This window comes from Enterococcus sp. DIV0294 (assembly GCF_050558155.1).
Taxonomy (GTDB): Bacteria; Bacillota; Bacilli; order Lactobacillales; family Enterococcaceae; genus Enterococcus; species Enterococcus faecalis.
Genome location: NZ_CP187889.1, coordinates 397,383 through 858,755 on the forward strand (window position 1 = coordinate 397,383; position 461,373 = coordinate 858,755).

General features: G+C 36.2%; 434 protein-coding genes, 3 tRNA genes, 18 pseudogenes, 2 riboswitches and 5 other annotated features (2 of these 462 running past the window's edge). Of the genes and pseudogenes, 345 read left to right on the forward strand and 110 right to left on the reverse strand.

What is annotated here, in order from left to right; translation table 11 throughout:
- Positions 1-131, reverse strand: partial view of a M3 family oligoendopeptidase gene (locus IGJ20_RS02035; RefSeq protein WP_025190153.1) — the 5' end (the start) only. Its footprint begins 1,696 nt before the window's first position; only the first 131 of its 1,827 coding nucleotides appear in the window; the start codon lies at positions 129-131; the stop codon falls past the left edge of the window.
- Positions 132-258: 127 nt separating this feature from the next.
- Between IGJ20_RS02035 and IGJ20_RS02040 the strand changes: the two genes are divergently transcribed.
- From IGJ20_RS02040 to IGJ20_RS02050, 3 genes are all read left to right on the forward strand, one after another.
- Positions 259-768, forward strand: a complete 510-nt coding sequence (locus IGJ20_RS02040) for a VanZ family protein (protein WP_002366143.1) — start codon at positions 259-261, stop codon at positions 766-768.
- Positions 769-898: 130 nt separating this feature from the next.
- Positions 899-1,627 (forward strand): YebC/PmpR family DNA-binding transcriptional regulator, encoded by a 729-nt coding sequence (locus tag IGJ20_RS02045; RefSeq protein WP_010821401.1) that lies wholly within the window; start codon positions 899-901, stop codon positions 1,625-1,627.
- Between the two features lie 52 nt (positions 1,628-1,679).
- A complete protein-coding gene (locus IGJ20_RS02050) occupies positions 1,680-2,150 on the forward strand; it encodes a C-GCAxxG-C-C family protein (protein WP_015543873.1) in 471 nt (156 codons plus the stop codon).
- A gap of 75 nt (positions 2,151-2,225) precedes the next feature.
- On the opposite strand, the gene IGJ20_RS02055 is transcribed toward IGJ20_RS02050, so the two are convergent.
- Both IGJ20_RS02055 and IGJ20_RS02060 read right to left on the reverse strand, forming a co-directional pair.
- Positions 2,226-2,399, reverse strand: coding sequence for a hypothetical protein (locus IGJ20_RS02055; RefSeq protein WP_002355495.1), 174 nt, complete (start codon positions 2,397-2,399; stop codon positions 2,226-2,228).
- A 112-nt stretch (positions 2,400-2,511) separates the two neighbouring features.
- A complete protein-coding gene (locus IGJ20_RS02060) occupies positions 2,512-3,486 on the reverse strand; it encodes a ring-cleaving dioxygenase (RefSeq protein ID WP_002361234.1) in 975 nt (324 codons plus the stop codon).
- A gap of 30 nt (positions 3,487-3,516) precedes the next feature.
- On the opposite strand from IGJ20_RS02060, the gene IGJ20_RS02065 reads away from it, so the two are divergent.
- On the forward strand, positions 3,517-4,089 hold the full coding sequence (locus tag IGJ20_RS02065) for an alpha/beta hydrolase (protein WP_002358653.1): 573 nt from the start codon (positions 3,517-3,519) through the stop codon (positions 4,087-4,089).
- Between the two features lie 64 nt (positions 4,090-4,153).
- Here the strand turns inward: IGJ20_RS02065 and IGJ20_RS02070 are convergent, their stop codons facing one another.
- Positions 4,154-5,680, reverse strand: coding sequence for a UDP-N-acetylmuramoyl-L-alanyl-D-glutamate--L-lysine ligase (locus IGJ20_RS02070; protein ID WP_002363136.1), 1,527 nt, complete (start codon positions 5,678-5,680; stop codon positions 4,154-4,156).
- Between the two features lie 203 nt (positions 5,681-5,883).
- On the opposite strand from IGJ20_RS02070, the gene IGJ20_RS02075 reads away from it, so the two are divergent.
- The 4 genes from IGJ20_RS02075 (at position 5,884) to IGJ20_RS02090 (ending at position 10,302) form a co-directional block, all read left to right on the forward strand.
- Entirely contained in the window at positions 5,884-7,533 is a 1,650-nt protein-coding gene (locus tag IGJ20_RS02075; protein WP_002364837.1) for a putative polysaccharide biosynthesis protein, read from the forward strand.
- A gap of 108 nt (positions 7,534-7,641) precedes the next feature.
- Entirely contained in the window at positions 7,642-8,376 is a 735-nt protein-coding gene (locus IGJ20_RS02080; RefSeq protein WP_002378008.1) for a pseudouridine synthase, read from the forward strand.
- A 133-nt stretch (positions 8,377-8,509) separates the two neighbouring features.
- Positions 8,510-9,925 carry a dipeptidase PepV gene (gene pepV / locus IGJ20_RS02085; protein WP_002358655.1) on the forward strand — a complete coding sequence of 472 codons (1,416 nt, stop codon included), beginning with the start codon at positions 8,510-8,512 and terminating at the stop codon, positions 9,923-9,925.
- Between the two features lie 143 nt (positions 9,926-10,068).
- The gene (locus IGJ20_RS02090; RefSeq protein ID WP_002355504.1) at positions 10,069-10,302 is read left to right on the forward strand and encodes a hypothetical protein; all 234 of its coding nucleotides are present in this window, start codon (positions 10,069-10,071) and stop codon (positions 10,300-10,302) included.
- A 164-nt stretch (positions 10,303-10,466) separates the two neighbouring features.
- Here IGJ20_RS02090 and IGJ20_RS02095 read toward each other — a convergent pair.
- Positions 10,467-11,129: pseudogene (locus tag IGJ20_RS02095) on the reverse strand (acyltransferase family protein); the annotation flags it as partial.
- Positions 11,130-11,183: 54 nt separating this feature from the next.
- Positions 11,184-11,864 carry an IS6-like element IS1216 family transposase gene (locus tag IGJ20_RS02100; RefSeq protein ID WP_010713561.1) on the reverse strand — a complete coding sequence of 227 codons (681 nt, stop codon included), beginning with the start codon at positions 11,862-11,864 and terminating at the stop codon, positions 11,184-11,186.
- A 75-nt stretch (positions 11,865-11,939) separates the two neighbouring features.
- On the opposite strand from IGJ20_RS02100, the pseudogene IGJ20_RS02105 reads away from it, so the two are divergent.
- Positions 11,940-12,635 (forward strand): annotated as a pseudogene (locus IGJ20_RS02105) (linear amide C-N hydrolase); the annotation flags it as partial.
- A 443-nt stretch (positions 12,636-13,078) separates the two neighbouring features.
- A complete protein-coding gene (locus tag IGJ20_RS02110; protein WP_002358658.1) occupies positions 13,079-13,273 on the forward strand; it encodes a hypothetical protein in 195 nt (64 codons plus the stop codon).
- A gap of 12 nt (positions 13,274-13,285) precedes the next feature.
- Here IGJ20_RS02110 and IGJ20_RS02115 read toward each other — a convergent pair whose 3' ends face one another.
- Positions 13,286-13,915: an IS6 family transposase gene (locus IGJ20_RS02115; protein WP_002358659.1), complete on the reverse strand. Its 630-nt coding sequence runs from the start codon at positions 13,913-13,915 to the stop codon at positions 13,286-13,288.
- 145 nt (positions 13,916-14,060) lie between these two features.
- On the opposite strand from IGJ20_RS02115, the gene IGJ20_RS02120 reads away from it, so the two are divergent.
- The 3 genes from IGJ20_RS02120 to IGJ20_RS02130 all read left to right on the forward strand — a co-directional run bounded on the left by IGJ20_RS02120 (position 14,061) and on the right by IGJ20_RS02130 (position 16,294).
- Complete coding sequence (locus IGJ20_RS02120) at positions 14,061-14,165, forward strand: LPXTG cell wall anchor domain-containing protein (RefSeq protein WP_223603194.1); 105 nt, start codon at positions 14,061-14,063, stop codon at positions 14,163-14,165.
- A gap of 127 nt (positions 14,166-14,292) precedes the next feature.
- On the forward strand, positions 14,293-15,231 hold the full coding sequence (locus IGJ20_RS02125; protein ID WP_002335374.1) for a 2-dehydropantoate 2-reductase: 939 nt from the start codon (positions 14,293-14,295) through the stop codon (positions 15,229-15,231).
- A gap of 25 nt (positions 15,232-15,256) precedes the next feature.
- Positions 15,257-16,294, forward strand: a complete 1,038-nt coding sequence (locus IGJ20_RS02130) for a PTS sugar transporter subunit IIC (RefSeq protein WP_002358662.1) — start codon at positions 15,257-15,259, stop codon at positions 16,292-16,294.
- 304 nt (positions 16,295-16,598) lie between these two features.
- Here IGJ20_RS02130 and IGJ20_RS02135 read toward each other — a convergent pair.
- A pseudogene (locus IGJ20_RS02135) lies at positions 16,599-17,484 on the reverse strand (IS256 family transposase); the annotation flags it as partial.
- Positions 17,485-17,643: 159 nt separating this feature from the next.
- Here IGJ20_RS02135 and IGJ20_RS02140 point away from each other — a divergent pair.
- The 4 genes from IGJ20_RS02140 (at position 17,644) to IGJ20_RS02155 (ending at position 23,241) form a co-directional block, all read left to right on the forward strand.
- Positions 17,644-17,916 (forward strand): DUF3892 domain-containing protein, encoded by a 273-nt coding sequence (locus IGJ20_RS02140; protein ID WP_002358664.1) that lies wholly within the window; start codon positions 17,644-17,646, stop codon positions 17,914-17,916.
- A 1,069-nt stretch (positions 17,917-18,985) separates the two neighbouring features.
- On the forward strand, positions 18,986-19,801 hold the full coding sequence (locus tag IGJ20_RS02145) for a PRD domain-containing protein (protein ID WP_002404695.1): 816 nt from the start codon (positions 18,986-18,988) through the stop codon (positions 19,799-19,801).
- Positions 19,802-19,887: 86 nt separating this feature from the next.
- Entirely contained in the window at positions 19,888-21,759 is a 1,872-nt protein-coding gene (locus IGJ20_RS02150) for a beta-glucoside-specific PTS transporter subunit IIABC (protein ID WP_070416031.1), read from the forward strand.
- 21 nt (positions 21,760-21,780) lie between these two features.
- Entirely contained in the window at positions 21,781-23,241 is a 1,461-nt protein-coding gene (locus IGJ20_RS02155) for a glycoside hydrolase family 1 protein (protein ID WP_002358669.1), read from the forward strand.
- A gap of 201 nt (positions 23,242-23,442) precedes the next feature.
- Here IGJ20_RS02155 and IGJ20_RS02160 read toward each other — a convergent pair.
- Positions 23,443-23,766 (reverse strand): annotated as a pseudogene (locus IGJ20_RS02160) (DUF3955 domain-containing protein); the annotation flags it as partial.
- A 391-nt stretch (positions 23,767-24,157) separates the two neighbouring features.
- Here IGJ20_RS02160 and IGJ20_RS02165 point away from each other — a divergent pair.
- The gene (locus tag IGJ20_RS02165) at positions 24,158-26,026 is read left to right on the forward strand and encodes a MucBP domain-containing protein (protein WP_231414801.1); all 1,869 of its coding nucleotides are present in this window, start codon (positions 24,158-24,160) and stop codon (positions 26,024-26,026) included.
- 187 nt (positions 26,027-26,213) lie between these two features.
- Here IGJ20_RS02165 and IGJ20_RS02170 read toward each other — a convergent pair whose 3' ends face one another.
- Positions 26,214-27,083, reverse strand: a complete 870-nt coding sequence (locus IGJ20_RS02170; protein WP_002382837.1) for a helix-turn-helix domain-containing protein — start codon at positions 27,081-27,083, stop codon at positions 26,214-26,216.
- Positions 27,084-27,172: 89 nt separating this feature from the next.
- Between IGJ20_RS02170 and IGJ20_RS02175 the strand changes: the two genes are divergently transcribed.
- A complete protein-coding gene (locus IGJ20_RS02175; protein WP_002397635.1) occupies positions 27,173-28,072 on the forward strand; it encodes an MFS transporter in 900 nt (299 codons plus the stop codon).
- Positions 28,073-28,153: 81 nt separating this feature from the next.
- Positions 28,154-28,420: a hypothetical protein gene (locus IGJ20_RS02180; protein ID WP_231414800.1), complete on the forward strand. Its 267-nt coding sequence runs from the start codon at positions 28,154-28,156 to the stop codon at positions 28,418-28,420.
- Positions 28,421-28,642: 222 nt separating this feature from the next.
- Here the strand turns inward: IGJ20_RS02180 and IGJ20_RS02185 are convergent, their stop codons facing one another.
- A complete protein-coding gene (locus IGJ20_RS02185; RefSeq protein ID WP_231414799.1) occupies positions 28,643-29,461 on the reverse strand; it encodes a MurR/RpiR family transcriptional regulator in 819 nt (272 codons plus the stop codon).
- Between the two features lie 155 nt (positions 29,462-29,616).
- Between IGJ20_RS02185 and IGJ20_RS02190 the strand changes: the two genes are divergently transcribed.
- Genes IGJ20_RS02190 through IGJ20_RS02200 form a run of 3 tightly spaced genes read left to right on the forward strand, consistent with a single transcriptional unit; the run spans position 29,617 to position 32,312 of the window.
- Entirely contained in the window at positions 29,617-30,324 is a 708-nt protein-coding gene (locus tag IGJ20_RS02190) for an N-acetylmannosamine-6-phosphate 2-epimerase (protein WP_002358533.1), read from the forward strand.
- Complete coding sequence (locus IGJ20_RS02195) at positions 30,317-31,819, forward strand: PTS transporter subunit EIIC (protein WP_002382840.1); 1,503 nt, start codon at positions 30,317-30,319, stop codon at positions 31,817-31,819. Before IGJ20_RS02190 ends, IGJ20_RS02195 begins: the two co-directional genes overlap by 8 nt.
- Positions 31,820-31,829: 10 nt before the next feature.
- Positions 31,830-32,312, forward strand: a complete 483-nt coding sequence (locus IGJ20_RS02200; RefSeq protein ID WP_002397631.1) for a PTS sugar transporter subunit IIA — start codon at positions 31,830-31,832, stop codon at positions 32,310-32,312.
- Between the two features lie 632 nt (positions 32,313-32,944).
- Here IGJ20_RS02200 and IGJ20_RS02205 read toward each other — a convergent pair.
- The 3 genes and pseudogenes from IGJ20_RS02205 to IGJ20_RS02215 all read right to left on the reverse strand — a co-directional run.
- Positions 32,945-33,367 (reverse strand): annotated as a pseudogene (locus IGJ20_RS02205) (YibE/F family protein); the annotation flags it as partial.
- Positions 33,368-33,421: 54 nt separating this feature from the next.
- A complete protein-coding gene (locus IGJ20_RS02210) occupies positions 33,422-34,102 on the reverse strand; it encodes an IS6-like element IS1216 family transposase (protein WP_010713561.1) in 681 nt (226 codons plus the stop codon).
- Between the two features lie 42 nt (positions 34,103-34,144).
- Positions 34,145-34,267 (reverse strand): annotated as a pseudogene (locus IGJ20_RS02215) (acyltransferase family protein); the annotation flags it as partial.
- A gap of 236 nt (positions 34,268-34,503) precedes the next feature.
- Between IGJ20_RS02215 and IGJ20_RS02220 the strand changes: the two are divergent.
- The 5 genes and pseudogenes from IGJ20_RS02220 (at position 34,504) to IGJ20_RS02240 (ending at position 39,691) form a co-directional block, all read left to right on the forward strand.
- On the forward strand, positions 34,504-35,457 hold the full coding sequence (locus IGJ20_RS02220) for an ABC transporter ATP-binding protein (protein WP_002358670.1): 954 nt from the start codon (positions 34,504-34,506) through the stop codon (positions 35,455-35,457).
- A complete protein-coding gene (locus IGJ20_RS02225; RefSeq protein ID WP_002355507.1) occupies positions 35,458-36,975 on the forward strand; it encodes an ABC transporter permease/substrate-binding protein in 1,518 nt (505 codons plus the stop codon).
- A 141-nt stretch (positions 36,976-37,116) separates the two neighbouring features.
- The gene (argR, locus tag IGJ20_RS02230; RefSeq protein WP_002355509.1) at positions 37,117-37,572 is read left to right on the forward strand and encodes an arginine repressor; all 456 of its coding nucleotides are present in this window, start codon (positions 37,117-37,119) and stop codon (positions 37,570-37,572) included.
- Positions 37,573-37,605: 33 nt separating this feature from the next.
- A complete protein-coding gene (locus IGJ20_RS02235; protein WP_192211644.1) occupies positions 37,606-39,126 on the forward strand; it encodes a phosphomannomutase/phosphoglucomutase in 1,521 nt (506 codons plus the stop codon).
- Positions 39,127-39,136: 10 nt separating this feature from the next.
- Positions 39,137-39,691: pseudogene (locus IGJ20_RS02240) on the forward strand (GNAT family N-acetyltransferase).
- 123 nt (positions 39,692-39,814) lie between these two features.
- Here IGJ20_RS02240 and IGJ20_RS02245 read toward each other — a convergent pair.
- Entirely contained in the window at positions 39,815-40,678 is an 864-nt protein-coding gene (locus tag IGJ20_RS02245) for an RluA family pseudouridine synthase (protein ID WP_315985676.1), read from the reverse strand.
- 342 nt (positions 40,679-41,020) lie between these two features.
- On the opposite strand from IGJ20_RS02245, the gene IGJ20_RS02250 reads away from it, so the two are divergent.
- The 5 genes from IGJ20_RS02250 to IGJ20_RS02270 all read left to right on the forward strand — a co-directional run bounded on the left by IGJ20_RS02250 (position 41,021) and on the right by IGJ20_RS02270 (position 48,651).
- Positions 41,021-43,207, forward strand: coding sequence for a PBP1A family penicillin-binding protein (locus tag IGJ20_RS02250; protein ID WP_002366159.1), 2,187 nt, complete (start codon positions 41,021-41,023; stop codon positions 43,205-43,207).
- A gap of 62 nt (positions 43,208-43,269) precedes the next feature.
- The gene (locus IGJ20_RS02255; RefSeq protein ID WP_002355518.1) at positions 43,270-43,611 is read left to right on the forward strand and encodes a YlbF family regulator; all 342 of its coding nucleotides are present in this window, start codon (positions 43,270-43,272) and stop codon (positions 43,609-43,611) included.
- A gap of 155 nt (positions 43,612-43,766) precedes the next feature.
- Positions 43,767-45,002 (forward strand): DNA repair exonuclease, encoded by a 1,236-nt coding sequence (locus tag IGJ20_RS02260; protein WP_202522324.1) that lies wholly within the window; start codon positions 43,767-43,769, stop codon positions 45,000-45,002.
- On the forward strand, positions 44,999-47,710 hold the full coding sequence (locus IGJ20_RS02265; RefSeq protein ID WP_202522325.1) for an ATP-binding protein: 2,712 nt from the start codon (positions 44,999-45,001) through the stop codon (positions 47,708-47,710). The genes IGJ20_RS02260 and IGJ20_RS02265 overlap by 4 nt, the downstream gene beginning before the upstream one ends.
- A complete protein-coding gene (locus IGJ20_RS02270) occupies positions 47,707-48,651 on the forward strand; it encodes a 3'-5' exoribonuclease YhaM family protein (protein WP_202522326.1) in 945 nt (314 codons plus the stop codon). Before IGJ20_RS02265 ends, IGJ20_RS02270 begins: the two co-directional genes overlap by 4 nt.
- Before the next feature lie 39 nt (positions 48,652-48,690).
- Here the strand turns inward: IGJ20_RS02270 and IGJ20_RS02275 are convergent, their stop codons facing one another.
- The 3 genes from IGJ20_RS02275 to IGJ20_RS02285 form a co-directional block, all read right to left on the reverse strand.
- Positions 48,691-49,719 carry a peptidylprolyl isomerase gene (locus IGJ20_RS02275; RefSeq protein WP_010822547.1) on the reverse strand — a complete coding sequence of 343 codons (1,029 nt, stop codon included), beginning with the start codon at positions 49,717-49,719 and terminating at the stop codon, positions 48,691-48,693.
- A 163-nt stretch (positions 49,720-49,882) separates the two neighbouring features.
- Positions 49,883-50,227, reverse strand: coding sequence for a YtxH domain-containing protein (locus tag IGJ20_RS02280; RefSeq protein WP_002355526.1), 345 nt, complete (start codon positions 50,225-50,227; stop codon positions 49,883-49,885).
- Positions 50,228-50,653, reverse strand: a complete 426-nt coding sequence (locus tag IGJ20_RS02285) for an HIT family protein (RefSeq protein ID WP_202522327.1) — start codon at positions 50,651-50,653, stop codon at positions 50,228-50,230.
- Between the two features lie 215 nt (positions 50,654-50,868).
- Between IGJ20_RS02285 and IGJ20_RS02290 the strand changes: the two genes are divergently transcribed.
- From IGJ20_RS02290 to trmB, 4 genes are all read left to right on the forward strand, one after another.
- The gene (locus tag IGJ20_RS02290) at positions 50,869-51,606 is read left to right on the forward strand and encodes an ABC transporter ATP-binding protein (RefSeq protein WP_002363160.1); all 738 of its coding nucleotides are present in this window, start codon (positions 50,869-50,871) and stop codon (positions 51,604-51,606) included.
- A 1-nt stretch (position 51,607) separates the two neighbouring features.
- Positions 51,608-52,819, forward strand: coding sequence for an ABC transporter permease (locus IGJ20_RS02295; RefSeq protein ID WP_010821408.1), 1,212 nt, complete (start codon positions 51,608-51,610; stop codon positions 52,817-52,819).
- Positions 52,820-52,947: 128 nt separating this feature from the next.
- Complete coding sequence (locus IGJ20_RS02300; RefSeq protein ID WP_002355531.1) at positions 52,948-53,727, forward strand: phosphotransferase family protein; 780 nt, start codon at positions 52,948-52,950, stop codon at positions 53,725-53,727.
- Positions 53,728-53,799: 72 nt separating this feature from the next.
- Positions 53,800-54,444 (forward strand): tRNA (guanosine(46)-N7)-methyltransferase TrmB, encoded by a 645-nt coding sequence (gene trmB, locus IGJ20_RS02305; protein WP_002355532.1) that lies wholly within the window; start codon positions 53,800-53,802, stop codon positions 54,442-54,444.
- A 59-nt stretch (positions 54,445-54,503) separates the two neighbouring features.
- Here the strand turns inward: trmB and IGJ20_RS02310 are convergent, their stop codons facing one another.
- Complete coding sequence (locus IGJ20_RS02310; protein ID WP_002363162.1) at positions 54,504-55,250, reverse strand: MurR/RpiR family transcriptional regulator; 747 nt, start codon at positions 55,248-55,250, stop codon at positions 54,504-54,506.
- 177 nt (positions 55,251-55,427) lie between these two features.
- Here IGJ20_RS02310 and pfkB (IGJ20_RS02315) point away from each other — a divergent pair, with 177 nt between their 5' ends.
- From pfkB (IGJ20_RS02315) to bph, 5 genes are all read left to right on the forward strand, one after another.
- Positions 55,428-56,354, forward strand: a complete 927-nt coding sequence (pfkB, locus tag IGJ20_RS02315; protein ID WP_202522328.1) for a 1-phosphofructokinase — start codon at positions 55,428-55,430, stop codon at positions 56,352-56,354.
- A 4-nt stretch (positions 56,355-56,358) separates the two neighbouring features.
- Positions 56,359-57,777 (forward strand): PTS fructose transporter subunit IIC, encoded by a 1,419-nt coding sequence (locus tag IGJ20_RS02320; protein ID WP_002355535.1) that lies wholly within the window; start codon positions 56,359-56,361, stop codon positions 57,775-57,777.
- Between the two features lie 26 nt (positions 57,778-57,803).
- On the forward strand, positions 57,804-58,265 hold the full coding sequence (locus tag IGJ20_RS02325) for a fructose PTS transporter subunit IIA (RefSeq protein ID WP_002358680.1): 462 nt from the start codon (positions 57,804-57,806) through the stop codon (positions 58,263-58,265).
- A complete protein-coding gene (gene lacD / locus IGJ20_RS02330) occupies positions 58,262-59,239 on the forward strand; it encodes a tagatose-bisphosphate aldolase (protein WP_002371479.1) in 978 nt (325 codons plus the stop codon). The genes IGJ20_RS02325 and lacD overlap by 4 nt, the downstream gene beginning before the upstream one ends.
- A gap of 188 nt (positions 59,240-59,427) precedes the next feature.
- Positions 59,428-59,961 carry a biofilm phosphatase Bph gene (gene bph, locus IGJ20_RS02335; protein WP_002355538.1) on the forward strand — a complete coding sequence of 178 codons (534 nt, stop codon included), beginning with the start codon at positions 59,428-59,430 and terminating at the stop codon, positions 59,959-59,961.
- 87 nt (positions 59,962-60,048) lie between these two features.
- On the opposite strand, the gene IGJ20_RS02340 is transcribed toward bph, so the two are convergent.
- Positions 60,049-60,480, reverse strand: a complete 432-nt coding sequence (locus tag IGJ20_RS02340) for a GNAT family N-acetyltransferase (protein WP_202522329.1) — start codon at positions 60,478-60,480, stop codon at positions 60,049-60,051.
- A gap of 75 nt (positions 60,481-60,555) precedes the next feature.
- On the opposite strand from IGJ20_RS02340, the gene IGJ20_RS02345 reads away from it, so the two are divergent.
- The 4 genes from IGJ20_RS02345 (at position 60,556) to IGJ20_RS02360 (ending at position 66,111) form a co-directional block, all read left to right on the forward strand.
- The gene (locus IGJ20_RS02345) at positions 60,556-61,770 is read left to right on the forward strand and encodes an AI-2E family transporter (protein WP_002384914.1); all 1,215 of its coding nucleotides are present in this window, start codon (positions 60,556-60,558) and stop codon (positions 61,768-61,770) included.
- 174 nt (positions 61,771-61,944) lie between these two features.
- Positions 61,945-63,324, forward strand: a complete 1,380-nt coding sequence (locus tag IGJ20_RS02350; protein ID WP_002363168.1) for a hemolysin family protein — start codon at positions 61,945-61,947, stop codon at positions 63,322-63,324.
- 173 nt (positions 63,325-63,497) lie between these two features.
- A complete protein-coding gene (locus IGJ20_RS02355; RefSeq protein ID WP_002355543.1) occupies positions 63,498-65,072 on the forward strand; it encodes a peptide chain release factor 3 in 1,575 nt (524 codons plus the stop codon).
- 133 nt (positions 65,073-65,205) lie between these two features.
- On the forward strand, positions 65,206-66,111 hold the full coding sequence (locus IGJ20_RS02360) for a tyrosine-type recombinase/integrase (RefSeq protein WP_075582552.1): 906 nt from the start codon (positions 65,206-65,208) through the stop codon (positions 66,109-66,111).
- Positions 66,112-66,496: 385 nt separating this feature from the next.
- On the opposite strand, the gene IGJ20_RS02365 is transcribed toward IGJ20_RS02360, so the two are convergent.
- The gene (locus IGJ20_RS02365) at positions 66,497-67,546 is read right to left on the reverse strand and encodes an Abi family protein (RefSeq protein WP_075582553.1); all 1,050 of its coding nucleotides are present in this window, start codon (positions 67,544-67,546) and stop codon (positions 66,497-66,499) included.
- A 365-nt stretch (positions 67,547-67,911) separates the two neighbouring features.
- Between IGJ20_RS02365 and IGJ20_RS02370 the strand changes: the two genes are divergently transcribed.
- Positions 67,912-68,484, forward strand: coding sequence for a tyrosine-type recombinase/integrase (locus IGJ20_RS02370; protein ID WP_010776240.1), 573 nt, complete (start codon positions 67,912-67,914; stop codon positions 68,482-68,484).
- A gap of 48 nt (positions 68,485-68,532) precedes the next feature.
- Entirely contained in the window at positions 68,533-69,180 is a 648-nt protein-coding gene (locus IGJ20_RS02375; RefSeq protein ID WP_048949478.1) for an EcsC family protein, read from the forward strand.
- Between the two features lie 19 nt (positions 69,181-69,199).
- On the opposite strand, the gene IGJ20_RS02380 is transcribed toward IGJ20_RS02375, so the two are convergent.
- Together IGJ20_RS02380 and IGJ20_RS02385 are read right to left on the reverse strand one after the other, a co-directional pair.
- Positions 69,200-70,126 carry a hypothetical protein gene (locus tag IGJ20_RS02380; protein WP_224571439.1) on the reverse strand — a complete coding sequence of 309 codons (927 nt, stop codon included), beginning with the start codon at positions 70,124-70,126 and terminating at the stop codon, positions 69,200-69,202.
- A gap of 541 nt (positions 70,127-70,667) precedes the next feature.
- Positions 70,668-71,528: a leucine-rich repeat domain-containing protein gene (locus tag IGJ20_RS02385; protein WP_010776243.1), complete on the reverse strand. Its 861-nt coding sequence runs from the start codon at positions 71,526-71,528 to the stop codon at positions 70,668-70,670.
- A gap of 348 nt (positions 71,529-71,876) precedes the next feature.
- On the opposite strand from IGJ20_RS02385, the gene IGJ20_RS02390 reads away from it, so the two are divergent.
- The 6 genes from IGJ20_RS02390 (at position 71,877) to IGJ20_RS02415 (ending at position 77,124) form a co-directional block, all read left to right on the forward strand.
- The gene (locus IGJ20_RS02390; RefSeq protein WP_002364685.1) at positions 71,877-72,449 is read left to right on the forward strand and encodes a recombinase family protein; all 573 of its coding nucleotides are present in this window, start codon (positions 71,877-71,879) and stop codon (positions 72,447-72,449) included.
- 199 nt (positions 72,450-72,648) lie between these two features.
- Positions 72,649-72,861: a hypothetical protein gene (locus IGJ20_RS02395; protein ID WP_010717475.1), complete on the forward strand. Its 213-nt coding sequence runs from the start codon at positions 72,649-72,651 to the stop codon at positions 72,859-72,861.
- A gap of 17 nt (positions 72,862-72,878) precedes the next feature.
- Positions 72,879-74,303: a hypothetical protein gene (locus tag IGJ20_RS02400; protein WP_075582554.1), complete on the forward strand. Its 1,425-nt coding sequence runs from the start codon at positions 72,879-72,881 to the stop codon at positions 74,301-74,303.
- Positions 74,296-74,532, forward strand: coding sequence for a hypothetical protein (locus tag IGJ20_RS02405; RefSeq protein ID WP_016615346.1), 237 nt, complete (start codon positions 74,296-74,298; stop codon positions 74,530-74,532). The genes IGJ20_RS02400 and IGJ20_RS02405 overlap by 8 nt, the downstream gene beginning before the upstream one ends.
- Before the next feature lie 473 nt (positions 74,533-75,005).
- Complete coding sequence (locus tag IGJ20_RS02410) at positions 75,006-75,275, forward strand: hypothetical protein (RefSeq protein ID WP_010829372.1); 270 nt, start codon at positions 75,006-75,008, stop codon at positions 75,273-75,275.
- Positions 75,256-77,124 carry a hypothetical protein gene (locus IGJ20_RS02415; protein ID WP_002402275.1) on the forward strand — a complete coding sequence of 623 codons (1,869 nt, stop codon included), beginning with the start codon at positions 75,256-75,258 and terminating at the stop codon, positions 77,122-77,124. Before IGJ20_RS02410 ends, IGJ20_RS02415 begins: the two co-directional genes overlap by 20 nt.
- A gap of 861 nt (positions 77,125-77,985) precedes the next feature.
- On the opposite strand, the gene IGJ20_RS02420 is transcribed toward IGJ20_RS02415, so the two are convergent.
- Positions 77,986-78,282 (reverse strand): hypothetical protein, encoded by a 297-nt coding sequence (locus IGJ20_RS02420; protein WP_413146906.1) that lies wholly within the window; start codon positions 78,280-78,282, stop codon positions 77,986-77,988.
- Positions 78,283-79,092: 810 nt separating this feature from the next.
- On the opposite strand from IGJ20_RS02420, the gene IGJ20_RS02425 reads away from it, so the two are divergent.
- The 9 genes from IGJ20_RS02425 to IGJ20_RS02465 all read left to right on the forward strand — a co-directional run bounded on the left by IGJ20_RS02425 (position 79,093) and on the right by IGJ20_RS02465 (position 91,192).
- Positions 79,093-80,844: a DUF262 domain-containing protein gene (locus IGJ20_RS02425; RefSeq protein WP_002384918.1), complete on the forward strand. Its 1,752-nt coding sequence runs from the start codon at positions 79,093-79,095 to the stop codon at positions 80,842-80,844.
- Between the two features lie 46 nt (positions 80,845-80,890).
- Positions 80,891-81,895 carry a hypothetical protein gene (locus tag IGJ20_RS02430; RefSeq protein WP_075582556.1) on the forward strand — a complete coding sequence of 335 codons (1,005 nt, stop codon included), beginning with the start codon at positions 80,891-80,893 and terminating at the stop codon, positions 81,893-81,895.
- Positions 81,876-82,070, forward strand: a complete 195-nt coding sequence (locus IGJ20_RS02435; RefSeq protein ID WP_002384921.1) for a hypothetical protein — start codon at positions 81,876-81,878, stop codon at positions 82,068-82,070. The genes IGJ20_RS02430 and IGJ20_RS02435 overlap by 20 nt, the downstream gene beginning before the upstream one ends.
- Before the next feature lie 123 nt (positions 82,071-82,193).
- Positions 82,194-86,897 (forward strand): DEAD/DEAH box helicase, encoded by a 4,704-nt coding sequence (locus tag IGJ20_RS02440; protein WP_002402278.1) that lies wholly within the window; start codon positions 82,194-82,196, stop codon positions 86,895-86,897.
- A 97-nt stretch (positions 86,898-86,994) separates the two neighbouring features.
- Positions 86,995-88,176 carry a protein kinase family protein gene (locus IGJ20_RS02445; RefSeq protein ID WP_002402279.1) on the forward strand — a complete coding sequence of 394 codons (1,182 nt, stop codon included), beginning with the start codon at positions 86,995-86,997 and terminating at the stop codon, positions 88,174-88,176.
- Between the two features lie 2 nt (positions 88,177-88,178).
- Positions 88,179-88,463 (forward strand): hypothetical protein, encoded by a 285-nt coding sequence (locus IGJ20_RS02450; RefSeq protein WP_002402280.1) that lies wholly within the window; start codon positions 88,179-88,181, stop codon positions 88,461-88,463.
- A gap of 485 nt (positions 88,464-88,948) precedes the next feature.
- Positions 88,949-89,392 (forward strand): DUF3290 domain-containing protein, encoded by a 444-nt coding sequence (locus IGJ20_RS02455; RefSeq protein ID WP_002355544.1) that lies wholly within the window; start codon positions 88,949-88,951, stop codon positions 89,390-89,392.
- Positions 89,393-89,407: 15 nt separating this feature from the next.
- On the forward strand, positions 89,408-90,055 hold the full coding sequence (locus IGJ20_RS02460; RefSeq protein WP_002368017.1) for a DUF421 domain-containing protein: 648 nt from the start codon (positions 89,408-89,410) through the stop codon (positions 90,053-90,055).
- Positions 90,056-90,121: 66 nt separating this feature from the next.
- On the forward strand, positions 90,122-91,192 hold the full coding sequence (locus IGJ20_RS02465; protein WP_202242241.1) for a hypothetical protein: 1,071 nt from the start codon (positions 90,122-90,124) through the stop codon (positions 91,190-91,192).
- A 40-nt stretch (positions 91,193-91,232) separates the two neighbouring features.
- On the opposite strand, the gene IGJ20_RS02470 is transcribed toward IGJ20_RS02465, so the two are convergent.
- Positions 91,233-91,547, reverse strand: a complete 315-nt coding sequence (locus IGJ20_RS02470; protein ID WP_002355547.1) for a DUF1827 family protein — start codon at positions 91,545-91,547, stop codon at positions 91,233-91,235.
- Positions 91,548-91,741: 194 nt separating this feature from the next.
- Positions 91,742-93,982, reverse strand: coding sequence for an ATP-dependent Clp protease ATP-binding subunit (locus IGJ20_RS02475; protein ID WP_002408029.1), 2,241 nt, complete (start codon positions 93,980-93,982; stop codon positions 91,742-91,744).
- A 301-nt stretch (positions 93,983-94,283) separates the two neighbouring features.
- On the opposite strand from IGJ20_RS02475, the gene IGJ20_RS02480 reads away from it, so the two are divergent.
- The 3 genes from IGJ20_RS02480 (at position 94,284) to ptsP (ending at position 96,639) form a co-directional block, all read left to right on the forward strand.
- Positions 94,284-94,475, forward strand: coding sequence for a hypothetical protein (locus tag IGJ20_RS02480; RefSeq protein WP_002366170.1), 192 nt, complete (start codon positions 94,284-94,286; stop codon positions 94,473-94,475).
- Positions 94,476-94,645: 170 nt separating this feature from the next.
- On the forward strand, positions 94,646-94,912 hold the full coding sequence (locus IGJ20_RS02485; RefSeq protein ID WP_002355551.1) for a phosphocarrier protein HPr: 267 nt from the start codon (positions 94,646-94,648) through the stop codon (positions 94,910-94,912).
- Positions 94,912-96,639: a phosphoenolpyruvate--protein phosphotransferase gene (gene ptsP / locus IGJ20_RS02490; RefSeq protein WP_002361251.1), complete on the forward strand. Its 1,728-nt coding sequence runs from the start codon at positions 94,912-94,914 to the stop codon at positions 96,637-96,639. Before IGJ20_RS02485 ends, ptsP begins: the two co-directional genes overlap by 1 nt.
- A 44-nt stretch (positions 96,640-96,683) precedes the next feature.
- On the opposite strand, the gene IGJ20_RS02495 is transcribed toward ptsP, so the two are convergent.
- The 3 genes from IGJ20_RS02495 to IGJ20_RS02505 are packed head-to-tail and all read right to left on the reverse strand — an operon-like array spanning position 96,684 to position 100,966.
- Positions 96,684-97,763, reverse strand: coding sequence for a DUF916 and DUF3324 domain-containing protein (locus IGJ20_RS02495; protein WP_202522330.1), 1,080 nt, complete (start codon positions 97,761-97,763; stop codon positions 96,684-96,686).
- A gap of 35 nt (positions 97,764-97,798) precedes the next feature.
- Positions 97,799-98,536, reverse strand: coding sequence for a WxL domain-containing protein (locus tag IGJ20_RS02500; protein WP_002358689.1), 738 nt, complete (start codon positions 98,534-98,536; stop codon positions 97,799-97,801).
- Between the two features lie 54 nt (positions 98,537-98,590).
- The gene (locus tag IGJ20_RS02505) at positions 98,591-100,966 is read right to left on the reverse strand and encodes a hypothetical protein (RefSeq protein ID WP_202522331.1); all 2,376 of its coding nucleotides are present in this window, start codon (positions 100,964-100,966) and stop codon (positions 98,591-98,593) included.
- A gap of 263 nt (positions 100,967-101,229) precedes the next feature.
- Here IGJ20_RS02505 and tig point away from each other — a divergent pair, with 263 nt between their 5' ends.
- A complete protein-coding gene (gene tig / locus IGJ20_RS02510; RefSeq protein ID WP_002355556.1) occupies positions 101,230-102,513 on the forward strand; it encodes a trigger factor in 1,284 nt (427 codons plus the stop codon).
- 111 nt (positions 102,514-102,624) lie between these two features.
- Positions 102,625-103,287, forward strand: coding sequence for a hypothetical protein (locus IGJ20_RS02515; RefSeq protein WP_002355557.1), 663 nt, complete (start codon positions 102,625-102,627; stop codon positions 103,285-103,287).
- A gap of 46 nt (positions 103,288-103,333) precedes the next feature.
- Here IGJ20_RS02515 and IGJ20_RS02520 read toward each other — a convergent pair whose 3' ends face one another.
- The 4 genes from IGJ20_RS02520 to IGJ20_RS02535 all read right to left on the reverse strand — a co-directional run bounded on the left by IGJ20_RS02520 (position 103,334) and on the right by IGJ20_RS02535 (position 108,644).
- Entirely contained in the window at positions 103,334-105,256 is a 1,923-nt protein-coding gene (locus IGJ20_RS02520) for a PTS fructose transporter subunit IIABC (RefSeq protein WP_002366176.1), read from the reverse strand.
- A gap of 23 nt (positions 105,257-105,279) precedes the next feature.
- Positions 105,280-106,197: a 1-phosphofructokinase gene (gene pfkB, locus IGJ20_RS02525; RefSeq protein ID WP_002358692.1), complete on the reverse strand. Its 918-nt coding sequence runs from the start codon at positions 106,195-106,197 to the stop codon at positions 105,280-105,282.
- Complete coding sequence (locus tag IGJ20_RS02530) at positions 106,194-106,946, reverse strand: DeoR/GlpR family DNA-binding transcription regulator (RefSeq protein ID WP_002381250.1); 753 nt, start codon at positions 106,944-106,946, stop codon at positions 106,194-106,196. The genes pfkB (IGJ20_RS02525) and IGJ20_RS02530 overlap by 4 nt, the downstream gene beginning before the upstream one ends.
- A gap of 138 nt (positions 106,947-107,084) precedes the next feature.
- Complete coding sequence (locus tag IGJ20_RS02535; RefSeq protein ID WP_010819215.1) at positions 107,085-108,644, reverse strand: ClC family H(+)/Cl(-) exchange transporter; 1,560 nt, start codon at positions 108,642-108,644, stop codon at positions 107,085-107,087.
- 164 nt (positions 108,645-108,808) lie between these two features.
- Between IGJ20_RS02535 and pcrA the strand changes: the two genes are divergently transcribed.
- Together pcrA and ligA are read left to right on the forward strand one after the other, a co-directional pair.
- A complete protein-coding gene (pcrA, locus tag IGJ20_RS02540) occupies positions 108,809-111,067 on the forward strand; it encodes a DNA helicase PcrA (RefSeq protein WP_002363179.1) in 2,259 nt (752 codons plus the stop codon).
- 125 nt (positions 111,068-111,192) lie between these two features.
- Positions 111,193-113,223, forward strand: a complete 2,031-nt coding sequence (gene ligA / locus IGJ20_RS02545; RefSeq protein WP_202522332.1) for an NAD-dependent DNA ligase LigA — start codon at positions 111,193-111,195, stop codon at positions 113,221-113,223.
- Here ligA and IGJ20_RS02550 read toward each other — a convergent pair.
- A complete protein-coding gene (locus tag IGJ20_RS02550; RefSeq protein ID WP_002382998.1) occupies positions 113,220-113,435 on the reverse strand; it encodes a hypothetical protein in 216 nt (71 codons plus the stop codon). The genes ligA and IGJ20_RS02550 overlap by 4 nt on opposite strands.
- On the opposite strand from IGJ20_RS02550, the gene IGJ20_RS02555 reads away from it, so the two are divergent.
- From IGJ20_RS02555 to IGJ20_RS02590, 8 genes are all read left to right on the forward strand, one after another.
- The gene (locus tag IGJ20_RS02555) at positions 113,401-113,487 is read left to right on the forward strand and encodes a hypothetical protein (RefSeq protein WP_306173767.1); all 87 of its coding nucleotides are present in this window, start codon (positions 113,401-113,403) and stop codon (positions 113,485-113,487) included. The two genes, IGJ20_RS02550 and IGJ20_RS02555, sit on opposite strands and share 35 nt — an antisense overlap.
- A gap of 317 nt (positions 113,488-113,804) precedes the next feature.
- Complete coding sequence (gatC, locus tag IGJ20_RS02560) at positions 113,805-114,110, forward strand: Asp-tRNA(Asn)/Glu-tRNA(Gln) amidotransferase subunit GatC (protein WP_002355569.1); 306 nt, start codon at positions 113,805-113,807, stop codon at positions 114,108-114,110.
- The gene (gene gatA / locus IGJ20_RS02565; protein ID WP_202522333.1) at positions 114,110-115,579 is read left to right on the forward strand and encodes an Asp-tRNA(Asn)/Glu-tRNA(Gln) amidotransferase subunit GatA; all 1,470 of its coding nucleotides are present in this window, start codon (positions 114,110-114,112) and stop codon (positions 115,577-115,579) included. Before gatC ends, gatA begins: the two co-directional genes overlap by 1 nt.
- A complete protein-coding gene (gene gatB, locus IGJ20_RS02570) occupies positions 115,579-117,009 on the forward strand; it encodes an Asp-tRNA(Asn)/Glu-tRNA(Gln) amidotransferase subunit GatB (RefSeq protein ID WP_002358703.1) in 1,431 nt (476 codons plus the stop codon). The genes gatA and gatB overlap by 1 nt, the downstream gene beginning before the upstream one ends.
- A gap of 18 nt (positions 117,010-117,027) precedes the next feature.
- Positions 117,028-118,116 carry a diacylglycerol kinase gene (locus IGJ20_RS02575; protein ID WP_002355572.1) on the forward strand — a complete coding sequence of 363 codons (1,089 nt, stop codon included), beginning with the start codon at positions 117,028-117,030 and terminating at the stop codon, positions 118,114-118,116.
- 199 nt (positions 118,117-118,315) lie between these two features.
- On the forward strand, positions 118,316-119,689 hold the full coding sequence (gene rlmD / locus IGJ20_RS02580; protein WP_002381253.1) for a 23S rRNA (uracil(1939)-C(5))-methyltransferase RlmD: 1,374 nt from the start codon (positions 118,316-118,318) through the stop codon (positions 119,687-119,689).
- Positions 119,690-119,818: a hypothetical protein gene (locus tag IGJ20_RS02585; protein WP_002355577.1), complete on the forward strand. Its 129-nt coding sequence runs from the start codon at positions 119,690-119,692 to the stop codon at positions 119,816-119,818. It abuts the gene before it with no gap.
- A gap of 139 nt (positions 119,819-119,957) precedes the next feature.
- Positions 119,958-120,275, forward strand: a complete 318-nt coding sequence (locus tag IGJ20_RS02590; protein WP_002355583.1) for a thioredoxin family protein — start codon at positions 119,958-119,960, stop codon at positions 120,273-120,275.
- Positions 120,276-120,315: 40 nt separating this feature from the next.
- Here the strand turns inward: IGJ20_RS02590 and IGJ20_RS02595 are convergent, their stop codons facing one another.
- Positions 120,316-121,161: a helix-turn-helix domain-containing protein gene (locus IGJ20_RS02595; RefSeq protein ID WP_002392183.1), complete on the reverse strand. Its 846-nt coding sequence runs from the start codon at positions 121,159-121,161 to the stop codon at positions 120,316-120,318.
- A 398-nt stretch (positions 121,162-121,559) separates the two neighbouring features.
- On the opposite strand from IGJ20_RS02595, the gene ptcA reads away from it, so the two are divergent.
- From ptcA to IGJ20_RS02640, 9 genes are all read left to right on the forward strand, one after another.
- Positions 121,560-122,579, forward strand: coding sequence for a putrescine carbamoyltransferase (ptcA, locus tag IGJ20_RS02600; protein WP_002355587.1), 1,020 nt, complete (start codon positions 121,560-121,562; stop codon positions 122,577-122,579).
- Between the two features lie 66 nt (positions 122,580-122,645).
- Positions 122,646-124,022: an APC family permease gene (locus tag IGJ20_RS02605; protein ID WP_202522334.1), complete on the forward strand. Its 1,377-nt coding sequence runs from the start codon at positions 122,646-122,648 to the stop codon at positions 124,020-124,022.
- On the forward strand, positions 124,015-125,112 hold the full coding sequence (gene aguA / locus IGJ20_RS02610) for an agmatine deiminase (protein WP_002364800.1): 1,098 nt from the start codon (positions 124,015-124,017) through the stop codon (positions 125,110-125,112). The genes IGJ20_RS02605 and aguA overlap by 8 nt, the downstream gene beginning before the upstream one ends.
- 11 nt (positions 125,113-125,123) lie before the next feature.
- Positions 125,124-126,053: a carbamate kinase gene (gene arcC, locus IGJ20_RS02615; RefSeq protein ID WP_202522335.1), complete on the forward strand. Its 930-nt coding sequence runs from the start codon at positions 125,124-125,126 to the stop codon at positions 126,051-126,053.
- 196 nt (positions 126,054-126,249) lie between these two features.
- On the forward strand, positions 126,250-127,836 hold the full coding sequence (locus tag IGJ20_RS02620; protein WP_202522336.1) for an amidase family protein: 1,587 nt from the start codon (positions 126,250-126,252) through the stop codon (positions 127,834-127,836).
- A 556-nt stretch (positions 127,837-128,392) separates the two neighbouring features.
- A complete protein-coding gene (pnuC, locus tag IGJ20_RS02625) occupies positions 128,393-129,091 on the forward strand; it encodes a nicotinamide riboside transporter PnuC (protein ID WP_002355593.1) in 699 nt (232 codons plus the stop codon).
- A gap of 8 nt (positions 129,092-129,099) precedes the next feature.
- Positions 129,100-129,744 (forward strand): deoxynucleoside kinase, encoded by a 645-nt coding sequence (locus IGJ20_RS02630; RefSeq protein ID WP_002355594.1) that lies wholly within the window; start codon positions 129,100-129,102, stop codon positions 129,742-129,744.
- Between the two features lie 348 nt (positions 129,745-130,092).
- Positions 130,093-130,524, forward strand: a complete 432-nt coding sequence (locus IGJ20_RS02635; protein WP_202522337.1) for a hypothetical protein — start codon at positions 130,093-130,095, stop codon at positions 130,522-130,524.
- 112 nt (positions 130,525-130,636) lie between these two features.
- Entirely contained in the window at positions 130,637-131,023 is a 387-nt protein-coding gene (locus IGJ20_RS02640) for a DUF1149 family protein (protein WP_002358717.1), read from the forward strand.
- A 46-nt stretch (positions 131,024-131,069) separates the two neighbouring features.
- Here IGJ20_RS02640 and IGJ20_RS02645 read toward each other — a convergent pair whose 3' ends face one another.
- On the reverse strand, positions 131,070-131,405 hold the full coding sequence (locus IGJ20_RS02645; RefSeq protein ID WP_002355597.1) for a hypothetical protein: 336 nt from the start codon (positions 131,403-131,405) through the stop codon (positions 131,070-131,072).
- Between the two features lie 297 nt (positions 131,406-131,702).
- Here IGJ20_RS02645 and IGJ20_RS02650 point away from each other — a divergent pair, with 297 nt between their 5' ends.
- From IGJ20_RS02650 to IGJ20_RS02720, 15 genes are all read left to right on the forward strand, one after another.
- Positions 131,703-133,094: an L-cystine transporter gene (locus IGJ20_RS02650; protein WP_202522338.1), complete on the forward strand. Its 1,392-nt coding sequence runs from the start codon at positions 131,703-131,705 to the stop codon at positions 133,092-133,094.
- 132 nt (positions 133,095-133,226) lie between these two features.
- The gene (locus IGJ20_RS02655; protein ID WP_002363195.1) at positions 133,227-133,607 is read left to right on the forward strand and encodes a VOC family protein; all 381 of its coding nucleotides are present in this window, start codon (positions 133,227-133,229) and stop codon (positions 133,605-133,607) included.
- Positions 133,608-133,759: 152 nt separating this feature from the next.
- Positions 133,760-134,926, forward strand: a complete 1,167-nt coding sequence (locus IGJ20_RS02660; protein WP_002355600.1) for a serine hydrolase domain-containing protein — start codon at positions 133,760-133,762, stop codon at positions 134,924-134,926.
- A gap of 98 nt (positions 134,927-135,024) precedes the next feature.
- Positions 135,025-135,735 (forward strand): DUF1003 domain-containing protein, encoded by a 711-nt coding sequence (locus IGJ20_RS02665; RefSeq protein WP_002355601.1) that lies wholly within the window; start codon positions 135,025-135,027, stop codon positions 135,733-135,735.
- A gap of 442 nt (positions 135,736-136,177) precedes the next feature.
- Positions 136,178-137,128 (forward strand): rhodanese-related sulfurtransferase, encoded by a 951-nt coding sequence (locus IGJ20_RS02670; protein WP_002378042.1) that lies wholly within the window; start codon positions 136,178-136,180, stop codon positions 137,126-137,128.
- 178 nt (positions 137,129-137,306) lie between these two features.
- Positions 137,307-137,690 carry an LPXTG cell wall anchor domain-containing protein gene (locus tag IGJ20_RS02675; protein WP_202522339.1) on the forward strand — a complete coding sequence of 128 codons (384 nt, stop codon included), beginning with the start codon at positions 137,307-137,309 and terminating at the stop codon, positions 137,688-137,690.
- Entirely contained in the window at positions 137,690-138,421 is a 732-nt protein-coding gene (locus IGJ20_RS02680) for a WxL domain-containing protein (RefSeq protein ID WP_002361269.1), read from the forward strand. Before IGJ20_RS02675 ends, IGJ20_RS02680 begins: the two co-directional genes overlap by 1 nt.
- 16 nt (positions 138,422-138,437) lie before the next feature.
- Positions 138,438-139,217 carry a WxL domain-containing protein gene (locus IGJ20_RS02685; RefSeq protein WP_002355607.1) on the forward strand — a complete coding sequence of 260 codons (780 nt, stop codon included), beginning with the start codon at positions 138,438-138,440 and terminating at the stop codon, positions 139,215-139,217.
- A 19-nt stretch (positions 139,218-139,236) separates the two neighbouring features.
- Positions 139,237-141,336 (forward strand): lectin-like domain-containing protein, encoded by a 2,100-nt coding sequence (locus tag IGJ20_RS02690; protein WP_202522340.1) that lies wholly within the window; start codon positions 139,237-139,239, stop codon positions 141,334-141,336.
- 22 nt (positions 141,337-141,358) lie between these two features.
- Positions 141,359-142,099 (forward strand): WxL domain-containing protein, encoded by a 741-nt coding sequence (locus IGJ20_RS02695; RefSeq protein ID WP_002355609.1) that lies wholly within the window; start codon positions 141,359-141,361, stop codon positions 142,097-142,099.
- Between the two features lie 74 nt (positions 142,100-142,173).
- Positions 142,174-143,274, forward strand: coding sequence for a DUF916 and DUF3324 domain-containing protein (locus tag IGJ20_RS02700; RefSeq protein ID WP_202522341.1), 1,101 nt, complete (start codon positions 142,174-142,176; stop codon positions 143,272-143,274).
- Between the two features lie 194 nt (positions 143,275-143,468).
- Positions 143,469-143,918: a hypothetical protein gene (locus IGJ20_RS02705; protein ID WP_002381257.1), complete on the forward strand. Its 450-nt coding sequence runs from the start codon at positions 143,469-143,471 to the stop codon at positions 143,916-143,918.
- 3 nt (positions 143,919-143,921) lie between these two features.
- Entirely contained in the window at positions 143,922-145,370 is a 1,449-nt protein-coding gene (locus IGJ20_RS02710) for a helix-turn-helix domain-containing protein (protein WP_002358731.1), read from the forward strand.
- A 109-nt stretch (positions 145,371-145,479) separates the two neighbouring features.
- Positions 145,480-147,384 (forward strand): heavy metal translocating P-type ATPase, encoded by a 1,905-nt coding sequence (locus IGJ20_RS02715; protein WP_202522342.1) that lies wholly within the window; start codon positions 145,480-145,482, stop codon positions 147,382-147,384.
- 35 nt (positions 147,385-147,419) lie between these two features.
- Positions 147,420-148,139, forward strand: coding sequence for an MgtC/SapB family protein (locus IGJ20_RS02720; RefSeq protein ID WP_002361276.1), 720 nt, complete (start codon positions 147,420-147,422; stop codon positions 148,137-148,139).
- A gap of 41 nt (positions 148,140-148,180) precedes the next feature.
- On the opposite strand, the gene IGJ20_RS02725 is transcribed toward IGJ20_RS02720, so the two are convergent.
- Positions 148,181-148,918 (reverse strand): amino acid ABC transporter ATP-binding protein, encoded by a 738-nt coding sequence (locus tag IGJ20_RS02725; RefSeq protein ID WP_002355616.1) that lies wholly within the window; start codon positions 148,916-148,918, stop codon positions 148,181-148,183.
- Position 148,919: 1 nt separating this feature from the next.
- Entirely contained in the window at positions 148,920-151,088 is a 2,169-nt protein-coding gene (locus IGJ20_RS02730; protein ID WP_002355617.1) for an amino acid ABC transporter substrate-binding protein/permease, read from the reverse strand.
- Positions 151,089-151,366: 278 nt separating this feature from the next.
- Here IGJ20_RS02730 and uvrB point away from each other — a divergent pair, with 278 nt between their 5' ends.
- From uvrB to IGJ20_RS02770, 8 genes are all read left to right on the forward strand, one after another.
- Positions 151,367-153,364 carry an excinuclease ABC subunit UvrB gene (gene uvrB, locus IGJ20_RS02735; protein ID WP_002368045.1) on the forward strand — a complete coding sequence of 666 codons (1,998 nt, stop codon included), beginning with the start codon at positions 151,367-151,369 and terminating at the stop codon, positions 153,362-153,364.
- Positions 153,365-153,481: 117 nt separating this feature from the next.
- Positions 153,482-156,301 carry an excinuclease ABC subunit UvrA gene (gene uvrA / locus IGJ20_RS02740; protein ID WP_016633056.1) on the forward strand — a complete coding sequence of 940 codons (2,820 nt, stop codon included), beginning with the start codon at positions 153,482-153,484 and terminating at the stop codon, positions 156,299-156,301.
- 171 nt (positions 156,302-156,472) lie between these two features.
- Complete coding sequence (locus IGJ20_RS02745; protein WP_142963828.1) at positions 156,473-157,267, forward strand: YusW family protein; 795 nt, start codon at positions 156,473-156,475, stop codon at positions 157,265-157,267.
- 165 nt (positions 157,268-157,432) lie between these two features.
- On the forward strand, positions 157,433-158,320 hold the full coding sequence (gene rapZ, locus IGJ20_RS02750; RefSeq protein WP_002355625.1) for an RNase adapter RapZ: 888 nt from the start codon (positions 157,433-157,435) through the stop codon (positions 158,318-158,320).
- On the forward strand, positions 158,320-159,315 hold the full coding sequence (locus IGJ20_RS02755; protein WP_002355627.1) for a gluconeogenesis factor YvcK family protein: 996 nt from the start codon (positions 158,320-158,322) through the stop codon (positions 159,313-159,315). The genes rapZ and IGJ20_RS02755 overlap by 1 nt, the downstream gene beginning before the upstream one ends.
- Before the next feature lie 33 nt (positions 159,316-159,348).
- Positions 159,349-160,284 carry a DNA-binding protein WhiA gene (whiA, locus tag IGJ20_RS02760; protein WP_002358736.1) on the forward strand — a complete coding sequence of 312 codons (936 nt, stop codon included), beginning with the start codon at positions 159,349-159,351 and terminating at the stop codon, positions 160,282-160,284.
- 233 nt (positions 160,285-160,517) lie between these two features.
- On the forward strand, positions 160,518-161,441 hold the full coding sequence (locus IGJ20_RS02765; RefSeq protein WP_002358737.1) for a PEP phosphonomutase: 924 nt from the start codon (positions 160,518-160,520) through the stop codon (positions 161,439-161,441).
- A 111-nt stretch (positions 161,442-161,552) separates the two neighbouring features.
- Positions 161,553-162,071, forward strand: coding sequence for a DsbA family protein (locus IGJ20_RS02770; RefSeq protein WP_002361283.1), 519 nt, complete (start codon positions 161,553-161,555; stop codon positions 162,069-162,071).
- 44 nt (positions 162,072-162,115) lie between these two features.
- Here the strand turns inward: IGJ20_RS02770 and clpP are convergent, their stop codons facing one another.
- Positions 162,116-162,709 (reverse strand): ATP-dependent Clp endopeptidase proteolytic subunit ClpP, encoded by a 594-nt coding sequence (clpP, locus tag IGJ20_RS02775; protein WP_002355633.1) that lies wholly within the window; start codon positions 162,707-162,709, stop codon positions 162,116-162,118.
- 195 nt (positions 162,710-162,904) lie between these two features.
- On the opposite strand from clpP, the gene IGJ20_RS02780 reads away from it, so the two are divergent.
- The gene (locus IGJ20_RS02780; protein ID WP_002355635.1) at positions 162,905-163,423 is read left to right on the forward strand and encodes a hypothetical protein; all 519 of its coding nucleotides are present in this window, start codon (positions 162,905-162,907) and stop codon (positions 163,421-163,423) included.
- Between the two features lie 20 nt (positions 163,424-163,443).
- Here IGJ20_RS02780 and IGJ20_RS02785 read toward each other — a convergent pair whose 3' ends face one another.
- Positions 163,444-163,848, reverse strand: a complete 405-nt coding sequence (locus IGJ20_RS02785; protein ID WP_002383026.1) for a DUF1622 domain-containing protein — start codon at positions 163,846-163,848, stop codon at positions 163,444-163,446.
- Between the two features lie 464 nt (positions 163,849-164,312).
- Here IGJ20_RS02785 and IGJ20_RS02790 point away from each other — a divergent pair, with 464 nt between their 5' ends.
- From IGJ20_RS02790 to IGJ20_RS02815, 6 genes and pseudogenes are all read left to right on the forward strand, one after another.
- On the forward strand, positions 164,313-167,663 hold the full coding sequence (locus tag IGJ20_RS02790) for an isopeptide-forming domain-containing fimbrial protein (RefSeq protein ID WP_202522343.1): 3,351 nt from the start codon (positions 164,313-164,315) through the stop codon (positions 167,661-167,663).
- 24 nt (positions 167,664-167,687) lie between these two features.
- Positions 167,688-168,070 (forward strand): annotated as a pseudogene (locus IGJ20_RS02795) (bacteriocin).
- 173 nt (positions 168,071-168,243) lie between these two features.
- Positions 168,244-168,753 carry an SA1002 family membrane protein gene (locus IGJ20_RS02800; protein ID WP_002358746.1) on the forward strand — a complete coding sequence of 170 codons (510 nt, stop codon included), beginning with the start codon at positions 168,244-168,246 and terminating at the stop codon, positions 168,751-168,753.
- Between the two features lie 29 nt (positions 168,754-168,782).
- Positions 168,783-170,570 (forward strand): glycerophosphoryl diester phosphodiesterase membrane domain-containing protein, encoded by a 1,788-nt coding sequence (locus IGJ20_RS02805; RefSeq protein ID WP_202522344.1) that lies wholly within the window; start codon positions 168,783-168,785, stop codon positions 170,568-170,570.
- A gap of 25 nt (positions 170,571-170,595) precedes the next feature.
- Positions 170,596-171,003 carry an NUDIX hydrolase gene (locus IGJ20_RS02810; protein WP_002358748.1) on the forward strand — a complete coding sequence of 136 codons (408 nt, stop codon included), beginning with the start codon at positions 170,596-170,598 and terminating at the stop codon, positions 171,001-171,003.
- Positions 171,004-171,236: 233 nt separating this feature from the next.
- Positions 171,237-171,437 (forward strand): cold-shock protein, encoded by a 201-nt coding sequence (locus IGJ20_RS02815; protein WP_002355647.1) that lies wholly within the window; start codon positions 171,237-171,239, stop codon positions 171,435-171,437.
- 655 nt (positions 171,438-172,092) lie between these two features.
- Here IGJ20_RS02815 and IGJ20_RS02820 read toward each other — a convergent pair.
- A tRNA-Arg gene (locus IGJ20_RS02820) sits at positions 172,093-172,164 on the reverse strand.
- Between the two features lie 58 nt (positions 172,165-172,222).
- On the opposite strand from IGJ20_RS02820, the gene rpoN reads away from it, so the two are divergent.
- The 5 genes from rpoN (at position 172,223) to IGJ20_RS02845 (ending at position 179,499) form a co-directional block, all read left to right on the forward strand.
- The gene (rpoN, locus tag IGJ20_RS02825) at positions 172,223-173,554 is read left to right on the forward strand and encodes an RNA polymerase factor sigma-54 (protein WP_002361288.1); all 1,332 of its coding nucleotides are present in this window, start codon (positions 172,223-172,225) and stop codon (positions 173,552-173,554) included.
- 200 nt (positions 173,555-173,754) lie between these two features.
- Positions 173,755-175,632 carry an acyltransferase family protein gene (locus tag IGJ20_RS02830; protein ID WP_002373449.1) on the forward strand — a complete coding sequence of 626 codons (1,878 nt, stop codon included), beginning with the start codon at positions 173,755-173,757 and terminating at the stop codon, positions 175,630-175,632.
- Between the two features lie 122 nt (positions 175,633-175,754).
- Positions 175,755-175,850, forward strand: a riboswitch (SMK box riboswitch).
- Positions 175,848-177,032, forward strand: coding sequence for a methionine adenosyltransferase (metK, locus tag IGJ20_RS02835; protein ID WP_002355656.1), 1,185 nt, complete (start codon positions 175,848-175,850; stop codon positions 177,030-177,032). (Overlaps the previous riboswitch by 3 nt.)
- 170 nt (positions 177,033-177,202) lie before the next feature.
- Positions 177,203-178,669: an MDR family MFS transporter gene (locus IGJ20_RS02840; protein ID WP_002364774.1), complete on the forward strand. Its 1,467-nt coding sequence runs from the start codon at positions 177,203-177,205 to the stop codon at positions 178,667-178,669.
- Positions 178,670-178,707: 38 nt separating this feature from the next.
- Positions 178,708-179,499 carry an alpha/beta hydrolase gene (locus IGJ20_RS02845; protein ID WP_002355660.1) on the forward strand — a complete coding sequence of 264 codons (792 nt, stop codon included), beginning with the start codon at positions 178,708-178,710 and terminating at the stop codon, positions 179,497-179,499.
- Positions 179,500-179,575: 76 nt separating this feature from the next.
- Here IGJ20_RS02845 and IGJ20_RS02850 read toward each other — a convergent pair whose 3' ends face one another.
- Complete coding sequence (locus IGJ20_RS02850; RefSeq protein WP_014862122.1) at positions 179,576-180,238, reverse strand: TetR/AcrR family transcriptional regulator; 663 nt, start codon at positions 180,236-180,238, stop codon at positions 179,576-179,578.
- A gap of 253 nt (positions 180,239-180,491) precedes the next feature.
- On the opposite strand from IGJ20_RS02850, the gene erfC reads away from it, so the two are divergent.
- From erfC to IGJ20_RS02875, 5 genes are all read left to right on the forward strand, one after another.
- Positions 180,492-182,207: a multidrug ABC transporter ATP-binding protein/permease ErfC gene (gene erfC, locus IGJ20_RS02855; protein ID WP_002355662.1), complete on the forward strand. Its 1,716-nt coding sequence runs from the start codon at positions 180,492-180,494 to the stop codon at positions 182,205-182,207.
- The gene (gene erfD, locus IGJ20_RS02860; RefSeq protein ID WP_002378051.1) at positions 182,207-183,976 is read left to right on the forward strand and encodes a multidrug ABC transporter ATP-binding protein/permease ErfD; all 1,770 of its coding nucleotides are present in this window, start codon (positions 182,207-182,209) and stop codon (positions 183,974-183,976) included. The genes erfC and erfD overlap by 1 nt, the downstream gene beginning before the upstream one ends.
- A gap of 429 nt (positions 183,977-184,405) precedes the next feature.
- Positions 184,406-185,011 carry a TetR/AcrR family transcriptional regulator gene (locus IGJ20_RS02865; protein ID WP_014862123.1) on the forward strand — a complete coding sequence of 202 codons (606 nt, stop codon included), beginning with the start codon at positions 184,406-184,408 and terminating at the stop codon, positions 185,009-185,011.
- 138 nt (positions 185,012-185,149) lie between these two features.
- The gene (locus IGJ20_RS02870; protein WP_014862124.1) at positions 185,150-186,229 is read left to right on the forward strand and encodes an ABC transporter permease; all 1,080 of its coding nucleotides are present in this window, start codon (positions 185,150-185,152) and stop codon (positions 186,227-186,229) included.
- A gap of 4 nt (positions 186,230-186,233) precedes the next feature.
- A complete protein-coding gene (locus tag IGJ20_RS02875; RefSeq protein WP_002363221.1) occupies positions 186,234-186,902 on the forward strand; it encodes an ABC transporter ATP-binding protein in 669 nt (222 codons plus the stop codon).
- Positions 186,903-186,959: 57 nt separating this feature from the next.
- Here the strand turns inward: IGJ20_RS02875 and IGJ20_RS02880 are convergent, their stop codons facing one another.
- From IGJ20_RS02880 to IGJ20_RS02900, 5 genes are all read right to left on the reverse strand, one after another.
- The gene (locus IGJ20_RS02880) at positions 186,960-187,523 is read right to left on the reverse strand and encodes a class I SAM-dependent methyltransferase (RefSeq protein WP_002355667.1); all 564 of its coding nucleotides are present in this window, start codon (positions 187,521-187,523) and stop codon (positions 186,960-186,962) included.
- Positions 187,523-188,491 carry a TIGR01212 family radical SAM protein gene (locus IGJ20_RS02885; RefSeq protein ID WP_002355668.1) on the reverse strand — a complete coding sequence of 323 codons (969 nt, stop codon included), beginning with the start codon at positions 188,489-188,491 and terminating at the stop codon, positions 187,523-187,525. The genes IGJ20_RS02880 and IGJ20_RS02885 overlap by 1 nt, the downstream gene beginning before the upstream one ends.
- Positions 188,492-188,506: 15 nt before the next feature.
- A complete protein-coding gene (locus IGJ20_RS02890; protein ID WP_002355669.1) occupies positions 188,507-189,157 on the reverse strand; it encodes a phosphatase PAP2 family protein in 651 nt (216 codons plus the stop codon).
- 168 nt (positions 189,158-189,325) lie between these two features.
- Positions 189,326-190,351, reverse strand: a complete 1,026-nt coding sequence (locus IGJ20_RS02895) for a DUF4097 family beta strand repeat-containing protein (protein WP_014862125.1) — start codon at positions 190,349-190,351, stop codon at positions 189,326-189,328.
- Complete coding sequence (locus IGJ20_RS02900) at positions 190,351-191,010, reverse strand: DUF1700 domain-containing protein (RefSeq protein WP_002381265.1); 660 nt, start codon at positions 191,008-191,010, stop codon at positions 190,351-190,353. The genes IGJ20_RS02895 and IGJ20_RS02900 overlap by 1 nt, the downstream gene beginning before the upstream one ends.
- Before the next feature lie 316 nt (positions 191,011-191,326).
- On the opposite strand from IGJ20_RS02900, the gene IGJ20_RS02905 reads away from it, so the two are divergent.
- Both IGJ20_RS02905 and leuS read left to right on the forward strand, forming a co-directional pair.
- Positions 191,327-193,540 (forward strand): autolysin, encoded by a 2,214-nt coding sequence (locus IGJ20_RS02905; RefSeq protein WP_014862126.1) that lies wholly within the window; start codon positions 191,327-191,329, stop codon positions 193,538-193,540.
- Between the two features lie 50 nt (positions 193,541-193,590).
- Positions 193,591-193,823: a binding site (T-box leader), on the forward strand.
- Between the two features lie 120 nt (positions 193,824-193,943).
- Complete coding sequence (leuS, locus tag IGJ20_RS02910) at positions 193,944-196,358, forward strand: leucine--tRNA ligase (RefSeq protein WP_014862127.1); 2,415 nt, start codon at positions 193,944-193,946, stop codon at positions 196,356-196,358.
- 55 nt (positions 196,359-196,413) lie between these two features.
- Here the strand turns inward: leuS and IGJ20_RS02915 are convergent, their stop codons facing one another.
- Positions 196,414-196,638, reverse strand: coding sequence for a DUF3955 domain-containing protein (locus tag IGJ20_RS02915; RefSeq protein WP_002390916.1), 225 nt, complete (start codon positions 196,636-196,638; stop codon positions 196,414-196,416).
- A 96-nt stretch (positions 196,639-196,734) separates the two neighbouring features.
- Positions 196,735-197,178: a hypothetical protein gene (locus tag IGJ20_RS02920; RefSeq protein ID WP_002379142.1), complete on the reverse strand. Its 444-nt coding sequence runs from the start codon at positions 197,176-197,178 to the stop codon at positions 196,735-196,737.
- A gap of 247 nt (positions 197,179-197,425) precedes the next feature.
- Here IGJ20_RS02920 and IGJ20_RS02925 point away from each other — a divergent pair, with 247 nt between their 5' ends.
- The gene (locus IGJ20_RS02925; protein ID WP_002376018.1) at positions 197,426-198,646 is read left to right on the forward strand and encodes a Fic family protein; all 1,221 of its coding nucleotides are present in this window, start codon (positions 197,426-197,428) and stop codon (positions 198,644-198,646) included.
- 55 nt (positions 198,647-198,701) lie between these two features.
- On the opposite strand, the gene IGJ20_RS02930 is transcribed toward IGJ20_RS02925, so the two are convergent.
- Genes IGJ20_RS02930 through IGJ20_RS02940 form a run of 3 tightly spaced genes read right to left on the reverse strand, consistent with a single transcriptional unit; the run spans position 198,702 to position 200,826 of the window.
- On the reverse strand, positions 198,702-199,523 hold the full coding sequence (locus tag IGJ20_RS02930) for an amino acid ABC transporter substrate-binding protein (RefSeq protein ID WP_002368082.1): 822 nt from the start codon (positions 199,521-199,523) through the stop codon (positions 198,702-198,704).
- A gap of 10 nt (positions 199,524-199,533) precedes the next feature.
- Positions 199,534-200,169, reverse strand: coding sequence for an amino acid ABC transporter ATP-binding protein (locus IGJ20_RS02935; protein ID WP_002355681.1), 636 nt, complete (start codon positions 200,167-200,169; stop codon positions 199,534-199,536).
- 12 nt (positions 200,170-200,181) lie between these two features.
- A complete protein-coding gene (locus IGJ20_RS02940; RefSeq protein WP_002383057.1) occupies positions 200,182-200,826 on the reverse strand; it encodes an amino acid ABC transporter permease in 645 nt (214 codons plus the stop codon).
- A 54-nt stretch (positions 200,827-200,880) separates the two neighbouring features.
- Positions 200,881-201,123 (reverse strand) — a binding site (T-box leader).
- Positions 201,124-201,277: 154 nt separating this feature from the next.
- Positions 201,278-201,510, reverse strand: a binding site (T-box leader).
- Positions 201,511-201,657: 147 nt separating this feature from the next.
- On the opposite strand from IGJ20_RS02940, the gene IGJ20_RS02945 reads away from it, so the two are divergent.
- The 6 genes from IGJ20_RS02945 to IGJ20_RS02970 all read left to right on the forward strand — a co-directional run bounded on the left by IGJ20_RS02945 (position 201,658) and on the right by IGJ20_RS02970 (position 209,930).
- Positions 201,658-203,289, forward strand: coding sequence for a peptide ABC transporter substrate-binding protein (locus IGJ20_RS02945; protein ID WP_014862130.1), 1,632 nt, complete (start codon positions 201,658-201,660; stop codon positions 203,287-203,289).
- Between the two features lie 106 nt (positions 203,290-203,395).
- Positions 203,396-203,644, forward strand: a complete 249-nt coding sequence (locus tag IGJ20_RS02950; RefSeq protein ID WP_002355684.1) for a GlsB/YeaQ/YmgE family stress response membrane protein — start codon at positions 203,396-203,398, stop codon at positions 203,642-203,644.
- Positions 203,645-204,022: 378 nt separating this feature from the next.
- On the forward strand, positions 204,023-205,762 hold the full coding sequence (locus IGJ20_RS02955) for a DUF2264 domain-containing protein (RefSeq protein WP_002398089.1): 1,740 nt from the start codon (positions 204,023-204,025) through the stop codon (positions 205,760-205,762).
- Between the two features lie 3 nt (positions 205,763-205,765).
- Positions 205,766-206,593: a hypothetical protein gene (locus IGJ20_RS02960; protein ID WP_002386984.1), complete on the forward strand. Its 828-nt coding sequence runs from the start codon at positions 205,766-205,768 to the stop codon at positions 206,591-206,593.
- Between the two features lie 382 nt (positions 206,594-206,975).
- On the forward strand, positions 206,976-208,139 hold the full coding sequence (locus IGJ20_RS02965; RefSeq protein ID WP_202522345.1) for a glycoside hydrolase family 88 protein: 1,164 nt from the start codon (positions 206,976-206,978) through the stop codon (positions 208,137-208,139).
- A 12-nt stretch (positions 208,140-208,151) separates the two neighbouring features.
- A complete protein-coding gene (locus IGJ20_RS02970; protein ID WP_041161667.1) occupies positions 208,152-209,930 on the forward strand; it encodes a glycoside hydrolase family 35 protein in 1,779 nt (592 codons plus the stop codon).
- A 24-nt stretch (positions 209,931-209,954) separates the two neighbouring features.
- On the opposite strand, the gene IGJ20_RS02975 is transcribed toward IGJ20_RS02970, so the two are convergent.
- Positions 209,955-210,662, reverse strand: a complete 708-nt coding sequence (locus tag IGJ20_RS02975; RefSeq protein WP_002355690.1) for a GntR family transcriptional regulator — start codon at positions 210,660-210,662, stop codon at positions 209,955-209,957.
- A gap of 260 nt (positions 210,663-210,922) precedes the next feature.
- Here IGJ20_RS02975 and IGJ20_RS02980 point away from each other — a divergent pair, with 260 nt between their 5' ends.
- From IGJ20_RS02980 to IGJ20_RS02995, 4 genes and pseudogenes are all read left to right on the forward strand, one after another.
- Positions 210,923-211,816, forward strand: coding sequence for a PTS mannose/fructose/sorbose transporter subunit IIAB (locus IGJ20_RS02980; RefSeq protein WP_002383065.1), 894 nt, complete (start codon positions 210,923-210,925; stop codon positions 211,814-211,816).
- Between the two features lie 48 nt (positions 211,817-211,864).
- On the forward strand, positions 211,865-212,656 hold the full coding sequence (locus IGJ20_RS02985) for a PTS mannose/fructose/sorbose/N-acetylgalactosamine transporter subunit IIC (RefSeq protein WP_002358771.1): 792 nt from the start codon (positions 211,865-211,867) through the stop codon (positions 212,654-212,656).
- Positions 212,649-213,449, forward strand: a complete 801-nt coding sequence (locus IGJ20_RS02990; RefSeq protein ID WP_202522346.1) for a PTS system mannose/fructose/sorbose family transporter subunit IID — start codon at positions 212,649-212,651, stop codon at positions 213,447-213,449. Before IGJ20_RS02985 ends, IGJ20_RS02990 begins: the two co-directional genes overlap by 8 nt.
- A gap of 113 nt (positions 213,450-213,562) precedes the next feature.
- Positions 213,563-216,576, forward strand: a pseudogene (locus tag IGJ20_RS02995) (polysaccharide lyase 8 family protein).
- Between the two features lie 68 nt (positions 216,577-216,644).
- Here the strand turns inward: IGJ20_RS02995 and IGJ20_RS03000 are convergent.
- On the reverse strand, positions 216,645-216,968 hold the full coding sequence (locus tag IGJ20_RS03000) for a DUF960 domain-containing protein (RefSeq protein WP_002355697.1): 324 nt from the start codon (positions 216,966-216,968) through the stop codon (positions 216,645-216,647).
- Between the two features lie 251 nt (positions 216,969-217,219).
- The gene (locus IGJ20_RS03005; protein WP_002358773.1) at positions 217,220-217,828 is read right to left on the reverse strand and encodes a 50S ribosomal protein L25/general stress protein Ctc; all 609 of its coding nucleotides are present in this window, start codon (positions 217,826-217,828) and stop codon (positions 217,220-217,222) included.
- Between the two features lie 330 nt (positions 217,829-218,158).
- Here IGJ20_RS03005 and IGJ20_RS03010 point away from each other — a divergent pair, with 330 nt between their 5' ends.
- Together IGJ20_RS03010 and IGJ20_RS03015 are read left to right on the forward strand one after the other, a co-directional pair.
- Positions 218,159-218,941, forward strand: coding sequence for a pseudouridine synthase (locus IGJ20_RS03010; protein ID WP_002361308.1), 783 nt, complete (start codon positions 218,159-218,161; stop codon positions 218,939-218,941).
- A complete protein-coding gene (locus IGJ20_RS03015) occupies positions 218,938-219,618 on the forward strand; it encodes a YjjG family noncanonical pyrimidine nucleotidase (protein WP_002366238.1) in 681 nt (226 codons plus the stop codon). Before IGJ20_RS03010 ends, IGJ20_RS03015 begins: the two co-directional genes overlap by 4 nt.
- 34 nt (positions 219,619-219,652) lie before the next feature.
- Here IGJ20_RS03015 and IGJ20_RS03020 read toward each other — a convergent pair whose 3' ends face one another.
- Positions 219,653-220,108, reverse strand: a complete 456-nt coding sequence (locus IGJ20_RS03020) for a GNAT family N-acetyltransferase (RefSeq protein WP_002363227.1) — start codon at positions 220,106-220,108, stop codon at positions 219,653-219,655.
- Between the two features lie 174 nt (positions 220,109-220,282).
- On the opposite strand from IGJ20_RS03020, the gene udk reads away from it, so the two are divergent.
- The 26 genes from udk to cshA all read left to right on the forward strand — a co-directional run bounded on the left by udk (position 220,283) and on the right by cshA (position 242,737).
- On the forward strand, positions 220,283-220,912 hold the full coding sequence (udk, locus tag IGJ20_RS03025; RefSeq protein ID WP_002355702.1) for a uridine kinase: 630 nt from the start codon (positions 220,283-220,285) through the stop codon (positions 220,910-220,912).
- Positions 220,913-221,080: 168 nt separating this feature from the next.
- A complete protein-coding gene (locus tag IGJ20_RS03030; protein WP_002355703.1) occupies positions 221,081-221,422 on the forward strand; it encodes a type II toxin-antitoxin system PemK/MazF family toxin in 342 nt (113 codons plus the stop codon).
- Positions 221,423-221,610: 188 nt separating this feature from the next.
- Positions 221,611-222,009 (forward strand): DUF1310 family protein, encoded by a 399-nt coding sequence (locus IGJ20_RS03035; RefSeq protein WP_078126872.1) that lies wholly within the window; start codon positions 221,611-221,613, stop codon positions 222,007-222,009.
- Positions 221,993-222,994, forward strand: coding sequence for an Mbeg1-like protein (locus IGJ20_RS03040; protein WP_231414796.1), 1,002 nt, complete (start codon positions 221,993-221,995; stop codon positions 222,992-222,994). The genes IGJ20_RS03035 and IGJ20_RS03040 overlap by 17 nt, the downstream gene beginning before the upstream one ends.
- An 81-nt stretch (positions 222,995-223,075) precedes the next feature.
- On the forward strand, positions 223,076-223,240 hold the full coding sequence (locus tag IGJ20_RS03045; RefSeq protein ID WP_187287607.1) for a hypothetical protein: 165 nt from the start codon (positions 223,076-223,078) through the stop codon (positions 223,238-223,240).
- 18 nt (positions 223,241-223,258) lie between these two features.
- On the forward strand, positions 223,259-223,600 hold the full coding sequence (locus tag IGJ20_RS03050; RefSeq protein WP_014862137.1) for a hypothetical protein: 342 nt from the start codon (positions 223,259-223,261) through the stop codon (positions 223,598-223,600).
- 2 nt (positions 223,601-223,602) lie between these two features.
- On the forward strand, positions 223,603-223,851 hold the full coding sequence (locus IGJ20_RS03055) for a hypothetical protein (RefSeq protein WP_010712060.1): 249 nt from the start codon (positions 223,603-223,605) through the stop codon (positions 223,849-223,851).
- 148 nt (positions 223,852-223,999) lie between these two features.
- Positions 224,000-224,965 carry a Gfo/Idh/MocA family protein gene (locus IGJ20_RS03060; RefSeq protein ID WP_014862138.1) on the forward strand — a complete coding sequence of 322 codons (966 nt, stop codon included), beginning with the start codon at positions 224,000-224,002 and terminating at the stop codon, positions 224,963-224,965.
- A 370-nt stretch (positions 224,966-225,335) separates the two neighbouring features.
- Complete coding sequence (locus IGJ20_RS03065; RefSeq protein WP_202522348.1) at positions 225,336-227,255, forward strand: BglG family transcription antiterminator; 1,920 nt, start codon at positions 225,336-225,338, stop codon at positions 227,253-227,255.
- Entirely contained in the window at positions 227,221-227,544 is a 324-nt protein-coding gene (locus tag IGJ20_RS03070; protein WP_002386165.1) for a PRD domain-containing protein, read from the forward strand. Before IGJ20_RS03065 ends, IGJ20_RS03070 begins: the two co-directional genes overlap by 35 nt.
- Before the next feature lie 14 nt (positions 227,545-227,558).
- Positions 227,559-227,915, forward strand: coding sequence for a glycine-rich SFCGS family protein (locus tag IGJ20_RS03075; RefSeq protein ID WP_002355707.1), 357 nt, complete (start codon positions 227,559-227,561; stop codon positions 227,913-227,915).
- Between the two features lie 30 nt (positions 227,916-227,945).
- Positions 227,946-228,302 (forward strand): DUF4312 family protein, encoded by a 357-nt coding sequence (locus IGJ20_RS03080; protein ID WP_002355708.1) that lies wholly within the window; start codon positions 227,946-227,948, stop codon positions 228,300-228,302.
- Between the two features lie 15 nt (positions 228,303-228,317).
- Entirely contained in the window at positions 228,318-229,097 is a 780-nt protein-coding gene (locus IGJ20_RS03085) for a DUF4311 domain-containing protein (RefSeq protein ID WP_002355709.1), read from the forward strand.
- A 19-nt stretch (positions 229,098-229,116) separates the two neighbouring features.
- Positions 229,117-229,812: a DUF4310 family protein gene (locus IGJ20_RS03090; RefSeq protein WP_002361314.1), complete on the forward strand. Its 696-nt coding sequence runs from the start codon at positions 229,117-229,119 to the stop codon at positions 229,810-229,812.
- A gap of 130 nt (positions 229,813-229,942) precedes the next feature.
- Positions 229,943-231,256, forward strand: a complete 1,314-nt coding sequence (locus tag IGJ20_RS03095) for a PTS sugar transporter subunit IIC (protein WP_002358780.1) — start codon at positions 229,943-229,945, stop codon at positions 231,254-231,256.
- A 25-nt stretch (positions 231,257-231,281) separates the two neighbouring features.
- Complete coding sequence (locus IGJ20_RS03100; protein ID WP_041161670.1) at positions 231,282-231,581, forward strand: hypothetical protein; 300 nt, start codon at positions 231,282-231,284, stop codon at positions 231,579-231,581.
- Positions 231,582-231,589: 8 nt separating this feature from the next.
- A complete protein-coding gene (locus IGJ20_RS03105) occupies positions 231,590-232,678 on the forward strand; it encodes a DUF871 domain-containing protein (protein WP_014862140.1) in 1,089 nt (362 codons plus the stop codon).
- Between the two features lie 8 nt (positions 232,679-232,686).
- The gene (locus IGJ20_RS03110; protein ID WP_002355715.1) at positions 232,687-233,796 is read left to right on the forward strand and encodes an amidohydrolase/deacetylase family metallohydrolase; all 1,110 of its coding nucleotides are present in this window, start codon (positions 232,687-232,689) and stop codon (positions 233,794-233,796) included.
- Positions 233,786-234,892 carry a DgaE family pyridoxal phosphate-dependent ammonia lyase gene (locus IGJ20_RS03115; RefSeq protein WP_010707792.1) on the forward strand — a complete coding sequence of 369 codons (1,107 nt, stop codon included), beginning with the start codon at positions 233,786-233,788 and terminating at the stop codon, positions 234,890-234,892. Before IGJ20_RS03110 ends, IGJ20_RS03115 begins: the two co-directional genes overlap by 11 nt.
- 3 nt (positions 234,893-234,895) lie before the next feature.
- Positions 234,896-235,639, forward strand: a complete 744-nt coding sequence (gene dagF / locus IGJ20_RS03120; RefSeq protein WP_002361094.1) for a 2-dehydro-3-deoxy-phosphogluconate aldolase — start codon at positions 234,896-234,898, stop codon at positions 235,637-235,639.
- Between the two features lie 9 nt (positions 235,640-235,648).
- Positions 235,649-236,659 (forward strand): sugar kinase, encoded by a 1,011-nt coding sequence (locus tag IGJ20_RS03125; protein WP_002415894.1) that lies wholly within the window; start codon positions 235,649-235,651, stop codon positions 236,657-236,659.
- Between the two features lie 93 nt (positions 236,660-236,752).
- A complete protein-coding gene (locus tag IGJ20_RS03130) occupies positions 236,753-237,781 on the forward strand; it encodes a hypothetical protein (RefSeq protein ID WP_002363239.1) in 1,029 nt (342 codons plus the stop codon).
- Complete coding sequence (locus IGJ20_RS03135; protein ID WP_014862141.1) at positions 237,778-238,224, forward strand: YaiI/YqxD family protein; 447 nt, start codon at positions 237,778-237,780, stop codon at positions 238,222-238,224. The genes IGJ20_RS03130 and IGJ20_RS03135 overlap by 4 nt, the downstream gene beginning before the upstream one ends.
- A gap of 140 nt (positions 238,225-238,364) precedes the next feature.
- Complete coding sequence (locus IGJ20_RS03140; protein ID WP_002355721.1) at positions 238,365-239,435, forward strand: D-alanine--D-alanine ligase; 1,071 nt, start codon at positions 238,365-238,367, stop codon at positions 239,433-239,435.
- A 78-nt stretch (positions 239,436-239,513) separates the two neighbouring features.
- On the forward strand, positions 239,514-240,887 hold the full coding sequence (locus IGJ20_RS03145; protein WP_023895574.1) for a UDP-N-acetylmuramoyl-tripeptide--D-alanyl-D-alanine ligase: 1,374 nt from the start codon (positions 239,514-239,516) through the stop codon (positions 240,885-240,887).
- Positions 240,888-241,189: 302 nt separating this feature from the next.
- Entirely contained in the window at positions 241,190-242,737 is a 1,548-nt protein-coding gene (gene cshA / locus IGJ20_RS03150) for a degradosome RNA helicase CshA (RefSeq protein ID WP_002355724.1), read from the forward strand.
- 60 nt (positions 242,738-242,797) lie between these two features.
- On the opposite strand, the gene IGJ20_RS03155 is transcribed toward cshA, so the two are convergent.
- The gene (locus IGJ20_RS03155; RefSeq protein ID WP_002379158.1) at positions 242,798-243,064 is read right to left on the reverse strand and encodes a hypothetical protein; all 267 of its coding nucleotides are present in this window, start codon (positions 243,062-243,064) and stop codon (positions 242,798-242,800) included.
- A 304-nt stretch (positions 243,065-243,368) separates the two neighbouring features.
- Between IGJ20_RS03155 and acpS the strand changes: the two genes are divergently transcribed.
- From acpS to lepB, 7 genes and pseudogenes are all read left to right on the forward strand, one after another.
- Positions 243,369-243,722 (forward strand): holo-ACP synthase, encoded by a 354-nt coding sequence (acpS, locus tag IGJ20_RS03160; protein ID WP_002379159.1) that lies wholly within the window; start codon positions 243,369-243,371, stop codon positions 243,720-243,722.
- Positions 243,723-243,751: 29 nt separating this feature from the next.
- Positions 243,752-244,867, forward strand: coding sequence for an alanine racemase (gene alr, locus IGJ20_RS03165; protein ID WP_002394309.1), 1,116 nt, complete (start codon positions 243,752-243,754; stop codon positions 244,865-244,867).
- Positions 244,868-244,882: 15 nt separating this feature from the next.
- On the forward strand, positions 244,883-245,260 hold the full coding sequence (locus IGJ20_RS03170; protein WP_002355729.1) for a type II toxin-antitoxin system PemK/MazF family toxin: 378 nt from the start codon (positions 244,883-244,885) through the stop codon (positions 245,258-245,260).
- A 321-nt stretch (positions 245,261-245,581) separates the two neighbouring features.
- The gene (locus IGJ20_RS03175) at positions 245,582-246,277 is read left to right on the forward strand and encodes a hypothetical protein (protein ID WP_014862143.1); all 696 of its coding nucleotides are present in this window, start codon (positions 245,582-245,584) and stop codon (positions 246,275-246,277) included.
- A gap of 24 nt (positions 246,278-246,301) precedes the next feature.
- On the forward strand, positions 246,302-247,597 hold the full coding sequence (locus IGJ20_RS03180) for a hypothetical protein (RefSeq protein ID WP_014862144.1): 1,296 nt from the start codon (positions 246,302-246,304) through the stop codon (positions 247,595-247,597).
- A complete protein-coding gene (locus IGJ20_RS03185) occupies positions 247,578-247,904 on the forward strand; it encodes a hypothetical protein (RefSeq protein ID WP_025191881.1) in 327 nt (108 codons plus the stop codon). Before IGJ20_RS03180 ends, IGJ20_RS03185 begins: the two co-directional genes overlap by 20 nt.
- Before the next feature lie 58 nt (positions 247,905-247,962).
- Positions 247,963-248,711 (forward strand): annotated as a pseudogene (gene lepB, locus IGJ20_RS03190) (signal peptidase I).
- A gap of 53 nt (positions 248,712-248,764) precedes the next feature.
- Here lepB and IGJ20_RS03195 read toward each other — a convergent pair.
- Positions 248,765-250,243 carry a helix-turn-helix domain-containing protein gene (locus IGJ20_RS03195; RefSeq protein ID WP_202522351.1) on the reverse strand — a complete coding sequence of 493 codons (1,479 nt, stop codon included), beginning with the start codon at positions 250,241-250,243 and terminating at the stop codon, positions 248,765-248,767.
- A gap of 173 nt (positions 250,244-250,416) precedes the next feature.
- Here IGJ20_RS03195 and IGJ20_RS03200 point away from each other — a divergent pair, with 173 nt between their 5' ends.
- The 5 genes from IGJ20_RS03200 (at position 250,417) to IGJ20_RS03220 (ending at position 257,809) form a co-directional block, all read left to right on the forward strand.
- Positions 250,417-251,169 (forward strand): tyrosine-protein phosphatase, encoded by a 753-nt coding sequence (locus tag IGJ20_RS03200; RefSeq protein ID WP_002355736.1) that lies wholly within the window; start codon positions 250,417-250,419, stop codon positions 251,167-251,169.
- A gap of 78 nt (positions 251,170-251,247) precedes the next feature.
- Entirely contained in the window at positions 251,248-251,478 is a 231-nt protein-coding gene (locus IGJ20_RS03205; protein ID WP_002355737.1) for a hypothetical protein, read from the forward strand.
- Positions 251,479-251,598: 120 nt separating this feature from the next.
- Positions 251,599-254,298, forward strand: a complete 2,700-nt coding sequence (locus IGJ20_RS03210) for a YhgE/Pip domain-containing protein (protein ID WP_080005023.1) — start codon at positions 251,599-251,601, stop codon at positions 254,296-254,298.
- A 220-nt stretch (positions 254,299-254,518) separates the two neighbouring features.
- Complete coding sequence (locus IGJ20_RS03215; protein WP_430605250.1) at positions 254,519-255,688, forward strand: cation diffusion facilitator family transporter; 1,170 nt, start codon at positions 254,519-254,521, stop codon at positions 255,686-255,688.
- 297 nt (positions 255,689-255,985) lie between these two features.
- Positions 255,986-257,809: an APC family permease gene (locus IGJ20_RS03220; protein ID WP_002379167.1), complete on the forward strand. Its 1,824-nt coding sequence runs from the start codon at positions 255,986-255,988 to the stop codon at positions 257,807-257,809.
- 34 nt (positions 257,810-257,843) lie between these two features.
- Here the strand turns inward: IGJ20_RS03220 and IGJ20_RS03225 are convergent, their stop codons facing one another.
- From IGJ20_RS03225 to IGJ20_RS03250, 6 genes and pseudogenes are all read right to left on the reverse strand, one after another.
- The gene (locus IGJ20_RS03225; RefSeq protein ID WP_002361333.1) at positions 257,844-258,308 is read right to left on the reverse strand and encodes a GNAT family N-acetyltransferase; all 465 of its coding nucleotides are present in this window, start codon (positions 258,306-258,308) and stop codon (positions 257,844-257,846) included.
- A 71-nt stretch (positions 258,309-258,379) separates the two neighbouring features.
- Positions 258,380-259,042 carry an ABC transporter permease gene (locus IGJ20_RS03230; protein ID WP_002363261.1) on the reverse strand — a complete coding sequence of 221 codons (663 nt, stop codon included), beginning with the start codon at positions 259,040-259,042 and terminating at the stop codon, positions 258,380-258,382.
- A gap of 3 nt (positions 259,043-259,045) precedes the next feature.
- Positions 259,046-259,966 (reverse strand): osmoprotectant ABC transporter substrate-binding protein, encoded by a 921-nt coding sequence (locus tag IGJ20_RS03235; RefSeq protein ID WP_002355743.1) that lies wholly within the window; start codon positions 259,964-259,966, stop codon positions 259,046-259,048.
- Positions 259,967-259,968: 2 nt separating this feature from the next.
- A complete protein-coding gene (locus IGJ20_RS03240; protein ID WP_002355744.1) occupies positions 259,969-260,604 on the reverse strand; it encodes an ABC transporter permease in 636 nt (211 codons plus the stop codon).
- A gap of 3 nt (positions 260,605-260,607) precedes the next feature.
- Positions 260,608-261,801, reverse strand: a complete 1,194-nt coding sequence (locus IGJ20_RS03245) for a betaine/proline/choline family ABC transporter ATP-binding protein (protein WP_002355745.1) — start codon at positions 261,799-261,801, stop codon at positions 260,608-260,610.
- Between the two features lie 626 nt (positions 261,802-262,427).
- Positions 262,428-263,018, reverse strand: a pseudogene (locus IGJ20_RS03250) (VOC family protein); the annotation flags it as partial.
- An 81-nt stretch (positions 263,019-263,099) separates the two neighbouring features.
- Here IGJ20_RS03250 and IGJ20_RS03255 point away from each other — a divergent pair.
- The gene (locus IGJ20_RS03255; RefSeq protein ID WP_076611814.1) at positions 263,100-264,143 is read left to right on the forward strand and encodes an IS1595-like element ISBsp6 family transposase; all 1,044 of its coding nucleotides are present in this window, start codon (positions 263,100-263,102) and stop codon (positions 264,141-264,143) included.
- Positions 264,144-264,245: 102 nt separating this feature from the next.
- Complete coding sequence (dfrD, locus tag IGJ20_RS03260) at positions 264,246-264,734, forward strand: trimethoprim-resistant dihydrofolate reductase DfrD (protein ID WP_063844481.1); 489 nt, start codon at positions 264,246-264,248, stop codon at positions 264,732-264,734.
- Between the two features lie 163 nt (positions 264,735-264,897).
- Here dfrD and IGJ20_RS03265 read toward each other — a convergent pair.
- A pseudogene (locus tag IGJ20_RS03265) lies at positions 264,898-265,212 on the reverse strand (VOC family protein); the annotation flags it as partial.
- A gap of 165 nt (positions 265,213-265,377) precedes the next feature.
- Here IGJ20_RS03265 and queA point away from each other — a divergent pair.
- On the forward strand, positions 265,378-266,409 hold the full coding sequence (gene queA, locus IGJ20_RS03270; protein WP_002355747.1) for a tRNA preQ1(34) S-adenosylmethionine ribosyltransferase-isomerase QueA: 1,032 nt from the start codon (positions 265,378-265,380) through the stop codon (positions 266,407-266,409).
- A gap of 344 nt (positions 266,410-266,753) precedes the next feature.
- Here queA and IGJ20_RS03275 read toward each other — a convergent pair whose 3' ends face one another.
- A complete protein-coding gene (locus IGJ20_RS03275; RefSeq protein ID WP_002355748.1) occupies positions 266,754-267,059 on the reverse strand; it encodes a helix-turn-helix transcriptional regulator in 306 nt (101 codons plus the stop codon).
- Between the two features lie 821 nt (positions 267,060-267,880).
- Here IGJ20_RS03275 and IGJ20_RS03280 point away from each other — a divergent pair.
- Both IGJ20_RS03280 and IGJ20_RS03285 read left to right on the forward strand, forming a co-directional pair.
- Positions 267,881-270,526: a calcium-translocating P-type ATPase, PMCA-type gene (locus tag IGJ20_RS03280; protein WP_002355749.1), complete on the forward strand. Its 2,646-nt coding sequence runs from the start codon at positions 267,881-267,883 to the stop codon at positions 270,524-270,526.
- A 333-nt stretch (positions 270,527-270,859) separates the two neighbouring features.
- Positions 270,860-272,866 (forward strand): KUP/HAK/KT family potassium transporter, encoded by a 2,007-nt coding sequence (locus IGJ20_RS03285; protein WP_002381294.1) that lies wholly within the window; start codon positions 270,860-270,862, stop codon positions 272,864-272,866.
- Between the two features lie 69 nt (positions 272,867-272,935).
- Here the strand turns inward: IGJ20_RS03285 and IGJ20_RS03290 are convergent, their stop codons facing one another.
- Positions 272,936-273,634: a helix-turn-helix domain-containing protein gene (locus IGJ20_RS03290; protein WP_202522354.1), complete on the reverse strand. Its 699-nt coding sequence runs from the start codon at positions 273,632-273,634 to the stop codon at positions 272,936-272,938.
- A 125-nt stretch (positions 273,635-273,759) separates the two neighbouring features.
- On the opposite strand from IGJ20_RS03290, the gene IGJ20_RS03295 reads away from it, so the two are divergent.
- From IGJ20_RS03295 to IGJ20_RS03370, 16 genes are all read left to right on the forward strand, one after another.
- Positions 273,760-275,904, forward strand: coding sequence for a heavy metal translocating P-type ATPase (locus tag IGJ20_RS03295; RefSeq protein ID WP_002368137.1), 2,145 nt, complete (start codon positions 273,760-273,762; stop codon positions 275,902-275,904).
- Between the two features lie 123 nt (positions 275,905-276,027).
- Complete coding sequence (locus tag IGJ20_RS03300) at positions 276,028-277,452, forward strand: helix-turn-helix domain-containing protein (protein WP_202522355.1); 1,425 nt, start codon at positions 276,028-276,030, stop codon at positions 277,450-277,452.
- A 68-nt stretch (positions 277,453-277,520) separates the two neighbouring features.
- The gene (locus IGJ20_RS03305; protein ID WP_048736949.1) at positions 277,521-278,432 is read left to right on the forward strand and encodes an aldo/keto reductase; all 912 of its coding nucleotides are present in this window, start codon (positions 277,521-277,523) and stop codon (positions 278,430-278,432) included.
- A 187-nt stretch (positions 278,433-278,619) separates the two neighbouring features.
- Positions 278,620-281,268 (forward strand): DNA polymerase I, encoded by a 2,649-nt coding sequence (gene polA / locus IGJ20_RS03310; RefSeq protein ID WP_002355755.1) that lies wholly within the window; start codon positions 278,620-278,622, stop codon positions 281,266-281,268.
- Between the two features lie 99 nt (positions 281,269-281,367).
- The gene (mutM, locus tag IGJ20_RS03315; protein WP_002355756.1) at positions 281,368-282,210 is read left to right on the forward strand and encodes a DNA-formamidopyrimidine glycosylase; all 843 of its coding nucleotides are present in this window, start codon (positions 281,368-281,370) and stop codon (positions 282,208-282,210) included.
- A complete protein-coding gene (gene coaE, locus IGJ20_RS03320) occupies positions 282,207-282,806 on the forward strand; it encodes a dephospho-CoA kinase (RefSeq protein ID WP_202522356.1) in 600 nt (199 codons plus the stop codon). The genes mutM and coaE overlap by 4 nt, the downstream gene beginning before the upstream one ends.
- A 180-nt stretch (positions 282,807-282,986) precedes the next feature.
- A complete protein-coding gene (gene nrdR, locus IGJ20_RS03325) occupies positions 282,987-283,469 on the forward strand; it encodes a transcriptional regulator NrdR (RefSeq protein ID WP_002381296.1) in 483 nt (160 codons plus the stop codon).
- A 15-nt stretch (positions 283,470-283,484) separates the two neighbouring features.
- The gene (locus IGJ20_RS03330; protein ID WP_010819800.1) at positions 283,485-284,894 is read left to right on the forward strand and encodes a replication initiation and membrane attachment family protein; all 1,410 of its coding nucleotides are present in this window, start codon (positions 283,485-283,487) and stop codon (positions 284,892-284,894) included.
- Positions 284,894-285,823, forward strand: a complete 930-nt coding sequence (dnaI, locus tag IGJ20_RS03335) for a primosomal protein DnaI (RefSeq protein ID WP_002364725.1) — start codon at positions 284,894-284,896, stop codon at positions 285,821-285,823. Before IGJ20_RS03330 ends, dnaI begins: the two co-directional genes overlap by 1 nt.
- An 81-nt stretch (positions 285,824-285,904) precedes the next feature.
- A complete protein-coding gene (locus tag IGJ20_RS03340) occupies positions 285,905-287,113 on the forward strand; it encodes a hypothetical protein (RefSeq protein ID WP_002385036.1) in 1,209 nt (402 codons plus the stop codon).
- Between the two features lie 13 nt (positions 287,114-287,126).
- The gene (locus tag IGJ20_RS03345) at positions 287,127-288,647 is read left to right on the forward strand and encodes a hypothetical protein (protein WP_202522357.1); all 1,521 of its coding nucleotides are present in this window, start codon (positions 287,127-287,129) and stop codon (positions 288,645-288,647) included.
- Complete coding sequence (locus IGJ20_RS03350) at positions 288,637-290,220, forward strand: hypothetical protein (RefSeq protein ID WP_002361342.1); 1,584 nt, start codon at positions 288,637-288,639, stop codon at positions 290,218-290,220. Before IGJ20_RS03345 ends, IGJ20_RS03350 begins: the two co-directional genes overlap by 11 nt.
- Positions 290,217-291,479 (forward strand): glycosyltransferase, encoded by a 1,263-nt coding sequence (locus tag IGJ20_RS03355; protein ID WP_002355764.1) that lies wholly within the window; start codon positions 290,217-290,219, stop codon positions 291,477-291,479. Before IGJ20_RS03350 ends, IGJ20_RS03355 begins: the two co-directional genes overlap by 4 nt.
- A gap of 14 nt (positions 291,480-291,493) precedes the next feature.
- Positions 291,494-293,560 (forward strand): cellulose biosynthesis cyclic di-GMP-binding regulatory protein BcsB, encoded by a 2,067-nt coding sequence (locus IGJ20_RS03360; RefSeq protein WP_202522358.1) that lies wholly within the window; start codon positions 291,494-291,496, stop codon positions 293,558-293,560.
- A complete protein-coding gene (locus IGJ20_RS03365) occupies positions 293,550-294,410 on the forward strand; it encodes a hypothetical protein (protein ID WP_002385041.1) in 861 nt (286 codons plus the stop codon). The genes IGJ20_RS03360 and IGJ20_RS03365 overlap by 11 nt, the downstream gene beginning before the upstream one ends.
- Before the next feature lie 15 nt (positions 294,411-294,425).
- Positions 294,426-294,737 carry a hypothetical protein gene (locus IGJ20_RS03370; protein WP_430605251.1) on the forward strand — a complete coding sequence of 104 codons (312 nt, stop codon included), beginning with the start codon at positions 294,426-294,428 and terminating at the stop codon, positions 294,735-294,737.
- Between the two features lie 47 nt (positions 294,738-294,784).
- Here IGJ20_RS03370 and IGJ20_RS03375 read toward each other — a convergent pair whose 3' ends face one another.
- Genes IGJ20_RS03375 through IGJ20_RS03385 form a run of 3 tightly spaced genes read right to left on the reverse strand, consistent with a single transcriptional unit; the run spans position 294,785 to position 298,133 of the window.
- Positions 294,785-295,939 (reverse strand): pyridoxal phosphate-dependent aminotransferase, encoded by a 1,155-nt coding sequence (locus IGJ20_RS03375; RefSeq protein WP_010824456.1) that lies wholly within the window; start codon positions 295,937-295,939, stop codon positions 294,785-294,787.
- A 15-nt stretch (positions 295,940-295,954) separates the two neighbouring features.
- Positions 295,955-296,677: an amino acid ABC transporter ATP-binding protein gene (locus IGJ20_RS03380; protein WP_002355769.1), complete on the reverse strand. Its 723-nt coding sequence runs from the start codon at positions 296,675-296,677 to the stop codon at positions 295,955-295,957.
- Positions 296,670-298,133 carry an ABC transporter permease subunit gene (locus IGJ20_RS03385; RefSeq protein ID WP_002355770.1) on the reverse strand — a complete coding sequence of 488 codons (1,464 nt, stop codon included), beginning with the start codon at positions 298,131-298,133 and terminating at the stop codon, positions 296,670-296,672. The genes IGJ20_RS03380 and IGJ20_RS03385 overlap by 8 nt, the downstream gene beginning before the upstream one ends.
- 170 nt (positions 298,134-298,303) lie before the next feature.
- Between IGJ20_RS03385 and IGJ20_RS03390 the strand changes: the two genes are divergently transcribed.
- The 5 genes from IGJ20_RS03390 (at position 298,304) to adhE (ending at position 304,495) form a co-directional block, all read left to right on the forward strand.
- Positions 298,304-299,410, forward strand: coding sequence for an iron-containing alcohol dehydrogenase family protein (locus IGJ20_RS03390; RefSeq protein WP_002425395.1), 1,107 nt, complete (start codon positions 298,304-298,306; stop codon positions 299,408-299,410).
- 159 nt (positions 299,411-299,569) lie between these two features.
- Positions 299,570-300,715, forward strand: coding sequence for a tRNA guanosine(34) transglycosylase Tgt (gene tgt / locus IGJ20_RS03395; protein WP_202522359.1), 1,146 nt, complete (start codon positions 299,570-299,572; stop codon positions 300,713-300,715).
- A gap of 60 nt (positions 300,716-300,775) precedes the next feature.
- Positions 300,776-301,174, forward strand: coding sequence for a preprotein translocase subunit YajC (gene yajC, locus IGJ20_RS03400; protein ID WP_202522360.1), 399 nt, complete (start codon positions 300,776-300,778; stop codon positions 301,172-301,174).
- 261 nt (positions 301,175-301,435) lie between these two features.
- Positions 301,436-301,741 carry a post-transcriptional regulator gene (locus IGJ20_RS03405; protein WP_002355774.1) on the forward strand — a complete coding sequence of 102 codons (306 nt, stop codon included), beginning with the start codon at positions 301,436-301,438 and terminating at the stop codon, positions 301,739-301,741.
- 156 nt (positions 301,742-301,897) lie between these two features.
- Positions 301,898-304,495 carry a bifunctional acetaldehyde-CoA/alcohol dehydrogenase gene (gene adhE / locus IGJ20_RS03410; RefSeq protein ID WP_002388933.1) on the forward strand — a complete coding sequence of 866 codons (2,598 nt, stop codon included), beginning with the start codon at positions 301,898-301,900 and terminating at the stop codon, positions 304,493-304,495.
- A 44-nt stretch (positions 304,496-304,539) separates the two neighbouring features.
- On the opposite strand, the gene fni is transcribed toward adhE, so the two are convergent.
- The 6 genes from fni to IGJ20_RS03440 all read right to left on the reverse strand — a co-directional run bounded on the left by fni (position 304,540) and on the right by IGJ20_RS03440 (position 310,590).
- Positions 304,540-305,583, reverse strand: coding sequence for a type 2 isopentenyl-diphosphate Delta-isomerase (gene fni, locus IGJ20_RS03415; protein ID WP_002399734.1), 1,044 nt, complete (start codon positions 305,581-305,583; stop codon positions 304,540-304,542).
- On the reverse strand, positions 305,567-306,673 hold the full coding sequence (locus IGJ20_RS03420) for a phosphomevalonate kinase (protein ID WP_002355777.1): 1,107 nt from the start codon (positions 306,671-306,673) through the stop codon (positions 305,567-305,569). The genes fni and IGJ20_RS03420 overlap by 17 nt, the downstream gene beginning before the upstream one ends.
- Before the next feature lie 2 nt (positions 306,674-306,675).
- Positions 306,676-307,671, reverse strand: coding sequence for a diphosphomevalonate decarboxylase (gene mvaD, locus IGJ20_RS03425; RefSeq protein ID WP_002355778.1), 996 nt, complete (start codon positions 307,669-307,671; stop codon positions 306,676-306,678).
- The gene (mvk, locus tag IGJ20_RS03430; protein ID WP_002355780.1) at positions 307,671-308,615 is read right to left on the reverse strand and encodes a mevalonate kinase; all 945 of its coding nucleotides are present in this window, start codon (positions 308,613-308,615) and stop codon (positions 307,671-307,673) included. Before mvk ends, mvaD begins: the two co-directional genes overlap by 1 nt.
- A 269-nt stretch (positions 308,616-308,884) precedes the next feature.
- Complete coding sequence (locus IGJ20_RS03435; RefSeq protein ID WP_202522361.1) at positions 308,885-309,520, reverse strand: pentapeptide repeat-containing protein; 636 nt, start codon at positions 309,518-309,520, stop codon at positions 308,885-308,887.
- Positions 309,517-310,590 carry an FUSC family protein gene (locus IGJ20_RS03440; RefSeq protein ID WP_002355782.1) on the reverse strand — a complete coding sequence of 358 codons (1,074 nt, stop codon included), beginning with the start codon at positions 310,588-310,590 and terminating at the stop codon, positions 309,517-309,519. The genes IGJ20_RS03435 and IGJ20_RS03440 overlap by 4 nt, the downstream gene beginning before the upstream one ends.
- A gap of 243 nt (positions 310,591-310,833) precedes the next feature.
- Here IGJ20_RS03440 and opp1A point away from each other — a divergent pair, with 243 nt between their 5' ends.
- Positions 310,834-312,504: an oligopeptide ABC transporter substrate-binding protein Opp1A gene (gene opp1A / locus IGJ20_RS03445; protein WP_010816372.1), complete on the forward strand. Its 1,671-nt coding sequence runs from the start codon at positions 310,834-310,836 to the stop codon at positions 312,502-312,504.
- Positions 312,505-312,582: 78 nt separating this feature from the next.
- Here opp1A and IGJ20_RS03450 read toward each other — a convergent pair whose 3' ends face one another.
- A complete protein-coding gene (locus tag IGJ20_RS03450; protein ID WP_002355784.1) occupies positions 312,583-312,933 on the reverse strand; it encodes a DUF3899 domain-containing protein in 351 nt (116 codons plus the stop codon).
- Between the two features lie 90 nt (positions 312,934-313,023).
- On the opposite strand from IGJ20_RS03450, the gene opp1B reads away from it, so the two are divergent.
- From opp1B to rplT (IGJ20_RS03490), 8 genes are all read left to right on the forward strand, one after another.
- On the forward strand, positions 313,024-313,965 hold the full coding sequence (gene opp1B / locus IGJ20_RS03455; protein ID WP_002381304.1) for an oligopeptide ABC transporter permease Opp1B: 942 nt from the start codon (positions 313,024-313,026) through the stop codon (positions 313,963-313,965).
- Positions 313,965-315,017, forward strand: a complete 1,053-nt coding sequence (opp1C, locus tag IGJ20_RS03460) for an oligopeptide ABC transporter permease Opp1C (RefSeq protein ID WP_002355787.1) — start codon at positions 313,965-313,967, stop codon at positions 315,015-315,017. Before opp1B ends, opp1C begins: the two co-directional genes overlap by 1 nt.
- A 9-nt stretch (positions 315,018-315,026) precedes the next feature.
- Positions 315,027-316,085 (forward strand): oligopeptide ABC transporter ATP-binding protein Opp1D, encoded by a 1,059-nt coding sequence (gene opp1D / locus IGJ20_RS03465; protein WP_002355794.1) that lies wholly within the window; start codon positions 315,027-315,029, stop codon positions 316,083-316,085.
- Positions 316,085-317,041 carry an oligopeptide ABC transporter ATP-binding protein Opp1F gene (opp1F, locus tag IGJ20_RS03470; protein ID WP_202522362.1) on the forward strand — a complete coding sequence of 319 codons (957 nt, stop codon included), beginning with the start codon at positions 316,085-316,087 and terminating at the stop codon, positions 317,039-317,041. The genes opp1D and opp1F overlap by 1 nt, the downstream gene beginning before the upstream one ends.
- A 40-nt stretch (positions 317,042-317,081) precedes the next feature.
- The gene (locus tag IGJ20_RS03475; RefSeq protein ID WP_202522363.1) at positions 317,082-318,152 is read left to right on the forward strand and encodes an RNA-guided endonuclease TnpB family protein; all 1,071 of its coding nucleotides are present in this window, start codon (positions 317,082-317,084) and stop codon (positions 318,150-318,152) included.
- Between the two features lie 212 nt (positions 318,153-318,364).
- Positions 318,365-318,496: a sequence feature (ribosomal protein L20 leader region), on the forward strand.
- A gap of 54 nt (positions 318,497-318,550) precedes the next feature.
- Complete coding sequence (gene infC / locus IGJ20_RS03480; RefSeq protein WP_002355797.1) at positions 318,551-319,072, forward strand: translation initiation factor IF-3; 522 nt, start codon at positions 318,551-318,553, stop codon at positions 319,070-319,072.
- 113 nt (positions 319,073-319,185) lie between these two features.
- Positions 319,186-319,386 carry a 50S ribosomal protein L35 gene (gene rpmI / locus IGJ20_RS03485; RefSeq protein WP_002355798.1) on the forward strand — a complete coding sequence of 67 codons (201 nt, stop codon included), beginning with the start codon at positions 319,186-319,188 and terminating at the stop codon, positions 319,384-319,386.
- Between the two features lie 60 nt (positions 319,387-319,446).
- Positions 319,447-319,809 (forward strand): 50S ribosomal protein L20, encoded by a 363-nt coding sequence (rplT, locus tag IGJ20_RS03490; RefSeq protein WP_174116272.1) that lies wholly within the window; start codon positions 319,447-319,449, stop codon positions 319,807-319,809.
- 61 nt (positions 319,810-319,870) lie between these two features.
- Here the strand turns inward: rplT (IGJ20_RS03490) and IGJ20_RS03495 are convergent, their stop codons facing one another.
- On the reverse strand, positions 319,871-321,037 hold the full coding sequence (locus IGJ20_RS03495) for a tyrosine-type recombinase/integrase (protein ID WP_202522364.1): 1,167 nt from the start codon (positions 321,035-321,037) through the stop codon (positions 319,871-319,873).
- Positions 321,038-321,266: 229 nt separating this feature from the next.
- Here IGJ20_RS03495 and IGJ20_RS03500 point away from each other — a divergent pair, with 229 nt between their 5' ends.
- From IGJ20_RS03500 to IGJ20_RS03510, 3 genes and pseudogenes are all read left to right on the forward strand, one after another.
- Positions 321,267-322,580 (forward strand): hypothetical protein, encoded by a 1,314-nt coding sequence (locus IGJ20_RS03500; protein ID WP_202522365.1) that lies wholly within the window; start codon positions 321,267-321,269, stop codon positions 322,578-322,580.
- The gene (locus tag IGJ20_RS03505; protein WP_202522366.1) at positions 322,549-323,748 is read left to right on the forward strand and encodes an SIR2 family protein; all 1,200 of its coding nucleotides are present in this window, start codon (positions 322,549-322,551) and stop codon (positions 323,746-323,748) included. The genes IGJ20_RS03500 and IGJ20_RS03505 overlap by 32 nt, the downstream gene beginning before the upstream one ends.
- A gap of 213 nt (positions 323,749-323,961) precedes the next feature.
- A pseudogene (locus tag IGJ20_RS03510) lies at positions 323,962-324,534 on the forward strand (tyrosine-type recombinase/integrase).
- Positions 324,535-324,965: 431 nt separating this feature from the next.
- Here the strand turns inward: IGJ20_RS03510 and IGJ20_RS03515 are convergent.
- A complete protein-coding gene (locus IGJ20_RS03515) occupies positions 324,966-325,472 on the reverse strand; it encodes a hypothetical protein (RefSeq protein ID WP_231414749.1) in 507 nt (168 codons plus the stop codon).
- A gap of 535 nt (positions 325,473-326,007) precedes the next feature.
- The gene (locus IGJ20_RS03520; RefSeq protein WP_033625963.1) at positions 326,008-326,628 is read right to left on the reverse strand and encodes a hypothetical protein; all 621 of its coding nucleotides are present in this window, start codon (positions 326,626-326,628) and stop codon (positions 326,008-326,010) included.
- A 376-nt stretch (positions 326,629-327,004) separates the two neighbouring features.
- Here IGJ20_RS03520 and IGJ20_RS03525 point away from each other — a divergent pair, with 376 nt between their 5' ends.
- From IGJ20_RS03525 to IGJ20_RS03615, 19 genes and pseudogenes are all read left to right on the forward strand, one after another.
- The gene (locus IGJ20_RS03525) at positions 327,005-327,580 is read left to right on the forward strand and encodes a recombinase family protein (RefSeq protein ID WP_202522367.1); all 576 of its coding nucleotides are present in this window, start codon (positions 327,005-327,007) and stop codon (positions 327,578-327,580) included.
- Positions 327,581-327,781: 201 nt separating this feature from the next.
- Positions 327,782-328,003 carry a histidine kinase gene (locus IGJ20_RS03530; RefSeq protein ID WP_202522368.1) on the forward strand — a complete coding sequence of 74 codons (222 nt, stop codon included), beginning with the start codon at positions 327,782-327,784 and terminating at the stop codon, positions 328,001-328,003.
- Positions 328,004-328,006: 3 nt separating this feature from the next.
- Positions 328,007-328,243, forward strand: a complete 237-nt coding sequence (locus tag IGJ20_RS03535; RefSeq protein ID WP_060813053.1) for a hypothetical protein — start codon at positions 328,007-328,009, stop codon at positions 328,241-328,243.
- A gap of 18 nt (positions 328,244-328,261) precedes the next feature.
- Complete coding sequence (locus IGJ20_RS03540; RefSeq protein ID WP_202522369.1) at positions 328,262-330,556, forward strand: MucBP domain-containing protein; 2,295 nt, start codon at positions 328,262-328,264, stop codon at positions 330,554-330,556.
- A 1,048-nt stretch (positions 330,557-331,604) separates the two neighbouring features.
- Positions 331,605-331,874: a hypothetical protein gene (locus IGJ20_RS03545; protein ID WP_202522370.1), complete on the forward strand. Its 270-nt coding sequence runs from the start codon at positions 331,605-331,607 to the stop codon at positions 331,872-331,874.
- Positions 331,855-333,702: a hypothetical protein gene (locus IGJ20_RS03550; RefSeq protein WP_202522371.1), complete on the forward strand. Its 1,848-nt coding sequence runs from the start codon at positions 331,855-331,857 to the stop codon at positions 333,700-333,702. Before IGJ20_RS03545 ends, IGJ20_RS03550 begins: the two co-directional genes overlap by 20 nt.
- Positions 333,703-334,970: 1,268 nt before the next feature.
- Positions 334,971-336,134: a hypothetical protein gene (locus IGJ20_RS03555; RefSeq protein ID WP_202522372.1), complete on the forward strand. Its 1,164-nt coding sequence runs from the start codon at positions 334,971-334,973 to the stop codon at positions 336,132-336,134.
- Entirely contained in the window at positions 336,134-337,315 is a 1,182-nt protein-coding gene (locus tag IGJ20_RS03560; protein ID WP_231414750.1) for a protein kinase family protein, read from the forward strand. The genes IGJ20_RS03555 and IGJ20_RS03560 overlap by 1 nt, the downstream gene beginning before the upstream one ends.
- 2 nt (positions 337,316-337,317) lie before the next feature.
- Complete coding sequence (locus IGJ20_RS03565; RefSeq protein ID WP_202522373.1) at positions 337,318-337,602, forward strand: hypothetical protein; 285 nt, start codon at positions 337,318-337,320, stop codon at positions 337,600-337,602.
- A gap of 131 nt (positions 337,603-337,733) precedes the next feature.
- Positions 337,734-337,904, forward strand: a pseudogene (gene rplT, locus IGJ20_RS03570) (50S ribosomal protein L20); the annotation flags it as partial.
- A 350-nt stretch (positions 337,905-338,254) separates the two neighbouring features.
- The gene (locus IGJ20_RS03575; protein WP_202522374.1) at positions 338,255-338,935 is read left to right on the forward strand and encodes a class B sortase; all 681 of its coding nucleotides are present in this window, start codon (positions 338,255-338,257) and stop codon (positions 338,933-338,935) included.
- Positions 338,865-339,551 (forward strand): hypothetical protein, encoded by a 687-nt coding sequence (locus tag IGJ20_RS03580; RefSeq protein WP_430605252.1) that lies wholly within the window; start codon positions 338,865-338,867, stop codon positions 339,549-339,551. The genes IGJ20_RS03575 and IGJ20_RS03580 overlap by 71 nt, the downstream gene beginning before the upstream one ends.
- A gap of 8 nt (positions 339,552-339,559) precedes the next feature.
- On the forward strand, positions 339,560-340,483 hold the full coding sequence (locus tag IGJ20_RS03585) for a hypothetical protein (RefSeq protein ID WP_231414751.1): 924 nt from the start codon (positions 339,560-339,562) through the stop codon (positions 340,481-340,483).
- A gap of 189 nt (positions 340,484-340,672) precedes the next feature.
- Positions 340,673-348,988, forward strand: coding sequence for a DUF6531 domain-containing protein (locus IGJ20_RS03590; RefSeq protein WP_430605253.1), 8,316 nt, complete (start codon positions 340,673-340,675; stop codon positions 348,986-348,988).
- A 55-nt stretch (positions 348,989-349,043) separates the two neighbouring features.
- Complete coding sequence (locus tag IGJ20_RS03595) at positions 349,044-349,796, forward strand: hypothetical protein (RefSeq protein WP_202522376.1); 753 nt, start codon at positions 349,044-349,046, stop codon at positions 349,794-349,796.
- Between the two features lie 260 nt (positions 349,797-350,056).
- On the forward strand, positions 350,057-350,743 hold the full coding sequence (locus tag IGJ20_RS03600; protein ID WP_430605254.1) for a toxin C-terminal domain-containing protein: 687 nt from the start codon (positions 350,057-350,059) through the stop codon (positions 350,741-350,743).
- A complete protein-coding gene (locus tag IGJ20_RS03605) occupies positions 350,744-351,256 on the forward strand; it encodes a hypothetical protein (protein ID WP_142963846.1) in 513 nt (170 codons plus the stop codon). It begins immediately after the preceding gene.
- Between the two features lie 232 nt (positions 351,257-351,488).
- The gene (locus tag IGJ20_RS03610) at positions 351,489-351,797 is read left to right on the forward strand and encodes a hypothetical protein (protein WP_202522377.1); all 309 of its coding nucleotides are present in this window, start codon (positions 351,489-351,491) and stop codon (positions 351,795-351,797) included.
- 114 nt (positions 351,798-351,911) lie between these two features.
- Positions 351,912-352,334 (forward strand): hypothetical protein, encoded by a 423-nt coding sequence (locus IGJ20_RS03615; protein WP_202522378.1) that lies wholly within the window; start codon positions 351,912-351,914, stop codon positions 352,332-352,334.
- Between the two features lie 143 nt (positions 352,335-352,477).
- Here the strand turns inward: IGJ20_RS03615 and IGJ20_RS03620 are convergent, their stop codons facing one another.
- On the reverse strand, positions 352,478-352,858 hold the full coding sequence (locus IGJ20_RS03620; protein ID WP_002385048.1) for an MmcQ/YjbR family DNA-binding protein: 381 nt from the start codon (positions 352,856-352,858) through the stop codon (positions 352,478-352,480).
- A 67-nt stretch (positions 352,859-352,925) separates the two neighbouring features.
- Here IGJ20_RS03620 and IGJ20_RS03625 point away from each other — a divergent pair, with 67 nt between their 5' ends.
- The 3 genes from IGJ20_RS03625 to IGJ20_RS03635 all read left to right on the forward strand — a co-directional run bounded on the left by IGJ20_RS03625 (position 352,926) and on the right by IGJ20_RS03635 (position 354,378).
- Positions 352,926-353,285, forward strand: coding sequence for a DUF1304 domain-containing protein (locus IGJ20_RS03625; RefSeq protein WP_202522379.1), 360 nt, complete (start codon positions 352,926-352,928; stop codon positions 353,283-353,285).
- Between the two features lie 65 nt (positions 353,286-353,350).
- Complete coding sequence (locus IGJ20_RS03630) at positions 353,351-353,845, forward strand: GNAT family N-acetyltransferase (protein WP_202522380.1); 495 nt, start codon at positions 353,351-353,353, stop codon at positions 353,843-353,845.
- 17 nt (positions 353,846-353,862) lie between these two features.
- Positions 353,863-354,378, forward strand: a complete 516-nt coding sequence (locus IGJ20_RS03635) for a GrpB family protein (protein ID WP_002394916.1) — start codon at positions 353,863-353,865, stop codon at positions 354,376-354,378.
- Positions 354,379-354,393: 15 nt separating this feature from the next.
- Here IGJ20_RS03635 and IGJ20_RS03640 read toward each other — a convergent pair.
- Both IGJ20_RS03640 and IGJ20_RS03645 read right to left on the reverse strand, forming a co-directional pair.
- A pseudogene (locus IGJ20_RS03640) lies at positions 354,394-355,551 on the reverse strand (SulP family inorganic anion transporter); the annotation flags it as partial.
- A 3-nt stretch (positions 355,552-355,554) separates the two neighbouring features.
- A complete protein-coding gene (locus IGJ20_RS03645) occupies positions 355,555-356,583 on the reverse strand; it encodes a YeiH family protein (protein WP_002355805.1) in 1,029 nt (342 codons plus the stop codon).
- Positions 356,584-356,695: 112 nt separating this feature from the next.
- On the opposite strand from IGJ20_RS03645, the gene IGJ20_RS03650 reads away from it, so the two are divergent.
- From IGJ20_RS03650 to IGJ20_RS03690, 9 genes are all read left to right on the forward strand, one after another.
- On the forward strand, positions 356,696-357,526 hold the full coding sequence (locus tag IGJ20_RS03650) for a LysR family transcriptional regulator (RefSeq protein WP_202522381.1): 831 nt from the start codon (positions 356,696-356,698) through the stop codon (positions 357,524-357,526).
- Positions 357,527-357,590: 64 nt separating this feature from the next.
- On the forward strand, positions 357,591-358,463 hold the full coding sequence (locus tag IGJ20_RS03655; RefSeq protein WP_010713823.1) for a VOC family protein: 873 nt from the start codon (positions 357,591-357,593) through the stop codon (positions 358,461-358,463).
- Between the two features lie 273 nt (positions 358,464-358,736).
- Complete coding sequence (locus tag IGJ20_RS03660; RefSeq protein ID WP_002368169.1) at positions 358,737-358,961, forward strand: hypothetical protein; 225 nt, start codon at positions 358,737-358,739, stop codon at positions 358,959-358,961.
- 88 nt (positions 358,962-359,049) lie between these two features.
- Complete coding sequence (gene sapR, locus IGJ20_RS03665; RefSeq protein WP_202522382.1) at positions 359,050-359,724, forward strand: two-component system response regulator SapR; 675 nt, start codon at positions 359,050-359,052, stop codon at positions 359,722-359,724.
- A 13-nt stretch (positions 359,725-359,737) separates the two neighbouring features.
- On the forward strand, positions 359,738-360,763 hold the full coding sequence (sapS, locus tag IGJ20_RS03670; protein ID WP_202522383.1) for a two-component system sensor histidine kinase SapS: 1,026 nt from the start codon (positions 359,738-359,740) through the stop codon (positions 360,761-360,763).
- 147 nt (positions 360,764-360,910) lie between these two features.
- The gene (locus tag IGJ20_RS03675; RefSeq protein ID WP_002355811.1) at positions 360,911-361,774 is read left to right on the forward strand and encodes a GRP family sugar transporter; all 864 of its coding nucleotides are present in this window, start codon (positions 360,911-360,913) and stop codon (positions 361,772-361,774) included.
- A 39-nt stretch (positions 361,775-361,813) separates the two neighbouring features.
- A complete protein-coding gene (locus tag IGJ20_RS03680) occupies positions 361,814-363,205 on the forward strand; it encodes an amino acid permease (protein WP_002355812.1) in 1,392 nt (463 codons plus the stop codon).
- Positions 363,206-363,392: 187 nt separating this feature from the next.
- Positions 363,393-365,402 carry a methionine--tRNA ligase gene (metG, locus tag IGJ20_RS03685; protein WP_202522384.1) on the forward strand — a complete coding sequence of 670 codons (2,010 nt, stop codon included), beginning with the start codon at positions 363,393-363,395 and terminating at the stop codon, positions 365,400-365,402.
- Positions 365,403-365,501: 99 nt separating this feature from the next.
- Entirely contained in the window at positions 365,502-365,777 is a 276-nt protein-coding gene (locus IGJ20_RS03690; protein WP_002361374.1) for a hypothetical protein, read from the forward strand.
- 58 nt (positions 365,778-365,835) lie between these two features.
- Here the strand turns inward: IGJ20_RS03690 and IGJ20_RS03695 are convergent, their stop codons facing one another.
- Positions 365,836-366,441 carry a hypothetical protein gene (locus IGJ20_RS03695; protein WP_002391492.1) on the reverse strand — a complete coding sequence of 202 codons (606 nt, stop codon included), beginning with the start codon at positions 366,439-366,441 and terminating at the stop codon, positions 365,836-365,838.
- 120 nt (positions 366,442-366,561) lie between these two features.
- Positions 366,562-368,784: a HelD family protein gene (locus IGJ20_RS03700; protein ID WP_016630153.1), complete on the reverse strand. Its 2,223-nt coding sequence runs from the start codon at positions 368,782-368,784 to the stop codon at positions 366,562-366,564.
- 134 nt (positions 368,785-368,918) lie between these two features.
- On the opposite strand from IGJ20_RS03700, the gene IGJ20_RS03705 reads away from it, so the two are divergent.
- From IGJ20_RS03705 to IGJ20_RS03720, 4 genes are all read left to right on the forward strand, one after another.
- Positions 368,919-369,689, forward strand: a complete 771-nt coding sequence (locus IGJ20_RS03705; RefSeq protein ID WP_002358846.1) for a TatD family hydrolase — start codon at positions 368,919-368,921, stop codon at positions 369,687-369,689.
- Positions 369,686-370,270, forward strand: a complete 585-nt coding sequence (gene rnmV, locus IGJ20_RS03710) for a ribonuclease M5 (RefSeq protein ID WP_002378104.1) — start codon at positions 369,686-369,688, stop codon at positions 370,268-370,270. The genes IGJ20_RS03705 and rnmV overlap by 4 nt, the downstream gene beginning before the upstream one ends.
- A gap of 18 nt (positions 370,271-370,288) precedes the next feature.
- Complete coding sequence (gene rsmA, locus IGJ20_RS03715; protein ID WP_002358849.1) at positions 370,289-371,176, forward strand: 16S rRNA (adenine(1518)-N(6)/adenine(1519)-N(6))-dimethyltransferase RsmA; 888 nt, start codon at positions 370,289-370,291, stop codon at positions 371,174-371,176.
- A gap of 127 nt (positions 371,177-371,303) precedes the next feature.
- Positions 371,304-371,921 (forward strand): hypothetical protein, encoded by a 618-nt coding sequence (locus tag IGJ20_RS03720; RefSeq protein ID WP_002355821.1) that lies wholly within the window; start codon positions 371,304-371,306, stop codon positions 371,919-371,921.
- Positions 371,922-371,970: 49 nt separating this feature from the next.
- On the opposite strand, the gene IGJ20_RS03725 is transcribed toward IGJ20_RS03720, so the two are convergent.
- Positions 371,971-373,074, reverse strand: a complete 1,104-nt coding sequence (locus tag IGJ20_RS03725; protein WP_002355822.1) for an ABC transporter ATP-binding protein — start codon at positions 373,072-373,074, stop codon at positions 371,971-371,973.
- A gap of 185 nt (positions 373,075-373,259) precedes the next feature.
- Between IGJ20_RS03725 and mgsA the strand changes: the two genes are divergently transcribed.
- Positions 373,260-373,682: a methylglyoxal synthase gene (mgsA, locus tag IGJ20_RS03730; RefSeq protein ID WP_202522385.1), complete on the forward strand. Its 423-nt coding sequence runs from the start codon at positions 373,260-373,262 to the stop codon at positions 373,680-373,682.
- A 66-nt stretch (positions 373,683-373,748) separates the two neighbouring features.
- Positions 373,749-373,916, forward strand: a riboswitch (THF riboswitch).
- A gap of 30 nt (positions 373,917-373,946) precedes the next feature.
- Entirely contained in the window at positions 373,947-374,495 is a 549-nt protein-coding gene (locus IGJ20_RS03735; RefSeq protein ID WP_202522386.1) for a folate family ECF transporter S component, read from the forward strand.
- A gap of 51 nt (positions 374,496-374,546) precedes the next feature.
- Here the strand turns inward: IGJ20_RS03735 and IGJ20_RS03740 are convergent, their stop codons facing one another.
- Positions 374,547-376,313 (reverse strand): ABC transporter ATP-binding protein, encoded by a 1,767-nt coding sequence (locus tag IGJ20_RS03740; RefSeq protein ID WP_202522387.1) that lies wholly within the window; start codon positions 376,311-376,313, stop codon positions 374,547-374,549.
- Positions 376,303-378,030, reverse strand: coding sequence for an ABC transporter ATP-binding protein (locus IGJ20_RS03745; RefSeq protein WP_202522388.1), 1,728 nt, complete (start codon positions 378,028-378,030; stop codon positions 376,303-376,305). The genes IGJ20_RS03740 and IGJ20_RS03745 overlap by 11 nt, the downstream gene beginning before the upstream one ends.
- Positions 378,031-378,155: 125 nt before the next feature.
- Here IGJ20_RS03745 and IGJ20_RS03750 point away from each other — a divergent pair, with 125 nt between their 5' ends.
- From IGJ20_RS03750 to IGJ20_RS03760, 3 genes are all read left to right on the forward strand, one after another.
- Positions 378,156-378,923, forward strand: coding sequence for a putative ABC transporter permease (locus tag IGJ20_RS03750; RefSeq protein ID WP_430605255.1), 768 nt, complete (start codon positions 378,156-378,158; stop codon positions 378,921-378,923).
- 248 nt (positions 378,924-379,171) lie between these two features.
- Entirely contained in the window at positions 379,172-380,392 is a 1,221-nt protein-coding gene (locus tag IGJ20_RS03755; RefSeq protein WP_407027256.1) for a 3D domain-containing protein, read from the forward strand.
- A 96-nt stretch (positions 380,393-380,488) separates the two neighbouring features.
- Positions 380,489-381,052 carry a GNAT family N-acetyltransferase gene (locus IGJ20_RS03760; RefSeq protein ID WP_002355832.1) on the forward strand — a complete coding sequence of 188 codons (564 nt, stop codon included), beginning with the start codon at positions 380,489-380,491 and terminating at the stop codon, positions 381,050-381,052.
- 45 nt (positions 381,053-381,097) lie between these two features.
- Here the strand turns inward: IGJ20_RS03760 and IGJ20_RS03765 are convergent, their stop codons facing one another.
- Together IGJ20_RS03765 and IGJ20_RS03770 are read right to left on the reverse strand one after the other, a co-directional pair.
- Positions 381,098-381,622 (reverse strand): LURP-one-related/scramblase family protein, encoded by a 525-nt coding sequence (locus IGJ20_RS03765; RefSeq protein ID WP_016622782.1) that lies wholly within the window; start codon positions 381,620-381,622, stop codon positions 381,098-381,100.
- Between the two features lie 51 nt (positions 381,623-381,673).
- A complete protein-coding gene (locus IGJ20_RS03770) occupies positions 381,674-382,543 on the reverse strand; it encodes a Cof-type HAD-IIB family hydrolase (protein WP_002383369.1) in 870 nt (289 codons plus the stop codon).
- 133 nt (positions 382,544-382,676) lie between these two features.
- Between IGJ20_RS03770 and IGJ20_RS03775 the strand changes: the two genes are divergently transcribed.
- The 5 genes from IGJ20_RS03775 (at position 382,677) to IGJ20_RS03795 (ending at position 386,025) form a co-directional block, all read left to right on the forward strand.
- Complete coding sequence (locus IGJ20_RS03775; RefSeq protein ID WP_202522389.1) at positions 382,677-383,357, forward strand: uracil-DNA glycosylase; 681 nt, start codon at positions 382,677-382,679, stop codon at positions 383,355-383,357.
- 155 nt (positions 383,358-383,512) lie between these two features.
- Positions 383,513-384,496 (forward strand): phosphate acetyltransferase, encoded by a 984-nt coding sequence (pta, locus tag IGJ20_RS03780; protein ID WP_002355836.1) that lies wholly within the window; start codon positions 383,513-383,515, stop codon positions 384,494-384,496.
- Between the two features lie 141 nt (positions 384,497-384,637).
- Entirely contained in the window at positions 384,638-385,132 is a 495-nt protein-coding gene (gene tsaE / locus IGJ20_RS03785) for a tRNA (adenosine(37)-N6)-threonylcarbamoyltransferase complex ATPase subunit type 1 TsaE (RefSeq protein WP_025189182.1), read from the forward strand.
- Positions 385,125-385,646: a GNAT family N-acetyltransferase gene (locus IGJ20_RS03790; RefSeq protein ID WP_002383374.1), complete on the forward strand. Its 522-nt coding sequence runs from the start codon at positions 385,125-385,127 to the stop codon at positions 385,644-385,646. The genes tsaE and IGJ20_RS03790 overlap by 8 nt, the downstream gene beginning before the upstream one ends.
- A gap of 169 nt (positions 385,647-385,815) precedes the next feature.
- Positions 385,816-386,025: a hypothetical protein gene (locus IGJ20_RS03795; RefSeq protein WP_002355840.1), complete on the forward strand. Its 210-nt coding sequence runs from the start codon at positions 385,816-385,818 to the stop codon at positions 386,023-386,025.
- Positions 386,026-386,098: 73 nt separating this feature from the next.
- Here IGJ20_RS03795 and bopD read toward each other — a convergent pair whose 3' ends face one another.
- From bopD to IGJ20_RS03815, 4 genes are read right to left on the reverse strand one after another with little or no spacing between them, the layout of a single operon-like run.
- Positions 386,099-387,109 (reverse strand): LacI family transcriptional regulator BopD, encoded by a 1,011-nt coding sequence (bopD, locus tag IGJ20_RS03800; protein WP_002358859.1) that lies wholly within the window; start codon positions 387,107-387,109, stop codon positions 386,099-386,101.
- Between the two features lie 23 nt (positions 387,110-387,132).
- A complete protein-coding gene (locus IGJ20_RS03805) occupies positions 387,133-388,140 on the reverse strand; it encodes an aldose epimerase family protein (RefSeq protein WP_202522390.1) in 1,008 nt (335 codons plus the stop codon).
- The gene (gene pgmB / locus IGJ20_RS03810; protein ID WP_002355844.1) at positions 388,130-388,798 is read right to left on the reverse strand and encodes a beta-phosphoglucomutase; all 669 of its coding nucleotides are present in this window, start codon (positions 388,796-388,798) and stop codon (positions 388,130-388,132) included. Before pgmB ends, IGJ20_RS03805 begins: the two co-directional genes overlap by 11 nt.
- Positions 388,791-391,085 (reverse strand): glycoside hydrolase family 65 protein, encoded by a 2,295-nt coding sequence (locus IGJ20_RS03815; RefSeq protein WP_202522391.1) that lies wholly within the window; start codon positions 391,083-391,085, stop codon positions 388,791-388,793. The genes pgmB and IGJ20_RS03815 overlap by 8 nt, the downstream gene beginning before the upstream one ends.
- Before the next feature lie 281 nt (positions 391,086-391,366).
- Between IGJ20_RS03815 and IGJ20_RS03820 the strand changes: the two genes are divergently transcribed.
- Together IGJ20_RS03820 and mapP are read left to right on the forward strand one after the other, a co-directional pair.
- Complete coding sequence (locus IGJ20_RS03820) at positions 391,367-393,535, forward strand: PTS transporter subunit IIBC (protein WP_202522392.1); 2,169 nt, start codon at positions 391,367-391,369, stop codon at positions 393,533-393,535.
- A 65-nt stretch (positions 393,536-393,600) separates the two neighbouring features.
- Positions 393,601-394,425 (forward strand): maltose 6'-phosphate phosphatase, encoded by an 825-nt coding sequence (gene mapP, locus IGJ20_RS03825; protein WP_430605256.1) that lies wholly within the window; start codon positions 393,601-393,603, stop codon positions 394,423-394,425.
- Positions 394,426-394,484: 59 nt separating this feature from the next.
- Here the strand turns inward: mapP and proC are convergent, their stop codons facing one another.
- Complete coding sequence (gene proC, locus IGJ20_RS03830) at positions 394,485-395,300, reverse strand: pyrroline-5-carboxylate reductase (protein ID WP_174121726.1); 816 nt, start codon at positions 395,298-395,300, stop codon at positions 394,485-394,487.
- 126 nt (positions 395,301-395,426) lie between these two features.
- Between proC and IGJ20_RS03835 the strand changes: the two genes are divergently transcribed.
- The 3 genes from IGJ20_RS03835 to IGJ20_RS03845 are packed head-to-tail and all read left to right on the forward strand — an operon-like array spanning position 395,427 to position 396,976.
- Entirely contained in the window at positions 395,427-396,389 is a 963-nt protein-coding gene (locus IGJ20_RS03835) for a helix-turn-helix domain-containing protein (protein WP_002358865.1), read from the forward strand.
- Entirely contained in the window at positions 396,370-396,669 is a 300-nt protein-coding gene (locus tag IGJ20_RS03840) for a hypothetical protein (RefSeq protein ID WP_002358867.1), read from the forward strand. Before IGJ20_RS03835 ends, IGJ20_RS03840 begins: the two co-directional genes overlap by 20 nt.
- Positions 396,662-396,976: a nucleotide pyrophosphohydrolase gene (locus tag IGJ20_RS03845; RefSeq protein WP_002363321.1), complete on the forward strand. Its 315-nt coding sequence runs from the start codon at positions 396,662-396,664 to the stop codon at positions 396,974-396,976. Before IGJ20_RS03840 ends, IGJ20_RS03845 begins: the two co-directional genes overlap by 8 nt.
- A 159-nt stretch (positions 396,977-397,135) precedes the next feature.
- Here the strand turns inward: IGJ20_RS03845 and IGJ20_RS03850 are convergent.
- The 3 genes and pseudogenes from IGJ20_RS03850 to IGJ20_RS03860 form a co-directional block, all read right to left on the reverse strand.
- Positions 397,136-397,804 (reverse strand): annotated as a pseudogene (locus tag IGJ20_RS03850) (peptide ABC transporter permease).
- Between the two features lie 37 nt (positions 397,805-397,841).
- On the reverse strand, positions 397,842-398,483 hold the full coding sequence (locus IGJ20_RS03855; protein ID WP_202522394.1) for an ATP-binding cassette domain-containing protein: 642 nt from the start codon (positions 398,481-398,483) through the stop codon (positions 397,842-397,844).
- A gap of 1 nt (position 398,484) precedes the next feature.
- Positions 398,485-398,634 carry a hypothetical protein gene (locus tag IGJ20_RS03860; protein WP_002383384.1) on the reverse strand — a complete coding sequence of 50 codons (150 nt, stop codon included), beginning with the start codon at positions 398,632-398,634 and terminating at the stop codon, positions 398,485-398,487.
- Positions 398,635-398,980: 346 nt separating this feature from the next.
- On the opposite strand from IGJ20_RS03860, the pseudogene IGJ20_RS03865 reads away from it, so the two are divergent.
- The 3 genes and pseudogenes from IGJ20_RS03865 to IGJ20_RS03875 all read left to right on the forward strand — a co-directional run.
- Positions 398,981-399,181: pseudogene (locus IGJ20_RS03865) on the forward strand (MerR family transcriptional regulator); the annotation flags it as partial.
- Between the two features lie 144 nt (positions 399,182-399,325).
- Positions 399,326-399,757, forward strand: a complete 432-nt coding sequence (locus IGJ20_RS03870) for a VOC family protein (RefSeq protein WP_002368197.1) — start codon at positions 399,326-399,328, stop codon at positions 399,755-399,757.
- 240 nt (positions 399,758-399,997) lie between these two features.
- The gene (locus IGJ20_RS03875) at positions 399,998-401,653 is read left to right on the forward strand and encodes a TPM domain-containing protein (RefSeq protein WP_231414755.1); all 1,656 of its coding nucleotides are present in this window, start codon (positions 399,998-400,000) and stop codon (positions 401,651-401,653) included.
- Positions 401,654-401,976: 323 nt separating this feature from the next.
- Here IGJ20_RS03875 and IGJ20_RS03880 read toward each other — a convergent pair.
- Positions 401,977-402,050 (reverse strand) — tRNA-Arg (locus IGJ20_RS03880).
- 172 nt (positions 402,051-402,222) lie between these two features.
- Positions 402,223-402,298, forward strand: a sequence feature (ribosomal protein L21 leader region).
- Between the two features lie 19 nt (positions 402,299-402,317).
- Between IGJ20_RS03880 and rplU the strand changes: the two genes are divergently transcribed.
- The 3 genes from rplU to rpmA are packed head-to-tail and all read left to right on the forward strand — an operon-like array spanning position 402,318 to position 403,303.
- Positions 402,318-402,626 carry a 50S ribosomal protein L21 gene (rplU, locus tag IGJ20_RS03885; RefSeq protein ID WP_002355866.1) on the forward strand — a complete coding sequence of 103 codons (309 nt, stop codon included), beginning with the start codon at positions 402,318-402,320 and terminating at the stop codon, positions 402,624-402,626.
- A 32-nt stretch (positions 402,627-402,658) separates the two neighbouring features.
- Positions 402,659-403,003 (forward strand): ribosomal-processing cysteine protease Prp, encoded by a 345-nt coding sequence (locus IGJ20_RS03890; RefSeq protein ID WP_002355867.1) that lies wholly within the window; start codon positions 402,659-402,661, stop codon positions 403,001-403,003.
- 12 nt (positions 403,004-403,015) lie between these two features.
- Positions 403,016-403,303: a 50S ribosomal protein L27 gene (rpmA, locus tag IGJ20_RS03895; RefSeq protein WP_002355868.1), complete on the forward strand. Its 288-nt coding sequence runs from the start codon at positions 403,016-403,018 to the stop codon at positions 403,301-403,303.
- An 87-nt stretch (positions 403,304-403,390) separates the two neighbouring features.
- Here the strand turns inward: rpmA and IGJ20_RS03900 are convergent, their stop codons facing one another.
- The 4 genes from IGJ20_RS03900 to IGJ20_RS03915 all read right to left on the reverse strand — a co-directional run bounded on the left by IGJ20_RS03900 (position 403,391) and on the right by IGJ20_RS03915 (position 406,125).
- Positions 403,391-404,545: a site-specific integrase gene (locus IGJ20_RS03900; protein WP_010716839.1), complete on the reverse strand. Its 1,155-nt coding sequence runs from the start codon at positions 404,543-404,545 to the stop codon at positions 403,391-403,393.
- Positions 404,546-404,613: 68 nt separating this feature from the next.
- Positions 404,614-405,180 carry an Ltp family lipoprotein gene (locus IGJ20_RS03905; protein ID WP_029657336.1) on the reverse strand — a complete coding sequence of 189 codons (567 nt, stop codon included), beginning with the start codon at positions 405,178-405,180 and terminating at the stop codon, positions 404,614-404,616.
- 86 nt (positions 405,181-405,266) lie between these two features.
- Positions 405,267-405,695 (reverse strand): ImmA/IrrE family metallo-endopeptidase, encoded by a 429-nt coding sequence (locus IGJ20_RS03910; RefSeq protein WP_010716841.1) that lies wholly within the window; start codon positions 405,693-405,695, stop codon positions 405,267-405,269.
- 16 nt (positions 405,696-405,711) lie between these two features.
- Complete coding sequence (locus IGJ20_RS03915) at positions 405,712-406,125, reverse strand: helix-turn-helix domain-containing protein (RefSeq protein ID WP_010716842.1); 414 nt, start codon at positions 406,123-406,125, stop codon at positions 405,712-405,714.
- A 232-nt stretch (positions 406,126-406,357) separates the two neighbouring features.
- Here IGJ20_RS03915 and IGJ20_RS03920 point away from each other — a divergent pair, with 232 nt between their 5' ends.
- From IGJ20_RS03920 to IGJ20_RS03930, 3 genes are read left to right on the forward strand one after another with little or no spacing between them, the layout of a single operon-like run.
- Entirely contained in the window at positions 406,358-406,567 is a 210-nt protein-coding gene (locus IGJ20_RS03920; protein ID WP_002406956.1) for a helix-turn-helix domain-containing protein, read from the forward strand.
- 3 nt (positions 406,568-406,570) lie between these two features.
- Positions 406,571-406,855, forward strand: a complete 285-nt coding sequence (locus IGJ20_RS03925) for a hypothetical protein (RefSeq protein ID WP_002406954.1) — start codon at positions 406,571-406,573, stop codon at positions 406,853-406,855.
- A gap of 14 nt (positions 406,856-406,869) precedes the next feature.
- Positions 406,870-407,592, forward strand: a complete 723-nt coding sequence (locus IGJ20_RS03930; protein ID WP_002366327.1) for a Rha family transcriptional regulator — start codon at positions 406,870-406,872, stop codon at positions 407,590-407,592.
- A 33-nt stretch (positions 407,593-407,625) separates the two neighbouring features.
- Here IGJ20_RS03930 and IGJ20_RS03935 read toward each other — a convergent pair whose 3' ends face one another.
- Positions 407,626-407,808 (reverse strand): YegP family protein, encoded by a 183-nt coding sequence (locus IGJ20_RS03935; RefSeq protein ID WP_002364224.1) that lies wholly within the window; start codon positions 407,806-407,808, stop codon positions 407,626-407,628.
- A 52-nt stretch (positions 407,809-407,860) separates the two neighbouring features.
- Here IGJ20_RS03935 and IGJ20_RS03940 point away from each other — a divergent pair, with 52 nt between their 5' ends.
- The 5 genes from IGJ20_RS03940 to IGJ20_RS03960 all read left to right on the forward strand — a co-directional run bounded on the left by IGJ20_RS03940 (position 407,861) and on the right by IGJ20_RS03960 (position 409,194).
- Positions 407,861-408,037: a hypothetical protein gene (locus IGJ20_RS03940; protein ID WP_164982051.1), complete on the forward strand. Its 177-nt coding sequence runs from the start codon at positions 407,861-407,863 to the stop codon at positions 408,035-408,037.
- Positions 408,038-408,043: 6 nt separating this feature from the next.
- Positions 408,044-408,217: a hypothetical protein gene (locus tag IGJ20_RS03945; protein ID WP_002366328.1), complete on the forward strand. Its 174-nt coding sequence runs from the start codon at positions 408,044-408,046 to the stop codon at positions 408,215-408,217.
- A gap of 56 nt (positions 408,218-408,273) precedes the next feature.
- A complete protein-coding gene (locus IGJ20_RS03950) occupies positions 408,274-408,597 on the forward strand; it encodes a hypothetical protein (protein WP_002366329.1) in 324 nt (107 codons plus the stop codon).
- Positions 408,597-408,824 carry a hypothetical protein gene (locus IGJ20_RS03955; RefSeq protein ID WP_002366331.1) on the forward strand — a complete coding sequence of 76 codons (228 nt, stop codon included), beginning with the start codon at positions 408,597-408,599 and terminating at the stop codon, positions 408,822-408,824. Before IGJ20_RS03950 ends, IGJ20_RS03955 begins: the two co-directional genes overlap by 1 nt.
- Positions 408,825-408,918: 94 nt before the next feature.
- Positions 408,919-409,194 (forward strand): hypothetical protein, encoded by a 276-nt coding sequence (locus IGJ20_RS03960; RefSeq protein ID WP_002366332.1) that lies wholly within the window; start codon positions 408,919-408,921, stop codon positions 409,192-409,194.
- Here the strand turns inward: IGJ20_RS03960 and IGJ20_RS03965 are convergent.
- Positions 409,156-409,533 carry a hypothetical protein gene (locus IGJ20_RS03965; protein WP_002366333.1) on the reverse strand — a complete coding sequence of 126 codons (378 nt, stop codon included), beginning with the start codon at positions 409,531-409,533 and terminating at the stop codon, positions 409,156-409,158. The genes IGJ20_RS03960 and IGJ20_RS03965 overlap by 39 nt on opposite strands.
- A 72-nt stretch (positions 409,534-409,605) precedes the next feature.
- Between IGJ20_RS03965 and IGJ20_RS03970 the strand changes: the two genes are divergently transcribed.
- From IGJ20_RS03970 to IGJ20_RS04195, 46 genes are all read left to right on the forward strand, one after another.
- Entirely contained in the window at positions 409,606-410,547 is a 942-nt protein-coding gene (locus IGJ20_RS03970) for a YqaJ viral recombinase family protein (protein ID WP_002366335.1), read from the forward strand.
- 2 nt (positions 410,548-410,549) lie between these two features.
- On the forward strand, positions 410,550-411,440 hold the full coding sequence (locus IGJ20_RS03975) for a recombinase RecT (protein ID WP_002366336.1): 891 nt from the start codon (positions 410,550-410,552) through the stop codon (positions 411,438-411,440).
- A 13-nt stretch (positions 411,441-411,453) separates the two neighbouring features.
- Positions 411,454-412,413 carry a Lin1244/Lin1753 domain-containing protein gene (locus IGJ20_RS03980; RefSeq protein ID WP_002366337.1) on the forward strand — a complete coding sequence of 320 codons (960 nt, stop codon included), beginning with the start codon at positions 411,454-411,456 and terminating at the stop codon, positions 412,411-412,413.
- 3 nt (positions 412,414-412,416) lie between these two features.
- Positions 412,417-412,716: a MazG-like family protein gene (locus IGJ20_RS03985; RefSeq protein ID WP_002366338.1), complete on the forward strand. Its 300-nt coding sequence runs from the start codon at positions 412,417-412,419 to the stop codon at positions 412,714-412,716.
- A gap of 8 nt (positions 412,717-412,724) precedes the next feature.
- A complete protein-coding gene (locus tag IGJ20_RS03990; RefSeq protein WP_002366339.1) occupies positions 412,725-413,159 on the forward strand; it encodes a RusA family crossover junction endodeoxyribonuclease in 435 nt (144 codons plus the stop codon).
- Complete coding sequence (locus tag IGJ20_RS03995) at positions 413,156-413,917, forward strand: hypothetical protein (RefSeq protein WP_002366340.1); 762 nt, start codon at positions 413,156-413,158, stop codon at positions 413,915-413,917. Before IGJ20_RS03990 ends, IGJ20_RS03995 begins: the two co-directional genes overlap by 4 nt.
- Positions 413,910-414,053: a hypothetical protein gene (locus tag IGJ20_RS04000; protein WP_002382585.1), complete on the forward strand. Its 144-nt coding sequence runs from the start codon at positions 413,910-413,912 to the stop codon at positions 414,051-414,053. The genes IGJ20_RS03995 and IGJ20_RS04000 overlap by 8 nt, the downstream gene beginning before the upstream one ends.
- A gap of 435 nt (positions 414,054-414,488) precedes the next feature.
- Entirely contained in the window at positions 414,489-414,695 is a 207-nt protein-coding gene (locus IGJ20_RS04005) for a hypothetical protein (protein ID WP_002382586.1), read from the forward strand.
- 3 nt (positions 414,696-414,698) lie between these two features.
- Positions 414,699-414,893 carry a hypothetical protein gene (locus IGJ20_RS04010; RefSeq protein WP_002366346.1) on the forward strand — a complete coding sequence of 65 codons (195 nt, stop codon included), beginning with the start codon at positions 414,699-414,701 and terminating at the stop codon, positions 414,891-414,893.
- 12 nt (positions 414,894-414,905) lie between these two features.
- Positions 414,906-415,130: a hypothetical protein gene (locus tag IGJ20_RS04015; protein WP_002366347.1), complete on the forward strand. Its 225-nt coding sequence runs from the start codon at positions 414,906-414,908 to the stop codon at positions 415,128-415,130.
- 52 nt (positions 415,131-415,182) lie between these two features.
- Positions 415,183-415,641, forward strand: a complete 459-nt coding sequence (locus tag IGJ20_RS04020) for a hypothetical protein (protein WP_002366348.1) — start codon at positions 415,183-415,185, stop codon at positions 415,639-415,641.
- An 11-nt stretch (positions 415,642-415,652) separates the two neighbouring features.
- Positions 415,653-416,162: a DUF1642 domain-containing protein gene (locus IGJ20_RS04025; RefSeq protein WP_126263595.1), complete on the forward strand. Its 510-nt coding sequence runs from the start codon at positions 415,653-415,655 to the stop codon at positions 416,160-416,162.
- A gap of 182 nt (positions 416,163-416,344) precedes the next feature.
- The gene (locus IGJ20_RS04030) at positions 416,345-416,545 is read left to right on the forward strand and encodes a hypothetical protein (RefSeq protein WP_010710727.1); all 201 of its coding nucleotides are present in this window, start codon (positions 416,345-416,347) and stop codon (positions 416,543-416,545) included.
- A 389-nt stretch (positions 416,546-416,934) separates the two neighbouring features.
- Entirely contained in the window at positions 416,935-417,351 is a 417-nt protein-coding gene (locus IGJ20_RS04035) for an ArpU family phage packaging/lysis transcriptional regulator (RefSeq protein WP_002364337.1), read from the forward strand.
- Positions 417,352-417,913: 562 nt separating this feature from the next.
- A tRNA-OTHER gene (locus tag IGJ20_RS04040) sits at positions 417,914-417,984 on the forward strand.
- Between the two features lie 374 nt (positions 417,985-418,358).
- Positions 418,359-418,592, forward strand: coding sequence for a hypothetical protein (locus IGJ20_RS04045; protein ID WP_025188308.1), 234 nt, complete (start codon positions 418,359-418,361; stop codon positions 418,590-418,592).
- Between the two features lie 3 nt (positions 418,593-418,595).
- Positions 418,596-419,792 carry a site-specific DNA-methyltransferase gene (locus tag IGJ20_RS04050; RefSeq protein ID WP_375345018.1) on the forward strand — a complete coding sequence of 399 codons (1,197 nt, stop codon included), beginning with the start codon at positions 418,596-418,598 and terminating at the stop codon, positions 419,790-419,792.
- Between the two features lie 125 nt (positions 419,793-419,917).
- Complete coding sequence (locus IGJ20_RS04055) at positions 419,918-420,148, forward strand: hypothetical protein (RefSeq protein ID WP_010711272.1); 231 nt, start codon at positions 419,918-419,920, stop codon at positions 420,146-420,148.
- Positions 420,149-420,162: 14 nt separating this feature from the next.
- Positions 420,163-420,882, forward strand: coding sequence for a terminase small subunit (locus IGJ20_RS04060; protein ID WP_010716856.1), 720 nt, complete (start codon positions 420,163-420,165; stop codon positions 420,880-420,882).
- Positions 420,875-422,263, forward strand: a complete 1,389-nt coding sequence (gene terL, locus IGJ20_RS04065) for a phage terminase large subunit (protein WP_029657337.1) — start codon at positions 420,875-420,877, stop codon at positions 422,261-422,263. Before IGJ20_RS04060 ends, terL begins: the two co-directional genes overlap by 8 nt.
- An 11-nt stretch (positions 422,264-422,274) precedes the next feature.
- Complete coding sequence (locus tag IGJ20_RS04070) at positions 422,275-423,747, forward strand: phage portal protein (protein WP_010716858.1); 1,473 nt, start codon at positions 422,275-422,277, stop codon at positions 423,745-423,747.
- Positions 423,722-424,768 (forward strand): phage head morphogenesis protein, encoded by a 1,047-nt coding sequence (locus tag IGJ20_RS04075; RefSeq protein WP_025192301.1) that lies wholly within the window; start codon positions 423,722-423,724, stop codon positions 424,766-424,768. Before IGJ20_RS04070 ends, IGJ20_RS04075 begins: the two co-directional genes overlap by 26 nt.
- Positions 424,769-424,770: 2 nt before the next feature.
- Positions 424,771-425,091 (forward strand): hypothetical protein, encoded by a 321-nt coding sequence (locus IGJ20_RS04080; protein WP_010716860.1) that lies wholly within the window; start codon positions 424,771-424,773, stop codon positions 425,089-425,091.
- 335 nt (positions 425,092-425,426) lie between these two features.
- The gene (locus tag IGJ20_RS04085; protein WP_010716862.1) at positions 425,427-426,050 is read left to right on the forward strand and encodes a capsid assembly scaffolding protein Gp46 family protein; all 624 of its coding nucleotides are present in this window, start codon (positions 425,427-425,429) and stop codon (positions 426,048-426,050) included.
- A 13-nt stretch (positions 426,051-426,063) separates the two neighbouring features.
- A complete protein-coding gene (locus IGJ20_RS04090) occupies positions 426,064-426,951 on the forward strand; it encodes a DUF5309 domain-containing protein (protein WP_010707370.1) in 888 nt (295 codons plus the stop codon).
- A 28-nt stretch (positions 426,952-426,979) separates the two neighbouring features.
- A complete protein-coding gene (locus tag IGJ20_RS04095; RefSeq protein ID WP_002357032.1) occupies positions 426,980-427,162 on the forward strand; it encodes a hypothetical protein in 183 nt (60 codons plus the stop codon).
- 13 nt (positions 427,163-427,175) lie between these two features.
- Positions 427,176-427,520, forward strand: coding sequence for a hypothetical protein (locus IGJ20_RS04100; RefSeq protein WP_002387282.1), 345 nt, complete (start codon positions 427,176-427,178; stop codon positions 427,518-427,520).
- Positions 427,517-427,885 carry a hypothetical protein gene (locus IGJ20_RS04105; RefSeq protein ID WP_010716863.1) on the forward strand — a complete coding sequence of 123 codons (369 nt, stop codon included), beginning with the start codon at positions 427,517-427,519 and terminating at the stop codon, positions 427,883-427,885. Before IGJ20_RS04100 ends, IGJ20_RS04105 begins: the two co-directional genes overlap by 4 nt.
- A complete protein-coding gene (locus tag IGJ20_RS04110) occupies positions 427,878-428,276 on the forward strand; it encodes an HK97 gp10 family phage protein (RefSeq protein WP_010716864.1) in 399 nt (132 codons plus the stop codon). The genes IGJ20_RS04105 and IGJ20_RS04110 overlap by 8 nt, the downstream gene beginning before the upstream one ends.
- Before the next feature lie 2 nt (positions 428,277-428,278).
- Positions 428,279-428,653 (forward strand): phage tail terminator family protein, encoded by a 375-nt coding sequence (locus tag IGJ20_RS04115; RefSeq protein WP_010716865.1) that lies wholly within the window; start codon positions 428,279-428,281, stop codon positions 428,651-428,653.
- A complete protein-coding gene (locus IGJ20_RS04120) occupies positions 428,654-429,502 on the forward strand; it encodes a major tail protein (protein WP_010716866.1) in 849 nt (282 codons plus the stop codon).
- Positions 429,503-429,553: 51 nt separating this feature from the next.
- Complete coding sequence (gene gpG, locus IGJ20_RS04125) at positions 429,554-429,904, forward strand: phage tail assembly chaperone G (protein ID WP_002397453.1); 351 nt, start codon at positions 429,554-429,556, stop codon at positions 429,902-429,904.
- A 247-nt stretch (positions 429,905-430,151) separates the two neighbouring features.
- Entirely contained in the window at positions 430,152-433,070 is a 2,919-nt protein-coding gene (locus IGJ20_RS04130) for a tape measure protein (protein WP_025192302.1), read from the forward strand.
- Positions 433,060-433,794 (forward strand): hypothetical protein, encoded by a 735-nt coding sequence (locus IGJ20_RS04135; protein ID WP_002357042.1) that lies wholly within the window; start codon positions 433,060-433,062, stop codon positions 433,792-433,794. The genes IGJ20_RS04130 and IGJ20_RS04135 overlap by 11 nt, the downstream gene beginning before the upstream one ends.
- A complete protein-coding gene (locus tag IGJ20_RS04140) occupies positions 433,776-436,583 on the forward strand; it encodes a phage tail spike protein (RefSeq protein ID WP_162783158.1) in 2,808 nt (935 codons plus the stop codon). Before IGJ20_RS04135 ends, IGJ20_RS04140 begins: the two co-directional genes overlap by 19 nt.
- Positions 436,584-436,601: 18 nt before the next feature.
- Positions 436,602-437,483 (forward strand): phage baseplate upper protein, encoded by an 882-nt coding sequence (locus IGJ20_RS04145; protein WP_104869691.1) that lies wholly within the window; start codon positions 436,602-436,604, stop codon positions 437,481-437,483.
- Complete coding sequence (locus tag IGJ20_RS04150) at positions 437,476-438,072, forward strand: hypothetical protein (RefSeq protein WP_023894828.1); 597 nt, start codon at positions 437,476-437,478, stop codon at positions 438,070-438,072. Before IGJ20_RS04145 ends, IGJ20_RS04150 begins: the two co-directional genes overlap by 8 nt.
- Positions 438,069-438,356, forward strand: coding sequence for a collagen-like protein (locus IGJ20_RS04155; protein WP_002357046.1), 288 nt, complete (start codon positions 438,069-438,071; stop codon positions 438,354-438,356). The genes IGJ20_RS04150 and IGJ20_RS04155 overlap by 4 nt, the downstream gene beginning before the upstream one ends.
- Complete coding sequence (locus IGJ20_RS04160) at positions 438,356-438,847, forward strand: hypothetical protein (protein ID WP_002364194.1); 492 nt, start codon at positions 438,356-438,358, stop codon at positions 438,845-438,847. The genes IGJ20_RS04155 and IGJ20_RS04160 overlap by 1 nt, the downstream gene beginning before the upstream one ends.
- Positions 438,848-438,860: 13 nt before the next feature.
- Entirely contained in the window at positions 438,861-439,181 is a 321-nt protein-coding gene (locus IGJ20_RS04165; protein ID WP_002389262.1) for a hypothetical protein, read from the forward strand.
- 1 nt (position 439,182) lies between these two features.
- A complete protein-coding gene (locus IGJ20_RS04170) occupies positions 439,183-439,338 on the forward strand; it encodes an XkdX family protein (protein WP_104869692.1) in 156 nt (51 codons plus the stop codon).
- A 27-nt stretch (positions 439,339-439,365) separates the two neighbouring features.
- The gene (locus tag IGJ20_RS04175; protein WP_002397443.1) at positions 439,366-439,587 is read left to right on the forward strand and encodes a hypothetical protein; all 222 of its coding nucleotides are present in this window, start codon (positions 439,366-439,368) and stop codon (positions 439,585-439,587) included.
- On the forward strand, positions 439,584-439,790 hold the full coding sequence (locus IGJ20_RS04180; protein WP_002380792.1) for a phage holin: 207 nt from the start codon (positions 439,584-439,586) through the stop codon (positions 439,788-439,790). Before IGJ20_RS04175 ends, IGJ20_RS04180 begins: the two co-directional genes overlap by 4 nt.
- A 2-nt stretch (positions 439,791-439,792) precedes the next feature.
- Positions 439,793-441,094, forward strand: a complete 1,302-nt coding sequence (locus tag IGJ20_RS04185) for a LysM peptidoglycan-binding domain-containing protein (protein ID WP_104869693.1) — start codon at positions 439,793-439,795, stop codon at positions 441,092-441,094.
- A gap of 589 nt (positions 441,095-441,683) precedes the next feature.
- Complete coding sequence (locus tag IGJ20_RS04190) at positions 441,684-442,184, forward strand: Panacea domain-containing protein (protein WP_075575597.1); 501 nt, start codon at positions 441,684-441,686, stop codon at positions 442,182-442,184.
- Between the two features lie 2 nt (positions 442,185-442,186).
- Positions 442,187-443,053 (forward strand): hypothetical protein, encoded by an 867-nt coding sequence (locus IGJ20_RS04195; protein WP_016633090.1) that lies wholly within the window; start codon positions 442,187-442,189, stop codon positions 443,051-443,053.
- A gap of 24 nt (positions 443,054-443,077) precedes the next feature.
- On the opposite strand, the gene IGJ20_RS04200 is transcribed toward IGJ20_RS04195, so the two are convergent.
- Complete coding sequence (locus IGJ20_RS04200) at positions 443,078-443,344, reverse strand: hypothetical protein (RefSeq protein WP_075575598.1); 267 nt, start codon at positions 443,342-443,344, stop codon at positions 443,078-443,080.
- Between the two features lie 420 nt (positions 443,345-443,764).
- Here IGJ20_RS04200 and psiE point away from each other — a divergent pair, with 420 nt between their 5' ends.
- Positions 443,765-444,217: a phosphate-starvation-inducible protein PsiE gene (gene psiE, locus IGJ20_RS04205; protein ID WP_002355869.1), complete on the forward strand. Its 453-nt coding sequence runs from the start codon at positions 443,765-443,767 to the stop codon at positions 444,215-444,217.
- A gap of 70 nt (positions 444,218-444,287) precedes the next feature.
- On the opposite strand, the gene IGJ20_RS04210 is transcribed toward psiE, so the two are convergent.
- On the reverse strand, positions 444,288-445,103 hold the full coding sequence (locus tag IGJ20_RS04210) for a metallophosphoesterase (protein ID WP_010777490.1): 816 nt from the start codon (positions 445,101-445,103) through the stop codon (positions 444,288-444,290).
- 171 nt (positions 445,104-445,274) lie between these two features.
- Here IGJ20_RS04210 and IGJ20_RS04215 point away from each other — a divergent pair, with 171 nt between their 5' ends.
- The 11 genes from IGJ20_RS04215 (at position 445,275) to recN (ending at position 454,408) form a co-directional block, all read left to right on the forward strand.
- Positions 445,275-446,339: a M24 family metallopeptidase gene (locus IGJ20_RS04215; protein ID WP_002391500.1), complete on the forward strand. Its 1,065-nt coding sequence runs from the start codon at positions 445,275-445,277 to the stop codon at positions 446,337-446,339.
- Positions 446,340-446,352: 13 nt separating this feature from the next.
- A complete protein-coding gene (locus IGJ20_RS04220) occupies positions 446,353-446,673 on the forward strand; it encodes a MazG-like family protein (RefSeq protein WP_202522396.1) in 321 nt (106 codons plus the stop codon).
- Between the two features lie 332 nt (positions 446,674-447,005).
- Entirely contained in the window at positions 447,006-447,437 is a 432-nt protein-coding gene (locus IGJ20_RS04225) for an Asp23/Gls24 family envelope stress response protein (protein WP_002355874.1), read from the forward strand.
- Positions 447,430-447,882, forward strand: a complete 453-nt coding sequence (nusB, locus tag IGJ20_RS04230) for a transcription antitermination factor NusB (RefSeq protein WP_002355875.1) — start codon at positions 447,430-447,432, stop codon at positions 447,880-447,882. Before IGJ20_RS04225 ends, nusB begins: the two co-directional genes overlap by 8 nt.
- Before the next feature lie 103 nt (positions 447,883-447,985).
- Positions 447,986-448,831, forward strand: a complete 846-nt coding sequence (locus tag IGJ20_RS04235) for a bifunctional methylenetetrahydrofolate dehydrogenase/methenyltetrahydrofolate cyclohydrolase (protein ID WP_202522397.1) — start codon at positions 447,986-447,988, stop codon at positions 448,829-448,831.
- Between the two features lie 9 nt (positions 448,832-448,840).
- The gene (gene xseA / locus IGJ20_RS04240; RefSeq protein WP_010707749.1) at positions 448,841-450,187 is read left to right on the forward strand and encodes an exodeoxyribonuclease VII large subunit; all 1,347 of its coding nucleotides are present in this window, start codon (positions 448,841-448,843) and stop codon (positions 450,185-450,187) included.
- Between the two features lies 1 nt (position 450,188).
- Positions 450,189-450,419: an exodeoxyribonuclease VII small subunit gene (locus tag IGJ20_RS04245; RefSeq protein WP_002355878.1), complete on the forward strand. Its 231-nt coding sequence runs from the start codon at positions 450,189-450,191 to the stop codon at positions 450,417-450,419.
- Complete coding sequence (locus IGJ20_RS04250; protein ID WP_002355879.1) at positions 450,419-451,300, forward strand: polyprenyl synthetase family protein; 882 nt, start codon at positions 450,419-450,421, stop codon at positions 451,298-451,300. Before IGJ20_RS04245 ends, IGJ20_RS04250 begins: the two co-directional genes overlap by 1 nt.
- A gap of 13 nt (positions 451,301-451,313) precedes the next feature.
- Positions 451,314-452,129 (forward strand): TlyA family RNA methyltransferase, encoded by an 816-nt coding sequence (locus IGJ20_RS04255; RefSeq protein WP_002355880.1) that lies wholly within the window; start codon positions 451,314-451,316, stop codon positions 452,127-452,129.
- A gap of 138 nt (positions 452,130-452,267) precedes the next feature.
- Positions 452,268-452,717 (forward strand): arginine repressor, encoded by a 450-nt coding sequence (locus IGJ20_RS04260; RefSeq protein ID WP_002358881.1) that lies wholly within the window; start codon positions 452,268-452,270, stop codon positions 452,715-452,717.
- A 17-nt stretch (positions 452,718-452,734) separates the two neighbouring features.
- Positions 452,735-454,408 (forward strand): DNA repair protein RecN, encoded by a 1,674-nt coding sequence (gene recN, locus IGJ20_RS04265; RefSeq protein ID WP_202522398.1) that lies wholly within the window; start codon positions 452,735-452,737, stop codon positions 454,406-454,408.
- Positions 454,409-454,510: 102 nt separating this feature from the next.
- Here the strand turns inward: recN and IGJ20_RS04270 are convergent.
- The 3 genes and pseudogenes from IGJ20_RS04270 to IGJ20_RS04280 all read right to left on the reverse strand — a co-directional run bounded on the left by IGJ20_RS04270 (position 454,511) and on the right by IGJ20_RS04280 (position 457,158).
- Positions 454,511-455,913: pseudogene (locus IGJ20_RS04270) on the reverse strand (IS3 family transposase).
- A gap of 101 nt (positions 455,914-456,014) precedes the next feature.
- Positions 456,015-456,125, reverse strand: coding sequence for a DUF4044 domain-containing protein (locus IGJ20_RS04275; RefSeq protein WP_002383399.1), 111 nt, complete (start codon positions 456,123-456,125; stop codon positions 456,015-456,017).
- Positions 456,126-456,192: 67 nt separating this feature from the next.
- Positions 456,193-457,158 carry a magnesium transporter CorA family protein gene (locus IGJ20_RS04280; RefSeq protein WP_002402987.1) on the reverse strand — a complete coding sequence of 322 codons (966 nt, stop codon included), beginning with the start codon at positions 457,156-457,158 and terminating at the stop codon, positions 456,193-456,195.
- A 244-nt stretch (positions 457,159-457,402) separates the two neighbouring features.
- On the opposite strand from IGJ20_RS04280, the gene IGJ20_RS04285 reads away from it, so the two are divergent.
- The 5 genes from IGJ20_RS04285 to IGJ20_RS04305 form a co-directional block, all read left to right on the forward strand.
- Entirely contained in the window at positions 457,403-457,795 is a 393-nt protein-coding gene (locus tag IGJ20_RS04285; protein ID WP_002383401.1) for a DUF3397 domain-containing protein, read from the forward strand.
- A gap of 287 nt (positions 457,796-458,082) precedes the next feature.
- Positions 458,083-458,514 (forward strand): division/cell wall cluster transcriptional repressor MraZ, encoded by a 432-nt coding sequence (mraZ, locus tag IGJ20_RS04290; RefSeq protein WP_202522400.1) that lies wholly within the window; start codon positions 458,083-458,085, stop codon positions 458,512-458,514.
- A 14-nt stretch (positions 458,515-458,528) separates the two neighbouring features.
- A complete protein-coding gene (gene rsmH / locus IGJ20_RS04295; RefSeq protein WP_002355891.1) occupies positions 458,529-459,485 on the forward strand; it encodes a 16S rRNA (cytosine(1402)-N(4))-methyltransferase RsmH in 957 nt (318 codons plus the stop codon).
- 16 nt (positions 459,486-459,501) lie between these two features.
- Complete coding sequence (gene ftsL / locus IGJ20_RS04300) at positions 459,502-459,909, forward strand: cell division protein FtsL (protein WP_002358883.1); 408 nt, start codon at positions 459,502-459,504, stop codon at positions 459,907-459,909.
- Positions 459,909-461,373, forward strand: the 5' portion of a protein-coding gene (locus IGJ20_RS04305) for a penicillin-binding protein (RefSeq protein ID WP_002381310.1). The gene runs 764 nt beyond the window's last position; 1,465 of the gene's 2,229 nt are visible here — the first part of the coding sequence; the start codon lies at positions 459,909-459,911; the stop codon falls past the right edge of the window. The genes ftsL and IGJ20_RS04305 overlap by 1 nt, the downstream gene beginning before the upstream one ends.

A 461,373-nucleotide genomic window follows, 5' to 3' on the forward strand; every position in this document is an offset into this window, starting at 1 on the left:
TGATGGTACTCTTTTGTCTGTTCGGTTAATTGAGTCATTCGTTGGCTAAGTTCTGTGGACTCGCTCCCATTGGGGAAAATACTGTCTAAATCCCATGTAATAGAATAGGTCATATCCAATCCTTCTTTCATTTTTTTCTTTTCAGTATATCATAAGACCTAAGAGAAGTTGTTTCTTTTTCCCTCGAAACCGACTATAATAAAAAAGAATTTTCCGTGGCAGTCACGGGGCAACTTGAAACCAAGAAAAGAGGATTATATGAAAAATTATTTGAAAGACAGTAATTTATATTTAGTCATTGCGTTTGTTATTATGGCCATTTTATTTTTCAGTTCATCACAGACGTATGAACAGCAATCACAAGTTGGTCTTTTAGATAAACTTCTGAGCAGTCATCCTTTTGAAGAACAATTAAAAAATATTTCTTTTCAATATGCTGGCAGTGAAGTGAGCATTCAAGCTAGTGGTTATAGTAAATTTGTTGAATTTTTTATTCGTAAGGGAGCCCATTTTGGTACGTATTTTCTATTAGGTGGTAGTTGGTTTATTGGATTAGTGCCAAGAATCAAAGGCCTGTTTTTAACAGCTGTTGTTTCCTGGCTAGCTGCTACTGGCTATGCAGGTTTAGATGAATTTCATCAAATGATCACAGGCGGAAGGACCCCTCTTTTTCAAGATGTTATGTTGGATGCCATGGGTGCTTTGACAGCCATCGTTATTTGTTTGGTGGTTCATGGTTTGAAGAAAAATAAAAAAAGAAGACGCTAATTTAGAAGAGCTTCGTTTATTCGTCAGAACGGTGGGTAAGCGAGGGTCTTTTTTTGGTAGCGCTTGTTCCTAACTGAAAAGAAGAGTAGAATAAAGGAGAATAGTAACGAAAAGTCAGGAGGAATCAAGGATGTCAGGACACAGCAAATGGAGCAACATTCAAGGGCGTAAAAATGCGCAAGATGCCAAACGTGGGAAAATTTTCCAAAAAGTTTCAAGGGAAATCTATATGGCGGCAAAAGCAGGTGGCCCTGACCCCGCAATGAATCCTGCTTTACGTTTAGCAGTCGATAAAGCTAAGTCAGCCAATATGCCCAATGATAATATTGCTCGCGCCATAAAAAAAGCCAGTAGTGCTGGTGAAGGGGAACATTATGACGAGGTAACTTATGAAGGATACGGGCCAGGTGGCGTGGCAGTTTTAGTTCATGCACTAACAGATAACCGCAACCGAACGGCCACCAATGTTCGCGTCGCGTTTACTCGAAATGGTGGCTCTTTAGGTGAAACGGGTTCGGTGAATTATATGTTTGATCGTAAAGGCTATATTGTCATTAAGAGAGAAGATCATGCAATTGAGGAAGACGACATGCTAGAAGTCGTTTTGGAAGCAGGCGGCGAGGATTTAGAAACATCACCAGAAGTATTTGAAATTTACACAGCACCAGAAGATTTTACAGCGGTTCGCGATGCTTTAGAACAAGCAGGTTATTCATTAGCACAAGCTGAATTAACAATGGTTCCGCAAACCTTACTAACCTTGAACGAGGAACAAAAAGCGCAATTAGAGCGCTTGGTTGACAAGTTAGAAGACGATGATGATGTGTCAGAAGTATTTACCTCTGCAGAAAATCTATAAAATAAAGGGATGCTTGGCGTCCTTTTATTCATAAAATGAAAGCGGATACAGAATGGAGGGCATTTTGAAAAAGAGAATTTGTTTACAAGCAATCAGGGAAGAAGCGGAAGCATATTATCGTAACGGTGATTTTTATTGCTCGGAAGCGATTGTGGCGACCATTCGGCAACACTTCGATGCGGAGATTCCCATTGAAGCTGTGGCCATGGCTTCTGGGTTTCCTGTAGGTGTTGGAGGAGCGAAGTGTATTTGTGGTGCTCTTTCAGGCGGGGTTATGTGTCTGGGCTACTTTTTTGGTCGGACAGAAGCCAAAGGAGAACAAGTAAATAAAACGATGGCTTTAGCCAACGAATTGCATCAAAGTTTTCGACAAAAGCATCGAGTGGTTTGCTGCAGTATTTTGACAAGTAAAATGACGATGGGTTCACCTGAGCATATGGAACAATGCATTGGCTTTACTGGAGAAATCGCTGAAATAACCGCAAAAATTATTGCACGAGAACTTGCTTACGAATTAGTCTAGTAAAAAATGAGAGAGGAGCAACCAGATTCATTCACCTGAATCTGGTTGCTCCTCTCTCATTTAATGCGTAATCAATTAACCAAGTACTTTTTCATAAGCTTCCACTTGAGATAAGACACGTTGGAGCTGTAATTCATTTTCAATATAGTTGATTGAATTACCTAAATCTTCTTGGCGGTTTGTTTCTAAACGATCGACTTCTTTTTTTGCTTCGTTCAATAAGTGTAGAACTTCTTCCTTAGATAACATGTACTCACCTCCTTGCGCAGTTCATCTACTATTAGTGTACTCCTTTTTTTCAAAAAAGGGCAATAATAGGATATTAAAAAACAAAAATAGCGGTCCTAACCGCTATTTTTGTTTACTCATGGCGTTGTTGTGCTAAAATCGCTTCGATTCGTTCTCTTTGATCTGCCAAAAAGTGAGGCAAATAAAGGGGGATTTCATCAAAGTTTGAGCTTTGATTTTCATAGGCTTCGGCATCTAGCAGGCCTTTTTGTGTGGCTACTTCAAATAACAAGTGGTTCGGTTCTCTAAAATACAATGATTTGAAAAATTCGCGGTCTTTAATTCCTGAGTTTGTAAAATTCTTTTCCTCTAACAGGCTATCAACTTGCGTTAATTCTTGCGTATCTTCCACCCCAAAGGCGACGTGATGAACGCCACCAATTCCTTCAATGGCAAGCGGATTGGTACGGTCATCAATGATATGCACCTCTTGATAAAACTGTGGATGATGATTTTCCAGAACGGTTACTTCATGTGCAGTTTCAAAAAAAGGTACTGTTTCTTTTTCATGCCAATGTAAATAATCCACTAAAGGTTGTTTGGTAGCTGCGGCATATTGGACGCGTAATTGAATTGCATCAATGCCTAAAATTGCATGTTCTACTGGAATTTCAGCATGCTCAGCTGGAAAATAATCTTCCGCATTTTCAAATTCACGTAACGGAACAAGCGCCATTTGCGTATTATCGGGCGCTTCAAAACGCAAAATTGGGTGTTGGTTAAATGTTTCCACACCATAGTGGCAGATACCCGCTTGCTCAAGACGTTCTGCCCAAAAATCCAAAGAGGCGCGCGTTGGTACTTTTAAAATAGTTCGTTCAATCGTATTTGTCCCAAAGGATTGATCTTGGCCATCATTCAATTCAAAAAAAGTTAATTCGGTACCTGTTCGTTGCTCATTATCTGAGAAAAATAAGTGATACATGGTGTGATCATCTTGGTTGATCGTTTTCATTAGTAATTTTAATCCCAGTGTATTATGATAGAAGTCAAATGTAGGCTTTATCAATCGATTTAAAATAGAGATATGATGAATTTGTGCATACATAGTAAAATTCCTTTCTTGGAGGTTTATTAAATGAAACAATTTTTTCAAAAAGGGTCGAAACCTAATCAATTAGTTGTCGCTTTCCATGGTACTGGTGGCAATGAATATCAATTATTAACCACCATCGCAACCCTTTATCCAGAAGCGAGTGTTCTAAGTTACTTAGGGACAGAAGGTGTAGGCGAACAGCGACGCTTTTTTGCGCCATTAGTCAATGGAGCATTACCTCGTGCTAACTTTGATGAGCGAGTGACGGCGTTTCTAGAAGAAGTTTGGCAACCGCAAAAGTTATACGATGAAGTTATTTTTATAGGGTACTCTAACGGTGCCAATTTTATTTTAGGCCTGTTAGAAAAGAACCCGACTATTGCTAACACTGTTATTTTACTGCATCCAAGCAATTTAGGCTATCAATATGTATCTGGTGAGTTTGCGACAAAAGTGATTGTCACAACAGGGGCTCAGGATGAGTTGAGTATTCCGGGACAAGTTCTTTCTTTAGCTAACCAATTAAAGAAACATTTTCCAGTCGACTTTTTACTAGTGGATGGCGGTCATGGCTTATCAGAAGAAGAAGTAACGAAAATAAAAGAAGTTCTTTAAAAAACAAGCTGCAACTTTGCTGATAAGTGGTTGCAGCTTGTTTTTTCATGTGTGTTTAAATAATTTAGTTCTTTTTATTAATGAAAGCTTCCGCAAGGGCAAAGTCTCCTGCGTAAGGTTCATCTACGCCATTTACTTTTTGATAAAGGTCGGCACCTTTACCAGCTAAGACAATCGCATCATCAGCCGTTGTGCTTAAAGATAATGCGTGAGCAATTGCTTCGCCACGATCTAAAACGGTGTAAACAGGCATTTCTTTGGTAATATGGGCTTGGATTTCTTGGCAAATTTTTGCTGGATCTTCACTGGCTGGGTCATCGGTTGTTAGGACTGCAACATCAGCCAATTCAGAAAGAACCCTACCAAAGTCTTTGCGGCGAGAAATCGCTTTGTCTCCCGTACTACCGACAAGAACAATTAAGCGGCCGTCAGGATGTTCTTCACGGACAAAGGTTAAAAGATTCTTCAAACTGTCATAGTTATGAGCGTAATCAACATAGACGGTTGCACCGTTGGTATTCGTTAAAGATTCCATCCGGCCAGGGACGGTGGTTGCTGCGATCCCTTGTTGACACTCTTCTTTTGAAGCTCCCACAAGGACACTAGCGATCGCCGCGCTTAACGCATTACCTTTGTTAAAATCACCACCTAAACGAAGGTGATAAGAGCCGGCCAATCCTAACGCATCTGCAGGACTTTCAACGATAAAACGTAAGGAATCATCTGAAGAAACAGCGAATGAATAGTCAACTTCTGAAGCTGGCTGACTGCCATAGACAATGGCAGGGACTTTTTGCTGTTGTGCGGTTTCTTTAAGTAATGGAAAATAATCAGCTTCGTGATTCAACACAATGACTTTAGAATGTGTAATCAATTGACGTTTGCAATAAAAGTAATCGTCAAAGGTTGGATGTTCAATTGGACTGATATGGTCGGGGGTAATGTTTAAAAAAATGCCGACATCAAAAAATAACTTGTAGACACGATTAGTTTTGTAGGCTTGGGAAGAAACTTCCATAATAAAATGAGTCATCCCGTTAGCAACAGCGGTTGCCATCATTCGATACAAGTCCAAAGATTCGGGTGTAGTCAAGGCAGATTTAAAGAATGTTTTGCCATCTAATGTCGAATTCATGGTAGAAAGCAAGGCTGTTTTTTGTTGTGTAGCAACATCTAAAATATATTTGGTGAAATAAGCCGCTGTTGTTTTACCCTTGGTTCCAGTAAAGCCAATCAGTTTTAATTTATTTTGTGGATAATCATAAAAAGCCATGCTTAACACAGCCATTGCTTTTTTAATGTCAGTCACGATAATTCCTAGTTGCGCCGGAACCTCATAAGGCACCTCAGAAACATAGATTTCTAGGCCGTCTTTTACAGCATTTTCTAAATAGATTTCTTTAAAGTTTAATCCTTTACAAAAAAAGAGTGTTTCTGCTGTTACGTCTCTCGAATCGTAAGAAAGAGCCGTTACTTCTCGTTGACCTAACGTGTCGGAAAGGGTCAAGTGCCAGCCTTCTGGTGAAATAAATTCTTTTAATAAATCTTCTTTTTCTAAGCAATCGCGAATTGCGAATAATGAAATCGTCACTTTTTTTGCCTCCAAACGTTTCAACGAAATTTCAAAACTGATGTCATTATAGCATTATTTTTCTTTTAAAAAAACCATCTCGTTAGCGTGAGAAAATCCATGAGAAATGTTAAAATAGGATAATTCTTCGAGAAAGTCGTTGCATATCCCAAGATGAACAATTAAAATAAAGAAAGCATACTCAAAGAATATTGGAGGACAAAATGATCAATCAACCAAATTCAGTTGATCAACCAATCCTGACGAACCAAGAAAAAATGGTCAAAGGCTCAGCTTGGATGACAGCTAGTAATATTATCTCCCGCATGTTAGGGGCGATTTACATCATCCCCTGGTACGCTTGGATGGGCGAGCACGGAAACGAAGCGAACAGTTTGTTTTCAATGGGGTATACGATTTATGCCTTATTCCTAATGATCTCTACCGCCGGAATTCCAGGTGCGATTGCCAAGCAGACCTCGCATTATAATTCATTGAACGAATATAAAATTAGTCGACAGCTTTTTTATCGTGCCTTACAACTAATGGGTGGCTTAGGTGTGGTTTTTGCTATTGTGATGTATTTGGCATCTCCGGCATTAGCAGCTTTGTCTGGCGGAGGACCTGAATTAGTTCCAACAATGCGTTCATTAAGTTTAGCCGTTTTAGTTTTCCCAAGCATGAGTGTCATTCGCGGTTATTTCCAAGGAAATCAAGAAATGATGCCCTTTGCTTTATCACAAATTGTTGAACAAGTAGCACGAGTTTTTTACATGTTATTAACTGCTTTTATTATCATGAAAGTCTTTGAAGGTAATTACGTTACAGCGGTGACCCAAGCCACTTTTGCGGCATTTATTGGGATGCTCGCAAGTTTTGCGGTTTTAGGTTATTACATGTACAAACAAAAACCATTATTTGATTATTTAGAAGAACACAGCGCCAATGAACATGAAATTGCTCCAAAAGAGTTATTGATTGAAACTTTTAAAGAGGCGATTCCTTTTATCGTAGTCGGCTCAGGAGTGACTGTCTTTAAACTTGTCGATCAGTTTACTTTCTCAAACTTTATGCGTTTGTTTACGGATTATTCAGATACCCAATTACGAGAGCTTTTCGGTATTTTTAATGCCAATCCGGACAAATTAACCATGATTGTCGTGGCTTTAGCGACTTCGATTTCGGCTACTGGATTACCGTTAATTACAGAAGCGGTCACCTTAAAAAATCACCGTGAATTAGCGCGTTTGATTAGTAATAATTTACAACTTTTTGTGTTTGTAATGTTGCCAGCAACGTTCGGTATGATTGTTTTAGCGCAACCACTATACACTGTTTTTTACATGCCAGATGCTTTAGGTACTTCTTTATTAGTGCAAGCTTGTTACGCTAGTTTATTCTTGGGCTTGTATATGTTAGTGTCAAATATGTTGATGGGGATGTATGAAAATCGTGATGCAATGCGTTATTTAGGAATTGGTTTAGCAGTGAAATTAATCGTGCAATTCCCCGCAATCCGTTTATTTGAAGTTTACGGTCCGTTATTAGCAACGATGATTGGCTTTACGGTTTCTTGCGTATTGATTCTAAGAAGAATTCGTCAAGTGACACGTTTTAATTACAAATTAACCTTACGGCGAACATTGTTAATGTTCTGTATTACAGTCATCATGATGATTATCGCTTTGATTTTCCGTCAGTTCTTGTATCTATTTTTAGATCCAACTAGACGTTTCCAAGCCTTCATTATCGTTGTAATTGTGGCTGCTGCAGGAGGCGCTTTTTATGGCTATTCGGTCTTGAAGATTCGCTTAGCTGATCGTTTATTAGGGAAAAATGCCGCAAAATTACGTGCAAAATTCAATATTAAATAATAGCTGATTGAACTCCTTTCAGCAGATTCTCTTAAGAGACAAGGCTTGAGACATCGATCGATTCGATTTATGTCCCAAGCTATTTTTTTAAAGGAAAGAGGAATGACGATGCGTTTAGATAAATTTTTAGCCGATGTTGGTATCGGTAGTCGTAAAGAAATCAAACAATTGTTAAAGAAAAAAGTCGTTACGGTGAATGGTGACGTCGTAAAAGAAGCCAAAACACAAGTAAATGAAGAAACAGATCAAATTGCCTTGATGGGAGAAATTCTTACGTATCAGAAATTCTTTTATTACATGTTGCATAAACCACAAGGTGTCATTTCTGCGACGGAAGATCAGCGAGATGAAACGGTAATTGACTTGTTAACTGATCAGGATTACCGTGCCGACTTGTTCCCAGTTGGTCGCTTGGATAAAGATACCGAAGGCTTGCTTCTATTAACAAATGATGGCCAGTTAGCGCATCAATTATTATCACCCAAAAAGCATGTGGATAAAGAATATTTAGCTGAAGTTGAAGGACTTGTGACAGCGGAAGATTGTCAACTGTTTGCGCAAGGATTTGCCTTGAAAGATGGAGAAATGGTTAAACCAAGTCGTTTAGTCATTGAGACGATCAATGAGGAAGAAGGGACTTCCGTAGTCCGTTTAGTGATTCAAGAGGGGAAATTCCATCAAGTCAAACGGATGTTAGCCACTGTAGGCAAACCTGTGACGTATTTAAAACGATTACGAATGGGCGAACTATGGTTGGATGAAACGTTAGAACTAGGGGGATATCGGCCCTTAACAGAAGCCGAATTGCAACAACTACAACCTAAACAATCATACCTCAATTAAAATAAACAAAAACCCAGCCCTTTCTGCGGAAAAGATAAAAATTTTCTCGAAAAATAGTGTCGGGTTTCTTTCTTTTTCTGCATAAAATGGTATGATTGACTATGTAGAACTTTATGAATAGGAGTGACAACAAATGACAATTGATTGGACAAAAGAAGTCGAAGCACGTAAAGACGACTTATTAGAAGATTTACAAAACTTATTACGGATCAACAGTGAACGTGATGATGCACAAGCAACACCTGAAGCGCCCTTTGGACCTGGACCAGTTGCTGGCTTAAAACACATGTTAGCGTATGGTGAACGTGATGGCTTTACGGTGAAAAATGTCGACAATTACGCTGGACACATTGAATATGGTGAAGGCGACGAAACGTTAGGGATTTTTGGTCATATGGACGTTGTTCCTGCTGGTGATGGTTGGGAAACAGATCCTTATGAACCAGTCATTAAAGATGGCAAAATTTATGCACGTGGTGCAAGCGATGATAAAGGCCCAAGTATGGCTGCTTATTACGCAATGAAAATTATCAAAGAATTAGGCTTACCCGTGTCTAAAAAAATCCGTTTCGTAGTAGGAAGTGACGAAGAAAGCGGCTGGGGTGATATGGATTACTATTTCCAACATGAAGAAGCGCCAGACTTTGGTTTCTCACCAGATGCTGAGTTCCCAATTATTAATGGGGAAAAAGGAAATGTGACGATTCGTTTAACTTTCCGAGGCGGTAACGGTGCTGATTATAAATTAGAAAGCTTCAAATCTGGCTTACGTGAAAACATGGTTCCGGGAACAGCAGATGCTGTTGTAACGGCTGCTTCAGCAGACGAAGCGGCTTCACTAGCTGCTAGCTTTGAAACATTCATCAAACAAGAAGCAAAAATTTCAGGTAACGCAGAACTTTCAGATAAAACAGTGACTTTCCATGTAGTTGGTAAAGGTGCTCACGGTGCTAGCCCACAATCTGGAATTAACGCAGCGACTTTCTTGGCAACTTTCTTAAATGATTACAGCTTTGCAGAAGGCGCATACAGCTTTATTAATACCATTGCTGAATTTATCCATGAAGATTTTTATGGCGAAAAATTAGGTGTGGCTTTTGAAGACGAAAAAATGGGTAAATTGACAATGAACGCTGGGATTGTTAACTTTGATCCAGAAAATCCTGAAAATAGCTTAGTAACATTAAACTTCCGCTATCCAAAAGGAACTTCAGCAGAAGAATTACAAGCAAAAGTTCAAGCAACAGTCGGTGAAACGGTCACTGCAACACAAGGAGATCGCAACCAAGAACCGCATTATGTACCAGTTGATGATCCATTGGTGGCAACGTTACTACAAGTTTACGAAGACCATACAGGCGAAAAAGGCCAAGAACAAATCATTGGTGGCGGTACTTATGGCCGCTTATTAAAACGTGGTGTTGCCTATGGCGCAATGTTCCCTGGCTACACAGACACAATGCACCAAGCCAACGAATTTATGGAATTAGATGACTTATTCCGAGCAGCTGCTATTTATGCAGATGCGATTTATCGTTTAGCGAAGTAAAGTAAAAAAGCTGTTTTCGATTTTCGAAAACAGCTTTTTTTGCAATTTTTGTCTTTTAAAAACCCAAAATCAGAACCGTCAATTTACTGAAAATTTCTTGCAAATCAAAGGATCCCACGATACGATAAATAGGAGAAAACGCAATGAGTGAAACACTTATTGTTAACTATTTAATCAAAGGACGTGTGAAAATGAACGTAGAAGAATTAGTTCAAAAAGCAAAAGATTTAATTGGAGAAGGTAACGTGGAACATGCGCAACAATTCATTGAAGAACATAAAGATGAATTAGGCGAACACTATCATAAAATTACAGCGATGTTAGCTGATACAACGACCGATGGTTTGTTTGATAAAATTAAAGGATTGTTTCAATAGTTGAAAAAAATCTGAGATAAAAGTGTTTAGCTCCAAAAACCAAGTAGGTACGATGATTTCATCTGTTCATGCTTCACAGTGAAACATTGCAACTCTCGCCGTTTAACAGTTTTTGAGCGTGGAGCAAAAATCCAAAGTGATTTTTGTCCCACGCTCTTCTTTTTTTATTTAACTTTTAACCATTGTTTTGGCAACACATACGCAATTGGATTAAAAAGATAATCCGCTCCCCGTTTCACCACAGGCATATTCGTAATAGCTAAAATGAAGAGGGCTAAGAAGAAAAGTGCCAGGATTCGGAAAGTAAACCATTCTTTAAAGAGTGTGTCTAATTGCAAACCACTTTCCAACAGAATAATTAAGGGCATATGCAAGAGATAAGGGTAGAGGGTATCTTTTCCGAGGGCGCTTAAAGGTAACTTTCGTTTCGGCAATAATGCAAACCAAGAAAGAGACACCAATGCTGCAGCAACGTAAAAGAACAGCTGAATGAAACTACTGTATTCAAAGGCCGGACTAATTTCAGCGTAGGAAGCCCAACCAGTTAAGAAGCCCCAAAATTTCGTTGCCAATGACCATTGACTATTTACAAATAAAAAGGAGCTTAAAATTACGCCTATCGCTGCCCATTTGAGTTTGCGATGATCTAAAAAGGTTTGTAGCTTTTGAATATCCATTAAGTAGCCACAATAAAAGAAAGGGAAGAAGCCCAGAGTCCGTCCTAAAGACAAGAAACCTTCCACAGGTAAATAGCCTGAGGCGCAGCCGATAACAATGATGATGGGCAACATGATTTTCGGCTGAACGCGCTGAAGAAAGATGGTAATGGTTCTGTTGCAAAGTTTTAAATAAAGAATAAAATCCCTTACGGTATCTATGATTTAAGCTGGGATTCCCAATAATACCTTGATTTCAGTACAGACCGAAAACCCGAAGAGAGTACCTTCTTTTCGGGTTTTCTTATATAATCCTCGAATGGCTTCCATGCCTTTAATCGTGGTAGAGGCAGTGCGTAAACTTCGATAGAATTTATTGCGTCTCTTTACTGGACGATGGTCTTGTTCAATCAAATTATTCAGGTATTTAATGGTACGATGTTCTGTCCCTTGATAAAAGCCGTATTCTTTTAGTTTCTTAAAGGCACTTGTAATAGAGGGGGCTTTATCTGTGACTACAACCTTCGGTTCATCAAACTGCTTCACTAACCGCTTAAGAAAAGCATAGGCTGCTTGTGTGTCCCGTTTTTTACGTAACCAAATATCCAAGGTTAAACCATCTGCATCGATGGCTCGATACAAATAATGCCATTTTCCTTTAATTTTGATGTACGTTTCATCCATTTTCCATGAATAAAAGGATTGTTTATTTTTCTTTTTCCAAATTTGATAGAGTAGTTTGCCATATTCTTGCACCCAACGATAAATCGTCGTATGAGAAACGTTAATGCCACGATCATATAAGATTTCTTGAACTTCACGATAGCTAAGGTTATAACGAAGATAGTAGCCCACGGCTACAATAATCACATCCTGCTGAAATTGCTTTCCTTTAAAATGATTCACCGTCATTCCTCCTGCTATCTTTTTCTATTATTCTACCTTATTTGATAGTAGATTTAAAACTTTGCAACAGAACCAGAAAATGTTTCTCCATTTGAGTTTATTCCTTGGGTATTGGGCCAATGCTCTACTGTAGATGAAGCAAAAAAATTATTGAAGAATCTTAATTTAGTAAATATTAATTTTAGTGATGAACTTCCGTTATCCCCTCTCCATTGGCTGTTGGCTGATAAAGAGCAATCTATTGTGGTTGAAAGCACGAAAGAAGGCTTACGTGTATTTGATAATCCTGTAGGCGTATTAACAAATAACCCAACATTTGATTACCAATTATTTAATTTAAACAATTATCGTGTACTTTCAACTAGAACTCCAAAAAATAATTTTTCAGATCAAATAGAGTTAGATATTTATAGTAGAGGAATGGGTGGTATTGGGTTGCCAGGAGATTTATCATCAGTATCTAGATTTGTAAAAGCAACTTTTACTAAGTTAAATTCTGTATCAAGAAGTTCAGAATATGAAAGTATTAGCCAATTTTTTCATATTTTAAGTTCTGTCGAACAACAAAAAGGATTGTGTGATGTTGGTGATGAAAAATATGAGTATACGATTTATTCTTCATGTTGTAACCTGGAAAAGGGAATTTATTACTATCGTACGTATGACAATAGTCAAATTACTGCTGTGGATATGAATAAGGAAAATTTAGAGAAGGATAGCTTAATTGTTTATCCAATGGTGGAAACACAACAAATTAACTATGCTAATTAATTTGTTGTAATTCTTGTTTTTATAAGTATTTTCGAAATGAGTTTAAATAAACGGGAATAATAGAAGAGTAGATTTAAGTTATTGATAACTACTAGGTAATTGATGATAAATTAAACAAATTAGATGCTTTAAGGAAAGATGACAAAAAAAGTACAGTATTACATGAAAAAGTGGATTTTTGAGAAAAAAAGGGTTTAACAATTAATATCAAAAACAACTATTCTTATAAAACGAATAGTTGTTTTTTTGTATTCATATTTTCTATAAAAAAATGAATAGTAAACGCTTGTAATTTTTTAATAAGAAGAATAGCTTGTTATAAGAGTAACTACGATTGTCCGCATAATTTTTTTGAAGTGTAAAAAAAATATAGAGTTATAAATGTGATAGGTGTATTAGTATTTATTTAAAAGACTAAAAAATGTGAAGGAGTTTGAATCGAAATGAAAAAAGTATGTGCTATTTTAATGATTTCTGCGTCAGTTTTAGGAATGGTGCCCAGTAATGTACCAATTTTTACAGCAGAAATAAATTATGCGCATGAAAATGAATTACAAATGAATCCGTTTGTTATAGCGTTTGTCGATAAAGTGAAGGGTTCTGTTGCAAAGTTTGAAAATCAAACGCGCCCTCTCTGAACTCCAAATATCTTAGGCTGGTATTCCCATTAATACCTTGATTTCAGTAGACACCGAAAAGCCGAAGAGCGTTCCATTTCTTCGGTTCTTTTTATATATTCCTCGAATGGTCTCCATGCCCTTAATCGTGGAAGAGGCTGTACGGAGACTTTGATAAAATTTATTCCGTCGTTTAATAGGTCGATGGTCTTGTTCTATTAAATTGTTAAGATACTTCACAGTTCGGTGCTCTGTCTTAGTATATAAACCCACACTCTGTAACTTTCTAAAGGCGGAGCCAAGAGAAGGTGCTTTATCGGTCACAATTGCTTGCGTATCCCGTTTCTTTCGTAACCAGATATCTAAGGTTAAGCCGTCCGCATCAATTGCACGATAAAGATAATGCCAACGTCCCTTAATTTTGATATAGGTTTCGTCCATTTTCCATGAATAGAAGGATTGTCTATTTTTCTTCTTCCAAAGATCATAGAGGACTTTGCTGTACTCTTGCACCCAACGATAAATCGTAGTATGACAAACATTTATTCCACGATCATATAACAATTCCTGAACTTCACGATAGCTTAGATTGTAACGCAGGTAGTAACCAACAGCGACAATAATGACGTCTTTTTTGAATTGTTTGCCTTTAAAATGATTCATTACTCTGTCTTCTCTGTCTTTTTTCTCAATTTTACACTAAAATAGATTTTTTGGAAAACTTTGCAACAGAACCGTTGAAGCTAAAGAAATTGGAGCAGACGTTCAAAAAGACGGAACAGTAACGGTTAAAGGTTCAGACGGAAGAATGAAAGTTTTACCAAAAACAGGAGAAACAGAAAATATTGCATTGTCTGTCCTAGGTTCATTAATGGTATTAGGATCAGCATTCATTTTTAAAAAGAGAATCTAATTAAGTATTTATAAAAGCATGGTCGCAAGTTTTACACTCTCCTACTTGAAGTTTCCGAATGAAAACTCTATAATGAGAAATGTGAAAATGTTCACTTATTATAAATTAAGTTTGGAGGCTTTTATTTATGAAAATTGCAATTGCAGGGGCCGGCGCGATGGGTTCCCGGTTCGGACTGATGTTGAAACAAGGTGGTAACGATGTTTTGCTAATCGACGGCTGGCAGGAGCATATCAATGCCATCAAAGAAAACGGATTGAAGGCTAATTATAATGGCGAAGAAATTACTGTTAAAGTCCCAATTGTTAATCAGAATGAGGTGCCCACTGGTGAGCAATTTGATTTGATTATCTTATTCACGAAGGCAATGCAGTTGGAAAAAATGCTGCAGGATGTTAAACCATTAATTGCTGATCACACAGAAGTTTTGTGTCTTTTAAACGGTATCGGTCATGAAGACGTAATCGAAAAATTCGTACCGATGGAAAAAATCTTTATCGGCAACACCATGTGGACTGCTGGTCTAGAAGGTCCCGGCAAGGCTAAATTATTTGGCAGCGGGTCTGTTGAATTGCAAAATCTAGGTATTGGCCAAGAAGAATCAGCGAAAAAATTGGCGGAAACTTTGTCCGCGTCTGGTTTAAATGCCAAATATTCCGACAACATTCATTATTCAATTTATCGTAAAGCTTGTGTCAATGGTACGATGAATGGCTTATGCACGATTTTAGACGTCAATATGGCGGGGCTTGGTGCAACCAAACCTGCTCATGACATGGTAGTGACTATTGTTAACGAATTTGCAGCTGTTGCTGCCAAAGAAAACGTCAACTTAGACATTCCCGAAGTAATCGAACATGTAGAAACTTGTTTTGACCCGACTACGATTGGTATGCATTTCCCATCGATGCACCAAGACTTGATAAAAAATAACCGTTTGACCGAGATTGACTACATCAACGGAGCCATTTCTCGTAAAGGTAAAAAATATGGAGTAGTAACTCCTTACTGTGATTTCTTAACGCAACTGGTTCATAGTAAAGAAGAAATTCTAGGAGCAAAATAGTAATCATTAGAAAGAGGATGAGAAAATGGAAGAAAAATTAACTCCAAAAATATTTTTAAATAAAGTATTAGCGGGTACCGCAACGGGGATCATCGTAGGGTTGATTCCTAACGCGGTATTGGCAGCAATTTTGAAATTATTTAGTGAAAATACCTTAGCAGTAACGATCACACAAATGGCAGTTATTTTCCAACTAGCTACTCCACTATTGATTGGCGCTTTGATTGCGGTGCAGTTTGGCTTCAAACCAATGCAAATGTTAGTAGTTGCCGGTGCAGCTTTCGTTGGCTCCGGTGTTGTGAAATTCAATCCTGACACAGCTACTTATATCGGTGCTGGTACCGGAGACATCATCAATACCATGATTACTGCATCAATCGCTGTCGGCATGATCTTGTTGATCGGCGAAAAATTTGGGTCCGTGGCAATTGTTGCAACACCAATCGTTGTTGGTATCGGCGCTGGTCTAATCGGCTATTATTTATATCCTTACGTAACCAAGATTACTGCCGCTATCGGTGACTTAATTAATACCTTTACTACTTTGCAACCAATTTTGATGTCAATCTTGATTGCATGTTCCTTTGCTTTCTTGATTATCTCACCGATCTCTACAGTTGCCATTGGTATGGCAATTCAATTGAACGGTGTTTCTGCTGGTGCAGCCGCTATGGGTGTTGCCGCAACAACAGTTGTCTTGGTAGTTAACTCTTGGAAAGTCAACAAACCAGGGGTTACTTTGGCCATCGCATTGGGTGCTATGAAAATGATGATGCCAAACTTGTTTAGGAAACCAATTATCTTGGTGCCATGTCTATTCACCGCTATCATCTCAGCAATTCCAGTAGCGTTATTCTCAGTCTCAGGGACTCCTGCTTCTGCTGGTTTCGGTTTGGTAGGGTTGGTAGGTCCGTTGGCTTCATTGGACGCCGGTTTGAGTATTATTCTAATATTAATCAGCTGGTTTGTTGTACCAATCGTAGCTGCTTTCGTAGGTCAAATCTTATTTGAAAAAATCTTGAAATTGTATGATCGTAAAGATGTTTTCGAATTTTTAGGATAGTCAACTAGAAAAAGTGTGAGCCTTGTGCTCACGCTTTTTTGTGCAATTGAAGTTGGTGAATCTCAGCGAAAAGAGAAAGGTACCTTAAATAGTGTGTTTCTGGTCAATAGCACAATGAAATATCTAAATACATTATGAACTGCTTTTCGTTTTATGAAGAGCAGTTTGTGCTATTTGAGAAATTGCTCAATTTAATCATTAAGTAGTTTCATCAATGGTGACTATGCTACTGCAATTCTTGTTGTACCAACCGGGAGCGTCAATAATTTTGTGTAAATAACTCGTCCTTCTGCAAAATAATGGGTTACTCAGTAAACATTGAAGCTAATGTATCCGTCACTTGTTGGAAGCCTTTATGGCTTCTATTTAAGAATTTTTGATTGTATGTATCAAAGATGGATACTAGGAAACGCTCTAGTGATTCTTCATTTTGAAACTGCTCTTTTCTGCGGCTGTATTTCTTGATTTGTTTATTGAAAGATTCGATTAAATTAGTTGAGTAAATGCTTCGGCGGATACCAGGCGGAAACTCATAAAAAGTCAATAAATCTTGATTTTTTATCAGTGACTGCGTCACTTTAGGATAAGTTTTCTGCCACTTCTCAATCATACTCCCTAAAAAGGTATTTGCCTCTTCCTTTGAGCTAGCTTGATAAACAGCCTTAAAATCATCACAGATTTCTTTTCGATCTTTGACACGTACTTTATGAGCAATATTACGGGAAACGTGAACACAGCAATGTTGGTATTTAGCTTTAGGATAAATCTGGTGAATCGTATCTTTCATGCCTTTTAAGCCATCGGTAATAAACAGTAAGACATCATGAACCCCTCTGGAGTAAATGTCCTGTAACAACTCATTCCAAACGTAGGTCGATTCAGTCGGAGCAATCGCATAACTTAGTACTTCTTTAGTGCCGTCTTCTCGTATACCAATGGCAATATAGATTGCTTCTTTGGAGACGGTTTGCCGTTTTAAAGGAATATAAGTAGCATCCATGAAAATAGCGACATACTTATCATTTAGAGTTCTAACTTTAAATGCATTTACTTCTTCAGTCTGCGATTTCCGACATGGTAATACCTTTTCGGAAGAGGTGAATGACGGTCTCCTCTAAGGTATCATTCGTCCGTCTATAAGCAGGAACAGTCTGTTGCTTGAACTCGCCGTTGCGGTCGCGCGGAATTCTGTGAATGTGTTGTGGTAACTCTATTCTACAGAAGGGACTTCCTTTTTTCTATTTACACAAAATATTTTACACTCTCTTAAAATATCCACATTTTTAAACTTTGTTATTTCAATTATGTAGTGTATTATTGATATATAAAACAGGAGGGAATGTTGTATAATGGCCAGAGCTACAAGAATTAGGATGAATGATTCAAAAGGTTTTTCAAATGATGTTACAGAAATTAAAGATATTTATTTGACTGGTGTCAAAAAACCCGCATATTACTCAAAAGAATCAATTTATGATTTTATAAAAGGCGGAAATACTGTTGATGTTAACATTCCTCCATATCCTAAATTAATCCTTGCAATGAGAAATGGACAGCGATATGTTCGATCTGAACCGAATGATACACCAAATGATAATTTGCTAAAATTGCCTAGAGATTAATTTTCATGACTACGGTTAATCACGTAGTCTTTTTTCATTTTAATGATTAATAGTACTAACCTAAGAAGATTTAAATACCTTTAAAAAGCAGAAACATTAGTGGGATGCCATTTATTCAAACAATAAATAATTTGAGTGCTAATATTTTTAAAGATTCTATTATAAAATATGAGATAGCTTAATTATAATAATTTAGTTTACATAAGAGCGCTTAGCCTAAGTAGTAGTTATACCCAGCGATAGAAGTGCTTGATTTGTGAAAAGGCGTTGGTATAATTAGTAGCCTTAGTTGTAGCAACACTTTTGGTCTTTAATATATTGCGAAATAGAATCAATTAAATATCAAATGATTATATAATCATTTGATATTTAATTGATAATTATAGATAAGCGATATTTATTAACCAAAGGAGTTTTCTATGAATAGAAATAAAAATCTTTTCATTTATATAGGTATAATTTTTCTACTTGGAATTTTTGGTATCATATTATTCAGAGGGACTATGTTTTCTTATCAGAAAAATGTAAGTAATTTTTCTGTAATTCATCCAAATTCTATAAATAATTTGCGTGAAGGAAGCATTATTTATATTGGTAGAAAAACTTGCCCTACTTGTGTTTCGTTTGTCCCTAAATTAACTGATACCATAGGGAAAAAAAGAATATGGCTCCTATACTAGAAATACGGACAGATTGTTCGCTATAATCTAGTAAAGGAGCCCCTGAGACATATCTAAATAAACGGTAGGAACAGACGATTTCCCATGCTTCGAGGATCGGAGTTAAACACTTCTGTCCAATCCTCACTAATCGTATACTGTCCAAAACATTTAGGTAAATACAGGTTGAATGTACTATGTTGTACCCAATATTTCCTTGTAATAGGTGGAATGTAAGGGTTGACATTTAAAAATTTATATAGTAACATGGGTTCACAGATGCAGGAGTGTTACTGATCCATAGTCAGGCACCACCAAGTTAAAAAACGAAGTGATTCTTAAGTTATTCATGAAAGAAGCTTGGTTTTAGGATTTGGTGTTTTTTTTTTGTCTTTCAGGAGGTGAGAATAATGATCGTAGTAAAAACACTGAATAATAATATTGTTTTAGTTCAAGATCAAATGGGAAATGAAAAAGTTTTATTTGGTACAGGAATAGGGTTTAAAAAGAGACAAGGGGATTCAATCGATGAAAGTTTAATTAGCAAGATTTTTACTCCGAATGCAGAGGAACAAACGGATCATAAAATTGACAATTTTCAACCTGAAATTCTAAGCGTTTCTGCTAGAATTATTGAATCAGGTGAACTAATTCTAAATCAAAAATTCGGTACAGGCCTACTATTTTCTTTAGCAGATCACCTGACATTTTCAATATATTCTATCCAAGAAAATGATAATCCTATCAAGTGGGAAGTTCCTCATTTATACTATAAGGAATATCAAATAGGTAAAAAAGCATTGGAAATTGTTCAAAACGAAATGGGCGTAACCTTACTGCCAGAAGAAGCTTCTTTTATTGCTCTGCATTTTGTCAATGCACAAATCGATCAGCCAAATATGGTCGATACCTTACAAATTACTGAGGTTATCAAAAAAATTGTTAAAAGTGTGCAGACAATCTTTGACACTATTCTGGATAAAACGACTGCCGATTATTCACGATTTATTACTCATATTCGTTATTTCATTATTCGACAAAAAAATAGTCAAGAATCTTTAAAAATGGATAAACAGATTAGAGAACTTATTCAAGAAAGGTATATGAAAAGTTATGCTTGCGGACTGATTATTAAAGAGATGCTAGAGAGGGACTATCAGTGGAAAATCTCAGAAGATGAATTGGTTTACTTAGTGATTCATATTGAAAGAATTACAACAAAATAACATAAAGGTGTGTTATCTGAACAGAGCATAAGCCTAAACGGAATTTTTTCGTTTGGGCTTTTTCTCGTTCTTAGGAGGGAAAGAATATGGAAAATCAACTGTTAGCGCAACAAATAATTACTCTCATAGGTGGGAGCGAAAATATTTCTCAAAATTGGCATTGTATTACACGTTTGAGATTTAATCTGTTGGATGATGCAAAGGTTAACATGAAAGAAATTAATCAATTAAATGGGGTGATAGGCAGTCAGTTTAGTGGAGGTCAATATCAAATAATCATCGGTGCTAAAGTAGCAGAGGTCTTTCAGGAAATTGATAAGCAATTAGCGAACTCAAATAAAGAAAAGACAACGGATAACAAGAAAAAAATGAATGTCTTAGATACTATTTTTGATGTCATTAGCGGTATTTTTACCCCTTTAATGCCCGCAATTATTGGTTCTGGTTTAATTAAAGGGTTGATGGCTCTGTTTGTCGTTTTTGGCTGGTTGTCTGTGGAAAGTTCATCATATGCAGTATTAAATGTATTATCTGATGGAGTCTTTTATTTCTTGCCATTTTTAGTAGCTATGACTGCAGCGCGTAAATTTAAGACCAAAGAATCATTAGCAGTGGCTTTAGCGGGAATGTTAATGTATCCAACATTAGTAAATGGTGCAGCAGATGGTGCAAGCCCACTATCAATGTTTGGACTATCGATTCCATTAAATAACTATTCTTCTACTGTACTGCCTATTATTTTAGGTGTTTTGTTATTGAGCGTTGTGAATAAATGGATGGATAAAATTGTTCCTAAAACGGTTAATATTGTATTTAGTCCAATGTTATCGTTATTGATTACAGCACCGATTTTATTAGCATTCGTTGCTCCGCTAGGTAATTTTTTAGGTAAATATTTGGAACAAATCTTTACAACTTTATTTAATGTCACAGGACCGTTAGCAGGACTGTTAATGGGAGGACTAATGCCTCTAATTGTTTTGACAGGAATGCACTATGCTTTTTTCCCTGGAACATTTGCCAGTCTTCAAAAGTTTGGGTATGACATTATGTTGCTACCGATGAATTTGGTCGCCAATAGTGCACAAGCTGGGGCTGTTTTAGGGGTCTCTCTCAAATCAAAAAGGGCAGAAACCAAGTCTTTGGCATTTTCAACGTTTATTCCAGCAGTCTTTGGCATTACTGAACCTGCAATTTATGGAGTTACTTTACGCTTGAAAAAACCTTTCTATGCTTCTTTAATTGGAGGCGGGGTCGGCGGAACAATTTTTGGTTTTTTAGCTGTAAAAGCAACCGCATTTTCAATTCCTGGTATTACAGCATTACCAACCTATATTATGAAAAACTCCAATAATTTTATTTATGCTGTGATCGGTTACATTGCAAGTTTTGTTGTTTCTTTCGTTTTGACTATGCTTTGGGGATTTGAAGAAGATGAAAAGGAGGAAACAACGGATAAAAAGACATCTAGTCTAAAGTCAATTCCACAAGAATCGAACCAACCTATTGAGATTTTTTCGCCTATGAAAGGGAGTTTAATTCCTTTAGAAGCTGTTTCTGATGAGACTTTTTCTAGTGGAATGATGGGAAAAGGGGTAGCAATTAAACCATTAGGGGATACGATCTATGCTCCTTTTGATGGTGAGATCACCATGACCACTCCAACAAATCATGCGATCGGGTTGCGTTCGGTTAAGGGGGCGGAAGTGTTGATTCATGTAGGGATCGATACGGTAAATTTACAAGGAAAATATTTTGAGCGATTTGTTTCAGAGGGAGAAACGATAAACAAAGGGCAACCTTTGCTTAGGTACAACCTGAAAGAAATTGTTGATAAAGGGTACGATGAAACAACAATGGTTATTGTCACTAATAGTGCAGAATTTCTAGATATTATTATTACAGGCGATGAAAATGTAGAATCAAAAACATCAAGATTAATGATGTGTATTCAATAAATAAAAAAGGAGAAATAAAGTATGAACGCAAATCAAGGATTTAAAAAGGGATTTTTATGGGGCGGCGCTACAGCGGCCAATCAAATTGAAGGAGCCTATTTAGAGGGAGGAAAAGGATTGTCTACTTCCGACTTTGCAGCATATAAAGATCCTTATGCTTCTGGGACGGTGAACAATTTTACGTTTAATGTTACGTCAAGTGAATTAGAAGAGTATACAAAGCATTCTGAGAAGTATCTATTTCCAAAACGTTGGGGGATTGATTTTTATCACCATTATAAAGAAGATATTGCGTTGTTTGCTGAGATGGGGTTTAAGTGTTTCAGACTATCGATTTCATGGGCGCGAATTTTTCCTACTGGTTTAGAAAATGAACCGAATGAAGAAGGATTAGCATTTTATGATGCGGTCTTTGATGAGTGCGCTAAGTATGGTATCGAACCTCTAGTAACAATGTCTCACTATGAAATGCCAATTGAGTTAACCAAAAAATATAATGGCTGGATTAGCCGAGAACTGGTCTCTTTATTTGAAAAATATGCAAAAGTTATTTTAGAAAGATACAAAAACAAAGTCCGTTATTGGATTACATTTAATGAAATGAATATGAATTTAAACAGTTTATACACTGGAGCTGGAGTTCTGGAAGATTTGGTGGAAAATTCGTTAGAAGCTGCTTACCAAGCATCTCATCATCAGTTTTTGGCTAGTGCATTAGCTGTAAAAGCGGCGAAAGCAATTGTCCCTAATGTTGAAATTGGCTGTATGATCAATCAAATCGAAGCATATGCTCATACGACGAAGCCAGAAGATCAGTTACAGGCAGTAAAATCTAATCAACTGAATATGTTCTATCCAGATGTTCAAGCGCGTGGCTATTATCCAAGTTATATTTACAGTTATTTTGCTGAAAATAATTTGACAATTGATATTGAACCAGAAGATGCTGAAATTTTAAAAAACGGTACAGTAGACTTTGTTGCGATCAGTTACTATATGTCTCACGTGGCTGAAGCAAGAGAGGATGCATCTAAGTTAGCGGGAACATTTGACAGTCCAATTAAAAATGAGTATTTAGAGTTATCACAGTGGGATTGGCCAATCGATCCAATTGGGTTGAGAATTTCTTTAATTAAGTTGTATGATCGTTTTCAAAAACCATTATTTGTATGTGAAAATGGATTGGGAGCAAAGGATGTATTAACCGAAGATAAGAAGATTCATGATGATTATCGAATTGACTACATGAGTAAGCATGTTCAGCAAATGCGTGAAGCAGTGAAAGAAGGCGTTGATTTGATGGGGTATACTCCTTGGGGGTGCATTGACTTAATTAGTTGTGGGACATCGCAAATGTCAAAACGATATGGGTTTATTTATGTCGATCAAGATGACACAGGAAAAGGCAGTTTAGAGCGTTATCGCAAAGATTCATTCTACTGGTATAAAGAAGTGATTGCTTCTAACGGAGAAAAAGTATAAGTCCTGAAAAGTAGCAAGAAGAAAAAGAAAAATGACTTTGAAAAAATATAGGTAGGAAAATTTTTTATCTCATACGTAAAGCGATTGGGACAAACATCCATGAGAGCGATCGATCTCATGAGTGTTTGTCCCAAATCCTTTTTGCCTATGTTTTTGATAGAAAAAATTCGATTAGATCAAACGTTTTTTCCGCTCTTTTATTTATTTTGTTTGCTCTGCCTTTATCCGAACAAGCTCTATGATAAATCTAATCCCTGTGACTAAAAAGACAATCATTCCCGCAAAAAGGAAAAGAAATCCAATCGGTAAAAGGTAAAAATTTTCGTGTAAAATGCCAGCTGCATCAACATATTCTACTGAATTCATTTTGATGAAAAAACAGGCAAAACCAAAAAATAGTAGAAAACTCCCAATCAATGTGGTAATCATATTTAGTTTTGCTCGTCTTGTCTTACTGCCATCCTGGATTAACTTTTCAGTCATATTATTCACATTACTTCCTCCTAAAATCAATTCATCAAGCGAAGTGCGTCTTCTTTTTGTTAATGGATAAACGTATGATCTAATTTATATTCATTGATCCACCCCGTTCTCTCATTTTTCACTTTTAACAGCTATTTAGAATTTCTTTCGACTTTTTTGTTCGGAGTATTGACATAGGAGCCATTTGCCATTTAACAACAAATTATTTTGCCACTTAAAAAGAAAAGTGACAGATGCATTTTCAACTAAAAACAATTGAGGTCAGAAACTTAAAAGTTTTTGACTTTTTCTTTATATATTTAGAACAATCTTTTGTAAATTATGGGTATACTTTAATTTAGGGGATAATAGTGATATTCAAATAAATTACTACTATCTTAAAGTTATTATGTCTATTGCTCTTTATGTTGTTTTTTAAGGTAGTTTTTATAATTTGAAAAAATTTCTTAATTTGTGTATATTCTATGTAATTAGGGTTAAAAACAAAATAAAATATAATTTCAAGGAGGAAGAAATGATAAAAAAAATACTTTTCGGAGTAGTATGTATTTTTGCGTTTGGGGGAATGGCAATCACTGCATTTGCAGATGATACTCTGCCTATCTATGGTTCACGTATTTGGTTTGATTTAAATGGCAATGGAATACAAGACCAAAATGAACCGTCAGCACCTGCTATTCATTTTGATAAACTAGCCTTTACAAATAAGGATTTGACGGTAGGATTTGATTATCCAGGAAATAATCATTTGAATGCTGGATCTACTACAACCCCTATTAATTCTGCTACAGCTGTTATTGAGCCTAAGTCAGCATGGGTAAAGCAGAATTTAAATAAAGATTGGTCGGAAATAACAGATAAAGCTATGGAAACAGATGATTGGACGGAGTACGAAAGTGTTTCAAAGCAATTTTCTGATGCTAATCCGCTTATGGATAATGCAGAAGTACCATACAGAACAGGTTTTGGGAACCTAAATTTAGCTAACTGGATTGCTCAAAATGTACCCGAAGATAGCTCATACATTAATTACATTTACATTAATCCTAGTCAACTACCAAAATGGTTAACTATTACTGAATCCAATAAAGCAAGTATTGTTAATAGTTCACAATTTTCAGCAGATGGTTTCTATTACTTTGATAATAAAGCTCCTCTCCAAACAGTCAGTGGTTACTACAATTTAGATGGAACATTTACTGAAAGTAATGATACTCAAAATCCGTATGTTCACAGTTATGCAATAGCAAATCTAGGATTAATTCCTCATGCTTCTATAAAACTTGATATGACAACAGAACAAAAAATAAGTAATCCAAATAAAGAAATTACTGTAACCTACACAGTTAAAAATGACGGTACGAGTGATCTTGAAAACATAACTTTATCCGATATCGATTTTCCAGCATTTAATTTGAAAAGTGGAGAAGAAAAGACTTTTAGTGTGGCACAAATACCTAATCAGCAAGGAATTATAAATACAACTGTGCAAGGAGATCTTAATTATTACTATGATCAAGTTTACTTAAACCCCGATACAGGAGAGACTTCAACCACTCCACAAAAACCCATGCATCTATTGACAGTTACTGATGATAAACAGGTAACGGTGACTTACCCGACTACAAAACAGTCAACAATAACAATTCGTTATATGGATGAAGAGGGAAATCAATTAATTGATCCTATTACTAAGACAGATATTGTAGGTAAGGAGTATTCTACTGAGCAAAAAACATTTGACGGTTATCAATTTGAAAAGTTAACAGGAAATGCTTCTGGTGTATTTACAGAGAGTGATCAAGAGATCGTTTATGTATATAAGAAAATTGTAACTCCTCCTGTAAAACAATCAACGATAACAGTTCGTTATATGGATGAAGAGGGAAATCAATTAATTGATCCTATTACTAAGACAGACATTGTAGGTAAGGAGTATTCTACTGAGAAAAAAACATTTGACGGTTATCAATTTGAAAAGTTAACGGGAAATGCTTCTGGTGTATTTACAGAGAATGATCAAGAGATAGTTTACGTATATAAAAAAATTGATGTGTTAAAAGAAGAGAATAAAGCTCAAATTAACAAAACATCGAATACTGAATTTAAAGAAGAAAATAAGGTAAATGATAGCGTTAAAATGGACAATACTTCTACAGGAAAAAAGATTGATAAATCTTTGCCTAGAACAGGATTTAATAATAATTTAGTATTAAATACATTGGGTTCGGCTTTGCTTGTAGTTAGTTTTGTTGGTTTTACTGTTGTATTTGTTATTAAAAGGCTAAAGCAAGACAAATAAGGGATTAATAATTTTTTTAATTACAAACAACGTAATAGTACCCCAAGTATTAGATACCATGTCTAATTATTTGGGGTATTTTTTTACGACTATACAAAAAAATCCAATACTAATTCTAGAACATTGAATATCAAGGTAGTGCTATACTCTTCAAAAAATTCGATTTTTTAAATTAGTTCTTATCTACTTAATTGACAATAGAGGTATGATTTTTAAAAAAAATTTCTAGTTCTGTTGCGTATTGGGACAAACCAGTAAGTGTTAAAACTTTGTAGATAGCTGTTAATTCTTCCATAGGAATCTGCTTATTTTGTCTGGCTAATAGCAATAAAGTAAAGTAGTGACCAAGAGTTTTTTGAAAAAAATTCTCTGGAAAAGAGGTTTCTCTATTGATGAATTCAAGATAGTTAGAAGCTAATTTATCTTGATTTGATTCAATACATATACTAATAAAGTTTAAGAGAATTGTTAAAATAATACATCGATTAGAAAGCGTATAAGAAGTAAGTTCTTTTTTTAAGATACTGTTAATGAATAATTGATTACTTTCAATAGTATAAACTCGGAGTGCATTTCCATAAACAGATAATTTTAATTTATTCCAAGTTGGTAGCGTGAATAAATAGTTTTGTAATAATTGTTTAGTATCAGGAGGCATAGAAATTAAACTATCGGAGAGCCCAGCAATTGATAAATCGAGGAGTGCTAAAAGTAATGCTTTTTGTTTTTTTGACATCACTTGATTATGATCAACCGATTTTTTTAAGCGGTGTAATTTAGGTATATCTTGTTTTAAGTGAGCCTCACTCCATGCTAAATGAATTAATTGTTCATAAGAGATGTCTGTGGCACCTTTTTTTTCAAGTGAAATAAAAAAATCTATTACATCGATTTTGTTTTGTTTCAAAATAGATAGTAAATCCTCAGCTGCAATCTTATGATACCCCTTTTCAACCTTGGCATAATAGGAAGTTGAAAGAATGGGTTGGCACATTTCACTTTGTGTTAGGCCCCGATTTTTTCGTTCGATTTTCAGTTGTTTTCCAATAGTGTTCATAAAGTTCCTCCTTTTTAGTCAAATACGACAATTTCCCTGTTGTTTTTTCCTTTTTTCTTATAATAACTGCTAGGAGGGGGAGAAATCAAATGAATGTTTTCAGAAAAAATAAAATTTTTCGTCAACTCTCGTTGGCAAATGTTTTATCTATTGCAGGAGATTCGTTATTTTATTTGGCACTAGTTACGTACGCTAGTCAGTTAAAACAATATTCTCTAATTATTTCAATTATTGCTTTATTAGAAACACTACCTAATTTACTAGAAAGTCTTTCAGGTTACTTTTCAGATCAGACAAAGTATCGTTTTCAATGGCTTATAGTGAGTGGGTTTATTCGTGGGATACTATATTGTTTTGTAGGTATTTTGTTTGCCAGTTCATGGCAAGCATGGCTTATTATCTGTGTGACAATTAGTATTAATTTTGTGTCTGATTGTTTTGGAACATTCAGCAACAGTTTAAGAATTCCGATTATTCGTAGAATTTGTACAAATGACGAGTTAGAGGAAGCGTTGGGCTTAACTAACAGTTTTGGTCAAATCATTCGTTTTATTGCACAATTTTTAGGGGCGGCACTGCTAGCACTTGTTTCATACTCTGGACTAGCGTATCTTAATGCAATAAGTTTTTTCTTAGTCAGTGTGATTTTTTTGTTTATTCAAAAATCTATGGATACCTCTTCTGTTGCAACAAATGAAGAAGATGGCGCAAGGAAGAAAATAGAAAGACAATCGTATTGGCATTCTTTGAAAAAGGCAATCAATCAAATCAGATATCAACCCAAGCTATTTCAAATGGTTTTTCAAGTGGGAATTATCAATGGCTTATTGGCTGCATTTTTACCGTTATTACAAATCATATTCGTAGAAAAAACAAAAATGATCATTGGTAACTATAGCTTTACCGTTGCGTTAACTGGAGCAGTACTAACACTTTCTTTAGCCATGGGAGTCTGTTTGGAGTACCTTTATTTAAAAAAGTTCAGTTAGCTACTGTTGTTTTATGCTTGAATCTTTTTATTATCATTTTTCTAATTAGTTGTTTTTATGAGAATTTTGTTGTTATTTTGAGTGGATTGGCCATTATTGGCCATTATTGGCTTTTTGGTTGGTGTAAGTACGCCCAAATTGTCTGGCTGGTTAATGACTTCTGTAGATTCCCAACAATTAGCTATTTCTGTTGGGTTAATTAATTCTATCTTGGTGATGATGGCGCCATTGGTTATGAGTATTTTTTCTTTGATTTCTAGTTTTCATAGAATACAGGCTTTGATTATTTATTTATTGTTATTAAGTGGTGGTTGTTTAATGCTATCTTATATAACTAACAGAAAATGAACTTTCTCGGCTAACCGTATACAAAATAAAAAAACGATTCGTTTTTATGTCCATATACCCCCTATTATTAAGACAAATAGTATAGTGAGCTTATTATATTGTAGGATATCTATCAAAATAATTTGAGGAATAATGCTAAATAAATAGAGGCAACAAGATACATATTACATATTGTTTATGTAGTATAATCTTGTTGCTTTTTTAATAACTAATTCTAAATTATCACTCAATTCTTTTATCAATAATTGAACGTAAGACTTTTTCTCTTAAATCCAATGAATTAATCTTGTTATTTTGTTCATATTCATGTACTAACAGATCACAAATATAAAGTTGTGAAATTTTTCCAGCTAAAGAACCACCATTTAAAAATTCTTCGATTGCTGTTTGTAAAACTAAATCTGCAGATGTTCCTATCGGTGAATGAATATAATTCGTTATAGCAAGTATTTTTGCTCCATTATTTTTTGCAATTTTTAATGAGTCATAAGTATCTTTTGTTTTTCCAGATAAAGAAAAGATAATAACTAAATCTCTATCTGTTAACAAAGAAGCAACTTGAGCTTGATAATGAGGATCTAATACAGCTTTAGCTTGTATTCCTACCCTCAAAAACATACTTTCCAAATCAAGACTAGTATTTCCACTAGATCCTACACCAAAAATATATAGGCTGCTTGCTTGATTAATAAGTTGGATTGCTTTTGTTAATTTTTCTTCATTAATTAAACAAGAAGTAGACTGAAGTACTTCAATCAAACTTTTAGCAACTTCATCGTGGTATTTACCACTAGATGGTTGTTCTTTTTTTTTGCTAAAATCTTCTTTAGCAATTTCAATTTTTAGATCAGAAAAACCAGAAAATCCAAGTTTTTGACAAAAGCGAATGATTGTTGCATCGCCAACATTCGCTTTTGTTTTAATATCATTCATAGTACTGTAAATAATAGATTCTCCAGAGTTAAGAATAAAATCAGCAACTTTTCGTTCAGATTTTGTTAATAAGGGATAATGTTCATTAATTAAATAAATGTAATTCATAAAATCTCCTCTAGAATGTAATTTTTGTTTATTATACACTATAAAAATTAAAAAACTCCAAAATTCTCCATTTTTCTTGACAACAATGTAAGCGGATGCTAAACTTTTTTTGGAGTAAAAATCCTAAAAAATATAAAAGTGGAGGTTTGTGGAGTTTGAACAAAGCAAAATTCTTAGAAGTAATTTCAGGCGGTTTAATTGTTTCGTGTCAGGCGCTACCTGGTGAACCATTTTATACAGAGGAAGGAGGTTTAATGCCATATTTTGCATTAGCAGCTAAAAATGCTGGAGCTGTTGGTATACGTGCAAATTCTGTTCGAGATATTAAGGAAATCAAAGAGAAAGTTTCTTTACCGATTATTGGCATAATAAAAAGAGATTATCCTCCTGAAGAGCCATTTATTACAGCAACTATGAGAGAAGTAGATGAATTAGTTGCAATTGGTGTGGAGGTAATTGCTTTGGACTGTACTTTACGTAAACGTCATGACGGATTATCTATTAATACTTTTATAGAAAAAGTAAAGAAAAAGTATCCTCAACAACTATTAATGGCTGATATTTCTACTTTTGAGGAAGGAAAGAATGCTTATCAAGCTGGTGTGGATTTTGTTGGTACAACCTTAAGTGGCTATACAAAGGAGAGCAAAAAACAAAATGGCCCAGATATGAAATTAATTAAACAATTAGTACAAGAAAATATTTGTGTTATTGCTGAAGGGAAAATTCATACACCTGAACAAGCAAGACAAATTAAAAAGCTGGGTGTTGCAGGAATTGTCGTTGGTGGTGCAATTACACGACCACAAGAAATTGCTAAAAGATTTGTCGATGCATTGAATAAGGAGGAAAAAGATGTTTAAGAAGTTTTCACAATTAGGTCGCGCATTTATGTTACCGATTGCAATCTTACCAGTAGCAGGTTTACTTTTAGGCCTTGGTGGTGCTTTAACAAATGAAAGTGCAATGAATGCGTATCCAATTTTAGAACAGCCATGGATCCATACAGTATTAAGTATTATGAGTTATGCAGGAAATGCTGTCTTTACTAATTTAGCATTGATTTTTGCTATAGGTATTGCTGTAGGGTTAGCAAACGGGGATAAAGGAACAGCAGGTCTAGCCGGTGGAGTATCTTACTTAGTGTATACAGCAACGATCAGCGGCTTTCTTGCGTTATTTTCTGCTAAAGATGCAACTCTTGATACTGGTGTTGTTGGATCTATTATAATTGGCGGAACTGTTGCATTTCTACACAATCGATATCGGAAAATTGAACTACCGCAATTTTTGGGCTTTTTTGGCGGATCGCGTTTTATTCCAATCATTTCTAGTTTAGCGGCAATTATTATCGGTTCTTTCTTTTATTTAATTTGGCCACCAATTCAAAATGGATTAGCAGTAGTTGGAGAACATATTGCACAAATGGGAAGTCTAGGTACTTTTTTGTATGGATTTTTACTTCGTTTGACTGGCGCAGTAGGATTACATCATACTATTTATCCACTTTTTTGGTATACGTCTTTAGGAGGTACAGAAAGTGTAGCTGGAGTTACTGTTTCTGGTGCACAAAATATTTTCTTTGCGCAACTAGCTGATCCAAACCATACAGGACTATTTACTTATGGTACTCGTTTCTTTGCAGGTAGATTCGCGACAATGATGTTTGGTTTACCAGCAGCTTGTTATGCTATGTATCGTGCTATACCTAAACAAAATCGTAAAAAGAATGGTGGACTTTATTTTAGTGGTGGCTTGACTTCATTTTTAACAGGGATTACTGAACCAGTTGAATATATGTTTTTATTTGTAGCCCCATGGTTATATATAATTCATGCATTCTTAGATGGTCTATCTTTTTATTTTGCTGATATTTTAAATATCCGAGTAGGAAATTCATTTTCTGGTGGATTAATTGATTTCTTATTATTTGGTGTACTCCAAGGAAACGATAAGACAAATTGGCTGAAATTAATTCCTTTCGGAATTGCTTGGGCAATTGTTTATTTCTGCGTATTTACTTTCTTCATTAAGAAATTTAAAGTAGCTATTCCTGGAATGGGAGAAGAGTTGCCAACGACTGCTGAAAATAAATTAAATAAAAAAACATCATTAAATGATGAAGCTCAAATAATCATTAAAGCTCTTGGTAGTAAAACCAATATTGAATCCGTTGAAGCTTGTGCTACTCGTTTACGTGTAGCTGTTGTAGATGGCCGAATGGTTGACAAAGAAACTATTAAACAACTAGGTGCTACTGCTGTTTTTGAAGTGAATGGTGGTATTCAGGCAGTTTTTGGCGGTAAAGCTGATTTACTTAGTCAAGAAATTAATCAAATTTTAGAAATTGAGAATTAGGAGATATCTTATGTTTAATCTATTTAAAAATAAAAAACAAGAAGGAATTTCCATTACTGCTCCTTGTTCAGGGAGGATTATTCCTATTTCAGAAGTAAATGATCCAATATTTTCAAAAAAAGTACTTGGAGAAGGATTTGCAGTTGTTCCCGAAGGTAACAAAATATATGCTCCTTTGACTGGAGGAATTGAAGCTGTTTTTCCAACAAAGCATGCAATTAGTATAAAAAGCGATGCAGATATTGAGTATTTAATTCATATTGGTATAGATACAGTTGAATTGGAGGGTAAACCTTTTTCAATTTTTGTTAATGCAGGAGAGAAGGTTACTACCGAAACATTATTAGCCGAAGTTGATTTTGATCAAATTAAACAAGCAGGAAAAGATCCATCTGTCATAGTTGTTTTTACTAAACCTGAACAAGTTAATGAAGTCATCTTAAATAGTTATACAACTATATATGGTGATTCATGTGGTAAAATTATACTTTGACGTAGAGTTAAGTATGTTATCGGATTAAATTTAAATGAATAAAAGGTGATTATAGACTGTGAGTTATAGAATTTAAGTAAATTATATTAACAAAACACCCTACTATTATATAAATCAGTAGGGTGCTTTCTACTTATCGGAACTTTAGTATATTCAAAAATATTAACATAAGAAAATCTTTTTTTGATTTTCTTGTGTTAGAATATGCAATTTTAACTTTTACGATTTTGTGATAATTTTGAATAAATCAATTAGGAATAGAAGTAAAAAATACAAATTAAGAATTATACTATTACAATAAAAGTTTAAACTTACTGTATCAGTATGCACAATTGATTTTTACTGAAAAGTCACAGTTAAGTTACTGTGACTTTTGTTGAGTATATTACATAGAATAACAGATAAATTAGTTGTGGATTCTTTTATTTAAGTATTTGGAAAAGAGCGGACTGGATTAGAGGGTGTTTTTTCACACTAATCAAGACTTACATAACAAATGGATTTAATTATTTCAATCACCAATAAATCAAAACAAAACTTGGCTGCAATTTTGTTCAATATAAGTGAACGGTTAATTGTATAAAAATACCAAATATATTTCTATAAAAGGTATTCGGCCTAGCTTTTGGGTTTCAATACAAAGTGTGGAATCTTTTTTTTAATATCCAGCTACCTAGTAAACAGGACAAAGGTAAAATTAAAATTCCTGCACAACCAGTTAAAATACTTACTAATAGTTCCCCTACAAAAATTTTAGAATTAATTAATTCTAAAAATGAATAGTTTAAATCCTGTAAGTAAATTACTAATGCAAAATTAGATGCTATAAAAGCAAATAAGAGAGTGTATATAGTCGAATTTAATACCTCAATTACTACGTTAAAACTAGAATTAAATAGTTCTTTAAAAGTTAACTCTGGGTTCTTCGTATATATTTCGTAAGTAGAACTACAAATAGCCATACTTCCGTCAATAACGGCACCAGAAAAACTAATTAAAATAATTGAGACGTTTAGTTCAGAAAAAGGGATATCAACATTTAAATCAAAATTAGCGGTTCTGTTGCAAAGTTTTAAATAAAGAATAAAATCCCTTACGGTATCTATGATTTAAGCTGGGATTCCCAATAATACCTTGATTTCAGTACAGACCGAAAACCCGAAGAGAGTACCTTCTTTTCGGGTTTTCTTATATAATCCTCGAATGGCTTCCATGCCTTTAATCGTGGTAGAGGCAGTGCGTAAACTTCGATAGAATTTATTGCGTCTCTTTACTGGACGATGGTCTTGTTCAATCAAATTATTCAGGTATTTAATGGTACGATGTTCTGTCCCTTGATAAAAGCCGTATTCTTTTAGTTTCTTAAAGGCACTTGTAATAGAGGGGGCTTTATCTGTGACTACAACCTTCGGTTCATCAAACTGCTTCACTAACCGCTTAAGAAAAGCATAGGCTGCTTGTGTGTCCCGTTTTTTACGTAACCAAATATCCAAGGTTAAACCATCTGCATCGATGGCTCGATACAAATAATGCCATTTTCCTTTAATTTTGATGTACGTTTCATCCATTTTCCATGAATAAAAGGATTGTTTATTTTTCTTTTTCCAAATTTGATAGAGTAGTTTGCCATATTCTTGCACCCAACGATAAATCGTCGTATGAGAAACGTTAATGCCACGATCATATAAGATTTCTTGAACTTCACGATAGCTAAGGTTATAACGAAGATAGTAGCCCACGGCTACAATAATCACATCCTGCTGAAATTGCTTTCCTTTAAAATGATTCACCGTCATTCCTCCTGCTATCTTTTTCTATTATTCTACCTTATTTGATAGTAGATTTAAAACTTTGCAACAGAACCCTTCACGATCTAAAATATGCCCAAAAATCACTAAGAAAATTAAAAAAAGTTTCACGTTGTCCCATTTATAAATTCGCTTGTCGTTTTCCATAACGATCACTCCTTTTAGTAGAAAACAGTTCACTTTTGTTTAAGGCAGAAGAGGACAATTTTTCCATTCATTGAGTAGATAATTGTAGATACGAACCGGCAGCCGTTAAATGAGCCCCCACATACTTGCGCTTAAAACAAAAAATTAGGCAGGATGTTAGTCTTAAATTATACTGAAAGAGTGACGATCCTCCAAAGATTTTGTTTATTAAGAAGTGAAAGATGCGGTGAAAATAAATGATAAAATTTCAAAATGTTTCAAAAGTATATCAAGAAAATGCTGTTTTGTCCGATGTGAATTTAACAATCCAACAAGGCGAATTTTTTGTATTAGTAGGGCCGAGTGGTAGTGGAAAAACGACGACTTTGAAAATGATTAATCGGCTCATTGAGCCAACGACAGGTGAAGTGGCTCTCAATGAGCAAGCGGTAACCAACTACCCTTTACGTGAATTACGACTAAAAATTGGCTATGTTCTTCAGCAAATTGCCTTATTTCCTAACTTAACCGTGGCGGAAAATATTGAGTTGATTCCTGAAATGAAAAAATGGCCCAAAGAGCAACGCAGAGAGCGAACCATTGAACTATTGAAAAAAGTTCAGCTGGATCCTGAGGAATATCTGCATCGTAAGCCAGCAGCGCTTTCAGGAGGCGAACAACAACGTATCGGGATTTTACGCGCCATTGCAGCCGAACCAGAAGTGATTTTAATGGATGAACCTTTTAGCGCGCTAGATCCGATTTCAAGACATCATCTTCAACGTTTGGTGAAAGAACTTCATCAGGAATTAGCGAGTACCATTGTTTTTGTGACCCATGATATGAATGAAGCTTTACTGTTAGGAGAGCGCATCTGTATTATGGACGCTGGCAAAATTATTCAAGTCGATACGCCAGAAGCCATTCAAAAACATCCGAAAAATAATTTTGTCGGTCAATTTTTCAAACAATCTTCGCCAGAACTAGCGAACTATTGTGGCGCTGACTTGACTGCATTTTTAGAAGCCGCAGATGAGACGATTGAGCCAGTGCCGACTGTTTTCATGGAAACCAATTTAAAAGAGATTGTCCAACTCATTAATGCACAAGAGAAAGCAAATTTAGTAGAAAAACAACAAGTTTTAGGGTGTATCACCTCAAAAACGATTACTCGTTTTATGGAACAGCTGTTGGAAAGCGAGGAACAGTAGATGCAAGCACTGATTGAAACTTTTTTCGCTCGAAAAGAAGAATATCTGCAAGCGTTAATCGAGCATATGCAATTGTCCTTTATCTCGTTATTATTCGCTGCGTTGATTGCAATTCCTTTAGCCATTTATTTAACAAGTCATCGTAAGTTAGCGGAAAGTCTGTTACAAGTGACTGGGATTTTCCAAACCATCCCTTCTTTAGCCTTGCTAGGCTTACTGATTCCGTTAATTGGTATTGGTCGACCACCGGCAATTGTTGCGCTAGTGATTTATGCCTTATTCCCAATTTTACAAAACACCTATACTGGTTTGACGGAAATTGATCCTTCGTTAGAAGAAGCCGCAGAAGCATTTGGGATGAGTAAAAAAGAAAAACTGTTTAAGTTTGAGTTACAAATGGCATTACCATTTATTATTTCTGGGATTCGAACGGCTACCGTTTTAATTATTGGTACGGCCACGTTGGCGGCGTTAATTGGAGCAGGCGGTTTAGGGACCTTCATTTTATTAGGAATTGATCGAAATAATTTATCGTTGATTTTTATTGGAGCTCTTTCATCAGCTGCACTAGCAGTCTTATTTAATTATGGAATTCATTGGTTGGAAAAAGCGAATGGGCGGCGACTAATCATTGGTGGTACTATTTTAGGCCTTTTGTTAGGTGGTTCATTTTTCTGGAATCAACAAACTTCTTCAAAGGAAAAACAGCTGACAATTGCTGGCAAATTAGGAGCGGAACCAGATATTATTATTAATATGTATAAAGCCTTAATTGAAGAAAATAGCGACATTCAGGTGACGTTAAAGCCAAACTTTGGCAAGACTACTTTTTTATATAATGCCTTGAAATCAGATGAAATCGATCTTTATCCGGAATTTACAGGAACAGTGATCGAAACCTTTTTAAAAAATCCTCCTCAGCTAGACAATCAACCTCAAGTAGTCTATGAAGCGGCACGCGCTGGCTTGAAAAAACAAGAAAACCTTACTTTGTTGAAACCGATGCGCTATGAAAATACGTATGCCGTCGCAGTTAAACGCTCATTTGCAAAAGCGCATCAATTAAAAACGATTAGTGATTTACAGAAAATTAGCAATCAGTTGAAAGCAGGTTTTACGTTAGAATTTATTGATCGGCAAGATGGTTATAAGGGATTACAAGAAAAATATCATTTAAATCTGAATGTCCAATCGATGGAACCGGCGTTACGCTATCAAGCGATTAATAATGGTGAGGTAAATGTGATTGATGCTTATTCAACGGATAGTGAATTGAGACAATACGATTTAGTAACGTTAGAAGATGATCAAGCGCTATTTCCGCCTTATCAAGGAGCACCACTTATTAAAACAGCAACGTTGGAAAAATATCCAGAATTAGCAGAAATATTGAATAAATTGGCAGGAAAAATTAGCGAAGAAGAAATGAGTGAAATGAATTATCAAGTCAATGTGGAAGGGCAAGATCCTAGCATAGTGGCGAAAGACTATTTAAAAGAAAAGAATCTTCTTAAATAAGTATTTTTTACTGAAAAAGACTGGTATATAAACATTTATCCAGTCTTTTTCAGATAAATAAAGAGTTTAATGTGAAAAGTACCTGTATTTTTACTCATTTTTGGATATAATAAAAGAAATGAATGGAGAGGAGTGGTCTATATGAAAAAAGCAGAACGTCAACGTTTGATTAAACAATTAATTATGCAACAAGAAATTGAAACACAAGATGAATTAATCACTCGTTTGGAAGAACTTGGCGTCCGAGCCACTCAAGCGACTGTTTCAAGAGATATCCGTGAAATGAGTATTGTTAAAACACATGGTGCAGATGGTCGTGTCAAATATGCAATTTTTTCTCAAGCACAAGGCACAAGCAGTGAAGAGAAATTACGAGAATCAGTAAAAGATTCAGTTGTTCGAATGGAGCGAGTACAATTTATTGTCATCTTGCATACAGAGATGGGGAATGCCGATGTGGTGAGTAACTTTTTAGATGAAGTAGCTTATCCAGAAGTGGCTGGTACAGTGGCTGGTGCGGATACGATTATTGTGATTACACGTTCAGAAGAGGATGCGGAACACTTTATCGAACGCATCGAAAATATGATTTTTTAAAATTGAAAGCATCAATAGAAGGGAGTTTTTTTCTTGGTAGAATTGAAAGCGCTACAAAACGGTTCGGATATTCGGGGAATTGCTTTGGATACGGAAGAGCAAACTGCAACATTAACCGCAACAGCAGTAGCCGAGATTGCGGTGGGCGTGGTTCGTTGGTTACAGGACAAAAAACAGCTGCCACGAAAGGCACAACAGCGCCTGACAATTGCAATCGGACATGATAGTCGTCTAACGGCGGAGCCGATTAAGCAAGCATTAGTAGATACGTTTCTTTCATTAGGTATTCAGGTGATTGACGTTGGTTTAGCTACGACGCCTGCTATGTTTATGGCTACTCAATTTCCAACGCTTCAATGTGATGCAGCGATTATGATTACAGCTAGCCATTTGCCTTATTACTTTAATGGCTTGAAGTTCTTCACAGCAGAAGGTGGAGCAGAGAAAGAAGATATTCGGTATATTTTATCTCATACTGATCCGCTGACGGCCAATGAAAATGGCACACTGATGAAGCAAGAGTTACTGCCAATTTATGCGGAGCATTTGGTGGAAAAAATCCGCCAAGGAATTCATTCGCCAGAAGAGAAACCTTTACAGGGCTTTCGAATTATCGTTGATGCGGGTAATGGGGCTGGGGGCTTCTTTGCGGAGCAGGTTCTTCAAGTTTTGGGCGCTGATACGACGGGATCACAGTTTTTAGAACCAGATGGGCATTTTCCTAATCATGTACCTAATCCAGATAATTCTGAAGCAATGAAAAGTATTCAAACAGCTGTTTTAGCTAATCAGGCAGATTTGGGCATTATTTTTGATACAGATGTAGATCGTTCGGCCGTAGTGGACCAATCAGGTGAGGTACTAAACCGAAATAATTTAATTGCTGTTTTAGCGGCAATCGTTTTAAAAGAAGCGCCTGGTAGTTATATTGTGACAAATTCGCCAACCTCAAGTCATTTAAAAACATTTATTGAAGAAAAAGGCGGCCAACAGATTCGTTATATTTCTGGTTACCGAAATGTCATTAATAAAATGATTGAATTGAATCATGGGGGCTTTCAGACGCCGTTAGCCATTGAAACCAGTGGTCATGCAGCGTTTCAAGAAAACTACAATCTGGATGATGGTGCATATGTCGTGGCAAAAATTTTAATGTTGTTACCAGAATTGAAACAAAACAATCAAACGTTAGGTGATCTGATTGCTACATTGAAGCAACCGGCAGAAACCAACGAATTTCGCTTCAAAATTACTGCGGAGGATGTTACTTGTTATGGGCAACAAGTCTTGCGAGACTTTGAATTGTTTGTAGAAAATCAAGCAGACTTTGCTGTGGACCGTGAAAACCAAGAAGGTGTTCGGGGAAACGTGTCTGGTCAATATGGCAGTGGGTGGTTTTTGCTACGCTTAAGTCTGCATGAACCGTTGCTTGTTCTTCAGGTAGAGAATGACCAAAGCGATAAAAATGCGTGTGTCATCGAAAAAATTGCCACTTTTTTACAAAAATACGAGGAAATAGATAGTCAGCAAATAGAAAATAATTTAGGAAATTAAAGGTGTTCTTATGAAAAATGTCTTAAAAGGAAAACACATTGGCTTTTCTCATTTTAGAGAAGAATATATCGAACATATTGCAAAACAGCAATAGGATAATGAATTGCTTCGGCATTTGAGCTGGGATGCTTTACATCCGTGGGGGCTTGAAGAATGGAAAGATTTCACAATTAATAAAGGAGAAGATGATCGATTTCTATTTGCTATTTTAGAAAATACGACAGAGGAATTTATTGGTTGGGTTTCGTTGTCTGATGTACAGTTGAAAAATAGAGGGGCCAATTTAGGGATTGCTATTTTACAAAAAGAGCAACGTGGTCAAGGATATGGCTTTGAGGCGGTGTCTTTAATTTGTAAATTTGCTTTTTATGAATTGGGTTTGCACAAAATCAGATTAGCTGTCAATAGTAACAATCAAAAAGCGATTCAAGTTTATGAAAAAGTAGGCTTCAAAAAAGAAGGAATTGATAGAGAAGCGTTATTTCAAGATGGCCAATGGCTGGATATCTACAATTACGGAATTTTACAAAAAGAGTGGCTACAAATGATTAAGGCTGAGAGTTAGCTCAGGAACTGTTTAACACCAAGACACTAAGCAAACGCAGATATGCCGTTCTCAGCAGTGAATGTGCGGTAAAATAAAAAAGCAGAAGAAATCGGCGGTTACCGTCCGATTTCTTCTGTTTTTTTACCATAGGCCAGGCGCTGCAGTCACAACGATTTGTTTTTTTGTAAACGGATGGAGTAAATGAAGTTGTGAAGCATGGAGCATTAAACGAGCTGCCTGCGATTTTGGGTTGTATAACGGATCACCAATAATTGGATGCCCTTCGCTAGCTAAATGGACCCGAATTTGGTGCGTCCGACCTGTTTCTAAAACACAGGTAACTGCGGTTTGATTGTTAGAAAGAGCTTGGACCACTTGGACATGTGTAATCGCTGAATCCCCTTTTTGAGGATCAATCCGTCGTTTCCGGCGATCATGCCGATCACGACCAATTGGCTGATTGATTGTCTGTTCTTTTTGGTTAAAGTGACCAGCTACAATCGCTTGATATTGGCGGTAAATTTGTTTTGTTTCTAATAAACGCCCTAAAATAGGTAAGACAAAAGGATTTTTAGCAAAGACAATCGCACCACTGGTTTCTTTATCTAATCGATGAACGACATAAGGGACCTGATTTTTCTCAGCTAAATAGGCAGCAACATGATTTAACAAGGTGTCTGTTTCCTGTGGCTGATTTGGATGGGTTTTAATGCCATAAGGTTTATTTACAATCATTAAATGTTCGTCTTCATATAAAACCTTCACACGCGTTGCTTCCCCCAAATGAATAGTGGGACGCACATAATCGGTTTCTTCAAACGTTAAGGTGACACAATCGCCAGCTTGGACTGGAAAATGAAAAGCAGCTGTTTCTCCGTTGATTTTGACATTTTTTTGCGTGCGTAAAAAATGGCGCACTTTTCGAGGGACTAGCCACTCATTTTCTAATAGTTCTTTTACAGTCATTGTTGAAAAATTTTCAGGTAATCTCATTGAATATTCCACCAAATCCCACCTTTCACTGATTCGCTATTTAGTGTAACAAAGCTACTCAAAAGGTCAAGTCAGAACGGAAAAAAAGCTGAAATTTGTTAGAAAGGCAGTTCCTTGAGAGATTCTTAAACAAATTTACATAAAAAACGAAGAAAAGCATGATAGAATAGAGGCTAAATAAAGACTCGTTTCTAAACGTAAGCAATTATTTACCTCTAGTGAAGGCCATATTTCCTTTGCTATAGCGAAAAGACCATTGAAATTGTTTTTCAAGAATTTTTCATGCTTTAGACCTAGGTCGTACCCACAAGAATATGGTAGACTTAGCCAAGAAACGTAAACAGAGGGAGTACTATGGACAATCTTAAACAATTTTTTAGTAAAGTCGGTGTCGGATTACGTCATTTTTGGACGTGGATAAAGCCTTATTTAATACAATTCCATCAAGCCAGAAAGCGGATTTGGAAAAAGTATCAAATCAATAAAATTTTCTTGTTAATTGGTTTGGTAGTCGCTTTAGGTGCCAGTATTTATTTATTTTACTTAGCCAAGTCCGCAAACGTTGAGACCCTAAAATCGGGGCTAAGTGAATCAACACGCGTTTATGATGAATCAGGAAAAGAAGTCGGAAAGTTATTCGGGCAAAAAGGGACTTTTGTGGAACTGGATAATATTTCTCCTTATATTCAAGATGCGGTTATTTCAACTGAAGATCGCGGGTTTTATCAACATAAAGGGTATTCCATCAAAGGGATTGCCCGTGCGGTTGTTGGAAAATTGACCTTCGGGAAAATCGGTGGCGGTGGTGGCGGAAGTACAATTACGCAGCAATTAGCCAAAAATGCTTACTTAACGCAAGAGCAAACGTTAGATAGGAAAGCCAGAGAATTATTCTTAGCGATTGAAATCGAAAAGAAATATTCGAAAAAAGATATCTTGGCAATGTATTTAAATAATTCTTATTTTGGTAATGGTGTCTGGGGCGTGCAAGATGCAGCTCGTAAATACTTTGGCGTGGATGCGTCCCAAGTGACAGTGGGGGAAGCCGCAACGCTAGCGGGCATGTTAAAAGGGCCAGGAATTTATAACCCAATTGATTATATTGACAATGCCACAGCGCGACGGAATACCGTTTTACAACTAATGGTCGACAATAAAAAACTATCTCAAGAAGAAGCCAATCAAGAAGCGAGTGTTAACTTAGCGAGTCTATTAAATGACACCTATGTTGGCGACGAAAATAGTTACAAATATCCATATTATTTTGATGCGGTAATTGATGAAGCGGTCAATCGTTATAAATTTAAAGAAGAAGATATTTTAAATAAAGGATACAAGATTTACACTTCTTTAAATCAGGGGTATCAAGATGCGATGGATGCAACTTATAAAAATGATGCACTATTTCCACCCAATGCAGAAGATGGTGCCATGGTTCAGAGTGGTTCTGTAGCCATTGATCCGAAAACCGGCGGCGTGCAAGCGCTGGTGGGCGGTCGAGGGGAACACGTTTATCGAGGCTTTAACTTTGCAACGCAAACAAAACGTTCACCAGGCTCGTCCTTAAAACCAATTTCTGTCTATACACCAGCTTTAGAGGCTGGCTATAAACCAGACTCTGTTTTAGAAGATAAACCACAAGATTATTATCCAGCGCAAAACTATAGCCGAACGTACAGTGGAGAAGTTCCTATGTACCAAGCCTTAGGAGAAAGCTTAAATTTACCAGCGGTGTGGTTATTACATCAAATTGGTTTAGATAAAGGCTATGAAAAAACAGAGAAATTTGGCATTCCGTTATCAGAAAAAGATCGGTACTATGGTTTAGCCCTTGGAGGATTACAAACGGGTGTTTCGCCACTAACTATGGCGGGAGCTTATAGTGCCTTTGCCAATGAAGGCTATAAAACTGAAACGCATTTAATTACAAAAATCGTCGACTCAACTGGCGCAATTGTAGTTGATAATACTAAAGTCAAGAAAGAACAAGTCATTACCAAAGATGTTGCAGATGGGATTACAAGTATGCTACTAGGGGTCTTTAGTTCTGGGAGCGGGGTCAACGCACAACCAGCAGGCTACGTAATGGCTGGTAAAACAGGTACGACAGAAACCAACTTCGATAGTAGTAAAACGAACGATCAGTGGGTGATTGGTTATACACCAGAAGTTGTCATTGCTACTTGGTTAGGCTTCCAAGAAACCAGTAAAACCCATTATCTGGAAGGTAGTAGCGCCACATATGCCTCTCAGGTGTTCAACAGTCAAGCCAGTGGCATCTTGCCACAAGTCAAACAAGCACAATTTCCTGTCGCGGATGCTTATGCCACAGGTGGGAAAGTTGTTGATAGCAACGATAGTTTAACCGGTGGTGCCAATTCTAATTGGCGGGATAACTTAAAAGACTTTGGAAACTCTGTTCAAGATGGCGCTAGCAATTTCGGAGATACATTGAATGAAGTTGGGGGACAAATTAAAGACGGCGCGAAAAAAGTCAAAGACAAGATTGAAGGAATTTTCGGAGGCTTATTAGGAAATTAGTTGGGAAAACCTAAGAGAAATGGTACAATAAAGATGAAACTATTGAGAAAAGAGGGATTCCATTGAGTAACATTTATGATACAGCCAATCAGATTGAACGTGAACTACGTGAGTTAGACGAATTTAAAGCATTACAAGCAGCGTATGAAGAAGTAAAAGCAGACGAAGCAGCTTACACATTGTTTAAAGAATTCCAAGGATTCCAGCAAGGACTACAAGAAAAACAAATGCGCGGCGAAGAATTCACGGATGAAGATGCTGAAAAAGCACAAAGCATTGCAACGAAAGTGCAAGAAACAGCAGTTATCAACGAATTAATGCAAAAAGAACAAGCGTTTAGCTTAGTTGTCAATGATTTAAACCGAATTATCATGACTCCTGTGCGTGATATGTATAACGATTAATTTACGTAATTGAACTCTGACAAGTTGTCTATAAGACAATTTGTCAGAGTTTTTCTTTTAATGAAAATAAAAAAACGAACAAATTTTCGTATGTTTTTACTGACCAAGCTGGCAGAAAATGATATGATAAAGGGAGGAGAAAAGGAGGGGAAAAGATGAAACTATTGCATACAGCTGATTTACACATGGATCGGTCTTTTGAAGGGTTAACTGGGATCCCGACAGCTTTAGCGAAGCGCTTAAGAGAAGCTAATCAACAATTGTTAATGAATATCGTAACAGTTGCCATTCGAGAAGCGGTGGACTTGGTTATTTTTGCAGGAGATACGTTTCATCAAAGTCAGACCTCTATTTCAATGCAAGCCCAATTGATGGCTGCGTTAGAACAGTTGAAACAAGCAGAAATCCCTGTGATTCTAACATTTGGGAATCATGATTACTATAAAAAAGACCGCTATTGGTTTTCTTTTCCAGACAATGTTTTTTTATTTGAAAAAGAAATGGTTGAGACGCTGTATTTTGAAACGAAAGCGGGCGAACAAGTGGCTGTTTCGGGGTTTAGTTATGAGCATCCCTGGATTGATGAAAATAAAGCACTAGAATTTCCTATCAAACAAGCAGAATCTGACATTCATATTGGGATTTATCATGGAGACACCAGTCGGAAAGCGCAACAAAATTATGCTCCGTTTACATGGAAGGATTTAAAAACCACTGGCTATAATTATTGGGCATTGGGCCATATTCATCAGCCGCAAATTGTTAGTGAACAACCGCTAATTGTTTATCCTGGAACACCTCAAGGACACACGAAAAAAGAACAGTCTTTACAAGGGGTTGCAGTGGTCACACTTTCCCAAAATCAAGCGACTGTTCAATTTGAAAAAGTCGCAGAAATAGATTGGACGAATGAAGAAGTATCTCTGGCGCAATGTCGTGACACCCAAAGCGTTTTGTCTTATCTTGAAACCAGTTTGCTGACGAAGTGGCATGCGCATCAGCAACAGCAATTGATGGCGTTGACACTGAAAGAAACGCAACATTTGGATGTGACCGTGGTGCAAGCCATTGTCAATGGTGAACTATTAAGCTACTTACAGCAGCAGCTTTTACAAAAAACGCAAGGTGATTTTTTTGTTTATCGCCTAATATTGCAAGCAGAGGAACCAACGAAAGAACCGATCTATTTAGCCGCTAGTCCCAATTTATTAACGGCATTAGAAAAAACATACTTAGATCCAGTTATTTTTGAAGATACCACCAAGGAATTGTTACGTTATCCAGAATTTGCTGGAATTTTTTCAATGGATGAGCAGTGGCGATTAGAGAGCTTGCGCCTAGCACATGAGCAGATTAATGAAGACTTTACTATTCAGGAGGACCCACTATGAAATTACTTGCAGTAGAGATTGTGGGCTTTGGAAAATGGCAACAACAGAAAATTACATTTGAATCTGGTAATCAATTGCTGTACGGCGCAAATGAAGTTGGCAAGTCCACATTGTATCAATTCATTCAAGCAATGCTGTTTGGGTTTCCCACAAAGGGCAAAAGAAAACGCGATTACGCACCTAAAAATGGTGGCTCGTATGGTGGTCGTTTGTGGTTGGCACATCCTGTGTTTGGGGAAGTTCAAGTCGAGCGTTTTAAAGAAAAAAATAAAGGGCAAGCAATCATTTATTATCAACAACAAATGGGGGATGAAAAAACCTTACAGCAAATGTTACATCCGCTAACGAAAAAGTTATTTCAAGAGGTTTTTACTTTCCAACAAGAACAATTAATTACGAGTGACAAGTTGACAGAAGAGGAACTGCAAACATCCTTGTTAGCCATTGGTGTTTCTGGTAGTCAACAACTTTTGACTTACCGAAATGCGTACTTTAAAGAAGCACAAAAAATCTTTAAAGGTAAAGGACAGCAGCCATTACTCAATCAGAAGTTGGCGGCTTATCAAGAACTAAAAGAGCAAATTCAAGAGAAAGAAGCGCAGCAACAAACTTTTCAACAATTAGAAGAAACGATTCGCGAAACAGAACAACAGCGAGTGACACTGCAACAGCAATTAAAAGAAACGCAACAGGACTTGTTACAGGTTGCGGAACAGCAACGTCACTTTCCCTTGTACGAAGAATGGCAGTCGCTACCTGAAGAAACAGAGAACGTTGTTTTAGTAAAAGAAGACCAAGTTCAATTAGAAGAAACCTTTCAAGAATATATGTACCTAGACAAAGAACGACAACGTTTGACCAAAGAGTTATCTCTTCAGTCAGAAGCGCTCGATGTTCCAGAAGGCTATGCTTTTTACCTAGAACAAGAAGCATTGATTCAACAATTGTTGAATCAACGCTATGATATGCAACAATTGATGACGGAATCGGAATGGATGACCCAAACCTTTGAGCAAAATCGTCAAGAAATGGTCCTTTTAGAGAACGAATGGTCATGGTCGCCTGAACGACCACCACAGCTTTTTTATGACAACGAAACCGTTCAAAAGTGGCGCCAACAACAAGTTGCGTATACGCAAGCTCTTCAAAAAGGACAAGAACAGAAAGCATTCTTGGCTTCTCAAATTGAAAATCTGGAAGACCAGTTAACGGATTTTGAAAAAGCGCATGCCGCATTTTTTGGTGAAGCGACGCGTGCCCAAAAAGCGCAGAAAACAAGTCAACCACTTTGGTTATTGCTAGGAAGTATCCTTGCATTACTCGGTTTCTTTTTGCCGAGCCCTTTAAAATGGGGCCTAGTTCTCGTGGGAGTTAGTCTTATCGCGAAAGAAGTGCTTAGCTACGCCACTAGAAAAGAAGCTTCCTCTGATGAAGTGAAAGAAGAATGGCAGACGAAACTTTCGCAACTAGATTATTTAAATGAACAGTTCCAACAGGCGCTGAATCAAGAACGTGAGGCACAACTGAAAGTGGAACAACTTGAACAAGCAGTAGCGGAGCAAGCCCAAGTCCATCAATTAGGAAAAATGCAACAAATTGATACTTTAATGAATCAGCGGGAATTGATTACGCGCTATTTATTGCTTGTTCAAACAAATGAAGAACTCATGAGTCAATTGAAGGAAAATCAACAAAAACGCCAAGTATTTGAAGAACAAGTCTTCCCATTGATGACGCATTTACCCTTACAAGGAAAGAGCCTTTCCGAAAAGCTACACTTTTTAGAAGGGTTTGCTGAAGAAATGGAGAAAGTTCGCTTTGCTCAAGAGTATCAAGCAGATGGCTATCTCAAACAGCAGTTACGAGAGTTGAAAACTAAACAGCAAGAAGCATTAACACGAATTCAGCCTTTACTAATTCGTTATCGGATTCTATCAATCGCTGATGTTCCAATGAGGATTCAACAGCTGACCACTCAGCAAGCTCAAGTTGGTCGTGGGCAAGAATTAGCGACACAATTAGGCAATCTGTTTCCAGAAGCGGTAACAGAGGCAACGTTAAAAGACCGTTCTTTACAACTGGCGCAGCAACAAGCACTGGAAGAAAGCAAGTTAGATAAAATACAAGAACAGTATCAAGCGCTGATTTATGAAAAACAACAATTAATGACGGATGGTACCTTAGATGAGTTGTATCAACGCCAAGCAATTTTAAAAGCGGAAATCAAAGAACTAGCTCAACGTTGGTCTGGGTATCAACTGGCGGGGCAACTGTTAATGGACCTATTAACAGAGCTTTCGGAACAACAATTGCCCAGCTTATTACAGTATGCATCAAGCTACTTTGCACTTTTAACAAATCAGCGTTATCAATCAATCCAAGTAGCCGAAGGTCAACTAGTTGCGGTGACGAAAGAACAAGAAATGTTTTATTTACATGAATTATCAACTGGCACTAAAGATCAATTGATGATGGCTGTTCGTTTTGCCTTTTTAGCAGTCCAAGGCGAGCAACTGATTTGTCCAATTATCATTGATGATGGCTGGTTACACTATGATCATCAAAGAAAAGCCCAATTAGCTGAATTATTTACTAAGTTTGGTCAAAAACAGCAAGTCATTTGTTTTTCTTCTGACCAAGAAATGGTAAGCTATTATCAGGACTTACAACAAAGAGTAATTGCGTTAGAAGGAGGAAGCGTCAAGTGAAAAAATTACGTGAATTAACAGTAGAAGAACTTTTTGAATCATTTGTTCTAATTAAAAATGCCGATGTACGTGTAGCTAAAAATGGGAAAAAGTTTATTGCCTTTACCTTTCAAGACACATCTGGCACGATTGACGGAAAATATTGGGACGCCTCTGAGGATGAAATTACACGATTTACTGCGGGAAACGTTGTTTTACTGAATGGGAAACGAGAAGTTTATCAAAACAAACCCCAAGTAAAAATTTTACACATGCGTTTAGCGACAGCAGAGGAACCAAGCCAGCCAAGTTTATATATGGAACGAGCGCCTTTGAAAAAAGAAGAGATGGTCGAGGAAATCAATCAAGTAATTTTTGAAATTACCAATGCTCATTGGAATCGTATTGTGCGCTATCTCATGACGAAATACCAACAAGAATTTTATGAATTTCCTGCAGCCAAACGGAACCATCATGCCTTTGCGAATGGCTTAGCCTATCACACTGTCTCAATGTTACGCCTAGGCAAAGCAATTGCTAAGGAATATACTGAAATTAACACGTCACTATTATACGCAGGGATTATTTTACATGACTTAGGAAAAGTTTTAGAGTTATCTGGCGCTATTACGACAGAATATACGGTGGCAGGGAACTTAATTGGTCATTTAGTTTTGGTGGATGAGGAAATTACCAAGACGTGTTTGGCTTTGAAAATTGATGATCGAGAAGAAGACGTTGTCGTTCTTCGGCACATGGTCTTAGCCCACCATGGATTGTTGGAATATGGCTCACCTGTGCGACCAAGAATTATGGAAGCGGAAATCTTACATCAAATTGATACCATGGATGCGTCCATTCAAATGATGCTAGGGGCAATTCGTCAAACACAGCCTGGGGAGTATACGGAACGAATCTTTGGTTTAGATAACCGCAGTTTCTATGTTCCAAAAGATAAATAAAAAAAGGGGGTGGTCAATTGACCACTCCCTTTTGTATGTTTATTTAGAAGAAGATTCTGTTGTTTTACTTGAAGAATCTGTTGCTTTTTCAGAGTTGCTTGTTTTGGTATCACTTGTTTTAGAATCACTTGATTTTGATTCTTTTTTCTCTGAAGAAGCGCTTGAAGATTCAGTTTGCATGTAGCCTGCTAAAGCATTCTTGAAGGCATCATCTTTAATTTTCACATTGGCCGCTTTTAATTCGTCACTAATAACTTTTGCTTGGAATGTTTGATCGGCTAATTTTGTATCTTCAGCAATTTTCTTGATCTCTTTTTCATAAGGTTTCATGTCATTGCCTTTTGCTTTGTTTTTCGTCATTTTCACTACATAGTAAGTTGTTTGGTACGTTTGTGCGTTTGTTGCAGCAATTGGTTCTGATACTTCGCCATCTTTTAGTTTGAAGGCTGCTTCTTTAACTTCGGCAGGAACAGTTGTTGATTGTGAATCAAATTTAATTTTACCGCCGTCTTTTTTCGTTGCAGCATCGGTTGATTTGTCTTTGGCAATTTTTGCGAAATCGCCGCCGTCAGTGATTTCTTTCTTGACAGCTTTTGCATCATCTTCTGAAGCAACTTGGATAATTTGTGCTTCTACTTCTGGATGGAAGCTTGCCCAAGCTGTTTTTAAGTCTTCATCTGTAATTTTCAAATGATCTTTCAAACCTACTTGCATTGCTTCGGCTTGTTTTAATTGTTTCTTGAATGATTTTTCAGTTAAACCAGCTTGTGTTAGTGCATCAGAGAATTTTCCGCCTTGCGCTTCCACTTGTTTTTTAGCGTCATCAAATTTCTTTTGAATGGCTTTGTCAGTTACTTTGTCGCCATATTTTTCTTCAAAGACTTTATAAATAACCATTTGGCTAAACGCTTGTTGGCTCGTGCTTTGTTCTTTAATTTGGTTATAAAAATCATCAACAGTAATTGTTGAACCTTTCATTGTTGCGATATCTTTTGAACCGCTTGAACACGCTGCTAAACTAAAAACGGCCATTGCGCCCGCTGCAGCTAAGATTAGTTTTTTCTTCATTCTCTTATGCACTCCTGTTTTTTTTAGTTTTATTTCTGTTATAACTATACCATACCTCATTTTGAAAAAGAAAGAGTCTCAGGCATAGTTTCAAACAAAATTCGTATTTACGTCACACTTTTTATTTTTTTAATAACAAAAGAAATAATTAACATCAAAGACTTTACTTTTGCTTGTTAGTTTGTGTGTCAGGTAATTCAGCCGTAATTTTAGCAATTTGTTCTTTAATTTGAGCAATCCGAGGTTCCGCTTGGAATTTGAAATCAGTGATTTCTTGTTGCAGGTCTTTTGAAAATTCAGTTGCCAGTGGAACGTTTTCTTCGACAACTGCCAAATTTCGTTGCACCTGATCCCAGTCATTCGTGACTTGATTTTTCAGTGAACGATAGTCCTCTAGCTCATTGATTAAATGTTGGCGTGTTTCTTTCCCGCTTCTTGGAGCAGCCAACAAACCGCCAATGGTACCGGCAGCTGCGCCAAAAAAGAGACCTTTAATAAATTTTTTCATTTAGTTCACCTGCTTTGCAATGGTCTCAGCAATTTCTTGCATCGCTTCGGCGGAATAGTCCTCTTGATGGTTGCCAAAATGAATAGAGAAATCATCTTCTTTTGAATAACGGGGAATCAAATGAACGTGGGAATGGAAAACGGATTGATAAGCTACTTCCTTATTGTTATTTAAAATGTTTAATCCTTCCATTTCTGGAAAAGCTTTTTCTAATGCTCGTGCTACTTTAGGAATACGAGCAAAGACGTCGCTTGCTAAAACGTCATTATATTCAAAAATATCAGTAACGTGTTGTTTTGGAATCATTAAGGTATGTCCTTTGGTCACTTGTGTGATGTCTAAAAACGCGTAGACTTTCTCGTCTTCATAGACTTTATAACTTGGGATTTCGCCGTTGATAATTTTACAAAAAATACAATCATTCATGAAAAATTCCTCTTTTCTCTAGGTTCTTTCCTTTACTTTACCACAAGTTGATTTCTCTGTGGATGAAAAAGTACGTGAGTTCGCTAAAAAGTTCGTTTCATTTCGTGTATAATAAGAGAAAGAAAAAAATCCATTTAATTAAGGGAGTAATTTTTGAATTCTTGGTTCGCTTAGGGTTTAATAATGGTAGAGAGAAAAGGTTGGAGGCAAAAGAAATGAGCTTAACAATTGAACATTTAACAGGAGGTTACGGCCATATTCCTGTCTTAAAAGATATTAATTTTGACGTCAAGTCTGGTGAAATGGTTGGTTTAATCGGCTTGAATGGTGCGGGGAAAAGTACCACCATCAAAAATATTATTGGGTTACTTACGCCGCAAAAAGGCAAAATTATGATTGACGGGGAAACATTGCAACAAGCCCCTGAAGAATATCGTAAAAAAATTGGGTATATTCCGGAAACACCTTCTTTATATGAAGAATTAACATTGAAAGAGCATATCGAAGTAACGGCCTTGGCTTATGATATTCCATTAGAAGAAGCATTCAAACGAGCGGAACCATTACTAAAAACGTTCCGCTTAGACAATAAATTGGAATGGTTTCCTGCTAATTTTTCAAAAGGCATGAAACAAAAAGTCATGGTACTTTGTGCATTCTTAATTGAACCGAGTTTATATATTATTGATGAACCTTTTCTAGGCTTAGATCCTTTAGCAATTCATGCTTTATTAGAATTAATGGATACGATGCGTAAGCAAGGGGCAGCGATTTTAATGTCCACGCATATTTTAGCAACAGCTGAAAAATATTGTGATCGCTTTGTGGTGCTACACGAAGGGAAATTACGGGCAAACGGTACAATGGCTGAATTACGTGCAGAATTTAATTTACCAGAGTCTTCTTTAGATGATATTTATCTTGCCTTGACGAAGGAAGAAAAGGTGGGGTAACATGGGCGAATTTTTTAGTCAACGTTTGTCACGGCATTTCAAAAAAATGTCCAAGTACTTGCGCTATATTTTAAATGATCATTTTGTTTTAGTCTGTATGTTTTTATTAGGCGGATTAGGTCTGTACTATTCCCAGTTGTTAAAAGAATTACCTCGTGATTTTGTTTGGGGTAGACCGTTAATTCTGTTGGGCTGGCTACTACTCATTCAAGTTGGAAAGTTGGCCACTTTGACAGAAGAGCCAGACAAGGTTTTTTTATTACCAAAAGAAAAACAATTCGCTGCTTATCTGAAACGAGCGCTGCGCTACTCTTTACTTTTACCGATTGTGGTCAGCTTTCTAGGAAGTGGCCTATTAATGCCGTTGATTGTAGTCACAACGGGTTGGTCGTTTCAAACCTTCTTTTTATTTTTGGTTATGCTAGTTTGTATGATTTATACACATCTTAGTTTACAAAGCTATGGGCTCTATCATCTTTCGTCAACCACTTACCGTAGTTGGTGGTTCGTTTGGTTGATCAGTAGTCTCTTGATTATGACGGGAGCCATTTACTGGACGCCTTGGGTTGGTGTGGTTGGTGGCATCATTCTGGCCGTTGGTTTATCGAGTATTTGGCAAAATAAGATGAAACAGAGTTTCTTGGATTGGGAAAAAATGATCCAAAAAGAACAAAACAGAATGCATAGAATTTATAAATTCATTCAGCTGTTTACAGATATTCCTGAAGTGAGTAGTACAGTAAAACGTCGTAAATACTTAGATCCTCTCCTCGGAGTAGTCAAAAAAACATCTGAGAACACTTATGCTTACTTATTCATTCGGAGCTTTTTACGAGGTAGCGAATATAGCGGCTTATTGTTTCGTTTGATTTTGGTTGGTGGTGTGCTACTTTTCTTTTTACAAGAATTCTGGATTGCGTTGGTAGTTGCTCTATTGTTCATCTATTTAATCGGGTTCCAGTTGATTCCCATGTACACGCAATTTGATTATATGGTGATGACACAGCTATATCCAATTTCAATAGAAAAAAAACAAGCAGCGATTCGCCGGTTAATTAGCGGCGCATTATCTGTTGCGGCCATTATTTTTGGTGGGATTGTCTGCCTTCGTTTAGGCAGTTTGCAAAATAGCTTGATCATTCTGAGTGCCTTAATTGTAGAAGTTGTGATTTTCACTAAAATGTATGTTCCAATGCGCTTGAATAAGTTATAAAGATGAGAAAACCCAGCAAAATTTACAAAAGAACCACATAGAAGCTTGACGAAGCAAGGTTTGGCGACTAAAATGGTAATTGCTGTAAAAATTGCAATAAAATTGTGTTGAGATAGGAGATAATTTCCATGGAATTTCAGTTGGATAAAGACTGGCGTCTGCAGCCGATAAAGGGCGCAACTGGTCAAACATACATGGGAATAAAAGAAACAGAGAAAGTGTTCATTAAACGAAACACTTCTCCACTTCTTGCAGCATTGTCTAAAGAAGGGTTAGCCCCGAAGATGATTTGGACAAAGCGGACAGCGAATGGCGACGTACTAACAGCCCAAGAATGGCTGGAAGGACGTTTATTACATGCGGACGAAATTGGCAAACGCAATGACGTGATTGACGTGTTATACCAATTGCATCATTCCAATTTGCTGAAAGACATGTTGAAAAAAATTGGTGGCGAAGTTTGTACCCCGCTAACAATGTTGAAAGAGTATAAGCGTCAACTACCTAAAGAATTAAAACGAAACAGTTATTTAAAAGAAGTAATCACTTATTTATATAATCATTTACCAGAATATCCAGAAACTAGTTATGTAGCTGTTCACGGCGATGTGAATCATCGGAATTGGTTAGTCTCGAATAATTATCTCTATTTAGTAGATTGGGATTCTGTGATGGTCGCGGACCCAGCGGTAGATTTAGGAATGATTTTGAGTCATTATGTCCCTCGTTCCGGCTGGAATCAATGGTTACTATCTTATGGTTTAATCCCGAATGAAAGTACAGTTCAACGAATTTATTGGTATGGTTTATTTAGCTTTTTACAAGAGATTGTTCGTCATCACCAAGAGGGCGAAAGAAGAGCAATGACTGCAGAAATTTTACAATTAAAACGAATGTTTAGTAGTTAAACTAATTCATTTAACATCCACACAGGCTGGCGAATTTCACCAGTCTGTTTTTAAAAGAAAGGAATTTTAAATATGCGTGTAAGAAATAGACCCGGAGCAGCAGAATATATGGCAAAATATCCACAATATGTGGTAGAAGGTCCTGAAAAATGGCAAGGGAAATGGCAAGAACGTTTTGGCAATAATCATCCCATCCACATTGAAATTGGTTCAGGTAAAGGTCGTTTTATTTATGAAATGGCTAAAGCACATCCTGAAATTAATTATATTGGTATCGATATGCAATTAAGTATTTTATCGATTGCATTAGATAAGCTAGTGGCCGAGCCGTTACCTAATCTACAGTTATTGCGAGTAGACGGCGAAGCATTAACAGAATATTTTGCTGAAAATGAAGTAGATTTAATCTATTTAAATTTTTCAGATCCTTGGCCAAAGAAAAAACATGAAAAACGTCGTTTAACGTATAAAAACTTTTTAGCGACAGATGAAATTATTTTAAAACCAAATGGAGAAATTCATTTTAAAACGGATAATCAAGGGCTCTTCGAATACTCATTAAGTAGCTTTTCTAAATATGGCATGATTATTGAACGTGTATGGCTAGATTTGCATAATAGCGAGTTTGAAGGCAACATTATGACAGAATACGAAGAAAAATTTTCTAGTCGTGGTCAACGAATTTATCGAGTAGAAGCACGTTTTGTTGCAAAATAAAAACAAGCATTCCTTTATTTTAAGTGAAGGAATGCTTGTTTTTTATTATTTAAGAAAGCCTAAGTTGTCGTTCTTAGAGCATAGGCATCCAATAAAATTCTTGCCAGAATGGATAGTGGTAACCGTGAACGCACTTCATAATCGGGGAAAAAGGAGCCTTCTGATTTGAAGCCTACGAACGGAATTTCAATGTATTTCATTAAACTAGAGTGTTTGCTTGCAGTTAAAAGGATAGTCCCAATTTCTGAGTCGTAACAGTTTTTACCAGCGACAACTAATTCTTGGGTTTCTCCGTTTAAAGAAACAAAAAGAGCCACATCTTTTTTTGATAATTTTTTACTAATATTTTTAATAATTTCTGGGTCCGTATGCAGTTCACAGTATTTGCCAGCCAATTGAAACTTAACCATCATTTCCTGAGCAATTAATTCTGAAAAACCTCTAGCAAAGATAATAATCCGTCGAGAAGCTTTGATTTTTTGGATCGCATCTTCGATATTACCAATTTCAATCATGTTAATCGTGCGAGTTACTTCTTCTTCATTCTTTAAAATGGCTGTCCGAATTCCTCGGTCTACTTTTTCTAATGCTGAAAAATTTATATTTTGGTTTTCTTTATCTTTCAAGTGATGCTTGAAGGATGTGAAACCTTCATAGCCTTTCTTTTTCATGGTTCTTACAATCGTCGCAGTTGATACGTTGGCTCGTTCGCTTAATTTTACAATGGAATAATCAGGGATTTCTAAAATATGTGTTTCGATAAAATGCCAGAGATATTGCTCTGACTCACTCAATTTTTGTTCCATAATGGCCAGCCCTTCTTTCTTTCACTAAAAAACATTTATAAGCCTATTTTTAATGAAAAAAAATAAAAAAGCTAGAGAAATTATAAAATTGTAAATGTTTTCTATATTTTTGCGAAAGAATAAAAACCTTTACATAGTATTTTGAGACATAATAAAGAGGAGAAAGGAGGAACTACAGTGACTATTTATACATGTACATTAAATTTAGCCATTGATTTATTTATCGAAACAGAAGAGCTAGTTCCTTTTGTCGTGAATCGCACGAAGGAAGATGATATTCAAGCAAACGGGAAAGGAGTCAATGTTTCCCTAATTTTAAAGATGTTAGGGATTGATAATACCGCTTTGGGAGTCAAAGCTGGTTTCACTGGGAACTATGTCGAGGATTATTTAAAAGAAAAAGAAATAACCACTGATTTTATCGAAGTCGCTGGTACAACGAGAATTAATGTGTTTACAAAAGTTACCCAAGATCAAAAGGAATACAAATTAGTCAATAAAGGACCAAAATTATCTGAAGAACATGTACAACGTTTTTTGAAAAAAATTTCAGAGTTACGTAAAGGGGATTATTTGTGCGTATCAGGAAGTTTACCACAAGGGGTTTCGCCAAGTATTTTGATTGAAATTAGCCGAATTTGTTTTGAAAAGCAGGTGTTCTTAATTTTAGACAGTAGTTATGAAGAAATTTTAGATTGTTTGCCTTATCAACCATTTTTATTGAAACCAAATGAAGAAGAACTTCAAGAGTGGTTTCATACAGAAGTGCAGACTAAGGACGATTACATTTTTTACGGACAAGAATTACTGAAGCGGGGAGCCAAAAATATTTTACTTTCTTTAGGTAGTGAAGGGGCTTTATATATAAATAATGAAAAGGTTCTTTCAGGTAATTCACCAACTGGAATGGTTGTGAATACAGCTTGTTCAGGGGATGCAATGTTAGGTACCTTTTTAGCTGGCTGGCATCAAGGACTTTCATTGGAAAAAAATTTAAAAAGAAGTATTGCAGCAGGTAGTTCAACAGCATTTCGCAAAGGATTGACAGATTTTTCAGATGTTCAGGAGTTAGAGCAACAAATAAAGATTCAAGAGGAGGAATAAACAGATGGCTACGTATCAATTAATAGCTGCTACAGGTTGTCCGACGGGAATAGCGCACACGTATATGGCACAGGAGGCATTGGAACAAGCTGCGAAACGTAAAGGTATTACGATTAAGGTTGAAACACATGGTCAGATTGGTATAGAAAACGAGTTAACACCTGCAGAAATCCAAGGAGCGGAGGCAGTCATTATTGCCGCCGACAAAGACGTTCAAGCAGAACGTTTTGCTGGGAAACGAATCATTGATGTCCCTGTCAGTGTGGGAATTAAAGAAGCAGATCGCTTAATTGAAGAAGCGCTCGCAGGCAAAGGATCGATTGCGGCCGAAAACCAAGCAGTGGATGAACTTGAACAGGAAACACAGATTTCTTCAGGAAATGTTGGACATAGTATTTATAAAAACTTAATGAATGGCGTCTCTCACATGTTGCCGTTTGTAGTAGCAGGCGGCGTTTTAATTGCTCTTTCTTTTGCTATTTGGGGCATTTATTCATTTGATCCAGAAAGTAGTCAGTATAATGCTACCGCTGCTATGTTAAAAAGTATTGGTGATGCCTCAATGGGCATGATGGTGCCAATCTTATCTGCGTATATCGCAGAGGGGATTGCCAAACGACCTGGTTTGGTTGTGGGCTTTGTCGGTGGTTTGATTGCTAACACTGGTGGCACTGGCTTTTTAGGAGGGATATTATCTGGTTTTCTTGCTGGGTATTTCATTCTTTTATTACAAAGAGTATTTAAAGGCTTGCCTAAATCATTAGATGGTTTAAAAGCAATTTTCCTTTATCCAGTCATTGGCGTTGCAGTTATTGGTATCACTATGTCTTTACTAGCAGATCCGATGAAAGCTGTTAACGAAGGAATGATGAGCTTTTTAGCTAGTTTCCAAAACTCCAGTCCGTTGGTTTTAGGAATTATTGTGGGTTGTATGTGTGCCTTTGATATGGGAGGTCCAGTTAATAAAGCGGCCTATGTTACTGGGACGGCACTCTTAGCTCAAGGAAATACTTCTTTTATGGCAGGAGTTTCTGCTGCCTGCATAGCGCCACCTTTAATTACAGGCTTTGCTACATTATTCTTTGGAAAATACTTTGACACAAATGAACGCAATGCGGGGCTAGTGAACTTTATTTTAGGCTCCACACATATTACAGAAGGCGCTATTCCGTTTGCGGCAAAAGACCCCTTGAAGGTTTTACCAATTATGATGCTCGGATCTTCAATTGCGGCAGTCCTAACGTATATGTTTGGGGTACAAGTGCCAGCACCTCATGGAGGATTTCTTGTTCTACCAGTTGTTACTCACGCTGTTCAATGGGTTTTGGCAATTTTAGCTGGTTCATTGGTAGGTGGCTTATTGCTAGGTTTTGTACAAAAAAGTAGAATCGCCAAACAAGAGCAATCGTTATCAAAAAAATGAAATAACAGGAATTAGGAGTGGATGGAATGGCTTTTATTAAAGAAAATCATATTTTTTTAAATCAACAGTTACAAACGCAAGAGGATGTTTTTCACTTTTTAGCAAAAAAATCAACAGAATTGGAAGTTGCTCAGGACGCACAGGAAGTTTTCGATAAACTGAACGAGCGAGAACAAGAAGGAACAACGGGGATGATGAATGGATTTGCGATACCTCATGCAAAAGCAGCAACGATTCAACAAGCGGCCATTATCATCGTTACCTTGGACCAAGGTGTTGAGTGGCAGAGTCTTGACAACCAATTAACGGAGTTTGTGATTGCGCTGTTTATTCCAGATGCCGAAGCTGGCACGACACATTTGAAATTACTCTCTTCTGTTGCGCGCCTCTTATTAAGAGAAGAAGTTACTTCTGGACTGAAACAAGCAAGTTCGCCAGCTGAAATTGCTACGTTACTAAATAATCAATTAGGAGAGGGAACAGAATGAAAAAAATTAGTGAACAAAAACGTAAACATTTAGAAAATCTGGTAGATGATCAAGGGATTATTGGCGCACTAGCCATTGATCAACGTGGGGCCTTAAAACGCATGATGGGAAAATACAAAGAGGTGACTGCGCAAGAAATCAGTGACTTTAAAGTATTAGTATCTCGTTGCTTAACACCAGAGACTTCAGCAATTTTGTTGGATCCAGAATATGGCCTAGCTGCTGCTGAAAATCGAGCACAGACTTCAGGTTTGTTACTTGCGTATGAAAAAACGGGCTACGATGCTTCGACACCAGGACGGTTACCCGATAGTCTTGATGTTTGGTCGGTTAAGCGTTTAAAAGAAGCGGGCGCAGACGCGTGTAAATTTTTGCTTTACTACGATGTTGACGAAAGTGAAGCAATCAATGAGCGAAAGAAAGCTTATATAGAACGGATTGGTTCAGAGTGTTTAGCCGAAGAAATTCCATTCTTTTTAGAAATTGTCTCTTATGATGCAAACAATTCGGATAGTGCTTCAAAAGAATACGCTAAAGTAAAACCGCACAAAGTAATTGAAGCGATGAAAGAATTTTCAAAGGATCGCTATAATGTTGATGTTTTAAAAGTAGAAGTCCCTGTGAACATGAATTTTGTAGAAGGTTTTGGCACTGAAAGTCTTTATAGCCAAGATGAAGCACAGGCCTTTTTCAACATGCAAAGTGAAGCAACACAACTTCCATTTATTTTCTTGAGTGCAGGGGTTAGTGCTACGATGTTTCAGGAAACATTGAAATTTGCAAAAAAAGCAGGTTCCTCGTTTAATGGAGTCTTATGTGGTCGCGCAACTTGGGCAGACGGCGTGCTTCCATTTGTTCAACAAGGTGCTGAAGCAGCCGTTGCGTGGCTTGAAACAACTGGTAAAACAAATGTTGAAGAATTGAATCAGGTTTTAAGAGAGAGCGCAGTATCAGTCTTTGAAAAAATACAGTAATTAAGCTGAAAATATATACTGAATTTAAACTATTTGGTCATCTGAATTAAATTTTTTCAGAAATCGTCTTCTTTAAGTGAACTCAATGTACGCAAACTCAAAAGATATGATATAATTATTTCGATATCGATGTATGAACACCCAAAAAGTAACATTGCTTTACTTTATTTGGGGAAAGTTGGGGTATTATGGGAATTCCTAAAGAAGGCGAGTTTGTAACCATTCAGAGTTATAAACATGACGGACATTTACATCGAACGTGGCGTGATACGATGGTACTAAAAACGAGCGAGTATTCTTTAATTGGTGTGAACGATCACACGTTAGTAACGGAATCCGACGGACGTCGGTGGGTGACTCGTGAACCAGCCATTGTTTATTTTCACAAGAAATATTGGTTCAATATAATAGCAATGATTAGAGAAAAGGGGGTTTCGTATTACTGCAATCTGGCTTCGCCATATGTTTTAGATGACGAAGCGTTGAAGTATATTGATTATGATTTAGATATCAAGGTTTTTCCAGATGGTGAAAAACGTTTACTAGACGTTGATGAATATGAATTTCATAGCAAACTAATGGATTATCCAGAAGATATTGACTTCATTTTAAAAGAAAATGTCAAGACTTTAGTGGATTGGATTAATAACGAAAAAGGCCCCTTCTCGCCCGAGTATGTAGATATCTGGTATCAACGTTATCAACAGCTATCAAAAAAATAGCCGATGTAAACAGCCCACAAAAGGAGCTTGGAGCATTAGCCAAAATGGCTAATGCTCCAAGCTCTAAATTTTCCGATTTAATTGGTGTTATAGTTCTTTGTTCATTTCGTAGTGTTCAATGCCAGCATCCATAAAAGGTGCTCCTGTTTTTTGATAACCTAAACGTTCATAGAAGCCTACAGCGATGACTTGTGCTCCTAGAGTAATCTTGTGGTAGCCTTGTTCTTTGGCAAAATTTTCCGCCGCTTCCATAATCACTCGTCCATAGTCGGCGCCACGGTAAGCTTTTTCAACGGCCATTCGTTGTAATTTCATAACGCCATTTTCTAGTGGAAGCAAGCGACAAGTTGCGACAGCTACATGGTTCGTGTACAAAACAAAGTGAATACAATGTGCTTCATATTCATCGATTTCCATCTCTTCTGGTACCCCTTGTTCCGCTACGAATACGCGTTGACGAAGCCGGACAGCATCTAAATAAAGATCACTCATGGTATCTTTTGTTTGAGCTACATGCATAGAAAAACCCCCAAGTTCAGAATCTGTTTCTATTTTATTATACCACGAAAAAGTTCTAGCAATGAAGTATTCTCAATGACTGAGGGGGGAAGGTGTGATAAAATAAAACAGCAACAATTGAATAAAAATAAAGGAGGAGCCGCTGTGATTAATCGATTTAAAGAATCGAAATTATTTTTCTGGTCAGTTGAATTACTTGTCGTGGCCATGCTATTATTTATTGCTTCGAAAATTAATTTCTTATTTGCACCGATTGGGACATTCTTTTCAACGTTGTTTGCCCCAGTCTTAGTAGCAGGCTTTTTGTATTATTTACTAAATCCTGTGGTCAATCTACTAATGAAGACGAAAATGAAACGAATTTATGCCGTCTTACTGGTATTTTTATTACTAATCATCGCATTAGTTCTGATCTTATTAACAATTATCCCTAAGTTGGCAGATCAGCTAGCTAGTTTAGCATCAAGTATGCCGGATTTCTTTAAACAAGTGGAGACCTGGATTTATGAGATTGCGGAGTTACCTATTTTTAAACAAATTGATTTAACAAGCTATATTGAAAAAATGGATATTTCTTATGCCAATATTATCCAACAATTTTTAAGTAGTTTATCAAGTAGCTTAGGTTCAATCGTATCAACGGTGGCGTCAACCACCATTGTTTTGGTCACTGCGCCATTTATTTTATTTTATATGTTAAAAGATGGAGATAAGCTAGTACCAGCGATTCAACGCTTTTTACCTGAGAAAAGAAAAGATGATATTGTGGATCTTTTAGGACAATTGAACCAAACCTTATCCAGTTATATTAGTGGACAAGCGATTGAATGTTTATTTGTCGGTACATTTACGATTATTGGGTATTCATTGCTTGGCGTTCGTTATGCCTTTTTATTTGGTGTCATTGCCGGCTTTACGAATTTGATTCCCTATCTAGGACCTTATCTAGGATTAGCGCCTGCTGTCTTAGTGACCATCTTTAATGAACCCGTCAAAGCAGCCTTATGTTGTTTAGTAGTGCTAGTGGTTCAACAATTGGACGGAAATATTATTTATCCAAACGTTATCGGAAAATCTCTAAAAATCCATCCATTAACGATTATTTTAATTTTATTGGTAGCAGGAAATTTAGCAGGTTTGCTAGGTATTTTCCTCGGTGTCCCATTTTACGCAATCTGCCGGACCATTATCTACTATGTTATTGATATGGTCAAAGCGGGTCGTAGTGAAAAAGTTACCAATGCCGTTCTTTTAGGGAATGAAACAAATACGAAAGAAAATAACGGTTAATGATTGAATCCGCTAATCTTTCGTGCTATGATTTTATGGATTAGGATAGAAAATAACCTGTCATAATACTGATTGTGTCTGTTTCTAAGCCTAACCATAAAAAGAGGAAGAACGTTAAAAGAGTACGAAAGTACAGCCTCGGAATTATCAACAATTAAGGAGAGAGAGAACATTATGAATAATGCTGACCCTGAGAGTCAGTCGCTAATTGCGCAACTTCTATTATTAGTCGTGTTGACGTTTATCAATGCCTTTTTGGCAGCGGCGGAAATTGCAGTCGTATCTGTTAACAAGAATCGTGTGGAACAAAAAGCGGAAGACGGCGACGCAAAAGCTCAAAAATTGCTTAAGGTATTGCAAGACCCCAATAACTTTTTATCCACAATCCAAGTAGGGATTACTTTGGTTAATATCCTATCTGGTGCTTCATTAGCAGAGACTTTATCTAGTCGTTTGGCCCCTGTATTAGGTGGCGGCGCCGCAGCTAAGAGTCTTGCCAGTATCATTATCTTAGCGTTGTTAACGTACGTTTCTATTGTATTTGGTGAATTATATCCTAAACGAATTGCCATGAATAAATCAGAAGAAGTCGCTCAATTGACTTCTGGTGCAGTCCGCTTTTTAGGAGTTATCGCGCGTCCCTTCGTTTGGTTGCTATCGGCTTCGACCGATTTATTATCCAAAATCACACCAATGACTTTCGATGATGCTGATTCGAAGATGACACGAGATGAAATGCGCTACATGCTTGAAACAGAAGGTGTTTTGGAAAACGAAGAACTAGAAATGCTACAAGGTGTCTTTTCATTAGATACAAAAGTGGCACGAGAAGTAATGGTTCCTCGGACAGACGCATTCATGGTTGACATCCAAGATGATGTCCAAGAAAACATCAATTTAATTTTAGGAGAAAATTATTCTCGGATTCCTGTTTATAGTGAAGACAAAGATAAAATTGTTGGTATTTTACATACCAAAACGTTACTAAAAGCTGCACGTAATTTAGGCTTTGAAAACATTGAATTAGGCGCGATCATCCAAGAACCATTATTTGTCCCAGAAACCATTTTTATTGATGATTTACTTTATGAGTTAAAACGAACACAAAACCAAATGGCGATTTTACTAGATGAATATGGCGGTGTTGTCGGTTTAGCAACACTGGAAGATTTACTAGAAGAAATCGTTGGTGAAATTGACGATGAAACAGATGAAGTAGAAAATTTATATACACAAGTGGCCGACAATGAATATTTGGTTCAAGGACGCATGTTAATTGACGAATTTAATGAAGTATTTGAAACAGATTTACACATGAGCGATGTTGATACAATGGCAGGTTACTTAATTACAGCATTAGGAACCATTCCTGATGAAGGGGAAAAACCTTCTTTTGAAGTGGGCAATATTAAGTTAACCGCTGAAGAAATGGAAGGTACACGTTTGCTAGTCTTACGCGTTCATTTCTACGATGAAGAAACTGTCGATGAAGAACCAGAAGAAAATCGTCGTTTTTTCCGTAAAGAAATGGAAGATGACGAACCAAGACGTTAAAAATAACCTGTGGCATCAGTCGTTTTGACTAATGTCGCAGGTTTTCCTTTTAAAAAACAGCCAATAGCAGCTCTTTATTCTCAAGGCTTGACATGATATACTAGCAAAGGTTAAACAAAAATTATGCTGAAGAAAATAAATAAATAGACATCACAAGTGATAAGGAGATTTTTATGACGATCAATCAAAAAGAAGCAGTCGATAGTCGCCGTACGTTTGCGATTATTTCCCATCCGGATGCTGGGAAAACAACGATTACTGAACAATTACTATTATTTGGGGGCGCCATCCGCCAAGCTGGAACCGTCAAAGGAAAAAAAACAGGGAACTTTGCCAAATCTGACTGGATGGAAATTGAAAAACAACGGGGAATTTCGGTAACGAGTTCTGTGATGCAATTTGACTATCAAGACAAACGGATTAATATCTTGGACACCCCAGGGCATGAGGATTTCTCAGAGGATACGTATCGGACCTTAATGGCCGTGGATAGTGCTGTGATGGTTATTGATAGTGCCAAAGGGATTGAAGCACAAACGAAAAAACTTTTCCAAGTTGTTAAAAAACGTGGTATTCCAATTTTTACTTTTATTAACAAATTGGACCGTGACGGACGGGAACCATTGGAACTTTTAGAAGAATTGGAAGAACTATTGGATATTGAATCTTATCCAATGAACTGGCCAATTGGTATGGGAAAAGGCCTAGAAGGTCTATACGATATTTATAATGAACGTGTGGAATTATATCGTCCAGAAAATAATGGCGGGGAGCGTTTTATTCCTTTAAAAGATGGCGATATCCCAAGCGATTTACCATTGCACAATAACAGCGTTTATCAACAAGTGTTGGAAGATGTTGAGTTATTGGTAGAAGCAGGCGATGAATTTAGCGAGGAAAAAATCGCTCGTGGTGATCAAACGCCAGTCTTCTTCGGTTCTGCTTTGACAAACTTTGGGGTTCAAACATTTTTAGAAACCTTCTTACAATTTGCGCCTGCGCCACATGCGCATAAAACAGAAGAGGGTGGCGAAGTAAGTCCTTACGAAAAAGAATTTTCAGGCTTTGTCTTTAAAATTCAAGCGAATATGAACCCAGCCCATCGTGATCGAATTGCCTTTGTTCGAATTTGTTCAGGTGTTTTTGAAAGAGGCATGGACGTGACCTTAGGTAGAACAGGTAAAAAAGTCAAATTAAGTAACGTGACACAATTTATGGCAGATGCCCGCGAAAACGTCACAGAAGCTGTTGCAGGCGATATTATCGGCGTGTATGACACAGGAAATTACCAAATTGGCGATACTTTGTATGAAGGGAAAATGAATGTTCAATACGAAGAGTTGCCGTCATTTACCCCTGAATTATTCATGAAAGTGACTGCCAAAAACGTAATGAAACAAAAATCTTTCCATAAAGGAATTTACCAACTGGTTCAAGAAGGAGCCATTCAATTATACAAAACATATTTAACGGAAGAATATATCATTGGCGCCGTAGGTCAATTGCAGTTTGAAGTTTTCCAATACCGAATGTCTAATGAATACAATGCTGAAGTGGTAATGACGCCAATGGGTTCTAAAATTGCCCGCTGGATTAATCCAGAAGATTTAGATGAACGCATGAGCTCTAGCCGAAACATTTTGGCACGGGACCGTTTCGATCAACCATTGTTCTTATTTGAAAACCAATTTGCGGAACGCTGGTTTGCTGATAAATATCCAGATGTTGAACTGAAAAGTTTGATGTAAAATTAATTTGTAATCAATCAGTAGCTGAATCTTTAGAAGATTGAAGCTCGCATCTTCAGCAAAATCTATTAAGATGCGTTGGTTTGCATGAAGTCCTTTTTTATCAAAATTTGATAAGAAGGGACTTTTTTCTATGAACTGGGAGGATATTATTTTAGAATTTTGTATGGATGTTACAGTGAAAGGTTTTTCAAAAATAACAATCAAAAATTATAAATCAAAATTGAGAAACACAGCAAATTTTTTCAAATCAATAAATGTTGAACCGTCACAGATTGAAAAGAAACATATAAAAAGCTGGATAATAGATATGCAAGAAAAAGAAATGCAAGCATCGACAATCAATGTCAGTGTTAGCAGATTAAAGAAGTTATTTGACTATATGTTAATTGAAAAATATATTGAGTATAATCCGTTTGTTGATATTGAAAGATTAAAAGAACAAAGAAAAGTAATCTATCCTTTGAATGATTATGAAATTAAACAAATGCTGACAGTTGCTAAAAAACACCCATACAAACATATAGCACAAAGAAATGTTGTGATATTGATGTTGATGATTGAATGTGGGTTGAGGATTAGCGAAGTTTGCGAGATACAAGATGAAGATATTATGAATAATCAAATCATTATTAGAAAATCAAAAAATAATAAGGATAGAGCCGTCGCTGTCAGTCCAATTCTCAAAAAAGAAATAATAAAATATCAACGAATTAAGAAAAGAAAATATGGGCTGTTAGAAGGAAATCCTTTTATTATCAGTAATCTAGGTAAAAAATTGAATGAAAAAAGTATTTGGCAGATTATGCAAGAAATAAAGAAACAAATTGATATAAGAGGTTGTGTCCGTTTTTCGGGGCATACATTAAGACATACTTATGCAAGTATGCAATTACGGAATGGATTAGATATTTATACGTTAAGTTTAAATATGGGTCATAGTTCAATTGAAATGACTCAAAGATATGTTCAGACGTTAAGTAGTGAAGATTTTATAGAGAAATCTATTAAAACGAGTACTTTGATGAATTTGAGATAAGCAGTATAGGAATATTTATAAAAATTGATAGAAATGGTTGCGGGTGTACCAAAATTTGTTTATCTGATAAGTTAATATAATCATTTATATAACGATATTTTACTGATTTTTCAAAGTTTAAAATCACAACTTACCCAAAATTTTTGATAGACCTTAAGAAGTAAAGTCAAGAAAAAGTATATGCATAAAATTAATTGTGTATTTGCATTTGTAAATACACAATTATCTCTGTAAAAATTGTAATAGAACCAAAAAACGACTATGCGAAAAATCACACAGTCGTTTTTATCGAGAATAACCTTAGCGAAATGAACTCACGTTTAGCTACTCAACGCTCTTAAGAGCCACAGTTATTATTTAAATGAAGTATATCATAAACAACTTTCTATGTCAAACTATTTTTCCATTCCTTGTAGTTAGGCTCACCCATACGTGTAAGTATTCTTTGATTTAAGTCGTAAGATTTTCTTTTAAATAATTTATTATTCCTATAAATTATAGATTTTAGAACTTTTAAAATAGGTTTAGTGTTCTCAAAGTAAGAAAGTACTTTTAGAGCATCAAATAAGCTAAGGCGAAAATTAGGATTCACATCTTTTGGACTTAAAGAAAGTTCGTTAACAACATCATTATTAATTTGCAAACTAGATGGGGTTTCAAATCGGTGCATTAAGGAAAAATGGGCACATTTATTTCTGAGTTCATGAATAATATCTAACAGGTTCAAAAAGAAAAACTTTTTCCCTCTGGGCAAGCCAAAATCATTTAAAACATCATATATATCAGTTGGTTGAAGATAGTGGCACATTCTCTTTAATGCTCCGAAATCAAGCGTTTGTATAGCAACCCATAAAGGTACAGCTACATTAGAATCATGTGAAAAGACACAGCAACCTTGAGGTGCTATATAGTTAGCAGATTTATAAAATGAGCTATCGATAAAATCATTTTTGGAGATTAACGTGTTTAAAAAATTAGTTTTGAATAATATAAATTTTTGAAAATCAGAATGAATATTTTTGTATTGGTAAGTTTTAAATGGATAGGATGAGTCTGTTCCTATATCGATATAGTTTGATTTGTTTGTATATTGCATTGTATCATTGATGGTGGAACAATGATTTTTTGAAAAATGATATGCAACAGAAGTTTTTAATCTAATTTCAAAATTTGCAATGATTGATAATATTGTTTCAGAGAGTTTTTTATTGAACCAATAAAGTGCTTCAAAATCAGCAAAAGTTTCTGTTTCAAACTTTTTAGGTCTGTGACTCGAATCTGGTAAGAGCATTTTCTCATGTCCGTTTATTAGTTGAAAATAGTTGATTCTTTTGAGTTGATTCATCAAATGTGCACTATCTGGCACTTTTAAATTTCTATCTTTTTCTAAAGTATTAGCTAAATCAGATAAATTTTTCCAAGGTTTAATTGCCATAATATACCCCATTCTATATTTATAACTTATAGTTTACAGCATTCTAATTAGATTTCAACTGGTATAGAAAAATATATTGTCCAAAATTAATATCTATTTTAGTAAAATTGAATAGGTGTTTTTTATATTTTCCAAAATTTAATTTGCTTAGAAATCTGCTAAACAGTATCATTTAATGTTCTACAAATTTGCAACCTCCTAACAACGATGCTATAAAGGTCCTTGTAAGAAGGATACTTTTGTAATTAGTATCCCTTGAAGATGTTGATTTATCAACATCGAAACAGACCACAAAGATGAAAAGGATACTTTAACTATTATTCAATGTAAAAGTATCCCTTTAAAACAGCATAGGAGGAGGTAAAATGACACGAAATATTATTAATGTAAAACCTATAAAAGATAAACAAGTGATGTTAGATTTTTTAACGGAATTGAAAAAAGGAAAACATGGAAAAAGAGACCATCTGATTTTTGTCATTGGTATTTATACAGGTTTACGAATTTCTGATATTTTGAATTTAAAAGTGTCTGATGTTCAAAATAAGACTACTACAGTCATTGTCGAGAAAAAGACAAATAAACAAAGAGAATTAAATCTATCCAATTTGACTAGTTTAATAATTGATTATTTAAATTCTTATCATGATGGACAATCTAATTGGTTATTTTATAGACCTTCTGACCATTCTAAACCGTTAGGAACCCATCAATACTATAAAGTCTTGCAAAGAGTCGCAGACACCCTTGAATTAGATTATATTGGCACGCACACGATGCGGAAAACATTCGGATATAAATACTACCGACAGTTCAGGGATATTCCTACGCTGATGAAAATACTAAATCATAGTAGTCAAGCAATCACGATTCGGTATATTGGATTAGAAGAGGAAGAAATTCGAGCAAGTTTAGACAAGTTTAATCCGTTAAATTAAAAACATGATATAATTAAGTAAAATTTGTAATTAATTAGGAGTGTTTTTGTGGAAAATCTTGTTGAAGATAATAAAGGACTTCAGTTGTTAGATACTTTATATGAAAAATGTTTGAATGGTATCCCTAGAGTATCTAAACCAGTCTCGGAATTAGCAGATGAGTATATAAAAAAATATGGTCGGACAGATAAAGCTATTGATAAATTAGTGAGAAACCAATTAAGTAAAAATAGCTTGAATGGCTTTGTGACAAGCTTCGGTGGGTTCATAACGATGCCAGTAACTCTCCCAGCTAATATCACTTCTGTTATTTATGTTCAAATGAGGATGATTGCTGCTATTGCATTAATCAGAGGATACGATTTAAGAGATGATGAAGTTCAAACTTTTGTTTATAGCTGTTTAGTAGGGCATGCTGTGGCAGATACGTTTAAAAGTGCAGGTGTACAAGTAAGTAATAAGGTTGCTTTAAATGCAGTGAATAAAATTCCAGGTAAGGTTTTAACTAAAATAAATCAAAAAATCGGCTTTAGATTTATAACTAGAGCAGGAACAAAGGGAACAGTTAATTTGACAAGAGCGGTTCCGGTTGTAGGAGCTGGAGTTGGAGCAACTATTGATTTTTCGACAACATGGGTAATTGCTAAAAGAGCAAAAAAAGTTTTTGAAGGTAATGATATAATTAATTTAGGGTAAATAAAAAAAGCACAGTCAATTAAGATTGTGCTTTTCGTTTCTCTTTTTTTAGCTGAACTGTATTAAACTTTTCTTTATTTTGTTGACTTCTAGTATAGAGACTATGTGCATAATTGAATTCTTGTTTATTTGAAGTAAAGTATAGTGAAGTCTTTGACTTAGAAAATTTAGCGAGATAATAATAGAAATCCATCAAAGAATGAATCACATGAACATCATATTGTCTGTTTCGCTTCATTTCATAGAAAATAAGTTTATCTAGGTTTTCAACGTAAACTAGTATATCGTCACGTATGTACTGACTATTCTTTTCCAAATTTCTATATGAAAAACTATCTAATTTTTGTTCAATTAATGGTAAATATTCAATGGTAGGAACAACTGAAATATCAATCATATCTAATGATTGTGTGTGATAGTTTATGTCTAATTTGTTACTAAGACATGAAACTCGAGTAGGAAATTTAGTTAATACATTTTTGATACATTCGACAAAAAAATTGTATTCTTCAGATTGTGGTCGTAATTGATTCACTAATTTATTCGCTTGTAGTTTTAGATGTTCATTAGTTTGAAAAGTATCTCTACCTGAAGAATAACAAGATAAATACAATTCTTTTTGATGGTCACAATTCGTTACAATATGAATATTTTCTGTAAAAATACCATAAGTTACAAGTTTTTGAACAACATTAGTTTGTCTATCTAAAGGGTTCATATTTTTAAAATCAAAAGTATTTGTATAGAAAAAATGTTTTTTTATTTTTTGCTTAGAAATCATTTTATTTTTTTCTAAAGTCTTTAAACGTGCTTCCAAGCTGATTCTGTTACATTGTAGTAATTTAATTAAAGTAGATTCATATATACCTTCTGAGTTATTTATTATCTGAAATAATTCCTCTGTGTCAATTGCTCGTTTGTTTACAAATTGAGTTGTCAAGTTCACTCCCTCCATATATTTTTTTGTTTTATTTTAATTGATTTAGTATTCTAAAAACTATCCCTTAGCGTATCTTATTCTCGTAAGTATCCATTCAACCCATATACTTATTAAGTAGTGTTGTCAAAGTGACGTATTTTAAAAAATTTTCATAGAGCTGCTGTTTAAAAAAATTCACGGAGGTTTCCATTGCATTTTTCAAAAATTCTTTCAAAAATGACCGAGTTTTAAAAAAGTTCTCGCAAAAGTTCTCAAAAAGTTCTTATCTAGGAATTCAAAAAATACCTCCATGTAGGGTTGATGTAGGGTTTGTGAAGCGTAGAAATATTGAAGATGTAGGGTTAACGTAGGGGTTCATTTCTAAATAAAAAAATATTAATTCTTATAAGTATCCATCTCGTAACTATCCTTTTTTACGCTCCCTATAATTCTATTATAGCATCGTTATTTTGGTGATGGAAATTTGAACGTTATGTATAAAATTTGTTGACAAAAAATGTAATTAATAACAAAACTCCTTTGATAATTTGTCAAAGGAGTTTTGTTATTAACGTGAAAACCAAGTACCATCCTGCATTTTAATACTATTGTTAGCTATTTTTGTGTTAGGATTTTTTATAGTTACTTTACTAAATTTAGTAATTGGAAAAGCTAAGCTCTCTATACTTTCTACATTTTTAGGGATAATTAATTCCCCTGAATAATTTGAATTTGCAAATGCCCCTCTACCAATTGTTTTTAGATTTTCAGGAAGTTTTAATTCTCCACGAAGCATCATAACAGTACTAAACGCATTATTACCAATATGTTCTACAGAATCAGGTAAATTTATTTCAAAAGAGGAGTATGCTTTACTAAAAATACTATCGCCAATAACCTTTAAACCATCATTGAAAACAACTGACGTTGGTGCAGATTTTTCAAATGAAGAACTCCCTATTTCCGTCAAGAATTTTGGAAATTGTATTTTACCATTTAAATTGGTTGATTGAAAAGCATTATTTTTAATTTTTGTAACTGGGATATCATGAATCTTATCTGGAAATACTAATGTTCCAGTCATTTTAGAATTTCCGTATAGATAATCTCCATTATAATTAGAACTCTTATCTATAGATAGCGTTCCATCTTCTAGTTGAGAAATTTCAACCCAGATTTCTGTTTCACCTGCTCCATTATTTTCACTTCTAATTTTAACGTACTTTTGTTCTTCTGTAATTTTTGGATATTGAGGGGAAGGAGTTTTTCTTGTTAGGTTACCTTCTGCTTGCTCTAAACTGTCAGTAAATATTGTCGATAAACTAGGTTTTAAAGTATCTCTAAATAGTAAATAGCTAATAGCTATAAAAATCCCAAATATAATTATTGCAACAACTATAAATAGTCCTTGACTTGTTCCATTTGTCATAAAAAATGGCCTCCTTTTTGTTATTTTATTGTAGTATAAATTATAGCAAGTACTTATCAGAAATCAATTTTTATAGAGTGTTTTTAATTTTGCTTATTCCTTTATTATAAGAGCTTTTGTGGTGTTTTCTGAATAATAATAGAAAAGTAAAGGCACAAGTGATTTACTCGACAACTTCTTATCAGGATGTAATAATATAAGTATCTTGACGATAACCATTTTAAATAACCTCTATATTTAAATGCGTTTCAAATACCGTAGCATTGAAAGAATGTTACGGTATTTTTTATAGGTAAAATAAGTATTTTAAAATAAACTAAAATTTATAAAAGAAGGGAGGAAACTATTATGACAAAAATAATTGGATACATTCGGACTAGTAAGAATAATCAAAACTTAGGAGTAGAGGTTCAAAAAGAAGCTCTTAATCGTTATGCAATTGATTCTTTTTTCGTTGAACAAGTGAGTGGTCGGAAAGAAAATAGAAAAGAGCTAAATAAAGTTCTGAAAGTGTTAGAACAAGGAGATACGTTAGTGATTTATAAAATCGACCGTTTGGGACGTTCTACTAAACAGCTGGTCAACATTATGAGTGAATTACAAGAAAGAGGAATTAATTTAATCAGTATTAAAGAAAATATTGATACGTCAACAAGTATGGGAAAGGTTATTTTTACAATACTTTCAGCGATTGCTGAACTTGAAGCAGACTATATATCTGAACGAACCAAAGAAGCATTAGCTGTCCTTAAAGACAACGGTGTTCAATTAGGGAACAAAGGATTAGACCAAAGAACGATTCATAAAATTAAAAAGTTATATGTAGAAACAGATTTAACGCAAAAAGAAATTGCAGAAAAATGTGACGTTTGTGTTAAAACAGTATATAATATAAAAAAACGGTATCAGTTAACCAGATGATGGTTTCATCATTAGATAGAATCTGATATAATGATTGCCGGTAATGAACGTTCGTTTGTTACCTATGAAGCACAAAAAAATATAAATACATAGAATGGTTGATAAATCTGAATTTTTGTATTCGGAAATATCAGCTTTTTTTGTTTGTTTTTAACGAACGTTTGATTCACGCAGCAAAAGAAGAGAAAGGATTGAAAAAATGGCACTTAAAGGTGGACGTATTTTTCAGGAAATGATAGAAGTACCTGACGAGAAGGAAAAAGGATGTGGATGCATAGGTTGGATAGTATTATTAGTGATTGCTATAACAATTCTGATACATGTATTAGATTTTGTTTTCCAACACTTGTTTATTTCCTTTTTATTTGTCGCTGGAATAGTATTTGTGATTAGTTTATTTAATAAAAAATAACAGGAGAGGTGAATAAAATGAAAAAATGGGTAAAAATGACAAGTCTTGGCTTGTTATCATTTAGTATGTTAGGTGCGTGTGGGAAAGTGCAAGATACTAAAGACAGTAAAGAAGTTCAATCATCCACAGTAGAATCAACAACCCATACTAAAGAAAAAGAATCAATTATTCAATCAAAAACAGCGACAGATTACGATACGATTTATGTTCAAAATGAACTAGTAATCGGTCAAACTGGAGATGACAGTTCGTATAATTGGACAATTTATGATACATCATTAAATGAAAAAAATTCTATTTTAAATGCTGATATGAAACGAGATGAACTGTCACATTCGTTAGAAACAGGTTATTCAAAAAAGGTAAATGGAACAGCAGTAATAGAACAGGATATTCATGAAGATGAAGTATATTCCACTTATTTAGATGAAAATGGTGAGTTAAAAGGAATTAGATTGGGAGAAAGAACAGTTGATAATCCTGCATCTCTTAATACACTAACTTCAGGAAAATATGGAATAATTCCATATCGTTATTCTTCAAGAGTTACAATTAATTATTTAGCTAACGGATACAGAGAAAAGAGGTTTTATACGGTTTATGGTAGTATGTCAGGCGATATAAATAAAAATAGCTATTTCACACTTCTTGACCAAATGAATGATAGCAAGACAGGTAATGATACTTCTGTTCAGATTTATGATGCAAAATTGAAAGACAGTGGTGATAACCGTAGTGGTGAAAAAGATATAGCCACTAAAACAATTGATACAGTCAAATTAGATACAGCAACAAATATAAACGATAAAAATCGTCTATTTATCAGACAGTATACAACTGGTTTAGTTGATGACCCAGCAATTTGGACGTTTTATGATTTAGATTCTGGTACGATTTACAATTATCCATCAAATATAGAAATTGTTAAATTTGTTGAGTATGGCATTGATAAACCAATTGGTGATGGTGAGTTTTTGGGAGATATTGGTGAAGCAGAAAACTATATTTTTGAAGATTTGAACGAAAAAGTAACATCTGATGTCTCGACCCCATCTAGTATTGATTTTACACCAAGAAAAAAAGGGATTATTTCATCTGATGGAACAATTATTAAAGAACCGTTCGCTTTTGAAATTAAGAAACCGAACATCAATGGAATTGCTCCTTATAAACTAGAAAAAGATGGGCAATATGGACTAATAAACGTAAATACTGGTGAAATTATCAAAGAGCCATTTGCTTATAACATTCAACCATATAACGACAATGGATTATCAGCGATGACAGTATCTGAAGATGGGAAATATAGTATCATTGATGAAAAAGGAAATATATTAGAAGAAACAGAATATATTTATATATCCCCATTAACTAATGATAATCTAGCCAGTTATCGAGAAAAGGCAAATGAAAGTTTAGGCGTGTTGAAAGTCAATGGATAAATTAGTTCAGAAAAAATATGTCCTTCATAAAGTGAAAAGGACTTTCTATAAAGCAAATATGACGATTTCACAGATAGTCGTAAACAGTATAGCCAATGAATTATATAAAGAGTTTACCAAGTGTTCAGAAAAAGAGCAGGAAGGTTTATTAGTATCTGATGAACTTGTGAAGTTACTTTGGGATAAACATGTGATAACAAAAGAAAAAGAATTATTAAAAGAGATATGATTTTATTCATGTCTCTTTTTTTATAAAAAAGTATCTTAAAATTTTTGTAAAAAGTCACTTAAAAAATAACCCTCGAAAAAGTCAACAAAATCAAGGGTTTTCTCTTTGTTGACAGAATTAATAGATTGTTGTTATATCAACGTTTTAAAGTGTTATTTTTCAAAAAACATCTCTCAAACGACACGAAAAAATTTTTGTGGGTAATTCTACGCTTAAATGAATCTGAGAGGTGTTTTTTTAGTATGTAGATATATATATAATTAGAATAAACCTTGATATATCAAGGTTATTAAGTTCTTTTTATCTATTTAAAAAAGTCGTAGAAAAAGGGAGGTTATAAAAGACGATTTTTGATAAAAAGCCACTAATTATTTTTTAGTGTCCGATTGTGACAGAATTACTTTACTTCAGATTGAAATGATGATATAGTCCGGCAACAATGATTAATAAAATAATTAATGGAGGATAAATATATGAATGTAAAAAAATTAACAGAAGAGGAATTGATTGAGAAACAAGAAAAGGTAAAAGCTTTGCTACATATCTTAGATAAAATTTACGGAGTTAAAATGACTGTGTTTTCTAAGGCAATCGGTATTCATAACCAAAACTTGCACAACTTTCGAAAAGGGAGACGTGGATTGACAGAAGAAAAAACTATATTATTAGAAAAAATAATCGTTAGAAAGTATGGTAGATTGTTAATGTTGGAGGATAGTGAGTATGAAAGTGTATTTAAGTAATATTTTAAATAAAGAAAAACCAGACCAATACAAAGTAAAGAAGATTTCTAATACTATTTTAAATAATCTAAGAGAAATGACTATTCAAGAGTTTGCGGAAGAATTGTCTGTAAATGGAAAAACCGTTGTGTTAGCGGAGTTATCAGAGAATAAGTTATCAAAAATGACACCAATAGTAGGACAAGAAGTTGTAATGTTAGATTTTGATAACAAGGATGAGAATAATTTATATACGATTGAAGATTTAGAAGCCGATTCTTTTATGCAGGAGAATGCTAGTTTTATCTATCGAACATTTAGCGATATATATTCTGAAATTGATAAATTTAGAGTGGTCTTTCATTTAGACAAATTGGTGACTGAGAACCAAGTGATAGAACAGATTTATCAATCTTTATTTAAAAAGTATCCACAAGCAGATAGTAGCGTTGGTCAAACCAATAGATTATTTTTTGGAAGCAATAGTGGCTATGAAGTGATTGATTGGGATAATCGGTTAGATACTACAAAATTAGCAGAGGTAAGAAATACAGATATTTCTAAAGAGGTCAAAGCTATAAGTGGTGAAATGATTGATGATTCTATACCTAATTATGAATTATTAAAATTAGGTAGATTTGATATTGTGAAAGAGAAGTTAGGGGACAATTATAAACAAGAATTTCCTGATGATTATAATGCGATGAATTACTTTAAATCGTTAGATATGAGGGAATTTCTTGAATTACCTAATGAAAATCCGTTTTTTGATATTTTTCATGAAGAGTCAGAACCTAGTGCATCAGTATTTTATGCTGAAAAATATGGGATATTCTTATATAAATGTTTTAGTGAAAGTCATCCTTATTGTGGGAATATTATTTCTTTACTTGAAAGATATTTAAAAATATCTTCAATTGAAGTAGTTAATTTATTAGTAGAACTTACTGGCTCGACCGTAACAAACACTTCACAACTAGGTCAAAGTAAATTTAACGCCCAAAAATTTAAAAAAGAATTACAATCAGGAGAATTAGAAGAAAACTATCCTGAATTATATAAATACTTTAGTAGATACCAAGTAGAAATTCCTATTATTTTAGATTTTATGTATGACTATGTATATACTGACGAGAATGGAGAGTTACGGTATTTAAATTACTATAGTATTAACAATTTAGCTAAGCAATTAGCTAGAGCTACCAATAAAAAGAAAATAAGTATTGATAGGACAAGACAAATTCTGTATCACATGATTGTAACTGAAGTGGTTAAAAAGAAACCAGAAGCTGAAATTCCTGAAAATATATTTAATAATTTGATATTGGAACAAAAGAAAGACAGTAATAAATTAAGGACTAGTAATATTTATGAACCAACGAACTTAACTGATGAAAATAAAGATAATAGTGAAGGAATAGCTAAAATTTTGAGGGAAAATAAAGTAACGGTCGGTAGTCTAAGTTACGAGTTAGTATATAGATTATTTGGGGAAGAAAAAGCGTATCAAGATTTTCCACAATCCTATGAACCACTTATTCAACGAAAAATGATTAAAATGAGTAAGACCAATAGTAATATAAGTCAAGCAAGTGAGAAGTTAGAAAAAACAGCTGTTAAAATTATCATGAACGAGATAGAAAAAAAAGGATATGTATACGAAAAAGATGTTATTTCTAAGTTAGCCAAAGCGAGAAGGTTGAAAATAAACGATACTAAGAGGAAATTCCAGAAAATTCGAGTAGATGTATACAATAAATATGATTTAGAAAGAGAGAGATTAACAAAAGAGTTATATCAAAAATTTAATATCGAAGAGAGCTATACATCTAAAGTTGTTATTTATAAAAGAGATATTCTAGGCAGATAGTGAGAGTACTATCTGTCTTTTCTATTAGAAACCATTGATAATAAGGATTATTTCTATGTATTAAGAATATTATCTCTTTTTGTATCAATTCAAAATTGCGTATTGAACTAAGAAAATTCTTATCGTTTACCCCTAGAAATACTGACGAAATTAATAGAAATCATTAGATACCTCTATAAGGAATATTCCCTCTAGAGGTATCTAATGAGGAGGCTTATAAAAGCCAATAAAATCAATAGTAAACTACGTGTTTTTTCTAAGACCAATACGCACTTTTTATATTCCCTCTAGAGGTATCAAACGTTTATGTTTATAAAAGTCAATAAAACTAGGGGAAAACTATTTGTTTTCACATATATAAATACTCAAAAACTTATTTACACTAAAGAATAGTGTGATATAAATAACTGCAAAACGTTGATATATATGTGTTTGTATTTTTGAGTTTCAGCAAGATTGAATCTTGCTTACTTAATAGATGTGCTTATGTTTAGTAATATAGCTAAAATTTGCTCTCTCTATTTCCTGATATAACAAGTTAGTGGTAATTAATCATAAATTGTAGTTTGAATATCCTTTTAGGGAATCAGCCTTAAACATCATCATATCAGTAATATATCTTTAATGATATATTTTTTTCTATATTAAATGTCTAGGTGTTTAAATAACGTTAAATACATTTTAAACAGTCTGCTTTCATCCCTTAGTGTCTTGAAAATGACTTTCGACTAATTTTATACAATTTTATACATAAAAATTTATAATCGCTTAAAACGCAATTTAAGCAGCATAAAATTGATTTTGAATTTTAAGCAAAGAAATTACTAATGATTTTTAATAGTCAATAAGATTTGAGAAGTATTAATCTATAATTTGACCATCAGAATTCATTTTTTTAATTTCAACTATTTGTTGTTCATAGAATGGCGAGGTAGTTATTTTAATCTTTTTATCTGTTGAAATCGTTAAAGAAGAAATATAATGAGGAGTTACTGCCACTTTAGCAGATGTTTCTGACAACGTAATTAATAATGATTGATTGTCGCCAAAAGTAGTATATTCAGAAACAATAGCAACTAATTCATCTTTATTTGTTAGTATCGACAAATAATTAGGAGCTTCGATAATCCATACAAATTGCATCTTGTGAGTATTCATTATATGTTCCAACTCTCTATTTGTTTTTTTGTTAGTATAATAGTAACTTAAAAAAAGAAAAAGTGCGAGATAAGAAAATCTTTATAGTTTATCTCTAGAAACACTGATAAAAATGGCTGTAAAAAATTGATATATCAGTATTTATTTTTTAGTGCCGGCAAGAGATATCTTGCTTACTTAATATCACTATCTAGGTTCAGTAAAATAGCTAAAATTGACGCTCTAGATATATTTATATAATGAAATAGTGATAATTCATTGTTGCTTTAGTTGAATTATTTGTTTTTTTGAAATCAACTAGAACTATCTTCATATTTAGAATATATAGGTAAAGTTATATTTTTATTTTGTTTAGATATGTAGTGTTAAAATAACGTAGTATGGAATTTAAATAGCCTGTGTTATTGCTTAGGAGTTTTAAAATTTATTCTTGATAAATTAATACTTAATATTTTAGAAACGCTTAGAATGTAATTCAGGCAGCATACAATCGATTCTGGAGATTTTGAATATATTTTTAGAAGAGAGGAAGTGTGGTCTGGCTTCTGTGAATATTAATTTAAGTTAATAGTAAGAAAAGTATGGATTATACGAGTTTTTTATATCTATTTTAAGTTGATTTTTCTTATAAGTTTGAGATAATATTGTATGATTGGAAAATTTAGAAGAACGGAATATAAAATAGAGTAATTTTACTTGTTATTTGATTATGGAACCGTATTCTCTAAAATATTGTTCTTTATTATTGTGATAATTCAAAAAATACACTCACAGATTAAAAAATAAGTCAACTATGCAAGGAGATATGATATGGTGGAAAGAGGATTTCAACCGTTAATTACTATCAAAGAAGCTATTGAAAATATAGACAAAAATATTTATCTATTACCTGCTATCCAAAGAAAATTTGTATGGAGCCCAGAGCAGATAGAATCATTGTTTGATAGTATCATGAGAAAGTATCCTATAAATTCGTTAATGTTATGGCAAATTACTTCAGATGAAATAAAAAATAATTATAGATTTTATTCTTTTTTGAGAAAATATAAACAACGTTTTGGAGAAATGAATGAATATTATAATTCTATGGGACGAACAGACAATTTTTTTGCAGTAATTGATGGACAACAGAGGTTGAACAGCTTATATATTGGACTAAAAGGAAGCTATGCAGTTAAATTAAATCACAAACGATGGGTGGACAATGAAGACAATTTTCCTCCAATGAAGTTATACTTAAATATAAAAAATACCTATAAGCAAGAAACAAAAATTGATAAAGAATATGAATTCAAATTTTTACGTAGAGATAAAGTAGAGAAAGAAAATAAATTAGGTGAAAAATATTGGTTTGAAGTAGGAAGTATTTTAGGCTTGTCAGATGAAAAAAATCGATGTTCTTATTTAGAAAAAGTGGGTTTAGAAAATAATGAATACTCCAAAGATATATTAAATCTGTTATATGAGACTATCAACGAAGAAAAAGTTTTAAATTATTACTTGGAAGATGAACAAAATCTTGATAAGGTATTAGATATTTTTATTCGAACTAATGATGGCGGGACGAAACTTACTTTTTCAGATTTGTTGATGTCTTTTTTAACAGTTCATTGGTCTGATGCGAGGGAAAATTTTGAGGAATTAATTAGAGAAGTTAACCAGTTCGGTGATTTTTCTATCACAATAGACTTCATTTTGAAAAATATGTTAGTTTTATATGCAGATGACATAAAGAGTAGAGTGAAAAATTTTAATGAAGATGTAATTAATAAAATTAAAACTAATTGGGAAAGGATTCGTAAATCAATTCTTAATGCTTTTGAGATGTTCTATAGATTGGGTTTTGAAAACAGAACGTTTCCTGCTAAAAATGCTGCTATACCAATTGTTTATTATATCTATGAAAACAAACTTGAGGATGAAGTTATAAAAAATAGATTCTTAGATTCCAACACGCAAAACGCCAATTCTCAACTTATGAAAAAATGGTTATTATTAGTGTTTTTGAAACGTATTTTTGGTGGGCAATCAGATAGTATCCTTCGAGAAATTCGTAAAATAATTGATGACTCTTCCTCTGGTGTCTTTCCTTTAAAAGAAATAATCAATAGTGCTAAAAGCAATCCTACAAAAAATTATTCTTTTGATGATGCAATAATTGAAGGCTTATTTGAAGTACAATGTGGTTCTGATGACGCATTTTTTGTATTGTCTTTATTCTATCCAGATTTAGATTATTTCAATCAAAATTTCGATATTGACCATATTCACCCAAAATCAAAATTTCAAAATAAAACATTTATGGAAAACCATTTTAGTAAAGAAGAAATTGAGAGGATTGGTAATAATTGGAATAAAATTGGAAATTTACAATTATTAAATAAGGAAAAAAATATTTTGAAGAAAGATAAGAGTTTGTCAGAATGGATGGAAATCAATCACTTGAATAACTCATTTTTATTTATTGATGAAGATATCAAATTAGATATAGAAAATTTTGAATTGTTTTATGAAAATAGAGTTGCCAAGATGAAACAAGATTTAAAGGAGCTGGTTAAATAATACCTTAGTGGCTTGTAATTCAACTTATTATCAGGTAGGTGTTATTATGAAAGATTTCGAAATTGTTTTACCTAAAGACGCATCGTTATTGGTAAATGTTACCGATAAAAATTTATACAATTATGATTTTACATCTTATTCATTATTGCCATTACAAAGAATAGCTTCAAAATCGATAGCGGTAAAAATTAAAAACAGTTTATTTTCAAATATTTCAGAAATGAGTTTGATTGAAAATTTGTCTAATCAGAAAGAAACAGAATACGTAGCTAGGATACCTGATTTTGCAAAGGGAAAGATAGATTCTGGAGAATGGTCATTTGGCGTAAGAAAAAAAACAGGTGAAACATATGCTGTCATTAAGGATAATTTAAGTGGGGAAAATAAAAGTTTTGTTACTCTTGATAAGAAAATTGTAAAAGAGTTAGGTGTTCTACCAGAGTTATCAGCAATTCAAGGTCAGTTAGCATCAATTTCAGAGCAAATTGAGGGATTAAATCAAATTATACAAAGGGTAGAGAAAGGTCAGTATAATGATAGATATGCGGGATTTTTTTCATCCAGACAATTAGTTGTTGAAGGATTAGCTTCAGAGAATGAATCGAACAAAAGAGAGCTATTGATTAGTTCTATCAAAATTGCTAATGAAACAATTAGCAAGCTAATGCTTTCTATTCACGAAGATGCAGCTCTTTTAATTGATTCAAAAACAAAATCAAAAGATGCACGTAGAATTGATAATTTATTGCAAACATCTTTAGGATATTTAAATTCTGCAGTCCAACTAAACCTAATAGCGTATACAGCTTTGGGAGAAAAACAATCTTTATTTGCAACACTGACAAACTATCACTCGTTTGTTAAACAAGTGTTAATGAAAGAAAACGAAAGCGGAAGAACTATTGCGTGGTTATTAGATAATGCTCACGTGGGTGATGATGGAAGAATTCAGGAATTAACTAATGATTTGTCTACAAAAATTGAAGTGCTCATAGCAACTTATAATAATGAAAGGACAGACGTGACTGAAAATGAAAGAATCGAAAATTAAGACTTGTAAGTATCCAAATTGCAACAAAGAAGTTCCATCAGATAAATCTTTATTTTGTATGGAACATAGTCGTAGCTTAAAGGAAAAAAGAAATTTAGTTGGAACTGCTTTAGGTAGCGTAGCTATTCTAGGAGTGACTACTTTAGCAAACAGTATTATCAAGAAAAAGATATAGTTGGAATGTTTAATCATGTTATAGTCAATAAAGCTAGTCTACTTAGACCGGCTTTTTTTACTGTCCAATATTTGCGATAAAACTGTTATAATTAGATATAATACTTGTTGAAGGAGAAAAACAATGACATTTGATGAACTTATTCAATTAGCGAGAGAACAAGCAAATGAAGTTCAAAGAGACAAGGGAACTCTCTTTGAAAAAATTGCTCAAATTTATTTCAAAAATGAACCAACATACAAAAACTTATTTTCAGATGTTTGGTTATTAAATGAAGTTCCAGAGGAATATGTAATACCCAAAAAAGATACAGGGGTTGATTTAGTAGCAAGAAATGAAGCAACAGGGGAATTGACTGCTATTCAAGCTAAATTTTATGATAATAAAATATACAAAAGACATATTGATTCATTTTTAGCTGAACTTGGAAAATCGTATTATTCTGATGGAATTATTGTTTATTCATCAGATTCATTGAGTAGTAATGCAGATGAAGCGATTAATCAATTATCAAAACCAGTTGCACAAATTGGATTAAGTGATTTAAGAAATAGTCAAGTTGATTGGGAATCTTTTATTCCAAGTAGACCGAATGAAGTAAAAGTAAAGAATACGAAGAAAACTAGACCATATCAAAATGATGCTATTGATTTAACAATTGAATACTTTAAAGAAAATGACCGTGGTCAATTAATTATGGCACCGGGAACAGGCAAAACCTTTACAAGTTTAAAATTAGTTGAAAAGATGGCTAAACAAACGAGTAAAGAAACCTTTAATGTTTTATATTTAGTGCCAAGTATACAATTATTGAGTCAAACATTGATTGGTTGGAATAATGACACGGAACTAAGTATGCACTCTTTTGCTGTGACAAGTGATAGGAACGCTTCTAAAAAGAAGAACGCTGATGAATTATCTGCTAAAGATATTGGCTTTCCTGCGACAACTGATTCAGATAAATTACTATCTAACTATAAAAAAATAGAGAATAATCAACGAGATTTAACGGTTGTGTATTCTACTTACCAATCTATTGAAGTTCTACATGAAGCACAAGAAAAAGGGTTTCCTGAATTTGATATTGTCATTTGTGATGAAGCACATAGAACAACAGGAGCTAAGGCTTTAGGAGAAGAAGCAAGCGTATTTACAAGAGTTCATAATAATAACTATATCAAAGCAAGTAAACGCTTGTATCAAACAGCAACGCCTAAAATTTACGGAACAGATGCAAAACAAAAAGCAGAAGATTCTAGCATTATCTTGTCATCAATGGACAATAAAGACATTTATGGTGAAGAAATATTCCGCTTGGGATTTGGCCAAGCAGTTTCAAACGATATTTTGACTGATTACAAAGTAATGGTGTTAGCAGTCGATGAAAAAGTGATTCAAAAAGACATGCAGAAAGTCCTATCTGATAGTGAAAATGGCTTGGATGTTGATGATGTTTCCAAACTAATTGGTGTTTGGAACGGATTAATGAAAAGAAGCAGTGTAGATAAAGAAGCTATTTTTGAAGGAAAACCTATGCAACGAGCAATATCTTTCATTAATACCATAAATAATTCAAAGAAAATTTCTTCCCAGTTCAATGAAGTAGTCAATGAATATTTAGAAGGAAACGAAACCATTCAACAATCCATAAATGTTCGACATGTTGATGGTGCAATGAATACCTTAGAAAAGAAAGAAGCTTTAGATTGGCTATCAGAAGATTTTGCAGAAGATGAAACACGAGTACTATCTAATGTGAAATTTTTGACAGAAGGAATTGACGTTCCTAATTTAGATGCAGTGATTTTCCTAGCACCTAAGAAATCACAAGTTGATATTGTTCAAGCCGTGGGTCGTATTATGCGTAAGTTTAAAGATAAAGAGTATGGATATATTATTTTACCTATTGTAATACCAGAAGGAACGACCCCAGAATCAATTTTGGATAACAATAAAAAGTATGAAGCGGTTTGGCAAATTTTAAATGCGTTGCGTTCAGTGGATGAACGTTTTTCAGCAATGATTAATAAACTGGAATTAAATAGAAAAAAACCTGAAAATATGGACGTTATCGGTATAGGTGAAGCACCTTCTGTTGAAGATATGGAGAATACTTCAACAATTGGTGAAAAGGACGATACCATTTACCAAACTTCTTTAGAGTTAGATTGGGGAGAAATCGAGAATGCTATTTATGCAAAAGTTGTCAAAAAAGTAGGAGATAGAAGATACCTTGAAGATTGGTCAGAAGATGTTGCCAAAATAGCACAACGTCATATTGAACAAATAACCATTATGATTAGTGATAAAAATTCTCAAACTGCCATTGAATTTGATAAGTTTTTAAAGAGTTTACAACATAATATCAATGAAAGTATTGATGAAAAACAAGCAATTGAAATGTTAGCCCAACACTTAATTACTGCTCCTATTTTTGAAGCTCTTTTTGGTGAATATAGCTTTGTGAATAATAATCCTGTTTCTGAAGCAATGGATAAAATTGTAGAAGAGTTGTCAAGATTTGGCGGATTTAATAAAGAACAAGATGAATTAAAAGAGTTTTATGATTCTGTAAAACTACGTGCTGAAGGTATCGATAATGCAGAAGCAAAACAAAGAATTATTATCACTTTATATGATAAATTCTTCTCGAAAGGGTTTAAAGAAACCACGCAACGGTTAGGAATCGTCTTTACTCCTGTGGAAGTTGTTGACTTTATTGTTAAATCAGTCGATGATGTGTTGAAAAAACACTTTGGAAAAGCTATTGAGGATGAAGGAGTTCATATCCTTGACCCCTTCACAGGAACAGGTACTTTTATTGTTCGGACATTACATTACCTAAAAGATAAATTGGCTAAGGGAGAAATAACTTTAGCTGATATTACGAGGAAATATACGCAAGAATTACATGCAAATGAAATTGTGTTATTAAGTTACTATATTGCAGCAATTAATATCGAATCCACTTTTGCAGAGATGAATCATCAGGAGTATAAACCATTTGAAGGGATTGTATTGACTGATACCTTTGAATCCACTGAACAAGAAGATACGTTAGATGATACTTTCTTTAGAACAAATGATGAAAGGTTGAAACGTCAACAAGAAGTGCCTGTCAAAGTAATTATGGGCAATCCACCGTATTCTGCCAAACAAAAAAATGAAGATGGAAATCAAATTAGGACTGCTTATGAAAAACTAGATTCCAGTTTACAAACCTTTTGGGTAAAAACTTCAACAGCGACCAATAAGAACAATCTTTTTGATTCCTATATCCGTGCTATGCGTTGGTCATCGAATAGAATTTCAGATAATGGTGTGATTGGATTCATTACAAATAATTCGTTCATAGATGGGAATGCAATGGACGGAATGAGAAAATCACTCTTGGAAGAATTTTCTGATATTTATATATTAAATCTTAAAGGTGGGATTCGTGGTAAAACTAAGGAGCAGTCTGTATTAGAGGGCGGAAATATCTTTGATATTATGACAGGGGTTACTATTATTCTACTGATTAAGAAATTAAATAATACAGGAAAAGGTCAGCTTCATTATTTAGATATTGGTAATAATCTTAATAAATATCAGAAGTTAGAAAAATTGAAAAAATGGAAAGGCTTATCTGGAGCAGAATCAGAATTCCAAAGTATAACGCCAAATGAAAAAGGGGATTGGATAAATCAACGTAATTCTAATTTTGATGAACTTATCCCTCTAGGCGATAAAAAAACACAGAATGCTCTTTTTATTGATTATACTGGAGGGATAACAACTGGTAGAGATGGTTGGTCTTGGAACTTTTCTCAGTCTCAGGTTGAAGTAACAATGAAAAAAAGTATTGATTATTATAATCAATACCTTGGTGATACAAAAATTTATAAAGAAAATGTTCCAGACATTTCTTGGACTCGTTCACTGAAGCAACGCTTTGAGCGTAGAGAATCTCAATCTTGGCAAGGCGACAGAATGTATCTTGGAATGTATCGCCCGTTTACCAAGAAGCATGTCTATTACGCACAAGCGTGGATAGATAGGCAATACCAAATGTCTAAGGTATTGCCTATCTCAACGGCTTCAAATTTGATGATTTCGTTGTCAAATAAAACAGGAGGAAAACAATTTTCGACCTTAATGGTTGATGTTTTACCAGATAGAAATATTTTTGCGGGCGGTTCACAGAATTTACCAAAATATATTTATCATATTACTAACGATAGTTCTTTTTTTGATGTTGATGAAAAATATTCAGCTATTCGTCCCGAAATGCTAAGAAAATTATCAAACTTGAGTGAAGAGGACGCCATATACTATGTTTACGGAGTTTTTCATAGTGCACAATACGGAAAACTATATTATGAAGATTTAGCAAAATCCTTTCCCAAAATTCCTAATGTTAAACATAAAGAAAAATATATAGAGATTGGTAAAGAATTAGCTGATTTACACTTAAATTATGAAAATGTTCCTGCTTATGATGACGTAAATATTATATTTAAATCAGATAATCCAACTTTCAAAGTGAAGAAAATGAAACATCCTAAACGTGGTCAACTAGATACAATTATCTTTAATGAAGATATCGTTATAACAGATATTCCTGAACGTGCATATGAATATGTTGTGAATGGAAAACCTGCTATTGAGTGGATTATTGACCAATATCAAGTGAAAAGAGATAAAAAATCTGGGATAGTTGATGACCCTAACGAGTTCTCAGAAAATCCCAAATATATATTTAATTTGTTGCTGTCTATTATTAATGTTTCTATGAAAACAATGGATTTAGTAGAAAGTTTACCTCCTTTGGAGATAATTGACTAAAGTTTAAATAGTTCCAATAAGAAGCCTTTATTTAGGCTTTTTATTGTATTGAGAAATATGTTTAAACTATTATTTTTGATGTTTGGAAGTGAAATTTATGAATGTGGACTATATTCTAGATGAAAATGTTGATTTTTTTAAGGATTTTTCCAATAAAGTAATGGGGCAATTAACGGAAGAACGGTTATATGAAAATGTAGAAGATGAACGACTAAGATTTTGTTTCGCAGTATTTCAAAATCAGTTCAATTCTCTATTATCTTTCTTGAATGAAAAAGCAAAATATAATAATCATTTTAATGCAGACCCCAGTAGGGATTTAATTATATTAATTGATAAATATGAAGAATTGGAACATGCACTATCTAAAACAGATTTTGCCTTTAAATTGATGGATGAATATGTAGAGACGGTTCGATTTATTCAACCGTATCTTAATAATTCTGGTGGGTCAGCTATTCCAGAAGACTATCAGTTGCTAAACATCGTTAAATACGAACCAATCATTTATTTTGAAAAGCAAATTGAAATTGTTAAGGAGAATAACAGTTTATATTCCTCTTTAAAATTGGTTAATTCAGGTTCTTATGCAATGGTTTATAAATTTAAAGACACTTTTTATAATCAAATTTTTGCGTTAAAAAGAGCAAGAAGAGAACTAACATCTGCTGAGTTAATACGATTTAAAAAAGAGTTCGAAAATATGAAAAATATGGATTCCTTATATGTATTAAAAGTTTATAGCTATAATGATGATGCGAATGAATTCATTATGGAATATGTGAAACAAACTCTTAAAGAATATATTGATTCGAATAACACAAAATTACAATTATTTGAAAGAAAAAGGTTAGTTACTCAACTTTTTAATGCGTTTAAATATATTCATTCTAAAGAAATCTTTCATAGAGATATTTCTTTATCCAATATATTAGTAAAGGAATATGATGACAAAACCATTATATTAAAAGTCTGTGATTTTGGTTATCTCAAAGACTCTGATAGCACGCTGACTCGCCAAAACACTGAGTTTCAAGGTAGTTTGAATGACCCACAGTTAAAAATTATGGGAGCGGATAAATACACTATTCAACATGAAATTTATGCACTAGCTCAGGTGGTTTTTTATATAATGACTGGGAGAAAGAATTTGAATAATAATAAAAATAAAGAAGTAGAGAAGTTCATTGATTCAGGCATGAATGCGGATTTATCTAAAAGAGTAAAAACTTTAGAGGAATTGAAAGAAGTATTCTTGAAAACAGATTGGAGTAGATAAGTTTGAATATCCAGAAAGCTTTAATAGAACTAACAATAGATGAATCGGTCACATGTAAACAACTTGCCGATTTTTATGATACTTTTCATACTGATAAAGAATTTACAGATGCAGTGGATTTTTTAAGTAGAAGTATTCATGTAGATATGGCTCAAATAAAAGAAGAACTCCGAAATTCCGAAGATAAGGGAAGTTTAGGTGTTTTGGAATATATACAGAAACACTATTCTTCAGCAATGTTGTCCATGAATCTACTCCCTCAAGAAAAACGCAGATTTATCCATTAAATAGTTTGGATTAGGCACAATTGATAGAATAGAAAAGTCACATTAAATAACATATAATTTTCAACTTTTGTTTTGTGATACTTGTCTAATCAATTTTCCTACTAAAATTATTGATTAAGAAGTAATAGGTATATTGAGAAAAATAAAGGTTGCACATTGCGTTGGTTTGTAGCAGAAATGAATTGCTTTCTAAGATTATTTATTGTATGATGAAGCCTGATAAAAGGGACTTTCACTTATTTGAAAACCAATTTGCGGAACGCTGGTTTGCGGATAAATATCCAGATGTTGAACTGAAAAGTTTGATGTAAAATTAATTTGTAATCAATCAGTAGCTGAATCTTTAGAAGATTGAAGCTCGGCGCAGTCATTCTCAAGATGATTGCGCTGAGCTTTTCTTGTTATAAGGTATTAAAGTAGGCGTGATTGTTTTTTTTGAGATAGAATACTTATTATAACGAACCTATCAAGGAGTGGACAAGAACATGAATTTTTATGGCATCGAGTATTTAAAAAGCCAATCTAATTTAAATGATTACTTAAAGTATTTTTTTATTTTTGCTTTGTTAATCGGGCTAGTCATTGTATTTAGTTTTTATGTGCGACATCAAATTCAAACGAAATATCGTGAATTAAGTATTATTATTTTTTTATCATTATTATTTGTTTTAGGGGTTCAATATTCCAATTATCAACTGAACCAAAATCAGCATTCACAATCTTCACAAATGGTACATTTTGTCGAACAAGTGGCACAGGAAAAAAAGGTTTCTCCAGAAAAAGTTTATGTCAATGGTACACAATTGGCTGACGGAACCATAGTTAAAATTGACGAAGTCTTTTACAAAATGAGTTTAAGTACGGATCAGCAGTCTTATACGTTACAAGAAACGTATTTATTAACACCAACGATTGAAATCATAAAGTAAAGTGAGGGAAAATTAATGCAGTTTTATAGTCCAATTATTATTAAATTTGCTTTAGGTATTATTTGTTTAATTGTCCAAATTAATTTGATGGGAAAAGGCAATTTGGCGCCCACATCGGCTATGGACCAAGTTCAAAACTACGTATTGGGGGGCATTATTGGTGGTGTTATTTATAATGATTCAATTACGGTGCTCCAATTTGTATTAGTGTTAATTTTGTGGACATTATTAGTCTTAATTTTAAAATTTGCAAAAGAACACAATCGCTATGTGAAGCAAATTGTGGATGGTAAACCCATTACTTTAATCAAGGATGGACAGGTTGTGGTGAAGGAATGTTTGAAAAATGGTATTTCTGCAAATGATCTGATGTTTAAATTACGAGCAAATGGTATTTATGAAGTCCAGCTTGTTAAACGGGCGGTTTTAGAACAAAATGGTCAATTAACAATCGTCGAATATGGCGATGAAAGTATTCGTTACCCGATTATTGTGGACGGTCAAGCCAACATGGATGTCCTAGAGTTAATCAAAAAGGATGAGCACTGGCTATTAACGCAAATCCAAGAACAAGGATTCCAAAGATTACAGGAAATCTATTTAGGTGAGTATTTATCTGGACAGTTAAGTTTATCGCCGTATGAAGAAAAAACGATTGCTTAGCTATACTTTTTATCCTACTTATATTAGAATTGGATGGTAATTCAATGAGCTTTAAAAGGAGGAAAAATGAAAACTAAAAAGATAGTTGTCGGGTTATTTTGTTCAATGATTGTTTTAATGGGGTGCCAACCAGATCAACGAACTGAAAAAATGAAAGAAAGTACTGAAGCAGAAGCAGTCCAAGTAACGAGTGGTGCCTCGGCAGCCACTAATGCCACTTCTGTAAAGCAGGAGGAGCAGACAAACACGAATGATCAACCGAAGGAGAGTGCTGCCAAAGTGAGTTATGAGCGTAATGGACATACCTTTGAAGTGGATGCTGTTTCTGGCGCTACAGTAGAAGCTAATAATGGACAATCAGGAATTAGTCCAGAAGAAAAAGCCCAGAAGATGTATTGGTCAGGTCGTCCAGAAATCGGGGAAGTTCAAGGGGATTATTATCATCATGAAGTCGTGTTTGATGGCGGCTATACGGCTTTAATTGATGTCGTTGTTAAGGATCAACAAATTCAGTTAGTGGAATTTGATGAACGTGGCCCTAAAAACTATTATTCTGAAGAATGGGCAGGAGTGACAAAACGTTTATCCGGCTATGCAAATTTTCAAGCGAACAACGCCCGAACCGATCAATCGTTAGTGACCGTTGTTAATACGATGACTTTTCTAGAAAATCAAATGGTTGCTGAAAATCGCCTAGATGGCGCATTCCAGACAGCCAAAGGTCAATCCAATAGCGCTAATAATGGCTATCTTCCTGCTGCTAGGGCTTTAGCCAAGGAAATCAAAGAACCTTCAAAAGAACATTATACAAGTCTAACAGAAGATTTTGGAGAGGGGCTTTCTGGACGTTTAACTGTTATTACGTTAAAAGATTCAGGGAAAATAACCGATCTTCGTTATGATGAATATTTTGCAGATACAGAAGAAGAGATTAAAGATGCGAAACTGAAGGCTTATTCTCGCCAATCAAAATATTTTTCTAAAGATTATGCTCAAAAATCGGGAGAAAATTTCAAAAAAGAAGTGGATGACTTAAGAAAAAAAGCAATCGAGGAAAACAAATTAGTCAGTCCGACAAATGAGGAAGCCTGGTCGGAAAATTATCAAAGGCTTGTAAAAAAAATAACGTCACAATAAATTAAAAAACTGCCGAAGTGGGGAAACTTCGGCAGTTTTTCTAGTTTTCCATGAGGGAAACTTTTAATGGAACAGACACTTCGGTCACATGGTTTAACTCAATGATAGAAATTTCATCTGGGTCATAAGCCTCTTTAGGTAATCGTTTTAACAGTTTTGCTAAAATTTCTTTTACTTCTGTCGGACGAATGCGACGATTTTTATTCATAATCAGAACTTCCACATGGTGAGCTGCTTCTGAATAGACAGCGGTCGTGTTTCCTGCTGAGTAGACTTTTACAAAGTAAGCATCCGTGTTTTCCAATTGTTTATTTACTAATTGTTTGTAGCTATTGGTCACATTCACTAATTTCATTTTATCACCTCATTATAGTTGTGTGCTGCAAAAGAGCGTTTCCAATTATGTACAGGAGTTCCAGATTGAATTTTTTCTATGAGGAACAAGTATACGAATATCTTTCTTCTATTATAGTTTTTTTTGATGAAAATAAAAAGTGAAAAGCATAAAAAAATCCGCACGCATTGTTATTAATGCGTGTGGATTTTTGATTATTCTGCTTGGTCAGATGTTGAAGTTTCTGTTTTAGTCACTTCTTGTGCGCCAGTTACGATAATTTTACCTTCGTTATCTAACGCTGCGACTAATTGATGATTTTCAGGATGATCTAGATAGTATTCAGCAATGCCGTCTTCAATTTGTTCTTGAATTGTTCGACGTAAAGGACGAGCGCCCATTGCAGGATCATAACCTAAATCAACGAGTTTCTCTTTGACTTCTGTTGGAACCTCAATGTGTAATTTTTGTTTAGCTAATAAGCCATTTACTTCTTCTAACATCAAGCTGACAATGTTCATCAGGTTTTCTTTGCTTAATGCTTTGAATTCGATAATACCATCGAAACGGTTAAGGAATTCGGGGGTGAAGAAGTTGTTCAATTGACCTAAAACAGATTTAGTCACACCTTCACGGGCAGCGCCAAAGCCAACGTTGGCTTCCACAGCTCCTGTTCCAGCATTACTTGTCATGATAATGATGGTGTCTTTAAAGCTGACCGTACGACCTTGTGCATCTGTTAAACGACCATCGTCGAGAATTTGTAAAAACATGTGTAAAACATCAGGATGCGCTTTTTCAATTTCATCCAATAAAATTAAACTATAAGGATTACGACGGACTTTTTCTGTGAGTTGTCCAGCTTCGTCATAACCAACATAGCCTGGAGGAGAACCAATCAGTTTAGAAACACTGTGTTTTTCCATATACTCACTCATATCAAAACGAACCATCGAATCTTCTGAACCGAATAGCTCAAAAGCTAATTGTTTTGCTAATTCTGTTTTACCAACGCCTGTTGGCCCAACAAATAAGAAGGAACCAATTGGGCGGTTTTGTTTGCCTAGGCCTACACGATTGCGACGAATCGCTTTAGCTACTTTATCGACGGCATCATCTTGTCCGACAACATGAGCTTTTAAGTCAACAGCTAAATTTTTCAATTGGGTTTGTTCTTTTTCTTTTAAGTCACCGACAGGAATGCCAGTTTTTTGTTCCACAATGGCTTCAATATCTTTTTCAGTGATGACGGGTGTTTCTTCATCGCTGATTTGTTTTTCTTTCATTGCTTGTAATTTATTGATTTGATCACGATAGTAAGCCGCTTTTTCAAAATCTTCTTCTGCGGAAGCTTGTTGTTTTTGTTGTTCCGCTTCTGCTAATTTTTTATCAATTGTTTTTGGATCGACGAGTTGAATAGTTAGATTCATTTTTGAACCAGATTCATCTAACAAGTCAATCGCTTTATCTGGTAAAAAGCGATCTTGAATGTAACGGTTGGATAAGTTTGCTGCTGCGTTAATCGCTTCATCTGTATATTTAACATGATGATAATCTTCATAACGTTTTTGCAAACCATGTAAAATCGTTATGGTTTCGGCAACGGTTGGCTCATCTACTTGGACTGGTTGCATCCGACGTTCTAAGGCAGCATCTTTTTCAATAATACGGTACTCATTTAAAGTTGTGGCACCGACTAATTGTAATTCACCACGTGCTAAGGCTGGTTTTAAAATATTGCCAGCATCCATATTGCCATCACCAGCAGCACCAGCACCCACAATTTCATGGACTTCATCAATAAATAAAATGACATTTTCAGCTTCAGTGATTTCTTCAATCAATTTTTGCATCCGTTCTTCAAATTGTCCGCGAATACCAGTTCCTTGAACAAGTGAAACCACATCTAAACGAATGACTTCTTTGTCCAATAATTTTTGGGGCACATCACCATCGACAATTTTTTGGGCTAAACCTTCGACAACGGCTGTTTTACCAACACCTGGTTCACCGATTAAAACGGGGTTGTTTTTTGTACGGCGATTTAAGATTTCAATGACACGCTTAATTTCTTGGTCACGTCCTACCACAGGATCGATATCTCCTTGGCGTGCCGCTTCGGTGATGTTAATCCCATACTCCCCTAGCAAACCTTGACCAGCGCTAGCGCCTCCGCGAGGGGGTTGACCTCCATTACCACCATCACCAAATTGAGTGGGTGGTGTTTGTTGTTCATAAGGATTACCTTGTTGCATTTGGCGAGAAAGAGAACGATATAAATCGTCTAAACTCCCAAAGCCAAAAGGGTCTTGTCCCATATTTTGAGGGGAATTATTCGCTTGATTTTTTAATTTTTGATAGCAGCTTTGGCAATAGTCCAGTTGTTTTCTTTGACCATTCACATTTGCATATAAATGAATTGTTGCTTCATTTTGTTGACAATTTTGACAAATCATTGAATGAAACACATCCTTTCAAAATAACTGAGGCCAGAAAAATAGTTGTTTGCTCTATTATTTCTAGTAAACAGACCATTTTTCCTCAAACCAGCCAAGTACTAGATAGCAGGAATAAATTCTGTCTATAAAACCACTTGACCATTTTTGACCTTTGAGGTTATTATAGCATTTTTTGTAAGAGAATCAAGTAAAAGACCTTGTTTAAAAAAAGGCAAAGATTCGATTTTTTTACAGACAATTGCGCCATTTTCAAGTAAACTATAAGAGTTGATATTTAAGAGAAAGAGTGGTGAAATCAATGGCTGAAAATCCTTTTGTAGAAAAAATTGCTTCATTAAAAGCTGGAGAAATCTCTGAATTAATCGTGGAGCAAAATGAATTTTTCCAATTTCGTGATGCTTGGATTTCTTTACCTGACCGCGCGGAAATTGTTGGAGAAGCGGGGTTAAATGGACGAATCATTTATCGTTACCAAAAAGAGGAAGAATAGTCAGTGCAAAACATCACGAAATTTAAGCAAAAAGTGTTGTGTAAGATAGAAAAAAATGGTAATCTTAGAAACTGAAAGGGTCTTTTTTCGAGTAGACGTTTGATTTTAGCGTATCAAGAAAGGAAAACCCTAACATAAAAATTTTTTATTTACGAAGGAGACCGATTTATATGGAAAAGAAAGAATTTCACATTGTAGCAGAAACAGGAATTCACGCACGTCCAGCTACTTTATTAGTACAAACTGCAAGCAAATTTAACTCAGATATTAACTTAGAATACAAAGGTAAATCTGTTAACTTAAAATCAATCATGGGCGTTATGTCTTTAGGCGTTGGTCAAGGTTCTGACGTAACAATCACTGTTGATGGTGCTGACGAAGCTGAAGGAATGGCAGCAATCGTTGAAACATTACAAAAAGAAGGATTGGCTGAATAATGTCTGAGATGCTAAAAGGGATTGCCGCAAGTGATGGCGTTGCTGTTGCTAAAGCTTACCTGCTAGTTCAACCTGACTTGTCTTTCAACAAAACTTCCGTAGAAGATACTGATGCAGAAGCAACTCGCTTAGACGATGCTTTAGCAAAATCTACTGAAGAGTTGCAAGCAATTCGCGACAAAGCAGCTCAAAGCCTTGGTGAAGCAGAAGCGCAAGTTTTCGATGCTCATTTAATGGTTTTATCTGACCCAGAAATGGTTGGTCAAATCAAACAAAATATCCAAGACAACAAAGTCAATGCAGAAGCTGCCTTGAAAGAAGTTACGGATATGTATATTGGTATGTTTGAAGCAATGGACGACAATGCTTACATGCAAGAGCGTGCAGCAGATATTCGTGACGTTGCCAAACGTATCTTAGCACATTTATTAGGTGTGACTCTTCCAAATCCTTCAATGATTAACGAAGAAGTAATCGTGGTTGCCCATGACTTAACACCTAGTGATACTGCACAATTAGACCGTACGTATGTTAAAGCTTTTGTGACAGACATCGGCGGACGTACTTCTCACTCAGCAATCATGGCTCGTTCGTTAGAAATCCCTGCAATCGTTGGTACAAAAGAAATTACTGACAAAGTAAAAGCAGGCGATATTTTAGCAGTGAACGGAATCATTGGGGATGTTATTATTGACCCAACAGATGCTGAAAAATCTGAATTTGAAGCAGAAGCAAAAGCTTATGCAGATCAAAAAGCAGAATGGGATAAACTAAAAAATGCAGAAACAGTGACAGCTGACGGCAAACATGTTGAGTTAGCTGCAAACATTGGTACACCAAAAGATTTAGAAGGCGTACACAAAAACGGCGGCGAAGCTGTTGGTTTATATCGTACAGAATTCTTATACATGGATTCATCTGACTTTCCAACTGAAGAGGACCAATACCAAGCGTATAAAGCAGTTCTTGAAGGAATGGAAGGAAAACCCGTTGTGGTTCGTACAATGGATATTGGTGGGGACAAAGAGCTTCCTTACCTAACATTACCACACGAAATGAACCCATTCTTAGGTTACCGTGCATTACGTATTAGCTTATCAGAACTAGGTGACGGCATGTTCCGTACACAAATGCGTGCATTATTACGTGCGTCTGTTCATGGTAACTTACGTATCATGTTCCCAATGGTTGCTACTTTGAAAGAATTTAGAGCAGCGAAAGCAATCTTTGAAGACGAAAAACAAAAATTAGTCAACGAAGGTGTTGAAGTTTCAAACGATATCCAAGTAGGTATTATGATTGAAATTCCAGCAGCTGCCGTATTAGCTGATAAATTTGCCAAAGAAGTAGACTTCTTTAGTGTTGGAACCAACGACTTAATCCAATACACAATGGCGGCAGACCGTATGAACGAACGCGTTTCTTACTTATACCAACCATACAACCCATCAATCTTACGTTTAATTAAAAATGTAATTGATGCAGCACACGCTGAAGGTAAATGGGCTGGTATGTGTGGTGAAATGGCGGGCGATCAAACAGCTGTTCCATTACTATTGGGTATGGGCTTAGATGAGTTCTCAATGAGTGCTACATCTATCCTTAAAACACGTAGCTTGATGAAACGTCTAGACACAACTAAAATGGCTGAACTTGCTGACCGCGCATTAAAAGAATGCGACACGATGGAAGAAGTCGTTGCATTAGTTGAAGAATATACAAAATAATTAAGTGATTATGAAAGCACATCGACAATTGTCGATGTGCTTTTTTATTGTTGCGCTTCACGTATTTTTTTCTTGAAATAATAAATCGTGCTTCCCAAAATGAATAGAAAAACCAGCGTGATGCTACTCACCAGTTTCCAAGGGAAATTGGTGTGTTTTTCAGGTGGGAGGTTGACGGCGGTAGCATTGTATTTTTTAGCTTCTTTTTCTTGGATGACTAAGTGTTTTTCCCACGAATAGTCTTGATAGCCATCGTTTACTTTGATTTTTACAGTATAATTTCCAGGAACAAAAGGTTGTTCCTTTAAGTCAATCCGATAATTAAAATTTGTATTAGGGGCCATTGTTAACGACTCTTGGTGATTTTCGTAGCGAGGTTTAGCTTCTTTTTCATAATATAAAGAGGCATCGACTTGTAATTTTTTAATCATAGCCGCTTGTTTGTTTTGGAGATTCATTAATACGCGGTTACGACCGTTAGCTTGATCGGTTTTTACTTCATTTAAAGATAATTCTGGCTGAACAGGTTCATCTGTTTCACTAAGTAAGACACCGATTACATAAGAAAAACGATTATTGATGGCCACGCCGTTTTCTGAGTGAGCAGGTTGTTCATCTGACTTTTGTTCAAAGTAGAGTCCTCCTAAAACGTACCCATTAAATGGTTTTTCCGGTAAAGTAAGCTGACATTCAACAGTCTTGGTTGAGTGTTTAGGTAGGTAGATTTCTTTTGGTAATTGCGCAATCTCATTAAAAGTAAAAGGTGCAGATGGATCTTTTTTTGTTTCAGCATGAGAATAATCTGCCAAGCCATTATCATTAGTAATCGCTGCATTGGCTGAAGCTAGCACGGTAATGTCGTTGGCTGTTTGATTCGTTAGTTCGATTTGTAGCTTTTGTGTTTGGTTTGGAGCGACACGTAGATCAAAATAACTTGTCTCTTTGGTTCGTTGATTGTCGGGTAAAATGGCTTTTACAGAAAAAGTCATTTCGCTTGCTTCTACAGAATAAGAGCCAATAAAAAATAAAAAAATGATGACGCTAATAGCATGGAGCCATTTAAAAAGCTGCTGATTCATAGTGTGCACTCCTTTTTGACAATTTTTTATAACAAGGTATTGCATGAAGTTGTTTCATGCAATACCTTGTTTGTTTTCTTTTAAAGTGGTGTATCATCCAAAATCCAAGTAAGCGTTGTTTTATATTGTTTAGCTGCAACTTTTTTCGTTGTCGCAGGAACAGTTAATTGAATGCCTTGAGCAGCGGTCGCTCCGCTACCAAAAGCTAATGTCCAAGTGCCCATTCCTGTTGAAAGAGCGGCAGTCGCCACAGGAGAAGTGGCGGCACCAGTTGGATCCAAGGTTACTGGGACCGTTAATGGCGCCAAAGAAAGTAACTGTGTTGAATTGGGTGTTGCTGCTAAAAAGGTCAAGGATGCATTATCCAAAACAGCGGGTGTTGAATCACTTGTAGCAAATTGCGCACTCTGTTTAACTGATAATTTCCAGCCAAGATTTAGACCACGTTTGTCAGTTACTTGAACATAGTTTGGCACGCTAATTAAATCGCCAGTACTATTTTGTACTTGGTCCAGTTGTGCCGAATAGATTGCTGTTCCGGCTTGAATTTGTTTTGATCCAAAATGGATATTTGAAACATAGTCAATACTAAGGGGTCCGGCTGTACCAGGTTGATGAGGATCAGCAGGATTAGGTGTCACAGGCTGAGAAGGGTTCGTCGGATTGACAGGTGGCGTGACAGTATTATCAAGAGCAAACGTAATATCAGCGTTGGATTGAATAGAAGCGACTTGGGCTGCTTCAACTTTTGGACTATTTAAAAGCATAAGAGGCGTAGCAACGAACAAAATGCTTGAAATGCGCACGATCTTTTTCATTTTTTATTCCTTCTTTCTTGTTTATTTTTAACTTTTAAAAAAGCTAAATCCTAATTAGAGGGGTGTATCAGAAAGAATCCATTGTAATTCGGCAGTGTAAGATTCTTTGACCGTTAAGTTAAGGTCAGGAGCAACGCTTAAAAAAAGTCCATTTTGTTGGTTCCAAGGAATTTCTACATTGTTATCGTCCGTTGCGGTGTATTGATAAACTTCGGTTGCTAAAGAGGAGATAGGAAAATCACTGCCATTTTTTCGATAAATGAAAGCTTGCTGGATCGTTTTATTTGTAGAAGTTGAATGCATGGGCTGACTCTCTCTTACCAACAAATGCCATGGTGTTTTTGCAACACGACCATCGGCAATGAGGAAAGGAGCGCTAATGGTCGATGGTGAGTAGAGGGTTCGTTTGCTGGGAAAAGGTAAATTTTTAAAGGAAACTGTAGTTGGCATCTGCACAAAACGGAGGGTACCGTTTTTGATAGGTAAAGACTGTTCTTTAGTGATTGGCGTAATTGGCGTTCCGCCACCATCATTGCCAGTAACCGTGCTAGAAAATAAAAGAAATTGGTTTATCCATTCTTCTGTAACCGTTGCTGTATATTGTAAGGTGAATTGTGTATTGGCTTCCGTAAAATTATCTGCTGGCAGCGAATTATGATAACTCCAATACGGCAAACCAGTGGAACTATCAGTTAAAAGTTGAAGGCCAGCTATTGGCGTACTTAAACCTGCTGCTGATTGTTTTGTTAATGTAGCAGCTGAAAGTTGGGACAGTCCTTTAGGCACCGTTGCTCGTAATTGCTGATTCATCCACGTTGCTGGTTGATTGGTTAAACGTGTGGTTAACGTAAAACGAATGATTTGACCACTTACGACAGAGTTTGCAGCTTCCCAGAGCCCTTGTGCATTTTTCCGCTCAATGATTTGCGTGACCGTTAGTTGAGGCACAGAATAAGCAACTGTTTGAGAAACAGTAGAACTGGTTAGCAAAGGCAGGCCAGTGCGATTGCTGAGCCCTTGGACCCACAAGCTGACCGTTTCTCCTCCTTGGAAAGTGGGTAAATTAGCAAATTGAAAATGGCCATTGGAATCTAAGGACGTTGTGTAAATAGAACCACCATTTATTTGTACTTTAACTTGATAGGTTCCGTTAGATGCTTGAGAAGCTTTACCTGAAAGTTGAGTTGAGCCGGCATTAGCGACTACGTTTGTGACTGGTTGGATTGACCAATTGACACTTTGATCAGCTGAGGGGCTGCTTTGAATATAGTCGGTTGACGTTTTTGAACGAGCAAAGACAATTGTAGAGAGCGTGTCGCCATATTCTAATGGTGAAGCTAAAGAGGTCGAGAAATTTCCGGCTGCATCGACAGAAATCCCTTTCACCACAATGGGGGTAGTGGTGCCATCATGGCGGTTCAAGGTTAATTGAACAGAGTAGTTATAGTTTGGGTCTTGTACTTGTTGAATGGTCCCTGTTACAGTAGTGTCCAGATGATTTGGTTGAGTTAGTTTGGCTGGTGTGACTTGAGGAACGGGATAATTACCTAAACTAAGTTGAGCTTTGCTAATTACGCCTGTTTTTGTATTGTTTCCAATAATAATATTAATTGCACCTAATCCAGTGCCGACATCTGTAAAGGTTCCTCGAATCGGATAGTCTTTGCCGTTAAGAGCAGGAGGGATTGAAATTCCTCGTTTATAAAGTGCGCCCACATCAAACGAAATGGCGGCAGACCATTTGGTTCCGGGAAGTAACACCAAGGTGCTACTTGGAAAAGTCAGATAAACAGAATGATAAGTGCTACTATAAGAGAGACTGACGCCGTTAGTTGAACTGTGAATATCTTGAGTGGCTGTTCCTGGATAACTGACAGTCCCTGTTAAAAGAGTCAGAAAATCTTGTTGCTTTAGAGTGTCGTTATCTAACTGGCTTGAAATTTCTGTAGGAAGTTGAATAGCAATAATCGGTCGATCATTAATTGCTAAGCCGATAAGTGTCACACTGTATTCATACGAAAGTGTGATAATATCTTGGTTATACGTTCCCGTGCTTAAGGTACTTTTTAAGGTGCTATTACCAACAGAAACACTAGCTGGCGTAGGTGCCATAGGTTCATCGTTTTCAGAGGAAGCATGGGTTTGCTCGGTTTCTTGTTCCACGATATCGGTTGCTTGAGTTGTTTGTTGTTCTGTTGAAACTGAGGTAAATGTTTCACTAAAAGTAGAGGCGTGAGTTGTAGGGTTCAGTGTTTCAGAATGAGCTATCAAAGGTTGAGTCAGCGATAAAAAAAGCCATGATATGATGCAAGAAAAGATTCCCCAGACGAACTTATTCAAAACCATCCTCTCCTTTTTTGATATTATATGTATAATGACGAAAATATATAATGCGTAAATATTTAGTACATACATTCTATAATGGGCCATTCATAAAGTAAAGCGATTACATCCGATGGTGAACAAGATATTTTGTTCACAATCTTTTAGTGTTTTAAGAAGGAAATTTCTCGAAATTCTATGCTTTTTTAATCCGAAAAAATTAAAAAACTGATAGTTTGCTAAAAATCGAGTCTTTCTTTCACTTCTTAGCACTTAAAATATTTACATTTTCCTAGGGATAGTGTACTATTTAAAGGTATGCATAAATAAAGTTTGATGTATAAAATTAAATGTTATTCGGAGGGAAACAAATGTCTGCGAAATGGGAAAAAAAAGGCACTAATGATGGTGTATTAACTTTTTCAATCGAACAAGCAGTAATCGAAAAAGGATTAACGCAAGCGTTCAATAAAGTGAAAAAAAACTTAAACGTACCTGGTTTCCGTAAAGGAAAAGTATCACGTACTGTTTTTAACCGTATGTATGGAGAAGAAGCGTTATACGAAGATGCGTTAAACGCTGTTTTACCAGAAGCATATGAAGCGGCTGTATTAGAAGCAGGAATTGAACCAGTAGCACAACCAAAAATTGATGTTGAAAGCATGAATAAAGGGGAAGACTGGGTTATCACTGCTGAAGTAACTGTAAAACCTGAAGTAAAATTAGGCGAATACAAAAACTTAACAGTGTCTAAACAAGACCGTGAAGTAACAGATGAAGACGTGGAAGCACGTTTGAAACGCGAACAAGAATCTCAAGCTGAATTAGTAATCAAAGAAGATGCCGCTGCTGAAAATGGCGACACTGTAGTTATCGACTTTGAAGGCTTCTTAGGCGACGAAGCATTTGAAGGCGGCAAAGGCGAAAATTACTCATTAGAATTAGGTTCTAATTCATTTATTCCAGGCTTTGAAGACCAATTAGTTGGCAAAAAAGCTGGCGAAGAAGTAGAAGTAAACGTTACTTTCCCTGAAGATTACCAAGCAGAAGATTTAGCTGGTAAAGAAGCAGTTTTCAAAGTAACTGTTCATGAAGTAAAAGCAAAAGAATTACCAGAATTGGATGATGAATTTGCAAAAGACGTTGACGATTCAGTAGAATCATTAGACGAATTAAAAGAAAAATTCCGTAAAGAATTGACAGAAGCAAAAGAAGCAGCAGCTGAAGAAGCAAAAGACGAAGAAGCAATTCGTTTAGCTGTTGAAAATGCTGAAATCGTTGAATTACCACACGTAATGGTTCACGACGAAGTTCACCGTTCAATGGATGAATTCTTAAACAACATGCAACGCCAAGGAATTTCTCCTGAAATGTACTACCAATTAACTGGTTCTACAGAAGAAGATTTACACAAACAATTTGAAGGCGAAGCAGAAACACGCACAAAGACAAACTTAGTGATTGAAGCAGTTGCCAAAGCTGAAAACATCGAAGTAACACAAGAAGACATCGATGCTGAAGTGAAAGATTTAGCAGAACAATACAACATGCCTGAAGCGCAAGTACGTAAAGTATTAAATAACGACATGTTAGAACATGATATTCGTATGAAACGTGCTGTTGAAACAATTACTGAAACAGCTGTTGAAAAATAAACATTTTTAATAAGCTCTTCATTCGATAGAGTTTTCTAAAACTGTAGATGGAAGGTGTCTTTCATCTACAGTTTTTTTCATATAAAATAACTTTTGAAAGGGTGTGTCAAAATGGATAAAAATTATTCGAAAATTAAATATGGATTAGTGGTGTTTGGCATCTTATGCTTGACGTACAATCTCTGGGAATTTTTTACGGCTAAGTATTCAACAAAACAAGGTGTGACGTTTGTTATCGAATGTTTACTTGGAATTGGTCTAATCTTTTTACCGGATCTTGTCAATAAATTTTTAAAAATTATTATGCCACCGACTATCGTTTATTTTTACTGGTTTTTCTTATTTATTTCAGTATTCCTAGGAACCTCGTTGCATATGATTTCAATCATTTCGTTCTGGGATAAAATTTTACACTTTGTTAGTCCGATGCTGTTAACTGCTGTGGGTTATGGTATTGCTGCTTTCCTATTGAAGAAAACGAAGTACGCCGATGTTTCCCCGTGGTTATTTTTATTATTTGGGTTTGCATTTGCAGGGCTTTGTGGCGTCTTCTGGGAATTCTGGGAATTTATCTGCGATTCATTAGGGAACATGAACTTACAACGCTATAATATGTCCAACGGCCAACCATTTATTGGGCGTGCTGCTTTAATGGATACGATGGGGGATTTATTTACCAATACCCTTGGGGCCTTTGTGATGGGCGTGTACACGTATATCAGAAGCAAAGGAAATCCTGAGTATTTAGAAAATTATGCGATAAAGAGAAAATAATAAAAAAGCGATTCAACCATGGTTGAATCGCTTTTTTGCTGTTTTTTTAAGCAGGTACTTCGACAGGTTTTTTCAAAAGGCCGTAGACAATTCCTGAAATAATCGCCCCAATTAAGATGAACAATAGATATAGTAATGGATTACTTAATAGGAAGACGACGAAGATTCCTCCATGTGGTGCCAATAATTTGATACCAAACGCACCAACCAACGCACCAGTAAAGGCAGAACCTACCACGAAACTTGGAATCACACGTAATGGGTCAGCTGCTGCAAAAGGAATTGCCCCTTCAGTGACAAAAGAAAGTCCCATTACAATATTGGTTAAGCCGGCATCTTGTTGATCTTTTGTAAATTTATTTTTAAATAAACGAGTTGCTACGAAAATTGCTAATGGAGGAACCATTCCGCCAGCCATTACAGAAGCCATGACCACGCTGCCACCTTCTGCAACAGTACTTGCTAGCGTAGCTGTACCGAAAACATAAGCAGCTTTGTTAACTGGTCCACCTAAGTCGATGGCCATCATACCAGCTAATAAGGCACCAAGTAAAGCTGCATTTGTGCCATCTAAGCCAAGTAGGAAATGATTTAACGCATCATTAATTGCTTTCATTGGGATGTTAATGACTAACATTAATAAGCCTGTAATAATCAAACCAAAAACTGGATAGAATAAAATGGTTTTAATTCCATCTAATGATTTTGGCAAGCCTTTGAAAACTTTACGTAAAAGAACCACTACATAACCAGCTAAGAAACCACCGATTAGGGCCCCAAGGAACCCAGCTCCTCCGGCGTTTGCTAATGCACCAGCCGCGAAACCAGCAACTAAGCCTGGACGATCCCCAATACTAGAAGCAATAAAACCAGCTAAGACAGGTAACATAAAGCCAAATGCTGCGCCACCAATTTGGTTAAACCAGCTAGCTACGTCATTGTAATTCCCTAAATTGGCTAATTGATCTTGAGGAACCCCGATAAATTGATCAATCATAAAGGAAAGAGCAATGGCAATTCCGCCACCAATAACGAAAGGTAACATATGAGAAACACCATTCATTAAATCTTTATAGATACGAGAACCGATTGAACCTTCCGCTGAATCCTCTTGATCGCTTGCAGCCGAGTCACTGCCATGGAAAGTAGGAGCTTCACCACTAATGGCTAAGTTAATTAGTTCTTCGGTTTTACGAATTCCATCACTGACGGGACGATTGACTAATTTTTTACCATCAAATCGATTCATTTCTACTTTTTTATCGGCTGCAACAATCACGCCATCAGCACGAGCAATATCTTCAGCAGTTAAACGATTTTTAATTCCTTCTGAACCGTTTGTTTCTACTTTAATGTCTACGCCCATTTCTTTTGCTTTTTTCTTCAGCGCATCTTCGGCCATGTAAGTATGAGCAATTCCTGTAGGACAAGCAGTCACAGCAATAATATATTTACGATTGCTTTCTGGTGCTGGCGTTGTTTGTTCTTGTTCTGCTTTTTCTTCCGCTTCTTTTTGATCTTCTGCTGCTTGGAAAAGAGCTTGTACTGCTTCTGGAGTTTCCGCTTCTTTCAATTTACCAACAAATTCTGGATCGATAAGTAATCGAGAAAGGGCCGCAAGCGCTTGGAGATGTGTATCATTGGCGCCTTCTGGAGCAGCAATCATGAAGAATAGATAAGTAGGTTGTCCATCTAGTGCTTCATAATCAACACCTTTTTTACTTTTAGCGAAAAGAACTGTCGGTTCTTTTACGGCACTGTTTTTTGCGTGAGGCATAGCGATGCCGTCGCCTAAACCAGTCGATGTTTGTGCTTCGCGTTTTAAAATTCCTTCTTTGTAAGTGTCAATGTCAGAGATGCGGCCACCATCGTATAATTTTTGGACCATTTCATCAATCGCGCCTTTTTTATCAGTAGCTTGTAAATCCATAATCATGACATCTTTTATTAATAAATCATTAATGTTCACTCTATTTTCCTCCCTTAGTGGATTTATTCTGAAATTTTTTCAATTGTTACTTCGTGAATAAGTTCTTGGATAAAATCTTCTGAGGCTAAATCATCAGAAAATGCGGTCGCGCTACCGCAAGCGACACCCCATTTGAAAGCCTCTAAAGGATCTTGTGTTTTTGAAAAGTTGCCAATAAAACCAGCAATCATTGAGTCGCCAGCGCCGACAGAATTTTTCAGTGGACGTTTTAAAACGTTGGAACGATAAACACCTTCTGTTGTGAAAAGTAATGCACCATCACCAGCCATTGAGATAATTACGTGTTGTGCTCCTTCTTCTAGTAACCGATGTCCATAAGGTAAAATATCTTCAATACTTGTAAAGGTTGTATGATATAATTCTGCCAACTCATGATTATTTGGCTTGACCAATAAAGGCTTTTGTGACAAAGCGTTCATTAAATCTTCACCTGTCGTATCAATAACAAATTCTGCACCTTTTTCCTTCACAATTTGGATTAATTCTTCGTAAAATCCTTTGCGTAGAGAAGCAGGTGTACTTCCTGAAAGAACAACAATATCACCAGCCTGAACACGACTAACTGCTTGTTTTAGTTCTTGAATTTCTTCGTTTGTTAGAGCAGGTCCTAAGCCGTTAATTTCTGTTTCAGTATCTGATTTCAATTTAATGTTGATTCGTGTATCAGCAGACACGGGAGTGAAATTCGTTTGGATTTCTTCTTTTTTCAACCAATCAGCAATGAATGAGCCTGTAAAACCACCTAAAAAACCTAAGGCAGTGGATTCTGTCTCCATACGTTTTAAAATACGTGAAACGTTGATTCCTTTGCCGCCAGGTAATTTAAAATCATTCGTCATCCGATTTAAATCACCAATTTGTAGATGATCGACATGAACGATAAAGTCGATAGAAGGGTTTAAAGTCACTGTGTAAATCATTTGTTTGCCTCCATTAAAATAGTTTTTTGCTGGAATCCTTGAAGCGATTCAGCAGGGCAGTAGTCAGTTAGTAAAGTAACTGACTCTAATTCTTCCACTTTGGTAAACGTTACTTCATTAAATTTTGTATGATCCAGTAAAACATAGGCTGTTTCTGCTTGATGAATAGCCAAGGCTTTTAGCGCTGCTTCTTCGGGATCAGGCGTCGTTAAACCAAACTCTAAATGTGCGCCGTTAGTTCCTAAAAAAGCTTTGTTAAAACGAAAATGTTGTAGCTGTTCCATACTAGTGGCACCAATGATTGCTTTAGTGGAGAGCTTCAAAGTACCACCAAGCATAATAGTGGGAATTTCCATATCGCTAAGTTTTGCAGCGTGATGCACGGAATTCGTCACTACATGGATTTGTTTCCCAACTAAAAAAGGGATCATTTCTAACGTGGTTGAACCAGCATCTAAATAGATCATATCGCCATCTTGTACACAACTAGCGGCTAAAGAAGCAATCTTTTGCTTTTCGTGCGTGTTTTTGATTGATTTTTCCGTCATGTTTTGTTCAAAGCCTAAATTAAGAATACGCTTAGCGCCGCCGTGAATGCGTTCTAACAAATTGGCGTCTTCTAATTCTTGTAAATCGCGGCGGATTGTGGATTCTGAAGCATTGAACAAGCTAGCAAGTTCTTGCGATTTGACGACTGATTTTTGATCTAACAATTGTAAAATTTTTTGATGTCGTTCTTCCGTAAGCATTTTCATCCCTCATTTCATGGATATAATAGCACAAATGAAAACGCTAATCAATCTAAAACGGTCAAAAACATTCAAAAAAATTAAAAAACAGTCATAAGAAAAAAAGAAAGCTGCTGAACTCAGGTTCAGCAGCTTTCTTTAATTCACTAAATCATTCGGTAAAGTTTTTTGATAAATCTCTTTTTTGACTTGGTAAGCGAGTTTTTCATCGGTCAAAATAATGAGCACATCGCCAACATGCATAACAGTATCACCATGTGTTAAAATTTCCGATTCGCCACGGCGAATGGAAGTGAGCAACATTTGTTTAGGCCAGACAAAATCACGTACCATCGTATCATCTAAGGAACTTTCTGCAGTGATAGGTAATTCAATAATCGTTTTGTGGCCACGAATATTACTTACTTTAGAAGGAACCAAACGTTCTAATAAGCTTTCATAAATTGGCTTGCCGCCAAGACTATCGATGGTAATATAACTAACTAAAGCGACAACCCCTAAAGACATTAAATGAGAAAAATTGCCGACCATTTCTGTTACTAAAATAATCGCTGTTAACGGTGCTTTACCAATCGCAGTAAAATAACCAGCCATGGCAAAAATTAAAAAGTTTTTCACAAAAATTGGATCCATCCCTACGTATTGGACAAGTAGACTGCCATACAATGTTCCGATAATGGCACCTAAAGTTAGAATAGGCAAGAAAATACCACCAGGGAGATTCGAACCGTAAGAAACCATTGAAAAAACAAAACGTAAAACCAGTAAGCCGACTAAAGCCCAAATCGTAGTCGGTTGATTGCCTAAAGCTAAAACAATTTGATTCCCACCGCCAAGTAAATGTGGAAAGAAATAACCAATCGGTAAAATCAAAATAAAAGAAACAAAACCATAATAATTAGAAGAAAGGCCTTTGATTTTTCCATATACTTTTGGTAAGGACAACAATGTTTTTTGATATATCCAACCTAATAATCCTAGCAAAACGCCCAGCAGTACTAATGTCCAATAGTACTCTAAAGGCAAAGATTTAACCGGACCAATATAAAGAACTGGCTGCAATCCGAAGAAATGCAAAGAAACAAAGTTAGCGGAAATGGCCGCAGAAAAAGAGGTTAACCAAACTAAAGGTGAAAAGGAATGGTGAACCTCTTCTAGAACAAATAAAAGTCCTGCGATTGGTGCATTAAAAGCGGCGGCTAAACCAGCACTGGCACCACTACTGATTAAAATTTTTTCTTCAGACTTGGTGCTTTGCCGCCATTGACTATAGCCTTGTCCAACCACTGCACCTAGTTGAATTGAAGGACCTTCACGTCCCAAAAATAGCCCAGGACTAATCGCTAAGATCCCACCGATAAATTTTTTCCAAAGCACTGGAAACCAGTGAATTTCTAATTGACCTTGAAGTTGACCTTCCACTTGGGGAATGCCACTGCCTTTAATTGCTGGTTCGCTTTTGATCAGTCGTCCTAATAAATAAGCAAGCACGAGAGAAAATAAGAACCAAGGAATCATCCAAAAGGGTTTTTCGTGAAACGTTTGATACAGATGAACGACTTGTTCGCCAATTTTTTCAATGCCTAAGCGAAATAAGCTGACAACAAAGCCGACCAGAATTCCGACGACGATGCCTTTAAGGATAAAGCCGATTCGGGTACCATCTAATTGTTTAATTTCATGTACATCATTATTCATTTCATTTTTAGCCTCCATCACTACTTACTAATGTACTGCGGTTTGACTTGATTTACAAGAAAATTTCATATAAAAAGAAAAAGATTTTTTGTTCTTTTCTAAAGAACTTCAAAGGGATTTTTGGTATACTGTATAAGATTGAAAAAAGAGAGAGGACGTTTAATATGACACAAAAACATGCCTTGGTTCAGGGAATGAATCCTCGACAAGAAGAAGCCGTTTTGCATACAGAAGGACCACTGTTAGTCATGGCTGGTGCTGGTAGTGGAAAAACGCGGGTTTTAACACACCGAATTGCCTATCTAATTGAGGAAAAAGAAGTAAATCCATGGAATATTTTGGCGATTACGTTTACCAATAAAGCTGCTAAAGAAATGAAAGAGCGTGTAAATAAATTACTGGAAACGGGTGGTGAAGATGTATGGGTCTCCACTTTTCACTCCATGTGTGTAAGAATTTTACGTCGTGATGTGGATCAGATTGGTTACAACCGTAATTTTACAATTATTGACCCATCGGAACAAAAAACATTAATGAAACGCATCTTAAACGACTTAAATATTGATTCAAAAAAATATGATCCTCGCTCAATTTTAGGTACGATTAGCAATGCCAAAAATGAATTACAAACGCCTGAAAAAGTTGCTGAAATGCAAGGTTCCTTATATGAAGAAATTGTCGCAAAATGCTATGAAGCCTATCAAAAAGAATTACGCAAAAACCAATGTATGGATTTTGATGATTTGATTATGAATACGATTCGTTTATTCAATGAACAACCAGATACGTTGGCTTTCTACCAAAATAAATTTCACTATATTCATGTGGATGAATACCAAGATACCAATCATGCACAATATACCTTAGTCAATTTATTGGCTGCACGTTTCAAAAATCTGTGTGTCGTAGGTGATGCCGACCAAAGTATCTATGGTTGGCGCGGGGCGGATATGCAAAATATCTTGGATTTTGAAAAAGATTATCCAGATGCCAGTGTAATTTTGCTAGAACAAAATTATCGATCCACCAAAAACATTTTGGCGGCTGCGAATGATGTCATCAAAAATAACCGTAACCGCCGCGAGAAAGAACTGTGGACAGAAAATATAGACGGTGAAAAAATTGTCTATTATCGCGGGGACACAGAACGGGATGAAACACAATTTATTGTGAGCCAAATCCAAAAAGAAATGCGGGAAAATGACCGAATTTATGGTGATTTTGCGGTATTATATCGGACCAATGCCCAATCCCGTGTAGTGGAAGAAATGCTCTTGAAATCTAATATTCCGTATACCATGGTGGGCGGACATAAATTCTACGACCGTAAAGAAATTAAAGATATTTTGGCTTATTTAAGTTTGATTGCCAATCCAGATGATTCGATTAGTTTTGAACGAATTGTCAATGAACCAAAACGAGGAATCGGTAAAAGTTCAATTGAAAAATTACGGCTATTTGCGGATACGCATGGTTGGGCTTTGCTGGAAGCTGCCCAAAATGTTGATTTGGCAAATATTTCAGGAAAAGCGGGTAAAGAGCTTGGTAATTTTGGCATGATGATTCAAGACTTAACGAAAACAGTGCCCTATTTAACGATTACAGAATTGGTGAAAGAAACTTTACAACGTAGTGGTTATCGGGAAGCTTTGATGGCGCAAAATAATTTAGAGTCTCAAGCTCGCTTAGAAAACTTGGACGAATTTTTATCTGTGACACAAGAATTTGATAAACGTTTTGAAGCGCAAAACAACGACGATCCAAATGGCGAAGAAACAAAATTGGCGGATTTCTTAACAGATTTAGCCTTGGTTTCTGATTTAGATAATTTAGAAGAGAGCTCTTCGCAGGTAACCTTAATGACGTTGCATGCGGCCAAAGGGCTGGAATTTCCAGTGGTCTTTTTAATGGGCTTAGAAGAAGGGGTTTTCCCATTATCACGTGCCATGCTAGAAGAAAGTGAACTGGAAGAAGAACGGCGCTTGGCTTATGTTGGTATCACACGAGCGGAAGAAGCCTTGTTCTTAACGAATGCTTATTCGAGAACATTATATGGTCGCACGCAATATAATCGACCAAGTCGCTTTTTAGAAGAAATTGAGGCGGAGCGTTTAATGAAACAAGGGGCGGCAGCCAATTTACAGAAAGCTCCAGCGCGCACCTTTGATCCTAAAGTATTCAAGCCCAGCGCAAGTAAACCAGCTTATACACAGCCAGCTACAAAATCAGTTAGCAACAAAGTGGCAAGTGGTGGCGAAAAAGTTTCCTGGCAAGCAGGTGATAAGGTCCAACATAAAGCATGGGGCGTTGGTACAGTCGTTCGTGTAGGCGGTTCGGCCAAAGACTTAGAGTTGGACATTGCTTTCCCTGAAAAAGGCATAAAACGGTTGTTAGCGGCATTTGCACCTATTGAAAAAATTTAACATGCAAAATAGGTCAGCGATTTAATGAGAAATCATCATTAGTTAAATTCTTTTTATTTTCTATCTTAGTGTAAATGTGTTAAAAAGACGATAAGAGCATTACACTTATGAGGAGGAGTTCTACGATGGAACAACAACCATTAACATTAACGGCGGCGACAACTCGTGCGCAAGAATTAAGAAAACAACTCAATCAATATTCCCATGAATATTATGTCAAAGATCAACCATCCGTAGAAGATTATGTTTACGATCGTTTGTATAAAGAGTTAGTCGATATTGAAACGGAGTTTCCTGATTTAATCACGCCAGATTCGCCGACACAACGTGTAGGTGGCAAAGTTTTATCTGGTTTTGAAAAAGCTCAGCATGACATTCCAATGTATAGTTTAAATGATGGATTTAGCAAGGAAGACATTTTTGCTTTCGATGAACGTGTTCGTAAGGCGATTGGTAAACCCGTTGCTTACTGTTGCGAGTTGAAAATTGATGGGTTAGCAATTTCATTACGTTATGAAAACGGGGTGTTTGTACGCGGAGCAACACGAGGCGATGGAACGGTTGGTGAAAACATTACAGAGAACTTACGAACGGTTCGCTCTGTACCGATGCGTTTAACGGAGCCCATTTCAGTGGAAGTTCGTGGCGAGTGCTACATGCCTAAACAATCCTTTGTCGCATTGAATGAAGAACGTGAAGAAAATGGCCAAGATATTTTTGCCAATCCTCGGAATGCAGCGGCGGGAAGCTTGCGCCAATTAGATACAAAAATTGTGGCGAAACGGAACTTAAATACGTTTTTATACACAGTTGCTGACTTTGGGCCAATGAAAGCGAAGACGCAGTTTGAGGCATTAGAAGAGCTTTCTGCAATTGGTTTTAGAACCAATCCCGAACGGCAATTATGTCAGTCAATTGATGAAGTCTGGGCCTACATTGAAGAATACCATGAAAAGCGGAGCACTTTGCCATACGAAATCGATGGAATTGTGATTAAAGTGAACGAATTTGCGTTGCAAGATGAATTAGGTTTCACTGTCAAAGCACCTCGCTGGGCGATTGCCTACAAATTTCCACCAGAAGAAGCAGAAACAGTAGTGGAAGATATTGAATGGACAATTGGGCGCACGGGGGTGGTCACTCCTACTGCAGTCATGGCTCCTGTACGAGTCGCGGGAACCACGGTTAGTCGGGCAAGTTTGCATAATGCAGATTTTATTCAAATGAAAGATATCCGTTTAAATGATCATGTTATTATTTACAAAGCCGGCGATATTATCCCAGAAGTAGCGCAAGTCCTAGTTGAAAAACGTGCAGCCGATAGTCAGCCTTATGAAATGCCGACACATTGTCCAATTTGTCATAGTGAGTTGGTGCATTTAGATGAGGAAGTGGCGTTACGTTGTATTAATCCAAAATGCCCTGCGCAAATTAAAGAAGGGCTGAATCACTTTGTCTCACGAAACGCAATGAACATTGATGGCTTGGGGCCAAGAGTGTTAGCACAAATGTATGACAAAGGATTAGTGAAAGACGTAGCGGATCTGTATTTCTTAACAGAAGAACAGTTAATGACTTTGGATAAAATCAAAGAAAAATCAGCAAACAACATTTATACTGCCATTCAAGGGAGTAAAGAAAACTCTGTCGAACGTTTGATTTTTGGCTTAGGGATTCGCCATGTGGGGGCGAAAGCGGCGAAAATTTTAGCGGAGCATTTTGGTGATTTACCAACCTTAAGTCGTGCAACCGCGGAAGAAATTGTGGCTTTGGATTCAATTGGCGAAACAATCGCAGACAGCGTTGTGACGTATTTTGAAAATGAGGAAGTTCATGAATTAATGGCTGAACTGGAAAAAGCCCAAGTGAACTTGACATATAAAGGTCTCCGGACAGAACAATTAGCAGAAGTGGAGTCACCTTTCAAAGACAAAATAGTTGTTTTAACAGGGAAATTAACGCAGTACACTCGCGAAGAAGCCAAAGAAAAAATTGAAAATCTTGGTGGAAAAGTTACAGGGAGTGTTTCGAAAAAAACTGACATTGTGGTTGCTGGCGAAGATGCTGGCAGTAAATTAACCAAAGCTGAAAGCTTAGGCGTGACCGTTTGGAATGAACAAGAAATGGTCGATGCGTTAGATGCAAGTCATTTTTAAGAAGAAAAATTAACGTTGTCAGATTTTATGTAGTAATTTGATGGTATACTTATTTTAGTCATAAAAGTTATATGAACGAGGACTTTCTGAGTTGAGAAAGGAGGTTGATGCTTATGCGCAATTCTTCTTACTTTAACGAAAGGAGCAATGTTTTTGTCCGTTGAAGCAGCGCTAGGACTGATGATTGGTTTTGCAACACTTGTTGTGACCATTATCTTCGGTATCTTAGCGCTTGTCTTAGACAACAAAAATAACCGTTCATAAGCTTTGAGGAGCTGAACGGTTAAGCGTTTGAAATAAAACCAATAACTCAGTAAGCCACCAGTTCTTATAACTGGTAGTGGCTATTAGAGAGGTATGTTCCTGCATATCTCTCTTTTCATTTTCATAATAACATATTTCCGTCATTTTTGCGAGCGACAAATTATCAATGAAATTCAAGGTTTCATCTAAAATATCCGACCATTTTATGGTAGAATAGGAACAGAGTGAACAGCTGTGCTAAGCTGTTTAAAGAAATACAATCCAATTGATTAATCTGAAAATGAAAATTTCAGTAAATGATAGAAAGAAGGGTATCTATGGCAATTACAGAAGAACAAGTCAAACATGTCGCTAAATTATCAAAATTATCTTTCTCCGAAGAAGAATTAGCGGACTTTACCAATCAACTAGATAAAATTATTGATATGGTGGAATTACTAGAAGAAGTAGATACAACAGGGGTTCCTTTTACTTCAAATGTGAATGAATCAATCAATGTCATGCGTGAAGACGTAGCGACACCAGGAATGGACCGTAAAGAATTAATGCGGAATGTTCCGGAATCAGAGAATGGTTACATTAAAGTGCCTGCAATTATGGATAACGGGGAGGCAGGAGCCTAATGGAAAAATTATACGACAAATCGTTAACAGAGTTACATGATTTATTGGTCTCAAAAGAAATCACTGCAGTTGATTTAACCGAAGAAACATTAAATCGTATTCAAGATACAGAAGAACAACTAGGTTCTTTTATTACAGTTAGTGAAGAAAAAGCAATGGCATTAGCCAAAGCGATTGACTTAAAAGGCATCACTGAAAGTAATCCATTAGCTGGGATTCCAATTGGGATTAAAGACAACATTGTCACAAAAGATATTTTAACAACAGCTGGCTCAAAAATGTTACACAATTTTGACCCAATTTATGATGCGACCGTGATGGATAAAGTCTATCAAGCAGATATGATTCCAGTCGGAAAATTGAACATGGATGAATTTGCCATGGGCGGAAGTACGGAAACGTCTTACTTCAAGAAAACAAAAAATGCTTGGGATCAAACCAAAGTTCCTGGCGGTTCTTCTGGTGGTTCAGCTTCTGCTGTCGCAGCCGGACAAGTCCCAGTTTCTTTAGGGAGCGATACAGGTGGCAGTATCCGCCAACCAGCCGCATTCAACGGTATTGTGGGCTTGAAACCAACATATGGACGTGTGTCTCGTTTTGGTTTGATTGCTTTTGCTTCAAGTTTAGACCAAATTGGTCCATTGACACGAAATGTTAAAGACAATGCCTTAGCTTTAAATGCAATTAGTGGTTATGACGAAAAAGACGGCACTTCTGCAGGCGTTTCTGTTCCTGATTTTACGGCAGATTTAACTGGCGACATCAAAGGCATGAAAATTGCTTTACCAAAAGAATACTTAGGTGAAGGGGTACAACCTGATGTTCGTGAAGCGGTATTAAAAGCAGCAGAAACATTTAAATCTTTAGGCGCAACGGTGGAAGAAGTTAGTTTGCCACATTCTAAGTACGGCGTAGCAGTTTATTATATTATTGCCTCTTCAGAAGCAAGTTCAAACTTACAACGCTTTGATGGTATTCGTTATGGTTACCGTTCCGAAAATGTCCAAAATCTAGAAGATGTCTATGTTAATTCACGTTCTGAAGGTTTCGGAACAGAAGTTAAACGTCGGATTATGTTAGGAACCTTCTCTTTAAGTGCTGGTTATTATGATGCGCACTTTAAAAAGGCTGGTCAAGTCCGTACACTAATCAAACAAGATTTTGAGAATGTCTTTGCGGATTATGACTTAATCATTGGCCCATCCACACCAACAGTTGCCTTTGGTCTAGGGGAAAACATCAATGATCCAATCACAATGTATATGAATGATATTTTAACCATTCCTGTTAACTTAGCAGGACTACCAGGCATGTCCATTCCAGCAGGCTTCTCAGAAGGCTTGCCAGTTGGTTTACAAATTATTGGAAAACATTTTGATGAACATACAATGTATAAAGCAGCCTATGCTTTTGAACAAGCGACAGATTTCCATACGAAAAAACCAGTCATTTTAGGGAGGAACGATTAATGAACTTTGAAACTGTCATTGGATTAGAAGTCCACGTAGAATTGAAAACCAACTCTAAAATTTTCTCCTCTGCGCCAGCGCATTTCGGAGCAGAACCAAACAGTAACACAAACGTGGTTGACTGGAGTTACCCAGGTGTTTTGCCTGTCATGAATAAAGGTGCCTTAGAATTTGGGATGAAAGCAGCACTTGCCTTGAACTGTGAAATTTCAAAAGAAACACATTTTGACCGTAAAAACTATTTTTACCCAGATAACCCGAAAGCATACCAAATTTCTCAATTTGATCAACCAATCGGACATGATGGTTGGATTGAAATTGAAGTCGAAGGCAAAAAGAAAAAAATCCGGATTGAACGTGTGCATTTAGAAGAAGATGCTGGGAAAAATATTCACGGCACAGATGGCTATTCTTATGTAGACTTGAATCGTCAAGGCACGCCTTTAATTGAAATCGTTTCTGAAGCAGACATGCGTTCACCAGAAGAAGCGTATGCTTACTTAGAAGCGTTGCGTTCAATTATCCAATTTACAGAAGTTTCTGATGTGAAAATGGAAGAAGGTTCTATGCGTTGTGATGCCAATATTTCTTTACGTCCGTATGGTCAAGAAGAATTTGGTACTAAAGCGGAATTAAAGAACTTGAACTCTATGAACTTTGTAAAAAAAGGTTTAGCTTATGAAGAAAAACGCCAGGCCAAAGTCCTATTATCTGGTGGCGAAATTCAACAAGAAACACGCCGCTTTGATGAAGCAACTAGTACAACGTTGCTTATGCGTGTTAAAGAAGGCTCAAGTGACTACCGTTACTTCCCAGAGCCAGATGTTCCTCGTTTTTCAATTGATGATGAATGGATTGAAAAAGTTCGCGCTAGTTTGCCAGAAATGCCAGCCTCACGTCGTGCCCGTTATATCAGTGAATTAGGGTTACCTGAATACGACGCAATGGTCTTGACTTTAACGAAAGAAATGTCAGATTTCTTTGAAGCAACTTTAGCAAACGGTGCAGATGCGAAACAAGCATCAAACTGGTTAATGGGCGAAGTTTCTGCTTACTTAAACAGTGAAAAAGTTGAATTAGCCGATACTAAACTAACACCAGAAAATCTAGCGGGTATGATTACTTTGATTAACGATGGCACAATCAGCTCGAAAATTGCGAAGAAAGTGTTCAAAGAGTTAATTGAAAACGGTGGAGACGCTAAAGAAGTTGTCGAAGCAAAAGGCCTTGTTCAATTATCTGATCCAGCGCAATTATTACCAATGATTAACGAAGTTTTAGACAACAACCAACAATCAATTGATGACTTTAAAAACGGAAAAGACCGTGCAGTTGGTTTCCTTGTTGGACAAATTATGAAAGCAACTCGTGGACAAGCAAACCCAGGTGTGGTTAACAAGTTATTGCAAGAAGAGCTTTCAAAACGATAAGAAAGTAGCAGGCAAACCATGAAAAAAGCTAGAGTGATTTATAATCCAACGTCAGGAAAAGAGTTAATCAAAAAGAACTTAGCCGATATTTTATCTATTTTAGAAGAATGTGGTTATGAAGCCAGTGCATTTGCGACCACACCAGAAGAAAATTCAGCACGCAATGAAGCACATCGTGCTGCGCGTGCAGGATTTGATTTACTAGTAGCTGCAGGTGGAGATGGGACCATTAATGAAGTCGTGAATGGGATTGCTCCGTTGAAGCGGCGCCCTAAAATGGCCATTATTCCCGCTGGAACGACGAATGACTATGCACGGGCCTTGAAGATTCCTCGTGATAATATCGTTAAGGCAGCAGAAGTGATTAAAAAAAATCAAACTGTCAAAATGGATATTGGCCAAGCCGGCAAAAATTACTTTATCAATATTGCGGCGGGTGGTCATTTAACGGAACTGACTTATGAAGTTCCGTCAGAGTTGAAAAGTATTTTTGGTTACTTAGCGTACTTAGCCAAAGGAGCCGAAATGTTGCCGCGAGTGAAGCCGATTAAAATGCGCATGACGTATGATGAAGGTGTGTACGAAGGCAACGCATCAATGTTTTTCCTAGGGCTGACTAACTCGGTGGGTGGTTTCGAGCAAATCGTACCAGACGCTAAATTAGATGATGGTAAGTTTTCATTAATCATTGTAAAAACAGCCAATATTTTTGAGATTCTTCATTTAGTTGCGTTAATGTTAAATGGTGGAAAACATGTTGAAGATCATCGACTAATCTATACAAAGACCAGCTATTTACATGCAGAAACGTTAGAAAAGAACAATAAAATGATGATTAATTTAGATGGTGAATATGGAGGCGATGCTCCAATGACCTTTAAAAATATGCATCAACACATTGAAATTTTTGCAAATGGTGATGCACTGCCGTCCAATGCGATTATGGGTTCTGTCTTAACTGGTAGCGATGAGATTGTCGTAGAATCAGAAGACGAAGAGGAAGAAGCATATAACGAAGCCAGCAAAGAATTTGTTAAAGAAGTTGAACGACTAACAGACGAAGATATTGATGGCGATGGAAAGATTGCCGAAAAAGAAAAGCACTAGGTAGTCCGTGAATAGCTAATGAAAGATTTAGTTGATAAGATCTTTCATTGGCTATTTTTTGACTAAGGTAAAGGGTCTCATTCTTTTATTTACCCAAAAAGCTCAAACGGAATTGCTAAATCGCCATGAAAATTCGTTGTTGCTTTTCTTAGGTATTTTCATTAGAATGAGTGAAGTGTATAAAAAGAAGGAGCGACTTATGAAAAATTATCCAGTAAAGAAAAATGACGTCATTGAAGTAGAAATCATTGACTTGACGCATGAAGGTTTAGGCGTGGCAAAAGTGGACCATTATCCATTATTTATTGAAAATGCCTTACCAGGTGAAAAACTTGAAATCAAAGTCTTAAAAACAGGCAAAAGTTTTGGTTATGGGAAAGTGTTGACTGTCCTAAAAAGCAGTGAACAGCGTGTGCCCGTGAAAGATGAAAACTTTACAAAAGTCGGGATTAGTCCGTTGCAACATTTAGCGTACGGCGCCCAACTATCATTTAAAACGCAACAAGTCGAAAATGTTATGCAACGTGTCGCTAAATTGCCAGGAGTCCCTGTTTTACCAACAATTGGGATGAATGATCCGTGGCATTACCGGAACAAAGCACAAATTCCCGTGCGTAAAATTGACAACCAACTACAAACAGGTTTTTTCCGGAAAAATAGCCATGATTTAATTCCGATGGAACATTTCTATATTCAAGACCCCGAAATTGATGCAGCAATTGTTAAAATCCGTGACATTATGCGTAAATATAGCGTAAAACCTTATAACGAATCTGATAATACAGGGAACTTACGCCATATTGTCGTTCGTCGTGGCTACCATACTGGGGAGATGATGGTTGTTCTAATTACGAGAACACCGAAATTATTCCCAATTAGTAAAATTGTGCCAGATATTTTGGAAGCTATTCCGGAAGTAGTCAGCATTGTACAAAATGTAAATCCAAAACGAACCAATGTCATTTTTGGCGACGAAACCATCTTATTACATGGGTCTGAAAAAATTACAGATACTATTTTTGATTTGAAATTTGAAATTTCCGCGCGTTCATTTTATCAAGTAAATCCACAACAAACAGAAGTGATGTATCAAAAAGTTAAAGAGTATGCGGCTTTAACAGGCAATGAAATTGTGGTGGATGCCTATTGCGGGATTGGGACGATTGGCTTAACTTTAGCCCAAGATGCAAAGCAAGTTTACGGTATTGAAGTAATTGAAGAAGCGGTCAAAGATGCAGAAAATAATGCTAAATTAAACAACATTGAGAATGCCACTTTCACGGCTGGGTTAGCGGAAGAATTATTGCCAAAATTAGTTGAAAATGGCTTGCAACCAGATGTTGTGGTGGTGGATCCACCACGGAAAGGGTTAGACGGTCAATTAGTAAACACATTAATTGAAACGCAACCTGAACGAATTGTTTATGTCAGCTGTAATCCAGCCACACTCGCTCGCGACATTGCATTATTAACAGAAGGTGGCTATGAAGCAAAAGAAATTCAACCAGTGGATAATTTCCCACAAACGACCCACATTGAATCTGTCACGTTATTAACAAAGGCGGTGGATTAAATGAATGAAAAAGAAAAAATGTTAGAATTAATTAAAAAGAAACAAGGTGGTGGCCGTTCTAAAAAAATGGAAACTCCCAAAAATGATCGTAAAAACATGCGCAAAGGGCCTAAAATTTTTAATAAATAAGCGGTTATCAGTAAAAAGTTGTCGCCCATTAATGAAATGGGCGGCAACTTTTTTGTTAAAGCATTCCTAGCCAAACAAATAAGTTGTTATTTTGCTAGTAAATCTGTTATTTTAGACAAAAGACAAGGAGGGCTATTCAGTGGAATATGTAACAACATTAGAAGAATTAGAAGAAAAAATTACAGACAATCGTCTACAAGCCGTCTTTTTGACAGCAAAAAATTGTAGTGTTTGTACAGTTGATAAACCGATTGTCGAAAAAATTGCAACAAAATATGAATTTCCTACATACATTGCAGAAGCTGATAAAAGTCCAGAAATAATTGGACAATTAAATGCTTTTTCTGCACCGACCATTATCTTATACTATGAAGGAAAAGAAATTCATCGCCAAGCTAAAATTATTAACTTTCAAGAAATTGAAAAGAGAGTTCGACAAGTACAAGAAAATAGTTAATCAAAAAGGAAGCCACCGATCACGGAGGCTTCCTTTTTGATTATCTCGCTAAATGTTCAGTTTGTTGTTGAGAAAAAAGTTGATAACTGACAAAAACTTCTGCTCTTTTGTTTACTTCTAATTTAACGAAAATATTGTGGATATGTGTTTTTACTGTCCCGATTGATAGGAATAGTTCGTTGGCTATATCTTGATTTGTTTTGCACTCTAAAAGTAACGAAAGCACTTCTCGTTCTCGCTGCGTTAATTGATAGGCATCACAAAAAGGCGCCAAAAGTACGGGTTCATCTGATTGATTTTCTTCCAATTTAGCAGCGTCTTTTTCAAGAACCGACAGAGGAAAATCACGATTACAGAAGTAGATAATGGCGATGGAGAGAATGATTGTATAAATATCTTCAGAAACGTTTCGGTTGTTAATTTTAAAGACAATATCAGAATATTGGTCAATGTTAAAAATAACGAAGGTATCTTCCAAAAGAATCGCCACACCGAAACCAATGCTTAGCCAACCAATAAAACGAAGATATTTTTTCGCAAGGGCTGATAAAGGATCTATTCGTAGTTGATAGAGCGCATAGCATCCAAGGTAAATTAAAAATAGCTGATTGGGTAAATAGTACAACCAAACTTTTAAGGCGGAATTTTGTGAAAATGGAATAGCTAGCATCCATAAACCAATTAAAAATAACCAGACAAATTGATAATTTTTAAAAGGACGACCACTAATAGTATTGATAATAGCCAGATAGGCAAAATTACAACAAATAAAAATGATGGTCTTTAAAAAAGGTGCGGTCATAAAGGTCTGATTATATTCGGTTGCAAACGAATTAATGAACTCAGTCATATAAACAATCACATTGTCACAAATAAAAATAACCATTAAAAAGAGAAGCAATAAAAAAATCGGTTGTTTATTTTTCAAGTAAAGATTTAAGGTAAAGGTTGAAGTAAACGAATATAAAATAATCAACAAGATGTTATAAATAAAAACAAATGTCACGATTGGAAACCCCTTTCATCTTTTATTTTAAGTGAATGATTTTTCAAAATAATTATACCATTTTCAAATCTATGATTGGTCAGAAATTAGAGAGAAATCCGCCTAAACTTTTATAAACCCCTGGTGTACCAACGGTTTATAACCATAAATAAACTTTTTTTAATGAAAAATTACGCCAAAAAAGAAAGCGTTTTCTAACTTTTGGCGGATAGTAAACTCTTCGCTAAACTTGGTAAAGTCAATGTGTAAACAAAAACAACTTTTAGGAGGAACACATCATGAAAAGAGATTACGTTACAACAGAAACATATACGAAAGAGGAAATGCACTACTTAGTCGATTTATCATTAAAAATTAAAGAAGCGATTAAAAATGGGTATTATCCGCAACTGTTAAAAAACAAATCTTTAGGAATGATTTTCCAACAATCTTCAACTCGAACACGAGTATCTTTTGAAACTGCAATGGAACAATTAGGTGGACATGGCGAATATTTAGCACCTGGTCAAATTCAATTAGGGGGACATGAAACGATTGAAGATACCAGCCGTGTATTGTCACGTTTAGTAGATATTTTGATGGCTCGTGTGGAACGTCACCATAGTATTGTTGATTTAGCTAATTGTGCTACCATCCCAGTCATTAACGGTATGTCTGATTACAATCATCCAACCCAAGAATTAGGTGATTTGTGTACCATGGTTGAGCATTTACCAGAAGGCAAAAAATTAGAAGATTGTAAAGTTGTATTTGTCGGAGATGCGACACAAGTTTGTTTTTCTTTAGGATTAATCACAACAAAAATGGGCATGAATTTTGTTCACTTCGGTCCAGAAGGCTTCCAATTAAATGAAGAGCATCAAGCGAAATTAGCAAAAAATTGTGAAGTTTCAGGCGGTAGCTTTTTGGTCACAGATGATGCAAGTTCTGTTGAAGGCGCTGATTTCTTGTACACGGATGTTTGGTATGGCTTGTACGAAGCGGAATTATCTGAAGAAGAACGTATGAAGGTTTTCTATCCAAAATATCAAGTGAATCAAGAAATGATGGATCGGGCAGGTGCCAATTGTAAATTCATGCACTGTTTACCAGCAACACGTGGGGAAGAAGTAACTGATGAAGTAATTGACGGTAAAAATTCTATTTGTTTCGATGAAGCAGAAAACCGTTTAACATCTATTCGTGGCTTATTAGTATATCTTATGAATGATTATGAAGCAAAAAATCCTTATGATTTAATCAAGCAAGCAGAAGCGAAAAAAGAACTAGAAGTTTTCTTAGACACTCAAAGCATTTAACGGCCAACTGTCCACTGATTGAAAAAATGAATCAGTGGACAGTTTATAAAGAGAGGAAGAGTCTTCATGGAGGGGAAAAAGAAATTTAGTTTAACGAGTGCCATTTTATCAGTGATCTGTGTGGTTTTCGTTGCTGAAGCAGCGGCGCCTGTTGCTGCAATTGGTAATTCTCAGTTTTTTTGGTGGATTTTCTTATTAATTGCATTCCTATTGCCATATGGGTTAATTTCATCAGAATTAGGAACAACTTATATTGGTGAAGGGGGCATCTATGATTGGGTGACCAAAGCATATGGTCATCGTTGGGGTGCCAGAGTTTCTTGGTATTATTGGATTAATTATCCATTGTGGCTAGCTTCATTAGCCGTTATGACGCCAGAACTATTAACGACAATTACAGGTATTAAGTTTTCAACACCGATGATGATTATTGTTGAATTAATTTTTACTTGGATTGTGGTTTGGATTAGTTTTTATCCAGTCAGCGACAGTATCTGGATTCTAAATGGAGCTGCCGTAATCAAGATGGTTTTAGCTGTCTTAATTGGTGGGCTAGGATTGTATGTAGCCTTGACGAAAGGTGTTGCCAATGAATTTACCTTGAAATCAATGCTACCAACGCTTGACTTAAGGAGTTTATCTTTTATTTCTGTAATCATTTTTAATTTGTTAGGGTTTGAAGTCATCTGTACGTTTGCAGATGATATGGAAAATCCTAAGAAGCAAATTCCACAAGCTATTGTAGCAGCGGGGTTAGTCATTGCGGCCATTTATATTTTTTCAGCCTTTGGAATTGGGGTAGCGATTCCCACCGATCAAATTAGTACCGGCAGTGGTATGATGGATAGCTTTAAACTATTGACAGGCTCGACAGAAGGTTGGTTCATTATGTTGATGGCTTTCCTATTCCTTCTTACGTTGTTCGGAAACATGATTTCTTGGTCATTAGGAGTCAATAATACAGCTTGTTATGCTGCTGAAAATGGTGACATGCCTAAATTTTTTGAAAAACGTAGTAAGAAAAATGACATGCCAATTGGGGCTGCTTTGATGAATGGCATTGTGGCATCGGTGGTCATTGTATTAGCACCAATTTTACCTAATCAAGATTTATTCTGGGCCTTTTTCTCCTTGAATGTCGTCCTATTCTTGTTATCGTATATCCCAGTTTTCCCAGCTTTTTATAAGCTTAGAAAAATTGATCCCGATACACCACGTCCGTTTAAAGTTAACGGAAAACCAGGATTTTTAAAAGTTTTAGTGGTTTTGCCAATGATTATGATTATTATTTCGCTGATTTTCACAGCAGTGCCTTTAGATTTTAGTCCCGCAGCATTAAATGAAAAATTACCAATCACAATTGGGGCAATCATTTTTATTCTGTTTGGTGAAGTAATTATTTACGTGAAAAAAATTAAGAAGGGAACGAAAGAAAATGGCTAAACGAATTGTAGGAAGTACCCCTAAACAAGATGGCTTTAGAATGCCAGGAGAATTTGAACCACAAGAGAAAGTTTGGATGATTTGGCCAGAAAGACCGGATAATTGGCGTGATGGTGGTAAACCTGTCCAAGAAGCTTTTACTAATGTGGCCAAAGCAATTAGTCAATTTACACCGATGAATGTGGTGGTTTCTCAACAACAATTTCAAAATTGCCGTCGCCAATTGCCGCCAGAAATTACGGTTTACGAAATGTCAAACAATGATGCGTGGGTCCGTGATTGTGGACCATCATTTGTCATTAACGACCATGGAGAAATCCGTGGTGTGGATTGGACATTCAATGCTTGGGGGGGATTAGTAGATGGATTATATTTTCCTTGGGACCAAGACGATTTGGTTGCACAAAAAATTTGTGAAATTGAGCATGTAGATTCTTATCGTACAGATGATTTTGTTTTAGAAGGCGGTTCATTCCACGTAGATGGACAAGGAACAGTCTTGACTACAGAAATGTGCTTATTAAGTGAAGGTCGAAATCCACAACTTTCAAAAGAAGCAATCGAACAAAAATTATGCGACTATTTAAATGTTGAAAAAGTTCTTTGGCTAGGTGATGGAATTGACCCAGAAGAAACCAATGGTCACGTGGATGATGTAGCTTGTTTTATTGCACCTGGTGAAGTGGCTTGTATTTACACCGAAGATCAAAATAGCCCATTTTATGAAGCGGCACAAGATGCATATCAACGTTTGCTTAAAATGACTGATGCTAAAGGACGCCAATTAAAAGTCCACAAATTATGCTGTCCTGTCAAAAATGTAACCATTAAAGGCTCCTTCAAAATTGATTTCGTGGAAGGAACCATGCCACGAGAAGATGGCGATATTTGTATCGCATCCTATATGAACTTTTTAATTACAAATGATGGCGTGATTGTGCCACAGTATGGTGATGAAAATGATCGTTTGGCTTTAGAGCAAGTTCAAACGATGTTCCCAGATAAAAAAATTGTCGGCGTTAATACGGTAGAAGTTGTTTATGGGGGCGGCAATATTCACTGTATCACACAACAAGAACCAAAGCGCTAGGAGGGAAACAGATGTCAAAAATAGTGATTGCATTAGGTGGAAATGCGTTAGGAAATTCTTCGAAAGAACAATTGGCAAAAGCACAAACCGCTGCAAAATCCATTGTTGATTTAATTGAACAAGGCCATCAAGTGGTGATTGCTCATGGCAACGGGCCACAAGTTGGCAAAATTCGCTTAGCTTTTGAGGAAACGAGTCAATCTCCAGAAGATGTCGTGCCGTTTCCTGAATGCACAGCAATGAGCCAAGGCTATATTGGCTATCATTTACAACAAGCAATTGATGAAGAACTAGTAGCCAGAAATTTAGGGGAACAACCAGTTGTTACGTTAATTACACAAGTCGTGGTGGATCCAAAAGACCCAGCGTTTACAAAACCAACAAAACCAATTGGTGGTTATTATGACGAAGAAACAGCCAAACAGTTGATGGCGGAAACTGGGAACGTCTATCAAGAAGATGCGGGTCGAGGCTGGCGACGGGTAGTTCCTTCACCAAAACCAATTGATATTTACGAAAAAGTTAGCTTGCGAACACTTGTTGATGCAGGACAAATCGTAATTGCTTGTGGTGGTGGCGGGGTTCCTATTGACTATGATGGTCCAGTCTATCATGGTGTAGATGCAGTCATTGATAAAGACTTTGCGGCAGCAAAAATGGCTGAACTCATTGAAGCAGATGTTTTTGTGGTATTAACTGCAGTGGAACATGTTTTTGTTAACTTTGGTCAAGCAAATCAACAAGCTTTGACCGATGTTACGGTTACGGCAATGCAACAATATATAGAAGAAAATCAATTTGCGCCAGGTAGTATGTTACCTAAGGTGGAAGCGGCCATCAGTTTTGCAGAAAGTAAACCAAACCGCCAGGCGATTATCGGGCTTTTAGAATTAGCTTCGGAAGCAATCAAAGGAGAAAGTGGTACACGAATTACACAATAAATTCTCAGTATTTAACTTTCACAAAAGACTAAAACAAACGCATTTAGCGGACTATCTTAATCGTTAGAGAGTAGGACATCGGTCGTTTTGACGGATGTCCTACTCTCTATTTTGTCTTTTTAACGAACAAAACTGTTAGTTGTCATGCAAAAATAAACATAGTAAGATAATCTTTAAATGGTATAGGAGGATAAAAATGTCTAAATTTTTAAAAGTAATCGGAATAATTGCTGTTTTGTTAGTCATAATAGGCGCTGCAGCTTATTGGTTTATACTCAAAAAGTTCACTCCTGAGGCAGAAACCCCAGCAATGTACAATCAAGAGAGAATCGTTAAAACGATTGAAGACCAATTAAAAGAAACAGATGTACAAAAAGCTCGTACCAAAGCACCGTTGATTATTGAAAAAAATATCACTGAATTACAGCAAGCGATTGCCGACGGAGCATTGACCTATGAAGAACTTACGGCGTTTTATTTGGACCGTATTTTACAGTTCGATCAAATAGATAATGGCATGAACAGCATCTCTGAAATCAATCCGCAAGCAATTAAGGAAGCCAAGGCATTTGACCAGCAAGCCTCTCAAACACCGAAGAAGCCTTTGTATGGTATTCCTGTGACTTTGAAAGAAAATATAAATACGACCAACATGATTTCGAGTGCAGGAGCTTATGCCTTACGCACGTTCAAGCCTAAGGAAGATGCGGAAGTAGTTAAGAAGTTAACAGAGGCGCAAGCTTTGATTTTAGGAAAAGTAAACTTATCTGAACTAGCGAATTATATGTCAATGAAAGCACCAAGTGGCTATAGTTCCAAGCATGGACAAACACTTAATCCTTATGGGCCGCTCAAAATAACACCTTCAGGTTCAAGTTCTGGGAGTGGGGCTAGTGTGACGATGAATATCGGCGCCTTCTCTTTAGGCACTGAGACGATGGGATCGATTGTTTCCCCCGCTTCTCATCAATCAGTGGTTGGTTTTAAACCGACCCACAGTTCAGTAAGTGGCGAAGGTGTTTTGCCATTGGCACCGTCATTAGATACAGTTGGCCCGATTGCCCGAAGTGTCGTTGATGCTGCGCAAGGCTATAATGCGTTTAAGAAAGACACGGTTCCGAGCATTGATTCAAAGAAATTTACTAAAAATAACTTACAAGGTCAACGCATTGGGTTGCTAGAAATGCCAAGTGCTGAAGAAGAATTTACGGCTGCTAAAAAGGCCCTCCAAAAAGCTGGAGCAGAAGTGATTCCGGTAACACCAGACATGGAAGGGATTGATGGCGGGAAAGTTATTTCCAATGAATTTAAGTTTGCATTGGAAGAATTTGCGAAACGTTATGACTTACCATTTAAAACACTGGAGGAACTAATTGCGTATAATCAACAAGATAAAAAGGTTCGTGCCAAGTATGGGCAAGATTTATTAGAAGCAGATGTTAAAAAGAAACAACCAGATAAAGAAATCATTCAAACAACCATTAAAAAAGCACAGCAAACGTTTGATGCGTTGCTAAAAAAACAACAATTAGACGGATATGCCTTTATTGATTCTGAAGGTACGGGTTTAAGTGCTGTGGCAGGATATCCTGAATTGACTGTTCCTTTGGCGAAAAACAGTGAAGGACAACCTTATGGGCTGACTTTTACACAAACTGCCAATAAAGAGCAAACGTTATTTGAGCAAGCTTACAGCTTTGAACAAAGTACAAAAGGACGGATAGTACTTTCAGACAACGAGCTGTTGGCAAACAGTAAAAAAATAAATAGAGATGATCAGTAAAGGGAAACTAGGAATGGCGAAACATCCGTATCAAACCTAATAAAGATAATCGACCTACAAATGAAAGGAATTGTTTGTAGGTCGATTATTTAGGTTAGTCGTTTTTTTTTTGCTTTTTTAGGCGAATGTTTTCATGTAATAAGTTAATAAGTGGCCAGATTCGAGAAATAAGGCCGTCAATTTTTAAGCATATCAATAAAAAGAGTGAACGATGGCTGTGTTTGAAGCATGAATATGTGTGGTTGCTTCCGCTTTCACAACATTAATTTGGAGCGCTACCGTCGTAAAGGGTTCTGCTGCAGGAATTATTAGATGGAAACAAATCCATGAATACATAGAAGATTAAAACAAGATGAAGAAAATATTGTGGCAATAAAGGATATCAGAAAGCTTGCGTAATAACTATATGTAGTGTTTCGATATTTTTCGAATCAATATATAGTATTAAAATCTTCTTTTTATTCCGAAATCTGATTGACTTGTTTTTTAAAACGGAGTACTCTTATTGAGACGTCAACAGAGAAAAGTTTGGTTTTAGGAAGGTCGGAAATTTGTTGTGAATAAGAATTTTTTGGTGAATGATTTTAAAGGTTGGGAAACGAGAAGTTACTTGTTTTTAGCTTTGATGGTGGGGGTACAGTTGATTGCATTTGCTATCAATCCATCGAATTGGATTACGTTAGTAGGTGGTTTAGCCGGCATCATTTGTGTGAATTTAATTGCCCAAGGAAAAGTCAGCAATTACATTTTTGGGTTAATCAGTGCAGTGATTATTGGCTATTTTGGGTTAGTGACACGGGTATATGCGGAAGTTCTTTTACAAAGCTTCTATATTATTATGGACATTACAGGGCTTTATGCTTGGCTTCGGGCTAGCGAAGATGGCTCGGGTCAAGTAACCGAAGTAAAAGTTTTAAAAGGTATTCAGTGGTTGTATGCCTTTTTCACGTGGCTGCTCATTGGCGTAGCTGCATATATTTTGTTAGGTTTTGTAAATGATGCGCAACAAACATTAGATGCAATCACGTTTAGTGTTTCAGCGACAGGGATGTTATTGATGATTAAACGTTATCAATCGCAATTCGTGTTTTGGCTACTAGGAAATATTTTTTCAATTTTGTTATGGTTCCGAGCAGGGACGCACGCTGGTGGTGATTATGCGATATTTGTTATGTATTGTATGTATACTTTTAACTCAATTTTTGGTATGTTTAATTGGTTGAAGATAAAAAATAAAATGGAAAAAAATAGGTAGGGAGTTCGATGGCAGTGATTGTTTTAGCAGGTACGATTGGCGCTGGTAAATCTAGTTTAACAGCTTTAATTGCAAACCGTTTAGGTTCAGAAGCCTTTTACGAATCAGTTGATGATAATGAGGTATTACCTTTATTTTATGCGGAACCGGAAAAGTACGCATTTTTATTACAAATTTATTTTTTAAATAAACGTTTTGATAGTATTAAACAAGCATTAACGCATGAAAATAATGTATTGGATCGCTCGATTTATGAAGATTCATTACTTTTTCATTTAAATGCAGATTTAGGTCGTGCCAACGAAACAGAGGTCAAAGTGTACGATGACTTATTACAAAACATGCTCCAAGAATTGCCTTATGCTGCGCATAAAAAAAGACCTGATTTGTTAGTTCACATTCGTATTTCATTTCCCAAAATGTTGGAACGCATCAAAAAACGTGGCCGTCCTTATGAACAAATTGAGACAGATCCAACGTTGTATGATTACTATCAAATGTTGAACGAGCGTTATGATCAATGGTATGAAGACTATGATGAAAGTCCTAAAATTCAAATTGATGGCGATAAATATGATTTTGTCGAAGATCCTGAAGCGTGTCAATATGTCTTGGCGTTAATTGAGAAGAAAATTGAAGAATTAGAAAGATAAATAAAAAGAAGCAAGTCCGGACTTGCTTCTTTTTGACTTAAAATGTGGATAGATAGGCTAAAGTTGCTACTAAATAAGGAGTGTAGTGCTAAATTATAGAATCGGATTTTAACCTTCCCCTAAGTTAAAATCGGATAATCTATCTATCGACAGTTTAAGTTTGTATAAAATAGCGGTAGCTATTATCAACGAAGTCATTCATCGGTTGACCTGACTTCTCTAGAAGTATACCATCGAAAATAACCAACAGTTGTTCAAAATTTGGACTTAGTAAGTGTAAATTTTGATTGAAAGTTTCTGCAAATCAATCATTTATTCAAAAAATAATGCTCGAAAGAAGGAAGATAAATGGGCCAAATTTGGTTTGAACGCATTCTACGTTGGCGCAAAAAAGCGCAACGATTTTTACAAGGACGTTATGCCCGGTTCGATGAATTGAATCGAACGCTGTTGCTAACAAGTGTCGTGCTGGCGCTCATCAATATTTTTACTGGCTATCTTTGGGTTCGATTATTGATTTTAATCACAGTCGCCTACGTGTATTATCGCTTTTTTTCAAAACATATTCACCCGCGATTGAATGAAAATCAACGGTTTATTCTTCGAAAACAACGCCTAATGCAAAAGGTTCATGCTTTTCGCAAGCGACACATGACTCAGAAAGAGTATCGTTATTTTAAATGTCCAAAATGTCAGCAGTCATTACGTGCGCCGAAAGGACGAGGAACAATCAAAGTCACTTGTTCAAACTGCCGAAATCAATTTATCAAAAAAGTCTGACCTTCTGTATTTTTTGGTCTAGGCAACTTTCGGACTTGTGGTATACTTGAGAAAAGAAACCATTGGATATTCTAAAAGGGGAATATCTTGTTAAAAAAGGAGAGAAAAAACAATGGAAATTAAACGCCAACAAGAAATTGTTGAAGCGTATCACTATGATATGCGAGTACCTGATTCAGAAGTAGAGACAGATTTACGTGTCAGTTTTTCACCAATTGAAGTAGAAGAAGAAAATTATCCAGAAAATAGCTCAGCACTTGTTGCTCGCTTAGAATTTCGAATTGTCTTTGACGAATTTGTTTTATCAGGGGCGATTAGCCAAATTAATCACATTATTGATCGTAAAATTGAAAAACAAGAAGATATTTCGCAAGAAGAAGTCGATGAACTTGTGCGTCCTTTATTTAGCATCGTCGAACGTTTATCTTATGAAGTAACTGAAATTGCTCTGGATCGTCCAGGTGTTCAATTGAATTTTCAACAATCAGAAGAAGCTTAAACTTTAAAAACAGCGTTTATAACGGATTCCGTTACAAACGCTGTTTTTATTCTTGTGAAGATTTAGCAACCAAAGCTTTTTTAAACTGTTCATAATTTTTTGTAGCGATATCCACATAAGCAATCGGCTGACCAACTTTGGTGATTTTTTCGGGAAGATAGGGAGCGAGCATTTCATTGTACAAAATGAACGCAGCTTCTGGTACTTCCTCTGAAAGAACATCATAACTGATAAAGTCAATTTCATAGGTTGGTTGAAAAAAGGCTTTGATGTTTTGCTGCTCTTTATTTGAAAAGAGCCAAGGACCTCCATTTGCAGGGCTCCCAACATACAACATTGCTCCATCACGGTTGACAGAAAGGATCCAACAAATTTTTTGCATACGCTTACACCTCCTAGAACTAAGTATACCACGTCAGCTTAAAAGAAAGAGGACAAAAAACAAATTATTTTTACAGTGACTAGTAAAACAACGCTTGGTGATAGTTTTAAACTATCGCAACGGTTATTTTCTATCAAAAAGTAAGCAAATTATCCCACTATTTGCTATAAAATAAGGTACAATAGAACTATCACTGGAAACAGTTTGCTGTTTTCAGGGTATTTACTGGAGAGTGAGTACCGGGAACCTTTACTTCCTTTGATGTACTTGTCATTAAAAACATAGGGAGGAACTAAAATGACAACATTCATCACTGTATTAGTGATCCTTGCATTTATTGCTGTGTTATTCGGTTTCTACCAAATGCAAAAGAAACATTTAAAATTCTCAACACGTGTCTTTTCAGCATTGGGCGTGGGGATTGTTTTAGGTGCAATTATTCAATTTGCTTTTGGTACAGACAGTAAAATTACTACGCAATCAATGGAATGGATCGGGATTGTAGGTAATGGTTATGTAGCGTTTCTACAAATGCTCGTAATTCCGTTAGTATTTGTATCTATTGTAGGTGCATTTACAAAAATGAAAGAATCCAATAAATTAGGAAAAATTAGCTTTAATGTGTTAGCCACCTTACTAGGAACAACAGCAGTAGCTGCCTTGGTGGGGATTGGAACAACCTTAGTGTTTGGTCTTCAAGGGGCAAAATTCACGCAAGGTGCTGCAGAAACGTCAAGAATTGCCGAGTTAGCGACGCGTCAAGATGCGATTCAAGATTTGACGATTCCCCAACAAATCGTTTCATTCATTCCTAAAAATGTCTTTGCTGACTTTGCGGGAACACGACCAATGAGTACCATTGGGGTGGTAATCTTTGCTGCGTTTGTTGGTGTCGCTTATTTAGGCGTTCGTCGTAAAGCGCCAAAAGAAGCTGAATTTTTTGCAAATTTAATTGATAGTTTATATAAAATTACCATGCGAATTGTTACCTTAGTTTTACGCTTGACCCCTTATGGCGTGTTAGCGTTAATGATTAATGTTGTAGCAACAAGTGATTTTGTTGCGATTATTAACTTAGGTAAATTTGTGTTGGCATCGTATGTGGCTTTAATTATTGTTTTTGCCATTCACATGTTGATTTTAATTACTTTAAAAGTCAATCCAGTTACTTATCTAAAAAAAGTTTTTCCAGTCTTGAGCTTTGCTTTTACTTCTCGTTCAAGTGCAGGAGCTTTACCATTAAATATTGAAACACAAACCAAAGCATTAGGTGTCGATGATGCCACAGCAAACTTTGCTGGTAGTTTCGGTTTATCTATTGGACAAAATGGTTGTGCCGGCGTTTATCCAGCTATGTTAGCAACCATCGTTGCACCAACTGTTGGAATTGATGTCTTTAGTTTACAATTTATTTTAATGTTAGTAGCAGTTGTCACAATCAGTTCATTTGGCGTAGCCGGTGTCGGCGGCGGAGCAACCTTTGCTTCTCTGATCGTTTTAGGCGCAATGAACTTGCCAGTTGCAATTGTTGGTTTAGTAATTTCAGTTGAACCACTTATTGACATGGCGCGGACAGCTGTTAACGTTAACGATAGTATGGTTGCAGGTGTGTTAACAAGTGCTCGTATTCATGAATTAGATCGTGATGTCTTAAATGATCGCGATGTTGTCTTAGATGCAAATATCTAAATCAATAAAACGAAAAGTGTTTGAGCAATGTCTTGCTCAAACACTTTTTTTGGATTTTAAGCGAAAGTGCAGTAATTATTTAAAAGAACGTATATAATAAGTTGTTAACTAAATTCAAAAGGACGTGAAGGAATGTTTTCAAACCAAGTAAAGATTATGTTATATGTGAATAATGTTGAGGAATCTAGTCAATTTTGGCAAACGTTTGGCTTTGTTGAAAAGGAAAGAGAGGAAGTTGACGGTACATTGGTGGTAGAAATTGCACCAAGTGAATCGGCAGAGACGATTATTGTTTTATATGATTTGGCCTTTATTCAAAAACATTCACCAGAAGTGGCGGGGAATACCCCTTCTCTAATGTTTGCTAGCGATGATATCATTGGTCTCTATAAAAAAATGCAAGAGGCTGGCGTTACTGTCGGTGAAATGGTTCAATTGCCAACAGGCTTAGTTTTTAATTTTGCAGATAACGATGATAATTACTTTGCTGTGATGGGGCAAGAAAGTAAATAAAAAACAGCTTGGCACCAGAATCATTCTAGATTCCGGTGCCAAGCTGTTTTTTATAAAAGTTGAAAGTTTTATAAATTTTACTAAAATCTGTAATTTTCATGAAAATATAGCGTATGATAATGCTGTTAATAGAATAGGCGGAGGTAAGCAGTATGCGTAAACGACATGCAAAGAAAAGACATGGAGGAGTGAATTGGCTTTTTATAGTATGTTTGTTGGTGGTGATTGGTGGTAGTGGTTATTTAATAAAAACGTTCTTTTTCACTAGAGATTCACAAGTTAGTCAAGAATCGAAAGTGGTCTTGGAAGAAGATCGCCGAAGTGATAATTATGCGAATTTAACGAAAGAAATAGTTGCACCAGATAGTGGCGAACTTGATCAAAAAATTCAAGAAACAAATTATATTGGTTCGGCTTTGATCATTAAAGATGATCAGGTTTTAGTAAATAAAGGATATGGCTTTGCCAATTTTGAAAAGCAACAAGCCAACACGCCAAACACAAGGTTTCAGATTGGCTCAATTCAAAAATCTTTTACCACAACCTTGATCTTAAAAGCGATTGAAGAAGGTAAACTTACATTAGATACAAAACTCGCTACGTTTTATCCGCAAATTCAAGGTGCTGAGGATATTACGATTAGCGATATGTTGAATATGACAAGCGGTTTAAAGTTATCAGCAATGCCTAATAATATCGTTACCGATGAAGAAATTATTCAATTTGTTAAACAAAATACCATTCAAGTCAATAAAGGAAAATACAATTATTCCCCAGTAAATTTTGTCCTTTTAGCAGGAATGTTAGAGAAAATGTATCAACGTACCTATCAAGAATTATTTAATAATCTTTATCACAAAACGGCTGGTTTAAAGAATTTTGGCTTCTATGAAACCTTATTGGAACAACCCAATAATTCAACAAGTTATAAATGGACAGAAGACAATTCGTATAATCAAGTGCTCTCAATTCCCGCAGCTAGTTTTGCCCATGAATTTGGGACTGGGAATGTGGATATGACGACAGGTGATTTGTATTGGTACTTACATCAATTAATGAGTGGACACTTAGTTTCCACCGCACTTTTGCAAAAATTATGGACGTCTTCTCAGCAAAGTTCTTATCATGGCGGCATCTATGTTCATGATAATTATTTACGCTTACACGGCGTTGAAGCGGGTCAACAAGCCCTGGTTTTATTTTCAAAAGATATGAAAACCGGGGTCATATTGCTAACTAATTGTGTGAATCCAGCGAAATACAAAGAATTAATTGGTTCGTTGTTCCATGATGTAACCAATTTAACTGTTAAATTTTAAAGCAGAAGCAACAACGATCACTCCAAAGCCTTTTTAGGTTTCTTCTGAGAGACTTTATATTAAAATAAAGGGAAGAACGATCAAAGGGAGTGACGAAGATGAAGCAATCAAAAAATAAACAAGTTGTTATTGGTGAATCAACGAAAAAAAACATTTATCTTCAAGATATAGAACAGGAAACGCAAGCTTTTATTCTCCAAAACAATCCACAATTGACAGCTGAATCGATGATTACATTGGCGGAGTTACTTAATTATCGTTTGGATTACATGAAACAATTGGTCGCAAATGATTCTGAAAAAATCCAACAACTGAATGAATTGGTGGTTCAACATATCAAAGAAGATAAGCTGATTTCCAATAATATGAATGAAAAGATGGAAAAGAAATTAACCTTTGGCCAACGAGCAGCGGATACCATTGCTAAATTTGGCGGTAGCTGGGTGTTTATTGGCTTCTTTTGCTTCGTGTTGATTGCTTGGATCGTGATTAACTCTACCACTTTATTGGGACAACCATTTGACAAATATCCTTATATTTTGCTAAATCTCGCCTTATCTTGTTTAGCAGCTATCCAAGCACCGATTATTATGATGAGTCAAAACAGACAAGAAGCCCGTGACAGAGAACAAGCGAATAATGATTATAAAATTAACTTAAAAGCAGAAGTAGAAATTAATTTATTACATGAGAAAATGGATTATATTATCAATAATCAACTAGAAAATTTGGTGAAAATCCAAAATATTCAAATTGAACTTTTAGGTGAATTGCAAGAACAACTCGCCGCGACTTCTGAAAAGGAGTAGTATATAGAAGCGGTCGGGACAGAACCGTTTAGCTCCGAGAAATAAGAAGAAATTTCCGAAAATTGCTCTTTAATTTTTGGAGACCAAGTAGGTATTGTTCATCATCGAATCACTACGTTCTTCGTGATTCTCAACAATTTCGGCTTATTTCCGAAGGACCTTCACCAAGTAGGTACGATGATTTCATCTGTTCATGCTTCACAGTGAAACATCGCAACTCTTAGAGCTGTAGCTCTTTTGAAGGCTGTACTGTGACGAGACGCATGTCGAGAAAACACCTTAGAAGTTGTTGAGATCGGAGCAACGCGTAGTGTTGGTTCTGTTCCCGCCGTTTATCAGGCTTTTTTTATTGTGTGTAAATACACAAGCAAAATAATCGCTTTCCCTTTTTTATTCACCGTATAATGGGATAGAATGACTTTATACAAAAGGGGAAAACAAGATGAAATACCAAGTATTACTTTATTACAAATATACAACAATTGAAGATCCAGAAGCTTTTGCGAAAGAGCATCTAGCTTTTTGCAAATCATTAAATTTAAAAGGCCGTATTTTAGTAGCGACAGAAGGGATTAACGGAACGTTATCTGGTACTGTCGAAGAAACAGAAAAGTACATGGAAGCAATGCAAGCAGATGAGCGCTTTAAGGATACATTCTTTAAAATTGATCCAGCAGAAGAAATGGCGTTCCGCAAAATGTTTGTTCGCCCACGTTCTGAATTAGTGGCGTTGAACTTAGAAGAAGACGTTGATCCATTAGAAACGACGGGGAAATATTTGGAACCTGCAGAATTTAAAGATGCCTTATTAGACGAAGACACTGTTGTAATCGATGCTCGTAACGATTATGAATATGATTTAGGTCATTTCCGTGGTGCCGTGCGCCCAGATATCCGTAGCTTCCGTGAGTTACCACAATGGATTCGCGAGAACAAAGAACAATTTATGGATAAAAAAATTGTTACCTATTGTACTGGCGGGATTCGCTGTGAAAAATTTTCTGGCTGGTTATTAAAAGAAGGATTTGAAGATGTTGCTCAATTGCATGGTGGTATCGCCAACTATGGAAAAAATCCAGAAACACGTGGCGAACTTTGGGACGGCAAAATGTATGTCTTTGATGACCGAATCAGTGTCGAAATTAATCACGTTGATAAAAAAGTTATTGGGAAAGACTGGTTTGATGGAACACCTTGCGAACGCTATATTAACTGTGCAAACCCAGAATGTAATCGTCAAATCTTAACTTCAGAAGAAAATGAACATAAACATTTAGGTGGCTGCTCATTAGAATGTAGCCAGCATCCTGCCAACCGTTATGTAAAAAAATATAATTTAACAGAAGCAGAAGTTGCTGAACGTTTAGCTTTGTTAGAAGCGGTTGAAGTATAAAAATAATAAAAAAATAAACAAAAAAACTTCGAAAATTATTTTTTGAAGTTTTTTTGTTTATTTTTTTGTCTTTAAAAGTGTTGATTTTAAAGCTTTCTTAGCTAAAACCATTTTATTTTTTAAAAGCGTCTGAAAAAAATAAAAAAATCTAATAAATATTTCTTTTATATAATGTTTATTGGCTGGGCCAGTCAATGTTGAAAATGGGGAAGGAGGAATTCAGATGAAAATCATAAAAAGGTTTAGTTTGGTATGTTTAGGGCTGTTGATCATTGGGTTGCAAACAAAAAGCGTTATGGCTGAAGAAAATAATTATGAATCAAATGGTCAAGCGAGCTTCTATGGTACCTACTTTTATGAGAATGAAAAAGAGTCAAATGACGTAGCATATACCCGACAATCAGAAGAACAGGGAAGAAACAATTTAGCTGCTTCTGGACAAGCAGTTTTACCTAAAACAGGCGAGTCTGAAAATCCACTGTATTCCTTGATAGGAGTTAGTTTGTTGGGGGTAGTCATTTATTTAATTAATAAAATGAAACGAGAGAAGGAGCTTATTTAATGAAAAAAACTGTTTTACTTACATCGGCAACCATACTTTTAGGCGTAGGGTTTCAAGCAATAAACGCATCAGCAGCAGAAACTTTTCCGAAAGAATACAATACGGAAGGCACAATTACTTTTGAAGCAGGCGATAACGAAATCACACCGCCTGTTGATCCAGAAAATCCCGATCCTACTGATCCAGTAGACCCAATTGATCCTCCAGGGCCAGGAACGGGTGGTGCCTTATCAATTGATTATGGGTCAAAATTTAAATTTGGCACACAAAAGATTTCTACGGCAGATCAAACGTATTATGCTGCGCCAGATGAAATGAAAGATGGTTCAAAAAAACCAACCTATGTACAAGTAACTGATAAAAGAGGAACGTTAGCAGGATGGAAACTAACGCTTTCCCAACCTGAACAATTTAAAACAGCTACTGGAGAGGAACTAGTCGGCGCTCAATTAACGTTTACAAAGGCAGAAGCTGCCTCAATGGTGGATGAAAAATATAAACCTACTGAAGTTAGTAGTACTATTTCCTTAACACCTGGTGTAAATAATAATCTAGCGATGAACGCTAAAAAAGAAACAGGTGTTGGGACTTGGGTTTATCGCTTTGGTTCAAATGAAGCAACAAATAAAGAAGCTGTCCAACTATTCGTTCCCGGAAAATCTGTAAAGCTTGCACAACAATATTCAACGAAGTTAGTTTGGGCATTAGAAGATACTCCCGCTAATAATTAAATAAAGGAGAAAAGCAATGAAAAAACAATTCACAGGAATCGTTCTATGCAGTACATTTGCAGTTGCTGGTTGGTCCTTACAAGCGAAGGCAGAAGAGCCAAAAGAGTATCGTTCGAATGGTTTAGTAGAATTTATTCCGAACGTAGATCCGACAGAGCCAGTTGATCCAGAAAATCCCGATCCAGAAAAGCCAGTCAAACCAATTGATCCGACAGACCCAGAAGGTCCCAATCCTGGTACCCAAGGACCGCTGTCTATTGATTATGCTTCAAGTTTTGACTTTGGGAAAAATCGTATTTCGAATAAAGACCAAGTATATTTTGCAAGAGCACAGCAATATCAAGAAAATCAAAAAGAAACACCAAATTTTGTGCAAATTTCTGATAATAGAGGAACCAATAGCGGTTGGTCTTTAACGGTTACTCAAAAGGAGCAATTTAAAGCAACAAAGGCTACTTTAAATAGTCAGTTGACAGGTGCGCAAATTTCTTTAGCTAACCCGACCGTTAATAGTAATGCGCAAAATGTTGTGAAACCAGAGGCAACAAATAAGATTGCCCTTGTTCCAGGGACCGCATCGCTAGTGGCAGCTGCGAAGCAAGGAACCGGTGCAGGAACTTGGGCTACTTATTGGGGCAAAGTAGAAGTGGTTGCAGAACGCGATGAAACCAATACGGTACACAATGTTAATGTTACAAAAGATGTTGCGCTATCAGTACCAGGGTCAACCCCTAAAGATGCCGTGAAATATCAAACAAAATTATTGTGGACGTTGACGGATGTACCAGGAATTTAAAAAGTAGAGGTGAAGAGAGATGCGAAACAAACAAAGCCTAGTCTTTTTGGCAAGTAGTTTATTCTTACTAATCCTTGCGCCTATTACTAGCGAAGCGATTAGTAATCCTTCAACAAATATCAACAAAGTCAATCGGGAAATAGTGGAGGAATCGGCCAATGATCAGGCAACTAGCGCTCCTTCTCACTCGGAAACATTAGAGCAAGAACCTTCCCTAGAAACGACAACAACAACCGATAATCATGCAGCAGAAACAGACCAATCAACGGCTACTTTAGAACCTAGCGAACAACAAAAGGATGACGATAACAGTGCAACGGAATCGGCGATAGTTGAACCACAGCCGCGCATGTTGGCTGCGCCATACGCTACTTCATTGCCTGATGATCCTAATATCATTCCAATCGACAAGGTGTTTCAAGAGCCAATTGGAAATGCAACAAGTATTTTAGAAGGTGGGAAGTTATTACAACTAAACCCAGCTGTTAAATCACAAAAAGGAGCTATTTGGTCAAAAAAACCAATCAGTTTATTGTCGGATTTTACCTTTAAAAGTTATTTGTATTTAGGAAACGAGTATGCAAATGCTGGTGATGGTATGACCTTTACCTTAACGAATGATCCTAGAATGTCCACAACGCCTCAAGAAGTCATTGGTTCACCTGGGATGGGAATCGGTGCATACTCCACGAAAGCTGGTCAACCTTATGTTAGAAATGCCTTATCGATTGAGTTTGATACCTATAAAAATACTGGTAGTTCCAACCGAATGGACCGAGAAATTTCACAAGATAAGGGAAATGGGCATTTAGCTTTTGTCACTCCGAAAGCTAATAACAACAGCTATACAGGGGAGCATTCAGGCGTCACCGTTGCGCCAACCTATCTATCTAATGGAACCTGGCGCATGTTGACTGTTCATTGGAATGCCGCAGCCAAAGCATTAACATATGATTTAGAAGGTGTGGGCACGAATACGTATGTAGTTTCAGATTTAAATGCACAATTTGGCGCAACAACGGTTTATTGGGGCTTTACATCATCCACAGGTGGCAAATACCAAGAGAATGCTTTAGCAATGACACAAATTCCTACCAACGTTACGTCACAAGCAGCCCTTAGCGTGAATGGTCAGGAGTTTAGCTCAGCTGTTGAAGCAGTGAAAAATGATCAGGTGAGACTACGGAATACGTTGAATATTGACAATGACTTTATCGAAGATCGTCAACCGCAAGTAAGCATTGACTTACCTGATGAATTAGCATATGAAGAAAATTCATTAACGATTGATGGTAAAAAGGTAGCAGCCAAAGATCTGACACAAACAGGGAATCACTTAACAATTACTTTAAATGACTACCTAGTTTTAAAGAAGGACATGATTATTGAATTAAAAACAACCCTTCAAGATACTACGCCCGAAAAAGTTTTAACTATGAACTTTGACTATTATGAAGAAGGAACCTTACTGCAAAAGTCAAATAATGTAACGATTACTATTCCTAAACCAACAGAAAAAACAGTAACCGTTTTTTATAAAGACGCGGAAGGTAAAGATATTGCTCCACCTAAAAGTGTAACAGGGAAAATTGGTGCACCCTATCAAGAAAAACCCCTAGATATTTCTGGCTATGTTTTTACAAAAGACTCAGGCAATGCGGAAGGAACAATGACAGAGGAAACAAAAGATATTTATTTTTACTATCGTTTAGGGGAACTATATTTTAAAGAGGCACCAAAACAGATTACTTTTGGTACGGAAAAGATACGTAATCAACCACTAATTAAACTTGGGCATCCCACCGAAGGACTCAAAGTTGTGGATGAACGTAACGCAAATAATTGGCGCTTGCAACTAAAGCAAACGCAACCGTTAACGAATGATTCAATTGTAATGCCAGATGTTTTTTCTTTCGTTTCAACTGCTGGAAGCTCTCAGATTACAAATGAGGCAATTACGCTTTTAGAAAGTAATCAGAAAGGTGAAACAGATTTAACAGCATTACTTGATGAATCAAAACAACAAGGAATTCAAATCAATGTTCCTGTAGCTTATCAAAGAGTTGGAACATTTAAAGCTCGTTTATCTTGGGCGTTAGAAGACGTACCAGGCAATTAAAGAAAAGAATGGAGAAAAGAAAATGAAAAAAGTAACAACAGTATGTTTATCCACATTTATTTTAGGGAGCTTAGGCATGACTTCTCAAGCCTTTGCAGAAGATGGCGGTAGTTATACATCTAATGGTATCGTAGAATTTACACCAAGTGAAGAGCCAACTAATCCGGTTGACCCAACGGATCCAACTAATCCAGTTGATCCTATTGACCCAACAGATCCTGAAGGTCCTAATCCAGGAACAAACGGTCCGTTGTCAATTGATTATGCGTCAAGTCTAGACTTCGGTGTTCAAAAAATCACGTCGAAGGATCAGACTTATTTTGCTGCTACCCAAAAATACAAGACGGTAGGCGCAACCGATGAAGTCAAAGAAGGGCCTAACTATGTCCAAGTAACAGATAACCGTGGAACCGAAGCTGGCTGGTCATTAAAAGTGAAACAAGAAGGACAATTTAAATCAACTTCTGGTAAAGAATTGACTGGGGCAGCTATCACGTTTAAAAACGGAAATGTAGTGACTGCTTCAGATTCAGGCAAACCAACAGGCCCAGCCACAATCACGTTGAATTCAGATGGTAGTCAATCAGATGTAATGAGTGCAGCGAAAGGAAACGGTGCAGGAACTTATTTATTTGATTGGGGAACAGATGCAACTACAGCTGCTAAAAGTATTGAGTTAACTGTTCCAGGTTCTACAACCAAATACGCTGAAAAATACGCCACAAAATTAACATGGACGTTGACAGACGCTCCAGGAAATTAAACGAGTTTTAAAAGAAGAATAGCAGGAAACATGGTTACCTGCTATTCACTACATATAGAAAAGGAGTAAATAATTTGAACAGAAAAAAACAACGATTTCTTTTTTTTCCGATACTACTAATTCTTTTAGCGTTAGTACCTAGCAATGGTTTTGCCAGTGAATTTAATTTCGCGGTTACGCCTATTCCATCAGAAAAACAAGTAGATAAAGAAAAAACTTACTTTGATTTATTACTAGCACCAAATGAAGAAACTGAGTTGAAAGTGAACTTGCGCAATGATACAGATAAAGAAGTAAAGGTAGGTATTTCCATCAATAGTGCCATTACCAATTCAAATGTAATCGTGGAGTATGGTGAAAATAAGGGGAAAAAAGATCAAAGTTTAGCGTTTGATATAAAAGACTACGTTCAATACCCTAGCTCAGTTCGTTTAAAACCGAAAAGTGAACAAACGGTTTCTATTAACGTCAAAATGCCTAATACACCCTTTGATGGAGTGTTAGCTAGTGGTATCACTTTTAAAGAAGAAACGTCGGATGAAGGCAAACGTCAAGACGATAAGAGTCAGGGGTTATCCATTAAAAATGAATATTCGTATGTCGTTGCATTATTGATGCAACAAAATAAAAAAAAGGTTGAGCCGAATTTACTTTTGAAAAAAGTCTCACCAGGACAGATTAATGCTAGAAATGTGATTTTAGTCAATCTACAAAATGATCAAAAAACATATATTAACCAAGTTGCATTTTCGGTAGAGATTACCAAAAAGGGGCATGAAGAAGTTTTATATAAAGAGGAAAAAGCAAACATGCAAATTGCGCCAAATACCAATTTTTCTGTTCCCATTGCGCTAAAAGGGCAACCACTTAAGCCAGGAGATTACCATTTGTCTATGACCGTTGTTGGGAATAAAGATGCTGCAGGCTCATTTAAAAAATCAATAAACAATGAATCGATATCTTTTAGAAATCAATGGCAATTTGAAAAAGACTTTACAATTAATGGTGAAGTTGCCAAAGAATTAAATGAAAAAGATGTCACCTTAAAAGAAAATCATTCGAATTTATATTTGATGATTGGCTTACTACTATTATTGATAGTGATTTTAATCATTGCTTGGTTGATTTGGCGAAAAAGAAACAGGAAAAAAACGAAAGAGAAATATAAAGAGTAGTTAATTTTTGATTTGATTATCGGCAACGTTTTTGTTTGTTTTTACTTATCAAACATGCAGTTTATTCAACAAACCTAACTCAAAAAAAGAAATAATAAGAAGGAGTATTGTTAAATATCGTCTGATACCACTTTACTAGTTATATTTTTTGTTTTGTTATGTAGCTAAAGTATTTGGCAATATATGTGAGAAAAATGGATAAATACAAACATTTACTATTATGGAGTACATTGTTACTCTCGTTTTTTCAAGTAACCAATGTGCAAGCAGCAGAAGAACGGAATCCAATTTATAATCCGACCAATCCAACAGAAGAAATTTATCCGATTGAGAATACTGGCACACCAGAAAAAATGGAAGAAACAAATGAAAGTACTATTACTAGCGAAACGCAAGCGGAAGAAAGTAGCGAAGACGTTAGTAAAAAAGAAGTGACAACCAATAATCCAAAAACAAATGAAGAAAGGCCTTCTTCCAAGAAAAGTCAGCATCAAGTATTTTTCACGGATGAATTATTTGATGCTAGCCATATCACCATTGTACCAAATAGCACAGGCGGTGCTGGAACGGAGGGGCAAAACACTTTTTACTTGAATTTCATACGGGAATTAGTAGGAACGGCTATTTATGGGAGAAAGAACTGATAAATGATGAATTATGAAATTTTTTTAAATAAAGAAGATCAACGAAGTTATTCCTTGCTAAGGCATTTAGAAGAAAGTCCCACGCTATCAGGTACTTTTATTGCACTTCGCGAAGAATTATCAATGTCGAATTTTTTAGTCAAAAAAACATTAGAAAAATTAAAAGCAGATATTGACAATCTAAAGTTAAGCGACAGCTTAACTTTAGTCGTTTCTGATGTAGATGTTACACTTGAAATTGATGGAAACTATTCAAGTAAACTTTTGCTCACGAAATACTTAACAGAATCGCTCTCTTTTAAATTAGTGTTGTCTTACTTTAGAGGAAATTATAGTTTGACAAAGTTTGCTGAATGTAATCATGTCAGCACCTCTGTGGCGTATAGTACCTTACAGCGGCTAAAAAAAGCCTTAAAGGAGTATCAGATCTATTTTAGTAAGCGGGAAATTGTCGGCAATCAAAAAGCAATTTCATTTTTTTTGTATAAATTGTTCACGCTTTCCAATCAACCAATTTCCGAACTATATTCGGTAAAAGTTTATAATGAAGCGAAACGTGTATTACAGTCTGTTGAGTTAAACTATACTTTCACCACCTATGAGCGACGCAATTTTTTCCATTATTTAGCTATTATGATTAACAACGAAGGACGTGCGGTGGAAGGGATCGATACGCGTGCACTGAATACATTTTCAGAGGAACTAATAAAAAAATCGCAAGTGGCATGGGCATTGGCCTCAAAATCATTAACGTATACGATTGTTTTTTTCTTGTATTTGCATGGCAAACTAGAGAAAAAATATGTCATTCACGAAGATCCTACGATTGAAAGCCTAACTCGTGTTTTCATTGGAAGTTTTGAAAAAGCATTTAATTGTTTAGAGGAGTCAACAAGGAATACTCTAGAAGAAGGGTTAGCAATTATTCATTTCAATGTTATTTACTTTCCGATTAATATGTTTGACGATTTTGAAATGGATTTACAGTTTTTTAAGCAAACATATCCGGAATTTTATTTTTATTTAATTGAATATATTCGTTGGTTAACAGCAAAACATAAAAAAATTGCGAAAGCCAATCACTGTTTGTTTTTTAACTATCTATTGTTGCTAATTAATCATGTTCCGGTTCATTTAATTGCAGAGCCAGCCAAGGTCCTAATTGATTTTTCTTATGGAAAAGAGTATAACCAATTCATCAAAAAAAATTTATCCGTCTATGTGAATTTAAATGTAGAAATTATTGACCCGTTATCAGATACCTTACCAGATGTGGTGATTACCAATTTAAATAACTTGTATCAAGAAGAACAGAGTAAAGTTATGGTTTGGCTGGATCCACCTCGTTCGATTGATTGGGTCAATTTAACGCAATCATTATTGACTATTCAAGAAGAAAAATATCAACAACAAAAAGAATCGACAAAGACAAGCGGTGATCCTATCGAATAGAATCATCGCTTGTCTTTGTGTTTAAGTCTTTACAAAACCACCCAAGTGTTTTATAATATGAATATACATTCATATGAATAGAAAAACATTAATAAGGAGGCGTATAACAATGTCAAAACAAACAGGTGCACACACACATGAAGAAAAAGGTAAAAACGTTCCAGTTATTCTCTTTTTTACAGGATTGGCTCTTTTCTTTATCGGTTTATTTTTAGGGAACATGCTCTTAGTGAAAAATATTCTTTTCTCGTTAGCTGCTATTTTAGCTGGTTATCATATTATTGGGGAAGGCTTTGGAGATACGTATCGGGATACGAAAAACAATCGAAAGTTTTCGCCTAATATTCATTTGTTAATGACCTTAGCTGCAGTTGGTTCAGCATTAATGGGAAGTTTTGAAGAATCAGCATTGTTGATTTTGATTTTTGCGGCGGCGCATTTCCTTGAAGATTATGCTCAAGGCAAAAGCCAACGTGAAATTACAAAACTATTAAATTTAAATCCAACAGAAGCTCGCCTGATAACAGATGACGGCTCAATTCAAACTGTGTCAGTTGAACAATTGAAGATTGGTGACCGCGTGCAAGTCCTCAATGGTGCGCAAATCCCGACAGATGGCGTCGTGATTGAAGGAAGTACCGCTGTGGATGAATCATCTATTAATGGGGAAAGTATTCCCAAAGAAAAAAATAGTGGGGACCCAGTTTTTGGTAGTACCATGAACGGTTCAGGCACAATTGTTGTTGAAGTAACGAAAGATAGTTCAGAAACAGTTTTTGCAAAAATCGTACAGCTCGTGAACCAATCACAAGAAAATCAATCAGAAATTGCAAGCAAAATTAAACGATTTGAACCGAAATATGTCACACTAGTTTTAGCAGTTTTTCCACTAATTGTTTTAGGTGGCGCATTACTTTTCCAATTGACTTGGGCTGAAAGTTTTTACAGAGGCTTGGTCTTCTTAATTGCTGCCTCACCTTGTGCTTTAGCAGCGAGTGCCGTTCCGGCAACTTTATCAGGAATTTCCAATTTAGCGAAACAAGGCGTGTTGTTTAAAGGTGGCTCATTCTTATCAAATTTAGCTGAAGTGAAAGCACTCGCTTTTGATAAAACAGGCACACTAACAAAAGGAAAACCTGAGGTAACAGATTATCTTTTTGTTGATGGCTTAGAAGATCGCCAAGACGAATTAGTAGCTGTTTTAACAAATATGGAGAAAAAATCCAATCATCCATTGGCGACGGCGATTGTTAATCGCTTTGAAGCAGAAACAACGGCTTTAAATTTAGAAGTAGAAAATATTGTCGGGGTGGGTTTAGTAACGACCATTGCAGACACAACTTTTAGAATTGGTAAACCATCTAGTTTCGAACAAGTGCCAACAATCATTGAGAAACAAACAACGAAATTAGCGAGTGAAGGCAAAACGGTAGTGTACTTTGCCGAAAATGAACAAGTGATTGGTTTGGTGGCATTGATGGATGTTCCTAATGAAGAAGCAATGAACGCCATTCACTATTTCAAGTCACAAAATATTGAAACAACAATGATTACAGGAGATGCAAAACTTACGGGTGAAGCAGTTGGCCGCTTAGTAGGCGTGGACCAAGTTTATGCTAATGTTTTGCCTGAGGAAAAATCAGCGATTGTTGATCAATTAAAACGCGAAGTAGGAATGACAGGGATGGTTGGTGATGGCATTAACGATGCGCCCGCTTTAGTGAATGCTGATATTGGAGTGGCGATGGGGGATGGTACAGACATTGCTATCGATGTTGCAGACGTGGTAGTGATGAAAAATGATCTTTCTAAATTAGGCTATGCTCACCGTGTCTCAAAACGCTTGAATAAAGTTGTGCAGCAAAATATTATTTTTTCAATGTTAGTGGTAGCAACGTTAATTATCTTGAACTTTTTAGGTATTGCGAATATCGCATTTAGCGTACTTATTCATGAAGGAAGTACCTTAGTGGTCATTTTTAATGGCTTGCGTTTATTAGTTAATACAAAATAAGTCAAATAGTCACTTGCAAGAAAGGAGAGAAAGCGATGAATTCTTTAAAAATGATTGAACTTTCTCTCACCGACGTTGTCATTCGGATGGCTCTAGCCGTGGTTTTTGGAGCTTTGATTGGGTTAGAAAGAAGTATTAAAAGAAAAGGCTTCGGTATCAGTAGTAATGCCATTTTATGTTTGGCCTCTTGTACGATTTCCATTTTACAGATTCAATCGGTGGATATTTTAGTCGATGTGGTGAAACAAAATAGCGCCTTGGCGTCCATTATTTCTATGGATATTACACGATATGGCGCCCAAGTGATTAGTGGTGTAGGCTTTCTCGGTGCGGGGATTATCGTTTTTAGAGAAAGGAAAGTCTCTGGGTTAACGACAGCAGTAATGATGTGGAATGTTACTATTATTGGTTTAGTCATTGGGATGGGCTTTTTAACCATTGCATTTATCAATCTCGTGGCAACTTTGCTAGTATTAGCTCTGGCCCATTTTAAACGAAAGACTCCTTTAAAACGATTGCAGCTTATCGTAAAAATGAAGGAACCTATGATTAAAGAAAGCCGACTGCATGAACAACTTCAAGCTTCTTTAGAAAAAGGGGAGCGCTTAGTAGAATTGACTTTGGAATCCGAACAAGAGGCAGTGACAGCAAAGATTTCTTATGTAGGCAAAGAAGATTTCTGGCATTCCAACTTGCACCATCTCTTGAAAGAAAAAGGGCACGTTCAATCTGTCTCTGTCACGGAAACAATTTAACCATAAAATAAAGCACTTGGGCGCTAGCCAAGTGCTTTTGTTTAAATATTTAATACTTTATCTAAGAAATCTTTTGTTCGAGGGTTTTGAGGATTTTCAAAGACTTGCTCTGGCGAACCATCTTCTAGGAAGTTACCGCCATCAATGAACATTACTCGATTAGCCACTTCTTTTGCAAAGCCCATTTCGTGAGTAACGATGACCATTGTCATTCCTTGTTTTGCTAAATCTTTCATTACACCAAGAACATCGCCAACCATTTCTGGATCAAGAGCTGATGTTGGCTCATCGAAAAGCATAATATCAGGATTCATCGCTAACGCACGTGCAATTGCGACACGTTGTTTTTGACCACCAGATAAAGAATCTGGATAGGCATCTTTTTTATCTGCCAACCCAACACGTTCTAAAAGTTCTAACGCTTTTTTCTCCGCTTCGTCTTTTGATAAGCGACCTAAATCGGTTGGTGCTAAAACAATATTTTCTAAAATAGATAAATGTGGAAACAAATTGAAATGTTGGAAAACCATGCCGATATGTTGACGGACTTGGTTGATGTCCGTATTTTTATCTGTCAAGTTCGCACCATCAATAATAATGTCTCCGCTAGAAGCTTCTTCTAATTGATTCAAGCAACGTAAAAAAGTACTTTTACCAGAACCAGAAGGACCGATGACGCAGACTACGTCGCCTTCGTTAATAGAAACATTAATGTCGTTTAAGACCGTGTTGTCACCATATTTTTTTACTAAATGTTCAACTAAGATTTTTTCAGTCATATTAGTTCACCTTCTTTTCAAGGTTTTTCGCTAATTTAGTTAAGCTAGTAATTAAAATTAAGTAGATTAACGCAATAACGAAGTAAACCATTGTACTTTGTAATGTCCGAGCAACAATAATTTTTCCTGTTTGTAGTAGTTCGATTAAGCCAATTGCTGAAAGGATAGTTGTATCTTTCAATGAAATAACAAATTGGTTAATGAATGAAGGAATCATAATGCGAATCGCTTGTGGTAAAATAATTTTTTGCATTGTCCGATTATAGGAAAGACCTAAACTTCTTGAAGCTTCCATTTGGCCAACTGGAACAGCTTTGATTCCGCCGCGCACAATTTCAGAAATATAGGCACTGGCATTTAAAGTTAATGTGATAATCCCAGCAATGAAGACCGGGATATTAAAGCCAAGCACACCAGGTAATCCGAAATAGATGAAGAACGCTAAGACCATTAAAGGAATTCCGCGAATTAAATCAACATAAATGGTTGAAAGTACACGTAATGCTTTGATTGGTGAAACGCTGAATAGCCCAAAAATAACGCCGACAATTAAAGCAAGTACGAAGGAAATCAACGTTAATAGAATCGTCATCCATAAACCGTGTAACAATTGTTTCCAGTTGTTTTGCATGAAGCCAACAAACGTAGATTCGTCAGCTGTTTCTTCTTTGGCTTCGTTGCCATCTTTCACGTAAGTGCCGATAATTTTATCGTATTCACCTGTACGTTTCATTTCTTTTAAGCCTTCGTTAAACATTTCAAGTAGTTCAGGATTTTGCCCTTTTTTGACAGCAAAACCGTAAGAACCACCTTTTTCACGAGGAATTGGTGTCGCTAGTGGTTGATTTTGCGCAACCCCATAGCCAATGACAGGATAATCATCCATCATGGCATCAACTTCGCCAATTTCTAATGCACTGTATAATGCATCAGTTGTGTCTAAATACTTAATTGAGTAATCATATTTCTTTTTATTTTTTTCTAAGAAATCAGCACTTTCAGTACCAATTTTTACGCCGACTTTTTTGCCTTTTAAATCATCATACGATTTAATTTTGTCATTGCCTTTTTTGACCGCAATTTGAATACCGCTATCAAAGTAAGGAACAGAGAAGTCGAAGGCTTTTTTACGATCATCCGTAATCGTCATGCCTGCAACCATCCCATCTGCTTGACCAGATTCAACAGCTTGGACAGCAGAACTAAAACCAATAAATTTAAATTCAACAGTAAAACCTTGCAATTCAGCTGCACGTTTGACTAAATCTACATCAATTCCGACATAATCGCCTTGGGCATTTTGAAACTCAAACGGAGCAAACGTAGAATCACTAGCAATCACATATTTCTCTTTTTTAGGAGTGATTTTTTTCATCTGTTCGCCAGCGTCTTGTGTGTTTGTTTCATCACCTGTCGCTAAGTAGTTGTTTAAAATTTTATCATAAGTACCATTGTCTTTAAGATTTTTCAAACCAGCGTTGAACTTTTTGATTAATTCAGGGTTTTGACCTTTTTTCACTGCGAAACCATAAGAACTGCCTGTTTCTTTATCGCCAACTAATTGTAATTTTTGGCCATTTTTCACTGCGTAGCCCAATACAGGATAATCATCAACGATTGCATCCGCTTCGCCGTTTTCTAAGGCTTTATAAAGACCCGTTGCATCGTCAAAATTTTTGATGGTGTAGTCATATTTCTCTTTATTTTTTTCAAGGAAATTGGCACTTTCAGTTCCAACTTTAGCCGCAACCGTTTTGCCTTTTAAATCATCATATGATTTAATTTTGTCGTTTCCTTTTTTAACCGCTAATTGTAAACCGCTATCGAAGTATGGATCTGAAAAATCAAAGGATTTTTTTCGCTCATCCGTAATACTCATTCCAGCAATCATGCCATCAATTTGTTTAGATTGAATCGCTTGGACTGCACTATCGAAGCCTAATGGTTTTAAATCCACTTCAAAACCTTGATCTTTGGCAATCGCATCTAATAAATCAACGTCAATACCAATGTATTTTCCTTTTGAGTCTTGGAATTCAAAAGGGGCGAATGTTAAATCCGTTCCAATTGTATATTTCTTTCCTTCTGCATGTGCTGAAGTGCCACTAATGAATGTTAGCAGAGTTACCATCATCACAAAGAAAGAAAGTAAAAAGTGTTTCCTTTTCATAAAATACCTCCTAGTTTTGCATATTGAACAATTATATAGTAAGAAATAGGAAGCTGACAAGTATTTGAACGCTAAAAAGAGAAAAAAACTCTAATTTCCTTACATTGCATGTTATAAAATGTGACATAGAAATTAAGAACAAAAGATTAAGATCAGTTGAAGTCCGAAACAGCAAAAGTGGCGAAAATATGTTCGGTATGTTAAACTAATAAGTGGACATTCTGCCAGAATGGGCCGATAATTTAAGAGAAATTAGACACTTTGAGGGGGAGTTATAAATGATCGAAAGAGAAACTTCCAATACCTTTCATTTGGCTTCTAAATATGAGCCTGCCGGAGATCAGCCAGCCGCTATTGCTGAACTAGTTGACGGTGTCAAAGGTGGAGAAAAAGCTCAAATTTTACTTGGAGCGACCGGAACAGGTAAAACATTTACAATCTCTAATGTGATTCAAGAAGTGAACAAACCAACATTAGTGATTGCACATAATAAAACACTAGCTGGACAATTATACGGGGAATTTAAAGAATTTTTCCCAGATAATGCGGTCGAGTATTTTGTCAGTTACTATGATTATTATCAACCAGAAGCATATGTACCCTCAAGTGATACATATATTGAAAAAGATTCCAGTATTAATGATGAAATTGATAAACTACGCCATTCAGCGACAAGTTCTTTATTGGAACGAAACGATGTCATCGTGGTAGCATCAGTTTCTTGTATTTTTGGTTTAGGGGATCCGCGGGAATACAGTCAACAAGTTGTTTCATTACGTGTGGGAATGGAAATGGATCGTAATGAGTTACTAAAAAGCTTAGTCGATATTCAATTCGAACGAAATGATATTGATTTTCAACGGGGGCGTTTTCGTGTCCGCGGTGATGTGGTTGAGATATTCCCAGCTTCACGAGATGAGCATGCGCTACGTGTTGAATTTTTCGGAGACGAAATTGATCGAATTCGTGAAGTAGATGCGTTAACTGGTGAAATTGTCGGCGAAACAGAGCATGTCGCTATTTTTCCGGCAACACACTTCGTGACGAACGAAGAACATATGGAACACGCCATATCGCAGATCCAAGAAGAATTAGAGGCACGTTTGAAAGTGCTTCGCAGTGAAAACAAATTATTGGAAGCCCAACGTTTGGAACAGCGAACTAACTATGATATTGAGATGATGAGAGAGATGGGCTATACGTCAGGGATTGAGAATTACTCTCGACATATGGACGGTCGCCAAGAGGGAGAGCCGCCGTATACGCTGTTGGACTTTTTCCCAGATGACTTCTTACTTGTAATCGATGAGTCTCATGTAACAATGCCGCAAATTAGAGGAATGTATAATGGCGACCGAGCACGGAAACAAATGTTAGTGGACTATGGTTTCCGTTTACCAAGTGCACTTGATAACCGACCGCTTCGTTTAGAAGAATTTGAACAACATGTAAACCAAATTGTTTATGTATCGGCAACACCAGGCCCTTATGAAATGGAACAAACAGAGACTGTTGTTCAACAAATCATTCGACCAACAGGTTTACTAGATCCAGAAGTAGAAATCCGCCCAATTATGGGTCAAATTGATGACTTGGTGGGCGAAATTAATGAACGGATCGAAAAAGATCAGCGGGTGTTTGTCACAACCTTAACGAAGAAAATGGCCGAAGATTTAACCGACTATTTCAAAGAATTAGGCTTAAAAGTTAAATATTTGCATAGTGATATAAAAACACTGGAAAGAACGGAGATTATTCGCGATTTACGATTAGGCGAATTTGATATTCTAATTGGTATTAACTTATTACGTGAAGGAATCGATGTGCCAGAAGTTTCCTTAATTGCGATTCTAGATGCGGATAAAGAAGGCTTCTTACGTAGTGAACGCTCGTTAGTGCAAACGATGGGACGGGCTGCCCGGAACGCCGAAGGAAAAGTCATTATGTATGCAGATAAAATCACCGATTCGATGCAACGAGCTATGGATGAAACGGCACGACGTCGGGCAATCCAAGAAGCATATAATGAAGAACATGGCATTGAACCAAAAACAATTATTAAAGAAATTCGTGATTTGATTTCTATTTCCAAAACAGCTGATAAAGATGAAACAGTGGTTCAATTGGATAAATCATATGAAGATTTATCAAGACAAGAAAAAGCTGATTTATTAATGAAACTTGAAAGAGAAATGAAAGATGCGGCCAAAGCATTAGACTTCGAAACTGCAGCCACATTACGAGATACCATTCTTGAATTGAAAGCTGCCAAATAAGTCAACCAACGGATTAAGTAAAAGATACGATGAACCATCGTATCTTTTACTAATCTTTTCTCTATAGAATGACTTGAAATGATTTGACGTAAGAGATTTAGTAAAAGGAGAACATATATGGCAAATGATAAAATTGTGATTCATGGTGCACGCGCCCATAACTTAAAAAATATTGATGTCACGATTCCTCGTGACAAAATGGTTGTTGTAACTGGACTATCTGGTTCTGGCAAAAGTTCATTAGCGTTTGATACGCTTTACGCAGAAGGGCAACGACGTTATGTAGAGAGTCTCTCTGCTTATGCGCGACAATTTTTGGGGCAGATGGATAAACCAGATGTTGACAGCATCGATGGTTTAAGTCCAGCTATTTCAATTGATCAAAAGACGACAAGTAAAAACCCACGCTCAACGGTGGGGACGGTCACAGAAATCAATGATTATTTACGATTGTTATTTGCTCGGGTAGGTCATCCAATTTGTCCTAACGATCATATTGAAATTACCAGTCAGTCTGTTGAACAGATGGTTGATAAAGTCTTAGAGCTACCAGAGCGAACAAAAATTCAAATTTTGGCCCCTGTTGTGGTCAAGAAAAAAGGCCAACATAAAAAAGTGTTTGAAATGATCCAACGTGAAGGGTATGTCAGAATGCGGGTGGATGGTGAAACCTATGATGTTAGTGAGGCACCAGAACTTGAAAAAAATAAAAAACATGATATTGCGATTGTGATTGACCGTATCGTTGTGAAAGAAGGCATTCGCTCTCGGTTGTTTGATTCGTTTGAAGCGGCTTTGCGTTTAGCTGAAGGTTACGCAATTGTTGATGTGATTGGTCAAGAAGAGATGTTGTTTAGTGAACATTATGCTTGTCCTTATTGTGGGTTCACAGTCGGTGAATTGGAACCGCGCTTGTTTTCATTTAATGCACCATTTGGCGCTTGTCCCGATTGTGATGGTTTAGGTGTTAAATTAGAAGTGGACAAAGACTTAGTGATTCCAGATCCCACTAAAACCTTGAGAGAAGGAGCCATTGTTCCGTGGAACCCTATTAGTTCCCAATATTATCCACAAATGTTGGAGCAAGCAGCCACCAGTTTTGGGATTGATATGGATACGCCGTTTGAAGAATTACCTTCAGACCAACAAGAAATTATTTTAAATGGTTCTGGCGAGAAAAACTTTCATTTTCATTATGAAAATGACTTTGGTGGTGTTCGTGATGTGGAAGTGCCATTTGAAGGGATTTTAAAAAATATTAAACGACGTTATCATGAAACAAATAGCGATTTTACACGAGATCAAATGCGGTTATACATGACAGAATTGACTTGTCGAAGCTGTCAAGGGTATCGTTTGAATCCGCAAGCTTTAGCTGTAAAAATCAATGGCACGCACATTGGTGAAGTCAGTGAATTAGCAATAAAAAATGCGGTCCAATTTTTTGAAGGTGTGTCTTTATCTGAACAAGAAACAACGATTGCTCGGCCAATTTTAAAAGAAGTCGAAGATCGGTTAACCTTCTTAAAAAATGTCGGGTTAGATTACTTAACCTTAAGTCGAGCTGCCGGCACACTTTCTGGCGGAGAAGCACAAAGAATTCGCTTAGCAACACAAATTGGATCAAACTTATCAGGCGTTCTTTACATTTTAGATGAACCATCAATTGGTTTGCATCAACGAGATAACGACCGCTTGATTGACTCATTGAAAAAAATGCGGGACTTAGGCAATACATTAATTGTGGTGGAACATGATGAAGATACAATGATGGCTTCGGATTACTTGATTGATGTGGGACCTGGCGCTGGACATCTGGGCGGTGAAATTGTAGCCGCTGGTACGCCGGAAGAGGTTGCTAAAAATCCGCATTCATTGACTGGACAATATCTTTCTGGGAAAAAAGTGATTCCTGTACCAAAAGAACGTCGCAAAGGTAATGGCAAAGCGATCAAAGTCACTGGTGCCAGTGAAAATAATTTAAAAAATGTCAGTGTTGAATTTCCGCTGGGTGAATTTGTTGCTGTCACAGGCGTTTCAGGTTCAGGGAAAAGTACTTTAGTCAATCAAATTTTGAAAAAAGCGCTGGCCCAAAAATTAAATCGTAATTCCAATAAACCTGGGAAACACAAAAGCATCACTGGTTATGAAGCCATTGAAAAGATTGTTGACATTGACCAAAGTCCAATTGGTCGAACACCAAGAAGTAATCCAGCGACTTATACTAGTGTTTTTGATGACATTCGCGATTTGTTTGCCCAAACAAATGAAGCCAAGGTTCGTGGCTATAAAAAAGGCCGCTTTAGTTTTAACGTCAAAGGTGGCCGTTGTGAAGCTTGTCGCGGGGATGGTATCATCAAAATTGAAATGCACTTTTTACCTGATGTCTATGTGCCTTGCGAAGTTTGTCATGGCAAACGTTATAATTCTGAGACGTTAGAAGTTCATTATAAAGGCAAAAACATTTCTGATATTTTAGATATGACGGTGGAAGATGCCGTAGAATTTTTCAAACATATCCCTAAAATTCATCGTAAATTGCAAACAATTGTGGATGTAGGCTTAGGCTATGTGACATTGGGGCAGCCAGCAACTACTTTATCTGGTGGAGAAGCACAGCGGATGAAGCTAGCGAGTGAACTTCATAAAAATTCTAATGGGAAAAACTTTTATATTCTGGATGAACCAACAACAGGCTTGCATACCGATGATATTGCGCGATTGCTTCTAGTATTAGAGCGTTTAGTGGAAGCGGGCAATACCGTTTTAGTGATTGAACATAACTTAGATGTCATCAAATCTGCGGATCATGTGATTGATCTAGGGCCAGAAGGTGGCGACGGTGGTGGGACGATCGTGGCGACAGGAACACCAGAAGAAGTTGCTAAAGTCAAAGACAGTTACACAGGATATTATTTAAAACGTGTTCTGAAATAAACATTAATGATTAGATAAAGAACCTTGTTTTTATGGGAAACAAGGTTCTTTTATTATAAAATAACAAATATTTTTTAATAAAAATTAAAAATAAATGTTGGCTTAATGTGTAATTAAAAGATATACTATGTTTGTTAACAAAATAACAATGAACACGAAGGGAAGTCTTAAATGAAAAACAAAAAAATAACAACAAGTTTATTAACAGCAGGAATGGTCTTAGCTATCGGAATCACACCTTTTGTACATAGTAACACAATGGAAGCAGCTACTTTAATTTCACAATCAGACCATGAAAAAGTAATGAGTTTTACCAAGAAAGACTTAAAAGAAGCAACGGGCATTCAATTGGAGCCGGCGACAGTACAAGCCGTTCATCAGGAATTAAAGCAACAAATCACCTGGGAAACATTAGGCTATTCCACAATTGATGCGCAAAATATTGCGACACGTTTTACACAAAATACATATCAGGCTCTGGGGATTTTAACAGATATCGCCAACCATTCAGACCTTCAATTGAAAGTCATTACCATTAATAATCCCTATCTAGCAACAGCTAAAATTGGTACCTTTAAGTGGGAAACTGTAACTCCTGAAGTTGGTGGGGACCATGAAACAGCAGACAATGAACTAACCACACCGACACCGACTGTTGCAAGTCTTCAAGAGATTGACGTAGAAATCGAATACGACGAAAATGAAATTGAGTTCACCTATGAAATAAAATCGAACGGAACAATTGAAGCAACGTATGAAGATGAATCTGCTGATTTAGAATTAGAAGGTAAGGCAGCACAAGACAAAATCATGACTCTTTTAGGTGGATTGTCAATCAAAACAGCTACAAATGAACAAATTAAAGAACACATTACGAAAAAGTTAGCCGTGAATGAACAAGTAAAACAATTTGAGTTTGAAGCTAATTTTACTGATAAAACAGAAATTGAGTTTGTATTAAAATAACACACAGTTATATAGCATAATTCAGCAATTAAAACAGCGTTGACAAAAATGTCAATGCTGTTTTTCTATGAAAGAATAGAAATCTTTATAAGAATGATTGAAAAGCTTTCTTTGATACGCCCGGGGTGTTATAATATAGTGATGCAAGTGAAGGGAGTGTTGAATATGCCAGAAAATTTACAACTGGTTATTATTACAGGAATGAGTGGCGCTGGAAAAACAGTCGCTGTTCAAAGCTTTGAAGACATGGGCTATTTCTGTATCGACAATTTACCACCAAGCTTAATCCCAAAATTTTGGGAATTAATTAAAGAATCTGGAAAAGTTACCAAGATTGCGTTAGTGATTGATTTACGTTCACGGACCTTCTTTAGAGAAATTCAGGATATGTTAGTCGAACTTGAAAATACTAATTTTATTGATACAACGATTTTATTTTTAGATGCCACCGATGAAGAATTGGTTTCTCGTTATAAAGAGACACGGCGTGCGCATCCAATGGCGATGGATGGTTTAGTGACAGAAGGTATTCGTAAAGAACGTGCAATGCTGGAAGAAATCAAGGCGGATGCTCAGTTGGTTATTGATACCACGGACTTGTCCCCTCGTCAATTGCGGGAACGTTTGAATAAAGAACTAGCAACGAGAGAGACACACGAATTTCGAGTGGAAATGGTGTCCTTCGGCTTTAAATATGGCTTGCCGATTGATGCAGATATCGTCATGGATGTTCGCTTTTTACCTAACCCCCATTATATTGATGAACTACGGCCGTTAACTGGAATGGATCAACCTGTTTATGATTATGTGATGGGCTTCCCAGAAACAGATGAATTTTATACAAAATTTATCGATTTACTGCGAACAGTCTTACCTGGATATAAAAAAGAAGGTAAAAGTAGCGTTACCATTGCAATTGGCTGTACTGGCGGACAACATCGCTCTGTTGCATTGACAGAACGTGTTGGCGCTGAATTAAAAGAGGAAGATTACCATGTAAATATTACCCACCGCGACCGCTTAAAAAGAAAAGAAACGGTTAATCGCTCTTAATGAAAACCTATCGAATTCGTAAACCGAAGATTGTGGTTGTTGGTGGTGGAACAGGCTTGCCAGTAATTTTAAAAAGTTTAAGAAATCAAAGTGTTGATATTACTGCCGTCGTAACGGTCGCTGATGATGGCGGTAGTAGTGGCGAGCTTCGTTCCTCTATTAATAACATGACACCTCCGGGAGATTTAAGAAATGTTTTAGTTGCATTGTCAGATATGCCACAATTATATGAAGATATTTTTCAATATCGTTTTGATAAATCAGATAGTCATTTTGCCAATCATGCAATCGGTAATTTAATCATTGCTGCTGTCTCAGAAATGAGAGGAAGCACGTATGAAGCGATTCAATTGCTTTCAAAAATGATGCATGTTGATGGACGGATTTATCCATCATCAGAACGGCCATTAACGTTACATGCCGTATTTAAAGATGGCTCAGTGGCGGTGGGAGAATCAAAAATTGCACTGGATCGCAAGACAATTGACCATGTGTTTGTAACAAATACACACGGAGAAGAACAGCCAAGAGCTGCGCGCAAAGTCGTCAAAGCAATTGAAGAAGCAGACATGGTCGTGTTAGGACCAGGGAGTCTTTTTACAAGTATTTTACCTAATTTAGTTATTACAGAAATTGGTGAAGCCATCAAACAAACAGCTGCGGAAGTAGTCTATATTTGTAACATCATGACCCAAAAAGGGGAAACGGAACATTTTACGGATGCAGATCATGTTCGTGTCTTAAACGAACATCTACAAGCGCAGTTTGTTGATACAGTGCTGGTTAATACAGAAAAAGTACCAGAAAATTACATGGATCCTGAAATTTATGATGAATATTTGGTTCAAGTAAAGCATGATTTTCAAGGATTACGTGAAGAAGGATGCCGAGTCATTTCGACAGACTTTTTAGAATTAAGAGATGGCGGAGTTTTTCATGATGGGGAAAAAGTTGTTGAAGAACTTTTCCGTATCGTATTTGGAACGAAATATTAATTAATCAAAAGAATCAAGAGAGGAGGAGCTTAGATGTCTTTTGCCTCGGATGTCAAAAAAGAGTTAACTGGTTTAGAAGTCCATCGAGAACACGCGAAAGCAGAATTAGCAGCATTAATTCGGATGAACGGCTCACTTAGCTTAGTTAATCAACAGTTTGTCTTGAATGTACAAACGGAAAATGCTGCAATTGCTCGTCGAATGTATTCATTGCTGAAAGATCATTACCATGCACAAGCAGAATTATTAGTTCGTAAAAAAATGAAACTAAAGAAAAATAATGTTTACATTGTGCGTCTAAAACAAGATACACAAAAAATTCTAGCTGATTTGGATATTATGGATGGGGTCGTTTTTAATGGCAATGTGTCAAATGAAATCATGGGTAACGCGCAAAAAATGCGTTCCTATTTACGCGGGGCCTTTATGGCTTCTGGCTCAGTTAATAATCCGGAAACAAGTCGCTATCATTTAGAAATTTTTTCAATTTATGAAGAACACAATAATGATATTTGTAAGATGTTGAATTACTATGACTTAAACGCTCGAACATTGGGACGCCGAAATGGGTATATTTGTTATTTAAAAGGTGCTGAAAAAATTGCCGACTTTTTAACATTAATTGGTGCCACGAACTCTATGTTGAAATTTGAAGATGTCCGGATTGTCCGTGATATGCGGAATTCAGTAAATCGTTTAGTGAATTGCGAAACAGCGAATTTAAATAAAACCATTGATGCGGCTTCAAAACAAATTGAAAATATTCAATTTATTGAAAGTACAGTAGGGCTGACGTCATTACCGGAGAAACTTCAGGAAATCGCAGAATTACGGTTAGAGTATCCGGAAGTTAGTCTCAAAGAACTAGGGGAAATGATTCCTTCAGGAGCTATTTCTAAGTCAGGTATTAATCATCGTATTCGAAAAATTAATGAATTTGCAGAAAAATTACGAGAAAAAAGTGCGTAACTTTTCTGCTCCAGAAGTGAAGAATAACATTTCCGTTTGAAGTGCTATCCTTCACTTTTTCTTTAAGCGTGTAAAAAAAATTAAAGTGTGTAAAAAGTGTGTAGCACTGAAATGTAGTGTTGACCTGTGGTTTAAAGAAACGACGTTGGCACGAATGTTGCATGTAATAAAATGCAAGCGATTACTTATTGCTGTTTTTAACTAAAACATTAAAAACTATTGGAGGGGTCAAAATGGTTCAACGATTAATTAGTGCAAATGCATCAGAAATCAAACGGATGTCAAAAGAAGAGCTGTTTCAGAGTATTAAAGCGAGCGAAGGGCGCGTAATTTTATCGGAAAATGTGGTAGTTCATCCATCCGTAGCAGGTGATATCACTTGTGCGGAAATGTCAAAAGCATATGGCGCAGACATGATTTTATTGAATGTTTTCGATGTTAATCAACCGATTGTAGTAGCCGCTTATGAAGGGCAATATACTGCGGAAACATGTGTCCCTAATGATGAGGTTGTTCATCGTTTGAAAGAACTAGTCGGTTTACCGATTGGCATGAATGTCGAACCTGTTGATGAAAATTTAGACTTAGCTTCAACGAGAGTTTCGATTGAACCAGGTAGAAAAGCATCAGCAGCTACTTTCAAAAAAGCCAATGAACTGGGTTTGGATTTTATCTTATTGACAGGTAATCCAGGAACTGGCGTGACCAACGACTTGATTGCTAAGAACGTGGCCTTAGCCAAAAAACATTTTGACGGCATCATTATTGCCGGAAAAATGCACAGTTCAGGCGTAGATGAACCAGTGGTCAGTTTAAAATCAGCTGAACAATTTATTGAAGCGGGTGCTGATATTGTCTTAGTCCCAGCAGTCGGCACGGTTTGGGGCATCGATGATCAACAAGTCAAAGAAGTTGTGGATTTTGCACATTCAAAAGGAAAATTAGTTATGAGTGCCATTGGAACTTCACAAGAAAGTGCTCAACCTGAAGTTATCCAAGCAATCGGCATTAGAAATAAAATTTTAGGCGTAGATATTCAACATATTGGCGATGCCAATATGGGCTTAGTTGGTATTGAAAATATTAAAGAGCTTTCTGATGCGATACGTGGGAAAAGACATACTGTTGCTAGAATGGCTCGTTCGATTAATCGTTAAAAAAGTGAACAGAGGCACGAATTCAGAAAATTTGAATTCGTGTCTTATGATTTTTTTATTGAAAAACGGTATACTAAAAGAGAAATAAAGGTTTGAAAGGATGAGGTTTTTATGGATATTTCAGTAATTGATGCAACAAAAGTTAACACAGAAACAGGGCTTCACATTGGTGAGAGCAATGCCCCTGTCAAAATGATAGAATTTATCAATGTTCGCTGTCCTTATTGCAGAAAATGGTTTGAAGAGTCTGAGGAACTGTTAGCACAATCTGTCAAAAGTGGTAAAGTTGAACGTATCATTAAGTTGTTTGATAAAGAAAAAGAAAGTTTACAACGCGGCAATGTGATGCATCACTACATTGACTATTCAGCGCCTGAACAAGCGCTGTCAGCATTGCATAAAATGTTTGCTACGCAAGATGAATGGGGAAACTTAACCTTAGAAGAAGTAGCGACGTATGCTGAAAAAAATCTGGGCTTAAAAGAACAAAAAGATGCAACGCTTGTTTCCGCAGTGATTGCTGAAGCCAATGCGGCGCACATTCAATTTGTACCAACGATCATCATTGGTGAGCATATCTTTGACGAAAGTGTCACTGAAGAAGAATTACGTGGATACATTGAAAAATAAAAAAAATGGAAACAGCGACTGTTGCTGTTTCCATTTTTTTATTTTTAATTTAAGGCGCTACTATTTTCCATTACTTCATCGATTAAACCATATTCTTTTGCTTGTTCGGCAGTCATATAGTTATCACGATCGGTATCACGTTCAATCACTTCAATTGGTTGGCCAGTTCGTTCAGCTAAAATTGAATTTAAACGTTGACGAGTGTCTAAAATGTGACGAGCAGCAATTTCAATTTCTGTTGCTTGCCCTTGAGCGCCACCAAGTGGTTGGTGAATCATGATTTCCGCATTTGGTAAAGCGAAACGTTTGCCTTTTTGACCAGCTGTTAATAAGAAGCTACCCATTGAAGCCGCCATTCCTAATACGATAGTTTGGACATCCGCTTTAACGAAATTCATGGTATCGAAAATCGCTAAGCCTGCAGAAACGCTACCACCAGGAGAGTTAATGTACAAGTAAATGTCTTTTTCTGAATCTTGGGCATCTAAGAATAATAACTGTGCAATCACTGAGTTTGCCACGTTATCATCGATAGGGCCGCTTAGCATAATGATGCGGTCTTTTAATAAACGAGAGTAAATGTCATAAGCACGTTCACCGCGAGATGATTGTTCAATAACTGTTGGAATTAAATTCATAAGTAAATCCTCCTATATAAAGAAACTTTTAAAGTCATTCTATCACAAAGCACTTTGAATGCCTATGAAAAGTATACCTCTTTGGTCAATAAAGGTCAACGAAGTCGCTTGAAAAATTTTGTGTCATTTTTTATCCGAAACTTTTGGATTATGTTATACTAAAATGGAAAATTAGAAAAGAGCGAGGGGAAAAATATGTTTGTTTTTATCGCCGGAATGGTCGGTGTAATCGTCGGTGCGCTAATAGTCACAGCAAGTGCCGCCTTACATTCATCTTACAAAGAGCGAAAAGAAGTACGTTATCGTGAACTAGAACATTTGGTTAAAGAAATTGAATCATTGAATTTATTAAATAAAAAAGTCAAAGAAATTTTACAAAAGCGTGAATTATATATAGACAGATCAATTGAATACTTATCGATGGATGATTGTTTCATCAGCATCGATGATTTTATTTATTTGGAATCATTTTCTGCTCAAAATAATTTTTACTTACCGACGTACTTAATTGAAGAATTTTTCAAAAAAATTGCGCATCGTAAAGTCATTTTGACGGCCAGCGAAGTTGCTGAAATGGGTGGTCACACCTATAAAGGCGGTCGTGTTATTTTGGAAAATTTTTCAGACGAGATTTTAGCAATTATTGAAGATAAAAAACGTAAAATGCAGCGTTTGTCTAACGAACCACTTCATTATTTTAAAGCGATTAAATAAAAAAAGAACCAGCGTACCCGCTAATTTTTTGGGGTATCTGGTTCTTTTTCTTGTTGTTCCATATCGGTCATAGTGTCTTCAATTTCTTTATGTAAGAAATAAGAAATAACTGTACGGATGATTACCAAGGTTGCCAATTTCAAAATATCTTGAAAAGTTGGTTTGACAATGGATTCAATAATATCAGCAGCAATTAAAATTTCTAAACTTAACAGAATGTAGCTACCAAGGAAGTTTTTGATGAACGTATTCATTTTGGTTAAGGTAAAGCGGCTTTGATTTTGTCGTTCACTTTTAATGAAATCTTTTCCTGCTAAACAAACACCCCAAACTAAAACAATAATCGAAAAAACATTCAGTCCTAAAATACATAGCTCAAAAAGTGGGGTTAAAAGCGTCATTAACTGATGGGGCCACTCATTCATCGTATTCACTCCTACCAAAAAGCCTTTTCTTTAACTATAACGAAACGGCTGACTAACGTCAAATATTGTTGAAATAAACGGGCTAAACTATTCAGCTTATAGAACAAAACTAAGAAAATTATGAATAGCATCTAACAATTAAGTAAAAGAACTGTAAAGGTTCTTTTACTTTTTTTGTGTAAAAAAAGAGTCTTAAAAGGAATCAAGTAGCAAAAAGTAAGTGAAAACCAACTTTGTCAGTGGATAGTCTTTTCATTAATTTTTAAAAGACAAATTTTACGTTTTCAAGAGCCGAATACTGCCAAGTTTTAGCCTTTAAAGGTGATAGAATCAGAAATTGAGTAAGAGATGTGTCACAAAAGCAAGGAGACACATCGACTTGATGAAAGATTTAAGGAGCTGTAGTTGAAGTAAAGAGAAGCAAGTGTCCCAAACACTGGCGAAAGAAAATAGGGAGGATTAAAATGTTTAAGAAAGCAACGAAATTATTATCGACAATGGTGATTGTCGCTGGAACAGTTGTGGGAAATTTCAGTCCCACATTGGCTTTAGCCGAAGGAGTGGTTAAAGCAGGAGATACAGAAGGAATGACCAATACGGTGAAAGTGAAAGACGACAGTCTAGCTGATTGTAAACGGATATTGGAAGGACAAGCTGCTTTCCCAGTTCAAGCGGGTGAAACGGAACCGGTTGATTTAGTGGTGGTTGAAGATGCCAGTGGTAGTTTTTCAGATAATTTTCCACATGTAAGACAAGCGATTGATGAAGTGGTTCAAGGTTTATCTGATCAAGACCGCGTGATGCTGGCTTCGTATCGTGGCGGAAAACAATTTATGTTTCCTGATGGAAAGACAAAAATTAATTCAGCTGATTATGATATGAATGTGCGCGTCAATACGCAATTGACTTATGATAAAAGCCAATTTGTCTCTGGTTTTGGAGACGTTCGGACGTATGATGGTACGCCAACCGCCCCAGGATTGAAACTCGCTTTAGATACGTACAATCAAACACACGGAGATTTAACGAATCGAAAAACGTATTTCCTATTAGTGACAGATGGGGTTGCTAATACACGTTTAGATGGTTACTTGCATAAAACCAATACCAATGATTCAATCAATGAATATCCAGATCCAAGACATCCTCTTCAAGTCTCAGTGGAATATAGTAATGACTACCAAGGTGCAGCAGCAGAAGTTTTAGCGTTAAACCAAGAAATTACTAACCAAGGCTATGAAATGATTAATGCGTATTGGGAAAGTGTTGAATCTTTAAGTTCAGTGAATTCATACTTTGATAAATATAAAACAGAAGTGGGTCCTTTTGTAAAACAAGAGTTGCAACAAGGATCTAGCACACCAGAAGATTTTATTACAAGCCAATCTATTGATGATTTTACAACCCAATTAAAACAAATTGTCAAAGATCGTCTGGCGCAATCGACACCAGCAACAGCTTCATTAACAATTGCTGATCAATTTGACATTCAATCGGCGACCGCTACGGACGATGCTGGAAATGATGTGCCTGTTCAAATTAACGGACAAACCATTTCAGCAACTAGTACAGAAGGTTACGTAGGAAACATCACGATTCACTACGAAGTCAAAGAAAATACAGCGATTGATGCAGCAATCCTTGTAAGTAGTGGGACAATGAATCAAGGGACAATTGCTAAGGAATTTCCAGAAGCGACGATTCCTAAAAATGACAATGCGCATGCGTGTGACGTGACGCCAGAAGATCCAACGATTACAAAAGATATCGAAAATCAAGAGCACTTAGATTTAACCAATCGTGAAGATAGTTTCGATTGGCATGTCAAAACAGCCTTTGGTAACGAAACAAGTACTTGGCAACAAGCCAGTTTAGTAGATGATATTAACCAATTATTAGATATCCAAAAAGTCGTTGTCACAGATGAAAATGGTAAAGATGTTACAGCCAATGGCACAGTAACACAAGAAAATAACAAAGTAACTTTTGAAATGAACAAACAAGCAGACAGCTATGACTATTTAAGTGGTCATACGTACACAATGACCATTACTACTAAAATCAAAGACGGCGCAACCGATGAAGAATTAGCACCTTATATTGAACAAGGTGGCATTCCCAACAAAGCCGACTTGAACTTTGGCAACGAAGGTGACGTGTTACATTCCAACAAGCCAACCGTAACACCGCCTGCACCAACGCCAGAAGATCCAACGATTACAAAAGATATCGAAGGCCAAGAACATTTAGACTTAACTAACCGTGACCAAGAATTTAAATGGAACGTCAAAACAGCCTTTGGCAACGAAACAAGCACGTGGACCCAAGCTAGCATGGTGGATGACATTAATAAAGTGCTAGATATCACTGATGTAAAAGTCACAGATGAAAATGGTAAAGATGTTACAGCTAATGGCAAAGTAACACAAGAAAATAACAAAGTAACTTTTGAAATGAACAAACAAGCAGACAGCTATGACTATTTGAGTGGTCACACATACACAATGACCATCACCACTAAAATTAAAGCTGACGTAACGGACGAAGAATTAGCGCCTTATATCCAACAAGGCGGCATTCCCAACCAAGCCGACTTAAACTTTGGCAATGAAGGAGACGTGTTACACTCCAACAAACCAACCGTAACACCGCCGCCAGTTGATCCAACGATTACAAAAGATATCGAAGGCCAAGAACATTTAGACTTAACTAATCGTGACCAAGCATTCAAATGGAACGTCAAAGCAGCTTTTGGTAACGAAACAAGCACATGGACCCAAGCCAGCATGGTGGATGACATTAATAAAGTGTTAGACATTGCAGACGTGAAAGTTACTGATGAAAATGGCAAAGATGTTACAGATAATGGCATAGTAACACAAGAAAATAACAAAGTAACTTTTACTATGAACAAAAAAGATGACAGCTACTCTTACTTAGCTGGTCATACATACACAATGACTATTACCACTAAAATTAAAACTGACGCAACGGACGAAGAATTAGCGCCTTATATTGAACAAGGTGGGATTCCCAACCAAGCCGACTTAAACTTTGGCAATGAAGGTGACGTGTTGCATTCCAACAAACCAACAGTGACACCGCCTGCACCAACGCCAGAAGATCCAACGATTACAAAAGATATCGAAGGTCAAGATCACTTAGATTTAACCAACCGTGACCAAGAATTTAAATGGAATGTCAAAACAGCCTTTGGCAACGAAACAAGCACGTGGACCCAAGCTAGCATGGTGGATGACATTAATAAAGTGCTAGATATCACTGATGTAAAAATCACAGATGAAAATGGCAAAGATGTTACAGCTAACGGCACAGTAACACAAGAAAATAACAAAGTAACTTTTGAAATGAACAAACAAGCAGACAGCTACTCATACTTAGCTGGACATACGTACACAATGACTATTACCACTAAAATTAAAGACGGCGCAACCGATGAAGAATTAGCGCCTTATATTGAACAAGGTGGGATTCCCAACCAAGCCGACTTAAACTTTGGCAATGAAGGTGACGTGTTGCATTCCAACAAACCAACAGTGACACCGCCTGCACCAACGCCAGAAGATCCAAAAAAACCTGAACCTAAACAACCGCTAAAACCGAAGAAACCGTTGATGCCTACAAATCATCAAGCGCCAACGAACCCAGTCAATTTTGGAAAATCAGCAAGTAAAGGAATTCATTTACCAATGACTAATACAACAGTAAATCCACTTTACATGATCGCAGGTTTAATTGTCCTTATAGTGGCTATTAGCTTTGGCATAACAAAAAATAAAAAAAGAAAAAATTAGACAAACTAAAAAGGAAGAAAAAACATGAATAAAAAAATTTCGTTCAGTCTGTTAATTTTGTTACTTAGTTTGTTGGTAGGTTTTACATTTATTCCGCATAAAAAGGAATTAAGTTTCAATGAGTATCAAGAAAAAAACACTCTGGCGAAACATTTTATGTTGTTTTAAAAAAGAAAAACTGTTCAGATTGTCAGGATTTCGAGAAACTATTGCAAGCACCTAAACAGGTTTACTATGTAGAATTAACCAACAAAGAGACCATGAAGGAATGGTCAACATTTATCCTAGAAAATAAAGTTTTACATGTGCCATCTATGTTTAAAATAGATAACGGCCATCTCAAGAAAATTGATGGAGAAGGAGATGCGAATCAATTATTCGCAAACTATCAAAAAATAACGAAGTAAAAAGAATAAAAAGACAAGCCAAGTTTCCTAAATAAAGGAAACTTGGCTTGTCTTTTTTCTAGTAATAGTCGTTTATTAAATAACATGTGAAATGTTTTGCAAATACATTTTAGTTTGATAAAATAAACACGAACATATGAATTTGTTTTCATTTGTTTTGGGAGGAGGAACGAATGATTGAATTGATTTTACTTTTGTCGGTGATTCTTTTAGGTTTATTGATTGGAAATAAAAGAGTTGATAAGTGGCTTTTTCTTAAGGCATTACTTTTGTTTTCTGTTATGCTAAGTGTGAGCATCTTAATTTCGGTAGCTATGTATTTATTATTAACAATAGGCGTTGCAAACGTAATAGGGCAGCGGTTAGAGTCGTTATTTCTTTTAGGGATAGTCGTTATCATCAGTACGAGTCTTTTGTTATATTTTTTATTGAATTTAACGACGAAAAAAATTGTTTTACCCATCGCTTTAATGAAAATAATTGAATATTATATTCAATGGGTATTGATTTATGTTACTATTTATCAAGTGATTTTTGATCAGTTTATTGTTTCTTCAGAAGTAAAAAATACGTTACAAGGAACTATTGATGAGCCAGTCGCAATCATTATTGTTATTTTGCCATCATTTATTTCAATTTGGATTGCCGTTGTTTTATTTAGGATTCGTATGGAAGAACTTTAATCAGATACTTTTAGAATGGAGGAGTTTGTATGTCTGCTTGGCAAACATTTAAAAATGGAACAAGGCAATTTTTTAAAGACATCTTGCAGTACTTATGGTTATTTTTTACTTTAAATGTCTTATTATTATTGGTGGGTGGGGCTTTTAGTTGGGCTACTTCCAACGCACTAAAAACTCAAGGTATTCCTTATCTTTCGTTTAATAACCTGAATTTACTGTTAGAAAAGCCGCTTGCTCTGGTTTTATTAATTCTCTTGTTGTTACTTTTTTTAGGTGCAGTTTTTTATCAGTTTACCTTTTTATTATTAGGGATTTTTCAAATACGGCAAGACCATCGTTTTCATTTTAAAGGAGTTACCAAGGCATCTTTTAAAGTTCTTAAAAAGCAAGGTGCCCGTTCGTGGTTATTCTTTTTCGGTTATTTTGTTGTCATTGTCCCTTTTGGTAACCTGATTTTCCAAAGTAATCTATTGACGAAATTTGTGATTCCAGATTTTATTGTTGAATTTTTGTCCCAACGAATTCCTTACTTGGTTGGGTTACTGGCCTTTGGGTTATTAGTCTGGTATTTAGCTATTCGTTTCATTTACACGCTTCCATTAATGATTCTGGAGAGAAAAAAAGCGGGCGAGGCAGTTAAGGCTAGTTGGTCAATGACAAACAAACGATTATGGTTCATTATTTGTAATATTGCATTTGTGACGATCGCGGTATTTGTTTCAACGTATGTTATTTATGTGTTACTTTATCTTCTACAGTTGAAGTTAGATACCTTGAGCGATACCATTAGCTTGCTAGGTGGGATTTTAAATTTAACGGTTGTCCAATTTTTACAGTTTGTCTCTAATGCTTGGCTTTCAGTATTACTGATTAATTTCTTATATACACAATTAAATGTTCAAGCAGAAACGACGAAAAAAGTTGCCTTTGACAAAGAAACGAAACGTAATAAATTAGTGACTATCGGAATGGGCCTAGGACTATTCACCATTTTTGGCGGCTATATAATTTTCAATGCTGTTTATTTAACAGGGCTATTAGAATCAAAACCTTTGATTATTTCGCATCGAGGGGTCACCAATAGTAATGGCGTACAAAATACTATTCCTGCTATGGAAAGAACCATTAAATTTAAACCAGATTATATTGAAATTGATGTTCAAGAAACCAAAGACCATCAATTTATTGTGATGCATGATGCCAACCTTCAAGAACTCGCCGGCGTTGATGGCACGCCGCAAGAGTTTACGTTGGCTGAATTAACAAAAATGACCGTTAAAGAAAATGGCCAAGAAGCACCAATTGCCAGCTTTGATGACTATTTAGCGAAAGCAAACCAAGCCAAACAAAAATTACTAGTAGAAATTAAAACGTCTAAACAAGATAGTCAAGGTGCGCTTTCTAACTTTATTGAAAAATATGAACGTCCTTTGATAAAGAATAACCATCAGGTTCAATCTCTCGACTACAATGTGATCAAAGCGTTTAAAAAAGCCAAATCAAAAGTAAAAGTTAGTTTTATTTTGCCCTATAATTTCACTTTTCCAGAAACACAAGCTGATTTGTATACAATGGAAGCTACCACGTTGAACGATACCTTCATTTTAAAAGCTGACCAACAGAAAAAAGCAGTTTATGCTTGGACAGTTAATGACTCAGAGGTATTAAGTAAAATGCTCTTTATGGACGTTGCTGGAGTGATTACCGATGATTTGGAGTTAGTCAATGAAGAAGTCAATGACTTTGAAAAAAATCCGTCGTATGCGGATCGTATTTTGCATTATATTTTTATGCTACCAAGTGTGGCTTCTCAATAAAAAATGAAGAAGAGGGTTAAACGAAATGAAAAAAGAATTTTCGCGAGTACTTCTTAAAAATCAATATGATGAAATTCTTATCTTAAAAGATCGGCCAGACACATGGAATTTCCCTGGCGGAAAACAAGAACTTGGTGAATCAGCGCTGGAATGTGCGATTCGTGAAATGAAAGAAGAATTAGCAGTGGAAATTACTGAACTTGAAGAAATTTTTACTGGACCACTCGTTTTTGATTCAATCGTTTGGCAAGGACATTTTTATTTTGCCAAACAAGCCCAAGGAAAAGTTACGCTGAACGAACCAAATAAAATTAAAGGCGTACAATTTATTAAGCGGTTTGAGGAAGTAAATTTTTCACCAGGATTAGCTCCGCTATTTGATTATTTGGCGCGTAGCGATTATTTAAAGTTAAACAAAACTAACTGGAAATAGAAAGAATAGGAATGTTTTTTGCTAGGACTTTGTCAAGCGCATCTTTGATTAGTTTAGAAAGCCCAAGGAAAAGTCGTGGGCATTGTTTATTCTTAATAAATATGTTATAGTAATTAAGTAATCAATTTTGATAAGTAATTTGAGTTATATATTTAAAAACTATACTTCTCCTTTTGCCACTCAACATTTTTTGCAATAACTTGCATATTTTTATGCACTAGGAGGAAATATATATGAACAACGGTACAGTAAAATGGTTTAACGCAGACAAAGGTTTTGGATTTATTACAGGTGAAGATGGCAATGATGTATTTGCACATTTTTCAGCTATTCAATCAGATGGATTTAAAACTTTAGACGAAGGCCAAGCAGTAACTTTTGATACTGAAGAAGGTCCACGCGGCTTACAAGCAACGAACATCGTAAAAGCTTAATAATGAATGAAAACGGACCACGTGTTGGTCCGTTTTTTTGATAGTTGTTGTCTGATCTCGCCATTAATTACATAGCAAAACAAAGCAGAGGCCATTTAAAGGAGGAGAATCTGAAGACGACCTTAACTGAGCTGTTACTTGTAAGTGGATTATTTTGGCTAGTAATCATAATTGGTGTGATTGCTGGTAGTATATTTCTAATTAAGTATTTTAGAGGTCGGAGCTGAACGGTTCTGTTCCCGCCAATTATCAGGTTTTAAGCCTGGGACAAAAATCCAAAGTGATTTTTGCCCCAGGTTCTTTATTTAATTAGGGTATCAAGTTTTAGGTAAAATAATTAACAAATTAAAAGCAATTTACTATATAATCAGAAAGGGATCTTTAAGAGAGAAGCAGGTGTTTGCTTGTCGTAATACTTTGTTTAGCAGATAGAAAAAGGAAACGTTATGCGTTACAATAGGAACGGAGGAATTTTAACCTTATTGGATTTGTAGCTGAAGCAGAACAAATGTTGTCGCGTTAAGTGCGATTGAGCTTGCCACAAGCAACATTTAAAAAAACTACGGATAGAAAAATCATTCCTAAACAAGAAAAAACACTCTTTAGATGAATAAAGAGTGTCCAGAAACGTTGATAAATCAACATATTTAAATAACGCGCCCTGAGGGAATCGAACCCCCGTCTCAAGAACCGGAATCTTACGTGATATCCACTACACTAAGGGCGCGGCACGAATACTAGTTTAGCTGATATTGACAAAAATTACAAGAGGGAGGACGAAAATAATGAAATTTGAGCAACGAATGTCCCAACAACAAAAACAAGTCCAGAAGTTGGCCATGACTCAACAGCTTCAACAATCCATTCAAATTTTACAATTTAATACGGAAGAACTGGCTGCCTTTGTTGAAGCGAAAGCACTAGAGAATCCATTGATTGATTTACAAGTAGACACGCAGTACACCACAGATTTTCCGATAACTAGTCGTTCTTACACCAATCAAGACGAAGAAAATAATTATATGAATCAAATTCCAGACTATCATTTATCATTATTTGAGTCTTTAATTGATCAAATTCATTTGAATTACCGCGATACATACTTGCGAACATTGGTATTGTTTTTAGTAGAATATATAGACGTGAATGGTTATTTAACGATTTCATTAGAAGAAGCGGCAGAGAAAACCGAAGCAAGCGCCATTCAAATGCTAGATGCATTAACTTTGTTACAACAGCTAGATCCAGCAGGTGTGGGGGCACGCAATTTACAAGAATGTTTGATGCTACAAACAGAACGAGACGATACCGCGCCTAATTTAGCGTATATTTTATTGGAGGAAGAGTTTGATGCCTTAGTGAGTCGTAAATGGGGCCCGTTAGCTAAAAAATTCGGGATTGAATTAGCAGAAATTCAATTGATTTTTGATTATATACAAACGTTATCGCCAGCGCCAGGGAATATTTTTGATGCGACCGAGGAATTGTATATTCGACCAGATTTAACTGTCCGAATCAAGGAAGATCGAATAGTGGTGATTTCCAACAAAGCTGGTCGACCGACATTAAATTTTCAAGAAAATTATTTCAAACGAATGCAAGAGACTGACGACAAAGAAGTCCAAGAATATATTAAGGATAAGAAAAACGAATTTGAATGGTTAGAGCGCGCAGTGAATCAGCGGGGGGATACAATTTTACGTGTAGGGCAAGAAATTGTGCGCCGTCAAGAAGCCTTCTTTTTAGAAGCAGATCGGCCATTAAAACCAATGACTTTAAAAGAAATTGCGGATGCTTTGTCTATTCATGAATCGACAGTTAGTCGTGCGGTTAATGGAAAATATCTAGAAACCACGTTTGGCGTCTTTGAATTGCGCTCATTCTTCTCAACAAGTATTCTTTCATCAGAAGAAGATGGCGAGGATGTCTCAACAACGATGGTTAAAAAGCAACTACAAAAATTAATTGATCAAGAAGTAAAAAGTAAACCGTTATCTGATCAAAAATTAGTCGAGCGATTAAAAGATTCAGGCATGGAAATATCCCGGCGAACGGTGGCAAAATATCGTGAAGCCCTAGGGATTCCATCTTCATCTAAACGAAAACGATATGAGTAAACAACCAAAGCTTATGAGTGATTTTCATAAGCTTTGGTTGTTTTTTTGTGATTTAAAAAATGTTGGTTTTTTGAATTGTAAAAAAAGCCTAAAGGAGGCAAAGTTTGCTTGCCATTTCCTAGGAAAAAACGTATATTAAAGTTACTTGCTTCTTTAAATAAAGGAAAAGAATAATTTTATAGAAAAGTTGGAAAGCACAAATGAATCAGACAGCAAATAGCAAGAAAAAACGCTATATTACAGGTTTTGATGGCATTCGGACGATCGCTGTAATTGGCGTGATTTTGTATCACCTTTTTCCCCAAGTCATGCGAGGTGGCTACTTAGGTGTTCCGATTTTCTTTGTTGTTTCAGGTTATCTTATTAACGACTTGTTGCGGCAAGAATGGGCAGAAAATCAGACCATTGATTTAAAAGGATTTTATGTGCGAAGGATGAAACGGCTGTATCCAGCATTAATTGTGATGCTTTTAAGTGCAGTTAGTTATATTACACTCTTTCAGCAGGATTTATTAAACAATATTCGCAGCGTTGTCGCTAGTAGTGTTTTTTATTACAACAACTGGTGGCAAATTTTTAAAGGGTTTTCTTATTTTGATGGATTTGCGACACAATCGCCATTTGTACATATTTGGTCATTGGCAGTTGAAGCGCAAAATTATTTAATTTGGCCATTACTTTTTATTCTTCTGGAACGCTTTGTTCGTAAGCGCGGTCGAATTTTCAGTTTAGTTTTAATCGGCGCCTTAATTTCGGTGACGCTGATGGCCGTTTTATATGTTCCTGGCGCAGATCCTACACGTGTCTATTATGGAACAGACACACGTGTTTTTTCTATTTTACTAGGTAGTGCATTGGCGTATGTTTGGCCAAGCACACGTTTGAAAGAAGAAATTCCAGAAGCCTCTAAAAAAATCTTAAATGGTGCTGGTTTAAGTGCCTTAGTTCTTTTAGTATTAGCCTTTTTAACATTATCAGATCATACAAATTTTGTTTATTACGGCGGCATGTTTTTAATTAGTTTGGCAGCCACCGTTTTAGTGGCCGTCACTGCACATCCAGGGGCAGATATGAATCGTTGGTTAACGAATCCAGTCTTTACGTGGATAGGTAAACGGAGTTATGGCATTTACTTGTATCAATTCCCCATCATGATTTTTTATGAGGCCAAAATTAAGACCTTATCGGACCATGTTTTTCTACATTCATTGGTTGAAATAGCATTAATTTTAGTCGTGAGCGAATTGTCTTATCGTTTTATCGAACATCCACTGACACGATTGTCTTATAAGGATGTCTGGACTCAATTCACTGAGTTCTTACGGAAACCGTGGGACCTTCGTGAAAAAGGGACAATGGCCTTTATGACAGTGATTAGCGTGATTGCAGTATTCGGTTTAATTGTGGCTCCAGCAAACGCTAAAAGTGCGCAACAAGAGCAACTAGAAAAAAATATTGCGAAAAATCAGCAAAAAATTGAAGAACGTAAAAAAGAAGTCCAAGAAAGTGGCACGAAAAATAGTAGCACGTCCACAGAAAGTAGTACAAAACCGAGTGAAAGCCAAGACGTTCTACCCACACAACTTACACCAGAGCAAGTAAAAAAAGCGCAGAATTTAGAAATCACAACTATTGGTGATTCTGTTATTCTAGATGGTGCTAGCGGGTTACAAGATATTTTCCCTAAAATGATTATCGATGGGGAAGTGGGCCGTCAATTGTATAGTAGCATTTCACTAATTGGTGAACTAGACAAAAAGAAAATGCTCAAAGATACTGTTTTAGTGAGTTTAGGTACAAATGGTCCTTTTACAGAGGCACAATTTGATGAATTTATGAAAGCGTTAGGTAATCGAAAAGTTTATTGGATTAATGTTCGCGTTCCGACTAGAAGATGGCAAAATCAAGTGAATAGTTTACTTAGTCAAATGGACAAAAAATACGATAACTTAACGGTCATTGACTGGTTTAATTATAGTAACGCCCATGATGATTGGTTTTATGATGACCGAGTTCATCCAAATGTGGCAGGTGGCGAGCAATACACACACTTTATCGCGGAGAAAATTTTACAGTAGCAAGAAACTTCTAGCTCAGATGAAAGGGGCTGGAAGTTTTTTGTTATAGGAAAAGCAAATATAGGTAATTTAATGATTTTCTTGAAAACCTAAGCTTTTTTTTTAGATATCTGGTATACTGTTTTTGTTACAAGTTCCCGAAAGGATTTAGCAAGTAATTGTCGTTACTTACTAAAGATGCCTTGTAACCGAAACTATTTAGGGGGAATAACATTATGACAGAAAGACATTTATTTACATCAGAATCCGTTTCAGAAGGACATCCAGATAAGGTAGCTGACCAAGTCAGTGATGCAATTTTAGATGCGATTTTGGAGAAAGATCCGATGGCCCGCGTGGCATGTGAAACATCCGTAACAACTGGTTTAGTCCTAGTATTTGGAGAAATTTCTACAACAGCTTATGTAGATATCCAAAAAATTGTTCGTCAAACTGTGAAAGATATTGGTTATACACGAGCAAAATATGGATTTGATGGAGAGACTGTCGCAGTTCTTGTAGCAATCGATGAGCAATCACCTGATATCGCTCAAGGGGTTGACGCAGCCTTAGAAGTGCGTGATCAAGATGAAAAAGACGATATTGGCGCTGGTGACCAAGGCTTAATGTTTGGTTTTGCCGTTGACGAAACACCGGAATTAATGCCATTACCGATCGCGTTAAGTCATCGTTTGGTTCGCCGTTTAGCAGAATTGCGGAAGGAAAAAGTCTTACCTTACTTACGTCCTGATGCAAAATCTCAAGTAACAGTGGAATATGATGATCAAGGTCAACCACAACGTGTGGATACGATTGTCATCAGTACACAACATGATGATGAAACAACCTTAGAACAAATCGAAAAAGACATTAAAGAACAAGTAATCAATGAGGTGATTCCTCATGAACTTTTAGATGATGAAACAAAATACTTTATCAACCCAACTGGTCGCTTTGTAATCGGTGGCCCTCAAGGAGATGCCGGCTTAACTGGTCGTAAAATTATCGTTGATACTTATGGCGGTTATGCTCGTCATGGCGGCGGTGCTTTTTCTGGAAAAGATGCAACCAAAGTTGACCGCTCTGCTAGTTATGCTGCGCGTTATATCGCGAAAAACATTGTTGCTGCTGGTTTGGCGAAAAAAGTAGAAGTCCAATTAGCTTATGCAATTGGTGTGGCGCAACCAGTGTCTATTTCTATTAATACGTTTGGTACGAGTGATCTTCCAGAAAGTAAATTAATCGAAGCAGTTCGTAAAAACTTTGATTTACGTCCAGCAGGTATTATTGAAATGCTAGATTTACGTCGCCCAATTTATAAACAAACTGCGGCTTATGGTCATTTTGGTCGAACAGATATTGATTTACCTTGGGAACAAACAGATAAAGTTGAAGCGTTAAAAGCTAGTTTAGCTGAATAATTAAATAAAAAAAACAAGAAGTCAGCCAAGTATTGGCTGACTTCTTGTTTTTTTTTGCAATAATTTTTTTATGAAAAAGCATTTTTTTAAGACATTTTGTTCTTTTTTGTATAGAATAGCTATGGAGCAATTTAGAAAATTGACAATTGAATAGAAAAGGATGTGAACAAATGGCAAAAGAAACAAATGTTAAGTTAGTCACGGTGAGTGTTTTTGTGGCAACATTTATGACAGCCATTGAAGGGACCATTGTGTCTACTGCGATGCCAACGATTGTCGGCTCGTTACATGGCATGGAAATTATGAACTGGGTATTTTCAATTTATTTATTAACGAATGCGATGTTAACACCGATTTATGGGAAACTTGCGGATAAAATTGGTCGTAAACCTGTCTTCATGATTGGCATTATCATTTTTATTTTGGGCTCCTCGTTGTGTGGCTTTGCTCAAGATATGTTGACCTTAATTATTGCCCGCGCAATTCAAGGTGTGGGGGCAGGCGCAATTTTACCAGTTGCGTTAACGATTATTGCCGATATGTATTCATTGGACAAGCGAGCGAAAATTTTAGGTTTAAACAGTGCCGCCTGGGGAATTGCTAGTATTTTTGGTCCGTTAGCAGGTGGTTTTATTGTAGATACAGTCGGTTGGCATTGGATTTTCTTCATTAATGTTCCTATTGGACTTGTTTTATTGGGCTTGATTAGTATTTTCTTAGTTGAACCAAAGCGGGAACGGACCAAGATGCCAATGGATATTTTGGGCAGCGTTACTTTGATGGCAGTGCTGCTAACGTTATTGCTAGGTTTTCAAATGATTAGCGATAATGGTTTTACATTAGTAACATTTGGTTGTTTGAGTTTGAGTGTGCTCTTTTTTGTAGCATTTGTGATGATAGAAAAACGCGCGCAAGACCCAGTGATTGATTTGCATTTATTTAATCAACCAACGTTTGTTTTAGTAAATCTTATTGCAGCGCTTATTAGCGGTTTCTTAATGGGGATTGATGTCTACATTCCGATGTGGATGCAAGGTGTCTTAGGAAAAAGTGCAGGAATTGGTGGCTTAGTTTTAGCGCCTATGTCGTTACTTTGGATGGCTGGATCATTTATAGCAAGTAGCTTTATGGAAAAATATGCTATGAAAAAAGTCTTAACGATTGGGTTATCGATTCTATTAGTCGGGGCCATCTTTTTAGTGGTAATGCCAATGGCCGTTCCGTTTTGGCTTTTCTTTGTAGTGTCTTCTGTCTTAGGAGTTGGTTTTGGGATTACTATCACAACGACTACGGTGACAGCACAAAGTACAGTGGAGCCTGAAAAAATGGGGGTTGCAACATCGTTTAATACGTTGGTGCGTACAATTGGGCAGACTGTGATGGTGTCAATTTTTGGTGTGATTTTAAATGCAGGAATGTTTGCGAAATTGGAAGCGAGCGCGTTAAACGTCGATGCAGATGTCATGAATCAATTAGTGAATCCACATACTGCAAATTTAATTCCAGCTGCATTGTTAAAACCATTACGCGGTATCCTCTATGCAGGTCTGCATAATGTTTACTTAGTCGGTGCGGGCTTAGTTGTTGTCGCTCTTTTGTTAAATATTTTCGCAAAAGCGCAACGAGCGAAGGTTTAGTGGTACACTAATAGAAAGAGTATTGGAGGGAAAAGTAGATGGCCTTTTTACAAGCAAATATTTATTCAAATGTATTGGAAATGGAAGTGAATGTGAACGTAATTTTACCACAAGAAACGGTAAAAAAAGTGGGCACAAGTACCCAAGCAGCATTGACAGATATTCCCGTGTTGTATTTATTACATGGGATGGGAGGAAATCACAGCGTCTGGGCTCGCAGAACCTCTATTGAGCGGTATGTCGCTGATTTGGGGATTGCTGTCATTATGCCGTCCACGGATTTAGCTTGGTATACGGACACACAATACGATATGAACTATTGGACGTTTATCTCAGAAGAATTACCGAAAATTTGTCATCAACTCTTTCCACAGTTAAGTACAAAACGAGAAAAAACCTTTGCCGCTGGTTTGTCAATGGGTGGTTATGGTGCCTTGAAATTAGGATTAGCGAAACCAGAATCTTTTGCAGCCGTTGCTTCTTTGTCTGGGGCAGTCAGTTTATCATCCACTAGTTTTGGGGAATTATTAAAAGTCCGTAAGCGAAGCTATTGGGAAGGTATTTTTGGCCCGTTAGATCAAATTGAAGGTTCCATTCACGATCCGCTGTATTTATTACAACAATTAGTAGAAAGCCAAACAGAAATGCCCCAATTTTACCTTTGTTGTGGGGAGCAAGATATGTTACTTTCTGCTAATCAACAGATGGCTCAAGCGTTGGAACAGGCACAGGCAAGTTACACTTTTGAAACTGGACCAGGAGAACATGACTGGGTGTTCTGGGATGAATGGATTCAAAAAGCCTTGGCTTGGCTACCAATACCAAAATAGAGAAAGTAGTTTTCGCTATTTATTTTAAAAGTTAACCCTTGGTCCGTTACTTCGATTGACGGACCAAGGGCTTTTTTTATTTAGATGAAGAGGTGTTGTCTGCTTGCAACCCATCTAAGTAGGTTTTAACGGCTTGAATAAAGGCGGATTTTTGGTGAATGGAGCGCCGAAATTGAATGCTTTCTTCCATATATGTTAACCCATTGTCGGAGACATATTGTTTCATGTGCAGCACTTGTTCTTTTAAATAGTCATCTCCGTTCAACACTTGCGAAACGAGCTGTTTTTCCTCCGTTGCGTCCATAATCATCCCAAATAAAAGATGTTGTAAAGACGTTACTGCTAAATGAGTCATTTCTGGTGAAAAACCTGCTTTTCTTAAAATGCCCATCATTTGATTTAAATGGCATAATCGTTGGGGATAGGCAGGGACGGTTTGGATTTCGATAGCTACGGCACAGGGAAATTGTTGATAGAGATCATAATAGTTTTCCATGAAGGCCAGTAAGTCAGAATACCATTCACCACATAATTCAGGTTCTTGAAAGTGCTCTTCAATCGCTTCAGCCATACTTTGAAGTAAGGCTTGCTTATTTTTAAAATACCAATAAATTGCGGGCGCCTGTACACCAAGCTGTTTGGCGACTTTACGCATAGAAAGTTGTTCTAAAGTGGGACTTTTTTCTAACAAAGAAAATGCGGCTGCAATAATCGTGTCTTTTGATAATTTCGGTTCCATGATTTTAGCTCCTATTAAACGTTATCTTCGTAAGTTTATCAAAAAGAAGGTACACTTTATGATAGGAAAAACTTGTGAAAAATTAACTTGTTCGCTTGTATTTTACCACTAAAAATGGTAAATTATGAATCGGCCTTATTTTACAGTGTTAAATTGGTGAAGTCAATGAGCAAATTGATTTTTTTGTAATGGGGAAGAATTCGCAGACCAACACTGAAGAAGCAGGGAACTATTTTAAGAAAGTAGGGATAAGATGGACCTTATTATTCAACACGCCAAAAAATACAAAGGCTCGGTAGTTATTGCCTTGTTGGCGGTGATCGTAATGGTTGTCTCAGCACTTTGGCAACCAAAATTGTTACAACAAGTGTTGGAAGCAATTATGAATGACGATAGCGACAAAATGAAAAACTTAGGGATTCAATTAATTGCCATTGCAGGATTAGGACTCGTTGCAGGGGTTATTAATACAATTTTTTCTGCCAAAGTTGCCCAAGGTGTCAGTGCTGACATTCGTGAAGCAACTTTCCGCAAAATCCAAACCTTTTCATTTGGCAATATCGAAAAATTTTCAGCAGGTAACTTAGTTGTTCGTTTAACAAATGACGTTACTCAAATTCAAAATGTCATTATGATTGCGTTGCAGACACTTTTTAGAATTCCTTTTTTATTTATCGGGAGTTTTATTTTAGCGATGCTAACCTTGCCACAACTATGGTGGGTGATTGTTGCACTTGTCATCGCAGTTATTTTGATTTCTATGCTGTCCTTTTCGCAAATGGGCAAGCATTTCATGATTATTCAAAACTTGATTGATAAGATTAATGGTATCGCAAAAGAAAATTTGTTAGGCATTCGTGTCGTCAAATCATTTGTTCAAGAAAAAAATCAATTGTCACGTTTTACAAAAGTGAGTGAAGAATTAACCACCCATAACTTAATCGTAGGTAGCTTATTTGCTGTGATGATTCCAGCGTTTATGTTGGTGGCGAACTTAGCCGTTGTAGGCTCGATTTTCTTTGTGAGTAACTTAGTCAAGGACGATCCAACTTTAATCGGTGGTGTCGCTTCCTTTATGAACTATTTAATGCAAATCATGATGGCGATTATTATCGGCGGAATGATGATGATGATGACTTCTCGTGCCGCTGTTTCCATTAAGCGGATTAAAGAAGTGATGGAAACAGAACCAGATGTTACCTACAAAAAAGTCCCAGAACAAGAGTTAATTGGTAGTGTTGAGTTTGATCACGTATCTTTCCGTTATCCTGGGGATGAAGAAGATACCTTGAAAGACATCTCTTTCTCTATTCAGCCAGGTGAAATGATTGGGATTGTGGGCGCAACTGGCGCTGGTAAATCTACATTGGCACAATTAATTCCACGTTTGTTTGATCCAACAGAAGGAAAGATTGAAGTTGGTGGTGTCGATTTACGAGAAGTGAACGAACACAGTCTACGAAAAACAGTTTCCTTTGTGTTGCAAAAAGCAATCCTGTTCTCTGGAACGATTGCGCAAAATCTACGCCATGGTAAACGTGACGCTTCTGAAGCAGACATGGAACGGGCTTCAGGCATCGCCCAAGCCAAGGAATTTATTGAAAAATTAGCAGAAGGTTATGATGCACCCGTCGAAGAACGAAGTAATAACTTTTCTGGTGGACAAAAACAACGGTTATCAATTACAAGAGGTGTGATTGGTGAGCCTAAAATTTTGATTTTAGATGATAGCACCAGCGCGTTGGATGCTCGTTCGGAGCGGTTAGTCCGAGAAGCGTTGGATAAAGAGTTAAAAGAGACTACCACGATCGTTATTGCCCAAAAAATTTCTTCTGTTGTCCATGCAGATCGTATTTTAGTATTGGATAATGGACGTTTAGTCGGGGAAGGCACGCATGAAGAATTAGCAGCTACGAACCCCGTGTATCAAGAAATTTACGAAACTCAAAAAGGAAAGGAGGAAGCTTAATGACTGATTTAATAAAAGCTAGTAAATTTTTCTATCATTATTTAAAACGTTACAAAGTTTCTTTCCTCTTTATTTTCTTAGCAATTTTCGCAGCGACTTATTTACAAGTCAAAGCGCCGCAATTCGTTGGGGAAGCTATTCAGGAATTAGCGAAATATGCGGTTAATGTGATGCAAGGAAAAGACGATAAAAGTGCGTTCGTTTCTGTCATTTGGAAACTACTCATTTTTTATGTCTTAACTAGTGCCGCTAGTTTCATTTACAGTATTCTCTTTACACAAGTTGTGGGGAAATCGACAAACCGCATGCGGATTGGTTTGTTTAACAAATTAGAAAAATTGACGATTCGTTTCTTTGATTCTCATCAAGATGGTGAAATTTTAAGTCGTTTTACTAGTGATTTAGACAACATCCAAAACAGTTTAAACCAAGCGTTGCTACAAGTATTAACCAATATTGCCTTATTGGTTGGTGTCTTAATCATGATGTTCCGTCAAAATGTGGAACTGGCATGGGCCACAATTGCTTCTACGCCGATTGCGATTTTAATTGCGGTCTTTGTGATTAGCAAGGCGCGCAAATATGTCGATTTACAACAAGATGAAGTGGGTAAATTAAATGGCTATATGGATGAAAAAATTAGTGGGCAACGTGTGATTATCACTAATGGCTTACAAGAAGAAACCATTGACGGCTTTTTAGAGCAAAATGAAAAAGTTCGTGCAGCTACGTATAAAGGTCAAGTGTATTCAGGATTACTTTTCCCAATGATGCAAGGAATGTCATTAGTCAATACGGCAATTGTTATTTTCTTTGGTGGTTGGTTAGCAATCAATGGTTCTGTTGATCGTGCCGCTGCGCTAGGTTTAGTCGTTATGTTTGTCCAATATTCCCAACAATATTATCAACCATTGATGCAAATTTCTTCAGGTTATAGCATGATTCAATTAGCTGTTACAGGCGCTCGTCGTTTAAATGAGATGTTTGATGAACCAAATGAAATTCGTCCCGAAAATGGCGAAAAATTAGAAGAGATTAACAAAGCTGTGGCTTTAAATCATGTTGTTTTTGGCTATAATCCAGAAACGCCTGTGTTGAAAGATGTTTCTATTCATGTGGATAAAGGTGAAATGGTCGCTTTAGTCGGACCGACAGGCTCAGGAAAAACAACGATTATGAATTTAATGAATCGCTTTTATGATGTGAATGAAGGCGCCGTGACGTTTGATGGTGTGGACATTCGTGAAATGGATTTAGATAGCTTGCGTTCACATGTAGGCATTGTTTTGCAAGAGTCCGTTCTATTTTCAGGAACAATTCGTGAGAATATTGCTTTTGGTAAGCCAGAGGCCACGGATGAAGAAATTGTTCAAGCAGCGAAACAAGCGAATATCCATGAATTTATTGTAAATCTTGAGCAAGGCTACGATACTGAGATTACGGAAGAGAATAACCTTTTCAGTACGGGGCAAAAGCAACTAGTAAGTATTGCACGAACGATTATTACCAATCCAGAATTATTAATTTTGGATGAAGCAACAAGTAATGTTGATACAGTAACAGAAGCTAAAATCCAAAAAGCGATGGACGAAGCAATTAAAGGGCGCACCAGTTTTGTGATTGCCCATCGTTTGAAAACGATTCTAAATGCGGATCGGATTATTGTTTTACGAGACGGTGAAGTCATTGAAGAAGGCAACCACCATGAACTAGTTGAACAAGATGGATTCTATGCGGAACTTTATAAAAATCAATTTGTTTTTGAATAAGTCGAAAAAGAAGCAAAATGAGTCATTCTCATTTGCTTCTTTTTTTGCTATGCTAAATAGAAAAAGGAGAAATGTCAATGGAAAAAATAAGGAATGTACGGCAATTACGGCGCACGTTTTTGTTGCTAAATCCTTTATTTGTACTGAGTGTATTCAGAGAGAATCGATGGAATTCAGAGAGAATCGATGGACAAAATCGGCACTGCTTTTTTGGTTGTTGGCTAATAGTTTTTTTTATGGACTGCAGTAGTTGATTTATCTTGGGGGCGAAAAAGGCTGGCTGATACATCTGCAGCGGTGGTATTATTGCGCGGTTCTTCTCCAAATAGTAGGCACATTGATTGTATATTTTTCGTTTTTTGTATAAAGGTCTCTCGTTTCTTGCCGGAGAATATGCTAAAATAAAAAGCAGCAGGGGGCGAGAAAACCATGGAAAAGCCAAATAAACGCAAAGCTGATTTAGAACGTACACGGCAAATTATTTTGTCTGTCGCTTCTGAATTATTCATGACAAAGGGGTTCAAAAATACCTCCACTCGTGAAATTGCTTTAAAAGCGAACATTACCCAACCGAATCTCTATCACCATTTTAAAAATAAAAAAGAACTGTATTTAGCTGTGATTGAAGAATTAACGTCCCGTGTTCAGGAAGAATTAGTTCCAATTGTTTCTGGAAATGCATCAGTAGAAGAAAAACTTTATCAATTAATCAAAGTTTTGTTAGATGAACATCCGACTAATCTTTTCTTAATGTTGAACGACATGTTTCAAGAAATGGGCCCTGATTACAATCGTACGCTGTATCAAATTTTCAAAAAAACCTATATCAATAATATTGCGGCTATTTTTGAAAGTGAACCTGAAACCAATTGCTTACAAGAGGGCATCAGTGTAGATGATGCAACTCGGTTTATTTTATATAACGTTAGTGCATTATTAAGTATTGAAAAAACGTACCAGCGAAAAACAGTGGATGACGATGTCAAAAAATTCATTCAATTTATGCTATATGGCGTTCTGAAAAGTCACAAATAAAAAATAGAGAAGCCCTGTTGAAAAACAGACTTCTCTATTTTTTTGTAAAATTCACTTATCAATCGATAAATAATTATTGATTTATCGATTGATAAGTGATATAGTTTGTTTCGAAAAGAAGAAAGAGGTGAACCATTCATGTTTTTAGGATTTAATGAAATGAAGTATTCAAAAGGACGGTACGTCCTTGTAGTCTTAGTAATGGTCTTGATTGCTTGGTTAATTTTTATTTTGTCAGGTTTAGCGAACGGTTTAGCTCAAGGAAATCGTTTAGCCGTAGATCAATGGCAAGCGAATCAAGTGGTTTTATCAAAAGAGGCCAATAGTAATTTAAATGTATCAGTGTTAGATGAAAACGTGAAAGAAACGATTTCAGGAGGCAGAATTGCACCGATTGGTCAACAATCTTTAGCCATCCGCCCAGCAGATGACAAAAAGGCTGAATTAACGAATGTTAGCTTATTTGGAATTGAAAAAGAAAGTTTTTTAATGCCAAAAGTGATTGAAGGAAACGCATTTACTGATAAAAATCAAGTGATTGCTTCAGAAACATTGAAAAATCAAGGATTTAAAATTGGCGACAAATTAACTGCAGGGAAATATGATGAGCAATTAGAAATTGTCGGCTTTATTTCTAAAAGTAGCTATAACATTGTGCCAGTTATTTACACTTCTCTGGATACTTGGCGGTCAATTAAATATGGTGACAATCCAGCAATGGCCAAAATGGTTAATGGTTTCATTGTTCGCAGCAAGGACAACGCGGAAGTTAAAACGACTAATAAAGACAGCCAAGTTCTTTCAATTTCAGATTTTATTGAAAAACTACCAGGATACAGCGCTCAAAACTTGACCTTGGATGGCATGATTTATTTCTTGATTGTGATTGCAGCGTTCATTATCGGTATTTTTATCTTTGTGATGACTTTACAGAAAACAGCAATGTTCGGTGTCTTAAAAGTTCAAGGGGTGCCGACTAGTTTCTTAGCAAAGGCAGTCATGCTACAAACCGCTTTATTGGCTGTTCTAGGAGTGGCGATTGGTCTTGCTTTAACGGGAATTACCGTGCTCTTTTTACCAGAAGCGATGCCTTATGCAACTAATGGACCACGCATGATTTTGTTTAGTGTACTATTGATTTTATCTGCATTAATTGGCGGGGCATTTTCAATTCGAACGATTGCTAAAATTGATCCGTTAATCGCGATTGGAGGTTAGAGACATGGCAAATGTTTTAGAAATGAAAAATATTTATAAAAAATATGGTGAAAAACATACAGAAGTGATCGCGTTAAAAGAATTATCTTTTGCGGTTCAACCAGGTGAATTTGTCGCAGTAATTGGTCCTTCTGGTTCTGGTAAAAGTACCTTTTTAACGATTGCAGCTGGTTTACAGGCACCGACAAGTGGTGAAGTCATTGTTGGCGGGCAATCACTAAATAAGTTAACGAAAAAACAACGTTTGGCGCAACGTTTTCAAAAAATCGGCTTTATTTTACAAAGCTCTAATTTGGTGCCATTTTTAACAGTGGAAGATCAATTTCACTTAATTGAAAAAGTTGATAAGTCACGTAAAAATAGTGAATTAAAAGAGCAATTGTTAGAGACGTTGGGTTTAAAAGAATTACGAAATAGTTATCCTCGTGATCTCTCTGGTGGGGAAAGACAACGGGTAGCCATTGCGTGTGCATTGTATCATGAGCCAGACGTAATTTTGGCAGATGAACCAACGGCTAGTTTAGATACAGAAAAGGCATTTGATGTTGTCCAATTACTAGCGAAAGAGGCCAAAGAGAAAGATAAAGGGATTATCATGGTGACACATGATGAGCGTTTGTTGAAATACTGTGATCGAGTGGTTCGTATTCGTGATGGTGAATTGACAGAGTAAGAAAACAAATAAAAGAGAACATGATCGGATTGCTGGAGACAATCCGACCATGTTCTCTTATTTCTTTTCAATACAGAAAAGAACAGGTGGCTGATTTTTTTGATTGATAAACTCATAACGTAAGACACTATAAACATCTTGTGGTAAGGCTTGCGTGTAATTCGTGACCAAATCAAGTTCCTCTGAACCACCTTCGTGGCCATAATAAACGACTAAAATAATGCGACTTCCTTTTACCAAATGAGGCAGTAACCCATCTAACGCCTGTTTAGTCGTAGCGGGTTTTGTAATAATTTCCTTATTACTTTTAGGTAAATAGCCTAAGTTAAAAATAGCGGCAGTGATTTCTGTTTCTTCATCTAGGACAGCATGAAGATGTTCATGTCCTAATGGAAATAACGTAGTTTGTGGGAGTAAATTAAGTTCTGTTAACTTTTGTTCTGTATTGATCAACGCTTCTTTTTGGATATCAAAGGCGAAAACTTCACCAGAAGGGCCAACCAGCTCTGCTAAGAATGCTGTATCATGACCATTTCCCATTGTTGCATCAATGACGAAGTCGCCAGGTTCCACCACTTCTTTTAAAAGTTGGTGACTAAAATGTAGGGCTGTTTGTAGCATTAATTGAAAACTTCCTTTCCTGAAATGACAGTATATTTTCCTTGATAACTGTTGCGGCGTTTCATTTCCGCATCAATCGCATTGAGAACTTCCCATTTTTTCAAGCTCCACATCGGTCCGATAATTGTTTCAAAGGGAGCATCGCCTGTCAAGCGATGAATAACAATTTCGGGTGGAATCATTTCTAACTGATCACAAATCACTGAAACATAGGCTTCTTTGCTCATCAATTGTAAGCGTCCTTCATTATAATCCCGCATCATTTTGGTATTTGTCATTAAATGAAGTAAGTGCAGTTTAATCCCTTGGATATCTGAATCCTGAATAGTTCGCCGCACATTTTCGCGCATCATGGCAGGTGTTTCCCCAGGTAGCCCGTTAATTAAATGTGTACAGACCCGAATCCCGTGTTTCCGTAATTTAGCTACACCATCTAGATATGTTTGATAATCATGAGCACGATTAATGGCAGCGCTAGTTTCCTCAAACGTGGTTTGCAAACCCAACTCTACCCATAAATAAAAGCGTTCATTTAATTCGGCTAAATAGTTCACTACCTCATCAGGCAAACAATCAGGACGGGTACCAATGGATAAACCAACGACGCCTTTTTCATTGACTACTTGTTCAAACCGATGACGAATAACGTCAACTGGCGCATGTGTATTGGTGAAATTTTGGAAGTAAACAATGTATTGATCGACAGTTGGCCATTTTTGATGCATCAATTGGATTTCTTTTTGAAATTGAAGCGGCAGGGGATCGCTAGGTGCAACAATCATGTCGCCTGAGCCAGAAACACTACAGAACGTACAACCACCTTTGGCAACGGTCCCATCACGATTGGGGCAATCAAAGCCACCATCAATTGGCACTTTAAAAATTTTTTCACCAAACTGTTGACGAAGTGCATAGTTCCAAGTGTGATAGCGTTTATTTGGATCATCTGAATAAGGAAAAATTTGCATAATCAAGACTTCTTTCTAGCGTTGTTTGCTTTGAAATCGCCAAACAAAGCGTTTTTCTAAATAAATAGGGTAACTTAATAACAACCAAGCTAAACCAAGACAAAAACCACCTAAGATATCGCTAGGGAAATGAACACCTAAATAGATTCGACTAACCCCAATCATGAAAATCCCAATACCTAGTAAAATTTGCACACAAAGGCGGACCGTTTTATTTTTAATGAAAATTGGCAGAATCAATAAAATAGTGCCGTAGAACAAGGTACTTCCTACAGCATGTCCGCTAGGAAAACTATACGTATGTTCAGTTACTAAATGCTCCAAAGTAGGACGTTGGCGCATAAAGAATAATTTTAATAAAGAATTACCTACGCCAGCAATTAAGGCAGTATTAATAAAGAGCCATAATGCTTCAGCATAATATTTCCAAACAATAAACAGAGCAATGACAACGATTGCTAAGATGATAATCGTCAATGAATTGGCAAATTTGGTGTACCAAATAAAAAAGTTATTTAGCTGTGGAAAAGGACGACGAACAAAGGAAGTAATCGTTTGATCAAAGCCTTTGAGCCAGGTTGGATAAAAACGAACAACATAGCCTAAAAACATAAATACTAAAAGAAAACAACTACCTGCAAATTGATAATAAAGTTTGTTTTTCATAAAAAATCCTTTCAAAATTTAATCGCAACAATCCGTATTATACCATCAAAAGAGTAAAAAATTAAAAGATAATTTCATTGCCTGATTTGGAGGGGATACAGATATTAAAAAAGTTCTGGCACCACAATCTCTCATTGTGGTGCCAGAACTTTTTTAAATGGTGCATGGTTATTGATTATCATCATCAGGAGTATCAACGGTAATATCGCCGAATTCGCTAGAAAGGTTAAACTCTGTATCCGCACGACCATTCTTATAAGATGTTCGCTCTTTGTTTAAAAGTTGAACATCGCCTAATTTTGATTCACCTTTGATTGAAATGTTACGCAAAATTTCTCCAGAATTTACATAAATATCTCCATGGACAAGAGCGACAGTTAATTTTTTAGGCACAGCAGGCATGTCTAAAGAAAAATCACCATTTTCACTTGAAAAGTTAGCTTCTCCTTTGAAATCATAGACGCTAATATCGCCATCTGTCGTTGTTGCTTGGATGTTTCCACGAGCATTTTGCACTCGAATATCACCAGAAGTAGTCGTATTTTTGATTTCATCGAAATAGGCTGAATCCAACGTTATATCGCCGTCAGTGGTTTCAACTGTTGCTGTTTTAGCGGAAGTATCCGCTGAAAGGTAGATACCATCTGAAGAGTTAAGCGTCATTTTTTTGGCTTTAACACCCGATAGACTAACATAAGAATTTGGTAGATTAGTTGTTAATTCGTCTACGTTAAAAGCATTCAATGAAACTTGTGAATGGGTTGAGCCATCAATCACTAACTTTTTCACATTATTAGGAATCTGGACACTCACGTTCGGTGTGAGGTCATTAAAAATGCCAATATTAAAAAATGACAACTCGGGTTGGTTTTGTGTACGAGTGGTATTGATGGTTGCTGTTATTTTATTTTTTTCTTCTTTGACATCTAAGGTGCCTTCAGCTTTTGAATAAAAGGCATTATTCGGTGATCGTAACCCCATTTTGTTACTATCAGTTTTATAAATGGTATACGGGCCTTTGCCTTTTAAGGATAAGTGAAGTTCTTCGCCTGCTTGTTTATTTTTTAGTGTATAACTTTCTTTTAGCGGTGTGACTGATTTTTCCGCTTGCTTGTAATAATAGACGGCGCCAGATCCACCAATTAGCATCGCTAAGACAGCAATGGATAAGAGAATCCCTGTTGTTTTTTTCATTAGATATCACCTCGTAAAACAGCAATGTTCCATTGGAAATAACGCTTAAAGACATGTGCTGAAAATTTTAAAATTGGTAGAAACAGTAACCAACCAATGATTGATGCACCAAATAAAAAGAGACTCATAGATAATTGGAAAAAGGAAGCGGCATTTGCTTGGGTAATAACACTATAAATACCATAAATTGGTGAAAATAAAGTTGCAGCTCCGGCAATGCCACAACCGACGTACATTAAGGCAATCCCTAAAATAACCCAAAACATGAAGAAAAAATTTAAACAGAAAATACCAAGCACTTGGAAAAATCGGGTTAGCGGCCGATGCTGTGGTCGTTGATAGTATGGAGAATCATTATCATAGTAAAATTCAGATTCTTCTTCATAGGGATGATCATAAGCAGGTGTAGCCGCTGGAATTTCTTGCCAGCCATTATTTTCAATTTTTCGTTCCGTCAATTCAATGCCTTGTTCTTTTAAAATTTCTTCTGCGATAACCCGTGGTTTCCCCAATGATTTTGCCACTTGTTCTTCTGTTTCGCCTTCCGCAACACGAGCATCAAATAACGCCTTGTATTTCGCAAGAATAATAGCTTGATCTTTTGGATTTAATGCTTTTAAATAAATTTTCAGCTCAATAATAAAATGTTCTTTATTCATTCCGCTCCCTCTTTCTACACGATTCATTTCTCATCTTAAACTATAATTTCTTTTTGGGCGAATAACAAGAGAAATTAAAAAAATCAGACTAAGGTAAAGAAGCGTCTACAACTAAAGTCGCAGTTTTTTTCCGAGTGGTAACAAGAGAGTAAATCCGTGTTAAAAAACATTACTTCTTTACAATCTAGTTACAGTAATATGAAATTTTGTTGAAGTGTTTTTAATTCGCCAGAAAAAAAGGTATACTTGTTATAATAACAAAACTAAAAAATTACATTTACATATAAGTTAAAAAAGGAAAGTTGGGGACGTATCAATGAAGAAAGAATCAATGTCACGTATCGAAAGAAGGAAAGCACAACAAAGAAAGAAAACGCCAGTACAATGGAAGAAGAGCACTACTTTATTCAGCTCGGCGTTAATTGTTTCATCTGTAGGAACGCCCGTTGCGTTACTACCAGTGACTGCTGAGGCAACAGAAGAGCAGCCAACAAATGCGGAAGTTGCCCAAGTACCTACTACGGAAACTGGCTTAGTAGAGACACCAACAACAGAAACTACGCCAGGAACTACGGAACAACCGACAACGGATTCGTCAACAACGACTGAATCGACAACTGAATCATCAAAAGAAACACCAACAACACCAAGTACCGAGCAACCAACAGTTGATTCAACTACACCTGTGGAATCAGGAACGACTGATTCTTCAGTAGCAGAAATCACGCCAGTAGCTCCTTCAACAACCGAGTCTGAAGCAGCGCCTGCGGTTACACCCGATGATGAAGTAAAAGTACCAGAAGCTAGAGTAGCTTCTGCGCAAACTTTTTCAGCGTTATCACCGACGCAAAGTCCTTCAGAATTTATTGCCGAGTTAGCTCGTTGTGCACAACCTATTGCGCAAGCCAATGATTTATATGCATCAGTGATGATGGCTCAAGCAATCGTTGAAAGTGGTTGGGGGGCAAGTACGTTATCTAAGGCACCAAACTATAACTTATTTGGGATTAAAGGCAGCTACAATGGACAATCTGTCTATATGGATACATGGGAATATTTAAACGGCAAATGGTTAGTGAAAAAAGAACCTTTCCGTAAATATCCTTCTTATATGGAATCATTCCAAGATAATGCGCACGTGCTAAAAACAACTTCTTTCCAAGCGGGCGTTTACTATTATGCTGGGGCTTGGAAAAGCAATACAAGCTCGTACCGCGATGCAACTGCTTGGTTAACAGGTCGTTATGCGACAGATCCTAGCTACAATGCTAAATTAAATAATGTCATTACCGCATATAACTTAACTCAATATGATACACCATCTTCTGGTGGAAATACTGGGGGCGGAACAGTTAATCCAGGAACAGGCGGCTCTAACAATCAATCAGGAACGAACACGTACTATACTGTAAAATCAGGAGATACCTTGAATAAAATTGCCGCGCAATATGGTGTGAGCGTTGCTAATTTACGCTCATGGAACGGCATCTCTGGCGATTTAATTTTCGTTGGTCAAAAGCTCATCGTGAAAAAAGGTGCTTCAGGTAATACTGGTGGCTCAGGCAACGGTGGTTCTAACAATAATCAATCAGGAACGAACACGTACTATACTGTAAAATCAGGAGATACCTTGAATAAAATTGCCGCGCAATATGGTGTGAGCGTTGCTAATTTACGCTCATGGAACGGCATCTCTGGCGATTTAATTTTCGTTGGTCAAAAACTCATCGTGAAAAAAGGTACTTCAGGTAACACTGGTGGCTCAAACAACGGTGGCTCTAACAATAATCAATCAGGAACGAATACGTATTACACAATTAAATCAGGAGATACCTTGAACAAAATTGCCGCCCAATATGGCGTGAGTGTTGCTAATTTACGCTCATGGAACGGCATCTCTGGCGATTTAATCTTCGCTGGTCAAAAAATTATTGTGAAAAAAGGTACTTCAGGTAACACCGGTGGCTCAAGCAATGGTGGTTCTAACAATAATCAATCAGGAACGAATACGTACTACACGATTAAATCAGGCGATACCTTGAACAAAATTTCTGCACAATTCGGTGTTAGTGTGGCTAACTTACAAGCCTGGAATAACATCAGCGGTAGTTTGATTTTTGCTGGTCAAAAGATTATCGTGAAAAAAGGCGCCAACTCAGGTTCAACGAATACGAACAAGCCTACGAATAATGGTGGCGGTGCGACAACATCCTACACGATTAAATCAGGTGATACGCTGAATAAAATTTCTGCACAGTTTGGCGTGAGTGTTGCTAATCTACGTTCATGGAACGGGATCAAAGGCGATTTAATTTTTGCTGGTCAAACAATCATCGTGAAAAAAGGCGCTTCTGCAGGTGGCAATGCTTCTTCAACAAATAGTGCATCAGGCAAACGCCATACAGTTAAAAGCGGTGATTCACTTTGGGGCTTATCAATGCAATACGGAATCAGCATCCAAAAAATCAAACAATTAAATGGCTTAAGCGGGGATACAATTTATATTGGTCAAACTTTAAAAGTTGGTTAATTTAAGATTGAAAAAAATAGCTATCTTTGGTAACATGAGTCTTATAATAGAAAAAAACAATGAGAAGGAATAGTAGAAAGAACCATGTGATAGAGAGCGTATGGCTGGTGGAAATACGTACAGAAGCTTTTGAACTCGCCTTTAAGTTACTTTTTTGAACAAACCAAGTAGGAAAAGTCGGTGACGACCGTTAAGACGTTTGAGGTTAAGGTGACGGTGACTGACCGTTTCTTTGACGAATTTAGGTGGTACCACGTTGCATTTGTATGTTCACGTCCTATAGGGATTTTTCCTATAGGACTTTTTTTTATCACTAAGTGGCTAGTTTAAGTCAGAATAGTGACAATGGCTGCAGGTGGCAAATTTTAAGAATGAAAAATTTTATATTACTAGGAGGAATAACATGAGCTACAATCACAAAGAGATTGAGAAAAAATGGCAAAAATATTGGGCTAAGAACAATTGTTTCAATACATTGGACGACCCAAATAAAGAAAAATTTTATGCACTAGATATGTTTCCCTATCCATCTGGACAAGGCTTACACGTAGGTCACCCGGAAGGCTATACAGCAACCGATATTCTTTCACGTATGAAACGTGCGCAAGGCTATAATGTGTTGCATCCAATGGGCTGGGATGCGTTTGGTTTGCCAGCAGAGCAATATGCGTTAGATACAGGAAATGACCCAGCTGAATTTACTAAGAAAAATATCGAAACATTCCGTCGCCAAATTAATTCACTAGGATTCAGCTATGATTGGAATCGTGAAATTAATACCACTGATCCTGAATATTACAAATGGACACAATGGATATTTACAAAATTATATGAAAAAGGGTTAGCTTATGAAGCAGAAGTTGCGGTTAACTGGGTACCTGAACTAGGAACTGTTATTTCAAATGAAGAAGTCATTGATGGAAAAAGTGAACGTGGCGGTTATGATGTGGTTCGCCGACCAATGCGTCAATGGATGTTGAAAATTACTGCTTATGCAGATCGCTTATTAGAAGATTTAGAGCTTGTTGATTGGCCAGAAAGTATTAAAGATATGCAACGAAATTGGATTGGACGTTCTGAAGGAGCCAATGTGACCTTTAAAGTCGCTGGCACAGAAGAAAGTTTCACGGTGTTTACAACCCGTCCTGATACCTTGTTTGGTGCAACCTATACTGTTCTAGCTCCTGAACTAGAACTAGTGAAAAAAATTACGACACCTGAACAAACAGCATCTGTAGAAGCATATATTGAAGAAACCTCAAAAAAATCTGATTTAAATAGAACGGATTTAGCAAAAGAAAAAACAGGTGTTTTCACAGGTGCGTATGCTATAAATCCAGTCAATGGCCAAGAAATTCCAATTTGGATTGGCGATTATGTTTTAGCAAGCTATGGCACAGGCGCAATCATGGCGGTCCCAGCGCATGATGAACGGGATTACGAATTTGCGAAAACATTTGGCATTGATATCCTACCAGTAATCGCAGGTGGCGACATTACAACAGAAGCCTATACAGGTGATGGACCGCATATCAATTCTGATTTCTTAAATGGATTAAATAAAGCAGAAGCCATCGCTAAAATGAATGAGTGGCTAGAAGAAAATCACGTAGGGAAAAAAGAAGTATCTTATCGTTTACGTGACTGGTTATTCTCTCGTCAACGCTACTGGGGTGAACCAATTCCTGTGATCCATTGGGAAGATGGAACAACCACAACGGTTCCTGAATCTGAGTTACCTCTACGTTTACCAGTAACATCGGATATTCGCCCAAGTGGAACTGGGGAATCGCCATTAGCAAACATTGATGAATGGGTCAATGTCGTCGACCCTGAAACTGGCATGAAGGGAAAACGTGAAACGAATACTATGCCACAATGGGCTGGAAGCTCTTGGTATTACTTACGATTCATTGATCCTCATAATAAAAATGAAATTGCTGATTTTGAAAAATTAAAACGTTGGTTACCAGTTGATATCTATATTGGTGGTGCCGAACATGCGGTGTTGCATTTACTTTATGCTCGTTTTTGGCATAAATTCTTATATGATATTGGTGTGGTTCCTACCAAAGAACCTTTCCAAAAATTATACAACCAAGGTATGATTTTAGGAGAAAACAACGAAAAAATGTCTAAATCACGTGGCAATGTTGTAAATCCCGATGATGTGGTGGCTAAATATGGTGCGGATACATTACGTCTTTATGAAATGTTCATGGGCCCATTAGATGCTTCCATTGCTTGGAATGAAAATGGATTAGAAGGAAGTCGTAAATTCTTAGATCGCGTTTGGCGTCTGATTGTTGATGAAGAAGGCAAAATGCGTGACCGAATTACCACAATTAATGATGGCCGTTTAACGAAAGTTTATCATCAAACGGTTAAAAAAGTGACAGAAGATATGGCAAACTTGCACTTTAATACAGCGATTTCTCAATTAATGGTTTTTGTGAATGAAGCCAATAAAGTGGATGCCTTACCTTATGAATATGTGGAAGGATTTGTCCAATTACTTGCGCCAATCGCGCCACATATTGGTGAAGAACTATGGCAAATTTTAGGTAACGAGGAAAGTTTAACTTATGTCCCTTGGCCAACCTATGATGAAGCAGCCTTAGTAGAAGATGAAGTGGAAGTAGTTTTCCAAGTGAACGGAAAATTACGTGGCAAACAAAATGTCGCTCGTGGGTTAAGCAAAGAAGAATTAGAACAAATTGCAATGAACCATGAAGCTGTTAAAGAATTTATTGAAGGAAAAACAGTGCGCAAAGTGATTGCTGTTCCAGATAAATTAGTAAATATTGTTGCAAATTAAGTTTACATGTTTTTATTAAAAAAAGAGCCGGACGTGTCAAAACGTCAGGCTCTTTTTAAGGTTGTTTTGTTTTACCTTTTTGATTCATATGTTCTTTACATGTGATTGTTATAACTGAAAGCAAGGCAATGAAGAGAAAAAAGTAACCGAGCGGCGTACAGAAAAAGGCGGGTTCTTTTAAAAGTCCATCGCTAGATAATGTTGATCCAACTAAAATAGAGGTCATAAATAATAAAAGACTAATCAAGCCAAGAAATAAGCTAATACGATATTTTTTCAACTTCAGTTCCTCCTTTAATGAACTATCACTAAGATAAATCAAAAAGGTTAACTTTTTTTTAGGCAACTGTTAAAACTTAGATAAGAAATCTATTTTCTAAGTTTGTCGTTGTTGGTAATTGGTTAAGATCATACGTGAGAAGGGACCGACAATCAGCAATTGATAAGGAAGGGCAACAATAAAGTTCAGGCCCCAAGCTTGGAAATACGCACTTAGTGACAACGTCTGGCCTTCCATTAATAAGCCAAATAAAGACATACAAGTCACCATGCCGATAATCATGAGACTCGAAATGGTCAGAATAAGTAATAGCCGTTTTTCTTTATTAAAGGGTAAAGAAAAAGCGATTTTCTTAGCTAAGACACCAACGATGAAAACGTCTAAAATAAAAGCAACGATAAATCCAGGAAGCAAACCTTTTGATAAGGCGTACAATGAAAACTCTTCATGCAATAATAAATTATAGGTGCTCATTCCGAAAACCATCAGAAAGCACATTAACGTAGTAAAAAGCATTCCTTCTTTTTTATTAGTAGGCATTTTTTTCTCCTTTCATTTATTGAGAGTAATGATTGTTCTAGGCAGAAAAGGACAAATTCTCTCGACTTTTACTAGTGTAGCAAAAATAAAAGTTCTTCATAAGTTAGAATTTGCTAAATTTTCTATGTAAATTTAAAATTATAAAATAGTTGAATTTTGTAATTTTGAATGTTAAATTTAAGTGAAAGGTATTCTAAATTACAAAAAAACGTTTTTTTGTAATTTAGAATAAGAAAAGAGGGGTATAATGACATATAAATTACTAAAAGTAGATTTTTATAAAAATAGAGATTCTTTTGAAAAGAAATATCAAGAACGTTTAAATTTTGACTCTACTTTACAAACTAAGTTATTTATCCACCCCTTTGACAAAGAAGAACGGAAAACAAAAGAAACCTATGAGTTATTCTACGTTCCTTTACTTCAACACAGCGTATTACAAGAAAAAATTATGAAAAATTCTCAAGAAATAATGAGATATATACATAAATTACCAAAAATTGTACAAAAAAATATCTTTTTTTATCAATTGATTGAAGAGATACAAAGTACGAATGAAATTGAAGGGGTTAAAAGTTCAAGAAAAGATATTAGCAAAGTTTTACACAAATTAAATGCTAATTCAACTGAAAGATTTCAGGGCATTGTAAACATGTATAAAGGTATCGTGACTGATAAAATGCTAAAAATAGAAACATTAGGTCAATTTAGAGAAATCTATGATGAACTCTTTAAAGCTGATATCCAAGAAGAAGACTATCCAGATGGTTTATTATTTAGGAAATCTGTTGTATATATCAGTGATAAAGACAAAGTTGTTCATCAGGGGAGTTCCAACGAAGAAAGTATTATAGCTGATCTAGAAAAACTTATCCTTTTTATGAATCAATCAGCACTACCAAGCTTACTTAAATGTTGTATCAGTCATTACTATTTTGAGTATATTCATCCCTTCTATGATGGGAATGGACGGATGGGCCGTTTTTTGATGTCTAACTATCTCTCTAGAAAATTGGATCCACTGACAGGATTGACTGTTTCCAATGCCGTAATCCATAATAAGAGAAAATATGAAAAAGCTTTTTCCGAAGTCACAAATCCAAGAAATAGAGGAGAAGTAACTCTTTTTGTTCAGACGATGTATGAATTTATCTTATTAGGACAAACGGAAATTTTAGAAGAGCTGAGAACATGGACTAATCAGTTGAAAAGAGCCACGCAATGGTTAAAACATTCAGAGTTACCTGAAGATGAATGCAGTGTTCTGTTTTTATTAATTCAAGCACATATGTTTAGAAATGGCACCGAAAGTGTGTCGATTAAAGAGATTCAAGAAAATCAAAACTGGTCCTACGGAAAAGTTAAGCGAATAACGGAAACATTAGAAAAACAAGCGTACATTCAAGTTCAAGGGAAGAAACCGAAAACGTATCGAATCACTCAACAATTTGAAGAAACAATTGGATAAAAAAATCCTGAATCTCTTGATTTTGAGAGTTTCAGGATTTTTTAGTGGTCAACTTTTAATGATTTGTAACATCCTCTCCAAACCATTTTTGAGAAATTTTACTAAGGGTGCCATCTTTTCGTAACGTTTCAAAGGCAGTATTGATTTTTTGGACTAATTGATTGTCTGATTTGCGGACGCCCACAGCAAAATCTTCATTGTCATAGCCGACATGAGAAATAGTATAGTTTTTTAAATTATCTTCGTGGGAAAGATAGTAGTTGGCGTAGACGCGATCAATTAGGAGCCCATCAATTCGGCCAGATTTTAAATCTAAGAAAGCTTCATTAAAGCCGTCATATAAAATAGGTGTTTGGTCTTTAACAAATTTTTTCAAAACGTCAGGCTGACTTTCGAAGCCATCATAGCCAGAAGAGCCATTTTGAACCCCTAAAATTTTGCCTTGCATGTCGCTCGCTGTTGCAATGTTTTTTTCTTTTAAAGAAACAAGTACTTGGTCGTTCGTCATGTAAGGTTGTGTGAATTGAACTTTTTCGGCCCGCTCGCTCGTTTTAGTGTAGCCGTTCCAAATAAGATCAATGGTTTGATTTTGTAATTCTGTTTCTTTCATAGACCAATCAATCGGTTGGAAGTCAACGGAAATGCCATAAAGTTTAAAAACCGCTTTGGCTAAGTCGACATCAAAGCCGACAATTTTGCCTGATTTATCTTGAAAACCCATGGGCACAAAGGAGTCATCTAAGCCAATAATAATCCGTTTTTCTTCGTTAATCCGTGTCCATTGATCTTCGTTGCTTTTTCTTTTACCACAACCTGCAAATAGGAGTAAACTACAACAGATAACCAGCAAGGCTAAAGAATATTTCTTTTTCATCATAAACTCCTTTCTATTGGACGGGGGCAACCGTCAAAAGATTGTCTGCAATTTTTTCAGCGAAAGCCATATCGTGGGTCACGACAATCTGTGTCATGCCTTGTTTCCGTAAATCTAAAATAACTTCTTCCACTTGTTGGCGTAAAGCTGGATCTAGCGCGCTCGTTGGTTCATCGTACCCAAGAACTTTTGGCTTCATTGCTAAGGCACGAGCAAGTGCAACTCGTTGTTTTTGTCCACCGGAAAGTTGGTACGGATAGAGTTTTTCTTTACCAGCCAAGCCCAATTTTTCCAGTAATTCTAAAGCTTCTTGCTGACTTTTTGCTTTTTCTTCTTTTAGTACTAATGTAGGTGCTAAGGTAATGTTTTCTAAAACTGATAAGTGAGGGAAAAGTTGGAAATCCTGGAAAACGACCCCAACCACTTGATCGGCATTGTCCATTTCAGCAGGATTGAAAGGAACACCATCCAACAAAAGCTCACCAGAATCAATGGTTTCTAAACCAGCCAAACAACGAAGTAAAGTGGTTTTTCCGCCGCCTGAAGGACCAACAATCGTTAAAATTTTACCCTCTGGAATTTCTAAATTTAAGTGATCAATAATGGTCCGGTTGTCAAAATGTTTGGTTAAATTTTTAATAGTTAACATGGTAGAGTCCTCCTATTTATAATATTGATAGAATTTTTCAATTTTCTTAGAAGCAACAGTCAAAATTGCCGTAAAGAGTAAATAAATCACTCCCACTAAAGCTAATGGCACTAATGTAACATCGCGGCTCATCGCAATTTTACCAGCACGTAAAAGATCGCCTAAGCCAAGAACATAAATAAGAGAAGTATCCTTGACCAAATTGATAATTTCATTTCCTACGGAAGGCAGCACGATTTTAACAACTTGTGGCAAAATAATCCGCGTGACTGTTTGAAAACGTGTTAAACGTAAAACCTTAGCAGCTTCATATTGACCTTGGGGAATTGCTTGAATCCCCCCGCGGAAAATTTCAGCAAAGTACGCAGCATAATTTAAAATAAATGCGAATAAGGCCGCATCGTAACGTTCAAAGACAATACCAATTAATGGTAAGCCGTAAAAAACAAAAATTAATTGTAACAATAGCGGAGTGCCGCGCATTAACCAAATGTAGAGGTTAATTAAGTAACGTAAAGGTTTAAACGAACTTTGTAAAATAAAGGCAATGATGATCCCCAGTGGAATCGAGCCAAGGAGCGTAAAGAAAAAGACTTTCAGTGTCATGCCAGCTCCGCTAACTAAAGCAGGTAAAATTTCTAAAATATAATCCATCATTTTTTCCTCCAACAATTTTTATTAAAAAAACAAAAAAGCCTCTTGGCTGTGAGCCAAGAGGACGAATCGCATTCGTGGTGCCACCTCAATTTACTTATCTTTCACAAGATAAGCCTTATGTAGTTGCGTTGACAACTACTCTCTGTTAACGATAGAGTCACCGGTTTTTCTTACTAAAGGATTCAGAAAAACATCTTTTAGGTGTGAGTAAAGAAGAATCCATCTTTTTCTTTCAGCCAATGAAAAAGTCTCTGTAAAGGAAGAGCTAAATTACTATGTCCTAAGCCTTGATTGTAAGTATGAAATTGTTCGAACGGAACAGAAAACCTGTTGCTTTTCTAGAGTATCCCATTGAGCATATAGAAAAGGGGACAACAGACAGGAGCGGTTGAGGCATTCTCTCAGTTTGAAAAGCGCATCTAAAAAACAAAAAAGTCCTTTGGCTGACTAGCCAAAGGACGAATAATCAATTATCGTGGTTCCACCTTAGTTTATTCGTGTTTCGCAACACGAACCTTATGAAGTTCATAACTTCGCCTGTTAACGAGTGGTCCCGGACTTTCCTACTAAGGGTTCAAAAAGTCAACTCCCAGATGTGGTTCGCTGTTTCTTTACGTCTTTTTCCACCAACCAAAGACTCTCTTCACTAAAGGAAACAGTTACTCTTCTGTTCTCTGTTTTTCAATACTGTACCATCAGAAAAAATATCTGTCAACTCTTATTATTAAAAAAATATTTTTCTTTCAAAAAGTAAGTGCTGAAAAAGGACAAATGTATGGAAAATCATGTAAAATGTAGGTAAGTTGTTTGAACAGAAGGAGGAGTTTTGGTATGAAACAGAAAAAGTGGTTAATCGGACTTGTTGCACTGGGCTTGGTTTTAGCAGCATGTGGAAGTGGCGGTTCGAAAACGACCTCAAACGAACCAGCTACACAGAAAATTAACGTCGCATCTGGTGGTGAACTCTCGACATTAGACAGCGCTCATTATACAGATGTCTATAGTTCCGATATGATTGGTCAAGTAGTTGAAGGCTTGTATCGACAAGATAAAAACGGAGATCCTGAGCTAGCTATGGCGAAAGCAGAGCCACAAGTTAGTGAAGACGGGTTAGTCTATACATTCAAGTTACGAGAAGCAAAATGGACAAACGGGGATCCAGTTAAAGCAGGGGATTTTGTAGTTGCGTTTAGAAACGTGGTCGATCCAGCATATGGTTCAAGTAGCAGTAATCAAATGGATATTTTTAAAAATGGGCGTGCGGTGCGGGAAGGACAAGCCACGATGGAAGAATTTGGTGTCAAAGCAATCGATGACCAGACACTAGAACTAACATTAGAAAATCCAATTCCTTATTTAGCCCAAGTCTTAGTTGGAACACCTTTTATGCCTAAAAATGAAGCCTTTGCCAAAGAAAAAGGTACTGCCTATGGGACTTCTGCAGATAATTTTGTTGGCAATGGACCGTTTGTAATTTCAGGTTGGGATGGCAATTCCGAAACTTGGAAATTGAAGAAGAATGATCATTATTGGGATAAAGAACACGTAAAATTGAATGAAATTGATGTTCAAGTAGTGAAAGAAATTGGCACAGGAGCCAATCTTTTTGATAATGGCGACTTAGATTACACTGTTTTAGCAGATACTTATGCACTTCAGTATAAAGAGTCAAAACAAGCGCATTTTGTGCCTAAAGCCATGGTGGGTTATTTAAGCCCAAATCATCGCCGTGAAATTACCGGCAACGAGCATGTTCGAAAAGCTTTTTTACAAGCGATTGACAAAGAAACTTTTGCAAAAGAAATTTTAGGAGATGGCTCGACAGCTTTAAATGGTTTTGTACCAGCTAATTTTGCAAAAAATCCAGACACAGGTGAAGATTTCCGTAAAGAAAATGGTGATTTATTGCCATATAATATTAAAGAAGCCCAAGCTAACTGGAACAAAGCGAAAGAAGAGTTGGGCAAAGATAAAATTGAATTGGAACTAATCTCAGCGGACTCAGCGATTGCCAAGAAAACCATTGAATTTGTTCAAGGGCAATTGCAACAAAATTTACCAGGTTTAACAATCAAATTAAAATCACTGCCTTTGCAAAATCGTTTGGATTTACAAACAGCAGGTAATTACGATTTAGCCTTTGGAACATGGACACCTGACTATGCTGATCCCATTAATTTTTTAGAATTTTATGACTCAAAAAGTGGCTTAAATACTTCTGGTTATAACGATTCAGCGTATGATGCGGGTCTCCAAAAAGTTAGAAAAGATTACGCCAATGAACCTGAAAAACGCTGGAATGAATTACTAAGTTTAGAAAAAACATTAATTGAAAAAGATGCCGGTGTTTTACCCTTATTCCAAGGAGCCATTGGTTACTTGAAATCAGATCGCTTACAAGGTTTGGAAGTATTTTCTTTTGGTCGCACAGTATCCTATCGTTTAGCTTATGTAGAAGAATAAATTGACTTCTGAAAAGTCCTATCTTTTGAAAAAGTCTGCTTTCTGTTTTATCCTTAAAGTAGGAAAATTAACTAAAAAAATCAACTATGAAAGGTAGGTTTTTCAAATGTTTAGCTTTCTATGGGCATTAATTGTCGGAGGAATTATTGGCGCAATTGCTGGCGCAATTTTAGGAAAAGACGTGCCAGGTGGCATTATTGGAAATATTATCGTGGGCTTTTTAGGAAGTTGGGTAGCATCACTCTTGTTGCCTTCTTTAGGACCAGTCATCGGCGGTTTTCCAATTATCTCAGCGTTGCTAGGAGCGATTATCTGTATCGCTATTTACTCTTTTATTGTAAACCGCAAGGCGTAAAATTGTATCAAAATGATATCTTGAAAAGCATCATAAAACTTGTGAAGGTTGATCAAACCATTACTTTTGATGTCTTTTCTCTCATATTTTAAGTCTATGACAAAAATCTCTTTGGATTTTTGTCATAGACTCTTTTTTTTAAAAATATTTATTATGAGAATTTCCTGCGTTAGACTGCTTATTTTTCATTTATTATTCATTTTTGATAATGGAAGTTTTGTTGGATAAAGTGAATAGCTCAAGGTTCAACAAAAATAAAGAAAAAATTAATATGTTAAGTTTGGGGAAGGTGAAATGCTGCTCTCATAATACGCCGTTTTATTCATTAAACGATAGTTGAAAAAAATAAGTGCCCTTGTTATTCTTTGAATTAAACTAATGGGGGCGAAAAGCATGGAATCGTTAAAAAGTAATCTTTTTTTGACCAGAGAAGCATATTTGGAAGCTTTTGAAACAATCATGACACCTTTAAAAACGGCTATTTTAACATCAGAAAAACCTGGCGTAAATTTCGGGTCCAGTGGTGCTGTCTATGATCAGCAACATGCTGAAATGGAAGCGCTCATTCGACCATTATGGGGAATTGGACCGTATTGGGTTACTTGTAAAGATGATGTTTTAAGAGATGCTTATGTGGAAAAATTAATCGCAGGAACTGATCCGTCATCCCCAGACTATTGGGGCGATATTGTTGATTATGATCAATATATTGTGGAAGCAGCAGCATTATCTTTAACTTTATTGCTTCATAAGACATATTTTTGGTCCTGTTTTTCTGAGAAACAGCAAGAAAATATCATGGTTTGGTTAAATAAAGCACTTGGTTGTAAAATTCCTAAAAATAATTGGACGTTTTTCAAAGTGCTCATTCGTTTGGCACTCGAGGGATGTGGACAAGTGATTAACCAAGCGGAACTAGAGGAAGAATTGGCGTTGATTGAACGCATGTATTTAGGTGATGGTTGGTATATGGATGGTAAAACTACGCAAAGAGATTATTATATTTCGTTTGCTTTTCATTATTATAGTTTGATTTATGTCAAATTTATGCGAGAAAGAGATCCTGTTCGTGCGAAACGTTTTACAGAACGAGCCGTTATGTTCGCGCAGGACTATCTGTACTATTTTGATGAGGAGGGCGAAGCGTTACCTTACGGACGTAGTCAAACGTATCGGTTTGCTCAAGGAGCGTTTTTCGCAGCTTTGATATTTGCAGAAGTAGAGGCGTTACCTTGGGGACAAATAAAAACGCTGTTAGCAAAACATTTACACTGTTGGATGCAACAGACTATTTTCACTTATGATGGTCGGTTGTCCATTGGCTATCATTACGAAAATTTAGTAATGGCAGAAGGTTATAACGCACCAGGCTCTCCGTATTGGGCTTTTAAAACATTTTTGTTGCTCGCAGTGGATCAAGACCATCCGTTTTGGCGTGCTGAACCGCTGGCGATAAAACGAGAAGAAAAGCGTTTGATAGAAAAGGGAAACATGTTATTAATCCATCCTAAAATGAAAACGCATGTCCTCGGCTATCCTGCAGGACTATGGCTTGAAAATCAAGCACATGCTGCGGCTAAATATAGTAAATTTGTCTATTCTAGCCGCTTTGGTTTTAGCGTTCCCAAAGCTGGTGCGCGTTATGAGGAGGGGGCTTTTGATAACGTATTGGCTGTTTCTCGTGATGGTGAATATTTTCGTGTTAAAGGGAAAGTTCATGATTTTTATTTAACAGAGGAGCAAGTTTATTATAAATGGCTACCTTTTCAAGAAGTAGAAATTGAAACAACCATTTATCCTTTTGGAGAATGGCATGTTAGAGTACATGAAATAGTGACATCGGTTCCATTAAAAGTGCGAGAAGGAGGATTCAGTCTACCGTTACTTGGAAAATTTTCAGAAAAAGAACTTGGTAAAGAGTGGGCTAGAGTCGATTCAGGAGAATTGTGTTCGCAAATAGTTGCAATTGAAGGGTATGACCACGCAGGTATTCTTCAACCTGAACCCAATACATCGTTGTTTTTCCCAAGAACAAGTTTACCTTATTTACAAAAAGAGCTACCAATAGGAACGCATCGCCTGATTTGTTTGGTAGGTGGTGTGACAAGGGAGGAATAAAAAATGATAAAAATCGAATTGAAAAATAAAGACAATCAGATTATTACTGGCCGAATCGATCACGAGAAGCCAGAAGCGCCATTCGTGGCGGAGGGAGACACGTTAGCGGTATTAGCAATTAAACAGTACCTTTATCAAGTTGGCGATAAAATTGTAGTGACTTATACAGGGGCTACCCCTTATTTGATGGTTCAATTAGATGAAACTTTGGCTCCTTCATTGATTTATCTAAAAGAAAAAGTTTGGGAATATCAAATTCCATTAGAAGAATCTGCTCGAAAAGCTTTTGTTGATACGGCCTTTCATTCAGCAAGGCACCAAATAATGGTTCGACAAGCGCACACGTTTGAAAAAGACAATTATCAAAATCTTTCTATGAATACACATGACCAAAAAGAATATTCAGGAGCCTATCCTCATGCGTATGCAAACGTTGAAACGAGAGACGATGCTGTTTTCTTTGCGAAAAATGCGATTGATTCTAAGTTTGGTAACCTTTCTCATGGCTCGTATCCATTTGCTTCTTGGGGAATTAACCAAAAAAAGGAGGCACAGTTAACGATTGACTTTGGCAGACCTGTAGAAACGGACTGGATCCGCTTGCTATTTCGGGCGGACTACCCACATGATAGCTATTGGGAGGAAGTCACTTTAGCTTTTTCAGATGGTGAGGAACGAGTAGTTGCCACAACGAATACCACCTGTTTTCAAGAAATAAAGTTCCCAATGAAAACAACACAAACTTTGACATTAAAATGCTTACGAAAAGCGCTGGACTCTTCTCCATTTCCAGCGTTGACCCAAATTGAAGTATTCGGTCGGAATAAATAACAAGAGGTCGGGACAGAACCGTTTAGCTCCGAGAAATAAGAAGAAATTTCCGAAAATTGATCTTTGATTTTTGGAGACCAAGTAGGTATTGTTCATCATCGAATCACTACGTTCTTCGTGATTCTCAACAATTTCGGCTTATTTCCGAAGGACCTTCAACTCTTAGAGCTTTAGCTCTTAGAAGTTGTTGAGATCGGAGCAACGCGTAGTGTTGGTTCTGTTCCCGCCGTTTATCAGTTTTTGAGCGTGGAGCAAAAATCCAAAGTGATTTTTGTCCCACGCTCTTGTTTTTAAGAGAAATAATCAAGAAAGGTCGCTTTTTATTTTCTTTTACGTTATAATACAATAAGTTAATATGTTAACAAGTTAAGGAGTGGTGGAGATGTGTAGTCAAGAAAATAAACAAAGACTGATCTCTCTAGGAGAAAATGTCACAGATGAATGGATTCAAACGCAATTAAATGAATGCGTTTCAAAAATTGCTAAAAATATGCAGCGTTTCGGAACACAGTTTCCTTCAGCTTGTGCTACGAATGGTCGATATCGTCTCAAAGCTAACGATGATTGGACCAATGGCTTTTGGACAGGCATGCTTTGGCTGGCATATGAGTGGTCTCACCAAGAAAAATTTCGTTTACTGGCAATGGAAAATATTGACAGCTTTCAACAACGATTAGAGGAGCATTTTGTTTTGGACCACCATGACATTGGTTTTTTATATAGTCTATCGGCGGGTGCTGGGTATAAAATTACCGGTGATGAGCGCTGTAAACAAGAAGTGCTAGCTGCCGCTGAAGTATTGTCAGCACGATTCCAAGAAAATGGCTCCTTCATTCAAGCGTGGGGCCATTATGGTGATCCCAAAGAATATCGATTAATTATCGACTCATTAATGAATTTACCGCTTTTATTTGAAGCAACTAAATTATCTGGAAATAGGGTTTATGAGGAAATTGCCTCACGTCACTATCATACGTTAATGAAAACGGTGATTAAATCCGATGCGACAACTTATCATACCTATTATTTTGATCCAGAAACAGGCAAACCAAAACATGGAGCTACGCATCAAGGACATAGTGATACTTCCATTTGGGCACGAGGCCAAAGTTGGGCAATTTTAGGGATTCCCCTAAACGAAACATTTCTCCATTCCCAACCATTTCCAGAAATGTATCCACAAATAGTGGAGGTTTTTCTAGCTCATTTGCCAGCAGATTTAATTCCCTATTGGGATTTTGATTTTAATGACCAAATGCCATCTGACAAAGATAGCTCGGCGCTGGCAATTGCGGCATGTGGTTTATTGGAAGCAGACAAACTACAGGCTTTTCCTCAAGCAAAAGAGCTTGCCAAAGGAATGAGTTATCAATTAGGAGAATATTATCGTACGAAAAATGATTCCGAAAATGAAGGACTGCTACTCCATGGTGTTTACGCACATGCAGAAGGAAAAGGGATTGATGAACCCAACTTATGGGGCGATTATTTTTACATGGAAACCTTAATGCGTTTAGCAAAACCATCATGGCAAAGATACTGGTAAAGGGGAAAAATGATGCAAACGTTTGAGATTAAAGAAGACTTTTTATTAAATGGACAACCAATAAAAATTATTAGCGGGGCGATTCATTACTTTCGAATGACACCTAGCCAATGGGAAGATAGCCTCTATAATCTGAAAGCTTTAGGAGCTAATACAGTAGAAACCTACATTCCTTGGAATATTCATGAACCAGAAGAAGGCGTATACGATTTTGAAGGAATGAAAAACATTGAAGCATTTGTCCGCTTGGCAGAAAAACTGAATTTACTAGTTATTCTGCGTCCTTCGGCTTATATTTGTGCAGAATGGGAGTTTGGTGGCTTACCAGCATGGCTTTTGAAAGAAAAAGGTGTACGATTACGTTCGACAGATCCTATTTTTATGACTAAAGTTCGTAACTATTTTCAAGTATTATTGCCTAAACTAGCACCGCTGCAGATAACACAAGGTGGACCAGTGATCATGATGCAGGTTGAAAATGAATATGGGTCCTATGGCATGGAGAAAGCGTACTTGCGACAAACCAAGCAGATAATGGAAGAACTGGGGATTGAGGTTCCTCTTTTTACATCTGATGGCGCTTGGGAAGAGGTTTTGGATGCGGGTACGTTAATTGAAGAGGATGTTTTTGTGACAGGAAATTTTGGCAGTCATTCGAAAGAAAATGCTGCCGTTTTGAGAAAATTTATGACTCGTCATGGTAAAAAATGGCCATTGATGTGCATGGAATACTGGGATGGGTGGTTCAATCGTTGGGGTGAACCAGTGATTCAGCGAGAAGGTACCGACTTGGCGAAAGAAGTAAAAGATATGCTGGCAGTGGGTTCTTTAAATCTCTATATGTTTCATGGAGGAACAAATTTCGGCTTTTATAACGGGTGTTCGGCGCGAGGTGCAAAAGATTTACCTCAAGTCACTAGCTATGATTATGATGCTTTATTAACAGAAGCAGGAGAACCAACAGAAAAATATTATGCCGTTCAAAAAGCAATTAAAGAAGTATGTCCAGAAGTTTGGCAAGCACAACCACGCACGAAAAAACTGGGGAATTTAGGAAGCTTTCCAGTAACTGCTAGCGTATCCTTATTCGCAGTAAAAGATCAAATGATGACACCGAAGACCACCGCGTATCCATTAAGTATGGAAGAAGCTGGCTCAGGCTATGGCTACTTGCTTTATTCGTTTGATTTAAAAAATTATCATCATGAAAATAAACTAAAAGTGGTCGAGGCCAGTGATCGTTTACACATTTATGTAGATGGAGATTTAGCTGCTACCCAATATCAAGAGACAGTTGGAGAAGAGCTACTGATTTCAGGGCAAACTGAAAAAGACACACTTGCGTTAGATATCTTAGTGGAAAACTTAGGTCGCGTTAATTATGGCTTTAAATTAAATAATCCGACACAAAGTAAAGGAATTCGAGGTGGAGTGATGCAAGACATTCATTTTCACCAAGGCTATCAACACTATCCCTTAACTTTTTCACAAGAGCAATTAGCCAAGATTGATTACACAGCTGGAAAAAATCCATTGCAGCCTTCATTTTATCAAGTAACATTTGAATTAGAACAGCTAGCAGACACGTATATTGACTGTCGAGGCTACGGCAAAGGATTCGTTGTGGTCAATGGTCATCATCTAGGTCGTTATTGGGAAATAGGACCCATTCATTCGCTGTATTGTCCCAAAGAATTTTTACAGCAAGGACAAAATGAAGTAGTAATTTTTGAAACAGAGGGAATTGAAATTGAGTACTTGAAATTTACGAATCAAGTAATCATAGATTAAAAAAATAGAAGTAGAAGCTGAAATTTATTCGGCTTCTACTTCTATTTTGGTTTTGAAATATTTCCAATGTTTATAACTAATAATATATTCAGCAACACTACCATCTGCGAGATAGGAATGTTTAACTTGTTTAACAGCGGGTTCACGAAAACTTAATTGAAGTAAATTCAATAACTCAGCATCTTCGGGAAAGACAATTTCATTTGTTTCTACAGAAGCCAACGAGAAGAGGTCTACTGAAAAATCTTTACGGACTCGTTCATACACACTTGCATAAGCTGTGAGGTCCTTTGAGAGCGGCTCTTTAACAAGCTTTTTGGGAAGATGTGTGATATGTACGAGAAAGGGTGTATCTTCAGAATAGCGTACACGCTTGATTCTATAATAAGAAGCGTTAGCTGGTAAGCCTAATTCCTTTAAAATTTCGGCTTGATTATCTTCTTCAATTGAAAGGACTTTAACTTTTTCAGAGTCTAAAGAATGCAACTCGATATCAGAAAATTTTACATTTTGAGAAACTTTTGATTTCGAAACAAAGGTCCCTTTTCCTTGGATACGATACAAGTAACCTGCACTGGTCAGCTCATTCAGTGCTTTGACAGCTGTGATAGAACTAACAGCATATTTTCGTTTAATATCGGCTTCAGAATAAAATTTATCACCAGGAATAAAGGTATGATTTTTTATTTCACGTAAAAGGTCTTGTTTAATTTGTTCATATTTAGGTAACATGCGATTGCCTCCATTCTAGTAATCGAATGAATTAAGCATAACATGTTAACTAGCCTTTAGCAAACACTTTGAAAAAGAGGAAAGACAATTTTTATTTAAAGAATTCAAAAAAATAAATTCAATATATTAAGATATTAGGTTTACGGATAACTTAGTATATGTTATAGTAAGTTCGTAGAGAACATAACATGTTAAGTAGGGTCACCTACATCTAGGGAGGGAAATTCGTGGAAAACATTGTACTAATTAGTCATGGTAGCATGGCTGAAGGCGTCAAAGTTAGCTTAGAAATGATCGTTGGTCGGCAAGAACACGTGCATACAGTCTCATTACGACCAGATAGCGACAATCTTCAATTTGAGAAAGAGCTAAATGAAAAAATGAAAGCCCTTAACGGTACGACACTGATTATTGCTGATTTACTAGGAGGAACGCCATGTAACGTGGCAACTAAGAATTATTTGAACGTTGACGGAGTGGAAATTATTGCAGGGATGACGCTCTCTGTTGTGATTGAAGCAGTGGTTAATCAACAGGCTTCGATTAAAGAATTAGTTTGTTTAGCACAAGAAAATATTGTTGATGTAAAAGCTGGGATGAATCAAGCAGAACAAGAGATTTCAGAAGCCAGCAAAGAAAAAGAGTTAAGTAACTATAGTCAATATGCTGGAAAAGAAAATATTGTAAACACACGGATTGATGAACGGTTAATTCATGGACAAGTAGCGGGAATTTGGTCGACAAGTCTTAGTACACAGCGAATAATTGTAGCCAATGATGAGGCGGCTACAGATCCTTTACAAAAATCATCTTTGAGAATGGCAGCGCCTTCTTCGATGCGTTTATCTGTTCTTGGAGTAGAGGCTGCCGCTAAAAATATTCAATCAGGAAAATATGGTAAACAGCGTTTATTTTTATTATTTAAAAATCCGAAAGATGTGCTCCGCTTTATCGAAGCGCAAGGACCTATCAAGACTGTAAATGTTGGGAATATGAGTTACAAAGAAGGAGCACGCGAAGTAACAAAAAGTATTCAAGTTTTACCAGAAGAAGAACAAATTTTTGAAACAATCGCTTCAAAAGGCGTCACTGTGACAGCCCAATTAGTTCCAAACGATCCAGTCGTTGATTTTATGAAAAAATTACGCGGCTAAAACTGTCAGACTAAGAAAGAATATTTTTAAATTTAGGAGGAAATTTCAATGCATTTAGCAGCGTATCAAATTATTTTAATTACTATTTATGCGTTTATTGCTATTAATGACTCACTTATTTCAAATACGTTGACGCAACCAGCTATTGCTGGAATGATTTCTGGAATGATTATGGGAGATTTAAAAACTGGTTTAATGGTTGGCGGCACTCTTCAATTAATGCGTTTAGGAATTGCTGCTTTTGGTGGAGCATCGGTACCTGATTATTTCACAGGGGCTGTTTTAGGAACAGCTTTCGCTGTAATCTCTGGAAAAGGAGCGGAGTATGGCATTGGTTTAGCTGTTCCTGTTTCTCTGTTGATGTTGCAACTAGATGTAGTGGCCCGTTTTTGTAATGTCTTTTTACTTCATAGTGTCGATAAAGCGATTGATAAGATGCAAGTAAAACGGATTCCACGTTTAGTTTTATCTGGTTCTGTTCTATGGGGACTGTCTCGTGCCATTCCGATTTTATTAATGTTATTAGCGGGGGATGCTGTAGTAACAACGATTACCGATAACATGCCAGAATGGCTAATGACGGGCTTAAAAACAGCTGGAGGAGTATTACCTGTTGTCGGTGTAGGGATTTTATTACGTTACTTGCCAACGAAGCAATATATCCCCTATTTACTATTAGGCTTTTTCTTAGCGGCTTATTTAAAAGTTCCAATGTTAGGTGTTTCGATAGTTGGGATGGTAGCAGCGATGCTTGTATTTAAACGTGATGGGGCAAAAAGCACGACACAAGCAACAACAGGAAATGGTGATTTTGAAGGAGGATATGACGGCGATGAGTAAGCATAAACTGACAAAAAAAGAATTAAATGCAATTAGCTGGCGTTATATTTTAGGAAGCCAATTAAACTGGAACTATGAACGTATGATGAGTTCAGGATATTTATACGGCATCTTACCCGTTTTAAAAAAATTCTATGATCATGATGAAGCACAATTTCAAGATATGATGCGCACACACAATCAATTTTTTAACACCAATGCTATTTTTGGGAATTTAATTATGGGGATTGATGTTGCGATTGAAGAGCAAGATGGCTATAAAGCGAAAGAAACAATTATTGCGCTAAAAACAGCTCTGATGGGTTCTTTGGCAGGTGTTGGAGACTCTTTATTCCACGTTATTTGGGGGACGATTTTCGGCTCTGTTGCAGGGACACTGGCTCAAAATGGTTCGGTGGTTGGCTGTGTTATTTGGATTATTGCAAATATTGCACTATTGTTTGGTCGTGCCGCGCTCTTACCACTTGGTTATAAGCAAGGGGTCAAACTAGTGACGACCTTAAAAGACAAGTTATCTGCCTTTACGAATGCAGCAACTGTTCTTGGTGTGACTGTGATTGGTGCCTTAATTCCTTCAGTTATCAAGGCGACAGTTCCTTTTGTTTATAAAAAGAACGGGGTCGAATTAGTTATTCAAGATACGTTAGATGCGATTTTGCCTTCCTTAGTTCCAATCTTACTTGTTCTTTTAACTTATTGGATGTTAGGTCAAAAGAAATTAAATTCCACACGAGTGATTTGGATTATTTTAATTTTATCGATTGTTTTGAGTGCCTTTGGTATTTTGGCGTAAAAAGTATATTAAGTGATTTTCAGAGAGTCGGAGAGTGTAGAAAGTATTTTTCTTCACTCTTTTTCTCTGATTTGTATGTAAGCGTTTTACAATAATTTTTAGGAGGAGAAAGAATGAAAAACAGGAAAATATGGTTAATGCTGGTCGGACTGTTTACTGCTTTGACGAGTGGATTTATGGGAACCACTCTTACTTTTGCAGAAGAAAACGAAGCGAGCCAAACGATTGAGCAACCCTCTTACATTTCAGATTTCCCCAATCAAGTTGGGCATTGGCAAGATTTGGTGGGAACAGCAGAAAAAAAGAATGATTCTGCTGGTTTATGGATCGCAAACACGAAGCAAGGGACAAACCTCGAATCTGTCTCTATCAATCTTGATGCACGCGAACAATCTTCAGGAGATCTTGAACTAACCTTTTTATATGAAGGACAAAGTAACTTCGGATTGGTTTTTCGCGGAGATAAACAAAAGACGAGTCAATGGCAATCTTTTGCTTATAATCGTGACGGCCGCTGGCAATTAGGACAACCAGGCGGTAAATGGCTAACTAATATTCCGGGGCCAACATTACTAAGTGGCCAACAATATAAACTGCTGGTTCGCTATGACGGAAAAAAATTCAGACATTCCTGAATGATCAAGTATTTTATGAAAATGAAGAGGTTCATTATCCTGATGGTACGTCCATTAATGATGACTGGACGGGCGCTGTAGGAATTAGACTATTTGGTAATCTATCAAAGCTGAATATCATTTCTATGAAAAGTGGCTCCGTTGGTAGCATTCCTGTTGTCGATTCATCTGCAGAATACCGAGGATTAAAAGAAAAATGGCGAAATCAGCTTGTTTCAAAAGAATATGATTCAACTAACCAAGCGCTTGTAGACTACGTCCAAAAAATCTCCAATGAAGCAACAGAACTCGATCAAACGATGAATAAAGAGCCGAACCGCAACTATTTATGGCCACTAGAGCCTGGCAATACGCCATCGGCTGATTTAACGACTCAATTTACCAAATTGCAAAAATTAGCGTTAGCCTATGGAACGAAGGGGAGTACGCTTTACCAAGATGACAAATTGGCAGCAACCATTATTGATGGCTTAGATTTTATGGTAACGCAAAAAGGATATGATGGGAAAAAGTACCACGGAAATTGGTGGGACTGGCAAATTGGTGTGCCACAGAAGTTTCTTAATATTCTAATGATTTTAGAGGATAAAGTTTCTCCGGAAAAGCAACAAATCTATACAAATGCGCTGAGCAGTTATGTCCCAGATCCGTTTAAACAGTTGTATACAAAACCACAAGGAACGTTTGTGGATTTAGCTTTTATCCCAAATTTTGTGACATCAGGAGCGAACCGAACGGACTTAGCTTTAACTGTTTTGGGGTTAGGAATTTTACAAAAGGATAGCGGGAAAATTAACCAAGCATCCAGTAGTATCGTCGATGTATTTAAATTAGTCACAAAAGGTGATGGTTTTTACCAAGATGGTTCTTTTATCCAGCACAATAACATTCCTTATACAGGTTCGTATGGCAATGTTTTGGTGAAAGGGGTTGGACAAATTTTGGCCATTACAGCAGATTCATCTTTTCAAATGGATGCAACTCTTGTGACAGAATTTGTTGAAAATGTTGATCGTGCCTTTCTTCCTTTGATTTATAAAGGTGAAATGCTACCAACTGTGAATGGCCGTTCCATCTCAAGAGCCCCAGCAGTTGGAAAAACAGGTTATGGCTCAACTACCATGTATAATTTATTAATTGTGGCTAAATTTGCTCCTAATAATTATCAAAAGAAATTTCAAGAAGCCGTTAAATATTGGATGAAGGAGAACCCAGATTATTATTTGACAAATGCTCGTGATTTTAATGATTTACAGATGACTATGCAACTTTTAACTAATCCAGAAATTACGGGAGGGCAACTTCCTTTTACAGGCACGAAACTTTATGCTTCGATGGATCGATTTGTCCAACGCACACCTAGTTATATGTTTGGGCTAGGCTTGTATTCAAAGCGCACTGCATCTTTTGAAGCAGGGAACAAAGAAAATAAACGTGGCTGGCACACTGGTGACGGAATGATGTACGTATATAATGATGACGGGGTTCAATTTAATTCCAGCTATTGGCCAACTGTAGATCCCTATCGACTACCAGGAACAACGGTAGATACCATTTCTTTGGCAGATGAAGTTTCAGCATTTACAACAATCACATCGAAAGAGCAATGGGTTGGTGGAGTAACGTCAGACAATCAGGCAGTAGTAGGGATGGCTCTTAATAAAGACGGGACCAAAAATAATGGGAAACTTTTACCTATGAACCTACAAGCTAAAAAATCTTGGTTTGTATTAAATGGGCAAATTATCGCATTAGGCGCAGGAATTAAAGGGGATACAGAAGCTTCGATTGAGACAGTTGTTGATAATCGTTTGTTAAATGATGCGTATCAGTATCAAGTGCTATCAAATATTGGGGAGATTCATGAGAAAAATGAAACGAGTAAAAAACAATGGTTATTACTAAAGTCGGATCATTCCAATGCTAATATGGGTTATTATTTTCCAGAAGAAACAACGGTAAATGTTAAAAGTGAAACTAGAAAAGGAACCTATAAAGCAATTAATGAAGCATTTCCAAGTGATAAAGAATATGTAGGTGATTATCGAACATTTACGATTCAACAGGGTCAACACCCAACGAACGAGCATTATGCTTATGTAGTTTTACCAGGAATCGATGAAACTGATTTAAAAACATATGCTGCCAAAAAAACAGTAGAAGTTCTCTCAAATACAGAAGAAATTCAAGCAGTTAAGCAAGAAGAAGAAGGCTATCTTGGGGTTAACATTTGGTCAGAAACTGGCGGTACAATAGCAGGGATTACCTCAAATAAAGCTATTTCTTTAATGAGAAAGACACAACAACACCAAAAAACGTATACTTTCTCTGATCCCACACAAACAACTAAGACACTGACTTTAAAAATACCAAAAGATTACAGCACAGTAATTAGTCAAAGTGACGGAATCACTTATGATGATGCAACAGAAACCTTTACTATTAATTTTGAAAATGCTGCAGGAAATAGTAAACAAATTATTGTAGAATAACTAAAAGAAATCAAAGTAGCCTCAAATTCCAGTTTAATCGGAATTTGAGGCTACTTTGTTGAAATTATTTAAGATTCTAACATTTCTGCAGGTAATAAAATCGTTTCACGATGGCCATCATCAAAAGCAAAAATTCGCGACGGATATGCCGTAGAATAACTAAATGGTAAGTCGATGGCCATTTCTACTGAACTATTTTCTTGAGAAAAATGGACAGTCACTTTGCCATTATTGTTCAACAAATCAAAGTGAAGTAAGTCGTTTAAAGGGATAACCCCTTTTAGATTTAAGTCAATAATCAACCAAATACTATCAATTAAGCCACTAGGTAAGCTAGAAACAACACCTAATGAAGCATAGCGGCTACGGTCACTATCAAAACGTTCAAACATATGGATGACCTCCTTTTTGTTTACTTACTTTTAGTATACTGCAAATTTAAAAAAAAGAAATTGTTTCGTTTGAAAATATTGCGTAGATTAGCAAAAATTTAATATTCCTCTGTAGCTTCCTAGCTTTGCAGGTGTCATCATTTATGTGAAGAAATCAAGACATGCAGTAAAAAGAAAATGGGACGTACGTTGTTTCAACGTACATCCCATTTCTAAAACTTAAGAGAATCAGCTGAACAAAAGTGTACTCTTTATTCGGCTAATTCTGGTTCAGTCGTTTCAGCAGCTGTTCCTTCTTCTTCTTCAGGAGCAGTTTGTGCTTCAACAATAGCAACTAGTTGTTCTTCTGGATCAGTTAAAATTTCATAGTCTTTGTGTTCAGGTAAATCAGCGATTGTAAGAGCATCACCAATTTCTAAGTTTGTAATATCTACTTCAATTGATTCTGGCAATTTATCTGGTGTGGCTGCCACTAAAACAGTGTACAAGTTTTGTGCTAAGGTACCCCCAGCTTTCACACCTGCAGATTCACCAATTAATTGAACTTCTGCTTCGACTTCTGTTGTTTCTTTCATATTTACAGATAAGAATTCAACATGAAGCATTTGACCAGTAAAGGTATCTAATTGTGCTTTCGACATTAATGTGTTGATGTTTTTGCCATCAACTGTCATTTTAATAACGGTGTTAGCACCATGTTCGCGTAAAATTTTTGATAAGTCTTTTTCTTCAAAATAGATTGGTGTACTTTCAATTTGGTAACCGTAAACAATGGCAGGTACTTTCCCTTCGTGACGTAGCTGATTTCTTAGTGAACGTGGACGGATAGCTCTTTCTTTAACTTCTAATTGTACTGACATAACCTAATTCCTCCTTGAAATAATGAGTGATTTGGTTAAACTCAGAAACAAAACATAATGGAAAAAAGAAACTCTTTTTTCAGTTGTTCTTGTCTAGAAAAATGCTAACAATAATCAAAAAATCCCCACAAATATTGCCAGGCAACACTCATGGGAATGGTTCATTGTTATCGTTGTTCTCTCCCAGGTCATTACGCTGTTTTTGAGAAACCTTTATTTACTTTACTTATTAACCGTAACACTTATATTTTTATACGTCAAGGAATTACCTTTTTCTACTTTTCATCTTTAACGGATTCCACTATACTAATACCAGAATGGAGCGGAACAATGCGATTAGATAAATTACTAGAAGAACTTCAGTTTGGATCACGCAAAACGGTGAAACGATTAATCAAAGGCAAGCAGGTCACTGTGGATGGCATCGTGACTTTAAATGAAAGCCAAAACGTCGATGCGCAATTACAAATGATTAAAGTAAAAGGACAATTAATTTCGCATAAGACACATGTGTACTATATGTTGAATAAGCCAAAAGGTGTGGTTAGCGCTGTCTCAGATGCATCTAAAAAAACAGTCATTGATTTGATTGCGCCGCAAGACAGACGCCCTGGTCTTTATCCAGTGGGCAGACTCGATGGCGATACGGAAGGGTTACTTCTATTAACAGATAATGGACAATTAGGGTATCAATTAATTCGGCCAAATAAAGAAGTAGCGAAATGTTATGAAGTGAAAGTCAATGGTTTGGTCTCTGCAGAAGATTGTGCTAAATTTAAAGATGGGATTGTTTTGCAAGGAGGCATTCAATGTAAGCCAGCAAAAATAACTGTTCTTGCAGCGACTGAAACGGAGAGTCATGTTTTCCTGACTATTCAAGAAGGAAAATTTCACCAAGTGAAAAAAATGTTTTTATCTGTGGGGAAAAAAGTGACTGCTTTAAAACGCCAAACTATGGGGCCGTTGCGGCTAGATCCGCAATTACCTTTAGGTGCTTATCGTTCATTAACAAGAGAAGAGTTACAATTGCTATTGCCTTATTTTTTTATTGAAAAACAACAAACAAGCAAAGCGTTACCGAGTAATTTGAAAAGAGAAGAGGAACGGAAATGAAAACATTGCTTTTTGATGTTGATGATACATTGTTAGATTTTAAATTGGCTGAAAAGAAGGCGCTTCATGCCTTGTTTGAAGAAGAAAATGTACCATTTACATCTGAAGTCGAGTCAACATACCACCGAATTAATCAAGGATTATGGCGTTCATTTGAAGAAGGGAAAATAACAAAAGATGTTCTCCTTGATACACGGTTTGGTTTATTGTTTGACGCGTTTAATCGAGAAGTTGATAGCGTTAAAATGGGAGAAAACTACCGAGAATATTTAAGCCAAGGACATGACTTGCTTGGCAATAGTCAACGTATTTTGGAAAAATTAGCACCCCATTATGATTTATATATTGTGACAAACGGAGTGGCAAAAACACAGTATCGTCGGTTGGAAGAGTCGAAATTAATGCCTTATTTTAAAGATATTTTTGTTTCAGAAGAAGTGGGTTATCAAAAACCGATGAAAGAGTATTTTGATTTTGTTTTTGAGCGGATTCCTAATTTTAGTCGAGAAAAAACAATGATTATTGGCGATTCTTTGCATTCAGATATTCAAGGAGGCCAACAAGCGAAAATTCAAACTGTTTGGCTCAATCCGACCTCCGCTCCAGCAACACCAACCATTCAACCCAATTATACGATTCAACAGCTAGATGAGTTGTTACCAATTCTTGGGCATTAAAAAACAACATTTCCTGTACAGGAAATGTTGTTTTTTAACTTAAATGTAACCGTAAGCGAACCATATCTTTTAAAGGCAAGCCGTTTTCCATAATGGGCTCATCATAATGATGGATAAAAAAATCTGGTTCAATATGTGTCATTCGAAAACCGACTTTTTGGTAGAGATATAGCTGTTGAAAGCCTGTGCTCCCAGTCCCAATCTCCAAGTAATCATACTTTTCTTTTTTGGCAAAATCAATGGCAAAATGTAATAACTCTTGTCCGATGCCCCGCCCGCGGCTTTCTTCTGAGACAGCGATGTTTACGATTTCCAATGTCCGTGGGTGAGTCGGCAACAGGACTAAAATTCCTTGAAGTTCTTCAGTCTGATAGTCAAAGCAAATGCCGCGGGTAATGTAATCTGCCACCATTTTTTTTGAGGGATCTGCCTCATAAAGAAGAGCGTAATGCGCAGTTGTAAGTGCTTCTTTTTTGACTTTTTTAATCATAGGTAGGATTCTCCTTTTATTGATAAGTATACTGTAATTGAAAGAAGTGTGGGCAGATTTTTCATAAGAAGATAAAAATCACATGAAAAGTCTTGGAAAAGGTCTGGCATTCTTCAGAGTTTTCATTATAATAGTAAAAGACAATGAAGTTTTTGAAAAGAAAGAGGTTTATACATGAAAGATAGTCAGCCAATTATCATTGGTGTTACTGGCGGATCAGGAAGCGGAAAAACCAGTGTTAGCCGTGCGATTTTTAATAATTTTCCCGATCATTCAATTATGATGTTAGAACAGGATTCTTATTATAAAGATCAGAGCCATTTGAGTTTTGAAGAACGTTTAAATACCAATTATGATCATCCTTTTGCGTTTGATACAGATTTATTGATTCAACATGTTGAACAACTGTTAAATTATCAAGCCATTGAAAAGCCAGTTTATGACTACGTTGCGCATACAAGAAGTACAGAAACGGTGATCCAAGAACCGAAAGAAGTAATTATTCTTGAAGGGATTTTAATTTTAGAAGATCGCCGCTTAAGGGATTTAATGGATATTAAAGTGTATGTGGATACAGATGATGACATCCGTATTATTCGTCGAATCAAGCGTGATATGGAAGAACGTGGCCGTACTTTGGATTCTGTGATTGAACAATATTTGACAGTCGTCAAGCCCATGTATCACCAATTTATTGAACCTACAAAACGTTATGCAGATATCATTGTGCCAGAAGGTGGCGAAAACCACGTCGCTATTGATTTAATTAATACAAAAGTGGATAGTATTTTAACAAAAATGTAATAGTCAGCTTAAATAGCCGTCTCTATATCAGAGTCGACTGTTTAAGCTTTTTTTGACTTTTAAAGGGTGGTTTTATCAAATATTTTAAGGGATAGCTAAAAAGTTGAAAATATTGCAAGAAACAATATGCTATAATTTTTTAAAGGAAAAGGAGGGAAGGGAATCTGAATGATAAAAAGAGGTGAGGTTTTTTATGCGAATCTCTCACCAGTTGTTGGTTCTGAACAAGGTGGGATTCGGCCTGTCCTGATTATTCAAAATAACAAAGGTAACTTATTTAGTCCAACGTTGATTGTTGCACCGATTACCCGTAACGTAAGCAAGCGGCTGCAACCAACGCAAGTCCTCATCGAAATTCCCCATAACGAGTGCAGGACGCCATCACTTATTTTGTTAGAACAAATTCGAACATTGGATAAAGAACGAATGCTACACAAGGTTTGTCAACTTTCTCGTGAAGAGATGGAACAGGTCAATCAAGCTTTAAAAGTTAGCGTTGGTATCCGTTAATTTACATATAAAGAAATCGTTTTGGGGAAACGGTTTCTTTTTTTTGAAATAGTTTCTAACTATTCGCTTTTCTCGTATAGCAAAAGAATTTCGAACATATCTGAATGATATTCAGATGATGTAAAATACTTTAATTTAGCAATCAAAGTATTTGAGGAGGGTAACCATTGACTAAAAAAAAGAAATTCATGATTCTAATTAGTTGTTTATTGCTCATTTTTATTTTAGGAATAGGAGGAAAAAAATACATGGATAGTAAAAGATTTCATGAAGAAATGTTGACGATTGTTAAAAGTGATGAAGCGAAAAAAGTTATTGAAGAAGGACTGCGAAATTTAGATCCAGATGCTTTAACTAGTGAAGGAATTATTAAGTCCTATGAAATTGATGAGGAGAGTGTGAAGCATAACCCAATGGGAGGGATCGATGGTGTAATATTTATCAATTCGGATAAAAATTTAGATATATTATTTAATTTAGATAAAAATAAGGATAATGGATTTTCCAGCAAATATGTAATTTCAGGATATTCAAATGATTTGAAAGAGGAATTAAAAAAGGAGAGAGAGAATGACTTTTACAGGTAATGAAAGAGTTGAAATCGCAAAAAAAGAATATCAAAATTGGGGTTTAAAAAAAGTAGTAGTACTTGATAATGGAAAAACAATTGGTTATGTCTCCCAAGTAAACGATAAATCCGCTGGTGAACAATCTTTTGTCATAACCGATCAATACGTTCCACCGACAGCATCTTTAAGCGAACGACAAGCGGTTACAGAAGTTACTGTTTTGTACCGGGGTTCAACAGCTCCTGATAAAGGGAATTTATTTGATTCGTCTAATCCGACGTATCAAGATGTTCGTTCAGATTGGTTGGAAAATGATATCCCTGCCGCGATGCAAATTATGAATGGCGGTGAAAGCGCAATTCCTCAATTAAAATCAGCCTCAACTACGTTACAAGAAACAATGAAAGCGTATCCGAATGCTTTAGTAGATATTTATGGACATTCGTTAGGTTCGATGAATGGTCAATATGCAGTTTCGGATTTGCCTGAAGTTTTTCATACACGTATTTCTGGTGTCTATATTTATCAAGGCCCTAACATTTATAGTATTTTAAATGAACAACAACAAATCACTGCTGATAAGTTAACGGATGCTGGTAAAATTTTTAATTTTATCGACACAAAAGATTTGATACCAATTGGTTATTCTTCTTCAAAAAAACAAGTGGGAACCTTGATTGAGGTGGAATCAAAAAAAGTTGATATGGTCACGCAACATATGTGGGGAGGCTATCAGTTCGATAAAGCGGGGAATATTATTTCTCGTTCTAAAGGAAATGCTCAGTTAGCACAACATGAGGCCAACAAAGAGATTGAGCGACTTACTACACTTCGTAAAAAAATGATACAAGGAAATGGTGGATTATCTTCGGCACAAGAAATTTTTATTGATGCGATGCAAGCAAAAGCAATTACTACAGGTTATAAGCATACAATTCAGACAGAAATTGATGGCCTTATAAAATGGTTAAAAAAAGAGATAGAGAATGCCCATGAACTTTGACAACATACAAAAGCAGATGCTCAGCGTTGGGGGCAACATCTAAGCGAAACAGAAAAAATAACTGCACTCGTGGAAGGAAATGTGACCGAATTTTCAACTGTTCATCAGCCAGTGAATGAATATGAAACTATATTAACAATGTTACGAAATATCCAAGCAGAATTAGATCAATTATTGGCTCAAATTAAGGCAACGATTGATCAACAAGTTGCAACAGATAGCGAGTTAGCAAATTATTTTTCTTAACTATGGGAGGGACTTAGGATGGAAAGAGAATTGGATAATCAATTTATGCTAAAAGAGGACCATTATTTTTCAGAAAAGAGACTATTAGAGAATCAGTTAGCACAAGTAATGGAGGAGAAAAGATTTTTTTTACGATATTTAGAGCAGCTCTCTCTGCAAGTGCAACGACTGACACCTTATTATGATGTTGAGCCAAATCGACAAATCGTATATCGGCTATTAATGAATAGCCGAGAAGAAGCAGAGCAACGTGTCAAAAAAGAGCAAGTAGCGATTGATCATCAATTAGAAGAGATAAGACGAGTATTTTATCAAGAACGACAGCATTATGAAGAAATGAAAAGACGAGCGAGGAGATAGGGATGTTAGAAGAATTACAAAAATCATTAGAAAAACAACTTATTAGAAATTTTGTTGCTAGTCAAAGTCAGGCAACGACTCAAAATAGAAAAAAGATGACTCAACAAACGCTTCAACAAATAAAGAAAACAATAAACGGAGCAACGACTACGTATTCAACTGATTTAAGCAAAGCAGCACAAGGGAAATGGGTAACTGCCGCAAAACAAGCTACTGAGAAAGTGACAAAAAAATTAGATTGGCTTGTTTAAGTAAAGAAGTGAAAATAATCTCTAAAAATAGTGAAGTAGGAAGGATTGTCTCCTAAAAGAAATTTATTTGATTACATAGCTCTTTAATTTTTCAATGAGATGCTTTATCTTTATAGAAGCATCAGAAAAAGAAAGAGGAGGCGATCACATGGATAAAATTCGTTATGGAATTATGAGTACTGCCCAAATTGTCCCAAGATTTGTATCAGGGCTTCGAGAAAGCGCGCAAGCTGAAGTGCGCGGGATTGCATCAAGGCGTTTAGAGAATGCTCAAAAAATGGCTAAAGAATTAGCGATTCCGGTGGCTTATGGCAGTTATGAAGAGTTATGTAAGGATGAAACAATTGATATTATTTATATTCCCACCTACAATCAAGGACATTACTCAGCAGCTAAGCTTGCGTTATCACAAGGAAAACCCGTCCTACTGGAAAAACCATTTACATTAAATACTGCTGAAGCAGAAGAACTCTTCGCAATCGCACAGGAGCAAGGGGTTTTTCTAATGGAAGCTCAGAAGTCTGTCTTTTTACCAATTACCCAAAAAGTAAAGGCGACAATTCAAGAAGGGAGATTGGGAGAGATTTTATGGGTTCAGTCAGTTACTGCCTATCCCAATGTGGATCATATTCCCTGGTTTTACTCGAGAGAAGCGGGTGGTGGAGCGCTTCATGGCTCAGGAAGTTATCCATTACAATACTTACAATACGTATTAGGGAAAGAGATTCAAGCGGTTACGGGAACCGCAACATATCAGCAAGGGGCGACGGATAGTCAATGTAATTTAGCTTTGAAATTTGCTGAAGGGACGCTGGGCAATATTTTTATTAATGTTGGTTTAAAGATACCTAGTGAAATGACCATTTGTGGTACAAAAGGGCAAATCGTTATTCCTAATTTCTGGAAAACAGATTGTGCTTATTATACAGATGCTCAAGGCAACACTGTCAAATGGTCTGAACAATTCACTAGTGAATTTACGTATGAAATCAATCATGTGAATCAATGTTTACAAGACAAAAAGTTAACTAGCCCAGTAATGACGAAAGAATTAACGATAGCAACCGTTAAAATTGTTGAAGGTTTTTATCAAGAATGGTTTGATAACGAATAATTACCACCACTTGCTATCCAAACTATTCTGTGTTAAAGTGTGTTTTATGCGACGAGTTGACTCAATCAGATAGCTTCGGCTATTCCGTTTTGACGGCTAGTGATTGTCAAACACAACGACACCAGATAGTACGGCTATCAGTTACCGGATTTGTAACGTGTCGGACAGAATACTTTTGTGGAGAAGGTTTCTGTCTATTTATGCAAATAAATAGTGTGGTATCCCTTAACAGTTACTACTGTTAAGGGATTTTTTTTGTATGAAAAGAGAAGTGTTGCACTTTTATAAGTGCAACTTTTTTGTGTTGTGGAACAGATAAAATAACGCTATAGTTTTAAGTGTAAAGGGAAAAGAAAAGAGGTGACAAGGCATGACCGTGTTGTTGTCCAAAAGAGCGATAAATATTTTATTGATGCTTTTGGATTTGGAAGGGAGTATTACCACGCAAGAATTAGCTGAGAACTTTACTGTCAGCGTTCGAACAATTAAGTATGATTTAGAAGATATTCGTGCTTGGTTTGAACAGCACGATGAGACACTTTATTCAAAACGAAATAAGGGAATCTGGCTAGATTTACCTGACTCTAAACGCTTACTGTTAAAAAATGAAATTATCGATGTCGATCGATTTGAAACCTATCCTGATCAAAAAAGACGAGTCAATGTATTGATTTTTCAGTTATTGTCAGTCAAAGGGTACTTAACGGCACAGCAGCTAGCAGATGAATTATTAGTGAGTCGAAACACAATTGTCAGTGATTTGGAACAGGTCGAACGATTGCTGCAAGCATATGATTTAACCTTAATTCGCCAAGCACGGCAAGGGTTTACAATTAGTGGTGAAGAAAGCAATGTACGCTTACTGATGGAATTTATCACTCAAAAAGAACTTACAGAATACGATATTTACCAAATTATGAACTATGTGACAAAGACAAAAGGGGCTGAAAAGATCCCTAAAATTAAATTTGGGTCAGGGACATTGTTTCAAGGTTGTTATCGTAGTGCATTGAAAAAAATGCGAAATTTAATTAATCCACTCGATCAAAATCAATTTGATTATGCCGAAATATTATCTATTACGTTGAGAGTGGCAATTGCCGCAGCACGTATGCAGATGGCACATACAATTGGGACTTACCGAGTGTTATCGCAAAAAACACGCTTTGAACAACGGAACGAAGTACCACTTTTACTTTTACAAGAGGTGTTTGAACGGTATGACTTGCCTTTATTAGCGGATGAATATTTTTATATTTATAGTGATTTATTCGGAACCCATCAACGGCAAGATATGGTTCAATTAACAAAGCAAGTGATTGAAAGCGTTTCAAAAGAGCTGAATTATCATTTTGTAAATGATCGCCAATTATTTACGAACTTGTTTGCACACCTGTCCTTACGTTTTACAAAAAAACATTTATTTATTAATGAATACAATCCGTTTTCTGAAGAAATCAAAGGAAAACACCCAGCGTTATTTTTAGCTATTCAAAGTGCCTGTAAACAATTAATTCAACGTTCTGTTTTGTTAGTCAACGATTCTTTCTGCGCATATATTGCGTTGCATTTTTTGGCAGCTCAGGAACGACAACAGCAGGAAGCTAAAGTTGTTAGGATTGTGTATGTTTGCTCGACGGGCTTAGGTGTGACCAGTTTAATTGAACAAAAAATTTTAGAGGAAGTACCAAACGTTGAACTCGCAGGATTTGCTTCTGTTTTAAATGCAACTGAAGTGATTCAAGCAGAAAAGCCCGATTTGGTATTGAGTATTTTCCCAATTGAAGAAATGACATACCCATTTATTAAAGTTAGTCCATTGTTGACGGACACAGACTTAAGTTTAATTCGGGAAGAGGTCGATAAAATTTTATTAGGGAAACGTCAAGGGAAGGGTGCCGCTCGCTCCACGAAATCTGATGTAATTGAAAAAAATGAACGGATACAAAGCCAAGATTTATTAGTAAAAGCGTATATTATTTATGAAGAGTTAAAACGAATGTTTCAAACAAAGTTACTGAGCGAATATCAAGAAGCCTTTTTACTTCACGTTTTATTAATGACACATCGGATTACGTTTAATAAACAATACGAAGAGATTCCTTGTAATAGAGAAGTATCTCATGAACGGCAAGAAGAAATTCGGCAAATTGAATGTTTATTTGCTAAAAATGAGTTACCTGTCAATCATGCTGAAATTTCAGCATTACTTAATTATTTAGAACAACCAAAGGAGGAAGAGGATGGAACTAGCAATGGAAGCACAGGAGATCATTCGACAAAGTGCTGAACCAGAAAAGCTACAATCGATTATCAAACAAACCAGTGCGCGATTAGCAGAAGCACAAATTGAACCAACGGAATTACAGTGGACGATTTTGATTAACCATCTCAATGAGATGCTGAATCGTTCAAGAGAAGGAACGACATTAGCTGGTGTTGATCGGACGTTATTTACGGAACTAACACCAGAAACGTTGAAAATTGCACAAGAAACAACAGAAGCAATTGGTCAGTTATCAGAAGATGAGTGGTATGTTTTAGCTGTTCATTTTGAAGTTGCTAAACAAAACAATTAATAGGAGGAAAAGTTATGATTACAGTAGTTATCGCAGATCGTTTAGGAAAAGGACAAAATGTTGCAAAAGGAGTGGAGCAAGCCGGTGGTCGCGCGGTTGTTGTTCCAGGAATGGGCGCTGATATGCGTTTAGGAGATGTGATGCAACAAGAAAAGGCTGATTTAGGCATTTCTTTCTGTGGCAGTGGTGGTGCAGGGGCGTTAACGGCTGCTACTAAATACGGGTATCCCGAAAGACATGGCATGCGATCAATCGAAGAAGGGGTAACAGCAATTAACGATGGGAAAACTGTTCTTGGATTTGGTTTTATGGATCAGGAAGAACTTGGTAAACGAGTAACTGAAGCATTTATTAAGAAACACGGAGCATAGAAAGTAGTAACTTAGAAAGGAGCGGTAATTATGGATGCCACAAAACGGTCAACACAAACCGTGATTGTTTCTGGAAAAGGTAATAAGAAGAATGAAGCTTTTGCAAGTGCGTTGAATGATGTTTCAAAAAAAGTATTAAAAGAAACAACAGAGGTCCTCATCCGGATTGAACCGAAAGAAGTAACTATTCGTCAGGCAAAAGAACAAGTTTATACAGAAAAATTTCTGTTCTTCTTCTTTCCTAGAAAGAGAGTGATTTATCATGTCGAACTAGCTGTAGAAGTGGAAATCCAAGCCATTGCAGTCGAAGAAGTTGATTTTTTAACGGAAACAATTAAAGAACCGAACGCAGTAGTAGTTCCGTTTCTTTCAAAAAGAGGCGTATAAAGGGAGGAAGAAGGAATGGAATTTGTAATCATTTTGCTGAAGTCATTGCTTATTGGTGGTTTACTAGGTTTTGCAGCTGGCGCAGGCGCTGCTCGGATGTTTCATGCACCACAAACGCAAGGGTTAGGGGCATTTAGAACATTAGGAGAAATGAACGCGGCACAAGGAGATCCAGCATCACACTTTTCTTTTGGTTTAGGTTTTTTCTTTAATGCTTGGGCTTCGGCCGTCGGAGCAGGGGCCTTTACACAAGATGTGACCCACCGGATTGTGCCTAACTGGGCTGCAGCAATTTTATTGGTAAAGGATAAAGATGTCACTAAAACGATGCATAATCCCAAAAAAATGGGGATTGTCGGGGCCTTTGTAGGAATGGCGACTGTGGCTTTCTTAAATAGTACAGCTGCAGCAATTCCAGAATCGCTACAAGTAACAGCAGTTGCGGTGTTGGTACCTGCAGCAACGATTTTAATCAATACTGTGATGCCTGTTTTATTCTGGCTAGCGGCTTTAGATGCAGGAAAACGGACAGGTTTCTGGGGAACATTATTTGGCGGATTATCTCAATTAGTCATGGGCAATGCTGTCCCAGGAGTTGTATTAGGGATCTTAATCGGTAAAGGTGTCGATGATTTAGGGTGGACCCGAATGACACGCGGCATGCTTGGTGCCATTATCTTATTATTTATTTTAAGTGGCTTCTTCCGAGGGTTCGACTTAGAAATGATCGAAAGTTTCCGCTTGTCTATTCCTCAATGGTTAAATAATTTACACAATGTCTTCACCGTTAAATAGAAAAAAGGAGGTCTCATAGATGGAACAGCAAGAAAAAAATGAATGGGCACAACAAGAACAAGAAATTCAAGAAGGTTTAAAAGGCAAAAGTTTTTGGTATGCTGATTGGGGCTTTCCGATTTTAGTCGGGATTATGTCAGCGGCAATTTTTGCAGGAACACATATGTATGTAGTTTATGGTGTGGGCGCCTTTAATGAAGTTTCAATTGTTGCGATGCTAAAAGCTGGTTTAGATGGTGGTTCTTATGGCGCTGCCGCAGCATTTGGTGCAAGTTTCCTGTTTGCACGAATTTTAGAAGGTTCTTTAGTCGGGATTTTAGATTTAGGTGGCTCAATTTTAACGGGGATCGGGATTGGCGTACCTGCAATTTTCCTCAGCATGGGTATTAAAGCACCTGTAGAAAACTTTGGCTTAGCCCTTTTAACAGGTGCGCTACTAGGGTTAGCAGTTGGTGGCGTAATTGTGTTGATTCGGAAATTTACTATCAATCAAGGAAATTCCACTTTTGGTGCGGATGTGATGATGGGGGCTGGTAATGCCTCAGGACGTTTCTTAGGCCCGTTAATTATTTTGAGTGCGGCGGGTGCTTCGATTCCTATTGGGATTGGTGCTACATTAGGAGCTTTAGGTTTTTACATTTGGAAAAAACCAATCGCTGGGGGCGCAATTTTAGGCGCAATGATTTTTGGTGCAATATTCCCGGTTTCTTTATAATAAGAAAAAGCCTTTTGTTTTGCACTTTCTCTGTCATAAATAAGGATAAGCGTTTACATTATAATGTTACTATGTTATTATAAATGCGAAATAATTATTATTTTTATTAGTTGAACGGAGGAATTAACAAATGAATGGTTTTGTACAGTGGATGGAAGTTAAGTTAATGCCGATTGCGAATAAATTTGGTTCGCAACGCCATATGACAGCGATTAGAAAAGGATTAATTGCAACTATGCCTTTAACAATTGTGGGCTCATTCTTTACAATTTTTCAAAATATTCCAATTGAGGCATACACAAAATTGATTGAACCTTATCAAGCAATTTTAGATATTCCTTCCCGCTATACGATGGGATTACTTGCACTTTATGCAACATTTGGGATTGCTTCATCATTGGCCAAAAGTTATAAGCTTGACTCTTTGACGTGTGGAATTTTAGCATTAATGGCCTTTTTAGTAACAGCGGCACCACCAACACGTGTCTTTGAAGATGTTGACAACGTCATTACAGCGGGGCGCTATATTAATTTAGCAAATTTAGGTTCAGCTTCTTTATTTGGTGCGATTGTAACAGCGCTGTTATCTGTTGAAATTTATCGCTTCTTTATTGAAAAAGATATTATGATTAAGATGCCAGATGGCGTACCGCCTGAAGTGTCAAATTCATTTATTGCGTTAATTCCAGGAGCAGTTATTCTTTTATTATTCTGGGTTATTCGCCACGTAATTGGTTTTGATTTGAATGGTTTCTTGAGTACGTTATTAATGCCACTTAAAGGTATCCTTGCTGGTAACAGTTTATTTGGCGGCTTACTAACAGTCTTCTTAATCTGTTTCTTCTGGGTTTTAGGGATTCATGGTCCAGCGATTATGGGCCCAGTTATTCGTCCTTTCTGGGATATGTCGATTGCAGAAAACCTTGAAGCTTTTACCAATGGTGCAAACGTTCATCAGTTACCTAATATTTTTACAGAACAGTTTTTACAATGGTTTATCTGGATTGGTGGCGCTGGAACTACGCTTTCTTTAGTTGTTTTAATGATGTTTTCTAAATCAACGTATCTGAAAAGTCTTGGCCGTTTATCGTTCTTACCAGGCTTGTTTAATATTAATGAACCAGTTATTTTCGGAACGCCGATCGTAATGAATCCTATTTTAGGTATTCCGTTTATCGTGGCACCGTTAATTACCACAACGTTATCTTATTTCTTAACAGTCGCTAATATAATTCCGATGATGGCTGCACGCTTAGCGTTTGCAATTCCAGCACCAATTGCTGCTTGGATGAGTACCAATTGGAGTTTCTCGGCCGCAGTATTAGTGATTGTTAACTTCTTAATTACAATGGCTATCTACTATCCATTTTTCAAAGTTTATGAAAAACAACAATTGGATAAAGAAGCAGAAGAATTAGCAGCTGAACAAGCAGCAAAAAATTAAAAAATGTTAGGGCGGGTGTTCTGATATGAATTTCCTGCCCCTTCTAAGTCAGAGAAGAAAGTCAGGAGCGTATAAGATGATTATTTGGTTCATTTTCTTTTTTATCGTTAGTCAAATTATTATAGAAAAAAGGCAGTTGCCTACTGTTGTTTATCAATTTGGTTTGGTAAAGACGTTGGTTTTTACGGCAGTTTGTATTACTCTTTCCATGATAATTGGCGGATTTCTAAATCAATCAGTATTGCTCGTTGGCTCTACAACAATCCTGTGTAGCTCGGTGATTGCTTGGAAATTTCGAAATAAATTTGAAAATAACGGAGTGTGAGAACGAAGATGAAAAGAGCATTAGGTGTATCAGTTTATCCAGATCATAGTGATATCAATCAAGATAAAGCGTATTTAAAAAAAGCCAGCGAATGTGGGTTTACTCGAATTTTTATGAGTATGTTAGAAGTGACCGATGGCAAAGAAGCGGTTCAGAAAAAATTTAAAGAATTAATTAGTTATGCGAAAAATTTAGGATTTGAAACAATTTTAGATGTCGTTCCAAGTATCTTTGATGAATTGGAAATTTCATATGATGATTTGACTTTTTTCAGCGAATTAGGAGCTGATGGGATTCGATTGGATACAGGGTTTGATGGAAATAAAGAAGCCATGTTGACGTTTAATCCATTCGGCGTGGCTATTGAGCTGAATATGAGTAATGATGTTGCTTATCTTGATAACATTTTGACGTATGAAGCGAATCGACCTTTTTTATATGGTTGTCATAACTTTTATCCACAAGCGGGAACTGCATTGCCGTATGATTTCTTTGAAAAATGTAGCATCCGTTTTAAAAAGGAAGGTATTCGGACAGCTGCTTTTATTTCATCACAGGTAGGTGAAATTGGTCCTTGGGATGTAAATGATGGGCTACCTACTTTAGAAATGCATAGACAGTTGCCAGTCACTGTTCAAGCTAAACATTTATTTGCAACAAATTTAATTGATGATGTTGTTATTGGAAATGCTTATGCTTCCAACGAAGAATTAGAAGCATTGGGTCAGTTGAATCGTTATCAAACAGAATTGACCATTGTTTTTGCAGAAGCGACTTCTGAAATTGAAAAAGAAATCGTAACAAAAAATCAACATTTTCGCCGTGGAGATATCACTCAGCAGATGATTCGTTCCACAGAAGTGCGTAAAAAATATAAAAATGAAGCTAATCCCCCGCATGATAATCAAGCAATGCTACAACCTGGAGATGTTGTTGTGGGAAATGATACATTTGGAAAATACAAAAATGAATTACAAGTCGTTTTAGAACCACATCAAGACTCACGCAAAAACCGAGTAGGGCGTATTATAGAAGAAGAACTTGTATTATTAGAATTCATTAATCCTTGGACAAAATTTAGATTTATAGAAAAGTAGGGAAGAATATGGACTACGATTTACTTATAAAAAATGGACAGACAGTAGATGGTATGCCTGTTGAAATTGCAATTAAAGAGGAAAAAATAGCTGCTGTTGCAGCAACTATTTCAGGTTCTGCAAAAGAAACTATCCACTTAGAACCAGGTACTTATGTATCCGCAGGCTGGATAGATGATCACGTTCATTGTTTTGAAAAAATGGCTCTTTATTATGATTATCCAGATGAAATTGGGGTCAAAAAGGGTGTTACGACAGTGATTGATGCTGGGACAACAGGTGCTGAAAACATTCATGAATTTTATGACTTAGCGCAACAAGCAAAAACAAATGTTTTTGGATTAGTCAATATTTCTAAATGGGGCATCGTTGCTCAGGACGAACTCGCAGATTTAAGTAAAGTACAAGCGAGTTTAGTCAAAAAAGCGATTCAAGAATTACCAGATTTTGTTGTAGGGATTAAAGCCCGTATGAGTAGGACCGTTATTGGCGATAACGGCATTACGCCTTTAGAATTGGCCAAACAGATTCAGCAAGAGAACCAAGAAATTCCCTTAATGGTTCACATTGGATCAGCACCGCCTCATCTAGATGAAATTTTAGCCTTGATGGAAAAAGGGGATGTCCTAACTCATTGTTTTAATGGGAAAGAAAATGGCATTTTAGACCAAGCAACGGATAAAATAAAAGATTTCGCTTGGCAAGCGTACAACAAAGGGGTCGTATTTGATATCGGGCATGGTACGGATAGTTTCAATTTTCACGTAGCTGAAACAGCGTTGCGCGAGGGAATGAAAGCTGCATCAATTAGCACAGATATTTACATTCGTAACCGAGAAAATGGTCCTGTTTATGATTTAGCCACAACGATGGAAAAACTCCGTGTGGTCGGCTATGATTGGCCAGAAATTATTGAAAAGGTAACCAAGGCTCCTGCTGAGAATTTCCATTTAACGCAAAAAGGCACGTTGGAAATAGGTAAAGATGCTGATTTAACGATTTTCACGATTCAAGCAGAAGAAAAAACATTGACTGATTCTAATGGATTGACACGAGTAGCCAAAGAGCAAATTCGCCCAATCAAAACAATTATTGGAGGACAAATCTATGACAATTAGTTACGAAAAATTTCACTTAAAAGAAGTCATCAATGCTTCTGGGAAAATGACCATTCTAGGTGTCTCCAAAGTTTCGGAGGCAGTCCTCGCAGCTCAACGATTCGGCGGCGAACATTTCTTTGAAATGAGTGAACTTAGTGTACAAACAGGGGCCTTTTTAGCCAACTTGTTGAAGGTAGAAGATGCCCAAATCGTTTCCTCGGCTTCGGCGGGGATTGCCCAATCGGTGGCTGCCTTGATTGGAAAAGGCAGCTTGTACCACGCGTACCATCCCTATACAGAAAAAATCGAACAACGGGAGATTGTTTTACCTAAAGGGCACAACGTGGACTACGGCACGCCTGTAGAAGTCATGGTAGCGCAAGGCGGCGGCCAAGTGGTGGAAGCTGGCTACGCCAACATGTGCAGTCCAGAACACGTGGAAATGATGATTTCCGAAAAAACAGCGGCCATTCTATACATCAAAAGCCATCATACCGTGCAAAAAAGTATGCTGACGGTGGCCGAAGCGGCCAAAGTGGCGCAACGCCACAAGGTGCCGCTAATTGTTGACGCGGCAGCAGAAGAAGATCTTTTCAAATACACTGAAGCAGGCGCTGATTTGGTGATTTACAGCGGCGCCAAAGCCATCGAAGGGCCAAGTGCCGGTTTAGTGGTCGGGAAAAAAGAATACATTGACTGGGTGCGCCTACAAGGCAAAGGCATTGGTCGAGCAATGAAAATTGGCAAAGACAATATTCTAGGCTTTACGCAAGCAGTGGAAGAATATTTGGCGCATGGCAGTGAATCAGGGGCTTCGATGCAAGAACGCTTAAAACCGTTTGTTGAAGCTATCAACAACTTATCAGATTTAACCGCCAAAATCGTCCAAGATGGCGCTGGCCGAGACATTTATCGCGCCAGTGTCAAAGTGGACGGCAGAAAAACCGCTAAGGAAGTCATCCAAGCATTAAAAGCAGAAAGTCCAGCCATTTATACGCGAGAATATCAAGCAAACAATGGCATCATTGAATTTGACATTCGTTCTGTTAATCAAGAAGAAATGAACAAAATCGTGCAACGATTACAAGAAATTATGGACACAAAGGAGAAATAAGTCATGTCATTAAAACCTAATTATTTAGAAGAACGCATTTGTTTAAACGTTTTAGCCAATTCAGTAGAAAATGCCCAAGCCTGTTATGAAGCAGCAGAAGGGCATGTTGTGTTAGGCGTCCTTTCAAAAAACTATGAAACCGATGAAGCAGCCATTGACGATATGAAAAAATACCAAGCAGCAACCAACAACGCTTTATCTGTCGGCTTAGGGGCTGGCGATCCTAATCAAAGTCAAATGGTGGCTCGCTTATCAGAAGTTCTACAACCGCAACACGTGAACCAAGTCTTCACAGGTGTCGGCGCTTCGCGGGCCTTACTTCGTCAAGACGAAACAGTGATTAATGGCTTGGTTTCACCCACAGGCAAAGTTGGCTATGTCAACATTGCGACAGGTCCGTTAAGCTCTGGTGCGCCAGCGGCGGAAGTACCTATCGAAACCGCCATCAAATTGTTGAAAGACATGGGGGGCAGTTCCATTAAATATTTCCCGATGAAAGGCTTGGCTCACAAAGAAGAATATCAAGCAGTAGCAGCAGCTTGTGCCAAGTATGACTTTTACTTAGAGCCAACAGGGGGCATTGATTTAGAAAACTTTGAAGAAATTGTTCAAATTGCGGTGGATGCCGGCGTTAAAAAAATCATTCCTCATGTCTACAGCTCAATTATCGATCAAGAAACAGGGGACACTAGAACAGAAGACGTGAAAACGTTACTAACCATGATGAAAAACACATTGAATAAGTAGGTGGCAAAGATGAAAATTGCTGCGTTTGGTGAAGTCATGCTTCGTTTCACTCCGCCAGAGTATCTAATGTTAGAACAAACAGAGCAGTTAAGAATGAACTTTGTAGGGACTGGCGTAAATCTCTTAGCAAATTTGGCTCATTTTCAACTAGAAACAGCATTGATTACGAAATTACCTGCCAATCGTCTTGGTGAAGCTGGCAAAGCAGCGCTAAGGAAGTTAGGAATTTCAGATCAATGGGTAGGAGAAAAGGGCGATCATATTGGTAGTTTTTTTGCAGAAATGGGTTATGGAATCCGACCCACACAAGTAACTTATCAAAATCGCCATCAGAGTGCTTTTGGCATCAGCGAGGCGAAGGACTACGATTTTGAGGCCTTTTTAGCGGAAGTAGATATGGTGCATATTTGTGGTATTTCGTTAAGTTTAACTGAAAAAACTCGTGATGCTGCTTTGATACTTGCTCAAAAGGCGCATGCCTGTCAAAAGAAAGTTTGTTTTGACTTTAATTATCGACCTAGTTTGAATACAGCAAATAGCGCACTCTTTATGCGTCAACAGTACGAACGCATTTTACCTTATTGTGATATTGTTTTTGGCAGTCGTCGTGATTTGGTCGAGCTATTAGGTTTCATTCCGCGAGAAGATTTAGAAGGTGAGGCACAAGAAACTGAACTGATTCAGCGTTTCATGTCTCAATACAATTTGGAATGGTTTGCTGGGACAACGAGAAGTCATTCCCAAAATCAAAACTACTTAAGTGGGTATTTATATACCCAAAATGAGTACCAACAGAGTGAAAAAAGACCGCTTCTTAATCTTGATCGAATTGGCGCTGGCGATGCTTATGCGGCGGGAATTTTATATGGCTATAGCCAAAATTGGTCGTTAGAAAAGGCAGTTACCTTTGCCACAGTCAATGGGGTCCTTGCACATACGATTCAAGGAGATATTCCTTTGACAACGGTCAAACAAGTGAATCACGTTCTTGAGCATCCGAATATTGATTTAATTCGTTAAAGAAGAAAACCAGAAGAAAAGTCGTGTGTGGCTTTTCTTCTGGTCTTTTTTTCATTATAATTAAAAGAAACAGATTGCAAAGGAGGCAGCAGGATGAGTGTTGCACATCTTTTAACAGTTTTAGAAAATGATGAATTTATTGAACGGATTCAAAAACGACCAGAAGCGTTCATTGGAACGACTGGCTTAGTCGGCTTAGAAAATTTACTTGTTCAGACAATTAACGGTTTATTAGAGTTTTTCATTGAAAAGAATCAAGGGAAAATTGCTATACAGTTATCGCGTCAACAAATCTCTTTTCAGGTATCTTCCACACGACCGCTTGTTTTTGAACAAAAGCAAGTCGATTTAGAACCACCTTTTCTGTATTTATCTGTTTTACAAGCCTTCTCAAAACAAGTAGGAATCAGTATCGATCAAGAAAAACAGCGGACTATTTTTATTTATCATCAAGGGCAATTGAAAAAACGATTATTATTACCTATTGAAGAAACCCAGGAACGAATTGAAGTCTTGTTTTGGCCAGATACGCAAATTTTTGGTACAGAATCACTTTCTTATATGCGTGTTTTACAACAATGTCAACAGATTGCCATGTTGAATCCAGGCTTAAAGATTCTCTTAACACAAGAAGAGGAACAAAAAAATCTTTGTTATTACCCTAAAGGTTTAAGTAATTATTTATTTGAAAAAGATAACCCATTAACTAGAAAAGCTGCACCGATTATTCAAGCCAAGCAAACAGAATTGGCCCTTGTTCAATTTATTTTGAGTAAAAATCATGCGCCGCAAGTGCAAAAAACATTTGTTAATGGGCATTATCCCAGTCTTGGTGGAACCCACTATGAGGGCTTTCTTGATGGTGTAGTGGCCGCCTTTAATCAATTTTTAGAGGAGCAACATTATTCATTATCTGTGACAGCAGATAGTTTTTTAGCAGAATTTGATTTTGTTTTAGCCATTACGATACCAAAGCCCCGCTACACTGATGCAACGAAAACCATTTTAAGAAATACAGAGTTATATGAAGTGGTTAAAGAAGTCGTTTTTGACGAATTACAACACTACTTTCAACGTCATCCCAAATGGTTAGAGCAAGGAAGAATCGAGGGAAATGAATGAAAATTTTTGTCGATGGCGATGGTTCACCTGTGAAAGAGACGGTTATTGAAGTCGCTGTAGAGAAAGCTTTGGATGTGGTGATTGTTACTAGTGTAGATCATTATTCCTTAAAAGATTATCCAGAAAATGTCTCTTTTGTGTATGTTGATAAAGGAGCGGATGCTGCTGATTTTAAAATTGTGCAGTTAATAAAAAAAGGGGATCTTTTAATTACACAAGATTATGGCTTAGCTTCCTTGGTTTTGCCAAAAGGAGTGTCGGTTTTACATCAACTGGGTTATCAATATACGAAAGAAAATATTGATAGATTGTTAGAACAACGCTATTTTAGTGGCCAAATTCGGCGAAAAGGTGGCCGAACGAAAGGACCTAAACCTTTTACAGACAAAGATAGAATAACGTTTAAACAAGCCCTTATTGAGCTGGTGGAACGGAGTCTTTAGTAAGAAAAAGGCAAGCAAAAAATTTTTCCTTCACTAAATTTGCTTCTATTATGAAACTGGGTTTTATGCTAAAATAAGTAAGGATAATTTGAAAAATAATTTTTTCTAAAAGACAGGAAAGAAACTAGGAGGACAAGCATTTGAAGATTATTTTGTTGTATGGCGGCAGAAGTGAAGAGCACGATGTGTCTGTTTTGTCTGCATATTCCGTTTTAAATGCAATCTATTATAAATATTATCAAGTACAGTTAGTCTTTATTAGTAAAGACGGTCAATGGGTAAAAGGCCCTCTCTTATCTGAACGACCACAAAATAAAGAAGTTTTACATTTAACTTGGGCACAAACACCTGAAGAAACAGGCGAATTTTCAGGAAAACGAATCAGTCCTTCGGAAATTTATGAAGAAGAAGCGATTGTTTTCCCTGTTTTACATGGACCAAATGGTGAAGATGGAACAATTCAAGGATTCATGGAAACCATTAATATGCCTTATGTGGGCGCAGGTGTCTTAGCTAGTGCTAACGCAATGGACAAAATCATGACGAAATATCTTTTACAAACTGTTGGCATTCCACAAGTACCATTCGTGCCAGTTTTAAGAAGTGACTGGAAAGGAAATCCAAAAGAAGTCTTTGAAAAATGTGAAGGTTCTTTAATCTATCCGGTCTTTGTTAAACCTGCCAATATGGGTTCTAGTGTCGGAATTAGCAAAGCGGAAAATCGTGAAGAATTGCAAGAAGCATTGGAAGAAGCTTTCCGTTATGATGCCCGAGCAATTGTTGAACAAGGGATTGAAGCACGTGAAATTGAAGTAGCCATTTTAGGAAATGAAGATGTCCGTACGACTTTACCTGGTGAAGTGGTGAAAGATGTCGCTTTCTATGATTATGATGCAAAATACATCAATAACACGATTGAAATGCAAATCCCAGCGCATGTTCCAGAAGAAGTAGCTCATCAAGCGCAAGAATACGCTAAAAAAGCGTATATTATGTTAGATGGAAGTGGCTTAAGTCGCTGTGATTTCTTCTTAACAAGCAAAAACGAATTATTCCTGAATGAATTGAACACCATGCCTGGTTTTACTGACTTTAGTATGTATCCTTTACTGTGGGAAAATATGGGCTTGAAATACAGTGATTTAATTGAGGAACTGATTCAGTTAGCTTTGAATCGTTTTAAACAACGCCAAGAATTTTATAATAACTAAGAAGAAAAAATCACACAAGACTGGGACATGACAAGACTTTGGCATGTCCCAGTCCCTGTGTCAGAGGAGCAAAAAATAATGAAATTAACCTTCTGGGAAGTAGCGCAAGCGGTTGAAGCCAGTAATGATTGGCAACAATGGCCTGATTTTCCTTTAACAGGCATTGAATTTGATAGTCGTAAAATTGTGAAAGGAAACCTCTTTGTTCCTTTACAAGGTGAAAATGATGGTCATCGTTTTATTGAGAGTGCCATGGCTAATGGCTGTCAGGCCGCTTTTTGGGGACAGGATTTAGTCGATGCGCCGCAACAATTGCCTGTTTTGCATGTTACTGATCCACTGGTTGCTATGCAAAAATTAGCTACCTATTATTTAAATAAAATGCAACCGAATGTCATCGCTGTGACTGGCAGTAATGGAAAAACCACCACTAAAGATTTAATTGCTGCTGTGTTATCTGAAAAGTTTGTGACTTACAAAACGCAAGGCAATTACAATAATCAAATTGGCTTACCCTATACTATTTTACACATGCCTGATGAAACAGAAAAACTGATTTTAGAAATGGGCATGGATCATGCTCAGGAAATTTCTTTCCTTTCCAATCTGGCTCAGCCAGAAGTTGCCGCCATCACAATGATTGGCGAAGCCCATGTGGAAAATTTAGGCTCACGAGCGGGCATTGCACAAGCAAAAATGGAAATCGTAGATGGTTTAGCCAAAGACGGTAGTTTATTTGTGCCAAGCGATGAACCTTTGCTAGAACCATTGGTGGAAAAAGTCACGCAACAAGTGATTACTTTTGGTTTTAGCCAGGAAAGTCAACTTCAAGGAATCGTCACAAATGAAGCCAAAGAGCAAACCTCATTCAAAATCAGTGATACACAAATGACGTTTACGATTCCAGTGCCAGGAACCTATAATGTCACCAATGCATTAATCGCAATTGGCATTGGTCGGTATTTCCAATTAACGGATAGTGAGATTCAAAAAGGGTTGGCTACAGCGGAACTAACAAAGAATCGGACAGAATGGCTGAAAGCAGCGAATGGTGCCGAAATTTTAAGTGATGTGTACAATGCCAATCCGACAGCTATGGGTCTTGTTCTGGACAGTTTTAGCAAAATGTCCAAAGTAGGAAAACGAATTGCTGTTTTAGGAGACATGCTGGAATTAGGTCCTGATTCTGCTGCCATGCATCAAGAAATGGCGCAGCATTTAGCCCCAGATGCGATTGAAGAAGTCTTTTTATATGGTTCTGAAATGGCTTATTTAGCTGATAAATTGCAAGAAACCTATGCACCAGCTAACATTCATTCTTTTAAAAAAGAAGAAAAAAATGAGTTGATTGAAGCTGTCAAAAAAGTCTTACAGCCAGAAGATATGGTGGTTTTAAAGGGAAGTAACGGGATGGGACTTCGTGAAGTCATCGATGCACTTTTGGAAAAGTAAATAAGTTTCATAAAACTTGCTGAAAATAGGATTCTATGATAGAATGACCTATTGCCGGAAGATGACGAGAAAAATTGAATCGTAGTAAATAAAATAGATCTATTTCTATGTTTAATAATAAATGTGAAGCTGAACGACCACGTTTGGCTTTTCTAATGCCATAAGGTGAATTTTTCGGTGAAATCAGGAAAGAAGAAATAGTTGGCACACTATAATGGATTTCTTTTTAACAACTGAAAGTGAAGACACCTGAAACTAGGAAGAAATCGTTCTTTCCGAAACAAAATCTAGGAGGATATCATTTGAAATTTAAAGAACTTGGTTTAGCGCCAGAATTATTATCAGCGGTAGAACGCGCAGGCTTCGAGGAAGCAACCCCTATTCAATCAGAAACAATTCCGTTAGCGTTAGCAGGAAAAGACGTAATCGGACAAGCACAAACAGGAACAGGGAAAACCGCTGCTTTTGGCTTACCAATGCTTAACAAAATTGACGCAGACAACCGCGTTATTCAAGGATTAGTCATTGCACCAACCCGTGAGTTGGCTATCCAAACACAAGAAGAGTTATTCCGTTTAGGCCGCGATAAAAAGATTCGCGTCCAAGCCGTTTACGGTGGGGCTGATATCGGTCGCCAAATCCGTGGACTAAAAGATCGTCCACATATCGTTGTAGGTACACCAGGACGTTTACTAGACCATATTAACCGTCGTACCTTGAAATTAGAAACTGTTGAAACATTAGTTTTAGACGAAGCAGATGAAATGTTAAACATGGGCTTCTTGGAAGACATTGAAAAAATCATCTCACAAGTGCCAGAACAACGTCAAACACTTCTATTTTCAGCAACTATGCCGCCAGCAATCAAGAATATTGGCGTGAAATTCATGAAACAACCAGAACATGTGAAGATTAAAGCCAAAGAAATGACGGCTGATTTAATTGATCAATATTATGTACGTTCAAAAGACTTTGAAAAATTTGACATTATGACACGTTTACTAGACGTGCAAACCCCAGAATTGACCATTGTCTTTGGTCGGACAAAACGCCGTGTTGATGAACTTGCCCGCGGGTTAGAAGCGCGTGGTTACAAAGCAGAAGGCATCCATGGCGACCTATCACAACAAAAACGGATGAGCGTTTTACGTTCATTCAAAAATGGTAACTTAGATATCTTAGTGGCAACAGATGTAGCAGCACGTGGGTTAGATATTTCAGGTGTCACTCATGTCTATAACTACGATATTCCACAAGATCCAGAAAGTTATGTTCACCGTATTGGTCGGACAGGTCGTGCTGGTAAAGGCGGTATGTCTGTGACGTTTGTAACACCAAACGAAATGGGTTACTTACATGTCATCGAAAACTTAACGAAAAAACGGATGACACCATTACGTCCACCAACCGAAAAAGAAGCATTTAAAGGACAATTAAGTGCAGCTGTTGAAACCATCGAAAGTGATCTAGAAGAAAATGGTTTAGACAAATATCTAGAATCTGCTGAAGCGTTATTAGAAAAATATTCAGCGACAGACTTAGCTGCGTTATTATTAAAAACAGTAGCGAAAGATCCAGCAGATGCGGTTCCTGTAAAAATTACCCCAGAACGACCATTGCCTTCAAATAAAAAAGGCTTTAACAAAAATGGCCGTGGTGGTGGCGGTGGGAACAACCGTAATCGCAACCGTGGTGGCAATGGTAAAGGTGGCAGCTATCGTGGCAACAAAAACCATAAAGATGGCGACCGTAATTACAAAAATAGCGACCGCAAAAATAAAGATCAACGTGGCGGCAAACGTCATAACGATAAAAAACGTGGTTTCGTCATTCGCGAAAACGCCAAATAATCAAAAGAGCGAGTGTTCCGTCTATGAACGGAACACTCGCTCTTTTTTGGTAGATAATCGTTAAATAGAAAAACTTAAAAAAAGTAAAAAAGGCATCAAAATGATATAGAAAAAGAAAAACGCCAAAATTATCCAAGTTTTCAACGGGGAAGTTAGATTGAAAAGCTTCAGTTTTTGTTGTAGCAAATGAATGGTTAGAATCCAAACCAGTTGCAAGAGAAAAAATAGGCTGGGATTTTTAAAGAAGATTGGAAATATGTAGAGCAACAAAGTAAAAATAAACAGGGCGCAACGAAGTAACTTTTTTTGCCGAGAAGTTAAAGTCATACATTTTTCTCCTTTTTCTTTTTATTCTCCCATAAGTAGCCAAAATTTGCTATAAAATATCAGAACATCCGCTTAGTTTCCTGATTTTTTTCCGATACTTCTTAGTTGTTGTCTTACTTTTATAAAAATTCAGAAAAATTTTATAAAAATGTAAATAGGAAGAAAACGTATGGTACTTCAATTTGTGTGAGGATCTTGTAAAACATTATTTATTTTTTTAGCGAATCAGTGGAAAAATTTTGAAATTTTGTTAAAATGAAAGGTAATTCGGAGTAACTATATTAAATAGGAAGTAAGGCGGAAAATGATAAAGGGAATTGGTATTGACGCAGTAGAATTAAGTCGGATAAAACCGATTGTTGAAAAACAAGGATCGTTTATTCAACGGGTTTTAACACCTAACGAATTGACCCTTTTTGAAAAGTTATCTACAAAACGTCAAATAGAATTTTTAGCTGGTCGTTTTGCTTGTAAAGAAGCGTTTTCTAAAGCATGGGGCACAGGGATTGGCAAGGTTGGTTTACAAGATATTGAGGTGCTGACTGAAAAAACAGGTGCACCATACGTAGCAAACTCGCCCCATAATGGTAAAGTGTTTGTCTCGATTACGCACACAGAAACTATGGCGATTGCACAAATTGTTTTAGAAAGCGAATAATAGAAGCAACGAAGAAAGAAGGATGTACAATGGTCGTTGGATGGCATCGTCCTACACGGTTACATATCGATACGCAAGCAATTACTGAAAATGTCCAAAAGGAATGTCAACGTTTGCCAGAAGGAACCGCTTTATTTGCGGTTGTAAAAGCGAACGGCTATGGGCATGGCGCCGTAGAATCCGCCAAAGCGGCGAAAAAAGGTGGCGCGACAGGTTTTTGTGTCGCCTTATTGGATGAAGCAATTGAATTGAGAGAAGCAGGTGTTCAGGACCCCATTTTAATTTTGAGTGTGGTAGACTTAGCTTATGTGCCTTTATTGATTCAATATGATTTGTCTGTAACGGTAGCTACACAAGAATGGTTAGAAGCTGCTCTTCAACAACTAACGCCTGAGAGTAACACGCCATTACGTGTTCACTTAAAAGTCGATACTGGCATGGGACGGATTGGCTTTTTAACCCCGGAAGAGACTAAGCAAGCAGTGCGGTTTGTTCAATCCCACAAAGAATTTTTATGGGAAGGGATTTTTACTCATTTTTCAACAGCTGATGAAATCGATACAAGCTATTTTGAAAAACAATCAGGGCGTTTTAAGGCTGTTCTAGCAGTTTTAGAAGAGTTACCTCGGTATGTCCATGTTAGCAATAGTGCGACAGCGTTATGGCATCCTGATGTGCCAGGAAACATGATTCGCTATGGGGTAGCCATGTATGGATTGAACCCTTCAGGTAATAAGCTTGCCCCAAGCTATGGGTTAAAGCCGGCCTTACGTTTGACCAGTGAACTTATCCATGTAAAACGCTTAGCGGCTGGTGAAGGGATTGGCTATGGCGAAACCTACGTAACTGAAGCTGAAGAATGGATTGGGACAGTGCCAATCGGCTATGCAGATGGCTGGTTGCGTCATCTCCAAGGATTTACAGTGCTCGTGAATGGTAAGCGTTGCGAAATCGTCGGACGAGTGTGTATGGATCAATGTATGATTCGTTTAGCAGAAGAAGTTCCTGTCGGCTCAGTCGTTACATTAGTTGGAAAAGATGGCAATGAAGAAAATACGTTACAAATGGTAGCCGAAAAATTAGAAACCATTCATTATGAAGTTGCATGTACTTTCTCACAAAGAATCCCCAGAGAATATAACTAGATAGGAGGTTCCACTATGGTCAAACGCGGAGATATTTATTTTGCAGACCTTTCCCCAGTAGTGGGCTCGGAACAAGGTGGCGTCAGACCTGTCCTTGTTGTCCAAAATAACTTAGGTAATCATTTTAGCCCAACGATTATCGTTGCGGCGATCACAGCCAAAATGGCAAAGCCAAAATTGCCAACACATATCGGGATTAATTCTGATGAAACAGGCATTGAAAAAGATTCAGTGATTCTTTTAGAGCAGATTCGAACAATTGATAAGGGCCGCTTGAAAGAAAAAGTTTGTCATTTGAGACTTGATATTATGGAAGAAGTTGATCGTGCCTTAGGCATCAGTGTTGGACTTAGTAGCGATTCAGCCCCAGCAAAAGCAAATTCAGCTACATAAAGAACGATAGCTACTATGAAATCAACAAAGACGAATTGGATTTTTGAAAAAGCAACTGATTGAATTTGGTTTGCTAAACATAGTTTGAGTAAAAGCGAGAGGGATAGCCAAGTGGCATCTCTCTTGTTTTTTTGTTTTATATTTAAAAAATTAAAATATAAATATAAAATATAAAATTTTATCATTGTATTTTAAATAAAGTTGTTGGCAAGGCTCAAACGGAATGTTACAATCAATACTATATAGAGTTTTTAAAGAGCGTAACAGGTGATTTTACAAGTTTTGATTGTCGAGCGATGACATAAAGGAGATTATATTTGTATGATGATTGTTGTACTTTTAATGAGTAGTTGCTTATTTTTATTTGTAAGTTATCAATTGTATTTGCGATTACTTGTCGAAAAACTGGATTCAGAGGACCGGACATTAAAGAGGAAAATAAATTTCTATAAGTATCAGAAAAATAGTCGTTTAATGATTTATTTATTGTTTAGTGTTTGTCTACTTAGCGTATTATTGTTAGGAATTGTTTATACATATTATCAATTAAATCAACGAGATATCCGCATGGAACAACGGATCGAGCGTTTGGCACAAGGCCAAGCTACTCAAGGTGACAAAATAAAAAAACAAGCGATTAAAAAAACAGCCTTAAATCAGTTTTCCTGGAAGCAAGCTGTTTCGGCAGAATCGGCCGCTGTCTTGACTAATTATGAATTACAATTAGCGCGTGAATGGCGTCCTTACCTCGGAGAGACGAGTATCACAATGATTAGAAGTGAAAAAACACAAACCTTGACACTGTCTGTTTTTTCAGTTGGCTTAAGTTACCATGAATTTCAAACAGGCCAAGACAATATTGTAGCACTTATTGCAGCGTTGAATTCAGTCAAAGAAATCACCATGATTGATTTTAATTTTACTTATCGAGATCAAGAGCAAACCCTTGTCAAATCCATTGATACGTATGCTCGTGAGACGCTTGAAACAAATTTGGAGCCTGTCGTGATTAGTTAAAAGGACGAGAGAAAGGACATATATATGACAAAAAGACGTTTAATCAAAAAAATTAAAGATATTTCGGATGATACGCTTGAAAAAGAAGTCTTTTTTCAGCCAGGATTCGAACCAGAAAAAATAATTAGCGGAATCAAACCAGAACAACAGGAAAAAGAAATGGCGACGTTAAGAGAAAGGCTCGCCTACTATCAGAAAAAAGAAACAGCCTTTAAAAAACTTCAAGAAGAAAATGAGCAATTAAAGAACCAACAAGAAACGGAAAAACAAGCATTAGAAGAAAAAAATCAGGCATTACTTGAAACACTAAATCAAAAAGAACATGAAATTTTTGAATTGGAAGAGCAACTGGAAACAAACAGTGAAACCACGACAGAGGCTACTACTCTTCAAACAAATCTGCAAAATGCAGAAAAACAATTAACCACTGTACATAATCAAATGGAACGTTTAGAAAGTGAATTAACGCAGCAAGTGGCAGAATTAGAAAAAGAATCGGCTGAACAGCAACAACATATCCAGACATTACACAACCAGTTAGCAGAAGAAAAAGGAAAGTTGGAGAAAAAAGGGGATATTACAGGAATGGAAAAGCAAGTAGAAACGTTAACGACAGAATTAGAAGAAAGCACAATGACTCAACAAGCATTGCAGGAACAAATTGAAAAACTAACTGTACAATTACAAAAAGTAGAAGCCGAAAAACAAACCTTACAAGAGGCTGCCCAACAAGAAGTGATTGTGCAACAACGCATGGAGGAGTTAAAGAATGAGCTTCAAAATAGTTTACAACAAAAAAATGAAGCAGAAGTAAAACTAGGTCGACTACAAGGTGTTAATGACAAACATCTTGCTGAAAAGCAAGTTTACGAAGGGGAATTAGCTGCTCTAAGAAAAGAAGTAGAGGCCAAAGAAGACAATTTAGAACAAGTTCAAAAAGAATTGAAGACACTACAAGCCGTTTCAAAAAATATTGAACCGAGTAGTGAGCAGTTAACAGAACTGCTACGCGCAAAACAGCAAATTAACGATTTATTAATGAAAAATCAGCAATTACAAGAAGAGGCTTTAAAATCGCAACAAGAAATTGGCGAAGTGATGGTTTCTGCCAAAAAAGAAGCTAATCGTATTGTTAATGAAGCGAAAGTAGAAGCAAAACACCTAATCAATTCCGCAGAATTAGAAATGTTAAATATTGGTAACCGAGCGAAAAGTATTTCGAATGAAGTCGAAGCATCAAAAGTAGAAGTACTTGAGATTTATCGCGAATTAGAGGAACGTTTAACTAAACTGACACGTCTTGAACAAGATAATTATTAATAAAATGGTCAGTAAAAAGTTAATGGGAGCAAGGAAACTACATTGTCTTGGGGTCCTTTTTTTAGCTGTTACATTAAGTAGCTCCGCAGAAAGATTACAGGCTGCTGCTGTCTCAAAGGAAGAGCAGTCGCTAAGGCAACCGCTTATCAGGAAAAACATAGTAACAGAGAAGAGCGAATATCTTGTAGAAGCAAATCAAAGTATTTGGGAGCTGGCACAAGATGCGCAGAAACCATTGAATCAGTTTATGAAGGAAAACCAGTTACGTAGTAGCTATATTAAAAAAGGAACGCAATTAGTCAAATAGAAAAAAGGAGTAAAGAAAGGAAAAGTTTATTTAAGGAGCTTTTCCTTTTAAGAAAACGATGGAAGAATGGATAAAGCCAGTTATGCGAACAATTCGCCACATTAAGCGCGCCTTCTTGAAGCAAAAGTTGCCTGAGACATATCAGCTAAAAAAGCAAAAGACTAACAAAGCAACGGAATATTTGCTTGAGCAAACAGGTAACCATCAATCAATAAGAGGACCGCAAAGAAAAATGACCGCTGAAGAGATTAAAAAAAGCGGCAAGCCTACCAAAAGAAACAACGCATCCAAGTCGTTAAATTTTTTATGCCAGCTATTCTTTTCGCTATTTTTGTGTTCTTTTTTGTGTTAAAGACATCTAGCTACCCAATTGCTGGGCAATCCATGAAGCCGACACTTAACGCTGGGGAACGAGTCTTAGTACAACGGACGAAGCAAGTAACAAGGTACGATGTGATTGCATTTAAAGCACCGCTAGCTAGCAAAGGTACGTACGTCAAGCGAATTATCGGGGTTCCTGGTGATCGAATTTGGGTAAACGAGACAAAACTTTATCTTTCGGAAGAACCTATAGCAAGTGATAATGAGGCATTACCTGAGAATGCCAGTCGTTTTGACTTATCAGAAGAAGCGGCAGCCCAACTTCGCCTGTTTCAGAAGATTCCAGCTGGTCATTACTTTGTCTTAGGGGACAATCGTACGCATTCAAGTGATAGTCGTACGTTCGGCTTTGTCGAGATACAAGCGATTGAAGGAATCGTGGTATTTAAAATGGCGCCGTTTAAGGAAATAGGGAAAGTAAAATAAAAAGCTTAAGTCAGCCATCTGAGAGTAGGGCACTTAAGCTTTTTTATTAGAGATTATTTGCCCAATAACAATTGAATGATTTTTTCAATTGATTGTAGATCGTAACGATTACTAATATCTGAAAAAATATAGTAATGGTCATACTGGGCAACGAGCTGTTCATTATTGGTATTCATTAAAAGCAAATCATAATGGTTTTCTGCGTTGTAAGGCTCAATTTTCAGCGGATATTTTCCAGCGATACTCTGTTGTATTTTTTGTGCTACCAACTCGCTATAAGCACTGCTCAGTGAGTGATAAACGCCAATGGTTATTTTTTTTTCATTTAATTCAGCAATGTGATTCAAAATAAGCGTATAATTAATTTCAGTAAATTGATTTTGGTACTTAGAAGTAGTGGCTTTTGTGGCAAAGTTCGTTGTAGCGATTTCCACTAATTCGTAAACTTCACTTTCACTAAAAGGATGACGTAAGACTTTCAAAAGTGACTGAATCGTCCAATAATCAAAGGGTAAAATAAATCCTGAAAAATAATAGAGTTGCGCATGTAATTGGAAAAGTAAATTTTCAATATAAAGTAGCCGAATAGGCAGTACGTAATGGGATAAATAACCACGTGCTTTAAGGTACGTTAAAATGACCCGGTTCATTTCGTTAAGATACGTTTTTTCAATTCGTTGTTGTTTTGCTAAACGAAAGGCGAAAGCAGCATTCGCAGAATAATTATGCATGGAACAAAAAAAGTCATAAAACATATAGGCTTCGTTGATTGTATATGGACGGTCGATTCTTTTCATATATGTATGTATAGATAAATTAATTTCTTCAAATAAAGGTCGATCGAGTTGGACATCATGTGGACTAATCGTTGGCAGGGGTTCTAAAACCATGCGACGAAAAGAAATTTTCATCCAAAGTTTAATTTGGAGAATTTCTGTATGGTCAAAGGTAATTCTGGGGATTTCTTGTAATATCTCGATTAATCCTAGGTATTGATTGGCCAGTTCTTTTTCTAAATCTGTTTTTTCTTCAAAGATAAACCAGAAAAAATTAAAAAAGAAAAAGCGAATTTGTTTTTCTTCGCCGACAAGTTTTCCTCGTTTGATACGTAAATTAAACTCATTAAGTAAGTCATTTAATTCAACAATTTTTCGATAATAGGTAGCAGAGCTAATGGCATAATTCTGTTGGAAATACCCGCCATTTATTTCATTTTTATGGAAGAGTTGCTGGACCATGTGAAACTTAATAGATTTATCTAAGAACAACATGATCATTGCTTTCATGGAAAAGGTAGGCGCTTTATTTAGATATAGAGTGTCACCTAATACTGTTAAGGTGAGGTTTTCTTGAAGTTGCTCTTCTTTCAAAAATTGCTCTAAAAAAGAAAGATACTCATTCAATGTTGGTAAACTAATATTGAAAAAATCTACTAATTCATTTCGTGTCGCTTGACCTTTATTATTATATAGGAACAATAAAATATCATTCATATAATCATAAGGCTTTTCTAAAAAATCTCGTTTTAGCATCGTTACTCACCTCTCTTTTAAGAATACTGTATCTATGATAAAATGGCAATAAACAACTGATAAAAAGATTGTTTTTTGAGGTGTTTTTTATTATCGTTGAGAAAAAGAAATAAAAAGAAAAAACAAAGTATTTAAATGATAACAAAATAATTAAAATGAAGGAGCGATAGAACATGAACAGCGTGGTGAACTTTAGAGATATTGGAGGATTTCCAACGCAACAAGGCACAGTTGTCAAGACAGGGCATTTTTTTCGGAGTGGTGAACTCGTCAATGTTGCACAAGCGGATCAACAGAAACTGGTAGAGGACTATCAAATTAAACGAATCTATGATTTTAGAAGTGCAGCGGAAACGCAAGAACGACCAGATGATTCAATTCAAGGAACCAACTATCTACATATAGATATTTTGGCCGATATTCAGGCGCAGACTGCTTCATTAGAAGGAATGCTTAAAACGGTTGGTTCACCCGATGAAGCAATGGACATGGCTTATAAAGAAATGGTTCTTTCCAATTCGGGGCGCAAAGGTTACCAAACATTTTTTGAAAACTTTTTAAGTTATCCACAGGAAGCTATTTTATTTCATTGTTTCGCAGGAAAAGATCGAACAGGAATCGGCGCAGCCTTGATATTAAGTGCTTTAGGTGTGGAACATTCTTATATTTTAGAAGATTATTTAAAGACGAATGAGCAAAGAAAAACCGCTAACGAGCAAATTATTGCGCAATATCAAGCAAATGGAACGCCTCCAGCAGAAATTCAACAATTAGAAACGCTACTTTATGTGAAAAAAGAGTACTTAGCGACCGCTTTACAGGCGATTGAAAAAGAATTTGGTTCGGTAGAGGGCTATTTAAAAGAGGGACTCGGCTTACCTTTATCCGCCAAAAAAGACATGCTAAGTCTGTACACAAAATCATAGATCCTAAAAAAAGGACTATTCTTTCTAAAAAAGAAGTTTTATAATAGAAAAGAATCTGTTTGTAAGGAGGGATAGGGAATGAAAGAAGGACAAGAACAATTCTTAACGTTCATACTAGATCGAACAAAAGAAGATAAAAAAGAAAAAATGCAAGCGCTACTTGCAGAAATGTTTGAACGCCAACAAACAGGCAAATTAGATAAAATGTACTTGATGACAAAAGCACCAAAACTTTTGGCTTATTTAAAACCAGAAGCCATTGATGAAGTTAAACAAGTCGTTTCGGAATTTTCTAAAAATATGAAATAAACAATCTTAGCTTGAACTTACGACATTTTAAAAATGTGTCGTAACATTCAAGCTTTTGTTTGTTATTCTCTTGTATTTTATGCTAAAGTTATTCAGGCACAAAAAAAAGCAGGTGATTTTATGAAACATATAAAAAATACATGGGAACTATTTATTTTAGATTGGAAAAGAATTTTTAAAAACCCAGTAGCAACATTTTTGATTGTTGCCTTAATGATTATTCCATCATTATATGCATGGTTTAACATTAAAGCACTATGGGATCCGTATTCAAATACAGGAGAGTTACCAATAGCGGTCTATAGTGATGACCAAACAGCAACTTTTCAAGATAAATCGGTCAATATTGGTGATGAAGTCTTGAAAAACTTGAAGAAAAACAAGCAATTGGGTTGGCGTTTTGTTGATTCGAAAAAGGAATTAGACAAAGGGGTCCAATCAGGAAAATATTTTGCCGGGATTTATTTACCTAAAGATTTTTCCAAAGATTTGCTAAGTTTTACTTCTGGTGATATCAATAAACCTAAAATTGAATACTCAATTAACGAAAAAATTAATGCAATTGCGCCGAAAATTACGTCAAAAGGCGCTTCTTCCATTCAGTCACAAATTTCGGAAGAATTCATCAAAACGGCAAGTAGTACGTTAATCAAAACATTCAATGATATTGGCTATGATATTGATAAAAACATGGTCAGCATTCAAAAAGTTAAGAGCATGATTTTAGATACAGATGCCAACATTGGAACCATTGATACGTATGCAAAACAAGTCACAGACTTACATGGTAAGATGCCAGAGCTAAAAGAAAAATTAGCGAAAGCCAACGATGCGATGAAATATTTACCTGAAGTTGATGCTTTAGGAGAGAAGATTGTTGAGCTAAATGGTAAAATGCCAAGCATCAAAGAACAAGCTAGTGTTATTTTGACGTTACAAGAAAAAATTCCAGAAATTCAAAACGCTGGCCGACAAATTGCTATGATTGATGAAGACTTTGCCTCTGTGGAACAAACAATGAGCGAAGGAATCCAAGAAGCAAAACAAGGATTAGAAATCATTCAACAAGTCCAAACGGCGTTACCAGATATTCGTAAACTAGGTGATCAAGCCAATGATTTAGGGAATGTCACATTAGATGGCGCCAATAAATTGCAAGAGGCGTTACCAAGCATTACGAATAGCGTGAATGTAACAATTGAATCATTACAAACGATTAGTTCAAATATAAATTCAATTGCTGGCCAAATTAACCAATTAATCGCAGACGGTGAATTAACACCAGAAGAAAGACAACAATTAGGTGAAATTTTAAATCGCTTTTCTGAAAGTTTGACCAATCAAATTGTAGCGGCCAATCAATTAATTGATACATTAACAAAATTACAAGAAGCTGCTGGAAATAATGATTTAGCAATACCTATTCAAGGGTTAAAAGATTTAATTAGTGTTCTTACAGGGCTACAAAAACGTATCGATGAAATTGATGTAAATTCAACAACTGTAGAGGATATAAAAAACGTAGTTAAAGAAATCCAAATCGTTTCTAAGGAAGTTTCAAAGTCTCTTTCAGGTGTAACTGCCAATAACGTAAGCAACACTGTTAGCAACATTACAAGTAAATTAATTGCTACCATCCAAAACGCTCAAGGCCAACTAAACAAAGCGCAACAAATTGACTTTGAAGGTTTATTGAGCTCAACAAGTCAAACGGTCACTAATGCGATTTCTTTATTAGAAAAATATCAAGCCGAAATGCCGGCAATTAAACAAGAAATTCATGATGCGAATACGATGTTGAATGGCAATATGGAAACCATTGTCAATGGCATTAATCGTGGTGCTGATTTGTATAAAAACGATTTACCAGTCATTCAAGATAAAGTCAGCAAAGCGGCAGCCTTTATGCAAAATGACTATCCAGGTATCCGAAAAGATTTAACGAATACCTTGAAAACAGTCAATGAGAAAATGCCAGATGTTGAAGCGGCCTTGGACAAAGCCAACGAGCTAATTATTAATGATTGGCCAAATATCAAAACAGGATTACACAAAGCAGCGAATGCAATCCGTAAAGGTGAAAAAGAAGTTGATTTAGGCGAAATTCTTAAATTACTAAAATTAGATGCCAATAAAGAAAGTGACTTCTTTACACAACCAGTTGAAGTCAAAGAACATGCTGTTTATCCGATTGCTAATAATGGTTCGGCAAGTACGCCATTCTATACAGCTTTGTGTTTATGGGTTGGTGCTGTATTATTCTCAAGTGTTGCGACAACGGATGTTTATCTTGAAGGAAAAGATAAAAAACGCTTCTCTAAACGGGAACAATTTTCAGCACGGATGTTTACCTTCATTGTCATGGGGATTGGTCAAGCACTGATTGTAACCTTAGGTAATTATTTTGCGTTAGGCGTAGATGTTCGTAATCCAGCGTATAGCGTCTGGTTTGCGGTATTGATTGCCATTACGTTTATGATAATGGTTTATGTGCTTGTTGCTCTCTTTGGCAATGTAGGGAAAGGAATTGCGATAATAATCTTGGTACTGTCCATCTCTGGTGGGGGTGGGAACTACCCAATTCAAGTCTCAGGTAAATTCTTCCAAATGATTAATCCGTTCTTGCCGTTTACGCATGCCGTGAACTTGCTAAGGGAATCAGCAGGAGGCATTTACTGGCCAAATGCTTGGTTTGCCATTTGGATTATGGTGGGGATTTCAGTCGTCTTTAGTATTGGCGGTGCAATTCTTTATCCACATCTAGAACACAGATCGAAAAAATTTGCGGCTTTAGCACAAAAGAGCCATTTATTCCATTAAAAAACAAAAAGCTGAAAACGTCTTTAGCGTTTTCGGCTTTTTGTTTTTCTTTATTTTCAAGGCAACCCTAACAAAGAAGTTTTGGGGGCTCTTGCTTTTGACTTTTTGGCAATGCTAAATAATAAAATCTCCCTCAGAAAGTGAGGTTTTTTGTGTACAAATGTATAAAAAGGTTTTATAGTATTTTTTTAAGAAATAAAAAGTGGGTAGGGGTTGTAAAATGATTCAAGCATTGCTTCAACGATATGAGAAAAAAATTGAACGTCGTAAATTGGAAAAACGAACAGCATTCGGTGCTTTTGCCGGGCGGATTGGGCTTGTTTCTAATTTATTTTTATTCGTTAGTAAATTTATGATTGGCTTGCTTTCAGGTAGTGTTTCAATCATGGCAGATGCCATTAATAGCTTGTCCGATACTATTTCTTCAGTTTTAACATTAGTCGGTTTTTATATTGCTGGTAAGCCAGCGGATAAAGAACATCCCTATGGCCATGAACGTTTTGAATATATTAGTGGAATGCTTGTATCATTAGTGATTACGTTTATTGGGTTTGAGTTTCTAACGACCTCCGTGGATCGCATCCTGCATCCAGAATCAATCAAGGTGACACCTATTTTATTTGCTGTTTTAGCTTTATCAATTGGGATTAAAATTTGGCAAGGGCTGTTTTACAAAAAAGTATCAGCAAAAATTGATTCTCAAGCATTAGTTGCTTCTGCTAAGGATAGCTTTAATGATGTTTATACTACATTAGCTGTTTTGATTTCTGCATTTATTGAAGGCGTCACTGGTTTGCGAATTGATGGATATATTGGTTTTTTAATTGCTGCATATATTATTTATAGTGGCTTGCAGTTAATTAGCGAATTTATTAATGAGTTGATGGGCATGCGTCCGAGCCAAACAGAAATTGATGAAATGAAAAATGTCTTATCAAAAATGGAAACAATTGTAGGATATCACGATTTACTGATTCATAATTATGGTCCCAGCCAAACGTTTGCGTCTGTTCACATTGAAATTGATGATCGCTGGGATTTAAATAAAGCCCATCAGACAATTGATGCGATTGAAGCGAAGTTTAAAGAAGAATTGGATGTTAACCTTGTTTGTCATATTGATCCAGTGAATTTATATGACCCAACACAACAATTTGTTCATCAAACAATCAAAAAGATTATTCGTTCTTTTGACGCGTCTTTAAAAGTTCATGATATCCGCTTAGTTACCCATGGCGAAGAGCCGAAGATTTTGTTCGACTTGGTTTTGCCTACAGAATCAAAATTATCTGAATTTGAACTGGGTGTGGAAATTCAACGGCAAGTTTATGAAAAAATTGGTCGTTATAAAGTGGAAATTACCTTCGATCATACGTACTTGTTACAATAAAAGGGAATAATTAACTAAGTTTTTAAGCGTGAGCCAAAAGGTCAAATAGACTTTTAGCTCTCGCTTTTTTGTTTAGAGAATGCAAATCCTTTTGTTATCTGGATTCTCTTGATAAGATAAAAGAAGCGGGGGACTGTAAATGAGTGTCTGATTAAAAAAAGATGGTGATTTTTTTATCTTTTTCAGTAACAAAAATCAATTGACTTTTCATTGTGAGAAGCGTAGCATATGGATTTGTTTGATAAAAAATAATGAAAAAAGTGAGCGGGTCACTCTAGAGAAAAGGAGTAGAAAAAAATGGCGGATTTAAAACGACTGTTCATTGGGAAACCATTGAAATCAGCCGAAAATGATGAACATAAATTAAGCAGATTTGCAGCGCTTGCGTTGTTATCTTCTGATGCACTTTCATCCATTGCGTATGGTACAGAACAAATAGTGGTGGTTCTGGTTACTTTGTCGGCGGCTGCGATTTGGTATTCATTGCCAATTGCTGCATTTGTTATTATTTTACTTATTTCTTTAACATTGTCGTACCGACAAATTATTCATGCGTATCCGCATGGCGGCGGCGCATACGTTGTTAGTAGTGAAAACCTTGGCAGAAATGCAGGTTTATTGGCTGGTGGTTCGTTGTTAGTCGATTATATGCTAACAGTAGCCGTTTCAGTTTCAGCGGGCGCAGAGGCGATTATATCGGCGATTCCGGCGTTATATGGGCATCAAGTAGCAATTTCTATTGGGATTGTGATATTGATCACCTTAATGAACTTGAGAGGCCTGCGAGAATCTGCCTCGTTCTTAATGTTGCCAGTGTATAGTTTTATCGCAATTATTACCTTACTGATTGTTGTTGGGCTATTTAAAATTGTGACTGGCGCACAGCCATTGAATGCGACAGCTTTACCAGGAGCCGTGGTTCCAGGAATTTCTATTGCCTTAGTTCTACGGGCTTTTTCATCTGGTTCTTCTTCCTTAACAGGGGTTGAAGCAATCAGTAATGCAGTGCCATTCTTTAAGAAACCACGAGCAAAAAATGCTGCTGGGACGTTAGCGTTAATGGCAACGATTTTAGGGTTCTTCTTCGTGGGGATTACGTTTATTAACTATTGGTATGGGATTGTGCCAAAAGAAGAAGTGACAGTTCTTTCACAAATTGGGAAAGCGGTCTTTGGCCAAAATATTTTATATTATTTATTACAGTTTGCGACAGCCTTAATTTTAGCGGTTGCCGCTAACACAGGATTCTCAGCCTTTCCAGTTTTGGCTTATAACTTAGCCAAAGATAAGTTTATGCCGCATATGTATATGGATCGTGGCGACCGTTTAGGCTATTCAAATGGTATTTTAACTTTAGCTGCTGGTTCGATTGTTTTATTATTGATTTTCCAAGGTTCCACAGAACGTTTAATCCCATTGTATTCAATTGGTGTATTTATTCCGTTTGCTTTGTCTCAATCGGGCATGGTTGTAAAATGGCGAAAAGAAACTAAAAATTGGTTGCCAAAATCAATTGCTAACATTGTCGGCGCCTTTATCTCTTTCGCGATTATCGCCATTTTGTTTATTTATCGATTAGGGGATATCTGGCCGTTCTTTATTATTATGCCGGTGTTGATTTATGCATTTTATCGGGTCAATACTCACTATAAAAATGTGGCGGAACAGCTACGTTTAGAAGATGGGGCACAGTTGCATGAGTTTGACGGGAATACAGTTATTGTTTTAGTAGGGAACGTAACCAAAGCAAATGTCGGCGCCTTGAACTATGCGCGTTCCATTGGTGATTATGTTGTTGCCATGCATGTCTCAATGGATGAAAACGTTGAGAAGGAAAAAGAAATTCAGGAAGAGTTTAAAAAACACTTCCCGGACGTTCGTCTATCAATTGTCCATTCTTCGTATCGTTCACTGCAAAACCCTATCTTACGTTATGTTGATTTGGTTAGTAAAAATGCCACGAAGCATAACTACAGTACAACAGTTTTAGTACCACAATTTGTACCAAATAAACGTTGGCAAAATATTTTGCATAACCAAACAAGTTTACGCTTGCGGATTCGTTTAGCGTGGCGGGAAAATATTATTGTGGCTACCTATAGTTATCACTTGAAAAAATAAAAAAAAGTCTGCCATCTTTTGATGGCAGATTTTTTTATTGACGTAATTGTTTTTGATAAATTCTAGCGCAAGACTGCTCTTCGGTGGTTACCATTGTCAAAAATTCCCAGTCATATCTTTCATAAAAAGTAGTATGGTCTGTAAGCAGATAAAGCTTTTTAAATCCAGAATTAGCAAGAAAATCACCAACTGTTGTTAAAAGAATTCCTGCTAAGCCTTGGTGACGAAATGTTGGTTCGACATACAATGCACAAAGGTTTGGCGTAAGGTCTGCACGATTGTGGAAGTCATTATCAATTACGCCCACGCCTGCAACGATGTCCTGCTGTTTATTCAAGCAGACCCACCAATGAGGTACGTGGTTTTCGCTAGTTAGCATTTCCTGCATACTTGCTTGATACGCTTCAGCGGGGATTTGCCACTTTTGGCTAAACCATTGAGCAGCTGACGGAATTAAGTGTGGTTGTTGGTTTAAATCGATAATAGTATAGTTAGACATTATTGATCTCCTAGATAAAAGAACAGATCCCATTGAAAAGAAACAATGTTGGATCTGCTCTGTATTTTTTATTAATTGGAATGTTTGCTAGCTGGGTCTAAACGACGTTCAATAATCCCTAGAACCCAATCTGTGATAATCGCCATAAAGGCCGTTGGTAAGGCACCGACTAAAATGATAGAAGCACCATCTGTGGCATTGGTTCCACGAATAATAATATCCCCTAAACCACCAGCACCAACGAAAGCACCAATCGCAGTAATCCCGATTGCGACGACTAACGCATTTCGAATACCTGCCATGATTACTGAAACAGATAAAGGTAACTCGACCATATAAAGAAGTTGTACTTTTGTCATACCCATTCCTTTACCAACATCTAAAATATTGCGATCTACTTGAATCATGCCAGTGTACGTATTTTTGATGATTGGTAGGAGAGAATAAAGGAAGACCGTTACAACCACCGTGTTGACGCCTAAGCCCATTCCCAACATTAAAATCGAAAGCATTGCCAAAGCTGGTACTGTTTGGATAATGTTCGCTAAACGGATAATCCAGTTGGCTAAGCTACGTTTACGTGAAATCATAATCCCAATAGGAATCCCGACAATTGCAGCAAAGATTACGCCATAAATCGAAATTAAAAAGTGACGTAAAAATTGTTGAAAGACGTAGCCGCCATTTTGTTGGAAATAGTAGATAAATTGTTGGAATAAATTCATATTATTCATCTGTTACTCCCCCTCAAAATAGTTATTTTCTTTTAAGAAACGTTCGGCTACGACCGCAGGTTCAATTAAATCATTATCTGCTTGATAGTTCAATTCTTGCATTTTTTTGGTAGAAATTTTACCATCTAAGCGATTTAAGACATCTTTAATTTCCGGCGTTTCTTTTAATAATTTGTCACTAACCACAGGAGCGGCATCATAAGGCGGGAAGAAGCGCTTGTCATCTTTTAACATGACTAAATCGTAACTACCAATCCGGCCATCTGTTGAGTAACCTAAGATAACGTCCATTTTTCCAGCGTTGACTGCATCGTACACCAAGCCAATTTGCATTGGTAAAATAGATTTAAATTGGAAGTTGTATTCCTTTTTAAAGCCTTCATAACCGTCGCCTTCACGTGTGATCCACGCAGTATCGACACCAGCAACTAATTTGTCTGCGACTTTCCCTAAATCACTGACTGTTTTTAAATTGTATTTCTCAGCCGTTTCTTTTGTAACTAAGAATACATAAGTATTTTCAAACCCATATGAAGGGAACCAAGTTTGTTGATAACGTTTTTCAAATTCTGATTGAACTAGGTTAAACGCTTTTTTAGGGTCTTTTTCCGCTGGTAAGCCCAGCGTAGTGGTCACGTCAGTACCAGTATAACGAGCTGCAGAAATTGAGGCATCTCCGTTTAACATTGCTTGGTGATTGATGGTAGTAGTGGCTAAGTTGTTAATCACATTTGTTTTTTTATCTGTGTAATGCTCAACCATATCCGCTACAATGCTTCCTAAAATCTGCGCTTCTGAAGTAATCCCACCTGTAATGGCGACAGTGTTATCATCAGAAGTTGAAGCGAGACCAGGTAAAGAACAACCTGCCAATAAAAGTAAACTGCTTAAGAAGAGTAAACTTAACTTGAGTTTCTTTTTCATCATTATTCGCCCTCCCTTAAAGCTTTTGGCGTTAAACGATTTTCTAATAATCCAAGAAGAACATCTGCTAAAAGCGCTAAAATAGTTACTGGAATAGTCCCACCAAAGATTAATTCTGGCTGATAGTTATTTAATCCACTGAAAATCATATCACCAAGACCACCTGCACCAATATAAGAAGCCAGTGTAGCCCAAGCAATGACATAGACAGCAGCTAAACGAATGCCGGCCATAATTGTTGGCATGGCAATGGGTAATTCAACACTAAAAATAGACTGTAAATTGGTCATGCCCATGCCTTTAGCAACATCTCGGTAATTTTCATCGACATTTTTCATTCCGATATACGTGTTTCTTAAAATAGGTAGAAGGGAATAGATGAATAGCGCGATAATAGCGGGTGTTTTGCCGACACCAAAAATTGGAATCATCAAAGCTAATAAAGCCAACGAAGGAACCGTTTGTAAGGCACTTGTTAAACCAATGACAATATTGGCTACTTTGGGCAAACGTGTTAACCAAACGCCAACGGGCACAGCGATAGCGACCCCTAATAAAAGTGCAAAGAATGAAATATAAATATGTTCAATACTTTTTGAAATCATTTCTGATCCATATTCTTGAAAGAAGCTACTCATTGCTTACGCCTCCTCTTTATCAGTTTCGGACTCGCTTTGTTTTGCTTCTACAGCTTCACTAATCGTTGTTTCATCGCCCCAGATAACATCATAAACAATGTCAACAAGGGAAGCACGTGTTAAGATGCCCACCACTCGTTTTTGTTCATCAACGACTGGCACATATTTTAAGCCACGTTTTAAGATTCTTTGTAAAGCATCACGTAAAAGAGCGGTTTTTTGAACAAAGAAGACATCTTTATTCAAGATATCACCAACACTAGAAGCTTTGCCACGTTGCTGATCTAATGTTTCAACATCGATAAAGCCTTTAAGCACATGGGAATTATCAACAACTAATAAGGTATCAACCCGTTTTTCACGCATCAATTTAATCGCTTCTTGTAAAGATTTTTCCGGCGTGATAGTAATAGCTGAATTTAACATGACTTCATCAACAGTGGTGAAATCAGGTTTGGCTTGTAATAGGCGATCTTCTCCGATGAGTTCTTCTACAAATTCATTGGCTGGATGACGTAAAATATTATCTGGTGTGTCAAATTGAATCACTTTGCCTTCGCTCATAATGGCAATTTTATTTGCTAATTTCAACGCTTCATCCATATCATGGGTAACAAAGACAATAGTTTTTCCTAAACGTTCTTGCAAATCTTTCACTAAATCTTGTAATGAATCACGGGTGATAGGATCTAAAGCACCAAAAGGTTCATCCATTAGAATAATATCTTGATTGGCAGCTAAAGCCCGCACAACGCCGATTCTTTGTTGTTGTCCCCCAGAAAGTTCATTGGGATAGCGGTCCAACATTTCTCGTGGTAACTCAACCAAATCAATCATTTTTTCGGCTATCTTATTGCGTTCTTCCACAGGTACTTTTAATAATTTAGGCACTAAAACGATATTTTCACGAATGGTCATGTGAGGCATCAAGCCGATATTTTGAATGACATAGCCAATTTGGCGACGTAGCTCTACAGGATTGATTTTTTGAATATCTTGGCCATCAATTAAAATTTTTCCTTTTGAAGGGTCGGTCATGCGGTTAAGCATCCGCATTGATGTTGTTTTTCCACTACCACTTGTTCCGATGAAGCAGATAAATTCACCTTTATCGAAAGACAAATTAATGTCATCAACGGCGACTTTTCCGCCTTTATAAAATTTTGATACATGCTGAAATTCTATCAACTTACTCACCTCAACTAAATATTTTGAAAATGTATCTTATTACTAGTATGCTATAAAAATGCGATTTCGACAAATGTAATCTATTTTTAATGGGAACAAGAAGGCGGTAAAATTTTTTTAATTCGTTCTAAAAAAAAGAAAAGATAACTATTGTTTAGTAAAAGTTGTCTGAACGAAACAAGATGTTAAAAAGAGTATTCTGAGAAGGGGGAAAAGCCGCTATAACAAAGAAAAGTGTCCTTTATAGCAAGTTGACGGGAGCTGAGTTTTTCATTAGAATGGAAAGAGAACAAGGGAATAAAATAAAAAAAGGCGCTTCATGATTTAGCGGCAACTAAATCACGAAGCCTTGAATAGTCACCTGTGCAAGTGGACCATCAAGTTGCCCGTTCAATCAATGGAAACCATTGATCACTTTTATTTTACTGAATTTTTGAAAAAATTACCAGTTTTTTTAAGAAGTAAGAAGTGGAAGAACGAAGGATGCTTTTTATGGAATGTGCAATGACGTTCAGAAAAATCTGAAGGTCATTTTTTATTCTCTTGTTCAAACATTCAAACATAGGGGAAGAGAGACGGACGTAATTTTGTCACCGATTATTACGTCCGTCTTCCGTTGTTTTCTAAAGCGTTGGTTACATGTCTTTGTAGAGGTTGGCTTCAATTGCAGTCCGTTTTGGTTCTAAAAAAGGCGGTAAAGCCAACGTTTCCCCTAAATGTTCCAGAGGCTCATCCAATGTAAAACCAGGAGTCAAAGTAGCAAATTCAACCCGATTCCCGCCTGGTTCACGAATGTATAAACTTTTAAAATATCCACGACTTACATACATTTCAATTTCCCAGCCTTGTGCTAAAGCGCGCGTGTGTAGTTCTTGTAATGCTTCATCATCAGCCACAGAAAAAGCAATATGATCCATACTGCCACGCCCCATTCGGCTTGTTTTATCCGACGTTGTTTGATGAACAGAAAAGCTTTCCGTCTCACTTAAAATAATCGTATTGCCAACTGTTTGCCAACCAAGAAATGTTTCAAAAAAGGCCAAGGTTTTTTCAGAATCTGGCACATGAAATTCAGTAGAGGCTAAACCGATAATTTGAACCGCTGCTGGAATGTCGTTAGAAACAACGAGTGTTTCTTTTAATGGATTTTCAGGAACTTCTGTCAGGATAATATGCGTATCATCTGGATCACTGAAATGTAGGCTCTTTTCTTTTTTATTGGCTCTGTTAAAGTTAGTTGTTGATAATTGATTTTAAAGAACGAATGTTCTATAATCGAACTAACTACATTAGGGTTGGTGATGATTGTGAGAGCGACTGAAATCCTTAAAGCCATTCAAAAATTAAATCCCGCAGAGAAGCACAGATTGCGTGAATATTTAATTGATGCACTAAGAGCATCAAGTTCGACTGGAACCGTTCTTCACGAAATATCTGAACGTAAGAATAAGAATGGGTATGAATGTCCTGATTGTACATCAGAACATATTGTTCGCTTCGGTAAATATACAACAATCGTTGATGGTGAAGAAGTTAAAAAGCAACGCTATCGCTGTAAGGCTTGTAAAAAGACATTTACCGACCTCACAAATACAGTTCTCTATCGAACTCGTCACCTTAACCAGTGGATTAAATTTATTGAGTGTATGATTGAAGGTTATTCTCTTCGGAAGTCTGCTAACTTAATCGGCAACATTACTCACGTCACTTTATTTTATTGGAGGCACAAACTATTATCATCGTTAAAGCAAATGGAAATACCAAATTTTGAAGGTATCGTTGAAATGGACGAGACCTATTTCTTGTACTCAGAAAAAGGACAAAGAAAAATTAAAGGTAGAAAACCTCGCAAACGTGGTGGTTCAGCAAAGAAACGTGGCATAAGTAATGAACAAGTGTGTGTATTAGTTGCAAGAGACCGTGACAAGACCACTATTTCGCAGATATTAGGTATGGGTAGATTAACGAAAGTACAGTTAGATAAAGCCATCGGGCATAAGCTTTCAAATGAAAATATACTATGCACGGATTCTTGGCGTGCATTTAAAACATATGCTGCTGAAAAGGGAATGGATATTTACCAATTCAAGTCCGATGGTAAAATTCGTACAAAGGGGCTTTACCACATCCAGAACGTGAATAATTATCATAGAAGACTAAAAGGTTGGATACAACGATTTAATGGTGTTGCGACCAAGTATTTAAACAATTACCTTGCTTGGTTTCAGGTCTTAGAAAGTATCCAACATCAAAGAAATGAAGTAACAATGAATGATTTGATAATCAGAGGGAATTTAGTACAGAATTCAGAAACTTATGATACAATTAGGTTAACTAAATTTGCTGTTTAAACAGTGTTTCTTATTCAACTAACGGGCAGATTTGTTTAGTAAGGATTTCAATATGGAAATAGAAATGCATGGTAAAATAGGTTAAAAAGGATGTGGTCATTCTTGAAAATTTCTTTAATTGTTGCGATGGATAAGAAAAGAGTAATCGGCAAGGATAACGACATTCCATGGAGAATTTCTAGTGATTGGGAATATGTAAAAAACACTACAAAAGGACATGCAATCATATTAGGTAGAAAGAACCTTCAATCAATCGGAAGGGCTTTACCTGACAGAAGAAATATTATTTTGACTAGAGATAAAAACTTTAACTTTAAGGATTGTGAAATTGCCCATTCAATAGAAGCTGCATTTAAGTTATGCGAAAATGAAGAAGAGGTTTTCATTTTCGGGGGAGAACAGATATATGTTATGTTCTTGCCTTATGTCGAGAAAATGTACGTTACAAAAATTCATCATGAATTCGAAGGAGATACATTTTTTCCAGTAGTTAATTTTGACGATTGGAAAGAAGTATCTGTTGAAAAAGGAATAAAAGATGAAAAGAATCCTTACGATTATTATTTTCATATATATGAGAGAATTCGTTAAACTAACGGAGAACGTTAGTTGGATTGGTTAAAGGCAAATATGATCATATGATCTTCCGCAAAAGGGTGCTTTAGTTGAATAAAACATTATTATTTAATAGAACTTCCAGAAAAATGGAAGTTCTAATTTTTTACCTTATAGCAACAATAAACTTTAACATAGCCTTTTTATTAAATGGAATTTTGTTTTCTGTTAAACGTTGTTCCCAAAAGGAAAGGCTGTTTTGGGGAATTTTTAAGCCAATCGTGGCTAAATAATTTTTTTCTTCATAGCGGTTGCCTAATAAGGGCACGATAAAAAAAGTTACTAAGCTTCCCGGTGTGCCTTGATAATCGCCATAAAAATAATGAGGCATGCGATTGTTGTCTTGATTTACGGTATTTTTGACAAAGCGTAAGCCTAACAATTTTGTATAGAATGATTGGTTTTCTTGACCATGACGCGCTAATAGTGAAACATGATGAAATTGAGCATGCATTTTGAGTTCCTCCTCTAAATAACTATGTATACTTACTTAAAGTAAGTATAGTGCTTCTGACATTTTTTGACAACTATTTAGTTTGATTCAGAAGGCTGACATAGCCAGAAACAAGAAAAAGTGTTAGAATAACCAAGATAAAAACTAGTAGAAAGAGTGACGGAAATGCTAAGTACAGAAGATTTTGATTTTGATTTACCAGAAGAATTAATTGCTCAAACCCCACTAAAAGATCGCGCTAGTTCACGATTATTAGTTGTAAATAAAGAAACAGGGGACATGGAGGATAAACATTTCCATGATATTCTTGATGAATTACAGCCTGGGGATGCATTAGTCATGAATAATACCCGGGTACTGCCGGCCCGTTTATATGGAGAAAAACCTGAAACAGGCGGTCATTTGGAAGTTTTACTTTTAACAAATACAGAAGGCGATACATGGGAAACCTTGATTAAACCCGCGAAACGTGCAAAAGTCGGCACGGAAATTCAATTTGGCGATGGTCGCCTAAAAGCGGTGGTTAAAGAAGAGTTGGAACATGGTGGTCGAATCATTGAATTTAAATATGATGGTATTTTCTTAGAAATTTTAGAATCGTTAGGAGAAATGCCATTGCCGCCATATATCAAAGAACGTCTAGATGACCCAGATCGTTATCAAACGGTTTATGCTGAAGAAAATGGTTCAGCTGCAGCACCAACAGCGGGTTTGCATTTTACAAAAGAACTATTAGAAGAGATCAAAGCAAAAGGTGTTCATCTCGTTTATTTAACGTTACATGTCGGTTTAGGAACATTCCGTCCCGTGAGCGTTGATAATATAGAAGAACATCATATGCATAGCGAATTCTATCGTTTAACTGAAGAAGCGGCTAAGCAATTAAATGAAGTGCGCCAAGCAGGCGGTCGGATTGTTGCCGTTGGAACAACTTCTATTCGTACGTTGGAAACAATTGGCACAAAATTTAATGGTGAAATCCAGGCTGACAGTGGCTGGACCGATATTTTTATCACACCAGGGTATCAATTTAAAGTCGTAGAGGCTTTTTCAACGAACTTCCATTTACCAAAGTCTACGTTAGTGATGCTTGTGAGTGCTTTTGCAGGAAAAGACTTAACATTGGCTGCTTATCAACATGCTATTGAGGAAAAATATCGTTTCTTTAGTTTTGGCGATGCAATGTTTATTAAATAAGCGACACTTTGTGAGCAGAATACTTGGGATTGAAACAAAAATATATTATGATAAACACGTGATTTTTGGAATCACAGTAAAGGTGTGCTTTATTTTTTCTTCCCCTGTAAATAATAAAGTTAGAAACCAAAACGCTACTAGAGCAAAAATGCTTAGTAGACAATCTTAGAATAAAAAGAACGACGCAACCACGGTTGCGCCGTTCTTTTTTTATGTAAGAAAAGATTAATTATTGAAACAACAATACGAAGAAATGCTTTCTTCGTATTGCCGGTACTAAGTTGTACCTCGGCAACTCCAAGTACAATCAGAAAAATTGTCTTGTTAAGTACAGCTTATACTGTTTAGGCTTCTTGTTCTACATCGTCATTCAGTGTTTCTTTGAAGGTGAACACATCATCAATGGTTACGCCAAAGACGTTCGCGATGTCATGCGCAAGAAGTAATGAAGGATTGTACTTGTTTCGTTCCAGCTGAATAATTGTTTGTCGAGAGACACCGACTCGATTGGCCAAATCTTGCTGGGTCATACGAGCCATAGCACGATAAACATGAATTGAACTTTCAAACGAAGATTTTTTCTTTTTTCGCATAGCATTCCCTCCTTTAAAAGAAGATAAAATAGAATGTGCACCTTGAATATAACACATATGATTATTTGATACAAATATATTTTATTGCCTAAAAGAAAAAACCGAGCTTAAATTTAAGCTCGGCCTTGTTAACGGGAGGACATCAATTGGTTGAATAAGTGTTTACATTTCGCGATACATGTAAAGCAAAAGGTGAACGTGATGTGGTGAAACTAAAACCTTGTTTTCATACAGTTTCGACGCTTGGATGGTGGATAACTTGCGTTAGGTGATAACAGATAGGGTAAATGCTTTATAGAAACTCCATCCTTCTATAACCTTTCCCTATTTTCCGATACGAGTTATCACTAACAATTACTCTACACGTATTGTTTACAGGTGAATCTTGCAATTCTAACAACTTTGAGTTTACCGATTTTTATCTACTGAGAAAATCTTCAACCAATTGATTTGCATGTCCTCCTTACACTTAAAGAATAGCACCTTTTGGAAGCGTTTGCAAGTTATAACACTTATTAATAAGATTAAATATAATATTTTTCTGGTTATTTTATAACATGTAAAATAAATAATTGTGCGAACTAAATAACATTGTATTTTTTGTTGTTTTTGTGTTGAATATATAGAAATAAACTATTTTTTATCAGACAAAATGAAAAAAATGTCCATTGCTTTTTGGCTGAATTCGTTTCCTTTTTCATAAAATTCCCATAATTAAATAGAAACATTGCTGTAGCAACAACGAAAATACCAGTTTTTTCTGGACATATGAGAGAACGCTAAGCCAAAGATGAAAAAAGTTGCGTGTTCAAAAAAAATCATGTTATATTTAATAGAGACACTATTATATAGGAAGAAAAAATTAGAGGGGGAATAGGATGGAAGCTTACAAGCAATCTGTCGATACTGTCACAAAAGAAGTTTCAGTCAATACTGAAACTGGTTTAACACAACAAGAGGCCCAACAACGGCTGAAAGAAAATGGCCGCAATCAATTTGAAGAGGCTAAGAAGGATTCTGTGTTAAAGAAATTTATTCACAGTTTATCTGATTTTACGACGATTATTTTATTAGTTGCTGCGGCAATTTCGTTTTATACAGCAATCGTAACAGAACATGGCGAATATTTTGAAGGAATCTTAATTATTGCAATTGTGATTATCAATGCTGTTTTAGCCATTGTTCAAGAAGGAAATGCTGAAAAATCTCTGGCGGCTTTACAAGACATGAACAAGCAAAGTAGTGCAGTCTTACGAGATGGCAAGGTAATCGAAGTCGATGCTGAAGAACTAGTAGTAGGAGATGTTCTAGTTCTTGAAGCTGGTTCAATGATTACAGCCGATGCACGACTTATTCAAGCTTCTCAAATGCGCGTAGAAGAGTCAGCACTAACAGGTGAAAGTGAACCTGTTGAAAAAGATCCTACATACGTGGGGCATGACGATGATGGCTTAGGAGATCAAATAAATATGATTTTCAAAGGCTGTACCGTTGTGAATGGCCGCGGACGAGCAGTAGTAACTGCAACAGGAATGAATACGGAAATGGGTAAAATTGCTGGGTTACTGAATAACAGCGATCAGCAAAAAACACCATTACAAAAACGCTTGAATCAATTAGGCAAACGTATTAGTTTGTTAGCCTTAGGGGCTGCAGCAATTGTTTTCATTATTGGTGAACTGCAAGGAGAACCGCTTCTTGAAATGTTTATGACAGCCGTTTCCTTAGCGGTGGCAGCTGTACCAGAAACACTAACCGTGATTGTAACGTTAACCTTAGCATATGGTGTTCAAAAAATGGCTAAGAAACATGCGATTATTCGTCGATTGCCAGCAGTAGAAACGCTAGGAACTGCGAATGTTATCTGTTCTGATAAGACAGGAACACTGACACAAAATAAAATGCGCGTCCGCCGAGTATGGCATCGTGGTGATGAAGTAACGGATACGGAAGATGCCATGACCGATGAAGCCATGGAAGTACTGAAAATGGCTGCTTTATGTACAGATGTCATTGTGGAAAAAGAAGGCGATGAATTAACTGTTACAGGAAATCCGACAGAAGCGGCAATTGTTCGTGCTGTCGAAGAAAATTATCATACGAAAGAAGAACTTGAAGAAAAATATCCTCGTATTGGTGAAATTCCCTTTGATTCAGAACGAAAAATGATGACTACGGTCCATCAATGGGGGAAAAAGTACATCTCAATTACTAAAGGAGCCTTTGATGTGTTACTACCTCGTTTTGGTTTCGGAGATGTCGATCAAGCGGCTATTGTTAATGATCGTTTCGGAAAACGAGCGTTACGAGTTATTGCTGTCGGTTATGCCGTATATGATGAACCACCCAAGGAAATTACATCGGAGGCTTTAGAAAAAAATCTTCGCTTGTTAGGCTTAATTGGCATGATTGATCCACCACGTCCAGAAAGTAAGGGCGCCATTGCTCGTGCGAAAAAAGCTGGAATTAAAACAGTCATGATTACTGGTGATCACGTGGTAACAGCCAGTGCAATTGCTAAAGAATTAGGAATTTTAAAAGATAAAAGTGAAGCCTTATCTGGTTCAGAACTGAAAAAAATGAGTGATGAAGAATTAGATAAACGGGTTAAAGATTTATCCGTTTATGCACGTGTAACCCCTGAAGATAAAATTCGAATTGTTCAATCATGGCAACGTTCTGGCGCTGTTGTAGCAATGACCGGAGATGGCGTGAATGATGCGCCAGCCTTGAAAGCTAGTGATGTCGGTTGCGCAATGGGGATTACTGGAACAGATGTGGCCCAAGGCGCTTCAGATATGATTTTGACGGACGATAACTTTGCAACTATTGTTGATGCAGTGGCGCAAGGACGTGCCGTGTACCGAAATATTCGTAAAGCCATTAACTTCTTATTAAGCTGTAATATTTCTGAGATTTTTATTGTTTTAATTGCCATGTTACTTGGTTGGGGTGCGCCATTTACTGCAGTTCAACTGTTGTTTGTTAACGTGGTCGCAGATGGGTTACCTGGTTTTGCATTAGGAAAAGAACCAGCGGAAAAAGGAATTATGGATGAGGCACCAATCCCTAAAAACGAAGGGATTTTTGCACGAGGCTTATGGCAAAAGATTGGGATTAATGCAGCAGTGTTCACAGTCATTACTTTGTTTGGTTTTTACCTAGGTGCCTTTGTACCAGGTGTTTCAGCCTATGTTTCAAACAGCTATGAAGTTGGACAAACAGTGGCATTTTTAATCTTAGCTTATTCCTCTATCTTACATGTCTTTAATGTTCGTAGTGCGAACTCTGTTTTCCGTGTAAAATTATCAAGCAACAAGTCCCTCTTTGAAATGGTCGTTTTAGCATTACTAATTACCACAACCATTGCTTTATTACCATTCACACAAGAACTATTTGGATTAGTGCATATTAGTTTAAATCATTGGATGTTAGCAATTTTCCTATCCTTTGTGCCAATTTTCGTCAATGAAATGATTAAGTTCCATTTCTCTGAAGTCGAAGAGGAAGAAGAAGTAATTTAAATTTAACAGGAATAAAAGGAGCTACCTTTGTTCAGAAAATTATCTTAATAGTTAGCAAGTGGGGCAGCAGTCGAAACGACTGCTGCCCCACTTATTTTTGATTTTCCTTTTTTCAAAATAGGTGGGTTTCTTATCTAAGATGAACATTCTCTAATAAAAAGACTTGCTAAACGATTTAAAACGTATTATAGTGAGTAGCATCGTTAGTCAAAAAGCGCTTTTTGACTAATGAAAAAGATATATAAAACGTTATATAATAAAGAGTTTTAAAAGTTTTTATGGAGCTGTTGGTTAAACTAAACGAAGTCATTTCTTTTGTAGGAGGAAAGTATTGTGTTACACAAAGCAGAGGGGTTTGATCGTCGGAAATTTACGATGGCAGGGATCTTAGTTGCCATGGGCGTTGTCTATGGAGATATTGGAACGAGCCCTTTATATGTAATGAAAGCCATTGTAGGAGATAATGGTGGCTTGGCACGGGTTTCTGAATCGTTTATTTTAGGTTCGGTCTCATTAATTTTTTGGACATTGACTATCTTAACCACGATTAAATATGTTGTTATTGCTTTAAATGCTGATAACCATGGAGAAGGTGGGATTTTCTCTCTTTATACATTGGTTCGTAAAAAAAGTAAGTATTTGATTATTCCCGCAATGATTGGCGGCGCCGCTTTACTGGCTGATGGCGTTTTGACCCCAGCTGTGACAGTGACGACAGCGATTGAAGGCTTACGGGGGATTCCGGCATTTTTTGAACGTTTTGGCAATGACCAAACGATTATAGTGGTTATTACGTTGACGATTATTTTAATTCTTTTTTCTGTTCAACGATTTGGAACAGAATTGGTCGGGAAAGCTTTTGGGCCGATTATGTTCTTGTGGTTTACTTTTTTAGGCATCATTGGTTTAATGAATTTTAGCCAAGATTGGACGGTTATTCGTGCATTAAATCCATATTATGCTTTGCAATTACTAGTCAGTCCAGAAAATAAATTAGGTCTATTTATTTTAGGGAATATTTTCTTGGCTACAACTGGTGCTGAAGCTTTATATTCTGATTTAGGGCATGTAGGAAAAATGAATATCCGCATTAGCTGGCCGTATATTAAGATTTGTTTGATTCTTAATTATTTAGGTCAAGCTGCGTGGTTGTTAACGGTCAAAGAAAACCCTGAAATGCAAGCATTAGCTGAAATTAACCCATTTTTCCAAATGATTCCACGAGGTATTCTCGTATTTGGCGTTGTTTTTGCAACAATCGCCGCAGTGATTGCTTCACAAGCGTTAATATCAGGTTCGTATACCTTAGTTTCTGAAGCGATTAAATTGAAGTTATTACCAAGACTTAAAATTATTTATCCTGGGAGCAATATCGGTCAAATGTATATTCCAGCGGTAAATTTAATTTTGTGGTTAGCTTGTTCAGCAATCGTGCTGGCTTTTAGAACATCGACACACATGGAAGCTGCGTATGGTCTATCGATTACGATTACGATGTTAATGACAACCATTTTATTGTTGTTTTATCTTTTGGATAAAATTCCAGCTTGGTCTGCGTATCTAATTTCCTTGTTCTTTGCTGCCATTGAAGTTGTCTTTTTCTTTTCAAGTGCTGCGAAGTTTTTCCATGGTGGATATGTTGCTGTGGGAATGGCAGTCTTCTTGTTATGCATCATGATTATTTGGGAACGCGGCAACGAGATTAAGGAAGCGACGGCGGAACAAGTGTCGTTGGAAAAATATGTACCACAACTTAAAGCTTTGAAAGAAGATACATCTGTACCTATGTATCAAACCAACGTGGTCTTTTTAACCTCCGATCGAGTGGATGGCGAAATTAATCGTAATATTATTTATTCGATTTTGGACAAACAACCAAAACGAGCGAATGTTTATTGGTTTGTTAATGTTCAGGTAACAGATGAACCCTTTACTCAAGAATATTCTGTTGACATGCTAGGAACTGATTTTATTGTGCAAGTTCAGCTATATTTAGGCTTCCATATTTCTCAAGAAGTGAATGTATATTTAAGACAAATTGTTCATGACTTGATGAAAACAGGCCGCTTGCCAAAACAGCCACAACGTTATTCATTAACGCCAGGGAGAGAAGTTGGCGATTTCCAATTTGTATTAATTCAAGAAGAATTATCTAACGTTTCTGAACTGAAAAAATGGGATCGACAAATTATGCAGGCAAAATTAGCTATCAAAAACTTAACTACCTCTCCTGAAAGTTGGTTTGGCTTGGAATACAGTGAAGTCAAATATGAATCCGTTCCTTTAATCATTGGCCCACAACGGAAAACGCACTTAGTCGAACGAAAGAATCGTTCATAAATAGAAGAAATTTAACTAAAAGATTGAGCCTAAGTCCTTGAGATACATGGCTCAATCTTTTTTGTAGAATCAGAGTAAATACTGTAATTCCACAAATAATTCATTTAAAAGCGTTTGGTCTTTAAAGGAATTCATCCGCTTAAAGATGGCCAGTAAGACTTCTTTTTGAGGTTCAGTTAATTGATCTACTTTTAACAAAGGAAGAAAAGCGATAATCAGAGAATAATCCAATTCTGGATTTTGAGAATGTGTAAATAATTCATGGAGTTCTGACAAAATAAACGGATGATAATAAGATTGGTCAGACTGTTCTTCTGCAGTTGTTGGTTCATAAATAGAAATACTCTCTTGGGAATGAGAGGGGGCTTCTACTGTTAAAGGAAAAGCATAAAAGGACTGCTGTAACTTTTGCGCTTGAATCATAATTTTTAAGGAATCGTGATAGGATAGCTGTTCTTCAGATAAACGTCCCATCAACTGAGTAAAAAAAGGTGGTTTTAGCAGTTGTTTATTTTGAAAATTTTCTTTTAATAGCTGGCGCACAAATCGATCGAAATCACCATAAAGTAGCCAATCTACTGTTGTGTCACAGGCTTTAGCGATTTTTTTTAAGTATCGTTTATTGGGTAAATTCAAACCTAGTTCCCAGTTACTAATTGTACTTCCACTAGATAAACCAATTTTATTGGCTAAATAACGTAAAGTGTACTTCTTCTTTTTTCGAGCTTCACGCATGCGCGCCCCGACTTGCTTTGTAGTAATTTTCATTGAAACACTCCTTTTGTAATAAATATGAGGATAAGGTGTTCTTAAAATATACATACGCAAAATTCGGCTCTTTTTTTTTCTAAACTAAAAAAAGTAATTATTTCTAACAATTTTCATCTTGTGCTATGCTTAAGATGAAAATACTTAAGAAGAGAAGGGATCATATGTCAGCAAAACATAATCATGAACAACACCAGGAAAAACAGCCAACAATGTCCCACGATAAAATGAATCACATGAATCATGATATGGCGCATGAACAAATGGCTATGTCACACCAACATGAAGGAATGAAGGGAATGGACCATTCAATGCATATGGGGAATTTTAAACAAAAATTCTGGCTGTCATTGATTTTAGCTATTCCGATTATTGTTCTTTCACCAATGATGGGTTTTCAATTACCTTTTCAATTTACTTTTCCAGGTTCTGATTGGTTGGTCTTAATTTTAGCAACTGTGCTATTTTTTTATGGTGGACAACCATTTTTAAGTGGCGCTAAAATGGAATTACAGCAAAAGAGTCCAGCAATGATGACGTTAATTGCGATGGGGATTTCGGTATCATATTTTTACAGCTTATATGCGTTTTACATGAATCATTTTACGAATCAGGACCACGTGATGGACTTTTTCTGGGAATTAGCCACTCTGATTGTTATTATGCTTTTAGGCCATTGGATTGAAATGAATGCTATTTCTAATGCTGGTGATGCCTTGAAAAAAATGGCTGAACTGTTACCTGACACAGTCAAGCGAATGACTGAACATGGGGAAGAAGAAATTCCTTTGCAAGATGTCCAAGAAGGCGATCGCTTGATTGTTCGTTCGGGAGATAAAATTCCGACAGATGGTAAAATTTTGAAAGGAAGCACAACAGTCGACGAATCGATGGTTACAGGGGAATCAAAAACAGTAGAAAAAAACATTGGCGACTCCGTGATTGGTGGAGCTGTCAATGGCAACGGAATGATTGAAATTTCAGTAACTGGCACGGGTGAAAATAGTTACCTGTCAAAAGTTATGGAGATGGTTAAACAAGCGCAATCGGAAAAATCAAAACTAGAATCCATTTCAGACCGTGTAGCCAAGTGGTTATTCTATATTGCCTTATTCGTAGGTGTGTTAGCATTTATCGGTTGGTTACTCGTAACGAAAGATTTGTCTCTAGCATTTGAACGAATGGTTACAGTTTTTATTATTGCCTGTCCCCATGCGTTAGGCTTAGCAATTCCTTTAGTGATTGCTAGAAGTACCTCCATTGCTGCTAAAAATGGCTTACTTTTAAAAAATCGGAATGCATTAGAACAAGCCAATAAGGTTGAATATGTGTTGCTGGATAAAACTGGAACTTTAACAGAAGGACAATTTACAGTTACTGGCTTAGAATTAATGAGTAAGCAGTTTACTAGAGAAGAAGCACTTAAATATATTGGGGCATTGGAAAAAAATGCAAACCATCCGTTGGCAATTGGGATCATGAACTATTTAAATAAACAAGCCGTTCAACCTTATGAAGCCCATAATCTGCAAGCTTTATCAGGCGTAGGTCTAGTTGCTACTGTTCAAAACCAAGAAGTCAAAATAGTCAATGAAAAAGAAGTTGCACGGTTACAGTTAACCTTCGATGAAACAATTAAAACAAACTATCAAGAGCAAGGAAATACCTTGAGCTATTTAATCATCGCTGGTCAATTAGTCGCACTGCTTGCTTTAGGAGATAAAGTCAAACCAGAAGCTAAAACATTTATTGCAGAGTTACAAGCTCAAGGAATTACGCCAGTCATGTTAACAGGGGATAATCAAACAGCCGCCAGTGCAGTTGCTAATTATTTAGGAATGAAGGAATACTACGCAGAGCTCTTACCAGAAGATAAAGAAAAAATTGTGCAACAGTATCTTACTGAGGGGCATCAGGTCATGATGGTAGGAGACGGTATTAACGATGCACCAAGTTTAGCCCGTGCTTCAATCGGCATTGCGATAGGCGCTGGTACAGATGTAGCAATTGATTCGGCAGATGTTGTACTGACGGATAGTGATCCTAAAGATATTTTAAGGTTCTTAGATTTAGCCAAACAAACACGACGTAAAATGATCCAAAATCTTTGGTGGGGAGCTGGGTACAATATTGTCGCCATTCCTTTAGCGGCTGGGGTTCTTGCACCAATTGGGATTGTTTTAAATCCAGCTGTAGGTGCTGTCTTGATGTCATTAAGTACAATTATTGTAGCAGCAAATGCTATGACACTGCATATTTCAAAAAAATAATTCGATATAATTGTAGAGAGCGGAAAGTAATCAATACTTTTTGTTCTCTATTTTTTTCTTCTTAAAAAAATTTTTGCCTTATTTGACGTATTCTTATAACAAGGGAGTGAAAGGGGACGATATATGGATTTCAAGGAATTATTGTCTTTTGAACATAAAAATATGTTGGAATTGTTGGATTTACTGCAACAAGAGCAGACATTTTCTGTTTTGATGGCTGCAGAAAAACTAAAGGTGAGCGACAAAACCATCCATTGTTACATTCAACGTTTTGAAAAAAAGCAGGAAACGTTTAAGATAGAAGGGCTTTGTAAGATTTATACAACGACCAAAGGAATTGTAAAATATCGTGAATTATGCGTTTGTGGCTTGGCTCGATTTAGACAAAAATTTTGTTATTTTATTCCCGAATTTTATATTTTACGTTGTCTAATTGAAGAGCGAATCAATTATGCGCAATTGACCCAGGTATTGGGATTACAGGAATCAACTCTTCGGAAGAAGCTGTCTAATATTCGACGTTGGCTAGTTAATTTTGATATTATTGTACGTCAAAAACATTACGATTTAACTGGCAATGAATGGCAAATTCGACAGTTAATCCTTTGTTTTTATTTGTTTTTTCAAGAAAACTGTCTGGAAGAAAACAGAGACATGACTCGGAAAATCATTACCTTTTTTGAGTTGGATTTAAATGTAGCACAACAGAATCATCTTAGTTGGCTAATTTATATTTGGGAGAAACGATATAGAGGCGGGCATGAAATTTCAGTGCCAAAGGCTAATTTATTTCAACAAACAAGTGCTTTTTTTTATTTATTTCGTGTGGAAGTGTTGAGCACTTCTTTTATGTCTCTTAAAGAACAAAAAGCGTTATTTGTGATTCTTGAAGCACATTTTGGTGGTTGCTTTGGCAAGAGAGCGCGAAAGTATTTTATTCATGAGCAAATGAAAATAGAAAGTTTATGCTTAAAAACAGCTATTTTTATTATGAAAGAAATTAGGAGAAATTTTACACAACATCATTTTAATTATCAAGAAATTCATTTATGTCGATTTTTAAGTACGCATATGAATAGTTTATTAGACGGACAAGCATGGTTGCCAGCTCATAAACAGGAACAAACACTCGCTGCTCGTTATCAACAAACCTGGCACAGATTACAAAAACTTATTAGGCTTTTAAAACGCCTATATCCAGTCTTTACTTCAGTAAAAGAACGGGAATTGACGAGTTGCTATTTTTATCACATCCTAGATTTATTTAACCCGATTTTATATGAAAAAAAATATATTATTTGCCTGTTGACGGACTTTCCTCCAGAAAAGGAACAAGCGCTGGGGCAATCTATAAAAAGCTATTTCAGTGAAAAAAAGAATATTACAATTATTTATGGAAAACCAACGTATCAACTTCACCAAGCACACCTCTTAATTGTCAATCATTTGTTTCAGATGAACGTAGCGCTTTCTTCTGAGACAGTTGTTTATTTGCCAGAGGAATTATCTCCTGCTTTTTTTGAAAAAGTCGAAGCGAATCTATCGTAAGAAGTCCAATTTTGTCTAAATAGTGTTAAAATGAAGAAGTAAGAGGAATGGATGAGGAGGATATTAAAATGAAACAACTACAATTTGGTACAAGTGACGAAACAGTTTCTTCGGTTATCTTAGGATGTATGCGCTTAAATAGTGCTGAAAATCCTCAACAGGTAATTGAAACTGCTTATGATCATGGCATTACATTTTTTGATCACGCCGACATTTATGGTGGCGGCGACTGCGAAACCATTTTTGGTAAGTCTTTAAAAGAAAGTACCATTCGTCGTGAAGATATTTTTATACAAACGAAATGTGGGATTCGTCAAGGCTTTTTTGACTTTTCAAAAGCACATATTTTAGAAGCGGTCGAAGGGAGTTTACAGCGTTTAGGTGTAGATTCAGTCGATGCATTATTGTTGCATCGTCCAGATACTTTAGTGGAACCAGAAGAAGTAGCTGAAGCTTTTCATTTATTAGAAAAACAAGGAAAAGTTCGCTATTTTGGTGTAAGTAACCAAACGCCAGGACAAATTGAACTTTTAAAAACAGCTGTTAAACAACCGTTATTAGCCAATCAATTACAATTTGGCATCAAGCATACTGGCATGGTGGATCAAGGCTTACAAACAAATATGGAAATATCAGGAAGCATTGATTATGATCATGGTATTTTAGATTATTCACGGTTGAAACAAATGACTATTCAAGCATGGTCGCCGTACCAATATGGTTATTTTGAAGGTGTCTTTATTGGAAATGAAAAATTCCCTGAGTTAAATCAAAAATTAAGCGAATTGGCTGAAAAATATCAAACAACGCCAACTGGTTTAGCCAGCAGCTGGATTCTGCGCCACCCTGCTAATATGCAAGTCATCGCAGGAAGTATGAATCTTGGTAGAATTGAAGAAATTGCTAAAGCAGCAGACATTGTGATTAGTCGCGAAGATTGGTACGATATTTATCGTGCAGCGGGAAATGTTTTGCCGTAAAAAGATTCTCATACTTGTGAAGATCCAGCGTGTATAGCTGATTGATTTTGGTATTTGATATAGTTGTCACTAAGGAACTATGTCAAATACCTTTTTCTTTCATTCTGCAATCACCGTCTACTGCAAATTCTGTAGTTTTTTGTTAAAATAGAAAGGAAACTAGTTTGCTAAAGATGAGGGGAAAAAAATGACCAAAAAAAAATTATTACTCGTTGATGGAAACAGTGTAGCCTTTCGTGCATTTTTTGCGCTACATAACTCATTAGAACGATTCAAAAATAAGAACGGCTTGCATACAAATGCTATTTATGCGTTTAACAATATGTTTGAAAATGTAATGCAAAAAGAAATGCCTACTCATGTTTTAGTCGCTTTTGATGCAGGGAAAACCACATTCAGAACAGAATTTTATTCAGAATATAAAGCCGGACGTTCAAAAACACCGGGGGAATTTAAAGAACAAATGCCGTATATTCGTGAACTTTTAGAAGGTTTAGGTGTAAAATATTATGAACTACCTAACTATGAAGCAGATGATATTATTGGTACATTAGCCAACAAAGTTGATAAAGATGAATTTGATGTTGTCGTGTTATCAGGGGACCGAGATTTGACACAATTAGCGACGGACACTGTCAAAGTAGATATCACTGTTAAAGGAGTTAGCGATATTGAATCATATACACCTGAGCATATTGCTGAAAAATATGATGGGTTAACGCCTAAGCAAATTATTGATATGAAAGGGTTGGCTGGCGACACGTCGGATAACATTCCAGGTGTAACGAAAATCGGTGAGAAAACCGCGATTAAGCTGTTAAAACAATATGGCTCAGTTGAAGGGGTTTATGAGAATATCGATGAAATGAAAAAAAGCAAAATGAAAGAAAACTTGATTAATGATAAAGAGCAAGCCTTTCTTTCTAAACGTTTAGCGACAATTGAAGTCAATGCACCAGTCGAAGTCAATGTGGAAGACTTGGCATATGAAGGGAAAAACTTAGAAAAATTGGTTCCTTTTTATAAAGAAATGGATTTTAAACAATTTTTAGCTAAGTTGGACATTACAGAAGAACCTGTTGAAATGGAAGATATTTTATTTGAAGTAGTCGAAGATCAGTTAACCAATGAAATGTTTACAGACGATATGGCTCTTTATGTTGAGATGATGGAAGATAACTATCATACGTCACCGATTGTCGGCCTTGCTTGGGGCAACAACAAGAAGATTTATACCACGAATAATTTAGCTGTTTTTGAAAGTCAGCCATTTATCGACTGGTTGATGGATGAGACACGTAAAAAAAATGTCTACGATGCAAAACGGACGTACGTTGCACTAAATCGCTATGTAGGAAAAATGACAGGGATTGCCTTTGATGTTTTATTGGCTGCTTATTTACTTGATACCAATGACAATAACGCTGATATTGAAGGTGTAGCACAACATTACGGATATGATGCGATTCAATCTGATGAAGCTATTTATGGAAAAGGGGCCAAAAAAGGCTTGCCAGAGGACGAAGAAGTTTTCTTTGGTCATTTAGCACGTAAGATTAAAGCAATTCAATTTTTAACAAGCAAATTAGATAGCGAATTAACAGAAAAGAATCAAGCTGATTTATTCTATAAAATGGAATTACCACTTTCTCGTATTTTAGGCGATATGGAAATAACTGGGATCCGTGTTGATGCCACGCGCTTAAAAGAAATGCAAGTAGAATTTTCAGAACGCTTGAAAGAAATCGAAGAAAAAATCTATGCAGAAGCTGGCGAAGAATTTAATTTGAATTCACCTAAACAATTAGGCGTTATTTTATTTGAAAAAATGGGCTTACCTGTGATCAAAAAGACGAAAACTGGCTATTCAACAGCGGTAGATGTTTTAGAACAACTAAAAGAACAAGCACCAATTGTGGCCGATATTTTAACTTATCGTCAAATTGCCAAAATTCAATCGACCTATGTTGAAGGACTCTTAAAAGTAATTCAGCCAGATAATAAAATTCATACTCGGTATGTACAAACACTGACCCAAACAGGACGGTTAAGCTCAGTAGATCCTAATTTACAAAACATTCCTATCCGTTTAGAAGAAGGCCGAAAAATTAGAGAAGCCTTCGTACCAAGAGAGGATAATTGGTTGATTTTCTCTTCTGATTACTCTCAAATTGAGTTACGTGTGCTCGCGCATATTTCTAATGATGAGCATTTAAAAGAAGCGTTTGTGGAAGGGCAAGATATCCATGCCAGCACTGCAATGCGAGTTTTCGGTGTTGAAAAAGCAGAAGATGTCACACCTAACATGCGTCGTCAAGCTAAAGCGGTGAATTTTGGAATTGTCTATGGTATCAGTGATTATGGCTTGTCCCAAAACTTAGGCATTACTAGAAAGCAAGCGCAACAATATATTGACACCTATTTTGAAAAATATCCAGGCGTGAAACAGTACATGGAAGAGATTGTCCGCGATGCCAAAGACAAAGGCTATGTGGAAACATTGTATCATCGCCGTCGTTATTTAAGTGATATTAATTCAAGAAACTTTAATCTACGTTCGTTCGCTGAACGTACAGCGATTAATACACCGATTCAGGGAAGTGCCGCAGATATTTTAAAAATTGCGATGATTGAAATGGCGCGTCGTTTAAAAGAAGAAAAATTACAAGCGACAATGTTATTACAAGTGCACGATGAATTAGTTTTTGAAGTACCAGAATCAGAATTAGAACAATTAAATCAACTCGTCAAAGAAGTGATGGAGCACGCAGTTTCCTTACATGTGCCACTTATCACCGATAGCAGTTGGGGAAAAACATGGTATGAAGCAAAATAATAGCTTACCCATTAAGAACGATGAATAAAATAAGGATAAGTAGGATCTGGACGTTGATATCTAAGCGTTCAGACCTCTTTATATAAAGGAGCAAAAATAATGCCAGAATTACCAGAAGTAGAAACAGTGCGAAAAGGACTTGAAAAACTTGTTGTAGGAAAAACCATTCAAGAAGTCATTGTTTTTTGGCCAAGAATTATTGAATCACCAGAAGTTGATGTATTTCAAGGTCAATTAGCTGGTCAAACGATTGAAGGGATTGAGCGAAGAGGAAAATTTCTGATTTTTAAATTGTCTGATAATGATATGATTTCTCACTTACGGATGGAAGGAAAATATGAGTTTCATCAGGCTGATGATGAAATTGCCAAACATACCCATGTAATGTTTACTTTTACAGATGGCACGCAATTACGTTATTTAGATGTACGGAAATTTGGGCGTATGACATTGGTTCCTAAGAATCAAGGTCATCAATATAAAGGGATTTTAGCTTTGGGCCCAGAGCCAACACCAGATGTTTTCCAATTAGCTACTTTTCAACAAGGCTTGAAAAAGCATCATAAAGCAATTAAGCCATTGCTGTTAGATCAAAAGCTAGTGACGGGCTTGGGGAATATTTATGTAGATGAAGCACTTTGGCAAGCGCAAATCCATCCAGAACAACCAGCAGATTCCTTAAAACCTGCGGAAGTTGCTACGTTGTATCAAGCAATCATTGACGTCTTGGCACGCGCTGTTGAAGCAGGTGGAACCACCATCCGCACCTATCTAAACGCGTTAGGAGAAGCAGGGACTTTTCAAGTAGCGTTGAATGTCTACGGGCAAACAGGCTTACCTTGCAATCGTTGTGGTACGCCAATTGTTAAAACAAAAGTGGCACAACGTGGTACGCATTATTGTCCACAATGCCAACAATTGAAAGGTCGTCGATTGAAATGACAAAAGTTTTAGGCATTACAGGAGGGATTGCGACAGGTAAAAGTACGGTTGTTGCTCTTTTTAAAAAACCGGGTTATCCAATTGTTGACGGCGACATTATCGCCCGCGAAATTGTTGCAAAAGGGCAACCAGCCTTAGCCGCAATCGTTGAAACTTTCGGACCAGAAATAGTATTAACAACTGGTGAATTGGATCGGAAAAAATTAGGACAATTAATTTTCGCTAGTCCTCAAAAAAGAGAGCTGTTAAATGAAACGCTGAAACCTTTTTTAAGAAAAGAAATTTTACGTCAAATTGAAGAAGCTAAAAAGAAAGCCTCCCTGGTTATTGTTGATATTCCTCTGCTTTATGAAGCTCATTATGAGGCGATCATGGATCAAGTTGCTGTGGTATATGTACCAGAAAAGATTCAAAAAGAGCGTCTGATGGCCCGAAACCAATTAACAGAAGAAGAAGCGCAACAACGAATTGCTAGCCAATGGCCGATTGAAATGAAAAAAGAACGAGCAGATATCGTTTTTGATAATCAAGGAACTAGAGAAGAAACGGAACAACAAGTGAAGAAGTGGCTAGAGGAACAAACTGGAAAGAAGTGAATATTTTTTAAATGGCGTAAAATGTTTTGAAAATTTCAGAAAAAAACAGTGAAAGTCTTTGTTTTTATTAAAGAATGGCAAAGATTCAACTAAGAACCAGTTCTAAAGACCTAGTAATAGCGCAATTTCATGTTATAATATAGGCAACAAAAATTATACAGAATAGAAGAGGTGAACGTTATGCGTTGTCCAAGATGTCATCATAATAATTCCCGTGTTATTGATAGCCGTCAAGCAGATGATGGACGTGCAATTCGCCGTCGTCGTGAATGTGAAAATTGCAGTTATCGGTTCACTACATTTGAAAGAATTGAAGCGGCGCCATTACTTGTAATCAAGAAAAATGGGGATCGTGAAGAATTTAATCGTGATAAAATTTTGCGTGGGCTCATTCGCTCTGCGGAAAAAAGACCCGTTGCTATGGAACAAATGGTTCAAATTGTCGATAATGTTGAAAATCGAGTGCGTAGTTTAGGGGAAAATGAAGTCTCTACAACGCTTATCGGTGAATATGTGATGGAAGATTTAGTCAATCTAGATGAAATTGCCTACATCCGCTTTGCGAGTGTTTATCGACAATTCAAAGATATGAGCGTGTTTTTGAAAGAGTTACAGGACATTGTCGACAAAGCAAAATCTTCTTCTCCTGACTCAGAAAATTAAAAAGGAGGTCTTTCTTTGAAAGGAAATCGGCAAAGAATCCAACCAAAAAATATTTTTCAAGCGGTTATTGATTCACCGCTTTCTGATCAAGAGAAAGAGGTTTTAACCTTTTTATATCAACCAATTGTCGGCGCCAATGCGTTTAGTTTATATTGGCTTTTGTTATCTGAAACAACAGACTCAGAGGAGAATGGCTCGCTGTTTCATGCAGATTTAATTAGTTTGCTGGACTTGAGTTGCCAACAATTAGAAGAAGCTTGCTACAAATTAGAAGGCATTGGGTTGCTAGAAACGTATAAAAAAACAGATCGGGAATTAGGAGATTGTTATTTATATTATTTAAAAGCACCTGAAACAGCCGCTCGTTTTTTTAAAGATGAAGTGTTAGCTTTAGTGTTATTTAATCGGGTTGGACAACGGAAATTTGATCAATTAGTGCAAAAGTTCCAACCGCATCCTACTAAAACAGAGGGCTATCAAAATGTTTCCGCTAGCTTTCAAGAGGTTTATGCCTTTAAAGAAGAACAAATTGTTTCCGAAGCGAACCGATTGACAACGATTCAAGAAACTTTTTCTCAACAAGAAAAATCGAAGAAAATTTCTGTATCAACGGATTCTTTTGATTGGCTCTATTTTGTGGAAGGTTTGCACCGCTTAGGTTTACAACTGCCTGAAGATGAGGCTAGTTTTCAAGAAGAAGTCTATGTTTTTCATCAATTATATGGCATCAATGAGTTAGATATGGTAGACTTTGCTTCGAAATCATTTGACTATTATACAAGTCGAATTTTGCCTAAGGAATTAGTGCGAACGATTCATCAAGCGTTTGATCCTGATAAAAAACCACAATCAACAAACGTAGTGACAAACAAGCAAGCACAATTGACGGTGGAAGAGCAACAAACGTATCGATATAACGCATTAAAAATGAATGGTTTTTCTGAACTGGATATTCAAATGATTATGGATAGTGAAAAGAATCCGCCTATTCAATATTTAGAAGCTTTAAAAAATAGTCGAGGCGGCTATACGACACCACAAGAACGTTCATTAGTGAAATATTTGGTTGCTAAATCAGGCTTACCGACTAGTGTGATTAATATTTTGATTAACTATGTTTACAATATTCAACAACAACCGACTTTAAAAGCGGAGTATGTGAATCGAATTGCGAATGAATGGGGACAAAGTGGCATTCATTCACCAGAAAAAGCCATTGAACATGTCAGAGAATTGGCAAAACAAAGCCAAACCAAACAAAAACAGCGACAACAAAATTATTCAGGGAAACGCCAAACTGTTCGACAAGAGCGATTGCCAGAATGGGCAGATCAGCCAAACGATGAAACAAAACTTTCCCCAGAAGAACAAGCCGAGTTAGATCGACAAATTCAAGAATTTTTAAACCAAGGAGGTGACCAATGATGGAAGACGTAGGAAAAGAAATGTCAAAAATTATCCAGAAGCGTGACATCAATGAACGATATGAAGAGCTGGTTAACGAAGTATTGAAAGATCAAGATGTTCAAGCCTTTATACAAGCAAACCGAGAGCGTTTAAGCGATGAAGATATTCGTAAAAGTTATGCTAAGCTGTATGAATTTGTTCAAGAAAAAAAGAAATTTCAATTAAACGATCCGGCAATGATTGCCCCCGGCTATGAGCCAAGATTAATGTTGAACTTTCATTACATTGATGTAACGTATGTCCCAACGGCTGATTTAATCGCCCGTCAGAAGGAAGAAGAAATTCGTAATCGAGTAAGGGCAATGGACATGCCAAAAGATGTCCGAGAAGCAAATTTACGAGATTTCGATCCATCTTCTCAAGGTCGAGCCAAAGCGTTAGCAGAAGCAATGCAATTTTTAAGAGAATATCCTGCGACACCAAAAGAATTTCATAAAGGGCTCTATTTACAAGGCCCCTTCGGTGTAGGAAAATCTTTCTTATTAGGTGCGATGGCTAATGCTTTAGCAGAACGTGGATTTACTACGACAATTGTTCATTTTCCAACATTTACAGTAGAAATGAAGCAAGCCATTGGTCGCGATCAAGTTGGTGAAAAGCTCGATGCAGTAAAAAAATCCCCTATATTAATGATTGATGACATTGGTGCGGAATCCATGACTAGTTGGATTCGTGACGACGTTTTAAGCGTAATCTTGCAATACCGAATGCAAGAACAATTAGTTACTTTTTTCTCTTCCAATCTAGATTTAAAAGCTTTAGAAGAGCATTTAACCGTGACGCAACGAGGAGAACAAGAGCCGCTAAAAGCCAGACGAATTATGGAACGTGTGCGTTATCTGTCAAAAGAGATTACGATGACAGGAAATGATCGACGAAACGGTTAAAGCAATCCTTTTATTTTTATGGATTGCTTTTTTTCTTGCGTTTGAAGAGGTAGCGTAAGTTTCGCAAAAACAAGTACTTTTGTGTACACTGACAATAAAGAAGTGAGGAAAAGAGGCGTAACAATGAAGAGAAAACTTTGGATTTTTATTGGGGTATTCGTGGTGCTTCTGGGAGGATATTTTCTTTTGTTTAGAGAAAAATCCTATAAAGTAGAGGTGGAAAAAGTGAATCCAAAAATTCAACGCTTAATGTCGACAGACAAACAACATTTTTTAACAAAACATGAATTTCACACAAAAGAAACCGCTGAACGCAAAGATTTGTTGAAGTTTTTTATTGAAACCCGGCTCAAAACAGACGGCGGCTTTTTAACCAATTATTTACCAGATGCTGAACGCAAAGATGTCGCCACAGGACATGAGTTGCTAAGTGAGTCTTCTGGTCTATATTTGCGTAATTTAGCTTTTGATACGCAGGGACGTTTTGATAATTTTTACAAGCAGACGAAAGACACCTTTTACGACGGCGTCCAATTTAGTTACCGAATTGACGAGCAAGGCAATAAGTACAATGTCAATGCCTCGATTGATGATTTACGGATCATTCGTTCATTAATTGAAGCAGGGGGGCATTTTAAAACAGATCAGTACGATCAAGAAATTAAAAAATTAGGCAAGAGTTTTATGAAAACCTCTATGAAAGATAATATTCTAATTGATTTTTACGATAGTAAATCAAAACAACAGTCTTCAGAAACTTCTTTGTTTTATATTGACTTAATTACGCTGGGTTATTTATACAAAGAATTTGGAATTTCAGCAGACTATTTGCAATATCATTACCAATTAATAGACGATGGCTATATTTCTGATGATTTACCTCTTTATCAAACGAAGTTTAATCATCAAACAAATAAATACGAAAACAACGGAACACTTAATATTATTGAATCTTTATTAACAATTGTTCATTTAAGTGAAGTGGGTATGGCGAAACAGACTAGTATTGATTTTGTACGAAAACAAGTTCAGCAAGGAACGCTTTTTAACTCGTATGATTTAAATGGATCACCTGTGGATAAAAATCAATCTGCAGCCAGTTATGCGATAGCGGCTTTAATTGGTGTTGCCGAAAATGACAAAGAGTTGTATCGTGCGGCAATTACAGTACTTAATAATTTTCAAATTATGGATTCAAGCAGTCCGATTTATGGAGGATTTGGTGATAAAGTTACGAAACAAGTCTATTCCTATAATAACTTAATGGCTCTTTTGGCCTATGATTTCTAGATGAGGTGAAAGCATGGAAAAGATCAAAAGATACATGAACTCGGCTTTTGAATGGTTGAGTCGTTATATTTCTCCAAGTTTTTTGGCCGTTTTAGGGATTGGGTTACTGACAAGCATTTTGTTATTTGTTTATCCGATTAATGGCTTGGGAGATAATGGCGAGTATTTTCGTGTGTTAAATTCAAATAGTCTTTATCGTGTCAATGGTGATAGCTACGACAATGTGGCCTATTTTGTTAAGGACTTTTCAATTATGCGTTATTTTAATGAAACAACGACGCACTTTGTTTCCACTCAACAATTTTTCATTACCGTTGCCATTTGGCTTAATAAACTTTTTTATAGTCAAACACTTTTCGATATTCGTTTCTTAGGTTTCGTTTATCTTAGTTGTTTTTTAGTGTCAATTTATATTCTGGTACGAGGCTTAACCGAAGGCGTATCTTTGAAAAAAAGTTATTTTATCTCCTTGTTGGTTATTTTCATCTTGGGGGATACCTCCTATACGATTTATTTTAATTCCTTTTATACAGAAGCGACGAGTTTTTTACTTTCTGTGAGTGTCTTAGCATTTTCAGTCTATTTTTATCGGGTGACGAAACCACGAACTTGGCTTAGAAGAATAGTTTTGGTTATCTTGGCACAAGCAGTAGTACTTTTAATAGGGACAACACGCCAAGAATATTTGCTGATTATTGGCGTAATTATTGCTGGATTAGGATTTTTTGTCTACTTGTCACAACGTTACCAACGATTGTCAATGACGGCCTTTTTAATTGCGTTGATTGGTTTTACAACGTTAGCAGCTTTTATCGTTCCTAACGATATCTATGAACGTGATGTCTACCACAGTATGACGCGCGGTGTAATGAAGGATAGTAAGGTTCCGGATAAACGGATGTCAGAGGGCGGAATCAACCCGCAATATGGGTTGCAAAAGGGACGTTCCTACTTTGAAGAATACAGTCCTGTATCACCAACTTCTGAACAAATGAAAAAAGATTTTTTTGATAAAACGAGTTTTGGATGGGTGTTATTGAATTATTTAAATTATCCATCTGAATTATGGCAAGGACTGAATTCAGCGGTCCCAAATGTTTACTTAGTAAAGCCTAATAATGTGGGGAATTTTGAGAAAACGACGGGGCGTGCACCGCTGGAACAATCTAAATTTTTTATGGTGTATAACCGTATTAAAGCCAGTTTTTTCCCTAAAAACTTTGCTTTCTATCTATTATTAGGCGTGATTCTGTTTGGTTTATATGGCGTTGGTTTATACAGAGGACTCAAGAGAAACGAACCCAGATTAGTTTTTCGCTTCTTTTTAATGACAGGAATTTATCTAAATTTATTAGTTGTTTTCATTTCAACAATTATTATTGATGGGGATAGTGACTTAGTACGTCATTTGTTTTTAGTCTCAGTATTTTTAGATTTTCTCTTGTTACAAATTGTTTCTGATGTTATTGGTAAACGAATGTGGCAAGATACAACACCACAAGTCATTGGGGAGGTAGAGGGAATTGAAAAATAAACAATATCTTATTGGCTGGGTGTGTTTCTTACTCTTTTTCGTTTTTTGTGGCTTTGCCAAACCGGCGCTGGCTGCACCAAGTAAACATGTCTTACTTGTCTATGACAGCTTGAATATTGCTGGGAAAAAAGAAAATGATGTGGATGCTTTACAACGAGTGTTGACGAGTTTTGGAGTAGAAGTTCAGAGTGTGGCGGTGTCAGACTATGTGCCTGGAGAATTGCTAAATGATGGCTATGACAGTTTGATTTCTATGGTGAATTGGCCTGAACAAGCCGGCGTTATTGCCTCCGATTTTCTAGCAGATCGAGTTCATTTTAAAGGCAAACAATTACACATTGGTCGAAACATGCGTGACGATGAAAAACAATATTTTAGCGGTACGTGGAAAGAATTAAGTCATCGTCAATATCGGTTAGAAGATGAAAAAAACCGTTTTTCTCAAGTATTGCCTTTTCAAGATCAATCAGTTGTGCTGGAAAATACGCAAGGTCAGACAGTTGGTCGATTAAAAACACAAGAATTAGCACCAGAAGAATATCCATTTGGTGTAATTGAGAATGGGCATGCTTTTCTACCAATGTTTGAACGCAAAGGCGCTGTTTTTTTAGAAAGCTTGGACGTAATTAGTCAATGGCTGGAAAGTGAAAAAATGTCACGGCCGTTTTTGACGATTTCTGATTTTAACCCGTTAAGAGATATGTCTGTGGCAACCTATTTGCAAGAAGAATTAGTTAAAACCACATATCCTTATATTTTATCCAGTACGAGCGTTTCACAAAACAATACGATTTTACCTTATAAACTATTTACGAATGCGTTACGTGCGTTTGCTTCGACAGGGGTTATTTTCTTAGAAACACCGGTCGTTAACAATGTTGATTTAAATGACCAACGTGCCTTGAAACAATTGATGGAGCAGCAGATTAGTTTATTGGTCGACAGACATGTCTATCCAGTAGGCATTTCTGCTCCAGGATACTGGAATCAAGACCTTCAATACCAAGAGGATGGGCTAGCAATTAGTGATACAGTGATTCTAAGAGAAAATCCGCCGATTGAACGCGTTTTTTATCGGAATCAAACGGGAGAATCAATCACTTATAAGAATGCTTTGTTTGATTTACCATATGATTATTTATCGGGGATTGAATGGACGGATAAAGATAATCCGAATGACTATCGATTTCCAATGCCGACCACCATTAGTTTTTCATTTCCAAATTCTAAAAAAGAAGTGGATCATCTAATTCAAGAAGTCAAGGAAGCACCAATAGTGTTTAGCGTTTCAGAAGCGGATCAACATTTCACTGTTCAAACACAAACGCAGAAAATCGAATTTCGGAATAATCGGTTCTTCTTAAACAATCAAATTGTCAATGGTTTGGCTGATACAGGGGCCTCAACAGTTGAAAAACAACGATTTACAGGGTTATTTTCATTCTTTTTCAGCATCACAAATAATATTTTAGTTGGCGTTGTTACACTGACTTTAATCATCCTGATTATTTTGTTTATGATTGGACGAAAGAATTATCGGTCGAAATATATTAATAAGGAGGAAGACAAATGACCATTGCTGACATTGTAATGTTAACAGCAACTATCATTATTTGGAGTCTACTAATTGTAAATATTCTCTTAGTTATTTTTGGCTATGTTTATTATTTAAAAACAGATCCTGTCGCACCGCCACCTGTAGAGGACGAAGACGCGCCGTTTGTTTCAATTATGGTACCGGCCCATAATGAAGGAATTGTCATTGTGCGGACAGTTGAAGCGTTATTGAATTTTAATTATCCGCAAGATCGCTATGAAATTATTGTGATTAATGACAACTCAAGTGATAATAGTGCCGAGCTTTTAGCGAACGTCCAAAAAAAGGCGGTTAATCGAAATTTGCAGATTATTAATACAGACAATATAACAGGTGGGAAAGGTAAGTCTAATGCCTTAAACATTGGTTTCAAGCAAGCCAAGGGGGACGTGATTGCCATTTATGATGCGGACAATACGCCTGAACCGAATGCACTTCGTTATTTAGTCGGGGAGTTAATCGCTAGTGAGGAATACGGCGCGGTTATTGGTAAATTTAGAACGAGAAATCGCAATGCAAGCCTGTTGACACGCTTTATTAATATCGAAACACTTGCCTTTCAATGGATGGCACAAGCCGGTCGTTTTCAATTATTTAAGTTATGCACGATTCCTGGCACAAATTTCATTGTTCGTCGCAGTATTATTGAAGCCATTGGCGGCTGGGATGACAAAGCGTTAGCCGAAGATACAGAAATCAGTTTTCGCATCTATATGATGGGCTATAAAATTAAGTTTCAACCAAAAGCAGTGACGTGGGAGCAAGAGCCACAAACTTTGTCAGTTTGGTTCCGACAACGGACGCGATGGGTCAAAGGCAATATTTATGTCATTGTTAAAAATGCTAAATTATTGTTTAATCCTAAAGCGAGTCGGATCCGTTTTGATATTTTATATTTCTTGTCCATTTATTTTCTCTTAATGACATCGCTCGTTTTGTCAGACATCATGTTAGTTTTATCAATGTCTGGTTACTTAACAACGACCCTGCAAGGATTTAGCAATTCCTTGTGGTTGTTAGCGATTTTGTTATTTATTTTCAGTACTTTTGTCAGTATTACGACCGAAAAAGGCGAAATGACTTTAGAGAATATCTTAATTATTGCCTTGATGTATATTACATACAGTCAGATGTGGCTAGTAGTCGCCGCTTATGGCATGGTGATGTATATTAAAGAAAATGTTTTTCATAAACAAACACAAACAAAATGGTACAAAACTGAACGATTTAAATAAGGAGGAAACGTGCAATGAAACAAAAAACAGTCACTTTAATAGGGTTGTTCTTTCTGGCAATTCTGATTGGTGTCGCAAGTCCGACCGTATACGCCGAAAACAAAGAACAAGACAACCATACCTTTACACAATCTTTTCAAAATAAAACAATCTCTTTAACAGGTACTTCTGTCCGTAGCACCATGTATTTTACAAAAATTGATTATTGGAACGTTAAAAAAGCATCATTCAATATGACCTACCAAATCACACAATTAAAAAATAATCAGACCTCAGATTTAACTGTGGCAGTGAATGGTGTGAAGTTTTATTCTTGGCGTCCTGAAAATACGACTGGTATTCAACAAAAGACGATTGAAATCCCTTTGGAACTGATTAAAGAGACAAATACATTGACTGTTGAAGGCCAAATTATTAATCAGGCAGGAAACGACATGTATAATTTAATTGAAACTCCAGCAAATTGGTTAACGATGTATGAAGGATCTAACGTAAACTTCCAATACGATTTACAATTACCAGAGAATACGATTCATTCTTTTTATAATCATTTTGTGGGAGCAGACACGATTGCGAATAAACACAGTGTTATTTTGACACCAGAAAATGCATCGGAAAAAGAATTAGCTGCAGCGACCCATGCGTTAGCTGGTGCTGCTCGTTTGATTACTACCTCAGAAGAATTGTTGCCAATGGCTTCTTTGAACAAAGAACAGTCAGCACCCTATCAGTTGATTATTGCCAGCTATGATAAATTACCAGATCAGTATAAAAGTCAAATTGATAGCAAACGTGTGGAGGACCAGGCTGTCTTAAAATTTTTCAATCAACCAGATAAGCATGTTTTAGTAGCTACTTCTAAAGATGAGGACTTACTTGTTCGTGCGGGACGTTATTTAGCCAACTATGAATTAATGACCCAAACAGATAAAGAAGAGACAACAGTTGATGAGAATACCGATACGTTTAGTTCAACTTTAGAATTTGATGGAAATTATCCATTAACCTCAACGGGGGACAAGCTAGAAGGGGCCTATCACCAAGAACAAACGTACTTTGTCAATTTACCAGTGGATCGAAACAATGCCAATGGAAGTCGCGTGCATTTACATTTTAAATACGCTGAAAACTTAGATTTTGATTCTTCTTTAGTGACGGTCTATGCCAATGATAAACCAATTGGCAGCAAGAAATTAACCGCTACTCGTGCGAACGGTGATGAATTAAATCTCGAATTTCCAAAGAACTTAGAAATTGCTGATAGTTTTGTTTTAAAAGTCGCTTTTGATTTGAATGTTAAATCACCAGAAGTTTTACGAAATGGTCAGACTCCATGGGCCTTTATTGAAAATAATTCGAATGCGTTTATTCAAACAGAAGAACTGAATGACATATTATTTAACAACTATCCGAACATTTTTATCAGAAGCCGTTCTTTTGCTGATTTAGCGATTTTATTACCAGAAAAAATGGACGATAACTATTTTAAAGTGTTGACCAATTTATTTAACTTAATTGGTAATTATGCCGAAAGTAATGTCGGTGAGATTACGTATTATAAAAAAGCGCCTAAAAATGCGGCATTAGAAAATCATAACTTGATTATTTTTGGTACGCCTAAGGATAATCCGATGATTCGTAAGTTAAACGATCAGTTATATTTCCATTATGATAAGGACTTCACACGATTTGTTTCAAACGAGAAACTGAGCATTGAAAAAGATTATGGTAAACAAATCGGTACGGCGCAGTTAATGTTTTCTCCATATAATGCGAAAGCCGCGGCGTTAATCTTAACAGGAGCTAAATCACAAGGTGTCTTTTTAGCCTCTACACAAGTGAATACAGAGAAGAATACTTCTATGTACAAAGGAGATGCCATTGTGGTCGATCCGAACTATCGTCGCTATGATTATCGTTTCAAAAAACGTGTAAGCAACGTTAGCAACGAATCATTAGGTAAACGAATTGTCAATAATCATAAATTAATGATTTATCTATTTGTCTTCTTAATTGGTATGACTATTATTGGATTAAGTGCGTTCTTCATCGTGAAGAAGAATTTGAAAGGTGGGGAATAGAGTGAATCAAAAACGAGTGACCTTACTTTTGGATTTAACTTTGTTAGTAGGAATTGTTTTGGTTGTCGGCACAACCATCTTTATGGCCTTAGGAACGAATGATTTCTTTGTGGACTTAAGTTGTCTATTAATTTCAGTTATCTTAATTATCGTTACCTATTTTGTAGGAATTACAGCGGGGTTAACATTTTCGCTTATATTTATTTTTCTACAATTGACTTATGTTGTATATCAGTATGTCTATCATGATTTGTTTAGCTATGGCTCATTATTTTGGCTAATCATGCCGCCGCTCTACTGTTTAACAATCTATGCAGTGACTTATCAAATTCGTACGATTGAAGAAGAAAATATTCGCTTACGTAAAGAAACTTCACGGTTAAATGCGTTAGATGCAGTAACTAATTTAAGAACAGCAAAAATGTACGAGGAAGGATTCGATTTATTTTCTGACATTTCTACACGTTATGAAGCGCCGTTATATTTAGTCGTGATCCGAGTGGCCTATTGGGAAAGTATTCGTAACTTATTAAGTCCTGAACAAAAAAATGAATTGCTACAAATCGTGACAGCGGCGATTAAAGAGACAACAGATGATCGCTTCTTACCATACTTTATCGACGGCACACCGCCGACTTGGGCGTTATTAATTTTCCGCGATGGGGATGACGGATACACTACTAGAAAAGAATTCAAACAACAAGCTCAAGAGAAATTTGCCCATTCTGAAACCTTAAGGAATATTACTTTGACATTACAAGTTTCCTATACCAAATATGATCCTGCCGAATTTAACAACGCTTCAGAATTTTTAGGGGATGGAATTAATTCTCTTCAATATGATGTTTAAAAAGGAGGCAAACAAATGACTGAAAAACTTGCTGTTTTTACAAGGAAATTAGCAGAGGCTGGTGTGTTAAATGAGACGCAGCCATTGTCAATGCGATTACATTTAGAAAATATCCAAGCAGAAAGTGATCCAGAATCCATTGTGCCCTTATTTTCTCATGGGGTAATTTTAAACATACTTGTTGAACAGTTAGAGGAAAGTATCCCGCTGTCTCACTTGAAAAAAGGGACCAAAGTCCGTTTCACAGTCGTGGGCTTGCCGCCGATGACTATGTCGATTCCACCGCATGTTGGTGGGCAAGCGATTGAATTGATAGAAGAAATCTAAAAAGCTTCTGCATTAGCTATGATTATTAGCTAATGCAGAAGCTTTTTTTATTCAAAGGTCATTCTTTCAATTCGATCGAACGCTTCCTTTAATAAATCTAAATTTTGTGTTGCGGCTAAACGAATGTACTCATCGCCTGTTGTTTCACCAAATGCTTTTCCAGGAATCACTAATACTTGTGTCTCTTTTAAAAGCTTTTCCACAAAAGGAACGGAAGTTAGTCCGGTTTTTTGAATGTTAATGAAGGCGTAAATACTTCCTTTGACTGGATGAAGCGAAAGGAAAGGAATCTTTGCTACTCGTTGGGCCACATACTCTAAACGTGTTTGGAACACTTCAACGATCGGGTCTACAAATTCGTCAAAATGTTGTAACGCATAGATTCCTGCTTGCTGTGACAACGTAGGCGCAGAATACGTAACGCCTTCATTAATTAATTTGGCTACTTCATTAATATAGTCTGGGGCAATCATATAACCAATACGCCAACCAGTCATTGCAAAGGCTTTTGAAAAGCTACCAAAAGTGATAGTATTTTCTGGAGCAAACGTAGCCATGGGAGTAAACGTTTCTTGGAAACAAAAGGCTTCATAAACTTCATCTGAAAGAATGTATAAATTGTGTTCAATCGCTACCTGTGCGATTTCTCTGAAAGTTTCTTCAGAGAAAACAGCGCCTGTCGGGTTATTCGGTGAATTTAGAATAATCGCTTTGGTTTTAGGCGTGATTTTTTCTTTCAAAAGAGCTACATCAATTTGGAAACCATCTTCTTCATAGGTTGGCAAAAAGACCGGAACGCCATCTGCTAAAAGAACTTGGTCTTTATAAGGAGAGAAATAAGGTTCATGAATAATCACTTCATCTCCAGGATTTAGAATCACTTGTAAGGCAAGGTACATTCCGTGCAGAGCGCCAACTGTGGCCCGGACTTGATTCGGTTGAAAAGATAATTGATAATGTGACTGATAAAACTGAATGACCGCCTCAATGAATGTCTCGCTACCATCAGAAGCGGTATATTTTGTATGCCCATTTTTGGCATCGTTAGCTGCTTGTTCGATAATCCGCTCATCGGTAATTAAGTCAGGGTCACCAATCGATAAATCGATTAAATTTGGGGTCTTTTTCGCCAATGTTGCAATATCCATGAGTAAATTTTCAGTAGGTTGTTGGTAACGTGTTGCGATATTCTTGCGATCCATACCAGGTGCTCCTTTTTATAAAACTTTTCTTAGAAAATCTTGTGTTCTTGGGTTTTGTGGCGCATCAAAAATTTCTTCAGGTGTGCCTTCTTCTTGAATAATTCCTGCATCCATAAAAATGACACGGTCCGCAACTTCTTTTGCGAAGCCCATTTCGTGGGTAACCACCACCATTGTCATCCCTTCAATAGCTAAATTTTTCATAACGGATAGCACTTCACCCACCATTTCAGGGTCTAAGGCAGAAGTTGGTTCATCGAACAGCATTACGTCAGGGCGCATGGCTAAAGCACGAGCAATCGCTACCCGTTGTTGTTGCCCACCAGAAAGTTGAGCGGGATAATTTTCTTTTTTATCTGATAAACCAACTTGTTCCAGTAAGGAAAGAGCATGTTCTGTGGCTTCGGCAGCGGCTTCTTTTTTTACTTTAACAGGACTAATCGTTAAGTTTTCCAAGACATTTTTATGCGGGAAAAGATTGAAATTTTGGAATACCATTCCCATTTTTTGACGAAGTTGATCAATGTTGGTATTTTTATCTAATAAATTTTTTCCTTCAAATTCAACGCTGCCACCAGTTGGTGTTTCTAATAAGTTCAAGCAACGTAAAAAAGTACTTTTACCACTGCCAGAAGGGCCAATAATTACGACAACTTCACCAGCTTCAATTTCTAAGTCAATTCCTTTAAGTACTTCATTTTTTCCGAATGTTTTCTGTAAGTTTTTAATGTTAATCACTAGTACTCATTCTCCTTTCAGCAACACCTAATAGACGTGAGATAGTAAAGGTTAGGACGAAATAAATTAACGATACAATTAAGTAAGGTAAGAAGGGTTTAAAACTTGCTCCTTGAACGTTGCCAGCTTGGAAAATTAGTTCTGAAACACCAATGACTGAAACAACGGAAGATTCTTTAATTACTGTAACAAATTCATTGCCTAACGCTGGTAAAATATTTTTAATAGCTTGTGGGAAAATGATGTATCGCATTGCTTGGTTTTGATTCATTCCCAAGGAACGAGCAGCTTCCAATTGTCCTTTATTAACTGCCTGAATACCAGCACGAATAATTTCTGCTACATATGCACCACTGTTTAGAGAAAGGGCAATACAACCAGCTGCTACTTTTGATAAGTCTAAACCAAGAACGCCTGTCCCGAAATAGACAATAAAAATTTGAACAAGCAAAGGAGTGCCACGAACATATTCAATATAAGCAATGGCAATGCCACGTAAAATTTTGGAATTGGCTAACTTCATTAAGGCAAGTAATGCCCCTAAAATGGCACCAAACAAAACACCAATGAAAGCTAGGAAAATGGTATAGCCTGCACCGTTAAGGTAGAACTTTCCATACTTTTGTAAAAAGCTTTGATCTTTTTGGAACATTAATTGATTGGCTTCTTTTTTATAACCGTCCATTAATTTTTGATCATTAATTTGTTTAATAGAGGCATTTACTTTCTCCGTCAAAACGGGCGCATCTTTAGGAAAAGCAACGGCAGTATCTTTTGAGCCTTTTTCAAAGGTAACATCAGCAAAAGCTAAATCCTCATTTTGAGAAACATAGGCTTCGCCAACCGGTTCTTCCATAACGACTGCATCTAATTTATTATTTTTTAGATTCATAATTAAATCTGGAATTTTTTGAAGAGAAGTAGGGACAGCACCGGTTAATTCGGTTTTAATTAATTCTTCTTGTGTCGTTTGCTTTTGGGCACCTGCACGAACACCTTCGAAATCTTTAGTGGAATGAAATTTATCTTTGTCTTCTTTCCGAACAATGACTCTTTGTTGAACGTTCATATATGGTTGAGAAAAAGCTACTTCTTTTAATCGTTCAGGCGTTGGCGACATGCCTGAGATGACCATGTCAATCTTGCCAGTTTTTAAGGCCCCTAACAGAGCATCGAAGCCTAGTTCTTCGATTTTTAATTTAACGCCTAAATCGTCGGCAATTTTTTGAGCAATAGAAATATCAAAACCGACAATTTTATCTTCACCATCTACTTTTGCATGAAATTCATAAGGGGCATAGTCTGCGGATAAGCCGACAACTAGTTCTCCCTTTTGGATGATTTTGTCATAGACTGGATCGTTTTCGGCTGCAAAAGTTTCTTTAATAGGTAATAATGAGAGCAACAAGAATAAAATTGGTAAAATCGTCTGTAGCCATTTTTTACATTTGGTCATTTGCGTAAACTCCTTTTTGTATTATTTTTATAAATATTCAAAAAAAGCGAATAAATGTATAAAAATTTATTGTGTTATGATGTGGTTTATCATATCATAGAATATGTAAAAGGAAAAGTAGTAGAGTTGAAAAAAAACAACTTTTTCAAAAAAATTTTCAAAAGTCAAAAATGAAGGGGATTTTTAAGATGGAACAATCATTAATTGTGAGAGGGACACCACAAGAGTATCTTTGCGAAATTGGTTCGTGGGAATTATTAGAAGGACAACTATTATGCAGAAATATTCATCGTGTATTCATTTTACACGGGACCGAGTCATGGCAAGCGGCAAAACCGTATTTTCCGACGTTTCAAAAAGTAACAGCTGTTTTTGAAAACTATGGAGGTGTTTGTACAGATCAACGTGTGCAAGAGTTAGAAGCGCAAGTGCTGGACAATCATTTAGAGGCCATCGTCGCTGTTGGTGGGGGAAAAGTGGCCGACTTGGGCAAAGCCTTAGCACACAAAATGGCGTTACCGGTAATTATTTTGCCCACTTTAGCAGCTACTTGTGCACCGTGCACACCATTGAGTGTAATGTATCGAGAAGATGGAGCAATGGAACGGTATGACGTTTTTCCGCAAGCAAACGCTTTGGTGTTGGTAGAACCAAGAGTGTTATTGCATTCGCCTCGGTCCTTAATGGTGGCAGGTATTGGGGATACATTAGCTAAATGGTACGAAGCAGATGCGATTATTTCGCAGTTAGACGTCCAAGTGTTACCTATTCAAGTTTCTCATTTTGCCGCGGAAAAATGCCGCGATATTTTGTTAAATGAAAGTATCAATGCTTTAAAAGCGATGGAAGAGCAACAATTAAATCAATCGTTTATTGATGTCATCGAAACGAATTTAATTATTGGTGGAATGGTGGGTGGCTTTGGCGATGATTATGGTCGGACAGCGGGTGCCCATTCCATTCATGATGCACTAACTTTGCTGCCAGCTAGCCATCAACAATTGCATGGAAACAAAGTGGCGTATGGTGTGTTTGTTCAATTAGCCATTGAAGAGAAATGGCAAGAAATCGATGAATTGATTCCTTTCTATCACCAACTAGGTTTGCCTATTTCTTTAAAAGAAATGGACATGGACTTAACTGAAGCCGAGTATCAAGAAGTGGCAGAACGTGCTTGTATAGAAGGCGAAACGATTCATTATATGAAACAAAAAATTACCCCTGAAATTGTGAAAACAGCGATGCAAGATTTAGAAAAATATACAGCGACAAAATAAGTGCCAAACAGCAACTAGTTCATTTGAATTATTTGAACTAGTTGCTGTTTTTTTAAGGATCCTTTTTTGAAAAAAGAAACCTTGAGAAATCCTTGCAAATTCAATAAAAAAAAAGTATGATGATGGGAGGACAAATTATAGTAGAAAGTAGGGAAATGAATGACGGAACCAGCCATTCGTTATCGTTTAATCAAAAAAGATAAACACACAGGTGCGCGTTTAGGTGAATTAATTACTCCTCACGGCACATTTCCAACACCAATGTTTATGCCGGTAGGTACACTTGCGACAGTTAAAACAATGTCACCAGAAGAATTAAAAGAAATGGGTGCCGGTGTTATTTTAAGTAATACTTACCATTTATGGTTACGCCCAGGTGAAGATTTAGTCGAAGAAGCAGGCGGTTTACACAAATTTATGAACTGGGATCAACCTATTTTAACTGATTCAGGTGGCTTCCAAGTCTTTTCATTAAGTGATATGCGGAAAATCGAAGAAGAAGGTGTGCATTTTAGAAATCATTTAAATGGTTCAAAAATGTTCCTTTCTCCAGAAAAAGCGATCAATATTCAAAATAAATTAGGATCAGATATTATGATGAGCTTTGATGAATGTCCACCATTTGATGAAAGCTATGAGTATGTCAAACGTTCGATTGAACGGACTTCTCGTTGGGCTGAGCGTGGCTTAAAATCCCATGCGAATCCTGATAGACAGGGATTATTCGGTATTGTTCAAGGTGCAGGATTTGAAGATTTACGTCGTCAAAGTGCCAAAGATTTAGTGAGTATGGATTTTCCTGGCTATTCGATTGGTGGCTTATCTGTTGGTGAGTCTAAGGAAGAAATGAACCGAGTCTTAGACTTTACGACACCGTTAATTCCTGAAAATAAACCACGTTACTTAATGGGTGTGGGTGCCCCTGATTCATTAATTGATGGAGTGATTCGTGGGATTGACATGTTTGATTGTGTGTTACCAACACGTATTGCGCGCAATGGTACTTGTATGACTTCACAAGGTCGCTTGGTTGTTAAAAATGCCCAATATGCAAGAGATTTTCGTCCGCTTGATGAAAAATGTGATTGTTATGTTTGTCGTAATTATACGCGGGCCTATATTCGTCATTTGATTAAATGTGATGAAACATTCGGAATCCGTTTAACATCGTATCATAATTTATACTTCTTGTTAGACTTAATGAAAAATGTCCGTCAAGCAATTATGGACGACAATTTATTAGAATTCCGACAAGCGTTTTTTGAAGAATATGGCTTTAATAAAGCGAATGCAAAAAGTTTCTAAAAATTAGAGGAAAAAACTAGTTCTTCAAGCATTTTTTTGATACAGTTAGTAGTGTGAATAATGCAGAGTGAGGTGAAACAAATGGGTGGCGGATTTACAATGATTTTTACATTAGTCCTTTTAGGAGGAATGATGTTTTTCATGACACGTTCTCAAAAGAAACAACAACAAGAACGTCAAAAACAACTAAACGCAATGAAAACTGGCGATAGTGTTGTCACAATTGGTGGTTTACATGGTGTTTTAAGTGAAATCAACGAAAAAACAGTTTTAATCGATTGCGAAGGTATTATCTTAGAATTTGACCGTGCAGCAATTCGAACTGTAACACCTGGAACTGCTGTTACAAATGATTCAGCAGTAACTAGTGTACCAGTCACAGAAGTCGAAGAGACAGTCACAGAAGAAGTAACTGAAGTTCCTGAAACATCAGATCCTTCAAAAGAAAAGAAAGACTAAACGATTCAACTAATTCATTTAATGGTTAGAGAGAGCGGAACAGGCTTTTCAAAGGCGAAACTGTGACCAGTAGTCACGCGAGAAAGCCAATAAGAAGAGACAATTCCTATTCCGCTCGTGTCGTTTATCTTAAAATGTAGGACTAGGAAGGTAGGTCATTTGGACTTACGCCCTAAGTCCTTTTTAACTATTAAGTTTACAAAAAAGGTTCCTTTTTATAGTGTTGGAATATAGTTAAAAATTGAGCAATCTTTCGCTTGGTTGGAAGGAGAAGAGCCCATGACAAAGGAAAAATTAAGTTGGTTACAACAAAAAATGCTCAATAAAAGTATTAAAAAGAAGTGCCAAAATTTTCGTGAACTAGGTTATTCTTCCATCAACGAAGAAGATTTATTGACTTATTTACTCACCTATCGTTGGAAAAAACAAACCCATTTATCTGTCAAAGACTGTCGCAAAGACATTCAGAAGGTTAAGCCGAATGAATTTTTTGACTATCAACAATTATTGGCACAGACATCAAAAAATCCTTTAAGGGACTGGCATGATATTGAAGACTTATTCTAGAAAAAAGAATAGGTCTTTTTTTTGAGATAAAAAAAATTATAAATAGTTGTGAAAAATATCACAAAAACTATTTACAAGATTCGTTTTATGTTGTATGATGTGAATGTGAAATAGTTAACAAAGTTTTTTTAAAATGAAACTCTTAGGAGGATGAACATGGTTAAAACAGTAAAAAAAGAAAAGACAGAAACAGTTGATGTTTCATCAATGATTGATGAATTAGCAACAAAAGCGAATGTCGCTTTAAAAGCAATGGAAGATTTTACACAAGAACAAGTAGATCACATTGTCCATCAAATGGCGATGGCGGCGTTAGACCAACATATGCCTTTAGCAAAAATGGCTGTCGAAGAAACTGGCCGTGGAATCTATGAAGATAAAGCAATCAAAAATATGTATGCATCTGAATACATTTGGAATAATATTAAACATGATAAAACAGTGGGTGTAATTAACAAAGACGAACAAACCGGCTTAATGGAAATTGCTGAGCCAGTTGGCGTGGTATGTGGGGTCACACCAACAACGAACCCAACGTCAACAACTATTTTTAAATCACTAATTGCCTTAAAAACAAGAAATCCAATTGTTTTTGCTTTCCATCCTAGCGCACAAAAATGTTCGGCAGAAGCGGCACGTATTGTACGGGATGCGGCGATTGCAGCAGGTGCACCAGAAAATTGTATTCAATGGATTGAACAACCATCGATTGATGCAACATCTGCTTTGATGAATCATCCAGGGATTGCCATTGTTTTAGCAACTGGTGGCGCAGGCATGGTAAAATCTGCGTACTCAACAGGTAAACCAGCACTAGGCGTTGGTCCTGGGAACGTACCAGCTTATATTGAAAAAACGGCTAAAGTAAAACGTGCGGTTAATGATTTAATTGTTTCAAAATCATTTGATAATGGAATGATTTGTGCTTCTGAGCAAGCGGTCATTGTGGATAAAGAAATTTATGCTTCTGTCAAAGCTGAGTTTGAAGCACACAATGTTTACTTCGTGAAACCGAATGAATTACAAAAACTAGAAGATGCAGTGATGAATGAAGGCAAATACGCAGTAAATCCAGCGATTGTCGGTAACTCTGCAGAAAAAATTGCTGAATTAGCAGGAATTAGCGTACCAAAAGGCACAAAAATTTTAGTCGCTGAATTAGAAGGTGCAGGTCCAGAATATCCATTATCAAGAGAAAAATTATCGCCAGTTTTAGCAATGATGAAATCAAACAATGCAGAGCATGCTTTTGAACTATGTGAAGCGATGTTAAACTTAGGTGGTTTAGGACATACAGCAGTAATTCATACAGAAGATGAAGAGTTACAAGTTGCTTTTGGTTTACGTATGAAAGCTTGTCGTATTTTAGTGAATACTCCATCAGCAGAAGGCGGTATCGGTAACATTTATAACGAAATGATTCCATCCTTAACACTTGGTTGTGGTTCATACGGGAAAAACTCTGTTTCTAAAAACGTATCAGCCATTAACTTAATTAATATTAAAACGGTAGCGAAACGGAGAAATAATATGCAATGGTTTAAATTACCTCCAAAAATTTTCTTTGAAAAAAATTCTTTACAATATCTACAAAAAATGGAAAATGTTGAACGTGTCATGTTAGTTTGTGACCCAGGTATGGTTCAATTTGGCTATGCAGATATCGTACGTAAAGAGCTACAAAAACGTAAAAATGATGTGAAAATCGAAGTATTTTCTGATGTTGAACCAAACCCATCAACAAATACTGTTTATGCAGGTACCAAAATGATGGTTGATTTCCAACCAGATACAGTGATTGCTTTGGGTGGCGGTTCTGCAATGGACGCGGCGAAAGGCATGTGGATGTTCTATGAACACCCAGATACAGAGTTCTTTGGTGCAAAACAAAAATTCTTAGATATCCGCAAACGGACATATAAAATTGCCAAACCAGAAAAAACACAATTTGTTTGTATCCCAACTACTTCAGGAACTGGTTCAGAAGTTACACCATTTGCCGTTATCACTGATAGTGAAACACACGTGAAATATCCGTTAGCAGACTATGCGTTAACACCAGATGTAGCGATTGTTGATCCACAGTTCGTAATGTCTGTGCCAGCTTCAGTCACTGCAGATACAGGTATGGATGTTTTAACACATGCTATTGAATCTTATGTTTCCGTGATGGCTTCAGATTACACACGTGGTTTAAGTTTACAAGCAATCAAGTTAGTTTTCGATCATTTAGAAAATTCAGTGAAACGTCCAGATATGGAATCTCGTGAAAAAATGCATAATGCATCAACCATGGCAGGGATGGCATTTGCTAATGCATTCTTAGGTATTTGTCACTCTATCGCTCATAAAATTGGTGGGGAATATGGCATTCCACATGGTCGTACAAATGCGATTTTATTACCACATATTATTCGTTACAATGCGAAAGATCCATCAAAACACGCAATGTTCCCTAAATATGATTACTTCCGCGCCGATACTGATTATGCAGACATTGCAAAATTCTTAGGCTTAAAAGGAAATACTACCGCAGAATTAGTAGAAGCTTTAGCAACAGCAGTAGCAGACTTAGGTAAATCAGTCGGAATTGACATGAACTTGAAAGCCCAAGGTGTCTCACAAGAAACATTAGACACAACGGTTGATCGTATGGCAGAACTTGCATATGAAGACCAATGTACAACTGCAAATCCGAAAGAACCATTAATTAGTGAACTAAAACAAATTATCTTAGATGCTTATGTAGGATAAAAGAACTCAAATAAAGAGACCAGAACATTAATGTTCTGGTCTCTTTAACGTTTTGCGAAAACAGTGCTGTCGATGCCACGGTTATGACACCAATTAACTAAAACTGGATCGAGGACAAGTGCAGTACTCGTCAATTCTTCTGTCGTCTTTTTTCCTAAAAGAGTATAAAGCATTTTCACTTCTTCTTGCCATTGCTGTACAAGGGCTAAGGTATTTTCTAAACCATTTTTACTCATAAGGGAAGCTAAGATAGTCCCAGCAACTCCCATGCTTTTGGCACCTAAAGCGAGTCCTTTGACAATATCAAGAGAGTTACGCACACCGCCAGAGCCGAGAATAGTTAGTTTCTTTTGCCAATTTTGTGATTCCAGAAGAGAGATGACCGTTGATTGCCCCCAATCATCTAAGAAAGAAAGTTCTCGTTTCTTCCGTCGGGCATTTTCAATTTGTGTAAAACTCGTTCCGCCTTGGCCGCTCACATCCGCTGCTTGAACGCCGATAGAGGTAAGTTTTTCTAAGGTTTCTTGGCTCATGCCAAAGCCAACCTCTTTGACAATGACAGGCACTTCTACGGCCTGTACGATAGCTTCAATCTTGGTTAGCCAATTAGTGAAATCACGATCTCCTTCAGGCATGACCAATTCTTGGGGCACATTTACATGGATTTGTAAGGCATTCGCTTGAAATAAATCAAGCGCTCGCTTTGCTTCTTCCACACCCAAACCTGCACCAATATTGGCAAAAATGAGTCCATCTGGGTTTTCTTTTCGCATAATTTGATACGTATCCGCTAAACTAGCATCTTTTAACGCTGCCGAGACAGATCCTGTCGCAACTAAAAGGCCAGTTTCTTTGGCAATAATGCCTAATTGCTGATTAATTTCTTTTGCACGCTGACTACCACCTGTCATTGCATTGACATAAAAAGGTTGGGGAAGCTGAAAAGAAAGAAACGAAGTGGAAATATCCACTTCGTTAACAGCGGATTCAGCAAACGATTGGTGAACAAAACGCACACGATCAAAGTCATTACTTTTTTCTTTGTGGAACGCTTTAGCTAATGATAGATGTTCATCTTTTCGATTCATGCTTCTCCTTACACTCCTTTTGACCATAGGTATAGACGTGAAGTGGCAGTGGGGTAATTCCGTCTTTTTCCCAAGCAGTCATTAATGGTAAAATCCCAGATTTTTGGCGGAAAATTACAATCCCACAATCGCCCCCGCCAGCGCCAGAAGATTTCGCAGCTCCTGTATAAGATTCAGCCAAATCACAAAGATTTTTCAAGGCTTCTGTTTCGATTACCACACCAGTCAGTGAAGATAATTCGGCGAGTAATTGGCGATTTTTAGTAATTTGTTTTTGAATAACAGAAATTTTTCCTGTGTTAAAGCCATTAATCATTGTTTCGACACAAAGCCGACTTTTCATTAAGAACTGCTCATAAGCCGCTTGTTTTTCTTCTTTTGATTGATGGACTCGATCAACTAAGTCTGAAGTGGACGCAGGGCTACCTGTCCAACCAATTAGTAAACGTAGTTGTTTCGGTACTTTTAACGGAAAAATCATTAATTCAGGCCAGTCCATTGCTAACAAATCAGTTAATGTTTCAGTGGCTACTTTTTGATTGACCCAATCATGATCGAAGGTTGAAAAGGCAATCCAGCCCCCGTAACAGCTGGCGGCGATATCTCCGCAAGAACCATTTCCTTGAACGGCTAAGTGAGCTAATGCTGATAATTTGAAAATTTCCTCATTTTCCAAACCTAAATCATAAAAAATATTCAAGGCTTTGACAGTTCCAACGGTTACTGCACCGCTTGAACCAAGACCATATTTTCGTCCATTTGAACTATCTAATTCACTCGTCACTTTTAAATGATAAAATGACAATTCTTTGTTTTGCTCTTGCGCATATTTTTCAGTTAGATGAATCGCCGCTAAAACATAATGAAAAGGATTTTCGCGAATATCTAATACAAGCTCACCATTTCGGCGTGTCCAGCGAATAGGTAACGAGCTGTATTGTGCAGATTGAATACTGCCTTCATCTGTTGTTTCTTCGACAGTTACAGTTACGAATTGATCCACAGCAACGATAATGGCAGGGTGGCCAGGTTCAACAACGGCATATTCTCCTGCAATAAATAACTTTCCTGGCGTAGTAACTTCAATCATGCTTATTTATCCATTCCTTTCGTTTCAAACAATTCAATTCCGGGACCAGCAAAAGCTGGGACTAACTGCTCTTTTGAAAAATGTTCACTTAAAAATGTTTTTAATGCTTCTAAGTTTTTCTTTTCGACTAAGACCTTGACATTCGGACCTGCATCCATTGTAAAGTAACAAGGAATTCCTTTGGCCCGTGCTTGGCGAACTAAAGCCATCGCTTGTAAACTGCCTGGGGACCAGTAAGTAAATGGAGGGACAGCGCCTAAGGTTGTTCCATGCATCCTTAACCCATTGGCTTCAATGATTTCTCCTAAACGAGGGAAGTCTTTTGTTTTAATTGCTTCATGAACTTGGGATAAATCTTTTTCCACATTGTCCAACCAACCTTGATAAAAGCTAGAAGTTTCTACTGTTCGTTTCATTCCATCACGGCTGGAAACATCTTTTTCGCCATCATTAATTAAGATAAAGAGCATGGCCAATTCGTTTTCCCAATTATTGGCTGGAATATTTTCAGCAAACGACGTTTCATCAGAGTGGCCTTTGTTCCATTGAGCAAAACCACCAAAAATACTACGACAAGCAGAACCTGAACCACGTCGCGCTAAACGTGATAAGTCTTTTGCTGAAAGATTTAATCCTAAGGCTACGTTACAGGCCCCTGCTAAAGCAGCTAGACCACTCGCTGAAGAAGCCAAACCAGCTGCAGTAGGCACAAAATTTTGACTTTCTACTTTTGCAAACCAAGTACAATCGGCTTGTTGACGAACAAGGTTCAAAAATTCTTTGACTTTTTTTGTTTGTTTTTCGTTTTGCAAGATACCATCTAAAATAAATACATCTTCTGAATAATGGGCATCAAATGTCACAGTTGTTTCTGTGTAAAAGGCATCTAATGTTAATGATAAACTACTATTCATTGGTAAAATGTATTCTTCATTGGCTTTTCCCCAATATTTAATCAGAGCAATATTTGTATGCGCTCGTGCTTTTCCTGAAAGCATTACTTTTTCACCTCTAATGATTGAATCCATGTAGCAACAGCTCCATTTTCTTCTAAAGTCTGTGCAATGGTTTGTGCGGTCTTTTTATTATCTGTTAAGGCAATCATACAGCCACCGCGACCGCCGCCGGTTAATTTTGCTCCTAGAGCGCCATGTTCTAGAGAGAGAGCCACTAGTCGATCCAGCATATCGTTGCTGACGGTTAATTGCTGGAGTTGCTCTTGCGCTAACGTCATTAGCTGACCTAATTTTTGTTTATCATCTTGTAAAATTGCCTGCTTCGCTTCTTTAGTAAAAGAACCTAATTGTTTCATTGTTTCAGCGATTGCTGTGGGATTATTTTGAGCTAGCTGCGCAATGTCTTTCACTGCTTCACGTGTTTGACCTTTAATTCCCGTATCAGCTACTACTAAGTAGGCATTAGATAAATTCATCGAGAAATGTGTGGGCGGAAATCCTCTAGTAAAAAATAAGGGATCAGCGCCGCTTGTTGCTGCGGCATCGATACCACTAGGATTGCCATGAGCAATTTTCTCACTTAAGGAAACAAGCTCAAACAATTCTTGATATGTATAAGCGTAATCAAAATAATCAAAAAGGCTTCGAACGATGGCCACAGCGGTTGCTGCGCTTGAGCCCATTCCTCGTTCAGCGGGAATCGTACTTGTTAAGGTCAAAGTGCCTTTAAACGTATCTTCCTTTAAAAAATGTAAGGTTTGCTGAACAACTTCCTTGATATTTGCTAGCTCTTGGGGCACGTCTTCAAGCAATCCTGTAAAATATGCACAATCAATCTGCATAGTTTTTGCCGGGGTAAAGACGGCTGTGATTTCTGTCGCTTGAAAAGGAAAGGCGATTGCTGGTTCGCCGTAAACAACGGCGTGTTCCCCCATTAAAATGATTTTTCCCGTCGCTTGACCGAGGCCTTGTTTTTTTATATTCATTCACTGACATTCCTTTTGAGTAGAATCGAGTATAGGACAAAAGACGTTCTTGGATTAGAAGAACGTTTGTCATAATCTCTTCATGATTTATAGGAAATGATTCCAAAAGTTTCTCTTGTTCCAAAAAAAGAGATTGCTTAACCTAAGATAGTTTACCTAAAAATAAGGCACAAGTAAAATGGTTCCGTTGGTTTTTCCAAAAAATTAATAACAATTTAATAAGAAAGAACCGACAGAACCAGTTATTCGGCTATTTTTTTAAAATTTTCTTAGGTAATCACCAAACCAAGGGCACTTGACAAATAAATGGCTTGTTCAGGGGTGACTTTAAGACCTGATAAATAGTTTGGTGAGAAAGTCAAGCGTTCAAAGGTGTTTTGGGAAAAATCCAATCCTTTTAAAGAAGTATTTAGCCAATTACTTTCGGTTAAATCGCAAGCTTCTAGCAGGAGTTTCTTCCAGGTGACCTCGAAAAATTCACTTTCGACTAAACGTGTCTGATTAAAGTGAACAAGATTAAAATTTGCAAAACGAAAAGAAGCATAATCGGCTTTGCAATCTTCAAATAGACAATCTTTTAAATAGCTATCTGCAAAATTCGTTCCTGTCAAATTGCAACGAAGGAAAGTCACTCGATGAAAACTACCAGACAGCCATTCGACGTTAGAAAAATCGCAAGCTTCAAAACGCACATTACTACAATCAAAAGAAGCAAACTGGCCATTTGCTAATGAAAGATGATCGAAAACAGCATCCCGAAAGACTAAGTTACGAACTTCTTGATTCGATAAATCAATCTGCTGATACAAATGATTTTCTAAGATTGCCTCATCTTCTAATTGACAGTTCGTTAATAGAGGAAGTTGTTCTGGCAGATTTGGTGGCAAGGGATAAGTTATTTTCATAAAACGCCTCTTTCTTCTTGTTGATTTTCAAAGGTTTCATCAATTGAGTAGGCCCGATTATAGAAACGTAGCGCAGTTGTGAAAACATAAGCGCCGGCAAAACCAAGTAAACTACCTAACACAATCCCGACTAATCGATAGTTTAAAAGATTACTAATGACTTGCTGTCGTGCAAGATTTGATAGTAATAAGGACATCGGGGTAATAAAAAAGCTGGCAATCGCATAGTTTCTGTTAATGAATCCTTCAAAAGCTGCATATAGAATACTAATGATACCGATTGTTTGTAAAGGTGTAAAGGGAATCATTAATAAAATTGCAGAAAGCAACAAACCAAGACTCGTACCTAGAATCCGTTGAACATTTCGCTGCATCACAGAATGTAAATTTTCCCCTTGTAAAATGGCTGCGCAAGTAAACGTCATCCAATAAGCGTTGACTAAATGAAGCGATTGACTTAAATAAGCCGCTAAAAATAAAATGGCCGCATAATGCAAAGCATCTAATAAAGAAGCGGGATCAATATAAAGTCGTTCTTGAAGAGACATCCGTTTTTGAAAAACGTAGGGGCGCTTGTCGATGAAATGAAGCACAATGCCCATGATAATGCCGGTCACTACTCCTAAAAGAACAAAACTGGCCATGATGGGAATCTTATGTAAAGGAAAATTGTTGCTTGTTCCCATTGCGGTTGACATGATAACTAACAAAGCACCAGGCTTCTCAATGCCATACAATCTAAAAAGTAAGCGTGCAAGAAAAGCGACGATGGCAATTGTAATGGGAATCAACCAAGGTACATGGTGACTTAGCATTCCTAAGCTGTTGCCCAGAACAATAAAAAAGCCAACAATATTCAGTCTGCGCAATAATTGGGGCAAAGGAAGCGGCTGATAATAAATAAACGTATAAATGCCCATCGAGCCAAAGGTCCCAATGAGTAAATTATTGGAAAAATAACCAATTAATAATGGAATTGCCATACAAATTGCGACACCAACTAACCGAAATAATTCGTCATTTGCTTTATCAATAGCAAACAAATCCTTTAAAAACGTAGAATTTTTCATATTTTGTCACTCCTTTACTTCCTAATTTACCATAATGTTTAGAAAACTGACAAAAGAATTGCAATAAAAGACAGGAAGAAAAAGAGTGGTTTCTGATAGGAAGAGAAGAAAAATTAAAAAAAGTTAACATTTTGACTTGCAATTTTAATATGAAAAATGTAAGATATATTCCATAGCAATAAATAATTATTAAATTCTGATTTTTCAGAAAATACAGATTGTATTATTTTAGGAGGCAACACTATGAAATTGAAAAAGTCATTAACATTCGGTGTGATTACATTATTTAGCGTAACAACTTTAGCGGCTTGTGGAGGCGGCGGAACGTCAGATAGCTCAAGCGCGTCTGGTGGCGGTAAGGCAAGTGGCGAACAAGTTTTACGTGTCACAGAACAACAAGAAATGCCAACAGCTGATTTATCACTAGCAACAGACAGAATTAGTTTTATTGCATTAAATAATGTATATGAAGGAATTTATCGTTTAGACAAAGATAACAAAGTCCAACCTGCAGGTGCAGCGGAAAAAGCAGAAGTTTCTGAAGATGGACTAACATACAAAATTAAATTAAACAAAGATGCAAAATGGTCAGACGGTAAACCAGTGACTGCGAATGACTATGTTTACGGATGGCAACGAACAGTTGATCCAGCGACAGCTTCTGAATATGCTTATCTGTATGCCTCTGTAAAAAATGGTGATGCCATTGCTAAAGGGGAAAAAGATAAATCAGAATTAGGAATTAAAGCAGTCAGTGATACAGAATTAGAAATCACTTTAGAAAAAGCAACACCATACTTTGATTACTTATTAGCTTTCCCATCGTTCTTCCCACAACGTCAAGATATTGTGGAAAAATATGGTAAAAATTATGCTTCAAACAGCGAAAGTGCTGTCTACAATGGTCCATTCGTCTTAGACGGCTTTGATGGTCCTGGTACAGATACAAAATGGTCATTCAAGAAAAACGATCAATATTGGGATAAAGACACAGTGAAACTGGACTCAGTAGATGTGAATGTCGTGAAAGAATCACCAACCGCGTTGAACTTGTTCCAAGATGGACAAACAGACGATGTTGTTCTTTCTGGTGAATTAGCCCAACAAATGGCCAATGACCCAGCTTTTGTTAGTCAAAAAGAAGCATCAACACAATATATGGAACTAAATCAACGTGATGAAAAATCACCATTTAGAAATGCAAACTTACGTAAAGCAATTTCTTACTCAATCGACCGTAAAGCGTTAGTTGAATCAATCTTAGGGGATGGTTCTATCGAGCCAAACGGTTTAGTACCAGCAGATATGGCAAAAGACCCAAGTGGCGGCAAAGACTTTGCTAAAGAAGCAGGTAGTCAAATTGAATATGATACGAAAAAAGCTAAAGAATATTGGGAAAAAGCGAAAAAAGAATTGGGGATTTCAACCTTAACAATGGATATTCTTTCTTCAGATGCAGATTCTTCTAAGAAAACAGTTGAATTTGTTCAAGGGTCAATTCAAGATGCTTTAGATGGTGTGAAGGTAACGGTTAGTCCGGTTCCATTCTCTGTTCGTTTAGATCGTTCAAACAAAGGCGACTTTGATGCAGTAATCGGTGGTTGGAGTGCTGACTATGCTGATCCAAGTAGTTTCTTAGACTTATTTGCTTCCGATAACTCATATAACCGTGGACGTTATAACAATCCAGAGTTTGACAAGTTAGTGAAAGCAGCAAGTAGCGCAGATGCGACAAATCCTGAAAAACGTTGGGATGATATGTTAAATGCAGAGAAAACGATTATGGGAGACATGGGTGTGGTACCATTATTCCAAAAATCAGAAGCGCATTTACGTGCTGAAAAAGTCAAAGATGTCGCAGTTCATCCTGCTGGCGCAACGTATGACTACAAATGGGCATACATTTCAGAATAACCTGACAAAAGATCGATAGCAAACAAAAAAGGACCTTTGCCATGGAATAAAAGGCAACGGTCCTCTTGCTATCTTGTCTTAGACCAAGTAAAATAGTAGAAAGCCTAAAGACAGAATCAGTAAGATGCCCCCAGTTTTTAGCCAGAAAGAGCGATGTGCATCGCCAATGACTGAAAGCGGGATAAACTCTTTCGGTTCATTTTTCTTTTTAAAACGAAACGCGTTTTTCATTGAGCGCTGAAAGTTATCGAAAAAGCCAGAGGACATAATCCATAAAGCAATGCCGATAATTAAAAAGAAAAGCGAAACGATAAAGAAGGTATCTGATAATGAGGAGGTAGTGATAGGTTCTTTACTTATTAATAAGTAAAGAAAAATGCCGATACTGGAAATAACGGCTGTAATAATTGGCCATTTAAAAGTTTTCATGTGTTCACCCTATCTATTATTGTGGTCTATCTAGTCATTACTTTAACGAAAATAACTGAGGAAGTCAAAAAAATCTCGGAGGTGTCATTATTGAATAGTTTTGGAAAATATTTTCTTAAACGGATCTTTTTCATGATTATCACTTTGTGGTTAATCGCAACGATTACGTTTTTCTTAATGCAATTATTACCAGGTACGCCTTATACCAACCAAGAAAAACTTAGTCCAGAAACAATCGCTATGTTGAATAAACAATCTGGCTTAGATAAACCAGTGATTGTTCAATACGGAATTTACTTAAAGAACCTGGTAACAGGAGACTTTGGTATTTCATTCCAATTTAAAAACCAACCTGTTGCTAAGTTATTAGCTGGTCGAATTGGGCCATCCCTTCAACTGGGAGGACAAGCGATTATCTTTGGTACGTTAGTCGGTATTTTATTGGGGATTATCGCAGCGATGCGTCAAAATACTTGGGTAGATACGTTGGCAACATTGTTAGCCATTTTAGGTCGTTCTATTCCAAATTTTGTTTTCGCGGTATTATTACAATACATTTTTGCAATGAAATTAAGAATCTTACCAATTGCTATGTGGAATGGTTTTGCATACACAATCTTGCCAACTATTGCCTTGGCAATGAGTCCAATGGCCGATTCGGCTAGGTTTATTCGAACCGAGATGGTAGAGGTCTTGCATAGTGATTATGTCGAATTAGCCAAAGCAAAAGGCTTGAGTCGCTGGCAAGTTGCATTCCGCCACGGATTAAGAAACAGTTTAATTCCATTGATTACCTTATTAGGACCTTTAGCCGTTGGTTTAATGACAGGTTCTTTAGTAGTAGAAAATATTTTTGCCATCCCTGGAATTGGGGAACAGTTTGTAAAATCAATTATGACAAACGACTATCCAACAATTATGGCAGTAACTATTTTGTATTCAACAATGTTAGTTGTTGTAATTCTGATTGTTGACTTACTTTATGGTTTAATTGATCCAAGAATTCGCGTATCAGGAGGTGCAAAAGGCTAATGGAAACAGTCAATAAAAATAATCTACCACAAGCGATTAAAGATATTCCGGCAGATGAGTTTCAGCCTCTAAACACTTCAACTCTAAAAGAAAGAGAGCGTATTGCCACACCGTCTTTAAGTTTCTTACAAGACTCATGGCGTCGTTTGAAAAAGAATAAAGCTGCAGTTATCTCAATGAGTTTCTTAGCAGTTATTATCTTTATCTCTATTATTACCATTTGGGTTTCACCACATAACCCAACGAAACAAAATGTTTCTTACATTAACTTACCACCACGAATTCCTGGCTTGGAAAGCGTGAATGGTTTAAATGGTAAAACAACAGTTGCTGGTCAATTAGTTGATAAATATGCACAAGCAAACGTTCCAGATAACGTAAACTTTTATCTAGGAACAGATGGTTTAGGTCGTGATGTCCTAAGTCGTTTATTTATGGGAACACGTATTTCCTTATTAATTGCGTTTATCGCGGCGATTCTAGATATTACGATTGGGGTAACGTATGGACTGATTTCCGGGTTAGTCGGCGGTCGTGTCGATACAGTGATGCAACGTATTTTAGAAGTTCTTTCTGGTATTCCTAACTTAGTTGTTATGATCTTGATGCTAACAGTCTTTGATCCAGGGATTGTTTCGATTGTTTTAGCCATGGTTATTACAAACTGGATATCAATGGCCAGGATTGTGCGAGCCCAGACCATGAAACTAAAAGACCAAGAGTTTGTCATGGCAGCAGAAACATTGGGCGAATCTCGTTGGAAAATTGCTATTAAACATATTTTACCGAATATCTCAAGTGTCATTATTGTCCAAATGATGTTCAGTATCCCATCGGCAATTTTCTTTGAAGCGTTCCTAAGTTTTATTGGGTTAGGCTTACGTCCACCAACCGCATCTTTAGGAACCTTGTTAAACGAAGGATACAAAACTTTCCGTTTCCTTCCATATTTAATGTGGATTCCAGCGGCAACACTTTCAGTTATCATGATTTGTTTCAACTTGTTAGCTGATGGTTTACGTGACGCATTTGATCCTAAGATGAAAGAGTAAGAGTGGTGAATGACTATGGAAAAAGTATTAGAAGTTAAAGACTTAAGAATCTCCTTTGATACGTTTGCAGGTAAAGTCAACGCCATTCGTGGTGTGAGTTTTGATCTTTATAAAGGTGAAACGTTAGCCATCGTAGGTGAATCAGGGAGTGGTAAATCTGTTACAACTCGCAGTATTATGCGTTTGTTGAGCAGTAATGCCAATATTGATAACGGGGAAATTTTGTTTAAAGGGCAAGATATTGTTCATAAAACAGAAAAACAAATGCAAGCCATTCGTGGTAAAGAAATCGCAATGATTTTCCAAGATCCGATGACTTCATTAGACCCAACGATGCCAATTGGCAAACAAGTGGCGGAATCATTAATCAAACATAATAAAGTCTCAAAAAAAGAAGGCTTAGCGCAAGCATTAGAATTACTAAAATTAGTCGGCATTCCTAATGCTGAAAAACGTTTGAAAAACTATCCGCACCAATTTTCTGGTGGACAACGTCAACGGATTGTCATTGCAATTGCTTTAATTTGTTATCCAGAAGTTCTAATTGCAGATGAACCAACTACAGCGTTGGATGTAACCATCCAAGCACAAATTTTAGAGTTATTAAAAGACTTACAAGAAAAAATTAGCACTTCGATTATTTTCATTACCCATGATTTAGGGGTAGTAGCGAACGTGGCTGACCGTGTCGCTGTCATGTACGGTGGACGTCTGGTTGAAGTGGGAACAGCAGAAGAAATTTTCTATAATCCACAACATCCATATACTTGGGGACTTTTAGGGTCAATGCCAACGATGGAAGGAACAGAAGACAAACTTTATGCGATTCCAGGTTCACCTCCAGATTTATTAGATCCACCAACTGGAGATGCCTTCTATCCACGGAATGAGTTTGCTTTAAAAATTGATACAGAAAAAGAACCACCTTATTTTGAAGTATCACCGACACACAAAGCAGCAACGTGGTTATTAGCACCACAAGCACCAAAAGTTACGCCTCCAGCAGAGATTGTTCGTCGTTGGGCAATTTATGCAGAGCGTCAAAAAAATCCAGGAGGTAGTAATTAATGGCAGAAGAGAAAAAAGTCCTATTAGAAGTCACTGGTTTGAAACAGTATTTCAATGTTGGTCGTAAAGACGAAGTAAAAGCCATTGATGACATTAGTTTTTATATTTTTGAAGGCGAAACCTTTGGATTAGTTGGCGAATCAGGAAGTGGAAAATCAACAACTGGTCGCAGTGTCATTCGTTTATATGATCCAACTGCTGGTGAAATTCTTTTCGATGGAAAAGACATTAGCAAAATTAAATCAAAAGCGGACATGCAAGCATTCCGCCGCGATGTTCAAATGATCTTCCAAGATCCATATGCTTCATTGAATCCAAGAATGAAAGTCAATGATATTATTGCTGAAGGAATCGATGTCAATGGATTAGCTAAAACACCAAAAGAGCGGGAAGAAAAAGTCAATGAACTTTTAAAAACGGTGGGATTAAATCCAAGTCACAGTACGCGTTATCCTCATGAGTTTTCTGGTGGGCAACGTCAACGGATTGGGATTGCTCGTGCTTTAGCGGTTAATCCACGTTTCATTATCTGTGATGAGCCGATTTCGGCTTTGGATGTGTCGATTCAAGCTCAAGTAGTAAACTTATTACAAGATTTACAAAAAGAACAAGGCTTAACTTACTTGTTTATTGCACATGACTTATCGATGGTAAAACATATCAGTGACCGAATTGGCGTAATGCACAGTGGGAAATTATTGGAAATGGGCACAAGTGATGATGTCTATAATTTCGGCGTTCATCCTTATACAGAAAGTTTACTTTCTGCGATTCCATTACCAGATCCAGACTATGAACGCACACGTAAACGGATCGTTTACCAGCCTGCAGCGGCAGATGGGAAAGATCGTGAGCTCCGTGAAATTCTCAATGGACACTATGTTTATTGTGCTGAAGACGAAGTTGCAATGTACCGTGAAAAAATTGAAGAGAAGAAAAGAAAAGCTGGTTTATAACCAGCTTCTTTTCTAACTATCTTGGTAGGGTGGTTATGAGATGAAGGCTCTGAAAGCTTATAAATACAGACTTTATCCAACCTCAAAACAAGAAGAGTTTATTCAAAAAACATTTTCTTGTGTTCGATTGGTGTATAATTTAATGTTACAAGACCGGATTGATATCTACAAAGAGATGCGAAAAAATCCTCAACAAACGTTTAAAATGCCAACGCCAGCTAAATATAAGAAACAATACCCTATCCTCAGAGAAGTTGATAGTTTAGCCTTGGCAAATGCACAAGTTTATTTGGATCGAGCCTTTAAAAATTTTTATCGGGAAAAAGGGATGGGCTTTCCAAAAAAGAAAAAGAAAGAAACGGTGCATTCCTACACTACGAACAATCAACATGGCACGGTCAAAATTTTGGATAATCGTTATTTGAAAGTACCTAAATTGAAATCTTTAATTAAAATGAAGGTACACCGCCAACCGCTGGGGGAGATAAAATCTGTAACTATTTCTATGAGTGCGAGTCACAATTATTATGTTTCCATTTTGTGTGAAGCGCCGATTGAAACGAAAACAAAGCAACAAAAAATGGTGGGAATTTGTAGCAGTAGGGAAAAATTTGCGCTGCTTTCGAATGGTGAAAGCTTCGAAAAAAGCTATTGTTCAAAGCATTTAAAGCAAAAACTACGTCAAGAAGAACGAAAATTAAACAAGCGTAAAATGATTGCTTTAGAAAAAGGTGTCGATCTTTCGCAAGCAAAAAATTATCAAAAACAAAAAATAAAAGTCGCAAAAATTCGCGAAAAAATAGCCAACCAACGAACGGATATTTTAAACAAAATTACAACGGAATTGGTTTCAAGTTACGATGTTATTTGTATTGAAAAAGCCCATCACAGTAATGAGCGGCTGCCAAAATATGATCGTTCTGAACTGGCTTGGTCTTTATTTTTAGCTAAACTGTTGTATAAAGCACAATGGTATGGCAAAGAACTCATTTGTATTGAGTCAGAGGAGATCGAAACAGAGTTGTCTTTTTCTGAAAGTACAGAAAATTCAGAGTATCTTAGAAGTCAAAAAATCTTAGAACGTGGCTTGTCTAAACGAGAAACCTTATAAATAGAAGAACTGTAGGGACTACAGGGATCGCCTAGGGGATAGAAAATGTACACCATGTGTTGAACCATTTGTTTCTAGGAAGTCACATTGGGACAGTCCACTAATTATTAATAATCAAAATACGAGTTCAAACGAATCTAGTGCTAGATTCGTTTTTTTTGAGGAAATATATTGACAACTAGGATAAACTAAGGTAAACTAGTGAAGTTGAGAAATGAAAGCAGAAGCACCCGCTTCTCGCCTTAGTTGAGTATATCGCTGGGCTAGATAAAGTATTCCTTATTTTTTTAAGTAAGGCAGACTGTTGGCGGGTTCTGGATAGGAACCTGTTTTTTTATTGCATTTAGCAAACAAAGCAGACTTCCGTTAGGATTTTCTCTTAAAAATTTTGGAGGTGAATGACCATAGCAAAGGATATGATGGTTAACGACGGCATTCGTGCACGCGAGTTACGTTTGATCGGACAAGATGGTGAACAATTAGGTGTAAAAACCAAAGCAGAAGCATTACAAATCGCTGAATCTGCAAACTTGGATTTAGTACTTGTAGCGCCAGGAGCGAAACCACCAGTTGCGCGAATTATGGATTATGGAAAATTCCGTTTCGAACAACAAAAGAAAGAGCGTGAAGCTCGCAAGAAACAAAAAGTGATCAACGTCAAAGAAGTTCGTTTAAGTCCAACAATTGACGTAAATGACTTCAATACAAAACTTCGTAATGCGCGTAAGTTCTTAGAAAAAGGAGACAAAGTGAAAGCTTCTATCCGTTTCAAAGGCCGTGCCATTACCCATAAAGAGATTGGTCAGAAAGTTCTTGATCGCTTAGCTGAAGAAACTGCGGACATCGCCACAGTGGAACAAAAAGCGAAAATGGACGGACGCAGCATGTTTCTAACGCTGGCACCGAAAAACGACAAGTAAACGAAGAGACCGAGCATTCGGACTTTTGGTAATTTCTACAAGAAGGATATTCGACAGTTGTGACTGTTAGAGTCTTTCACTTGAAGCAAAGATTTTGAGGAGGAAAATTAGTCATGCCAAAACAAAAAACACACCGCGGATTAGCAAAACGTGTAAAACGTACTGGTGGAGGCGGCTTAAAACGTGGCCGTGCCTTTACATCTCACCGTTTCCACGGTAAAACTAAAAAACAACGCCGTCAATTGCGTAAAGCAAGCATGGTTGCAAAAGGCGATTACAAACGTATCCGCCAACAATTAGCAAGAATGAAATAAAACAACTCGGTGACTTTTAGATTACCGTCAAGAGAAACAAGATATTAGGAGGAATTCAACATGGCACGTGTTAAAGGTGGAACAGTAACCCGTAAACGTCGTAAAAAAGTCCTTAAGTTAGCGAAAGGCTACTACGGATCAAAACATACTTTATTTAAATCAGCAAAAGAACAAGTAATGAACTCTTATTACTATGCATTCAGAGACCGTCGTCAAAAGAAACGTGACTTCCGTAAATTATGGATTGCACGTATCAACGCGGCAGCTCGCATGAATGGCTTAAGCTATTCTAAATTAATGCACGGTTTGAAATTGGCAGAGATTGATATCAACCGCAAAATGTTAGCTGACTTAGCCGTTAACGATGCAGCAGCATTTACAGCGTTAGCTGAACAAGCCTCAAAAGCCCTAGAAAACAAGTAATAGGCAACTTTTGAATACCCCAAACCCACTATAATCAGTGGGTTTTTTATTTTGCATTTTGTTATATTTCATTCATGAATTCAGCAAAACGATTAGCTGTTTTATCTCTTTGGTCTTTGGATAAGTGAGTGTAAATGTTCAGTGTCGTTTTCACATTAGAATGTCCAAGTCTTTCTTGAGCTTCTTTAATGGGGATATTTGCTTTGTATAATAGACTTGCATGTGTGTGCCTAAAACCGTGCATTGTAATTGTTTTGATTTCTTTACCAGTCTTTTTCCTATACAATCTCTGAATCGTTAAAAACCACTCTATAGTTATACCTGATTCGAGATAAGTATTTTTGTAATTAGAAAAAATAATCTGTTTAGGATTTAGCTTAGGTAAATCAAATTTTATTGCTTGTTTTTCCTGCCATGTTTTTAAAGCTACTAATGTGGTATCGTCCAAGCTTATTCTTCTAAAACCAGCCTTTGTTTTCGGTGGGTGAATTAGGGTTTTGTTTCTGTCTCCTTTAGCAACAGTTTTAGTTACTTCTAAATACTTCTCGTCAAAATTAATATCCTCCCAAGTTAAAGCAAATGCTTCTCCTTTGCGTAATCCAGTAAATGCCAATGTTCTAAAAAAGGCATATCTTTCAGAATCAAAATTTTCTTTTGTAAATCTCAGAAACTCGATTAATTCTTCTTTAGTAAAAAAATTTGAAAACTCTTCATACTGATTTAAATTAAGATTGGTTACTGGTTTTTTAACATTAGCCATTGGGTTTTGATAGATTAATTCTAAGAACATAGCATGTTCCATTACTCTATTAAAATAGTAAATAAACCTACTAGCTCTTTTTGGTTTATCTTTATACCATTCATTTACTATTTGCTGACAATAAATTGGAGTAATGTCTTGGATTCTCATTTCTTGAAATTTTGGCAATATAGCATACTTGAATTCACATTTAGCTGTAACTGCAGTGCTTTCCTTTACTAAGTTGCAATACTGCTTATACCATAGTGTGAAAATTTCATTAAAGGTATGGTGTTTCTTAGGTACATACTGTTCAGTTGCAACCAAAAGACTTAATTCCGCTAATGCTAAACTAGCTTCTTCCTCTGTTTTAAACCCCCTTCTGGTCGTTTTTTGTTTTTTTCCATTTTTAGGATTAATACCCACGTAGTAGTCAAACATGTAATTGATTGTGCCATCTTGCTTTTGGTACGATTTAATTAATGCCATAAAAATTCTCCTTTTCATGGCATAGGATAAAGTTAAGAATATTATATGATATCGAATAAGAAAATTCGACATTTAATAGGTTATTATTCTAATTAAATGTTTTCACTTTGAATAGTTACAACAAAAGAACTCTGACTAATTATCTTTTCGACTGAAATGTGGAGTGTTTTTTTACCATGAGATTAGTGATATAATTAATTTATATACGTATATTTTTAATTAAGAAAGGATGTTTTTCTTGGAAGAAGTTATTAAGCCTTTATTAGATAGTAAGCTAACTTATGTTGATTCTTACATTTCACTTATTAATGAATCTGAATTGTATAAGGAAATAATCAAAAAAATAAGAGAAGAGGCTAACGTGGAAGAGTTTAATAACTTATCTACGCCGACATTGAAATTTAACTATGTATTAAGTAATCAGCATATATCGCTAAATTCTTTAAACAGCCTAATATTAGATAATATTCAGTTTAATTGTAGTAATATTTTCTTTGAAAAAATAAATACACGTCTTGATGATAACGACATAATTAAAGCGTTTGAAAGAATAACTAAAAACTTTAGTTTAAAAAATGTTGCATCTAATTACCATGAAGAGTTAAAGAGTTCAGGCTATAATCTCTTAGATAGAATTACTGCTAGTGTAGAGAATGAGCTTTATTTTCCTGTGCTAGAATTTAGTAAATCATATATTCGTATTATGTCGGTTGTCTCTTTTCTCGACTCAGATGGAATTCGCTCGAAGAGGGTATGTATCGTCAAAATTAATAGAGAAAATGGACAGATGAGCTTTTATGTTAACGGTAAAATAGGGAAGTTTAAATTGAAAAATTTAGACTCAATAACAATAAATTCACCTTTATCTTTTTTTCAGGAAATAAAATTACTTATTGGAAAATATTTATCTATCGTGTATGAATCCAAAAAAAGTGTTTATAAAAAAGAACGTGAAAAAATGTTTATATTCTGTAAGAAAATGAATAATTTGATGATTGGACAGGAGTCCAATGCTTTAAAAGAATATCTTTTTTCTACATTAAAAAGACAAATAAAAACAATTTCTAAGAAAATGAACACATTAAACAATAATGTCAAATTAAACGAAGATATTATAGAGCGTATTCAAGGGAAAATATTTTCTACTTATTTAGGAGAATACATAACCCAAGGCTTTCCAGAGGACACTTTAAAGAAAAATTCTATAGAAGAAGGATGTACTTGTTATCCTACTAAAATAAGCTTTAAGGGTCAAGAATTATCTAGGGGAAGAGCTAGTGCAAGAAACAAAAACTTTCCGTTAACTTTTGAATCAGTTTTTTATAGTTTGAACACTGATATAGAAATTTCTGGTGAATTGGATGAGTTTACTTTGGCATGGTTTGATAAGCCCTTTTTTCCAGAAAAAAAAGACCTATCTGTAAGTCAGACAACTATTAAGATAAATAAAGGATATTTTTCGATAGTAATATTGAATAAAAAGTACAAAAATAGAGAGATGGTGGAATTTATTGAGCGAACAATTAGAACAGCTATTTCGTGAAGAACCAAAAATGTTCAAAATACTAAATATTTTTTCTTGTGACAGAGTAGACTATAGAAAAGCGACATATTACTTGAGAATAATTGAGAAATGTATACCTAAGGAAAAAGAAAATGTACTCTTTGATTTATTAAATAGCATGAGATTATTTGATAGAAAAATAGTTTATGAATGTGAAGAAGAAAATTATGATGCAAGTATTTTAGAAAAAAAATGTGATAATTGTGGTAAAGAAATTGGTTGTCATGAATATAACGATATGTATAAACCAAATTTTCTTGTTAAATTATCAGAGTATAACAAAAATAAATTACAGGAATATTTTGATTCGGATTCTAAAATTGTAATGGAGGATTTACGAAGTAATATTAATAGAGTAATTCCATTTATTGGTTCTGGTGTAAGTAAAAGTGTAGGGCTGCCATTATGGTTGGAACTTTTTAAAAAAGCTAGAGATAAGATATCTGATGATTATAAACCTTACTTTGATTTAGAATATGAATCAAAAAATATCGATAGAATTATAGATGTGATTAAAAAAGTACATCCTTTGATACATGATGATAAAGATTTGAAAAAAGAAATTATAGCTCCTGAAATAAAAAAACAAATTTCTAATGAAGTATTATTGAATTCAATAATACCTGATATATTAAAATTGGATACAGAATATATTATTACAACAAATTATGATGATTTGTTAGAAAAAACAAATTCATTGCTAGGTTTAGGATATGAAGAATCAAGGGACATTTTTTCATTCCAAGGATTTGAATCCTTGGATGAAACACAATATATATTCCATATACATGGTACTATAAAAAATTATGATTCAATGGTGGTTACTAACGAAGATTATGATAGTTTATATGATTCTGATGAGAAGAAAAAGATACTTTCTGGTCTGATAAACAAACATTCTATGTTGTTTTTAGGTTTTTCTATGGATGACACATACTTTAGTGATGAATTTGGGAAAATCTGTGAGTCTAATAAAGGGTATTGCACAAATTATTATGTAATGATTAATGGAGATAGAAAGAAAAAAGATGAACTATTAAAGACAACAAACGTAAGATTTATTAATATAAAATCAGCTGGTTTTGATATTAAAGACCAATATAAGTTTATGATTGACTATATACTGGGGAATATTTATATAGAGTAGCTTAGCTCTAATAGCTACTCTTTTCTTGTTCTACAAATTTGCAACCTCCTAACAACGATGCTATAAAGGTCCATGTGATGGATACTTTTGTAATTAGTATCCCTTGTCGATGCTGATAAATCAGCATCGAAACAGACCACAAAGATGATAAGGATACTTTAACTATTATTCAATGTAAAAGTATCCCTTTAAAACAGCATAGGAGGAGGTAAAATGACACGAAATATTATTAATGTAAAACCTATAAAAGATAAACAAGTGATGTTAGATTTTTTAACGGAATTGAAAAAAGGAAAACATGGAAAAAGAGACCATCTGATTTTTGTCATTGGTATTTATACAGGTTTACGAATTTCTGATATTTTGAATTTAAAAGTGTCTGATGTTCAAAATAAGACTACTACAGTCATTGTCGAGAAAAAGACAAATAAACAAAGAGAATTAAATCTATCCAATTTGACTAGTTTAATAATTGATTATTTAAATTCTTATCATGATGGACAATCTAATTGGTTATTTTATAGACCTTCTGACCATTCTAAACCGTTAGGAACCCATCAATACTATAAAGTCTTGCAAAGAGTCGCAGACACCCTTGAATTAGATTATATTGGCACGCACACGATGCGGAAAACATTCGCATATAAATACTACCGATAGTTCAGGGATATTCCTACGCTGATGAAAATACTAAATCATAGTAGTCAAGCAATCACGATTCGGTATATTGGATTAGAAGAGGAAGAAATTCGAGCAAGTTTAGATAAGTTTAATCCTTTAGTTTAAACAGTAAAAAGCACAATCTTTAAGATTGTGCTTTTTGTTTGTTATTTTTTAGCTGAACAGTATTAAATTTCTTTTTATTCTGTTGGCTTTTATTATAAAGTTGATGTGCAGTATCTAATTCATTTGTATTTGAAGAAAAGTAAAACGTATCCTTAGATTTTGAATTCTTAGCTAGAACATAAAAGAAGTCCATTATTGAGCTAATTCGTTTTAGTTCATATTGCCTATTTTGAATTTTATCAAAATAACAAATTCTATTTTCAGATTCAATGTAGAGTAAGATATCATCGCGAATATAGTCAGTATTTCCAGCGATTTTTTTATAAGAAAAATCATCGAGTTTTGCTTCCAGTATAGGAATATATTCGATATTGGGAATAGATAGAATTTCAACCGCATCTAAAGAATTTGTATGATAATGAGAGTCAAGTTTATTTAGTAATACTTGAAATTTTGACTGGAAATTTAGTTAGTATATTTTTTAGGAATTCTAAATACCAATTCATGTCTTCTTTGGAAATTAATTGATTGTATCGCACATTTGCAATTTGTTTTAATTGTTCGTTCGTTTTGAAGTTAATTTTGCCTGTGGCATAAGCTGAAAGATAAACTTCCTTATAGTTGTTATCTTTTGTGATAATTTGAATAGTTTCAGTAAACATAGCATAGTCAACAAGCTTTTGAATAATGTTGGCTTGACTATCTAATAGGCTTAAATTCTTAGAATCAAAATGGTTCGTATAAAAGAAATATTTTCCCAATTTTTGTTTCGTAATCATTTTGTTTTTTTCAAGGGTTTTTAATCGACTTTCTAAACTGATTCGATTGCACTGAAGCATTTTCAGTAGGGTGGATTCATAGATGCCATCTGAGTTATTTATTATCTGAAATAATTCTTCTGTGTCAATTGCTCGTTTGTTTACAAATTGTGCTGTCATGTTCACTCCCTCCAATAGTAATTTTGTATAATTGATAATATATTATATTTAGTAAACTTAATTGTTCATTCTCTAAACTATCCCTTAAAACTATCCATTCAATTTGCTGATTGTAAGTTAGTAGAAAATTAGGATAATTGTAAGGAGCAGCCAGTTAGAAAAAATTCACGGAGGTTTCCATTCAATTTTTTCAAAATCCTTTCAAATTTCCTGTAGTTTTAAAAAAGTTCTCACGAAAGTTCTCAAAAAGTTCTCATCTCCTTTTCTTAAAAAATGCCTTATGTAGGGTCAGTGAAGGGTTTATGAAGCCTATCATTTTTATGAATGTAGGGTTTATGAAGGGAGGTAAGTTAATAAAAAAGAGCGTTCAATTCCTAAAAGTATCCCACAAGAGTATCCCCAATTTATAAGTATCCTAACCCTACTTGACCCCTTCATTATATCATCCTAAAACAGATGATGGAAATTTGAATCTTGTCTTTAAAATTGTTGACAAAAAAACTCTCTAATAAAATTATTAGAGAGAAATCAAGTATTAATTGAGTATTATTACCTGTAAAGTATATACTGTTTTTCCACCATGAACATTGATGTATTTCATCTTAATTGTATTTACTTCACCGATTTTTAGTTTTAATCCTTTATTTGTTCCCCAGCTTACATTTGAAGAATTCGCTTTACCTAAGTATATTTCTTTTTCTCCGTTAATACTTATATATGCTTCACGTGTCTTGTTTGTTCCAAATCCTTTATCAATAGCATCTTGTTTTACAGCAACATTAATGTCGGAAATACTATCAACAAGAACATATCCATTCTCTATTGTAGGTATTCCATTTGATGCTTGGCTTAGTTTAATTGTTCTTATTTCTGTATTATCTGGTGTCCAAATGATAGGTCCCCAATTCGCTCCTTTAAACCAAATATTAAAATAACCTTTAACTTCAAAAGAATTGTTAAATTTTCTCATACATTTACTATTATTAGTATCTAATAGATTGGTGTTCTCATCTATTTGTTCAAAAGAATCACAATATATTGTCGATAAGCTGGGTTTTAAAGTATTTCTAAATAATAAATAACTAATAGCTATAAAAATACCAAATATAATTATTGCAACAACTATAAATAGTCCTTGACTTGTTCCATTTGTCATAAAAAATGACCTCCTTTTTGTTATTTTATTGTAGTATAAATTATAGCAAGTACCTATCAGAAATCAATTTTATAGAACAAGATAATTTCTGTAAAAAAGCATTTTTGTTAGAATAATAAAGTGTTTAAAGGGAAATAATAGAAAAGTAAAGGAGGATTGATTTGCTGGACATTTGTTATTTTTGATGCAATAATAAATGTATACCTTGATGAAATACACCATTGTCATATAAATAGATACAATATTGGATAATTGTATTCCCTCTATATGATAGAAAATCCCTAATTTGCTCTAGTATCCATTTTTTATGTGATACTAGGGTATTTTTGTGTGGAAAATAAACGGTTAAACTAAAGAAGTAAGGAGGTTTATTAATATGCCAAATAAAACAATTGGATACATTAGGACAAGCAAAAATAATCAAAATCTAGGAGTAAAAGTTCAAAAAGAAGCACTTATTCGCTATAATATTGATTCTTATTTTATAGAACAAATCAGTGGTCGGAAAGAAAATCGAAAAGAATTGAATAAAGCGTTAGAATCTCTTGAAAAAGGTGATACCCTAGTGGTTTATAAAATTGATAGGCTAGGTCGTTCTACTAAGCAGTTAGTAAACATCATGAGTGAACTGCAAGAAAAAGGTATCAATTTAATTAGTATTAAAGAAAATATTGATACATCGACACCGATGGGAAAGGTTATTTTTACTATATTATCAGCGATTGCAGAGCTGGAAGCCGATTATATATCTGAACGAACAAAAGAAGCATTAGCAGTTTTAAAGGAAAATGGAGTGAAACTAGGAAACAAAGGATTGGATGTCAAAACTGTCAACAAAATAAAAAAACTTTATACTGAAACGACTTTAACTCAAAGGGAGATTGCAGAAAAATGTGACGTTTGTATTAAAACAGTATATAATGTGAAAAGGAAGTATCGTTTATCTAGATGATGGGTTTCACTATTATATATAATTTGATATAATTATTGACGGTAACAAACGTTCGTTTGTTACCTATTAGATATAAAAAAATATAAATACATACAATAGTTGATAAATCTGAGTTCTACTCTTTAGATTTATCAGCTTTTTTTATTTGTTTCAAACGAACGTTTCGTTCATCTCACAAAAGAAGAGAAAGGATTGAGTTTTATGTCTTTAAAAGATGGTGTAAAAATAATTATCCAAGATGTAGTAGAACCAGAGCCAGAGAAAGAAGGTTGTCTAACAAAAATAGGAAGTTTTTTAGTTGTAATGGCAATTATTATTACTCTATTAGTTTTACTTTTTAAATTCTTTATGAATCATTTATTCTTGTTTTTTATTTTGTTAGTAGGATTTATTATTGTTGCAACAAAATTTGGTAGGAATTAGAAAATGTATTCAATGGAATTGGCACAAAAGAAATATGTCAAAAATAAGGTCAGGAAAGCATTTATCAAAGCAAATGTAACGATTCCTAAAATAGTAATCAATGGGATGGCTACTGCTCTATATAAAGAATTTATAAATTTATCTATTGAAGAGCAAGAAAGACTATTATTTAGTGATGAATTATTGCCTCTGTTGGTTCAAAAACATGTAGAACGAATGGAGCAAGAGTTTATTTTATAAAAATTTAGGAGGAAAAAAATGAATCGCTTAGAAAAAACAAAAAGAAAAATAAGAGGGAAGCAACTTCGGAAAACTGCTGTAATTGCCACATTGTCTACTATGTTGATTGCTCCCACAGTTTTGGCGGCTACTAATGGAACAAACAGCTATGAACCTAACAGCAGTGTCAAAGTAGCTGAACAAACGGCAAGCTTTACATGGAATGACGATGCAGATAAATGGACTCATGGTGATTTAGGAAGTGCTAAAACTGTAACTATTGGTAATGCTAAAATTGGTATTTATTCTCAACAAGAGGGTGTTTTAACAGTCGCAGCAGGTGATGCTCAATATGATAATAGCTACATGGCATCTCCAATGGCAACTATTCCTGTCGTTGAAGGAACTACTCAGTATGCTACAATTAATTTAGCTGATACTGGTTCTGAATTAACAGGAACTGTAACAGTAGCAGTTACTTTTGCTAAAGGTGAAACACCAACACCTGATAAACCACAAGCACCAAGTAATATTACATTTAATGATGCAGGTGATTTTGTTACTGCTTGGGTAGGAGCAAATACTTCAACTTCTGTCTATGATGCAAGTGGTAATAAAATTGATGATGGTTCAATGTATATGCAAACAGAAGGTCAAGCTCAATTAGACCTAGTTCGTCCATTAACTAAAGGTGAACAAATTTATGTTGTATCTATTAACCCTGATACACAAGTTGAATCAGATAAAACTTGGGCTACATTTATGCCTGTAACTGCTAAAACTGCAGTAACTGTAATGGGTATGGATAGAGATAGTGGAGAAACACTATGGTCTACTGTTCAAGAATTGGATTCTGATATGACACATACTCTAACTTCTCAAGCAGTTGAAGGTTATGATTTAGTATCACCTGCAAGTGAAGATGTTTATGTAACTGGAGATTCTATGACACATGTATTCTATTATGTGAAAAAAGCAGTTGTTCCAGAAGATAAATTCTCTACTGTAACTATTCAATATGTAGATAGTGAAACAGGACAAAGTATTGCACCACAAACAACTATTAGTGATGTAAAAGTAGGAACTGATTATGTAGGAAATGCTATTGCAATCGATGGTTATACACTATCAGATGATGCATCAAAAACAATTAATGTTGTAGAAGATGCAAATAGTAATGTTATTAGCTTCCGTTATACAAAAGATGCTCCTGTCGTAGAAAAAGCAAATGTAACAGTAAAATATGTTGATGAAAATGGTAAATCAATTGCTGATGATAAAGTAGTGAAAGATTTAGAAGTTGGAACTAAACATACTGAAAAAGCAATTACAATTGATGGCTATGAATTAACAAGTGAAGCTGAAAAAACAGTAGATGTTCAAAGTGGTGGTTCTGAAATTGCATTTACTTATAAAGTGAAAGAAGTAAATCCACCAGTAGTAGAAAAAGGTAATTTAACAGTTAAATATGTTGATGAATCTGGTAAAGAATTAGCAACACCTAAAGTGGTAAAAGACTTAGAAGTTGGTAAATCACATACAGAAGTAGCTTTAGCAATTAAAGGATACGAATTAGTAGGTTCAGATACAGAAGAAAAAGAAATGGTTATTAAAAAAGGCGAAAACACAATGACATTTACTTATAAACAAGTAAAAGAAGTTGTAGCTAATGCTGAAAATGTAGAGTTCTTAAATGGTAAACAAATGACAGCAGTAATTCCAAAAGGATTAACAATGTATGTAGTATATAAAGGAGAAGTAATTGGTAAAGCAGAAAACCAAAAATCATTCTTCAATCGTGCAATGTTTGCAGATTTTGACCCAACATTAGAACCGACAACATTAAATCTAACAAAAGAAGTAGCAAAAGGAGATACTGTTCAGTATTACACAGAAAATGCTGAAGGGGAAAAATCAGAAACGTTAGAAATTACACGTCCTGAAGATGTAAACCCACCCATTGTTCCGGAACCGGAACAACCTGTTGACCCAACAGACCCTACAAATCCTGTTGTTCCAGAACCAGAACAACCCGTAAATCCTACTGAACCAACAACACCAACAGACCCTGAAAAACCTACTGAAAATGGAAATGGTAATGTTGTAACAGATACTGAAGGAACTACTGATACTACTACAACAACAGATACAAATAAAGAAACGACTAAAGAAACTACTAAAGAAGATTCTAAAGAAAAAGAAACAAAAGATAGAGTAAGCAAATTACCAGATACTGGTTCAGACTTAATGAGTAGTGCATTCCTGACTAGTAGTGGATTGGTATTGGTACTAGGTATAGTTATAATTTATAAAAAATTTATGGGAAGTAAATAATTAGAAAAAATGAACTGTTATTCATATGTTTACTCTTTTATTAAAAATGCTAATTATCAACTATTTGATAATTTTGAAAAAGTATATATTAAAAACGATATGACGCATAAACTTGAAATTAATGATAGTAGATGCTATAAATTATTAAGAAAGTTGGGACTATTGATATAGCTTATTTAAGACGAGACACCGTTATTAATAAAGATATGCAAGAACAAGTTTCTCTATTGCTAGGGAACTCTCACTTCAAGTATTACAGTTCATTATGATTATTTAAATTATATATAAGTCACTGTCGGAGGACAATTAATCAAGGGGCGTTCCAAGTTGATTGAATTCTTTACAAATGACTTATATTATCGGCGTTTAGCATTGTGGGTGATGCGTCTGACTGTTAAAGTTGGAAATGAGGCCGATTCAACTCCGGTCACGTCAATAGCAATTGAGACCTAGATGTCATGACTAGGAGCGGCAATGGACGGTAAGTTGCTTATGTAGGCTTGTAATTAGGTTGGTCAAAATATACCAGATTGTCTATCCAATCTGGTATATTTTTTGTCTAATTCATAATAAAATTGTTATTTTTAATGACTTGAACTATGTTTTTTTTTTCAAAATTTTTGTCAAAAACCACTTAAAAAATGACCCCTTCAAAACTCAATAAAATCAAGGGTTTTCTCTTTGTTGACAAAATTAACAGATTGTTGTTATATCAACATTTTAAAGTAATGTTTTCCAAAAAATACCTCTCAGATGCCAATAAAAATTTTTTGTGGGGAATTAACCACTTAAATGAATCTGAGAGGTATTTTTTTGTATCTTTTAATTCTGGAATTGTTAAAAACCATTGATATATTAAGGTTTTTAAGGTGTTTTTTCTATTTAAGAAAGTCATAGAAAAATTAGTGTTTTAAAAGACGGATTTTTATGAAAATACACCAACTATTTTTTATTGTCCGAATCCGATATATTTACTTTACTTCTGCATTCTATGATGGTAAGGTCCGCATTGTATTAATAAAATAATAATGATATTGGAGGACTGTATATGATACAAGAGGAAATAATTGAAGTGAAATTAGGAGAAAAAAGAGAGAAGCTAAGAAAATGGTTGAATATTTTAGATGAAGATTTTGGTGTCAAAATGACGGTTATTGCAAGAGAATTAGATATTCAAGTCCAGAACTTACATAATTTCAAAAAAGGAAAACAGACCATAAGTGTTGAGAAAATTTTTATCTTAGAAAGATTTCTGATTGGAAAATATGGGAAGTTGTTGCTAGAGGTGGAAAAAGACTATGAAAGTGTATCTAAGTAATATTCCAAATAAAGAAAAACCAAATGGATATATGGTGAAAAAGATTTCTAATACAATTATGAATAATCTAATGGAAATTACCATCCAAGATTTTGCAGAAGAAATAGCTGTAAATGGAAAAACAGTGGTTTTAGCTGAATTATCAGAGAATAAGTTATCAAAAATGACCCCAATAATAGGACAAGAACTAGTCATGTTAGATTTTGATAATAAGGATGCGAATAATTTATTTACTATTGAAGATTTAGAAGCTGATACGTTTATGCAAGAAAATGCTTGCTTTGTTTATCGGACATTTAGTGACTTGTTTTCTGAAGTTGATAAATTTAGAGTAGTGTTCCGTTTGAACAAATTAGCGACTGAGAACCATGAAATAGAACAGATTTACCAAGCTTTATTTAAAAAATACCCACAAGCAGACAGTAGCGTAGGACAAACCAGTAGGCTATTTTTTGGAAGTAATAGTGGCTATGAAGTTATTGATTGGGATAATCGGTTAGATACTACAAAATTAGTAGAGGTAAGAAATACAGATATTTCTAAAGAGGACAAAGCTATAAGCGGTGAAATGATTGATGATTCTATACCGAATTATGAATTATTAAAAATAGGTAGATTTGATATTGTAAAAGAGAAGTTAGGGGACAATTTTGCAGGAGATTTTCCTGATGGTATTGTAGCAGGAAATTATTTTAAATCTTTAGATATGCGAGAATTATTGGAATTACCAGAAGGAAATCCATTTATGGATATTTTTCATGAAGAGGAAAATCCTAGTGCAAGTGTATTCTTAAATAAGGAGTATGATATTTACTTATATAAATGTTTCAGTAAAACTTCACCTTTCCAAGGGGATATTATTAGAGTTGTTGGGAAACTATTAGGACTTAATTCATATACAAAAATTGTGGAAGTTTTAATAAATATTACCAATAGTAACATATCTTGGAATAGTGAAATAGGTGAAGCGAGGCTTAATGCTCTGGAACTTCAGAAAGCATTAGAAAAAAATACATTAAATTTAAACTTTCCAGAACTGAATACGTATCTAAGTAGATATAGAAAAGAAATTAGTATTCTATTAGATTTAATATTTGATTATACTTATGTTGATAAACAAACAGGGGAAGTAAAATATATGAATTTTCTTTCGATAAAGTCATATACAAAACTAGTGAAAGATAATTTAGGATATAATATTTCAGAGGGGAAAATGTGGAATATTTTAAATGTTGTCACTGTTACAGAACTAATCCATAAAGTTGAAACTAATAAGATTCCTAAAGGTATATTTGATGATTTGATAGATAAACAAAAAAAGGATTCAGAACAAATTAGAACTAGTAATGTTTATATTCCAACTATTGATATTCAAAATGCCCAAGCAATAGCTGAAAAAATGGTTCAAAATAGAGTAACAATTTCTGGATTAGGTTATGAATTGGTTTACAGACTGTTTGGGGAAGAAAAAGCAAAGCGTGATTTCCCCCAAGCATATACCCCATTAGAAGAAAAAGGGCTAATAACTATGAGCAAACAGAATAAGAATTTACCTAAATCAAGTGTTGCGTTAGAAAAAGCAGCTGTAAAAATTCTTGTAACAGAATTAGAAACTAAAGGATACATTTTTGAATCAGAACTTATTTCCAAATTAGCTAAAAATAGGAGAATGAAACTGATGGATACTAAAAAAAGATTCGAGAAGATTAGAGCTGATGTTTATAATAAATATGATATTAGTAGAGAACGATTAACCAAGAATTTATACAGAGATTTAGGTATTGTTGAGAAGTATTCACCTAAAGTAATATTATTTAGAAGAGAATAGGTATTAATGAAACAGGTAGGAATTCGTACCTGTTTTTTTATATTTTAAATAGTAATTATCAGATAATTACTTATTGTCAATAGATTATTTACATGAAAACTAATATGATACATAAAGATAGTCCCCATAAAATCTAACCTTTATTGATTAAAACGTTTTATAATAATATATATAGATATTCTATTCTATTATTATAAAACGCTACACTTAATTTTGCCCCTTTTTTCCTGATGAATTTGAATGTTTTTTCTAAAAATCGTGTAAAAAATTTTATTATACTTATTCTTCAAAACGTTTAGGTCTATAAAAGTCAATAAAACTAGGCGTAAAGTACCTTTTTTCACACATATTTTTACGCAAAAACCTATTTACATTTGATAATTGTGTGATTAAAGTAGCTATAAAATGTTGATTTATCAATATTTCTATTTTTAGTACTCTTAATAAGAGAATTATAGGTTTAGTAAAATAGCTAAAATTTGCTGTCTGGAATTTTAAATATAACGAAATAGTTATAATTCAGTATTGTTTATTGTTTTGAGTGAATTACATAGAAACATCATCATATCAATAGTTATATATTTTATTCTATATGAAATTTCTGGATGTTTGAATAACGTATTTATAATCCTGAATAGTCTGTTTTTCCTCCTAATAGCTTTTGAAGGTGTTTTCGATAAATTATACACAAAAATATAAAATTGCTTAGAACACATTATAGGCAGCTTAAAATTGATTTTGGTATTTAAGAAGATGATTGGGAATTAAAAATTTCTATAAGGGCTCCAGAGGCTAGTATTTTAAATCCCGGCAACTTTGAGTTACCTATGGATTTTACTTGTAGGAATTTTAGGTTTTAGTAATTAGTTTAAAACGTTGATATATCAACATTCAATATGATTTCTGGAAAAATATATATTAAAAAACGTTAATATTACAGCAATTTTGTATTTTTGTCAACAAGTATAAAACCCTTGATAAATAAGGCTTTTTGAGGGGCATTTTTTAAGTGGTTTTTATCATAAAATTTGAGATAAAAAAGAATCATAATTTTGAATAGCCAATTTAGATTATTTTTTTTAATTCGGTTTCAACAATTTCAGTGCTGATAAAATATTCTGGTGTTTGGCTACGATAAGGAGTATTTGTCAAAAATTTAATAGGTTTTGTTGTGAAATATTCATGATATAATTACTTGAGAAATTATTCGTATTAAAGTAGGAGCATACTTGAGTTTTCTTAAAAGTATTATTAACTAGGAGGGTATTATGAACGGATTGTTCGGTGATAATATATTTTTTTTATTTTTATTTGCCTGTATAACAATTATGAACTATTCAAGAATGACAGAAAATCAAAAAATAATTCTATTTTATTTGCTTACCTTTGGGTTAGCTATTTTGAAAGTTATCAGTATTATGAATAGTATTTCTTATTTATCAATTGTTTCTTTCTTCTATCTGGAATTTTTAACAGAAGACACCGTTAAAATAAAGTTTGTAAAAAAATTAAGATATAAAATTGTAGATTTTCTCTTTTTAATGGTGGCTCAATATAAGTTTTTCCTCTTTTTTATGACTCTAGTTTTTACAAGCACAAGAGTGCAAAATTTTGTTGTAGGCTACTTAGAATTTGATAGAATGCTTGTGAACTCTTTTATGGATTTATTTGCAATTTTATTATTCTTTATTACTGTGTTTGAAATTTCAAAAGAAAAATTTAAAATTAAAACATTTACGAGACTTTTAAATGAAGTTTTTATTCCACCCATTAACGATAGTGAGTTAGATATCTATGAAGAATACTTAGATATATTAGTGAGGATAGAAGATAAAACATATTTCATAAGAGAAAATAGTTATAATGTTTTTACTAAAGAGTTCATTCTTGTAAAGCTAAAACAATATGCTAATCAAAATAGAAAACAAGGAATCAGAATTAGGATTAAAAACTATGTTCTTGCCTCGCAGCATTTGAGGGGATATTCTTCACTTGAAATGCAGTTATTAAGAACAGTAGCACTCGATGAAGGTTATTATAAAACAATAACTAGAAAAATATATGAAATTTTGTATACAAATATCATTTTTAAGAGTATGAAGGAATATTATGAAAAAAATGATTATGTTAATCACGAAAGGTTCAAAGAATACTTGTTGAGTATATATGTTAGTAATGTCAGAACTAAAATTGATGGTGTAGTTTTTACAAAGATGACAAAATACCTAGGTGAAAATCCTATGGAATGGAATAAAGAAAAATTTTATTTAGCATGTTTAGGGCTAACTTTTCAACCAGAATTTACGGATTTTTATGTTTATGAATTATATAGTGATTTTATCAGGGAATTAGAACTTGACATCAAATTAATTAATCAAGAACTTGTGGGATTGTCTAAGTCTGATAGAAATTATTATGGAGGAGACAAGTAGTGAATGTGGACTATATTCTTGATGAAAATGTTGATTTTTTAATGGGTTTTTCCAATAAAGTCATGGGGCAATTAACGGAAGAACGGTTATATGAAAAGGTAGAAGATGACCGCCTAAGATTTTGTTTCGCAGTATTTCAAAATCAGTTTAATTCTCTATTTTCTTTCTTGAATGAAAAAGCAAAGTATAATAATCATTTTAATGCAGACCCCAGTAGGGATTTAATTATATTAATTGATAAATATGAAGAATTTAAGCATACTTTATCTAAAACTGATTATGCTTTTAAAATGATTGATGATTATGTAGATATGATTCGATTCATTCAACCGCATCTTAGTAATTCTGGTGGGTCAGCTATTCCAGAAGACTATCAGTTACTGAATATTGTTAAATATGAACCAATCATTTATTTTGAAAAGCAAATTGAAATCGTCAAGGAGAATAACAGTTTATACTCTTCTTTAAAATTGGTTAATTCAGGTTCTTATGCTACAGTTTATAAGTTTAAAGATACTTTTTATAATCAAATTTTTGCTTTAAAAAGAGCAAGAAAAGAACTAACATCTGCTGAGTTAATCCGATTTAAAAAAGAGTTTGAAAATATGAAAAATATGGATTCCTTATATGTTTTGAAAGTTTATAGCTATAATGATGATGCGAATGAATTTATTATGGAATACATGAAGCAAACGCTAAAAGACTTTATTGATTCTAACAATGCCAAATTAGAATTATTTGAAAGAAAAAGGTTAGTTACTCAACTTTTTAATGCGTTTAAATACATTCATTCTAAAGGGATTTTTCATAGAGACATTTCTTTATCCAATATATTAGTAAAGGAATACGATGACAAAACCGTTATCTTAAAAGTTTGTGACTTTGGTTATCTAAAAGAATCAGATAGCACATTAACTCGTCAAAACACTGAATTTCAAGGAAGTTTAAATGACCCACAGTTGAAAATTATGGGAGCGGATAAATACACTATTCAACATGAAATTTATGCGTTAACTCAGGTGATTTTTTATATAATGACTGGGAGAAAGAATCTGAATAATAATAAAAATAAAGAAGTAGAGAAGTTTATTGATTCTGGAATGAATGCGGATTTATCTAAAAGAGTAAAATCGTTAGAGGAATTGAAAGAAGAATTCTTGAGAACAGACTGGAGTAGATAAGTTTGAATATCCAAAAAGCATTAATCGAGCTAACGATAAATGAAGTGGTTACTTGTAAACAGCTTTCCGATTTTTATGATTCTTATCATGAAGATAAAGAATTTCCAGATGCAATTGATTTTCTAAGTGGAGGTATGCATATTGATATGGGGCAATTAAAGGATGAATTGTATGATTCTGAAGATTCACACGAGCTAGGTGCTGTGGAATATATGCAAAAGCATTATCCTTCAGCAGTTTTATTAATAAATTTAATCCCTAAAAATAAACGACATTTCATTCATTAAACTAAGTATATTTGTTATTTAATCTCTGTTTGTTTATTTTCTAAATAAAAATCAACTTTATCCTATGCCTGTTTATTTTTGATTGAATACCCCGTTGAATACCTCTTAATGTAGATAAAAATGAGGGTTTGCGTATCAACGCAGCGGCTCGTATGAATGGCTTAAGCTACTCAAAATTGATGCACGGCTTGAAATTAGCTGAAATCGACATCAACCGCAAAATGTTAGCTGACTTGGCTGTAAACGATGCAGCAGCATTTACTGCATTAGCTGACCAAGCAAAAGACGCTTTAAGCAAATAAGCTTAAATAATCTTTCACACCCTACTCCTTGAGTAGGGTGTTTTTTTATCTTTATTTAAATAGCCAAATATTATCATACTTAAAAATAATTTTAATAAAATTATATAAATAATTAATGTTTATTGTTTTTGTTTATCAAATAAAAGCAACTATGAGATGTTAATTTTAATTAATTAATATTTTTATTTATTTAAAAGGTTTTATAGCTGATTTTTTAAAGGTTAATTACTATTTCATTGTTTTGAATATTGTGATAATATTTTAAATGATTATATTTCTATTTTTTTAATTTTAGATGATAATGTTTTATTGGAGATGTATGAAGTTTATAACTAATTAGGAGGGATTTGTTGAAACAATTTCTAACGCTTGTTGTTTTAATTTTTGTTTTAGGAATCTGTTGGCTGAAATTTCTAGATGTAGAAAATATAAAGTCAGAATTAAGTGTTAATAAAAGCCAAACTGCTTTTCATAGTAATTCAGATGTGTATGCTCAGTTAGATGTTGAGGGCACAAGTATTCATTATCCTGTAGCACAACATTTAACAGAGGATAGTTATTATCTTACGCATGATGTTGATCATAATGAAACCATTTATGGTGCGGTTTTTACTGAGGGAGTCAATAGGAAAGATTTTAAGGACCCTGTCACGATTATTTATGGACATTCTACGAGAGATGGATCGATGTTTGGAACACTATCGAATTTTGCAGATACAAATTTTTTTGAGACGAATCGTGGAATTACCATTCGAACACAGCAAGAAGTGATTGAGTATGAAGTTTTTTCAGCCTATCGTTTTACAGATGAGCATTTGTTTGAAACGTATCATTTAGGGGATTTAAAGGCTGTGAATGATTACCAGGAAAGGATTGAGGAATATTCAAAACAAGCACAAGGCCATTATCGTAAATCTGTTGCCCAAGCGCACGGGAAACTTTTGATATTGTCGACTTGTGATGAAAAAGATGGGGAGAGAAGGTTTGTTGTTCATGCAAGAGAATGGGAACGGAACAAAAGTGAAGAGTAGTCTAGGGGAAGGAATAAAGAAATTTTATTTTACTCTGTATGTTGTAGGAGTAATGTTTTATGGAATGGGAAGTTATTTATTTTTAAATGGACTAGTTACTTCTAGACTAGAAGACTCATTTAATAGAATTATTAGTTATGGGATTGGTGTAACATTAGTAAGCCTAGGCGTAGGTCTTTTCCTGTATTTATTTTATCTATTTTATCGTAAGGTATCTTCAAAGAAAAAAGTACGACGAGCTTTAAAAAATTATTTGTTGGTGATGCTTCTATCAGGAGTTCTTCTAGGGCTATTGGGAGAAATGCTCTACCGTACAACAGAAATTTCCTATGAAGGGACAAAGCGTTTAATTTGGATATTAACGACTTATATACAAGGAAGTGCACGGTTTATTTTTCTTTACTATTGCTTAGAAAACTTTTTAAATGAATCATTTTGTTGGAAAAATCGGTTATTTAGACAATTGTTGTTGGGGGTTTTCTTTTTATTAAGTATATCTATAGGGATACGAATATTTTTACCGAGTATTAGTCCGATAGTCATGTTTCTAACAGATATAGTTATTTCAATTGGAATTGTTTATAAAGAGCTATTTCAATCAAAAAAAAGGGAGTAGGGGTAAAATTGAAAAAAAGGATAGAAAAAATTATTAAGTATGTTGTGTTGGTGCATTTATTAATGGGGAGTATGCCTTTCGCTTATGCGGAAGAGATTCAGGATACTGTTGAACAAAATAAGGCAAAAAATTATTATAAAGAAACGGTAGAGAATGTTCAAGAGTCAGTCGTTCCAGAGACCCAGAACCAAACAGAGGACACATCGTTCAAAGAAACAGAAACTTCTCCTTCAGAATTAGATGGCAAGAAAAAAATTGACGATGGAAACAAAGAATATGCTCTGCACTTGCCCGAGGTCGAAGAGAAGAAGCTTAATAAAGAGGAAGAATCGTTAAAAACAAAATATGGTGAGCCGATTTTAGAAAATGGTCAGGAACAGATTTATAAAGTAGATGACACACATTTTATCACCTATATTAACAGTGACGTTAAAACATATAAAAATGAAGAAGAAATTGAGGTTCCTGTCGACTTAAGTCTGGTGTCGGTGAACGAAGAGGATAAAACTATTTTTAAACCGAATAGCAGTCCTGTAGCAGTCGTTTTACCAGATAAAATGGATCAAAATCAAGGGGTTCAAGTATCAAAAGGCGAGGATACGTTAGAGTTAATGCCAAAGGATAAGGTTTATAAAAATGTGACAGTTAAAGAAAATGCGCTTCTTTATAACAATGTTGACGAAGGTGATGATGTTCAGTACACGGTGACGGATAAAGGTGTCAAAGAAGAAATTATTTTAGAAAAATGGCGGGAAAAACATCAATTTGTGTATCAGTTTTCTACTGAAAAGTATTCAGCTTTTTTAGAGAGTAATCAAGTCCTAATTCGGAAAAAAGGTCAAAAAGAAGTGCTGTTTGTTTTATCGGCGCCACAAATGATGGATCAGGCTGGTGAAACAAGTGAAGACATTACAATGAGTCTTCAGAAATAAGAAGATCATTATGAATTAACGGTTGACGCCAGTCAAGAATGGTTAGCAGATGAAGCACGTGTTTATCCTGTTCGAATTGATCCAACAGTAACCGTTCCTACTGAAAACTTAATTGATACGGTCACTAGTTCAGTACATGGAACCTATCAAGGGCGCGGCTATGGCTATGTTGGCTATATTACGCAAGAAATGACCGGAATCTGGAATGCAAAAGATGTTGGACGGACAAGGATTTATTCAAAAATTAATTATGACTTTTCGAAAATTCCTAAAGAGGCAAAGATTGATAGTGCTACCTATAATTTGTATCAATACATTCAGTATCCGCAAACCAATGCGACGTTTTCTAGTTATAAACTGACAGAAGACTTTAATATTGATACATTGACATGGGATAATTCAGTCGGCTTATCACAAGAGCCAACAGGCGAAAAAGCAATTAGTGGTGCCAAATATGGGCTGCATCAATTTGATATTCGTGATGCGGTTAATAGTTGGGTACAAGGAACGAGCAAAAATTATGGGATAGTCGTTCAGGCAACCAATGAAAATGATTATGGTGGAGCTTTTTATACGACCTATTCAACAGGTGGTCCAGGACAATTTGATTTTACACCTGATAAACGCCCAAGTTTAACGATTAATTGGTCGATTCCTGATCCAGTTGATATCCATTATCCAATTAAAGATCCGACCGTTGCTTTACGATCCATGATGACAGCGGATAAAAAAGGGAAATTGCAGTTTCAAGGTGTTTTTGCAGACGGATTAACAACACCAGGTGCGATTTTGGATTATAGCTTGAGTGATAAAGGCAAAGACTTTGCTGGACAATCGTTTGCTAGTTATTCTTATAAGTATCCTAATTCAAGTCTATTTGACTCTTATTTTCCAAAAGGAACCACGAAATACCGAGATAAACTTTCTAATTGGCAAACAGGGATTCCGTTTACCGCGCCAACCCACAATACGGTTTACACGATTGATGCAGAAAGTAAAAAAGATGGCCGTTCTAGCGGGAAAAAGAGTAGTGAAAAATTTGTCATTTACAAAGTGACGCAATATGATACGTTACCTAAAATCGCTGCTTATTATGGCGTACCATTAGCTCAAATTGTTTATGACAATCGAGTACAAGACATGTTGCTTTTACAAAATAATACACTGTTTATTCACAATCCCAAGAAAAATGCGAACAAGCCATATAATCCACCGAAGCTTTCAGATGGAACCAAACAAGATATTGATAGCTTATTAATGGGACGTGGTCAGCATTGCGAGTTCGGTTTTGAACCGATTAATTTGAATACAGGCAATTTTTATCTAGATCGGACGGATGTTACGATTCCTAGCTTAACTAGCAATTTTGAAATTACGCGAACGTACAATTCCAAAGGAGCGGACATCAATAGTCTTTTTGGACGTGGTTGGTCTTTTGCTTTCAATGAACAAGTCACTAGTGATGAAAAAGAAAACCTTTATTATACACGAACAGATGGCAGTATTCTGAAATTTAAAAAAGAAGGTAACGAATACCTTGCGCCAGCAGGTTATGATTTAACGATGACAGTCAAAGAAAAAGAAACGAAAGAAGCCGATTTTGGCAATGGCAAAGAAAAATATAAGGTGAAAGAGTATCAAATCACAGACAATGATAACCAAGTGAAAACCTTTAATTATTTTGGTCTGCTAACTAGCCAAAAAGATGAAAAAGGCAACGTAACGAAATTTGATTACAATAAAAATGCTCAATTAACTGCTATTACTGATCCAACTGGCACCATGTACAACATTACCATGAACGAAGAGGGCTATATCAGCAATATTACGGTACCCAACGGCGCTAAATTAGCCTATGAATATGATAACGAAGGACATTTGATTGGTTTTACTGACGCGATAGGGGTCAAAACACGTTATGAATACAACAAAGAAGGTCTAATGACTGCTTGGTATGACGGCAATGGCAATAAAATTATTGAAAATACCTATGATAAAGAAGCTCGTGTTGTCAAACAAGTTGACGGAACAGGCGCTGTGTCAACGTTGGCGTACAGCGACGGACAAACAATTACAACAGACGGAAATGGTGCGGTCACAACGTATCACTATGACAAACAATACCGCACGACTCAAATCAGCTATCCTGATGACACAAGTGTTGTCAAAGCTTATGATGCCGAGAATCGTCTAATCAGTGAGATGAACGAACTAGGACAAACTTCTAGCTACACCTATGATAAAAAGGGGAATCAGCTGACGGAAACGCGTTTTGACGGCGCTGTAAAAAAAGCTACTTATGATGAGAAAAATCACATCACTAGTGAAGTCGATTTTGATGGAACCAAGACATTATATACGTATGACAAAGCAGGGAATTTACTCTCTAGCCAAATCAATCAGCAAGCCAAAATGACCTTTGCTGTTGATAAACAAGGGCGTATAACGAGTACCACTGATTTTGAGGGTAACCAAACGACTTATAGTTATTCGGGTGCCTTTTTGGACAAAATTATCAATCCTCTAGAGGGTGTGACTAGTATCACCTATAATGCTCACGGACTTCCTGTTAGCATGACAAACCCATTAGGCGGCATCACAACGATGACCTATGATGTTGAAGGACGCAAAACCAGCGAAACGACCCCAGACGGACAAACGACCAGCTATACCTACGATGGCGCTGGTCAAGTAATAGCCCAAACAGACGGTAACGGCTTTACGTCAACATTCACTTATGATGCAGTTGGCAACAAGTTGAGTATGACGAATGCCACTGGTGGTAGCTATACGTATGCTTATGACGGTGTGGGTAATCAAATTAAGATGACCGATCCAGAAGGACAGACGACAACCTATACCTATGATCAACATCAACGCTTACTAAGTGAAACCAATGCGGCTGGCCAAACATTAACCTACCAAAGAGATGCATTAGGTCGTTTGCTAAGTGATACGAATGAAGCGGGAAAAACAACGACTTACACGTATGATGACATTACGAATCAAATCGCCACAATGACCGATCCACTGAAACAAGTGACCAGTAATACTTATGATGACACGGGTAATTTGGTCAAAGCAGAGAAACCTGATGGCACCCAAGTATCAAATGAATACAATGATTTAGGCTGGATTATTAAACGGACAGATGAAGCTGGAATTGTCACCACGTATACCTACGATGAAAATGGTAACAAATTAAGTGAAACAACTAATAACAGAACAACAAACTATACCTATGATTCGTTAGGAAATGTAACAAAAGTCACGTATCCAAATCAAAAAACAAGTACGTACACCTATGACAAAATGGGCAATGTTCTTTCGTTCATTGACGCTCGTGGCAAAGAAACTATTTATAGCTATACAAAAGGTGGCGCCTTAACGACAATTACGGATCCGCTAGGCAATCAAACCAAAATTGCCTATGATGGCAATGGCAACCAAGCTAGTGTAACTGATGCAGCGGGCTATACCACCAGCACCACTTATAATGGTCATAATTTACCAGAAACAGTTACAGACGGCTTAGGCAACCAAACAAAGTATTCCTACAGTCAAATTGAGCAGATAACCAGCGCAACTGATGCTTTAGGTAATAAAAAGGTCTATTCATATAATGAACTAGGCTATCCGACCGCTATTACCGATGAAAATGGCAATGTCTACAAGCTTTCATATACACCGACTGCTCAAACAGAAAAAGTTGAAAATCCTGATGGTTCCACATTAACGAATACCTATGATGAATTAGATCGGTTAGTCAAAGAAACACACTCTAACGGTTTAATCACTGAATACGAATATGATGCAAGTAATCGTGTGGTCCATTTAAAAGACAACCAGGGATTAGATGAAGCCTATACGTATAATGCGTCGGGTGAAAGGCTGACAGAAACAAACAGCTTAGGGGAAGTCACAACCTATGAATATGACGAACAAAACAACGTTACAAAAATTGTTTATGCAGACAAAACCAGCGAAACATTCACATATGACGTCATGGGCAATCTGCTGACGTCCACGAATGTCGAAGGGAAGAAGTCAACCTATACCTATGACGAAAATGGCAATTTAACCGAAACAATCGATGCAAAAGGACGTAGCATGGCTTATACGTATGATGCAATCAACCAAATTGTTACAGAAACAAATCCAGCTGGCGGGAAGCTGGTTTACACCTATGATATTTTAGGGAATGTCTCGAGTATCACAGATGAAAAGGGCGAAAAAACCAGTTACGGTTACGATGCCAATCAAAACTTGATCCTTTATACCGATGCAAAAAAGAATACAACAGCCTTGAAATACGACCCTCTGAATCGTCTAACTGAAAAAGTTAGTCCCACAGGTGCTGTCCAAAAGTATTCTTATGATCATTTAGGCAACCTTTTAACTGAAACAAGTGGTGAAGAAAATCGTACTAGCTATACCTATGATTCAATGAACCGTGTTGCTAGTATCACGAAACCGACTGGTGGTATCAGTAAATATACCTATGATCAAGCAGGCGGACTTTTATCAGAAACAGATGAAAACGGCCACAAAACAACTTATGAAAATAATCTTTACGGTCAAGCCATCAAACGGACTTTACCAAACGGAGCTAAATACAGTTACACTTATGATAAATTAGGACGTTTAAGCCAACAATTGGCACCGAAAGGTTTATCGCAAAGCTATACCTATGATGTTGCTGGGAATTTAATCAAACAAGAAGATCAATCAAAACGGGTTACAACTTATGATTATGACAAAGCGGGGCGCTTGCTGAAAACGACCAATCCAGCAGACTTAACGACTACGTTTACCTATGACGAAGCAGGGAATTTAGCGCAAACCGTCAGTCCAAGTGGCATCAAAACCAACTACAGTTATGATGTTTTAGATCAATTAAAAACCGTTGCTACACCAACCGGACGCAAGACTTCTTACGAGTATGATCCAGTCGGTCAGTTGACGACACGAACCATTAACGGTCAACGGAAAGAAACATATAACTATGATCCAAACGGTAATCTAACCGAAACCATTAACGCATTAGGTCAAAAAAGTTCTAAGACCTATGATGCAGGCGATCGCTTAACAAGCGAAACCAATACCGCTGGACAAGTCACGGCTTATCAATATGACCAAGATGACCGCTTAACGAAAATTATTTCAAGTGAAGGGGCTTTCAATGAATTTTCATACGACGGCAATAACAATTTAACTAAAGTCACTTCTGGCGGACAACGAGTGACCAGCTACAGCTATGACAAAGCAGATCAACTACTTGAAGCCACTACCGGAACTGGCGCAAAAGCGGCGACAACCAGCTACGCGTATGATTCTGTCGGCAATATTACCGAGATGACCAATGGCAATGGTAAAGTCACCAAATATAAATACGATGAACTATCGAATGTCGTGGAAAAAGTCAATAGCTTAGATGACACCACAAAATACACCTATGATGCGGACGATCGTTTAGAAAGTGTCAAACAAGCCAATGGCAAAACGATTTCCTATGATTACAACAAGCTGGATCAACTGCTGCAAGTCAATTATTCAGAAAAAGCAGATGGTACCGTGATGTACACTTATGATTCAGAAGGACGTCGAATTTCCATGAATGACTTAACGGGACAAACCCAATACGAATACAACGACGAAGACGAAATAACTGGTGCCCGCCAAGGCGACGGCAGCTTGATTAAGTACACGTATGATGATTATGGCAACATCAAAAAAATGACTTACGCCGACAAGTCTGAAGTCAAGTACAGCTATGATGAATTGGACCGTTTAACCAAAGTCACTGACAAAGAGAACCAAACGACGACTTACGAATATGACGATGCTGGAAACATGACCAAAATCAAGCGCAAAGATGGCACGACTTCAACGCTAACTTATCGTTTGGACAATCGTGTTGAAGAAATTGTGCATCGTAACAAAAAAGGCAAAGAACTGGCATCCTATCGTTATGAATATAATGCCGATACCTTTATTTCAGAAGAAGTCATTACACAAGCTGGCAAAACCGTTGTACAAACTTATGAATACGATAGCTTAGGACAAGTCGTTCAGATGACCGTTTTTGATAAGAAGAAAAAACAGGAACTTGCAACGTATACCTACACTTACGATCAAGCAGGCAATAAATTAACCAGTACGGAAACCATTGCTGGGCAAGAAGTAAAAACTGAGTTCACTTATGACGACAACAATCGCCTGTTGCGTATGAAAAACGATCAGGAGACCATCACTTATGAATACGATGAGAACGGTAATCGTCTGAAACAAAGTGGCACCGATGAAACACTAGACTATATTTATGACACAGAAAATCGCTTACTAGCAGTCAAAGATAATCAAGGCTTACTATTAGCAGCACTTTATGACGGCGAAAATAATCGGGTTTTCACAGCGAGTCGCACAGAAAAAACGACCGCTTATCAACTCTTTAAACGTCAAGAGAAAAAAAGTAAAGTCGCAGCGAAACACGTGCCAGCCGATCGCCGTAAATCCCCAGCGACTAGTCCCAACGGCGAAGAGAATTCTCTTTTCTGGTACGGATTTACAGGCAACGTTCTCCAAGCACTTTCAAGTTTACCAGAAACCGTTGGCGATCTTTGGTTGGAGGCTTTTGATACTATTTCACGTGCCTACCATCAAAAAATCGCGAAAGATCGAGCGAACGAAGAAGGGATTGTGGTCAATCCACCAAGCTTAGGCAAGCGGTCTGGTGAAGGGAAAGTCACTTATTCTTCCGAAGTGAATGACGTGTTAATCCCTTATACAACTAGGGAAGATACGTACAATTACTACGAAGTGCGCAACTATGTCAATGATGTCAATCAAGAAAATACCCAAGTTCTGCAAACGTATGATGATGAAAAGAAAACACGAGAGACGTACACGTACGGCCATGAACGACTCAGTTATACCAATCATCAAACGAACGAAGATTATCAATACTTGACCGATGCCCGTGGCAGTGTCACAGGTTTAGTCCAAGGAGAAAAAATAACCAACACGACTCACTACAGCGTTTTCGGCAGACCAACAGAAAAAGATGACACTGGCAATCCTTATAGGTATACTGGAGAAGCACAGGACATTACAGGTTATCATTACCTTAGAGCTCGTTACTATGACAGCCACAGTGGCACCTTCCTGACCCAAGACAGTTACGAAGGAGAAGAAGATAATCCATTAAGCCAAAACGGCTACACGTATGTCGAAAACAACCCAATCAACTATACCGACCCAACGGGACATAAGAAAAATTGGTTCCAAAACGTGTGGTCAGGCATCAAAAAAACGGCCAGTAAAGTAGTTAATAAAGCAAAACAAGTTGTTAGTAATGTGTATAATACCGCAAAAAAAGTTGTCAGCACTGTTTGGAATGGTGTGAAGCAAGTAGCGAGTAGCGTGTGGAACGGTGTCAAACAAGTCGCAAGTTCGGTTTATTCTGGTGTCACCAACTTTGCGAGAACTGCCTATAATACCGTAAGTAATTATTTCTCTGGAGGAGGAACTAACTATTGGCAACCAGCTTCCGCCAATTATAGTGGCTACAGCTACTATAGCGGCTATCCCGTCGCAAGCGGTGCACCAAGTAGTCAAAGTACTCTAAGCTATGCACAAATCCAAGCGATACAAACAGCCCAACGCCAACAACGTTTAACCGCAGACTACCAAAAAGCAACAGGTAGTAAAGGCAAACCGAAGACAAAAGAAGGCCAGAACTTACTGAGAAACTGGGGCCAATCTTTGAAGAATACTTTGACGAAGTTCTGTCAGACGGCGAAAAAAGTAGGAAAACAAGTAGTAGAGAAAGCGAAGTCCGGGGTCGCCTTTGGTGCCGGCGTTATTAAACAGTCATTATCCAATAATGGGATAATACTACCAATCAATTCGAGATTATCAAGATGGCTAGAACAAGATTGGATTAAGCAGAATCCAGCCTATAATACAGGAGTATTTATCGGACAGCTAGCAGGTCTAGCGCAAGCAGCAACAGAATATGTTAGAGCGGGATTAACCTTTGTAGCAGGGACTGCTGGTAGTGGTGTTCTCGATGCTTTTGTAGGAGTTGCCAGCGGAGGGACAGCAGCTGCTGCAATACCAGCTATGGCAGTGGCAGAGATGGCCGCAGTTACTGCGGCTACTGCAGCAATTGGAGCGCATGCCAGTAAGGTGCTGCAGAATAATTTTAATTCTAGAAATTATAGTAGTTCAAATCAACGATCTTGGGAGACTGAGGAACGAGTACCTAAGGATAAAGAAACTATTTTAAATGATAAATCTTTTAAGAAAACTTCAAAAAGCATGAAAGGAGCAAATGTATATGAGAAAGATGGGAAGCAGTACCATAGAGATACTTTCCATAAGGGAAAAGGAGCGCATTTAGAAGTTTATGATAAATTCGGTAAACATTTAGGGGAAGCTGACCCCTTAACTGGGAAAATAAAACCGAATTCAGCAGATCCAAAGAAAAGATTACCCAAATAGAAAAATAGCTATTTTGGAGTATACCCTTAACTTAGATGGGAGTAGAAAATAAAGTATGAATAAAACAATGATTGAAAACAATGATGCATATGTATTAGCACAAAGTGAAAATTATATTATTATAAATAATAATTATTGTGGATTAGCTATCTATGATTTAGAATTAAATTTTTTGAAAACTGTAGATATTTTGGAAGGTCTATTAATTTACAATATATATAGTTCAACAAAAGATGATAAGATTATTGTATTTGATGCAGAAAATGAAAAACTTTTTCTAGTTAATCTCAATAACTATTCAAATGTTATCCAAATAAATAGAGAAGAAGTTTTTCTGAATTGGTTCGTTTCAGATAAAAATTGGTTTGCTTTAAAAGACAGAAGAAATGAATATCAGTTTAGCTTTAAAAACGGTGAAGAGCTTTCTCGAAAGCAATACCATTGGCAGAATAATTTATCTTATAATAACGAAGCCTGTTTATTTGAAAAAAATAATAAGTTGTATCTATCCAGGAATAATATAATAAGAAAAGTATCACAAGAGTATGATGAAACTAAACATTATAGTTTTGCTGAAGATTATATTGTAGCGTACGATGAAGATGAGATTATTGTCAAAGAAAAGGATGCTGAAGTTACAATTAATATTTCTAGAAAATCAAATTGGATAATTCGTGCAATATTAGCTAGAGAGAATAAAATAATTTTGTTAATAAATGACAGAATGCAAGTTACAAAAAGTAAACTAATTCAATGTAACATTGATAAATTATTTTTACTAGAAGAGGTACTAAAGAATAATCAATAGAAGTTGGGCTTAAAAGATGCGGTAGATGAAAAATAATATAATCTTGTGCTACTAATAGCTAAAATGTTCATTAAAACGGTATCAGTAAAGTAACAAACTGATACCGTTTATAAATTAAGGAAAAGAACCGCTAGGTTCCCCTTGCTTAGCTAAGGATACCTACCGCAGACTACCAAAAAGCAACAGGCAGTAAAGGCAAACCGAATACAAAAGAAGGGCAGAACTTACTAAGAAACTGGAGCCAATCTTTGAAGAATACCTTGACGAAGTTCTGTCAGACGACGAAAAAAGTAGGAAAACAAGTAGTAGAGAAAGCGAAGACAGGCGTAGCCTTTGGTGCTAGCGTTATTAAACAGTCGTTGTCCAATAACGGCACAATATTGCCAATCAATTCGAGATTGTCAAGATGGCTAGAACAAGATTGGATTAAGCAGAATCCAGCCTATAATACAGGCGTATTTATCGGACAGCTAGCAGGTTTAGCGCAAGCAGCAACAGAATATGTTGGAGCGGGATTAACCTTTGCAGCAGGGACTGCTGGTAGTGGTGTTCTCGATGCTTTTGTAGGAGTTGCCAGCGGAGGGACAGCAGCTGCTGCAATACCAGCTATGGCAGTGGCGGAGATGGACGCAGTTACTGCGGCTACTGCAGCAATTGGAGCGCATGCCAGTAAGGTACTGAAGAATAATTTTAATTCTAGGAATTATAGTAGTTCGAGTGGTAATAGTAAGGATTCGGCTGAACGACTTGGATACAAGAAGACAAATGAACGTTCCCATGGTCAACCAGTCTATAAAAATACTAAAGGAAAACCTAAGTATATAACTCCAGATGTTGATTCTCATAACGGAGGTATTTGGAAAGGTGCAGATACTATTAAGGGATTACAAAGTAAGAGGACTAGGTCAGGAACATATGATGGAAATTTAAATAGGATAGGTGATTAAATGTTTTACTATAGAATTTCAAAATACAATCCAAAATATAGAGATGAATCAGGGCATTACACGTTACAGGATTGGACATCGTTTTATGATATTGGAAAAGTGTTTTTAGGTAGAAAATTGACCGTTGAAGAATACAACACGATTGAAAATTTGTACATTGAAGTTGTGGTTTTGTCTATGAAAGAAACGAAACAGGAATTTTTAACTGTTAAAGCGTTAGAAAAAATAGCTGAGGAAAATATGGCGGAAATGGATTCTGATTGTCAGGCTTTCTATCAGAATATTCATGATGGTGACAAGTTATCTTTAGAAGAGATACCAGTATTTATGAAATTGCAGTTAAGAGAGCTTTTGTGGGCGAAATTAAGTAGTAAAAATTTAAATGTACATTTTGGTTATGACTATTATATGTATATTATTTCAAGTAAAAAACTTTCTAGTGTAGTTGAATCCTTTTGCAAGAGAGGAATATACATCGAAGAAAATATTCATTCTCCTTATGAGGATTTTTAAAATGGTAAAAAATAAAAACAATATATTTTAAATAAAAAAGATATTCAACTATGAGATTCTTAAATGTGTAGTTGAGTATAGTTAACTTTTTATTAGCTATGCTCAACTTATTGCAATTCAAACAGCCCAACGCCAACAACGTTTAACCTTAGACTACCAAAAAGCCACAGGCAGTAAAGGCAAACCGAAGACAAAAGAAGGCAAGAACTTACTGAGAAACTGGGGCCAATCTTTGAAGAATACTTTGACGAAGTTCTGTCAGACAGCGAAAAAAGTAGGAAAACAAGTAGTAGAGAAAGCGAAGTCCGGGGTCGCCTTTGGTGCCGGCGTTATTAAACAGTCATTATCCAATAATGGGATAATACTACCAATCAATTCGAGATTATCAAGATGGCTAGAACAAGACTGGATTAAGCAGAATCCAGCCTATAATACAGGAGTATTTATCGGACAGCTAGCAGGTTTAGCGCAAGCAGCAGCTGCAATACCAGCTATGCATTGGCAGAGATGGCCGCAGTTACTGCGACCTGTAATGACTTGAACAGAAAGAACATCAATGAAAATTTTTCCAAGACTAGTCGTAGAATTAATTATATTAAATAGGTTGAGTAGACTTCAAATAAATTAATCAAATTAGCAAAAAAAGGAGTTAAAAATGAATAAGAATAAAATAATTGGGTTTAGCTTTATACTAATCATGGCAATTTTAGGAATCATCGCGGTTTTTTTCGAGTTAACTAGTTTAATTATTGTAATCGTTCCACTAGTCACGTATATGTATCACGCTTTTTTTGTCGCTCCAAAACAAAAACAATTTCTAAACATAAAAGAAGCAGTCAAGAATTCAACTTTCTCCAATGAGCAACTCTCTGAACGAACAAATATTGAACCTGAAAAAATTAATTTATTACGAATAGAGTGTTTCTTTACAACGGAAGAACTTAAACGTTTAGCCACAGTATTAGAACTCCATGAAGATAAATCCGCTCAAAAAAATGGAAAAAGAGTACTACTAATTGTCGTGGGTTTCATTTTGACGCTTCTGATTGTCTATTTTGTTTTTGGCGAGAATGCTTAAACAAATGTTAGTATCAAAAATCCAGAGGAAAGTGCTATCTATCAACAAGGTTGGGGCAAAATATCAAATATTTATTATTTTCTATGCCTGAGACAAAAAGCCAAAGTGATTTTTATCTCAGGATCTACTCTTAGTACGTTCCTTTAATAACTCCGTTGGTAACTTTCATCTATAAATGAAAAAACTTGTGAGAGCGGAATTTCTTCAGAAAGACTTAACCAATGCTCTTTATTCATATGATAGGCAGGAAAATAGCCAGGTTGGTTCTTTAATAAGGCAATCAATTCAGGCGCAAGTTTAACGGTTAAAATAGTGAGCTGCTTATTCTCGGTAGCGCCGAGCAGTTGTGCATCCAGTGGCATAATTAAAGCAAACCATTTCGCATTTCTAGGATGACGAAAGACGAGATAGTCTGGGTGTTTTTTAAAAGGAAAATCGGGCGTTATCTGATAACGTTCTTGGATATAGGCGCTAATAGTTTCTTGAAAAGTCATAGGTTTCTTCCTTTCGTTAAGGCTAGGCATATCTATTTACATCATAGCAAAAATTACATAAAATTACTTCGTTCAAACGAATGGGAGGAGGGAGCGGATGACATTAATTTCAACAATTTTAGTAACCTTGGTGGCTGTAGAATTTTTCTACATTATGTATTTAGAAACGATTGTACCAACATCTGAGACAACAAGCCGTGTTTTTAAAATGGATAAGCAAGAGTTACAAAGAAAATCAGTGACTACATTGTTTAAAAATCAAGGAATCTATAATGGACTAATCGGTGCAGGACTTATTTATAGTGTCTATTTTGCGCAAGCAACGATGGAGATAACAAAATTTTTATTGATTTATATTATTTTAGTGGCGGCGTACGGTAGCTTAAGTAGTGATAAAAAAATTATTTTAACACAAGGCGGTTTAGCTATCGTGGCTTTGATTAGTTTACTCGTTTAGCCATCAGAGTTAATAGAGAGACAGTCAAATCGACAGAAAAAACACGGTTGATTTGACTATTTTTTATGGAATTGAGAGAGACAAAATGTGGTATACTTTGTTTATTAGATAGGGAGGAATTAAAAATGCTGAACCAAAAAGAAGTAAAAAAAAACGATTATCCTCAATTAATTTCTCTATGGCGTTCTTCAGTAGAAGCTACCCATTTGTTTTTGAGTCAGGCAGATATTAATAAAATCGAAGTAGTTTTACCTGATTATTTTCAACAAATTCAATTAAGTATGTGGTTAAATGAAGAACAGAAATGTGTGGGCTTTAGTGGAACAAATCAACAAACTTTGGAAATGTTATTTATTGACCCAGTCTATTTTCGTAAAGGCTATGGTGGGGAAATTATCAAAAAGTTAATAGAGCAAGAATCAATTATCTTTGTTGATGCTAATAAACAAAATGAAGGGGCAGTGAAGTTCTATCAATCTCAAGGGTTTCAAGTAATTGGTGAATCAAAGGAAGATCCTCAAGGAAATCCATTTCCTATTTTACATATGAAACGGATATAGAAAAGAAGGGAGAAGCCATGCGAGTAATCGTTACAGAATACCAACCAGCCTGGGTGGAACAGTTTGAAGAAGAAGCCCAAGCGTTGAAACAGATTCTAAAGGAAAATTGTCTTAAAGTTGAACATATCGGTAGCACATCTGTGCCTAATTTAGCAGCCAAACCAATTATTGATTTTTTGGTCATTGTTGAAGAAATTGAAAAAGTAGACCTGTTACAAGGGGAATTTGAAAGAATCGGTTATGAATATATGGGGGAATTTGGACTATCAGGACGTCGTTATTTACGAAAAGGCCCGATAAAAAGAACACATCATGTGCATATTTATCAGTTTGACAATACGCAAGAAATTTTGCGCCATCTTGCTTTTCGAAATTATTTACGAGAAAATCCGTCAATTGCTACAACCTATGGTACATTAAAAAAGCAATTGGCCCAAGCACACCCCGATAGCATTGATAAATATATGGATGGCAAAGATGCGTTCATTAAGAAAATAGAAAAAGAAGCGTTGAAGAAATATTGGGAAAAATAAAAAAAGTTGCTAAAGCTAGCAACTTTTTTTTGGTTCTTTTTTGAAAAAATGATAAAGAAGACCACTTAAAAGAACACCTAGAATAATTCCAATCGCTAAATTATGCGTATAGACGATCACACCCACTGTCACGAGTAAAATAACAATTTCAGTAATTTCAAAAGTTCGGAAAAGCTGCAAACTTTCCCAATCAAAGGTGTCGACTGCCACTGTCATCATGATCCCAATCAATGCAGCTGTAGGAATGGCTACCATCACGGATTTAAAAACAAAAATGAATAGAAGGAGGGTAATACCTGAAATCAAAGTAGAAAGCCGTTTTCGTCCTCCAGATTTAACATTAATGACCGCTTGCCCGATCATCGCACAGCCAGCTTGGCCACCAAAAAAGCCGGTAATTATATTAGCGAGTCCTTGCGCCTTAACTTCTCGTTGGCTATCACTTTGGCTCGCTGTCATTTTGTCCACAATGGGGATCGTCAATAAAGATTCAATTAACCCGACCATTGCTAAGGCAACAGAGCTAGGTAAAATAATCCACAACGTTTCTAAGTTGACGGGTACATTAGGCCAACGGATCGCTGGATGAAACTGACTCATTTCACCAAGATCACCTACCGTTTGCAAATGACCTTTTAAAAAATAGGACAGGATAGTCATGAATAAAATAACAATTAAAGCAGGAGGCACAATTGTAATAAACTTAGGTAATAGATAAATAAGTAAGATACTACAGATAATCATACCGTAGGACCACAGTGTTTGATGGGGCAATTGTTGTACTTGCGCCATGAAAATTAAAATGGCTAACGCATTGACGAATCCGTACATCACTGTCTTGGGAATAAAGCGCATTAATTTATGGATACCTAAATAACCTAAAATAAATTGTAGAAAGCCTGTTAAAATAGTCGCAGCAAGCATGTATGACAAACCATGTGCTTGAATTAAGCCTGCAAGGACTAAGGCCATTGAGCCAGCAGACGCCGAAACCATTGCCGGACGGCCGCCCGTAAAAGTAATCACAAGTAAAGTAACAGCTGAAGCAAACACTGCAGAAAGCGGGTGAACACCAGCAATAATCGCAAACCCGATTACTTCTGGTAAAATGGCGACAGAAGAAACGAGACCGGCAAAGAGATCATTTCGTTCATTGCCTAACCATTCGCTTTTTTATTAGAACTGTAACAGTGCCAACAACAAAATGGCTAGGACGACTTGAACAGTTCCTACTGATAAACCATAGATTAAGAAACGTTTGCCTTCTTGGAAAAACTTTTTAAAATCGAGTCGTAACCCGATTGCTGCCAAGGCAGTAATTTCAAACCAAGAACTAAAGAAATGAGCAGTCTCACTGATTACGACGGGGAAATGAATCAAACTATTAAAGACACAGGCAATGAAAAAGCCAACTACATACCAAGGTAGGGCACTGCTTTTTTTGGTGACTTCTACCAACTCAGCCTCTGATTCTGCCGTCTTACTTTGCTTGAAACGTCCAAATAAATAGACAACTGCTACGAGTAGGACAATCCGCATAATTTTAAAGAGCATCGCAAGTTGAACTGCGTTCTCATTGACCATATTGGCACTGGCGACAACCTGACCAACTGATTGTAAAGTCCCTCCGATTAGTGCGCTACGAGCCAACAAATTGGTACCATAGAGAATCCCACTTAAAATGGGTAAGGTCAACATTAAAACGGTACCTAATAAGTTTACTAAAGTAATGATTTGGCCTTTTTCTTCCTCATCTGCTTGAATTGCTGGAGCAATCGAAGCAATGGCAGAAGACCCACAAACGGCATTACCACCAGCCATCAATAAAGACATATTATCAGAAAAAGCCAGTTTTTTACCGATCAAATAGGCAAAAATAATGGTCAGCGACATTTGAATGAGAATAAATGCGACACCTTGTAAGCCAATTTGGGCAATCGTTTGAAAGGTCACGGTGGTTCCCAATAAAACAACAGAAAATTCTAGTAATTTACTTTCGGCTACTTTGGTTCCGCGATTTAAATTGGCACCGCGAACAAAGGTATTTCCCAAAAAGATTCCTAGTAAAATAGCTATCGTTGCGGCGCCTAAGCTAGGTAACCAGATGGCAAGGAACTTGCTAAGGCAGGCGACAAGGAAAGCTGTTAGCAAGCCGGGAAGAATTTGGAATAAAGATTGGATATAATCATTTTCTGAATTTTTCATTGAAAAAATCTCTCTTTCTTGTTCATTACTTCCAGTATAACTAAATTTTTTACATTTGAGAAATAAATAGTTAAAATAATATTTATAATAGAAAGTTATCGAAAGGATACCTATGTTTAAATTATTAAAGACGTTTCAAATTGTATATGAGCAAATGAACTTTTCCAAAGCAGCTACCTGCTTATATATCTCACAACCAGCCGTTTCTAATCAAATCAAACAATTAGAAGAAGAATTAGGCTGTTCATTGTTTTTAAGAAATGGTCGACAAGATGTAGTCCCTACTAGGCAAGCGGAAGTCTTGTATAATCGTTTGCTAAATTTAGCTGATGATTGGCAAGAAACATTAACAGCTCTTCATCAGACGAGATTACCTAAAGAAACTTGCCGAATTGCTGCGTCTAATACTTTTGCAGTTTATTATTTGCCGCAACTGATGCAACATTTACAGACAAAGTATGCAACGATCAATTTTGTTTTAGAAATGAACAATTCAGAAGAAGTAGTGGAAAAAGTTGAAAAACATCAAGTTGATTTTGGCTTTATCGAAAAACCATTAATTACAAAAGGAGCCTCTCGTGAAGAAATTATTCAGGATCAATTGGTTTTAGCTGGGGACCCTGCCAATCAGAATTGGTTGGTACGTGAAAAGGATTCTGGGGTCTTTCATTATACCCAACAGTATTTAGAAGAAAGTAATCAAAGCCCAACACTCATGACGGTTAAAAATAATGAAATGATTGTTAAAATGTTGGAATTGGGCATGGGGCAATCGTTGCTTTCAAGAAAGGCGATTACTGAAAAAATCCCCTTCCAAACGTTAGGTGAAAAGTACTGGCGTTCCTTTTATTTTTTGACACGGGGACATTTAAAATCCTCCTTGCTTCAAGAAGTAAAACAAGCAATTTATCGATTCTATCAGACGGAAATGAATAAATACTAAAACGTTCTCTTTGTTTATTTATCAATCTTTGACTACACTAAAGAAAACGAAGGAGGGAACCACAATGCCTAAATTTTCACCTTGTTTATGGTTTGACACACAAGCGGAAGAAGCTGCTAACTTCTATACAACAATCTTTGAAAAAGGTGCGATTCTAAGTAAAACGAACTACGTTAATGAGGAGCACCAACCTCAAGGAACATCATTAATGACCATTGAATTTACCTTGGCGAACCAAACAATCATTGGTTTAAATGGCGGACCAGAATTTTCCTTTACGCCAGCTAGTTCATTTTTTGTTGAATGTAAAACATTATCACAAACAGAAACGTTGTGGAAAAATTTAACAACAGATGGACAGATATTGATGCCTTTTGGGGAATATCCTTTTAGTCCTTTATATGGTTGGGTAGTGGACAAATTTGGTGTCTCTTGGCAAGTGTCTTTTTCAGGAAAAGAACAAACAATTGTACCAACCTTTATGTTTGCTAATGAAAAATATGGCGAAGCAGCCAAAGCTCTATCAGAATGGTTGGCGATTTTCGGTCCAGGCGAAATAATTGAAAAAGTTGAATATGAAGATGGGAACATTGCGCAAGCACTTTTCACATTACAGGAGCAACCGTTTCGAGTAATGGATGCACGAGATAAACATGATTTTGATTTTACCATGGCCTTCTCCATTTATATTGATTGTGAAAATCAGGAGGAAATAGATCGGCTATGGCAACAAGTGACTGCTAAAGGGAAAGAATGGCCGTGTGGCTGGATGGAAGATCAATTTGGGGTCAGTTGGCAAACAGGCAATCCTGAACTGAAACGTTATTTATCTGACTCAAATCCAGCTAGAGCAAATGAAGTGACCAAAAAATTGTACCAAATGAAAAAAATAGATTTAAACCAGTTAAAAGAAGTGTATGACAAATATAATCATTAGAAAAACTGAGGTTGTCTGATCGACTACACTTCGTTACGTTGGTATCAATTTCTATGCATGGAACATACTAGAGTTGAAGGACTTGTCTTTTAAGGATCAAGACCTTCAACTCTTAAAAAAGGCTCGATTCTTGCGAGTTCCAAAGAGGCTACTTCTATTTTGTTGTTTACTTAATGGTTAGGACTCTGCCGATTTTTTTATAAGATTATGCTATAATTAAGAGTAGTAAATTATTGAAGGAAAAATGAAAAGTCCGAAATAGGAAGTGGTAAAATGATTGAGTTAATTGTGTTGTTAACAGTTTTTACTTATGGAACGAACTTTGTTTTATATCTTATTTTGAAAAATAAAAAGTCCATGCCAATTGTCGAAAAAGCTTCTATTATATTAGGAATTAATATGTCTGTGTTATTATTAGATGGTATTTTTGCTTTTGTTGGTAAATTCATCATGTTATCAGAATGGGAATTATTAGCGCCTATTTTTGAAATAGTGTAAAAATCATCATAAAGTCCTATATCCAAAAAGAATGAAGTTTGTTAGGATAAGAAAGATGAAAATTTAGAAATAAAAGAGGTGGGATTGCATGGCTAAAATCATGATTGTCGAAGATGAAACAACCATTCGAGAATTAATTAGCGAGGAATTACAAAAATGGCAATTTGAAACGATTGGAACAACCGATTTTAATGATGTATTGGATGATTTTCAAGAGGAGAATCCCCAATTAGTCTTAATGGATATTAATTTACCTGTGTACGATGGGTACTATTGGTGTCAAAAAATTCGTGAAATTTCTAAAGTACCAATTATTTTTATTTCGAGTCGTAGTACCAATATGGATATGATTATGGCGATGAACATGGGCGCGGATGATTTTGTTACAAAACCGTTCCAGATAGATGTTTTAATTGCTAAAATCAATGCTTTGTTGCGCCGCTCTTATAACTATTCCGATACGGATAGTGAAGTGCTTTCACATAATGGCATTACTTTAAATGTGGACAATGGACGGATGGAAATCAAAGGCGAAATGATCGATTTAAGTAAAAATGAATACCGATTACTATATCTTTTAATGAAAAAGCACGGAAAAATTTTAACACGTGAAAAACTATTGCGCGCTTTATGGGACGATGAACGTTTTGTGGATGACAATACGTTGACGGTAAATATCAATCGTTTACGAAAAAAAATTGAGCAAGCGGGGATTGCTGGCTATATTGAAACCAAAGTGGGCGTCGGTTATATGGTGCCCTAGATAGGAGTAGACAATGACCATTCTAAAGTATTTAAAAGATCGCTGGTTATTACTAATTGGTTGGTTATTTTTTCTGTTCTTAACTTGTTTTATTTTATGGTTGGCTCCTAATGTCCGCTTAGATTGGATAGTGGTTGGCTATATCTTTTTACTGCAAAGTGTTTTTTTATCGCTATTTTTAACAATTGATTATTATTTAAAACGTAAGTGGTGGCTTTCGTTGGCAACGGAAAAAGAGCCGCCTTCTTTACAAGAATATTTGAATACAGCAGAAAAAGAAGAAGAACTACTTGTCCAAACGTATATTAACGGTTTATTGCAAGAGCACCAACAAACCATGCAGCAAGCAATTAACAACCAACAGGACCAAAAAGATTACATTGACTCTTGGGTTCATGAAATCAAAGTCCCCCTAGCGGCTATCACGTTACTGGTACAATCTGTCGAAGATGATATTCCAGAGAAAAAATATTATCTATTGGAAAATGAGTTAGGTAAAATTGATGAATATGTCGAGCAAGTCCTATATTATGCTAGACTGGACAGCTTTTCTCGAGATTATTTACTCCAAGAATATTCTTTAAAAGAAATTGTGCAATCTGTTGTTCGTACGCAAGCAAATTATTTTATCCAAAAAAGATTGCAATTCTCAATTGAAGGAGAAGATGAAGCGGTTTTAACCGACCGAAAATGGGTCATTTTTATTTTCCGCCAATTATTAAGTAATGCAGTCAAGTATACGCCAGAAGGCGGCACGATTACGGTTCTAATTTCCAAAAATAAACAAGGTATTTATTTATCTTTAAAAGATTCTGGGATTGGCATTCCGATGCAAGATCAACGACGCATTTTCGATAAAGGATTTACTGGTGAAAACGGGCGGAAAAGTGAACAGCATTCGACTGGTCTTGGCCTGTATTTGGCCCATAGCTTAGCGAAAAAGTTAGGTCATGATTTAACAGTCGAATCGACAGAAGGGCAAGGTACGACGATGACATTGTTTTTCCCTTCCCTCAGTTATTATAATGAAGTGAAATAAAAAGTAGGTCTATCAGCAAACTAAAGAGGTGATAGGCCTTTTTTTATTTATTAAAACTTTCTTGCTAACTTCTCTTACTCTTCTTAGTTGTTTAGAAAACGTTTTTATTGTTAGAATGAAATGAAATAAATTTGTTAGGAGAATATTATGAGTTTACTTATCGCTTTAGTGCCCATGATTGCGTGGGGCAGTATTGGTTTAGTCAGCGGTAAAATTGGTGGAAGCGCCAATCAACAAACGTTAGGTATGACAATCGGCGCATTACTATTTTCAATTGTTGTCTTTTTTGTCATCCAGCCTACGTTGACGACAGCCACATTAATTGTTGGATTTATATCTGGTTTATTCTGGAGTTTGGGACAGAATCAACAATTTCATAGCATGAAATATATGGGCGTTTCAGTTGGCTTACCAATTTCAACTGGGATGCAGTTAGTTGTTAATACCGTTGCAGGGGCTGTTTTTTTCCATGAATGGACAAAAACAAAAGACTTTGTTGTGGGCTTTATCGCTTTAGCCTTTTTAGTTTTTGGGGTGTATTTAACAGCTCGACAAGATGATGATAGTCAACCGAAAACCTCAAACAGTATGTTAGATTTTAATAAAGGGATTCGGGCGTTGATTTTCTCAACAGTTGGGTATGGTGTCTATACCATCATTATTAATGCCACTGGTTTAGATCCGTGGGGAATTATTTTGCCACAAAGTATTGGTATGTTAGTGGGGGCTAGTTTCTTTGCCTTCAAAAAAGTCAAAGTTGATCGTTTTGTTTGGATGAATATGACGACGGGTCTGCTTTGGGGCTTAGGAAATATTTGTATGTTATTAACCATGCGTGAAATTGGCTTAGCTATTAGCTTCTCTTTATCACAAATGGGGATTATTATTTCGACTCTTGGGGGCATCTTCCTTTTAGGCGAAAGAAAATCAAAAAAAGAAATGTTTTATGTTATTTTTGGTTGCATTTTTGTTATTCTAGGTGGTATTCTTTTAGGGTATATGAAAGCGTAAATAGTTTATTTACGCTTATTTTTTTACGGGGGTAAACACATGTCTATTTTCAGAAAAAAAGAAATCACTGTGCCTGTCAATGACAGTGGTGGGATGAAAAAAAATCTTAAGACGATGGACTTAATTTTTCTAGGAATTGGGGCTGTAGTAGGAACAGGGATTTTTGTTGTGACAGGTGTCGCAGCGGAACGCTATGCAGGTCCAGGGCTCGTCTTATCATTTCTGGTAGCAGCAGCCGCGATTATTTTATCTGGTTTATGCTATGCAGAATTTGCATCACGTATTCCGGTCATTGGCGGGCCGTATGCCTACATGTATGTGGTCTTTGGAGAAATTGTGGCTTGGATGACTGGTTGGATGATTATTTGTGAGTTTTTCTTGGCGGTTTCATCCGTTGCTTCAGGTTGGTCAGGCTATGTCCATGGCTTTTTGGATAGCTTAGGTTTTTCTTTGCCGCAAGCGTTAAGTGGCGCTTATAATCCAACAAATGGTACATATATTGATTTGATTGCCATGTTGGTCGTTGTAGCCGTAACTTTTTGGGTATCTTTAGAAGCGAAAACAGCGTTACGTTTAAATAACTTAATGGTTTTCGTGAAGTTTGGGATTATTTTATTATTTGTTCTCGTTGGGATCTTTTATGTGAAACCAACGAACTGGCAACCATTTATTCCTTATGGTTTTTCAGGCGTTTTCAGTGGTGCTGCCTTAGTTTTCTTTGCCTTTCTAGGGTTTGATGCGGTCAGCATGGCCGCGGAGGAAGTGAAGAATCCGAAAAAAGATATTCCAAAAGGGATTATTGGTTCCATTATTATTTCAACATTGTTATATATTGTTGTTACGTTAGTTTTAACTGGGATTGTTCCATTTACGGATTTAGGGGTCAAAGATCCGGTGGCTTTTGCGATGCGCTTCATTAATCATGGCGCAATTGCGACAATCATTTCAGTTGGTGCTATTTTAACCTTATTAACAGTGACGATTGCGATGATGTACAGTTTAGCCCGTGTGATTTATGCGATTAGTAAAGATGGATTATTGCCGCAGTTTATGAGCAAAATCGATGAGAAGCGGCACACACCTAAAAATGCAACCTATGTAGCTGGATTTTTAGCAATGGTTTTTGCTGGGATTGTTCCAATGGAGATGTTGGCTGAACTTACAAATATCGTGACACTCTTTTATCTGATGTTTCTCGCTTTAGGAATTATCAAATTACGGACAATGAAAGGAGAACCGCAAGCAGGTGAATTTAAAGTACCACTTGTGCCGGTTCTACCATTAATTTCAATCGTGGTTTGCGCGGCTTTGATGTTCCAATTGTCTTTAGCTACTTGGCAAGTATTTGGCATAGCCGTAGTGATTGGTTTGGCTATTTATTTCTTTTATGGACGACACCATAGTATCGTTCGTTTCGAGACAAAAGAATAAAAATGAACGAAAAAAGAGAGGAATACTTGTCAAATAGACAGGTGTTTCTCTCTTTTCTTTCTGGCATTTTCTTCATTTTCAAGAGAAAACCGACAAGAAATATAGTTTAATAATGTCTAATTATGGTATACTGTTTAGGAGTAAATCCTGAGGGTTTAGGAAAATGACTAAAGGAGGTTTTTTCTGTATGTCACAGAAAGAAACATTTTATATTACCACCCCAATTTATTACCCAAGTGGGAAGTTACATATTGGGAATTCATATACAACAATCGCCTGCGATGCAATGGCCCGTTACAAGCGTTTAATGGGTTTTGATGTATTTTATTTAACAGGTGTGGATGAACACGGCCAAAAAATTGAAAAAAAAGCTGCTGAGTTGAATGTGACACCAAAAGAGTACGTTGATAAAATGGCAGCAGATGTTCAAAAATTATGGAAAACATTAGATATCAGCTATGATAAATTTATTCGGACAACGGATGATTATCACATGGCAGCCGTGCAACAAATTTTTGATCGTTTAGTAGAACAAGGAGATATCTACCTTGGAGAATATGAAGGTTGGTATTCAGTTTCTGATGAAGAATTTTTCACTGAAACACAATTAGCTGAAGTATATCGTGACGATGAAGGCAATGTCATTGGTGGGAAAGCACCAAGTGGTCATGAAGTTGAATTAGTTAAAGAAGAATCCTATTTCTTCCGCATGAGTAAATATGCGGATCGCTTGGTACAATATTACGAAGAACATCCAGAATTTATTCAACCAGAATCTCGTAAAAATGAGATGCTAAATAACTTCATCAAACCAGGATTGGAAGATTTAGCCGTTTCAAGAACGACTTTCTCTTGGGGAATTCCATTAAAAAATGATCCAAAACATGTGGTTTACGTATGGATTGATGCGTTATCAAACTATATTACAGCACTAGGTTATGGCTCAGAAGATGATTCATTATTCCAAAAATATTGGCCTGCGAACGTGCAAATGGTTGGGAAAGAAATCGTGCGTTTCCATACGATTTATTGGCCAATTATGTTAATGGCCTTGGATTTACCATTACCGAAAAAAGTCTTTGGACATGGTTGGTTATTGATGAAAGACGGAAAAATGTCTAAATCTAAAGGAAATGTTGTTTATCCTGAAATGTTAGTAGAACGCTACGGTCTAGATGCGTTACGTTACTATTTATTACGAGCAATTCCATTTGGTAGTGACGGCGTCTTTACACCAGAAGATTTCGTTTCTCGCTTAAATTATGATTTAGCTAATGACTTAGGAAACTTGTTGAATCGAACAATTGCGATGATTAATAAATATTGTGATGGCAAAGTACCAGCCTATGCTTCAAAAGTTACCCCATTTGATAGTGAACTATCGACAACTGCGGCTAATGTTATTGGAAAATATCATGAAGCAATGGAAAAAATGGAATTTAACACGGCCATTGCAGAAATCTGGACGCTAGTTTCTCGTGCCAATAAATATATTGATGAAACAGCGCCTTGGGTATTGGCTAAAGAAGAAGAGAGACGCAACGAATTAGAAAGTGTCATGATCCATTTAGCGGAAAGCTTACGAATTGTGGCAATCTTATTGCAACCAGTCATGACAGAAACACCAGGGAAAATTTTCGAACAATTAGGCTTAGATCCAGAAACAATGAACATGGAAAATATTCATTTTGGTGAGTTCCCAACAGACGTAACAGTAACAAGTAAAGGAACACCTATTTTCCCACGTTTAGAAATTGAAACAGAAGTAACGTATATTCAAAAGAAAATGTCCCAAAGCGAAAGTGCTACAGAAGAGGATATTAAATGGAATCCAGAAGAAACAACGTTGGTTTCAACGAAAGAAAAACAAATTAAGTACGATGATTTCGATAAAGTGGAATTAAAAGTTGCCGAAGTTATTGACTGTAAAAAAGTCAAAGGAGCAGATAAATTATTGCAATTCCGTTTAGATGCTGGAGATGAAAACCATCGTCAAATTCTTTCAGGTATTGCTGAATTTTATCCAGATCCAGCTGCGCTAATTGGCAAAAAAGTAGTCATTGTGGCTAACTTAAAACCAAGAAAAATGCGTGGTCAAATTAGCCAAGGAATGATTCTTTCAGCTGAATCACCAGAAGGGAAACTTCAAATTGTTGAAGCACCAAAAGAAATGCCAAATGGTGCAGGAATCGCATAAAAGCATAAGTGGTAAAGATAAAAGGTGAATTGTAACCTTTTATCTTTACTACTTTTTTTGTATACTAGAAGAAAAGTGATTTGATGTGGGGGAAGTTTGATGGCTTATCATAAATTTAAATTTTATGAGCAACGAAAAAATGATCCTAAATGGCGTCCGTATTATTTAGAAGCTATGAGAGTAAGGGAACAAGCACGGCTAACAGTACAACGTAGAAAAAGAAGGGCAAGAATTAGAACCTTTTTAGTGGTTGCGATACTGGTTATTTTAGTTTTTCTGTTATTGGCTCATTGGACATATTCACAAACAAATGAACTCTCTTTCTCCAGTTTTATCGACGTCCTAAAATCGAAAATCAACGAATTTTTAAATTAAAAGAATCGAAGAAAAGCCTAGAAAAAATCATTTGCGATTTTTCCTAGGCTTTTCTATTTTAGAGTTTCACTTTTTTAGGTATTCGTTTTTTACCAAAACGGCCTTTCGTTAGGCGACTTGGTAAAATGATCAGTAAGAGTGAAAAAGGGACACTAATAATTTGCCACGTGAGTAAACGGCCTAAGCTATTATTTTTATAGAGCCACTCTAATATAAAATGCAGCCCTAAAATACTTAACAAAGCCAAGCCTGTCAGGAAATAAGGCGTTGATACCCAGTTGGTCGTTTTCAAGAGACTAAAACCTAAAGGAACTAGATAAAAGTAAGCACTTGTTAAAGTAATACGCCAACTTTTCATAACGGTGCCTAAATTAATTATAAAAAAAAGTAAAGATAGGACTAAAGCGAAAGGTGGAAACAAAGCCACTAACGCCGAATAGATGGTTCCCCAGACGAGCATTAAGGGACCTTTAACAATAGCGGCAATAAGTGTAAACAAGCCAATTAGGAGTAACTGCTGTGTCAGTGAGCCAAAGGTTAGCAAGCCAAATAAAATAAGCAGTAGCCAGTGCCAAATGGTTTGGTTTTGTTGTTTTCGCTCAATAGTTACATTTTTTTGGATAGAGGTTTTTAAAAAATTTTCTAAATCAGGTGATTGTTTCACCTTCTCACGCTCCTCTCAACTTAAGAGACAACAAACGAGTAGGTCTGCTAATTAAAAAGCAGTGCCTACTCGTCTATTATAAGTGGTTTTTCTAAAAATAAAATCCGCCTTAAGTCTCAGTTACTGGGCTGCCAAGTAAGGTGTAAACCATTCAGAAAGTGTGCCGGTATAAGGTAAAACGACCCGTTTCATTCCACGAGAAATAGCAGTATACAGGATTTTTTTATCTCGTTTATTGTCGGAATAACGATTAACATTTGGGTTATGAAGAATTACATTATCAAATTCTAGACCTTTTGCCATATCAATTGATAAAACTTGCAGTGACGGATGTTCTTCCAATGAAAGAGAAGCACTAAGTTCTTTTGTTAATTGTTCTTTTTCTGCAAAAGTTTTAGTAATAATGGCGGTGCTTTCTTTCGGATCAAAAGTTGCAATGGAAGTGACGATTGCTTTAAGATAGTCAGACGCAGAGTCACAAGGAATAAATGTCGGCTTTTCTCCATCATGCCGGATGGGCACAATGGTTAATTGCTCTGGTTGAGTGCCTAATGTTTGGAAGAGTCGTGTAATTTCTTTACTTGAACGATAGCTGTTTAATAATTGATAGGTTCCAACAGAACGGCTGGTTTCGTTAACCAATAAATCATGGGCTTCAGAAAATTCAATGGCTGTATTAAAAATGGCTTGATTTTCATCACCAGCTAAAGTAAAACTAGCTTTAGGGAAAAGTGTCAGCAGTAATAATAATTGGGCTTCTGTATAATCTTGGACTTCATCGACTAGGATAAAAGCCATTTGCTGGTTGGCGAGGTTTTCAATAAATGCATGTTTCACCAAAATAAGGGCCACAATTTCATCGGCTGTGAAAACAGCTGTCTCTTTTTGATACGATTTTTCAGTGAATAAAGAATAAAACGTTTCAAAAAAGGCCCATTGATCTAGCCAAGCATCATTTTTAATAGCGGCAGTGATAGAGCGATATTTTTTCTTCAAACGTTTTAAAGCAAAATCAGCCAGATGTTTTTCATTATCTTCGGTAATCACTGTGCCAAAATAACGAACTTGTTCAGCTTCTGTTAAATCTTGGAATTGATCCAACATTTTTTTAGAATGGGCTTGTTTTAATAAGTACCGTGTCCAAAGACTGGTTAATTTTTCTTTTGTGGCTGAAATTCGTTGGCGAATACTCAAGTCAGCTGGTGTTTCTTGATAAAGTTTAAAAATTGTTTCTGAAGTAAATAAGGTCTGCTTTTTAAAAGTTAAAGGACGGAAAAAATGTGGCTGCACAACCGCTTTTTCAGGATTGCTTAAAAGAAACGTTGCAAATTCTTTTGAACGAATAACGTGCTCTTGCTCCGTTGCCTCAGAGCGAGTAATGCGTTCGAAATAGTCCGTTTCTTCTTCCATTGGCCATGCTTCTTTGGTAGTGAAGCGTAAAAATTGTAAAAGAGTCAAATTCAAGGGATTTCGTTCGCCTAAATTCGGTAAAACTTGAGAAATATAATCAATAAATGTTGAATTTGGTGAAAGTAATAAAATATTATCCGCTGTAATTTCTGCTCGATGTTGATAAAGTAAATAAGCAATCCGTTGCATAATCGCAGACGTTTTCCCACTACCAGCAATCCCGTTGACTAGTAGGAGTGGCTGCGTTTCGTCACGAATTATTTGATTTTGTTCTTGTTGAATGGTTGTCGTAATGTCCTTCATATAAGGAGAAGCATCTTCTTCTAAAGAATGCAATAACACATCATCTTGAATCGCAATGGTTGTGTCAAAATAGTTGATTAATTGATCTTTTTCAATAATTAACTGTCTTTTCAAATCAAGTTGTACAGGAATGGTTTGTTGATGTGCCGTGTAGGCTGTTTTCCCTAAAACATTATCATAAAATAACGAAGCAATCGGTGAGCGCCAATCGTGAATGCGCGTTTCTTCTTCTAAAGAAGTAAAATCGTTTACGCCAATATAAAAGTTTTCTGGCTCTTCAGGGCTGTCTTCAAAAGTCACGCCAATTTTGCCAAAATAAGGAACTTGTAATAGGCGTTTCACTTTGTCTAAATTTTTAGCCGTTGCTTCATTTTTTAAGTTCCACTGATCAATTTCACGGTTCTTCATTTCCAACATGGCAAACGTTTCTAGATTATCGGCATAACTATCAAAATTCAGCTTAGAATCGCGACCAAATTCCTCTAGCATATGTTTGCCATCTTTCATTGTGTTCGCCAATTGCTCTTCGTAAACTTTTTTAGCCGCTTGCAGCTCATGATAAACCGTTGTTAAATGCTGTTGTTCATAAATTTTTTCATCGGTCATGGAGATTCCTCCTTTTAATAACATGACTGAATAGTATACGTTACTTTTAGCATAAATGCAAGCGCTGTTTATGAGGAAATGGCGAATCTTGTCGCCTAGTCATTCAGATTTTTCAAGAAATATGATAAAGTAGAGAGGAGATAAAGGAGGCAATCATAATGATTTTTGATACACATACACATTTGAATGCAGAACAATTTAATGATGATATTCCAGAAACGATTGCACATGCCCAAGAATTGGGTGTTACAGAGATGGCCGTGGTCGGTTTTGATGAACCAACGATTGAAAAATCTCTTTTACTTAGTCAGGAATATGCCAATATTTATAGTATCATTGGTTGGCATCCAACAGAAGCGGGTAGCTATACGCCAGAGGTTGAACGACGATTACAAGAACAATTAACGTTGCCAAAAATTGTCGCATTAGGTGAAATCGGTCTTGATTATTACTGGATGGAGGATCCTAAAGAGGTGCAAGAAAAAGTCTTTCGCCGTCAAATTGCGATTGCTCGGGAAATGAATTTACCGTTTAGTGTGCATACGAGAGAGGCATTAGAAGATACCTATCGAATTTTAAAAGATGAAAAAATTTCAGATATTGGTGGAATCATGCATAGTTTCAGTGGTGATGCCGAGTGGATGAAGAAATTTTTAGATTTAGGTCTGCATATTTCTTTTAGTGGGGTCGTGACGTTTAAAAAAGCGTTGGATGTTCAAGAAGCGGCGATGGCGGTACCACTTGAACGAATGTTGGTGGAAACAGATGCACCCTATTTAGCCCCGGTTCCTTATCGTGGTAAACGGAATGAACCAGGCTATACACGATACGTAGTGGAAAAAATTGCTGAATTACGACAACTAACCTTTGAAGAAGTGGCAGAACAAACGAGAGTCAACGCTCATCGCTTGTTTCGGATAGATAAATGAAAGAAAAAATGAAAGTTGCAGAAATCATTGTCGTTGAAGGGAAAGACGACACACGCCGCATTCAAGAGGTAGTTGAAGCGGATACGATTGAAACGATTGGTTCTGCTATCAATGATGAAATTTTGACACAAATTGAACACGCACAAGAAACGAGAGGCGTGATTATTTTTACAGATCCAGACTATTCGGGCGAAAAAATTCGTAAAACAATAATGGAAGTTGTCCCTGATGCAAAGCATGCTTTTTTATCAAGAAAAGTTGCAGTGCCTAAAAAAAATGGTGGTAGCCTAGGGGTTGAACATGCTAGTGATGAAGCAATTATTGAAGCCTTAAAAAAAGTCGTAACACCTGTTCAAGCTGGTGAAGACTATCAAGAAATTCCTAGACAAACACTAGTTGAATATGGTTTAATAGCGGGAGCAAATGCCAAAAAATACCGTGAATTATTAGGAGATGACCTAAGAATTGGCTATACAAATAGCAAACAGTTAGTCAAACGGTTAAGCATGTTTCGGATTACAGAAGCAGAATTGAAAGAAAGCATGACGCGTATTTTAAAAGAACTTGCAAACGAAGAATAACTACATGGAGGAACAAGCGTGACGGACTATAAAGAAATTGCCACACCATCCAGAACCAAAGAAATACTAAAAAAGCATGGATTTTCATTTAAAAAGAGTTTAGGTCAAAATTTTTTGACAGAGCCTAATATTTTAAGAAAAATTGTAGAAACAGCGGGAATTAATCAGCAGACAAATGTTGTCGAAGTCGGGCCTGGAATTGGTGCATTAACAGAGCAATTAGCGATGAACGCGGCACAAGTTGTGGCTTTTGAGATTGATGATCGCTTGATTCCTGTCTTAGCAGATACCTTAAGTCGCTATGATAATGTAACAGTGGTGCATCAAGATGTTTTAAAAGCTGATTTGGTCGAGACAACCAACCAAGTTTTTCAAGAGAAGTATCCGATTAAAGTGGTGGCTAACCTACCTTACTATATTACTACGCCAATTATGATGCATTTTTTAGAATCTTCTTTAGATGTAGCTGAAATGGTTGTGATGATGCAAAAAGAGGTCGCTGATCGAATTGCTGCTAAACCAGGAACGAAAGCTTATGGCTCATTATCAATTGCTGTCCAATATTTTATGGAAGCAAGTGTCGCCTTTATTGTGCCAAAAACAGTTTTTGTGCCGCAGCCCAATGTTGACTCGGCGATTATTAAATTGACGCGCCGTGCTACACCAGCAGTGACAGTGACCAATGAAAAAGAATTTTTCAAATTAACCAAAGCCAGTTTCCAATTAAGACGTAAAACATTGTGGAATAACTTAACGCATTTTTATGGGAAAGATGAACAAACGGTGGCTTGGCTAAAAGAGAGCCTAGCTGAAGCAGAAATTGATCCTTCTAGACGTGGTGAAACATTGTCTTTAGAAGAATTCGCTCGTTTAAGTAATGCTTTAGAAAAAAATAAACCAGTATAAAAAAGAACTTTCTGTTATTTATGAGAAATAACAGAAAGTTCTTTTATGTGTCTTGACACATTGCGGCTGTTCAGCTACACTTGAGAAAAACAAAAAGGTGTCATGACACCTTTAGGAGGCAGTTTTAATGAAAACAAACTCAGTAAAACGTTTAACAATTTCAGCACTTTTAATTGCAATGGGGATTATCATTCCAATGGTTATGCCAAGAATTACCATTGGTCCAGCCAGTTTTACATTAGCAAGTCACGTCCCAGTTTTTATTGCCATGTTTATTTCTCCAGTGGTGGCAATTGCGGTTAGTCTAGGAACAGGTTTTGGTTTTTTCTTATCCGCAACACCGATTATTGCTTTGCGGGCCTTATCTCATTTGATTTTTGCAGTCATTGGCGCAGTGATTTTACAAAAGCATCCAGAAATTTTAATCAATAAAGAGGGGAAATTCACTTTATTAAATGGGAAATTACAGTTGTTTAACGTGGGAATTGGAGTGATTCATTCCGCTGCCGAGCTAGTGGTTGTTTCTGTATTTTACACAATGGGCAACTTGCCAGGAACCTATTATACAGCCGGCTTCATGTATTCTATTTTTCTTTTGATGGGCGTTGGTGGATTAATTCATAGTTTGGTGGATTTCAGTATTGCCTACTTTTTAGCAAGTACCTTAAGTAAACATGTAGATATTCCAACTTTTACAGAAGCGAAACAACCCAAAGTGATAAAGAAGAAGGTTAAATTAGCATAAAGAGAAACAATTGAGGCATCCGTCATTGTGACGGATGCCTCGAGATTTTTTATTTAATGACTTCTTCTGTTTGAGGGTCGAAGAAATGTCCTTTGTTAATATCAAAAGCTAAGTCAATCATTTCACCAGGATGGTGGAAGTCACGAGCATCTACTTTTGAGATAAACTCTGTATCACCAATTTTTGTATAAAGCATGGATTCAGCCCCTAATAATTCAGAAACAACTACTTCAGATTTAATCACCGCATCTTTCATTGCTGTTAAAGCCACTTGTTCGCTATGAATATCTTCTGGACGAATACCGAAAATTAATTCTTTGCCTTCATAACCATGTTCAACAAGCTCTTTGTTTCTTCCTTCAGGAATTGCTAGTTTTAAGCCATGTTGGTTAGAAATAACCCCATTGTTTAAGGTAACTTTGAAGAAATTCATGGCAGGTGAGCCGATGAACCCAGCTACGAACATATTTTTAGGTGTATTGTAAACTTCTTTTGGTGAACCAATTTGTTGAATAAAGCCATCTTTCATAATTACGATTCGATCAGCCATGGTCATCGCTTCGGTTTGGTCATGTGTCACATAAATTGTCGTAGTTTCTAAACGTTGGTGTAGTTTAGCGATTTCAGCACGCATGGCTACACGTAATTTTGCATCCAAGTTTGATAAAGGTTCATCCATTAAAAAGACTTTGGCATCACGGACGATTGCCCGCCCAAGTGCAACACGTTGGCGTTGTCCACCAGAAAGCGCCGCAGGTTTACGCTGTAGGTACTCTGTTAAGCCCAAAATATCCGCAGCATTTTCCACCCGTTTTTTAATTTCAGCTTTATCATATTTTCTTAGTTTTAAACCAAAAGCCATGTTATCAAAAACAGTCATATGCGGATAAAGCGCATAGTTTTGGAAAACCATGGCAATATCACGATCTTTCGGTGCAACGTCATTCATGACTTTGTCCCCAATTGATAATTCACCTTCAGTAATATCTTCTAAGCCAGCAATCATGCGCAATGTTGTTGATTTACCGCAACCAGAAGGTCCGACAAAGACGATAAATTCACGGTCTGTAATTTCTAAGTTAAAATCTGTAACAGAATAATGTTCTGCATTGTCATATTTTTTATACACATTTCTAAGCGCCATTTCCACCATTTGATACGTCACTCTTTTCTTTTTGATTTGTTACTCATAGTTTAAATGAAAACGCTATCTTTCGGCAAGGGAGAGTTGCACAAGAAAAAGAAGACTTTTTCGTCAAGGTGACAAAGGACAAACACTCTCAGCGGATTTATCGATAAACTTTTGTTATAATATAACAAAGACAGGAGTTGGATAACATGAAAATCGCTTTAATCGCTCATGATCGTAAAAAAACATTAATGATCAAACTAGCAACCGCTTATAAACATATTTTAGAAAAACATGAATTGTATGCAACGGGAACGACAGGCATGAAAGTGATGGAAGCAACTGGCTTACCCGTGCATTGCTTTAAATCGGGGCCATTAGGTGGGGATCAACAGATTGGCGCAATGATATCAGAAGACAACATTGATTTAGTTATTTTTTTAAGAGATCCTCTTTCCGCACAACCGCATGAACCAGACGTGACGGCTTTGATTCGTCTAAGTGATGTCTATGAAATTCCTTTAGCGACCAATATCGGCAGTGCTGAAATTCTTTTGAGAAGTGTCGAGGCGGGGTTTGCGGACTTCCGTGAGGTCATCCATGAAGGGGATCGTCGACCGTTAGCTTTTTAGAGAACCTTAATGGTTATTTTGATTATTTTGTGGTATATTTTATGAGGACTTTTGTCCAAATAAAATAACAGAGTAGGAGACAAAGCGTTAAGTGCTAAAAGGATGGGATGTTGCCTTTTGGACGAAGAACATAAACAGTGTGTTGCTAGAAAGCAAAGGTTCTTACTTTGCTTATCATCAGAACAACACGTTCAGCTTTTTAATGTTCGCGGTTTTGTTTTCGCATTCGCTGCATGGTTCGTCATGTAGCAGCTCTTAGAGGAGATGCTAAAAATGACAAAGAAAAAATTTGGCACAAAATCCATTGCGTTAATGGGCGTACTCATTGCGGTGGTCGTTGTCTTTTCACGCTTTTTTGCGTATGAAACAACGTTTTTAAAAATCAGTTTCACATTTATCCCAGAATCATTGATTGGGATGATTTTCGGACCTTTTTGGGCTGGAATCGGCACGGCGGTGGCTGATGTATTAGGAATGCTGCTTTTTCCAAAAGCAGGCTATTTTCCTGGGTTTACTTTAAATGCCTTTTTGGCTGGTGCTATTTATGGTTATTTCTATTATAAGAAAGAAATGACATGGCAACGAGTGATTTTGGCGACATTGTTGGTCACCGTTTTAATTAATATCATTTTAACGCCTTTGTGGTTAAGTTTAATGTATGGAGTCAATCTAGCAAATTTTGCTTGGTGGGTGCCACGCTTAATTAAAACAGTTATTTTCTTTCCTATTCAAGTAATTGCCACTTATTATTTAGGCAATAAAATTCCCTTTAAACGTTTATTTGGAAAGCCATTATCTGAATTAGATCAATAAATTTAAAATTAAAAGAGTCACTTTTCATCATCCCAGAAAAGTGACTCTTTTTTATTGTGCTTTTTGATTAAACTGTGCTTCGTAAAGGTCACGATAATAACCCTGTTCTTTTTGCAATAATTCGTCATGGGTGCCAATTTCAACCACTTGACCATTATCCATAACTAGAATTTTTTCAGCACTTTTGATTGTTGCTAAGCGATGGGCAATAACAAAACTGGTCCGGCCAGTCATCATTTGTAAAAAAGCATCCTGAATTTTTTGCTCGGTCAATGTATCAACTGAACTGGTCGCTTCATCTAAAATAAGCATCGGCGGATTACTAATCATCGTGCGTGCAATAGTCATTAATTGTCGTTGTCCTTCAGAAATTTTAACGCCTTGGGAACCAATCTCGGTATCTAGTCCTTGAGGTAAACGCATGACGAAATCAAAAATATGGGCTTTTTTTATGGCTTCTATAATTTCTTCGTCAGAGGCTTCAGGATTTCCGTACGTTAAATTTTCCCGAATGGAGCTATCGAATAGCCAAGTATCTTGGAGAACCATACCAAAACTTTTTCGCAAGCTATCCCGAGTAATTTGAGTAATGTCGTGAGTATCAACCGTAATTTGACCATGGTCGACCTCGTAAAAGCGCATTAACAAATTCACTAATGTTGATTTACCCGCACCAGTTCGCCCAACAATGGCAATTGTTTCTCCTGGTTCAGCAATTAAATTAAAGTTTTCGATTAAAGGTCGCGTCGGCGTGTAAGAAAAATCAACGTCTTTAAATTCAACACGGCCTCGCGCTTCTTTCAAAACAATTGCGTTCGGGGCATCAGGACGTTCAACTGGTTGATCCATCATATCAAAGGTACGTTCCAATCCAGCTAAGGCGGCTTGGATTTGGTTGGTGATTCCTGAGAGTTCAATAAAAGGTTTAGAAAATTGACTAGAGTAAATGGTGAAACTGGAAATAACACCAACTGTGACTAAAGGATTGCCACTTAAAACTAACAAGCCACCGACTAATCCAATTGATAAATAAGATAAATGATCGATAAATCGAGAAAGTGGGTTGGTTAAGGAAGAAGAAAACTGAGCCTTCTGTCCTTTTTCATACAACGTTTGATTCAATGCTTCAAATGTTTCTTGCGTAGCTTGTTCTTGTTGAAAGGCTTTAACAATTTTTTGGTTGCCAACCATTTCTGAAACGAAACCGGAAATTTCACCAACAATCGTTTGTTGTGCAGCAAAGTTTTTTTGTGAAGCTTTTGCAACAAGCCAGTTTACAATAAAAATAATCGGCGTACTGATAAGAACCACTAATGTGAGCAGGGGACTTAGCCGAATCATAAAGAGCAAAGCAACAACGACGGTGGCCATGCCAGAAAATAATTGGTTGAAGACAGCCGAGCAAGCCATTGAAATATTGTCAATATCGTTGGTAAAGCGACTGACGATATTTCCGTGTGACGTTTGGTCATAATAACTTAACGGTAATTGATTTAAATGGGCAAAGGCATCTTTTCTCAGCTGTGTGGTCGATAAATAAGACACGCGATTACCGAGACGTTGAATCAGCCATTGACTTAGAACGGTTACGAGTAAAATCCCTGCTAATAAACCTAAAATTTTGATGAGTTGCGCAGCATTGACTTGTCCTTTACCAACCATTGTATCAACGGATTTACCTATATAATAAGTCATGAGGACAGTCGAAAAACCACTGAGAATTCCTAGGATTAAGGCGCCGATAATTTCTTTTGGATAGCGTAGTAAATACGGCTTAAAACGTGAGAAGGCGCCAAAATGAATTTTTTTAGTTTGCATGGGTATCCTCCTCCTGTGACGCAACGATTTCTTGATACTCTTTAGAAGAAGTAAGTAATTCTTCGTGGGTGCCAAGGCCAGCGACTTTTCCACTATCTAGGACTAAAATTTGATTCGCCGTAGCAATCGAGCTCACGCGTTGTGAAATTAAAATAACGGTTGTCTCTGCTCGTTCTTTTTGTAAAGCACGGCGCAGATTCAAATCTGTTTGATAGTCGAGGGCACTCAAGGAATCATCTAAAATAAGTAAATGTGGTTTCCTAATCAAGGCACGGGCAATGGTCAACCGTTGTCTTTGTCCACCAGAAAAGTTTTTTCCGCTTTCGTTAACAGGCGTGTCTAACCCTTGGTCTAATTGTTCAACAAATTCTTTACATTGGGCGATAGCTAATGCTTCCCAACAGTCTTCATCAGTTGCATTTGGTTTGCCCCATTGTAAGTTTTCTCGAATAGTCCCTGTAAATAAGACGGCAGTTTGTGGGACACTTGCCACTTGTTGGCGTAAAGTAAAGAGCGGCCAATCGCGCACATTTATACCATTAATAAAAAGGTTTCCTGCACTCACATCATAAAATCTGGGAATGAGTTGGGTTAAGGTACTTTTCCCGCTGCCGGTAGGTCCTGTGATGCCGAGAATTGAGCCTTTAGGAATCGTGAAATTGATATTTTCCAAAGCCAAACCGGCCTCTGGTTCATAGCGAAAATCTACATGGTCAAAGGTAATATCACCAAATTGTGGAGATGTTTTTGCTGATTCTGGTGTATCTGTTAACTGGCTTTCTACAGTTAAAACCTCATTGACACGGTTTGCGGAAGCGGCGGCTCGCGTAAAAATTACCACGAGATTAGAAGCAACAATTAAAGCGAGCATCATTTGATTCATATAATTGATCAATGCTAAAACTTCCCCTTGTTGCAGGGAACCGAAAGAAACTTTTAAGCCACTAAAATAAAGTAAAAATAAAATTCCAACATTCATAATCAAAGTGGTTAAAGGTGTTAATAAAGCAGAGACATTCGATACGCGAATGTAAATATCGCCTAAATCATCGGAAGCCTTATCAACATGTCGTTGCTCTGTTTCCTTTCTAGCAAACGCACGGATTACACGGACACCGCTTAAATTTTGACTAATTTGACGGTTTAACCGATCCAAATATTCTTGGACTTTTTGATATAAAGGCACAGTCACTTTAATGATAATAAAGAGAATAAGGCTAAAAATTGGTAAAAGTAATAGGAAAAGAAAGCCCATCTGCACGTCAATGTAAAAAGCCATGACCACAGAACCGATACTTAAAAAAGGTGTCCGAATGACCAACCGAATAAACATCGCTAAAGCCAATTGAAGTTGATTGATATCGTTTGTGATCCGGGTGATGAGGGTATCTGTACCAAAACTATTCAATTCTTTGTGTGAAAGCTGATTAATTTTCTTCATTAATTGATTTCTTAGCTCCGTCCCAAAACCTTGCGAAGCGACTGAAGCATAATATTGACAAATCATGACAAAAAATAAACCAACTAACGACATAACAAGCATCCAGAGGGCCATTTCTATGACAGTCTGTCGGTCGTTTTGACGAATACCGACATCGACTAAGTGAGCCATGAATAAGGGCAAGACTAACTCGAAACAAGCTTCTAAAAATTTGAAGACTGGACCGAGGATAATTTGTTTTCGATAATTTTTTGCGTATTTCAATAAACCAAACATAAGATTCCTCCCTTTGCTGCTCTCATTGTAGCCTAATCTTTCAATGAAAGAAAGTTGTTCGCTACATTTTCTCAACTTCTGGTAAAATAGAAGAAAAGCGCAAAGAAGTGGAGTGTGACAGAAACGTGGAAAAAATGAGTCAGGTTATTTTGTTATTTTTTATTTATTCCTTTATCGGTTGGTTATGGGAAACGGTGTATTGTTCATTAAAAGCTAAAAAATTTGTTTATCGAGGATTTTTGGTAGGACCCTATTGTCCTATTTATGGATTTGGGGTCTTAAGCGTTCTCTATTTTGTGGAACCCTTTGAGAACAATCTCTTGGTATTGTATGTCGGATCGGCTGTTTTAGTGACGATTTTAGAATATGTCACTAGTTATGGCTTGGAAAAACTGTTCCATGCCTCTTGGTGGGATTATCATGATGTACCTTTTAATTTAAACGGTCGCGTGGCTTTACCAGTTTCTCTTTTTTGGGGATTGGGGTGTGTCTTGATTGTCAAAGTTATTCAACCAGAAATCGCCAAAGTTGTCAGCTTTTTACAAGCAACCTTTGGCAACTACTTAGCACTTTGCATAGTGATTGTAATGGGGCTTGACTTAATTTATACGTTGCTGAACATGCAAGGTTTCAAAAAACTTATTACCGAGATGGGCCAAACGTTGGAAACGAACCAACAAGAATTTAAGCAACGGTTGAACACAAAAATGGAAATCGCTACAGCTGATTGGCAGAAGTTAAAAGAACGAACCAAAAAAGAGCATTTCCAAAATTGGTTAAATTTCCAACAACGTCGTTTTATTAACAATTACCCAAAACTAACTTTAAAAAACATTAAAAATTCCAAAGAAGTTCGGCATCTCTTAGAAGATTTGAAGAAAAAGGGCCAATAATTAACAAAAAATATTACAAAATATTTCAATCAATGGTCTAATGGGATGAAAAAAAGAAAAATCGTCAAAAGCTAGTTTTTAAGGCGTCTTAAGAAATTCTTAAAGAATTGAGATAGAAATGGACTAATGAATAAACGCAGGATAAAAAAAGAGTTGCATTTAAATTGTAACAAATTGTAACATGATTGAAATAAAACAAGCCCTCCTGACTAGTATAATGAGTAGGTGTTTTAGATAAGTTAGGAAAGGTGTTGGATTTAGTGAAGGTTAAAAAGTTGATACCATTTTTAACAACAATGATGCTTATCAATTTTGGACTTCCAGTCGCTGCGGCAGCAGAATCACTTGATTCGTTGCAAGAAAAAGAAGCGCAAGCGAAACAATCTGGGGAGTTAATTAGTAAAGAAATCAATTCAGCCTTAGACGATGTAAATGCTAAATATGCGGAAATCGAACGTTTAAAAACGCAAATTTCAAAAGCGGAAGATACGTTGAAAACTTCGAAAGAGGAAATAGAAAAAACAGAAAAAAATATTTCTCGTCGTAAAGAAGCTGTTGGCGATCGTATGAAGGATATTCAATTAAATGGCGACCAACGTACTTGGCAAGCCTTATTAGATGCAGAAAATTTATCAGATTTCTTTAATCGGGCCTACGCCATGACCGTTTTACAAAACTTTGAACGGGAAAAGATTGAAAGCTTAACTAGCGAAAAAGAAAAGTTAGCTGCATTACAGGAAAAAGTTGAAAATACGCAAACAACTTTAAAACAAAATGAAGAGAAATTACAAGTTGAAGCTTCTTCAATGAATAATAAAGTCTCTGAGTTAAAAGAAAAAATGGCGAATAATGAAGAATTATTGGCTCAAATTTCGACAGACAAACAGAAAGAGCAACAACGCTTAGTCAGCGAAAAAGCAGCAGCTGAGGCACAGAAAAAACGTGCGGTAGAAACCGCCAAAGCAGAAGCAGCGAAGAAACAAGCAGCTGCTGACAAACAAGCGCAAGCAGATGCGGCGGCTAAACTAGAAGCCGAAGCTGCTGAAGAGTCAAGCAGTCAAGCATCAAGCTCTTCTACAAGTACGGAAAGCAGTAGCACTGAATCTTCAAGTTCAGCTAGTTCATCCGAATCGTCATCAACGACAGAATCATCGACAGGCGAATCATCAACACCAGGAACTGGCTCTGGTCGTGTGCTTCAGATGGAATCAACCGCTTATTCTTGGCGTGAGCCAGGTGCAAGTAATCTAAGTGCTACTGGTATTGACTTAAGTAAACAAAGCAATGTAGTTGCAGTTGATCCAAGCGTAATTCCTCTGGGCTCATTAGTGAAAGTCTCTGGTTATGGATTTGCTATTGCTGGAGATACAGGTGGCGCTATTCAAGGAAATATTATTGATGTTCATTTTGATTCAATAGACCAATGTCATGTTTGGGGACGACGTCAGGTTACAGTAGAAATTCAATAATAAATTTGTTATACTAAAGACAAGATAAAAGGAATTGGCTAAGTCAGTAATGATAGTAGCCAGTTCTTTTTTAGTTAAATGTAAAGGAGAATTACAATGATTCGCTCGGCAACAAAAGAAGACGGTCAAGCGATTGCTCGGCTGGTCTTAGTTATTTTAAAAGATATGGAGTTACCAATTTTAGAAGAAGTCTCAGAAGAACAAATGATTGACCTGTTAGCAGAGGCAACGGCGTATCCAACCTATCGCTATGGCTATCAACGAATTTTAGTTTATGAACATGCAGGTGAAGTTGCAGGGATTGCTGTCGGCTATCCTGCAGAAGATGAAAAGATTATTGATGAACCTTTAAGAGAAGTCTTTAAAAAACATGGCTTAGCAGAAGATGTTCGGCTATTTATTGAAGAAGAAACTTTGCCTAATGAATGGTATTTAGACACGATTTCAGTGGATGAACGTTTCCGTGGAATGGGCATTGGTTCTAAGTTATTAGATGCTTTACCTGAAGTAGCCAAAGCTAGCGGGAAACAAGCCTTGGGTCTAAATGTTGATTTTGACAATCCCGGGGCGAGAAAGTTATACGCAAGCAAAGGCTTTAAAGATGTCACAACAATGACTATTAGTGGTCACTTATACAATCATATGCAAAAAGAAGTGTAAAAATAACGAAGCTAAAGTCAATCACTTTAGCTTCGTTATTTTTCATTAATCCGTTAAAGGATCAAAATCTAATCCAAAATCATCGGAAGTTTTTTGTTTTTTCTTATTATATAACCAGTAGTCAAGGACAGCTGCTATGCAGATGCACAACGGTGCGTCCTTATCATTGGCAACAGTTAAAACAAAATAGTCGCCTGTACAAAGCATGGTTTTATCCATTGACATAATTTTTTTATGGACTTGATAAATTGAATATTGATGCGCTTTGATATCCCCAACAACTGCCCAGTGAAGGCCTTGAACATAATAGAAATCAGCATTCAAATTGAACAGTTTTCGTAGAGTACCCACTTTTTCAAAACGCTGATATAACTCAAATCGTGTACCGAAAGTCCAAGAAACTTGTTTAATACTGGCTAAAATTTCTCCGTTCATTGCATATAAAGAAAGCGCATCTCCTCGTGTGCCCCAGCGCCCCACCAATAGAAAAAGTGAACGGCCTGCTTGGTCTTTCACGATGGTTCGCGTAACTTTTCCTAACTGTTGTTCTTGAATAAAAAATTCAGACACGACACGATCTCCTTTCTATATATAAATGAGTGCTGTAACTGGTAGTGCTTATTACAAATCTTCTCTTATTGCACGCAGGATGGCTTCGCCAACACCATTTTCTAAATTAGTGGCTGTTTCATATTTAGCGTATTCTTTTAATTCCAGTTCGGCATTGCCCATTGCAAAACTTACCCCAGCCCATTGAATCATGCTGACGTCATTTAAATTATCACCAATAGTCATGACTTGTTCAGCGGGAATCCCACGTTCTTTAGCGACGCGCGCAACCGCAATCCCTTTTTGTGCTAGGCGGTGGTTAATTTCAATATTATTAAGCGCAGAAGAGGTAACAACCAAATCATCTAGTTCTTCTACTTCCATCCCAGCAGGACCTAATACTTTCGGCCCATCCATACTGAAGCCAATAATTTTAAGGACTTCAATCGAATCATCTTTTAAAATGTCGTCTAAACGATCAACATAGGTAATATGCAATAAAGATAGGTGTGCTGAAGCCATGGCGATCGCCACTTTATAAGTTAAATGGGGCATGGATTCTGCAATATGAGCGGCAAAGTTTTCAATTCTTTTTTCTTGATGTTCAGAAAAAATACCTTTATTTGTAGAGATTTCATAGTAAACATTGTGTTGACTCAAAATAGTTAGTACTTCTGTTACTGTTTCTTTTTCGATCCCAGCCGTGAAAAGTGAGTGTCCATCTTTGTCGAACACTTGGGCGCCGTTTAAAGTAATCATGGCGCAGTCAATTCCAGCTTCTTCTAACGCGGGTTTCGCTTCGGTATATGCGCGGCCAGTAGCAACCATAAATTCGATTCCTAAACGTTCCGCTTCGCGAATTGCTGAAGCGTTATCATTTGTGATGCTCATTTTTGCATCTAAAAGTGTTCCATCCATATCTGAAGCAATTAATTTAATCATCGATTCTCTACACCTCATTATCTATTTAAAGCTTACCTATAGTTTACCACGTTTTTCCAAGAGAAAGTACCCAGAAATTTCTTGTCAGGTTTGGAGAAATTCGTTATGCTTAGAGAGCGAAGGAGTGAGCATTATGAAAGAAATTATTCACAATAGTTGGCAAACCGTTTTATCTGCTGAATTTGAAAAACCGTATTATCAAGAATTGCGGGAATTTTTGAAAAAAGAATATCAGACACAAACGATTTATCCAGATATGTATCATTTATTTTCAGCGTTAGAACTAACCCCTTTTGAAAAAGTAAAAGTAGTAATTTTGGGACAAGACCCATATCATGGACCCAATCAAGCACACGGACTAAGTTTCTCTGTCCAGCCGGGTGTGAAAGTGCCGCCATCTCTTGCGAATATTTACAAAGAATTACAAGCTGATTTAGGGTACCAACCCGTCAACCATGGCTTTTTAGAAAGCTGGGCCAAACAAGGCGTGTTATTATTAAATACTGTGTTGACCGTTCGGGCAGGTCAAGCCTATTCCCATCGAGGTAAAGGGTGGGAGCAACTGACAGATGTCATTATCGAAAAGTTGAATGAGCGTGAAAAACCTGTTGTTTTCATTTTATGGGGACGTCCTGCTCAAGAAAAAATTAAAATGATTGATACGACTCGTCATGTGATTATCAAATCGCCACACCCAAGTCCATTGTCAGCACATCGTGGTTTTTTTGGCTCACGTCCGTTTTCTCAAGCGAATGCCGCTCTAGAACGTTTAGGGGAAACGTCGATTGATTGGCAACTTCCTGAAACAGTGTAGTGTAACAGTGTATGCTGTTATAGTGTAGAAGAGTTAGTTTGTGAAAAGTTTATCGGATTATTGGTTTTTTTGACTAATACAGCTAGAAAAAACTGTTATTTTCATTGAGAATAGTGTATGATGGATTTTGTAAATATAAAACTGGAGGGTTTATCGTGGAATTATTCGATAGCTTAAAATTTAAAGTCGTACGCCGTAATATCAAAATTGTTTTCCCTGAAGCAACAGATCCTAGAATCTTAGGTGCTGCTGCCCGCTTAAAATCTGATGAATTAGTAGAACCAATCTTAATTGGTGATCCAACAGATATCGCAAATGCTGCTATGGCTCGTGGAATCAACACATCAAACTTTATTATTATTAATCCAAATGATTATGAAAAATGGGATGAAATGGTCGAAGCATTTGTTGAACGCCGTAATGGAAAAGCTACTAAAGAAGATGCTGAAAAAATCTTAAAAGATGTCAACTATTTCGGTACTATGTTAACTTACATGGGTATTGCTGATGGTATGGTTAGTGGTGCTATCCACTCAACAGGTGATACAGTTCGTCCTGCGTTACAAATCATTAAAACAAAACCAGGTGTGAGCCGTACAAGTGGTGCCTTCTTAATGATTCGTGGTCGTGACCAAGAAAGATATTTATTCTCAGACTGCGCGATTAACGTGAACCCAACTGCACAAGAATTAGCTGAAATTGCTGTTGATAGTGCCAAAACAGCTGAATTATTTGACATTGAACCAAAAGTTTCATTGTTAAGTTTTTCAACAAAAGGTTCTGCAAAAGCACCAGAAGTAACAAAAGTTGCTGAAGCTACAAAAATTGCGCAAGAATTAGCACCTGAATATGCGATTGATGGTGAATTACAATTTGATGCTTCTTACGTATCTTCTGTCGCACAATTAAAAGCGCCCAACTCAAAAGTGGCTGGAGAAGCAACAGTCTTTGTATTCCCAGATTTACAATCAGGAAATATTGGCTACAAAATTGCTCAACGTTTAGGTAACTTTGAAGCAATTGGCCCAATCTTACAAGGATTGAACAAACCAGTTTCTGATTTATCACGTGGTGCAAACGAAGAAGATGTTTATAAATTATCAATCATTACAGCTGCTCAAACATTAATGAACGACTAATTAACTATGTCGAAGCATGATAAATAAGCAAAGTAGAAGTTGAGGTTCCCAGGACACTTGGGCCTCAACTTTATTTTTTTGAAGCTGCCACTAGTCAACTTATTGAATTTTCGGTATACTTTCATACATAGATTCTTGCAGATGGGAGGCAAAAAAATGAACATTGTCCTGAACAATCCATTGGAAACAGAAGCAATTGCTAAAATCATTGGACAAAAGGCACAAGCTGGTGATGTAATTGTCCTGACTGGTGATTTAGGGGCCGGTAAGACGACAATGACGAAAGGGATTGCTTTAGGATTAGGCATTTCCCAAATGATTAAAAGTCCCACCTATACGATTATCCGCGAATATCCACAAGGACGACTTCCGTTATACCATATGGATGTCTACCGTGTTGAAGAGGGTGCGGATGAATTAGGGTTAGATGAGTATTTTGAAGGAGATGGGCTATCCGTTGTAGAATGGGGCAGCTTGATTGAAGAAGAATTGCCAGAAGATTATTTAGAAATTATTTTAAATAAAGATTCTCAAGAAGCTGACAAGAGAGTTCTTGAATTCCGTGGAACTGGTCCATTGGCAGAAGAAAGAATAGCAGAGATTTTACAAGTGTGGGAGGCTCGCGAATATGACTGAACAAACATTTTCTATTCGAGAAGCAGTGCCTACTGATGCGGATCAATTACTATCTGTGATGTCAAAAATTGGGAGTGAAACGCCCTATTTGGTAATGGATGAGCGAGGAATGGCCATGTCGACAACAGAATTGGCTGAAAATCTAGCAACACTCTATGAATCACCAAATAATGTTTTATTGGTGGCATTAGCGGGAAAAGCGATCATTGGGACCGCTTCTGTGTCTGCTTCTTCTAAAAAGCGGATGGAGCATATTGGTGAAATTGGCATTAGTATTTTAAAAGAGTACTGGGGCTATGGACTGGGCAGTATCCTGATGGAAGAACTTATTCGCTGGGCGCATGAAAGTCATGTTATTCGTCGCTTGGAATTAACGGTACAGGATCGTAATCAACGAGCGATTCATGTCTATAAAAAATTAGGTTTTGAAACAGAGGCAATTATGCCTCGGGGCGCCAAAACAGACCAAGGTGAATTTTTAGATGTTCATTTAATGCGTTTGCTGATTGATTAATTATTGGTTAATAATTTTAATTTCTTAAATAATCGAACGATAATTGCATGAAAAAACAAAATTTTCGCAATTATCGTTTGTTTCATATTTATTTTTCTGATATTTTTGTTATAATTATAGAAGAATTTAACGAAAAAATGAAAATTTATTTTGGGAAGGAATGTAAGAAATGGCGAAGGCAACGAAAATGAATGTTAACTATCGAGAGTCGATCTTGGATCGTGCGTATCGTTTAGAGCTAATAAAAAAAGATGAGTATGCAAAACATCAAGAAAAATTATCATTATTAAATGAAAAATTGTCTGACGGGGAACCAGCTCAATTTGATGCAAAAGAAGAAACGTTTTGGAAAAAAATTTCGCAAAAAGTTATTTTATAAAAGTAATACATACGAATAAGAGCGTACACATAGAAAGAAGCGTAAGCAGTTTAACACTGCTTACGTTTCTTTTTTAATGAATAGGAATAACTGTTTCACGCTTAATTAATTTGTGAGGAATAACGAGACGGACACCATTTGTCAATTCTTCGTGGATTAATTCATATAATTTTTTCATCGCCATTCGACCTAATTCTGACGTGTCGATGTCAATGCTTGTTAGATAAGGATGTGTCAATGTTGAAAAGATTGAGTTGTTAAAACTAATAATGGATAAAGTTTCAGGAACTTGATAACCATAGATTTGCGCAAGTTGCATCGTCCGCAAAGCAAAGATATCATCAATCACCACCAACGCCGTGGCATTATTTTGATGAAGAATGTCATCAAAAGCCATGTAATCTTCAGGTTTTTCTAACGCAACGCTTGGTAAAACAGTTAATCCTTGCATCATCATTGCTTTTTGATAACCAAAGTAACGTTCAAAGTACAAACTTTCATGCGTTGTATTGGTCACAAATAAAATATTTTTATGGCCGTTTTCAATTAAAAATTCCGTCGCTTGTTTCCCTAATAATTGATTATCATTATCCACGTAAACTATCTCCGTTTCATGTTGGTAAGGTTGACCGATTAAAGTAAAGGGAATGTTGTTTTCATATAAGTAATCAATGACGGGGTCCTTACTATCTGAATACACAAGAATAAAACCGTCCACTTGTTTTTGAAGATGCATTCTTTTAACGTTTTCCAATAGTACATCAAAACTTTTGGCAGTTGCAATAGCAGTAGTCATATCGTAAAGACGGGCTTCCTCGTTGATGGCTTCCATAATTTCTAAATAAAATGGATTCCCTAACCGTTCTTTCGAATCTAAAGGAGGTAAAATTACGCCAATGGCACTTGAAATTCGTTTACCCAAATTCCGTGCCGTCATATTTGGCACATAGCCTAAGTCATCCATGACTTTTCGCACTTTCTTTTTTGTCGATTCAGAAATACTTGGATGATCGTTAATGACACGCGAAACGGTTGAAGTTGCAACCCCCGCTTTCTTAGCGACATCTTTTACTGTAATTGCCATTTTTGCCACGCCTTTCTTAGTGATTATAGAAGGTTAAATTGATAAACCGTTTGGTAGGTTTGCTTTTTATTAGCTGGTAATAAAATAGAGCCCCATTGAGGATGATGAACAATGTCTGGATACTCTTGAGGTTCAATTGCTAAGCCATAGTTTGAATGCATCGCTTGTCCATTAATAGAAAAAGGAGCCTCAAAACCAGTCGTAGAAAATAATACCATACTTTGGTTCGTTGTTGCTATCGTCATTTTTCTTCCAGAAGTAGGTTCTTGTAAGCATAATTGTGGCTGTCTTAAGTCAGAGCCAACTAAGGGGAAAACATCATCTAACCCAGTTGGATAGCGTTGGAGGATTGTTTCGATAGGTGTCAGTTCAATAAAACGTATGGATAGTTCAGAAGCTGGTAAAATCCGTCCAGTAGGCAGCTTATTATCGTCTAATTCTAACATACCTTGACAGTTCAAAGATAGCAAATGTGACAGAATGTCTAACTTTCCATCGCCAGATAAATTAAAGTAGGCGTGGTTCGTAGGATTAAAAAGTGTTTCCTGTTTACTTCGTCCAGTACTGATCATTCGTAATTGATTATCCTCTAGCTGATAAGTGATGGTGGCCTCAATTGGTCCAGGATAGCCAGAAATGGTGTCGGTTAAATGAAAAGCAACGCCAATGATATCCTTTTTTTCAAAGGGCTCGACTGTCCAATATTGAAAAGACCACCCCTTTGAGCCACCATGGATATGATGACCGTCGCTATTTTGTTCTAATATTCCATTTTGCCAATGGCCATTACGAATGCGTCCAGCAACTGGTCCAACAGTGGCGCCAAAAAAGCTTTGATCCTTTAATACATCTTGATACGAATCATACGATAAAAGGATATTTTCCCAATGATTGTTTTTGTTTGGCATCAAAAGTTGATGGAGGCGCGCGCCATAATTGAGAAGAACGACTTCTAAAAAGTCGTTCTTCAAAGTAATTTTTTTTAAGTTTGTGTTTGAAATATCGGTCACGGTGATACGATTATCCTTCATGATCAAGCCACACTTTTTTTAAGTAATCAAACGTTAAAGCGCTCGTCTCTGGCACGATGGGCAACCCTTCGCCTAACTCTTCTTTGCGGCCAACGCCAACAGGTTGCGCTCCGCTAGCAAGAATCGCTTGAATCCCAGCTTTGGCATCTTCAATGCCAAGACATTCTGCTGGTGTCAAATCAATTTCTTTCGCAGCTAAAATGAAAATATCTGGAGCGGGTTTACCTGCCTGGACGTCTGCTGGATTAGCAATGGCATCAAAAAGGGGCGTCAATTGCATTTTTTCTAAAAGGAAAGGCCCATTTTTACTTGCAGAAGCCAAGGCGATTTTAATATTGGCTTCACGTAATTCCGTTAATAAAGAAAGAATTCCTGGGTAGACATCTTCAGGTGTAATCGCTTGGATCATTTCCAAGTAATAATCGTTTTTCCGTTGCGCTAACTGGGCAAATTCTTCAGAAGAAAACGTGCCTTCTTTTTTTCCGTATTTTAACAGTAACTGCAGAGAATCTTCACGGCTTACACCTTTCAATTGTTCGTTGAAAACACGGTCAATGGAAATTCCAATTTCGTTCCCTAATTTTTTCCAAGCGTGGTAATGAAATTCTGCTGTATCAGTAATAACGCCATCTAAATCAAACAAAACGCCTTTAAACATGAACTTCTTCCTTTCTGATCGGTAAAACTAATCGATCTTTTAATGTGTATTTTTGATCGTAAACAGTTAATGGAATTGCAGGGCCGTCGAGTAAAGTGAAGGCCACTTGGTCTGCTGCAACTTCAACAAATAGTAAACGATTCCGATAATTAATGTGGAATGAGTAGGCTGTCCATGTCGCTGGTAAAAAGGGTGCAAATTTTAGTTGTTGATGGTCGGTTTTCATTTGGGCAAAACCTTGCACAATCGCTAGCCAACTACCAGTCATTGAGGTAATGTGTAAGCCATCTTCTGTATCATTATTGTAATTATCTAAGTCAAGGCGCGCTGTTCGTTGATACATTTCCACTGCTTTTTCTTCCATGCCTAATTCAGCAGCTAACACAGCATGAATGCTTGGTGAAAGAGAAGATTCATGGACAGTCATTGGTTCGTAAAAGTTAAAGTTCCGGCGTTTTTCTTCTAAAGAAAAGGCGTCATTGAAGAAATAAATTCCTTGAAGAACATCGGCTTGTTTAATGAAACAAGACCGCAAAATTTTATCCCATGACCAATGTTGATTTAAAGGCAGCTCACTAAGTGGTAAATCAGAAACAGGCATTAAATCTTTATCTAAGAAAGTGTCATGTTGTACAAAAATGCCTAATTCATTATCCACTGGGAAGTACATATTTTCTACAATGTCTGCCCATTTAGCTAATTCGTCGTCTGCAATTTTGAGCGTTGTTTCTTCTTGGAATTTTAAATAAGACTCACGGGTGTAACGTAGAACCCACGCAGCGATGGTATTGGTATACCAGTTATTGTTGATATTATTTTCATATTCATTTGGCCCCGTTACGCCATGAATCATATATTGTTTATGACGTTGGGAGAAGTGGACCCGATCTGCCCAAAAACGAGCGATTGCTACAAGTACTTCTAGACCAGCATCTTTTAGATAATCTTCGTCTCCTGTATAGTTGACATAATTATAAATCGCATAAGCAATCGCACCATTTCTGTGAATCTCTTCAAAAGTGATTTCCCACTCATTATGACATTCGACACCAGTAAAAGTAACCATTGGGTAAAGCGCACCCTTTAACCCTTGTTGTTGGGCATTATGAATGGCTTGAGGCAATTGATTGTGGCGATATTTCAGTAGATTTTTAGTAACTTCGGGCTTAGCCAACGCCAAGTAAAGTGGGACAGCATATGCTTCGGTATCCCAATATGTGGCACCTCCATATTTTTCGCCCGTAAAGCCTTTTGGTCCGATATTTAAACGATCGTCTTCACCATAGTAGGTTGAGAAAAGTTGGAACAGATTAAAACGGATGCCTTGTTGGGCTTCGTCATCTCCTTCAATAACAACATCAGCTAATTGCCAACGTTTTGCCCAAGCGGCAGCTTGCCCAGCTTTTGCTTCAGGGTACAAGGTAGTCATTTCTGCAAATAATTCGTTTACTCGTGTGATTTGTTGCGTTTCTGGCACATCACGACTGGTAACGACAAGCACTTCTTTTGTGATGGCGGTCGTTTCGCCTTCGTTTAAAGACACTGTCAATTCTGCGGTTAAAGCCAAGGGCTGTTGTGTATATGTAGGCACAACAGAGGCTCCATCGATGAAATGGCGCATGCCTGCAGTCACTGTAAAACGCTCTATTTCAAAGTTGTTAGGAATGGTCTTAGTCGTAACAAAGCCAAGTGTTTCTTGTGTTTCAATAGCCATTTCTTCCCAAAAATGTTCTTCATAATTGCTGTCTTCATTTTGAACATCGCCATCCAATTTTGAGTGAAGAGTGATTGTGCCTGTACCTTCCAACATTTCAATTGTTAAGTGGATGTAAGCTGCTTCTTTTTTTTCTAAGCTTAAAAAACGTTCAAAAGAGAAGCGCACTTTGTTCTTCGGTGTTTGGATGGTGAATTGCCGAGAAAGGACCCCATTTTGCATGTCTAATTCTAAAGAAAAATCTTCGTAAGGTGTAGTGGCTAAATCAATTGTTTGTCCATCAATTTGTAAGTCCATTGCGATGAAATTAATTGCGTTAATCACTTTGCCAAAATATTCAGGATAACCATTTTTCCACCAACCAACACGTGTTTTGTCTGGATACCAAACACCTGCTAAATAGGTTCCTTGATGGTGGTCGCCAGAATAGTGTTCTTCAAAATTTCCCCGCATCCCCATATAGCCATTGCCAATGCTCGTTAATGATTCTTGTAAACGTAAATTTTCTTTATCTAAGTGTGTAGTACGGATTTTCCAAGGATCAATTTGGAATAAACGTTTGATTTGTTTCATGAGAATCCCCCTCAGTGATTTTATTGATAGGTCTATCATAAACGCAACCGATTGCATTAGTCAATAGTCAATGCTTAAAAAGTGTAATCTTATGAATAAAAGCTGAAACAAAGGTAGGATAGAAGGAGCTTTATTTGCTTTATTAAAAGACAAAATAAAAAAAGGATTAAGTAGTAGGGAGTTGTTTTCCACAATATTTTTGAAATTAAAGCATTTACAAAAAGGAAACAGGAGTATATAATGGCAACATAACGAAACCGATTGCGTAAGGAGTGGCAGGAATGAAAAAAATGTTTAGTTTTGAGTTTTGGCAAAAATTCGGGAAAGCTTTAATGGTCGTTGTGGCAGTAATGCCCGCAGCGGGTTTAATGATTAGTATTGGGAAATCGCTTCCCTTAATCGATCCTAATTTAGGCTTGTTAGTAACAACAGGCGGAGTTCTGGAGAGTATCGGTTGGGCAATTATTGGCAACTTACATTTACTATTTGCGTTAGCAATAGGTGGCAGTTGGGCCAAAGATCGTGCAGGTGGCGCATTTGCAGCGGGGATTTCTTTTGTTTTAATCAACCGTATTACTGGAGCCATTTTTGGTGTAACAAATGAAATGTTGGCTGATGAACAAGCTTTCACGCATACCTTATTTGGCACCAAGATTATGGTGAAGGGATTCTTTACAAGTGTCTTAGAAGCTCCGGCATTAAATATGGGTGTTTTTGTAGGGATTATTGCTGGTTTTGTCGGTGCGATGGCTTACAACAAGTATTACAATTATCGGAAATTACCAGATGCGCTATCATTTTTTAATGGTAAACGGTTTGTCCCATTTGTCGTTATTTTGTGGTCAACAATTGTCTCAATTGCATTAGCACTTATTTGGCCAAATATTCAAGCGGGAATTAATAATTTTGGGTTATGGATTGCGCAATCTCAAGACAGTGCACCTATTTTAGCGCCATTCTTATATGGAACGTTGGAACGTTTGTTATTACCTTTTGGGTTACATCATATGTTGACGATTCCAATCAACTATACACAATTAGGTGGAACGTATGAAATTTTATCTGGCGCACAAGCTGGAACCCAAGTCTTTGGTCAAGATCCTTTATGGTTGGCTTGGGCAACAGACTTAGTGAATCTTAAAGGCGCTGGTGATATGAGCAAGTATCAGTTTGTCTTAGAAAATTGGATACCAGCTCGATTCAAAGTAGGCCAAATGATTGGTTCTTCAGGGATTTTAATGGGGATGGCTTTGGCGATGTATCGTAATGTCGATGCAGATAAAAAAGCTAAATATAAATCAATGTATTTTTCTGCTGCTTTAGCTGTTTTCTTAACTGGTGTGACAGAGCCGCTAGAATTCATGTTTATGTTTGCTGCAGTGCCGCTTTATGTGATTTATGCCGTGATCCAAGGTGCTGCTTTTGCAATGGCTGATATTTTACCATTGCGTGTGCATTCGTTTGGAAATATTGAATTGTTAACAAGAACACCGCTAGCAATAAAAGCTGGTTTAGGTGGCGATTTAATCAATTTTGTTTTAATGGTCATCATTTTTGGTGTTGTCACTTATTTCTTAGCGAATTTCTTAATTAAAAAATTTAATTACGCAACACCTGGAAGAAATGGAAACTATGACAATGATAACGGCGAAGAAATCGCATCTGGCGCGGCTGGTTCAGGCGTTGTCGATCAGCAAATCGCGCAAATTGTCTACTTACTTGGCGGTAAACAAAATATCAAAGAAGTTGATGCGTGTATGACACGCTTACGTGTCAGTGTAAAGGATCGAGAAAAAGTCGGTTCGGAAGAGGCGTGGAAACGGGCAGGTGCAATGGGCTTGATTGTGAAAGATAATGGCGTTCAAGCCGTTTATGGACCAAAAGCCGATGTTTTAAAATCCGATATTGAAGATTTATTAGCTTCCGGCGTTGACATTCCAGAACCAGTTATAGCAGAAAGTACAGCAGGAGTGCCAACAACGAATTTCTTAGGCAAGAAAAAAGATTTCGTGGCTGTAGCGACAGGGGAAGTTATTCCAATGGCGCAAGTCAATGATCCTGTCTTTTCACAAAAAATGATGGGGGATGGATTTGCAGTTAAGCCTCTAGAAGGAGAGGTGGTGGCACCAATTTCGGGGAAAGTCCTAAGTGTTTTCCCAAGCAAACATGCGATTGGGCTACAAACAGAAGAAGGTATTGAAGTACTTGTCCATATGGGGATTGATACAGTCGAAATGGCAACTCCTGCTTTTGAATCTTTTGTTAAAGAAGGACAATCATTGAAAGCTGGGACGAAACTAGCTAAAATGAATTTGGATGTGATTGAACAAGCTGGCAAAGAAACAACGATTATTGTCGCCTTTACAAACAGCGACAAAGTGGAACAAGTAGTTATTCATCAACTAGGAACCACCACTGCGGGAACTGTGATCGGACAGATTGAAATTTAAATGATTAGGTCGGGCACAATCAATAATTGTGCCCGACCTAATAACATGTAAGAGAAGGGGAAAAGATGAATCTTTTAACAATCAATACTCATAGCTGGTTAGAAGAAGAACCATTAAAAAAATTAGAGGAGATTGCCAAGGTGATTTTATCTTCTGAAAGTGAAATAATTGCCTTACAAGAAGTGAATCAGAAAGTCGCTTCCAAGAAAGTGCCGTTAGAACAGTTAACTACTTTTTGTCCCATAGCGACCCAAACGCCGATCCATGAAGATAATTTTGCATATCTAATCGTTCAATATCTAGCTGGAAAAGGCCAACACTATTATTGGAGTTGGGAAAAGAGCCACATTGGTTACGCTATTTATGAAGAAGGGAACGCACTACTTTCGAAATGTCCGTTGACTAGTGAAGCTCTCCTTATTTCAGAAAGCCAAGAACCAACGAATTATCGAACAAGAAAAATCTTAGTAGCGGAGACAGAGAGTTCAAAAGGTACGCTTACTGTTGTCTCTGGTCACTTTTCTTGGTGGGAAACACCCTGTACAGGTTTTGCCTATGAATGGCTACAATTAGAGAAATACTTAGCGATGGGGCAACAACCGCTAGTCATTTTAGGCGATTTAAACAACCCAGCTGGTACAACTGGCTATCAATTAGTGGAAAATAGTTACTTGCCGATTCAAGATGCATTTGTTGTAGCGGAAGAGACAAGCGGTGAAGCGACAGTAGAGAAAAAAATAGATGGCTGGGAAGAAAATGAAGCAGCCTTGCGGATTGACTACGCATTTGTTCCAAAACAGTGGCACGTACGAAAATATGAAGTAATTTTTGATGGTAGGAAAACACCGATAGTCAGTGATCATTTTGGCTTACTCATTCAATTAAAATAAGAAAAAGCGCTGAATTTTCAGCGCTTTTTCTTATTTACTCGCTCATGTAACTATTCTTCTCAGTCTTGTTTGGCTAATTCTTGATCCCGAAGGATGGTGGCCTCAATCCCTTTGATGACTGTTGAAATAAACGCATTGTTTTCTAATTCGACAATCCCAGCAACCGTGGTTCCACCAGGGGAACTGACTTGGTCGATTAAAGTCCAAGGATTCTCTGTGCTATTTGCCAAAGTTTGAGCGCTGCCTAGTACAGCTTGTGTGGCAATTTCTAAGGCTAACTCTTTGTTCATACCATTTTTAACGGCTGCTCGGGCAATCGAATCAATAAATAAGAAAGCATACGCAGGAGTGCTACCTGCAATAGCCGTAAAAATCGAAAAATACTGTTCCTCTAATTCCCAAGCTTGGCCAACTGCTCGAAACAATGATAAAACAGTCTGGATGTCTTCAGGGGATGCAAAAGCGTTGCCACAAACAGCGGCTGCACCTGCGCCAATCAATGCATTCATATTTGGCATCACACGAACAAGACGAAGCGGTTGGGTAGTCTCAAACAGTTGATGCAATTCTGCAATAGTCGTACCTGCTGCAATGGAAACAATTAACGGTTGCTTGTCTAAAATTGCTTCTTTTGCTTCAAGTAAAGCTGCTTGAACGAATTGCGGTTTCACCGCTAAAATAACTAAATCAGCTACTGCAATAGCTTCTTGTGGTGAAGCAACCGCATGTGCACCAATTTCTTGTGCAAAAGCGGCGGTTTTTTCGACTTGAATATCATAAAAATAAAGGTTTTCTGCGGCAATAAATTGCTTTTTTAGCGCACCTTTGGCAATAGCGGATGCCATATTTCCAGCACCGATAAAACTAATTTTCATAAAAAATTCCTCCTAAAAACTGTTGAATCTCTTTTTTCGTGTTACCATGTATCTAGTATAGAAGGAAACGCCAAAGAAAAAAATAGAGGGAGTAAAGTAAAAAGTGTTGGATTATGAGGTGATTAATTGGCAAGCAAAGAAGAGCAATATGCAGCATTTTATCAGTTTTTAGAGACCTTAGATTGTTATTTAACCACTACCAATGCTCTTGAGAATGAAGTAGCGCAATTTAAGGAAAATCCACATCGAGAAATTGCGGGCTTTATGCTGGCATCTTCGGAAACAATTGACGTTCCGAAAGGATTTATTCGGATGCTCTATTGTTTAGAGCAAGATGGCAATGCTTATTTGGATCAACAAAGGTGTTCGTTTTCGGCTGGCCAAGTCATGATTGTCAATGAGGCCACCTCGGTTAGCTATCAGGGGCAAGGAATGTCTATGATTATATTTTATTTTAAAAAGCACTATTTTCTTGATACGCTCTTAAATCAGCTGGCGGAAGAACCAGTCATGTATCGTTTTTTTACAGAAATTGCTAGCAGTGAATTTGAAAACATTCCTCGATATTTCGTTTTTGCCAGCCAGCCAAATTCGGATGTCCACGTCTATTCGCTATTATTACTGAAACAAATTGTGAAAATGGCCTATTTTAATAATAAAGTGACCAAAGCGGCCTTTGTTTTGCTAGTGGTGGAACTAGGTCAACTGCCTAGAGAAGCTTTAAAGATGCAAGATAATTATTTGTCGAATCATCAACGTGTTGAGGTGATTTTAGCGTATATTGAGCAACAGATTGCGCATGTCACTTTAGCAGAAGTCGCCGCTAAATTTCATTTTCATCCGAATTACTTATCGAATTTTTTAAAAGAAAAAACAAACAAAACGTTTACGGAAATTGTCTTAGCCTACCGAATCCAATTGGCGAAAAACTACTTGAAGCAAACAGATTTATCGATTCAAACGATTGTTGAACGAATCGGCTATCAAGACAAAGCTTTTTTTTATAAACGTTTTAAAGAAGAAATGGGCATGACCCCAAAACAATATCGACAGAAAGAAGGAATGGCAGATGTACGAAGAAGTCTTTGAAGAATTTCAGTTAACTGTAGTAGAATTACCAATCGAATTTGTTGATGATTTGCCTGTCTATCGCGGACACTTAAAAGAATTAACGTTTCTTTCAGCGGAAGCCTCTTCACGAAAAAAACTTTACCAACAGCTTTTACAGGCTTATTTGTTATATAGAGAAGAGAATCAAGCAGTTGTTGAAGAGGAAGAAATAACTTCCTCGTTATTGTCTACAGAGCAGTTATTAAAATACTATGATGGTGAAACGTTCGATGGGTTTCAGTTGCCATCAAATGAATAAGAAAGCAGGAGAACAGATGGATACAATGGCAAAAATTAATCAATTTCGAGATGAAAGAAATTGGCGCCCCCACCATAATGAAAAAGATTTGGCGCTCTCAATTTGTTTAGAAGCAGCAGAATTGTTAGAACTTTTTCAATGGAAAACAGCAGAAGAAGGCATCAAACAAGAAGAACGAATCAAAGAAGAATTGGCTGATGTTCTCATTTACTCCTACATGATGGCTGATAATTTAGGGTTTGATTTGGACGAAATTATCGAAGAAAAGTTGAAGAAAAATGCGGTGAAATATCCAGTGCCACACTAAGAAGCTTGTATTTTGATTACACGCCCCAAAGTTTAGAAAAATATCAGTTTGGGGCGTATCAAAATTGATGCTTTTTTAGTTTCAACTAGTTGTATTTTATTTGATTTAATCTATTGTCTCGAATAAGTAGATGAATCCTATCTGCGAAGTGGGTGTCGTTTATATTCCTAGTCTTAGCCAACGTTTATTATTTACCCTTGCAATAGCCAGCGCGATGATTGTTAGAACTATAATATACAAGATAATCAATAAATTGTGGTCAAAACTAATTGAGTTTTCTGAGCCTTCTAAAAAATTCTGGACGTTTAGATATAATTCGTTTGAAGCATCAAATATTGCAAAAAAACGTAAAAATCCACCAACTGCAACAAAAAGTACTGTTGTAATCCAATAGAGTATGCTAAAACCGATAGATAAAAGAACGTTAGCAGATAAAAAACTGATCAACGCAACAATTAAAATATACTGAATTGAAATCATCGATAATAAAAAAAACATTTGCAGAATTACAGAAAAATCCATAAAAATAAAGGAAACGATAAATAACAGAACTAGAATACTGCCTAGGGTCTCTACCGTAAGTGTCAAAACTTTTTTTATATAAAAAGTAAGGCTATTGGTATTCATCATACGATAAAATAAAATTGTTTTTCCTGAGTACTCTTTATTAATAAAGAAAGAGACTAGAAACGAAAACATTAGAAAGCCAAATTGTGTAAATACAGTATATGTACTAAATAAGTATTACCTAGTTACTTTATCGATGCCAATAGGTAGAATCCATCCCATTGCAAAGATTGCAACGATAATTGCAATTAAAATAATCATTATTTTGTTGGAAATCATTTTTTTTAATTCCAAAATTTCACCCCTCAATATACTTCTGAATAACTTCAGTTTGATTAGTAAAACGAATCATTTTGAAATCTTCAATTAAGTAATAGTTGCCTTTTAAATTTTTTAAATCTGATAAATTGTGTGTGATGTTTAGAATAATTTTTTTAGGATGATTTTTTATATATGCAAGTAGAAATAGATAGATTTCATTAATTGTCTGTTTATCTAAGGCGTTGGTAATTTCATCTAATACAATAATTGATTTATCTTCCAGAAAAAAAGAAAGTAATTTTAGTTTTTGTTTTTGTCCATCACTTAATTGTCCAATTAAGGAAGTTTTAGAAATATTTGTAGCGTGCAAAGAATGAGCCAAGTGTGCGACTGAATCTAAACCAAATCTTTTCTCTAGAAGAATAAATAATTCGCAGACTTTTAAATCGTTAGGGACATTAGAAAAGCTTGAAATAATCGTAACATTTTTACTTATTTCAGAAGGGATTAAACCACTTCGGTTTAACAATAAATTCTTAGCAAATTGTGATTTACCTACTCCGTTTTTCCCTAAGATATGATTAATCACCCCTTTTCTAAATGAAACTTTTGTATGTTCTAAAAGTAATTTATTATTTATTTTCAATGTGTAATCATTTAGTTCTAACAACTTAGTCACCTCACACAAACCAACTAATGACTGTTTCAATGACCAATAACAAACTAATTGCTTGTATTAGCTTTACAATCAAGTGATTTTTTCTTTTATTTTCTAATTCATCTACACTGAATAACGTGATTAAAACTTTATAACCATCAGAGTTTAACACAGGAACTAGATTCCATAACAACGCATATGAAAAAAATGAATGAACTGTCGAGTATTTTATTTTTTAAAAATAAGAGATTGATGACCTGAATAAAGTTAATGGTTAGATGATTTCATTTCGATTGCCTTTTAGTAAATTAAAGATTATAAAACTCTAATTTTAAGAAGGTATACTAATCGTATCAACTGTTTTGGTAAATGTAAAGGAGATTTTTAGAAAATAACAAGAGAAAGATCACGGGAATATCCAAATAAAATAGAAATGTATGAATAGAAACTTTTTCATTGACTTTCACATGGTGTCAAGGTTTATGATAAGAATATCAATTGAATGAAAAGGAGACTCTATGTATCAAATTGGGCAATTTGCCAAGTTAATGGATATTTCCCCACGGATGCTGCGTCATTATGAAAAAGCAGGAATTTTTGTTCCAAATGAAATTGATAAAAAAACAGGATATCGCTATTATAGCGCACATCAAATTCCTTTATTGAAACAAATTTTACTGTTAAGAGATTCAGGGTTTAAAGTTGAAGAGATGGCAGAAACTTTGAGAAAACTTAAGGATGCTTCTTTTTTGGAAACTATTTTGTTAAGAAAACGAGATCAATCGCGACATTTAATTCAAATGGAGGAGCAAAAGATTAAAAAAATTAATCAACAGTTAGTAGCTCTGAAGGAGGAAAAACAAATGATAAAAGGGACAGAAATCGATTTTATTGTTAGTGATAGCCTTAAGGCGCTTGCCTTATATAAAAAGGTGTTTGAAATAGAGGTAGTAGAAGCAACTGAGTATCCTGTCGGAATGAATGAAGCGGTTTTTCAACTTTATGGCACGAGGTTTCACATGTTAGATGCCAATGAAGAATATGGTTTAAAATCACCAACCCAAGAACATCCCAATACTATCTGGTTTAATATAACAGTAGAAAATATTGAAGAGACACATCAACTGGCAATGGAAAACGGTTGTCAAGAAGTACAGCCTATTACTGAAATGATGGAAGGAGCGCTCAAAAATTCATTGTTTATTGATCCGTATGGGTACATGTGGATGCTCCACCAAATCTATCAAGAGTTGAGTTTTGATGAGCGGATTGAGATTTTAGAAAACGAGCTGTAAAAATCAATATTCTTGTGTTTGTTTAACTAATTATCTGAAAAGAACGTAACGCTTATCAACTAAGCGTTACGTTCTTTTTATGCGTGTTAGCAGAAATTAGTTAAAAAGATAGAGATTTGAACGTCTATATTCGGTATACTAACTATTAAGAAAATAAATTTTTAATACAAAAAAATTTATTTAGCTCTGTGGAAAATCAGAGCTAGAACATTCGGTAGGAGTGGAAGGGAGAAAAAATCAGTGTATGGGAAAAATAAAGTAGGGATAGAATTACAAATTAGCGTGGGGGAGTATCGAAAAATAAAAGTAAAAAGTATTGTAATGAAGAATTTAGTTTATCTAGCTGTTCTTTTAATAGGGATCTATTTGGGAATGAGTTTCTTAAAACGATTTGAAAGGACTTATTCAGCTCCAACAGACGATGTCGTAGTAAAAATTAATCAAAATCATCTTTTTGTTTCAGATAATGCACAAATTTTGAACGAAGAAGTCATTAATAATGTACAAAAAATTAATCAAGAACTTAGTAAGACGGAAACGAAACCACAACTAATGGTTATCACAGTTGAGCAAGTTCCTGAAAATGAAACGATTGAAAGTTTTACTAATCAAATAGGTAATAAATTAGGTATCGGAAATAAACTTTATAATAATGGAGTGATTTACTTAGTATCTGTGAAAGACAGGCAAGCAAGACTTGAAGTAGGCTATGGGCTTGAAGAGATAATCCCAGATAGTTTAACCGACGAAATAACAGATAGTACCGTGAAAGATTTTTATAAATTAAAGGATTTTAATGCAGGAATACATATTGTCACCACTCGAATTAAGGAACTACTTACTACTGATACTATGTCTAAAACGACCTCGCTACCTAAGATTAGTTTTTTGCAGAAAATTTGGTTATATTTATTAGGAATAGGAAGGTCGTTAAAGCCTTGGCTAATTATAGTTTTTATTATTGTTATGTTGTATTTTTTATGGGAATTACGTAATGCGGGGAAAGAACTTAGTGCCCGCTTGGCTCTAGTTGACATGGCAAATCGCTATAAGGAAGATGTAGCTATGTTTTATAATGGCGGTATTTCCTCTAAGGCAATTGTTTTAGGAGAACAATCAGTTGAATTTAAAGCTGCCAAGGCGCGTTTGGAGAAAAATATTTTATATCCTGAAAATTCGAAAAAAGAGATAATAATTCCCGCATACTATGATATGGATTTTGCATTTGGCGAGGTGACACCAAAGAAATTTATTTATAATTATGTTGCACAGTGGAAAGATTTAAGAAGCTCTTCTATGTGTGCTTGTTTTTGGAAGGTGAATCAACCATGGATCTACTTACCGCGTTTTTGGATAGGTGAAGTGTATTGGGAAAAAGTTCCAGAAACGAAACTGCCTGCATGTCGGATTAGTGGAATTAATGATAACTTAATACCTGCTTACCTAAAAATTATTTTGTTTCCTCTTTCGATTTTATTAAAACATCCTTTTTTGGTATCGGTGACTCTGATTATTTATGTTCAAGTTAGTTTATCAGAGCAGTCGTTTCCTTCGACAGTTTTCACACTAATCACAGAGATTCTGACATTTTTAGAAGACGAAGACTCTTTAGTACCCATGGTTAGTCTGGTCTATTTTTTGATTCCGGTCTTTTTCTTATTTGGTTATATAAAATCAATAGGTGTTGGCTTACAAAATAGATTGCACCTGGATTCTATGATCCGTAGGTTTTTAAAAGATATCCAGCAAGTAAGTTCAGAAAAATCAAAATCATTAAAACAATTAGCAAACGATTTAGACAACCAGCAATATAAAATTGAAAAAAATTATTGCGGAAAAAAATTAGAGAAAAAAAGATTACCAACAAAAAAGCTTCAAAATCCTTCTACCCGATAAGATTTATTAAGACTACGTATCCTGAATACTATGATATGCGTTTTGCTTATGGAAATGTGTCTATTGCTAAATTTCTAGCAAGTTCACGTTCTGACAGGCAACTAAAAAAGACTAGTATGTATGCGAATCGTCATGATTGGTGGGTTACAAGCAACGAGGGTTCTTCTGATGATGGCTCCAGTGACAGTTTCGGAGGTGGTAGTTTTGGTGGAGGTGGAGGTACTTCAAGTTGGTAGAAAGTTAAACTAGGTTAGGATGAACTTGGAATAACAAAAGCGCCTCTTAGAAACCCTTGTTTCTAAGAGGCGCTTTTGTTATCGTTACGTCACAGGAGGGATTCGAACCCCCGACCGTCCGCTTAGAAGGCGGATGCTCTATCCTGCTGAGCTACTATGACAATAGTTGTAACACAACAAAGCTAATTATAATGGAAGTAGTGTTAGAAAGTCAATCGGAAATTTAAATAACAGAAGAAGTTTTTTTGGAGAGAGAAAGTGAAGAAAATAGAGAGTTTATATTGACGAGGTTTTCTGGTTCTGTTATTATAGTTAGTGTTGTAATTGTGGTCTCCACAGCTACAACCGCACAGAACAAGTTTTTAAGCATGAGTAATCATCACTTGGGATGGCGAGTCTAAGTCTAGAAGAAGGAGGTGCTGTATAGCATGTACGCAATTATCAAAACTGGTGGTAAACAAGTGAAAGTTGAAGTAGGTCAAGCAATCTACGTTGAAAAATTAAACGTTGAGGCTGGCGAGAAAGTTGTTTTTGACGAAGTTATCTTAGTAGGTGGCGAATCTACAAAAGTTGGTGCGCCAACTGTTGCAGGCGCAACTGTTGAAGGAACTGTTGAAAAACACGGCAAACAAAAGAAAGTCGTGACTTTCCAATACAAACCTAAAAAACACTCTCACCGTAAACAAGGTCACCGTCAACCGTATACAAAAGTTATGATCGAAGCAATCAACGCTTAATCTCTCTTGTTGACAGGAAAGAAGGCCTATCAATGATTAAAGGTTCTTTTAAACGAACAGGCTCCGGCCGAATCGTTTCATTCGAATTAACCGGGCATGCTGAAGCGGGTCCTTATGGCAGCGATGTGGTTTGCGCGGCAGTTTCTGCCTTAGCAATCAGCACAGTCAATGGGATTGATGCCTTAGCAGGTTTTGAACCGATTGTGGAAGTTGATGATGTAGAAGGTGGCTACCTTTATGTCGAGATGTTAACTACTGTCAATCAGGAACAAAAAAATATTGCCCAAATTCTATTAGAAAATCTTTTATTAGGTTTACAATCAATAGAGAACGAAAATACTGAATTTATTCAAATAAAAACAATCACTGAGAAATAGGAGGTGCAGACTATGTTATTGACTATGAATTTACAATTATTTGCCCATAAAAAAGGTGGCGGTTCTACATCAAACGGCCGTGACTCTGAATCTAAACGATTAGGCGCTAAAAGTGCTGATGGCCAAACAGTTACAGGTGGTTCAATTTTATACCGTCAACGCGGAACTAAAATTTATCCAGGTGTGAACGTTGGAATCGGTGGCGACGATACGTTATTTGCAAAAGTTGACGGTGTGGTACGTTTCGAACGTAAAGGCCGCGACAAAAAACAAGTATCAGTTTATCCAGTAGCTAACTAGTGTAATAGCTCAAGCCTTTGTTTATCAAAGGTTTGGGCTTTTTTTGTTGGTTTGAAAAATATTTGACCATACTTTTGACCATACTAGTTAAAAGCCGATGTATTTTGATAGTTTTTCGGTAGTTTTTTCTTTTCCATCATTTGTTAGATGTGTATAAGTATCTAAAGTTGTTTTTATGTTTGCATGTCCTAATCGTTCCTGAACTTCTTTATGATCTGCACCAGCATAGTATAATAAAGATGCATGCGTGTGTCTAAATCCGTGAAGCCCAATGTTTGGTAAGTTAGCCTTTTTACGATAAATATTGTATCTATCTGTAATAGCTTGATTTATTGTAAATTCATTTTCTTCATTGGTAAAAATACGTGAGGGTTGTGTATAACCAAGTTTAAGAAGATATTTTTTTTGCTCTAATTTCCATTTTTTTAAGATAGTTATTGTTTTTGCATCTAATATTAGTGTTCTGTTTGATTTTTTTGTTTTTGGAGTATTTGATACATAATAATGGTCAGATTTAGCAATTGTTTTGTTGATTTGTAGTTCACCAGTTTTAATGTTTAAATCGTTCCAAGTAAGAGCTAACAACTCCCCTATCCTACATCCACTAAAAGCTAATAATCTGAATAATGTATAATCTCTTATTGTAATGTAGGTACTTTCGCTTTGTTCAATACTTTTTAAAAATATTTGAAGTTGATCTTTTGTATAGAATTTAATTTTCTTTTCTGATGTAATAATATCTTGATTTTTAGGAACTATTACATTAATCACTGGGTTTTGATTGGTAACCCCTATGTTAATAGCGAATTTGAAAACTTGATTCATATAATTTATAAAAAGGGGATATTGCTTTGAACTACCTTTTGAATGCCATGTATTCACGATTTTCTGACAATAAGCAGTTGAAATTTTTGATATTTCAATTTTTCCAAATGAAGGTAGTATGTGTTTTCTGAAGATTATTTCTGTTCGAGAGTAGCTACTTTCTTTTACGGTATTTTTATAATTTTCTAGCCACATAAATGCTACTTCTTGGAATGTTATATTAGTGGAAGAGGGAATGCCATTTTTTTGAATTTCCATTTCTAACCTTGCTAATGCAATTTTAGCCTCTTTTTGAGTGCGAAATCCTCTCTTAGTTGTATACTTCTTTTTTCCGGTTAGCGGATCGGTACCAAGATATGTTTTGAAGTACCATGCTTTTTCACCATTTTTCTTTTGATATTGTTTTATCATTGCCATTTACAAAACCTCTTTTCAAGAACGTGCGTTCGTTTTTATTTTTTTAAGAAAAGCCCGGAGGCTTTTCTTTACTCATTTAAATGTTGTATTGCATAGTCAGCTTCTTCTTGCGTGAATTTTTCTCCATATTCAGATGTCAGTTGATCTTTTATTGCATCAGGAGACATAGACATATCTTCTTGATAACTTTTTGCTTTTGCAAGGGCATTTTCATTATAATCTGCATTTAAATTATCAACTGCATATTGTGCTGCCTCGGCAGAGAATTTCTCTCCATGTTCTGATGTTAATTGATCATAAATTCCTGCTTTAGACATATGCATAGTATCAGAATATAATTTAGCTTTGTTTAGTGCAGATTTGTATTCTTGGGGTGTATTGTCTTTTGAATTGCTTTCTGTTTTTGCGTTATTTGAAGTGGAATCACTTCCAGAGCTCCCAGCACCTAGAAAAGCAAAACCTAAAATACATAAAATAATAAATCCAACAAAAACTCCAAAACAACCAAACATACCTTTCCCAAAACTTTTTAACATAAAAATCCTCCTTGTTGACATTAAATATATTTTATATAAAAACCACCTAGCCAAATTGGTCAGGCGGTTCTTTTCTAATTTATAAAACCACTTTTCCAACGACTCTAAATTTGTGTTTATGTGTTATTTTAAATGATAGGTTTGTTGTCTGAATATAGAAGATATTTTTTTATTATTAAATCTAATTACAAATATCTTCTTAGTTCAGGAGGTAAACCTAGATAATCCATTATTTGAAATTCAGTTAAATTTTCTAAAATATCTTGGTCTTGCATATATATGAGCAACTTCATAGCCAAAGAATTTGCTTCACATTCCATTTTTGATATAAAAGAATCTAAGCCAAGAGATCTATAAAAAGGTGTACTTGAACCGCTGTGTAATTTGATGTGACTAAATTCATGTAGTATCACAAACTGTTGATAATATTCAGGCCAGTTTGCATTTACAATAATTGTATGGCAACGATTATTGGTTTGAGTACAACCTCCTGTTTCATCATCTAAATCAGCATATAGTAATTTGCAATTCGCTTCTTTTATTAATTGATAAACGCTGTACGGATGATACAAATTAATTATTTTGTTAAATGTTTCTTCTACATAATAATTCATCATATCCCCCGCTAAATCAATTTCTATAATCCTTGCGAGTGAATTTTTTCTTTGCTTCTTCTTTATTCATTTCCATTGCAGTACGTATAGCAATTAAAAGACGGTCTTTTTGATCTTGTGTAGCTGGTTCACCATAGAAATTGAGATTTTCACCGTTAGTTAGTCCCTCAATTAATTCTTCAGCTTGGATAGCTATATCTTTTTTTTCTTTGTCATTTAGTTCGTAATATTTTTTCTTTTCGGTACGACCAAGTAAATAGTCGGTTGAGACGTCAAAAAAATCTGCAACTTTTTGTAATTTGTCTGATTGAGGACTTGTTTTATCCCAACGATATAAAGAATTTTCCCCTATACCTAATTTAATAGAAAGTTCTTTAATTGTAATATCCCTTTGTTTAGCAAGTAATTTTATTCTTTCTAAAGTATTCATATAATCACCTTTCAGAGAAAAAAGCATACTAAATAAAAATATCTACCAAAAATGGTTGACATCTACCAAATTAGATAGTATACTGATTTCAGATATAAGAAATGAGCAAAAAAATACTAATAAAAATAGTATAAAATCTTGGCGGATTTATTATGCTTATTTCTTTGTATTTATAGTATCATATTTGGTAGTTTTGTCAACTATTTTATCATAAAAGATTGGAGGTGTGATTATGTCAGTTTCTATTGTGGCAAATATAAAGAAAATTGCATTAGAGAAAAATTTAACTATTAAACAAATTGGAAAAGAATCAGGTGTAGGAGAAAATGCGATTTATAGATGGGATAAACAAAACCCTAATTTATCAAGTTTAAAAAAGGTTTCTAATTATTTAAATATTTCTATCGATGAATTACTAGAAAGCGAAAAACAGGAGGTGTAACTTATGCAGCTAAACATTCCTGATGAAATTGTTCAAAACGAATTAGCAAATAACATTACTTTCATAGTATTAAAAGAAATTGAAAATCGTTTGAATTTATTGACTAAAACCATTGAATTACCGCCATATCCTAACAAATCGCAAGTAAGAAAGATTTTAGAGATTGGCGATGAAAAATTGAATAATTGGATTTCAAAAGGTTTAAAAATTCAACAATGGAGTAATCAGGATATTCGGATTGAACGATCTGAATTACAAAGATTTCTAAAAGAAACTTTTGAAATTTAAAGGAGGAAAAGAAGATGGAAAATCTAGTAATTACGAAAAACCAACAAGCAGTAACAACTAGTTTACAAGTCGCAGAAACGTTTAATAAAAATCATCGTGATGTTTTAGCAGCGATTGATGATTTAAAAGAGGGGGTTGCGGAAAATTACGCAGACCTATTTTACGAAGATAGCTATATTCATCCACAAAACAAACAAAAATATAGACAAATCATTATGAACCGTGACGGATTCACGTTACTAGCAATGGGATTCACTGGTCAAAAAGCTCTTAAGTTTAAACTGAAATATATTGAAGCTTTTAACCAAATGGAGGAACTGCTCAAAACTCAATCAAACTTACCGATTAATAACACAGAATTGTTATTAGAAGCTGCGTTAAAACATGAACGTGGATTGACTCTTGTAAATCAACGTTTAGATAAGCTAGAAACAGAAACAACAATTAATAGAAGCCAACAACGAAAGATACAAGGACTAGTTTCATCAACTGTTATCAAAGTATTAGGTGGCAAAAAAACATCGGCTTATAAGGATTCAAGTATTAAGCAATCAGCATTTAGTAATTGCTATAAACAATTGAAAGCATTATTCGATGTAGCCTCTTATGTAGATATTCCAAAAGTTCGATATGAAGAAGCATTAACTCTAATTCCTAAATGGAAGCCTGACTTGGAATTACAAGCAAGAATTGATATGGCTAATGGAAACGGAGATATGTTTAAAGAAGTGAGTTAGATCAGTAAATAAAAGGATAAGCCTAACTTATCCTCAGTTAAAAGTAGTATCAACAATGATTGCTTTTGGATTCATATCATTCTTAATGGATTCAATGATTTCTAAAACAGAAGATTTGTAGTAGTAAGTTTTGCTTGATGCGATTATTTCATTTTCTTCAGTTTTAATCAAAAAATAGTATTTTTTATCAGAAGCTCGTTTAATCACAAAAAACATTTTTGCACCCCACTTTCAATTGAATTATATCAAAATATAGGAGGTTAACAACATGAAAGCAATTCGAGAAACACGATTGATAGGCGCATTTTTATTGATGATTGTATTAGGAGTATTACTGAAAACCCACTTTTCAATGCCAATACTAGCAACGTTAAGTGCACCTTTCTTTATCCATTGGTTTTTTAACTGGGACGAAGCCAAGTATCAATACTCTAAAAGGAGGTGATAAAAAATGTATGTAGCTGTAGGTGAAGCTAGTAGAGAAACATACGTGACTGGAGAAACCCAAGCAGAAGTCTTTAGAAAATTGCTTGAAGAATATCCATATATTTCATTTGATGAAGGTGTTTATCCAGAAAGGCTAAGCATAGTACAAAAAGAGCCCCAATCGTTTGCAGACGATTAAGGGCAAATATTGAACAAAAAAATTCAAAATTTATTAACTAAGGAGAGTATATCAAAATGAACGATAAAATTCAAAATTTATTAATGGAACTTGTTAAAGAATGTCGAAAAGGAGAAGTTGCTCTCGTTTTAGCAACTGTTGATCCAGAAAGAATGGAACCATCCAGTGTTTTACTTGCAGGTTCTTTGCCTGAACAAGCAATTGCATTTAGTGAATTATTTGAAAAATTTAAAGAAGAAGCACTTGCTCATGATTGTGATTGTCCGCAATGTAAACAAATAAAAGAATCATTTATTGGTGCAGAATCATCTTCAACTAAACAAAACAATGAGGAAAAACTAGATACATTGTTAAAAGATTTTTTACGAGGTGAGTTGTAATGATTGAAGTAAGAGGTTTAGGTAACGATATTTATGAATTAATGCTAGCAAACGCACAGAATAACATTGTCCAATCTGTTCGGACATCTGCATCTTATGGCAATACAAGTTGTGTGGTAAACAGTAAAGGAGCTACAAAACCATTTTTAGATCAATTACAAATGCAAGGTGTCGATTATATCGAATTGGAAGATGAAAAAATAAAACTATTTTGGGAGGGGTTGTAATGCCTGAATTTGATTCGTTAGGGGCAAGACAAGAGCCGCCAGAAGAAAAAGAAGCATTAGAGCTAACGTGGGAATACGATGAGGAGGAAGAACAATGACCGAAGAAATATTACACAGTATCAAGAAAGAACAAGAAATTACAAATAGTTTGTTAGAAATTATCGCTAATAGAATAGAACGAAATCGTAAATCAGTAGTTTATTCTTCGGATAATTCAAAGGATGATCTTTTAAAAAGAATTGAAGAACTATCCGAAGAAAACATACTTTTGAAGAGTCGAGCGGAACAAGCTGAAAAGTCATCGAATATAGCTAATGATGAACTTTCTAAATTAAGAATGAGTATCTTTAGCAATCGAAGAATCGGATAGAAACAACTTAATGCTATCTAATTCAAAACCAATAAAATCTGTGTCAAAGCGATTGTTTTTGTATACTTTTTCAATCATTGATAAACAGGATGTATCCATTTCTAGTTCTAGGTGTCCGAGAATCGGTTTGGTAGGAAATATACCAGTAACAATGTCGTAACAGCTATTTTTATTTGGCAAAAGAAAATTAATAGAATGTCTCGTTTCGTCAATCATCAGTACAACATCTGATTTAAGTTTGATAAAAATGACATTTTCTCCACAAAGATAAGTTTTTACTTCGATGAATTCGCCATCAATAGTTTTTTGTAGTTTTGGCTCCATCAAATAATCATACATTAAAATCACTCCTTTAAGGAAAGTGTATCAAATTTATAATACGAACAAAAAGAGAACAAGGAGGTAAGTACGATGAGCAAATCAACGCTTGAAATGACTCACGATGAGTGGTTATTAGATCGTTTAAAGGGTATAGGTGGATCAGACGTTGCAACAATCTTAGGTTTGAATCAATATAAATCAGTTTATCAATTATGGCTAGAGAAAACAGGTCAAGTTGAGTTGAAAGATACAGAAAGCGAGCCAGCCTATTGGGGAAATGTTTTAGAAGAAGTTGTTGCGAAAGAGTTCCAAGAAAGAACAGGAAAAAAAGTTCGTCGTAGAAATCAAGTCTTCGAACATTCGCTCCATCCTTTTTTAAGAGCAAATATTGATAGAGAAGTGGTTAGAGAAAATGCCATTCTAGAATGCAAAACTGCAAATCAATTTTTAGCGAAGGAATGGGAAGGAAACGAAGTGCCGCTGAGTTATCTTTGCCAAGTTCAGCATTATATGAATGTTTTGAATAAAGACTATTGTTATATTGCAGTTTTAATTGGTGGTCAGAAATTTATTTGGAAACGAGTAGAACGTGATCAAGAATTAATCGATGTACTGACCGAGCAATTAGTTAATTTTTGGGAAAACAACGTAATCAAAAGCATTGAACCTATTATTGACGGAAGTAAGGCAACAGCTGACTTTTTAAAGGATAAGTATAGCGACATAGAAGAAACGCAAACCACTTTACCTGCTTCATTCGATGAATTGATAGATCAAAAAAATGAAATGAAGAAAACCAAAAAAGAGTTGGATGTAGCTATTAGAAAAATTGAAAATGAAATAAAAAGCGAATTGGGAAAAAGAAATGCAAGCATTGGTATTACCAAAAAACATATTGTTGAGTGGAAGGAAATACCTACTAAAAGATTGAACAGTAAAAAGTTTGCTGAAAAATATCCTCAAATTGCAGAAGATGAAGAAATATATATGGTTACTACGCCACGAAGATTAATAGAAAAGGAGATTAAGTAATAATGGCAACAAACGAAACATTAAAAAATCAATTATCACAACAAAATCAAAAACAAGTTCCTGCGAATCAATTAGGTTTAAAAGGATTAATGAATACTCCTACTATGAAGCGGAAATTTGAGGAAGTTCTTCATGAAAATGCTAATGCTTTTATGTCAAATGTCATGACTTTAGTTTCTAATGATAGCTACTTGGCAGAAAGCGAGCCAATGTCTATCTTAAGCGGGGCTTTAACAGCTGCTACATTAAATTTAGGATTAGATAAAAATCTAGGTTATGCCTATCTCGTACCATTTAATACTAAAAATAAGCAGACTGGCAAATGGGAGAGGAAAGCCCAGTTTATTTTAGGATATAAAGGGTATATTCAATTGGCTCAACGATCAGGTAAATATAAAGCATTAAATGTTATTGAAGTCTACGAAGGAGAGTTACTGAGTTGGAACAGGTTAACGGAAGAATTTGAATTTGATCCAAATGGTAGACAATCAGACGATGTAATTGGATATGTTGGATATTTTGAACTATTAAATGGCTTCAAGAAAACTGTTTATTGGACCAAACAAGAAATTGAAGCTCATCGAATTGCAAATAGCAAAGACAAAGAAAAAACAAAATTGAGCGGTGTCTGGGCTACAGATTATAATGCGATGGCTCGTAAAACAGTATTAAGAAATATGTTATCAAAATGGGGAATTTTGTCCATCGAAATGCAAGAAGCGACAACTTCAGATGAAAAAGTTCAACAAATGCAAGAAGATGGAAATATTATTTCCGAAACGGAAGTAGAAGAAAATACTACGATGAAAACAGCAGAAGTAATTAATGAAGCTAATTCAGATTCATTGAATCAAACAGATTTATTTGATACTAAAAATCCACCATTAGAGTAAAGAAGGAGATGTAATGGCAAGACCTGCAAAAGAAGGTTTGGATTATTTTCCTCTTGATGTTGGAATTTTTGAAGACGAAAAAATAGAAGCTATTGCTGGGGAATTTGGTATTAAAGGAGAACTTGCGGTAATCAAACTGCTTTGTGCGATATACAAAAAAGGATATTTCATTTTGTGGGATGATTTATCGCAAGCAACTCTTTTAAAACGCCTGCCTGGAGTAAGTAAGGAAATGCTCAATCAAATAGTGAACCGCTTAGTCTTATGGGGATTTTTTGATAAAGAACTGTTTGACTCGGTCAAGGTGCTTACGAGTGAGAATATCCAAGCGACATTTTTCGAAGCGACAAAAAGACGGAAAACACCAAAACCAACTAAATATATAGTTAATGTCAACAATAACTCTCAAAGTGAAACAGTTAATGCTGACATTAATGCACAAAGTAAAGTAAAGGAAAGTAAAGTAAATAAAAGTAAAGTAAACAAAAAAGAAACAGAAAGTAGCATTAATTCGTCGTCACCTGAAACGTCGGTTGAAAAAGCATTCTTTGAAGAGCCGTTAGGTGAAGAAAAGCTAACGGAGTTAATCCGCTATTATTCACAGAATGTAAGTCCTGCTACTCCTGTTAATATCACTGATTTACAATATGATCTTTCTGATTTCGACGGAGACCTCGAATTATTGAAAGAGGCTGTTAATATCTGTGCTAGAAATAATGAACGAAGATATAGCTATTTTGCTGGCATTTTGAAAAATTGGCGAGCAAATGGTGTAAAAACATATGCTGATTATCTAAATAACGAGAGAGAACGAGCAGATAAAAAAACACAAAATAAGCAATATCAAAATAAACCTGTTCGGCAAGAAAAGGTGCCTGAATGGATGAATCAAGAGAACGGTGAAGAAGAAAAAGTTTCGCCAGAAGAACAAGCTGAATTTGAAAGACAAATGCAAGAATTGTTGGGAGGATAAAACATGGATGAATTAGTTAAATTAGTGGAAGAATGGGCGAAAGAAAAGCGCTTAGATACAGCAGAGCCTGAAAAGCAAATGTTGAAAGTGATTGAGGAAGTCGGAGAAGTTGGCGCTGCATTGGCAAGAAACAACGAAAACGACCTAAGAGATGGTATCGGTGATGTGGTTGTGACGTTAATTATTCTCGCTATGCAAAATAACATGGACTTATACGAATGCTTAAATCAAGCATATAGCGAAATCAAAAATCGCCAAGGGGAAATGGTAAATGGAGTATTCGTCAAAGAAGCCGATTTGTAAGGTTCGAGGTGGAAGATATGCGAATTATTCTACCGATTGAACCAAAGCCACAAAGTCGCCCAAGATTCGCAAGGCGTGGAAATTATGTTCAAACGTACGAAGATCGAGCGATGAGAGCCTATAAACAAAAGGTAAAAGCGTATCTACGAAAGGTAAAACCAGAATTGATTGAAAAAGGGGCTATTTTTGCGCATATTACGTTTTATATCCATCCGCCTAAATCAGCTCTAAGCAATAAACAGAAACGCTTAGAAGTGGAATTAGAGCGGAAATATTGCGACAAAAAGCCTGATTTAGACAACTATTTCAAAGCAGTGACAGATGCTGCCGAAGGTATTTTATATAAAAACGATGGTCAAATTGCTGTGATGGTTTGCCAAAAGTTGTACAGTATGCGACAGCGAACAGAAATTGAAATTATGAGTTTGGAGGAAAAGGAATGACGAAAAACAAACTCAGAGAAACAAAAAGAGCCATTCGTCATAGAATTCTTTTTTTGACTGGTGATGATGAATCGTGGATGAATAATTCAGAAATCGTGGAAGAGGTCCAGAGATTATCAAAACAACTGAATTCTAATCTTATAAACGATAAGCGACCACTACCAAAAATAGATCCCGATAAGCTAACGAAAGAAGAATACCAGCGCTTATTAGACTTAGGTTATCAAGTAAACGATATTAAGAAAGCTCTCGGACTGGGAACAACCACATTTCAAAACTGGCGAAAGGCAAATGGCATAGAAAACATAATTAAGCGAAAAGAAAATAACAAAGTAGAGGAGAACAAACGCATGAAATTTAATTTAAATACAGCAACGTTACTTATTTCAAACAATTTTGGAGTGAAAGCAGAGGAATGTTTAACGATCTCAAAAAGCGGTCTGGCTTTAAGTGGTCCAGTAGTACAACGCTTGAACAAACCAGAATGGGTTCAACTATATTTAGACGAACAAAACAAAGCGTTATTTGTTTTGCCGTGTGAAGCAACTGCAGAAGGTGCAAGAAGTTGTGTAAGTCCTAAAGCAAATAAAAAAACAGGCTATCGAAAAAGCTGGAATGGTCACGTGTTAAGAAAAGCTGCCGAAGTTGGAGGCTTTAACATCGAAACAGATGTTTACCATGTAAAACCAGAAGAAGTGGAAGGACATCCAAACGCTTTAGGATTTGATTTGACAAAGGCGGTCAAAGTGAATGGGTAAAACTAAATCTAAAATCAAAAAGAAAAAACGCCGACTTAAAGAAAAAGCTATCGCAAACGGCACATACAATAAACGAGGTAAAAACGATGACGTGCATAAAATGCAAGGGACAGATGATTGTCTGGGAAAAAGATAGATTCGGTCATGCGAAAGCAATGCCTTGTCCGTTATGCAACAAAAGTGGGCAAGGTGTTGCGAAAAAGTTAGCTGAAATAAAGAAGAAATAAACGAAAGGAGTGGAGGTTTGGTCGACCATAAAGAATTCTTTACTCCTGAAATGATGAATAGTTACCAAAAGAAAAAGAAACGCAAAACACATTAGAAATACTAAAAGAAGCAATGGAACTTCTGGAAAATAAAACAAGCAGTTCATTTACTGAACCAGAACAGCTGTCATTATTTTAGAAGTGGATCCAAGAAGGCAAAGTGCAAAATCAGTGCGTGTTTTTGTCTGTTTTACGTTTCTTTATGGCTGGAAGGCTAAACCATAGAAGCAGAGCTGCAGGGAAAAATAGCAAGAAAACGTCTAAACTGATTTTATGTAATAAAAAGGCACCAGCGGAGGCTAATTATGAAATTAATCTATGTTTTAACTGGAAAAGAAGAAAATAAAAACTATGTAAAAAAATTTGTTGGGAATTATTGCAGTTTTGGACCTAAAGAGGATGCAAAAGCATTTACTAGTGAAGAAGCTGAACAGATGAGAAAACTGTTAGAGAATAGTGTAGGCAATGCGTTTGTTATTGATGATGACAGAGTATTATCACAAGGAGGATAAAAAATGGATGCATTAGAAGTATTACAAAAAATTCAAGAGTTAAAGGAAATATACGGTGACATTGAAGTTATGGTGAAATCGAATAGTGAAGGCAATGAATTTTTTAAGAAAATAATTGACGTTGATTTGCAAGCTGGAATGATTGACGAAGAAGGCGAATTTATTGATGAGAGAGTCATTTTAATTATTTGTGAGTAGGAGAGAAAGTGAATGATCTATATAAAAAATTTTATCCATGATTTTGATTCTTCAACAATTACCTTTGAAGTAGAACGTGAAGGGGTCACGAATCATGTAGAAACTAGAGATACTGGTTATGGAACGACTTATACAGATATTAATGATTTTACTGAAGATTGGCCAGATTCTGAATACAATCAATTAGAAGAGTTTTTAAACGGTTGTCAAGAAATAGTGCATTCATTTTATCGTTGAAAGATTATATCGTAGGTGTTGAAATTATTGATTTTGTAGAGGAGGAAGAAAAATGATTCCCAAAATAGAAGTATGGTTGCACGATAATTCTGTTGGTTATCCTAGATGGTTTGAAATAGATTCAATTGATTATCTTGATAATACGTTTGATATAGTAGATGAATTTGGAAATCCGCATGAGTTTTCTGGTAAAGGTCGTTTATTTAGAGTAAAAACTGAGGAGGAAAAACACATGAAATTTTACGAAATTAAAGAACCTTATTTTGCATTAATCGTTGCTGAGGATGAAAAACAATGTTTAAAACTTTACAAGGATATTTTTTGCGATGTAGAGGACGAAAAAGAGTTTTTGGATGATATGAAAACAATTGATAAATACGAAGCGTTCAAAATGCTTGCTAAAAGTCGTATTGAAGATGGTGGAGAATTGGGTGCAGAAGAAGCTTTAAATCAGTTAGAAAATCTTGAAACAAATGGCGAAGTATTGCTGATTGATAGCGGTTTGTTGTAGGAGGATCAGCGATGAATAAACAAGAATTGATTGAAGAGTTAGAATGTTTAGAAGTTCCTACAAACAGCCTTGATTATTTGAAAGGTGCTGACTATGCCAACGAAAGAGCAATTAGCTTAGCAAAACAACTAAAAGAATCGAAAAAAGCTGTATTACCTAAAAGTGCCGATGAATTTATCAAAGAAGGTTTATCAATGGGGTCTGATAAAGTAGACATTATCGGTTCCGCAGTTTCTTTTTCAAGTTCAATGCCCGATGATGAATTTTCTTTGTGGTTTAAGTCGAACAGAGATTTATTTGTTAATGCATTAGCTAACGGCTACGAAGTCGAGAAGGGACCATTATATCACGTTTTATTACCAGACAAAGGGGCGACTAACACAGGATATACTTTTTTAAATTTAGCGGGAGCAATTGATTTTACGACATGTAAGGAAAAGGTGGATATGTTAACAGAACAAGAAATCAAAGCAGTTGATGAGCGCTATTGGCCGTTTGCTGTGAAGGTGGATGGTGAATAAATGAAACGCAACTGGAAAAGAGTAATAAATAAAGTTAGTGGCATTGCAATAATGATTCTTGTAGCAAAAGCAACCGTGAGCCATTTCGTGTATAGCAATGACATAACAAGCAGTGACCTCGTTTATTTCCTTTCATGCTCGTTTATTTTGGGATTAGGGCTATATTTAGGAGGTTCCAGCGTATGAGTTATCCAGAAGTTTATATCATAGGAAGGCAAGTCGATGGCGTTTATGTTGAATACTTACATGGAGCAGAGCAAGCCGATTTATTTTTCGATTATACGATAGCTCGTGATGAAAGAAATCATATGAATAAAACCAATACAAAAGATGGCGAATGGAGAATTTTAAAATACGGGAGGCCAATTACATTGGAGTTTTAACTTATTGCAACTTTTTTACAATAACTAGCCGATTTTTTGCAAACAAAAAGCCAGCCGACCAATGGCTGACTAATGTGGTAGTTAGCACTTTTCCCAAGTAAAGTGCTAATAGTGCCAACAAATAAGGTTGACATTGTGTCTCTGGTGGAGACAGGAACTATCGATAACTGTTTTCCGCCAGTTATCATAGAAAAGGAGAAATTTATTTCAGAAATAAAATCCCCAAGAAAGTTAATATGATTATATCATGAGTAAATGTATTTGAAAATACTATCTCATAGTACGTATTGTAAAAAGTTTATTTAGTAGAAAATAAAAAAAGCCAGATTGCTCCGGCTGTGAGAAATATTTTCGACATAGTTATTATACCACAAAAGGAGCGATTTCACTTGATTAAATTGCTAAAAGAAGTAGATTTTCGACAAACAAAAGCGAATGCCAGAAATGTGTTGAAGAATTTTAGACGTTTAGAGCGAATAGCTGGTCGCTCTTTGATAGATTTAAAATCACCAATTATTACAGATATGCCTAAAAGCCAAAGTCATGGGAACAAAGCAGAAGATGCGCTAGTACAATTAGCAGATGCAGAAGCAGAAAGAGACGCAATTTTATCTGCGCTTATGGCATTAAGCCTAACTAGCAGACAAATTTTGCATTATAGTTTCTGTGTGCAGGACCATTACTCTAATTACAAGATAGCTAGGGAAGTTGGATATTCCGAAAGAAGTATTCAACGAATGAAATCAGAGGCTTTAATCGAATTTGCCGAAGCGTATCGGAATGGAAAAATAATTGCATATAAATAAAATTTTTGGCGGTTTTTTGGCGGAAAGTTGGCGGTTTTTATCAATATTTAGATGTTATTATGGTAGTGTCGAAAGATAAGGAGACGATGGTAAGGCATGCATTACCTATCTTAGCTCCGTTTCGCTTATCTTTTGAGGCTACCTATAAAAAATAAAGAATAAGGATGTTGAAAGTCCAGTTCTTTCTGTCTCGTTTAGTCTAGGTAGCAAATATTGCAATAAACTTGGCATGAAGCTTACACGTAGACGTACGCCGAAAGTACTTGTCAAGATAGCGCTATGTAGTTTGCAAGGATCACTCACAAATCAGACGTTCTCAAACTAAAAGAAATGGGGTGTAATTCCTCTCTCTTTTTTCTACAGATTTGTGAGTGATTTATCGCTGTGGCGGAACAGGTAGACGCTCGTACGTGAGATTAGACATTGGAACAACGTATAAGTTCGTATGTAGGGCTTTGGCCCATCGGGTAAATCTAATCATGCAAGGTGCAAATCCTTGCCAGCGATATTGAGTTTGTGGTAGGCAATCTCAAAAATGGCATAGTATAAAAATCCTTTCGGTTGGCGTGTAGCATCTGGGATGCAACGAGCATATTGTGAGATAAGAGGCAGGTTCGATTCCTGCCACGCCAATAGGTAGCTTTGCTACTTAAATAAAAGAATCGTCAATAGATGTTTCTGCTACATTCACGATGAGGCACTAGCTTAAAAGTGCCTCTTTTTGTTTGGAGGTATTGTTATGTTTAAGTTATTTGAAATCATTAAGCAGGAAGATTCAAGAAAATTAAATCGTTTGAAAAAAGAATTAAAGCAGACTACTCAACGTAAATGAGTGGTCTTTTTTCGTACATAAAAAAGCCACTAGACTATGGGTTCTAGTGGCTAGGTAGCATTCGTGCACAATTTTTGTTGATTGCTATTTACAAAAAGGAGTTGCTACCCATAAATAGTATAGCAAAAAGTAATTTGTTGAATCAAGTACATAAAAACAACTAGGAGAGAAAAACATGAAAAGCTATTGGTATGTATCATTAACACATAAATATCCACAGCCGAACCGCTCAACTGATTCGATGCGTGTTGTTATGTCTGTGCAGATAAAGAAGAATGCATCTATTGTCGAAATGACGAGAGAAGCTTTACCGAAGGAAATTGATGCGTGCAAGCTTGTTTATTGTGGGCATGGCTATTTTGATGAGAAGAACATTCAAGAAAATATCAAACGAAACATGAGGGATTAGAATATGAATATTGAAAAGATGAAGTTATCAGAACTACGCCCTGCTGAATATAATCCAAGGGTTGAATTTAAGCCAGGCATGGTAGAATACGAGAAGCTTAAACAATCTATTCAAGAATTTGGCTTTGTTGATCCGCCTATTTTTAATAAAAGAACAGGAAATTTAGTTGGTGGCCATCAGCGTGTTTCTGTAGCAAAAGATTTAGGAATTGGCGAAATTGAAGTATCTATTGTAGATTTACCTATCGAAAAAGAAAAAGCTTTAAACATAGCTTTAAATAAAATTTCTGGCCAGTGGGATGAAGATAAATTAGCTTTGTTATTAAATGAATTAGATGAGAACGAACTTAATATATCAGGGTTTACTGATAAAGAAATCCAAGAGGTTATTGATCAGTATGATATGCGGCTAGATTTGGAAACAGAAGCAATAGATGATGGTTTTGAATTTGAGTTACCTGAAAAGCCCAAAGCAGCTTTAGGTGATATCTATCAATTGGGAAGACATCGATTAATGTGTGGAGATAGCACCAATAAAGCACATATAGAGTTATTGATGGATGGAGAAAAAGCGGATTTATTAATTACTGATCCACCGTATAACGTAAATTACGAAGGAAAAACAGAAGCAGCATTAAAAATTAAGAACGATAATAAAACAGCCAGTGAATTTTATGATTTTTTAAGAAGTGCATTCAGTTCAGCTTATGATAATTTAAAAGAAGGTGCTTCTTTTTATGTTTGGTATGCATCATCTGAAGTAATTAATTTTGTTAATTCGTTGGTAGATTCTCAATTTATGGTGAAACAAGAACTTATTTGGTTAAAAAATTCTTTTGTTCTCGGGAGACAAGATTATCATTGGCAACATGAACCTTGTTTGTACGGATGGAAAAAAGATGGAAGTCATCGTTGGTATGGAGATAGGAAGCAAACCACTATTCTTGATTTTGATAAGCCAATAGCTAATAAAGAGCATCCAACTATGAAACCTATTCCTTTATTCGATTATCAAATTAAAAATAGCTCTAAAAAAGGAGATAAGATACTAGATATATTTGGAGGAAGTGGTACAACGATGATTGCATGTGAACAAAATGACAGGCAAGCATATTTGATGGAATTAGACCCAAAATATGTCGATGTAATCATTAATCGTTGGGAAGAATTTACAGGCAAAGAAGCTATAAAGTTGAATTAAATAAAAAAAAGAAGCCGAGTGCGCTAACACTCGACTACTTCAACGAGATACGAATACCCCGAAGACACAGAGAATTCCCACGCGTGGATTTTCGACACCCTCTGTGTCTTTTAGCATTTTATCAAATGCGGGGTGTTTTAACAATGGGAACAAAAGCAGAACATGAAGAAATTGATATTTTAGATTTAGAATTGGAAAAAGAATTTGAAGATGCCGAAGATTATGAGCAATATAGAAAAATCATACGTGCAACGATGGCTCAATGGTTAAAAAATCTTAAAAACGGTGAAATTAAATTAACTTCAGTGAATGATCTAAAAATACTTATTGAAGCTGATAAAATACTTAGAAGTTAGAGGAGGTGCGGTCAATGACAAGAAATGAAAAAGAACCATCAAATAAAACAAAAGAAAGATATGACTTGTTTGTTGACTGTTATCTGCAAACTTTTAATGCAACGCAATCAGCAATCAAAGTTGGATATTCAAAAAAAACTGCTCGCCAACAGGCCCATAAGTTATTGACAAATGCTTACATTAAGCAAAAAATTCAATTTGAAATGAAAAGACTACGCAATCGCATGAAAGACGAAGGATTGCGTAGTTTTTCTATGCTTTTAGATATAGCAATGCAGACTGAGGAAAAAATACAAGCTCATAATGAAGCAGAGATAGAAATCGATAGGATAAAGTCCGAGCTTAGTGATTTAGAGCTTGAAATGCTTAAAGCCAATAATGACTTAGAAAAGGTACAAAAGGCTGCAGATGCTATTGATGGTCGAAAAAAAGAAATGAGAAATCATAAAAGAAGTCTTTTAGAACAAGTCGACTCTATTAAGAAAGAATATTTTGAACTGAATCTTGAAAGAGTAGTGTTACTAAATGAATTATCAAAACATCAATCTCGTTATCTTGATGCTAAAGAATGGGAAAAGTTGCAAAATTTAAAAAAATCTATTTTCCAAGATATTTTGGATCGAGGCGGTTTTAAAGCAATTGACCAGATACAGCATAGTGGAAAAGTGGATGTTAATCCATTTGCTAACTTATCTGAAGAAGAATTAAGAAGGTTAGCTGAAAATGATGGATAAAATTGTTTTAGGTGCAAAGTTAGAATTATCCCGTCGTTATTTTTGGGACTATTGCAAATTAACGGCATCTGACTTTTACAAACAAGATAGAGTGTACTTAAAAGAATTATGCGATGATTTACAAGAATTCATTTATGATAGTGACGATGACGTTCTAGTTATCAATGAACCACCTAGACATGGAAAATCAAGAACTGCTGGTAAATTCGTAGAATGGTTATTAGGAAATGACAATCAAAAAAAGATAATGACGGGTTCGTATAACGAAACATTATCTACAACATTTTCCAAAGGTGTGAGGAATGCTATTCAGGAAATTAAAGCTGATGAAGGCAGGATAGTATTTTCAGATGTATTCCCTGGTGTAGAAATAAAATCAGGTGATGGCGCTATGAATTTGTGGAGCTTGAATGGTGGGTACAATAATTATCTAGCGACATCTCCAACAGGAACAGCAACAGGTTTTGGTGCAGACATCATCATCATTGATGATTTAATTAAAAATGCCGAAGAAGCAAATAATGCTATGGTTTTAGAGAAGCACTGGGATTGGTTTACCAATACTATGCTTTCTCGTTTAGAAACAGGCGGTAAAATTATAATCATCATGACTAGGTGGCATTCTAATGATTTAGCAGGAAAAGCTTTAAAGGAGTTACCTCAATCTGGTTATAAAGTAAAGCATATTAGCATGAAAGTATATAACGAAGAAACAGACACCATGCTTTGTGAGTCTGTCCTTTCTAAAGAAGAATATTTCCGTAAAAAGAAAACGATGGGTGCAGATATTGCTTCTGCTAACTATCAACAAGAACCGATTGATTTAAAAGGTCGTTTGTACCAAAAATTTTCAACATATGAAACACGCTCTAATTACATTAAAATATGGAATTATACCGATACAGCAGACACTGGTGCTGATAATCTTTGTTCAATTGTTTTTGGTGAGACAGAAGATCATAAAGCAGAAGTATTGGATGTTCTATTTACAAAAGAACCAATGGAACAAACGGAAACAGCACACGCTGAACAAATTAAAAATAACCAAGTAAACCATGTCCGCATTGAGTCTAACTCTGGTGGGCGTGGTTTTTCTCGTAATTCAGAAAGAATTGTTAAAGAACGAGGATATCGTGGTGCTTATTACGAGCCGTTTCATCAATCGGCAAATAAACAATCACGTATTCTTTCTAATTCGGCACTTGTAGAAAATAATGTGTATTTCCCATCAGATTGGAAAATAAGATGGCCAGAATTTTATGAAGCTATGACGACCTACCAAAGGGAAGGTAAAAACAAACACGATGATGCACCAGATGCTGTAACAGGCATTGTAGAAACATTAGCAAATGATAACCAAGTCAGATTTATCCAATATTAGGAGGTGTGAAAATGTTTCAAAACAATTTAAGTTTGAAGCGGTATAAAAGATTACGAACAAAATATTCTACACAAATTAATGAAGAAGTTTTCGATCCTAATGATTTTATTACTGAAATGAAGCCATTTTTTGATGATAGAGAGCGCAAATACAAAGCTTATACAAGCGAACAAAATGAGATCGATAGAAGACCTAAACCAAACACAAAGATTATAAAAGTGAATAATAAACTTCATGCTGGTTTATACAATACTATTGTCGATCAAGCAGCGGACCATTTCACAGGTATTCCAATTAAGTGGGATTACGATATTACAGAGCAGAGACGATCAATTATGCAACGTGCTAAAGATTTATTTTTGAATAATACATTAAAAAACACCAAAACACCAAAAGAGTTCGAACGGCTGACAGAGTTAGTGAATGATATGCGGTTTGCCATGCTTGATTCTGACACAGCTCGGTTTCAAGGAGCTTGTGGTGTTGCTTTTCGTTTGTTAGAACCTGTTAAAACCAAGGATGGTTGGCAATTATGGGCGAGCAATATCGAACCATGGAAAGCTGAAAAATACGAAAATGCAGATATCTTTATTCGTGAAAAATACGACACACATCAAAAAAAATTTTTTGAAGAAATGAAAGTCATTACTAAAGAAAGAATACGCATATATAGCAGATACATTGAGTTTAATTTAGTCAGTGTATCTGGAACATTTAAATTGATTGAGGAAGTAGAAAACCCGCTAGAAACGTTCTACCTATCAGAGTTTAAAAATAATACGAATCGTTATTGCGATTTTGAAGTGGCGGAAGAACTTTCTGATGCATTTGATAGAAGCTTATCAGACCAACAAAACGAAGTTGAACAGTTTAAACTTGCTTACATGGCCATTAGCGGCTCAATATTAGATGAAGAAAAAGCACAAAGAATGATGGATCAATTAGGTATCCTTAACTTACCAGATCCACAAGCTAAGGTTGGGTATGTAACGAAAGATATTAATAAAGATTTCAACGAGTATCATCTAAACCAGCTAAAAAAAATGTTCTATACAATCACAAAATCAATTGATTTTAATGATGAGGTATTTAAATCAAACGCTTCTGGTGAAGCTCGTAAATGGCAAATTATTGCCTTAGAAGCAAAAACAAATACAAAAGAGCAGTATTTCAGGGAAGGTTTAAAAGAAGTCGCTGAAACGATGGCAGCTTTCATTAAATTTAACGATAAGCTTGATTTAGATGTGTCTAAAATTGTGTTTACATTCAGTCGCAGTTTGCCAACAGATATTGGCTATCTTGCTGATGCATTGCCAAAACTTTCGCCGTTTCTATCTAAACGAACAATTATTAATCAGATTCCATTTGCTAAAGACCCAGATTATGAAATGGACTTGATGAATTTAGAACAAGGTCAAGATTATCCTAGCGGGGAATACGACAAGCTAGGCGGTGCGGATAATGAAGAAGAAAACAACGGCTAGTGAACGCTACTGGGAAAAACGTCGTGAATTAGAAGACAAAGCACGCTTGAAACTGGAAAAGAAAACTCTTAGTGAACTAGAATCTGTTTTCGAACGTGCTTTAGTTAAAATTCAAAGACAGTTATTGGCACAAGCTGATTTACACGGTATTACTCAAAGTGAGATGCTAGAAGATTTTAGCAAACGAGACCAAGAGAAGTACCGTAAGTATATTGAGAAGAACTATGAAAAGTTGATGGAATCAGATGAAGCTTATAAGCAATTCATTGATGAATATTTTCCATCCTTTGACTATGCGAAAGTTAATCGCTTGTTACAATTACGAGCAGACATTTTTTCTACCCTTGCAGGTGAAGCAATAGCCAGTGATGTTAACGGTAAATTTAATAACGACTTAGAGAATATCACAAAACGAATCTACAATTCTAATTCTAATGCGTTGATACAATTATTAGGCGGTTCAGCACCTAGTTTAACTAAGAATGAACTAGAAAACATCATGAACTATCCGTGGAGTGGAAAAACATTTTCATCTCGTTTATGGGGCAATATATCAACCCTAGAGCAACGTTTGAGCAATTCCATTATTAATTCATTGGCAAGTGGTGAAGGGGTTGTGGAAGCTCTTAGAACGATGAAAAACGATGATGTTATTAGCGGTATGTTTAAGTTGGAACAAGGAAAGTTTAATCGTTCGATTGAAAATCTTGTTAGAACGGAATATTCACATTTTGCTGTAGAAGGTGTAAGAAAATCGCTAAAGGATGTAGGTGTTAAGCAAACACAAAGCTGGTCGGCAGAAGATGAGCGTGTTTGTTCTATTTGTGGTGGACGTCATGGAAAAGAGATTAAAGATGATTGGCATCCACCGTATCATGGACGTTGCCGTTGTACTGAAATACCAATTATTCCTGAAATTAGCGATGACACAGATAAATTGTACGAGGAAATGTTTGGTGATTTATTGGATGAATTCGCTAATAATAATTGGGGAATAAAATTAAATAGGAAAGGAGGATAGCAATGAAAGGATTATTTGAAGCAGTGTTAAATCTAGAAGTTACCAATGGTACAGAAAAAGCCTATAAAAAAGCTTTTGAACAAGAAAACGAACGATACTTAACCAAACACACTTTGAGAGATGGCAACGGTAATATCGTCAAAGATGAGCTTAAATCAGTTTGGGGTGGTAATTATTGTCACGTTGATATTTTGTATTCGTTACCAGGTAGAAAAAGTAAATTAACTATTTCGATTGTGTCGAGAACTCTGCAAAATGTAAAAGATGCTGTCACTGATTATCAAATGCTTGGTGCTGAACTGGTCCATAAAAATTGGGAGTGATTTACTTTGAATAAAAAACCTGTTTTAACGATAGCGTTAAAACAAAAATTATACTGTCGGTATAGATTTTTTCAATTGTACTTCTTGAATATGTTTAACTATAAGAAGTTTTTGGAATTACAAGAATTCATTTTAGAAGAATTAGAAACGGATATAGAAAAATATTTTAAAGTTAAAGTGAAATAAAAAGTCTGACAAATGTTAGGCTTTTTATTTTGTCCGAAATGACGTTAAACTAGCGCAATGCTGGGCTTAATTGAATGGTGGGGCGCAATAAATAAATCTAAAGCAATGCGGGGCGATTAGTCGAATCGTGGGGCGAAAGGAGAAACAAAATGAAACAAAACCTATTACCAATGGATTTACAAATGTTTGCTGAAGGAGAAGGTGCTACAGACTTCACTTTCGATGATTTTAAGGCATTTGTAGAATCAAATGAAGAAGCACAAAAATTTGTACAATCACAGTCACAATCAGCTGCAGATAAACAATTAGAAGCTTGGAAACAAAATAATCTTGAAAAAATCAAGGAAACAACAATCAAGGAGTATGAAGAATCTAAGAAAAATAAAACTCCTGAACAAATTAAATTAGAAGAATTACAGGCTGAATTTGAAGCTGAAAAGGCATTACGTGTGACTAGTGATAATAAAGCTTTTGTTGCAGAAAAAATTGCTGGCTTAGATTGGGATGGAGATTTGAAAGATTCTATTTCTCAATTTATGTTAAATAATCTTGTTAGTTCAGATACTGAATTTACTAAGAAGGCTGTAGAAGGTTTTACAGAGCTTTTGGAAGCAATAAATGATAAGCATGCAGAAGCTATTAAAAATGTAGAAATGACTAAAGCTTTTGGTAATAAATCGCAACAAACCAACATGGGAACTGGTAATCAAACAAAATCGTTTGAAAATCCAGAGGTAGCATTAGGACAAAAATTACAAGCATTTATCGATTAGGAGGAAACTACAAATGAAAAAAAGTTCATTAAATAATCTTGAGTATTTAGATATTTCACAGGAAGTTAATGCATTACAAGTTCCAAATACACCATTTTTAAGCTATTTGTTAGGCGCAGGCAAAGTTGAAGCTGCCAAGTCAACTGAGATTAAATGGCGAGAATACGGCATGAATAATGATGATTCATCTGCTCAATTAGAAGGCGGAGAATACGCAGATGCGGAATCCGATCGTACATGGTTTAACAACTATACTGAAATTTTCAGAAAATCAACTTCTGTATCTGGCACATTAGATGCTATTAATGTAGATGGTGTAGGAAATGAATTGAATAGCCAAGTAGCTCTTCGTGCTACAGAAATGAAAATTGACTTAAATCGTAAATTGATTGTTGGTGTAAAAGCTGATGAATCTGGTTCTAAAGGTCGTCAGATGAACGGAATTTTAAATTTAATTAGTTCAACGAATAAAGTCGAAACAGCAGCTGCGGGGGCAGTAACAAGAAAAGATATTGACACATTATTTAAAACAATGTTCCAAAAAGGGTATATGGGCGAAAAATTATGTTTAGTAGCACCTGATATGCAAGACTTAATGACTGATCAGTTGGATGAAAAATCAACAAAAATTGTGCAATTTGGCGATAAACTTACATTTGGATTGCAAATTGGAAATATTGCCTCAAATTACGGTTCAGGAATTGCGTTAATTGAACCTAATTTACCTAATGGAACAATCGCAGCTATTGATACTAATTATGTAAAATTACGTCCATTACGTGAATGGCGTGCGGAAGAATTAGCAAAAACAACAGATTCAAGACGGATTGGATTAGTTGGTGAGTATTCAATTGAATACAAAGCTTCTAATTCTGGAGCAATCTTGAACTTGAAAGCCTAAAATATAATAACGAAGGAGGAAATTAAAAATGGCAACAGCAAAAAAAGAAGTAACCTATCGTGTGCTTGACAAGAAAAACTTTGTGGGCTTTATGCATCCTAAAACAAAAAAATTTATCACAGCAAACGAAAATAATGAATTTGTAGTTTCAGAAGATGACAAAGAAGCTATTGAGATATTAGAACGTGCTGCAGATACTTTTAAAGTTTAGGTAATGATGCTTTATGGTTGATGAAAAAAAAGAAGAAATCGTTGAGAAAATTCAATTGATGCTACCTAACGCTTCTGAAGATAGGATTTTGTCTGTTTTAAACCTTGTTATCTTTGAAATCAATTCTTACAATACTTGCAAAATTGATATTGCTTGGGACGAGTTTGAACCACTTATAATTGAGGTTATCTACAAAGCTTTAAAAAACGAAATAGATAAGTCTGTAGCTAGTGTAAAACGTGGTGATACATCAATTAGTTATGTAGTTGAATCAAAAGACATACAATCACTCATGAAGAACTATAGCAGTGCTATTAAACGTATTTTAGGCTGTGATAGCGGGGTGTTTTTCTATTGAATGAAGCAGAAATTTTAGCAGCTACTTATTTTGATACCTGTGTTATTGAGAGAATGAGCGATATTGAAAATACGGAAAGTGGGATTACTGAACAAGCTTATTTTCCAATTCATGATGGCAAGTTACCCTGTGCTTTCTCTCAAGGAAGTATGGGGAACTTGCCTGTAATAGAAAACAAAGAAGCGTTTAATATCTCCTATGAAGAGCAAAAACTTTTTTTAGAACCTAATATAAAAGTTAAAAAAGGAGATAGAATAACTATTACTCAAGGTACAGGTCAAAAACATGTGTTATTTTCAAAAAAACCTTTTTATTATCAAAGTCATATAGAAGTAGTGCTATCAGGAAGTGCAATTGATGAGTAAAAGCGATCTTAGAATGAAATCAAATGCTGATAAAGTTATTGCAAATTTAAAGAAAATGACGCCCATTGCTGAAAAAGAAGGTGCTGCAATGGTGAATGATTCGTTAGCTAAAATTTATCAGTTAATTGTACCTATGACACCAATTAAATCGGGTGATTTAAGACGAGGCTATCGAATCATTAAAGCTAGAAAGTTGTCTAGTGGTCGTATCGTGGGAGCATTGATTAATAATGAAAAATATTTTAGATATGTAAACGATGGCCACCGAACAAAAAATGGCGGATTTGTTAAAGGCAGATTTATGTTGCAAAAGTCTTATAAATTAGCTCATGCAACATATATTCCGAAACGATTTAAACAAATGGCGATTATCATTGTTAAGAAAGGATAGATATGTACGATAAAATTTTAAAAATGCTTACTGACACAATAAAACAGTTCTCGAATGCGCCTATCTATCTTGATGATGTAATGCAATCGTCAGAACCGTTTTATTTCGTTTTGAGCGTAGAAGAAAGCATGACTGATAATGTAGGTCAAAACGTTCAAAATAAAGCATACAATGTTGATATTGCACTGGTTGATAGTAAGAAAGATAAACAATTAGTAAAAAGCCTAACAGAAAGCTGTGGGGCTTTTTTTAATGTGTTGAATTTGGACGGAAACGAATTGTTTCCAGAAGATTATCAAACGTTTAAAACCGACGGAATTCAACATATCAATTTTAATGTTGCGTTCCCACAATTAATTGAATGGAGTGAAAAATAGATGGCAAAAAAGAAAAATGTAAGTGTCATTTCTGTAGAGAAGCCAACGTGGTTCCCACTAACAGACGAAACGGGCGCTTTTCCAGTTTACGGAACGCCAATTACAATCGGTACTGCTGTCAGTATCAAACCAGATGTTACAACAGAAACAACGCCTGACTATGGCGATAGTGTAGTTCAAGATCAGTATGTTGCATTTGGTGGTGCAGAAGTTACTTTAGAAACAAACGGCTACCAAAATGAAGTTTTAGCTGAAATTACAGGGGGAAAAAAATTAAAGGGTGGCGTATTGCGGTCTGCGGATGATATTGCATCAGATGGCGCATTTGCTTACCGTCGCCGAAAATCGAACGGTAAATATCGCTATACGATTTTCTATAAAGGAAAATTTGCTTTAACATCTGATGAAACATCTACATTAGAAGGAAGTTCAGTATCTTATACCCATCCAGAATGGACGGGGTCCTTCGTTGATGTTCCAGGGTTGGGTTATATGTATTCCGTGGATGAAGACGATGAAGGTGTCGACTTAGAGATGATTAAAAACTGGTTTACTGAGGTAATGGATCCACGTAAAGAAAATACTACTGCTGTTACTGGTGTAACTTTAGACCAAACAGAGTTAAATTTAAAAGTTGGCCAAACAGCAACCTTAACACCGACAATTACACCAGATAACGCCTCAAACAAAAAATATCAGTTCCGTTCAGAAAGTGAGGCTATTGGAACTGTAACACCAATTCAAGGGAAGGTTACTGCTGTAGGAGAAGGGACAACGGAAATCGTAGTCACAACAGAAGATGGTAACTTTACCGCAAAATGTACATTAAATGTAACAACAGCAGATTAAAATAACAGTTTAGGACGACCTTGTCGTCCTATTTTATATGGAGGAATTAAAATGGCAAGTAAATTTCAACAAAAAATTAAATTAATGATTAAAGATGGAAGCAAATATACTACAAAACAATTCACATCGGCAGAATTTTTACCAGGTTCAGTCATGGATACAGGTACGGATTTACAAATCAGGTTAGAAGAAGCAACAAAAACAAATGATATGGAAGCAATTCGTCCTATTTTAAGAGAATGCTATGATTTTATTGCTGATGTTATTTTTGAAGGACAGTTTACTGGACAAGAATATATTGATGGTATGGATGCTCGTGAATTATTGAAGATTACAGGTCAATTGTTAGGTTCTGTTACTTCTGGTTATGATGCAATTTATTCTGAACAGAAAAAAAAGTAACGGAACTTTTATATCATCCTCATTTTAAGTACACGCCACAATATCGAGAAGCAGAACTAAAAAGTTCGCTTCTTGAGAATGGGTGGACTTTAAATGAGATCGAAAACACAGATTTAAACGAGCTTTTGAAAATTTATGCATTTAAAGATGCTGTAGAAGAATTTGAAAATATCAAATATCTTGATGAAAATACTATGTTCTAAGAGGGAGGGGGTACTTTTTGAACAATGAAGACTTAGTATTAAAAATGATACTGGATGAATCTGGCTTTTCACAAGGATTAAATTCAGCAGTAAAAAAGTTACAAGGCTTTGATGTTGAAGTTGATAGAACAGGACAAAAAGGCGGCCGATCTCTTGGGAGCATATGGACGTCGTTTGCTGGTAACTTTTTAGCCAGCGGAGCTACTAAAATCATCTCAAAAGGAATTGGGCTGATTACCAGTAATATTGACGGAGCTATCAATCGTGTAGATACGTTAAACAACGCAAATCGCGTATTTGAAAATATGGGCTTTTCAGCTGGCGAAACATCAAAAACAATGGATAGCTTAAAGAAAAGTATCCAAGGGTTGCCTACACCTTTAGACAGTGCAATTAAAGGTGTTCAATTAATTGCTTCGTCTACAAACGACTTAGGGAAGTCAGAACAAATTTTTGCAGCTTTAAATAATGGAATTCTCGGTTTTGGTGGTTCTGCTGAAATGGTAGACAATGCTATTATCCAGCTGTCCCAATCGTTCTCAAATGGTAAAGTAGATGCGCAAACTTGGAATTCAATGATTAATAGTGGTTTAGGACCAGCATTAAACGCTTTAGCAAAACAGATGGGATTAACAGCTGGTCAGATGAAAGAAGGTCTCTCCGATGGTTCAATTTCAGTTGAAGAATTCCAAGATGCTTTAATCAAATTAAATAAAGAAGGCGGTGGCGGTCTTAAATCATTAGAACAGATTGCTAAAGATTCTACCGCTGGTATTAAAACAGGTTTAGCTAACATGAAGACTGCAATCGTTCGTGGTGTGGCTAACGTTGTAACTAAAATTGACGAAGGCTTAAAAAGTGCAGGTTTTGGAAGTATTAGTGAAATCATTGCTGACAAAGGGGCAAAAATGGAAGCAGTTTTATCTAAATTTGCCGAGATGATTCCGCCAATGATTAAAACAGTCAAAGAGTTATATGATACCTTGGAACCTTTTGCGCCTGTACTTGCAGGCCTTGCTGGAAGTATCGGTACCATGATGACAATCAACAAGGTAAATAGCTTAGTCGAAGATGCAGTAAAAGGCTATAAAAATTGGCGTGCCGCTACTGAGGGAGTTACAACAGCTCAAAAAATTCTAAATACTGTTATGAAAGCAAATTGGATCGGCATCATTGTTTCTGCAATTGTTGGTCTGATTGTTTACATTGGTTATCTGTGGAAAACTAATGAAAACTTTAGAGAAGCGGTTAAAAATATTTGGAAAAATATACAAGAGTTTATCTCAAGCGCTGCAGATATTGTTGTAAAGGCTTGGGATTCCACAATGGAATTTTTCAGCAACATGTGGGATGGCACAAAAGAGGCTTTTTCGAATGCTGGTACATGGATGAAAGAAGCACCTGGAAATGCAGCCGACTGGGTTAAAAATAAGTGGAACGGTACCAAGGAATTTTTCAGTGGGCTTTGGAATTCAACAAAAGAAGGCTCAAAAAATACATGGGAAAATATTAAACAAAGTGCTGCTGACAGTGCTAAAAGTGTTGGAGAAAGTTTTAAAAATGGCTTTGATAATGTGAAAGATTGGTTTAAGGGTGTTGGAAAATCAATATCAGATGTTTTCACAACAGCATTTGATTTTGTTTGGAAATATATTGGTCCATATGTAACAGGAATCAAAAATGCGTTTAAAATGGTTGTTAACGCTATGAAAGCGAACATTGAAAATGTCAAAATGATCGCTGAAAATGTCGTCACCATTCTAAAAAATGTTCTATTAGCTCCAATTCTTTTCATCACATCAATGATCACAGGTGGATGGGAAGAGGCAAAAGAAAACATGATTGCCGTTTGGGATAATATTGCTGAAGCTGCTCAGACTATTTGGTTCGGGATTAAAAATATCTTTTATAACACTGTTACAGCTATTTCCTATTCAGTCACTTCTATTTTTAATGGATTGATGTTGACAATTAAAAAGATTTGGATTGATGTGAAGTTATTTTTCACCTTACTCTGGATTGACATTAAATATGGAGCGATCAACGTTTGGATTGAAATTAAATATTCTATTATCGAAACGTGGATAAATATTAAATTTGAAGCAATTAGAATATGGGAAAGTTTGAAAACTTGGTTCTTTGAAACAGTAGAAAACATTAAAAATGGTGTAATTGATGGTTGGAATAACTTAAAACAAGGCACAGTTGATACATTTAACGCAACTGTTCAATGGTCAAAAGATACCTGGAATAATTTTAAACAGTGGATTGTTGATCTTGTGACAGGTATAAAAGACGGCATCATTAACGGTTGGGAAAACTTAAAACAGGGAACAGTTAATATTTTCAACAATTTGGTACAAGGTGCTAAAAATGCGTGGAATAATCTTAAAAGAAGCGTTAGTGATACAGTTGAAAATGTGAAGCAAACCTTTAATGATATGCGCCATATCGATTTATTTGAAATTGGTAAAAATATTATCCAAGGATTAGTTAACGGTATTGGTTCAATGATTGGTGCTGTGAATAAAAAAATTAAAGAAGTTGCTGGTAATATTAAAGAAAAAATCAAAGGTGCTTTAGGCATTCATTCACCTTCAAGATGGATGCGGGATATGATTGGTAAAAATATTGTATTAGGTGTTGTAGCTGGTATTGACCAAGAAAAAGGAACGCTTGACAAATCAGTGAAAAAAATGACCGATTTACCAACAGAGTTACCAAATTTTTCTACTACTGGCAGATATATCAACCAACAAGGAGCTCAAACAGAAAGCTTAGCTAAAAATAAAGGTAATGCTACGACTAATATTGGCGGTGATACTTTCAATATCAATATACAAGCTATGGGAAAATTAAATGAAAAACAATTAATGGATATGGCTAAAGACCTCGTTAAGTATATTCAAATTGTTAAAAATAGAGATAGTGATGCAACGGGGGGTGCTTTTGGTGGAATTTAAAAGAGGACAGTTTTTTCTTAATGGAAAACATAGTTCTGAATTCAATGTATTTATGAGAGAAAGACCTGAACGACTTTCTGCAGGACGTGTGGTAGAGCTTAGGGAGCGAATGGGTAATGATTCAATAGCCGTTGATTTTGCATATTATAAAAATGTAGAACGTACCATTACATGCTATGCGAAAGCAAATACTTTACAAGAAGTTTCTTTTTTAGAAGATGAAATTTCCTTTTGGCTCGATATGGGAAACTATTCTGATTTCATTGTCTATTTTGATGAGCATTATATTTATCAGGCGATTGTAACGAGTCCACCAAAATTTACAGGAACAAGAAAAAGCGGGGTTTTAATTCCTTTTGAATTTACTGTAAGTATCCGACCTTTTAAGAAAAATCGTATTGGCCAATATTGGATAAGTAATCCTAATCAGTTAATCAATACAGAAAAATATCCTTCAGAACCCATTATTCAGATTTTGGGGTCTGGGGATATTTCTTTTTTTATCAATAATCAATCATATTCATTAAAAGCAATTAACGGTGACATCATTATAGATTCAGAAAAACAAGAAGCTTATAGAAAATCAGGCGGAGCATTTGAAATCTTGGATCATAAAACACTTTTTAAAGATTATCCGATTTTAAAATGTGGAGAGAATAATTTTCGCTGGACTGGTAAAGTAACAGAGTTTAAGGTTCAGCCGAATTGGAGGCGAAAGGTTTGATTCCAGTTATTTTTAAACCTGGAGAAAAAGATTTTTCAACAAATGGATTAGGACGTCTTGTTGATGCGACACGTTGCGAAATCACTGAAGAAGCAAACGGAAAATATGAACTAGAAATGGACTATCCAGCGATTAGCAGATTTAGTGATTATTTCGAAAATGGCTATCAAATTAAAGCAAAGCCAAATGACTTAGAAGAATACCACATTTTTGAGATCAAACAAACGTTTAAAGATACTTTTAATAATAGCATTGTTATTTATGCCCAATCTTGTACTTATAAGCTAGGAAACAGACAAGTGAGGCTAGTAACAGTTGATAATCGTAATGGTGCAGAAGCAATGAAATTAATCGAACAGAACATGGACGAACCTTGTGATATCAAACTATATTCTGATATAAATACAGCTTCTAGCACTACATTTGAAGCTAGAAATGTATTGAATTGTATTGCAGGGGAACAAGGTTCTCTACTTCAATACTGGGGCGGAGAAATAAAACGAGAGCCTTTTAAATTATCTTTGCTAAGGCGTAGAGGACGAGATAACGTTGGAACTGTTCGTTATGGTAAAGATTTAAAAGGATTAACCATTAAATTTGATTGGCAATCAATTGTTACTAAAGTTTTGCCATTTGCAGAGCTTCAAAGTGGAGCAGACGGAACTTCTCAACGGATTTATGGAAATGCAGTTAAAAGCGAATATATCAGTAAGTATCCTGATGTTTACGCTCAATACATTCAGTTTACTGAAGATCAAGGAGTAAAAGATATAGCTAGCTTAAATAAAGTGGCAAGTAAATACTTCACTACATTATATCCAGGAAGTGATAAGCCTAAAGTTTCTATTGAATTAGAAATTGAGAAACTTACAGATTCAGAAGAAGCAAAAGAATTTGCTAAGATGCGTAACTATAATTTATTCGATACATTCACTGTATACCACAAGCTTTATGATATTGACATTCAAACGAAAGTTACAGGAATTGTCTATGATGCTTTAGCAGAAAAAACAATAAAAATCACTGCGGGAGATATCCAAGTTGCTTTTTATAAACAGCAAAGCCAAGACTTTCAAGAAGCTATAAAAACATTGACAAAAAAAGAGTATATGAGTGATTTTGTAGATTATATTACTAATTTGATTAACGGTGTTGAAGGTGGAAGTATACTTCAATATCCTAAAAATCGACCTAATACCCATTATTACTTAGATACGGAATCCACGGATACTGCAAAAGATGTGATTGCAATTAATAACAAAGGAATTGGATTCTCAAGAACTGGTTGGAAAGGTCCATTTAAAAATGCGTGGGGAATTAATGGAGTATTGAATGCGGACTTTATAGGAGCTGGCAAAATAAAATCTAATATTTTTGAAACATCATTTAATAGCTGTGGAGATATTTTACGTATGGTAAACGGTACTTTACAAGCTTGGAATAATAAGAAAAAAATCATGGAATTAACTAAAAAAGGGATGGAGTTTTGGAATGGTAATAGTCACGTTGGCACGATGGGAACAAAGGGAAATCCTTTTCCAGGATTAGCAGATAAAAATGGAAATCCTGTAGTTTCTGATGGGAATTCATTACTATTAGTCGCAGATAATCCCCAAAAAATTATTGGTTTGTCTAACCAATCAGGAACAGGACATTTAATTACTGGTCCTACACAGTTTTTTGTTGGAAATAATTTTAACTTTTTTGGTCCGAATGGAAGTAAAGCAATTCTGACAGTTGATCGATTGATTGTGGGCGGTAAAGAAGTTATCCCTGGTCAAAATGGTGGTGGTGGTTCTGGAGCTGGTACAGGTGGTTATCCATCAGAAGTTACAAGCGATGCAGATAAATTTGCTTGGGACTTATGGAGTTACCTATTAGCTAACGGATACAGCAAAGCAGCTGCTGCAGGTATCCTCGGAAATGTACAAGGAGAAGTTGGTCCAAGTATGAACCCAGATACCGAACAAATAGGCGGTCCAGCTTACGGATGGGTTCAATGGGACGGTTCAGCATATCCATTGGTAGGCGCACCAACTTGGAATGGCCGAGAATATGTACAACGCTTAATCGCAGCTGCAGGTATCAAACAAGACTATAGGACGTCATTAGCCCAAGCTCAATTAATTAATTGGTGTATGTTCAATGGGCAATGGTTAGGACAAGTAAGTCCATTAACAGTTGATGAATTTAAAGTTGTCAGCTCGCCTAAAACAGCTGCTTATGCGTTTGAATTAAACTTTGAACGTCCAGCTGCAGCACATCCAGAAAGACAAACCTATGCACAAGTATGGTATGACAAATTCAAAAATTTGAAAGCTTCTACTGCAACAGGAAAAGCTGGCATAGAACATTTGGAGACCTTAATGGGCAAATGGCTTGGTAATGGGCAATGTTATGCCGTTCCAGCCGAATATTCTGGTTTTATGGGCGGCTGTGGTTTAGGTGCAGGAACAATTTATGGCTTTTCACATGTAATTGGTGATACATCATCTGCTGCAGATATTGGTGAAGCATATGATTGGAATGCGGTAGGTTGGCGAGTAATCCAAAATCCAACGTATCAAGATTTAGTGGTAGGAGCAATCGTCAATATTAGACGAGGTGGCCAATGGGGAACAGGTTGGACAGTAGACCCAACATATGGTCACACGGGCGTGATTTACGGCTTAAATAACGGACGTATCCAAACCATAGAACAGAACGCCGAGCAAGGGCAAATTGTCGCAAAATATGACCGATTATATTTTGCTAATTCTATTCAATCGATTGTTATTCCACCAAAATAACGAAAGGAGGATTTTTCAATGGTTAAATGGCAAGCAACGCTAAGTACAACCGAACCATACAACTATGTCGGGATTATTAATGTACGGCAAGGGAATAAGAATACAGAAGTCTTGGAAGTAACTGTTACAGAAAATTCTTTGCTGTTAGATTTAACAGACGGTAAAGTTTTTTTTGAATCACATATTGATGATAAATATGCGATTCAACGACCAACAAAAATCATAGATGCTAAAAAAGGGATTATTCAGTATACGTTTGATGAATATTCTATGCAGTCGCTACACAGACAAGAAGCTTATTTTAGTATTTATAAAGGCGACGATTTAATCGGCACAACGCAGAATTTTTCTTATTTTGTAATAAATGCTGCTTCGAAAACAGAAGGTGAAATGGGTTCTTATTGGCAGTCCATTGAAGATTTAATCGAAGACATGACCGCTTTTATCAATGAAAATAAGGGCGATTTTACTGATTGGATGAATGCTAGAAAAGAAGAGTTCGAAGCGTGGCGAGATGCGCAAAAAACAGATTTCACTTCATGGTTCGAATCAATCAAAGATATTTTAAAAACGATTGATCCTGGCGGTACGATGTTAGCCGAGCTAATGGATGCACGTGTAGACATTCAAGGAGTGCGCCATAATTCAATTTCTGAACGTTTATTGGCAGATATGGAATATTTGTATCAGAAATTAGAGAAACGCTTATATACGTTAGAATATGGCGAAATAAGTGACTTGATTATTTTACAAGATGATGCTTTTTCACTGAATCATGAAACAGAAATTGTTGGAACAGTTGATTATCCTGCGATCGATGGGGCATTGGTTATCGCAACAGTTGATGATACAAAACAGAACGCTTATGTGTTTGAAAAAGTGGGTGAAATAAGTGGTTAAAGCAAAACGAATGATGGAAACCGATGAAAATGGCGTGGAACGTCAGTTTTATCCTATTACACATGCATCCGCTGTTCGAGGATTAGAAAAAATTATTGCGGGTCAATCAAAAGTATTATCTGTTAATGGATATACTGGGGCAGTAATTATCACTAAAGCAGATCTAGGCTTAGAAAATGCACTGACAGAACTTCCTTATGCGACAGAAGAAACAGACGGTATTATCACTGCTGAAATGTTTCAACGGTTGTCAAATGGCGAGGGAGGCGTGTACATTCTTCCAATCGCTACCACAGATGAACTGGGCGGAATAAAGGTTGGCCAACTGTTAGAAATTGCAGAAGACGGAACGTTGTCTGCGGTAAAGCAAACAGATCAAAATTTCACCACTGAACTAAAATCGAAACTGGAAGAGTTGAAAGGTTATACTGCTGGAGCGAATATTTCTATTTCAGAAGATGGTGTTATTTCAGCAACTGGTGGTGGCGATGGCGGCGGAGTGAATCAACAATATGTTGACCAAAAAGTTCAAGAAGCCATTGACAGAATACCTGATATTACGTTTGAGAGAGTAGGGGAAGTTGAATGACAGATATTGTTAAAGTAAAACAAGGAGGAACACAGGTATTTCCTCAAACACATTGGAATGCTGTGGAAGGGAAACCAGAAGTATTGAAAGGTGAAAAGGGAGACCCAGGTCCACAAGGTCCAAAAGGAGATAAAGGAGACGTTGGTCCGCAAGGTCCAGCAGGGCAAAATGCAACAACGACAGACGTTGCAACCTCAATAAAAAATGGCTTGATGTCTAAAGAAGATAAAACAAAGCTAGATGGATTGCCAGCAATTACGTTTGAAAAGGTAGGGGAAGTGTAATGACAACAGATATTGTTCAGTTAAAAGAAAAAGGAAAACCAGTCTATCTTAAAACACATACTGCCGCAATTGATGGGCTTGAATCTTATATAAAAAAAATAGATGCGGACAAAGCATATCAAAAAATTACCAAAAAAGAACCGTTGTGGACAGGTGCATGGTATGGCGGAGCTGCAGGAAATGGGCAAGTACCTTCTAAGTCTCTTTCACAGTGTGAGAATGGTTGGATTTTACAATGGCAAGAATATACCAAAGAAGGAGCTTTGAACGGTGCGTGTTATCACTTTTTCTTAGTTCCTAAACAGCATGCGCAGAATCCAGGTTCTGGGGGAGTTATTTTCCTTTTACATGGATACTATACTAATTTAGTACGGAAATATTTATATATTAAGGATACTAAAATTACTGGAAACGACTTAAATGCCTCTTCTAGTGATACGGCTGGTTCAGGCAGTAAAATGTTTGCGTTAAGTGCGATTTATGAATACTAGGAGGAAAGAGAACATGAAAATTTGGATTGATGATATTCAAGGTTATTTAGACGGATATTCCACAATGGAACAACCGAATAAAATTGAACTTGAAGTAGAAAAAGAGCCAACAGATTTTTTTAATTATCGCTGGGACGGAACAAGCTTAATATACGATCCTGATAACGTGCCAGAACCAGAGCCAACGCCACCTACGGAATTGGAACTTTTACAAAAGCAAAATGCGGAATTAATGAAGCAAGTTTCTCAGCAGAATCAAGTTATTCAACAAACACAAAGAATGACTGGCGAATTGATGAAACAAGTCGCTGAACTTACGAAAGGAGCGGAATAAGATGAAAACGAATGCTTTTCCAGGTTTCGATAATATTAAACAGTTGTATGATTGGAATTGTTATACAAAACAAGATTTAGTAGATTACGTGAATATGAATTGCTTAACAAAAGAAGAATATACAAAAATTTGTGGAGAACCGTTTAGCGAAAACTAAGCGGTTCTTATTATTGGAGGAATTGTTTTGTCAAATGAAATTGTTGTCGCTGTGATAGGATTAGTAGGCAGTACAATTGGCGCGTTTATTGGAGTTGTAGCTAGTGCCAATTTGACAGCTTACAGAATTGAACAGCTAGAAAAGAAAGTAGAAAAACATAATGGGGTAATTGAAAGAACCTTTAAATTAGAAGGTCGAATGCAAGAAGCGGAACATGACATAATAGAATTGAAAGGAGCAAAAAAATGATTCTACCAGATAAGTACTACAAAATTATCAAATGGGGCGTGCTAACAGTGCTACCTGCAAGTTCTGTTTTGGTTGCCACGCTAGGTAAAGCTTATGGATGGCAGCAAACAGATATGGCTGTTTTAACTATTAATGCCATAGCAACTTTTTTAGGAGTAGTAACAGGTGTGTCAGCATATAATTTAAAAGACAAGGAGAAATAAAAATGAAAAAGAAAATTTTAGTAGGAGCGCTTGTCGCTCTATTTTTTATGCCTTTAAATGTATTTGCTGCAAAAGGAGACCAAGGCGTTGATTGGGCGATTTATCAAGGCGAACAGGGTCGTTTTGGTTATGCACATGATAAATTCGCTATTGCCCAGATTGGTGGCTACAATGCTAGCGGTATTTATGAACAATACACATATAAAACGCAAGTGGCAAGTGCTATTGCCCAAGGTAAACGTGCGCATACCTATATTTGGTATGACACTTGGGGAAACATGGACATTGCGAAAAAAACAATGGATTACTTTTTGCCACGTATTCAAACGCCTAAAAATTCCATCGTTGCATTAGATTTTGAACATGGAGCGTTGGCTAGTGTTCCAGATGGATATGGAGGATATGTAAGTTCAGATGCCGAAAAAGCAGCAAATACAGAGACAATTTTGTACGGTATGCGCAGAATCAAACAGGCTGGCTATACTCCAATGTATTACAGCTATAAGCCATTTACACTAAATCATGTAAACTATCAACAAATCATCAAAGAGTTTCCTAATTCTTTATGGATTGCTGCGTATCCTATCGATGGTGTGTCACCATATCCATTGTATGCTTATTTCCCAAGCATGGATGGTATTGGTATTTGGCAATTCACATCCGCTTATATTGCAGGTGGTTTAGATGGTAATGTAGATTTAACAGGAATTACGGATAGTGGTTATACAGATACCAATAAACTAGAAACTGAAACTCCAGCAATTGATGCAGGGGAAGAAGTAGAAAATACGCCAAGTTCCGATGTTAAAGTGGGCGACACTGTTAAAGTGAAATTTAGTGTTGATGCTTGGGCAACTGGCGAAGCTATTCCGCAATGGGTAAAAGGAAACAGCTATAAAGTACAAGAAGTAACTGAGAGCAGAGTATTGCTTGAAGGTATCTTGTCATGGATCAGCAAAGGCGATATTGAATTATTGCCAGATGCGGCAACTGTTCCTGATAAACAACCAGAAGCGACTCATGTGGTAAAATATGGCGAAACATTATCAAGTATTGCTTATCAATATGGAACAGACTATCAAACGTTGGCGGCATTAAATGGATTGGCTAATCCAAATCTTATTTATCCTGGTCAAGTTTTGAAAGTCAATGGATCGGCAACAAGTAATGTCTACACGGTTAAATACGGCGATAATTTATCTAGTATTGCAGCCAAACTCGGCACTACTTATCAAGCTTTAGCTGCATTAAACGGATTAGCAAATCCAAATCTTATTTATCCTGGTCAAACATTGAATTATTAATAGCTTTAATATAAAATAAGGATACACTTATTTAAATTTCTCTCGAGTCGCCGTCCCCAAGGCGGCTCTTTTCAGGACCATTAGCTCAGTTGGTTAGAGCAAACGGCTAATGACCATTCGGTTGATGGTTCGAATTTATCATAGTAGTTAAATCTTGTGTATATAGAAAACACCTACTGAAGACGCACAATACTTCCCCAAGTTGTGTATGTTTAGTAGGTGTTTTTAATACAATTGTATATTTGAATTATAAATAAAATACAATTGTTTTGTAAAATGAAAACTTGAATTTAAAAAAAGAAAGCGGTAAAATATGTTTACCAAACTTTTTGTTTTATTACTACCTCTTGTCGCCTTTCCCAAATGAGGCGGTATTTTTTTACATAAAAAATGTTGTAAATGTAACAGATCAGCGAATCGAACACGTATTTATGTTCAGGTTGGAACAAATGAAGGAAATCTTGAAATATGTGAGGAATTGGATGTTAAAAGAAGAGAAAAGAAAGGTGGTTCCTATTGACTATATTTTTTTCAAATGATAAAGTTTAGTTGACTAAATTGTTTAAATTTTAGATAGGGGGTACTAATAATGGCAAAAGCAATTGATGCAGCAAACTATATCATTGAAGAGTGCAATAGAAAAGGGTTTTCGATTAATAATTTGAAATTACAAAAATTATTATATTACTCTGAAGTAGAATGTCTAATTACTAGAAATACTAGCTTGTTTCAAGAAGATATAGAGAAATGGAAATTAGGCCCAGTTGTTCCTGCAGTCTATCATGAATTTAAACATTATGGTGCTAGTAATATTTATGAGACACAACCTGTACTTGTTTTTGATACTAAAAGTAATGATGTCTGGGATTTTAAGTTTGAAGCATTTAACCCTGATAGCCTTAGTATTCAAGAACGTGAATGTATTGATGCAGTAATAGAAAGTTCTGGAGATAAAGATCCATTTGATTTGGTAGAACAAACTCATCAAGAAAATTTATGGAAAGTAGATGAAGCAAGGATTGCTAATGGTGAAAAACATTTAAAATATGATAGATTTGAAATGAAAAGATTCTTTTCACAGGAGGATTAGCGTTGGCTGAAGTCAAAAATGCAGAGACTGTACTAGTAGAACAGGTTTTTCAACTAACAACAGAAGATTTAAAAGACACCCATAAATTTAATAATCTTAAGACTTTAATATTTCGATTTGACTCACAAAATGGCGAAAATATGCCATATCCGCAAATAACTGAATATATATATGTTCATGAAGAATACAATATAGAAAGTTTAAAAGAATTAATAGATTATGTATCTAATTCAAAGGATTGTGAAGAGATAGCACAATTCTTTTCTAAATTCATTAAACAAGCAGAATTAGCTGTTACTCAAAAACGACATTTTGAAAATCAAATAAAAAATGCCAATGAAAAATTAGCTAATATTGAAAAAACTGTAAAATCTGCTAATGAAGAATTTAATGATATAAGAAAAAATGTTTATACAGATTTTATATCCATCTTAGGGATATTTTCTGCATTATTGTTTGGACTATTTGTAGGATTTGATGCTTTTAAATCAATTATTGAAGGAATAACTTCTAATGCAAAAATATCAAGAGTCGTTATTTTAGGATCATTAATGTTAATGGGACTTTTAGCGCTAACATTTGTTTTGTTAAATGGTATAGCGATGTTAACAAACAAAACATTTAAAAATTGTTGTGAAGAAAAACATTGTAAACATAATCTATATCAAATGTATCCTGTTTTTACATTAAGCTTGTTAGCTTTAATTATAGTTATGCTAGCAGCATCTGTGGTTATGATTGCCAATTATTATGGTTTATTATATGAGTATCCTATGATGATAGGTGTAGGGATTGGAATTGTTATAATAGCTTTGTTTATCTTATCCTATTGTCTTGGATTGATAAGATTTCCTGATAATAAAAAATGATTTACATTAAAAACTATTCCTTTTTCAAGGAATAGTTTTTTGTATTTTCCGCACACACATTTTCCGCACACACATTTTCACCACAACTAGTTGCCTTTTTTGATTATACCTACCATAAACAGCAAGCTCTGTGCCATCAGGTAACATGAGTAATTCATCCGCCAATTCTTTTTTAGAAATAATGCAATCGATAGTCTCTTTTTGAGTCTGTAAAGAAAAGCGGACTAACATTTCTGGATAAGTAGTTAATACCTTGATTTTATGAATTGATCCTACATGATTGGGTTTCATATAAATCAACTCCTTGATAGTAGTTAACTATATTATATTAAGATTATTTTTATTCTTCTAAGTATGAAATGACCATACTTTGACCATACTCTTTAAGAAAATATAGGAACTATCAGAACATAGAATTTAATACAAATGCCTATTTTATAAGTGTTGAAGAAAGTTAGGGATTATTAGAAAAATTAAATCTTAAAGTATCAGTTTATCCAGTAGCTAACTAATACGATTAAAAAGCTGAATCTGCGGATTCAGCTTTTTTTGTCTTGCATAAAGGGTTAGCCGGAAAATAAAGAAACATCTCAAAATAAAAAAAATCTCACATTGGGTTTAACTGCTTGTCTGACAAGGTTAATTGATGATATATTTAATGTAATAACAAGCATGTTATAAAATAATTGAGTCAAAAGAAAGAAGGGTATTATGCAGAAGAATTTTAGTGTAGTAAAGAAGTACGTGAATTTGATTTTGGATATTGTATTAGGGATTTTAGGAGTTTTCTTATTAGTATTTATGGCTAGTTATTTAGTTGACCTCGCTACATATCTCATGAAGCCAATGACGCCGGATAATTTTTCAGTTATCATGCAAGAAATTATTTCATTCTTTATGTTATTTGAGTTTATTATGATGATTCTTCGCTATATTCAAGAAGGACACCATATTCCGATTCGTTATTTGATTTTAATTTGTTTAACCGCAATTTTACGTCAATTAATGGTTGCACATGGCGATGGCTTGCAGACTTTATTGTTATCTTTATCAATTCTTTTACTAGTGGTTGTGCTATTTATTCTCGGGTTAAATGGCAGCAAATTTTATACGCTAGGAAAAGCGAAAGTAGAAGAAGATCACGAGCAAGATTTTCATCATTAATCGAACATAATCAAAGACCGTCCAACGTGAGAATTTTTCTCTAACGTGGGGCGGTCTTTTTAATGCATAGTTAAATAGTTAACTCAATCAGTTCAATCGTTGGTAAGACACCAAAGCGTGCGCTGATTTTAGTGGTTCCGATTCCTGGGTGAACAATTAGCGGCGTTTCATCTTCTAAATGATAAAGCCCATGTGTATATTTTTTAGCAAGCTGATTTTTGTAAGTGAAAAAAGGCAAGCGAATCTGTCCGCCGTGACTATGTCCTGCTAAAATGAGGTCAATGTTTTTGTTGACTGCTGAGTCTGCGACATCTGGCTCATGGGTTAGTAGCAGAGTGGGCGTTCCAGTAGGGCGGTTGACTAAAGCCGCAGCTAAGTCGGTTTGTCCATATAACGAATCTTCTAAACCAGCGACGTACAAGGAGATGTGGTGTGAGACAGGCAGTAATTTGCCCGTGTTTTTTAGTACGGTAAAGTCGGCAGCTTCTAAGATTGTTTCGTAAAAATTGGTATCTAACCCGCTATACTCGTGGTTGCCATAAATAGCGAATTTGCCATAAGGGGCGTTAATTTTACGGAAAAGTTGACTCACTTCATCCTGAATTTCGATACCGAAACGGGCATAATCATCAAATAAGTCTCCTGTAAAAACGACTATGTCTGGTTGTAATGTATTTGTTTTTTCAACAATCTGTTTTAAGGCCTTCACAGAATAATTCTTTTTTAAATGAATATCAGAGAGTTGAACAATCCGTAAGGTTTTCCCTGATTCTGTTACTTTAATTTGATTTTTGTGTATGACTAAGCATTTAGGTTCAATAAAAAAACTATAGCTTAAAATGCCGATAATAATGAAAAATAGTGCCAGAAATAAATAAACGTTCATAATTTCCTCCTTGAAGTCGCTAAATTAGTTTACTACAAAAGTGTTAAGCAAAAAATAAGGAAAGGTAAAATTTTCAGTAAACTTTCTCGATGAAGTTTTTTGGTGATTCATGCTTTTCTGAAGCAAATTTGCTATAATGAAAAATGAGAAAAAAGAAAGAAGGTCGAACCAATGATGGCAAGAGTCGAAAAGTTACGGGAGTTAATGAAAGAAAATAATTTACAAGGATTTTTAGTGACAAGTCCGTATAATTTACGTTATTTAACCAATTTTACTGGGACAACAGGCTTGGCAATGATTACATTAGATAAAGCTTTTTTTGTAACGGATTTTCGTTATACGGAACAAGCTGCGGAACAAGCAACTGGTTTTACTATCGTTAAAAACACAGGACATATTTTTGACGAAGTAGCAGATTTAGCTGAACGTTTGCAATTAGATAATTTAGCTTTTGAAGAAACGCAAGTTAGTTTCGCTGATTATAGCTTATTGGAAGAAATTTTACCATGTGAATTAGTTCCTGTAATGGGTTTGATTGAAGAATTAAGAGAAGTGAAAGATGAAGAAGAAGTAGCGATTATTGAAAAAGCGTGTGCCATCGCGGATCAAGGATTTGCCTTTGTCTTAGAGATGATTAAACCTGGAATGACAGAGATTGAAGTGGCTAATCAATTAGATTTCTTCATGCGTTCAAAAGGAGCCAGTGGTGTTTCTTTTGAGACAATTGTGGCCAGCGGTCTACGTTCAGCGATGCCACATGGCGTTGCTAGCCATAAAGTCATCGAAAAAGGTGAGTTAATCACTTTAGATTTCGGTTGTTATTATGAAGGCTATGTTTCTGATATGACACGGACATTCGCTATTGGTAGTATTCAGCCAAAACTAAAAGAAATTTATGATATTGTTTTAGAAGCACAATTAAAAGTGTTAGCAGAAGCTAAACCTGGGTTGACGGGCATTCAATTAGATGCGATTGCACGGGATCATATTGCTTCCTATGGCTATGGCGATGCGTTTGGCCACAGTACTGGTCATGGCATTGGATTAGAAATTCATGAAGGGCCAAATGTTTCATTCCGAGCAGATAAACAGTTTGTACCAGGGAATGTGATTACGGACGAACCTGGAATTTATTTGCCAGGAATTGGTGGCGTGCGTATTGAGGACGATTTATTAATTACTGCTGAAGGTAATCGTGTATTAACACACGCGCCAAAAGAATTAATCATTTTATAAAGGTTGGGAGAACATGGATATCCAAGAGTATCAGCGGTTTATTAGCGCGTTTTATAAAAAACGTACCTGGTATCAATATGATCCGTTTATTCGTTCCAACTTTTTAACAGAAGAAGTCGGCGAAGTGTGTCGAGCCATTCGGACAATTGAAATTGGCCGTGATCGACCGGATGAAACAGTTTTGGCGGATGAAGAGAATCTGGAAAACTTAACGGAAGAGTTAGGCGATGTGTTGGATAATTTATTTATTCTAGCGGATAAATATGACATCTCTTTAGAAATGATTATGCAAAAGCATCGGACGAAACTAATGGAACGTTATCCTGAAGAATAAAGACGTAAAAATAAGAAAGCCAAAATTACTTGGTCTTTCTTATTTTTACGTCTAAAGGCTTGAATTAGAAATTTATGACAAGAAATTATCTGTTCTTTTAGTCAGAACTTAGCTTTTCTGGTAGCGAAATAGGCTAATTAATGATAAACTAAGAACGAGTATTGATAAGCAAAATTTGGACGTTCTTTCACAACTAACTGAAGAAACCAGTGTTGTTTTAATTTTTAAGAATCATCCGTTGCTTAAAAGAGAATCCTTAAGAGACTTAGTGATTCATCAAATAAATCGTTTATTTAACGATTTTGTGCGTAATAGATAAGGAGGACAACCAAATGTCAGAAGAAAAAAATCTTGTAATCAATGCAAACGATTCTTTAGGAGAAATCGTGATCGCTCCTGAAGTCATTGAAGTAATTATCGGAATCGCTGCTTCAAAAGTAGAGGGCGTTTATGGGATGCGTGGCACGTTTGCCAATAATGTGAATGAATTATTAGGCCGTGCAGCACACGGCAAAGGTGTATATTTACGAACAGAAGAAGAAGGCTTAAAAGTCGATATCTATTGTTACTTGAACTACGGTGTTTCTGTGCCAAAAGTTGCATTAGAAATGCAAGACCGTGTGAAACAACAAGTCTTATTTATGACAGATATTGATTTAGTTGAAGTGAATATTCATGTTGTAGCGGTAGTACCTGAAAAAATCCCTCAACCAGACTTAAATGAATTATTCCCAGAAGATGAAGATGGAGAAGAGAATGAGTAAAACAGAATTAACCCGTCACGAGATTCGTGAAAAAGCGCTCCAAGCCCTTTTTCCTTTAGATTTTAATGCTGATTTAACCAAACAAGATGCCATTGATTATGCATTGGCTTATGATAATCGGGAAATCGTCAGTGAAGATGGCGAAGACCTAGTCCCTACGTATTTAGATTTACTTGTCGGCGGTGTGTGTAGCCGCAAAGCAGAACTAGACGAAGTGATTACGAACCATTTAGGTAATAACTGGTCTATGCAACGCTTAGCAAAAATAGATATTGTTATTTTACGTTTAGCTATTTTTGAAATGCTATACGTTTCAGATGTGCCAAACATTGTGGCATTAAATGAAGCCGTTGAGTTAAGTAAAAAATACAGCGACGACCGTTCACGTAAATTTGTTAATGGTGTGTTATCAAATGTAATGAAAGAAATTGATTCAGAGGCGTAAGCTCTGAATCTTTTTTTACTATCTAACTGGTGTTAAGATACTGGGTTATATGCTAAAATAAATACTATTAAAGAAGTAAAGAAACAATAGAGGGAGCGAAGGAATGAGTACAGTAATTAACGGTCGTGAATTAGCAGATCAAATGCAAGCAGAGATTCAAAAAGATGTAGAAAAGATGACACAACAAGGCATCCAACCAGGATTAGTTGTTTTATTAGTTGGGGAAAATCCTGCCAGCCAAACGTATGTGAGAAATAAAGAACGTGCAGCAGCCAAAATTGGCATTCTGTCAAAGGTCGAAAAACTGCCAGAAACTATTTCAGAAGAAGAATTATTGGCTGAGATTGACAAATATAATCAAGATTCACGCTTTCATGGCATTCTTGTACAACTACCTTTGCCAAAACATATTGATGAAGAAAAGATTTTATTAGCGATTGATCCCAAAAAAGATGTAGATGGGTTCCATCCAATGAATTTAGGCCGTTTGTTTGTAGGCAAACCTGAAATGATTCCTTGCACGCCGTATGGAATTATGAAGATGTTTGAAGCTTATGATATTGATTTAACAGGTAAACGTGCGGTGATTATTGGTCGAAGCAATATTGTTGGCAAGCCAATGGCACAATTATTGTTAATGAAAAATGCGACCGTGACGATTGCCCATTCTAAAACTGAACATTTAGCAGAAGTTGCAAAAGAAGCGGATATTTTAGTTGTAGCAATTGGACGCGGGCATTTTGTCACCAAAGAGTTCGTGAAACCAGGTGCGGTAGTGATTGATGTGGGTATGAATCGCAATCAAGAAGGAAAACTGATTGGTGATGTAGCATTCGATGAAGTTTCTGAAATTGCAAGCTATATCACACCAGTTCCCAAAGGTGTTGGCCCAATGACGATTACCATGTTAATATATCAAACAGTCGAGGCAGCAAAAAAACAAAAGTAAGGTGAAAAAATGACGCAACAGTATTTAACAGTAACAGCCTTAACGAAGTATTTAAAACGTAAATTTGATGCAGACCCTTACTTAGGACGTGTCTATTTAACAGGTGAAATTTCGAACTTTCGCTTCCGAGCGAACGCGCATCAGTACTTCAGTTTAAAAGATGACCATGCGAAGATTTCTGCAATTATGTTTAAATCAGCCTTTCAAAAATTGAAGTTTCAACCAAAAGAAGGCATGAAAGTCATGGTGGTGGGGCGGATTTCGCTTTATGAAAACAGCGGCTCCTATCAAATTTATATTGAACATATGGAACCAGATGGTGTAGGTGCACTTTATCAAGCATTGGCAGAATTAAGAGAAAAACTAGGAAAAGAAGGACTTTTTGAAGGGCCTAAACAACAGTTGCCTCGTTATCCCAAACGAATCGCTGTGGTTACAAGTCCTAGTGGTGCTGTCATTCGGGATATCATTACGACAGTCAAAAGACGCTACCCAATTGCACAACTGGTCCTTTTTCCAACCTTGGTCCAAGGCGAGCAGGCGGCGGATGACATTGTGCGGAACATTCAGCGAGCCGATGCGCAAGGCGATTTTGATACGATGATCATCGGCCGTGGCGGTGGTTCAATCGAGGATTTATGGCCATTTAATGAAGAAAAAGTGGCTCGAGCCATTCATGCTGCCACCACACCGATTATTTCATCGGTTGGTCACGAAACAGATGTGACAATTGCCGATATGGTAGCAGATGTTCGTGCAGCAACGCCAACGGCAGCAGCGGAACTAGCGGTACCAGTTTTAAATGAAGAACTATTAAGAATTAGTGAACGGCGTAGTCGTTTAGAACAAAGCTTTTTATATCTCTTACAACAACGAACAGAACGTTTCCAACGACTACAAAATTCTTATGTGTTTAAGCAACCTGAGCGACTTTATGAAGGTCAAACGATTAAATTAGATCGAATGACGCAACGTCTTTTCCAAGCAATGACAACAATTCATCACCAAAAACAACGTCAAGCCCAAGGAATTATCGCTCAATTGCAACAACAGACACCAAAGGGACAATTAAGAGAAAGTCAGCAACAATTGGCATTTTTACAACGAAACTTGCAAACACAAATGACACAATTGTTCCTAAACAAACAAAAGCAATTCACGTCTGCTGTTCAACAATTAGACTTACTCAGCCCACTCAAAATTATGGGTCGAGGATATAGTTATACTACAAAAGAGGACCGTGTCGTTAAAACTGTTACCGAGTTACAGCCAGCAGATCAATTAACGATTCATTATGCTGACGGTGCAGTTCAAGCAAACGTCGAAACAATAACAGCGAAAAAAGAGGAGTTTTAAAATGCCAGCAAAAGAAAAAACGTTTGAAGAATCATTAAATGCCTTAGAAGAAATCGTTCAGCGCTTAGAACGAGGAGATGTTCCTTTGGAAGAAGCCTTAGCTGCCTTTCAAGAGGGCATGGCATTAAGTAAACAATGTCAAGATACATTGGAAAAAGCGGAAAAAACTTTAACGAAAATGATGACAGAAAACAATGAAGAAATTGTTTTTGAAGAGAGCGAGGAAGCGTAATGACGAATTTTAGTCAACAGCATTTACCGTTGGTTGAAAAAGTCATGGTCGATTTTATCGCAGAATATACTGAAAATGAGCGTTTGAAAGAAGCAATGCTCTACTCAATACACGCAGGTGGCAAACGATTACGCCCGCTATTAGTGTTAACAACAGTGGCCGCTTTTCAAAAAGAGATGGAAACACAAGACTATCAAGTGGCTGCCTCTTTAGAGATGATTCATACGTATTCATTAATTCATGATGATTTACCAGCAATGGACGATGATGATTTACGTCGTGGCAAACCAACCAATCATAAAGTGTTTGGTGAAGCGACTGCCATTTTAGCAGGGGACGGCTTATTAACAGGTGCATTTCAGTTGCTTTCTTTGAGTCAATTAGGCTTAAGTGAAAAAGTTTTACTGATGCAACAACTGGCAAAGGCAGCGGGAAATCAAGGCATGGTTGCCGGCCAAATGGGTGATATTGAAGGAGAAAAAGTCAGCTTGACTTTAGAAGAGTTAGCGGCTGTTCATGAAAAGAAAACCGGAGCGCTAATTGAATTCGCCTTAATTGCTGGGGGCGTATTAGCCAATCAAACAGAAGAAGTCATTGGTTTACTGACACAGTTTGCGCATCACTATGGCTTGGCTTTTCAAATTCGTGATGACTTATTAGATGCCACAAGTACAGAAGCAGATTTAGGTAAAAAAGTAGGCCGAGATGAAGCGTTGAATAAAAGTACGTATCCAGCTCTTCTAGGGATTGCTGGCGCGAAAGATGCGCTAACACATCAATTAGCAGAAGGCAGCGCTGTTTTAGAAAAAATCAAAGCAAATGTTCCCAACTTTTCAGAAGAACATTTAGCAAACTTGTTAACTCAGTTACAATTGAGATAGAAAGAAGGCACTTATGAAAAAAGAACGCGTCGATGTCTTGGCGTTTAATCAAGGACTATTTGAAACACGAGAAAAAGCCAAACGCAGCGTGATGGCTGGTTTGGTTTACAATGATAAAAATGAACGTTTAGATAAACCAGGGGAAAAAATTTCTGTGGAGACACCCTTACATACTAAGGGCCAAGTAATGCCTTATGTTTCTCGTGGGGGCTTAAAACTAGAGAAGGCACTAAATGTTTTTGCAATCAACGTTCAAGGCAAAACAATGCTAGATATTGGCTCCTCCACAGGTGGTTTTACCGATGTCGCTTTACAAAATGGGGCTCGTTTGAGTTACGCTTTAGATGTTGGCTATAACCAACTAGCATGGAAAATTCGGCAAGATGAACGCGTGGTGGTAATGGAACGTACCAATTTTCGCTATAGTAAACCTGAAGATTTCACCGAAGGGGTGCCGGATATTGCAACGATTGATGTTTCCTTTATTTCATTACGCTTAATTTTGCCACCTCTCCATGATATTTTGAAAAAAGGTGGTAGTGTGGTGGCGTTAATTAAGCCACAATTCGAAGCTGGCAAAGAGTTTGTTGGGAAAAAAGGAATCGTGCGTGATCCAGAAACCCATCAAATGGTTGTGGAGGAAATTACACGCTTTGCCATGAATAATGGTTATGATGTGAAAAACTTGGATTTTTCACCAATCACTGGTGGCGAAGGAAACATTGAATTTTTGGCACATTTAGTTTCTGTTGAGGGAGAAGGATCCTATCAAGCGACAGAATCCATTGAAGAAGTTGTCGCGCATGCGCATCAAAAATTAGCGGAATGATGAGAAAAGTTAGAAGAAAGAAGTGGACGCCTACGGGTGAAAGCTTCTTTTTTGTATAAATCTAGTAATTCATCTTTTAAAATGCATAAAAATAAGCTATGATGAGGGCAAGAGTAAACTGAAAAGGAGAGCGGCGCCATGAGAAAGCAAGATAGACACCGTTTAATTACACGTTTATTGACTGAAAAAAATATTCAAAAGCAAGAAGATTTTGTCAACTACTTACAAGAAAAGGGCGTAGCTGTAACACAAGCAACAATTTCTCGCGACATTAAAGATATGAAACTGATCAAAGTTCCATCTGCAGAAGGGGGTTATCGATATAGCCTTCCATTAGAAACACAAGCTAATACGAGTGCTAAACTTGCAAAGCTTTTAAAAGATGCCTTTGTAGCTGCAGAACAAATGGAAAAATATGTCGTATTACGAACCATTCCTGGCAATGCGGCGGCGTGTGGTAGTTTAATCGAAAAGAATTACCAAGAGAAACTTTTTGCCGTCATCAACGATGATGATAGTGTTCTCATGATTGCACGAACTGAGGAGGCGGCAGAAAAACTTCATAAAGAGCTGTTAAGCTATCTATAAAGAATGAGGTGAACAAGATGTTACAAGAACTTTCCGTGAGAAATTTTGCGATTATCTCTTCGTTACAATTAGAGTTTCAAATGGGTATGACCGTTTTAACGGGAGAAACGGGTGCGGGGAAATCCATCATTATTGATGCAATGGGATTACTCACAGGCGGACGCGGCTCCAGTGATTATATTCGTCAAGGAGCAAATAAATGCACCTTAGAAGGACTTTTTTCAATGCCGAAAAGTCAAGAATTAAAGCAATTATTAGAAGAATTAGGTATTGAAACAGAAGAAGATTCTTTAGTGATTCAACGAGATATTTCCGCTTCTGGTAAAAATGTTTGCCGTGTCAACGGACGAATTGTCAACATTACTAATTTAAAAAGAATTGGGGAATATTTAGTAGATATTCATGGCCAAAATGAACATCAAGAATTGATGCAAAGTGAACGCCATATTGATATGTTAGATGAATTTGGTGGGAAAAAACTTTTAGCAGTCAAAGAAAAATATACACGGGCATATCAAGAGTATCGCGCACTCGAAGCCAAAGTCAGAAAGCGACAAAAAAATGAAAAAGAGTTTGCCCAAAGAATGGACATGCTTCATTTTCAAAGTGATGAAATTGCTAGTGCCCAGTTGGTCGCTGGCGAAGAAGAACAATTGCTAGAAGAACGCAATAAACTGAACAATTTTCAAAAGATTGCTGATGCACTGACGATTAGTTATGCCGCACTAAATGGTGAAGACGATAGTAGTTTGGATAAAATCGGAACAAGTATGAATGAACTCGCTTCGATTGAATCCCTTGATCCAGAATATAAATCATTGTCAGATACTGTTCAAAATGCTTACTACTTACTACAAGAAGCTAGTGGAGATCTTTCTAGGTTGATTGATGGCTTAGAACTAGATGAAGGCCGCTTGAATGAAGTAGAAAATCGTTTGGAATTAATCCGTCAAATGAAACGTAAATATGGTGATTCGATCGAAACGATTTTATCTTACTATGAAGAAATCACCAAAGAGTTAGCAGAGGCTGATTTTTTGGAAGGTGGTACAGGTGACTTAGAAGCGTTGCTTGCAGAGAAACAACAAGCGGCTCATCAACAAGCGTTAGCTTTACGAAAAGAACGAAAGCGCCTAGCCAAAGAGCTTGAACAACAAATTTTAACCGAATTAAAAGAACTATATTTGGAGCGAACTGAATTTGAAGTCCGCTTTACAGAACTTGAGCATTTACAAGAAAATGGCTTAGACGGAGTAGAATTTTATATTACTACTAACCCAGGGGAACCATTAAAACCGTTAGTTCGGGTGGCTTCTGGCGGAGAACTTTCGCGAGTGATGCTGGCTATGAAAACAATCTTTTCTCAAACACAAGGGATCACTAGTATTGTTTTTGATGAAGTGGATACAGGAGTCAGTGGCCGAGTAGCACAGGCGATTGCCGATAAAATTTATCAAATTTCAGAAAATTCGCAGGTGTTGTGTATCACGCACTTGCCCCAAGTGGCGGCCGTTGCCAATGAACATTATTTTATTGAAAAAGAAATCGTGGCGGGTCGGACAGAAACAAGCGTCCGAATTTTATCTGAAAAAGAGCGAGTAAACGAAATTGCGCGTATGCTCGCAGGAAGTGAAATTACGAAATTAACCATTGAACATGCACAAGAGCTGTTGGCGATGGCGAAAAAATAGCCGCTCTATTTGAGCAAGTAAAAAAACAGCCCCTTCAATTGATAGAATGTAGTGACCCCAAAAAGTTAGACTTTTTATAGAGTGGATTTTTCCACTCTATTTTTATGCAGTTTTTTGATTGAATTGTCGAAATTCTACTGGGCTTTTCCAGTTAAGTTTTTCTTTGATTCGGTGATGATTGTAATAATAAATGTAGTTCTCAATTGCTTCTCTCAATTCATTTTGACTTTGATAGATTTTTCCATAGTACACTTCTTGTTTTAGGATACTGAAGAAATTCTCCATAGGAGAATTATCTAAACAGGTTCCTTTTCGAGACATACTTTGAAAGATATTATTGTCCTTTAATGTTTGTATATAGACATTCATTTGATAAGCCCAGCCTTGATCAGAGTGAAAGGTGCGCCGATAGGGACAATCATTTGTTTGAGAAATTGCTTCTTTCAGACCTTCCATAACTGTTTTACCATTTGGTTGAGTAGAAAGGCTATAGCTTAGAATTTCACTATTATACATATCCATAAATGGATCTAAGTATAGTTTTTTCTGACGAAAGATGCCTGCGTTATCTGCTTCAAAGTACTTAAATTCAGTTGTATCAGTTGTAATTTTTTGATGAGGAACAGAGGTTTTAAATCGGCGACGAATCAAATTTTTAGCGATTTTACTAACGGTTCCTTTATAGGAATTATATTTTCTGGATTTCTTAGTAAAAGCTTTGACTTGTAACTTTAACTTTTGTATTAATCGCTGGACTTTCTTTTTATTCACTTGAAATCCACGTCGTTTCAATTCTTGGGTCATCCTTCTATAGCCATAATGTTGATGTTTTTTACGAATCGCTTGAATTTCTTCTTCGATGATTTGTGTTGAAGCTGTTCTGTCGAGGCGTTTTTGCCAGTACATGTAAGTAGATTTTGGAAACCTTAGGGTTTCCAAAATATCTTTTAATCGAAAGTGTCTTCGGAGACTGTGAATGATTCGTGCGATTCGTTCATTTTTTGTTCGTCCTCTAAACGCAGTCTCCTCAATTCTTTTAAATAGGCATTCTCAATTTTTAACATTCTATTTTCTTTTTCTAGTTTCTCTACTTGAGATCGTTCACTTGGTAGTGGTTGGGGTTCATTTCGTTTCTTTTTAGACATGGTAGGTGGACGTCCTTTCTGTTTAGAGAGTCCCTCTATACCAAACTTCTGATACGTTCTAAGCCAATTCGCAATCAATGATTGATTGTTCATTTTTAGAAGATTAGCTACTTCTTGATAGGACAACTCTGTTGTTAAATATAACTCTATCGCATCTAGCTTAAATTGAACAGAGTAATTCTTATTTTTTCGACTGCGAAGTAGGCCTTCTTCACCAAGTTCTTTATAGGCATTTATCCATTTGCTTATTTGAGAACTATCTTTAAACCCATACTTCTTTGCGAGAAACCTTAGACCTCCTTGACCAGATAAGTAGTCATGAACAAGTTTAAGTTTAAATTCAAAACTGTATTTTGCCATACAAAAAAACCTCCAAAAGTTAGATTTCTAGGTCTAACTTTTGGGGGTCGGCTCAGAAAGGGCTGTTTTTTTACTTTTAATGTGTGAAGAAGTTCTCCAGTTTAAAGACTAAGAATCGCTGTTAAAACAGTTGAACCTACAATTGCGATCAGCATTAGCCAAACCACGACTTTCGTGATTTTTGAAAAGCGACTTTGTTCTTTGTCGTTCATAAATGACACGTCCTTTTTAATTTCTGCTAATAGTGTACAACCTTTTCCTGAAAACAGCAACCTAAAGTTATAAGAGATTCTTTTTCTTTAAAATTCGAATACTAATTATGCAGATTAAGGTAGTGATGGCAAAAATAATCCAAAAGGAATATTCATGCTCTGCAAAAGGGAGTTTCACATTCATGCCGTAAATTCCTCCGATGATGGTTGGAATGGTCAGGACAATTGTTAAGGATGTTAAAATTTTCATGACATTATTTAAGTTATTTGAAACGATTGCTGAAAAAGTATTACTAATGTTATCAACTAATTTTAGTTGTATTTTAGTCGTATTCAGTCCTTGTTCTAGTTCAATCAGAATATCCCTTAAAAATGGCAAATGTTTTTCTGGATGATTAAAAATTTCAGCGCTATATAAACGTTTTAATACTTTTAAATTATCCGTTAAAGCTGCTTCAAAATAAACTAGACTTTTTTGAATGTCCATAATCTGATACAATTGACTATTTTCTGTGGCTACTTGGAGCTCTCCTTCAAGTTTGTTGGTTTGTTGGATAAGTGCTTGTAAGTTTTTATTGAAGGAAAGGGCCATCTTCCATGAAAGGGCTAAAATTAAGGCCTTCTCAATAGAAAGATCTTGATGGGTGAACGCCTCTTTTTGAATCCCATGAACGATGTCGTTAGGCCCATTGCTAACAGTAATTAGTTTGTTATCGATGGTTGCGATTAAAGCAATCGGCACCGTTTCTACTTGCAGATAGCCACTAGGACTGATACTAGCTTTGGGATAACGAAATAAAAGTAACGTAGGCGTTTGTAATTTTTCGTGGCGGAAACCTTCCACTCGAGCATTTTCTTCATCATCTAAAACGCCGGTAAGATAATCTGTTGGTAAGTGGTATTGATTGACGAGACGCTCGATTTCTTCTTCTGTAGGAGATTCTACCGAAATCCAACTTAGGGCTTCATCGTCTGGTGAACAAGGTTCAAAATAGTCATTTTTCAATAATAAATAATTAATCAAAAGATTCACCCCGAATCAACATTTTTTGTTCTAAATCCATTATAATAGAAGTATGACACAATACGAGAAGAAAAGCTTATAAAAAACATTCAAAAATAAGTGGCCGCGATAGGTGAGGCCTCGTTTTGAAAATGGTTTGATAAGTAATCCGTTGTTTATATGAAAAAGCAAGCAAAAAGGGCTTTTAGCACATATATTTAAACGAAATGAAACATCTGTGTAACGTTGATGAAGTATAGTTATAGCAGGTGGAATGAAAGGATTTGTTGAGAGAATGGTGTCGTTTTCGGCAATAATGTTATTTTGGTATATTTTTCCGGTAATTGTGCTCTTTGCGTGCAATTTTCTCGTGTCCACTTTTTCCCTAACGGAACGTTGGAAAATAAAAGCACCGGATTTGGCCATTCCGTTTTTATTCATAGGGATCCATGAGTTATCCAAAGATAGTTATGATGAATCGATTATGCCGTATTTTGTGATTTCTATTTTGTTATTAGGAGTCGCTGTTGCCCTGTTTCAAGCTTATTATTATGGAGAGATTTTATATAGACGATATTTCAAGATGTTTTGGCGGTTGACGTTTTTACTAACGTTTGTGTTGTATGTGTTGCTTATCTTGCTAAATATCAGTCATTATCTACTGTAATAAAGCGTGGAGACAATAGGGGAAATACGCTGTGGGAAAATGTCCCCCACAACTCCCCACTCCGTGGGGTTTTTTTGTTATTTGTGGGGTTATTTTATAAAAAACATAGTAAAAACCTTGTTATAATAACATTTTTTGTTGGGTGATGCTTGTTACATAAAACCCTGTAAATATTACAGAAATTTTAAATAACAGTTAAAAAATAGAAGTTTTTAGATTTATAGTGGTAGAAAGTGGTGGGATGTGGTAGACTTGTTCTATCAAGTGGAAAAGCGGGTGTATTGGCTATGTTTATGGGTGAATACCAACATAATATCGATGCCAAAGGCCGCCTAATCGTTCCATCAAAGTTTCGTGAGGAACTTGGTGAAAAATTTGTGGTAACGAGAGGGATGGATGGCTGTTTATTTGGTTATCCTTTAAATGAATGGTCACAACTTGAAGCAAAACTTCAAGAAATGCCCTTAGCTAAGAAAGATGCACGTACCTTTGTACGATTCTTTTATTCCGCTGCAACAGAATGTGAGATTGATAAGCAAGGTCGTATCAATATTCCGGCGAATTTACGAACACATGCCAGTTTAGAAAAAGGCTGTGTTGTTATCGGCGTCTCTAACCGAATTGAAATTTGGAGTGACGAACGTTGGCATGCATTCTCTGATGAAGCTGAAGAAAACTTTGATGAATTAGCAGAAACAATGATTGATTTTGGATTTTAGGAATGAGGCAAATGATGACTGAAGAATTTCGCCATTACACTGTTCTTTTAAAAGAAACAGTGGATGGATTACAAGTGAAGCCGGATGGCGTATACGTAGATTGCACACTCGGTGGTGCCGGACATAGTGAATACTTACTGACACAATTGAATGAGCACGGTCATTTATATGCCTTTGATCAAGACCAAAAAGCGTTGGCACATGCTAAGACTCGTTTGCAGAAATATGTAGACAAAGGTCAAGTGACCTTCATCAAATCAAATTTTAGAAATATTAAAGAAGAATTGGCAGAACACGGGGTGTTCCATGTTGATGGGATTCTATACGATCTAGGTGTTTCTTCACCACAATTAGATGAAGCGGAACGTGGTTTTAGCTATCATCAAGACGCACCCTTAGATATGCGCATGGATCAAGACGCACCCTTGACGGCTCGCGAAGTGGTGAATACGTATAGCTATAGTGAGTTAGTAAAAATTTTCTTTCGTTATGGGGAAGAGAAATTTTCGAAACAGATTGCTCGAGAAATTGAACGTGTTCGTGAAAAGCAGCCAATTGAAACAACAGGTGAACTTGTTGAGATTATTAAGACGGCGATTCCAGCTCCAGCAAGACGCAAAGGTGGACATCCTGCAAAACGAATTTTCCAAGCAATTCGCATTGCCGTTAATGATGAATTAGGGGCAGTTGAAGAGTCGCTAGAACAAGCAATTGATTTGCTAGCGAAAAATGGCAGAATCAGTGTGATTACGTTCCATTCGTTAGAAGATCGTATTGTTAAAACAATGTTTAAAGAATACAGTACGGTACAAGATTTGCCACCAGGCATTCCAGTGGTACCAGAAGAATTTCAACCAGAATTAAAAGTAATTACCAGAAAACCAATTTTACCAAGTGACAGTGAGTTATCTGAGAATAATCGTTCACGAAGTGCGAAGTTACGCATTGCCGAAAAAATAAAATCTAGATAGAGAGAGGGGTAGACACATGGCTGAATTGAAGAAAGTAAATGATTTCCATTATGAAGCACCAGAAATGGATCAGCCAACTGTGGCAACAGAGCAAGACAGAAAAATGCAAGAGGAAACACTACCTGTCCCCACTCTATTACCCAAAAAGAAACTAAAAAATGTCTCTTTACTAGAAAAATTAATCGGTGTTGTATTAGTTTGTGCAACGATTGGTATTGCAATTGCGACAATTCAAGTAAGAACGACAATTGTCCAAACCATGAACGATATTACAGAAACACAAGCAGTCATTAAAGAAAAGGAAGATAACGCTTTGAAATTGGAACAAGAAAGAAGCGAACTTTCTAAATCAGATCGAATCAAAGATGTCGCTAAAAAACAAGGACTAGAAAATAACGGCGACAATGTTAGGACTGTTAAATAATGAGTAAAAGACATAAATTTAAACAATTCATGAAAAAGAAAAACTTAAATCCGATGAACAATCGTAAAAAAGTAGGCATCATTTTATTCGCTACGAGTATTGGATTGTTCTTTTTATTTGCCTTTAGAACGACATACATTGTGGCAACAGGCAAAGTAGCCGGTGTATCACTAAAGGAAAAAACAGCTTCTCTATATGAAGGAAGCCAAGTGGTAAAAGCTAAGCGAGGATCAATTTTAGATCGATATGGTAATCCAATTGCAGAAGATGCTACTTCCTATTCGTTATATGTCGTATTATCAAAAAAATATACGGGACAAAATAATGAAAAGCTATATGCGGAGAAAAAAGACTTCGATGATATTGCTGAAATTTTAGCGAAATATACCAAACTAGACAAAAAAACAGCATTGAAATACTTGAATAATGGGATCCATGAAGATGGGTCAACACAATATCAAGTGGAATTTGGTACGGGTGGTCAAAACATCACCTTGGAAACACGCCAAAAAATTGAAGCAGATTTGAAAAAGAAAAAAATTTCAGGTGTTTATTTCAATGAACATCCAGCCAGATTATATCCCAATGGTCAGTTTGCTTCTCACTTTATTGGCTATACAAAAGCAGCCAATCCAGATGATGATAAAGAAGGCTTAGTAGGAGCAATGGGACTAGAACAGACCTATAATGATATTTTAAGTGGAACCGATGGCCGTGTGTATTTTGAAAAAGATATTTATGGCAATGCCTTACCAGGAACTGTGGCGGAAGAGAAAAAAGCAGTGGATGGTCAAGATATTTACACGACGCTAGATAGTCGCTTGCAAAATACCTTAGAAGATTTAATGACGCAAGTTAATGAAAAATATGAACCAGTTTCTATGACTGCCATGTTAATGGAAGCAAAAACAGGCGAAATTGTTGCCATGTCTCAACGGCCAACATTTAATCCTGAAACGAAACAAGGGTTAGACGATAATGGCACGTGGCAGAACCTATTAGTTGAAAGTCCTTATGAACCAGGCTCAACAATCAAATTATTTACAACAGCTGCTTCTATGGAACAAGGACAGTTTAATCCTAATGAATTATTCAATCGTGTTGGTGGAATTCAGGTTGGGGATGTAACTGTGAATGACCATGACTACACTCGGTTGAACGGCAAAGAATATTTGAATTATCGTCAAGCCATTTCTTGGTCTAGTAATATTGGTATGGTAAAACTAGAACAAAAAATGGGTGATGAAAAATGGATGGAATATTTGAAAAAATTTGGTTTTGGTACGAGCACGCATTCAGGTTTAAGTGGTGAATCTGCTGGTAAATTGCCAGGAACAAACTTTGTAGATAGAGCAATGTCGGCATTTGGTCAAGCAATTACAGTTACTAATTTCCAAATGATGAAAGGTTTCTCAGCTATTGCAAATGACGGTTCAATGTTGCAACCTCATTACATCAGCAAAA

What these genes read in the sequence shown, in the direction of transcription:
- clpP (WP_002355633.1), bottom strand. Translation starts at nt 162,709, where the DNA reads ATGAATTTAATTCCAACAGTTATTGAACAATCATCTCGCGGTGAACGT.
- IGJ20_RS03095 (WP_002358780.1), top strand. Translation starts at nt 229,943, where the DNA reads ATGAATGGTTTTGTACAGTGGATGGAAGTTAAGTTAATGCCGATTGCG.
- IGJ20_RS04130 (WP_025192302.1), top strand. Translation starts at nt 430,152, where the DNA reads ATGATACTGGATGAATCTGGCTTTTCACAAGGATTAAATTCAGCAGTA.
- IGJ20_RS02890 (WP_002355669.1), bottom strand. Translation starts at nt 189,157, where the DNA reads ATGAAAAACAAACTTTATTATCAATTTGCAGGTAGTTGTTTTCTTTTA.
- IGJ20_RS02790 (WP_202522343.1), top strand. Translation starts at nt 164,313, where the DNA reads ATGTTTAAGAAAGCAACGAAATTATTATCGACAATGGTGATTGTCGCT.
- IGJ20_RS04010 (WP_002366346.1), top strand. Translation starts at nt 414,699, where the DNA reads ATGGATGCATTAGAAGTATTACAAAAAATTCAAGAGTTAAAGGAAATA.
- IGJ20_RS03965 (WP_002366333.1), bottom strand. Translation starts at nt 409,533, where the DNA reads ATGTATGATTATTTGATGGAGCCAAAACTACAAAAAACTATTGATGGC.
- IGJ20_RS03985 (WP_002366338.1), top strand. Translation starts at nt 412,417, where the DNA reads ATGGATGAATTAGTTAAATTAGTGGAAGAATGGGCGAAAGAAAAGCGC.
- mgsA (WP_202522385.1), top strand. Translation starts at nt 373,260, where the DNA reads ATGAAAATCGCTTTAATCGCTCATGATCGTAAAAAAACATTAATGATC.
- gatC (WP_002355569.1), top strand. Translation starts at nt 113,805, where the DNA reads ATGGCAATTACAGAAGAACAAGTCAAACATGTCGCTAAATTATCAAAA.
- queA (WP_002355747.1), top strand. Translation starts at nt 265,378, where the DNA reads ATGCTAAGTACAGAAGATTTTGATTTTGATTTACCAGAAGAATTAATT.
- IGJ20_RS03080 (WP_002355708.1), top strand. Translation starts at nt 227,946, where the DNA reads ATGGATGCCACAAAACGGTCAACACAAACCGTGATTGTTTCTGGAAAA.
- alr (WP_002394309.1), top strand. Translation starts at nt 243,752, where the DNA reads ATGGTCGTTGGATGGCATCGTCCTACACGGTTACATATCGATACGCAA.
- tig (WP_002355556.1), top strand. Translation starts at nt 101,230, where the DNA reads ATGTCTGCGAAATGGGAAAAAAAAGGCACTAATGATGGTGTATTAACT.
- IGJ20_RS03360 (WP_202522358.1), top strand. Translation starts at nt 291,494, where the DNA reads ATGAAACAAAAAACAGTCACTTTAATAGGGTTGTTCTTTCTGGCAATT.
- IGJ20_RS03955 (WP_002366331.1), top strand. Translation starts at nt 408,597, where the DNA reads ATGATTGAAGTAAGAGGTTTAGGTAACGATATTTATGAATTAATGCTA.
- IGJ20_RS02530 (WP_002381250.1), bottom strand. Translation starts at nt 106,946, where the DNA reads ATGCTTACGGAAGAACGACATCAAAAAATTTTACAATTGTTAGATCAA.
- IGJ20_RS03635 (WP_002394916.1), top strand. Translation starts at nt 353,863, where the DNA reads ATGCGAGTAATCGTTACAGAATACCAACCAGCCTGGGTGGAACAGTTT.
- IGJ20_RS02745 (WP_142963828.1), top strand. Translation starts at nt 156,473, where the DNA reads ATGAAAAACAAAAAAATAACAACAAGTTTATTAACAGCAGGAATGGTC.
- IGJ20_RS02920 (WP_002379142.1), bottom strand. Translation starts at nt 197,178, where the DNA reads ATGCCTACTAATAAAAAAGAAGGAATGCTTTTTACTACGTTAATGTGC.
- IGJ20_RS03580 (WP_430605252.1), top strand. Translation starts at nt 338,865, where the DNA reads ATGAAAAAGATGGGGAGAGAAGGTTTGTTGTTCATGCAAGAGAATGGG.
- IGJ20_RS02495 (WP_202522330.1), bottom strand. Translation starts at nt 97,763, where the DNA reads ATGCAATACCTTGTTATAAAAAATTGTCAAAAAGGAGTGCACACTATG.
- IGJ20_RS02850 (WP_014862122.1), bottom strand. Translation starts at nt 180,238, where the DNA reads ATGGAACCGAAATTATCAAAAGACACGATTATTGCAGCCGCATTTTCT.
- IGJ20_RS02320 (WP_002355535.1), top strand. Translation starts at nt 56,359, where the DNA reads ATGGCTACGTATCAATTAATAGCTGCTACAGGTTGTCCGACGGGAATA.
- IGJ20_RS02830 (WP_002373449.1), top strand. Translation starts at nt 173,755, where the DNA reads ATGAATCAGACAGCAAATAGCAAGAAAAAACGCTATATTACAGGTTTT.
- arcC (WP_202522335.1), top strand. Translation starts at nt 125,124, where the DNA reads ATGTCAAAAATAGTGATTGCATTAGGTGGAAATGCGTTAGGAAATTCT.
- IGJ20_RS03220 (WP_002379167.1), top strand. Translation starts at nt 255,986, where the DNA reads ATGGCGGATTTAAAACGACTGTTCATTGGGAAACCATTGAAATCAGCC.
- IGJ20_RS03200 (WP_002355736.1), top strand. Translation starts at nt 250,417, where the DNA reads ATGAACAGCGTGGTGAACTTTAGAGATATTGGAGGATTTCCAACGCAA.
- IGJ20_RS02425 (WP_002384918.1), top strand. Translation starts at nt 79,093, where the DNA reads ATGGTGGAAAGAGGATTTCAACCGTTAATTACTATCAAAGAAGCTATT.
- xseA (WP_010707749.1), top strand. Translation starts at nt 448,841, where the DNA reads ATGACGCAACAGTATTTAACAGTAACAGCCTTAACGAAGTATTTAAAA.
- IGJ20_RS02300 (WP_002355531.1), top strand. Translation starts at nt 52,948, where the DNA reads ATGGAATTTCAGTTGGATAAAGACTGGCGTCTGCAGCCGATAAAGGGC.
- dagF (WP_002361094.1), top strand. Translation starts at nt 234,896, where the DNA reads ATGTCATTAAAACCTAATTATTTAGAAGAACGCATTTGTTTAAACGTT.
- IGJ20_RS03030 (WP_002355703.1), top strand. Translation starts at nt 221,081, where the DNA reads ATGATAAAAAGAGGTGAGGTTTTTTATGCGAATCTCTCACCAGTTGTT.
- IGJ20_RS03520 (WP_033625963.1), bottom strand. Translation starts at nt 326,628, where the DNA reads ATGACAAATGGAACAAGTCAAGGACTATTTATAGTTGTTGCAATAATT.
- IGJ20_RS02670 (WP_002378042.1), top strand. Translation starts at nt 136,178, where the DNA reads ATGAAATACCAAGTATTACTTTATTACAAATATACAACAATTGAAGAT.
- IGJ20_RS02840 (WP_002364774.1), top strand. Translation starts at nt 177,203, where the DNA reads ATGGCAAAAGAAACAAATGTTAAGTTAGTCACGGTGAGTGTTTTTGTG.
- IGJ20_RS03195 (WP_202522351.1), bottom strand. Translation starts at nt 250,243, where the DNA reads ATGCTAAAACGAGATTTTTTAGAAAAGCCTTATGATTATATGAATGAT.
- IGJ20_RS02065 (WP_002358653.1), top strand. Translation starts at nt 3,517, where the DNA reads ATGAAACAATTTTTTCAAAAAGGGTCGAAACCTAATCAATTAGTTGTC.
- IGJ20_RS02395 (WP_010717475.1), top strand. Translation starts at nt 72,649, where the DNA reads ATGGCACTTAAAGGTGGACGTATTTTTCAGGAAATGATAGAAGTACCT.
- IGJ20_RS03440 (WP_002355782.1), bottom strand. Translation starts at nt 310,590, where the DNA reads ATGAAAAATTCTACGTTTTTAAAGGATTTGTTTGCTATTGATAAAGCA.
- IGJ20_RS02170 (WP_002382837.1), bottom strand. Translation starts at nt 27,083, where the DNA reads ATGAACACTATTGGAAAACAACTGAAAATCGAACGAAAAAATCGGGGC.
- pgmB (WP_002355844.1), bottom strand. Translation starts at nt 388,798, where the DNA reads ATGTTTAAAGGCGTTTTGTTTGATTTAGATGGCGTTATTACTGATACA.
- opp1A (WP_010816372.1), top strand. Translation starts at nt 310,834, where the DNA reads ATGAAATTGAAAAAGTCATTAACATTCGGTGTGATTACATTATTTAGC.
- IGJ20_RS04005 (WP_002382586.1), top strand. Translation starts at nt 414,489, where the DNA reads ATGAAATTAATCTATGTTTTAACTGGAAAAGAAGAAAATAAAAACTAT.
- IGJ20_RS04180 (WP_002380792.1), top strand. Translation starts at nt 439,584, where the DNA reads ATGATTCTACCAGATAAGTACTACAAAATTATCAAATGGGGCGTGCTA.
- IGJ20_RS02640 (WP_002358717.1), top strand. Translation starts at nt 130,637, where the DNA reads ATGGAAATTAAACGCCAACAAGAAATTGTTGAAGCGTATCACTATGAT.
- IGJ20_RS03280 (WP_002355749.1), top strand. Translation starts at nt 267,881, where the DNA reads ATGGAAGCTTACAAGCAATCTGTCGATACTGTCACAAAAGAAGTTTCA.
- IGJ20_RS03945 (WP_002366328.1), top strand. Translation starts at nt 408,044, where the DNA reads ATGTATGTAGCTGTAGGTGAAGCTAGTAGAGAAACATACGTGACTGGA.
- IGJ20_RS02895 (WP_014862125.1), bottom strand. Translation starts at nt 190,351, where the DNA reads ATGAAAAAAACAACAGGGATTCTCTTATCCATTGCTGTCTTAGCGATG.
- IGJ20_RS02440 (WP_002402278.1), top strand. Translation starts at nt 82,194, where the DNA reads ATGACATTTGATGAACTTATTCAATTAGCGAGAGAACAAGCAAATGAA.
- IGJ20_RS03090 (WP_002361314.1), top strand. Translation starts at nt 229,117, where the DNA reads ATGGAACAGCAAGAAAAAAATGAATGGGCACAACAAGAACAAGAAATT.
- IGJ20_RS03215 (WP_430605250.1), top strand. Translation starts at nt 254,519, where the DNA reads ATGATTCAAGCATTGCTTCAACGATATGAGAAAAAAATTGAACGTCGT.
- IGJ20_RS02710 (WP_002358731.1), top strand. Translation starts at nt 143,922, where the DNA reads ATGATGAATTATGAAATTTTTTTAAATAAAGAAGATCAACGAAGTTAT.
- IGJ20_RS02310 (WP_002363162.1), bottom strand. Translation starts at nt 55,250, where the DNA reads ATGGAACAAAAATTGAGTGAGTCAGAGCAATATCTCTGGCATTTTATC.
- IGJ20_RS03035 (WP_078126872.1), top strand. Translation starts at nt 221,611, where the DNA reads ATGATTCTAATTAGTTGTTTATTGCTCATTTTTATTTTAGGAATAGGA.
- IGJ20_RS02155 (WP_002358669.1), top strand. Translation starts at nt 21,781, where the DNA reads ATGAACGCAAATCAAGGATTTAAAAAGGGATTTTTATGGGGCGGCGCT.
- IGJ20_RS02435 (WP_002384921.1), top strand. Translation starts at nt 81,876, where the DNA reads ATGAAAGAATCGAAAATTAAGACTTGTAAGTATCCAAATTGCAACAAA.
- IGJ20_RS03515 (WP_231414749.1), bottom strand. Translation starts at nt 325,472, where the DNA reads ATGACAGCACAATTTGTAAACAAACGAGCAATTGACACAGAAGAATTA.
- IGJ20_RS02960 (WP_002386984.1), top strand. Translation starts at nt 205,766, where the DNA reads ATGATAAAAATCGAATTGAAAAATAAAGACAATCAGATTATTACTGGC.
- IGJ20_RS03550 (WP_202522371.1), top strand. Translation starts at nt 331,855, where the DNA reads ATGAAAGTGTATCTAAGTAATATTCCAAATAAAGAAAAACCAAATGGA.
- IGJ20_RS02175 (WP_002397635.1), top strand. Translation starts at nt 27,173, where the DNA reads ATGAATGTTTTCAGAAAAAATAAAATTTTTCGTCAACTCTCGTTGGCA.
- ftsL (WP_002358883.1), top strand. Translation starts at nt 459,502, where the DNA reads ATGGCTGAATTGAAGAAAGTAAATGATTTCCATTATGAAGCACCAGAA.
- IGJ20_RS03300 (WP_202522355.1), top strand. Translation starts at nt 276,028, where the DNA reads ATGGATTTCAAGGAATTATTGTCTTTTGAACATAAAAATATGTTGGAA.
- IGJ20_RS02655 (WP_002363195.1), top strand. Translation starts at nt 133,227, where the DNA reads ATGTTTTCAAACCAAGTAAAGATTATGTTATATGTGAATAATGTTGAG.
- terL (WP_029657337.1), top strand. Translation starts at nt 420,875, where the DNA reads ATGGATAAAATTGTTTTAGGTGCAAAGTTAGAATTATCCCGTCGTTAT.
- fni (WP_002399734.1), bottom strand. Translation starts at nt 305,583, where the DNA reads ATGAATCGAAAAGATGAACATCTATCATTAGCTAAAGCGTTCCACAAA.
- IGJ20_RS03100 (WP_041161670.1), top strand. Translation starts at nt 231,282, where the DNA reads ATGAATTTCCTGCCCCTTCTAAGTCAGAGAAGAAAGTCAGGAGCGTAT.
- IGJ20_RS02535 (WP_010819215.1), bottom strand. Translation starts at nt 108,644, where the DNA reads ATGAATAATGATGTACATGAAATTAAACAATTAGATGGTACCCGAATC.
- IGJ20_RS03900 (WP_010716839.1), bottom strand. Translation starts at nt 404,545, where the DNA reads ATGGCAATGATAAAACAATATCAAAAGAAAAATGGTGAAAAAGCATGG.
- IGJ20_RS03535 (WP_060813053.1), top strand. Translation starts at nt 328,007, where the DNA reads ATGTATTCAATGGAATTGGCACAAAAGAAATATGTCAAAAATAAGGTC.
- IGJ20_RS04045 (WP_025188308.1), top strand. Translation starts at nt 418,359, where the DNA reads ATGAAAAGCTATTGGTATGTATCATTAACACATAAATATCCACAGCCG.
- IGJ20_RS03555 (WP_202522372.1), top strand. Translation starts at nt 334,971, where the DNA reads ATGAACGGATTGTTCGGTGATAATATATTTTTTTTATTTTTATTTGCC.
- IGJ20_RS04000 (WP_002382585.1), top strand. Translation starts at nt 413,910, where the DNA reads ATGGGTAAAACTAAATCTAAAATCAAAAAGAAAAAACGCCGACTTAAA.
- IGJ20_RS03795 (WP_002355840.1), top strand. Translation starts at nt 385,816, where the DNA reads ATGGCGAAGGCAACGAAAATGAATGTTAACTATCGAGAGTCGATCTTG.
- IGJ20_RS02410 (WP_010829372.1), top strand. Translation starts at nt 75,006, where the DNA reads ATGAATGTAAAAAAATTAACAGAAGAGGAATTGATTGAGAAACAAGAA.
- IGJ20_RS03110 (WP_002355715.1), top strand. Translation starts at nt 232,687, where the DNA reads ATGGACTACGATTTACTTATAAAAAATGGACAGACAGTAGATGGTATG.
- IGJ20_RS04215 (WP_002391500.1), top strand. Translation starts at nt 445,275, where the DNA reads ATGATGGCAAGAGTCGAAAAGTTACGGGAGTTAATGAAAGAAAATAAT.
- IGJ20_RS03980 (WP_002366337.1), top strand. Translation starts at nt 411,454, where the DNA reads ATGGCAAGACCTGCAAAAGAAGGTTTGGATTATTTTCCTCTTGATGTT.
- IGJ20_RS02485 (WP_002355551.1), top strand. Translation starts at nt 94,646, where the DNA reads ATGGAAAAGAAAGAATTTCACATTGTAGCAGAAACAGGAATTCACGCA.
- IGJ20_RS03500 (WP_202522365.1), top strand. Translation starts at nt 321,267, where the DNA reads ATGTTTTTCTTGGAAGAAGTTATTAAGCCTTTATTAGATAGTAAGCTA.
- IGJ20_RS02620 (WP_202522336.1), top strand. Translation starts at nt 126,250, where the DNA reads ATGTCTAAATTTTTAAAAGTAATCGGAATAATTGCTGTTTTGTTAGTC.
- lacD (WP_002371479.1), top strand. Translation starts at nt 58,262, where the DNA reads ATGAAAAAAATTAGTGAACAAAAACGTAAACATTTAGAAAATCTGGTA.
- IGJ20_RS02445 (WP_002402279.1), top strand. Translation starts at nt 86,995, where the DNA reads ATGAATGTGGACTATATTCTAGATGAAAATGTTGATTTTTTTAAGGAT.
- IGJ20_RS02430 (WP_075582556.1), top strand. Translation starts at nt 80,891, where the DNA reads ATGAAAGATTTCGAAATTGTTTTACCTAAAGACGCATCGTTATTGGTA.
- rapZ (WP_002355625.1), top strand. Translation starts at nt 157,433, where the DNA reads ATGCCAGAAAATTTACAACTGGTTATTATTACAGGAATGAGTGGCGCT.
- IGJ20_RS03770 (WP_002383369.1), bottom strand. Translation starts at nt 382,543, where the DNA reads ATGATTAAATTAATTGCTTCAGATATGGATGGAACACTTTTAGATGCA.
- IGJ20_RS04095 (WP_002357032.1), top strand. Translation starts at nt 426,980, where the DNA reads ATGGCAACAGCAAAAAAAGAAGTAACCTATCGTGTGCTTGACAAGAAA.
- IGJ20_RS02885 (WP_002355668.1), bottom strand. Translation starts at nt 188,491, where the DNA reads ATGCAAATTTTTCCTTATTCAGATGATCCAAATAAACGCTATCACACT.
- IGJ20_RS02955 (WP_002398089.1), top strand. Translation starts at nt 204,023, where the DNA reads ATGGGGGCGAAAAGCATGGAATCGTTAAAAAGTAATCTTTTTTTGACC.
- IGJ20_RS03130 (WP_002363239.1), top strand. Translation starts at nt 236,753, where the DNA reads ATGAGTGTTGCACATCTTTTAACAGTTTTAGAAAATGATGAATTTATT.
- IGJ20_RS03345 (WP_202522357.1), top strand. Translation starts at nt 287,127, where the DNA reads ATGGAAAAGATCAAAAGATACATGAACTCGGCTTTTGAATGGTTGAGT.
- rsmH (WP_002355891.1), top strand. Translation starts at nt 458,529, where the DNA reads ATGACTGAAGAATTTCGCCATTACACTGTTCTTTTAAAAGAAACAGTG.
- IGJ20_RS03930 (WP_002366327.1), top strand. Translation starts at nt 406,870, where the DNA reads ATGGAAAATCTAGTAATTACGAAAAACCAACAAGCAGTAACAACTAGT.
- IGJ20_RS02505 (WP_202522331.1), bottom strand. Translation starts at nt 100,966, where the DNA reads ATGGCCCATTATAGAATGTATGTACTAAATATTTACGCATTATATATT.
- IGJ20_RS03725 (WP_002355822.1), bottom strand. Translation starts at nt 373,074, where the DNA reads ATGGTGGAAATGGCGCTTAGAAATGTGTATAAAAAATATGACAATGCA.
- IGJ20_RS02500 (WP_002358689.1), bottom strand. Translation starts at nt 98,536, where the DNA reads ATGAAAAAGATCGTGCGCATTTCAAGCATTTTGTTCGTTGCTACGCCT.
- IGJ20_RS02630 (WP_002355594.1), top strand. Translation starts at nt 129,100, where the DNA reads ATGGCAGTGATTGTTTTAGCAGGTACGATTGGCGCTGGTAAATCTAGT.
- IGJ20_RS02325 (WP_002358680.1), top strand. Translation starts at nt 57,804, where the DNA reads ATGGCTTTTATTAAAGAAAATCATATTTTTTTAAATCAACAGTTACAA.
- IGJ20_RS02390 (WP_002364685.1), top strand. Translation starts at nt 71,877, where the DNA reads ATGACAAAAATAATTGGATACATTCGGACTAGTAAGAATAATCAAAAC.
- rnmV (WP_002378104.1), top strand. Translation starts at nt 369,686, where the DNA reads ATGAAAGAAAAAATGAAAGTTGCAGAAATCATTGTCGTTGAAGGGAAA.
- IGJ20_RS03420 (WP_002355777.1), bottom strand. Translation starts at nt 306,673, where the DNA reads ATGATTGAAGTTACTACGCCAGGAAAGTTATTTATTGCAGGAGAATAT.
- IGJ20_RS03530 (WP_202522368.1), top strand. Translation starts at nt 327,782, where the DNA reads ATGTCTTTAAAAGATGGTGTAAAAATAATTATCCAAGATGTAGTAGAA.
- IGJ20_RS02905 (WP_014862126.1), top strand. Translation starts at nt 191,327, where the DNA reads ATGAAGAAAGAATCAATGTCACGTATCGAAAGAAGGAAAGCACAACAA.
- polA (WP_002355755.1), top strand. Translation starts at nt 278,620, where the DNA reads ATGACCAAAAAAAAATTATTACTCGTTGATGGAAACAGTGTAGCCTTT.
- IGJ20_RS02220 (WP_002358670.1), top strand. Translation starts at nt 34,504, where the DNA reads ATGATAAAATTTCAAAATGTTTCAAAAGTATATCAAGAAAATGCTGTT.
- IGJ20_RS02475 (WP_002408029.1), bottom strand. Translation starts at nt 93,982, where the DNA reads ATGATTTGTCAAAATTGTCAACAAAATGAAGCAACAATTCATTTATAT.
- IGJ20_RS03620 (WP_002385048.1), bottom strand. Translation starts at nt 352,858, where the DNA reads ATGCCTAGCCTTAACGAAAGGAAGAAACCTATGACTTTTCAAGAAACT.
- IGJ20_RS03845 (WP_002363321.1), top strand. Translation starts at nt 396,662, where the DNA reads ATGAATAAGAAAGCAGGAGAACAGATGGATACAATGGCAAAAATTAAT.
- IGJ20_RS02400 (WP_075582554.1), top strand. Translation starts at nt 72,879, where the DNA reads ATGAAAAAATGGGTAAAAATGACAAGTCTTGGCTTGTTATCATTTAGT.
- psiE (WP_002355869.1), top strand. Translation starts at nt 443,765, where the DNA reads ATGCAGAAGAATTTTAGTGTAGTAAAGAAGTACGTGAATTTGATTTTG.
- IGJ20_RS03820 (WP_202522392.1), top strand. Translation starts at nt 391,367, where the DNA reads ATGAAAAAAATGTTTAGTTTTGAGTTTTGGCAAAAATTCGGGAAAGCT.
- IGJ20_RS02930 (WP_002368082.1), bottom strand. Translation starts at nt 199,523, where the DNA reads ATGATGAAAAAGAAATATTCTTTAGCCTTGCTGGTTATCTGTTGTAGT.
- IGJ20_RS04060 (WP_010716856.1), top strand. Translation starts at nt 420,163, where the DNA reads ATGACAAGAAATGAAAAAGAACCATCAAATAAAACAAAAGAAAGATAT.
- IGJ20_RS02110 (WP_002358658.1), top strand. Translation starts at nt 13,079, where the DNA reads ATGAAAAAAGTATGTGCTATTTTAATGATTTCTGCGTCAGTTTTAGGA.
- bopD (WP_002358859.1), bottom strand. Translation starts at nt 387,109, where the DNA reads ATGGCAATTACAGTAAAAGATGTCGCTAAGAAAGCGGGGGTTGCAACT.
- IGJ20_RS02125 (WP_002335374.1), top strand. Translation starts at nt 14,293, where the DNA reads ATGAAAATTGCAATTGCAGGGGCCGGCGCGATGGGTTCCCGGTTCGGA.
- IGJ20_RS02140 (WP_002358664.1), top strand. Translation starts at nt 17,644, where the DNA reads ATGGCCAGAGCTACAAGAATTAGGATGAATGATTCAAAAGGTTTTTCA.
- IGJ20_RS02225 (WP_002355507.1), top strand. Translation starts at nt 35,458, where the DNA reads ATGCAAGCACTGATTGAAACTTTTTTCGCTCGAAAAGAAGAATATCTG.
- IGJ20_RS02725 (WP_002355616.1), bottom strand. Translation starts at nt 148,918, where the DNA reads ATGACTGAAAAAATCTTAGTTGAACATTTAGTAAAAAAATATGGTGAC.
- IGJ20_RS03645 (WP_002355805.1), bottom strand. Translation starts at nt 356,583, where the DNA reads ATGAAAAATTCAGAAAATGATTATATCCAATCTTTATTCCAAATTCTT.
- IGJ20_RS02465 (WP_202242241.1), top strand. Translation starts at nt 90,122, where the DNA reads ATGAAAACTAAAAAGATAGTTGTCGGGTTATTTTGTTCAATGATTGTT.
- IGJ20_RS03950 (WP_002366329.1), top strand. Translation starts at nt 408,274, where the DNA reads ATGAACGATAAAATTCAAAATTTATTAATGGAACTTGTTAAAGAATGT.
- IGJ20_RS03155 (WP_002379158.1), bottom strand. Translation starts at nt 243,064, where the DNA reads ATGACTTTAACTTCTCGGCAAAAAAAGTTACTTCGTTGCGCCCTGTTT.
- IGJ20_RS02415 (WP_002402275.1), top strand. Translation starts at nt 75,256, where the DNA reads ATGAAAGTGTATTTAAGTAATATTTTAAATAAAGAAAAACCAGACCAA.
- IGJ20_RS02480 (WP_002366170.1), top strand. Translation starts at nt 94,284, where the DNA reads ATGGCTGAAAATCCTTTTGTAGAAAAAATTGCTTCATTAAAAGCTGGA.
- IGJ20_RS02280 (WP_002355526.1), bottom strand. Translation starts at nt 50,227, where the DNA reads ATGAAAAAATTTATTAAAGGTCTCTTTTTTGGCGCAGCTGCCGGTACC.
- IGJ20_RS03225 (WP_002361333.1), bottom strand. Translation starts at nt 258,308, where the DNA reads ATGTCTAACTATACTATTATCGATTTAAACCAACAACCACACTTAATT.
- sapR (WP_202522382.1), top strand. Translation starts at nt 359,050, where the DNA reads ATGGCTAAAATCATGATTGTCGAAGATGAAACAACCATTCGAGAATTA.
- rpmI (WP_002355798.1), top strand. Translation starts at nt 319,186, where the DNA reads ATGCCAAAACAAAAAACACACCGCGGATTAGCAAAACGTGTAAAACGT.
- IGJ20_RS02970 (WP_041161667.1), top strand. Translation starts at nt 208,152, where the DNA reads ATGCAAACGTTTGAGATTAAAGAAGACTTTTTATTAAATGGACAACCA.
- IGJ20_RS02420 (WP_413146906.1), bottom strand. Translation starts at nt 78,282, where the DNA reads ATGAATACTCACAAGATGCAATTTGTATGGATTATCGAAGCTCCTAAT.
- IGJ20_RS02130 (WP_002358662.1), top strand. Translation starts at nt 15,257, where the DNA reads ATGGAAGAAAAATTAACTCCAAAAATATTTTTAAATAAAGTATTAGCG.
- IGJ20_RS04255 (WP_002355880.1), top strand. Translation starts at nt 451,314, where the DNA reads ATGAAAAAAGAACGCGTCGATGTCTTGGCGTTTAATCAAGGACTATTT.
- IGJ20_RS03970 (WP_002366335.1), top strand. Translation starts at nt 409,606, where the DNA reads ATGAGCAAATCAACGCTTGAAATGACTCACGATGAGTGGTTATTAGAT.
- IGJ20_RS02360 (WP_075582552.1), top strand. Translation starts at nt 65,206, where the DNA reads ATGAACTGGGAGGATATTATTTTAGAATTTTGTATGGATGTTACAGTG.
- IGJ20_RS02345 (WP_002384914.1), top strand. Translation starts at nt 60,556, where the DNA reads ATGACTGAGGGGGGAAGGTGTGATAAAATAAAACAGCAACAATTGAAT.
- IGJ20_RS02355 (WP_002355543.1), top strand. Translation starts at nt 63,498, where the DNA reads ATGACGATCAATCAAAAAGAAGCAGTCGATAGTCGCCGTACGTTTGCG.
- IGJ20_RS03925 (WP_002406954.1), top strand. Translation starts at nt 406,571, where the DNA reads ATGCAGCTAAACATTCCTGATGAAATTGTTCAAAACGAATTAGCAAAT.
- IGJ20_RS04210 (WP_010777490.1), bottom strand. Translation starts at nt 445,103, where the DNA reads ATGAACGTTTATTTATTTCTGGCACTATTTTTCATTATTATCGGCATT.
- IGJ20_RS03595 (WP_202522376.1), top strand. Translation starts at nt 349,044, where the DNA reads ATGAATAAAACAATGATTGAAAACAATGATGCATATGTATTAGCACAA.
- IGJ20_RS02990 (WP_202522346.1), top strand. Translation starts at nt 212,649, where the DNA reads ATGAGTAAGCATAAACTGACAAAAAAAGAATTAAATGCAATTAGCTGG.
- IGJ20_RS02365 (WP_075582553.1), bottom strand. Translation starts at nt 67,546, where the DNA reads ATGGCAATTAAACCTTGGAAAAATTTATCTGATTTAGCTAATACTTTA.
- infC (WP_002355797.1), top strand. Translation starts at nt 318,551, where the DNA reads ATGACCATAGCAAAGGATATGATGGTTAACGACGGCATTCGTGCACGC.
- IGJ20_RS03630 (WP_202522380.1), top strand. Translation starts at nt 353,351, where the DNA reads ATGGAATTGAGAGAGACAAAATGTGGTATACTTTGTTTATTAGATAGG.
- metG (WP_202522384.1), top strand. Translation starts at nt 363,393, where the DNA reads ATGTCACAGAAAGAAACATTTTATATTACCACCCCAATTTATTACCCA.
- trmB (WP_002355532.1), top strand. Translation starts at nt 53,800, where the DNA reads ATGCGTGTAAGAAATAGACCCGGAGCAGCAGAATATATGGCAAAATAT.
- IGJ20_RS04225 (WP_002355874.1), top strand. Translation starts at nt 447,006, where the DNA reads ATGTCAGAAGAAAAAAATCTTGTAATCAATGCAAACGATTCTTTAGGA.
- IGJ20_RS03180 (WP_014862144.1), top strand. Translation starts at nt 246,302, where the DNA reads ATGACAAAAAGACGTTTAATCAAAAAAATTAAAGATATTTCGGATGAT.
- IGJ20_RS04220 (WP_202522396.1), top strand. Translation starts at nt 446,353, where the DNA reads ATGGATATCCAAGAGTATCAGCGGTTTATTAGCGCGTTTTATAAAAAA.
- IGJ20_RS03010 (WP_002361308.1), top strand. Translation starts at nt 218,159, where the DNA reads ATGCGATTAGATAAATTACTAGAAGAACTTCAGTTTGGATCACGCAAA.
- IGJ20_RS02060 (WP_002361234.1), bottom strand. Translation starts at nt 3,486, where the DNA reads ATGTATGCACAAATTCATCATATCTCTATTTTAAATCGATTGATAAAG.
- IGJ20_RS02295 (WP_010821408.1), top strand. Translation starts at nt 51,608, where the DNA reads ATGGGCGAATTTTTTAGTCAACGTTTGTCACGGCATTTCAAAAAAATG.
- IGJ20_RS03995 (WP_002366340.1), top strand. Translation starts at nt 413,156, where the DNA reads ATGACGAAAAACAAACTCAGAGAAACAAAAAGAGCCATTCGTCATAGA.
- IGJ20_RS02370 (WP_010776240.1), top strand. Translation starts at nt 67,912, where the DNA reads ATGACACGAAATATTATTAATGTAAAACCTATAAAAGATAAACAAGTG.
- IGJ20_RS04110 (WP_010716864.1), top strand. Translation starts at nt 427,878, where the DNA reads ATGAGTAAAAGCGATCTTAGAATGAAATCAAATGCTGATAAAGTTATT.
- coaE (WP_202522356.1), top strand. Translation starts at nt 282,207, where the DNA reads ATGACAAAAGTTTTAGGCATTACAGGAGGGATTGCGACAGGTAAAAGT.
- IGJ20_RS03760 (WP_002355832.1), top strand. Translation starts at nt 380,489, where the DNA reads ATGATTCGCTCGGCAACAAAAGAAGACGGTCAAGCGATTGCTCGGCTG.
- IGJ20_RS02800 (WP_002358746.1), top strand. Translation starts at nt 168,244, where the DNA reads ATGATTGAATTGATTTTACTTTTGTCGGTGATTCTTTTAGGTTTATTG.
- IGJ20_RS03735 (WP_202522386.1), top strand. Translation starts at nt 373,947, where the DNA reads ATGCTAAAAATGACAAAGAAAAAATTTGGCACAAAATCCATTGCGTTA.
- IGJ20_RS03790 (WP_002383374.1), top strand. Translation starts at nt 385,125, where the DNA reads ATGACTGAACAAACATTTTCTATTCGAGAAGCAGTGCCTACTGATGCG.
- IGJ20_RS03050 (WP_014862137.1), top strand. Translation starts at nt 223,259, where the DNA reads ATGGAAAGAGAATTGGATAATCAATTTATGCTAAAAGAGGACCATTAT.
- IGJ20_RS04050 (WP_375345018.1), top strand. Translation starts at nt 418,596, where the DNA reads ATGAATATTGAAAAGATGAAGTTATCAGAACTACGCCCTGCTGAATAT.
- IGJ20_RS04100 (WP_002387282.1), top strand. Translation starts at nt 427,176, where the DNA reads ATGGTTGATGAAAAAAAAGAAGAAATCGTTGAGAAAATTCAATTGATG.
- adhE (WP_002388933.1), top strand. Translation starts at nt 301,898, where the DNA reads ATGGTTAAAACAGTAAAAAAAGAAAAGACAGAAACAGTTGATGTTTCA.
- proC (WP_174121726.1), bottom strand. Translation starts at nt 395,300, where the DNA reads ATGAAAATTAGTTTTATCGGTGCTGGAAATATGGCATCCGCTATTGCC.
- IGJ20_RS02340 (WP_202522329.1), bottom strand. Translation starts at nt 60,480, where the DNA reads ATGCATGTAGCTCAAACAAAAGATACCATGAGTGATCTTTATTTAGAT.
- IGJ20_RS04115 (WP_010716865.1), top strand. Translation starts at nt 428,279, where the DNA reads ATGTACGATAAAATTTTAAAAATGCTTACTGACACAATAAAACAGTTC.
- IGJ20_RS02875 (WP_002363221.1), top strand. Translation starts at nt 186,234, where the DNA reads ATGGCAAATGTTTTAGAAATGAAAAATATTTATAAAAAATATGGTGAA.
- IGJ20_RS03170 (WP_002355729.1), top strand. Translation starts at nt 244,883, where the DNA reads ATGGTCAAACGCGGAGATATTTATTTTGCAGACCTTTCCCCAGTAGTG.
- IGJ20_RS02585 (WP_002355577.1), top strand. Translation starts at nt 119,690, where the DNA reads ATGAATGAAAAAGAAAAAATGTTAGAATTAATTAAAAAGAAACAAGGT.
- IGJ20_RS04160 (WP_002364194.1), top strand. Translation starts at nt 438,356, where the DNA reads ATGACAACAGATATTGTTCAGTTAAAAGAAAAAGGAAAACCAGTCTAT.
- IGJ20_RS02075 (WP_002364837.1), top strand. Translation starts at nt 5,884, where the DNA reads ATGATCAATCAACCAAATTCAGTTGATCAACCAATCCTGACGAACCAA.
- IGJ20_RS02460 (WP_002368017.1), top strand. Translation starts at nt 89,408, where the DNA reads ATGCAGTTTTATAGTCCAATTATTATTAAATTTGCTTTAGGTATTATT.
- IGJ20_RS03240 (WP_002355744.1), bottom strand. Translation starts at nt 260,604, where the DNA reads ATGAGTAGCTTCTTTCAAGAATATGGATCAGAAATGATTTCAAAAAGT.
- IGJ20_RS03870 (WP_002368197.1), top strand. Translation starts at nt 399,326, where the DNA reads ATGATAAAAGGGACAGAAATCGATTTTATTGTTAGTGATAGCCTTAAG.
- IGJ20_RS02200 (WP_002397631.1), top strand. Translation starts at nt 31,830, where the DNA reads ATGTTTAATCTATTTAAAAATAAAAAACAAGAAGGAATTTCCATTACT.
- erfD (WP_002378051.1), top strand. Translation starts at nt 182,207, where the DNA reads ATGACTGATTTAATAAAAGCTAGTAAATTTTTCTATCATTATTTAAAA.
- IGJ20_RS02040 (WP_002366143.1), top strand. Translation starts at nt 259, where the DNA reads ATGAAAAATTATTTGAAAGACAGTAATTTATATTTAGTCATTGCGTTT.
- IGJ20_RS03890 (WP_002355867.1), top strand. Translation starts at nt 402,659, where the DNA reads ATGATTAAAGGTTCTTTTAAACGAACAGGCTCCGGCCGAATCGTTTCA.
- IGJ20_RS04015 (WP_002366347.1), top strand. Translation starts at nt 414,906, where the DNA reads ATGATCTATATAAAAAATTTTATCCATGATTTTGATTCTTCAACAATT.
- IGJ20_RS04070 (WP_010716858.1), top strand. Translation starts at nt 422,275, where the DNA reads ATGTTTCAAAACAATTTAAGTTTGAAGCGGTATAAAAGATTACGAACA.
- IGJ20_RS04155 (WP_002357046.1), top strand. Translation starts at nt 438,069, where the DNA reads ATGACAGATATTGTTAAAGTAAAACAAGGAGGAACACAGGTATTTCCT.
- IGJ20_RS02685 (WP_002355607.1), top strand. Translation starts at nt 138,438, where the DNA reads ATGAAAAAACAATTCACAGGAATCGTTCTATGCAGTACATTTGCAGTT.
- IGJ20_RS02515 (WP_002355557.1), top strand. Translation starts at nt 102,625, where the DNA reads ATGGATAAAAATTATTCGAAAATTAAATATGGATTAGTGGTGTTTGGC.
- IGJ20_RS03370 (WP_430605251.1), top strand. Translation starts at nt 294,426, where the DNA reads ATGACTGAAAAACTTGCTGTTTTTACAAGGAAATTAGCAGAGGCTGGT.
- IGJ20_RS04285 (WP_002383401.1), top strand. Translation starts at nt 457,403, where the DNA reads ATGAAAGGATTTGTTGAGAGAATGGTGTCGTTTTCGGCAATAATGTTA.
- IGJ20_RS03495 (WP_202522364.1), bottom strand. Translation starts at nt 321,037, where the DNA reads ATGGCATTAATTAAATCGTACCAAAAGCAAGATGGCACAATCAATTAC.
- IGJ20_RS03675 (WP_002355811.1), top strand. Translation starts at nt 360,911, where the DNA reads ATGAGTTTACTTATCGCTTTAGTGCCCATGATTGCGTGGGGCAGTATT.
- IGJ20_RS03145 (WP_023895574.1), top strand. Translation starts at nt 239,514, where the DNA reads ATGAAATTAACCTTCTGGGAAGTAGCGCAAGCGGTTGAAGCCAGTAAT.
- IGJ20_RS02350 (WP_002363168.1), top strand. Translation starts at nt 61,945, where the DNA reads ATGAATAATGCTGACCCTGAGAGTCAGTCGCTAATTGCGCAACTTCTA.
- IGJ20_RS02805 (WP_202522344.1), top strand. Translation starts at nt 168,783, where the DNA reads ATGTCTGCTTGGCAAACATTTAAAAATGGAACAAGGCAATTTTTTAAA.
- IGJ20_RS03475 (WP_202522363.1), top strand. Translation starts at nt 317,082, where the DNA reads ATGAAGGCTCTGAAAGCTTATAAATACAGACTTTATCCAACCTCAAAA.
- rplT (WP_174116272.1), top strand. Translation starts at nt 319,447, where the DNA reads ATGGCACGTGTTAAAGGTGGAACAGTAACCCGTAAACGTCGTAAAAAA.
- IGJ20_RS02810 (WP_002358748.1), top strand. Translation starts at nt 170,596, where the DNA reads ATGAAAAAAGAATTTTCGCGAGTACTTCTTAAAAATCAATATGATGAA.
- IGJ20_RS04250 (WP_002355879.1), top strand. Translation starts at nt 450,419, where the DNA reads ATGACGAATTTTAGTCAACAGCATTTACCGTTGGTTGAAAAAGTCATG.
- IGJ20_RS03690 (WP_002361374.1), top strand. Translation starts at nt 365,502, where the DNA reads ATGGCTTATCATAAATTTAAATTTTATGAGCAACGAAAAAATGATCCT.
- IGJ20_RS04085 (WP_010716862.1), top strand. Translation starts at nt 425,427, where the DNA reads ATGAAACAAAACCTATTACCAATGGATTTACAAATGTTTGCTGAAGGA.
- gatB (WP_002358703.1), top strand. Translation starts at nt 115,579, where the DNA reads ATGAACTTTGAAACTGTCATTGGATTAGAAGTCCACGTAGAATTGAAA.
- IGJ20_RS04165 (WP_002389262.1), top strand. Translation starts at nt 438,861, where the DNA reads ATGAAAATTTGGATTGATGATATTCAAGGTTATTTAGACGGATATTCC.
- IGJ20_RS03935 (WP_002364224.1), bottom strand. Translation starts at nt 407,808, where the DNA reads ATGTTTTTTGTGATTAAACGAGCTTCTGATAAAAAATACTATTTTTTG.
- IGJ20_RS03625 (WP_202522379.1), top strand. Translation starts at nt 352,926, where the DNA reads ATGACATTAATTTCAACAATTTTAGTAACCTTGGTGGCTGTAGAATTT.
- IGJ20_RS03375 (WP_010824456.1), bottom strand. Translation starts at nt 295,939, where the DNA reads ATGGATCGCAAGAATATCGCAACACGTTACCAACAACCTACTGAAAAT.
- IGJ20_RS03305 (WP_048736949.1), top strand. Translation starts at nt 277,521, where the DNA reads ATGAAACAACTACAATTTGGTACAAGTGACGAAACAGTTTCTTCGGTT.
- IGJ20_RS03545 (WP_202522370.1), top strand. Translation starts at nt 331,605, where the DNA reads ATGATACAAGAGGAAATAATTGAAGTGAAATTAGGAGAAAAAAGAGAG.
- IGJ20_RS02680 (WP_002361269.1), top strand. Translation starts at nt 137,690, where the DNA reads ATGAAAAAAACTGTTTTACTTACATCGGCAACCATACTTTTAGGCGTA.
- IGJ20_RS04235 (WP_202522397.1), top strand. Translation starts at nt 447,986, where the DNA reads ATGAGTACAGTAATTAACGGTCGTGAATTAGCAGATCAAATGCAAGCA.
- IGJ20_RS03275 (WP_002355748.1), bottom strand. Translation starts at nt 267,059, where the DNA reads ATGTGTTATATTCAAGGTGCACATTCTATTTTATCTTCTTTTAAAGGA.
- IGJ20_RS03385 (WP_002355770.1), bottom strand. Translation starts at nt 298,133, where the DNA reads ATGACCAAATGTAAAAAATGGCTACAGACGATTTTACCAATTTTATTC.
- IGJ20_RS03230 (WP_002363261.1), bottom strand. Translation starts at nt 259,042, where the DNA reads ATGAATAATATGAATTTATTCCAACAATTTATCTACTATTTCCAACAA.
- IGJ20_RS03175 (WP_014862143.1), top strand. Translation starts at nt 245,582, where the DNA reads ATGATGATTGTTGTACTTTTAATGAGTAGTTGCTTATTTTTATTTGTA.
- IGJ20_RS03450 (WP_002355784.1), bottom strand. Translation starts at nt 312,933, where the DNA reads ATGAAAACTTTTAAATGGCCAATTATTACAGCCGTTATTTCCAGTATC.
- IGJ20_RS04170 (WP_104869692.1), top strand. Translation starts at nt 439,183, where the DNA reads ATGAAAACGAATGCTTTTCCAGGTTTCGATAATATTAAACAGTTGTAT.
- IGJ20_RS02285 (WP_202522327.1), bottom strand. Translation starts at nt 50,653, where the DNA reads ATGAATGATTGTATTTTTTGTAAAATTATCAACGGCGAAATCCCAAGT.
- erfC (WP_002355662.1), top strand. Translation starts at nt 180,492, where the DNA reads ATGGACCTTATTATTCAACACGCCAAAAAATACAAAGGCTCGGTAGTT.
- leuS (WP_014862127.1), top strand. Translation starts at nt 193,944, where the DNA reads ATGAGCTACAATCACAAAGAGATTGAGAAAAAATGGCAAAAATATTGG.
- IGJ20_RS03210 (WP_080005023.1), top strand. Translation starts at nt 251,599, where the DNA reads ATGAAACATATAAAAAATACATGGGAACTATTTATTTTAGATTGGAAA.
- IGJ20_RS02595 (WP_002392183.1), bottom strand. Translation starts at nt 121,161, where the DNA reads ATGGTTATTTTTATTTGTGACAATGTGATTGTTTATATGACTGAGTTC.
- bph (WP_002355538.1), top strand. Translation starts at nt 59,428, where the DNA reads ATGGGAATTCCTAAAGAAGGCGAGTTTGTAACCATTCAGAGTTATAAA.
- IGJ20_RS04260 (WP_002358881.1), top strand. Translation starts at nt 452,268, where the DNA reads ATGAGAAAGCAAGATAGACACCGTTTAATTACACGTTTATTGACTGAA.
- opp1C (WP_002355787.1), top strand. Translation starts at nt 313,965, where the DNA reads ATGGAAACAGTCAATAAAAATAATCTACCACAAGCGATTAAAGATATT.
- gpG (WP_002397453.1), top strand. Translation starts at nt 429,554, where the DNA reads ATGGCAAGTAAATTTCAACAAAAAATTAAATTAATGATTAAAGATGGA.
- IGJ20_RS03615 (WP_202522378.1), top strand. Translation starts at nt 351,912, where the DNA reads ATGAATAAGAATAAAATAATTGGGTTTAGCTTTATACTAATCATGGCA.
- IGJ20_RS03070 (WP_002386165.1), top strand. Translation starts at nt 227,221, where the DNA reads ATGGAAGCACAGGAGATCATTCGACAAAGTGCTGAACCAGAAAAGCTA.
- pcrA (WP_002363179.1), top strand. Translation starts at nt 108,809, where the DNA reads ATGACACAAAAACATGCCTTGGTTCAGGGAATGAATCCTCGACAAGAA.
- IGJ20_RS03205 (WP_002355737.1), top strand. Translation starts at nt 251,248, where the DNA reads ATGAAAGAAGGACAAGAACAATTCTTAACGTTCATACTAGATCGAACA.
- IGJ20_RS03805 (WP_202522390.1), bottom strand. Translation starts at nt 388,140, where the DNA reads ATGAAGGATAATCGTATCACCGTGACCGATATTTCAAACACAAACTTA.
- pfkB (WP_002358692.1), bottom strand. Translation starts at nt 106,197, where the DNA reads ATGATTTACACAGTGACTTTAAACCCTTCTATCGACTTTATCGTTCAT.
- recN (WP_202522398.1), top strand. Translation starts at nt 452,735, where the DNA reads ATGTTACAAGAACTTTCCGTGAGAAATTTTGCGATTATCTCTTCGTTA.
- IGJ20_RS02605 (WP_202522334.1), top strand. Translation starts at nt 122,646, where the DNA reads ATGGAGGGGAAAAAGAAATTTAGTTTAACGAGTGCCATTTTATCAGTG.
- IGJ20_RS02900 (WP_002381265.1), bottom strand. Translation starts at nt 191,010, where the DNA reads ATGAATAAAGAACATTTTATTATTGAGCTGAAAATTTATTTAAAAGCA.
- IGJ20_RS02195 (WP_002382840.1), top strand. Translation starts at nt 30,317, where the DNA reads ATGTTTAAGAAGTTTTCACAATTAGGTCGCGCATTTATGTTACCGATT.
- sapS (WP_202522383.1), top strand. Translation starts at nt 359,738, where the DNA reads ATGACCATTCTAAAGTATTTAAAAGATCGCTGGTTATTACTAATTGGT.
- IGJ20_RS02715 (WP_202522342.1), top strand. Translation starts at nt 145,480, where the DNA reads ATGTCAAAACAAACAGGTGCACACACACATGAAGAAAAAGGTAAAAAC.
- IGJ20_RS03605 (WP_142963846.1), top strand. Translation starts at nt 350,744, where the DNA reads ATGTTTTACTATAGAATTTCAAAATACAATCCAAAATATAGAGATGAA.
- IGJ20_RS02660 (WP_002355600.1), top strand. Translation starts at nt 133,760, where the DNA reads ATGCGTAAACGACATGCAAAGAAAAGACATGGAGGAGTGAATTGGCTT.
- uvrA (WP_016633056.1), top strand. Translation starts at nt 153,482, where the DNA reads ATGGCAAATGATAAAATTGTGATTCATGGTGCACGCGCCCATAACTTA.
- IGJ20_RS03540 (WP_202522369.1), top strand. Translation starts at nt 328,262, where the DNA reads ATGAATCGCTTAGAAAAAACAAAAAGAAAAATAAGAGGGAAGCAACTT.
- IGJ20_RS04190 (WP_075575597.1), top strand. Translation starts at nt 441,684, where the DNA reads ATGGCAAAAGCAATTGATGCAGCAAACTATATCATTGAAGAGTGCAAT.
- IGJ20_RS03000 (WP_002355697.1), bottom strand. Translation starts at nt 216,968, where the DNA reads ATGTTTGAACGTTTTGATAGTGACCGTAGCCGCTATGCTTCATTAGGT.
- IGJ20_RS02645 (WP_002355597.1), bottom strand. Translation starts at nt 131,405, where the DNA reads ATGCAAAAAATTTGTTGGATCCTTTCTGTCAACCGTGATGGAGCAATG.
- IGJ20_RS02115 (WP_002358659.1), bottom strand. Translation starts at nt 13,915, where the DNA reads ATGAATCATTTTAAAGGCAAACAATTCAAAAAAGACGTCATTATTGTC.
- udk (WP_002355702.1), top strand. Translation starts at nt 220,283, where the DNA reads ATGAAAGATAGTCAGCCAATTATCATTGGTGTTACTGGCGGATCAGGA.
- IGJ20_RS02865 (WP_014862123.1), top strand. Translation starts at nt 184,406, where the DNA reads ATGGAAAAGCCAAATAAACGCAAAGCTGATTTAGAACGTACACGGCAA.
- metK (WP_002355656.1), top strand. Translation starts at nt 175,848, where the DNA reads ATGACAGAAAGACATTTATTTACATCAGAATCCGTTTCAGAAGGACAT.
- IGJ20_RS03005 (WP_002358773.1), bottom strand. Translation starts at nt 217,828, where the DNA reads ATGTCAGTACAATTAGAAGTTAAAGAAAGAGCTATCCGTCCACGTTCA.
- IGJ20_RS02290 (WP_002363160.1), top strand. Translation starts at nt 50,869, where the DNA reads ATGAGCTTAACAATTGAACATTTAACAGGAGGTTACGGCCATATTCCT.
- IGJ20_RS02405 (WP_016615346.1), top strand. Translation starts at nt 74,296, where the DNA reads ATGGATAAATTAGTTCAGAAAAAATATGTCCTTCATAAAGTGAAAAGG.
- opp1F (WP_202522362.1), top strand. Translation starts at nt 316,085, where the DNA reads ATGGCAGAAGAGAAAAAAGTCCTATTAGAAGTCACTGGTTTGAAACAG.
- IGJ20_RS03940 (WP_164982051.1), top strand. Translation starts at nt 407,861, where the DNA reads ATGAAAGCAATTCGAGAAACACGATTGATAGGCGCATTTTTATTGATG.
- IGJ20_RS02985 (WP_002358771.1), top strand. Translation starts at nt 211,865, where the DNA reads ATGCATTTAGCAGCGTATCAAATTATTTTAATTACTATTTATGCGTTT.
- IGJ20_RS02470 (WP_002355547.1), bottom strand. Translation starts at nt 91,547, where the DNA reads ATGAAATTAGTGAATGTGACCAATAGCTACAAACAATTAGTAAATAAA.
- IGJ20_RS03295 (WP_002368137.1), top strand. Translation starts at nt 273,760, where the DNA reads ATGCTTAAGATGAAAATACTTAAGAAGAGAAGGGATCATATGTCAGCA.
- IGJ20_RS03290 (WP_202522354.1), bottom strand. Translation starts at nt 273,634, where the DNA reads ATGAAAATTACTACAAAGCAAGTCGGGGCGCGCATGCGTGAAGCTCGA.
- IGJ20_RS03650 (WP_202522381.1), top strand. Translation starts at nt 356,696, where the DNA reads ATGTTTAAATTATTAAAGACGTTTCAAATTGTATATGAGCAAATGAAC.
- ligA (WP_202522332.1), top strand. Translation starts at nt 111,193, where the DNA reads ATGGAACAACAACCATTAACATTAACGGCGGCGACAACTCGTGCGCAA.
- pepV (WP_002358655.1), top strand. Translation starts at nt 8,510, where the DNA reads ATGACAATTGATTGGACAAAAGAAGTCGAAGCACGTAAAGACGACTTA.
- IGJ20_RS04020 (WP_002366348.1), top strand. Translation starts at nt 415,183, where the DNA reads ATGATTCCCAAAATAGAAGTATGGTTGCACGATAATTCTGTTGGTTAT.
- IGJ20_RS02945 (WP_014862130.1), top strand. Translation starts at nt 201,658, where the DNA reads ATGAAACAGAAAAAGTGGTTAATCGGACTTGTTGCACTGGGCTTGGTT.
- IGJ20_RS03775 (WP_202522389.1), top strand. Translation starts at nt 382,677, where the DNA reads ATGAAAGAAATTATTCACAATAGTTGGCAAACCGTTTTATCTGCTGAA.
- IGJ20_RS02690 (WP_202522340.1), top strand. Translation starts at nt 139,237, where the DNA reads ATGCGAAACAAACAAAGCCTAGTCTTTTTGGCAAGTAGTTTATTCTTA.
- nrdR (WP_002381296.1), top strand. Translation starts at nt 282,987, where the DNA reads ATGCGTTGTCCAAGATGTCATCATAATAATTCCCGTGTTATTGATAGC.
- IGJ20_RS03745 (WP_202522388.1), bottom strand. Translation starts at nt 378,030, where the DNA reads ATGTTTGGTTTATTGAAATACGCAAAAAATTATCGAAAACAAATTATC.
- mvaD (WP_002355778.1), bottom strand. Translation starts at nt 307,671, where the DNA reads ATGCTTTCAGGAAAAGCACGAGCGCATACAAATATTGCTCTGATTAAA.
- mvk (WP_002355780.1), bottom strand. Translation starts at nt 308,615, where the DNA reads ATGAATATAAAAAAACAAGGCCTCGGTCAAGCGACGGGAAAAATCATT.
- IGJ20_RS03115 (WP_010707792.1), top strand. Translation starts at nt 233,786, where the DNA reads ATGACAATTAGTTACGAAAAATTTCACTTAAAAGAAGTCATCAATGCT.
- IGJ20_RS02120 (WP_223603194.1), top strand. Translation starts at nt 14,061, where the DNA reads ATGAAAGTTTTACCAAAAACAGGAGAAACAGAAAATATTGCATTGTCT.
- IGJ20_RS03020 (WP_002363227.1), bottom strand. Translation starts at nt 220,108, where the DNA reads ATGATTAAAAAAGTCAAAAAAGAAGCACTTACAACTGCGCATTACGCT.
- ptsP (WP_002361251.1), top strand. Translation starts at nt 94,912, where the DNA reads ATGTCTGAGATGCTAAAAGGGATTGCCGCAAGTGATGGCGTTGCTGTT.
- IGJ20_RS02880 (WP_002355667.1), bottom strand. Translation starts at nt 187,523, where the DNA reads ATGCTACAAACAGCCCTACATTTTAGTCACCAACTTTTAAAAGAAGTG.
- IGJ20_RS03720 (WP_002355821.1), top strand. Translation starts at nt 371,304, where the DNA reads ATGAAAACAAACTCAGTAAAACGTTTAACAATTTCAGCACTTTTAATT.
- IGJ20_RS03125 (WP_002415894.1), top strand. Translation starts at nt 235,649, where the DNA reads ATGAAAATTGCTGCGTTTGGTGAAGTCATGCTTCGTTTCACTCCGCCA.
- IGJ20_RS02265 (WP_202522325.1), top strand. Translation starts at nt 44,999, where the DNA reads ATGAAATTACTTGCAGTAGAGATTGTGGGCTTTGGAAAATGGCAACAA.
- IGJ20_RS02050 (WP_015543873.1), top strand. Translation starts at nt 1,680, where the DNA reads ATGGAGGGCATTTTGAAAAAGAGAATTTGTTTACAAGCAATCAGGGAA.
- IGJ20_RS04120 (WP_010716866.1), top strand. Translation starts at nt 428,654, where the DNA reads ATGGCAAAAAAGAAAAATGTAAGTGTCATTTCTGTAGAGAAGCCAACG.
- tsaE (WP_025189182.1), top strand. Translation starts at nt 384,638, where the DNA reads ATGGGAGGCAAAAAAATGAACATTGTCCTGAACAATCCATTGGAAACA.
- IGJ20_RS02550 (WP_002382998.1), bottom strand. Translation starts at nt 113,435, where the DNA reads ATGGTCACAACAAGTGTTGCAAAACCAATCATCAGTCCTAGCGCTGCT.
- IGJ20_RS03975 (WP_002366336.1), top strand. Translation starts at nt 410,550, where the DNA reads ATGGCAACAAACGAAACATTAAAAAATCAATTATCACAACAAAATCAA.
- aguA (WP_002364800.1), top strand. Translation starts at nt 124,015, where the DNA reads ATGGCTAAACGAATTGTAGGAAGTACCCCTAAACAAGATGGCTTTAGA.
- IGJ20_RS03920 (WP_002406956.1), top strand. Translation starts at nt 406,358, where the DNA reads ATGTCAGTTTCTATTGTGGCAAATATAAAGAAAATTGCATTAGAGAAA.
- IGJ20_RS04245 (WP_002355878.1), top strand. Translation starts at nt 450,189, where the DNA reads ATGCCAGCAAAAGAAAAAACGTTTGAAGAATCATTAAATGCCTTAGAA.
- ptcA (WP_002355587.1), top strand. Translation starts at nt 121,560, where the DNA reads ATGAAAAGAGATTACGTTACAACAGAAACATATACGAAAGAGGAAATG.
- IGJ20_RS02260 (WP_202522324.1), top strand. Translation starts at nt 43,767, where the DNA reads ATGAAACTATTGCATACAGCTGATTTACACATGGATCGGTCTTTTGAA.
- IGJ20_RS02250 (WP_002366159.1), top strand. Translation starts at nt 41,021, where the DNA reads ATGGACAATCTTAAACAATTTTTTAGTAAAGTCGGTGTCGGATTACGT.
- IGJ20_RS03015 (WP_002366238.1), top strand. Translation starts at nt 218,938, where the DNA reads ATGAAAACATTGCTTTTTGATGTTGATGATACATTGTTAGATTTTAAA.
- IGJ20_RS02755 (WP_002355627.1), top strand. Translation starts at nt 158,320, where the DNA reads ATGAAAACCTATCGAATTCGTAAACCGAAGATTGTGGTTGTTGGTGGT.
- IGJ20_RS02150 (WP_070416031.1), top strand. Translation starts at nt 19,888, where the DNA reads ATGGAAAATCAACTGTTAGCGCAACAAATAATTACTCTCATAGGTGGG.
- IGJ20_RS04055 (WP_010711272.1), top strand. Translation starts at nt 419,918, where the DNA reads ATGCGGGGTGTTTTAACAATGGGAACAAAAGCAGAACATGAAGAAATT.
- IGJ20_RS02455 (WP_002355544.1), top strand. Translation starts at nt 88,949, where the DNA reads ATGAATTTTTATGGCATCGAGTATTTAAAAAGCCAATCTAATTTAAAT.
- IGJ20_RS03390 (WP_002425395.1), top strand. Translation starts at nt 298,304, where the DNA reads ATGAAGGGGATTTTTAAGATGGAACAATCATTAATTGTGAGAGGGACA.
- IGJ20_RS03055 (WP_010712060.1), top strand. Translation starts at nt 223,603, where the DNA reads ATGTTAGAAGAATTACAAAAATCATTAGAAAAACAACTTATTAGAAAT.
- IGJ20_RS02695 (WP_002355609.1), top strand. Translation starts at nt 141,359, where the DNA reads ATGAAAAAAGTAACAACAGTATGTTTATCCACATTTATTTTAGGGAGC.
- IGJ20_RS02045 (WP_010821401.1), top strand. Translation starts at nt 899, where the DNA reads ATGTCAGGACACAGCAAATGGAGCAACATTCAAGGGCGTAAAAATGCG.
- mutM (WP_002355756.1), top strand. Translation starts at nt 281,368, where the DNA reads ATGCCAGAATTACCAGAAGTAGAAACAGTGCGAAAAGGACTTGAAAAA.
- IGJ20_RS03915 (WP_010716842.1), bottom strand. Translation starts at nt 406,125, where the DNA reads ATGAATACTTTAGAAAGAATAAAATTACTTGCTAAACAAAGGGATATT.
- gatA (WP_202522333.1), top strand. Translation starts at nt 114,110, where the DNA reads ATGGAAAAATTATACGACAAATCGTTAACAGAGTTACATGATTTATTG.
- IGJ20_RS03840 (WP_002358867.1), top strand. Translation starts at nt 396,370, where the DNA reads ATGTACGAAGAAGTCTTTGAAGAATTTCAGTTAACTGTAGTAGAATTA.
- opp1D (WP_002355794.1), top strand. Translation starts at nt 315,027, where the DNA reads ATGACTATGGAAAAAGTATTAGAAGTTAAAGACTTAAGAATCTCCTTT.
- IGJ20_RS02665 (WP_002355601.1), top strand. Translation starts at nt 135,025, where the DNA reads ATGAAGCAATCAAAAAATAAACAAGTTGTTATTGGTGAATCAACGAAA.
- IGJ20_RS02090 (WP_002355504.1), top strand. Translation starts at nt 10,069, where the DNA reads ATGAGTGAAACACTTATTGTTAACTATTTAATCAAAGGACGTGTGAAA.
- IGJ20_RS02770 (WP_002361283.1), top strand. Translation starts at nt 161,553, where the DNA reads ATGGATATTTCAGTAATTGATGCAACAAAAGTTAACACAGAAACAGGG.
- IGJ20_RS02925 (WP_002376018.1), top strand. Translation starts at nt 197,426, where the DNA reads ATGACATATAAATTACTAAAAGTAGATTTTTATAAAAATAGAGATTCT.
- IGJ20_RS03040 (WP_231414796.1), top strand. Translation starts at nt 221,993, where the DNA reads ATGACTTTTACAGGTAATGAAAGAGTTGAAATCGCAAAAAAAGAATAT.
- IGJ20_RS02815 (WP_002355647.1), top strand. Translation starts at nt 171,237, where the DNA reads ATGAACAACGGTACAGTAAAATGGTTTAACGCAGACAAAGGTTTTGGA.
- IGJ20_RS02940 (WP_002383057.1), bottom strand. Translation starts at nt 200,826, where the DNA reads ATGATGGATTATATTTTAGAAATTTTACCTGCTTTAGTTAGCGGAGCT.
- IGJ20_RS04030 (WP_010710727.1), top strand. Translation starts at nt 416,345, where the DNA reads ATGAGTTATCCAGAAGTTTATATCATAGGAAGGCAAGTCGATGGCGTT.
- IGJ20_RS02780 (WP_002355635.1), top strand. Translation starts at nt 162,905, where the DNA reads ATGTTTGTTTTTATCGCCGGAATGGTCGGTGTAATCGTCGGTGCGCTA.
- mraZ (WP_202522400.1), top strand. Translation starts at nt 458,083, where the DNA reads ATGTTTATGGGTGAATACCAACATAATATCGATGCCAAAGGCCGCCTA.
- IGJ20_RS02385 (WP_010776243.1), bottom strand. Translation starts at nt 71,528, where the DNA reads ATGACAAATGGAACAAGTCAAGGACTATTTATAGTTGTTGCAATAATT.
- acpS (WP_002379159.1), top strand. Translation starts at nt 243,369, where the DNA reads ATGATAAAGGGAATTGGTATTGACGCAGTAGAATTAAGTCGGATAAAA.
- IGJ20_RS03590 (WP_430605253.1), top strand. Translation starts at nt 340,673, where the DNA reads ATGACCGGAATCTGGAATGCAAAAGATGTTGGACGGACAAGGATTTAT.
- IGJ20_RS03060 (WP_014862138.1), top strand. Translation starts at nt 224,000, where the DNA reads ATGGATAAAATTCGTTATGGAATTATGAGTACTGCCCAAATTGTCCCA.
- IGJ20_RS03660 (WP_002368169.1), top strand. Translation starts at nt 358,737, where the DNA reads ATGATTGAGTTAATTGTGTTGTTAACAGTTTTTACTTATGGAACGAAC.
- nusB (WP_002355875.1), top strand. Translation starts at nt 447,430, where the DNA reads ATGAGTAAAACAGAATTAACCCGTCACGAGATTCGTGAAAAAGCGCTC.
- IGJ20_RS02965 (WP_202522345.1), top strand. Translation starts at nt 206,976, where the DNA reads ATGTGTAGTCAAGAAAATAAACAAAGACTGATCTCTCTAGGAGAAAAT.
- IGJ20_RS04080 (WP_010716860.1), top strand. Translation starts at nt 424,771, where the DNA reads ATGAAAGGATTATTTGAAGCAGTGTTAAATCTAGAAGTTACCAATGGT.
- IGJ20_RS03135 (WP_014862141.1), top strand. Translation starts at nt 237,778, where the DNA reads ATGAAAATTTTTGTCGATGGCGATGGTTCACCTGTGAAAGAGACGGTT.
- IGJ20_RS02765 (WP_002358737.1), top strand. Translation starts at nt 160,518, where the DNA reads ATGGTTCAACGATTAATTAGTGCAAATGCATCAGAAATCAAACGGATG.
- IGJ20_RS03065 (WP_202522348.1), top strand. Translation starts at nt 225,336, where the DNA reads ATGACCGTGTTGTTGTCCAAAAGAGCGATAAATATTTTATTGATGCTT.
- IGJ20_RS02845 (WP_002355660.1), top strand. Translation starts at nt 178,708, where the DNA reads ATGGCCTTTTTACAAGCAAATATTTATTCAAATGTATTGGAAATGGAA.
- whiA (WP_002358736.1), top strand. Translation starts at nt 159,349, where the DNA reads ATGTCTTTTGCCTCGGATGTCAAAAAAGAGTTAACTGGTTTAGAAGTC.
- IGJ20_RS03910 (WP_010716841.1), bottom strand. Translation starts at nt 405,695, where the DNA reads ATGAATTATTATGTAGAAGAAACATTTAACAAAATAATTAATTTGTAT.
- IGJ20_RS02975 (WP_002355690.1), bottom strand. Translation starts at nt 210,662, where the DNA reads ATGTTACCTAAATATGAACAAATTAAACAAGACCTTTTACGTGAAATA.
- rplU (WP_002355866.1), top strand. Translation starts at nt 402,318, where the DNA reads ATGTACGCAATTATCAAAACTGGTGGTAAACAAGTGAAAGTTGAAGTA.
- rlmD (WP_002381253.1), top strand. Translation starts at nt 118,316, where the DNA reads ATGAAAAATTATCCAGTAAAGAAAAATGACGTCATTGAAGTAGAAATC.
- IGJ20_RS04275 (WP_002383399.1), bottom strand. Translation starts at nt 456,125, where the DNA reads ATGAACGACAAAGAACAAAGTCGCTTTTCAAAAATCACGAAAGTCGTG.
- IGJ20_RS03680 (WP_002355812.1), top strand. Translation starts at nt 361,814, where the DNA reads ATGTCTATTTTCAGAAAAAAAGAAATCACTGTGCCTGTCAATGACAGT.
- IGJ20_RS02950 (WP_002355684.1), top strand. Translation starts at nt 203,396, where the DNA reads ATGTTTAGCTTTCTATGGGCATTAATTGTCGGAGGAATTATTGGCGCA.
- IGJ20_RS02720 (WP_002361276.1), top strand. Translation starts at nt 147,420, where the DNA reads ATGAATTCTTTAAAAATGATTGAACTTTCTCTCACCGACGTTGTCATT.
- IGJ20_RS03740 (WP_202522387.1), bottom strand. Translation starts at nt 376,313, where the DNA reads ATGCAAACTAAAAAAATTCATTTTGGCGCCTTCTCACGTTTTAAGCCG.
- IGJ20_RS02275 (WP_010822547.1), bottom strand. Translation starts at nt 49,719, where the DNA reads ATGAAGAAAAAACTAATCTTAGCTGCAGCGGGCGCAATGGCCGTTTTT.
- IGJ20_RS02935 (WP_002355681.1), bottom strand. Translation starts at nt 200,169, where the DNA reads ATGTTAACTATTAAAAATTTAACCAAACATTTTGACAACCGGACCATT.
- IGJ20_RS02185 (WP_231414799.1), bottom strand. Translation starts at nt 29,461, where the DNA reads ATGAATTACATTTATTTAATTAATGAACATTATCCCTTATTAACAAAA.
- IGJ20_RS02145 (WP_002404695.1), top strand. Translation starts at nt 18,986, where the DNA reads ATGATCGTAGTAAAAACACTGAATAATAATATTGTTTTAGTTCAAGAT.
- IGJ20_RS02980 (WP_002383065.1), top strand. Translation starts at nt 210,923, where the DNA reads ATGGCTGAAGGCGTCAAAGTTAGCTTAGAAATGATCGTTGGTCGGCAA.
- rpmA (WP_002355868.1), top strand. Translation starts at nt 403,016, where the DNA reads ATGTTATTGACTATGAATTTACAATTATTTGCCCATAAAAAAGGTGGC.
- IGJ20_RS03655 (WP_010713823.1), top strand. Translation starts at nt 357,591, where the DNA reads ATGCCTAAATTTTCACCTTGTTTATGGTTTGACACACAAGCGGAAGAA.
- IGJ20_RS03960 (WP_002366332.1), top strand. Translation starts at nt 408,919, where the DNA reads ATGACCGAAGAAATATTACACAGTATCAAGAAAGAACAAGAAATTACA.
- IGJ20_RS03700 (WP_016630153.1), bottom strand. Translation starts at nt 368,784, where the DNA reads ATGTTATTAAAAGGAGGAATCTCCATGACCGATGAAAAAATTTATGAA.
- IGJ20_RS03075 (WP_002355707.1), top strand. Translation starts at nt 227,559, where the DNA reads ATGATTACAGTAGTTATCGCAGATCGTTTAGGAAAAGGACAAAATGTT.
- dnaI (WP_002364725.1), top strand. Translation starts at nt 284,894, where the DNA reads ATGGAAGACGTAGGAAAAGAAATGTCAAAAATTATCCAGAAGCGTGAC.
- IGJ20_RS03815 (WP_202522391.1), bottom strand. Translation starts at nt 391,085, where the DNA reads ATGAAACAAATCAAACGTTTATTCCAAATTGATCCTTGGAAAATCCGT.
- IGJ20_RS02080 (WP_002378008.1), top strand. Translation starts at nt 7,642, where the DNA reads ATGCGTTTAGATAAATTTTTAGCCGATGTTGGTATCGGTAGTCGTAAA.
- IGJ20_RS03525 (WP_202522367.1), top strand. Translation starts at nt 327,005, where the DNA reads ATGCCAAATAAAACAATTGGATACATTAGGACAAGCAAAAATAATCAA.
- IGJ20_RS02705 (WP_002381257.1), top strand. Translation starts at nt 143,469, where the DNA reads ATGGATAAATACAAACATTTACTATTATGGAGTACATTGTTACTCTCG.
- IGJ20_RS04185 (WP_104869693.1), top strand. Translation starts at nt 439,793, where the DNA reads ATGAAAAAGAAAATTTTAGTAGGAGCGCTTGTCGCTCTATTTTTTATG.
- mapP (WP_430605256.1), top strand. Translation starts at nt 393,601, where the DNA reads ATGAATCTTTTAACAATCAATACTCATAGCTGGTTAGAAGAAGAACCA.
- IGJ20_RS03705 (WP_002358846.1), top strand. Translation starts at nt 368,919, where the DNA reads ATGATTTTTGATACACATACACATTTGAATGCAGAACAATTTAATGAT.
- IGJ20_RS03085 (WP_002355709.1), top strand. Translation starts at nt 228,318, where the DNA reads ATGGAATTTGTAATCATTTTGCTGAAGTCATTGCTTATTGGTGGTTTA.
- IGJ20_RS02635 (WP_202522337.1), top strand. Translation starts at nt 130,093, where the DNA reads ATGGGCCAAATTTGGTTTGAACGCATTCTACGTTGGCGCAAAAAAGCG.
- IGJ20_RS02650 (WP_202522338.1), top strand. Translation starts at nt 131,703, where the DNA reads ATGACAACATTCATCACTGTATTAGTGATCCTTGCATTTATTGCTGTG.
- IGJ20_RS02055 (WP_002355495.1), bottom strand. Translation starts at nt 2,399, where the DNA reads ATGTTATCTAAGGAAGAAGTTCTACACTTATTGAACGAAGCAAAAAAA.
- IGJ20_RS02870 (WP_014862124.1), top strand. Translation starts at nt 185,150, where the DNA reads ATGTTTTTAGGATTTAATGAAATGAAGTATTCAAAAGGACGGTACGTC.
- IGJ20_RS03235 (WP_002355743.1), bottom strand. Translation starts at nt 259,966, where the DNA reads ATGAAAAAGAAACTCAAGTTAAGTTTACTCTTCTTAAGCAGTTTACTT.
- yajC (WP_202522360.1), top strand. Translation starts at nt 300,776, where the DNA reads ATGCAGAGTGAGGTGAAACAAATGGGTGGCGGATTTACAATGATTTTT.
- IGJ20_RS03105 (WP_014862140.1), top strand. Translation starts at nt 231,590, where the DNA reads ATGAAAAGAGCATTAGGTGTATCAGTTTATCCAGATCATAGTGATATC.
- IGJ20_RS04145 (WP_104869691.1), top strand. Translation starts at nt 436,602, where the DNA reads ATGGTTAAATGGCAAGCAACGCTAAGTACAACCGAACCATACAACTAT.
- IGJ20_RS03435 (WP_202522361.1), bottom strand. Translation starts at nt 309,520, where the DNA reads ATGAAAATAACTTATCCCTTGCCACCAAATCTGCCAGAACAACTTCCT.
- IGJ20_RS02730 (WP_002355617.1), bottom strand. Translation starts at nt 151,088, where the DNA reads ATGAAAAGGAAACACTTTTTACTTTCTTTCTTTGTGATGATGGTAACT.
- argR (WP_002355509.1), top strand. Translation starts at nt 37,117, where the DNA reads ATGAAAAAAGCAGAACGTCAACGTTTGATTAAACAATTAATTATGCAA.
- IGJ20_RS02785 (WP_002383026.1), bottom strand. Translation starts at nt 163,848, where the DNA reads ATGAATGAGTGGCCCCATCAGTTAATGACGCTTTTAACCCCACTTTTT.
- rpoN (WP_002361288.1), top strand. Translation starts at nt 172,223, where the DNA reads ATGAAATTTGAGCAACGAATGTCCCAACAACAAAAACAAGTCCAGAAG.
- IGJ20_RS02575 (WP_002355572.1), top strand. Translation starts at nt 117,028, where the DNA reads ATGAAAAAAGCTAGAGTGATTTATAATCCAACGTCAGGAAAAGAGTTA.
- uvrB (WP_002368045.1), top strand. Translation starts at nt 151,367, where the DNA reads ATGATCGAAAGAGAAACTTCCAATACCTTTCATTTGGCTTCTAAATAT.
- tgt (WP_202522359.1), top strand. Translation starts at nt 299,570, where the DNA reads ATGACGGAACCAGCCATTCGTTATCGTTTAATCAAAAAAGATAAACAC.
- IGJ20_RS04090 (WP_010707370.1), top strand. Translation starts at nt 426,064, where the DNA reads ATGAAAAAAAGTTCATTAAATAATCTTGAGTATTTAGATATTTCACAG.
- IGJ20_RS04025 (WP_126263595.1), top strand. Translation starts at nt 415,653, where the DNA reads ATGAATAAACAAGAATTGATTGAAGAGTTAGAATGTTTAGAAGTTCCT.
- IGJ20_RS04200 (WP_075575598.1), bottom strand. Translation starts at nt 443,344, where the DNA reads ATGAAACCCAATCATGTAGGATCAATTCATAAAATCAAGGTATTAACT.
- IGJ20_RS03355 (WP_002355764.1), top strand. Translation starts at nt 290,217, where the DNA reads ATGACCATTGCTGACATTGTAATGTTAACAGCAACTATCATTATTTGG.